We start from the raw sequence: 391,836 nt of genomic DNA, 5'->3' as shown, positions 1-391,836 counted from the left end.
GGCAACCTGCAGGCGACGAGCAACAACGGAGCGATCAGCCAGGGCGGTGCGTTGTCGGTGAGCGGCACGAGCCTCATCAATGCGGGAACCGGCGCGATCACGCTGGCGAACGGCGGCAACAACTTCAGCGGCGCGGTGAGCCTGACGGGCGGAACGACGCAGATCACGGATGCCGGTGCGCTGACACTGGGTACGGTGAACACGGGTGCGCTGACGGCGATCAGCACGGGTGCGCTGAACCTGGGTAGCGGCACGATTGCAGGCAACCTGCAGGCGACGAGCAACAACGGAGCGATCAGCCAGGGCGGTGCGCTGTCGGTGAGCGGCACGAGCCTCATCAATGCGGGAACCGGCGCGATCACGCTGGCGAACGGCGGCAACAACTTCAGCGGCGCGGTGAGCCTGACGGGCGGAACGACGCAGATCACGGATGCCGGTGCGCTGACACTGGGTACGGTGAACACGGGTGCGCTGACCGTGACATCGGGCAATCTGGCGATCAACGGTGCGGTTAACAGCACATCGGTGGCGTTGAACTCGAGTGGCTCGATCAGCGAAGGAAGTAGCGGTAGCCTGACGACAGGCACCCTGACCGGCAGTTCGACGGGTGCGACGACGCTCAACGGAGCGAACCTGATCGGTACGCTGGGCAGCTTCAGCGCAGCAGGCTTCAGCTTGACCAATGCGCAGGGGCTGACGGTGAACGGCCCGCTGAATGGTGGTACCAGCACCTCGCTGACGACGACCGCGGGTGACTTGGCGATCGACGGCGCAGTGAGTGGCGCGACGACGACGCTGACCTCGGCCGGTGCGATCACCGAAGGGGCGAGTGGCGTGATCACGGCCGGTACGCTGACCGGCAGTTCGGTCGGCTCAACCGATCTGGATGGTGCCAACCACATCAATATCCTGGGCGCTTTCAATGCCGATTTCAGCCTGACCAATGCACAGACCTTGACGGTAAACGGTCCGTTGAACGGCGGCCCGACCGTGACGCTGACGACGACCGCCGGTGACCTGATCATTGATGGTGCGATCAGTGGCACGACGACGACGCTGACCTCGGCCGGTGCGATCACGGAAGGCGCCGGTGGGGCGATCACGGCCAACACCCTGACAGGTAGTTCGGTAGGTGCCACGACGCTCAACGGCGCGAACCTGATCGGTACGCTGGGTAGCTTCAGTGCGGCGAACTTCGCGCTGACCAATGCGCAGACGTTGACGGTGAGTGGCCCGCTGAATGGTGGCGCCAGCACCTCGCTGACGACAACGTCGGGAGATTTGTCGATCGATGGGGCGGTGAGCGGCACGACGACGACGCTGACTTCGGCTGGAGCGATCACTGAAGGTGCAGGCGGTGTGCTTACCGCGAGCACCCTGACGGGAAGCTCGGTGGGCGCGACGACGCTCAATGGCGCGAATCTTGTCGGTACGCTGGGCAGCTTCAGTGCGGCAAACTTCGCGCTGACCGATGGGCAGGCGTTGACGGTGAGCGGTCCGGTGGCAGGTGGTGCCAACACGTCGCTGACGACAACGTCGGGCGACTTGGCGATCAACGCCGCGGTGAGCGGTACGGCGATGACGCTGACCTCGGCCGGTGCGATCACTGAAGGTGCAGGCGGTGTGCTTACCGCGGGTACCCTGACGGGCAGTTCGGTCGGCAGCACAACGCTCAACGGCGCCAACAGGATCGGTACCTTGGGCAGCTTCAGCGCAGCCGGGTTCGCATTGACCAATGCGCAAGCGCTCGCCGTGAGTGGCTCGCTCAACGGTGGCGCGAGCACGGCGCTGACGACGACCTCGGGTGATCTGGCCATCAACGGTGCGGTAAGTGGCACGGCGACGACCTTGAAATCGGCTGGTGCGATTACCGAAGGGGCGAGTGGTGTTCTCACAGCGAGCACGTTGAGCGGTCAGTCGACCGGCGCCACGACGCTCAATGGTGCGAACAAGATCGGCACGCTGGGCAGCTTCACTGCGGCGAACTTCGCGCTGACCGATGCGCAGGCATTGGCGGTGGCCGGTCCGCTCGATGGTGGCGCCAGTACGGCACTGACGACAACATCGGGCGGCCTGACGATCAATGGTTCCGTGAAAGGCACGACGACCACGCTGAAGTCAGCGGGCACGATCACCGAAGGAACCGGTGGGGTCATCACCGCAGGTACGCTGAGTGGTAACGCCGTTGGCGCGACCATGCTGGGCAGCAGCACGCAGACCAACAACAACATGGTCAGCACGCTGGGCAATTTCACCTCGACCGCCGGTTTCAGCATGACCAACAACACGACGCTGACGCTGGCTTCGGTTGGCGGCAGTGCGTTCAGTGTGAATGCGGGCACCTCGGCGTTCTATCTTTCGGTGACCAACGGCGACCTGTTCCAGACGGGCACCATTACCGAGACCGGTCTGGGCGAGGCCTCCAACGCCACCGTGTTCGATGGCTTGGGTGTCTGGGGATCCACCGGGCGCATGGGCATGGCATCGGCGCCGATCTTCGTGATAGGCACGGGCCTGCAGACCGTGGCGAACGTCGGCATGCCACCCGCGTATTTCTACGCGGTGGACAGCAGCGGCAACCTGTTGCCGATAAACGGCGGCTTTGCGGTCAACTTGCCGACGGCAACCGGTACGGGCAGTGCCCAGAACGGCAATCACGGCGACTCGTACATCGATCCGAGCGTGATCACCGCGAACTATCGTTCGTATGGCATCGTGCCATCCGGTTTGCGCCTGCCGGCTGACCAGCAAGCCGGTTGTGATCCGGATCAGCCGGATCAGCAGGATTGCCAGCAGGATGCTCAGTAATTCCGTGGATCGATTTGGCATGCATGGGAAGATTCATCCATGAAAGCAGCTAGGCTCGGCGCAGGCATCTTGTTCGGATTGCTTGCGCCATGCCTGGTGGCTCCGCTGCCAGCGCAGATTGCCCCCCGGCTGACCGGGGCAACTGTCCTCGCCCAGCTTGATACGGCCCAGCATGATCTGGCTGCACGTGCGGCCAGTCTGCCCAACTCCAGTCTTGCTGCCACCAGCCAGCGTCTCGCCCAACTTGAGGTGGCGCTGCGCAAGGCACTCGGCAACGACACAGAAAAACCGATCGATATCATCGGTGCGGATGCAAAAGCCAGCGCCTATCGCGCCTCCGCGGCAGTGCAGCGGACGCAGGCATATCTCGATGCAACCAAGGGCTGCCTCACCGCCGATGCGACAACGATGGCCGCTGCGCTGGCCACAACGGTGGACCTGCTTGCCGGTGAATCCGGTTCATCCAAGACGCAGCCAGTGATCAACGGAGTCGAGACCATGGATCACCGGCAATTATTCGTATTGGGCAACAGCAGCAAGGAAGTGGCCTTCGCCCTGGTGGGTACGAATCTGGTCGATACCCAATGCGAGGATCCGGTGGTCAGCGCGACTGACCGGCAAGGGAAGCGGCTGGTGATGCAGCCCGGTGTCACTGGCGTATCGCCCAGCCGTATCGAATTGAAGCTGGCGAACAGCGCCGATCTTCCGTCGGGCAGCTATGTGCTGCATGTGCAGTCCAAGCACAAGGCGTTCCTGGTGGGTTGTACCGCGCAGCCGGAAGCGGTTGCCGTAGTGCAGGCTGCGCCGCCGGTGAAGGCTGCGGTGAGCTATGGTCTCACCGCGACATGCCGCGTCAATGGCGCCGAACATGCGATGCCACCGGTGACGGGAACGCTGCCGGATCTCGCCGGTGGCAACGCGGTATCGCAGCAAATCACCACGGATGGTTGCAGCGATCCGGTGAGCTACGCGATCACGGCCACCGTGACCTTCAGTGACGGACACAGCGCCTCGATTGGCCCGATCAGCCAGATTGCATCAGCCGGGATCACCGCCGGTTTGCAGGGTGGCTATTCGCTGAGCTGGGATCCGTCGGTTCACCAGATTTTCGTGCGCGCCTCGCCCAGTACCTGCAAGGGCATCTACTGAACCACCGGGTTTGCCAGGTCGGTTGAGCTGGTGTGGTCGTGTGTGCGATGGCAATCAGCGTGGCTGATCGAGTGCGGCGCGTGAGCACATGCGGGAACTACGACGCAGATTGCGTACTGACCTGAGGATGTCCCTCTGGATTGGAACATCCTTGGGCCGTCTTGTGCGTTGCTGTCAGCTTTCCTCGGGCTCGCCGGAAACAATCCGCAGTTCCGAGATGCCGCCCGGCGCGAGATCCTTGAGCAGGTCCATGAAATCCCGGCCAACCAGCCGCTGTGCGCGGCGCAGCAGCAGAGGGACGGGGCTCGATGGCTCACACTTGTTGTAGTAATCGCACAACTCGTCAATTCTGCGGATGACATCCTGCGGGCCGCTGATGGCGCCTGACGACGCACGGACGGAACCACCGCTGCTGCCGCCTTCATTGCCGCTGCCATCCTCTTCGCCCGCGATATCCAATTGCGGCAGGCGTCGCGCAAGCTGCGGATCCAGGAATTTCTTCACTTCATAGATATCGCTGAGCAGGGTTTTCAAATCCGGCCCGGCACTCCCCACGTGATCGGTGAAAATGCGGTCGATGGCCTTGGCGTGCTCGAGCGATTCACCGATGGCGGCAGTAATGGCAACCAGATCTTCCTCCGGGCAATCCATGCAGCATGCTTCGATATCGGTCATCGATGCTTCCGGCCCGCTGTTCTCCGCCGTGGTCTTCAATGTGCCATTGGCAATACGCAAGTCGCGCAAGGCAAACCGGCCCATGCGGGGCGACTGCACGAAGGGTGTAGTACGGAAAAAGCGCAGTACGCCCTGTACGTCGCCAAGTGGAACGATGGAATTGACGCGCGATGTCGGATCGTTGTCGTCTTCAGCATCAAGCTGCGGATGCACGTTGTCCCAGAAATGCTCCAGCAGGCCACGCACCAGGCCCAGACCCGCATTCCAGCCGGGCATGCCGGAAGTCCGCATCCAGGCAGTGGTGAGGTGAACCGCGGCGCGCAGGTCCTTGGAGCGGCCAAGCACGGCTTCGGCCAGTTCGATGACCTTGTCCCATTCCGGGTCCTCGGCCGCCTTGACGGTGTCTCCCACGGCACGTTCGGCCTTGGGGGCTGCGGCACGCTCAAGTGCGAGAAAATCCGCGTCGTATTCCAGATCGTCGCCTGACGGTGTGTCATCGCTGATCGGTGCCAGCAAGGACTCCAGATTGAACTGCTTCATGGCTTTGCACCGTGGCTGGAAGGGTTCCGGCATTATCACAAATTATGGATGCAAAACCAGCCGTTTAATCCGTTCTGGGTAATATCCGAAAACCGCTGGCGACAGGCATTCATATACTGCAGGCAGCCAGCCTGCATACCTGGCTCGCATATATTGAAAATGGGACGGAACGCAGGTCATGACGACCTGCCGCGAATCATTCGGATATGCTGATCATCCCTGTGCCGCGCGGCAGCGAAAATCCTTGGCCTGGATTTTCGCTATTCATCCTCCGGCTCTGCCGAGTCGGGTGCGACATAGTCGGGATCTTCCGAGTCGCGCGCGTGCGCGATCGCGTTCTGCAGGCGAAGGTTCAACCTGTCCCAGGCCAGGATCACCTTGCCGGAGTGAACGGCATCGACAGCGGAAAGCGGCACCACGAAGTCGCCGGCATTCTCGATATAAATGACCAGCTCCGGCAGGCCATGACGGAGCTCGCGCACGGAGCCGATTCCCTCGTCACCGTCGGCGACGAAGACCATGAATCCCACGCTGATCTGTTCATTCATGACCTGACCACCTGCAGCAGTTTTTCAGCGGGCAAAGCGCCTGATCCATGCGGTGTAATTGTCGACAAAGCCTTGCAGGAATTTCCGGGTGCCATCGCTGTTGATCGAGCCGTCATCGGCGATCAGCTCGTCCTTGAAATGGATGAAAACTTCCGGCTGGGCCAGCACCGGCACGTCGAGATAGGTCAGCACGTTGCGCAGGTGCTGCTGTGCCAGGGCGGTGCCGGTGCTGCCGATCGACGTGCCGATCACGGCGCCGGGTTTGCCGGCAAACGAGTTGGTGCCCCAGGGGCGCGAGGCAATGTCGATGGCGTTCTTCAGCACACCTGGTATCGAGCGGTTGTATTCGGGTGTGACGAACAGCAATCCGTCCGCCGATTCAATATCTTTCTTCAGACGTGTGGCGACTGCCGGATAGGCGGCGTCGAAATCCTGCGAATAAAGCGGCAGATCGTTGATCTGGACATGCTTGAAGCCGAATTCGGCCGGCGCAAGTTTTTCAATGGCGCGGGCAAGCCGGCGGTTGAATGAATCCACACGCAGACTGCCAACCAGTACGGCGATCTTCAGCTGACTCATGGGTGAATCTCCTGGAAGCGGGGGCCAAGGTGGACAAGTGGCGTGCGGTCTCGAAACGGTGTCGGCGGAACCCTCATCTCATGCTGTTTCGGGGGAGGCCATGTCACATGTATTCATGCAGGCATGGCCATCCAATCTACGCCGGTGTCGTGTCAAATCCAATCACGAGATCACGTACAACAGGGTGGGTTCGCCTACTTCAACGGCCGCCGACGGGGCTGCCTGATTTTGTCTGTCGTTGCGGCAATGGCTGCCGCAACGTGTAATCTTGGCGGTCAGCCGAGGCATCTGCCTTCACCCGTTTGTCTTCAACTCGTGAACAACGCCCATGCAAGCCATTGAAGCCCTGATCGAGGACGCCTTCGAGCGTCGCACCGAACTGACCCACGCCGAGATCGAGACTCACCTGCGTCCCGCGGTGAACCAGGTGATCGAATTGCTCGAATCCGGTGAGCGCCGCGTGGCCGAACCGGATGGCCATGGCGGTTGGACGGTAAACCAGTGGATCAAGAAGGCCGTGTTGCTGTACTTCCGCATCAACGACAACCGCGTGGTCGACGGTGGCCCGGCGCAGGCGTTCGACAAGGTGCCGCTTCGCTTCGCCCACGGCAATGACGCCGAGCTGCAGAATCTGGGTGCACGTGTCGTGCCTGGCGCATTGGTACGCCGTGGCGCGCATATCGCGAAAGACGCGGTGCTGATGCCGAGCTACGTCAACATCGGTGCCTACGTGGGCGCGGGCACAATGGTCGACACCTGGGCCACGGTCGGCTCCTGCGCGCAGATCGGTGCTGGCGTGCACCTGTCCGGTGGCGTCGGCATCGGTGGTGTGCTGGAGCCGCTGCAGGCCAACCCGACCATCATCGAGGACAGCTGCTTCGTCGGTGCGCGTTCGGAAGTGGTCGAAGGCGTGGTGGTAGAGCGTGGCAGTGTGATCGGCATGGGAGTGTTTCTGGGTCAGAGCACACGCATCTACAACCGTGCCACCGGCGAAGTCAGCTACGGCCGTGTACCGGCCGGCAGTGTGGTGGTGTCCGGCAGCCTGCCGGCTAAAGACGGCAGCCACAGCCTTTACGCCGCCATCATCGTCAAGCAGGTGGATGAAAAGACGCGCAGCAAGACCGGTATCAACGAACTGCTGCGGAGCGCCGAATGAGCCTGGTCCTCTACGGTCTGCCCAACTGCGATACCTGCAAGAAGGCGCGCAACTGGCTGGCTCGATTCGGCATCGAACACGGCTTTGTCGACTACCGCACGCATCCGGTGCCGGCGGCCACGCTGAAAGCCTGGGCACAGCAGCTCGGTGGCTGGGAGAAGCTGGTCAACAAGTCCTCGACCACCTGGCGCAACCTGCTGCCGCAACGCAAGAACCCCGGCAGTGATCCGGAATGGACGCTGCTGCTGAAGGAATACCCGGCACTGATCCGTCGTCCGGTGGTCGTGCAGGCAGACGGTTCGGTGAGCGTGGGCTTCACCGACAACGGCTTCAAGAAGTTGTTCGGGCATTGATGTCGACATGACGAATCACCGTGCGCGGCGGTTTGAGAGCAATCTTCGGATCGAGCGCGACAACGCTGTGCTCTACGCACGGCTGGCAGAACTGGCTACCGATGCGCGCTTGAGTCGTGTCTATCGGCGCATCGCCGCTGGCGAACAGGCCAATGCGGGTTTCTGGGAGACACGCCTGCGCGAGCTCGGCATGGTCGTGCCGCCGATGCAGATCGGTTTGCGTGTGCGCGCGTTGAGCTGGTTCGCGCAGCGATTCGGCACGGAGTTCGTGATGCCGACGGTGGTGCGGCTGGAGCATGCCGACCACGATGACACGCCGGTGGATCGCAGTGGCCATCGCGATCATTTCGTGCCGCTGCGCGAGCAGGGCGTGCACGATGGCCGGCATCGCACGCAGAGCGGCAATACCTTGCGCGCCGCGGTACTGGGTGCCAACGACGGACTGGTTTCCAACGTCAGTCTGGTGATGGGCATGGCTGGCGCGGCATCGGGCGATCGCGCGGTGCTGCTGGCGGGCCTCGCCGGGCTGGTGGCCGGGGCTTGTTCGATGGCCCTGGGCGAATGGTTGTCGGTAAACAGCTCGCGCGAGTTCTATCAGGCGCAGATCACCGAGCGGGCCGAGCGCCTCGCGGTGGCGCCGGAAGATGGCCTGCAGCACATCGCTGGCATCTATCGCGAGAAAGGGCTGAAGCCGGATGCGGCCGAACACCTGGCCGAGCATATCGCCGAGACGCCGCGTGCGGCCCTGGACATGCTGGTGCGTGAGGATCTGGGTGTCGATCCAGGCGAGCTTGGCGGATCGGCCTATGGTGCGGCCATCTCCTCGTTCTGCCTGTTTGCGTGTGGCGCGTTGTTTCCTGTGGCGCCGTATTTCTTTCTCGGTGGCCATGTGGCGCTGTTGACCAGCATCGGTTCCACTGCTGCTGGACTGTCTCTGATCGGGATCGGTACTTCGTTGTTCACCGGACGCAGCATGCTGTTTTCGGTAGCGCGTCAACTCGGCATCACTGCTGCTGCTGCAACGATCACGTATACGGTAGGCCACCTGCTGGGTGTGGCATTGGCTGGCTGAGAGGGTGACCGGCAATCTGGCGCATGCGCTTGGTATGCTGCGCTTGCTCTGCTTTCACTGTCTCCTGTGAGTGTCCATGCCCGATGTCCTTGATCTTGCCTGTGACCTGATTCGCCGTCGTTCGGTGACGCCGGAGGATGCTGGCTGCCTGCCGATGCTTGGCGAACGGTTGATACGTGCTGGTTTTCGAGTCGAGCATCTGCGCTACGGCGAGGTGGACAACCTGTGGGCGACGCATGGCGAGGGTAGTCATACGCTGGCTTTTCTCGGCCATACCGATGTGGTGCCGAGCGGGCCGGAAGCGTCATGGCAGAGTCCGCCGTTCGAGCCGAGCATCCGTGATGGCCGTCTATATGGCCGCGGTGCTGCCGACATGAAGGGTTCGGTGGCGGCGATGGTGGTGGCACTGGAGCAGTTTGTCGCGGCCCATCCGCAGCACCATGGCCGGGTTGGCCTGTTGCTGACCAGCGATGAGGAAGGGCCGACCAATCTCGACGGTGTACGCAGGGTGGTGGAGCACTTTCGCAGCGTTGGCGAGCACATCGACTGGTGCGTGGTCGGCGAGCCGTCGGCGAAGGAACGGCTTGGTGACCTGATTCGTGTTGGCCGGCGTGGCTCGCTGTCGGGAACACTCAGTGTGCGTGGCGTGCAGGGGCATGTGGCGTATCCGGAGAAGGCGCTGAATCCGATCCACGCGTTTGCACCGGCTCTGGCCGAGCTGGCTGCCGAGCGCTGGGACGAAGGCAACAGCGATTTCCCGCCGACGTCGTTCCAGATTTCCAATCTCAATGCAGGCACCGGCGCCAACAACGTGATTCCCGGTGAGCTGACGGCACTGATAAATTTCCGCTACTGCACGGCGAGTCGTGCTGAGGATCTGCGTGCGCGCACCGAGGCGATCCTGCACCGGCACGGCCTGGACTTCGTGCTCGACTGGAACCTTTCCGGCGAACCTTTCCTCACTCCGCCGGGCGGTGTGCTGCGCGAGGCGGTGGTGGGCGTGTGCCGTGACCTGTGCGGTCTTGATCCCGAACAGAGCACCGGCGGCGGCACTTCCGATGGTCGCTTCATCGCGCCGATGGGTGCCGAAGTTGTCGAAATCGGTCCGGTCAACGCGACGATCCACAAGGTGGACGAGTGCGTTGCGGTGGACGAGCTGGAGCAGTTGCCGGCGATTTATCGGACGATTTGTGAACGGTTGCTGCAACGTGAGGACTTGCGATAGGCACATGCCGATTCCGTATGGCACTGTCCGCCTCTTAGCCACTGCCTGGGCTGGAGGCACGGATCAGGACATGCCGGAAACCATCGAAAACGGAGCAGCCGCGCCGGCGTGGGATGCTCCTTGGCCAACCGACGAACTCGAACAGGTGCAGGCGTGCCCGGTATGCGATGGCAGCGGACGCGAGCTGCTTCACGACAATCTGGTCGACAACGTATTCTTCGTGGCCCCGGGGCGCTGGAATCTTTATCGATGCACGCGCTGCCACAGCGCCTATCTTGACCCACGGCCGAACGAGGCGGGCATCGGCAAGGCCTATGGGATCTATTACACCCATGTCGCCGAGAATCCACGTGGTGATTCACGCAAGCCAGGCATCGTTCGGCGCCTGAAGCTGGCATTGACGAACGGTTATCTGAATTCCCGCTATGGCACGCGGCGACAGCCTGCAAGCGGGCTTGGCGTGTGGCTGGCGAAGGCTTTGCCGGTGCGCCGACAGAAGCGTGATGCGGAGTTTCGCTATCTGCCCAAGCCGCGACCGGGTCAGCGGCTGCTGGATATCGGCTGCGGCAACGGCGACTTTCTGGTCAATGCCCGTGACGCAGGCTGGAGCGTGACAGGGATCGATACCGATCCCAAAGCGATTGCGGTCGCGACACGGCGTGGCCTCGAGGCCAGGGTGGGTTCTGTCGATCTGTTCGCCAGCGAATCCGCCTGCTTCGACGCGATCACACTGAGTCATGTGCTGGAACATCTGCATGAACCCAAACGCTTCCTCCACGCCGTCCATCGCCTGTTGAAACCCGGCGGCGTGGTCTTTGTCGATACACCGAACATCCAAAGCCGTGGGGCGCGGCATTGGGGCAGGAACTGGCGTGGTCTGGAAACACCGCGGCATCTGCTGCTTTTCAGTCAGGCCGGGCTGCTCGACATGTTGAGGGCTTCCGGTTTCGAGAACATCGAGACGAAGCGGCGCACGGCCGTCAGGAGATCCATGTACCTGGGCAGCCTGCGCATGCAGATGGGGAAGTCACCCGATGGGCCGGAACCGACACGGTTACCATGGTCGATGCGCCTCCGTTTGATGTGGCCGGTTGCCGGTGCGCGTGACGATGAATTCCTGACGTTCGTGGCATGGAAGGGTCGTGCGTGAGCTGAGGATGATCCGGCGGCGGATCTTGCCAGCACCTGGCTCAGCCAGCGGCTGGTTCCAGCGTCAAGGTGTGCTGCGCCGATCCCGGCAATAACGGTGTAGGACGACCCTTGACCCAGTCTTCGTGTCCCGCTCCGAAATAGGGCGACAGCGGGTTGTCGCTCTGTCCGCCGGGCATTTCCAGGATGCCCTGGGCCTCATGGCCGGGTGACACGTCGAATCGTTCGGATGCACCGAAGCCGGGGGCGGCGACGCGTGGCATGTTGTTGTCACCGGGCAGTGGCTGGTCGGGCATGTCGATGAAACGGCCAAGCCAGCGGGGCAGCGCCGCTGACAGCGGATGATTGATCTCGCCAGGATTGTGCTCGCCCCATGTGCGTGCCGCGAGACCACCGGGCTGCTGGCCGAGTTCGCTGACCACCTGGTGCGCAGCATCGACAAGCAAGGCTTGCCAGTCATGATATTTCGGGTCGAGCAGCTGCGCCGGTCGGGTCTGGATCAGCGCCCACACGGCCGCTTCGGCACTGTTCTCGCCGGGCCAGCTGAAGTCGCTGTAGCGCTGCTTCACCTGTGTGACGAACGGTGCCAGCACGGCCTCGCTGACCTTGCTGCGGAATGCGCGTACCAGCCGGTAGTCGACGCTGTCGACGGCAGCGCGGCCTTGCCAGTTCGTGCTGAGCTGCCGCAGTTGCTGCAAGGCTGGATCCCGGGTATCGGCCAGGGTCTGCAGCAACAGTTGCTGCCAGCGGGCCAGCAGCACGGCGCGGTTATCCAGCTGGATATCGAGCAGGTCGGCGGGGGTGAAGCCAGCGCGCGCGTGCAGATCGTCGCGGATCTGCTGCGCGCGTGCGCCGAGGTCATGGCCACCATCACCAAGCAGGGCCAATGCATCACCATCCACTGTGCGGTTGTTGGCCGTCCACAGGCGACCGTCGGTGGGATTCTCGACGCGCGGATACTGCGCGGGACTGGCCCAGCCTTGCCAGCCACTGCCCGGCTGTGACCAGTCGGACGGCAGCTGCGGGTCGAAGCCGTTACGCAGCGGAATGCTGTTGCCGGCCAGCGTCCAGCCGATATGTCCGGCACTGTCGGCGACCAGCAGGTTTTGCGGCGGCATGCCCAGCTGCGGCGCGAGGTTAAGGGTGCTGGCCACGTCAGGCATGCGCTCCAGCTGCATCAATTCGAGGTTGTAGCCGCGCGGCTGCGCGGCGATCCAGGCCAATGCCAGCGGCGTACCGTCGGCGTCCGTACCCATGATCGGCCCCCAGCGGGTGTCCTCGACCTTGAGGACGGTGTCCGGCTTGCCCTTGACCTGGATGTGTTCCTCATGGCTCTCGATGCGTGCCCAGCCTTCCGGCACCTTGTAGCGGCCAGGATCGGCCGGATCGCGCAGCACCCGCACCCAGTCCAGCCAGTCGCCATAACTGTTGGTGAAACCCCAGGCGATCTGGCCGTTGGAGCCGACAACGACGGCTGGTGTGCCGGGCAGGCTGACGCCGTTGACGTCGCGCAAGCCGTTCGGCGCACTGGGGTCGGGGTAGCGCAAGCGCGTGCGGAACCAGATGTTCGGCACGCGCAGGCCCAGGTGCATGTCGTTGGCGAGTAGCCCCGCACCGGTACCGGTGAGTGTGCCGGCGACCGCGAAGTTGTTGCTGCCGGGGCGTGGCGCATCGAGCGCCGGTGCCAGTGCAGCGGCCAGGCTGGCGGATGATCCGACTGGTGCGGATTGGCGCAAGTCGAACACATCGGCGGCAGGAATCACCGGTGCCGGCGACAAGGCCCCACTCAGCGGTGCCTCCCAGTCGGGATCGGGTGCCAGCAGTAAATCCACCAGCGGCCCAGGCAGCACTGCGCGCATCTGGGCGATATGCAGTTCGCGCTCGTTGCGACCATCGCCGTTGAGATCCAGATACATCGCAGCGATCACCAGTGAGGTGTCTTCCGATCGCCACGGCTGCGGCTTGCTGCCGAGCAGCAGGTATTCCCATGGCCGCACGCGCAGGTCGGTGAGACCGGCGTTGACGCCGTCGCGATAGCGATCGAGCTCAAGCTTCTGCGCTGCAGGCAGTTGGGCATAGGCTGCTTCAACGACCGCGCGCAGCCGATGGCGACGATGGTTCAGGTCGAGCTTGAGCGCAGCCGGCCCGACCAGCGCGGACAACTCGCCGGCGGCCACACGGCGCATCAGATCCATCGCGAAGTAGCGCTCCTGCGCATGTATGTAACCGAGCGCGTAGCTGATGTCGCTGCGGTTCTTCCCCTCGATGGTGACCGTGCCCAGCGCATCGCGGCTGATGCTGACGCTGGCGCTGAGGCCTCGCAGTGTGTACTTGCCATCGAGCCGGGCACGGCTGCCGGCAAGCAGCCACCAGCCGGCTGCGAACGCGATCAGCAGCAAGGCAAGCAGCGCGAGAAGAATGCCGCGCAGCATGCGCCAGCGGCCAGCCGACCTGGAGCGCGTGGTCATGGCTTGGCGAACACGGCGAAGATGCCGGCGTAGGGTTTGACCATGAAGGCCGGTGCGCCGGCGTAACCCTCGCCGTCGACATACAGCTGCGAGATGCTGCCATCCAGGTACAAGGCATCACGGCAGCCCAGCTGGTCGCGGAACAGTCGTCCGAAGGTATGGAAATTCACCGGGGCCTCGCTCACGGCGAAGATCACTTCGCTGGTGGTTTTCACGCACACGCCGCTGCGCCATTTCAGGCTGGCAGAGTCATCGACGAACTGATCATTGAGCTTGCCGTCGATCAGCAGCATCGGTCCGGACTGGGTGGCCCACTGCACGGGTTTGCCATCGGCCTTGAACGCGGCGCTGGTGCGTATCGCGGCATGACCGTCCGGATACACCGCGAACACGCCGTTCGGCAGCAGCGAGAAATTGCCGGAGGCGGGATTGCCGTGCGACAAGTTCAGCGGCACCAGGGTCTTGCCGTTTTCCACGTACAGGCCGAGCGGCGCGAACTGCTTGTCGTAGATCCCGGCGTTGGTGGCAAACAACAGGTGCTGACCGCGTGCCTCGCCCCACAGGCGCAATGTCTCGATGCTGCCGAACGGCTCGGTGCTCTGCGGGTCGCGCCAATGCAGGCTCAGCTGCTCACGTTTCAGATCCAGGTGCACGATGTGGTAGTTCTGGCCCTCGAACGCCAACTCACCACTGTCCAGTGCCTTTGCCGCAGGTGTGCAGCCTGGCATGCTGGTCAACAACGCCAGTGCCAGCAGCCAGCGTAAGGGCCGGTAGTCTGGGAGACGACGATGGGGTGCAGGGGTATGGGCACGCATCTGTCGATGGTCGCCGCCCAGCCGTGCCTGCGCAAGTCCGGCAGCAGCCAGTATTCAGACTGCGAATCCGCTTGGATCGGCGACTGCCGTTAAACTTTGCTTTTTCTCGCGGACTGCCTCCATGCCGTACACCCCGATCACGGCCACGCTCGGCTACGTGCTGTCGCCCGATCGCAGCGAAGTACTGATGATCCACCGCAACGCACGCGCGGACGACCAGCATCTGGGCAAGTACAACGGTCTTGGCGGCAAGATGGAGCCGGGCGAGGACATTGCCGCGTGCATGCGACGCGAGATCCTGGAGGAGGCGGGCATCACCTGCGAGTCGATGCAGTTGCGCGGCACGCTGAACTGGCCCGGTTTCGGCAAGCAGGGCGAGGACTGGCTCGGCTTCATCTTCGTGATCGACCGCTACACGGGGACGCCGCTGACGGCCAATGCCGAAGGCACGCTGGAATGGGTGCCGCGCGACAAGCTGATGGAGTTGCCGATGTGGGAAGGCGACCGCCACTTCCTGCCGCTGGTGTTCGATGCCGATCCGCGTCCGTTCCATGGCGTGATGCCGTATCGCGACGGCCACATGCAGTCGTGGTCGTATACGCGGCTTTAGTGCTTTTGATTATGGGCTACGGCACATCGGCCAACCATGCCGCGCTGGCGAACTTGCCTTGCGCCAGGCTCTCGGCATCGGCCAGCTCGCTCGCGAGCAAGCTGTCATCGCCTAGACCGCGCAGACGACGGAACGTGGCGATCATCCGGGCGATCACTGCCTCGCGCGGCAGACCCGTCTGGCTGCGCAGCGGGTCGACCCGCTTGGCGGCGCTGGTGGTGCCCTTGTCGGACAGCTTTTCGCGACCGATGCGCAGCACCTCCAGCATCTTCGCGGCGTTGATGTCGTAGGCCATCGTCACGTGGTGCAGCACCGCGCCACCGCGATGCGCCTGCGCGGCACCGGCGATCTTGCCGCCCGCGGAAGTGATGTCGTTGAGCGGCTGATACCACGCCTTGATGCCCAGTTCGCCTAGCGCCTCGATCACCCACGCGTCCATGAATGCATAGGCTTGCTGAAACGACATGTCCTTGATCAGCGACAGCGGTGCATAGATCGAATAGGTGATCGTGTTGCCCGGCTCGATGAACATCGCGCCGCCACCGCTGACCCGCCGCACCACCTCGATGCCGTGGCGCTGTGCTGCTGCCGTGTCGACTTCGTTGCGCAACGACTGGAAGCGGCCGATCACCACCGCCGGCGCAGCCCATTCCCAGATGCGCAATGTCGGCGCGCGACGACCGGCGCCGACTTCGTGGGTAAGTACATCGTCCAGCGCCATGTGCAGTGTGGGCGATTGCGGAATGGTGTGGATCAGTTGCCAATCGTGGTCGCGCCAATCGGTGCGCATCATGCCTCGGGACTCCGGTGCAGGGCGCGGCGCACGGCGACGGCGATCGCCTCCGGCGATACGCCGTACATCATCACCTCGGATGAAAGGGCATCATGCAGTACGGAGGCCAGCGTGGCTTCATCGGCATCCGCGGGCTGGCCAATCAGCGCGGCATGGATCGTCTGCAGGGCACTGTCCGGCTCAAGGAAGAAGTCGCCGCTCAGCTGCACATTGGCGAGGCGGTCGTCGTGCAGATCGAGGTCGATCACCACCAGCTTGCCGCCGGGCATCTTGTACTCGCCGTGCATCGACCGTTTCCCCGCATTACCAGCAGCCGCCCAAGTTGACTCTGCGTCCAGATCGACATCCCAGCGTGACGTCGCGCGTGAGATCAGAAGCCGTGACCACCATGGAAGTTGCCTTGGCCGACGCTGACCGAGAAGCCGATGCCGCCGCTGGGATGCTCGCAATCGCCGAGCGCCTTGGTGACGCTGACCTCGCCGGTCTGGTAGCTGCCACTCACGTGATTGCCGCCAACCACGCCCATGCCTACGCTGCCATGCATCTGGGCATCGTTGTACTTGGAATCATCGCAGGCGGGTGCATCGGCGGTTCGGCTGTCGCTCATGCGGCCACTGGTGTCGCCGTAATACACACCCGGTGCCGGCTTGGCTGCTGCAGTCGAGCTGGAGCTTGCGGGCTGGGCGGCGGTCGAGCTGGAGGCAGGTATGTCGCTGGGCGGCAGCTTCAGGTTCAGCGGCTTGGTGGCCGTCTGCGCCCACACCGAACCGACCAGCAGGGCGCCTGCCAAGGCAGTGATCAGACGTTTCATGTTCATACGTGCTCCGGAGATATGACGTGTTCAACGCACGATGCTGGGCTGGCGTGCACATCCCTATTTGAAACATACGGCGGCAGGAAGTTCCTGCCGTCCACTGGTCAGGCCGTCGTTTCGATCCGCTCCACCCGGCGCAGGCCGCGTGGTAACAGACCGCCACGGGTGGCGCGGTTGCCGCCATACTCGACCAAGTCTGACCATTTCAGGGTGAGTTTACGCTGACCGGCGTACAGGGTGACTTCGCCCTTGCCCTCGCTGACCACGGCGATGCCGGCGACGCGTTCGTCGCCGTTGGCGAGTTTCGCCTTCGGCACCTCGATCAGCTTGTTGCCCTTGCCCTTGTCCAGTTCCGGCAATTCGGCGACCGAGAACATCAGCAGATGGCCTTCGGTGGTGACCACCACGATGCGGTCGCGCGCCGGGTCGGCGCTTACCTGCGGCGCAAGGATATGCGCGCCGTCGCTGAGGCTGATGATCTGCTTGCCGGCCTTGTTGCGGCCTGTGAGCGCCTCGAAGCGGGTGACGAAGCCGTAGCCGAAATCGGTGGCGAGGATTAGCCGGGTGTCGTTGTCGCCGGCGATCACCGCATCGAAACTGGCGCCCGCCGCCGGGCTGAAACGTCCGGTCAGCGGCTCGCCGTTGCCACGCGCCGAGGGCAGGGTGTGCGCCGGGGTGGAATAGCTGCGGCCGGTGGAATCGATGAACGCCACCTGCTGGGTAGTACGTGCCTTGACCACCGCGAGTAGCCCGTCGCCTTCACGGTAATTCAGGCCTTCGGCGTCGATATCGTGGCCCTTCGCGGCACGCGCCCAGCCCTTCTGGCTCAGCACCACGGTGACCGGTTCGCTGACCACCAGGGCGCTTTCGTCCAGTGCCTGTGCCGCTTCGCGTTGCACCAGCGGCGAGCGGCGGTCGTCGCCGAACTTGGCAGCATCGGCGCGCAGCTCGTCCTTGATCAGGCTCTTCAGTTTGGCCGGCGATTTCAGCAGCACGCTGATCTTCGCGCGCTCCTCTTCGAGCTGGTCGCGCTCGGCGTTGATCTTCATCTCTTCCAGCCGCGCCAGCTGGCGCAGGCGGGTTTCGAGGATGTAATCGGCCTGTTCCTCAGACAGCTTGAAGCGGGCGATCAGGACGGGCTTGGGCTCGTCTTCGCTGCGCACGATGCGGATCACCTCGTCGAGGTTGAGGTAGGCGATGCGCAATGCTTCGAGCAGGTGCAGGCGACGCTCGACCTTGGCCAGCCGGTGCTCCAGTCGCCGGGTGACCGTGCTGGTGCGGAACGCCAGCCATTCGGTCAGGATCCGCTTGAGATCCTTCACCGCCGGCCGGCCGTCGAGGCCGATCATGTTGAGGTTGACGCGGAAGCTCTTTTCCAGATCCGTCGTCGCAAACAGGTGCTGCATCGTCTCCTCGGCATCGACGCGGTTCGAGCGCGGCACGATGACCAGGCGGATCGGGTTCTCGTGATCGGACTCGTCGCGCAGGTCCTCGATCATCGGCAGTTTCTTCGCGCGCATCTGCGCGGCGATCTGCTCGAGGATCTTCGACGGGCTGACCTGATGCGGCAGCGCGGTGATCACGATGTTGCCTTCCTCACGCTGGTACACCGCGCGGGCGCGCACCGAACCACCGCCGCTCTGGTACATCGCCAGCAGGTCTGCGCGCGGGGTGATGATCTCCGCCTCGGTCGGATAATCCGGGCCGCGCACATGCTCGAACAGGTCGGCCACGGTGGCGTCCGGATCCTCCAGCAGGCGGATGCAGGCGCTGGCCAGCTCGCGCAGGTTGTGCGGCGGGATATCGGTCGCCATGCCCACCGCGATGCCCATCGAACCATTCAGCAGCACGTGCGGCACACGCGCCGGCAGCCAGCTCGGTTCGTCCATGGTGCCGTCGAAGTTCGGCACCCAGTCGACCGTGCCCTGGCCGAGTTCGCCGAGCAGCGCCTCTGCGATCGGGCTGAGCTTGCTCTCGGTGTAGCGCATCGCGGCGAAGCTCTTCGGGTCGTCCGGCGAGCCGAAGTTGCCCTGGCCATCGACCAGCGGGTAGCGGTACGAGAACGGCTGCGCCATCAGCACCATCGCTTCGTAACAGGAGCTGTCGCCGTGCGGATGGAACTTGCCGATCACGTCGCCGATGGTGCGCGCGGATTTCTTCGGCTTGGCGGTGGCGGCCAGGCCCAGCTCGCTCATCGCGTAGATGATGCGCCGCTGCACCGGCTTCAGGCCGTCGCCGACGAACGGCAGGGCGCGGTCCAGCACCACGTACATCGAGTAGTCGAGATAGGCCCGCTCGGCGTATTCCTTGAGCGGGATCTGTTCGTAATTGGCTTGCAGGTTCATGGAGTTGCATCAATCTGGTAGCGCGCAGAGCGCGGATAGCCGGACGATGGTGCCAGAAAGCATCGAATTCTTGTAGGAGCGCACACGGTGCGCCCCTACGAAAGGCGGCGGCGCGGATTATTGGCGCGCTGCTTCGACGCCCAGCTTGTGCAACTGCACCTGCACGCTGTCCGGCCCGGCCAGGTGTGCGGCGCCGACGGCGATGAACACCGTGCCAGGCTGTTGCAGCATCGCGGCGATCTTGCCGGCCCAGGCCTGGTTGCGCTGTACCAGCAGACGTTGATACAGCGCAGGCGCCTGCTGGCGCACCTCGTCATTTTCGATGCGCGCGATGCTGTCTGTATCGCCGTCCTTCCATGCGCTGATCAGTCTGGTGAGTTCGGCCGGACCCTTGTCGATGTCGCGCAAGGTTGAGCGCAGGAAATCCAGTTGCACGTCCGTCGGCAAATCGGCCAACATGCGGATCTGCTGCTCGGAAGTCTCCATGCCGTTCACCGGCTTGCCGGCCTGCAGCATCTGCGCCTTGAGGAGCTTGTCCACGCCATGTGCGGGATCCAGTCCGGCCTTGATCAGCGGTTCCACTGCCAGCGTCAGTCCAGCCAGCCATGGCCGCATGATCTGCAGGGTCTGCATGCCACCGGGAACGCCCGCGGTCTGGGCAGCCTGCAATAAGGCAGCGTTTTCGCTGGCGCTGAGCTGGTCCGACAACGGATGAGTCGGATCCAGGCCGTACTGCAACACCAGCGACTGCATGGTTGCACTATCGTCGTCGGTCAGCTCGATCGTCAGCGAGTCGCTGTCGGCGAGGGCCTTGTCCAGCGCCGGGTAATGCCAGTGGGTGTCATCGGGCAGCAGGTGCACCGTGCCGAACAGGTAGATGGTGGTGTGTGCATTGCGCACGACCCACAGTGCCGGGTTGGCGATGGTTGCAACAGGAAGCAGCAGGGCGACGCATACAAGCAGGCGGACAAGCGAGGTTGGCTTCATGCCGGACAGTGTTGCGGCAAGCGTCGGGTGGATTCAATCCCTCGATGCACGAGGAGGTTCCGTGCGGTCAGCGGCGGGAACAGCATGCCGATGAATTGGGATAACGGGCCCCACCATTGACGGCACCTCCAGACATGGCGTCGGGTACGTAGCGGTACGACGCCGAGGTCATTCCGCAGCATGCGCCTGGCCAAGATTGAACACGAGGCCATACGGGTCGCGCATGTAACAACGCGGTACCGAGGCATCCTCTTCGACAACCGCGCTGCCGGCTCCGGGCAATTGCTGCCTGGTGACTTGGATGTCCGCTGCGAGAAAGTCGAACACCGGCCCATGTGCGTGGCCTCGTTCGACATAAAGGCAAAAGGGGCCTGTCCCGAAACCCGTCAGCGTCTCGCTGTGGTGGGTGATCGGCAGGCCACGCACGCTGCCGTAAAACTTGATCGCTTCGTCCCGCGTATCGGTACGGAGGATGACATCGCGTGAAGATCGAAGGGTCTCTGCCATGGCGACATCCTGAAGGTGATGCGCGACGTCAGCGCGGCGCGCGATAACCGCCAGGTACGCCATGCGGGCTCAGCACAAGTTGCCACAACTGATCGCGGCGGCTGCGAAAGACTGCGGTGGAAACGGACAGGTAGTAGTGCCACATGCGCCTAAAGCGTTCGTCGTAACTGGTCGACAGGGTTGGCCATGCGGCATCGAAATTGGCGCGCCATGCCATCAGCGTGCGGTCGTAGTCGGCACCGAAGTTGTGCCAGTCCTCGACTACAAACAGGTCTTCGATGGCAGCAGCGAGCTGGCTGGCAGCGGGAATCATCGAGTTCGGAAAGATGTACTTGTCGATCCACGCATCGGTTTGCGCAGGCGCACCATTGCTGCCGATGCAATGCAGCACCGAGAGGCCGCCGTCCTTCAGGCAGCGATTTACCGTTTCGAAGTACGCACGATAGTTCTTGCCGCCGACATGTTCGAACATGCCGATCGAATACACCGCGTCGAAGCGCTCGTTGATGTCGTGGTAATCCTGCAGCCGGATCTCGATCGGCAGTCCAGTGCACAGTTCGCGCGCATAGTCGGCCTGCTCCTGTGACACGGTGATGCCGACACCCTCGACGCCGTAGTGCTCGGCGGCATACTTCAGCGCCTCGCCCCAGCCGCAGCCGATGTCCAGCACGCGCTGGCCGGTCTGCAACTGCAACTTGCGGCAGACCAGGTCGAGCTTGGCCGCCTGCGCCTCGTCGAGATTGCCGGCCTTCGCCCAGTAGCCGCAGGAATACACCAGCCGCTTGCCAAGCATGGCCTGGAACAGGTCGTTGCCGAGGTCGTAATGCACCTTGCCGATCTCGAACGCGCGCTCGCCGCGCTGCAGGTTGATGAAGCGCGCCTTGAGATGGGCGAGCATGGTATCGAGGGTCTTCAGTTCCTGGTCCAGCCCGGCGGTGAGCAGCCGGGTGCACAGGCCAGGCAGATCATCGGCATCCCACCAGCCATCGATGTAGGCTTCGCCCAGACCCAGCGAACCGTGCGCGAACACACGCGCATACAGGCGTTCGTCGCGGACATGAAGATCGGTCGGCGCATCGCCGTCGATACGGATGCCGGCCTGTTCGAGCAGTTCGCTGGCGCGGTCTTTCAAGTCATCCTGGCCCATGCCTTGCCTCGCAGTGGGTGAATCCGGTGGTGCTCAATGCTTGCTGAGCATGGCAAAGCTTGCCGGCCAGCATGCATACGTCGCGTCGACGTCGGCTGTACGCACCAGTTGCAGCAGCAGCTCGGCCTGATCCTCACGGAGCAGGAACTCGATCTTGATCGGCAGGTCGTCGGCCAGCTCGAAGAACTGTTCCTCATGCAGCACGCCGTGCCGACCGAACCCGGCGATCGCGCGGAATACCGAGCCGCCGCCGAGACCGTGTTCCCTGGCCTGTTCCAGCAGCCATTCGGACAGCAGCATGCCGTCGTGCTTCGCGCGCAGATGGCAATAAAAGGTCAGGTGCACGCCCTGTTGCACGGTTTCCTGAATCATGCGGGCTCTCCGGATCAATGACGCAGCAGGCTGCGGGTGAGGGTGATGCCGAGCACGGTCATCGCCAGCGAGCCGACCACATGCGCCAGCACGTGGCCACTGAACCACAGGTACTGCTGGCGCAGCAGCAGCGTGGTGGATTCGGCCGAGAAGGTGGAGAACGTGGTCAGGCCACCCAGAAAGCCGGTGAAGACGAACAGTCGCAGTTCCGGCGACAGTGTCTGGAAATGATCGAACAGGCCCATCACGCAACCCATCATCAGGCCGCCGGCCAGATTGGCCGCCAGCGTGCCCAGCGGGAGGGTGGGAAATAACGGGTTGAGCATCACGCCCAACCCCCAGCGCAACCAGCAGCCCAAAACGCCGCCGATGCCAACAGCTGCAAATCCGGTAAAGCCCACGAGCGCGTCTCCTGACCGTGATAGTGTCCGGTTGCCGCGGAGGCAGGCACGCCTGCGCCGCCGGAAGCCGGTGGAGCAGGCATCATCAACCTCAACGCATGGCGAGAGGTGGTTTGTTCCGGGATGCCGAAAGCCTCCGCGAAACGGGAGGCATGCCATCTCCCGAGTGGCCATCCTAGTCGATCCGACGGCCTTGTCGTCAAGCGCGGCAGCTGGCAGCGGCGCCCCTATAATGCCGGGTTCCATCGACGCGCATGTCCCGCCATGAACCCAACCCACCGTACCGTGCATCGCAGCCTGCCCTGGCTGCTTGCCGGGCTGTCGATGATCGGACCGTTCTCGATCGACGCGGTGTTCCCGTCGTTTCCGCTGATCGGCGCGCGTTTCGCGGTGGACGACACCGCACTGCAGCAGTTGCTCAGCGTGTATCTGGTCACCTATGCGGCGATGAGCCTGTTCCACGGCGCGATCTCCGATGCGATCGGGCGCAAGCCGGTCATGGTCACCGGCATGCTGGTGTATGCGCTCGCTTCAGTGGGCGCTGCGATGTCGACTTCGTTTGCGATGCTGCTCGCCTGCCGCGGCCTGCAGGGCGTGTGCGCCGGTGCGGGCCTGGTGGTGGGGCGTGCGGTGATCCGCGACACGCTTGAGGGCGCTGCTGCGCAGCGGCTGATGTCGCAGGTGATGATGATTTTCGGGGTGGCGCCGGTGATCGCACCGATGGTTGGTGCGCTGTTGCTGCCACTCGGTGGCTGGCACGGCATCTTCTGGCTGTTGGCCGGATTCACCACGCTGCTGGCGCTGGCGCTTGCCCTGCTTCTGGCGGAAAGCCATCCGCCGGCACGACGCACGTCGTTTGCGCCGAGGCCGCTGCTGGCCAGCTATCTGTCATTCGGCCGTGACCGTCCATTCTGGCCGTTGCTGATTTCCAGCTCGGTCAACTTTGCCGGACTGTTCCTGTACATCGCCTCGGCACCGCGGATCGTGCGCGGACTGCTGCATCTGTCGGCGGCAGGTTTTCCGTGGCTGTTCGTACCGGTGGTGATCGGCCTGATCGGTGGCGCGTGGTTGTCCGGGCGGATGGCTGAGCGGCGCAGTGCCGGGTTCACGGTGAATCTGGGTTATGCGGTGATGCTGCTGGCCTGTGCACTGCATCTGCTGCTGGCGCTGGCATTTCCGGCGCCGCGGCTGCCATGGTCGATGCTGCCGCTGATTCTGCACGGCATCGGTGTGCAGCTGGCGTTCCCCACCTTGACGCTGTTGTTGCTGGATCGGTTCCCGCAACAGCGCGGCGGCATTTCCTCGGCGCAGGCTTTTGCCAGTCTGCTGCTATGCAGCTTCGTCGCCGGGATGCTGTCGCCACTGCTGTCGGCCAGCATGCTGCAACTCGCGCTGGGCGCTTCGGCGCTGACCGTGATCGGTGCACTGGCATGGAGCTGGTACCATGCGATCGCACGACGTGCCCTGGATCAAGCGCGGGCGGCTATCGATCAGGTGGATGGACTGCAGGCGGAGATTGCCGAGCCGCGCTGAGATTGATATGCCGGAGCTGGTCGAAGCAGGCATGCGACTAGGCAGACGTTCCTGATGGGCCGCCGCTGGGAGGGGTATCCTGCACAACCACGGCCTCGACCGACATCAGCACGATCGCGCGGGTCAACGCCTGGGCCAGCGAAGGCGATCGATAGCCCGCATCGGCCAGCCAGCGTTCCCATACCGAGGGATCCACCTTTTCGTTGACGCCGGTACCAAGCACACGGTCGAATGGTGGCTTGAACTCCTTGTAGAGACCGCTCATGAATTCCGCGTAGGAATCACGTGGTACGCCGCTGCCTGCATCGGCTGAAGGAAGCAGGATTTCACGGCAAGCCAACCCCGCATCGATCGCCTTGCGTTGCAGCCAGGCAAGCGATAGATCGGGCAGCAGATCGGGCTTGTGCCCGGCGCCATCGCGGTCGTTGCCGCCGCCAACGTCGGCATGTGCACCGATGAACCAGCGTTGTTCGACATCGATCTGTTCGATCTTCTTCGAGGTCAGGGTTTCGCCGGATTTCACCGTGCCCGGATTGCGTGTCCATACCGCCGGCGCAAAGTCGGCACGGTGCTCATCCAGCGCCAGCGCCTGGTAGGCGTACTTGACGATCTTGCTGAGTTCGGTGTCGTGGAATTGGTAGCGCGAGCGGGCAAACGGGAACCATGAAGCGGTGTCCGGTATGCCGAGCGAGCCGACCGTATCCCATACGCCGATGAAGTGGATCCCGATCTCGATCGAGTGGCTGGCCCGGAAGGCCACCGCGACTGCATCGTCGGGCTTGCTGGCGGTGTCGCGGTAGAAGTCGTAGGCGGCGGAAATATCGGTGCTGCTCACCCTGCCGTCGGTGCCGCATTTGAGCAGGCCGCATTTGCGGATCAGGCCGCCGAGGCTGCGTGCGGTGTAGGCACCACGGCTGAAGCCGAACAGGTAGAGCTCGTCGCCCGTTTGCCAGGTGGCGCACAACCACCGATAACCGTCGATTACATTGTTGGACAGGCCGTAACCGAAGGCGCCGCCGAGCAGATGGGTCAGCCCTGGCTTCACGCCGACACCGGGAATGTATTCGACGAGCTGCTCGATGCCGTTGGCGTCGCATGGCGCGATGAGTCGACGCAGGCGCTCGACGTTGGTATGTGACTCGGGTTTGTTCCAGGTGCCGTCGAACAGCAGCACAAGCCTGCGGTTGACCATGGTGCCCTCCACTGCGATCCATCCGGGGGTGCCTGGGAGGAACTCTAGGCTGCGGCGATACGCGAGGCCAGTGCCACACCGGTTGCCGTTGTGAACCGCTTGGCATGCTGCACAGAGTGTGCGGGCGGCGTAACCTGCGGACTCCGTGAATGGCGATGGCTGGACCATGTCAATGGATAGACGAATGCAAAACGAGCGCGCGCAGGCTTTTCGGAAAATGCACGATCGCTCGTCGATCCTGCTGCCGCCGAACGCATGGGATGCGGGCAGTGCACGGCTGTTTGCACATGCGTGATCGGCGCGACACGCTTGGTCGGGCGTTCTATCAGCGCGATCCACGCGTCGTTGCGGTGGCGCTGCTGAACAAGGTCCTGGTCAACGCGGACGGTCGCAGCGGACGCATCGTGGAGACCGAAGCGTATAACGGGGCACAGGATCCGGCAGCGCATTCCTGGCGTGGCCAGACTGCGCGCAATGCGACGATGTTCGGCGCACCGGGCCTGCTCTATGTGTATTTCACCTACGGCATGCACTGGTGCAGCAATCCCGTATGTGGAGAAGCAGGCGAGGGTGTTGCCGTATTGCTGCGGGCGCTGGCGCCGCTCAGCGGACTCGAGATGATGCGCGCCGCGCGACCATCCTGCCGCAGCGACCGCGATCTGTGCCGCGGCCCGGCGCGGTTGTGTCAGGCGATAGGCATCAACGGCACGCAGGACGGCATTGATCTGGTCGACGGCAGCGGGGGTTTCAGCATTGTCGACGACGGCGTGCCGCCACCGGACGCTCCCATGGTCACTGCGCGCATCGGTATCACCCGCGCGGTGGACAAACCCTGGCGCTGGTATGTGCCGGACGATCCGCATGTCTCGCGCCGCTGAGCTGGCCGTGGCGGCCGGGCGACATGGCTTCAGATCAGGCCACGTGCCCTCAGGAACTCCCTTGCCTCGCCCGCATCCTGCTCGAACCAGGCGCGGGTCGAGCCGAGCCGGAACGAATAACCCCAGGCATCCATGTCGGCCATCAGGCGCACACGTCCCACGCCGGGCAGTTCGTCGGCCAGCACGATCTGCAGATAGCAGGTGGCATCCTCTTCCTCGATCGAATCGGTGGCGTCGGTATGGACGTCCAGGCGTCTTTCCGCCGGCAATACGATCAGGTGGCAGGCTTCGTGCAGAAGCGAATGCACCGGTGTGTCGGCGCGGGCATGCACGGTATTGCCGATGATGCCGGCTTCCTCGTCACCCCAGTAGCTGCCGGGAATCGGCTCGCCAGGCGCCACGCGCTGCAGTTGGAGGCCATGGCGGGCGAGCAGGGTTGTTGCCGCATCGAAGCCGATCTGGCCCATGCGCATGACGGTGCCGGCTGGATCGCTCGGTTCAGAATGGACGCTGGTTTCGGGGTGCATACGCGTGCGCGGACAGCGCAGGTCGATGAAGCGGAAGAGCAGTGCCGGGCGATGCCCGATCACCCGGCGGAATGGCTGCAATCAGCGCCGGAGACTCAAGCCGTCTTGGCAGCGGCCTTGCCATCAGGCAGCGTCACCGAGAGCTCCAGCACTTCGTGCCCGCTGTCGCGTTCGAAATTGATGTTGATTGCATCGAGATCGACGTGGACGTATTTCTTGATCACCTCGAGCAGCTCGTTGCGCATCATCGGCAGGTAGTCCGGTGCGCCGCGGTTGGACCGTTCCTGCGCCACGATGATGCGCAGGCGTTCCCTGGCCACGGTCGCGGTTGCTTCCGGCTTGCGCTTCAGGAAATCAAGAATGCCCATCGTGATCAACCTCCGAACACGCGCTGGAGAAAGCCCTTCTTGGGCACGTCGATGAAGCGCAGCGGGCGCTCTTCGCCGAGGATGCGGGCCACGGTGTCGCTATAGGCCTGACCGGCATGTGAATTTACATCGACGATGACCGGGATGCCGTTGTTGGAGGCGGTCAGCACGTTTTCCGATTCGGGGATCACACCGACCACTTCGATGCCGAGGATTTCCTCGACGTCCTTGACGCTGAGCATTTCACCGATGGCGACGCGGGCCGGGTTGTAACGGGTCAGCAGCAGGTGCTGTGTGACCGGGCCTTCGCCGCGCTCGGCACGCCGGGTCTTGCTGGCGAGCAGGCCGAGGATGCGATCCGAATCGCGCACCGAGGACACTTCCGGGTTGACCACCACGACGGCGTGGTCGGCGAAGTACATCGCCAGATGCGCACCTTTCTCGATGCCGGCCGGCGAGTCGCATACGACGTAGTCGAAGCCGTCTTCGGACAGGCCGTCGAGCACTTTCTCGACGCCTTCCTGGGTCAGCGCGTCCTTGTCGCGGGTCTGGCTGGCGGCCAGCACATAGAGGTTGTCGTGGCGCTTGTCCTTGATCAGCGACTGCTTCAGCGTCGCCTCGCCATGCACGACGTTGACGAAGTCGTATACGACGCGCCGTTCGCAGCCCATGATCAGATCGAGATTGCGCAGGCCGACGTCGAAATCGATCACGGCGACTTTCTTGCCGGCCATTGCCAGGCCGGTGGCAAGTGATGCGCTGGTCGTCGTCTTGCCGACGCCGCCTTTGCCGGAAGTGACAACGATAATCTCAGCAGTCAAGGGCCCATCTCCGTGTCGTTCTTGTTGTAGGTGATCACAGCTTGGCGATCAGCAATTTTTCGCCTTCCAGCCAGCATTGCACGGACTGGCCTTCGAGGTCGTCAGGAATTTGTTCAAATACGCGATAGTGACCGGCGATCGCCACCAGTTCGGCGCGGAAGTCGGAAACGAAGATGCGTGCCTTCTCGTCACCCTGTGCACCGGCCATCGCGCGACCACGCAGGCCGCCGTAGACATGGATGTTGCCGTCGGCGATCACTTCGGCGCCGTTGGCGATGGCACCGGTGACGATCAGGTCGCGATCGCGCGCGTAGATCTGCTGACCCGAACGTACCGAGCCTGCATGGTGCTGTGCACTTTGCAGGCTGCCGGGTGCCGGTGCGGACAGGATCGGCTCGCGCTGAACCGGTGCGGCTGGCTCGGCACGCGTGGCAGGTTCGACAGCGACCGGGCTGCCGCTGGTTGGTTCATAGGCGGCGCGGAACTTCGCGATCAGCGGCAACCCCATGCGCTTGGCCAACGCCTCGGTTTCACTGGTGCCATAGGCCAGGCCCACCGGCAACATGCCCGCGCTGCGCACGGCTTCAAGCATGGCATCGACGCTGCCGTCGTCCGGCAGGTTGAGCAGGTGGCTCAGATCCAGTACGACGGCGGCGCGGGAAAACATCTGTGGTGCGGCGCGCACTCGGCGTTCCAGTTCATCACACAGCGCGGCGGCGTCGACCCGGCGCACGCGTACGCAGGCAATGCCGACCTGGCCGAAGCGCAGATCGCAAACGTCGTTTGTATCCATCTTTGCATTCATGGGCGCCGCTCTCCAGCGAGGCGGCGCGGGGTGGTGTCATGCAGGAAAGGGCGGCTGCGCTCGGCCAGCCAAGGCACGTCGGGCAGGCCGCCGTGCTCCAGGTAGGTCTCGCGTACATAGGCGTAGCTGGGCAAGTCCCTGGCAAGCAGGCTCACCTGCGGACCATGTTCGCCCATGCGCTGCTGGCCGACTTCCTGGAAGCCGTAGGTGCCATGGAACAGCACCACCACGTCGTCACGCGGCTCCAGGAATACCTCGCAGGTGAGCAGTGGTACGCGTACCTCGGCGTAGCTGTGCACATCGCAGTAGAAGATCCGTCCCAGGCCATGGCGATGATAGGCGTTCGCGATCACGATGCGGTCGATGTAGACGAATTGCGGATAGTGTTTGGCGAACCAGCGGTAATTGGGACTTTCGTAGTCGCCGCCTTCGCGCAGCGCGATCAGGAATCCGGCCAGGTGACCGTCGATCTCGGCCACGCGGAAATACTCGGCGTGCTCGTAGAAATAGCGCAGCCGTGTGGCGTCGAGGGCGAGGATGGAGCGACCGGCGGCGTTGTTGAGCGCCAGCACGGCATCCAGGTCGTGCTCGCGCACGTCGCGGATGGCAAGGGCCATTCGTTGCTCCGCAATGAATTGGGTACAGGAACCGAGATCGACGGGTCGACCTCACACATGGGCTCATTATGACATGCGACTGGAGCCGGCACATCTCGCAAGGGCACATGTAAAGGCTTTGTAAAACGTCGGTAGCACGGATTCGCCGGCGCAGTACGCATGACTTCTCGCGCATTGCGCGAAAATCACGTACGCCCAATGATGCCAGCCATGCGCTGGCCATTTTTCAATCACATCCGTTTGCTCCGCTATGCGGGCTTCTTCACCTATCTGTCGGTGGGGACGCCGCTGATCACCAATTGGGCTACCGATCGCCTCAACCAGCTGCATCGTCCGAATTTCGCGCTACTGCTGTGGACGCTTTGCTATCTGGTCTTCGGCTTGATGTACTGGCTGCTGACCAGCAATCTCGGCTCACGGCGTTACCCGGGCCTGAAGTTGCTCGGATTGGCCTTGATGACGGTGGCGGCCATGGCGGTAGGCTGGTACAGCCACAGCGGGCTGTCGGCCATGCTGATGGTGGTCGCCTCGGTGGCGTTGCCCTGGCTGCTGCCGTTCTGGCTCGCGGTGTTCTGGCTGGTGCTGCAGCAGCTGATCCTGGTGCCGATCTTCGCTACCTTTCCAGAATATGACCATAGCTTCACGTTGAGTTTCCTGCAGGCCAGCCTTTACCTGGGCATAGCCGTGCTGGTGTTCGTGGCCTCGGCCGTGGCCAGCCAGCAGACCGAAGAGCGTGAGGCGCAGCGCCGGCTCAACTCCGAACTGCGCGCCACCCGCGCCTTGCTGGCCGAGTCCAGCCGCATCGCGGAACGCATGCGCATCGCGCGCGACCTGCATGACCTGATCGGCCATCATCTGACCGCGCTGAGCCTGAATCTGGAAGTGGCCAGCCATCTCACCAACGAGGCTGCCGGTGCTCATGTAGGCAAGGCGCAGAGTACCGCCCGGCAACTGCTGGCCGACGTGCGCGAGGTGGTCAGCGAGTTGCGCCAGGACGATGCTATCGACCTGACCCAGGCCTTGCGCAGCCTCACCGAGGGCGTGCCGGGACTGCATGTACATGTCACCATGCCGTCGCGTTTCAGCGTGGAGGATCCACGCCGTGCGCAGGTGTTGCTGCGCTGCGCGCAGGAAATCATCACCAATACCGCCAGACATGCCGGTGCGCGCAATCTGTGGCTCAATTTCGCCTATGCCGATGCGAGTCTGCTGGGTCTGCATGCACGTGACGATGGCCGCGGTGCCGACCAGGTCGAGCCAGGCAATGGCCTGTCCGGGATGCGCGAGCGGCTGGCCGAATTCGGTGGCAGCCTGACGCTTGACACCGCGATGGGCCAGGGGTTTGCGCTGACCGTGCGCCTGCCGCTGGGCGAACAAACCGCACTGGCACATGCACCGTCCCGGTTTGAGCCACCTGCACTGAATGTGTCGTAATTAATGTTGATGGCTCACCCGGGCATGGCAGAATGTGTTTTTGCTGGTTAGCCGGTTTCCGGGTCACCCCTTGAATCACGTTTCTCCGAGGATGCGCGATGATCTCCGTTTGTCTCGTCGACGACCAGAATCTGGTGCGCCAGGGAGTTCGCTCGCTGCTTGATCTGGCCGAAGATATCCGTGTGGTCGCCGAATGTGCCGATGGCGCCCAGGCGGTGCTGGACATTCCGCGGATCAAGCCCGATGTGGTGCTGCTGGATCTGCGCATGCCGAACATGAGCGGACTGGAAGTGCTGCAGGCACTCTCGGCGCGCAACGAGTTGCCGCCTACCATCATTCTCACCACCTTCGACGATGACCAGCTGGTGCTGCAGGGTCTCAAGGCAGGCGCACGCGGCTATCTGCTGAAGGATGTCTCGCTGGAACAATTGGTGGAGGCGGTGCGTACGGTTGCCGGCGGCGGCTCGCTGGTGGCCCCGATGGTCACCCAGCGGCTGATGGCGGGTGTGTCGCGGATGCAGAACCATTTCACCAGCCTGGAACAGCCCGATCCGCTGACCGAGCGCGAAACCGAGATCTTGCGGCTGCTGTCCGGCGGATACAGCAACAAGGAAATCGCCAACTCGCTGAAGGTGGCCGAGGGAACGGTGAAAAACCACGTTTCCAACATCCTTTCCAAGCTGGGCGTACGCGACCGCACCCGTGCCGTGCTGAAGGCGCTGGAGATGGGCATCGTCTAAGGCTGACCAGGTCGGAGGCTGCTCCGTGAGTGCGGTGTCATTGCGGTGTGACGATAGAGTCGGTGGCAGGCCTCGAGTGGCTTGCGGCATCATGTTTTGCCTTGCTTTTTTGGCCTTCCAGACTCGCTTGCAGCGGCAGATGGCGTTCCAGCCCGCGAGCAAGTAACATCCGTAGCTTCGGCGTTTGCCGACCCCCTGTCACGGCCCTCGGAACGACCTTTCGGGCAGGCGCGCGTGGCGCTGGGGCGACATCTTTAGGTATGGCGTAAGAGACGCTCGGAGAACTCTGGAATGATGCGTGTCCTTGAATTTCTTGTTGCACTGGTCATCGTTGCGGTGATCGGTGTGGTGGCGGCCGTGGTCATGCCCGGCAGTGGTCATGTGGAACGCCAGCTGGTGATCGGCAAGGACATGCGCCAGGTCTACGACATGCTCGACAATTTCCGCCGGTTGCCGGAATACGCGGTACTGCGCAACTACGATCGCAATGCGCAGTTCAACTTTTCCGGCAAGGCTTTTGGCCCGGGTGCCGAGATCAGCTGGACCAGCAGCGATCCCAAGGTGGGCAACGGCGGATTGACCGTGGCCAGTGCCACGCCGGATTTCGACAAGATCGACTCCAACACCAAGAATGCCAGCATCGTCTGGAACCTGGACAACGATTGGCGCGGTTTCGACAAGCATTTCACGCTGGACCTGGAGCGCCAGGGCAGTCGTGGACAGCTGACTCAAGTCACCTGGTCCTATGACGTGGCCTACGGCTGGAACCTGATCAACCGGTTCTCCAGCATGTATATCCACGGCGACCCCGATGCGTTCGTCCAGTTCAGCCTGAACAACCTGCAGAATGTGCTGGCCGGTGTGGCCAACGTCGACTACAGCCAGCTGATTCCGTACATCGCGCAGACCCAGCCGACGCCGATGCTGCTGGTGTCCACTTCAACCCAGCGCAAGGACGGTCAGGACGCGGTGGAGGACGAGGTCACCAAGGTCTCGACGCAACTGCAGGCTGCAGCCAAGAAACTGGGTGTGAACGTAACCGGCACGGCGATCCTGTTCATCACCAATTACGGTGATCAGACCTTCAACTTCGACGTGGGCTTGCCAATCGACTCCAGCACGCTGACCGTCAACGGCCAGAGCGTGCAGCTGACCGTGCCGACCACTCCGTCACTGGACGCATCCGCGGCTCCGGCTGAAGCCGGCAGCAGTGCCGGTGCTGCCAGCAGTGCCCCGCTCGCAGCGGGCAGCCGCGATCGCTTCGGTCGCCTGGTGGTGGACAACGATGTGCGCGCCACGCTGGCGTTTGGCGGTGCTGTGCTGAAGGGTGTGTGGAACGGCACGTTCGCGGGCGTCCCGCAGACTCGCGAGATGCTCAAGGCCTACGCGCAGACCCATGGCTATACCTTCGACGAGGTGGTCAGCCCGGTCTATGACATCGTGGTCACGCCGGCGCAAAAGGACGCCAGCGGCAGCATCACCCGTTATGCCAAGTACAACGTATTGCTGCCGATCACCAATGCACCGGCGCAGACGCCGGAGCAGGAGGCAGGAATTCAGCCGCCGTCGCCGGATACGGACGCACCGGCCGCTTCCAGTACCGCACCGGCTCCGGCCGGCACGGCTGCCGCACCGGCCGCGGCAGCCAGCGCAGCCCACTAAGCTGAAGTCGTCTGGTTGCAGCATCGAAGGGCCCTTCCGCCACGGAAGGGCCTTTTCTTTATCGGTTGCGGTCATGGCCGAACTTCAAGGATGTCTTGCGGTACATTGCCGGACGACCTGCGCGCCGCTGGCTGAACTTGTCAGCGCCCGGCGACGCGTTTAGCCACGGTTTCCTACCGAACATGATCGAAACTGACCAGCTCACCCGATGCTATGGCAACCTGACTGCGGTGGATGCGCTGAGCATGCGCGTCGAGCCGGGCCAGGTGCTTGGTCTGCTGGGCCCCAATGGTGCCGGCAAGTCCACCGCGATGCGCATGATTGCCGGGTTTCTGGTACCTACCTCGGGTACGGCACGGGTCTGCGGGTACGACGTGCTGCGCGAGCCGCTGCAGGCCAAGCGTGCGCTGGGTTACCTGCCCGAAGGTGCGCCGAGCTATGGTGAGCTGACCGTGCGGGAGTTCCTGCAGTTCATCGTCCGCATGCGCGGCTTCCGGCCAGATGTCGGCTTCCGGCGCTTCGACGAAGTGGTGCACCGGCTGCAGCTGGAGGAGGTACTGGGGCTGTGCATCGACACCTTGTCGAAGGGTTTGCGCCGGCGCGTGGGACTGGCCCAGGCGATCCTGCACGATCCACCGGTGCTGATGCTGGACGAGCCCACCGACGGTCTTGATCCGAACCAGAAGCATGCAGTGCGCCAGTTGATCGACGTGATGGCGCGCGAACGCACGATCCTGATTTCCACCCACCTGCTGGAAGAAGTGCATGCGCTGTGCAACCGCGTGGTGATCATTGCCCGCGGCAAGCTGATGGCGGATGCCACCCCGGCCGAACTGGAGCAGCGTTCGCGCTACCACGGTGCGGTGTCGTTCAGCGCGCCGGGCAGTGGCATGTCGCAGGAGATGCTGGGTCGGCTGCCGCAGGTGGCGGCGATCGAGGTCGATCCGCTGGACGGCCGCATCACGGTGTTCCCGAAGCCGGGCGAGCGCATCCTCGAACCAGTCGAGCAGCTGCTGCGGCAACAGGGGCTTGAGGTATCGGAGATCCAGCTCGAGCGTGGCCGACTGGACGAAGTATTCCGGCAGATCACCACCGACGGCAACGGCCAGCACCACGTGATGTCGGGAGAACGTGCATGAGTCCGCAGAGCGCAGTCATGCGGCGTGAACTGCGCAGCTATTTCGTGACGCCGGTGGCCTATGTATTCCTGGTGATCTTCCTGGTGCTCGCCGGCATCCTTACCTTCTATGCCGGCGATTTCTACGAACGCGGGCAGGCCGACCTGCAGCCGTTTTTCATGATGCATCCATGGCTGTATCTGATCCTGGTGCCGGCACTCACCATGCGCATGTGGGCCGAGGAAACCAGGGGCGGCACGCTCGAGCTGTTGCTGACGCTGCCGATCACGCTGTGGCAGGCGATGCTGGGCAAGTTCCTGGCGGCATGGCTGTTCATCGGGCTGGCGCTGGTGCTGACGTTTCCGATCTGGATCACGGTCAACTATCTGGGCTCGCCGGACAACGGCGTGATCCTGGCCGGCTATCTCGGCAGCTGGCTGATGGCCGGCACCTTCATCGCGATTGGCGCCTGCTTGTCGGCACTGACGCGCAGCCAGGTGGTCGCCTTCATTTTGACTGCGCTGGTCTGCGTGCTGCTGATCCTGGCCGGACACCCGCAGGTGCTGGATTTCTTCCAGGGCGCGCTGCCACGCAAGCTGGTCAATGGTGTGGCGCACTTGTCCATGCTGCGGCATTTCGAGGCAATCTCGCGCGGCGTGCTGGACGTGCGCGACTTGCTGTATTTCCTGCTCAGCACGCTTGGCTGGTTGCTTGCCGGCGTGTTGCTGCTCGATCTGAAACGGACGCGCTGACCGATGCCTCGTCTGCACTTGCCTGGCGTGTTTTCCATCCCGCTGCAACTGACCCGGCGCGGCGCGTTGTATGCCGGGCTGATGCTGCTGGTTCTCGTCTTCGTGCCGCTGATCGTGGCCAGCAGCCGCTGGCTGCATGCGTCGCGGGTCGACCTCACCACCGACAAGCTCTACACGCTGACGCCCGGCACGCTGCAGATCGTCGATACGCTGCAACGGCCGTTGCGGCTGACCCTGTATTTCTCCGAGCATGCCACCCGTGACCTGCCGCAGCTGCGCAGTTACGAGCAGCGGGTGAACGAGATGCTGCAGGAGATGGTTGCGCGCTCGCACGGCCGCATCCGGCTGCAGGTGATCGATCCGGTGCCGTATTCCGACGATGAGGCCAGCGCCGAAGGCGGTGGCCTGACCGCCGCCAATGGCGGCAGCAACGGCGAGCGGGTGTTCTTCGGGCTGGCCGGCAGCGCCATGGCCGTCAGTGCTGACGGCGAGACGGCCGAGAAGACGCTGGCGATCCCGTTCTTCGATCCGGCACGCGAGGCGTTTCTCGAATACGACATCGCCAAGTTGCTGTACGAACTGAACCAGGTCAGCAAGCCGCCGATCGGCGTGATCAGTTCGCTGCCGATCGCGGGCAATCCTGCGCTCGGCCAACCTGCGTGGGCGGCGATGCAGCAGCTCGATCAGCTGTTCGACATGAAGATGCTGGATGCGGCGACGTTGAAACATGTCGACGATGGCATCAAGGCGCTGCTGCTGATCCATCCCAAGCAGTTGCCTCCCGATGCGCAATATGCGATCGACCAGTACGTACTGCGTGGTGGCCATCTGGCGGTCTTCGTCGATCCGGATGCGGAACTTGACGTCACGCCGTACGCTGCCGAAAGCCCGACGGTTTCCGACCACAGCTCGGATGTCCCGCGCCTGTTCGCGGCCTGGGGCGTGCTTTACGACCCGCGCAAGGTGGTGCTCGATCGTTCCCGCGCGTTGCAGATCGAACTGGCCGGCAGCAGCCTCAACCATCCGGCGATGCTGGATCTCGGCGCGCAGGAGTTGAACCGCGACGATGCCATCACCGCCAGCCTGCAGCGCATCAATGTGTCCAGCGCCGGCTATTTCGATCTTGCCGCGGATGCGCATACCCGACTGATACCGTTGCTGCAGAGCACGGCCGAGGCGGAGATAGTGCCCACGCAACGGGTGCTGGACGCGAGCAGTGACCCTGGCTCGCTGTTGCAGGGTTATCAGCCGGACAACGCGCACTATGTGCTGGCAGCGCGACTGCGTGGCACCTTCAAGAGTGCATTTCCCGAGCGTGCCGGTGGGCCGGGATATCTGGCCCATTCCGCGCCAAATGCCCAGGTGATTCTGGTTGCCGATACGGACCTGCTGAGCGACCGGCTGTGGGTGGAGCCGCAGACGATGCTCGGCCAGACGACGATGCAGGCCTTCGCCAACAACGGCGACTTCCTCACCAATCTGGTCGACAACCTCAGCGGCTCTTCGGCACTGCTGTCGATCCGCGGCCGTTCCACCTCGCAGCGCCCGTTCACGCGGGTGGAGGCGTTGCGCAATGTGGCCGACCAGAAATTCCTGCAGAAAGAGCACGAGCTGGAACTGGAACTGGCCGAGACCCGGCGCCGGCTGGATGAGCTGCAACCGTCCAAGGGCAGCAATGGCAGCGCGGTTTCCGCCGAACAACGGCAGGAGATCGAGCAGTTCCGTCAGCGCCAGCTGGCGATCAACCAGGAACTGCGCGAAGTGCAGCATCAGCTCAATGCCGAGATCGACGCGCTCGGTCTGCGCGTGAAGTTCATCAATATCGTGCTGGTGCCGATCCTGGTGATACTGATCGGCCTGCTCTACGGCTGGCGCCGCAGCCGGTTCAGCCGCCGCCGCAGATGATGGCGGAATTCGGCTGGAACGTGCGAGCGGCAATCTGCCGCAAGGCAGTCGACGCGCGCGGCATTATGCTGGGCGGTCGCCGACGGCTCTCAAGTCGAGGTTCCGGGGCAGATGGGATCGCTGGTGCACTGACGTGATGGCTACGCTGCTGAAATGGCTGGTGCCGTGGGAATTTTCGTGGATATTCCTCGTGATTTTCCTGTCGACCTGCGTGTTGTACGTGCGCGGCAGCCGTCGCTTGCCGGTGAGTTTCGGTCGCAAGCTGGCGTTCTGGACCGGCATGGCGATCATCTACCTGTCGCTGCAGACCTATCTGGACTACTACGCCGAGCATGAGTTCTTCATGCACCGCATCCAGCAACTGCTGTTGCACCATCTGACCCCGTTGCTGATCGTGGCCACCTATCCGGCGACGGTATTGCGTGCCGGCCTGCCGCTGAGGTGGCGTTTGCGGGTGCTGCGGCCGTTGCAGCGATCGTGGCCGTGGCGGCTGATCAGCGGGCTGATCCTGAACCCGGTGCTGGCAACGCTGCTGTTCGTGGTATTCGTGCTGATCTGGCTGATCCCGTCATTGCAGACGCTGGCGATGCTGGACTGGCGGATCTATCGCTTCATGAACTGGACGATGCTGATCAGCGGATTCGCCTACTGGTCGCTGGTGCTCGATCATCGACCGCATCCGCCCGGACGGATGACCGCCGGTCTGCGTGTACTGTCGCCGGCAGTGACCATGACACCGCAGATCCTTGCCGGTGCGATCGTCACGTTTTCCAAGGCTGATCTTTACCCGATCTTCGAGATCTGCGGCCGCGCGTTTACCTTCAACGTGCTGACCGGACAACTGATCGGTGGCGTGATCACCTGGGTGCCGGCAGCCTTGATCGAGTCGATCGGTGGACTGTTGGCGCTGCGTCAGTGGCTGCGTTTGTCGCGCCATGGGCGATTGCCGCGCAGCCTGCCGCGGCGACGCCGGGCAGCGCACGCTGCAGCCGATGTGATCGCATCGGACTGATCAGTGACGTTGGCTCAGTGGCCCACCTGCGGCATCGCAGCGTGATCCATCGATTTCATGTCCGTGGCTGGCACGGCCTGATCCTCACCCGCATCCACAGCATTGGCCGGGCGTGCGAGGAAATCGGTGGGCAGGGTGCTGCCATCGGTGAATTTGAGGATCAACCTGACCAAGTCGCCGGGCTTCACCGGCCGCGTCGGCTTCATCAGCATCAAGTGATAACCGGCGGGCGCCAGCACAGCCGAGCCATGGGCAGGAACGCTCAGCGAATCGACCATCATCATGCGGCTCATGCCGCCTTCGCTGGAACTCTGATGCAGCATCACGTCACCGTACGTCGCGCTGTCCGCCCCGCTCAGCGCGACTGCTTTGCCGCCATCGTTGGAGAGAGTGACATAGGCGCCGGCCGGCAGGTTGCCCGGCAGTACACGGATCCAGGCGTGGCTGGCATGAACGTGTTCGGCCGCGCTGGCATGTACCCCGCCAGCAAGCAGCAGGCCGGCGAGCAGGAACGACAAGCTGCGTGGTTTCATGGCGCGGCTCCGTTGTCGAGCAGCAGATGCAGGTCGTGAACGATGTCATCCTGGGAGGCAGCCGGTGTGGCCAGCGCACGTGCGTGGCCGTCACGGTCAAACAGATAGATCGCCGAGCCGTGGCTGACTTCGTAGTTGCCGTCGATGCTGGCCGGTTCGCGAGTGAATGACGAACGGTAACGCTTGACCAGCGACTCGACCATGCGCGGGTCGCCGGTAAGTCCAACCGCGTGCGGGTCGAACGCATTGACGTAGGTATGCATCACATCCGGCGTATCGCGGGTCGGGTCGACACTGACGAACAGGATGAGCGCACCATCGGCCAGCGCCCCCAGCCGCTGCATCACCACATGCAGATGTGCGAGAGTCAGTGGGCAGACATCCGGGCAATGCGTGTAGCCGAAATACAGCACCACCACCTTGCCGCGATAGTCGGCACCGGTAACCGTCTTGCCGTGATCGTCGATGAGCTTGAAGTCGAGATCCGGCATGTGGCCACTGACATTGGTCAGCCGCAGCGGCAGCGGCTCGCTGCGCTGGCAGCCGCCCAACAGCAGGCTGACGACAAGCAGCAAGAGCAGGGCGGCACGCGGTAGATGGCGGGGCTTCATGCGAGAATCCGGAGTCTTCAACCGATCAAGCATACGACAGCGGCTGCAACACGGGGTCTGACTGCCGGAGAATTCACGCATGCTGCGACATCCTGTCAGTACCCGCGCCGGCCTGTTGATCGGTGCAGCCGGAGCCAGCGCGGTGCTGCTGGGTGCGTTCGGCGCGCATGCCTTGCGCGACGTACTCGATGCGCCGCACAGTGAGTTGTGGCATACCGCGGTTGACTATCACGTCTGGCATGCCCTGGCGTTGGCACTCGCGGTGGGACTGGGTCGTGGCCGCAGTGGACGTGTCGCGGCGGCTGCCTTCGCGCTCGGTATCGTATTGTTCAGCGGCAGCCTGTATGCGCTGGCGCTCGGGGCGCCGCGCTGGACCGGCATCATCACCCCGTTCGGCGGCATGGCCTTCATCAGCGGCTGGATCGCATTGGGTCTGTCACTGCGTACGAGCGGGGATTGAAGCCGGCACCTTCGTCATTCGCCTGTCATGCCGCCGCGCGAGCATGCAGGCATGAACCTCGCCACGATCCTGCGCATCCATCCATGGTTGCCCGCTGCCGGCATGCTGGCGGGGCTGCTGGCGATCGTGCTGAACGGCTTCGGTCTGGTGCGTCCGTCAGCGGGTTCCGGTTCATTGATGCGCTGGCATGACGCCAGTCACGACTGGCTGTTGGTCGCCGATGATCAAGCCAATCAGCTGACCTTCTACGACGCCACCGATGGGCGACCGCTGCAACGACTTGGCCCCAGTGCGGTGGGCGATGTCGCCGTACTGGCGCAGCGCGATGGCCGCCTGTTCGTGATCGACGATGACGGCACGCGGAATGAGCTCAAGTTGCCGCAGCTGCAGACCGTCGCCGCCAACGTTCCCTGAGACATCGCGATCATTGATGCGGCTTGATGTAGAAACCGCCAATCTTGCCATCGGCATCACACGCTACCTGCGCATCGATCACGCTCTGGCCGTAATGCAGGGGAGTGACCACCACGACATGGGCACTCGCTGCGCTGACACGCGCCGGTTCGCGCTTGCCGCGTGCGCCAAACTGTTGCGTCACCGCTTGCCAGACCTTGGCCAATTTGTCGGCGGTGAGGGCTGCTTTCACGGTGCCATCGAAATCAGCCGTGGCACCGGCATAGTCGCCCTGATCCAGATGGTCGAGCATCTTGCTGGAGGTAACTTGGCAGTCGGTGCCGGCAGCGTGCGTCACGCCGACACCAAGGCCAAGCGCGATGCAGATGGCGTATGCAAGTTTCATCATGGAAATTCCTCCTGTGGGTGGTCGCTCAGCGCGGTCGCTTGAAGTACAGCACGGTCGGCTGTGCCGGGCCGGCGCAGACGGCGTTGACCAGCTCCCATCCAAGCGCACCCTCACGGTTGAGCGCGCTGATGGCTTCGTCGTCCGTTGGCGTCAGGGTGAGCTTGAGACCACCACCACCGTGCTTCAGCGTCACAACCTTGTATTCCCATGTCGCAGTCATCGGGTGCTCCCTGGATACCATCAGTGGTTGTCGTCATCGGCCGGCGGCGCGGCCTTTTCGGGTTTCAATCGGCCATTCTTGCGCAGTGCCTCGCGCAGCACGTATTCGATCTGCGCGTTGACACTGCGCAGCTCGTCATCGGACCAGCGCTGCATCGCATCGAGCACGGCAGCACTGATGCGCAGTGGATAGGCTTTTTTCTCGGCGGCCATGCGTGCTCAGTGCTGCCTGTGGTGCCGGGCGGCGCTGGCGATGATGATGAGAGCGGCGCCCATGGTGTGCTCCTCAGCCGCTGTACAAGGTACCGGTGTTCACCACTGGCTGGGTACCGCGCTCGCCGCACAGTACCACCAGCAGGTTGCTGACCATGGCTGCCTTGCGCTCTTCGTCGAGCTGTACCACGCCACGCTTGCTGAGTTGGTCGAGCGCCATTTCGACCATGCTGACGGCACCTTCGACGATCTTCGTGCGCGCCGCGATGATGGCGCCGGCCTGTTGCCGCTGCAGCATCGCCTGGGCGATTTCCTGGGCATAGGCGAGGTGACTGATGCGCGCTTCGACGACCTGCACACCAGCCTTGCCGAGACGGGTCTGAATCTCGTCGCGCAAATGCGTGTTGATCACGTCGCCGTGGCTGCGCAGCGACGGTATGTTGTCGTCGTGCGAGTCGTACGGATAGCTCTGCGCCATCTGCCGCAGTGCCGATTCGCTCTGGATGTGCACATAGTTCTCGTAGTCGTCGACACAGAACACCGCCTCGGCGGTATCCACCACCTGCCATACCACCACCGCGGCGATCTCGATCGGGTTGCCGTCGCTGTCGTTGACCTTCAGCTTGCTGCTCTCGAAGTTGCGCACGCGCAGCGACAGGCGCTGCCTGGCGTAGAACGGATTGGTCCAGCGCAAGCCGGCATCACGCACAGTGCCTGCGTACTTGCCGAACAGCTGCAGTACCTGGCCTTCATTCGGCGCGACCTGGAAGAAGCCTTTCAGCAGGAACACTTCGAGCACGCCCAAGGCGGTACCGGCAAAGATATGCAGCGCCGGCTGTGCCGGATCGGCGGTAAAAATCAGTGCTGCGCAGACGCCGGCCAGCACGATGCAAAACCCGATGAAAGGGATGCCGGCGATGGAAAAGCCATTGCGTTCGTTCATGGTGTTGTCTCCCTGAGATGCACAAAGTAGATATCAAATAGATATCAAATACAAGTGCCGATCTGCTGCCGGCTTCCGAACTGGCCTTGAACCCGGACCGGGCGCTCAGATTGCTCTCTCGGCCGCATACAATGCCGCTTTGCCCGCTCCGGAGAACCCGATGAAGCCGTTTGGTACGCCGCATTCCGATCATGCCTTGCGTGTCCTGTTGCTCGGCGCAGGCGAGTTGGGCAAGGAAGTTGCGATCGAGTTGCAGCGCTACGCGGTCGAGGTGATCGCGGTGGATCGCTACGCCAATGCGCCGGCGATGCAGATTGCCCATCGCAGCCACGTGATCGACATGCTCGACGGCAAGGCGCTGCGTGCGTTGATCGAACTGGAAAAGCCCGATCTGGTGGTGCCGGAGATCGAGGCGATCCACACGCCGACCCTGATCGAACTGGAGAAGGAAGGTCAGCGGGTGATTCCGACGGCCCGCGCGGCGTGGCTGACCATGGATCGCGAAGGCATCCGCCGGCTGGCCGCGGAGGAACTGAAGCTGCCGACCTCGCGGTACCGTTTCTGCGATGACGAAGCACAGTATCGCGAGGCGGTTGCCGCGATCGGTTATCCGTTCGTGATCAAGCCGGTGATGAGTTCATCCGGCAAGGGTCAGAGCGTGGTGTGCGACGCAGAAGAATTGCAGCACGCGTGGGACTACGCACAGTCCGGTGGCCGTGCCGGCAAGGGACGCGTGATCGTCGAGGGCTTCGTCGATTTCGATTACGAGATCACCATGCTCACCGTGCGGCATACCAATGGCATCAGCTTCTGCGCGCCGATTGGTCATCGCCAGGAGGACGGCGATTATCGCGAGTCGTGGCAGCCGCAGCCGATGAGTGAAGTTGCGCTGGCCGAAGCGCAGCGACAGGCTGCGGCAGTGACCGGGGCGCTGGGCGGCTGGGGCGTGTTCGGCGTGGAGTTCTTCGTCAAGGGTGACGCGGTGATTTTCTCCGAGGTCAGTCCGCGCCCGCACGACACCGGCCTGGTCACGCTGATCTCGCAGGAGTTCTCCGAGTTCGCGCTACATGCGCGGGCGATCCTCGGTCTGCCGATTCCGGTGATCCGCCAATACGGGCCGTCAGCCTCGTGTGCGGTGCTGGTCAAGGGCGACGGCGCGGCGCCGCGTTACCACGGCGTGGCCGAGGCGCTGGCCGAGCCGGATACGCAGTTGCGCATCTTCGGCAAGCCGACCGTCAGTGGTCGTCGGCGCATGGCGGTGACACTGGCGCGTGCCGAATCACTGGAAGCGGCAGTAGGCAAGGCGGTACGCGCGGCGGGGCATTTGCGCATCGAGTTGTAAGCGTGGGTGATGCGCTAGGCTTGATCGATACGGCAGCTGATTGAGAGGAGAACAAGCATGGAATCGAGCGGATTCGCGCACTGGCTGGTCGTCGTGGTGGAGCTCTGCACGGCATTCGCGCTGCTGCTGTTGGCACTCGCGGTGGTCGTGGTGCTGGTGACCTGGGTGGTCGACCGCAACCAGACCGGCAACGCAGTGCTGCGAAATTTTCCGGTGATCGGACATTTCCGCTACTGGTTCCTGCATCTGGGCGAATTCTTCCGCCAGTACCTGTACTCCAGTGACCGCGAGGAGATGCCGTTCAATCGCGCGCAGCGCACCTGGGTCTACCGCGCGGCCAAGGACGTCGACAACACCAACGCGTTCGGCTCCAGCCGCGACCTGCGTGGCGAGGGCGTGCCGTTCTTCGTCAATGCGCCGTTTCCGGACCTCGGCGTGGATCACGTCAAGCCGGTACCGGTGACGATCGGCCCTTATGCGCGTGAGCCATACAGCCATGCGCCGTTCTTCAACATCTCGGCGATGAGCTTCGGCGCGCTGTCGGCGCCGGCGGTACGTGCGCTGTCGCGTGGCGCGGCCAAGGCCGGGATCTGGATGGATACCGGCGAAGGCGGCCTGGCGCCGTATCACCTCGAAGGCGGCTGCGACATCATCTTCGAGATCGGCACCGCCAAGTACGGCGTGCGCACGCCGGACGGCAAGCTTGACGATGGCAAGCTGCTGGCGATCTGCGCGCACAAGCAGGTCAAGATGGTCAGCATCAAACTGGGGCAGGGCGCCAAGCCGGGCATGGGCGGCTTGCTGCCCGGCGCCAAGGTCACCGCCGAGATCGCCGCGATCCGCGGCATCCCGGTGGGTGAGGATTCGCAAAGCCCGAATCGCCATCTGGACATCGGCAACGTCACGCAACTGATGGACAGCATCAGCCACATCCGAGAGCTCACCGGCAAGCCGGTGGGCTTCAAGGCGGTACTCGGTGGCGTGGAATGGATCGGCGAACTGTGTGACGAGATCCATCGGCGCGGCATCGAGAGCGCGCCGGATTTCATCATCGTCGACGGTTCCGAAGGCGGCACCGGCGCAGCGCCACAGACGCTGATGGAAGGCGTCGGCCTGCCGCTGCACGAGGCGTTGCCTGCCCTGCTCGACATGCTGATCGTCAAGGGCCTGCGCGAGCGCATCAAGGTGGTCTGCTCGGGCAAGTGCATCACCGCCTACGACGTGGCGTGGGCGCTGTCGATCGGCGCCGACTTCGTCAATTCCGCGCGCGGCTTCATGCTGGCGTTGGGCTGCATCCAGTCATTGCAGTGCAATCGCAACACCTGTCCCACCGGCATCACCACGCAGAATCCGAAGCTGCAGCGCGGCCTGGTGGTGCTGGACAAGAGCGAGCGCGTCTACCACTACGCCACGAACGTGATGAAGGAAGTCGGCATCATCGCGCACAGCTGTGGCGTCAGTGAGCCGCGCCAGCTCAATCGCAGGCATTGCCGGGTGGTGGGTGACGACGGCTTGTCGATACCGCTGGAGAAGCTGTTTCCGTATCCATCAGTGGCCAAGGTGACGGTTACAGCTGACTGACAAGGGTCTAAAGCCATGCGCCAGATGCAAGGCATGGCAAATCGGGCTACGACATCGCCACCCAGCCATCGGCTGTACGGATCTGCAGCGGTCTGAAGCGCCGCTTGTAATCCATCTTCGGATGGCCGTCGATCCAGAAGCCGAGATACAGCCATGGTGCGCCGCGGCGACGGGCCAGTTCGATCTGCTGCAGGATCGCGTAGGTGCCGAGGCTGCGCGCCGTTTCGCTGGGATCGTAGAACGTATAGACGGCTGAAATGCCGTTCAAGCAGACGTCGGTGACCGCCACGGCCAGCAAGCGTTCGCCCTGACGCAGTTCCATGAATAACGTGGGGCTCCATGGCGCAGTGAGGAAGCGGCGGAAGTCGCTGGCTTCCGCATCGTCCATGCCGCCGCCGGCATGACGGCTCTGCAGGTAGCGTTCGTAAAGGCCGTGCCGTTCGCGGTTGTAGCCGGGGATCGACTCGCTGACGATGAGGTCGATATTGCGTTTCAGGCAGCGGCGCTGGGCACGGTCTGGCTTGAAGTTCGCCACGTCGATGCGGCATGGCGTGCAGGCATGGCATTGCGGGCAATGCGGGAAGTACAGGTGGCCGCCGGCGCGACGGAAGCCGCGCTCAAGCGCCGGTCCGTACAGCCGGTCAAGATGAGGGGCGGCTGGATCGAGCACCAGGTTCTGTGCGGTGCGCTCGGCGTAGTAGCCGCATGCATGGGGCAGCGTCTGGAACAGGCGGACTTGGTCGGTGCGGCGCATGGCCTGATTCTATGCCTGCCTGTGGGCACGACACCATCGGCGCGTCGGGTACCTAGACGATGTGCAGGTAGCGCAGCACCACCATCGCGAATGCAGCGAGCACGAGCAGAAGCACGATGCGCCGCACGCGGGCCACGGTGTGCTCGCGCTGCATGGTTGGCGACGGGTTGCGCGCGGCGGCCAGTTCGTCACCATGGCGGATCACCGGCTCGATGCCGATCTCGCGCAGCAGCGCACGTGCCTTGGTGTAGTCGTCGGCGCGGGAGATCCACACCTGCGCCCAGCTGTCACGGCTGTCCTGCTGCTGCGAGTAACTGAACCGCTGGTAGCTCTGGCGCTTGTAGTTGGAACGGTTGGCCACGGTGGCTTCGATGCCGTGTTCGGCCATCAGGGCAACCACACGATCGATGTTTTCCGGGCGGGGCGAGGTATAGATCTGGCGCATGTGCGCAGTTTACGCGATCGGCTCAGTCGCCGCGGACGCGGATCAACCCTTCCTGCGCGGTGGAGGCCACCAGACGCCCGTCGCGACTGAAGATCTGCCCACGCGCCAGGCCTCGACCACCTTGCGCGGTGGGGCTGTCAAACGAATACAACAGCCATTCATCGACGCGGAACGGGCGGTGGAACCACAGTGCATGGTCGAGGCTGGCCATCTGCACGTTGTGGGTGAGGTAGGAAATGCCATGCGGCAGGGTGGCGGTGCCGATCAGGTGGAAGTCCGAGGCATAGGCGAGTAGCGCACGATGCAGAATAGCCGAATCACTGATCGGCGAGGTGAGCCTGAACCAGATGTGCTGGATCGGCGGTCGTTTGGCTGGGTGGCGTTCGTCGCGCGGCCATACCTGGCGGAACTCGAACGGGCCGTCGATGCCCAGCCAACGCTGCAGCTTTACCGGCAGCCGCGACAGCTCGTTCGGCGGCAGCGGATGCAGCGGCTCGATGTCTTCCGGCGCCGGCACCTCAGGCATCGAGGTCTGGTGCTCGACGCCGGCTTCCGGGACCTGGAACGAGATCGAGCCATTCAGGATCGGCTGGCCGTGCTGGATCGCCAGCACCCGCCGCGACGAAAACGTACCACCATCGCGGGCGCGCTCCACGCTGTACACGATCGGTGCATCGATATCGCCGGCGCGCAGGAAATACGCATGCAGCGAGTGCGCTTCGCGTTCCGGATCAACGGTTTGCTGCGCCGCCGCCAAGGCTTGTCCGAGCACCTGACCCCCGAACACGAAGCGGGTGCCGATGTCGCGGCTCTGGCCACGGAACAGGTTGTCCTCCAGTCGCTCGAGCTGCAGCAGATCGACCAGTTCGGTGACGTGGTTTGGCGACATGGGGGGCTCGTTGCGTTGGCGAAGGCGCGATTATAGCGGCGGCCGGTCGCAGCCTAGTGCGTGCCGATCCGCTTCAGTCCGCTACAGTCCAGCACCTCAGGCCAAGGGAACAGGGGACCGGGATCGAGCTTGCGGTGGATTTCCTTCGCGGGATCATCGCTGGCCGGCATCATGGCGCTATCCAGATCCTCATGCCCGGCGATCTGCCGCAGGTTCGGGAAATCGTGGCGCAATTGGGCCAGCAGGGCACGCAGTGCGCTGATCTGGGCCGCGGTGTACGGCTCGGTCATCTGCTGGTGGTGTGAGTCCCACCAGTGCGGGTAGCGGCCCAGGTTGACCAGCTCGATACCGATCGAGTTCGGATTGTGGCCGCGCACGTGGTTTGCCACACGGGTGCCTGGGACGTAACGGTAAACCGCACCGTCGCGGTCGATGTAGTAATGGCCGCTGTTGCCGGTGCCGTTGTCGTACAGGGTTTTTTCGCCGTATTCGCGGGCCGTGGCCAGGTCCGGCAGCTCGGTGCAGTGGATCACCACCAGCTCGACGGCGCTGACGGGGCGCTCGGGCAGGTGGGCGACGTAAGGCAGCGGCTGGTCGTGAATAGTCAGTGGCATCGGCCAAGTCTCGCACGGGCCAAGGCCGGGCGGAAACGCCGCCTGTTACCATGCCCGCCTTGGCTTTTCGAAGTTTTCATGGAGACCGCCATGCGCGGCCAGATCATTCTCTCGCACGGCTCGGACTCCAGTCCTGACGCTACCAAGGTCAGCGCGCTGGCCGCACTGGCCGAATCGCTGGGCTGGCGCACGCAACGGCCGGACTACAGCACCGACGACGCACGCGGCCATGCTGGTTCGGTGGCGCCGCGGATCGCCCGCCTGCGCGCCACCATCGAGGCGCTGGATGTGCCGCCGCTGCTGGTCGGTTCCAGCATGGGTGCGTTCGTGTCCGGGCTGGTGTCGCTGGATGTGCCGGTGGCGGGTCTGCTGTTGCTGGCCACGCCGAGCGAAATCCCTGGTTATGCGCGGGCGTTCGATCTGCGCCGCAGCGTGCCAACGCTTTTGATCCATGGCTGGCGCGATGACGTGTGCCCGCTGCCGGGGGTGCATACGTTTGCTGCTTCACGCCATCTGCCATTGCTGGTGCTGGACGACGACCATCGGCTGGGTGCCAGCATGGATGTGATCGCCGCGCAGTTCCGGCAGATGCTCGATCGACAGGCGTCCGGCGCATGAGCCGGCTTTCATCTGGCTTGTTCTTCGCAACCTGCCCAAAGGGGTTGGAATACCTGCTGCGCGACGAACTGATTGCGATCGGCGCCAGCGACGTGCGCGAGGCGCTCGCCGGTGCGCATTTCTCCGGCACCCTGGAAACCGCCTATCGCGCCTGCCTGTGGTCGCGGCTGGCCAGCCGCATCCTGTTGCCATTGGCCGAATTCGACGCGGCCGATGACGATGCGCTGTATCGCGGCGTGCAGGAGATCGACTGGAGCCAGCACCTGGCCGCGCACGCCACCTTCGCAGTGGATGCCGGCACCGCGCTGAGCAAGCTCACCCACAGCCAGTTCATCGGCCTGCGCACCAAGGATGCGGTGGTCGACCAGTTCCGCCAGCGCGACGGCAACCGGCCGGGCATCGATACCGACGAGCCTGACATCCGGATCAACCTGCGCCTGCGTCGCGATCGCGCGACGGTGTCGCTTGATCTTGCCGGTTCGCCGCTGCACCGCCGTGGCTGGCGCGAAGTGCAGGGCGAAGCGCCGCTGAAGGAAAACCTCGCCGCGGCGATGCTGCTGCGCGCGCGCTGGCCGGAGGTGTATGCCGCCGGCGGGGCGTTGCTCGATCCGATGTGTGGCTCGGGCACCTTGCTGATTGAGGGCGCGCTGATGGCTGCCGACGTGGCGCCTGGCCTGCGCCGTGAATATTTCGGTTTCCTCGGCTGGCAGCAGCATGACATCGCGGTGTGGCGCAGCCTGCTCGACGAAGCGAACCAGCGTGCCGAAACCGGCCTGCGCAGCTTGCACAGCGTGTTCTTCGGCAGCGATGCCGACCCGCGGATGGTGCAGACGGCGATACGCAATGCGCAGGAAGCCGGTGTGGCCGGCTTCTTCACGCTGGACCGGCAGGACATGACGCATGCCGCGCCGCCGTCTGGCGTCGACTACGGCCTGGTCATCACCAATCCGCCGTATGGCGAGCGGCTGGGTGAGCGCGCCGAGATGCCCAAACTGTATCGCGCCCTGGGCGACACGCTGCGCACGCGCTTCACCGGCTGGCGTGCCGCCGTGCTGGCTGGCGACGTGGAGCTGGGTCGGGCGATGCAGCTGCACGCAGACAAGCGCTACACGCTGTACAACGGTGCGCTGGAAACCGTATTGCTGACCTTCGACCTGAGCAGGCGCGACGAAGCGCCGCGCGAACCGAAACCGCTGTCGGCCGGTGCGCAGATGCTGAAGAACCGGCTGGAGAAAAACCTCAAGCACTTGCGCAAGCGGCTGACCCGCGAGGGCATCCATTGCTGGCGCGCCTACGATCAGGATCTGCCTGAGTACGCCGCCGCGATCGACGTCTACGGCGACACGAACGGCGACGATCACCTGCACATCCAGGAATACCGCGCGCCCGCCGATGTGCCGGCCGACATCGCGCGCCTGCGCCTGCGAGAGATCGCCCGCGTCGCCGGCGAAGTGCTCGGCGTGCCGCGCGAACGCATCGCGATCAAGACCCGCGAACGCGGCAAGGGCGGTTCCAAGTACGGCCAGCTTGATCAGCGCAACGAGTTCATCGAGGTGGACGAGGGTGGTCTGAAGTTCCTGGTCAACCTCACCGACTATCTCGATACCGGGCTGTTCCTCGATCACCGACTGGTGCGCGCGAAGGTGCGTGAGTTGGCGGACGGAAAGTGTTTCCTCAACCTGTTCGCCTATACCGCCACCGCCAGCGTGCACGCAGCGGCTGGGGGTGCGCTGGAAACCACCAGCGTGGATCTGTCGGCCACCTATCTGGAATGGGCGTCGCGCAATCTCGCACTGAATGGTTTCAGCGGTTCGAGTCACCGCTTGATGCAGTTCGATGCGCTGGAATTCCTGCAACGCGACCGTGGGCACTACGGGCTGATCTTTGTCGATCCGCCGACGTTCTCCAACTCCAAGCGCGCTGAGGATTTCGACGTGCAGCGCGATCACGTGAAACTGCTCGATGCCTGCAACGAACGGCTGACCCGCGACGGCGTGATCGTGTTTTCCAACAACTTCCGCCGCTTCAAGCTCGATCGCGCGGAACTTGAGCAGCGCTTCGAGATTGAGGACTGGACCGCGCCCAGCATCCCGTTCGACTTTGCCCGTCGAGCCGACATCCACGGTTGCTGGCTGCTCCGGCGGCGCAAACCTGACGCCGGGATTAACCCGTGGGATAGCGCCCGCATCAAAAAATGAACCCTTCAGTCCACATTAAGCGCAGCGAGCCGAGCATAGACACTGTCATTAACGGAGAGGTGTCATGACCAAGCGTTTCTTTAGTGCGGGCAAGCTGGCAGTCATCAGTCTGGCAGTCGCGGCAACGGTGGCGATGCCACTCAGCGCGTCGGCTCGTGGCTGGGGCGGTCATGGCTACGGCTACCGTGGTGGTTATCACGGTTATTACCATGGTGGTGGTTACTGGAGTGGTGGTCGCTGGATTGCCGGTGCGCTTGTTACCGGCGCCGTAGTCGGGCTGGTGGCCAATGCCTTGGCTCCGCCTCCGGTGTATTACGGCCAGCCGCAGGTGGTCTACGCCCAGCCGCAGGTAGTTTACGCGCAGCCGCAGGTGGTCTACGCCCAGCCGGGTGTGGTCTACAGCAATACCCCGCCGCCGTCGCGCTACGTCCGCGACGACGGTTACAGCAACTGATCGAACTGATCAGGCAATCAGCAACAAGAAGCCCGGCAACCAGCCGGGCTTCTTGTTTTTGCGCGTGATGATTTTGCGATCTGCCTGGCCGCCATGGAATTGCCATCGGGGTATCACGGGAATTGAACGGTAGGCGCGGCATGCTGACGGACATGTTTCCGCTCGACCCATTCATCATCAACCTTACGGCAGCATCCCCATGGATGGCTGTGCCGGGGTATCCGTAGTGGCAAGTCGGCCGTTGATCATCCTGGAGTCGATGACTTCCCGATTCCGTCAGGTGCGTCGGCAGACGCTGGAATTGTGCGCTGGACTCAGTGCCGAGGATCTGCTGGTGCAGTCGATGCCGGACGCCAGTCCCGGCAAATGGCATCTGGCACATACCAGCTGGTTCTTCGAGCAGTTCGTGCTGGGCCGTGATCCGGCTTGGCGGCCGCGCGATCCGGCGTGGAACTATCTGTTCAATTCCTATTATCAGTCGATCGGGCCCATGCATGCGCGGCCACAGCGCGGTCTGCTGTCACGTCCCTCGCTGGACGAGGTGCATGACTACCGGCGCCATGTCGATGACGCTGTGGGCGAATTGCTTGAGCGCAGCGATGACGCCGAGTTGGCGATGCTGGTCGAGCTGGGTTTGCAGCACGAACAGCAGCATCAGGAATTGCTGCTCACCGACATCAAGCATGCGTTCTGGAGCAACCCGCTGCAGCCGTCATACCAATCGGTGCCGATCACGCCCCGGCAGGCTGCGGCAGTGTCGCTGCGCTTTCTCGATGGCCGCGAGGGCGTCGTCGAAATCGGTCATCGCGGCGAAGGGTTTGCGTTCGACAACGAAACCCCGCGCCACCGCACCTTGCTGCAGCCACATGCACTGGCGAACCGACTGGTGACCAATGCCGAATACCTGGCGTTCGTGCGCGAGGGTGGCTATCGCGAACCTGGCTTGTGGCTGTCCGATGGCTGGGCCATGGTGCAGCGCGAAGGCTGGGAGCGCCCGCTCTACTGGCAGCCCGGTCTGGACAGCGAGTTCACTCTTGCCGGTGTGCGTGCGCTGGATATGCACGTGCCGGTATGCCACCTGAGCTATTTCGAGGCCGAGGCGTTTGCACGCTGGGCGGGTGCCCGATTGCCGACTGAGGCCGAGTGGGAGTCGGCCGCACAAGGCATCGATATCAACGGCAATCTGCAAGACGAACAGCGCTTCCATCCATGCGCGGCAACTGCTGGCAATGGTCCGCTGCAGCTGTATGGAGATGTGTGGGAGTGGACTGCCTCGCCGTATGTCAGCTATCCGGGCTTTCGTCCGCTGCCCGGTTCGCTGGGCGAATACAACGGCAAATTCATGTGCGGCCAGTGGGTGTTGCGCGGGGGTTCCTGCGTCACCCCGCGCGAGCACATTCGCGCCAGTTACCGCAATTTCTTTCCACCCCAAGCCCGCTGGCAGTTTGCCGGGCTGCGACTGGGACAGGACCGATGAGCAGTGTGCAACCTTGTGGCGTCAGCGACGACGATCGTCGTCCGCCGATAAACGATTTGCTGGAAATCGCCCAGCGTGGACTCGCTCTCAAGCCGAAACGGCTGCCTTCGTGGCTGTTTTACGACGAGCACGGCTCGACCCTGTTCGAGCGGATCTGCGAGCAGCCGGAGTATTACCTCACCCGCTGCGAAATTGCGTTGATGGCCGAGCATGCACAAAGCATCGCCGACACCCTCGGCAGCGAGGTGCGGCTGGTCGAATACGGCAGTGGCAACGCACGCAAGACCCGCATGCTGCTGCAGCATCTGCAGTCGCCGGTGGCCTATGTGCCGGTGGAGATTTCGCCGGAGCCATTGCGGCAAAGCGTGGAGCGGCTGGCGATGGAGCTTCCGTCGCTGCCGCTGCAGCCTTTGTGCGCCGATTTCAGCAAGCCGCTGCGCCTGCCGATCCCTCCGCGCGCGCCACGTCGCACGGTACTGTATTTTCCTGGCTCGACCATCGGCAATTTCGAGAACCGTGAGGCGGCCATACTGCTGCGCAAGATGCGCAACGAGATGGGCGATGCCGGCGGTATCCTGATCGGCGTGGATCTGAAGAAGGATCCTGCGTTGATTGAGGCTGCCTACAACGATCGCGCGCGCGTCACTGCAGCATTCACCCTCAACATGCTGACGCGATTGAACCGCGAGATCGGCAGCAATTTCGAGCTGTCGGGATTTGCCCATCGTGCGCATTACAACCCGATGGCCGGGCGTATCGAGACGTATATCGTCAGTCGTCGCGAGCAGCAGGTAAAAGTCGGGCGGGTGAATGTTTCGTTCCGCGAGGATGAGGCCATGCAGGTCGAATACAGCTGCAAATATTCGCTGGCCGATTTTGCCGCGCTGGCTGCCCGCGCCGGATTGGCGGTGCAGCAGGTGTGGACCGATCCGGAGAAGATGTTCAGTCTGCAATATCTGGTGCGCGGCAACCCCCGCACCCGTTGACTCCCTGCGGATGCTGATCGGCGACGCGAGCCGGGGCGTGCACGGCACGCCCCGGCAGGATGATGAACTTACTTCACGCCGTATAGCGCCCGCACATCGCTGGTCAATGCGGCTTGGCTGTCCTGGCGGCTATAGAACATGTGGCCGCCGGCGTATTCCTTCACCTGGACGCGGGTCGGGTCACCCATCGCCGGGATCTGGTCGACGATCAGCACCGAGGCCATGAACGGGCAGGACAGGTCGTCCCAGCCATGGGCGATCAGCACACGCAGCCCGGGATCGTTGGCGACTGCTTCGCGCAGTTGCGATACTGAACCCTTGTTCGCGTCGTCGTCTTCATGCCAGAGCTTGTTCACCTCGTAGCTGAGCGCGTTGTAACGACCGTCGACTTTCCAGCCGACCGTTTGAGTGACGAAGTTGACCATCGCGCTGGTGGTGGGCGCGATGATGCCGTTGAGGATGGGGTCGCCGGTTCGCTGGTGCGGTGCATATGGGAACGGGTCCCATGCGGTGACGTTGGAGTCGTAGCGGCTGCCCAGCTTGCCTTCGGCGCGATAGACCTCGCGCAGGTAGGCCTGGGTTTCCAGCCGGCCGCCGGAGCGTTTCACGAACAGCGGGTCGAGCCCGGTCAATTCGGCTACCTTCTGCACCACGCGATCGGTGGCTTGCGGATCGGAGCGACCGCGCATCAGGTCGCTGGCGTATTCGCCGCGGGTGTAGTCGATGATCGGCGTCATCGCCTCCGTAGTGAGCTTGTGCTCGCGCTCCAGATGGGCGGCGGCGATCGAGGGCAGCGTGAGCATCCACGGCAGCGGCGACACATCCTCGTCGTCCGACGCGGCCGGGTCGAGATACGGCGAGAGCAGCACCACGCCGTTCATCGCCACGCCTAGTTGGGTCTGCAGGTAATCGGTGATGCGCGGGCCACGGAAGCCGCCATAGCTCTCGCCAACCAGATACTTGCGTGAGGTCATGCGACCGTTCTTGACCAGCCAGTCGTAGACGATGCGCGAGAGGTACCTGATATCGCTGTCGGTGCTGTAGAACTGCTTGGTCGCTTCCTTGTCGTCCACCAGCGCGCGGCTGAAGCCGGTGCCGACCGGATCGATGAACACCAGGTCGGTGAAGCCCAGCCAGGTGCCGGGGTTGTCATGCAGTGTCGCCGGGTCGGACGGGTTGTCGCCCTCGACGCCGAAGTTCACCTTCTTCGGACCGATCGCACCGAGATTCAGGTAGACCGACGAGGCTCCGGGGCCGCCGTTGAGCGCGAACGTCACCGGTCGATCCTTGCCGGCCATGGTGTAGGCCGTGAACACCACTTCGCCGGTGATGTCGCCTTTCTCGTCGCGCACCGGCAGCGAGCCCACGGTGACGGTGTATTTCAGCATCTTGCCGTCCACGGTCGTGGACTGCGTCACGTGTGCATCGGCCGGAAACGGTGGCAGATGGAAACCGTTGCTGCTGGCTGCATCTTGCGTCGCCGCTGGTTTGTGGGTATCCGCGGCCAGCACCGATGTCGTGAATCCAGCGGTGATCAGGGCCGCCAGCAGGGCGGTTTGCAAGGGCTTGCGCACGGATCGTTCCTCATGGGGGAAAGATTCAAGCCTAACTGCCTGCGGCGCGGCCGGACTGTGCACAAAGGCATGGGTAGTGGCAGTTCAGGCCTGTGCAAGCGTCGCATGGACGAACTGCTGCAGCTGCGCCGAGTTCAGTGCGCCCGTTTGCCGTGAGATCTCGCGACCCTGACGGAACATGATCAGTGTGGGGATGCTGCGGATATGGAAGCGCTGGGCCAGCTGCGGCTGCGCCTCCGTGTCGAGCTTGGCCAGCCGCAGGCGTGGCTCGAACTGGCGTGCAGCCTGCACGAACACCGGCGCAAAGCCGACACACGGCCCGCACCATGGCGCCCAGAAATCCACCAGCACCGGCAGGTCGCCACGGCTGGTGATCGCGTCAAAGTTCGTGGCCGTCAGCTCGACTGGGTGCCCGTCGAATAGCGCCTGCCTGCAGCGACCGCAGGTCGGCTGTTCGCCGATGCGTTCAGCTGGTACGCGGTTGAGGGCGCCGCAATGCGGACAGGGAATGTTCAAGGGCATACTCATGGCAGACTCCGACAATGGGTGGCGCACGGCGCCATGCGCGACAAGATGGCGCCGCTGATCCGCAAACCCAAGCTGGCGACCGGTGGACGAAACCATCGAGCATGCAAAAGCATTTCCCTGATCCCGGACCATCCATGCCGTGTCCATTGCTGCGTGGTGTGATTGCGCTCGGCATGTGCTGGACTTTGCCGAATACCTTGCTCGGTGTGCTGGCAGGATGCGTCGGTTTCATGTTCGGCGCGCGCATGCGCTGGCAGCGACGCGAACTGGCCCTGGTGGTGCGCTGCTGGCCGTGGGGAGGTGGTGCGTTGACGCTGGGCAACGTGATCGTGCATACCGGCGAGCGGCTGGACACGCCATGCTTCACTTATGCGCATCGTGCCGGCCGTGGTGTCGAGCCGCCGGTGTCGCTGGCCGATCACGAGCGCGCGCATGTGTATCAATACCTGCTGCTTGGCCCGTTGTTCCTGCCGCTGTATTTGCTGTGCGGCGGCGTCAGCGTGCGCAATCCTTTCGAGCGTGCAGCGGATCGCTACGCGCAAAGCGGATACGGATGGTGGCCATGGGCTGGCCGCGATTGATCAGGTGGTGCGGATCCTGGCCCGACCATGCCGGGATCTCAGCTGCAAAAACGCCGCGGCTTGTCCGCGGCGTTTTTGCGAGTGCAGCGCTTCAGTTGCCGTTGTTGTTCTTGTCGACAGGTGCCGGACGGGTCTGTGGTTTGGGCGGCTTGCCCTGGCCCTGTGGTGGACGATTGCCGGAGCCGTTGCCCTGACCCGGCGGCGGACGGTTACCCTGGCCAGGTCGGCCACCTTGCGGCGGCGGTGGGCGATTTCCTTGTGCCGGAGGTGGACGGTTCCCTTGCCCCGGTGGCGGCCGGTTTCCCTGGCCTGGCGAAGGGCGATTACCCTGGTTCGGTGGTGGCCGATTGCCTTGGCCCGGCGATGGGTGGTTGCCATTGCCTGGATTGCCGATGCCGGGGCGCGGCGGCGGTCTGTTTCCATGGCCCGGCTGCGGGCGCGGCGGTGGGCGATGGATGGGACGCGGCGGCGGGCGGCTGATGATCGGCCGGCGGTACCAGTCATTGCGCTGGCGATAGAACGGACGATTGCTGTAGTAGTTGCTCCAGTAGGTACCGATCACGAAGCTGATGATCGGAATGCCGATGTTCGCGCCGTACTCCTGTACCACCACCGGCTGGTTTTGATACTGGTACTGGATGAACGTGCCGGCTACCCAGCCGCGTGCATCCATGGTGATCACATCGCACCATTCCCAACCGGCGGTGCAGCCCTGGATGTTGACCGGAGTGCCGGCAGGAATCGTGAGGATCAGTGGATATGCCGAGTCCGGCCCGGCGCGCAGGTTGACGTTGCCGGTGACGAAGCCGTCGGCAGCCTGGGCCAAGGCGGGTACAGCCAGTGCAATTGAAGACAGAACCAACCATGCAAGACGTTTCATCGATGGCATCTCCTGAGTCGTTGTCCGCTAAAAGACTTCCTCATGTACGCATGTGTCACGATCTATGCCTTCCCACTGTGGGCCTGTTGCGGCTGACGTGCAAGCGCGATCAACCTGACTGGGCTTGCTTGTGCGGATGAGCGTGGATGCGCTGCCAGAGATGGATCGGCAGCCCGGCCAGCAGCAGCACACCACCCCACAGCAGGGATTCCATGCCAGTACCGATCAGCGCCCACAGGCTGTAAATCAAGGCACCGGCGGCGATCAGTCGCTTTCCCCAGGCGGCTGAAGTATCGATGCGCCACCACGCCAATACGGTCAGCACATACGGCAGCAGCGTGGCGGCGGTGGACAGCAGGATCGAGAAAGTGAAGAGCGCGACCAGACTGCGGTTGTAGTTGGCAACGATCAGGGTGCTGGCCAGCACACTGCTCAGCAACAGGCCGAAACGTGGAGTGCCATGGCGATCCAGTCGCGCAAACGATGCCGGGAACACACGGTCCTGTGCCGCTGCCAGCGGTGTCTGCGCCTGCAGCAGCACCCAGCCATTGAGTGCGCCGAAACAGGAAATCGTGGCGACTACGCCGATGCCGATACCCGCGACCGGCCCCCACAGCCGGCTGGCCGCCTCGGCCATTGGCGCCGCCGAGTTGCGCAGTACGTCGAGCGGCAGCAGGCCGATCACCACGGTGCAAGCGAGCATGGTGGTGATGCCGGCGATCAGCATCCCGATCACAGTGGCGCGTGGCACGTTGCGTTCGGGATCGTGCACCACACCGGTCGGCACCGTGGCTGCTTCCAGTCCCAGCAAGGCCCACAGCGTCAATGCGGCGACGGCTGTGGTGGCCTGGAACAGTGGCTGTCCACTGGGGTTGAATGGCCGATAGGCGCCAGCATGGATCCAGCCGAGGCCGATCACACCGAACACCACCAGCGGCACCAGTTTGAGCAGGGTGGTGACCAGTTGCACGCGTGCTGCTTCACGTACGCCGGCGAGACTCACCGCAGTGCAAAACCACAATGCTCCGAGCGCACAGGTCGCACCGCGTAACGGCGTCGCCGTGGCGGCCGGCCACACCGCGCCGAGGCTGCCAGCAAACGCTACCGCGATCGCCGCATTGGCCGTCCACACGCTGATCCAGTAGCTCCATGCCGCCACGAAGCCGGCGCCGTCACCAAAGGCATGCCGCGCGTAACCGTAACCGCCGCCGTGGTTGCGGATCGCCTTGGCCAGCCAGGCATAGACCAGTGCCAGCAGCAGTGCACCACCAAGGGTCAGCCCCCAGCCAAGCACGCTTGCTGCCCCGTACGGCGCCAATGCCGCCGGCAGCAGGAACACGCCGGAGCCGATCATGTTGCCGACCACCAGCGCTATCAGCATCCACAGCCCAAGCGGCCGTGTGTTGGTACTCATGTCTGCTGGCGATACGCGCGGCGCAGCAGTTCGTGGAAGTGATGCACCGCGTTTTCGCGCAGCGGATTCAGTCGCCCGGCTTCATAGGAACCGGAAGCGAGGCCGCGCTGAACGTCTTCGCAGATCGTCACGTCCTCGACCTGCACCTCATCGCTGAATGCGATGTCTCTGGCGCGGCGTGCCAGCGCTTCGGGAGTGCTGGCCGGTGCGTAGTAGAAATCGAACTCGACGCGACAACGGTCCACGCCCAGCGGCAGCACGCGGTTGGTCTGCAGCCGGCCGGGCAGGATGTTGAGCATCGCGTTCGGATACAGGAAGTAGTACAGCGCCTCGCCGCTGCCGTACAGATTGTCACCGCTCTCCAGGGGACTGAACTGGAACGAATACCACTCGGCCGTCTCGGTGATGTAGCTGCGGTAATCCAGCACGCTGTTGAGGCCGGGATGGATGTGCGGTACGTGGTAACCCTCCAGGTAGTTGTCCACGTACACCTTCCAGTTGCATGCCACTTCCCAGCTGGCGCGGTGATGGAATTCAAAGCCGGCCAGCGAGCGATCCGGGCCGAGTCGTGCATCGATGCCGGCGGCGAAATCTTCGAACGGCGGCGCCTCATTCGTGGCAATGAACACCAGTCCTTGCCACACCTGCACGCGCACCTCGGGCAAGCGGATCTCGGCCGGGTTGAAGTCGGGCGTGCGGCCCATCTCCGGTGCACCGCGCAGCACGCCATCGAGCCCGTAGGTCCACCCGTGGTAACGGCAGCGCAGCGCGGTCGCGCCGCGACCGTCGCAGCTGGCAATCGGCCCGGCCCGATGCCGGCACACATTGTGGAACGCACGAATCGTGGACTCGTCGCTGCGCACGATCAGCAGTGGCAATCCGGCGATCGCGGTCACCACATGATCGCCCACGCCGTTCAGTTGAGACTGATGACACACCAGCTGCCAGCTCTGCGCGAACACCGCGGCGGCATCCAGTGCCGGCATGCGTGGGTCGGTGTAATAGCGCGCCGGCAGTGCCAGCGCGTGATCGAGCGACTGCGGAGCGAGCACGTCGGGCGAAAGCAGCTCGGTCATGGCAATACCTGACAATGGCGATATCAGAGTATTGACCGCTGAACGATCCACGGGAAGATACTGCGGCAAAATTTTGGACTGCTAGTGCACGCTGACCAGTTCGATATCGAACACCAGCGACGCGTCGGGCGGTACCACGTTGCCGACACGGCGACCGCCGTAGCCGAGTTTCGGCGGGATCAGCAGGGTGCGCTTGCCACCCACGCGCATGCCCTTGATGCCCTTGTCCCAGCCGGGAATGACCTTGCCTTCGCCGAGGGTGAAGCTGATCGTCTGGCCGTGGTCGTACGAGCTGTCGACTTTCGCGCCGTGATGATCCTTCGCGCTTTCGTCGTACAGCCAGCCGGTGTAGTTGAGTTCGACCTCGGTACCGTTGCGGGCGAGAGCGCCCGTGCCGACCTGGCGATCGATGATGTCGAGCCGGGAAAGGCCATCGGCGGCACTCGCCAGCGGCAGCATGACTGTACTGACAAGCAGCAGAATGGCGGTAAGCAGCAAGAGTCGGTGCATCTGAGGCAACTGACTAAGGCGGGCGATCAGTGTAACCGGCAGGCGGGGTGATTCCGTTCACCCAGCCTGCGGTCAGTGGATAGCTGGATGATCAGTGGTTGTCGTGATCGTCTTTGCGCGGCGGCGGAGTCTTTTCGTTGCCAGGCCGGGCTGGCGGGGCGTGATTGGGAGCAGGCGCCGGTGAATGGTTGCCGTATTGCTGCGGCCGGCCATTCTCCGCGGGCCGGCCATTCTCCATCGGTTGCATGGGACGGCCGGGGCTAACCGGTCCCAGATGGCCCGGCATCGTCGGGTGATAGGTTGGGTAGCCTGGCTCGCCCCCGTTGCGCACCGGTCCGCTGTAGCGGTACGGCTGACGAATCGGTGGCGGCGGCCGTACGTCGATGCGGCGGCGATACCAGTTGTCGCGATCGTTATAGAACGGGCGGCCGCGATAATAGTTATCCCAATACGCGCCGATCACGAAGCTGACGATCGGAATGCCGATCTGCGCCCCGTATTCGGGTAGCAGCACGGGCTGGTCCTGGTACTGGTAGCCGATGAAATTGCCGGCCACCCAACCACGGTTGTTGTCTTGTGCGATGACATCGCACCATTCCCAGCCATTCGTGCAGCCCTGCACGCTGATGCCGGTGCCGGCCGGAAGCTGGTCGATCAGTGGGTAGCTCGGGTCGGGGCCGGCACGCATGTTGACGTTGCCGGTGACATAGGCGGCGCCATCCTGTGCGAGCGCAGGGAGCGCTAGCGCGAGTGACGCCAAAGACAGTGATGCAAGGGCAAAACGGGTCAGGCGTTTCATGCGGACGATCTCCAGCGGGTGGAAGTCACCTGCAGTATATGCGCGTGATGGCATGGCGATATCAACAGCGATGTTTGAGTAGGTCATCTGCCATACATCGCCGGTATATCGCCGGTACAGCTCAGCCGTCCGCTCGTGCCACGAAGCGCAGTGCTACCGAATTCATGCAGTAGCGCAGGCCGGTTGGCTGCGGGCCATCGTCGAAGACATGGCCGAGGTGGCTGTCGCAGCCGGCGCAGCTGATCGCGGTGCGATCCATGCCGAAGCTGCTGTCGCGATTCTGGATCACATTGCGCGCTGCAATCGGTTGCCAGAAGCTGGGCCAGCCGGTGCCGGAGTCGAATTCGGTTGCCGCGTCGTACAGCGCGGTAGCGCAGCCGGAGCAGCGGAATAGGCCAATGCCGAGTTTTTCATGCGGGCCACTGAAGGCCATTTCGGTACCGTTGCGACGCATCACGTCGAAGGCTGCCGGCGACAGCCGCTGGCGCCATTGCGCGTCGGTCAGCACCAGCTTCGGCACCTGGCGCAGGCCGAGGTCGCGGCCATTGTCGGCGAAGATTTCCAGCAACACGTTGCCGGGTTTGCCGACCGGTTTGTTGTCGGCGGCAAACAGGCGCGGGATGACCAGGCTACCGCCGGCCACCAGCAATGCGCCTCCAGTAAGCGCGGTGCGCAGGAAACGGCGGCGATCCATCGCGAGGGTTTCATCGAGGCGTGACATGGCAACCTCCGTGGAGATAGCTGTGGATGAAAAGGATCAGCCGAACGTGAAGGCGTACGCCTGCACACCGGGATCCAGGAAGGTGACCTGGAACAACCGTTCGCCACTGCCGTTGGCCTGGCGCACCAGCTGATACTGGCGCTGTGCGGTGATCGTGCCGTTACCGTCGGCGTCGGTATCCATGCCGTGGTCGGCACCGGGTGCTTTGCCGTCGATGGTGACGCGGAAGCGGACCGGCTTGCCGTCGCTGGCCGGGCCGAGCACGAGGTGCAGGTCGCGGCCGCGGAAGCGGTAGACGATGCTGCCACCGGTTTTGTCCAGCTGCGCGCTTTCGCCGTGCACGTTCCAGTGGCCATCCAGCGACCATTGATCCGCGGCGAGGGAGTCGGGTGTGTGGTAATCCGCGGCATCGTCATGCGCCACCTTGCCGCCGACGAAGTTCTGCGCACGCGCATAGCCGACATAGGTTTCCGGCGAGCGGGTGGGGTCGCCCGATGCGGCGGCTTCGACGCCGTGGTGGTCATCGCTGATGTGGCCGCCCGGCAGGTCCTTCTGGCCGGCTGCGGTCAGCAGCTGGCGGATCACGTCCTCGCTTTCCTGGTAGCCGCCTTCGCCAAAGTGGTGATGACGGATCTGCCCCTGCGCGTCGATGAAGTAATGCGCCGGCCAGTATTCGTTGTTGAAGCCCTGCCAGATCGCGTAGTTGTCATCCAGAGCGACCGGGTAATCGACGCCCAGGTCCTTCACGGCCTTGGCCACGTTGGCCGGATCCTTCTCGAATGCGAACTCCGGTGCGTGTACGCCGATCACTACCAGACCGTGATCCTTGTACTTGTCGGCCCAGCCGCGCACATACGGCAGCGAGCGGATGCAGTTGATGCAGGAATAGGTCCAGAAGTCGACCAGCACCACCTTGCCGCGCAGCGATTCGGTGGTCAGTGGCGGACTGTTGAGCCATTGCGTGGCGCCAGCCAGCGACGGCATCTGGCCTTCCACCGGCAATGGGTCGCCGGCTTTCAGTACCGGCTCCGGTGCCGGTGTCGGGCGCACCGCATTGATCAGCTTCTGTTCGATGCCGCCGGTGCTGGCCAGCGAGACGCGGGTGAGCAGGCCGGTATCCAGCCCCAGTGCGATGCAGGCCACGCCAGCGAGCACCAGCACGCCGAGTACGCGGCGCACCCATTCGCCGGCGCCCAGCGAGCGCTTCATCAACGCGAACATCTTGCCGCCAATCAGCAGCGCAAGGCCGAGCGAGGTGGCTGCGCCGCCCGCATACGTGAGCAACAGCAAGGTGGTCTGTACGCTGGCACCGTTCAGCGCCGCGCCGGTCAGCAGCAGGCCGAGGATCGGCCCGGCGCACGGCGCCCACAGCAGGCCGGTGGCGACGCCGAGGCCGGCGGCGGACCAGATCGAGTCGCCATCGCCGGCCGAACGCTGCGACAGCCGGTTGCCGAGCGCCACGAACGGGCGGGTGATCCATTCGGCCAGATGGGTCGACAGCAGGGTCAGTCCAAGGAAGGCCAGCACTACCAAGGCGATGACGCGGCCGTACTGGTTCGCGTGTACGGCCCAGCCACCACCGAGCGCGGCCAGCGTGGCCACCGCGGCGAACGTGATCGCCATGCCCAGCAGCATCGGCAGGCCGTTGCGCATGAACGGCCGGTCCGAGCGGGCGAACACAAACGGCAGCACCGGCAGTATGCAGGGACTGAGGATGGTCAGTACGCCGCCGAGGTAGGCGAGGATCAACACGAGCATGAGAGCGTCATCCGTTGGGTGGTGTGTGGCTATTCGCAGGCGGGTTGGTTGCGGTTACCTCAGGCGATGTCAGCCACACTTGCCTTGCGATGGTTAGATACGAGGTAACTCCTGTGCAGGTTGCAGCGAATGCCTGATCAAGAGTTCCCGATCTGGAGCAGTCATGCCGCAAGCCTTGACCGCAAGCGGCTTCATGAGTCTAGATAGTGGCCTTACCCCGTGGGCGAGTGCCAATCAGTCCGTGCCAGCCGATGTTGCCGCAGCCAACGACAGCGAATCGCCCGACCAGCGTCGGGCGGCGTGGATGGCGGCTGCGCAGGCGGGTGACCGGCGTGCCTACGAGAAGGTGCTGGCCGATTCGGTGGCGTTGATCCGTGCAGCGGCACGCCGGCAGGGCGTGGCGCAGGATCATCTGGATGACGTGGTGCAGGAAACCCTGATCACCGTGCATCGCGTGCGTCATACCTATGATCCGACGCGCTCGTACGATGCGTGGCTCAGCGCAATCGCCAGCCGCCGTGCGATCGACGCGCTGCGCAGTCGCGGTCGGCGTGACAGCCGCGAGGTGCATGATGACTTCGCACTGGATCGCCATCCCGATGTCGACGATGCCAGCGCTGCCGTAGAAAGCGAGCAACGTGCGCAGCGCCTGCGTGCCGCGATCGCCGAGTTGCCGCCGGGTCAACGTGAGGCGGTGGAGCAATTGGGCTTGCGTGAGCGCTCGCTGGGCGAAACGGCCGAACTTACCGGGCGCAACACCGGCGCGTTGAAAGTGAATCTGCATCGCGCGCTGAAGGCGCTGCGCGAACGTTTCCATGGAGAATCTTGAACACCATGTCCGACCCGCGATCGCATGAGGCATTGATCGACCAGCTCGGCACCGAACTGGTGCCGGTGCGGCGTCTGTTGCCGCCATGGCTGCGCACCGCCGGCTGGTTGCTGGTCGTGGCGGCGATCGCGGCGGTACTGCTGATGCATTACGGCCTGGATCCGATGTTGCGTCGCTGGGCTGGTACACCGGATCTCGGCTGGGCTGGCATGGGTGCGGTGATCACCGCGATTACGGCGGCGTGGGCTGCTTTTGCCTTGGGAGTGCCGGGACGGCGTGCAGCCTGGGCATGGCTGCCACTGCCGGGTGCACTGTTGTGGGTCGGCGCCAGCGGCCTCGGCTGCCTGCGCGTGCATGTGCGCGATTTGATCGCTCCTGGCACACAACTCGCCACCATGCATCAGTCCGCTGATTGCCTGGTCTTCATCATCAGCTTCTCGGTACCACTGTCCGTGTTGCTGATCGTGTTGCTGCGACGCGCATGTCCACTGCGGCCGGTGCTTACCGCCGTCATGGTCGGGCTGGCCAGCGCGGCCGCCTCGGCCAGCCTGCTGGAGATTTGCCATTCATACGATGCGGCCGCGACCGACTTGCTGACGCACGCGCTGGCCGTCGCGATCGTGGTGGCTGTCAATGCGGCGATGGGTGGCCGGCTGCTGTCGAGAGCTTGATGTTCGAAGCCTGACGACTCAATCGCGGAAATTGTCGAACTGCAGCGGCAACTCGACATCCGCCTTGCGCAGCACCGCCATCGCATCCTGCAGGTCGTCGCGCTTCTTGCCGGTGACGCGCAGCTTGTCGCCGTTGATCTGCGCCTCGACCTTGAGCTTGGCGGCCTTCAACGAACCGACCAGCTTCTTCGCCACCGGCTGCTCGATACCCTGCTTGACGGTGATCTTCTGCCGCGAGCCACCCAGGTTGGTTTCCGGATCGCCCACGTCGAGTGCACGGATGTCGATCTTCCGCGCCACCAGTCGGGCGCGCAGGATGTCCAGCATCTGCTGCAGCTGGAATTCGCTGGGCGCGCTCTGGGTGATGACGAACTCGTCCAGTGCGTACGACGCATCCTGACCCTTGAAGTCGAAACGGGTGGACAGCTCGCGGTTGGCCTGGTCGACCGCATTGGTCAGCTCGTGCTTGTCGACTTCGGAGATCACGTCAAAGGAGGGCATGGCGGCGGCTCGCTGGAAACAGGGTCAAAGTGTAAGCGATGCGACTGGGCGATAATGCGCGACCTCCCTTTTCGTCATTCCGGCGCAAGCCGGAATCCAGCGCCTCATTGGCGGCGAGGGCACTGACTGGATCCCGGCTTGCGCCGGGATGACGGGCAAAAGCAAAGCGGCGTAACCATGGTGAGTTCTTGAAAACGGACGTATTGATCATCGGCGCCGGTGCTGCCGGGCTGATGTGCGCGATTGCCGCCGGCCAGCGTGGCCGCCGTGTGCTGGTGGTCGATCACGCCAACAAGGTCGGCAAGAAGATCCTGATGTCCGGTGGCGGCCGCTGCAATTTCACCAATACCGGCGCGACCCCGGCGAACTACCTCTCGGCCAATCCGCATTTCGCCAAGTCCGCGCTGGCGCGTTACACGCCATGGGATTTCACCGCGCTGGTCGAGAAACACCGCATCGCCTACCACGAGAAGGAGCTCGGCCAGCTGTTCTGCGACGACTCGTCCAAACAGATCGTGCGCATGCTGCTCGATGAATGCGCCGCCGTCGGCGTCACGGTGGAGGCGAACTGCGGCGTGCAGCGCGTACGCAAGACCCCGGAAGGTTTCAGCGTACTCACCGTTCGTGGCGAGGTGCATGCCGAATCGCTGGTGGTGGCCAGTGGCGGCTTGTCGATTCCCAGCATGGGCGCCAGCGGTTTCGGTTACGAGCTGGCACGCCAGTTCGGTCATGCCGTGCTGTCCACACGCGCCGGCTTGGTACCGCTGACTCTGAGCGGCAAACATCAGGAGCATTACCAGGATCTGGCCGGCGTGGCGCTGCCTGCAGTGGAAACGCGCGTCAGCAAGCAAAGTTTCCGCGCCGGTCTGCTGTTCACCCATCGCGGCATCAGTGGCCCGGCGATCCTGCAGATTTCCTCGTACTGGAAACCCGGTGACGATCTGCGCATCGATCTGTTGCCGGATCAGGATGTTGGCGGATGGTTGATTGAACAGCGTACGGCACGGCCACTGGCTGAGTTGAAAACCGTGCTCGGTGACGCGCTGCCAAAACGGCTGGCGCAGCGGCTGTGCGAGCAATGGTTCGAGAGCCGGCCGATGCGCCAGTACCGCGAAGCCGAGTTGGCGCATATCGGCACGCAGCTCAATGCGTGGCCGATCACCGCCAGCGGCACCGAAGGCTATCGCACCGCCGAAGTGACGCTGGGCGGCGTCGATACCGATGGCCTCTCCTCCAGCACGATGCAGTCGAAACTGGTGCCGGGGCTGTATTTCATCGGCGAAGTGGTCGACGTCACCGGCTGGCTCGGTGGCTACAACTTCCAGTGGGCGTGGGCTTCGGGACAGGCGGCGGGCGAGGTGGTTTAGCCTGCGCTTTCGCACGTCATGAACACGGCACATGCTTCACTGCGCCTCAGTCGATGATGAGGAAACCTGCATGAAAGTCGGATTTATCGGCCTCGGCGCGATGGGCAGCGCGATGGCCAGCAACCTGCTTGCGGCCGGGCACACGCTGACCGTGTGGAACCGCTCCGCCGCAGCCACCGAGCCGCTGGTATCGCTCGGCGCCAAGGCGGCACGCACGGCCGATCGGGCCGTGCAGGGCGACGTGCTGTGCAGCATGCTGGCGAACGATCATGCGGTACGCGAGGTGTTCCTCGACGGTGGCCTGCTCGATGCGATGGATCGCGGCATGGTGCATGTAAACCACGCCACCATCTCGGTGGCGCTGGCGCAGCAGCTTGTCGAGGAACATGCCAAGCGCGGGTTGGCGTATGTGGCTGCACCGGTGTTCGGACGTCCGGACATGGCGGCTGCGGCGAAACTGAATATCCTGGTCGCAGGCCCATCCGACGCGATCGAGCGCGTGCGATCGTTGCTGGAGGCGATGGGCAGCAAGTTGTGGCCGCTGGGCGACGCGCCGGAGCGCGCGAACGTGGCGAAGATCGCCGGCAATTTCATGCTGGCCACGGCGATCGAGAGCATGGCCGAGGCGACTGCACTGACCCGTGCGCACGGCATCAGTGCCGCGGATTTCCTCGAGGTAATGACGAACACCCTGTTTGCCGCGCCGGCCTATCAGGGCTACGGCAAGCTGATTGCCGAGCAGCGCTTCAAGCCGGCCGGATTCACGCTGCCGCTGGGTCTGAAGGATGTGGAACTCGCCTTGACGGCAGGTTCGGCGGCACGTGTACCGTTGCCGTTCGCGGGTGTGTTGCGCGACAGCTTGCTGGAGGCGCTGGCTGCCGGCGATGCAGAACTGGACTGGTCGGCGCTGGCGCTGGTCGCTGCGCGTCGAGCACATCTGGACGAACGTGGTTAGGCGTTCATCCGTGCGCGGGAGGCATCACGCTACGTGCGGGTTCCAGTCCAGTGTGCCGTCGATCACGGTGTGGCTGTGGCCGCCAACCCAGATCGAGGTGCTGTCGATCTGCACGATCAGCCGCGCATCGTGCCCGATCTCGCGCCCCTGGCTGACCTGATATCCCTGCGACAGGACACCCTGTGGTTCGGCGTGCCTGATATAGGCGGCGATCAGGCCGTTGGCGGCACCGGAGGCAGGATCTTCGACGATGCCGACGCCTGCCGGGAACGCACGCACGACCAGTCGATATTCACTGCCTGAGCAACGCGCGAACGCACACAAGCCCATGCTCTTGCTGGCCTGCGCCAGTGCACCAATCGCTGCGTGATCAGGTCGCCAGGCACGCAGGCTGGCTTCGTCTGCAACCTCGGCCAGCCACCAGCGCCGGCCGCCGTCGACCAGCGCCGGTGCCAATGTGCCGAGTTCGATGCCGCTCAGCGCATTCGGCAGCAACGGGTGTGCTGCGCGCCCGGTATCCAGCACGCGCTCACCGGGCGACTGCAACAGCAGTTCGCGGCTGGCGCCACTGCCTTCGACGCGGATCGGCAATACGCCGGCACCGCATTCCTGCCACAGCAGGCCATCGCGTGGTTCGGCCACGCCACAAACCATCACCGCATGTGCGCTGCCGATGCTGGGATGGCCGGCAAACGGGATTTCTTTGTGCGGCGTGAAGATGCGCACGCGGTAGCTGGCCCTCGGATCGGCAGGCGGCAGCAAGAAGGTAGTCTCGACCAGTGCGGTCCAGCGCGCGAAACGCTGCATCGCCGCTACGCTCCAGTCATCCGCACCGATCACCACGCCGAGATGGTTACCGCCGCCGAGGGTGGCGGCGAAGACGTCCAGATGCAGGTAACGAAGCAAGGTCATGATTCCGTGCCGCGGCAAGAGGCCGCGTAAAACCGCGAATGATAGCCGTGCATCGCCGATCCGTGCAGTGACTTTTCGGAATATCTGCATGGAAACAAGGCATAAGCGCTTACCTCGATCGGGCGCGACATCGATGGATAGTCGACAAGAACCTGCAGGGACGCCAAGATGGGCGTTTTGCGGCCGCTGCGGAATCGTTCATGCCAATCACCCTGCTCATCATCGCCATCACCTGCATCGTCTCGTTCATGGCGTTCAAGAACAGCCGGCTGATGAACGATCTGATCCTGTGGCCGCCAGCGATCGCCCGTCAGCGTGAATACCACCGGCTGGTGACCTACGGTCTGGTGCACGCGGATTTCAACCATCTGCTGTTCAACATGATCACGCTGTTCTTTTTCGGCCGGGCGATGGAGGGGTTGTTCACTGCGCGACTGGGCATGCTCGGCTTCGCATTGTTCTATATCGGTGGCCTGGTGGTGTCGATCCTGCCGACTTACCTGAAGAATCGGGGCAACCCGAATTACCGCAGTCTCGGTGCATCCGGAGCGGTGTCGGCAGTGCTGTTCGCCTACATTCTGCTGGCACCGTGGTCACGGATCATCGTGCTGGTAATACCGATGCCGGCGATCGTCTATGCAGTGCTGTACACCGGTTATTCGATCTACATGGATCGACGCGGGCAGGGCAACACCAATCACAGTGCGCATCTGTGGGGTGCGGTTTACGGTGTGATCGTGACCCTGTTGGTCGATCCGCGGGTACTGCCGCATTTCCTCGATGCGCTGCTGCGCCCGAGCTTCTGAGTTGAGGTATGTGCCGGCCTTGCCGTTTCAGCACGGCGTCCATCCAGCCTGATTGCATCCGTTTGGTGGCACATGGCTGGCGGATAAATGCCGATGGATACGGCGCGGAAACTTAGCACGCGTTCAAGCGATGCGGCGCATGATCCGGTTGTCGCTCCAGCAGGAGACAGATCATGAAACGCCTCTTTGCAAGTCTTGCGTTGGTCGTCGCGGCAGTGACCTTGTCGGGCTGCTATTACGATCCGGGTTATGTACGCAGTACCGGCTATGGCGGCGCCTACTACAGCCAGGTGGCACCGGTTTACGGTGACGGTTATTACGTGGCGCCCGGTTACTACGACTATTACGGTTACTATGGTTGCTGCTATGCACCGGGTGTGGGTCTCTGGTATGGCGGCGGCGCTTATTACCGCGGTGGGTACGGTTATCGCGGTTACCGGGGGCCTGGCGGTCACTGGCAGGGTGCACACGGCAGCGTCCAGCACGGACATGTCGGCAGCAGCGGATACAACCATCACCACTAGGCAAGCCTGACGCTTCAGGCACAATCGCGGTATGCCTCCATCCCGATGCGTGCCACGACTGATCAGCTTTTCAAGGCTCATCGCCATTGTGGCGATGGGCCTTGTGCTTTGTGCCTGCGGCAGCCTGCACTACTACGCACAGGCTGCACACGGGCAAGGGGAACTGGTTGTCCATCGACGCGCGATCAGTGACGTGGTGGACGATCCGGCGACCGATGCGAAACTCGCCGCGCGCCTGCGTCTGGCACGGCAAGCACGCCAGTTTGCCTCGCAGCATCTGGGTTTGCCGGACAATCGCAGCTACACCGGGTATGTCGAGCTGCATCGGCCATACGTGGTCTGGAACGTATTTGCCACGCTACGTTTCTCGGTGGAGGCATTGCCGCAGTGCTTTCCTGTCGCCGGTTGCGTCGCTTATCGCGGCTGGTTCAAGGAAGCCGCCGCCAAGGCTGATGCGGCACGACTGAAGGCGCGTGGCGATGATGTCTGGATCGGCGGCGTGCCGGCGTATTCCACGCTTGGCTGGTTTGCCGATCCGATCCTCAGCAGCATGCTGAGTTGGGACGACGACGAACTCGACAGCACGATCTTCCACGAATTGGCGCATCAGCTGATCTATGTGAAAGACGACACGGCGTTCAACGAGTCTTTTGCCACCTTCGTACAGAACCAGGGCCTGCGTGAATGGCGGGAGTCACGCGGCCTGCCGCCGCAGGATGATCATGCACAGGCGATGGATGACGGATTCACCCAGCTCGTGCTGGATCTGCGCGAGCGCTTGAAGACGTTGTACGCCAGCGGTGAGGATGAAACGGCGATGGCTGCCGGCAAGCAGCGCGAGATCGAGGCATTCCGCAAGCGCTACTTGCAATGGCGTGACCACGACTGGCCAAACGATCACAGCTACGACGCCTGGGTCGCCGCGCCGATCAACAATGCAAGGTTGTTGCCATTTGGTCTGTACGACCAGTGGACCCCGGCCTTCGCTATGCTGTTTCAGCGTGCAGGGCGTATGTGGCCCGCGTTCTACTCCGAGGTGCGAAAACTGGCGGGGATGCCGGAGCAGGAACGGCATGTCAGCATCGAACATTATTTGCGTATCAGTGGTGTTGCGCCATCAAGGTGACCAAGCTACCGGTGATATGTTGATCTGATGCGCTTCACTCGACCTGCCCTGCTTGGCTAACGGGTCGATACCTGTGCAATGCAGGAGAGCCTGCACTAACAGAGTGCTGAAAACACCTCTCTTGGTGCAGGCCACGGACGGCATGTGCCGCATTGGGTCGGTTGAGAAAGGGCAGCGCGGCCACTTTCAACAAGTTGCTAGTGCGCCGAACTGATCCCGTTTGCAGAGTTGTAGGCGCGCCATGCAATCAGCAGATTTTTTGCATTCACCGAGCCCAGGCCGGATGCAAAGCTCCAGCCAGTGCGTGCCGTATACGCCTTGGTCGAGACGTCATAACTGGTTGGCGATACGTCGCTGGTGGTCATGCCAACCAGCAAGGGAATTGATGTGGGCGTTCCAGCACCCGTGTATTCGACCGTCCAGGTATTGAAGATGTAACAGTTCGGGATGCTGGTTCCCCATGAAGCAGGTATGACGCAATTGGTGGACGTTGACCCACGGGTGATGTTGTGAAAGATGCAATTCGCAGCAGTGCTGGTACTGCTGTCCGCGCTGCAGTCTGCCAGTGTCGCCGGTGCAGCACCGGTTGCACCGCCATATTCTCCAGCCGCCAATGCATAGAGTGTCGGCGCGGCATTGCCCTGATCCTTGCCGAGGTTGCGATCGCTCAGTCCCTGATCCATGACAGCCTGGATGCCGGCAAACATTGCTGATGACATGGCCGTGCCGGCAGTGGGTCCGAACGAGTAACTGAAGTCGGGCGAACACGGGTAGGCCTGCGAGCACACCGTGAGCCAGGTGTAATCGGCGCTTGAGCCTGCGAACAGGGCGACGTCCGGGACATCGCGCCAGCCGTCGTTGGCCGCATCGTTCACGATACCCTGCCATGCAGGCTTGGCTTCCACCGAGGAGGGGCCGCCGGCGCTCGCGCGAAAGGTCAGGAAGACCCCGTTGTCGGCCCAGTCGTCGGCGTTGGGAGAGGAGACAATTGCGTTGGTGTCATGCCGGATCATGTCGTTGCAGAAGCCCACGACCCTGTTGTAGCCATGATACTTTCCAAGAACACCGTTGCCACAGGACTCGTTCCACGGAATCTCGGGCACGTACGAAATGGCCGAGCCACCGACGATGCTTGGCGTCGGCAAGAAGTATTGACTGGTCGTGCCATCGTAGACGTCAGAAAAGTCAGTGCCGCCCACCGCGGTGACATGAGTCGAGCTCGCGAAGGCATTGACGCCTATGCCTTGTCCGCTGATCGGACTGAAGCCTGAAAAGCTCTCTGGAGTGGTCCCTTTATCGCCAGTGGCCGCGAATACCGAAATGCCCTCGGCATCGGCCTGCTGCCACATCTGGTCAATCGTGACCTTATCGGCGGTATCCCACTGTTCGTCTTGGGTGGCGCCGACGCTGATGATGTCGGGACGGACGCTGCCGTTGATCAGGTTTGTGGCGGCGATAATCGTTCCAAGCCAGGGTTCTCCTGCGACATCGGCACAGCTGGCAACTACGACGTTTGCACCAGGGGCGAGGGCTGTGGCCCATTCGGCGGACTCAAGGGTTGTGGTGTCATCCGTATTGGGTGCTGGTATGCCGGGATTGCTGATGGCATCCGGATCGGTGCAGTTGTTCGTTCCCGAAACTGGTGCCGGATGGACCAGCGTGAACGTGCCGCCAAACCGGGCGAGATTGAAAACCTGGGTGAAGTTGTCCCAGTCTGCCGGCACCATGTCGGCGTTTCCGACGATGGCGATGGTGACGCCGGTGCCGGTAACGCCGTTGGCCCGCAGAGGGGCAACGCCATAGATCGTCGCCAAATCGTTGGGAACGAGAGCACGCTCACTGCCGTAATAGGTGATGGCTTGACCGTGAGGCGCCACTGATCCTGTCCGATGGGAGGATTTCTGGCGCGGCATCACATGCAGGTCATTCAGTCCGGCTATGCTTGCCACGACTTCTTGCAGTGCCGCCGGAATGCTGATGTCGCTGGCATTGGCGAAGTAGTCGTTATTGCCGATCCGATAACGGTTCTCTTGCGTATGGAATGCGTGGTTCACCAAGCCCGCGGTGCCACTGAAATCGATCTGCATCCTGTTTGGATAGATCGTGTTGATAGTGAAGCCTTGCGAGAGCAGCCATGATTTCACTGCAACCATATCGCTGTCGCTCACACCGAAGGTTTCGCCATACTCCTCGGGGGTCAGCCAACGGTGGAATTGGGATGACCTAGGATCGTGTATCTGCCCGATCAAGCTTTCGAGGGCCTGTTCTCGCTGGCTGTTGCGTCTCAGGACGAGTTGCATATGATCCAGCGGAGTGGAGCCTGGCAGCGCTTCGCCAGGCTGGATCTGATCGAGGAATTGCGGATGACTACTCCGCAGGGACGACATTGCATGGTCGTCAATGGTGCGGGTTACTCCGGGTGCTTGCGCGATCCTGATGCTTGGCGAAGCCAGGTCGGGCGTCGCCGACGATTGTGCCAGTGTCAGACCAGGTGCTCCAGCGAGCGCTGCAGCAATGGACGCACCTAGGGCAAGGAATCCCTTTTTCATGCTTGAATTTTCCCCTGTGTTATTTAGCGCGATTGGCCGATAGCTTGGAAGTTTTCCGTCTGCGTTACGGGCTACGCGGCTTGGATGATGGCTTGGATGATAATGCAGCTTTATGCTCGCGGTCGGTGTTCTATAGTTGTTGCGGCTTGGGCGTGTGATGTGTTTGTAGCTGCATTGAATCAATGCGGGAGCTTGCGCGCTGCCATATATCGGAGATACACGAGTACGGCATCCAGATCAGCATCGGATAATGCCTGCGTGTCGAAGCCCTGCATCTTCGCCTGCGGCCATTGCCGCAGTGACTGCGGATTGCGGATGTAGGCGCGTGGCAGGTCTGCGCGCAGGTATTCGGTGGGATTGTGCGGGATGTTCAGATCGGGCCCGAATTTCGCGTCGCCCTCGCCGTTGAGCGTATGGCAGGCGAAGCAGGTGTGCTGAAACACGATGAAGCCACGCTGCACATCACTGCTCGCAGGCAGTGAGGGATCCGGCAGGATGGCCGGGAAGCGCTCGGCCACGCTGTCCAGCTTGCGGATCGCGGCGAGTTGATACGGCCACTGCTCCAGACTCACATGGGCGGCCTGTGGCTGTGTCCAGACGACGTAGAACGGTCCGGCATGGCCATGATTCTTGTCCAGGGCGGGCCAGGGCTGGGTCGGATCCTCGATCGCCAGCCACGCTTCGCTGCCTTGCTTGTTCAGGAGCAGCGCTGCGGGAATCTCGGCGGTAAATCCGTCGCTGGCGACGAACTGCAGATGGTCATTCGCGTCGATACCCTTGAGTAGTGCGAGCAACGGTATGGCGCGGTAATGCATCGCGCGCCTGTACGCGACATCGGCCGGCACGCTGATGGTACGCACGTCTTGTCGCACGAGCAGGGCTTCGGTGCGATAGGCGACGATGCCGTGGCCGAGGTCGACCTTCAACTCAGCGGCTGTCGCAGGCAGGATCAAGCACAGCGCGAGCAGGCACAGGTTGAGCAGCTTCATCAGAGGCTCCGGCAAGAATGTGAAAAAATTGTAGGTTCGCGCATGGCGCTGAGTAAGCGATTTGTGTGCAACAGCGGCAGCATGCTCCAAGCCTGTCGGAAAGCTGAACAAATTTCGACATACACGTTGAACTCACGCCGCAGTGGCCACACTAACCACATGTATCGCCGTGATGGCGACAGGAAGTGGTACAAAACATCGTGTCACTGAGGGGCTGGCTTTCCTCCCCCGGATGCCGCCTGACAAACCCCATCAGTCCTCCCCTGGCTGATGGGGTTTCTTTTTGTGTGCCACAAGGAGGTGTGATGTGCTTCGGCATGGATAATGGCCGCGCACCTTTCCTCCCTGTGGGCAACTGATGATCATCGATTCGCTGCTCGACACCGACCTGTACAAGTTCTCGATGATGCAGGTGGTGCTGCATCAGTATCCGGCTGCGCAGGTCGAGTATCGCTTCAAGTGCCGCAATCCGGGTGTCGACCTGGTGCCCTGCATCGACGAGATCCGCGTCGAGCTGGCCGCGTTGTGCCAGCTGCGTTTCACGACGGAGGAGCTTGCCTATCTGCGGGCGTGGCGTTTCATCAAGAGCGATTTCGTCGATTTTCTGGCTCTGTTCCAGCTCAACGAGAAGTATGTCGAGATCGCGCCCTCCGCATCGGGCAACGGCGAAATCGAGATCCGCATCCGTGGGCCATGGCTGCACACGATCCTGTTCGAGGTGCCACTGCTGGCGATCGTCAACGAGGTGTATTTCCGCCGTACCAGTGCGGGTCTCGATCTGAGCGAAGGACGCCGCCGGTTGCACGCGAAGATTGCGCTGTTACGCGATACGCCGGATTACGCCGGCTGCCGCATTGCCGATTACGGCACGCGTCGGCGTTATTCGCGGATATGGCAGGAAGAGGTCGTGACCACGCTGCGCGACGGGCTAGGCAACCAACTGGCAGGTACCAGCAATGTGTGGCTGGCGCGCAAGCTTGGCTTGACGCCGCTCGGTACGCTGGCGCACGAATACCTGCAGGCACATCAGGCGCTCGGCCCGCGTCTGCGCGATTCGCAGGTGGCTGCGCTGGAGGCGTGGGCGAAGGAATATCGCGGCGATCTCGGCATCGCCCTGTCCGATGTCTATGGACTCAACGCGTTCCTGCGCGATTTCGACATGTATTTCTGCAAGCTGTTCGACGGCACCCGGCATGATTCCGGCGATCCGTTTGCGTGGGGCGAGAAAGTGCTGGCGCACTACTGCGCGAACCGGGTCGATCCGCGCAACAAGGTGCTGGTGTTCAGTGACGGGCTGAATATCCCGAAAGTGATGCAGCTGTACGCGCACTTTCGCGATCGCTGCCTGCTGGCATTCGGCGTCGGCACCAATCTCACCAACGACGTGGGGCCTGAGCCACTCAACATCGTGATCAAGATGATCCGCTGCAACGGCCAGCCGGTGGCCAAGCTGAGCGACTCACCGGGCAAGAACATGTGCGAAGACGAGGCCTATGTGACCTACCTGCGACAGGTGTTCGAGATACCTGCAACGCAGGGGTAATGGCTCTTGTGCTCCCTTCCCCGAAGCAGGAAAGGGAGCCGAGCGTCAGAACGCCGGCAGCACGGCGCCGTGGTATTTCTGCTCGATGAAGGCCTTGATCTCGGGGCTGGTCAGCGCCTTCGCCAGCTTCTGCACGCGCGGGTCGTTCTGGTTGTCGGGGCGGCCGACCAGGTAGTTCACGTAGGGTGAGTTCTTGTCCTCGATCAGCAGCGCATCCCTGGTCGGGTTGAGGCCGGCGGCCAGCGCGTAGTTGGTGTTGATCAGGGCGAGATCCACCTCGTCCAGCGTACGCGGCAGCATCGCTGCCTCCAGTTCGCGGAACTGCAGGTGCTTCGGATTCGCGGTGATGTCCTTCACCGTGGACAGCTCGTTGCTCGGATCCTTCAACGTGATCAGCCCGTGCCTTGCCAGCAGCAGCAGTGCGCGGCTGCCGTTGCTGGGGTCGTTCGGGATGCTCACGCTGGCGCCGTCGGGCAGCTGGTCGATGCTCTTGTACTTCTTCGAATACGCACCGAACGGCTCGATATGCACACCGGTGATGATGGTGAGGTTGGTGCCGTGCTCGCGGTTGAACGCATCCAGATAGGGTTTGGTCTGGAAATAATTCAGGTCGATGTTTTTCTCGACCACCTGCGTGTTCGGCTGCACGTAGTCGGCGAATACCTTGATTTGCAGGTTCACCCCTTCCTTCGCCAGGATAGGCTGGATCTGCTTGAGGATCTCCGCATGCGGTACCGCAGTCGCGGCCACAGTCAGTGTGTTTTTGTCTTCCTTGGGCGCAGAACAGCCCACGAGCAGCAGGGCCAGCGTGGCAGCGAGGGTGGCGAGTAGCAGTTTCATCGGGCATGTTCTCTTGTGCGTCGCACAATAATAAGCCGTCTATACTGCCAAATACAAACACGAGGCCGGCATTGCCTGTAACACGTCATGCCTTCGTCTTGGCATAACCCGCCAGCAAGAGCAGGGCCAGTATGGCGGCGACGGCGGCGAGCAGCAATCTCATGGAGGCGATTCTCATGGGTGGCCAACGAATGTAGGCCGCCCGTATCGCCGAACACAAATAACCAAATCAGCGTTGCTTATAACGCGTCACGATGCGGTCGCCGATCATCTGCAGCATTTGCACCAGCACGATCAGCAGCGCCACGGTGACCAGCATGTAGTCGGACTTGTAGCTGAGATAGCCGTAACGATAGGCCAGGTCGCCGAGACCACCGGAGCCGATCGCGCCACCCATCGCCGTGTAGCCGACCAGGGCGATCGCCGTGACGGTGACGCCGGCGAAGATGCCGCTGCGTGCTTCGGGCAGCAGTACATGGCGCACGATCTGCCACAGGCTGGCACCCATCGCCTGACTGGCCTCGATCACGCCCTGCTGCACTTCACGCAGCGCGGTTTCCACCAGGCGTGCAAAGAACGGTGCTGCACCGATCACCAGGGGCGGGATCGCGCCGCGGATTCCGAGTTTGGTACCGACCAGGAAGTACGTCACCGGCATCAGCACGATCATCAGGATGATGAAGGGCACCGAGCGCAGCACGTTCACCAGCAAGGAGGTGGCTGCGTAAAGCTTGGGCATCGGACGAAGCTGGCCGTTGCCGGTGAGGTAGAGCAGCACGCCCAGCGGCAGGCCGATCAGCACGGTGAGCAGCAGCGAGCCGCCGAGCATCAGCAAGGTATCGACGCAGGCGTGGCCTAGCTCGCCCCAGTCGTCGATGTTCGGAAACAGTTTCTGCAGCAGGTTCATCGGTGCAACTCCTCGATCTCGATGCCGGCTTCGCGCAGCGCGACCAGCGCGGCATCCACATGTTCACCCTGCATGGCCAGGGTCAGCTGGCCATAGGGCAGATCCTTGATGCGGTCGATGCGCCCCGCAAGGATGTTGAAGTCGATCCCGGTCTCGCGGGCGACGCGGCCAAGGGCAGGTGTCAGCGTGGTGTTGCCGCGGAAGCTCAGGCGCAGAATGCGCCCCGGCACCCGGGCGAACGGCGCCAGCTCACTGGCCGCTTCCTCCGGCAACGCCTCGGTGACGAAACGTCTGGTCGTTGGATGCTGGGGATGAAGAAATACATCGGCAACCGCGCCGCGCTCGACGATCACTCCTGCATCCAGCACGGCCACGCGATCACATACACGGCGCACTACATCCATTTCGTGGGTGATCAGCACGATGGTGAGTTTCAGTTCGCGATTGATCTCGGCAAGCAGGTCCAGCACCGAGGCGGTGGTCTGCGGATCGAGCGCACTGGTCGCCTCGTCGCACAGCAGGATCGTCGGCCGGTTGGCCAGCGCGCGCGCAATGCCGACGCGCTGCTTCTGTCCGCCGGACAGTTGTGATGGGTACTTGTCGGCATGCGCGGTCAGTCCAACCCGCGCCAGCAGCTCGTCGACCCGGCCGCGGATGACGCCGGCATCGTGTTCACCGGCCAGCCGCAGCGGAAACGCGACATTGTCGGCCACGGTCTGCGAAGCGAGCAGGTTGAAGTGCTGGAAGATCATGCCGATCTTGCGACGCTGTGCACGCAGCGCTGGCTCGGCCAGCGCGGTCATCTCGACGTCGCCGATGAAGATGTGGCCGCCGCTGGGGTGTTCGAGCAGGTTGATCAGCCGTATGAGCGTCGATTTGCCGGCACCTGACAGGCCGATGATGCCGTATACCTCGCCATCGGCAATGTCGAGGTTGAAAGGCTGCAGCGCGGGAATGTCCCGGCCGTCGACACGGTAGGACTTGTGGACATCGACAAAGCGGATCACGGCGGGGCTTGGTCTGCGGACGGGAAGGCCATTCTATGTCACGGACACGGCCAGCGATGGCGTAGACTGCTGAATCGGCTTACCCGAACGGAGTCCATCCATGACCAGCGTTTACGATTTCACCGTCCGCGATATCGATGGCAACCCGCACTCACTCGCGGACTGGCGCGGCAAGACGCTGCTGATCGTCAATGTCGCGTCCAAATGCGGCTTCACCCCGCAATACACAGGGCTGGAGACACTTTGGCAAGACCAGCGCGATCGCGGGCTGGTGGTACTCGGTTTCCCGTGTGACCAGTTTGGCCACCAGGAACCTGGCGACGAAGCTGAAATAAAGAATTTCTGCAGCACTCATTATGACGTGACGTTTCCGATGTTTGCCAAGATCGAGGTCAATGGCGAGCATGCCGACCCGCTTTATCAGTGGCTGAAAAGCGAGGGCAAGGGCATCCTCGGCAGCGAGTCGATCAAATGGAACTTCACCAAGTTCCTGATCGATGCCGATGGGCAGGTGGTGAAGCGCTATGCGCCGACCGACACGCCGGAGAAGATCGGCAAGGACACACTGGCACGGCTGACCGGCTGATGCCGTTCGGCGGTCGCATTCATTCGCGGCCGCGATAGTTCGCCAGCAGCTCGGCGATGGTGTCCAGGTCGCCGCTGGCGCTTGGTGCATCGCTCGACGGCTCGTAGTTGTTGAGCATGATGGCGAAGGCCAGCCGTTCGCCGGCTGCGCTGGTGACATAGCCGGCCAGGCAATGCACGCTGCTCATGCTGCCGGTCTTCGCATGCACGTTGCCGGCTGCTGCCGTCTGGCGCATGCGGTTGATCAGGGTTCCATCTGTGCCGGCGATCGGTAGTGCATCGCGCAATTGATCGGCATACGGCTGCGCCGCCAGGTAACCGAGCAGGCGCACGAGTGCATTCGGTGTCACCAGGTCGCGGCGTGACAATCCGGTGCCCTCGGTGATCATGCTTGCCGATGGCGGAATGCCGGCCTGTTCCAGCAAGGGTTGCAGCGCCCGGATCGCATAAGTCTCGGTGGTCACGAAGCCCGAGGCAGGTGCGGCGGTGCGGGCCTGTTCGCGTGCACCGACATTCAGCAGCAGGTTCTGCAGATACAGGTTCTGCGAACGCTTCAGGCCGCGCTGAAGAATTTCCAGCAATGGTGGCGACAACACTTCGCCGAATGTGCTCGCATGCTCCAGCAGGCCTGCATCGTCCTGTGGCCAGTGCAGCACCTGCAGCTGGCCGCTGATGTGGATGCCGTGGCGTGCCAGGGCCTGTCGCAACTCATGGCCGGCCAGCAGCGCCGGGTCTGTCATGGCCACCCTGAAATGCTGGGGTGTCGAGCCGGTGGGCACGCTGCCGAAAACGTATAGCTTGTCGGTGCCAGGGGCGCGATACAGATTGATGTCGTTGATGGCGTCCGGCAGGGTCGTGGTGAGCTGGCCGAGCAGGCTCGGGATGCCGTCAACCGGTGCGAGGGTGAGGCTGGCCGGCAGACCGGCGGCCGTGCCGGGAGTCACCGTGACGTCGACGACGTTCTCCTGCACGCTGAGCGCCGAGGACGGCACCGCGAACCAGCTCTGCAGATCGCCGGCCTCCCAGCCGCTACCAAACGACGGGCCAGTGAAATAACTGTCGTCGGCGATCAGGTCGCCACGTACGGAGCTCACGCCATGCTCGGCCAGCTGCTCAGCGAGCCGTTCGGCCCAGTCAGCGTTGCCGGCCGTGCCCAGGGTGGGGTCGCCCATGCCGTACAGGATCAATTGGCCATCCAGACGGCCATGGCGCAATCGGCCTCTGCTCAGCAATCGGGTGGGTATGCGGTAGTCCGTGCCCAGCGTGGACAGGCTCAGTGCGGCGGTGAACAGCTTGGCGGTGGAGGCTGGCTGAAGCAGATGATCGGCGTGGTATGCGTAGAGCATGTGGCCGCTGTCCAGCGACATCACGGCAATGCCCCAGCTGGCTGCACTGAAGCGGGTCTGGTCAATGTGTGCATCGATCTGCGCCGCCAGGGCCATCGGGGTAGTACTGCTGATGACCGCAGGTGCCGCTGCCAGCGAGGTGCCGAGCCAGCATATGCCGACCAACAACAGGAGCGAGGCGATGAGGTGGTGAAAACGGCTTGGCGACGGGCTCATGGCCACAGTATCGCCAATCCGGCCAGCCCGTGCAGCCGGGCCTGTTGTGCGGTTCTGGTAACCTTGTGCGCTCGTGTCGGCATCTGGCCGGCGGACTTGAACCTATTCGTGAGACTTACATGCAGATTGCCCAGAACTCCGTTGCCGCCTTCCACTACACGCTGACCGACGACCAGGGTCAGGTCATCGACAGCTCCGAAGGTCGCGAACCACTGACCTACCTGCATGGCAGCGGTCATATCGTGCCGGGCCTGGAAAAGCAGATGGAAGGCCGCGCTGTCGGTGACAAGTTCATCGCCGATGTGGCGCCGGAAGAGGGTTACGGCGTGCATCACGCCGAGCTGATGCAGGAAGTGCCGCGGGAGGCGTTCCAGGGTGTCGACGACATCCAGCCAGGCATGCAGTTCCAGGGGCGCGGTCCACAGGGCGAGATCAACGTCACCGTGACCAAGGTCGAGGACGGCAAGGTGTTCATCGACGGCAACCATCCGCTGGCCGGCAAGACCCTGCATTTTGCGATCGAAGTGACCGACGTGCGCGCGGCGAGTGAAGAGGAGCTGGCGCACGGTCACGTGCACGGCGCTGGTGGTCATCACCACTGATCGTTTCGTTTCCGCGGCGTGGCCGCGTGCAGGCGATGACAAAGGCCCGCTGACCGCAAGTCAACGGGCCTTTGTCTTTTGCGCTGAGCTCAATACCAGTCCAGCAGCGAAATGCCGACGCCGAGGTAAGTGGCGTTGTGGTTGTAGTCGATCATGCTTTCGCCGTAGCCCTTGAAGGCTTCCATGTAACCGCGCATGTTGCCGATCAACGGGAAGCTCCAGGTGAACTGGGCGGCGCCATGACTTTCGCTGCCACCACGCAGCGAATGGCGCAGCATCAGCCCGAACTCCTGGCCATTCCACTCATGGATGATCTGCATGTCGCCGCGACCCATGTAATTGCTGATATCGGGATTGTTGTCGTCGGCGCGTGACTCCGGGATGCGCCACCACGGACGCAGCATCACGGTCCAGCCATCACGTTCGAAGCCGATATCCGCCATCACCCGATTCCAGCTGCGCGAGAGCGGATCGGATTGGCCGTTGGACTGATGATCCACACCGATGCCCAGCAGCCGCCCATCCCATCCGAACACTTCGTAGTGGGTGTTGAACATCAGGATGGCTTCGGGCTCGTAGTTGGTTTCGCGGAATGGGCGCGAGGCCTGGGAGTTGTAGAGCTGCCAGTGCGAGTCCTGCGTATAAGCCACCCAGAGGTCGCCGGCATCGCCGAACACGCCCTGCCAGACCTTGGTCTTCAGACTGAGCTGGAACTTCGTCTCGACATTGTCCAGTGACTGCGGCGAAGTCACCGTGTTGACCGGGTTGGGACTGTGCGGCTCGTCGTTCTGATTGCTGGTGGCGAATGCCGGCATGACATAGACCGGTTTGTAGCCGCGCACGTTGAAGGTGCCGAGCTTGCTCTCCGGTGACAGTTCCCAGCGGCTGTCGAGCAGGGACAGTGGTTTTGCCACCTCATGGTTGCCCTGTGCCGCCGTAGTCGACGTGCCGGTATGTTCGCGACCGAAGATGCTCAGCGAGGTGGTTTCCCGGTCAACCCGCTTCTGTGCGGCGGGCAGGTTCACGCGACCCGTCGCGTGGTCGTAACAGGCCAGCCGCTGCGAGTCGCTCTCGATCGCCGTGCACGCGCGGATGTCGGTCGGATCCGGATTCTGTGCATGGCTTGGTGTGGCAAACAGGCTGGCTGCCCACACCAGCGGCACGACAAGATGACGAGGCTTCATCGAGCGAATGCTCCAGACCAGAACCATGCAAGATCGATCAATTCGGGATTCCCGACCGTGGGTGTGTCGAGGATATCCGGCGCGAGAGTGCCTGTCTGGCCAAAGAAAGCCGGCCACCTCTACGGTGACCGGCTTGGTACGGAAGTGACTGCTTACTGGAGCTGCTTGACCCACTCGTCGTACTGGGCCTTGCTGACGTGTTTGCCGTTGTGGCTTGCATTGAGGAAGTCATTGGCCAGCGGTGGATAGGCGGCTGCCTGATCTTCGCTGATCCATTTGCCGCCTCCGGACAATTGTTCAAATGAAGGCGCGGGATCGATTGTGGGTGCGGGTGCCGGTGCGCTATGCACGACGAGCTGGCCTTGTGGTGTCGGGTAGGCTGCTCTCTCTGCCGGTGCAGGACTGGACATCGGCGCAGGAGGCGGCGGAGGCGGTGGTGGTGGTGCGTCCTGTGCCATCAGCGTGCCGGCGAACAACAGCCCAGCGGCGGTAAGGGCGGATAGAAGTGGCTTGTGAGATTTCATCGTCGATACTCCATGCCAGAATACTTGCAAGAAAAGTGGGTGAAGACATCCGTCGCCGATTCAGTACGGAAATTTCCGCTGTCGGTTGCCGGACTCGGGATGACGCTAACAGGGATTTTGTAAATGCCGGCTCAATATCTTGGTCATGATCGCGTGAAGCTGCCGTGTCGTTGCACGCAGCTTCAGGTAAACGCCGCATGTTGAGCATGGTGCAGGCACGCCTGCTGCAATTGTCGGCGCAGGGCCTGTTGCAGCCGTTGCGTCGCCGACCGCGACGCAGTGACGTGGTGGCGACGATCGAGCGCATGCGCCTGCTGCAGATCGACACCATCCATGTGGTCGCGCGCAGCCCTTACCTGGTGCTGCACGCACGCCTCGGCGCTTATCCGCTGGGATGGCTGGACGAGGCACTGGCACAAGGGCAGCTGGCTGAGTGCTGGGCGCATGAGGCGTGCTTCGTGAGTGCGACCGACGTCAGCCTGCATCGTGGCTGGCTGGGGCAGCGCGGGAATCACTGGGCGCAGCGGCATGCCGAGCGCATGCATCGCGAACAACGTACGGAAATGGATGCGCTGCTGGACGGCATTCGCGTTTCCGGGCCGGTGCGCGCGGCGGATTTCGTGCGCCAGGAAGGCAGCGGTGCAGCCACGCCGGGCTGGTGGTCATGGAAACCCGAAAAGCGCTGGCTGGAAGCCTGGTTTGCACTGGGCGAATTGATGGTGGCGCGCCGCGAAAATTTTCAGCGCGTATACGATCTGGCCGCGAACGTGCTGGCCCGGCTCGATCCATCGTTCGACACCGCCGCCGCAACTCTCTCCGCGGCAGATCTGCGGCAACGCTTCATCCTCGACAGTGTGCGTGCACTGGGTGTGACTCAGGCTGGCTGGATCGCCGACTACTACCGGCTGAAACCCGCGGTGACCGAGCGGGAACTGGCGCCGCTGCTGGCTCGTGGTGACCTGTTGAGCGTGCCGGTACAGGACTGGAAGGTGCCGGGTTACGTGCACCGGGATCATGCCGAAGTCCTGGAGCGGGCACGGCGGGGTCGCCTGCGCGCTACCCACACCGTGCTGCTGTCGCCATTCGATCCGCTGGTGTGGGACCGGGCACGGGCCCTGGCGATGTTCGGTTTCGAGTACACCATCGAGTGCTACACGCCGGCCGCACGGCGGCGCTACGGTTACTTCGTGCTGCCGATCCTGCATCGCGGTCGACTGATTGGCCGGCTGGATGCCAAGGCACATCGCAGCGAAGGTGTGTTCGAGGTCAAGGCGCTTTTTCTGGAGCCGGACGTGGTGCCCGATACCGGATTGGTGCAGGCAGTGGCCACGGCGATCATGGTTACGGCGCGCTGGCACGGAACACCTGAAGTCAGGCTGGGCCGTACGCAACCTGTGACTTTGGCGAAGATGTTGCGGGCAGCCTGGCGCGCCGGAATATAAGCCAGGGTTATCTACGGCGTGCTGCTCGCGGGGGCTGGATTCGCTGCGCATGATTTGCCATGCAGGGCATCGCGCAACGTGCTGGCCAGCGAGTTGCAGCGGGCTGCCAGCTGCGGGCGAATATCCGGGTTTTCCGAGTCGATCAGCAGGTTGGTACGCATCTGCTGGTAGCGGTATGCCAATTGATCTGGCGGGAAAATGGCCGCTGCGCGGTGGCAGGCCATATAGCTGGACAGATAATCGTCGCAGGCCGGAATGCCGGTGTGGTCGGGCAGGTCGACATTCTGGACGGTGATGTGGCCGTTGGCGGTCGCTGGGCGATGCGCATGCAGGGTAGCGGGCCCGGTCGAGGCTGTTGCGGATGAAGTTTCAGCGTTCGGCGGGGTTTGGGTTTTGGGTTGGTGGGCGCAACCGGCCAGCAACAGACCAGCGATAACGCACGTCAGACTCAGGCGAGGCAGGATGGACATGCTCGGTGCTCCTCAATGGTTGATATTGCCGGGTACAAAACGATCCGGCGGTTATCGGTTAGCAGAGTCACACTAGACTCGGTTCGAGGTAAAGAAAATCTGAAATTTGTCATCTTTTGGACCAATTTGCTGAAAACGATTTCATTTTGTACTGCACCGCGCAATCTCGCATCGGCCCAATTCTGCCGTTATGATTTGACCACTGTGTTTGCCGGGGTCAGCAGAGTCTGTGGCCCGATGCAGCCGATCCGCGATCTGCCTCATCGTTCACCCTAGGGTTGTTTCCTTGCACACCAGTAAGCCGGCCTGCCGCAGTGTGCTGGTCGAGTCTTTAAACCCAATGGAGTGATTTACATGTCAGATCGTCAGGTCGGTACCGTCAAGTGGTTCAACGACGCCAAAGGCTTTGGTTTTATTGCCCGTGACAATGGTCCGGATGTTTTTGTGCATTTCCGCGCGATCGCGGGTGCGGGCTTCAAGAGCCTGCAGGAAGGCCAGCAGGTCTCTTTCAAGGTAGTGCAGGGTCAGAAGGGCCTGCAGGCCGATGAAGTGACCCCGGCCTGATTACCTTTCGGATGTAAGGGAAACCGGGCAGCGATGCCCGGTTTTCCCCTGCCCGGATAATGGCCGTGAGAATCCGCTTGACAAATCACTTGTAAGCCGGAAATCCGTTATGCTAAGGGCACTGCGTCTGCTCGGCCACGTGCGTGCCCGGTATGGGGTTTCCTGAATCCCTATCGTTACACCCGATGATTCCGGCAAGCTCAGTAAGCCGTCGGCTCGTTGGGGCCGGCTTGTGTCAGCGTCTGGAATGGATCGGAGTGAGTCATGTCGGATCGTGAAGTAGGTACCGTCAAGTGGTTCAACGACGCCAAGGGTTTCGGCTTCATCAGCCGGGAAAATGGCCCTGACGTGTTTGTACATTTCCGCGCCATCAGCGGCACGGGATTCAAGAGCCTGCAGGAAGGGCAGAAAGTGAGCTTCAAGGTCGTCGATGGCCAGAAGGGCTTGCAGGCTGAAGACGTCACGCCGGCCTGATAACGGCGTTTATGTCTCGAAGAGGCCGGCGCAAGCCGGCCTCTTTTTTGTCGTGGACGCGACAATTCGCTAGCCTGTCGGGATGTCCGATCCTTCCCACGGCCCCGCGCCCACCCCGATGCCGGCGGCAGTTACACCAACCGGGCAGACAGTCATTCCGGTTTCGGTTGATGATGGGTCACGCTTCGAATTGCTCTGTGTCCATCCTGCCGGCGCGTGGCACCAGCTGCTGTACTGGCTGCCGGCAATGGGCATGCCGGCCAGGCACTATCTGCCGCTGGCCGAGGCGCTGGCTGCGCGGGGAGTGGCGGTGGTCGTGCACGAATGGCGCGGTATCGGTTCCAGCAACCGGCGCGCCGGCCGGCGTGATGACTGGGGTTATCGCGAGCTGCTGGCAGACGATCTGCCGACAGCGCTGGCCGCGGTGCGCGCGCGCTGGCCGCAGGCGGCCTGCTGGCTGGGTGGCCACAGCCTGGGCGGCCAGCTGGGTTCCGTCTATGCCAGCCTGCATCCTGCCGAACATGCCGGCCTTGTGCTGGTCGCCACGGGCTCGCCGTACTGGCGCCGCTTCCGGTTTGGCAGCCTGATCCGTATCGCTTATGTCCTTGCCCCGTGGCTGGCTACCCTGGTGGGGTATCTGCCCGGGCGACAAATCGGTTTCGCCGGCAATGAGGCGCGCCGGCTGATTGCCGACTGGGCGCGCAGCGGACGCACCGGTCGTTATGCGGCCGCCGGGATGGCACAGGATTTCGAACAGGAACTGGCCGCTTCGCCGCTGCCGGTATTGGCACTGCGCCTGCAGGACGACTGGCTGGGGCCGCAGGCCTCGCTGGATTGGCTGCTCGGCAAGATGCCGCGAGCCAACCGAAGCGTGGAGGTCATCACGCCGCCGGATCTGGGTGGCAAGCCGGCTGATCATTTCGGCTGGATGAAGACTCCCGAACCGATCGCGGCGCGCATTGCGGCCTGGATCGCGACGCAGGACGCGGTGCCGATCGCGCGGACTCATCCGGCCGCTTGATCCAGTAGAAGGCCGCCTGCATATCGATACGTGACCCCACGCGGAAATACCCGATGAATCTGTTCGAGCCGTTCACCCAGCGCAGCCTCAGCCTGCGCAATCGTCTGGTGGTATCGCCGATGTGCCAGTACTCGGCCATCGATGGCCTGCCGAATGACTGGCACATGGTGCATCTGGGCAGTCGTGCCGTCGGTGGTGCGGCGGTGGTGATCGCCGAGGCTACCGCGGTCTCGGCGCAGGGACGCATCTCGCCGCAGGACACCGGGCTGTGGAATCAGGCCCAGCAGGCTGCGTGGCAGCCGATCGTCCGTTTCATCAAGGCGGAAGGTGCGATCGCCGGTATTCAACTGGCACACGCCGGACGCAAGGCCAGCACGTTGCGTCCATGGGAAGGGCATGGCCCGGTGCCGGCCGGGCAGGGCGACTGGCTGACCGTGGCGCCGTCGGCGCTGCCGTTCGATAAAGGTTGGAACGTGCCGCAGGCGCTGGATGAAGCAGGCATCCGCGCGGTGGTTGCAGATTTTCGCGCGGCCGCGCAACGGGCGCTGGCGGCTGGCTTCCAGTTGATCGAGCTGCATGCGGCGCACGGCTACCTGCTGCACCAGTTCCTGTCGCCGCTGAGCAACCAGCGCAGTGACAACTACGGCGGCAGTTTCGAGAATCGCAGCCGCCTCGTGCGCGAAGTGATCGCCGCCGTGCGCGAGGTATGGCCGGCCGGGTTGCCGCTGTGGCTGCGCATCTCGGCCACCGACTGGGCCGACGAGGGCGGCTGGGATATTGAACAAAGCGTGCAGCTGGCGCAGCAGGTGAAGCCGCTCGGCGTCGATCTGATCGACGTCTCCAGCGGCGGCCTGCTGCCGCACGTGACGATTCCGCTGGCGCCCGGTTACCAGGTGCCGTTTGCCGCGCGCATCCGCCGCGAAGCCGGCATCGCCACCGGCGCGGTGGGCCTGATCACCGAAGTCGAACAGGCCGCGGAGATCGTCGCCAACGGCGAAGCCGACGTGGTATTGATGGCGCGCGAAAGCCTGCGCGACCCCTATTTTCCGCGGTGGGCGGCACAACAGCTCGATGCAAAAATCGAAGCGCCGATCCAGTATCGGCGTGCCTGGTAAGCGACGGAGAACATGATGGAAGCGAACCCGACCCTGATCGAAGGGCGCCTGCATGATCTCGGCGATGGCTTCACCGTGCGACGGATGTTGCCGGTGTTGCAGGCGCGCCATGTCGGCCCCCTGGTGTTCTTCGACCACATGGGGCCAGCGACATTTGCGCCCGGCAGCGGCATGGACGTGCGGCCGCATCCGCATATCGGGCTGGCCACGGTGAGCTGGCTGTTCGACGGCGCGATCCGTCATCGCGACAGCATCGGCAGCGTGGCGGACATCCGCCCCGGCGAGGTGAACTGGATGACCGCCGGTCGCGGCATCGTGCATTCGGAACGCACGCCGCCGGACGAACGCAGCGACGGACAAGCCCTGCATGGCGTGCAGATCTGGGTGGCACTGCCGCAGGCCGATGCCGAGATCGCCCCGGAGTTTCACCACCATGAGCGCGCCACGTTGCCGACGATTCGCCAGCCGGGCATGGAGGCGGTGCTGATTGCCGGCAGCGCGTATGGACAGGAGTCGCCAGTCAAGGTGTTCGCCCCGATGTTCCTGCTCGAGGTGCAGCTGGCCGCCGGCACCGAACTGGCGTTGCCGCAGGAACATCTCGAGCGTGGTGTCTTCGTTGTCGACGGTGCGGTTCGCTGGGGCGAGCTGGATCTTGCCGCTGAGCAGATGGCCGTGCAGGCCGGCCCATCGGCGCCCTCATTGCGCGCAAGCACGGCCAGCAAGCTGCTGCTGTTCGGTGGCGCGCCGCTGGATGGTGAGCGCCATCTGTGGTGGAACTTCGTCGCCAGCACGAAAGAGCGCATCGAACAGGCCAAGCTCGACTGGCAGGCGCAGCGTTGGGGCAAGGTGGTGGGTGACGAGGACGAGTTCATTCCGCTGCCTTGACCCGCGCCGCCAGTTGCAACAGCAGCGCGGCCGGGTCACGCTGTCCGGGTCGAACCGTCAGGGCTTTCGCATGTCCGGCTTCACCAGTTTCAGCGAGTTCTATCCCTACTACCTGACCGAACACAGCAACCGCAGCTGTCGCCGCATGCATTTCATCGGCAGCAGCCTGGTGATCGTGGTGCTGGTGGTGGCGTTGCTGACCGGTCAGCTCGGCTGGCTATGGCTGATGCCTGTGGCCGGTTACGGTTGTGCCTGGATAGGCCACTACGTATTCGAGAAGAACCGCCCGGCCACGTTCAAGCATCCGCTGTACAGCCTGCTCGGCGACTGGGTGATGTACGGGCAGATGCTGCGCGGGAAAGTCAGCTTCTGACAGAAGTGCTCCCTCCCCTGCTTGCAGGGGAAGGCCGGGGAGAGGTTGCTCTTGATCTTCACTGCAAGCTCGGACAACCCCCTCCCAACCTCCCCCTGCGGGCAGGGGGAGGGGCAAGGGTTTCAACGGTATTTCTGGTGGCAACTCTTGCAGGTGTCGTCGATCGGCTTGATCACCGCGGCCAGCGCCGCGCAATCCGCGGGCGCCGCCTGCAGCGCCAGTTGCAGATGGTCCTGCAACTGGCTAGCGTCGTCGGTAAAGTCCTTTTCGGTCACGCCGAACACCGGCACGATGTCGGTGGCAGTGGACTGCAGCCGCTGCAGGTGATGCTGGATGCTGGCCGCCTCGCACTGCTTCGCCTTCAGCGCATGACCCAGTTCGCCCATGTGATAGCCCATGGTGTGCATCACCGCCTTCGGCATCGGATTGCGTGCACTCAGCGTACTCATGACGTTGACCGTACCGATCACGCCAATCGCCAGGCCCAGCAGGAGCAACAGAGCGACGCGCATCGATTCGGTTCCACAGCTGCCAGGGAAGGCGGCAAGAATAACCCGCGCCGATGCGTTGCATCCACGCAAGCGCGATAATGGCGGCTACACCGCAACAGGATCATCCCGTGACATCGCAGACAACCCCAAGTGCCCCGTAGCATGTCGACATGAGTAAGGTGGAATTTCCGGCCGAACGCTTCGCCGGCGTCGAACGCCTGTACGGCATCGGCAGCGTGGCCGCGCTGGCGCAGGCGCATGTCTGTGTTATCGGCATCGGTGGCGTCGGTTCGTGGGCGGCCGAGGCACTGGCGCGCAGCGGCGTGGGCCGGCTCACCCTGATCGACGCCGACGAAGTCTGCGTGTCCAACACCAACCGCCAGCTGCATGCGCTGGATGGCGAGTTCGGCAAGTCCAAGGTCGGCGTGATCGCGGCGCGGGCGAAGGCGATCAATCCGGCGATCCAGCTGGAGCCGATCGAACGATTCCTTACCCCGTCCACGTTGGACGAGTTGCTCGATCGCGGCTACGACATCGTGCTGGATGCCTGCGATGCGTTCCGGGTGAAACTGGAGACGATCGCCTGGTGCCGTCGCCGCAAGCTGCCGATCGTCAGCGTGGGCTCGGCCGGTGGGCGTACCGATTCCACGCAGATCCGTGTGCGAGACCTGTCACGCACCGAGCACGACGCGATGTTCAGCCTGATCCGCAAAAAGCTCCGTACTGACTTCAACTTTCCGCGCAACCCGGATCGCTATTTCGGCGTGTCGGCGGTGTACTCACTGCAGAACGTGCAGTACCCGCAGCCGGACGGCACCGTGTGCGGCAATCGACCGCCGGGTGGCGACGCATTGAATCTGGCTTGTGGTGGTGGCCTCGGTGCCGCTACGCATGTCACTGGTGCGTTCGCGTTTGCAGCGGTGGGCAAGGTGCTGGAGAAGTTGCTCGATCGGTAGGAGCGCACCCTGTGCGCGATGCTCCTGCCTCGCCTGTAAAGGCATTGCGCGCAGGGTGCGCTCCACAGGGGACCTCGAAAAACCGGGCTTTTGCTCGTCATCCCTGCGAAAGCAGGGATCCAGTGCCTTTGGATTCAGTGGCAGGATTCCTGCTTTCGCAGGAATGACGATGGTTTTCGAGGCTCCCTAGACAATCCAATAACACGCTCACCAACCCATGTAATGCCCACCATTGATCGCCAGGTTCGCGCCGGTGATCCAGCTGGCCTGATCCCCGGCAAAGAATGCCACGGCATGGGCGATTTCCTCCGGCCGACCGAGACGTCCCACCGGGATCTGCGCCACGATCTTCTCGCGCACTTCCTCGGGTACCGCCATCACCATGTCGGTGCCGACATAGCCGGGCGAGACGGTGTTCACGGTGATGCCGAACTTCGCGTTCTCCTGCGCCAGCGAGATGGTGAAGCCGTGCATGCCGGCCTTCGCCGCGGCGTAGTTGGCCTGGCCGTACTGGCCCTTCTGGCCGTTGATCGAGCTGATCTGCACGATGCGGCCCCACTTGCGTGCGCGCATGCCGTCGATCACCGGGCGGGTGACGTTGAAGCAGGCGTTCAAGTTGGTGCTGATCACGTCCGTCCACTGCTGGTAGTTCATCTTGTGGAAGGTGCTGTCGCGGGTGATGCCGGCGTTGTTGATCAGGATGTCGATCGGACCGCATTTTTCCTCGATCGCACGGATCATCGCGTCGCAGGCAGTCGGATCGGTGACGTCACCCTGCACCATGCATACCTCGATCCCGTCCTTCGCCATCGCGTCGTGCCACGCCTCGGCCTTGGCCTGGTCGCGATAATTGGTGGCGACCCGGTGCCCCTGGCTGGCGAGGTAGCGGATGATCGCGCTGCCGATGCCGCCGGTGCCGCCCGTGACCAATGCCGTGCGCTGTGTCATGTCCATGATCTCCTGTGAGGTAAAGCAGAGGGCTGTGGGTCCGGGATCATGGCAGCAGATTGCTGCAATCCGATGCCATGGAGGGCCGGCTTGTTCATGCTTTATAGCGTTTCAGGCGACAGAGTGACCGCTGCATTGCGGCAAAAGTGCCGGGTCGAAATTTGTCAGCGCATGGGCCAGCAAATCCGGCACGTTCATCCTGACCGCCGGCACCGGTACAGACAGGAAGGCCAGGGCCTGCCGCAATGCCGGCAGCGGTGCAGCCGGATCGACCGGATGGGCCTGGTCCGACTTGGACAGTTTGTAGCCCTCGGCATCCAGCACCAGCGGCAAATGCAGATACCCGGGCGTCGGCATGCCCAGGCAGCGCTGCAGCCAGATCTGCCGCGCGGTGGAGTCGAGCAGGTCGCTGCCGCGCACGACTTCGGTGATGCCCTGGAACGCATCATCCACCACGCAGGCCAGCTGATAGGAGTAGAAGCCTTCAATCCGGCGTATCACGAAATCACCCACGCTCTCGCGCAGGTTCTCACGCTGAGGCCCCAGCAACCCATCGTCGAAAGTCACCTCGATGTCCGGTACGCGCAGACGCCACGCGGGCGGTCGATCCTGCCTGGCGCGGGCGACGCAGTGGCCGTCGCGATGCATGCCGTCCGCACCGGCCAGATCGTTGCGGCTGCACCAGCAGGGAAATACCCGGTCCGCCGCGCGCAGCCGTTCGAAGGCTTCGTCATACGCCGCGATACGTTGCGACTGGAACAGCGGCGCCGCATCGGCATCGAGACCGAAGGCCGGCAACGCGGCGAGGATGCTGGCGGCCGCGCCGGCGACCTCGCGCGGCGGGTCGATATCCTCCATCCGCAGCAGCCACTGGCCACCGGCATGCCGTGCGCACAGCCAGCTGCCCACCGCAGCCACCAGCGAGCCGAAATGCAGGTGCCCGGTGGGCGAGGGGGCGAAGCGGCCGCGATAGGTCATGCGGTCATTTTAGGGTACGCAGTGCGCTCGGCAGGTGACGTCGACCCTTGAAACGGTGCCTCTGAGCCCCGAATTTTCATCTCACGCACCAAGCGTGCATCCCCTTCATGACTGCCATAAGAGAGACAGCCATGCGTCGCATCGCATTGTTCATCGGTACCAACCTCGCCGTCCTGCTCCTGCTGAGCATCGTCTGCCACCTGTTCGGCATCGACCAGATGGCAGCGGCCCGCGGCTACGGCGGCATGGGTGGCCTGCTGGCCTACGCCGCCGTGTTCGGCATGGGCGGCGCCTTCATCTCGCTGGCGATGTCCAAGACGATCGCCAAGTGGTCGACCGGTGCGCGGGTGATCACCCAGCCGCAGAACGAGACCGAGCGCTGGCTGGTCGACACCGTGCGTCGCCACGCGCAGAACGCCGGCATCGGCATGCCCGAGGTGGCGATCTACGACGCGCCGGAAATGAACGCGTTCGCCACCGGCATGACCAGGAACAGCTCGCTGGTCGCGGTCAGCTCCGGCCTGCTGCAGCAGATGGACCGCGAGCAGGTCACCGCCGTGCTCGGCCACGAGATCGGCCACGTCGCCAACGGCGACATGGTGACGCTGACCCTGATCCAGGGCGTGTTGAACACCTTGGTGATCCTCGCCGCACGCATCGTCGGCCGCGCGGTCGACAGCTGGATGTCCGGTGGGCGCGACAGTGACCGCGGCGGCGGTGGCATCGGCTACTTCGTGGTGGTGATGGTGCTGCAGGTGATATTCGGCCTGTTCGCCTCGATGATCGTGGCCGCGTTCTCGCGCTGGCGCGAATTCCGGGCCGATGTTGCGGGCGCCAAATTCGCCGGCCGTGGCGCGATGATCTCCGCGCTGCAACGGCTGCAGGCCAACCACGGCGAAAGCACCTTGCCCAACACCATCGCCGCGTTCGGCATTTCCGGCCCGCTGGCGGAGGGTTTCAAGAAACTGTTCATGAGCCATCCGCCGCTGGACGAGCGGATCGCCGCGCTGCAGAACGCCGCATAGGCACGGTTGCACCGTAAACTTCCCAATCCGTCATTCCGGCCCCACGTCGTCATTCCGGCGAAGGCCGGAATCGCTCTCAAAGTCGAAATGCGATTCCGGCCTTCGCCGGAATGACGAAGAAATGAAGCACGCCTCCGGCCTGCGCCGGAATGACGATCCAGAACATCCACGCATCAAACGGAACATCCACCCATGACCGCACCCGCCGAAACCCGCAAATTCGAAGCCGAAGTCGCCCAGGTGCTGCACCTGGTCACGCATTCGCTGTACTCGCACAAGGAAATCTTCCTGCGCGAGCTGATCTCCAACGCCTCCGACGCCTGCGACAAGCTGCGCTTCGAGTCGATCGCCAAGCCCGAGCTGATGGCCGGCGACAGCGAGCTGCATATCGACGTGAGCTGGGATCCGGATGCGCGCACCGTCACCATCCGCGACAACGGCGTCGGCATGAACCGCGACGAAGTGGTGGCGAACATCGGCACCATCGCCAGCTCCGGCACCAAGCGCTTCCTCGAGGCGATGTCGGGCGAGCAGAAGGCCGACGCACGGCTTATCGGTCAGTTCGGCGTGGGCTTCTATTCCGCCTTCGTGGTCGCCGACAAAGTCACCGTGATCACCCGTCGCGCCGATGCGCCGGCGAGCGAGGGCGTGAAGTGGGAGAGCGACGGCAAGGGCGAGTATTCGCTGGAGCAGGTCGAGCAGGCCGAGCGCGGCACGTCGGTCATCCTGCACCTGAAGGCCGACGAGGACGAGTTCCTCAAGCGCTGGCAGCTACGCTCGCTGATCACCAAGTACTCCGACCACGTCGCTTTCCCGATCCGCATGCCGGTCGAGAAGGACGGCATGCCGACCGACGAATTCGAGACCATCAACGCCGCCTCGGCGCTGTGGACCAAGCCGAAGTCGGAGATCAGCGACGAGGACTACCAGAGCTTCTACAAGTCGCTCGGCCACGATTTCAACGACGCGCTGGCGTGGACGCACAACCGCGTCGAAGGCAGCCAGAGCTTCACCACCTTGCTGTACATCCCGTCGCAGCCGCCGTTCGACCTGATGATGGGTGGCCGCGACGAGCGCAAGGGTCTCAAGCTCTACATCAAGCGCGTCTTCATCATGGACGCGGCCGAGGAACTGCTGCCGAACTACCTGCGCTTCGTGCGCGGCGTGGTCGATGCAGATGACCTTCCGCTCAACGTCAGCCGCGAGATCCTGCAGCAGAACCGCCAGCTCGAGCGCATCAAGTCCGCCTGCGTGAAGCGCGTGCTCGACCTGATCGAGAAGCTGGCCAAGGACGAGCCGGAGAAATTCGTCACCTTCTACAAGGCGTTCGGCAACACGCTCAAGGAAGGCATCAGCGAAGACGCCAACAATCGCGAGCGCATCGCCAAGCTGCTGCGCTTCGCCTCGACCAAGGGTGAAGGCAACGCGCAGACCGTCTCGTTCGACGACTACATCGGCCGCATGCCGGTGGGCCAGGACACCATCTGGTTCATCACCGCCGACAGCTACGCCGCCGCGCTGGGCAGCCCGCAGCTGGAAGCGTTCAAGGCCAAGGGCATCGAAGTGCTGCTGATGTCCGACCGCATCGACGAATGGATGCTCGGCAGCTTGAGCGAATACAGCGGCAAGAAACTGCAAAACGTCGCCAAGGGCGAACTGCCGCTGGACGAGGCGGACAAGAAGAAGCAGGAGAAATCCGCGAAGGAGGCCGAGCCGCTGGTCAAGAAGCTCAAGGACCTGCTCGGCGATCGCGTCGGCGATGTGCGCGTCTCCGCCCGCCTAACTGATTCACCGTCGTGCCTCGCGCTTGCCGATTACGAGATGGCTCCACATCTTGCGCGCCTGCTGCGCGAAGCCGGCCACGACATGCCGGACAACAAGCCGACGCTGGAGATCAATCCGCAGCACGCGTTGTTGAAGCGCGTCGAGGCGGAAGCCGACGAGGCGAAGGCGAAGGATCTGGCCATGCTGTTGCTGGAACAGGCAGAGATTGCGGCTGGCGCGCAGTTGCCGGACCCGTCGGCGTTTGTGCAGAGGATGAATCGGGTGTTGCTGGGGTAGGTGCGGGGCGCCTTGCCGATATGAAGAGGCCCGCCATTCGGTGGGCTTTTCTTTTCGCCCTCTCCCTCTTGACGGAGAGGGCTGGGGGTAGGTGCTCGCGAAAATCCCACCTATCCGTCACCCCAGCGCAGGCTGGGGCCCAGTGCCTTCAGCTCAATGCCCGCCGCTGAATCAGCATCCACAGTAAAGAGCTTTCGTGCCGCTGCGCGGCCCGAGTCACTTCTCTTTTGCTTGTCCAAAAGAGAAGTAACCAAGAGAAAACGACACCCCGCTTGGCGCTTGCCGGGCATCCATGCCCGGCAAGTCCGTGAGCTGTGGCCGGGCTTTTCGACAGCACATCCCTGTGCTGGCGAAAAGGAATCGGCCTCCTGCCGATTCCCGCTACGCGGCCTGTCGTCCCCAGCTCACCGCCGCACAGGGGCCCCGGGTAGAGCGGCGGGCCATCCTGGCCCGCACTCTGTACGCCTGCTGCGCAGGCGAGCGTATCCAACGCTAGTGACTATGCCATGCCCATATCGAATCAGCAGCAGTTTGGAGACAACGAGCAATCCCATGTGCCCTCCGTGCGAAGGAATCGACACGTCAGGTCTCGCAAACCACCCCACAACGGGAGCGAAGCAATTTCTTCTGCCGTAGCCGGTCGAAGCTCCTGAAATTCATGGAAGGCGTGATCGTCATCGGTAGGACCACCACCAAAGGCGAAGAGTTGATTGCACAGTGCGGGCACTCCGACTTGCTCGGCAACGAAGCATCCATCCGCGTCACAACACTCGCGGATTAGATCTTCTTCAACGTCTCGGCTTGCGCCGTAAAGAAGCAACATACCGCCGGCCTTGTAGTTCGAGGCGTCACGGTACTGATAAATGAAGACTTGGCGCTCGCCATCGTCCTCGTCCTCATGCCGAAAATAGATGGCATCAGGAGTGTCCGAAGTCCACTCGCGTTGGGTCATGATGTAGCCAAGCTTGTTTACGATGTGAAACCCCGGCATGGCGTACCAGTTTTCATCTTCGTAAGCACCGGTATCAACGATGGTCCACACTCGTTCGAGCGGCTGATCTTTGACGTCGTCGAAATCGAACATGCCACCATCGGATTTTTGGATAACGCCCCAGTCACCCCAGTACTTGTCTTCGGAAATGTATTCGTCGCTCATGCATGGCCTCGGTCGACACGCGAATTTCATCGCGGACGCCGGGGATTTTGGTGCCAATTTGTCTCAGCTAACGAGACCAGATAAAGAGCGTGATCTAGAAAAATCGATCAGCGGTCACCTGTTTCGTCGGCCCACACCGCTTTCTGTTTTCAGCCAGACTTCTCGAACAGGCACTGGGCAAATGTTCCGGTGTTGCCTCCACTCGCGTATCCCGGTAACCGGCCGTCGCTGGCTATTCTCACCGCAGTACAGGGGTTTCGGATAGACATCGGCGGAGCGTTCCGGTGCGCACTCTGTACGGAGGAAGCTGCGTGGACGATTCGAGTGAGTTTGGCGTAATCAATTCAACCGTTGAAACGGGCCAGATATGTCACCGGATCGAGCTTGCAGTGAGCTTCTATTGAACCGGACAATTGAAACACGCGAGGCTTTTCGCGAAAGTCGAAGAGCCTATAGAGTCGATATTTTTCCGCGTCCGCATTTGATCGTGCGATTTCGTTGCGGCTGACATAGAACGGTGTTAGCTCACCGAAAGCGGTGGTCTTCACTTCGATCAGGCGTTCACGACCGTTGCTTTCGAAAGATAGGATGTCGTAACCCAAGCCATCGCCTCGGCTTGCTGCAACATGCTCGACGCGCTCGCTCAAGGCCTTTTTGCCTTCGGCATGTAACCTGCGTGATTCGAGTTCGAGCACGAATAGTTCGCCTGCACGGCCAAGCGAGCGGTTGCGCGCTTCACGTGCGAGATAGTCGCGCCGAATAGGCAAGAAATTGGGTGAGTATTCAGCCGCCGTCTCGCGGACCTTTGAGGGTTTCGGGACGGGCACCCACACGACCTGCGACTCGCTCACTGAGATCTCGATGGCAGGGCGCTCAACGGCGGCTTGTGCGGCGGCGTCGATGACCAGGTTCCCTGCTAGTTGCGATTCCACCACGTCAACAAGCTCATGCTGATAATTGAAGCGAGGCTTGTAGCCATTGATATTCGGATACCCCAGATCGAGCAGGACGGCGCTGACGTTGCAGTGCTTGAACTCCACGGATACTCGGCTTCGGTCATCAAGGTTCCGCATCAACGCTTCGGCGTACTCGGTCTTGTTGTAGCGCTGACCGTTGAGTTCCAGCGCCAACATAGTGAGGTACGAGGCGACACAAGCCTCCACCTCAACACGCGACCAGTTATCACCTCTAGGCATTTGATGGCCTCCCCGAATTGATGTCTCAAGTATAGACGGCTGCACTGCAGTCGGAACGACCGAAGCGAAGTGTTCTGCTATGGATAGCTCGCCTTTAGGAACCTCGGTGGTCAGAGAAAATTTGTGCCGTTATGTCGCTATGAGCTCCTAACGAAGCGGCACTTCCTTCGTTGTCTTCTCCAGAATCTTCATCGACTCCGCATTCTGCTTCTTCCATTCACGTAGCTGTGCTGCGTCCTGCGAATCGCTCATGTAGATCGTTGCTTGCGGGTGCGCCGGTGGCGTTGCTGGGGCCGGACGGATCATCGGCGCCTGCAACGGAACAGTTGCAGGCTGGGTAGCAACTTGCGACGGGATAGCGCTTGGTGGTGCGGTTGCGGTGCCAGACGCAAGTGCGCCGATGACCAGCAAACTCGCGAGCATGCTTCCACCAAGCGCAAGCGGCGAGTCCAGCGGTCCTGTGGCCCGTACCTTGGAGATTTGCAGCGAGCGCACCGTAGAGATTAGTTCGCCGCCAAGGATGAGTTCGATCGGTTTGCCTTGAGCGAAGCGTCGTGCGTCGGTGGTGTAGTCGCCGAGGGCGACAATCTTCACGGCAGCAGCTTTGTGGTGCATCAAGAGGCCGTACATCTCACGCACAACTGTGACGCCGACTTGTCGGTTCTGCCATTGCTTGCATTGAACCAGCGTGGTCTGGCCGTCCTTGCGCAGGATCAAGTCGATGCCGCCATCGGCGCCGCCGAGGCCAGCTTCTTCAATTGCATAACCTTGGCGGCGGAAGGCTTCGCCGGTCAGTTGTTCGAACTGGCGCCAGCTCATCTGGCACAGGCTATCGATGCCGGTTTGCCTGTCAAACAACTGCCGTCGGCGACCGAGACCAAGGAAGGAGGCGAGGGCGGCCAGCCAGCAAACGGTCAGGAAAATCCAGGCGAAGGGTGCGTAGGCCCCGTTCGCCAACATGCGGCCCATTGAGGAAATGACGGAACTATTGCTCGACGCGAGGTACCAGCCGAGGCCGTGACGTATTACGACATATCCGATCAGACCGACGATACACCACGGCATGGCCGCCATAACCTCAAATCCACTTTCCCTGCGTTTGGCCACGTGCTCCCCTTGTGCATTACTTGATCTCCACACAATAGTTCGTGGCTCGTTGGAAGAACATATGCGATGTGATGATCGCCGGTTGGTTTCGAACAAAACTGGCGTGATGACACGCCGCGTTCAGCTCAGCTCAGCCCTCGCGAATGAAGTCCACGAACGCGCGCAGTGGCGAGGGCAGGTGACGACGCCCGGAGTAGTACAAGAACGGGCCGCTGAAACTTTGCCACCAGGGTTCGAGGACGGGCACCAAGGCGCCGCTTTCGAAATGCGGACGTAGCCAATCCTCAAACAAGAGAATGATGCCGAGCCCGTCGATAGCGGCCTGCACGGCCAGGTCGAACGCGGCACCCTGGCGAACCTGCAAAGGCCCCTGCGGGTCGATGCGCACAATCTCGCCGTCGCGTTCGAACTCCCAGACGGGTATCGCGCCACCGGAAAACTGGCCACGCATGCAGGCGTGTTGCAACAGGTCGCGTGGATGCTCGGGACGTCCATGTGCTGCCAGGTAGGCGGGTGCGGCTGCGGTCACCAGTCGTTGTATGCGCGGGCCGATCGGTACGGCAATCATGTCCTGCGCAAGGCGTTCGTCGTAGCGGATACCGGCGTCGCAACCGGCGGCCAGCAGGTCGACGAAACTGTCTTCGACGATCACTTCCAGCCGGATCTCGGGATAGCGCTTGAGGAACGGCGTGATGATCGGCGGCAGCACGGTGCGCGCGACGTTGGCCGGCACGTTGAGTCGCAACACGCCGGTGGGGCTGTCGCGGAAATGATTGACCACGTCGAGCGACGCCTGCACTTCGGCCAGCGCCGGCGTCAGTCGTTCGGCCAGACGTTCACCCGCTTCGGTGGCCGACACGCTGCGTGTCGTGCGATGAAGCAGGCGTACGCCCAGTCGTGTCTCCAGACGTTTCACCGCATCGCTCAATTGGGAGGCCGAGCCGTTGCCGGCGCGGGCCGCCTCGCGAAAACCGCCCGCCTGCATCACCGCCAGAAAGGCGAGAAGGTCCTGCATGTCGGTTGCCATTGTCCGGATCTCCGCACAGCCCGTGCGGAGTGTGGCGGATTATCGAGCAGGAAGGGCGAGCCTATAGTCGGTTCATCCCGATGATCGACCGTCCCCAGGAGAAAGACATGAGCCACCTCAAGCAAGCCGGCACGTTCCCGCTCGGCGACCGCACCGTCAACCGCATGGGCTACGGTGCCATGCAGCTCGCCGGCCCCGGCGTGTTCGGCCCACCCAAGGATCACGCCACCGCCTTGGCGGTGTTGCGCGCGGCGCTGGAAGCCGGCGTCAATCACATCGACACCAGCGACTTCTACGGCCCGCATGTCACCAACCGGATCATCCGCGAGGCGCTCCATCCATATGCGGACGACTTGGTGATCGTCACCAAGGTAGGTGCCCTGCGCGGTGACGATGCCTCGTGGAGCCCGGCACAGAGCCCGGCGCAACTGGAGCAGGCCGTGCACGACAACCTGCGCAACCTCGGGCTCGACGTGCTGGATGCGGTCAACCTGCGCATCATGGGTGACGTGCACGCGCCGTCCGAAGGATCGATCGAACCGCAGTTCAGCGCACTGGCCACGCTGCAGCAGAAGGGCTTGATTCGCCATCTTGGCCTGAGCAATGCCACCGCCACACAGGTGGCCGAGGCCCAACGCATCGCCCCCGTGGTCTGCGTGCAGAACCAGTTCAATCTGGCCCATCGCGAAGACGATGCCTTCGTCGATGCACTCGCCACGCAAGGCATCGCCTACGTGCCGTTCTTTCCTCTCGGCGGCTTCAGTCCACTGCAATCGCAAACCCTCTCCGATGTGGCTGCGCGTCTCGGGGTCACGCCGATGCAGGTTGCGCTGGCGTGGCTGCTCGCTCGTGCGCCCAACATCCTGCTGATTCCCGGTACGTCGTCGCTGGGTCATCTGCGCGAGAATCTGGCGGCGGCGGAGTTGCAACTCGGCGAGGACGTGATGACTGAGTTGGACAGCATCGGCAGGGGCTGATGCCTGGGCGGTGGTTCTCTGACTGGACCCACGGTGTGAGGTGGCCGGCAGCGGATCGAGAATGGAATGTGACTTCTGGCTGTTCGCCATCGTGGCCGAGGCGTTACCCTGCCGACTCCACCCGCGACGTATGCCTTGGAGATCGACATGTCCCAGCAAGCAGCCACGTTCCGCCGGATGCACGGCGGCCCCGAACCTTTGCGGCTCCCCAATGCCTGGGACGCCGGCAGCGCCAGGTTGTTCGAAAGCCTCGGCGCCTCGGCCATCGCCACCACCAGTGCAGGTGTGGCGTGGGCGCAGGGTTACGCCGACGGTGGAAAGATGCCTGCCGACGTGGCGATCGCTGCTGCCGCCAGCATGGCGCGGGTGTTGCGGGTGCCGCTTACGGTCGACATGGAAAACGGCTATTCGGACGATGCGAAGGCTGTGGGTGAGACCGTCCGGCGACTGCTCGATGTCGGCGTTGCCGGCATCAATATCGAGGACGGAACGGCTGCGCCCGGGAGTCTCGCGGCGAAGATCGAGGCGATCAAGGATGCCGCGTCGAAGTCGGGTTCGGATATTTTCGTCAATGCCCGCACCGACGTTTTCCTGGCGAATCTGGTCGATGCATCGAAGCGTGTCGACGAAACGCTGTCGCGTGGCGCGACCTACCGTGCTGCGGGCGCCGATGGCCTGTTCGTACCGGGGCTTCGTGATGCCGCCGAGATCGTCGCCATCGTGGGAGGCGTCGGTTTGCCGATCAATCTGATGGCGTGGCCGGGCCTGGCTGCGTCGGATGAGCTGGGCAGGCTCGGTGTGCGGCGGCTCAGCGCGGGCTCCGGTATTTCGCAGATGGTGTGGGGGCAGGCGGAAAGGCTGGCCAGGGATTTCCTCGACACCGGCCGCTCGGAGTCGATGGCCGAGGGCTCGATGCCGTATGCGCAGCTGCAGTCACTGTTCCCCGGAAAATGATCAGCGACAGGGCATCGATACTGGAGGCAGGTTGCGCTTTCGCAAATGCGTTTCTTGAAACTGTACTCTGAGCCTGGTTTCCAATCTGTCTTGGAGCGTGCCCATGCATCGCTGTCGATACCTTGTTGTGTGCCTGCTGTTGCTTGGCTCGATCCCCCATGTTTCCGCCCAAGCCGAACCGCCGCCACCCGCTGCGGTTGATGCATCGACACGCAGTGCTGTTGTCGAAGCACTCGGCAAGCAGCTGAAAGCCAACTATGTATTCCCTGCGGTTGCCGACAAGGTAGCCGTAGAGCTCTCGGCCAACGCCGCACATGGGGCTTACAACGGCAGCAAGACGACCGATGCTTTCGCCACGGCGTTGACGGCGGACCTCAGCAAGGCAGGTCAGGATCGCCATCTGCGCGTGCTCTACGATCCGAGCTTCAAGGCTTCCACCGGCGATCAAAAGGCGCCTACCCAGGAAGACGTGGACGAGACAAGAAAATTTGTACTTCACATGGGCTTCGGTATCGCCAAGGTGGAGAGGCTGCCGGGCAATGTGGGTTATCTCGACCTTCGCGCTTTCCCGCCGGCCGAATTCGTGACGGGTGCCTATGCCTCGGCGATGAATCTGCTCTCGGGCACCGATGCGCTGATCCTCGACCTGCGCCAGAACGGCGGCGGCGATCCTGCTTCGGTGGCGAACTTCCTCAGCTACTTCTTCACCGAGGGCGACAGCCGGCACCTCAACGACCTCTACTGGCGTCACGACAACAGCACCCAGCAGTACTGGACGATGCCTGTCGCCGGCGCACGTTATGCGAAACCCGTTTACGTGCTGACCTCGGCTTACACCTTCTCGGGAGGCGAGGAGTGCGCCTATGACTTCCAGACGCAGAAGCGGGCCACCCTGGTAGGGCAGACCACCGGCGGCGGCGCCAATCCGGGTGATGCGTTCTCGCTGGGACATGGCTTCGTCGCGTTCATTCCGACCGGGCGTGCGATCAATCCGATCACCAAGACGAACTGGGAGCACGTCGGTGTGAAACCCGACGTGACGGTTGCTGCGGCAGACGCGATGAAGACGGCTTACACCAGCATCCTTGAGTCGCTGATCCAGAAGACCAAGGACAGCGGGCAGCGGGATGCGCTGCAGCGCACGCTGGCGAGGGTCAGGAAAGGCGAAGACGAGAAGCCCAACTACGAACCGCCTGAACAGTAATGCCAAAAGGCTGCACAGGCCGTAGTCGAGCACCTTGGTAGAGGAGTGCCAGACATTTCTGGCACTCCATTGGACCCCGATATCCACTGGACGGTTGGGCCAGTTTCTACGCGACCCAACGTTCGATCGATATTTACGCTTTGCAGCGGCGGCCCAAAGCGCGACACTGCGGCGGGAGGTTCAAGATGAAGCGCAATCGCAGCACAGAGGCCGCGGCTCCGCCGCCGTCCCCGTTCGAACGCATCGTCAAACGCGTCGCCGGCATCGGCGTGATCGTGTCGCTGCTGCTCGGGCTGTTCCAGGCGGTCAAGCTCGTGCACGATGCCAAGGACCGCATGGCGCATGTCGATGAGTTGGCGCGTTTGGCGCAGATCCAATCCGAACGTGATGAACCCGCAGCTGCCTGGGCTGGCCTCGGACAAGCCATCGAGTTGACCAGCGCGGCCGGTCCGCTGGAATCCTCACTGTGGGCTGTCGACCGGCGGCGCAAGGGGCTGCAGGCGCAGCAGGAAGACGTCGCGATGCAGTGGCTGCGTGACGCCCGGCCGGGTCCGGGGCACGCCTTTTCGGACATCGTCGATCCCGTCGCGCCGGTGCTCGAGCGTGCTGCTGCCGATGCCACTGGTCAACGCCGCGCCGATCTTCTGGCCCATCTCGGTTGGGCCCGGTTCCTCAAGAGCCGCGACGGAAGCAGCAGCGTCGACCCGGCGCGCGACTACGCGAGTGCGCTGGCTGCGGATGCCCATAACGCCTACGCCCATGCTTTCTGGGGCCACTGGATTCTCTGGCAGCACGGTGACCTTACGACCGCGTCCCGGCACTTTGCCGATGCGCTGACGGATACCCGTGCAGCCAGCGGTCCGACACGGGCGTACGTGAGGACCCTGCAGATCGCCGCACTGCGCAACGCGCATGCGACGCCGACGGATGCCGCGTTGCTCGCGCTCGTCAACACGATGCGCATCGATGGAGAGCCGATCGACGCGGCAACGCGCGATAGCGTGAAGGACGTCTACTACGATTTCGGCCGTGACCAGCAGCGCACGGCTGCGCTGTTGCAGGCTGCTCCACCGGCGGAGCAGGCCGCGACGTTGGCGCAGCTCGCCTTCGACGAGCCCGCCATGCGGGCCGTGCTCGCGCAGCTGCTTGAAGCGTCAGGTCAGCGCGTCGATGCACTGCGGGCATGGCGCGCGCTGCGCGCGGATCCGGCGGTCGGCGGCGAAATCGTCGAGCAGGCCGATACCGCGATCAGGCGTTTGACGACACCCGCTTCCGCAGCTCCATTGCCGAAACAGAAAAAGCACTGAGCGCGCGCTTCTCGAAACGGGAGCAGTGTTTCTTTCGCGAACTGCGCGGTGCGAATCTTCGCGCCAGTCGCTTCGCTTGCCCCCGTGCGAAGCGGTCAGAGCCACATGCAATCGCACGAGGCCTTGAAATGGGCTGGCTCTGATCCGCTTGGATCACGCGAGAGGCTAAAATCACCTGGCACCAGCGGCGTCGTGTTCAGTCTGCTGTGGCGTCGGTGTATAGCCGTCATCGAGCGTATGGATGAAGGCGATGATGTCCTGCATGTCCAGGTTCGTCAGCGCAGGCGGGTCGCCGACCTTGAGATCGAACGGAGCATCCTTGACGTCCACGTTGCCCTGCAGTGTTTCAGGGATGTCGTTGTATAGCGTGAGCTTGCCGCTGGCATCGCGCGGGTAGATCTTCTCGGGTCGTACGCTGCGCAGGTTGTAGAAATCCAGCACCTGTTGCAGCGTGTGGTACACGCCGTTGTGGAAAAACACCGAACGGCGGTCGACGTTGCGCAGGGTCGGGGTCAGGAACATGCCGCAGTACCGCGTCTGCTGCGCCAGATCCTTGCGGACCGGTCCGCACAGGCCGAGGTCGAAGAATTTCGGATCTTTGTTGAACGGCAGGTGTGGGTTGCGCGGCACGCCCAGCGCTTCGTACTGGGTGTCGGTGAACAGCGGCGGCAGGCCGTCGCGGCTGGGTTGACTCAAATGGCAGACGGCGCAATTGCCTTTTTGCGGATCGTTGAACAGCTGCAAGCCGCGCGCTTCGGTCGCGGTGAGCCGTGCCTTGCCCTGCAGCCAGGCGTCGTACTTGCTGGTGAAGGCATGGAAGGAGGGGTCCTCGATCTGGTAGCGGACAAGGGCGAACATCGCCTCGGACACCAGCCGATCCGGATCGTTGAAGATGTTTTGACCGAACAGCTGGACGAACCTTTGGCGATAAGTGGCGCGGGCGAGCTCGCTGGCGATCATGGCCACACTCCCGTTGGCCATTTCCAACGGGTCAAGCGCGGGGAGAAAGGCCTGCCGCTGCAGCGAGTCGGCGCGACCGTCCCAGAACAATCCGCCCTGGGGAACCATGGCGGTCGGTTGCGTGGTCCCGGCAGATTTTTGCGCCATGGGGGCGCTGGCGGCCGAGGCCGCTGCGGTATTGAGATCGACGGGCGCATCGTCCGGGCCGGTATCCGGGCCGATGCTGAAAGGTTGTTGCCGGTAGAGATAAGCCAGCGAGGGAGGTGGCCGGTTGCCGAAGCTTTTGAGGTCCGCGCCGCCCGGCTGGACGGTCAGTCTGTTCGGAGGGTTGTAGGCGTATGCCGGGCTGTGACACGACGCGCAGGCTTGCCGTCCCGAGGCCGATAGCGAGCGATCGAAAAACAGCAGTTTGCCCAATTGCGCGACGGCACTCAGCGGCAGCACGGGTGGCAGGTTCAAGGTGACCGGATGAGGATTGATGCCGTTTGTCCCTGCGATCCCTGTACCGGGTTGCGCATCGGCATGAGTGACCAGTACACCAGCCAGCAGGGCGCCGAAAATGAGTATCGGGCAGAAAACCGCTTTCCGCCGATGAGCACGGCCACGGGATACCGGATGTCGGAAGGATCGGGTGTCGGACGACAAGAGCGTGAATCCGTTACTTCAATGGGTTTGTCGAAAAGGAATCTGCATGGATTCCTTCATCTGCAAGTACGGCGACAATCAGACAACCGTCCTGTGGCGCCTGAAGCATCCCTGCCCGACTGGCGGGCAGACGGAGCAGGGATGTTGCCAGTCGTGGTGACTTACAGGGCCTTGTTGGAATGCGCGACAACCAGAGCTGCTTGTTGCGGCTGGGGTTCGATCGGTGCGGGGGTCACGGTGCCCAGCTCGGGGTTCAGGAAGATCGGGCGGGCGATATCGAACTGGTTTCGGTTGAAGTCGAACATGTTCATGATGCTTCCAGCTGTCGCGTCATTCGAACCTTGACCAATACGCTCGCTGCCGAGCCAGTTGTCCTCGATGAAACGCACGACGGAGGACTGGCTGACGCGCGTGTCGTCGACGTAGTTGACGCGGGCATAGGGCGAGATCAGCAGGAACGGGACGCGTGTGCCGGGACCGCAGCGCCCGTTGACGACACCACCGTTGACGCCGATGCCGGGGCTGGCATCGGGGCCGGTGCACATGCCCGGACCATTGAGCTGGTCGGCACCGGTGACCGAACCTTCCCTGGTGGTCGAGTCGAACGACGCGGTGGTCGGTGACGCATAGCGATGGTCATACCAGCCATCGGAGTCATCGTAGGTGATGATGATGGCGGTGTTCTTCCAGTCGGGCTGCTGTTCCAGGAAATTGATGACCTTGACGACAAACTCCTGCTCGTCCAGCGGATCGGAATTGCCCGGATGCGCATCGCCCACCGCTGGCGCCTTCAGATAGCTCACCGACGGGAAGTTGCCCGCCGACACGGCGCTGAAGAAATCGTTGACGTCATACTCGTGGTGTACCGGCGTGCCACTGCTGTCCTTTGGATCGGCATAGCCGATCTTGGCGATCGAGCTGGGGCGCGCGTGAGTCGAGTTCGCCGTGGATGTGTAGTACTGGAACCAGTTGTGATGAGGGGTGTAGTCGGTCTTGGTCGCACCCAGCACGCTTGAATAGGTGCTGCGTGCGCAGCCCGTGCTGCCGTTCCTGTTGGTGGCGGTCAGGTCAAAGCCGCCCATGAAGCCACCCCAGGTCAGATTGTCGGCATTCAACAGATCGCCGATGTTCTTGGAGGTCATCCGGGCCGTGCTGGAGGTCGACGAGCAGGTGTCGTAGGCCGGATCGGTGTCGCCTATCAGGGTCAGGCCGCCCTGGGTGTCTGGAATGGTCGAAGCCGTGCCGATGATCGCCTGGGCACCGTTGGTGGTGCCGGAGACCACTTCCAGCGCGCCCGGTGTGGATGGACCGTAGGTGTCGGTATACGCGTTGTCGTTCAGCGCAAAATGCTGGGCGTAATTCCACATTGCGGTCACGGTGTTGCCGTCGAAATAGGCCATGACCAGACCGTGGGTACCAAAGGTGCCCGTGCTGCTGACGGTGTTGTTGCCGGTGTAGGTGGGGAACAGATCCGTCACGCCGTTATCGTAGGCCTGCTGTTCAGGTGTGTAGGAGTGGTTCTGGCCCTCGGTGTTGGCCTGCGTGCGATCCAGCCGGAACGGATTGACCGCATTGACGCCGTTGAGCGGATTGGTCGCGTTCGGGTTCTGCGTCAACAGGGCAGGTGTAAGGCCCTGCACGGCCGGTGTCGATGGCGCCGCGGTGAAGACCGGCTCGCCCGGCGGGTTCTGCGCTACCGGGTAGGTACCGAAATAATGATCGAACGAACGGTTCTCGCCAAAGATGACCACCAGATGCTTGATTGGCGTGGCAGTAGGTACGGCATCCTGGGGCGTCATCCGTGGCAACGGTCCGGGGATCACCTGAGCCAGGGAAGAAACCTTGCTGGCAGATGGCGCCATCTGGGCGGAAACCGCGAATGCCCATCCCGTCGCGGCGATCGAAGCGCACAGCAGCGTCTTGCGGAGCAGGTGAGGGCGGAACATAAGAGCACGGAACATTGTGAGAACTCCCGTTGTTGGATGCAGGGGACAGGGCTGACCGGACAGGGCCGGGCGCAGCAAGATTCAATGAATCGCCTCGTGGCTATGGCAAGCCATGGCAGGAGTGCGCGGCTCGAAGGGGATTTCACCACCCGGGTATGAACATTCCGAGACAGTTCGGCACTTGAAAGACGTCTATTTCAAATGCTGTAGTGAAACGAGGAGTACCGCTTCGTCCGGAGCAAGAAGCTGCGATGTACCCGGATGTAATGCTGACGGCGACTGCCGCTCGGCAACTGCCGGGTCGGACACCTTCGAATGGCCAATTGGATGGTGCTTTTGGGGTGGCAGTTCGCGGTGGTTCGCAAGAAACGATGGCTGCGTATCCGGAACAACAGGAGAGAAAGGCATGACGATCAACAGACGTTCGACCCAGGCCATGGTCGGCCTGGCAACGATCATGGCCACGCTGTGCATGTCGCCTGCGGTGGCGGCCCGGTCAGACGATGCTGCTCTGGCTGCGCGTGTCGATCATGTGCTCGCCACGACGCCGTTGATCGATGGCCACAACGATCTGGCGTGGGAAATCCGCGAGCGTTTCGGCAATGCTGCAGGCGTGGAGCTCAGTAGCAGTGCCGCGAATCTTCCACTGAAGCTGGAGGACGGTGAAATGCAATCGCCGCTGATGACGGATATCCCGCGCCTGCACAAAGGTCATCTCGGTGCGCAGTTCTGGTCGGTGTGGACTCCGCCGACGATCACCGGTCCGGCGGCGGTGAAGATGACGCTCGAGCAGATCGATATCGTGCACACCATGGTGGCGCGCTATCCGAAGGATCTGCAGATGGCGTATTCGGCGGACGACATCATGCAGGCGTTCAAGGCCGGCCGCGTGGCGTCGCTGATCGGCATCGAGGGTGGCCACCAGATCGACGACTCGCTGCCGGTGCTGCGCCAGATGTATGCAGTCGGTGCGCGCTACATGACGCTGACCCATACGCTGGACAACGACTGGGCCGATTCGGCGACGGATGCGCCGAAGCATCATGGGCTGACGCCGTTCGGGCGCGCGGTGGTGCATGAGATGAACCGCCTCGGCATGCTGGTCGATCTCAGCCATGTATCCCCGGATACGATGCGCGCTGCGCTGGATGCCTCGGTCGCGCCGGTGATGTTTTCGCACTCCGGTGCACGCGCACTGGACGATCATCCGCGCGACGTGCCGGACGACGTGCTGAAGATGGTGGCGCGCAACCACGGCATCGTCATGGTGACCTTTGCGCCGTCCTATGTGTCGGCCGCGCGCGCGCGCTGGGAAGCTGATCGTGCCGCCGAGCAGACGCGCTACAACGCGCCACCTTACGCCGGCCTCTACATCGGTCAGCCCGAGCGGGCGAAGGCGGCACTGGCCGAATGGGACCACAAGCATCCCAAGCCCGTCGTCACGCTGGCGATGGTTGCCGATCACATCGAGCATGTACGCCAAGTGGCAGGGATCGACTGCGTCGGTATCGGTTCGGATTTCGACGGCATTCCCGACACGCCGCAGGGCCTGGAAAGCGTCGACAAGTATCCCGCCCTGCTCAAGGAGCTGGCGCGACGCGGCTGGACCGATGAGGATCTCGGCAAGGTGGCCGGTGGGAACATGCTGCGGGTGCTGCGTGAAGCCGCCGCGGTGGCCACGCGGCTGCAGGCAAGCGAGCCGCCATCGTCGGCGACGATCGGGCAGCTGGATGCTGCTGTCACTAAGTAGCCTTAGTGAAGCGATCCTCATGAAGTGGCAGGCGGATCCATGTGATCGATGGGGTCCTGCTGGTTGGGTACACCTGCACTTGGAGCGCTCTCGTGTTCCAGGTCAATCGTTCGCCCTCGATCCTGATTGCTGTCCCCAGTTGCCTTGCGTGTAATCTCAATTGATACGAGCGCAGTTAGTGCCTGCGTGTCGTCGTACACCCACTGGCGAAGAAGATGACTTCGTACATTTATCGATGCTTTTCTTCTAGTGCAGACAGCGCTTCGTGCGAGTTAAGTTGATCGCCATCAAGGCGAAGTCAAAAAGGAGCTGGTCATCGACGCCGACATAGCTTGTCAACGTCGTATTCCTTAAAGCCGAAGATTCTGATGACGGCTGATTCAGTGTCAGCAGAAGGGCCGGCTTCGGTGCGGTGCAATGCAGCCGAAGCCTTAGCTGTCACTATCCAAGGAGGAACAGACATGGAACTTCGTAAAGCTCTAGGATTCGTTGCACTTGCCGGCGCGATGTTTGCCCTCACGGGTTGCGATTGGAGTGCAACAGTAAAGAAGCAGGTTGGCAAGCCAGTCGAAGGAGAACTTTCGGTAAAAGGGGCCTGGCCGCCTCCTGCACTGATGAGGAGCGTGGCTACGATGAAGGCGACCATCAGCGCGGCAGATCTTTATATCGAGACTGCCGGAACTGATTTTGCATTGGCGACCACGGGGAACGCAGCACTCACCATCAGTGACAGCAATGGTGCGATTCTTGCCTCGTCTTCCTTTCCATGGGTGAGATCGGGTACGAAGCTCACCTTCCAGAACCCTGCGGCGATTCAGAGCTGGCTGAACCAGTATCCATCAGCTGCGGGTATCGGCGCGAAACTCAGTTACGGAAGCATACCGGCTGATGGTAATGACCACTTCATGAGCACAGTTGTGGTGTATCAGGGAGTCCAACAGGCATCAACGAGTGCCACCTTCAGCGCGGAGTGTATGACTCCGTACCGCACAAGAGAGATATGCCAGCGTTGATGCGCAACGAACTGCCGCCGTTGTGGCGGCAGTTCTTACCAGCCTCGGACTTACGCATGCGTGCTCCACGATTAGTCTGGTTTCCGGCTCTCGCTTTTATTGTTTTCCATCTGGCCGCCTGCCATATGTCGGTGCGAGCTCCAAACTCAGCCTTTAACGTCGTTTCCAAGGCACGAGAGGGCGGCTTCGAGATAGAAACCGCTTTTAATACGACCGTAGTTCATCGGCTAGGAATAACTTGGTCTGTTTCTGGTACCTATCTGCCTGGCTCGGGCGCCTCTGCACCAGAGGACGATGGACGACGCTTCTTCTACCGATACAAATCGACGAATGCATTTGAATTGCGTGTGCAAGGCCCTTCATATTGCGAACCTTCGATCGGAGCACAACGCAAATTGTCTGATGCATTGGATGCAGTGCTTGCGGAAGCCTATGGTTGGCCAAGACAGGGGACGGCTTCAATCAAGCTTACTGGTGCTGGCAAAGCGGTAAAGCGCTACGCGTTCTCGGCTAACTTGGGCAAACTTTACTGGCTCGATTACATGAGTCTGTGCCTGGTTAGTCAGGGCGACGAAGCACTTTGGTTCGCAGCGATGGTGGGCATTCATGAATCGACGCATGCGGCACTTACGTTGGCTAGGCATCAACCTCGCGCCAAAGACGATCGAGAACGCATGGCTATCGGATCTGAGGCATGTCTGCTTCTTGCACTAAGCGGATCCTCTGCAGATTTTCTCAAGCAGTACCCGAGCTTGATTGGCCAAATAAGCAATAGTTACCAACTCTCCGATCAGGCTATTTCACCAACGGTTCTCTGCGAAGACTGGAGACGTTACGTAAAGCGCGAACTGATGTGAAGGCTGGATTAGGGCCACACAGATCCGCATGAAGCTTTGAAATCAAGGCTTTGAGCGCGATACCGGATATGCAGGAGTTGATGCATCACCTAGATCTTGGAGTTTCAGGCGAGTGGCGGGAAAGCTGTTCGACATAGCCAACGATGTCAATCGTGTTGAAACGTTGTCACAGCGCCGATCAGGCCAGCATTGCCAGGGATTTCACCTTCAGCAGCGCACTCGACCACCAGCAAGCGCTGCGCACGGATGGAAAACCGGCTTGGGCGGCGGACGATGTGGATCGTGGTCATGATCGTGGCCATGACTACGATTCCAGTACGGCGGTATGGCGCCCCAGTAGGGAAGTGCATCGCCGTAGACGGGCTGGGCTTGCTGGTCGAGGTACTGGGCATTCTGCTGACGCAAGGCGTCGTTCTCGCCCTCCAGGCGGCCGCGATAAGCTGCCTCGTCGCTGAGCGACTGCTGTCGCGCTTCCGTATCGCGCTGCTTCTCGTAATTGGCCTGCTGCTGGGCCTCGGCTTGCATTTTCTGCTCACGCGCGTCGAGCAGCTCCTTGTAGAGCGTTTCGAGGTGATGCGAATCCGCATAGTTTTTCGCCTGGGCGTCCTGGCCCAGATCCAGATACTGGCCGATGACTTCGCTGTCGCTGGCCTGATGGATTAACTCGCTTTTGCCGCTGCGGCAGGCATGATCGGTGTACTCGATTTGCCCGGCCTTGGTGCATTTGTAGATGCTCTGCGCACCAGCCACTGGTGCCGCGGCCAGCAGCAGGATGGCGATGCACAAAAGGCGCGGTCTGGTGAGCGGAGTTTTCATCGTGGCGTTTATTTTGCGCCAATGGCAGCAAACCTGCGTAATGAAAATGTATAGCCGGGTCAGGCGCCAATATTGGTATCGGTCCGAGCAGTTTCATGGCCAGCCTGGGCCTGCCGACTGGCTTGCCGCCAGCTGCGCAACCCGATCACCGCCAGCACGATGAAGCCGGCATACAGCACTGAGGTGATCAGCAGCGACTTGTAGACGTATTCGCCCACGTAGATCACGTCGACCACGATCCACAGCCACCACGCGGCGACGTGCCGGCGTGCCTGCCACCATTGCGCGACCAGGCTGAAGGCGGTCAGCGCCGCGTCCAGCCAGGGCAGGGCGGCGTCGGTCCAGCGGTGCATGGCGAAGCCGAGCGCGAGTGCGCCGATGGCACCAGCGAGCAGATGCGCGGTGGCCGACGCGGCCGGCAGCGGCGCGACCTGGACCAGACCGTCGTCGCCCAGGTTCTGCAGCCAGCGCACCCAGCCGTAGACGATCAGCACACCGAATGCGACCTGCAGCAGAGCATCGGAATAGAGCTTCGCGTCGGCGAAGATCCAGGTGTAGATCGCCACCGACAGCAGGCCGATCGGCCAGCACCACGGCTTGCGCCTGGCGGTAAGCCAGACGGCCCACGCGCTGATCAGGGCGCCGATGAGTTCGATCCAGGACATCAGAGATCGAAGGTCACGGAGAGACGTGCCAGCCGTGGCGCACCGGGGAACAGATAGCTGTCGCCGCCGGAGGTGCCAGTGTCGCGCCAGTAGAAATGGTTGAACACGTTGTCGATGTTGAATCGCCAGGTCATCGCGTGACCGTTCCATGCGGTGACGTAACGCAGGCCGGTATCAAACACATTGTAGGCCGGCACGCTGACCAGACCGTTCGGTGTGGCGGGGTTGGAGCTGCTGTAGCGCCAGCCGCCGAGCAGGCTGAGATCCGGTGCGAACGGCAGACGGTAATCCAGGTACACCGACGTGCGCAGGCGCGGCACGTTGACGATCTGGTGGCCCTCGTAACTGGGTGTGCCGGTGTCCTCGGCGCGGGCCTGGATCAGGTTGGCGCTGGCGGTGAGGCGCAGGTTGTCGCTCAGCTGGCCGGCGGCATTGAGTTCCAGGCCGGTGTGCACCTCGTTGCCCTGCTGCACGAAGGTGAAGCCTTCCGGGGTGTTGTCCGGTTGCGCGAACTGGTACGGCTGATGGATGCGGTACAACGCGGCCTGCAGGCTCAGTGCATCGCTCCATTCGTACTTGACGCCGGCTTCGGCCTGGCGCGCCAGCAGCGGCGCCAGCACGTCGTTGCCGTTGGATGCCCACCACGGCGCCTGGCCACCCAGTGACAGGCTTTCGCCGTAGCTGACATAGGCCGTCAGTGCGGCAGTCGGCTGCCACAGCACCGCTGCCTGCGGCAGCAGCTTGTTCTCCGCGGTGTGGCGTTGCAGTGCGCCGCTGTCGTCGAAGGCGCTCTCATTCAAGGCCACATAGCGACCGCCGGCAAGCAGCTGCCACTGCGAGCCGAGATGCATGCGATCGAGTGCGAACAGCGAGCGCTGCCAGCTGTCCAGCCGGCGTGCCGACGGACCGGGCTGGTTCGGCGACGGCGCGAAGTACGGCGGATTGACCTCGTCGATGTTGGCGGTGCCGACGTAGTCGTAGACGTAGGGGCGCTGGTTGAGCGTGCGACGGAACGTGCTGGCGCCGACACTGAGCTCATGCGTGAATGCGCCGGTGTCGAAGGTGCCCTTGAGTACCGCATGCAGCTCGTCGTTCTCGCGGTTGTCGTCGGGGCTGCGATAGTCGTAGACGTCGTAGTCGCCGTTCGGGGCGAAGAACCAGCCCGGTGTGGCACCGCTGGCGCAGTCCGGCGAGTACGCGCAGCCGTAGGCGAAGGCGACGTTGTCGTCGATCACCACATGACTGTGGCCGGCCGACACCTGCGCCTGCCAGTTGTCATCGAACTGGTAGTTGAAGCGCAGCGTGCTGTTGCTGGCGTGGATGCCGACCGGCTGCTGCCATGGCTCGAAGCCGAGCATGCGGGTACGGCTTGGGTCGGGTGGAATCACCGTGCCGCCGAGCAGCTGGTAGCCGGAGACCGAGCGCTGCCCGCTGGTCTGGTAATCGGTGTCCAGCTGCAGCGTGGCGTTCGAGCTGATCTTCCAGTCGGCCGCCAGCGACACGAAGTTGCGGCGGCCATCGGCATGCTGCACGTAGGAGTTCATGTCCTCGTGCGCAGCATTCACGCGCACGCCGAAGTCCGGCGTCAGCCATGCACCAACATCGAGCGCCACATAACGCGAGCCTTCCGAATCGGTGCCGACGGTGGCGGTGTGCACGTCGGCCGGACGCTTGCTGACGTAGTTCACCAGGCCGCCGGGCTCGACCACGCCTGCTTCCAGACCGGCCAAACCTTTGAGGATTTCCACCTGCTGCTTGTCTTCCAGCGTCATGTACTGCTCGCCGGCCATGCTGAGATCGTTGAAGCGGAACCCGCTGGCCAGATCCAGTGCGAAGCCGCGGATCGCGATGTCCTGGTAGTAGCCGACCGGCGCGTAGTTGTCGCCGAGGGCCGCATCGGCATGGGCCAGTTCGCTCAGCGTGCGCGGCTGGCGGTCGTCGAGCTGGTCACGGGTGATCACGGTGACCGCGGCCGGTGTGTCGTGCAATGGCGCGTTGCCGAGGCCGCCAAGTTCGGTGTTGCTGGCGTGATAGCCCTGCGTGCTGCGGGCTTGCACGTGGACGGGCGCCAGCGGCGTGGCTTGTGCCTGGGCGGTGTTCGCCGTGGTGGCATTGTCCTGCGCATGGGCGATCGCCATAAGTGACAGGCAGGCAAGAAACAGGGGAGTGCGGGCGTGGAAAATGCGGAGTGGAGCCATCGTCAATCGTCTTCTGCAATGCGGACGAAGCGACGGCGATCCGGACGTCCGGACGGACGTGCTGGATCAGCAAGCTCCCTACGCCGGTACTGACCGGATCAGGTTCCAAGGGACTCTCTCAGCCCGGCAAACACCGGGCACCCCCGCTTCAAGAACGCGTATTGAACCACGAATGGCCGTTGGCCGGGTCAGGCGCTGTCGCGGATGGCCTGCAGCAAGGCCTGTCCAGGTGGTGTTGCGAACCATGCCGTGTGGCCAAGCAGGAAGGTGTCGTAAGCCACGTCGGCATTGGCGCGTGAGCCGGTGATGCTGTGGAAATACTCGACCTCGGATAGCGCGAAATCCACATGCACCAGCGGCAACAGGTTGGACAAGAGCTGGACGTCTGCAGCCTGCAGCAGGCGGTGTTGCCGATAGCCTTCGATCAAGGCGCAGGCGATGTCGAGGTACACGGCTGCGTCGCCGGTGTCCAGCGCCAGCCACGCGATCGCGTTGCGCTCGATCGCGGTGGCGAGATCGAACAGCGCGAAGTTGGCGGCAGCGAGGCCAAAGTCGAGCACGGCGGTGATGCGTGCGTCTGCGCTGTCGCCACTCCAGCAGAGGTTGGAGACATGCCAGTCGCCGTGTGTCCACAGTCGAGGTTGTTGCGCCAGTTGTTGTCGAGCAGAGGCATGCCATGGCGCGAGCAGTTGGGTGAGATCCGTTCTCCAGTCGCGATCACCAAGGTAATCGGCGAGACCTGGTCGCTGCGGCAGTTGCGCTTGCAGCGTGGCGATCGGATCGGATGAGGTGATTACCTCACTGCGCGAGACAAGGATATGAGTGTCGCGCTGGGCAGCGTGGTAGCCGGCGGCCGCCTCATGCAATGTCGCCAGCATGCGACCTGCGCCAAGCGCGTGCTCACGGTTCGGCAGTGGCGACCACGAGATCGCATCACGGTACAGATCGATGCCGGCGGCATGTTCGTGCACCTCGTAGATCCAGTCGCCGATCAGCACCGCGGTCTGCTCTTGCGCATCGCACAGCACCGTCGGTATCGGCATGCCATTGGCACGCAGATGCGCGATGAAGTGGTGTTCCTCGCTGAGCGTGGCGACGGAACGCACGCGGTGGTGATGCCGTTTGATGAAGACGACACCGCTGGTCGTTTCAACCAGACAGGCAGCCGACAACGGACGCGGACTGTGCCACTCGATGCGCGTGGGTGCGCCGAGCTGCGGATAGCCACGCAAAAGCGTGTCGACCTCGGTCGCGGTCAGCGTGGGCCAGTCCGGTGGCGTGTTGTCACCGGCCAGTCCGTGCGCGAGGTGGATGGGATCGTTCATGGGCTGGCGGCGAGGGGCAGATGGCGATTATCCCCGAAAGGATGCAGGGCACGCTTCCGGACAGGAGTGGCATCGCGTCTAATGGGGTGCCTTTCCAACGGTGTGCCGCGTTCGATGAGTGCCATGCTGCTGCTGTTCGTCTGCCTGATCCTGGGCGTGCTGGTGGCGCGCTTTGCGAAGCCGCCGGCGGGCATCGTGGCGGCCATCAACTGGTGGGTGATCAACGTGGCGCTGCCGGCGCTGGTGCTGGATCTGATCCCCAAGGTGAAGTTCGACCCGCAGCTGTGGTTTCCGGTGGCGGCGATGGTGCTCACGTTCGGCGGCGCGTGGCTGTTGTTCGGCCTGCTCGGGCCGCGGCTGGGCTGGTCGCGGCAGCGCACCGGCGCGCTGATCCTGGTCTGCGGCCTCGGCAATACCTCGTTCATGGGTTATCCGCTGATGCAGGCGCTGCATGGCCAGCAAGGACTTGCGCTGGCGGTGGTGGCCGACCAGCTGGGCGCGTTCCCGCTGCTCGCCTCGGCCGGCATCGTGGTGGCTTCGATCTATGCAGGGCGCAAGCCGGAACCGGTGCTGATACTGCGGCGCATCGCGACCTTCCCGGCCTTCGTCGCGCTGATCGTCGGCATCGTGGCGGGTGCCTGCGGTGGCTGGCCGGAGCTGTTGCATGGGGTGTTCGCGCCAATAGGCACGACACTGACGCCGTTGGCGCTGTTTTCGGTCGGTTTGCAGTTCAAGTTCCATCCCGGCAACCGCCAGCTGGGCGCAGCCAGCTGGGGGCTTGCCTGGAAGCTGCTGCTGGCGCCGCTGCTGTGCTGGGCGATGGGCGTAGCCGCGGGTGTAGGCGGCCTGGTGCTTACCGTCGGCGTGCTGCAGGCGGCGATGGCGCCGATGGTCTCTGCAGCGATCCTGGCCGATGAGTACGAACTGGAGCCTGTGCTGGCCAATACGGTGCTGGGCGCCGGCATCGTGTTATCGCTGCTGACCATCCCGCTGGGCAACCTGTGGTTGGGATAGGAACAATGCCGGCTTGCGCCGGATCGCGACTGCGTTGAGACTAGCTGGCATCTCATGGGCGGGTAGGGGATCCTGTCATGGCAGGTTTTGATTTGTTCAAGCGGCTGTTCGGAAGCGACCCCTCCGAACGCCGTGCCGTGCCGCGCAATGGCGCGCCCAAGGGCGCCTGGGTGCTGGTGGTGGACGATTCGGCCACCATCCGTGCCGTGCTTGGCAAGATGCTCAACCAGGACGGCCATGTGGTGTTCAAGGCGCCGGATGGCGAAGCAGCGATCGAAATGGCGCGCAAGGAGCTGCCGGATCTGATCTTTCTCGACATCGTGCTGCCGGGCATGAACGGCTTCGCCGTGTTGCGCGCGCTACGCCGGGATCCGCTGACGCGGGACATTCCGATCGTGATGATCAGCGGCAACCTGCAGGCGACCGAACAGTTCTACGTGCAGCGCTTCGGTGCCGATGATTTCATGAAGAAGCCGTTCGGTCGCGGCGAGGTGTTTGCGCGTATCCAGCACCTGACGAAAGCCGGCCGGCTGGTGCTGCGCGAACGCACTGCAGAGGAATCGTTGCCAATGCAGCCTGAGCACACCGAAGCCGAGCATGCGGCGATTCCGGATATCGCCATGCCGGATCCGCATGATCTGATCCCACCGCCCAGCGGGCATTCCTGAGCTGCTGACTGGTCGGGCTGTGTCCTTGCAGACCATGTTGCTGACCGAAGTGCGTGTCGACGTGTGGCTGTGGGCTGCGCGCTTTTTCAAGACGCGCAGCCTTGCCAAGCAGGCGATTGATGGCGGCAAGATCGACCTCAATGACGTCGGCTGCAAGCCGGCAAAGCTGCTGCGCATTGGCGATCGACTGAAGATCGGTCGTGGCGAGGAGCGACTGGAAGTCGATGTGCTGGGCTTGTCCGACAAACGTGGCCCGGCCAGTGCGGCGCAGACGTTGTTCCGCGAAACCGAGGCCAGTCGTCTGGCCAGGGAGGCTGCCCGTGAGCAGCGCCAGCTGGTCGGAGTCAACGGCCCGGCCAAACGCCCCGACAAGCAGGACCGTCGTGAATTGCGACGCATGAAGCATACGCGCTGAGTAGTGCATCGCAGAAAGCCGGCCGGATCTGCAGCAACATCTGCACATATCCATGGGGCCGCGCAACGACACGGCCTCCCACGATCTGGAGGCTTGTATGGACGGACTCGCGTTGAGGAACGGCATCGGCTTCTTCAAGCGCCTGCTTGGCACGGGCAGTGACGAGCAGCGCGCCGATGTGTATCTGCAGACAGCAGCCGATGCACGCATGCTGGTGGTCGACGATTCGCCCACCATTTGTGCGGTGCTCGGCAAGATGCTGGACAAGGACGGCTACGCCGTGACCAAGGCACTCGATGGCGAGAGCGCGATCGAACTGGCGCGCAGCGAGCTGCCGGCGCTGATCTTCCTGGACATCGTGCTGCCCGGCATCAACGGTTTTGCCGTGCTGCGCGCATTGCGCCATGACGAGCTGACCCGGCATATCCCGATCGTGATGATCAGCGGCAATCCGCAGGCGACCGAGCAGTTCTACGTGCAGCGCTTCGGTGCCGACGACTTCATCAAGAAGCCGTTTGGCCGGAATGAAGTGGTTACCTGCATCGATCAGTTGGTTCGCTCGGGGCGCCTGGTGGGCCGCGATATTGCGCGGGAGCGGGTGATGCCATTGTCCATGCTGGCGGATGCACGACCGGATGTCCTGCCAACCATGGCAGCCTGATCAGGATTGAGACCGGCGACCTGGCAACACGGTCGCCGGCTACGGTCGGGAAACGTGCCAGACATCGGTGTCTGAGTCCCTGGCTGGAACAACTTCGCGCGGGTATGGCGAGTGATGTCGTGAGTGATCGTCAACGTGCCGAATGCGGCCGAGGCGTTGGCGTGCACCACGCGTTCGGAGATGCGCTCGCGATGGAAGTGCATGTGTTTTTCGAACAGCGCGACATCCTGCAATGGCAGCGGGCCGCGCAGGCCGGCGGTGAGGCTGTTCTGATTGTCGGCCACCGGTGTGCCGGTATCGGGGGTCAGGGTCTTGCGATCATGGCTCATGGCGGCCTTCCCGGTCGGCGGGGATTTGCGCCGGCCACGTCCTTGGCTGCATTGATGGAATTCGATGATGTGGATACTTCCGATAGTCAGTGACTATGGAGATCCGTCGCCTGCATGTGGCCGCACCTGGTCGACGGCAGCACTTTCATCAATCATGGCTGAACAGATGCCAGCACGGTCGAAGTAACGGTCAACGCGATTCACAGTCGCACCGTTCCCCGTGTTGTGCCAACCAGATGGCTCGATTGTCTGGATCAGCGCGGGGAAGGGGCTCTCACTATTCGATCGCGAATGATTCAGCGTGCGAGTGTCGGCCAAGGTACACGGATGCCGCATTTCTCCTGGGGCGCCGGCGCGGTTCTCTCCAATACATGTCCAATCCTGCCAATTAACATGAACGAGGGTGTTACTCATGAATGCAAAGACGACGTTCCGCTTCAGCCTGATGGGCGTACTGGTCTCCGCCGTGTTCGCGTCCGGCGCGGCCATGGCGCAGGCAACAACCGATACCACGGTGCCGGGGCATCCGCGGGTCAATGAGGTCAACCAGCGCCTCGACAACCAGCAGAACCGCATCCAGAACGGCGTGAAGGATGGCCAGATCAACGCCAAGCAGGAAGCCCGCGACGAAAAGCAGGACTCCAATATCGCGCAGCGCGAAAGTGCCGATGAAGCCAAGCACAACGGCCATCTGACCAAGCAGGAGCAGCACAACCTCAACAAGTCGGAGAACCATGACAGCCGCCGTATCCACCGGCAGCGCAAGACGGGTTGATCCGCTGACGTAGAAAGCACGCAGGGTTACCTGTTGGACTGAGCCTCCTCGCGTCCGCACGAGGAGGCTCTTGTTGACCGGCCGTCGAGCAGTGGTGGTCAGGGTTTCCGAAAACCTGGGATTTCGTTTGAGTACATATCGGACAAGCGGTTTGTTGTTGCTGGTACTCGGCAGCGTATTTCTTCTGAGCGGCTGCCAGACTTTCCTGTTTGCAGGACTCAATACGACCGACGAACACAAGGGTATCGACGTCGAACGCCATATCGTGTTCGATGAACAACGGCATCTGGCGCTGGACGTCTACCGTCCCGCCCATGCGGAACATGCGCCGATCGTGGTTTTCTTCTACGGCGGTGACTGGATGCGCGGCAAGCGCCAGTGGTATCGGTTCGCCGGTGCCGCGCTGGCTGCACGTGGCGTGATCGTGGTGATCCCGGATTACCGCAAATACCCCAGCGTGAAAATGGATGGCTTCATGCAGGATGCTGCGCGCGCCGTGGCATGGACACACGATCATGCGGTGCAGATCGGCGGTGATCCGCAGGACATCTTTGTGATGGGACATTCGGCAGGTGGGCAGATCGCCGCCCTGCTTGCCACCGATCCGGCGTGGCTGGAAGCGCATGACATGCAGCCACGCGATCTGGCCGGGTTCATTGGTCTGGCTGGTGTCTACGACTTCGTGCCGATAGCGGCGAAGGAAAAGGACATGATCGGCATGTTCGGCAAGACGCCGATGGAGCAACGTCGCGCACAGCCCATTTCGTTCCTGCACGGTAACGAACCGCCGATGTTGTTGTTACATGGAACTGCCGATCACGAAGTGGATCCATCGAACAGCAAGTCGCTTGCGCAGGCGATGCAGGCGCAGCACGAGGACGTCACCTTGAAGCTTTATCCGGGTGTGGGTCACGAAGCACTGCTGCTTTCGATATCGCGACCGCTGCGCCGCGATGCCCCAACACTGGATGATGTGCTGGCATTCATCCATGCACATGGGAAAGCTGCGCCGTTCGATGGATCGCCCGGCACGGCGCACTAGCCATGCTTCTGCTGGTGGGTGTACGGCAGGCCGACGCAGGAATCGACGATCGAGAAGTGCTGGCGGCACAGGGACAGGTGCTTGCCGATGATCCACCGGGATGCCATGCAAGACGACTCGCCAGTGGCTATTTCGCGGCAGCCGGGCCGGTTTGCCGGATGACCTTGTCGATCGCGTCGATCACGGCATCCGGTCGATCAACTTGCATGTCATGCGTGGAATGAGTGACGGTGATTCTTTCGCCGCGTGTCGAGGCGGCGGCGATCAACTCGTGGGTCCTCTCGCGGGCTGCTTCCAGCACCTTGCGATCGGCAGGCGTGGCACCGGCAAAGGTTTCGTCGGCAGTCAACACGATCAGCGGCATGGCGCCATGGTGTTCCTGCGGCGATACAGGCTGCTTGAACAACTCGCCGTTGGTCTGGGTCATGGAAATCATGGTCTGCCAGAACGCCGGGCGTGAGTGATATGCACGGATCGCGGCGTTCAAGGTGGTGCTATAGGCCGGGCTGGGTCCGCGCAGGCAGCCTTGCAATGCCGGTGGTGGTGAGGCGAGCTGCCCGTTCTCCGCGCCTTTTTCGCATTGGCGATAGACAGCCAACCCCTGCATGCGCATTTCATCGTCGGTCTTGACCCAGGCAGGTGAAAACTCCGCAATGTGCTGCGGCGGTGGATCCACCAACACCATGCCGGCGACATCATCCGGATGCTTGTCGGCATAGCGTCGAACGATGTTGCTGCCGAGCGAATGGCCGACCAGGACCAGCGGTGTCCGGATTGCGGCAGCCTGGATGAGTGCATGCAGATCGGCTACCTCGGCATCGATATTGCGAGGCATGGGGCCCGCATCGCTGAAGCCATCGCCGGCACGATCATAACTGCACACGCGATGGTGCTGTGCGACTTGCGGTTGCACCTTGAACCAGGCCAGCGAATCCGCTCCCATGCCGCTCTCGAGCATGACGGTCGGCGAGCCGTTGCCGGTGCATCGCAGGTTCAATCGACGTCCCTCACCGATAGGGATGAGTCTGGCTGGCTTTGCGTAGATATCCGGTGCGACATCCGGTTTTGGATATTCCGTGGCGAAACCCGGACAGGGGAACAGCAGGGCGGCGACGAGTGCCGAGGACGTGACGATCGATGGACGACGCATGGAAATCTTCCTTGTGGCAGGCGTGATGAACCGATTCGATTCAAGTTGACCCGACACGAAGTCATAGGTTCCATGCGTGGAGAAGATCGTCTTGTCGAAGCCTTGTCTAGCGGATGGATCTCAGTCGATAGAGTGCATCCAGCGCTTCACGCGGAGTCAGTGCATCCGGGTCGATCTCGTCCAGTGCACGCTCCACGGCCGATGGTTGCGCGGGAGCAAACAGGCCAAGTTGTGGCGAAGCTTCGGCAGCGACCTTGTTGGTCGACGCGTGGCTGTGCATGCCACGTTCCAGTTCGGCCAGGGTGCGCCGCGCGTCGGCGATCACCGACTTCGGCAGGCCGGCCAGCGCAGCTACCTGCAGGCCGAAGCTGCGGTTCGCCGGACCATCCTTCACCGCGTGCATGAACACCAGTTGCTCGCCGTATTCCACGGCGTCCAGATGCACGTTCGCGATGGTCGGATACTCGCCAGCCAGCTCGGTCAGTTCGAAGTAATGCGTGGCGAACAAGGTATAGGCGCGGCTGTTGCGTGCCAGATGCACCGCTGCGGCACGGGCCAGCGACAGGCCATCATAGGTACTGGTGCCGCGACCGACTTCGTCCATCAGCACCAGGCTTTGCTCGGTGGCGTTGTGCAGGATGTTCGCTGTTTCGCTCATTTCCACCATGAAGGTGGACTGCCCGCGCGACAAGTCGTCGCCGGCACCGATGCGGGTGAAGATGCGGTCGATCGGACCGATCACCGCGCCGCTGGCTGGCACGTAGCTGCCGATATGCGCGAGCAGCACGATCAACGCGTTCTGCCGCATGTACGTCGATTTGCCGCCCATGTTCGGGCCGGTGATCACCAGCATGCGGCGTGCGTCGTCGAGCCTGAGATCGTTCGGCTCGAACGGCTCGTCGCGGACTTTTTCGACCACCGGATGACGGCCGCGCTCGATCGCGATACCGGGTTCGTCGGTGAGCTCCGGTGCAGTCCAATCCAGCGCTTCGGCGCGTTCGGCCAGGGTGGCGAGCACGTCGAGTTCGGCCATTGCGGCAGCAGCGGCTTTCAGCGGTTCGAGCTTTTCGGTCAACGTGTCGAGCAGCGCCTCGTACAGCGCACGCTCGCGCATCAGCGAGCGTTCCTTCGCCGAGAGCACCTTGTCCTCGAAGGTCTTCAGTTCCTCGGTGATGTAGCGCTCGGCGTTCTTGGTGGTCTGCCGGCGCGTGTAATGCGTGGGCGCCTTGTCCGACTGCGCCTTGGTGATCTCGATGTAGTAGCCGTGCACACGGTTGTAGCCGACCTTCAGCGTGCTGATGCCGCTGGCTGCTTTCTCGCGTTCTTCCAGCTCGACCAGATACTGGTCGGCGTGGGTGGACAGCCGACGCAGTTCGTCGAGTTCGGCGTCGTAACCATCCGCGACCACGCCGCCATCGCGCTGCAGTACCGGTGGCTGCGCCACGATGGCGCGGGCGAGCAGGGTGGCGCTGTCGGCATGGTCGCCGATACGTTCGACCAGCGCGTGCAGCAGTGGACTGTCCAGTGAGGCGATCTGTTCACGCAATACCGGTGCGGCGGCGAGACCATCGCGCAGAGTGGACAGGTCCCGCGGCCGCGCCGAACGCAGCGCCACGCGGGCGAGGATGCGCTCCAGATCACCGATGCCGCGCAGTTGTTCGCGCAACGTGTCGTAACGACGGCTGTCGATCAGCGTGCCGATCGCCTGATGACGCTGGCGCAGCAGTTCGCGCGAGCGCAACGGACGATTCAGCCAGCGGCGCAGCAGGCGCGCACCCATCGGCGTCACCGTCTCGTCGAGCACGCCGAGCAGGGTGTGTTCGGTGCGGCCGCTGGGATGGGTGTCCAGTTCCAGGTTCCGCCGCGTCGCAGCGTCCAGCGCAATCGTCTCGCTGGCGCTTTCCACCGCCATGCCGGTGAGGTGCGGCAGCGCGCTCTTCTGGGTTTCCTCGACATAGCCGAGCAGGCAGCCGGCCGCGGCGGTGGCGAGCGGCAGGTTGTCAACGCCGAAGCCGCCGAGATCGCGGGTGCCGAAGAAGCGATTCAGCTCGCGCTTCGCTGCGTCGCTGTCGAAATGCCAAGGTGGCCGCTTGCGCAGGCCGGGCAAGTTGCTGACAAGTTTCGGCCACGCGACACTTTCGTCGACCAGGGTCTCGGCCGGTTGCAATCGGGCCAGTTCGGCGGCGAGTGCTTCGGCATGCGGTACTTCGCTGAGCAGGAAGCGGCCGCTGGACAGGTCAACCCAGGCCAGGCCGTACGCACCGTTCGCGCCGGCAGCAATCGCCAGCAGCAGGTTGTCGCGGCGCTCCTCCAGCAGGGCCGCATCGGTCACCGTGCCAGGCGTGACGATGCGCACCACCTTGCGTTCGACGATGCCTTTGGCCAGTGCCGGGTCGCCGATCTGCTCGCAGATCGCCACCGACTCGCCGAGGCGGACCAGCCGCGCCAGATAATTCTCAACCGCGTGATACGGCACGCCAGCCATCGGGATCGGCGCGCCGCCCGACTGGCCACGCTGGGTCAGCGTGATGTCAAGCAACCGTGCCGCCTTGCGTGCGTCGTCGTAGAACAACTCGTAGAAGTCGCCCATGCGGAAGAACAGCAGTACCTCGGGATGTTCGGCCTTGGCCGAGAGGTACTGGCGCATGAACGGGGTGTGTTTGGTGAGATCGTCGTGGCTCATGCAATGCAGGTCTTGGCGTGGTCGCGCGTAACAGGTAAAACGATGACTCTGCGCATCGCGCAAAGCTCATTCAAGTCCGGGAGTCTCGCATGGAGTTGTCTTCTGTTCCTACCGATGCCGAGTTGCTGGCACTGGCCGGAGAGGTCGCAACCGAGGTGCAGCAGCACAGGCTGACCCTGGTCACGGCCGAATCCTGCACGGGTGGCTGGATCGCCAAGACGCTGACCGATCTGCCGGGCAGTTCGGCTTGGTTCGATGCCGGCGTGGTGACCTACAGCTACGAGGCCAAGGAAGCATTGCTCGGGGTCAACCCGCGCACGTTGGAACACGCCGGCGCGGTCAGCGAGGAAACCGTGCTGGAGATGGTTTCCGGTGCGCTGGCGCGCTTCGGTGCCGGCGTGGCGGTGGCGGTGACCGGCATCGCCGGGCCGTCCGGCGGCACGCCGGGCAAGCCGGTTGGCACGGTATGGATCGGCTGGAAGCGTCGCGGCGGCTACGGCCATGGGCGGCTGTTCCACTTTCCGGGCGATCGCGAGGCGGTCAGGCGGCAGACGGTGGCGGCGGCGCTCATCGGTTTGCGCAAAACGCTGACGGAATGAGGTGGCACGGGCGGTCAGGCCGGCTTGACCGGTATGGGATACTGCCAGTCTGCAAGCGATCCGACTGATCGCAGCCCGTGAGACCCGATCCGGGCATCATGTTCACCATTCACAGCCCAACCGGAATTCAAGACGATGGATGACAACAAGCGCAAGGCACTTACTTCCGCCCTCGGCCAGATCGAAAAGCAGTTCGGCAAGGGCGCGATCATGCGCATGGGCGATCGCGTCAACGAGGCGATCGAAACGGTCTCCACCGGCTCGCTCGGGCTGGATATCGCGCTCGGCGTCGGTGGCCTGCCGCGTGGCCGCGTGGTAGAGATCTACGGGCCGGAGTCGTCCGGCAAGACCACCATGACCCTGCAGGCGATTGCCAGCTGCCAGCGCGCCGGCGGCACTGCCGCGTTCATCGATGCCGAACACGCGCTCGACCCGACCTATGCTGAAAAACTGGGTGTCAAGGTCGATGACTTGCTGGTCTCGCAGCCGGATACCGGCGAGCAGGCGCTGGAAATCGCCGACATGCTGGTGCGTTCGGGCGCGGTCGACATGGTGGTGGTCGACTCGGTTGCCGCGCTGACGCCGAAGGCGGAAATCGAGGGCGAGATGGGCGACTCCCACGTCGGCCTGCACGCGCGTCTGATGAGTCAGGCGCTGCGCAAGCTCACCGCCAACATCAAGAAGTCCGGCACCCTGGTGATCTTCATCAACCAGATCCGCATGAAGATCGGCGTGATGTTCGGCAGCCCGGAAACCACTACCGGCGGCAACGCGCTGAAGTTCTACGCTTCGGTGCGCCTGGACATCCGCCGCATCGGCGCGGTGAAGAAGGGCGAGGAGATCATCGGTTCGGAAACCCGCGTCAAAGTAGTCAAGAACAAGGTGGCACCGCCGTTCCGCCAATGCGAGTTCGAGATCCTGTATGGCGAGGGCACCTCGCGCGAAGGCGAGATCATCGAGCTGGGCGTGGCGCAGAACCTGATCGACAAGTCCGGTGCCTGGTACAGCTACAACGGTGACCGCATCGGCCAGGGCAAGGAAAACGTGCGCCAGTACCTGCGCGACAACCCCGCGATGGCGAACGAGATCGACAAGCTGTTGCGCGAGCGCCTGCTGGTGCCAGTCGGCAAGCCTGCCGCCGCGGCGCCGGAAGAGGCGCTTGAGGAAGCGTGAGTGGTGACTTGTAACAGTCTTTTGCGGAAAACATGGCCCGGCTTGCCCGGGCCATGTCCGTTCGCATGTTCATGAAACGGCCGCCCGGCAAGGATGACCCGGCCAAGCCGAAGCGCAGCGCCTACGACAAGGCGCTGGGGTTGCTGGCGCGCCGGGAACACTCGCGCAAGGAGTTGAAAACCAAGCTGCGCCAGGGCGGTTACGAGGGTGAGGAAACCAGTGCCGCGGTCGACCGTCTCGGCGAGCAGCAGTACCAGGACGACGACCGCTTTGCCGAAGTGCTGTTGCGCGGCCGGATCGCCCAGGGTTACGGTCCGATGCGGCTGCGTGTGGAGCTGAAAAGCCACGGGCTGGCTGATGCCCGGATCCGCGAGTTGCTGGACGCGGCCGAGGTCGACTGGGATGCTTCGGCGGCCGCCCAGTTGCGTCGCCGCTACGGCGGCGCGGGCACACCTGATCCGGTCGAACGCACCCGCCGGGCGCAATTCCTCTTGCGCCGCGGCTTTCCGGCCGCCACAGTACGGAGTGTTACCCACGCCGACGTGGACGACGCTACCGACGATATTCCCTGAAATCCATCGTCCGAGGATGATGGATGGACTGATCGCGGCGGTGCTGCCATGGCGTGGCCTTCTACCGTTTGCCGCCATGACTCGCATGAAAACTGCCGAAATCCGCTCTGCCTTCCTCGATTATTTTCGTTCCAAGGACCACACCATCGTGCCGTCCAGCTCGTTGGTGCCATCCAGCGACCCGACCCTGCTGTTCACCAACTCGGGCATGGTGCAGTTCAAGAACGTATTCCTCGGCAGTGAAAAGCCCGGTTACGTGCGCGCGGCTGACGTGCAGCGCTGCCTGCGTGCCGGCGGCAAGCACAACGACCTGGATGCGGTGGGCTATACCGCGCGCCATCACACCTTCTTCGAGATGCTGGGCAACTGGTCGTTTGGTGATTATTTCAAGCGCGATGCGATTCTTTACGCGTGGGAATTGCTGACCGGCGTGTTCAAGCTGCCGTCGGAGAAACTGTGGGTCACCGTCTATCACACCGACGACGAGGCCTACGATATCTGGCACAAGGAAGTCGGCGTGCCGGCCGAGCGCATCGTGCGGATCGGCGACAACAAGGGTGCGCCGTTCGCTTCCGACAACTTCTGGCAGATGGCAGACACCGGTCCGTGCGGTCCGTGTACCGAGATCTTCTTCGACCACGGTGCCGAGATTGCGGGTGGCCCGCCGGGATCGCCGGACGAGGATGGCGACCGCTACATCGAGATCTGGAACCTGGTGTTCATGCAGTTCGACCGCGCGCCGGATGGAACGCTTTCCCCATTGCCGGCCCCCTGCGTGGACACCGGCATGGGCCTGGAGCGTCTTGCCGCAGTCCTGCAGCACGTGCATTCCAACTATGAGATCGATCTGTTCGCGCACCTGATCCGCGTGGCAGGCGAACTCACCCGGACGAGCGATCTATCCAACAAGTCGCTGCGCGTGATCGCCGATCACATCCGCGCCTGCTCGTTCCTGATCGTCGACGGCGTGCTGCCGTCCAACGAAGGCCGCGGCTATGTGCTGCGCCGGATCATCCGTCGCGCCCTGCGGCATGGCTGGATGCTCGGCGTGCGCGGCGACTTTTTCTGGAAGATGGTGCAGCCGCTGGTTGAAGAGATGGGTGAAGCCTATCCCGAGCTGCCGGCGAAGCAGACGTTCGTGGAAGATGCGTTGCGCACCGAGGAACAACGCTTCGGCGAGACGCTCGAGCACGGCATGCGGCTGTTCGACGAAGTGGCGACAAAGTCGGGCAAGACCATTCCGGGTGCCGATGCGTTCCGTCTGTACGACACTTACGGTTTTCCGGTCGACCTAACGGCCGACATCGCGCGCGAGCGCGGCCTCGAGGTGGATATGGCCGGTTTCGAGCAGGCCATGAACGAACAACGCGAGCGTGCCCGCGCCGCCGGTCGCTTCGAGGCCAAGGGCCAGATGCCGGCCGAGCTGGCGAGCCAGCTCAAGCCTACGGTTTTTCTCGGTTACGAGGCGTTGCATAGCCAAGACAGCAAGGTGCTCGGCATCGTGCGCGGTGGCAGGCAGGTGGACCAACTTGGCGAGGGCGAGGAGGGGCTGCTGATCCTCGACCGTACGCCGTTCTACGCCGAGTCGGGTGGTCAGGTCGGCGATACGGGCGAGCTGCTCACGGCAGCAGGTCGTCTGGAAGTCATTGACACCTTGAAGATGGGCGGCGTGTTCTTCGGTCACGCCGTTCGCTGGCACGGTGCGCAGCCGCTGCGTACCGGTGATCTTGTCGAGGCTCGCGTGGATGCTTCCCGCCGCCAGGCGATCGTGCTCAACCATTCGGCGACGCATCTGTTGCACGCCGCGTTGCGCGAGGTGCTGGGCGACCACGTCACGCAGAAGGGTTCGCTGGTGGCGCCGGAGCGTCTGCGCTTCGACTTCGCTCACTTCAAGCCGATGAGCCATGACGAATTGGCTCGGGTGGAGGCGATGGTGAATGCCGAGGTGCGCCGCAATGCGGCCGCTGAAGTGCACAACATGGGCTACGACCAGGCGATCGAGTTCGGTGCGATGGCGCTGTTCGGCGAGAAGTATGGCGACGAAGTGCGCGTGTTGAAGATGGGCGACTTCTCCACGGAACTGTGCGGTGGCACCCATGTTGGCCGCACCGGCGACATCGGCTTGTTCAAGCTCGTCAGCGAAGCTGGTGTGGCCTCCGGTGTGCGCCGCATCGAGGCGGTTACCGGCGCCGGTGCGCTTGCTTACGTGGCCGATGAAGAGCGTCGTCTGGGCGAGCTGTCGCAGCTGCTCTCCAGCAACGGTGACGAGGCCATTGAAAAATTGCGCCAGCTGTTCGACAAGCAGAAGAAGCTTGAGCGTGAGCTCGATGCGCTGCGCAGCAAGGCGGCAGGTTCGGCCACCGCTGACCTGGCCGGTTCCGCGACGGATGTCGACGGCATCAAGGTGGTCGCCGCGCGACTGGAAGGGCTCGACGCCAAGTCGCTGCGCGACAGCATGGATCAACTCAAGCAGCAGCTCGGCGACTGCGTGATTCTGCTGGCGGGTGCGGCAGACGGTCGCGTCTCGCTGATCGCCGGCGTGCACGGCAAGGCGCTGGGCCGGATCAAGGCGGGCAACGTGGTGGCACATGTCGCCGCACAGATCGACGGCAAAGGAGGCGGCCGGCCTGACATGGCGCAAGGTGGCGGAGCGGATGCTCCGCAGTTGCCGGCCATTCTGGCTGCATTGCCGGACTGGGTTGCCGGTCAGTAGTTGCCCGGATGCAACCTGAACCTGTCATTTCGTATGTTTCAGGTACGTTGCGCGCGATAATCGCGCTCAGTTAGTATCGGAGACGTGTTGACGCGGCCGTATGGTGGCGTCGCCAGTCAGGACGCTATGGAGTGTTTTGGCTGTGAGCCGGGAAGGCGGTAGGGCCTTCGACGGATCAATCGTCGAACTGCGGATGGATGGGCTCAGGGGTGAGGTGCCGTCAATCTGCAGGCCTGTGACCAACAGCATTAATGGAGTAGGAAATCATGTTGATTCTGACCCGCAGGGTCGGTGAGACCCTGATGATCGGTGACGAGGTGACCGTTACCGTTCTGGGCGTGAAGGGCAATCAGGTGCGTATCGGCATCAATGCGCCCAAGAACGTGGCCGTCCACCGCGAGGAAATCTATCAGCGGATCAAGGGCGAAAATGAAGGTGGCAGTACACCGGAAGGCTCCGCCGAACACTGATTGCGCAGCAAGTACTTTACCTGGACCTCGCCGGTCAGTATCCTTGCCGGCTCCGCAGCAATGCGGGAAAACCCCGGAGAGATGCCCGAGTGGCCGAAGGGGCTCCCCTGCTAAGGGAGTATAGGGTCAAAAGCCTTATCGAGGGTTCGAATCCCTCTCTCTCCGCCAGATACGCAAAACGCCCCCAAGTGGGGCGTTTTGCGTATCTGGCGGAGAGACGGTGGTGGACGAACCCTAACGGGTTCGACGAATTTGCCAGGAGCAAATTCGGACAGCCGAAGGCTGGCCCTGGAGCGCGTAGCGCGGAAGGGTGAGTCCCATGGATGGGACGAACAATCCCGTGCACTACACGTCGCTGTATCGCGCCGCATTGAGCAAATCTTCGCTCCACGCTTACGCCTCGACCCTCACAGCGTTACCCTTCATCACCCCACCCACGATTGCTCCCATGTTCGCCACGCTCCCCGCTCTGCTCCGCATCCCGCTGGTGATGCTTTTGCTGGCCGTCAACATCGTGCTGCATGTGCTGCCGCTGTTTGCGCTGACCCTGGTCAAGGTGGTGCTGCCGATCCGTGCGATCCGGCTTGCGTGCTCGCGCGCGCTGATTGTCATTGCGGAGAGCTGGATCGCGGTCAACAGCCGGATGTTCGAGTGGTTCACCCGCACGCGCTGGCAGCTTGACGGACTGACCGACCTGCACCGCGACGGCAATTATCTGGTGCTGTGCAATCACCAGAGCTGGGTGGATATCCCGGTGCTGCAGAAGATCTTCAACCGGCGCATTCCGTTTCTGCGCTTCTTCCTCAAGAGCCAGCTGATCTGGGTGCCGCTGCTGGGGCCGGCATGGTGGGCGCTGGATTTCCCGTTCATGAAGCGCTATTCGAAGGAGACGCTTGCGGCGCATCCGGACTTGCAGGGCAAGGACATGGAAGCCACCCGGCGCGCCTGCGAAAAATTCCGCCATATGCCGGTCTCGGTGATGAATTTTGTCGAGGGCACGCGCTTCACCGCCACCAAGCATGATGCGCAGTCATCACCGTATCGCCACCTGCTGCGACCCAAGGCGGGTGGCGTGGCGTTTGTGCTGGATGCCATGGGCGATGCGCTGCACGCCATCCTCAACGTCACCATCGTCTATCCCAACGGCCCATGCACCATGATGGATCTGATCGCCGGCCGCATCCGCGATATCCGCGTGCGCGTGCGCGAGTTGCCGATCCATGACGAACTGCGTGGCGATTACGAAGGGGATGCGGTGTTCCGGGCGCGCTTCCAGACCTGGGTGAATGCGCTTTGGGGCGAGAAGGACACGCGGATCGGACACATGCTTGAGCAGTCGTCCGTACGGTCGCAGGAGCCGCAGTGATGCGCGTCCTGATTGTCGGCGCGGGCGCCACCGGCGGCTATTTTGGCGGCCGCCTGCTGCAGCACGGTCGCGACGTGACGTTCCTGGTGCGGGAAGCGCGCGCTAACATGCTGGCGCGTACCGGCCTGGTGATACGAAGCATGACCGGTGATGCGAGCCTGCCAGCACCGCCGATGGTGCTCGCGCGTGACCTGGATGTGCCGTATGACCTCGTGCTGCTCAGTTGCAAGGCTTACGCGCTGGAACAGGTCATGGCGGATATCGCGCCGGCAGTCGGCCCAGACACGGTGATCCTGCCGGTGTTGAACGGCATGCGACATCTGGATCTGCTGGATGCCCGGTTCGGCGCGGAACGTGTGCTTGGTGGCCAATGCGTGATCGCTGCCACGCTGGATGCGCAAGGCGTCGTGCAGCATCTCAACCAGTCGCACAGCCTCACGTTCGGTGAACGCGACGGGACAACCTCCGGGCGTATGCAAAAGATCACCCGGAGCCTGTCGGATACAGGTTTCGATGCGCGACCCAGCAACTCGATCCTGCAGGACATGTGGGACAAGTGGGTGTTCCTGGCGTCGTTGGCCGGCATCACCTGTCTGATGCGCGCGTCGGTGGGCGATATCGTCGCTGCACCCGGTGGCACGACGATAACGCTGGACCTGCTGGAAGAATGCCGGACGGTGGCGGAGCGTTCCGGCCATGCGCCTGGCGACGCGACGCTGCAACGTGCCCGCAGCGTGCTGACCGAGGCGGGATCGAGCCTGACCGCATCGATGTTGCGCGACCTGCAGCATGGTCATGCGATCGAAGCGGATCACGTGATCGGTGACATGCTGAGGCGCGCCGAGCATCTGCGCAGTGCCCATGCGTTGCTGACGGTGGTCTACGCGAATCTGAAAGCGTACGAGGCTGGCAGGGCGCGCACGGCATCGGCATGACTGTGATGGGGTTTCACGGCGGCAATCTTTCGGTCAACTGATCCATGCAAGAAAGTCGCGGCTGGATGGCCGCGGCTTTCCAGGTGACTCAGTGGTTGCGGCTTACCAGATCTTCACCTGCGTCTCGGGCGAACGCACCATCGCATCGCCGGGCTTGCACTGGAACGCCTGGGCGAATTCCGGCATGTTCGACGGCGCGCCGATCGCGCGGAACTGCGTTGGTGCGTGCGGATCGGTATTGAGCAGGGTGATCTGCGCTTCCGGGCGGATGCTGCCGCGCCACACGCGCGCCCAGTTGAGGAAGAAGCGTTGGTCCTCGGTATAGCCGTCGATCTTCTTGTTCGCCTCGGCCGGATTTTTCGACAACGCCATCTGCAATGCGGTGTACGCCGCATTCAGGCCGCCGAGGTCGCCGATGTTCTCGCCCATGGTCAGCTGGCCGTTGACGTGCTTGCCCGGCAGCGGCTCGTAGCTGTCGAACTGCGCGGCGAGTTTCGCCGTGCGCGCCTCGAACGCCTTGCGATCTGCGTCGCTCCACCAGTTGACGTTGTTGCCCTGGGCGTCGAACTTGCTGCCCTGGTCGTCGTAGCCGTGGCCCATCTCGTGGCCGATCACCGCACCGATGCCGCCGTAGTTGATCGCGTCATCCGCCTTGGCGTCGAAGAACGGCGGTTGCAGGATCGCCGCGGGGAACACGATCTCGTTCTGCTGCGCGTTGTAGTAGGCGTTCACCGTCTGTGGCGTCATGCTCCATTCGCTGCGGTCCACCGGCTTGCCGATCTTGGCGGTTCGGTAGTCGTAGTTGAATTTGTCGGCCGCCTTCACGTTGGCGTAGTAATTGTCAGGTGTCAGTGTGAGGCCGCTCCAGTCGCGCCACTTGTCGGGGTAACCGATCTTCGGCACGAAGGTGGCCCATTTCTCCAGCGCCTTCTGCTTGGTCGCATCGCTCATCCACGGCAGGTTCTCGATGCGCGTCTTGTAGGCGGCGCGCAGGTTGTCGACCAGCTCCTGGGCGCGCTGCTTGGAGGCTGCCGGGAAGTTGTGGACCACGTACAGCTGGCCGAGCGCCATGCCCATGCCGCCGTTGGTGGTTTCGAGCACACGCTTCCAGCGCGTCTGCATTTCCTTCTGGCCGTTGAGGGTCTGCTGTTCGAATGCGAAGTCTTCCTGCTGGAACGGCACGGACAGGTAAGGGGCCGCCTCGGCAATCGCGTGGTAACGGAAATAAGCCTGCCACTCGGCGAGTGGCACGTCGCCCAGCATCTTCTCGACCTCGGCGAAAAACTTCGGTTGCGACAACGAGAAACTGTCCTTCACGTCGGCGCCTTGCGCCTTGAAGAAGGCCGCCCAGTCAAAGCTCGGCGTCACCTTGTCGGCACCGGCGATGCTGACGAGGTTGTAGCGGTTTTCAGGCTTGCGCATCTCCACCCGTGGCAGCGAGACAGCCGCCAGGCGTGTCTCGAACGCCAGTACGGATTTGGCCTGCTGCTGCGCATCCGCGGTGCTGACGCCGGTGAGTTCAAGCAGTTTGGCCATATGTGCCACGTATGCGGTACGGATTTTTTCGAAATCCGGTTTGCTGTAGTAGTCGGTGGTCGGCAACCCGAGGCCACCCTGGCCGACGTAGGCGATCTCGTTGCTGGAATTCTTGAAATCGGCGCTGCCGCCGAAGCGGAATAGCACGGGCTCGCCCTGGGCGTAGCTGTCGCGGATGTAGCCAACGATGTCGGTGCTGTTCTTCAGACCGTCGATCTGAGCCAGCTGTGGCTTGAGCGGATCGAAGCCGGCCTTGTTGATGGCAGCTTCGTCCATGCCGGAGGCGTAGAGATAGCCGATCTTCTGCTCGATCGAGCCAGGAACGGCTTTGCCAGCGTGGTTGGCGGCGTCCTCGACGATCTTGTGCTGCACGTTCAGGCTGTCCTCGCGCAGGGCATCGAACGAGCCCCAGCGCGTGCGGTCGGCGGGGATCGGATTCGCTGCAACCCACTTCGCGTTGACGAAGCCGTTGAAGTCGCTGCAGGCGCCGATCTTGCTGTCCAGTTCGTGCACATTGAACACGCTGGGGGTGGCGGCGAGGGCGCCGGTGCACAAGGCGATGCCTACGGCAAACGCCAGCGGTTTCACGAGTCGATGTTTCATGGGTTCTCCCTGGTTCGCGCGATCGCGCAAGTGTTGCCCGGTGGCGGGCAGACAGACCCTGCACCGTAGGCAGCGAAGCACGGTGGCAGACAGTGTCGAAGGTCACGGGTGGCCGTCGCGTGGAGTTGCTGCAGATCATGGTGATGTGGGCCGGGTGGGCATTATCATCGACCGATGAGCGAGCTCACTCCTCCCGTATTCCGTGCAGCCGGGGCTGCCGATATCTCCACCATCGTGGCGCTGGTCGAATCCGCCTATCGCGGCGATTCGGGCCGACGCGGCTGGACCACCGAATCGGAGCTGCTGGATGGCCGGCGCACCGACGCGGAGGCGGTCGGCGAACTGGTCAGCCGTCCCGGCAGCTGCATCCTGCTTGCCGAACGCGATGGACAGCTGATCGCCAGTGCCCATGTGGAACGGCAGGGCGAGTCCGGCTATTTCGGCATGTTCGCAGTCGACCCCGATGAACAGGGCGGCGGCCTCGGCAAGGCCGTGCTGGCCGAAGCTGAGCGCATCGCTCGTGAGCAGTGGCAATGCCATGCGATGCGCATGACGGTGATCGAGCAGCGCGCCGAACTGATCGCCTGGTACGAGCGCCGCGGTTATCGTCGTACCGGCGAATACCAACCGTTTCCGTATGGCGACGAACGCTTCGGTATTCCGCGCCGGGACGACCTGCGCTTCGAAGTACTGGTCAAGGACTTCGCCGGTCAGGCGGCATGAATGGCTGGGTGAAAGTCGGCACGCGCGGCGAACTGCTGCCGGGCGAGTTCAAAGTGGTGTGGGACGGCGACACGCCGATCGCGGTGTACAACATCGATGGCGCGCTGTACGCGGTCGAGGACACCTGCACGCATGACGGCGGCGATCTGGCCGGTGGCGAGGTGCATGGTTTTGAAGTCGAGTGTCCGCGACATGGGGCGCGCTTCGATCTGCGCACGGGCGCCGTGACGAAGCCGCCGGCGTACGAGCCGATCGCGAGTTTTCCGGTGCGCGAAGAAGAAGGGGCGATCTGGACGCGGGATGACCGGTGAGGGAGTGTACTGAACGTACCGAACCCATCAAGTGATTTTCAAAACGGGGCAGGCACCCTTAACCCGCTTGTCCCGAAGCGTCCATCCTTGTGGAACGGCCATTTTGTAGAAAGCATCAGAGCTTCAGATCAAGGCTGAGACGTACCTCCCGCGGTTCGCCGGGATGCACGGTGACACCATCGGGCACCGGCGCGCTGGCAAGCGAAGCACGGTAGTCCTGCTCATATTCGATGTCGTAATACTTGCGGTCGAACAAGTTAAGCACGTCGAGTGATAGCGACAGCGATGGCGTGAACGCGTGTGCCAAGCGCAGGTTGGTGACGATCGCTGACGAACCGACCAGCGTGTTGTCCTGCGATAGCGGGTACTTGCCGATGTAGCGCAGCTTGATATCACCCGACCAGTTGTCGACGTCATGCACGGTCAGGCCCACCGATGCGACCTTCGGCACCGCGTTTGGTATGTGATTACCCAGCTCGCCGTTGTCGTTGTTGTTGGCAAAGCGCGCATGCGTCCATGCCAGGTCGGCGTCGAACAGCAACCAGTCATTGATCACCGCGTGATTGTTCCACTCCACGCCGTGACGCTTGCTGGCGCCGTTGGGCGCGGTGCTGCCAACCGCCGAGTCCGCGTCGTAGACCAGCTCGGACTCACTGTTCAAACGCCACAGCGACAGCGAGCTTTGCAGGCCGGGGATGATCTCGGTGCGCACGCCGATCTCCTGACCGAAGGCAGCCACGAGCGGCGGTACGGGTGATGCCGGACCACCAGTCGTCGGGTCGATCCGATAGATCACGCCGCGCGCGTCGTTGCTGTGGAAGCCGTCGCCGGCATCGAGGAAAAACTCGGTCTTGGCCCACGGACCGAAGACCAGCGCCAGCTTTGGCGATGTACGGTTCCCGGACGCGTCACCGGTGTTCTGCGGGATATTCAACTCGGTCAGGCCGAGTTGAATATCGTCCTGGCGTATACCGATCTGACTGCGAAACCATTCGCTCCACACGGTGGTGTTCTCGAGATAGACGGCCGTTTCAGTTTCGTTGACGCGATTGTCGTTGACGGTCCGGAAAGGGATGCGGTCCTCCGTGTTGAACAGGCCAACATCGATATGATCGTGACGCAGCTGAAAGCCGGCCTCGGTGGTGGAATCATGGCCGAACAGGCTGCCGGTCCAGCCCTGGGCGATCTTGGTGCCCACCAGGTTGCGCGACTCTGCCTGCTCGAACTGGTCGCCGGTGTTCGGGCGCAGCTCGAAATAGGTGAAGTCGGAAAACAGCTGCAGTCGGTACTGCTCGGCATACGCCGATACCTTGGTGTAACCGTTGGCATCCTGGGTGTGCCATTCGCCTGAGAGGATGTCGCGGCCGCTATAGCCACCATCGCTGGTGTCCAGCGCGCAGAACCGGCACAGCGCCCCGGACTGGATGAGCAAGAGTGGCACCTGGTCGGTGGAATCCCAATGGGCGTCATAGGCGCTGAGGTCGATGGACCAGCCACGCGCGGCGTCTCCATCGCTCAGGCGCGTCAATCCGTTGAATTTGTGCATGTCTTCGGGCAATCGCCACGGCCCATTTTCGCTCAGCACCTCCACTGCACCCAGCAGGGTGGGACCGGCGACGCTGGTGCTGCTGCTGTCGTTAGCGGCCCAGGCCGGCAGCGACACTGGCGTGGAGCCGGCCAGAAGCACGCGGCGGTAATCGAAGCTGCCGAGGGTGAGGTTGAGGATGGGACTGGGCAGGTTGCTGCGGTAAAGAATGTCGGCCGAACCGGCGGCGGAGAAATCGCCGTTCTCGGCAAAGTAGGTGCCTTTGCGATAGTCGATTTGCTGCACCAGCTCGGGTATCAGGAAATTGAGGTCGGAATAGCCCTGGCCGTGCGCATTGGTCGGCATGTTGACCGGCACGCCGTCGACGCTGGTGGCGAAATCGGTGCCGTGATCGAGGTTGTAGCCGCGCAGAAAATACTGGTTGGCCTTGCCATCGCCCGAGTGCTGGGTCACCACCATGCCTGGAATCGCCTCCAGCACCTCGCCCGGGCGCAGCAGCGGAATATCCTGCAGCAGCGAGCCGAGGATGATGCCCTGCGACGCGGCACGGGAAGTGCCAATACCGTTGCTGTAGTGGCCAATCACGTCGACCGGCGTCAGCGTGGTGGCTGAAGATGTGCTGGCCGGCGCCGTATCGCTGGTTGGCTGGCTCGCTGGCGTGACGGCAGGCTGCGCGTGAGCGATCGAAGCAGCACATAGCACCAAGCCGGCGAGCCACTTCGGCGAACTCTTCCCAAGAACGCGATAAGAGTGCAACGTATCCATAGACTGATCCACGGTGCGCACAACGGCAAACCAGGATCCACTGTGATACTGGTCATTTCCCGAAAGCCGCATGAACAACTTGCAGCGTTCAAGCCAAAGTAAGTACGGCCGCAATACGGGCAACGTGTCTGCTCTGATACCGCAGCGCTGGATCAACTTGGAATGATCGTGCTGAAACCTGGAATCAGGATATTGAAGGCCCGCTGCACCAACCAACCGGTTGCGAGAGCGATGATCAACAGTGAGCCCCAGCGCAAGAGCACCACTTGATAGAACCATGTCTTGCGCAGTGCGTACGCCAGCGGCAGGAAGGCAAGCACGATGGCTTCCTGGCCGATCTCCACGCCAACGCTGAAGCCACCGAGGGACGCTGCCATCGCGCCAGCCGGCAACTGCAGCCCGGCCAGGGCACTGGCAAAACCCAGGCCGTGGATGAAACCGAAGGCAAAGGCAATCAACCAGACGCGCTTGTGTACAACCGGATAGATGTTGTTCAGTGCCGCGACCATCACCGACAGGGCGATACCGGATTCCACCAGTCGATCGGGCAAGTGCACGATGCCAAGAACGGCCAGCGACAGCGTCACCGAATGCGAAAGACTGAACGCGGTTACGACCTTGATGACATCCAGGCATGCCGGCCAGAATCTCGGGGAAGCCTCCCAGCGATATTGCGGGGGTTGCGTCGTAAGCACCATGAATGCACCGCTGGTTTCGGCCAGCGCAGTACTCGCGCGCCATCCATCACCTCGCGGCTGCAAGCGGCGCCTGATCAGGACTGCAGGCAACAACAACGACAACAGAAACAGTATGTGATCGATGCCGGTCCAGATGTGCCAGATGCCGTCCGTGACAAAGCTCTTGAATTCCCCCCAGCGGTCCGGCTCGCGCAAATTCAGGCTTGCCACGGGGTCGCTCGGCGCGAGCACGGCGCCAGCGATCTTGTCGCCCGCGTGGATGGTGACAATACCGCGGTGATACGGATCGAGGTCGTACATGAGGCGATAGACGACGGTGAGCTTGCTCGGAATGTTCTTGTCGCAAACCGCATCGAACAGGATGACCGCGTAGGCGCCATCGGTGTGCTCGTCGATCTTCTGTCCGGTCGGCTGCATCGCGCAGGTCAGGCCATCACCCTTGACCTCCAGTCGTGACAGCGCATATTCCTCAATGACCTTGCGTTGGGCCTTGACCTCGCCCCAGGTGATCGTGCCGTCGTGCCTACTGTCGAGACCGATCGCATAATCGAGATCGCGCAGGGCGATATCCCACTGACCATGCATCACATGATCGTTGGCGGTGTCGGTGCGCAAGGTGAGGTAGGCATCGCTTTCCTTGTGCGCAAAGGCGCTCAGCGGGCTGAAGCCAATGACGATGGCAAACAGCGCATACAACAGTCTGTGCAGACTCATCGATCGCTCCCGCGCGAGAAAGAGCGGCTCGCTGATGCCGACACGCTCAAGGCTGATCGGTCAGGCTGCGCGGCCCTCAGCTGCGCCACGAGTGGATCGATGGTCACATCTTTGAGATGCGTACTATCGATGAAATCCAGTGCAGGCTTTGCTGCCGCAGGATCGTTCGTGGCCAGCGCCGCCTCGAGATAGACCCGCACGTCCTTGGGTGCGCGCTGTACCCGCCAATTTTGCGTGGCCAGATTCAGCGCAGCCTTTGGATCATGCTCGACATGCAACAGATAACTCGCCTCCTCGCGCATGAAGACGTGATCCCCGCGTTGGTCCATGGACCGAAACCGGGCATCCATTTCCGTGATGTCGGCTTTGGCTTTTGGCAAACCGAGTGCCTTCTCCGCTGTCACGAGAACCAGAAACGACGTGTCGGATTGGGTATCCCCGCCGACCAGATCAATCGCCTCTTTGTCGCGGCCGTGATCAATCAGAAATTCGCCGTAATCGGCTAGGAGAAAGTTGTCGCCCGGCGTCAGTTGCAGGGCTTTCTTGAAATGAGTGTCGGCCTGATCGACGAGGCCCATGCGTGCTGCGTTATCGGCCATCAAACCCTCAATCCACGCCGCGATGGCAGGTGGTGCCTTCGGGCCTGGGTCCTCCACATATGAGAACAGTGCATTGGCCTGCGCGCCTTGTCCGCTGAGGCTGCGCAATGAGGCGCTACAGATCATGCCCATGAAATTGCCGGCATTGTTGGTGAGGTCAACGCATAGGCGGTTTGCCAGAGCATGGTCGCCCTGAACCATCGCAACCGTGGCCAACGTCAGGAGTGCCTGAACATTGCCGGGGTCACGTTTGAGAATCTGGGTAAGCTCGTCGCGAGATGCCTGGAAAAAATGCCGGCTTTGCTGAATCGTCGCGTGTATGAGCATGACCGGAACAGGTGGTATCGGTGATTCCAGGAATGGCTGAATCACTGCCATTGCGCGGCCCAGGTAGCGGGCATCGCCCGTCGAACGTCCATAGTCCACATAGGCTGTGGCAAGCAGCACGGCCTTTGCCGCATCTTGAGGGTGGGCACCGAAGTCGCTGCGTAGTTGATCAAATTGACGCACGCGAGGATCAGTCTGCGGAGGCACGAGTTGCAGGACGACGCTGTCACTGGCAGGAATGTAAGGAGCGTCCCGAACCGTTTGTGCAGCGAGTGGAACTGGCAGCATGAGCAGCAATGGAAAAAAAAGACGAAGCACGACGCAGCATGAACTGCGCCGTACTTCGTCGAGAGTGCCTTCGTGTGTGTCATTCATGGAGTCATGCTCGAAGGCGGTTTACCGCAAAAAATCACTTGGAAACTTGCAAGGTATCAATGACGGACGCTGGCACTGACTGCACTGGGCGCCGTTGCGTTGACCGAACCAGGAACCGGTGTGTTGAGGTACGGGAACACAGCCAGATAGGTATCCGCTGCATTCTCGGCGCCCACCACGTTTTCAGTCGCAGCTGTTGGTCCTGGTGAATTCGCGCCGTCGGTATAAGCCGCACCGTTGTTCGGATCGGATGTTTCGTTGCCACAGGTGCCGAACGTCGTGCTGCAAATGGCACCTTCCACCACACGAAGCGCGATGGTGACAACATCGTCGTAGGGACGACGTCCGTTCGGGAAACCCGCCAGATCTCCCCCGAGCACACCGAGATAATTCTGCGATGCTGGTGCGGTGGGTGCGATGGTGGTGTTGAGTCGCAACTCTTCCGAAGGGACAACATGGGCCGGCTGATTGAGACCGGGCAGACCGGTAAGGAAAGCACTTACCAGATCATTGCGTGGCGTCTTTGGTACCACCGCCGCTGTGCCGAACAATGTATTCAATAGAACCGGCAGCGTCGGATTGGTCACATAGCTGGCAAACTGCGCATCGTTGCTCGGTATGCTGCCATTGAAATTGTCCTTGTCCTTGAGACCAATGACCAGTTCATTGACCAGCGGCGAACCCAGTCGGGATACCTGGGTGAAATTCTCACTGAAGTAGTTGTTCGGCGCGTAGTAATCCGATTGCGTGCCGGTCTGGCTCAAGACCCAGTTGTTCTGCACGAATGAAGTTGTCCAGCCACCGATCACGGCATCGCCGGCGGTATCGCGCAAGCAGGCGACAGGAACTTCGAGTGCGAGCGTGTCGACATTCTTGTCGGTAAGTGCATTCGGTGTCGAGCCTACGCCCCCGAGCGGATTGAGATTCACCAGATCGAAAATCGCGCCCAGATCGGCGACGAAGCCATCCTTGCGCTGACCCACAAACATGCGGCCAGGCGACGCACATCCGGGGATGATGACGCTGTAGACGTAATTGCCGGCATACGTGGCATAGTCGGCGATTGACTTGTTGCCGATGTTGTCTACCGGTTTGATAAACGTGTCCGACCCACCCGTGAAATTGGTAATCGGTGCGCCAGGCGCTTGGCCGTCCCTGAAGAGCTGCACCTTGTAAGTCTGGGTGACGTTGAGATTGCTCTGATTGCTGGCGGTAATCGGGCCGATGTTGATCAATGGCACCGTGGTTGGCGTGCTGGCGCCCGTCGGAACGGCGAGCTTGTTGTACGTGTTGGTGAACGTGAACCGGAAAGTGAGATTTGCTTTCGCACCGCCAGTGTTGTCGATGCGAATATCGTAGACAGCCCGGTCGCTCAACGTGTGGAAGTTCGGGCCGCTGTAACCATCCTGCAACGGATTGTAGTTAGCCAGCAGGGTCACATATCCGGCACGACCTGTTTCGTAACTCATGAACATGTAGAAGTCGCTGGCATCGAGTTGCGGCATCGTGCTGATGAACGGGGCCTCGCGATGGCTTGATGCCAGCGCAACTACGGGCAGCAAGCTCAAGAGCAGAACTATGGGTTTCAATTTCAATTTCATGGGGTTACCTCATCGCATTGAATCATTCAATTCCGCGGAGTTCTCTCGGGCTTGAGGCTAAAGCGACACCACGCGGCTCCCGATTGCATGCGGCTCCTGTGTGATCTGTTCGACGCAAGTCAGAAACGGTGGTTTTGCCAACGCGCGTATCTGACGCGATGGCATGTACATCGGATGGCTGATCTTCACGTTGACCCCTTGGCCATCTCGCTTCCTTGGAGACACGAAGGAGGTACGCATCGATACGGGGAACGGATGCAAAAGCCTGAGGGCAGGGTGAATACAATCAATTGCAATTCAGCAATGGTTCATTAAAAGTTCAGTCCACGCTGGACGTTTAATGACTGGTGGACGACTGGACGTGCCGGCGGATCAAGCTTGGACTGCTTAATCGCAGCTCAGCGCAAGAACATCGACCTTTGATCCACCTCGGCTGACCCACCTGCAATGCGGCGCGGCAGCTTGATCAATTGGTCAAGCTGCCCTGGTCAATTCATCAGCTTTGAATGCGGTCATTCCTGGCGAGGAGGTGAAAAAAAATAATATTTCGGCCGCGGAATGATGTTGTTGCCCTTCACTCAGGAGCGTGGTTCAGGGCACTCGACTGACTGACGGTTCAGCCCCTCGGCTTCTTTCTCGAAACTCACCGAAGCAGGTTTTCCGTTCTGCCACTTCACATGCAGGACGTACAACGAGTCGTAATCATCGTCGGCCCAGTCGGGTACCTGTTGCGCCTTGCCACCGGCAGCGGTCACCAGCTGCTGCACCGCCAGCTGGGCCAGGTTGTGTTCCCACGCCACATAGATCGTCGCCGAACTGTAGGAGGGCTTGAGCAGTTCCTGCTCAAGCTGCTTGATTTGCCGCAGCCCGAACGAGGTGTTGACCGGCAGGCCCAACCGAATCGCCGTCGGCTCGATGGTGGCCAGCGGACGGACATAGTTGTATTCGACGCCCTTGTCCTTCGCGGTGGTTCCCGGATCGGGCGCATAGATCGCCGTAGGTGTGCCGAATTTAGCCTGCAACACCTGCGGCAGTGCCAACGCGCGGTTCAAACCCTGACAGTCGAGCTGGCCCAATCCCAGCGGCGGCTTTTCGCCGTGACGCAGGAACACGATCGTCTCGTCTGCGTGGGCGACAGGCATCAGCAGGGCGAAGGCCAGGGCTGCGACCAGTGCACCGAGCGGTTTGGTCATGTCGACTCCTTGGAGCCTGATGTGGTTTGAACGATGCCCGAGTGTATCGCCCGGGGTGCAGGCCGTCATGGCCGTGCAGCCGCCGCGCGATTGTCGGTGGATCGACTGCACTTAAGCGCTTCGTAAGCGATCTGCAAGATAATCGCCAAAAGGTGTCTGCCGCACCGGCATCGTGTGCGGCATCATCAGGCGAAGGAGCTTTCGGTGCACATCATTCTGGTGGAAGACGACCCGCAGCTTGGCGCCGCCATCCAGCGTGCGCTGGAACGGCTGGCCTATACGGTGACCTGGCTGCGCAACGGTCGCGAGGCGCTGATGGCCCTGCGTGACCAGACCGCTGATCTGGTGCTGCTGGACCTGGGGCTGCCGGGCATGGATGGACTGGACGTGCTGGTCGCGGCGCGCGACACCCATGTCAGGACACCGGTGATCGTGATGACGGCGCGCGATGCCCTGGATGCCCGCGTACGCGGGCTGGATGCCGGTGCGGACGACTATCTGATCAAGCCTTTCCACCTCGACGAACTGTGCGCGCGGATCCGTTCGCTGACCCGGCGTACGCATGGTCTGGCGGCCAACCGGATCGAGGCCGGCGCGCTGCTCCTGGATCTGGGCACCTCCGAAGTGGTATTCCGTGGTCAGCGTATCGAGCTGACCCGGCGCGAGTTCTCGCTGCTGCAGATCCTGATGGAGCGCGCCGGCCGGCTGGTGCGGCGCGAGAGTCTGGAAAATTCCCTGTACGGTCTGGACAACGTCGTGGGGAACAGCGCGCTGGAGGTGCTGGTGCATACGCTTCGTCGCAAACTCAGCTTCGAGACGATCCATACCGTGCGTGGCTTCGGCTACATGATTCCGCGGGAGCCGAAGTGATCCTGCCCAGCCTGCGTGCCAGGTTGCGCTGGCTGATCGTGCTGGTGCTGGCCGCGGTGCTGCTGCCGCTGGGCCTGCTGAGTTTTCGGCGCACGTTGGCGGAGGTGGATGAGCTGTCGGACGGCCGACTGGCACAGTCCGCGCGCACGCTGGACGTGCTGATCGAGCATGCCGGCATCGATTCGCTGCGTGGTGGCAACGCTCAAGGCATGCTGGTACCGGTCGAGCCGGGTCGGACGCAGGTGCTGCCGCGGCATAGCCATACCTACGAGTCCGAAGTGGGCTTCCAGGTATTCAGGCACGACGGACGGGTGGTCCTGGCAACGGTCAACCTTGCAAGCCTGCCATCGCCACTGCCTGGCGACGCCAATTTTCGCGACGTGCAACAAAACGGTTATACGTGGCGCATCTTCACCCTGGCCGACCCGGTCGCTGGCGTGGTGATCCGCACCGGCGAGCGTTACGACAGTCGCCATGACATCGCCCGTGCGCTGTGGTTCGACCATGGTCTGCCCTTGCTGATCGGCCTGCCGCTGCTGGCCCTGTTGGTCGGCTGGGCGGTGAAGCGGGGACTGCGCCCGCTGGAGTCGCTGGCCAGCGCACTGGCGTCGCGCGAACTGGGCAGCCGCATGCCGATCGTGCTGGCACAGGCACCGGTGGAACTGCAGCCGGTGCTGGGTGCGCTCAACGACCAGCTGGAACGGCTGGCCGACGCGCTGGAGCGCGAGCGGCGCTTCAGTGCCGACGTGGCGCATGAGCTGCGTACGCCGCTGGCATCGACGATGATCAATCTCGAAAGCGCCATGGCGACGACCGATCCGGCGGAAGCCACGGCCAGCATGGTCAGCGCCCAGCATGTGGTGGCCGGGCTCGCCCGCCGGGTCGAACAGTTGCTGGCGCTGGCGCGACTGGAGTCGGGCGTGGCCTCCGGCCAGCATGCTGCGGTGGATCTTGCCGTGATCGCGGCCGAGGTGATCGAGGAGCTGGCGCCGGTCATCGCCGAAAGTGGTGTGGAGCTCGCTTATGTGCCATGCGGCGAGCCGGTGGTAGTGGACGGCTACGAAGCGGCGCTGACGGCCTTGCTGCGCAACCTGATCGAGAACGCCATGCGACACGTGCCGGCCGGCGGGCAGGTGCAGCTTTCGATCGGCAAGGATGCGCAGGACGCGGTGCTGGAAGTGATCGACGATGGCCCGGGCATTCCGGCCGAGCGCCGGGCACAGGTCTTTGCGCGCTTCCACCGCGAAGCCAGCAGTCGCGGCGAAGGCTATGGTCTTGGGCTTTCCATCGTGCAGCGCGCGGCGCAATTGCACGGCGCAACGATCCAGTTGCTCGATTCTCCGTTTGGCACGGGCCTGCGGGTGCGTGTCGCGATTCCGTTGCCCAAGGCATAAGCACGCCCCGGCAGATGCGCCGGGGCGGTGTGGTCATGCGACTTCAGGGTTGTCCCACGGTGAGGATGGCAAAGCTTCCGGGCACGATGTTTGGACGTCCATTCGCCTGTTTGGTCTTGTCCCATTGTGCGGCAGAGAGATACAGCCGATGCGAGCGCGGATCGAGCGCGAGCGTGCGTGCGCTGGGCTGGGTGGGGATGGTGGCCGTCACGCGGAAATGCGCCGGATCGTCTTCGTGCACAGCGGTGATCGTGCCGCTTTCGCCATTGGAGCTGTAGACCGTCGCGGTTGCCTCATCGAAGACCACCGCATCGGGTCCGTTGCCGATCGGCATGGTGGCGACGAGATGACCGTTGTCGGCATCGAGCATCGCCATCTTCTGGTTGTCGCATACGGAGAACAGCCGGTGATGGGTGCGGTCGATGGCCAGCCCGCTGGGTGATTCGCAAGGCGCCAGCGACCAGGTGTGCAGCACCTTGTTGCTGGTCGAGTCGATCTGGACCAGCTCGGACTTGTCCTCGATATTCGCGTAGACATGGCCGGCGCCGTCGGACACCGCAAACTCGGGCTTGCCGGGTAGCGCGATCGTGGCGATCACCGCGTTCTTGATCGGGTCGATCACGCTGGCGTTGCCGCTCTTGCCGTTGAAGGTCAGCACATGGTGCGAGGCATCGTCGTAGATGATCGCATCGGGTTTCTCGCCGGTACCGCTGATCGTGGCGACGGTCTGCAGCGAATCCAGGTCGAACACCGTCACCGAAGCACTTTTGCCGTCGCTGGTGAAGCCGCGCTTGAGATCCTGCGCGATCGCGATGCCATGCACGCCCTGGGTATCGGCGATGTTGCCGACCTGCTTGTGCTGGTCGACGTCGATCACCAGCACATGATCACCGCGGCTGACAAAGAGGTGGTGCCGCTGTGCGTCGAAATTCAGGTAGTCCCAGCCGCCTTGTCCGCCCAGCGCAAGCTTTGAGAGCACCTTGTAGTCGGGGTGTGGTTGTGACGCCGCCTGGACAGTCGGCGGCAAGAGCGCTGCGGCCAGTAGGGTGACGGGCAGGATGCTGCGCAGCATGGGTTGCATGGATGGTTCCTTGGGGTTGGGGATGGGCGGATGCCTTGGCTTGGCCAGCATGCAGACGGCGGCTTATGCGCGCCTTAGGTAGAGTTTGAATTGCCCGTCATTCCAGCGAAAGCTGGAATCCAGCGTCTTCCGTGACCTGCAATGGCACTGGATCCCAGCTTTCGCTGGGATGACGGGCTAAAGGCTTACTCAGACCATTCTTGGATCGGCGGGTTCTGTCCGGATGCTTCGCGTAAGCTTTCGGCAAAGTAGCTGCTAAGGCAGGCTTGTTAGTCTCCACTGCTGTAATGCGAGACATCTTGGAGCCCGGTTTGTCGCTATCTGCCCGTTCAATCACCCGTGGCCTGGAGTTGGGCGGCGTCGCATCGCGAAAGCTCGCGACGCGACTTGGCCTGTGGTCGGCCGGTGTATTGCTGAACGGCTGCGCAACCTACCATGCGCTGCCCTTGCCAGGACCTGGCAAGTTGCCGGATCAGCTGTCCGAATTGCATGGCGCACCGGCAGCCAGAACGACACTGGATATCACGACAATCGAACGGCTGGTGTTGCTCAACAATCCCGATCTGCGCCGTGCCCGCGCGGAGCACAAGGTGGCGCAGGCGCAGATGCTCCAAGCCGGGCTGCTACCCAACCCGGCGCTCAATGGCAGTCTGGGTTATCTGATCTCGGGCGTGGGTGATTCCACGGCGTGGACGGCGGGTATCAGTGAGGACATCAGGGCCTTGGTGACCCTGGCGCCACGCCGTGCAGCCGCGAAGGCGGCAGCGGCACAGGTCGATGCCAGCCTGTTGTGGCAGGAATGGCTGACCGTGGGTCAGGCCAGGTTGCTGGTGGTCGATCTGGTCGAAGGCGAACAGTTGGCCACAGTGCAGCGGCACAGCCTCGATTTGCTGCAGCAGCGTAGCGACCGCATGCGACAGAGCGTGACGGATGGCAACCACGATCTGGCCACCGCTGCACCCGATCTGGCGGCAGCAGCCGACGCACAGGCAGCGTCGGACGATCTGCAGCGTCGCCTGCTGGGTCAACGACATGCGCTGAACGCGCTGCTGGGCCTGGCGCCCGATGCCGTCGTGCTGCTGCCGACGCGACTTGATCTGCCTGCGCCCGATATGACGGAGATCCGCCAGCAGATGGAAACCCTCCCGCGCCGGCGTCCCGACCTGGTGGCGCTGCAGCTTGGCTACCAGGCGCAGGAGGCGACCTTGCGCGCTGCGGTACTGGCACAGTTCCCGACCTTGTCGTTCGGCTACAGCGCCTCGCAGGACAACAGCCGGGTGCGCAACGGCGGCCCGGCAATCAGCTTCGAGCTGCCGATCTTCGACCGCAACCAGGGCAATATTGCGATCGCCAGGGCCACGCGCCAGCAACTGCATGACGAATACCGCGACCGCCTGAATGCTGCGCATGGCGAGATCGACGCCCTGCTGGCCGAGCAGGTGCAGGCGCGTGCGCAACTGGCAGCCTTGCAGCCGCCACTGCGTGGGGCCACGAATGATGTCGCGCACGCCGAGCACGCCTGGCAAGCCGGCTTGATCGATCTGCGCGGCTACGTCGATCTCGTGGCGGCGGCACAGTCACGGCAATCGGCAGCGATCGCGCTGGAAAAGGCCGTGCTCGAGCAACAGGTGGCCATCGACACCCTGGTCGGTGCCGGCATGCCTGCCTCCCTTCCCCAGGATGTCATCGCACCATGAGCATGTATCTGCGCTTTTTCGCGCCCGTGACCCTGGCCTGCCTGCTTGCTGCATGCGCGGGCGGGCAGGGCGATGCTGCCGAGCAGGGTGACAAGGTCAGCGCCCTGGTCACCACGCAGCCAACCCGTCATGGCAGTCTGCCCGAGATCGTGAGCGCGTACGGCACGGCGGCGCCAGCGCTCGACGCAGCCACCACCCTCAGCGTGCAGGCAGAAGGATCGGTAGAGCACTTCGAGGTTGCCGCCGGTGCCGTCGTCAAGCGTGGCCAGCCGCTGTTGAGTTTTGCACTGGCACCTGCCGTCGTGGCGACCTACCGGCAGGCGCAGACGGCATGGGAGCTGGCGCGCACCCAACGTGTCCACACAGAACAGTTGCTGAGCCAGCAACTGGCTACGCGCGACCAGCTGGCGCAAGCCGACAAGGCGCTGAGCGATGCGCGTTCGACCCTCGATGCCTTGCGCAAGCAGCAGGGTGACGAAGCGGTATTCATGCTGCGAGCGCCTTATGACGGCATCGTCAGCACGGTCGTGGCGAATCAGGGTGACGTGCTGCAGGCCGGTGCTCCGCTGCTCGCGATGGCGCGCGGCGATGGTGTCGTGGTCAGTGTCGGGATCGAGCCGGATGCTGCCCATCCGGTCAGCGTTGGCGATCGCGCGAACCTGGTCCCGCTGGGATCGGGGGCTACGGTGAGTGGCGTGGTGAAGCGCGTCGCCGGCATGCTCGATGCGCATACCCACCTGCTCGACGCCGACATCGTGCCGACTGGCGCGGTCGTCGTGGGCGCGGGTTATCGCGCTGATATCGCCATCGGGCAATGGCAGGGCTGGCTGGTGCCGCGTGATGCGCTGGTCGGCGACGGTGATGCCTGGCAAGTATTCCAGGTCGCCGATGGCAAGGCAGTGAAGGTGGCAGTCAGGATCGTCGGCGAGTCCGATACCGTCACCGTGGTGTCCGGCGAACTCGATCCGCAGCGCCCGCTGGTGGTGGTGGGCAACACCCAGCTGGACGATGGCATGGCGGTGCACAGCGCCACGGCGGAGCCGGCGAAGTGAGTTATTCGACATGGCTGGCCCGGCACGTGCGCACCATGGCCGTGGTGGCGCTGGCGCTTACTCTTGCCGGCCTGATCAGTGCGATCTCGTTGCCGGTGGGCTTGTTTCCGCAGGTCTCGTTTCCACGCGTGGTAGTCGATCTTGACGCCGGCGACCGTCCGGCCGACCAGACTGCGCTGATGGTGACGCGGCCGGTGGAGGAGGCGATCCGCACGGTGCCCGGCGTGGTCGGTCTGCGTTCGGAGACCACGCGTGGCTCGGCGCAGATCTCGATTGATTTCGGGTGGGGGCGCGACATGACCGCTTCCACCCTGCTGGTCGATTCGGCGATCGCGCGCGCGCTGCCCAGCCTGCCGACCGGCAGTACCTACGACGTGCGGCGGATGGACCCGACCGTGTTTCCGATCATCTCGTATGCATTGCGGTCCGACACGCTGTCGCCGGTGGCCCTGCGCGATGTCGCGCAGTATCAGATCGTGCCGCTGCTGGCCTCGGTGCCAGGGCTGGCCCGGGTTGACGTGCAAGGTGGCGAAACCGCGGAGTTGCAGGTCGAGGCCGATCCGCAGCGGTTGGCCCAGCATGGTCTGGCGCTCAGCGATCTGGCTGCAGCAGTAGCCAGCGCCAACACGCTGCAGGCGGTTGGCCGCGTGCAGGATCACAACAAGCTCTACCTGGTGGTGGCCGATCATTCGCTGCACGGCATCGACGCGATCCGCAACGTGGTGGTGAAGAGCGATGCGAAGGGCTGGCTGAAGTTGTCGGATGTCGCGACTGTGCACACCGGCTACGTGCCGCAATGGATCAAGGTCTCCGAGGATGGCCGTCCGGCCGTACTGTTCAATGTCTACGAACAGCCCGACGGCAATGCGGTGCACATCGCGCAGCAGGTACGCGCCCGGCTGGCCGGTTTTCATTTGCCGGCCGGAGTGAAGATCCGAAACTGGTACGACCAGAGCGAGCTGGTCACGCAATCCGCCGCCAGCGTGCGCGATGCAGTGATCATCGGCCTGTTGCTGGCGGCGGCGGTGATGCTGCTGTTCCTGCGCAGCCTGCGCGTGACGCTGATCACCATGCTGGTGGTGCCGGCCACGCTCGCCGTGACGGTGCTGCTGCTGCGCGTGATGGGGATGAGCTTCAACATCATGACGCTGGGCGGCATCGCCGCGGCGGTGGGGCTGGTGATCGACGACGTCATCGTGATGGTCGAACACATCGCGCGTCGTGCCGGCGCCGTGCATGCGGACGCTCGTGGTGCGACAGGAGCGGACGCGGTGCTGCCGGCGGCGCGCGAATTCATGTTGCCGCTGTCCGGCTCCAGCCTGGCCACGCTGATCGTGTTCATCCCGCTGGGTTTCCTCGACGGTGTCACCGGCGCGTTCTCGAAGGCGCTGTCGGTCACCATGGCCTGCGCGTTGGTCGTGTCGTGGCTGATGACCGCGTTGATCGTGCCGCTGATGGCACGGCAGCTGGTCGACTTCACGCGCTGGCATGACCCCGAATCGGATCGCGGCAGCCTGCTGCGTCGTGTCCATGCGCCGCTTTACGATGGCTTGTCACGTCGGCCGCTGTGGCTGATCGTGGTGCTGCTGCCCTTGCTGGTGCTCGGCTACGTGGCCTATCAGCGCGTGGCGACCGGTTTCATGCCGGCGGTGGACGAAAGCGGCTTCGTGATGGACTACTACACCGCGCCGGGTACCTCGCTGCCGGAAACCTCACGCCAGGTGGGTGAGATCGAGCAGATCCTGCGTGCGACGCCGGAGGTGGATACCTTTTCGCGCCGGCTGGGCACTGGCCTGGGCGGCGATCTGGGACAGTCCTACCACGGCGATTTCTTCGTGCGCCTGAAACCGGACCACGCCCGCGCCACCGACGAGGTGATGAGTGACGTGCGCAGCCGGATCGAGAGCAGCGTGCCCGGCGTGGACATCGAGCTGGCGCAGCTGATGGAGGATCTGATCGGCGATCTCACCGCGGTGCCGGAACCAATCGAGATCAAGCTCTACGGTGCCGATCCGGATCGGCTCGACGCGCAGGCGCGGAAGGTGGCGAAGGCGATCGCGGACATTCCCGGCGTGGTCGACATCAAGGATGGCGTGCAGCTGGCGGGCGACGCGCTGGACGTGCGGGTCGACGTGGACAAGGCGGCGTTCGAGGGGGTGACGGCCGATGCGGTGACCCAGGCAGTCGACCAGGCCATGTCGGGCGTTGTCGCCACGCAATTGCCCCAGGTCAGCAAGAGCGTCGGTGTGCGTGTATGGATGCCTGGCGCGACGCAGTGGCGGATTCCGCAACTGGCACGCTTGCCGATCCGTGCCCCCGATGGGCACGTATTTCCGCTGCAACGGGTGGCGAGCATCGTGCCGGTGAGCGGCCAGCCGCAGATCTCGCGCGAGGACCTGCAACCGATGGTGGCAGTGACGGCACGTATCGACGGACGCGGCATCGGTGCCGGCATCGCCGACGTGAAGAAACGGCTGGCGCAGCCGGGCATGCTCGATCCGGGCGTGCGTTACGAGCTGGGCGGCCTGTATCAGCAGCAGCAGATCGCCTTCGTCGGCCTGGGCAAGGTGTTTGCCGCGGCGCTCGTAGCCGAATTCATCCTGCTGATGTTCCTGTATCGCCGCCTGTGGCTGGCGACCATCGTGATCGGCTGTTCGCTGTTTTCCTCGACGGCCGTATTCATCGCGCTATGGCTGAGCGGCGTCGACCTGAACATCACGGCGATGATGGGCATGACCATGGTCATCGGCATCGCCACCGAGATGGCGATCTTCTATGTGTCCGAGTACGTGGCCGTGGCCGAAAGCATGGAGCCGCACGCCGCGCTGCGCGTGGCCAGCCAGAATCGCCTGCGCCCGATCACCATGACCGCGCTCGCCGCGATCCTCACCCTGCTGCCACTGGCGCTGGCGATCGGCCAGGGTTCGGGCATCCAGCAGCCGCTGGCCATCGCCATCATCGCCGGGCTGGTGTTGCAGTACCCGGTGGTGCTGCTGGTGATGCCGATACTGATTGGCCTGACCCTGCGGCGTCCGGGCGCGGCCTGATGCCATCCGTTCACGCTGGCGTGAATCTGTGGCGGATCGCATGCGGAGGGTCGACGAATCCGGTTTGGCCGGAGTCGGGCAAGGGAAAGGGCGCCGAAAGGCAGCGTTTCTACCCTATGCAGTATCGTTATTAGTGCGAGCTCCCCCTGATGTCCGTGTCTGGCTGGACCATCCTCTGTGATTTCGACGGCACCATCTCCGTCGAAGACGTGATCGACTCCCTGCTTGACCGTTTCGGCCGTCCCGGTTGGGAAGTGCTGGAGCAGGACTGGCGCGCCGGCCGCATTGGTTCGCGCGAATGCATGTCCGGCCAGGTCGACCTGCTGCAGATGACCCGCACGGAGCTTGATACGCACCTGGCCGGGTTGTGGATCGACCACGCGTTTCCGGGCTTCGTGGCGAAGGCGCGCGAACTGAACGTGCCGATCCGCATCGTCAGCGACGGTCTCGACTACGCGATCCACCAGATTCTCGGGCGTTATGGCCTGGACAACCTGCCGCTGGCAGCGAACCACCTGTCGCCGGCGCAGCCGCCGAAGCAGTGGCAGCTGACCTCACCGTTCCAGGCAGACGGTTGCCGCAGCGGTACCTGCAAGTGCGCTTGCGTGGCGCAGGCACGCCAGACCGGTGCGAAGACCTTGCTGATCGGCGACGGCGCTTCGGATTTCTGCGCGGCCGACCGCGTCGACTTCGTGTTCGCCAAGCATCGCCTGATCGAGCATTGCCGCACTACCGGCATCGACTACGTGCCGATCACCGGCTTCGAGGATGCGCTGGAGTTCCTGCCGAAGCTGCTTGACGGCAGCCTGGTCAGCCATTGGCATCATGAGCATGCGCCCGCGCTTGCCTGATCACGCGGTGCATTGTTTCTCTTTCTGACACCCCGAATCATTCCGGATCTTTCCCCATGAAAATCGACAAGACCGCCGCCGGCTTCATCGACGACGCGCAGCTGCTCGCCGACGAGGCGAAGTACAGTTCGTTCGGCGACACCGTGCATTACGTGGACCCGCCGAAGATCTTCCGTCACGGCGAAGGCAGCTACATGTTCGACACCGCCGGCACGCCGTTCCTCGATCTGCAGATGTGGTACTCGGCCGTGAACTTCGGTTACGGCAACCAGCGCCTAAACAACGTGCTGAAGGATCAGATCGATCGCCTGCCGCAGGTCGCGAGCCAGTACCTGCACCAGACCCGCATCGAGCTGGCCAAGACGGTGGCGCTGGACGCGAAGAAGAAGTTCGGCCTCGACGGCCGCGTGCACTTCAACGTCGGTGGTGCGCAGGCGATCGAGGATTCGCTGAAGATCGTGCGCAACGCCAGCAACGGCAAGAGCCTGATGTTCGCGTTCGAGGGCGGTTATCACGGCCGCACGCTGGGCGCGTCGTCGATCACCTCGAGCTATCGTTATCGCCGTCGCTTCGGCCATTTCGGCGAACGCGCGATGTTCCTGCCGTTCCCGTATCCGTTCCGTCGCCCGAAGGGCATGACGCCGGAAGAGTATTCCGACAGCTGCGTGCGCCAGTTCGAGCGCCTGTTCGAGACCGAATACAACGGCGTGTGGGACCCGAAGACGAACCAGTGCGAATACGCCGCGTTCTACGTCGAGCCGATCCAGGGCACCGGTGGTTACGTGATCCCGCCACCGGGCTTCTTCAAGGGGTTGAAGAAGGTGCTCGACAAGTACGGCATCCTGATGGTGTCCGACGAAATCCAGATGGGTTTCTGGCGTACCGGCAAGCTGTGGTCGATCGAGAATTTCGGTGTGACGCCGGACATCGTGGTGTTTGGCAAGGCGCTGACCAATGGCCTGAATCCGCTGTCCGGCCTGTGGGCGCGCGAAGAGCTGATCAATCCGACGGTCTTCCCGCCGGGCTCGACCCATTCCACGTTCAACTCCAACCCGCTCGGTACCGCGCTGGGTCTGGAAGTGATCAAGATGGGTTACGAGCTGGACTACGAGACCACGGTGCCGAAGAAAGGCGCGCATTTCCTCGACGGCCTGCGCGACCTGCAGAAGAAGCACAAGGAAATCGGCGATGTCGACGGCCTCGGCCTCGCGCTGCGCGCCGAGATCTGCACCGACGACGGCTTCACGCCGAACAAGGAACTGCTCGACAAGATGGTCGATATCGGCCTGGCTGGCGACCTTGAGCACAACGGCAAGAAGATCGGCCTCGTGCTGGATGTGGGCGGCTGGTACAAGAACGTGATCACGTTCGCGCCGTCGCTGGACATCACGCACGAAGAAATCGATCTGGCGATTTCGCTGCTCGATCAGCTGCTGACCAAAGCCAAGAAGGGCTGATGTCGGCCGCGCGTGGACCACGCGCAAAAAGAACCCGGCGACTTGTCGCCGGGTTCTTTTGTTTGTTGCAGGGTGAAATGCCGTTACGGAGCGCGCTTGAGCGCCAGGACCGCGTTGAGTCCGCCGAACGCGAACGAGTTGCTCAGCGCGGCACGCACGGGTATCTCCCTCGCGACATTCGGCACGTAATCCAGGTCGCAGGCCGGATCGGCCTTGTCCAGGTTCGCCGTGGGCGGCACCACGCTGTCGCGCAAGGCACCGATGACGGCGACCAGTTCCAGCGCACCGGAGGCGCCCAGCGCATGGCCGTGCATCGACTTGGTCGAGGACACCGCAAGACGATCGGCATGTGCGCCGAACGCGAGGCGGATCGCCTTGGTCTCGGTGGCATCGTTGGCGAGCGTGCCGGTGCCGTGGGCGTTGATGTAGTCGACGTCCTGCGGGGCGAGGCCGGCGTCGGCCAGCGCGTGGCTCATCGCCGCGGAGGAACCTTCCGCGCTGGGCATCACGATATCGGTGGCATCCGCGGTCATGCCGCTACCGGCCAGTTCGGCCAGGATCATCGCACCGCGCGCTTGCGCATGTTCCAGCGATTCCAGCACAAAGATGCCGGCGCCCTCACCAAGCACCAGGCCGCGCCGGTTTGCACTGAACGGACGGCAGGTGTCATCGGACAGCACGCGCATGGCTTCCCACGCGCGCAAGGCACCGTACGTGATGCAGGCTTCGGTGCCTCCGGTGATGGCGACATCAGCCATGCCGTAGCGGATCATCTGTGCGGCCTGGATGATCGCGTGGTTCGCCGAGGCGCAGGCGCTGGCCACCGCATAGGTGGGACCGCGCAGGCCATAGGCGATGCTGATCTGGCTGGCCGACGCGTTCGTCATCAGGCGCACGATGGTGAGCGGATGCGCGCGCTGGGAATTCTCGGCGTACAGCCGTCGGCTCTGTTCGTCCTGGGTGGTCTCGCCGCCGACGCCGGTGCCGACCACGACGGCTGTGCGCACGCCGAGTCCGTCCTGGCGGAAGTCCAATCCGGATTGCGTAATCGCCTCGCGTGCCGCATGCAGCGCGAATTCCGAGGTGCGGTCGAGCATCGGCAAGATGCGCTCGTCGATATTCGCTGCCGGATCGAAACTCGCCGGTACTTGTGCGGCGATCTTCACGCGCAGACGTTCGGCGTCCGGATGGCGCAGCGGACCGATGCCGCTGCGGCCTTCGCGCAGACCTTGCCACAATGCCTCGGCACCGACGCCGAGCGGGCTGATCGCGCCCATGCCGGTGATCACCACGCGACGCATCGAAACGGTCGACATTACTTCGATCCTTCGCCCGCGGCAGCTTTTTCATCCAGTGCCTTCTGCACCGCGTCGACCAGGCTCTGCGCCGTGTCGCTGTCGAAGTTGGCGCCCTGCTGGTCGGGGAAGGTGATGTTGAAGTGTTCCTCGATGTCGAAGATCAGTTCGATCGCCTCCAGCGAGGCGATGCCCAGGTCCTTGAGGGTGGATTCCGGCTTGATGATCGCCACATCGATCTTGGCCTGCTTGGCGATGATGTCGAAAAGCTGTTGCTGGGTCGTATCGGTCATGAGCGGGTTCCTGGCTGTAGACGACAATCTTACATAATCACCAGTCTAGGCAAATTGGCTTACCTATGCCTTTCATCTCCCAATTGGAGCCGGATGCACTGCTGGCGCACTTCATGGCACAGCCACCGATCGGGTTCGGTGTCGAGCTGTCGCCGCAGGGCATGCCGGCTTTTGTGGCGCCGTTCGACCTGTTGACCACGGCAGACGATGCGCTGCGCCGCCGTGTGACGCGTCTGCCGCTGTATCGCCGGTGGGGGCGCCTGCTGCGCTGGCGCACGCGTTTCGCCGGTACCACGGTGTCGGAATACGCGCCGTTGCCGTCGAACGTGACGCCGGCCGCGCTGGCGCAAGGTCTCAAGACGGCGTATGGACGTGAATGCAAGCTGATGATCGTGAAGGACATCGCGCAGGATTCGCCGCTGCTCAGCGACGTCGACAACGCGTATGCGCGTGAATTCGCCGCTGCCTGTGAACGTGAAGGCTATGTGTTGCTGGAGGGCCAGGCGCTGGCGTGGGTGCCGATCGACTTCGCCTCCGGCGACGAATACCTCGCGCGGCTGTCGTCCGGACGGCGGAAGAATATCCGGCGCAAGTTGCGCTCGCGCGCCGATCTCGAGGTCGAAGCGGTGCGCACGGGCGATGCACGCTTCCATGATGAGGCAATGCTGGCGGAGTTCTATGCGCTGTTCGACAACGTGTATGCGCAGAGCGAAATCCACTTTGACCGACTGAGCGCGGCGTTCTTCCGCGAGGTACTGCAGGATGCCGGCAGCAACGGTGTGGTGTTCGTCTATCGCCATGCCGGGCAGATGATTGGCTGGAACCTCTGCTACGAGCATGGCGGCAAGCTGATCGACAAGTACGTCGGCTTTGCCTATCCGCAGGCACGCGAGCACAACCTGTATTTTGTCAGCTGGATGCATAACCTCGACTACGCGCGCGAGCGTGGCCTCAGCCATTACGTGGCCGGCTGGACCGATCCCGAGGTGAAATCCTTCCTCGGTGCCAGCATGACCTTCACGCGACATGCGGTATATGCCCGCAATCCACTGCTGCGTGCGCTGCTGCGCCGGCTCGGCAGTCATTTCGAAAGCGACCGCAACTGGCAGGCGGCCACGGAGGCCACCGATGAATAACCTCGCGAACCGACCTGTCGTACTCGACATCGACCGTTCGGTCGGGCCCTTGCCCGATCGACTGGTGCTGCCGCTGGAGCATTGGCAGGAGTCGATCCGCTTCGGCTGTTCACTGCCGACGATGCGGCGCTTCCGCGCGATGCTCGACGAACTGCTGCCGGCGGAATACGGCACCGTGTTCATGGGCAGCGGCGACTTCCATCATCTGAGCTGGCCGCTGATCGCACGCCTGCAGCCGGGTACGCCGATGCAGGTGGTCGTGCTCGACAACCATCCGGACAACATGCGCTTTCCGTTCGGCGTGCATTGCGGTTCATGGGTGCGCCGCGTCGCGATGCTGCCCACGGTCAGTCATGTGCATGTGCTCGGCATCACCTCGGCCGATATCGGCGGTGGCCATGCGTGGGAGAACTACCTGACGCCCCTGCTGCGCGGAAAGCTCACCTACTGGAATATGGGGGTGGACACGCGCTGGGCGCGCCGGCTCGGCCTGGCACACGCGTTCCGCGGCTTCGATACACCCGAGGCGATGGTCGATGCGTTCGTCGAATCGCAACGCACGCAGACCGCGCCGAGTTACCTGTCGATCGACAAGGATGCATTTGCGCCGGAAGTGGCGCATACCAACTGGGACCAAGGTCGGCTGCTCACGAATCATGCTCTGGCCATGATCGACAGCTTGCGCAACGGCATGGTCGGCAGCGATATCAACGGCGAGGTCTCGCATTACCGCTACCAGAGCTGGTGGAAGCGCAGGCTGTCGGCGATGGACGAGCAGCCCGAGATCGATCCGGCGCAGCTGGCGGGCTGGCAGGCGCAGCAGCATGCGCTCAACCTGCAATTGCTGTCGGCGATTGCGGCAGCGGCTGGCTGACACTCAGCTCAGCACGGCTTCCAGCGTGTGGCAGATCGTCTCGAAGTCGTCATCACTCACCCATGGGCTGTTGCTGATGCTCAGGCTGCGCGCCGCGAAATCGCGGGCGTGCGGCACGTCCTGCGACGGCACCACACTGGCGAGGTAGGCGTAGTCGGGCAGGGCATGGATGAACAGTCGGCTGACGCCCAGTCCGGATGACCACAACTCGGTCAGCGCAGCATCGCGGCGTTGCTGATCGGGTAGCAACAGCAGCAGAAATGGCCAGGTGCCCTGTGCGCCGGCAGGATCATCGAGTACCTCGATGCCGTCGATCCGGCGCAGCCGTGGCAGGCGGCGTTGTGCCTGCGCAGACAGCTCATCGAGAAACGCCGGCAAGCGCGCGGCGGCATGCGTGCCTACCGCCTGACGCCAGCGGCCGACGCGGTGCAGGGGAATCGCCAACGGGAAATCGTCGCCCACCGCGGCCACCGGATCGCCGCGGCGCAGGGCACGGCGCAGGGGATTGCCATAGGCCAGCCGCAGGCCACGCGGCTGGTACAGCGCAGCGTAGCCGAGCAGTTCGAGGCTGCGTTTCCACTCCCAACCGAAACGGCGGGGCACGATGCGTGCAGCGGTTCGCGCAAGATGCGCGTGCAGCTCCGGGTCGCGAGCCAGCAGCAGGCCGCCTTCGTAAATCGACAGCCCCTTGCCGGCCGCCAGACTGAAAAAAGCCATATCACCGGCCAAGCCCACGCTGCAGCCATCGCGGCGTGCACCCAAGGCCTGCGCGGCATCCTCGATCACATACGCGCCGACGTTGTTGGCGACCGCCAGCGCATCGTCGACATCGGCGACGCGGCCGGCCAGATGGGTGGGAATGATCGCCAGCGTGCGTTCATCGCAGACGGCCCGTAGCGCGACCGGATCCATGTCGTAGTGGCCGGCGCGCAGATCGCACAACTGCAATTCGAGGCCGGCTTGTTGTACAGCGATCGCCACCAGCGGACAGGTGAACGCGGGTACCACGATGCGACTGCGCTGCGGCTGCAGCTCATGCAGTGTCGTCAGCGCGATCAGCAGCGACGCGGTACCGGAGCATTCCAGTTGCAACGGCGAGGTGCCTAGTTGCGCGGCGATGTCGGCAGCCAAGGTTGCTGCGCCTGGACGCAGGTCACCCAGCCGCAGCGGCAGGCCGGCGGTAGGTGGCAGTTCGTGAGGGCGACGGGGCAGCATGCGCGCAGCTTGACCAGTGCTCAGATTTCGGCAGGAGCCGGCTCGTTCTCGGGCACGTGCTCGCGACTTTCGGCCATGCCCAGGCAGACGATGCCGGCGATGATCGCGATCGCACCCAGCACGCGGGCGGTGTTGAGGTGTTCGTCGAACAGCCAGATCGACAGCAGCATCACCGACACCACTTCGAGATGCGAAGCGGCGAACGCGGGGCCGATCGGTGCGTGTTTGAGCAGGGCCATCCAAGTGAAGAAGGCGCCGATGTAGCCGATCACGGCGCCGTAGACCCACGGCTGGCCAAACACACGCAACACCCATTCGAGGCTGGCAGCGACCGGCAGCGCCTGGGTACCTGCGTATTTGAAACTGATCTGCGCGAGGGTGTCGAAACCCATCAGCAGCAGGAACCCGATCAGGTAGAAGCGTTTCATCCGCCGACTCCCACGATCACCACGCCGAGTGTCACCAGCAGAATCCCGGTGACGCGCAGTCGGGTCAGCTTCTCGCCGAACAGGAAGCGTCCGGCGACCATGATCGCGACGATGTTGATCGAACCCAGCAGCACGCCCTCGGACAGCGGGATCAGCGACAGGAACGCGATCCACACCAGGAATTCGATCACATAGCAGCTGATGCCGAGCCACAGCCATGGCCTCGACGCCATATGCTTCCAGCGCGCGATGCCGTCACCGGCATCCTCGTCTCCGGCTGCTGCCTTGAACGCCAGCTGGCCACCGGTGTCGAGCACGATGTTGAGCAGCCACAGGCCGGCCACCAGGGAGGAAATGGAACCCGCCACCGGTGTCATCAGGCAGCGACACGCTGTATGCCGTTGCCCGCGGCAATATTGTCGAAGAATGCAGCGGAACGATCGATCAGGGTGCGACGTTCCTTGTCGATGGTAATCATGTGGTAGCTGTCCTTGAGCAGCAGCAGCTCGGCCGGAGCGCTGACTTCACGCATCACCAGTTCGGCATTCTTCAGGCTGGCCACATCGTCTTCGCTGGCGTGCGCGACCAGGCACGGCGCAGTCACCTGCGGCAGCTGGCTGCGCACTTCGGCAGCCAGGCCATACATCTCGGCCAGCGAATACCACGGGTTGCCGGGCAGGCCGGCGGCGGCGCTGTCGCCGCTGAGCATCGCGGTGCTGACCTGCGCACGCAGGCGCTCGTCGCGGATGCCGTACGGCGGCTGTTCCATGAAGCTGCGGTTGCGGCCGATGCCGAGTTTCTTCAGCAGCGGCAGCAGGAACGAGAGCCGCGCCAGCCACGGAATGCTCCAGCCGTCGTAACGGAAGGTTGCGCCATACACGCCGACACCGGCGACCTGCTGTGGCCGATCCGCGGCCAGTTTCAGCGCCAGCAGCGCGCCCATCGAGAGGCCACCGACAAAGAGATGATCGACCTTGCCGAGCATCTCGTCGGCGGCCTTTTCCACGCTGGCATACCAGTCGTGCCAGCCGGTAGCGAGCAGGTCTTCGGCGTTGCCGCAGTGGCCGGCCAGCTGCATGCCGTGCACGGTGAAGCCGGCACGGTTCAGGCCCTTGCCGAGCAGTCGCATTTCCATCGGCGTGCCGGTGAGGCCATGGATCAGCAGTACGCCGCTGCGCCCACCTTCGAAGAAGAAATCAGTTTGCTGGATCACGCGCCTGCCCTGTACTGGAGGCCGTCATCGCGTTGATCGATAACGGTCCTTGATACGCTAAAGCGTCGCAGATCGCGGTTTCTTCAGTCTTTCGAGGTGGCCTGAACCTTCGGCGCAGCGGCGCCGAAGCGCACGATCACGCGCTGGCCGATACGTAAATCTTGTGGCTGGTCAAACGCCAGCACGCACTCCACGGTGCGCGCGTTGGCGCGAATCTGCGGGTCGTTCTCCAGCGTGGCCGGCCCGTAGACATTGCCGATGCGCAGCACGTGCGCGCTCCAGCGGGCATTGTCGCGACCACCATCGGCGACCACCTCGGCCTGCATGCCGGGCTGGATCGCCCCGACGAAACTCTCATTGAGTTCGGCACGCACGATCCGCGGCTTCTGCGGCAGCAGGGTGAACAGCGGTCCGGAAGAGGGCGAGACGCTGGCGCCGGGCTGGGCCAGTACGCGCACCACTTCGGCGTCGAACGGCGAGAGGAGGCTGCGCTGCTTCAGTTCATAACGGGCTTCATCCAGTTTTTGGCTGGCCATGTCCTGCGCGGCGCGATCGGCCTGTTGTTCGGCATCGAGCTGCGCGACGGCTTCGCGTGCGTCGTCGGCGCTCTGGCCGTCGCCGGCGCCGGCGGCGACGGCGGCAGCCAGTCGCTGGGCGCGCTGCTGGGCCGCCGCCAGTTTGACGGCAAGCAGCTTCAGCTGTGCTTGGGCTTGTTCCAGCTGGGTCTGCGCGGCATCCACTGCGAGCGTTGCCGGCTCGATATCCAGCATGGCGAGCAGCTGCCCCTGCTTGATGTGGTCGCCTTCACGCACGGCGACCTTGGCGAGGGTGCCTTCGCGGGGCATCGACAGGTTCAACAGGCCACCTTCGATATCGATCCGGCCGCGTGCCACGGCGGTATATGTGGCAGCGGGCTGGGCGGTGGCGCTGCTGGGCGTATCGGCAGACTTCGAACAGGCGGCCAGCAGCCATGACATGGCTACGGCCACGCAGCCGAGGCGGATCAGTAGCGTGGCATGCGGGTGCAGTGGCGCGGGAAACAGGGGCGACTTCATGATGGGATTCCATTGTCTTGCGCGGCCGGCGTGGGTGGACGCTGGTCGCTGAGAATGCGGCCGTCCTCCATCGCCAGGACGCGGTCGGCGTGGACGACCAGACGTGGATCGTGGCTGACGCACAGCACGGTGGTGCCATGAGTGCGCGCGATCCGGTGCAGGATGTCGATGATCATCTGGCCGTTGGCGGCGTCCAGTGCGCTGGTCGGCTCGTCGGCGAACAGCAGCTCCGGCTCCTTGGCCAGCGCACGTGCGATCGCCACGCGCTGCTTCTCGCCGCCGGACAGTTCGGACGGCCGCAGGCGCATGCGATGCGCCAGGCCGACTTCCTCCAGCGATTGCTGTGCGCGGCGACGTGCTTCATTGCGTGACAGGCCCATGTGGTTCAACGGCAACTCGACCTGCTCGAACGCGCTCAGTGCGGGGAACAGGTTGAAACCCTGGAACACGAAACCGGTGTGTTGCAGGCGGAAGCGCTCCAGTGCACGCAGGTCGAGCTGGCCCAGTTCGCTGCCCAGCGCACGCACGCGACCGCTGTCGACCTTCTGCAGGCCGCTGAGAATCGCCAGCAGGGTGCTCTTGCCGCAACCGGAAGGACCGGAGATCAGGGTCAGTTCGCCGGCATCGAGGCTCAGCGTGAGGCCGTCCAGCACTTGTGTGCGCTGATGGCCGGACATGAAGGCCTTGCTGATGCCTTCGGCCAGCAGGGCCGGTGCGCGTGTCTGTGCTGCTGCAGTGGCAGTGGGCATCACGACTACCTCAGCAAGGTGGCGGGGTCGGCGCGGCGCAGGGCGCGCATGGCGGCCAATCCGGAAACGGCGGCGAGACCCATCACCAGCAGGATGCAGGCCACCGCCGCAGGTACGGTCAGTACCACCGGCACATCCTGGCTGCGTGCCAGCATCATCAGCACGATGCCGAGCAGCCCGGCGCCGAGCAGGCCCAGCGCGCCGACCCAGAACGCCTGCTCCAGCACCACCTTGCGCAAGGCGCCGACGCCGACGCCCAGCGCATTGAGCGTGGCGTATTCGCGCACCGAGCCGTTGACCGCAGCGATCAGGGTCTGGCTGGTGATCACCGCGCCGACCAGGAACACGATGCCAGCCAGGAACAGCACGCCGGCGCCGGCGCCGGTGTCGAACAGCCAGTAGCGCACCGAGATTTTCGCGAAATCCTTGGCGCTCCAGGTGGTATAGGGACCGAACGCGGTACCACCACGCAGCCGGATGGCGACCGCATCGGCCTGGGACGGATCGTGCAGTTTGGCGACCAGATAGGTCGGTCCGCTGTCAGCCGGATCCTCATCCAGCTGACGCGCGGTATCCAGCGAGCACAGCACGTTGACGCCACCCAGCGCGCGCAGGCCGCTGCTGATGCCGACCACGCGCACCTGGTGGCCGTTGATGGTGGCGGTCTGGCCGATGCCGACGCCGAGCTGGTCCAGCACCGAACGGTCGACGACGACCGCATCCGGCTCCGCCAGCCGTGCGCGCAGGTTGGCCGGCAGTGCCTTGGAGAACATCAGGCCGTCGGGGCTCGTGTCGATGCCGGAAACGAACACCGAGACGCCGCCGGTGTCGCGTGGGCCGCGCCAGTCACCGTCGACCCAGATATATGGCTCGACGCGCTGGATGGCCGGATCCATCAGGATGCGCGATTCCACGTCGGCATCGATGTTTCGGCCCGAACCCACGCTCTGGGTACCGGGATAGCCGATCCAGACATCGGCCGATGAGCCGGTGATATAGAGGCTGGTGCTGCCGAAGATGCCCAGTACCAGTGCGATCTGCAGCAGCTGCAGCAAGCCGGCGAAACCGACCGCCAGCATCGCCGGCAGAAAGCGTCGCCACTCGTAGATCAGCGTCTTGCGTGCAAGGGCCACCATCAGCGATGCACCTTGTCCGTGCTGCCCCCGGATGACGTTTCCGGTGGTGGTGTGCCCATTTCGTCAGCTGTCGGCAATGGCGCGCCGCCGAGTGCCTTGAACAACGCCACGTAAGCGAGGCTGTGCCCGGCACGGGCATCGGCCAGTTCGATCGCGGCCTGATCGGCGGCGACCTGGCTTTCGGCGCGATCGAGCGGACTGCCCAGGTGCAGGTCGACGCGTGTCTGCGTGGTCTGGTCGACGCGTTGCAGTGCTTGCCATGCGAGCAGACTCTGCTGTTCACGTTGCTGTTGTTGCTGCACGCTACCGAGCGCGGCTTCCGCTTCGGTTACACCTTGCAGAACCGCCTGCCGGTAAGCCAGCACGCTGGCTTTCAGCTCGTGATCCTTGGCGTGCTTGGCGGCCAGCCGGATACCCCAGTCGAACAGCGGGATATTGATCACCGGACCCAGTGAGTCGATGGCATTGGGGGTGCTGGGATGTTTCTTGTTGTTGTTGATATCGGTGGCCCAGTCGATCGATCCACCGAGACCGATGCTGGGAAACAGGTCGGCGTGGGCCAGTGCCTGTGCTCCGGCAGCCTGCAGCACATCCGCTTCGGCGCGGGCAATCTCGGGGCGCGTACGCACCAGGTCGGCCGGGGCGCTGTCGAGTTGCCATGCACCCAGTTCAGGTGGTGTGCCGGGTTGCAGCCATGCCGGGTCGGGGTGGTTTTGACCGAGCAGCAGGGCCAGCTGCTGCGCGGAGGCGTTGATGGCCTGCCGTGGCGCGGCCAGGGCAGCCGCGGATTGCGCAAACGACGCCTGGGCCTGGTCGACCACGTTGGGTGGCGCCAGCTGCAGATGCTGGCGTATTTGCAGCAACTGCCATTCATGCTGGCGCGTCTGGTTGATCCGGGATAACAGTTGTTCCTGTTGCTGCGCGGTGCGCAGCTCGATCCATTCGCGTACGACTTCGCCGACCAGCGACACCTGTGCGGTACGCAGGTCGGCGATACTGGCATTCAGCGCCCCATTTGCTTCGCGCCGGGTGCCGGTGGACCGTCCGAACAAACCGAATTCCCAGTTGGCGTCGAAGCCGATCAGGAAGTACGAGGCGCTCGCATCCGGATCGATCACATCGTTGGTGCTCGCGGTCAGTACCGGCAGGTAACGCGCCTGCGAGCGATCGTGCAACGCGCGTACGGCGCGCAGGCGCTCGACGGCTTGCGCCACGTCAAGATTGTTGCTCAGTGCCCGGTCGACCAGTGCATCGAGTTCGGGATCGGCGAAGGCATGCCACCACCCATGCAGGTCGGTCGCCTTGGCCGGATCCGAGGCCGCCGCATGCTGCCACTGCGCAGGCACCGGTGGAGTCAGCCTGGGCAGTGGTGCCGCACAGCCGGCAATTCCGCCAAGCAGTGCTGCGGTCAGGCAGCCACGCAGCAGACTGTCAGTGACTGCCCAGCTCATGAGTCGGGATGGCACGGTATGCATGGTTCCATGGCAATGATTGCTGTTGCAGCGCCGAGTCGGTATCCATGGCGTTCATCATGGGTTGCCACAGCGGTGTCTCCGACTATTGTGAAGGCGAAGCGGGGGATCGCAATAGGGGGCCGCGCAGATGTACAGGCAGGGTGCAGCGAGTGCTGCGGTCCGGCCGCATCTCATGCCATCGGCGGGAAGTGCACTTCGACACACAGGCCACGCTCCTCACCTGATCGGTAGACCACCTCGGCATTGTGCCGTTCGGCAATGCGCTGGACGATCGCCAGACCCAGGCCGGTGCCTTCTTCGCCGTTGGGAGTGGCGCGGAAAAATCGCTCGCTCAGGCGTGGCAGCAGTTCGGGTGGCACACCGGGACCATCATCCTCGACACTGAGGCTGACACCACCATCTGCCTGCACGTGTAAAGCAACGGTGACGGTACAGCCGCGACCGCCATAGCGCACGCTGTTGTCGATCAGATTGTCCAGCAGATCCTGCACGCTGGCAGCATCGCCGAGTATGCATAGCGTTTGCTTAGCAGCGTCCCCCTGATAGCCCAGATCCACGCCGGCGACCAGGGCATCGTGCACGCGCAGCGCCACGGCGTCGGGAATCAAACGACTCAGATCGAGTCGTGTGCATTCCTCGCTGTCAGGCCGCGAGGCTTGTGCACGGGCCAGCGACAGCAGCTGCGAGGAAGTCCGCGCGGCGCGCTGGGTCAGTCGTCGGATATGCATCAGCGCGTCGGTCACTGTTGCCGGCTGCGGATCGGCAAGGGCACGGTCGACGTGCAGACTCAGTCCGGCCAGCGGCGTGCGCAGCTGGTGCGCGGCATCGGCGATGAACCGATCATGCAGGGCCAGCATGCTGCGCAGACGGCCGAACAGTGCGTCGATGGTTCGCGTCAGTGGCTGGATTTCCTGCGGTACATCAGGGCCGTTGATCGGAGTCAGCTCATGCGTACGGGCGGCCAGCCGGGCGGTCAGCGGATCGAGCACGCGCAGACCACGGCTGACGCCAAACCAGACCAGCGACAGCACGCTTACCAGCAAGAGGGTCTGCATCACGGTCGCGAGGAACAGGATTTCCCGTGCTTGTTCGTGCCGGTCACGCAGGGTTTCGGCGACCGTTATGATGAGGCTGTCGCCCGGGTCATGGCTGGCGGCGGTGTGCACACTGGCAGCACGCAAGGCATGCTTGTCCAGCTGCGTGTTATAGAGCTTGGGCGCGACATTCAGCGCGGGTGTCTGTGACAGTTGTGGCAAGCGCCCGTTGCCGGCCAGCAGCCCATGCCTGGCGCTGATGACGCTGAAATAGCTGTGGCCAGCCGGATCGTATTCGAGCAGAAACCGCGCCTGTGGTGTCAGCGTGCTGCCGAGCTGATCGTTGCCCAGCATCTTCGCCAGCGTCAACGCATCGTCGCTGAGATCGTGGTCATGCACCTTGTTGGCATAGCCGAGGGCGACACTGTAAGTCAGCATGGCGTCCAGCAGCAGCAGTGCGGCCATGGGAATCAGCAGGAAAATCAGCAGGCGCCGACGCAGGCTGGGGCGGCGGCGATGCCTTGGAGGCGAGTTCATGCGCGATCGCTCCCGGGTTCTTCAGCTTCTTCCAGCAGATATCCCAGGCCACGGATCGTGCGCACGCCGGTGCCGCTGCCCTGCAGCTTGCGGCGCAGGCGATGGATGGCGATGTCCAGCCCGTTGTCGGTCAGTTCCTGATCCCAGTCGCACAGGGCTTCGATCAGTTGCGTGCGACTGGTGACGCGGTCGGCGCGCAAGGCTAATGCTTCCAGCAGGCCGAACTCGCGTGCGGTCAGTTCCAGCGGGGTCTGATCGATCCAGGCGCGATGTCCAGGCAGATCAAGACGCAACCGACCCAGTTGCAACTCAGGCTTGCCCTGGCTGCTGGCGCGGCGCAGCAGCGCACGCACGCGGGCCTCGAATTCGGACAGCGCAAAAGGTTTCACCAGGTAATCGTCGGCACCCAGATCGAGAACGCGGATACGTTCGGACAAGCCGTCGCGGGCGGTCACCACCAGCACCGGCAACCCGGTGCCACGGCTGCGCAGACGTCGCAACACCTCGCTGCCATCAAGCAAGGGCAAGCCAAGGTCAAGCACCAGCAGGTCGTATTCGTGATCGCGCAACGCTGCATCGGCGAGGTTGCCGCTGGCCACGTGATCCACCGCGTGACCACCGTGCCGAAGCGATCCACAAATGCCTTCAGCGATCGAGGGATCATCCTCGGCCAGTAGGATGCGCATTGAGGAACTCCTGGGGACATGGGCCGCGGAACACCAAGTATGGCGCGCGGCGTGGTCAGATGCAGGGCATTGCCCGGAGCGGGCAGAAGGTTCCTCTGGATTCTCCGGGGTTGTGCATTTCCAGACAAGCTGGTGTCTGTCGTAGTTCCGGCAGTGCGCGGGGGTCTTTATGTGTCCGCAGCTCAGGCGTAAGCGCGGCGATGCTCGCGGTGCGGCGGGTAGTAGGCGAACACGTGACTGTGGCTGCCGTAGAAATCCATGTCCTCGATGTGCTCACCGCCAAGGCGTTCGGCGACGCGATCGGAAGCTTCGTTGCCGATTCGTACCAGGCTGATCACGCGCTGGGCATGCAGCTGGTTCCAGGCAAAATCGAGAACGGCATCGCCGGCTTCGGTGGCATAGCCGTGGTGGCGGTGTTCCGGCTTCAGCATCCAGCCCAGCTCCAGGCCTGGCCAGCCGTCGGGATACATCAAGCCGGCCCGGCCGATGAACTCGCCGCTGGACTTCAGCTCCAGTGCCCACATGCCGCATCCGCGCAGCTGCCAGTGGCCCAGCAGCATCGCCAGCGAGCGCCAGGCATTGGTGCGATCCAGTGGCTGGCCATCGCCGATCCAGCGCGTGCTTTCCGGATCGGCCAGCATCGCAGCGTAATCGTTGAAGTGCCGTTCGGTCAGCGCGGTCAGGCGCAGCCGCGCCGTTTCAAGAGTTGGAATATCAAACATCACAATCAGCGGTGAGTGGCACCCAGCAGTTCGGCCAGTGCGTGAGTACTGCTGGCGAGACTCTCTTGCCAGGACAATCCGGTGATTATCTCACCTGTGACCGAATCGACAAAGTCCTCGGCGTGGCCGGGCGGCAGCAGGTGCCGGTAGTCCACCGTGATCTCGGTGCCGGGCGGTAGTTCGGTCAACGCAAACACGAAACCCAGATGCCACAGCCCGTTCGGCGTGAAGCTGTGGTTGATGTAGCACTCGTCCGGCCAGTCGGGCGACAGCGTGTAGCGGTCCTCGAACCACCGCGCGCTGGCGTGGAACTGTGCGCTGAGCTCCGGCGACGCCGTGATGTCGGCATGGCGGTAGGTGTGATTGATGCCGTCCGGTGCCGTGATAATGCGCCCTGCCGCCACGGTTTCGTCGAGAAACAGACCGTTGCCGGCGCCGTGGATGGCAGAGGCGGCGATGTGATAGCGCGGCAGGATCATGGCTGGCGTGGCGACAGGAGAGGCGCGCGAGTGTAACGCAAGCGGCGCGACCCGCCATGGATCGCGCCGCCCGGCCTTTCTGTGCAGGTTTTGCGGATTATTCTGCTGACGCCGCGGCGTCGGCAGTTGCTTTCTTGCTCTTGCGCCGACTCTTGACCGGCTTGTCTGTCTTGGTCACCGGAGCATCCGTTGCGGTGTCGGCGAGCAGGATGGCTGCGCGATTGCGCTCAAGTGTCGCCGCGCCGATACCCTTGATCTGGGACAGGTCATCCGCGCTCTTGAAGGGGCCGTGCGCATCGCGCCAGGCGACGATCGCCTGAGCCTTCGACTGGCCGATGCCATCCAGTGAAGTGGCAATGGTGGACGCGTCGGCCTTGTTGATGTTGACGGGTGTTGCGGCGAACGCCAGACCGGGCAGAGTGAGGATCAGTGCAAGGGCAAGTACGGCAAGTTTGTGGAACATGGCCTTTCTCCCTGGGTGTGATGGCGGCATCCGGGTGCCGCAGCCGCAGAGTGCCCGCCCGCGGGCGAAGACGCAGTCGGACATGCCAAGGCAAGACTGTGCGCAAGCGTTGCGGCCAACCGTGGGTATCGCCTGATGGCGTGTCGGCGTCGACGCCGGTGTGGTCGGGTGGCGCTGTTACAATGGCGATCTGATCGTCCCCGGAGTTTGCGCATGGATACCACCCGCCTTTCCCGTTTTGTCAGTGGCCTGTGGGACGATGAAATCGTGCCGCAGCTGGTCGAGTACATCCGCATTCCCAACAAGTCGCCGATGTTCGACGCGAAATGGGTCGAGCACGGCTACATGGACGCCGCGGTCAAGCTGATGGAGACGTGGGCGCGTTCCAAGCTGGGGGCCTTGCCGGGTGCCACACTGGAAGTGGTGCGGTTGGAAGGGCGCACCCCGCTCATCTATATCGAAGTGCCCGGCCAGGGCGACGATACCGTGATGCTGTATGGCCATCTGGACAAGCAGCCGGAAATGACCGGCTGGGCCGAGGGCCTCGGTCCGTGGACGCCAGTGATCAAGGGCGACAAGCTCTACGGTCGCGGCGGTGCCGACGACGGCTACGCGATCTTCGGTTCGCTGGCTGCGCTGCTGGCGCTGCATGAGCAGGGCATTCCGCACGCGCGTTGCGTGGTGATGATCGAGGCCTGCGAGGAATCCGGCAGCTACGACCTTCCTTATTATGTTGACCACCTGGCCGCACGCATCGGCAGTCCGTCGCTGGTGGTGTGTCTGGATTCCGGCTGCGGCAACTACGACCAGCTGTGGCTGACCACCTCGCTGCGCGGCATGACCGGCGGCAATCTCACCGTGCAGGTGCTGGAAGAGGGCGTGCATTCGGGCGACGCGTCCGGCGTGGTGCCGTCGAGTTTCCGCATCCTGCGCGAGCTGCTGTCGCGGCTGGAGGATCCGGAAACCGGCCGGATCAAGCCGAAGGAGCTGTACGTCGAGATTCCGCAGCAGCGGGTGGAGCAGGCCAAGCTTTCCGCCGAGGTGCTGGGCGAAGAGATCTACGACAAGTTTCCGTGGGTCGAAGGCATGCAGCCGGTCACCTACGATCTGACCGAACTGGTGCTCAACCGCACCTGGCGCCCGCAACTGGCAGTGACCGGCATCGGCGGCATGCCGCCGCTGGACAGTGCCGGCAACGTATTGCGGCCACAGACCTCGGTGAAGCTCAGCCTGCGCGTGCCGCCGACGCTCAATGGCGCGAAGGCAGGCGAGTTCCTCAAGCAGCTGCTGGAAAAGGACGCGCCGTACGGCGCCAAGGTCACCTTCACTCTGGAAAAGGACGGCAGCGGCTGGAACGCGCCACAGCTGTCGCCATGGCTGGAACAGGCGGTGGCCGATGCCTCGCAGCACTACTTCGGTGCACCGGCGACTTATATGGGCGAGGGTGGCAGCATCCCGTTCATGGGCATGCTGGGCGAGAAATTTCCCAAGGCGCAGTTCCTGATCACCGGCGTGCTTGGTCCGCATTCCAATGCGCATGGCCCGAACGAATTCCTGCACATCCCTACCGGCAAGAAGGTCAGCATGGTGGTGGCCGAAGTGGTGGCGCGACACCACCAGCAAGGCGCCAAGGCCTGAGATCGACGGTCAGCCATGAGCACCGAGACCGACTATCTGGCGGCGAACTGGGCGCAGATCCGTCGGCAGGTCGATGACGCCTGCCGGGCTGCCGCACGTGATCCGGCCACGGTAGACATCCTGCCGGTCAGCAAGACCTTCGGTCCGGACGTGGTCCGGGCCGCCATCGGCCTTGGCCTGCATCGCTTCGGCGAGAACAAGGTGCAGGAGATCCGCGACAAGTCGGCGGCACTGGCCAATGACAGCATTGCCTGGGTGATGATCGGTCACCTGCAGACCAACAAGGCCAAGGACGTGGCGCGGCTGGCCAGCGAAGTGCAGTCGCTGGATCGGCTGGAGCTGGCGGTGGCGCTGCATCGGCAACTGCAGCAGGCCGGTCGCACCATCGACGTGCTGGTGCAGGTCAAGACTTCGCCCGAACCCAGCAAGTACGGACTGCCACCCGAGCAGTTGCCGGCTTTCCTCGATGCCTTGCGCGGTTATGACAGCTTGCGTGTGCGTGGCCTGATGACGCTCGCGATCCATTCCAGCGAGGCTGCCCAGGTGCGCGACTGCTTCCGTCGGCTGCGCGAACTGCGCGACCACGCGATAACGCAAGGCCATGATCTGCCGAGACTTTCGATGGGCATGAGTGGGGATTTCCCACTTGCGATCGCCGAAGGCGCCACCGATGTACGCATCGGTACGGCGATCTTTGGTGGCCGGGCCACTTCGGGCACTAATTACCGGCATGAAACCGGAATGTAGTTCTGTATAGGGTGGAATTTCGCCAAATTAAGCACGTAAATTGTTGAAAATAAATAACTTGATCACACTGTGACGGTCATCACGTTTTTTTGAAACGATGAAGTTCAGTTAACCCAGATCGAACAAACAGACGGGATCTTCTTGCTAATTTCACTCCCTAGTCACGTCGTCAGCTTTGCAGGCGGCTAATCCTGATGTAATTCAAGGGATTTTTCCCGCATGCCAATCAAACGATTGACTGTCTGTTCCGTGCTTGCGGCTGCCATGTTCGTGGTTGCACCCACGCAGGCAACGACCAGCAAGACCCACGGCAAGCCAGTCCATGCAAAGCATGTGCAGCACAAGCCGGTCCATGGCAAGTCAGCTCAGCACAAGTCGACGCATCGTACGCACGGCAAGCTGGCTGATACGGCTCCGCAGGACACTCATTCCGATTCACTGGCATCCAGCACCGATTTCGCAGAGACAGCGGCCGTCGTTGCTGCCCCGGCGCAATCGGAGTTGCCGATCCCCGCTTCACTCCAGACCAGTTCGTTCACGCTGAGCGGTTCGCCGTCGGCCGCGAATGCCACGCCGGCGTGGCTGGCGCAGGCACCGTTGTTCAATCCGGCCGGAATGCTGGTGCAGTCGACCAAGCCGACCTATTTCGGTTCGCTGGCTACGGTCAGCGAGAATGTCGCCGCAGGCAGTGTCGCGGCAAGCAGCACATCCGATCAGATCGACGCCGGTACGCAGACAGCAGACGCGAACGGTACCGAGAATGTCACCGATCTGCGCAAGGCCCTGATCTCGCTGGCGATGAACCTGCGCGATATCCGCTACGTGCGTGGTGGTCGCGATCCGTCCACCGGTTTCGACTGCAGCGGTTTCGTCCGCTACGTGTTTGCTCATGCGGTTGGCCTGCAGTTGCCGACCAACTCCGCTTCGCAATTCCTGGCTGGCCTCAAGGTCAATCGTGCCGACATGAAGCCGGGCGATCTGGTGTTCTTCCACACGCACGGCAAGAGCCGCATCTCGCACGTGGGTATCTATATTTCCGACGGCCGTTTCATCCATTCGCCGGCCAGCGGCAAGTCGGTGGAGATTTCCAGTCTCAACGAGACCTATTGGGCCAAGCGCTTCGCCGGTGCCAAGCGTCCCGAGGGGATCGCGCAGGTGGCGAGCAAGGGGTGATCGATAGTCGCCGCCGCCGTTTCCAGAAGCCGCCGAAAGGCGGCTTTTCATTGGCTGTGGTTCACGGCTCAGGCAGGCGACGCATGAACGATTCAGCATCGTGTTGGTCAGCGTATCCGTACCGCGGTCGCATCGATACCTGCATCATGCGTACTCTGTCATCTGCGATTCCCCGGAAACAATCTGATGCCCTTTGATCTGCCCCCCGTCACGCGCAACCTGCTCATCGCCAACATCGCTGTGTTCCTGCTGCAACAGGTGATGGGCGACGTCATCGTGCAGTATTTCGCGCTGTGGCCGCTGGGCAGCGGCCTGTTCGAGGTATGGCAGATCGTCACCAGCGCGTTCCTGCACGGTGGCTATGCCCATATCCTGTTCAACATGTTTGCGCTGTACATGTTCGGCGGGGCGATCGAGCGCACGCTGGGGGCGCGCGAGTTCACCATCTACTACTTCGTCTGTGCGATTGTTGCCTCATTGCTGCAGCTGGCGGTGCTCTGGTTCTTTCCGCCGACGGAATACGGGCCAACGCTCGGTGCGTCCGGCGCGATCTTCGGCCTGCTGCTGGCGTTCGGCATGATGTATCCGCACGAGAAAGTGATGCTGATGTTCCTGCCGATCCCGATGCCGGCGTGGCTGTTCGTGACGGGGTATGCCGTCGTCGAGTTGACCATGGGCGTGACCGGCTTCGAGGCGGGTGTTGCGCATTTCGCCCACCTTGGTGGCATGCTGGGCGGCATTGTGCTGATCGAATACTGGCGCGGGCGGCTGCCGCTCAAGCCGAAGCGGATCCTGCGACGCTGAACCATCCTTCTCCTCGAGTGGAATCCATGTCCGAATCCCTGCAACGCCGACTGACCCCGCGCCACATCACCTTCATGGCGCTGGGCATGTGCATCGGCGCCGGCCTGTTCCTCGGCTCGGCCAGCACGATCAAGCTGGCTGGCCCGTCGGTGCTGTTCGCCTACCTGTTCGGTGGCGCGATGATCTTCATCATCATGCGCGCGCTTGGCGAAATGGCCGTGCAGGATCCGGTGGCCGGATCGTTCAGCACGTATGCGCACAAGTATCTGGGCCCGTTCGCCGGTTATCTCACCGGCTGGAACTACTGGATCCTGATGATGGGGGTGGGCATCGCCGAGAGCACCGCGGTGGGCATCTACATGAAGCAGTGGTATCCCGATCTGCCGCAGTGGATCTGGACCTTCGGCAGCGTGGCGATGATCGGCGGATTGAACCTGATGGCGGTGAAGGTCTATGGCGAGCTGGAGTTCTGGTTCGCACTGGTCAAGGTGCTGACCGTAGTGCTGATGATCCTCGGCGGCGCCGCCATCATCTGGCTCGGCTGGGGCAACGGCGGCCATCCGGCGGGTCTGTCCAACCTGTGGACACATGGCGGCTGGTTCCCGAATGGCGTGACCGGCATGGTGCTGGCGTTGCCGGTGCTGGTGTTCTCGTTCGGTGGCATCGAGACGATCGGCATGGCGGCGGCCGAGGCATCCAACCCGGAGCGCACGATTCCCCGCGCCGTCAACTCGGTGATCTGGCGCATCCTGATCTTCTATATCGGCGCGCTGTTCGTGATCATGGCGATCTACCCGTGGAACGAACTGGGCACGCAGGGCAGCCCCTTCGTCACCACGTTCGCAAAGCTCGGCATTCCGCAGGCGGCCGGGCTGATCAATTTCGTGGTGATCACGGCGGCGCTGTCGAGCTTCAACTCCACAACCTTCAGCGGCAGCCGCATGCTGTACAGCCTGTCGACCAAGCGGCAGGCGCCGGCCGGATTGCAGCAGCTGAGCAAGCACGGTGTACCGGTGCGCGGCGTACTGGTGACCATGGCCTGCCTGATGCTGGGCGTGCTGCTGAACTATCTGGTGCCCGAGCGCATCTTCGGCATGATGATGTCGATCCTTGCCTTCAATACCGTGTGGACCTGGGGCATGGTGCTGATCGCGCACTGGCGTTTTCGCCGACGGCAGACGACGGCCCTGGTATTCCAGCTGCGCTGGTGGCCATTGAGCAGCGTGGTGTGCCTGGCGTTTCTCGCGTTCGTGCTGGTGATGCTTGGCTACAGCGCAGACACCCGCGTGGCGCTGTATGTGGGCGCGGCATGGGTACTGCTGCTGGCGGTCGCATACAAGGTGTTTGGCGTCGACCGTCGCTTGCGGGAGACCGATTACGCGCCTGCCGGTTGATCGCAACGCGGATCAACCAGACAGGCTTGCGGTGGTCGTGGCGGCGTTGCCGGCTCAGCGCAGCGCGAGGAAATCCGGGCTGACCACGAAGCGCACCGCATCCAGCCGAAGACGGGATTGCGGCAAGACTGCCAGCAGGGCGGAGCGTTCGTCCGCGACGGCGGCGATTTCCGCCTCGCTGACGGAGGGGTTCACTGCACGCAATGCGAGCAGACGTGAAAGTTCGGCATCCAGCGTAGTAGTGGCGAGAGCCAGCGCTTCGTCGATGCTGCCCTGTCCGCGTGCCGTGGCGAGCGTCTCGGCACGCTCCAGCATCGGTGGCACCAGCTTGCCGAGGAATTTGCGGTAGCGCATCACCTCGATGTTGCGGTCGCTCGCCTTGCGCAGCGCGATCTCACTGGGCGAAAAGTCGACGCGTTCGGCCAGCCGGGTGTCGATGGTGACCACGATCGGCAAGCTCGGCAGGAAGCGTTCGGCATCCAGCCGCCGGTCGGCGACGCATTCGAGCACGAACACGGTCTGCAGCAGGGCCGTGCGCGGTGACAGCTCATCGTCGACCATGAAGGCAGCATTGCCTTGTTCGCTGGACAAGGCCAGATCCAGCGCACCGGCTACCAGCGGGTGGTCCAGCCGCAACAGCGGCAGATCCTCACGCGCCAGTGCCACGTCGCGGGCGAAGGTCACCGCTTGCGGGCCGTCGGCAAAGCCGGGCAGCGCATCGGTGGACAGGTATTGCGGGTCGAGCAGGAGTACCTGGCCGCCGAGTTCCTCGGCATGGATGCCGAACGCCTCCAGCAGACGCTGCACGAAGGCGTCGCGATCGGGCGCGCGATCCTCGCGGGCAAACGCCTGTTGCAGTTCGTCGGCGTGCAGGTCGCGACTGGATGCCAGCTCCAGCAGATGATCACGGCCGGCGCGGATAAGTTCGGCCATCTGCTCGTGGCTGGCCCGGGTCTCGGCCAGCAGCACGTCCAGTTCCTGGTCGCGGTTGTCATCGCCGCGCGCATGTTCTTCAGCCAGGCGCGCCAGCGGTTCGCCGTAGCGACGCAACAGTTCACGCCCGTCGGCCGGGCTCATGCGGAACGCGTCGATGCCTTCGTCATACCAGCGCGCCAGCACGTGCTGCGCGCTGTCGGCGACGACAAGGATATGGATGGCGATATCGTGTTTCTGGCCAATACGGTCGAGGCGGCCGATGCGCTGTTCGAGCAGGTCCGGATCGAGCGGCAGGTCCCACAGGATCAACCGGTGCGCAAACTGGAAGTTGCGTCCTTCGGAGCCGATCTCCGAGCACAGCAGCAGGCGTGCGCCGTCGGGCTGGGCGAAGTACGCCGCATTGCGGTCGCGCTGCACGATGCCAAGGCCTTCGTGGAAACGCGCGATGCCGGCACCGGTGCGCGTGCGCAGCGCTTCCTCCAGCGCCAATACCTTGGCCTGGCTGCGGCAGATCAGCAGGAACTTGTCCTGCGGGTGTTGATCGAGCAAAGCGGTAAGAGTGTCGATGCGCGGATCGGCGCTGTAATCGACTTCGATCAGGCTTGCGGGCTGCTGGATGTCGGCATGGAATTCGGCGAGCAACGAGTGCTTCGCACTTTCGTCGAGAGTATCGGCATCCAGCAGATGCCACTCGGGCAGGCGCTTTGGAAAACCGCCGACGCCGGCGCGGTTGTTGCGGAACATTACCCGGCCGGTGCCATGGCGATCGATAAGGGCGGCAAGCAGGGCGCGTGCGTTGTCCGGTTTGGTCGAGTCAGTCAGTTGGGCAGTAAGCGCTGCATCGCCGTGGAAGGCCTTGGCCAGGGCAGCGCGCTGATCATCGTCCAGCGCTGCGCCGTCGAGCAGACGGTCGGCGATTCGCGACAGTGCCTGAAAGCTGTCAGCCTCGGCCAGGTAACCGTCCAGATCCTGATAACGCTGTGGATCGAGCAGGCGCAGGCGCGCGAAGTGGCCACTGCGGCCAAGCTGTTCCGGCGTGGCGGTGAGCAGGATCACACCGGGGATTGCCGCGGCGAGCTGTTCCACCATCGTGTAGCGCGGGCTGGCCACTTCCGGCGACCAGGCCAGGTGGTGCGCTTCGTCGACCACCAGCAGGTCCCATGGTGCATCCAGCAACTGCTGCGCGTGCTTCGGCGAGTTCTCGAGAAAGCCGAAATCGGCGATCACCAGCTGCTCATCCTCGAACGGATTGCTGTCGTCGCCGGATTGCTCCAGCGCCTCGCAACGCTCTTCGTCGTAGATCGCGAAACTGAGGTTGAAGCGGCGCAGCAATTCGACGAACCACTGGTACACCAGCGTGTCGGGCAACAGCAGCAGCACGCGCGAAGCGCGGCCGGTGGCGAGTTGGCGGGCGATGATCATGCCGGCCTCGATGGTCTTGCCCAAGCCGACTTCGTCGGCCAGCAGCACGCGCGGCGGTCGGCGCGCGGAAGCGATGCCGGCCACGCGCAGCTGATGCGGCACCAGTCCGATCCGCGCGGCGCCGAGGCCCCAGGCGGGTGAGCGACGCGCCTCGGCACGCCGACGCAGGCCTTCAAGGCGCAGTTCGAATTGTGCGACCGGATCGGTGCGGCCGCCGATCAGGCGGTCGTCGGCCTGGCTGACGCTCTGCTCGTCATCGAGCTGGCCTTCGTGCAGTTCTCGGCCCTCGCCGCGATAGATCAGCAGCTCTTCGCGAATCTCGACGCGCTCCACCAGGAACGCGATGCCCTTGCCGGCGACGCGCTGCCCGGCGCGAAACTCCGCGCGCAGCAGCGGCGCCGAGTCGACGGCATAGGGGCGCAGCACGCCGGCCTTGGCAAACAGCACCTGCACGCCGCGTCCTTCGACACGCAATACAGTGCCGAGACCGAGCTCGGGTTCGGCGGAGGAGATCCAGCGTTGACCAGGTACGAACATTGCTCAGCCGTGTTGCATCAAGGGCCGACAATTATCCGCTCCGCGGCACGCGCTGGGAACAGCTGGCTGCAAATGGGCAACGTGGGGTCATTCCAGCTTGCGTCGTTCGTTGCCTCTGTGCTCAGGTTTCGACCCACTGCCGCAGCAGGTTGTGATAGATCCCGGTCAATTGCAGCAGCGCATCGGCATCGGCGCCGGATTCGGTCAGGGTCTGGATCGAAGTGTCCAGTTCGAACAGCAGGCGGCGTTGACTGTCATCGCGGATCAGGCTCTGCACCCAGAAGAACGCAGCTAGGCGGGTTCCGCGCGTCACCGCTGCGACTCGGTGCAGACTGCTGGACGGATAGACGATCAGGTCGCCGGCCGGCAGTTTCACCTCGTGTTCGCCGTAGGTATCGCTGACGATCAGCTCGCCGCCGTCGTAATCGTCCGGTTCGCTGAGAAACAGCGTGCAGGAGATGTCGCTGCGCAGCTGGCCGGCATCCCCGGGCAAGCCCATCACGGCGCCGTCGACATGGAAGCCGTAGTGACCGCCACCTTCATAGCGGTTGAAGCGTGGCGGCAAGGTACGCAACGGCAAGGTTGCCGCGTGATAGAGCGGCTGTTTCGCCAGCGCCGACAGGACGGTGTTACCCAGTTGCTGTCGCAGTGGCGAGGTGTCCGGCAACTGCTGGTTGCGCTTTACCTTCGCGCCCTGTGGCCCGACGGTTTCACGGCCGTCCGTCCAGTCAGAGGCATCCAGTGCGCTGCGCAACTGCCTGACCTGGTCGCGGCTGAGAACTTCGGGAATATGCAGCAGCATGATGGCTTCCAGCGTTGGTTCTATCCTTCCCCCAGCGGGAGAAGATGGCCCTCATCCAAATCCTTCTCCCAAGGGGAGAAGGATTTGCCAGGCAAATGTCAGAAGCGGAAGTTGGCGGTGAGCATGGCCGAGCGGGTGACCCCTGGAATATAACGGTAACCGCTCTTGTTGATCGCCGCGACGTAATCCTTGTTGAACAGGTTGTACACGTTCAATTGCAGATCGAAGTGCTTGTTGACCGGATAGCTGGCCACCGCGTCGAACACCCAGTAGTCCTGCGTATAGGCTGGCGTGCCGATCGCACTGTCGGTACCGCGCTGCAGCTCGCCAGAGTAACGCGCACCACCGCCGATGGTCAGGTTGAACGGCAGACGGTAGTTGGTCCATGCGGTGAAGGCGCTCTTCGGGGTATAGGCCAGCACGCTGGAGCCGTCGGAGGTCACCGAGCTGCCATTGACCACCTTGGTGTTCATGATCGTATAGCCGGTGCTGAGCGACCAGTTGTCGGTAAGCTTGCCGACGGCGTTGATCTCGATGCCTTGCACGCGTTGCTTGCCGATCTGATCGTACTGGGTGGGGTCGGTCGGGTCCTGCACCAGCTGGTTGGTGACCGTGGTGCGGTATAGCGCGCCGGTCAACAGCAAATGGTCGTCGAGCAGGTTCCACTTCGTGCCGATCTCGGCCGTGTGCGCCTTCTGGGGTTCGAGGTCGGGATTGTCCAGGCTGTTGGCCGAGCTGCTGAAGGTGAGCGTATTGCCGCCCGGCGGCTCCTGCGACATGGCGAAATTGACGTAGATGCTTCCGTTGGCGGTCGGTTTGTACAACACCCCGAGTTTGTAGTTGGGCAGGTTGCCGGAAACGCGGGCGTCGATGCCCGGCACGACACTGCCGGCCGGCAACGCACCGCACGCGGGCGTGTTCTTGCTGCCACAGACCACCGTGCTGGTGAAATCGGTGCTGTAGTGATCCAGTCGTGCGCCGGCATTGATCTGCCACTGCTCGCCGAACTTCATGGTGTCGAACAGGTAGGCCGCTTCGGTCGTGGTCTGGCCGCTGGTGAAGGCGCCGTTCGGGCCGTAGAGCAGTCCGCCGACATCGGCGTCCGGATTGTAGAGATTGGCGGCCGGCCAGGTGCTGCCATTCAGCGCGACGATACCCAGCGCGGTGGCCTTTTCCTGGGTCAGCTCGATGCCGGCGCTGAGATTGTTGGTGACGGCGCCCGTCTCGAAGTTGGCGGTAAGGTTGGTCTGGTTGGTGGCGATGCGGTTGTTCTGGTGCTTGAAGTTCGGATTGCTGCGCGCCAAGGTCCAGGTCGAGGGATCGGCCGGATCGGGGGTCTGCAGGTTGGCGGCCGTCGCCGTGAATGAGGTAAGCAGATAATCCTGCCGCGTGCGGCCCCAGCGCAGCGTGTCGTGCAGCTCGACGTCGTCAGAAAAGTCGTGCTGGACGATTGCGGTGAACATGTCCTGCTGGTCGCGATCATGATCCTGGCTGGTGCCGTAGAAATTGTCCGGATTCACCTTCGGTGCGTCGGCAAGAAAGGGGCGTGACGGATCGGGACTGCTGTAGCCGGGCAGGCCGATGGTCGAGACGCCCCCGTCGGGGATGTTGTTCTGCTTGACGTGCAGGAAATCCAGGTACACGCGGGTCGGTGTACCCAGCCCGAAAGCGAAGGACGGCGCCACGCCCCAGCGGTTGTTCTCCACGTCGTTGCGCCCGGGCACGCCGCTGTTCTGGCCCATGACGTTAAGACGGAACGCGGCGTTTGCGCCGATCGCCTGATTCCAGTCGGCGGTGCTGCGCTTCTGATCGGCACTGCCATAGCTGACCGAGCCGGAAACGCTGTTGTCCAGCAGCGGCTGCTTGCTGACCATGTTGATCGCCCCGGTAGGTGCGGTGCGACCGTACTCGGTGCCGTCCGGGCCCTTGGTCACTTCGACCTGCTCGATGTTGAACACGTCGCGCGAGATCGTGCCGAGGTCGCGCACGCCATCGACGAAGATGCTGCCGGAGGTATCGAAACCGCGCATGTAGATCGCATCGCCGGTGCTGGTCGAACCGTTCTCGCCGGCGTAGAAGGTGCCGACGCCCGGACTGTTGCGCAACGCCTCGGTCAGCGTGGTAGCACCTTGTTGCAGGAACAGCTCCTTGCTGATCACGCTGATCGTCTGCGGGGTGTCGAGGATCGGCTGGGTGAATTTGGGCGAGGAGACTTTGTCGATCTTGTAGTCGTTAGGTGTGGCTTCCACCTTGACGCTCGGCAAGGTCTTTGCGTTGGTGACGTTGTCGGCGCTGGTGGCTGGCATGTCGGCAGCCGCCGCGGGCAGAGCCAGTGCCAGGCCAGTGAGCAAGGTAGCGGCCACCATGCCGGAGGCCTGGGGCGGCTTGCGCCGTGCTGCGGGATGTTTGCGGCTGTTGATGAAAGGCATGGGGATTCCGTTGATGAATGGAGCGTCGCGTGTCGACAGGGCCTGGCGGGTCTGGCGAATGCGAGTGTTTCGCAATGGCTGGATGCAGGGGTTCGGGTCAGCAGGCGGCACGCGCAATGGGTGACTGCGTGGCCATGCAAACCCGGTGATTGGTGATCTGGCTTGTGCGACGCAGCGATTCATGCGACCCGCACATCCGGCCAGAGCAGATGCATAAGATATTTTTAATGAGAATGATTTGCAATACCTTTGTTAGGAAAATGTGCGCCTGGACGGGCGGTGTATGCCACGATCCTTGCCCCGCAATGAAAAGGGCCCCGCATTCGCATGCGGGGCCCCGGTTTCATGCCGCGATGATCCGCGGCATTCGATGCTGGCGACTTACCAGATCTTCACCTGCTTGTCGTCCGAACGCACCATGGTGTCGCCGGGCTTGCACTGGAACGCGGTGGCGAACGCCGGCATGTTGGACGGCGCACCGATGGCGCGCAGCGAGGCCGGTGCGTGCGGGTCGGTGTTGAGCGAGAGCAGTGCCTGCTTCTCGCGCACACTGCCACGCCAGACGCGTGCCCAGTTCAGGAAGAAACGCTGGTCTTCGGTGTAGCCGTCGATCTTCTGCGTGGCTTCGGCCGGGTTCGCCTTCAGTGCGACCTGGAGTGCATCGTAGGCCACGTTGAGGCCGCCCAGATCGGCGATGTTCTCGCCCAGCGTCAGCTTGCCGTTGACGTGTGCGTCCGGCTTGTCCTTGACCGGTGCATAGTCGTTGAACTGCTGCACCAGCTTGTCGGTGCGTGCCTCGAACTTGGCCTTGTCGTCCTTGCTCCACCAGTTCACGTTGTTGCCGGCACCATCGAACTGGCTGCCCTCGTCGTCGAAGCCGTGGCTGGCCTCGTGACCGATCACTGCGCCGATGCCGCCGTAGTTGATCGCGTCGTCGGCCTTGGCGTTGAAGAACGGTGGCTGCAGGATCGCTGCCGGGAAGTTGATCGTGTTGTCGGTCGGGTTGTAGTACGCGTTGACCGTCTGCGGAGTCATGCCCCACTCCTTGCGGTCGGTCGGCTTGCCGATCTTGGCGATGTCGTAGTCGTAGTTGAACTTGCCGGCCGCCTCGATGTTCGCGTAGAAATTGTCGGCGGTGATGTTCAGGCCGGACCAGTCACGCCACTTGTCCGGGTAGCCGATCTTCGGCAGGAAGGTGTTCCACTTGTCGATCGCCTTGGCCTTGGTCTCGGCGCTCATCCAGTCGAGATTCTCGATGCGGGCCTTCAGCGCATTGCGCACGTTGTCGACCAGTTCCTGCGCGCGCTGCTTGGCTTCCGGAGTGAACTCCTGCTTGACGTAGAGCTGGCCCAGCGCTTCGCCCATCGAACCGTTCACTGCACCGAGCACACGCTTCCAGCGTGGCTTCTGCTGTGGCTGACCGGCCAGGGTCTTGCCGTAGAAATCGAACTTGTTGTCCTGGAAATTCTTGCTCAGGTACGGCGAAGCGTCGTCGATGGTGTGGAAGCGCAGGTAGGCCTGCCACTGAGCCGCCGGTGCGGTGGCCAGCAGCTTGTCGAACTCGGTGAAGAATTTCGGCTGCGACAGCGAGAAGCCCTTGGCGATGGTCACGCCCTGGGCGGCGAAGAACTTGTCCCAGCTGAAGTGCGGGGTGGCCTTGTCGGCGTCCTTGACAGTGACAAAATGGTACTGGTTGGCCGGATCGCGTTCCTCGACCCGCGACAGCGAGGCGGCAGCCAGCTGGGTCTCGAATTTCAGCACGTCGGCAGCCTGGGTCTTGGCGTCGGCCTCGGACACGCCTGCCAGCGTCAAGGTCTTGGCGACATAGGCCACGTAAGCGTCGCGGATATCCTTGTACTTGTCGTCGGAGTAGTAGTCCTTGGTGGGCAGGCCCAGACCGGCTTCGTTGGCATAGGCAATCTGCATGTCGGCGTGCTGGAAGTCGGCACCGGAGCCGAACTGGAACACCTGGCCGTCACCCTCGGCATAGCTCTTGGTGATGTAGTCGGCCACATCGGCACCGCTCTTCAACGCGGCGATCGCATCGAGCTTGGGCTTGATCGGATCGAAGCCGGCCTTCTCGATGGCGTCGTCGTTCATGCCCGACTGGAACAGGTAGCCGATTTTCTGTTCGATCGAGCCGGCCTGCGCCTGTGCGGCATTCTTGGCAGCAGCAGTGACGATGTCATGCTGGGTGTTCAGGCTGTTTTCGGCCAGCTGGTCGAAAGCGCCCCAGCGAGTGCGATCCTCGGGGATCGGGTTGGCGGCGACCCACTTCGCATTGACGAAGCCGTTGAAGTCCTGACAGGCGTTGGTATTCGCATCGATCTCGCTGACGTCGAAGATGCTCTTGCCTGCATCGACTGCAGCGGTAGTGCTGGCGGCAGCCGGGGCGGCACTGGCGGTGCTGGCTGGAGTGCTGGTCGGTGCCGACTCCTGCTTGCCGCAGGCGGTCAAGGTCAGGGCCAGGCTTACTGCCAGGGCCAGGGGCTTCAGATACTGCTTGGTCATGGATGTCCCTCTGTGAGTAAGGTCGCCCATCGGGCGGGTCATGGTGGTCGTCACTGGCCGCATCCTGTCGGTTGCTCCCCCGAAATGCGGCCATGCCTCTCCCACGCTAGGTCAAACGTCATGGACCAGACAGTGTCAAAGGTCAGGGGGTGTCAGTCGGTGCGTACGCTGCCGGCAGGCTCTGCCACTGGGCGGCATCCAGCCGCAGAACCGGGTAGGCGCCGACGTGCTGGGCGGCATACCACGGCGAATGTTCGAAGAAGAATTCGAGCCGTGCCCCGGAGTCGGCGGCGAAGACCGGGTCATCGTGCAGTTTGCGCTCGAATTCGGCCTTGAGTGACGGGTCCTTCGTCAGCATCTCGCGTGCCAGTTTTTCCAGCACCCGCGGCTCGCTGTATTCCTTGGCCTCGAATATCGCGTTGAGGAAGCCCCAGTGCAGCAGCGAGTCGGGCGCCTGCGGTTCAAGCAGGTTGATCACCACGTTGGCAGCACGCTGGTCCATCGGCACGATCACCGAGCCGGCAGGCAGTTCGACCACGCGCGGCACGGCACGCAGGTCGAACCCGCGCAGCATCAGATGACCTTCGAACGGTTTGTCGGCCCACTGCGGATGATCAAGCTGGTAGCCCTCGGCGTGGATCGTCAGAGGATGCTTGAGGCGCTGGTAGCGAATGCCATGCGCATCGAGCTTGTCGATGATCGCCGTCCATTGCGCCGGCACCACATAGGCTGCCGGTGGGGTGACCGACAGATCCGGCAGCAGACCGTTCCAGTTGTCGATCGTGTACGTCTTCGGCTGGTGTGGGTCGTACTGGATCCAGTTGCTGTTGGAAATGTCGCTGTGGGTCAGGGTGAATGCATAGCCTTTCAGCTCGAACTTCGTCGATTGCGGGTCCGCCCTGAAGGTCAGCGATACGCGTGCCTGAGCATCGTGGGCACGGGCGATGGTGTCGGCATCGGCCTTCGCGGTGGCCGCGAGCAGCACGGCCGGATGCCGGTCGATCTGCTCCAGCATCAGCTCGACCAGGTCGTACACGGCATGTACGCGGTTCGCGTACGGTTTCAGCATGTGCGTTTCGATCAGCAGTGCCGGGCGGTTCTGCAGCGCCGCGTAACCGGTGGAGAAGCGCTGGCCGGAACCGAAATTCTCGATGCCCTTGCGCGGGTCACGGCCGTCCTTGAACTCCAGATAGATCGAGCCGAGGTGGCCGCGATTCTCATACGCAGGCACGGCGTGGTTGACGATCGCATCATGTTGCCATGCGCTCACTGCCGGATCGAGCTTGTGCGGATCCTCGGTGTACCAGGTGAGGTCGTACTGGTAGTCGGCGCCGTCGGTGGTGTGCACGTCGATCAGGAAATCCGGCAGCCAGTGTTGCCACAGCTTCAGCCAGGCCAGCATTTCCGGCGCGTCGGCCTTGACGTAGTCGCGGTTGAGGTTGAGGTACTGCGACTGGCCACGGAAACCCATGCTCTCCGGACCGTTCTGGTTGATACGGTGGTATGGCGACGAGTTCTCGTGGCCATCGACACTGAATACCGGGATATAGACCAGCACCAGATGGTCGAGCAGGTGCGGGTACTTGTGGGTGATCGCGATATCGCGCAGCAGCATCAGTCCGGCGTCCTTGCCCTCGATCTCGCCGGGATGGATGCCAGCCTGCAGCAGCACGACCGGTTTGCCAGCCTTGCGTGCGGCGACGGGATCAAATGTACCGTCGCCGCTTGCGATCACCACGGTCATCGGCCGCCCTTCCGGTGTGGTACCGAACGTGGCCAGATGGATCACCCCCGGCGCCGTCCGCTGCAGGCGTTCCAGATAGACCAGCGTGTCGGCATAGCTTGGCGTGATGCGGAACTGCGCCGCCTCTGCCGGCGTCATCCAGTCCGCGTTGGCTGAGTCCGTGGCGTGAGTGGCCATGGCTACAACCCCAAGCAGGGCGGACAGGAGGATGCGGTGCAGATTCATGCATGATCCTCGGGGTTTTCGTGGCGCAACGTTACGGGCGAAGCGGGCAGGGAGTCGGGCGCCACCGCACCGCCGGAAATGATGAAGGCCATCGCCTGATCCATGGTCCAGTCGGTAGGGGTCAGCTCGTCCAGCGGCACCACGACGAGATAGCCGCCGGTGGGGTTCGGTGTGGTCGGAATGAACACGGCTGCCATCTCGCGACCGCTGCCGTCTTCGCTCATCACCCGGGTGACGAAACCGGCCACCTTCATGCCGCGGCGCGGAAACTCCACCAGCACCACGCGCTGCACGCCGGACGGCTTGTTCTGCAGCACGGTCATCAGCTTCTTGGTGCCGCCGTAGATCGTCTGCACCACCGGGATGCGTGCCAGCAGGCTGTCGAACGCACTGATGAAGCGCTGCCCGATGACACGGTTGGCCAGCCAGCCCAGCAGGTACAGTGCCACCAGCGTGATCAGCAGCGCGATGATGAAGGTCAGCCATTGCGTATTGAGTGCATCGGCGACATGCGGTGCAACCAGCGCCAGCGCACCCAGCAGGGCATTGACCAGCGGTGCACCGATACCGGCGAGCATGCCCAGCACGAACTTGAATACCAGCCAGGTCACCCATAGCGGGATGAAGGTGAGCAAGCCGGTCAGCAGATAGCGTTTGAGGCGCAGGGGACGCATGGTCGTGTTCAATCGGAAGATGGAGCTGTTGATTGTAGAGGACGACGTTGACCTGTCACCGTGATGCCGCGGTAGCTGTGGATCAGCGTGTGCGGCGCAGCCGAGGACACGGATTCGATCACGGTCAGGCGAGTCGCTGTGATTTTTTTCCGTACCCTGCGAATCATGGGTGGAACGGAGGGGGAAACGACATCCATGACTGCCAGGCAACATCAGCGACGCTTTGAGTCGCTGCTGCACGAACATCGCCGGATCGTGTTCAAGGTGGCCGGCCTGTACAGCCGCAGCGCCGCCGATCGCGATGATCTGGTGCAAGAGATCAGTACGCAGCTATGGCGTTCGTTCGACGGCTATGACGAAGCGCGGGCGAAGTTCTCTACCTGGATGTACCGCATCGCGCTGAACGTGGCGATTTCGCAGGCACGACGCGAGCGCTGGTCGGAGGCTGACCGGTTCGAGCCGCTGGAGGCGCATCACCTGGAAACCGTTGGAGGCGGCGAGGCGATCCCCGAGCAGGACGAGCGGCTGACCGCGCTGTACGTTTTCATCGGCCAGCTCGATCCGCTCAACCGCGCACTGATCTTGCTGTACCTGGAAGACCGCAACTACACCGAGATGGCCGAGATCCTAGGCATCAGCGAAACCAACGTGGCGACCAAGATCAGCCGCATCAAGCAGAAACTGCGCGGCCAGATGACCGCCGTCGAAATCACCGCAGCGAGGGCATGAAGATGGAACTGGATGAGATGAAACTGGCTTGGCAGGCGCTCGATCGGCGACTGGAGCAGCAGCACGCGTTGAACGTGCAAATATTCAAGGACAGCCGGCTGGATCGGCTGCGCCGTGGCTTGCGGCCACTTGCTTGGGGGCAGGGGGCGCAGATCGCCCTGGGCATCGGCGTGATGCTGTGGGGGGTGGCGTTCTGGAGCACGCATACGCGCATATGGCAAGCGATGGCCTGCGGCATTGCTGTGCAGGCGTTCGGCACCCTCACGATTGTGTTCTCGGCGCGGGTGCTGTCCTTGGTACAGAGCATCGACTATGCGGCGCCGGTGTTGGATATCCAGCGTCGGCTGGCGACCTTGCGCGCATGGCGGATCAGGGTAGAGGCGCCGGTATTCGCCGTGCTGGGCAGCCTGATCTGGATTCCAGTCATGCTCATGCTGATCCAGTACGACTGGGATCGGATGGGGGACGCCGACTGGTGGACCAGACTGCCAGGACTGGTGCCGTGGATGCTGCTCTGCGGCGCCATTTCGCTAGCGGTGGTCGCATTGGCCTATATCCTTATCCGCTGGGCAGGCCACCGGCACTGGCTGGAGAACAACTTTGCCGGCCGCAGCGTGCAGAAGGCGGAGTCTGTACTGGTGGAGCTCACACGCTTCGAGAGCGAATGAACACGCTTAGCGCGCTTTCGGTTTCAACCGCACGTAGATCTGCTTGCGCACACGGGCGATCACTTCGCCACTCACAGTGACCACTTCGGTCTCGAACCAGCGCAGTACTTTCTCACCGCCAGCCGCCGCAGCACGCAGCTCATCGACGACGCTGTCTTCCAGCCTGAAATGTGCATAGACATCCTCACGCCCCGGTGCCACGAAGTCGATGGTGCCGGCCTTGTCCCACACGTAGTAGTCGTTGCCTAGCTTGTGCATTGCCAGCAGCATCCAGAACGGGTCGACCATCGCGAACAGGTTGCCGCCGAACTGGGTGCGCACATAGTTGCGGTTCCAGGGACGCAGGCGCAGCACCACTTGCGCTTCGCTGTAGTCGTCACTCAGCGACTGCACGCGGATGGAGTTGCACAGGTATGGCGGCCACAGATTGAGCAGACGGCGGAAGGTTGATGCGCGCATTCGATGGATTCGTACGTGGGCGGATACCCAAGCATACCCGAACATACTTGTGCGTATGGATCGGGTGGCGAAGCCGGTCGGAGTCAGAACAGCAGCGAAGCCATCCTGCGACGGTAACGGCCAACCAGCTCGGCATCGTCGAGGGTGGAGAACGCGGCGAGCAGGCGTTTCTTTGCCTGGCCATCATTCCAGTCGCGGGCTCTCTGCAGGATCGTGAGGAACTGCTCGAGTCCGGCTGCAGCATCGCCTTCCAGCAACAGCCGTATGCCAAGCAGATCGCGTGCGGCCCAGTCGTTGTCGTCGACCTGCACGCGCTGCTGCAGTTGTGCGGTAGCGGGAGCGTCCTGCAGGGCATGGGTCAGCTCAAGCTGGTTGCGCAGGCGGACGGCACGGGCGTCGATGGCAAGATTGGCCGGCAACGCGACGAGCTGCGCTTCGGCGGCATCGGCCTGGCCTGCGTGCATCAAGGCCAGTGCCAGGTCCAGCTGCAGTTCGGGCTTGCCTGACTCGGCAGCGATCGCATGTTGCAGGCGGTCGATCGCCTGTTCGGGCGTTTCCGGCACAATCTCTTCTTCGGCTGGGTTGGCGGGAGCCTCCAGCGGCTGTACATGGCGCGCCAGGAATTCGCGCAACTGGCCTTCCGGCAGCGCACCGGCGAAACCGTCAAGCACCTGGCCGTCCTTCACCAGCACTACGGTCGGGATGCTGCGGATGCCGAACATGCCGGCCAGCTCCTGCTGCTTGTCGACATCGACCTTGCCCAGCCGGAACGCGCCGTTGAATTCGGCGGCGAGCTTTTCCAGCATCGGCCCCAGTGTCTTGCATGGCTCGCACCAGGTGGCCCAGAAATCCACCAGGACCGGGGTGGTCAGGGATGCCTGCAACACGTCGGCTTCGAAGCTTTGCTGTTCCACGTCGAAGACATGGGCGGTAGCAGCAGCGGCATCAGTCACGGAAAACTCCAGTTCGGCAGATGTCGGTTCAGATCAGGGCAATGCCCAGCATATCAAGCGGCAGGGATGCTCTGGCCGCGCGTTCACGATAGATTTGCGAGAATCCGCAGATCGTCACGCTGGAACCAGGTACGGAGTCGATGGGCACGAGCTCACCCGAAGCGCTGCTGATCTGCGAGCACTGCGACACGGTCTATCGCCGGCGACCGCTGGCGCGTGGCGACGTGGCGCAGTGCGCGTGCTGTCACGCGGTGCTGGAGCGGCATCACGGACTGAGCGTGAACGCCATGCTGGCACTGGTGCTGACGGCGATGGTCGTATTCGTGCAGGCGAACATGTGGCCGATCGTCACACTTGGACTGAACGGTCAGCTCAGTGGCGCCACGTTGTGGGGCACGATCGTCGTAATGTGGCAGCAACAGGCTCAGGTGGTTGCGGTGCTGGCGGCCGGTACATTGTTCTTTTTCCCGCTGCTCAAGATGTGTCTGCTCGGATGGCTGCTGTGGTTTGCCCGTCTTGGCAGACGCGCACCGGGTTTTGTGCCGATGATGGTGACGCTGCATTACCTGCAGCCGTGGACGATGAGCGAGGTGTTCGTGCTGGGTGCGCTGGTGGCGATCGTCAAGGCGCACCTCTACTTCGACGTTGTGGCGGATCCGGGCATTTATGCCTATGCCGTGCTGACCTTGTTGATCACCATCTTTGCCGGCATCGATCTGCGCAAATTGTGGGAACTCACGCCGGAGGACCCGGCATGAGTGCATTTCCGCGCGCTGCCGAACTCGGCCTGATCGGTTGCCATGTCTGCAGGCTGGTCTGCGCCGACGCACCCGGTGACCATGATCCGGCGGATGAGCTGGCGTGTCCGCGCTGCGGTTCGGCGCTGCATCGGCGCAAGCCGTACAGCTACATGCGCACATGGGCCTTGATGATCGCCGCGTTCATCCTGTACATCCCGGCCAACGTGCTGCCGATCATGCGCACGGCCAGCTTGAATGACATCGATGACAACACCATCATCAGCGGCGTGGTGGAACTGTGGGTCAAGGGTTCGCCGGATCTGGCCATCATCGTGTTTACCGCCAGCATCGTGGTGCCGATGCTGAAATTCCTGTCGCTGAGTACATTGCTGGTGAGCAGCCAGCGTGGCAGCGGCTGGGCACAACCGCAGCGCGCAAGGCTCTATCGACTGGTGGAGTTCATCGGTTACTGGTCGATGCTGGATGTGTTCGTGGTGGCGCTGCTGACGGCACTGGTGCGCTTCGGGCTGCTTAGCCTGGTCGAGCCGCTGCCTGGCGTGATCTTTTTTGGCCTGACCGTGGTACTGACCATGCTGGCCTCGATGAGTTTTGACCCCCGGTTGATCTGGGATGGCAGGGATAGTGATGACTGATGACGGCCGCACTGAACAGGACGATCCGAGCGCCGGCGAACTGCCACGACCGGTAGTGAGACATCGTCGTTTCAATGCCTCGCTGATCTGGCTGGTGCCGGCACTGGCGGCGCTGGTCGGTCTTTCGCTGGTGATCAGCAACCGGCTGCAGGCCGGCCCGCAGATCACCATCAGCTTCCAGAGCGCCGAAGGCCTGGAGGCGGGCAAGACACCGGTGAAATACAAGAATGTGGTGATCGGCCGTGTCGGCAAGATCCATCTCAGTGGTGATCACAGCCATGTGTTGGTCAAGGTGTCACTGGAAAAGAGCGCCGAGAGCTTCGCCACCGAAGGCACACGCTATTGGGTGGTGCGCCCACGGATCGGGCTGGGCGGTGTGTCGGGCATCGATACCTTGCTGTCCGGTGCGTTCATTGGCGTCGACGCGGGCGATTCAAACACGCCGGCGGACGAGTTCAAGGGCCTGGAGACGCCGCCGGCCGTGAATCACGGCGCGCCCGGCCGCAGTTTCATGTTGCACAGCGATGACCTGGGTTCGCTGGATATCGGCTCGCCGGTGTATTACCGCCGCATCCAGGTGGGCCGTGTGGTGTCCTATCAGCTCGATCCGGACGGCAAGGGCGTTTCGCTGCAGATCTTCGTGGATGGCCCCAACGATCGTTTTGTCACCACCGCCACGCGCTTCTGGAACGCCAGTGGCATCGATGTGTCGGTCGGTGCAGCCGGGCTGAAGGTCAACACGCAGTCGCTGGCAGCCGTGCTGGCCGGCGGCCTGGCGTTCCAGGATCCACGCGGGCCGCATGACAGCACACCAGCGCCGGAGGAGACCGGCTATCAGCTGTTCAGCGACCAGGCTTCGGCGCTGGCACCGCCGGATGGCGAGCCGCGCTATATCCAGATGCGCTTCGAGCAATCGGTGCGCGGGCTGGTGGTGGATGCGCCGGTGGAATTCCTCGGCGTCAACATCGGCAAGGTGGTGTCGGTCAATCTTGATTACGATGAAAAGGCACAGCGTTTCCCGGTCGTCGTGGGCGCAGTGGTCTATCCGCAGCGCCTGGGCAATGCCTATGACAAGCTGGAAGCACTGGCCAAGGCGCGTGGCGAGAATCCCGACTTGTCGCAGCTGGTCGGACGCCTGGTCGATCACGGACTGCGCGCGCAGGCTCGCAGCGGCAACCTGTTGACCGGCCAGCTGTATGTGGCGCTGGATTTCGTGCCGCATACCCCACCCGTGTCGTTCGATCCGAACGCCAAGCCGCTGATGATTCCCACCGTGGCCGGCAGCTTCGACAAGCTGCAGAAGCAAGTGGCCGAGATCGTCGACAAGCTCGACAAGATCCCGTTCGAAAGCATCGGCAAGAATCTCGACCAGACCCTGGCTGGACTCAACGCCACGCTGAAGCAGGTCAATGGCCAGACCCTGCCGGAGTTCAAGACGACGCTGCAGGGTGTGCAGAAGACCATGGGCTCGGCCAACGCTGCGCTGTCCGGGGACTCGCCGTTGCAGCAGAACCTGGGAGCCACGCTGGAGCAGGTGCAGCGGATGGCGCGCTCGCTGCGTGTATTGACCGATTATCTGGGTGGTCACCCGGAGGCCTTGTTGCGTGGCCGTCGCCCCGATGACAAGCCGGCTGCGGTCGTGGCACCACCAGCTACCTCACCATCGCAAGGAAGTCAGCCATGATCCGTACCGCAATGCGCCTGCCTGGCATCGGGATCGCGCTGGTCCTGGCGGCCTGCGCGTCGGCGCCACTGCATTATTACACCCTGGTCCCACCGGCCAATGAGCCGGCGAACGAGACGGCAGTCCCGGCGACAGCAGCACTGCCGTTCGAGCTGTTGCCGGTCGGCGTACCTGCGCAGGTTGACCAGCCGCAGCTGGTGGTGCGCGAGGATGGACAGACGGTGGCGTTGCTCAACGGCGAGCGCTGGATCGCACCATTGGGTGACGAAGTGCGCGGCGCATTGTCGGCCGACCTCGCGCGCGAGTTGCGCAGCCCGGATGTCAGTGGTCTGACCGGCAACGGCAAGCCTTTGCTGCGGATCAAGCTGGACCTGCGCCGCTTCGACTCGCAACCCGGCAGTTATGCCCTGATCGAAGGCGGCTGGAGCGTGCGCGTGCTGCACGGCCCTCATGCCGGTGTTCTGTCTTGCAGCAGTCGCATCAGCGAGACGGTGGGGCCGGGCTATGCGGCGCTGGTGCAGGGACACCAGCGCGCGATCGGCCAGTTGGCTATGCAGATTGCCGATGCGGCGCGTGCGCTCGGGGATGGACAGGTGGTGGCGTGCCCGGCTGGATAAACCGCTTCAGGCTTGGCGCTGGGTCCGTGCTGGGCTAATCTGACCAGTTCACCGCGGCCGGCTGCAGCCGGGCTGCGCAAATCGCATCATGGCGCCAGGAATCATGCAGGACATCCAAGACCCTAACATCCTTGATCAGGGCCGCCTCGATCAGGGCCGCCCGGAACAGGGCGTCGCTGCTGACGGCTACCGGCCGCAGGCCGTGGAAGCCTCCGCGCAGCAGTACTGGAATGCGCGCCATGCGTACGAGGTGAAGGAGGATGCCTCGCGGCCGAAGTTCTTCTGCCTGTCGATGCTGCCGTATCCGTCCGGTGCACTGCACATGGGCCATGTGCGCAACTACACCATCGGCGACGTGATCAGCCGTTACCAGCGCATGCAGGGCAAGAATGTATTGCAGCCGATGGGCTGGGATGCGTTCGGCCTGCCGGCCGAGAACGCGGCGATCAAGAACAACACGGCGCCGGCGAAGTGGACCTACGCGAACATCGATCACATGCGCAGCCAGCTGAAGTCGCTGGGTTATGCGATCGACTGGTCGCGCGAATTCGCCACCTGCAAGCCGGACTATTACCGCTGGGAACAGCTGATGTTCACCCGCCTGCTGAAGAAGGGCATGGCTTACCGCAAGAACGCGGTGGTGAACTGGGATCCGGTCGACCAGACCGTGCTGGCCAACGAGCAGGTCGTCGATGGCCGCGGCTGGCGCTCCGGCGCCATCGTGGAAAAACGCGAGATCCCGCAGTGGTTCCTGAAGATCACCGATTATGCGCAGGAGCTTCTGGATGGCCTGGACACGCTGCCCGGCTGGCCCGATGCGGTCAAGACCATGCAGCGCAACTGGCTGGGTCGCAGCGAGGGGCTGGAGATCCATTTCGCGGTGGAAGGCGAAGCCGAGCCGCTGACGGTATTTACCACGCGTCCCGACACGCTGATGGGCGTCACCTTCGTCTCGATCGCCGGCGAGCATCCGCTGGCGATCAAGGCAGCGCGGGACAATGCGAAACTCTCCACTTTCCTCGATGAATTGAAGCACGGCGGTGTTTCCGAAGCTGAGCTGGAGACACAGGAAAAGCGCGGCATGGACACCGGCCTGCGCGCGATTCATCCGCTCAGTGGCGAGACCATTTCGGTCTATGTCGCCAATTTCGTGCTGATGGGCTACGGCACCGGTGCGGTGATGGCGGTACCGGGCCACGATCAGCGTGATTTTGAATTCGCGCACAAATACGGCCTGCCGATCAAGCAGGTCATCGCCGTTGCCGGCGAGGGTTCCGACTACGATCCGAACCAGTGGAAGGAGTGGTATTCGGACAAGACGCGCACGGATATGCGGGTGGTCCATTCCGGCGAACTGGATGGCAAGAGCTACCGCGAAGCGTTCGATTTCCTGGCGGCCAAGCTGGAAGGCGAGAACAAGGGTCTGCGCAGGGTCAACTGGCGCCTGCGCGATTGGGGCGTCAGCCGCCAGCGCTACTGGGGCTGCCCGATCCCGGTGATCTACTGCCCGAAGTGCGAAGCGGTGCCGGTACCGGAAGACCAGCTGCCGGTGGTGCTGCCCGAAGACGTGGCATTCAGCGGTGTGCAGTCGCCGATCAAGGCCGATCCGGAATGGCGCAAATGCGTGTGCCCGCAATGCGGTGGCCCGGCCGAGCGCGAGACCGACACCTTCGACACCTTCATGGAGTCGAGCTGGTACTACGCGCGCTACACCAGCCCCGGTGCGGATGCGCAGATCGACGAGCGCGCCAACTACTGGCTGCCGGTCGACCAGTACATCGGCGGCATCGAACACGCGATCATGCACCTGCTGTACTTCCGTTTCTATCACAAGCTGCTGCGCGACGCGGGCATGGTGCATTCGGACGAACCGGCGCAGAACCTGCTGTGCCAGGGCATGGTGATCGCCGAGACGTTCTACCGCGACAACGCCGATGGTTCGAAGGACTGGATCAACCCGGCTGCGGTCGAAATCCAGCGTGACGACAAGGCACGCGTGATCGGCGCGAAGCTCAAGGCTGACGGCCAACCGGTGCATATCGGTGGCACCGAGAAAATGTCGAAGTCGAAGAACAACGGCATCGATCCGCAGACCATGGTGGACAAGTACGGCGCCGACACCGTGCGCCTGTTCTCGATGTTCGCGGCGCCGCCGGAGCAGTCGCTGGAATGGAGTGAGGCCGGCGTCGAAGGCATGGCGCGTTTCCTGAAGCGGCTGTGGCGCGAGGTGACCGCGCATGTGGCGAATCCCGATCATCCGGAAACCGATCCGGCGGTGCTCGACGCAAGCCAGAAGACGCTGCGTCGCCAGCTGCACGAGACGATCCAGAAGGTCAGCGACGACTTCGGTCGCCGCCATTCCTTCAATACCGCGATCGCTGCACTGATGGAGTTGCTCAATGCGCTGAACAAGTTCGGCGACCAGAGCGAGCAGGGGCGCGCGGTGCGCCATGAGGCGCTGGAAGCGATGGTGCTGCTGCTCAATCCGGTGGTGCCGCACATCAGTCACGCGCTGTGGCAGGTGCTCGGCCACGCCGAGACCGTGCTGGAGGATCAGCCCTGGCCCAAGGCTGATCCGGCTGCGCTGGTGCGCGATACAGTTACTCTCGCGGTGCAGATCAATGGCAAGTTGCGCGCTACCATCGAGCTGGCTGCGAATGCCTCGAAGGATGAGGCCGAGGCTGTGGCACGCGCGCAGCCGCAGGTGCTGCACTTCCTGGAAGGCATGAGCGTGCGCAAGGTCATCGTGGTTCCCGGCAAGATCGTCAACATCGTCGCAGGATGAAATCCATGAGCTTCATGAAAGCGCGCCGCCTGTTCCAAGCTTCGCTGCTGCTGATCCCGGCACTTGCCCTGGCCGCCTGCGGTTTCCATCTGCGCGAGAACGCAACGTTGCCGCCGTCGCTGCAGCGTATCCATCTCAATGTCAGCGGTGGTGGCGAGTTCCCGCGCATGCTTTCGCGCGCGCTGGAGCTCTCCGGTGTCACCGTCGAGGACAATGGCGGCACAGGTATCGCCGAGCTGCGCGTGCCGACGGCCACGTTCGGCACCGACTCGTTGACGAACGGCGGTTACGTGCGCATCACCGAATATTCGGTGCACTATCAGGTGGACTTCGACCTGACCGACCCGGATGGCCATCTGCTGATCCCGTTGCAGCACATCACCATGTCGCGCGAGTACAGCTACGACGCCACCAACACGGTCGGCAACGCTTCACAGGTGGAGCAGATCCAGCACAGCCTCAACCAGGACATGGTGCAGGCGATCCTGTTCCGCCTGCAGGCTGCCAACAAACACGGGCTGGCTGTGCCGGCGAGCGCAGCCAGCACGCACTGATGCCGCTCAATTCCGGTCAGTGGCAGAAGGCGCTGGCGGCTGACCGCCTGGCGCCGGTGTACCTGCTCGCTGGCGAGGAGCTGCTCGTGCTGGAAGCCGCCGATGCGTTGCGCGCGCAGGCGAAGAAACTGGGCTACAGCGAACGCGACGTGATTGACGTCACCCAGCATTTCGACTGGGACGACCTGGCGCGTTCCGCCGCCGGCATGTCGCTGTTCGCCACCCGTCGCCTGATCGACCTGCGCCTGCCCACCGGCCGCCCGGGTATCGAAGGGGCGAAGGCGATCAACGCGTTCTGCGCTGACCCGCCACCGGATGTCACTCTGCTGATCACCGCAATGGAGTGGAGCAGCAAGCACGACGGCGCGTGGAGCAAGAAGCTCGATGCCAGCGGCACGATGGTGGTATTCAACGCGCCGCGACCGAACGAGTGGGGTGCGTGGATTGGTGCGCGACTTGCCTCGCGCGGCCTGTCCGCCACGGCCGATGCCACGGCGCTGCTGGCCGAGCGGGTCGAGGGCAACCTGCTTGCCGCCGCGCAGGAGATCGACAAGCTCGCCGTTCTGCATGGTGAGGGCCGCATCGACGCCACCGAGATGGAAAAACTGGTTGCCGACAGCGCCCGCTACGACGTGTTCAAACTCACCGATGCCGCCTTCGTCGGCGACGGTGCACGCGCATTGCGCATCCTTGCCGGGTTGCGCTCCGAAGGCGACGAACTGCTGGCCCTGATGGGCTGGCTGGTCAATCAGCTGCAACTGGCCTTGCGTCTTGCCAACGCGCACGACCTTGCCGCCCAGTTCCGCGCCGAGCACCTGTGGCAGGCACGCGAAACCCTGTTTCGCCAGGCGTTGCGCCGCGCGCCGCGCGAGCACTGGCTGCAATGCCTCGCGCGTGCCTCGCGCATCGACCGCATGGTCAAGGGCCGTGAAGCCGGCAATCCGTGGCAGGAAGCCGAACGACTGATCGCCGCGATCGCTGAATCGCGTGCGGCGCGGGCACTGGTGTGAAACCGCTGGCGATCTTCGGTGGCACGTTCGATCCGGTGCATCTGGGCCATCTCAGCGTGGCCTGGGAGGCTGCCGAACTGCTTGACGCCGAAGTGCGTCTGTTACCGGCCAGCGTGCCGCCGCACCGGCCGCCGCCGGCCGCTTCCGCCACACAGCGCGTTGCGATGCTGCGCGCGGCATTGCATGGGCAATCGCGACTGACCCTGGATACCCGCGAACTGGAGCGCAATGGCCCGTCGTACACCATCGACACCTTGCATGAGTTGCGTGCCGAACAAGGCGACCGGCCGCTGGTATTGCTCATCGGCGCCGATGCGTTTGCCGGCTTGCCCAGCTGGCATCGCTGGCGTGAGCTTTTCACCGTGGCACATATCGGTGTGCTGAGCCGGCCGGATGTCGGTGCCGTACTGTCCGAAGATCTGCAACATGAAACCGCCGGCCGCTGGGTGGGCGAGGTTTCCACCTTGCGCAAGCTGCCTGCCGGCAGGCTGATCGAACTGGCAGTTACACCGCTGGTGATTTCCGCCACGCGCATCCGCGAACTGCTCGCGGCCGGGCGTGATCCGCGTTACCTGTTGCCGGCAGGGCTGTTCGACGACACGGAATTGCTCGCACCCTACAGGCGCTGAACACGAGTCATGTTTGACGGTGTCTGTTCAACTGGCCCTGCACTTCGTTGATCGAATCGCGGATGCGCTTGCTGAAGACCGAATCGTCATGGTGGATCAGCAGCAGGTGTTCGGTAGCGCGGGTCATCGCGACGTAGAGCAGGCGCGCTTCATCGGCCTCGCTCTGGCCTTCCTTGGGCAACGAGCCGAGGCCGGGGATGATCACGAACGGAAACTCCAGGCCCTTGCTGGAATGCATGGTGACCAGCTTGATGCTGTCCTCGACCACGAACAGGGTCTGCTTGCCGGTGCTGTCGGCGAGCCGGCTGGGAAGGCCGATGCGCTGCAGTGCCTCGTGCAGCTTCTCGCCCTCCCACTGGTTGCGGAACAGCACCGCCATGTCGGAATACGGCCGCCCGCTGGCGTGCTCGTCGCGCAGGCGCGCGATCAACACGTCGAGCTGTGCACCGGCAGTGTCGGTGCGCACCAGCTCGGGCACGGCACCCCGCCGGCCGGCGCTTTCCGGTGCGATCAGGGGCACGCCGTCATCATCGTCGCTGCGCGATTCGAGCAGGTCGTGGGCGAAGGCACGTGCGACCGAGAGAATCTCCAGCGTGTTGCGGTAGTTGAGCTTGAGGATGGTGGTACGGCCCTGTGCCTGCACGCCCAGGCTCTTCCAGCTGATCTTGCGCCGATCGGCGTTGCCGTAGATATTCTGTGCGTCGTCGTACAGTACCAGCAGGGAGTTGGTGACCGGGTCGATCATCTGCACGATCAACCTGTACCAGTCCGGTTCGAAGTCGTGGCCTTCGTCGATCAGCACGGCACCATACTGAAAGCGCGGAATCTGGCCGCGATCGACCCCGGCGATCACCGCCGGCGGCAACGCATCGGCAAACGCCTTGCCGTTGCCCGTTGGCAACGGTGCGTGATACGCCACCAGCATCTTGCGGCACCACTTGTGGAAGTTGTAGACCTGCACCTTCTCGCTGAGGCCGCGCTCGCCGATCAGCTGTTCGAGCCGTGCGGCAAGCGTCTTGTTGTAGCAGAGCACCAGAATCGGCCTGGACATCTCACGTGCGAGCTGCATCGCGCGGAAGCCCAGGATCATCGTCTTGCCGGAGCCGGCGACGCCGTGGATAACCCGATGCTCGCCGCCGAGCGAACGCGCCAGCTGTTCCTGCTGCGAGTCCATCACCTTGACCAGGTCGGGAATCTCCAGCGGACGCACCGCCGCGTCGGTCGGGCCGAACAGGCCGAACTGGCCGCTGCCGGGTTCGACCCGCAGCTCGGGGAACAGATGCCAGCGCACGCGATCGATCTGCGGCAGGGTCAGCGCCACCGGAAACACCTGCGGGAACATCGCCCACAGCCGCTCCTGGAATGCCTCGGCGTCGACCGTCTCGTACAGTTCGTCGCGGCAGATCACCAGATGTTCGGGCAACACTTCGCCCAGCGCACCCTCGTCGAATTGTTTGCGGGTGATGTTGGCCAGCACCACGCCCCAGGCCCACGGCATGATCAGCTTGCCGGCGTGGCGTGAATCCGCCGGGTGGCGCAGCGCCTGATCGCGCTCCAGCACCACGCCGATCTCAAGCGCATAGGCACGTGCCTGCAGCAGCGGGTTGGCTTCCTTCACCAGGCCGCGATCGGTCACCAGGGTGAACTGGGTGCTGTCGGCGTGGCGGATGGTGTCGGCCTTCCAGTCCTTCACCTCCAGCACCAGCAGGCCGCGGCGCGGATGGAACACCACGAAATCCGGATGGCGCTGTTTCAGCCCGACGGGCACGTCGTACCACAGCAGGTAGTCGTCCTCGAGCTTCTGTTCCAGCCGTTCGGAAACGCGTTTCTCGCCACCGGTCATCCGTGGCAGGCAGCTGTTGCGGGTCGGAATGAGTGTTGCCACAGGCGCCCCTGACTGACGTGTCCGGTCGACGTTAGCCGATAGGGCGGAGCTGTCAATGCCAACGGGAATGCGGCGGTTCCCCGGCGTGCCGGGGTATGCCATGCAACGGATCTATACCCATTGCTGCAATTGCTCTGCCGGCATATCCATGCGCCGGCAGGCGCGACCGGCGATGCCGTCCTTGAGGGCGGCGCGAAAGACCGGCGCGACGGTCCACAGCGCGTGGGCCGCCAGTCGTGCCTGGCGCTGCTGCCATGGTGTGCGGCCGAGCAGTTCAGTCGCCCACTCCGGCAGCAGGGCGCCGCCGGCGTGCAGGAAGAGATCGCGCGACAGTCCCGCCGCCGGCACCGGCAGACGCACCTGCGCCAGCAGTTCGAGTACCACGCGCGAGCGTTCGGTATAGGCCAGTTCCGGCTGGATGCGTTGGAAGTAGTCGTTGACGGCCTGTTCCGAGGCGGGCACCGCGCGGGCGCCCAGCGCTTCGGCAATCCGCCGCACCTCGCCGTAATAGCGATCGGCCGCATCCACCGGAAGGGTGGTATGGCTGTAGCGGCGATAGCCCTGCAGGAAGCTGTACGCCTCGGTGACATGTACCCAGGTCAGCAGCGCGGGATCGTCCGCGGCATACGGACGTCCATCTTCAGCATGGCCGGTGATGTGCGTGTGGATCTGTCGCACATGTTCGATCAGCGCCTCGGTCTGCGCACGCGGTGCGTAGGTGGTGCCACCGACAAACGCCGTGGTGCGACGCAAACGTCCGAGCAGGTCGCCGCGGAAATTGGAGTGATCCCACACGCCGGCCAGCGCCAGCGGATGCAGCGTCTGCAAGGTCAGTGCTGCCAGGCCACCGGCCAGCATGCCGGGGAAATCCGAGTGCACGCGCCAGGTCGCGCTGTCCGGCCCGAACAGGCCCGGGTCGCCGTGCGGATGGTCGTAATCGATGCTGCCGGTCTGGACGCGCGGGAAGGCGCTGAGTACCCAATGCCGGATCGCGGCACGCAGCGGGCGGATCGGTTCGCGGGCGATGCGGGTGAGGAAATTCGGCGGCGAGGGCATGCGGCAAGTCTAACGTGGCGCCATGCCGATGCCGCCGACAGGGGGTTTCAGGTATCCAGCGTCGCATCCAGCGTGATGGTGGCCTTGAGCACCTTGGAGACGGGGCAGCCTTCCTTGGTCGCCTGCGCGATCTTCGCGAACGTGGCTGCATCCGTGCCCGGCACCTTGGCCTTGCAGGTGAGGTGCACGGCCGTGATCGAAAAGCCGTCGCCATCCTTGTCCAGCGTCACCACCGCCTTGGTATCGATGCTGTCGGCGGTGAGTCCGGCGTTGCCGAGCCCGAGCGAGAGCGCCATCGAATAGCAGCCGGCATGGGCGGCGGCGATCAATTCCTCCGGATTGGTGCCGGGGCCATCCTCGAAGCGGGACTTGAAGCCGTACGGCGCCTCACGCAGCACGCCGGTTTCGGTCGAGATGCTGCCTTGGCCATCCTTGATGCCGCCGGACCAGTGGGCGGATGCGGATTTCTTCATGGGATTCTCCTGTGGGGCGGTGGTGGGCAAGCAGTCAGTGTGGCTGCTGGTTCATGCAGATCGCGCGAAGGGATCGGTGGTTCGGCTTCATCCCCGATTAGCGCCATCAGGCCGTATGCTTGGCGCTTGTCACATCCGGGTTGGAGGTCGCATGTCGTTTGCCATTCATCACGATCGCGCTGCGCATCGCTTCGAAACGCAGGTGGACGGCGTGCATTGCGAACTCGACTACACCCTGGTGGCCGGCGTGTTGACGATCACCCACACCGGAGTACCCGACGAAGTGGGCGGGCGTGGCATTGCCTCGGCGCTGGTGCAGGCAACCATGGATGCGGCGCGTGCCGAGGGCTGGAAGGTGGTGCCGGCCTGTTCGTATGCCTCGGCATGGATCACGCGGCATCCGGAGTATCGGGATTTGTGCCGGTGAATCTCCCGCTATCATCACCGCGTTGCCGGCCGTTGTGCCGGACTTTCTGGAGGTTGCGTGCTTCATTGTGATGATCCATCCATGGCCACCATGACGGTGTTGCCGATCGCTGCATCGACGTGGTGGTCGACATGAACAACGCGTCGCCACCCGATGATGCAAACGTAGCCGCGCAGCCCCAGTCCAGGAAACGCCGCTGGCGGCCATTTCATTTCATCAAAGTCCGGCCGCGAATGATCGTGTCATTGACGATCTTCATCATCACCAGCGCGTTGCTGGTGGCAGGCGGATTGCGGCCAACCATCGCGGTATTGCTGGGGTTTGACCTGGGTGCCCTGGTGTTTTTGTCCATTCTGGCGCGGATGTTCAACCAGGCTTCGCCGGCGAGTATGCGCACCCAGGCGCAGGCGCAGGACACCGGGCGCTGGGGCATCCTGTGGAGTGGCGTGGTGCTGTCGACCGTGGTGCTGGTGGCGCTGAGCAATGAGCTGCATGCAGCCAAGGCGGGTGGTGCGCTGGCGATAGCGGTCGGTGCGCTCAGCGTGGTGCTGAGCTGGCTGTTCCTCAACACCATGTTCGCGATCCACTATGCGCATGGCTTCTACGGCGATTTCGGCGACAAGCATTCCGGGCTGGATTTCCCCGACACGGAGGAGCCGGATTACTGGGATTTCGCTTATTTCGCGATCGTGATCGGCATGACGTTCCAGGTCTCCGACGTGCAGATCACCAGCCGCTACCTGCGTCGCGTGGCCTTGCTGCACAGCGTGATCGCGTTCTTCTTCAACGTGTTCATCATTGCGATCACGGTGAATATCGTGGCCGGGCTGGGTGGTGGCTAGGCCGGCACGATGTAACTGTCGGCAGACGGGCAGCGAATGAATCGGCGGGGACGGCATCAGCGTCCTCTTCCCTTTCTTTCAAGGACCACTCCGATGAACGCACGCGTTGCCCTTATTCTCGCTACTGCCATGACCTGCGGCCTGGCTACCACGACCGTGTTTGCCCAGGACGCGATGCCTGCCAGTGCCGGTACGGCGATGTCGCACGACGCCATGCAGAAGGCACCCATGAAATCCGATGCGATGAAATCCGGCTCGATGAAGATGGATACATCGAAGTCGAACATGATGCACAAGGACGCCATGAAGCCCGATGCGATGAAGCAGGACGCGATGAAGAAAGACTCGATGAAGAAGGACGACGGTGCGATGAGCTCCGGCGGCTGAGAAGTCCCGTGGCCGCTGGCGGAGGCGTCGCTACGGCGGCGCCCCGCCAGACGGCAGTGCTTCACTTCTTCCGTACGTGGCGACAGCGGATACTTGGCATCCATCCGTTGCAGGCCATCACGCATGAACTCGCCCTTCGCCAGTCGCCTTGGCATCGAGCATCCGCTGATTCAGGCGCCGATGTCCGGCTCGACGCCACCAGCCCTGGTGGCGGCCGTATCGAATGCAGGCTGCCTGGGTTCGCTGGGTGCCGGTTATCTGGAACCGCAGGCGATCCTTGAGCAGGCGGCACAGATACGCGCACTGGGCGCCCGGCCTTACGCGATTGGCCTGTTCGTGCTGCCGGATGAATTCGATGCCGACATGGCCGCAGTCGCGAAGGCACGCGAACAGCTCGATGCACTGATGGCGCAGGAAGGCCTCGATGCCCGCACCAGCCTGCCGGCACGCTGGGCACCGCGTTTCTCCGATCAGTTCGCCGCCCTGTGCGAGGCGCGCCCGGCGGTGGCGAGTTTTGCGTTCGGCGTGATCAGTCCGGCGCAGTTGCGCGAGCTGCGCCAGCGCGACATCTATGTGATCGGCACCGCCACCACGGTGGCCGAAGCTCGCGCCTGGGCCGAAGGCGGCGCGGATGCCGTCTGCGTGCAGGGTGCCGAGGCCGGCGGTCATCGCGGCACTTTCCTGCACGAGGCCGAGGACGCGATGATCGGCCTGTTTGCGCTGCTGCCGCTGACCGTGCGCGCGCTGGCGGCTTATGCACGGGATGTTCCGGTGATCGCCGCTGGCGGCATCATGGACGGCCGCGGCATGCTGGCGGCGGAAATCCTCGGTGCGGCGGCCAGCCAGCTGGGTACCGCTTTCCTTGCCTGCCCCGAATCTTCGGCGGCCGAGGCGTGGAAGCAGGATCTGTCTCGGGTCGAGGAACACCAGGTCACCACCATTCGGGGTTTCTCCGGGCGCGCCGCCCGGGGCCTGCGCAATCGCTTCGTCGAAGCCATGCCGGAAGCGGCGCAAGGGCTGCCGTATCCAGTGCTGAACGCGCTCACCGCGCCGTTGCGCCGGGCCGCCGCGGCCGCCGGGCGCGGTGATCTGCTGTCCGAATGGTGCGGGCAGGCCGCTGGCTTGGTGCGCCCGCAGCCGGCCGCCGAACTGGTGGCGCGCCTGATGCACGAATACCGGCTGGCCAAGCGGATGCCGGCGCCCTGAGCACAGCCAAAGCACCCTTGACGGCAGGCGGTTATACTGCGCCCGCGCCATTTTGCGCTGCGATCACGCATCGAGGCCCATCCTCTTGAGTACTGCCCGTACGAACAAGTCCGTCTCCACGGCCACCCTGCGCAAGTCGGTCATCGATGCGCTGGAAGAATTGAAAGCCAAGGACGTTCGCGAGATCGACGTCCGCGGCAAGACCTCCATCGCCGACCTGCTGGTCATCGCCTCCGGCACCTCCGCACGCCACGTCAAATCCATCGCCGACGAAGTCGCCAGGTTCGCCAAGAAGGCGGGCGTGATGCCGCTGGGCGTGGAAGGCGAGGTGGAAGGTGAATGGGTGCTGGTCGACCTGGGCGACGTGATCGTCCATGTGATGCTGCCGCGCATTCGCGAGTTCTATGGCCTCGAACGGTTGTGGACGGTGGGTGACCACGGGCACGAAGCCGACGCTGCGCAAGCGGGCTGAGCCAAGTCTGCGGCATGCGCGCACGCCTGATCGCCGTCGGCGAACGCATGCCTGGCTGGGTGGCCGAGGGCTTTGCCGAATACCGCAAGCGGCTCTCGCATGAGCTGCCGCTGGAACTGATCGAACTGAAACCCGGCATTCGCGGCAAAGGTCGCGATGATGCGCGAGCAATCCAGGACGAAGGTGCGGCGATACTTGCTGCACTCCCGCACGACATTCATGTGGTTGCGCTTGATGGGCGCGGCAAGACCTGGTCCAGCGAGGAGCTGGCAGGGCAACTGGCGCGCTGGCGCATGTCCGGACGTGATCTGGCGTTCCTGATTGGCGGGCCGGATGGCCACGCACCCGACGTGCTGGCGCGTGCCGACCAGCGCTGGTCACTCGGCCCGCTGACTCTGCCGCACATGCTGGTGCGGCTGGTATTGGCCGAGCAGCTGTATCGTGCTACCACGATCATGGCCGGACATCCTTATCATCGGGCCTGATCATTGTGCCGTCCCAGGGAACTCATCCGTCATGTCCTTTCAGATCCGGCAAGCCACGATACTCGACCTCGATATGCTGGCGCCGCTGTTCGATGGCTATCGCCAGTTCTATGGCCAGCCGGCTGATCTGGCACGGGCGCACGACTTTCTGGCGGAACGCTTCCGGCATCATGAGTCGCTGATCCTGCTGGCGCGCGACGAGCAGGGCGAAGGACTCGGCTTCACCCAGCTCTATCCACTGTTTTCCTCGGTGCGCACTGTGCGTACCTGGCTGCTCAACGATCTGTTTGTAGTGTCCTCGGCGCGGCGGCAGGGCGTGGCGGCAGCGCTGCTCACGGCTGCGGCTGACCACGCACGTGCGCTGGGTGCAGCCAGCCTGGCGCTGTCGACCGCGCTGGACAATGCGCCGGCACAGGCCTTGTACGAATCGCTCGGCTGGCAGCGCGACCGGCAGTTCTGCGAGTACGGTCTCACGCTTTGATCGCCGCTATGCTTGCCGTTGATTGCTGATCCGGTATCCCGAATGCTCTATCTCGCCTCGCAATCGCCGCGTCGTCGCCAGTTGCTGGAACAGATCGGTGTGGATTTCAGCACGCTCGATGTCGATGTGCCCGAGCAACGCATGCCCGGTGAGTCACCGCAGGACTATGTGAGCCGGGTGGCGCGCGACAAGGCGCGTGCCGGGCTTGTGCGCCTGGATCATGCCAGTGATGCAATCGTGCTCGGTGCCGATACCGAAGTGGTGCTGGACGATGAAGTGTTCGGCAAACCGCAGGATGCGGATGACGCTGCCGCGATGCTGCGAAGTCTGTCCGGACGCACGCATGCGGTGCTCTCGGTCGTGTGGCTGGTCAGTGCCATGCGTGAGCAATGCGCGGTGTGCGTGTCACAGGTGCGTTTTGCACGGCTGGATGAATCGGCGATCGCTGCCTACGTCGCCACCGGGGAACCGTTCGGCAAGGCTGGTGCCTATGCGATCCAGGGGCGCGGTGCGGCGCTGGTCGAGCATCTGCAGGGCAGCTATTCCGGCGTGATGGGATTGCCGGTGTTCGAGACCGCGCAGCTGCTGCGTGATTTCAACGCACCGGCGACGTAAGCCTCAACCGGACAGATGCGCCACCACAAACCACGCCACCACCGCCAGCAGGTTGTTGATGCCGTGAGCCAGCACGCCAGGCCAGATCGATCCCGAACGCAGGCGCAGCCATGCCAGCAGCAAGGCCAGCAACAGCAGATCGGGTAGCCCGAACCATTGCCATTGCAGGCCCGGCAGGTGCGCGAGCGCGAACATCAGCGAGCTGGCCACCACTGCCCAACCGGCCCCCCAGCGTTGCAGCAGGGTCGACAGCAGCACGCCGCGGAACAGCAACTCCTCCACCATAGGCCCCAGGCTCACCACGACCAGCACCAGCGGAATGCGCCATGCCAGCGGGGTGTTGGCGCCAAGTTGCTGGATGTCCTGGCTTACCGTCTGTCCGTGCGCGAGCAACTCGGTCAGTTGCGCCCCAAGCAGCGGTGCGGCCACGCCGATCGCGACGGCCAGCGCCATATACAGCAGCCGTGACGGCCTCACGAAACCGAATCCCGGTGGCTGTGCCAGCGACCAGAGATGTGGCCAGCGACGCTGGGCCAGCAGCAGGATCGATAACGCAGCCACGCTAAGCGTGAGCATTACCAGCAACGCCTGCATGCCGGGTTGTTCCAGCATGGCGTCGATGCCATTGCCGATCTGGGTCACACCCGGGGGCAGGTGAACAAAGCCCAGGGTCACTGCCAGGATCAACGCGAGCAAGGTGCTGCCGACGGCCTGCAGGATGAAATACAGCACGATCAATCCCAGCGCAGTCCACAGGCTTGGCGCACGCGTGGTGACAGACGACACGAGGGGTGCAGGCGGTATCGCAGGAGGCAACAGGGAAGTGTCGGTGTACATGGCATCCATGGTGAGGCTGATCCTGTGCGGGCGCAGAAAACCATTTGACCGGATGGCGCGCCCGATGTTCAGCGTCTCCAAGCTAGCTGCCTGCCAACGCTGCGCGCAATCGGCCGATCGGCATAGTGGTCGGGTGGTCCTTGCTTCCGGGTGGCAACTGGCGGCCCTGGCTGAAGGACACCGCTCAGTGGCGGTGCCGTATCACGTGCAGATGTTCAGCGTGATGGTGCCTGGCCTGGTTGGTTGAGCCTGAATGGCAGGGCGTCAGCCGAGCATCAGCACACGAAAGACGCCGATACCGGCCATCACCAGCGTCGCTGCCCAGCCGATCATGCCGAGCGCGAAGCCAGGGCCGCGCTTGCCCGCGTCCTGCAGGTAGGCCAGCGCATACCAGACGCGCCCGACGATCCAGACCAGTCCAGCCACGCCGGCCCAGCCACTGAAACCATAACTGGCCGCCAGCCAGAGAGTGGGCAGGAACATGACCGTGCTTTCGAGCGTATTCATCTGCACCCGATAGGCGCGCTCGAACGCCGGGTCGCCGCTGATCGCCGGTGCCTTGATGTTGTACTTGTCGCGGGCACGGCCCACGGCCCACATGGTGCCTAACAGCAGCAGGACGGTGAGCAGGGCGACCAGGGCGGGCAGATGGGTCATGGCGGGTCCTCGGAAAAGATTGCCTACTGTAGCCGCAGTGGATGCTTGGCGTGATGCTGTGGGAAGGGCTATCGTCGCCGGGCGGCACCGGCACGGTGCGTCAATCGGTGAGGGGCGTATGGATTGGCAGAAGGGCGGCAGCAGCGACAACGTCGAAGTCGACAGTGGCAACGGTGGTGGCGGAGGTGGCGGCTTCGGTGGCGGTCGCATGGGGCTGGGCGGACTGATCGTGCTGGCCATCCTGGGCTGGATCTTCTTCAAGAACCCGCTCGCCCTGCTCAGCCAGGGCGGTGCACCGTCGAACGCGCCGACACAGAGCAGCGTCCCCGTGCAGATCGATCCGCAGCAGAAGGCGTTCGTCAGTGCGATCCTGCATTCGACCGAGCAGACCTGGGGCGAGATCTTCCAGGCCAAGGGCATGACCTATGTCGATCCCAAACTGCATTTGTTCAGTGGTGGCGTGAGAACGGCCTGCGGTGGCGCAACCACGGCGGTGGGACCGTTCTACTGTCCGGGCGACCAGAAGGTGTATCTCGATGTGGCGTTCTTCCAGCAATTGCAGGATCAGCTGCATTCATCCGGCGACTTCGCCCGCGCCTATGTGATCGGGCATGAAGTGGGTCACCATGTGCAGAAGCTGACCGGCGTGTTCGACAAGGTGCAGCAGATGCAGCAGCAGGGGCAGCCGATGGATGGTGCGGACGGCCTGTCCGTGCGGCAGGAGCTGCAGGCTGACTGCTATGCCGGTGTATGGGCGAACCACAGCCAGAAGGATCTGAACTGGCTGCAGCCGGGCGACATCGAGTCGGCACTCAATGCGGCCAGCCATATCGGCGACGACACCTTGCAGCAACAGGCACAGGGGCGTGTGCGGCCGGACACATTCACCCACGGCACTTCGGCGCAGCGGGTGAAGTGGTTCAAGACCGGCTTCAGCAGCGGCGACATGGACCAGTGCGACACGTTTTCCGGCGAACCGTAGGAAGGTCGGGTGTTCGTGTAAAAGGCCTGCCGCACGGCAGGCCTTTTACGTTCTAGAATCGAAGGCTGCGCGCCTCGGGGCGCGCCATGGGCAGCTTGATGAAACATCCCTGTCTGCGTTGCGGTGCGTGCTGTGCCTTCTTCCGTGTGTCATTCCACTGGTCGGAGGCGGATGCATCGCTCGGTGGATGCGTACCACCGGAGCTTACCGAGAAGCTTGATCCGCACCGATTGGCGATGCTCGGCACCGATGCCGCGCAGCCACGTTGCGTAGCCCTGCAAGGCACCATAGGTGTGGCTGCGCATTGCGGCATCTACGCGCGCCGGCCGTCGGTATGCCGCGAAGTGTCACCGTCGTGGGAGTTCGGCGCGATCAGCCCCCAATGCGACAAGGGACGTCTCGCGCATGGATTGCCGGTGCTGACGCCGCAGGACTGGCTCGAACCGTTCGATATCGATACGCCGCCGCTGCCGCAGATCGCCTGAGCGCTATCGCGACGGGTTCGCGGCCGGTATACCGGCATCGTTCTGGAAGGCGAGCACGAATTGCTTCAGATCGCCCGCACTGACGTCGGAGATGGCGACGTAGCGCATGCCTTCGGCGGTCCAGCGAATGACGGTGTAACCGTGGCGCTGCACTTCCGGTTGCGCCGTCACCGCCGAATCCGCCGGCCACTGGTAAAGGTTGATCACATGCAGGTGCCGTTTGTAGATCAGGGCGGCAACACTGCGCCCGTCGATCGCATCGAGACGGCCACCGATCAGCGGGAACCCTTCACTGGCCAGATCTTTCACCCGCGGCGAAAAATCGAGCTTGCCCTCGAACCATGGTTTCACCGTGTGCTGGTCGGTCGACACCACATCCATCAGGTGCTGCGCCTGCAGCGAGCGGATGTGGCTGGAGATGGCCTCGGCCACGACCGGATTGTTGTCCGCGCCGCCTCGCTGCAAGGCGGTGATCCAGGCCGGGCTGGTGAGCAGCAGCGCACCGGCAAAACCGGCGGCCATCGCGTAGGCGAGCGGCGCGCGCCGGAGTCGGGGGGGCACGGGCAGAGCGGCCTGCGCCGCGGGTTGCGCGGGACTCCAGCGTTCGCGCAACGCGTCGGGCGCACGATGGTACAGCCCGGGCTGCGCCAGCACCTTATGCAGTCGAGCGTAGGCGCCATAGCGAGCTGCACACGCGGCGCAGTCCTGCAGGTGCGTGGCCATGCGCACGCTCTGCGCGGCATCCAGTTCGTCATCGAGATAGGCGTGCATCAGCAGCCGGGCATCTTCACACGTCATGGTGGCGTACCTCCTTGGGACGGTGACCCAGCTCGACTTTCAATCGTTCGCGCGCACGGGCGAGCCGGGACATGACGGTACCGATCTTCTGCTCGGTGATCGCAGCGATTTCCTTGTAGGAACACTCTTCCAGCTCGCGCAGCACGAGCACTTCGCGCAGCGGTGACGGCAGGCGTTCCAGTGCGAGTTGCAGCGTGCCGATGTCCACCGCCAGCAAGGTCAGGGTTTCCGGTGAGGGGCCCTCATCGACCAGCGGGTGGATGTCATCGTCCAGCGACTCACGCAGGTTGTCGGGTGGGGTTTTCGTGCACAGCGTGTAGTAGGTGTTGCGCACGATGGCGAGCAGCCAGACGCGCGCGTCGTTGCCGCGGAAGCTGTCGAAATAGCGCAGCGCCCGCAGCATCGCTTCCTGCACCACATCCTGCGCATCCGCATGGTCGCGTGCGAGCCAGTGCGCGAGGTTGTAGGCCGCGTCAAGGCACGGCAGCACGAGCGTCTCGAAGCGTGCGCTGCGGACGCTGTCCGGGCTTGGCGGGATGACGTGCAAATCGACGGGCATAAGAGGGATTACCTCGGCTGGCTCGACTTTATTCCCGATGCGCAAAAGCGGGAATAGGCGATCCGGACAAGCGGTAATGCGTGGTGAAGGGAGGCTCGGCATGGACGGTCTCCCGATTCCCGGAGCGGTCGTTCGACTGCTCGCCCCCTGCGGAGTGACTCATCATGCACGACAACCACGACAACCGAGCCGGCGACCGCCGCCAGTTCCTCAAATGCATGGCCTGGGCCGGTGCCGGCACGCTCTGGCTGATGAAGGGCGGCGTGCTGCGCGCCCAGCCGCTGGGTGATGGCGCGGCGACGACATCCATGGCGGATGCCAGCTTCAGCTTTGCGCAGATCAGCGATTCCCACATCGGTTTCCACAAGGCGCCGAACATGGACGTGGTGGGCACGCTGCGTGCCTCGGTGGCGCTGGTCAATGCGCAGGCCACGCGTCCGGATTTTCTGCTGCACACCGGCGATCTCACGCATCTTTCGAAGCCCGAGGAGTTCGACACGCTGGCCGGCGTGATGCAGGAGTCGCACGCGCGCAAGGTGTTCTACGTGCCGGGCGAGCACGACGTGATCGGCGACAACGGCGCCGAATTCTTCCGTCGTTTCGGCGAACGCCAGCACGCCGGTGGCTGGTACAGCTTCGACCACCGCGGCGTGCACTTCGTCGGTTTGATCAACGTGCTCAGCCTCAAGGCCGGTGGGCTCGGTTCGCTGGGTGCAGAGCAGCTGGTGTGGCTGAAAAAGGATCTCGCCGGGCTGTCCGCCGAAACGCCCTTGGTGGTGTTTGCCCACATGCCGCTGTGGCCGCTGTACCCGCCGTGGGGCTGGGGCACGGACGACAGCGTCGAGGCGATGTCCTGCCTGCGACGGTTCGGCTCGGTCAGCGTGCTCAATGGCCATATCCACCAGATCCAGCAGAAGGTGGAGGGCAACATCACGTTCTATACGGCGCGCTCGACGGCTTACCCGCAGCCGGCGCCGGGCGTTGGGCCAGGACCTGGGCCCTTGAAGGATGTGGCGCCTGGTGCGCTGCATCGCTATCTAGGCATCCGCGATGTACGCCACGTGCAGGGCAGGCAAGTCCTGGCCGTGACCGAGGAGGTGCTGTCATGAAGGCGATTGCCCATGGATCTGCACGACCGCATGCGTCGCGTCGGCACCCCGGTGCACTGTTGGTGATGGGCGTGCTTTGCTGTGTCATCACCGCATCATCAGCCGCCATGGCAGCGAACGCATCGGCCTCGAAGGCGATGCATACGCAGCAGATCGAGATACGCAATTTCGCCTTCGCACCAGCGACGCTGACAGTACCGGCGGGTACCCGCGTGGTATGGACCAATCAGGACGAGGAGCCGCATGTGATCACCAGCGCCGGCTCGCTGTTCGCTTCCTCGAAGGGACTGGATACCAGCGACTCCTACGCCGTGACCTTCTCCAAACCGGGCACCTATGCCTATTACTGTTCGATCCACCCGATGATGGTCGGCACGATCATTGTGCAGTGAGTGGCGCGGTCGAACCATCGAACCGATAGATGTCCATCGCCAGCAGGCCCATGTCGATACCTGCATCGATCCGTTGCGCGCGGGCTTTCGCACCGGCTGCGCCCAACGCCACGAACAACGGCAGCAGGTGCTCGTCGGTGGGATGCGCGCGTTCGGCAAACGGAGCCTGGCGGCGATAGTCGAGCAAGGCATCGATGTCGCCGGCGGCGAGCTTCTGCTCGATCCAGTCGATGAACGGCTTCACATACGGCGCTTGCCGCTCGTCGCTGTAGCCGGCGCGCAGATCGTGCAGATTGTGGGTGATGCTGCCCGAGCCGATCACCAGCACGCCTTCGTCGCGCAGCGGTGCCAGCGCCTGACCCAGCGCGTACTGATGTATGGGGCCGAGTTCCGGCTGGATCGAAATCGGCACCACCGGAATGTCGGCGTTCGGATACAGCAAGCGCAATGGCACCCAGGCGCCATGATCCAGTCCGCGTTCGGGATTGATCGCAGGCGCCAGGCCGGCGTGATCCAGCAACTGCATGACGCGATCGGCCAGTACAGGGTCGCCCGGCGCCGGATAGTGCAGCTGGTACAGCGCGGCGGGAAAGCCGCCGAAATCGTGGATGGCTTCGGGTAGCGCCGCACTGCCGACCTGCGGCCGTCGCGACAGCCAGTGCGCGCTGGCCATCACGATCGCCTTTGGCCGCGGCAGCACGGCGGCCAGTTCGACCAGCCGTTCACCGGTCAGGCCCGGTTGCAGCGCGGTCATCGGTGAGCCGTGCGAGATGTACAGGCTGGGCAGGGTGGTCATTCGGGGGTTGCTCCGCGGGAATCCATGCCGTCATGGTGGGGGCGTACTGGAGATTTGCCGAGCCCGCTGGCGGAAACGATGTGTCGTCGGCATCGCACGATCGCGGTGCATCACTTGAGCGTGGGGAGGCCCAGCCCGAAACGCAGCGGATCGAGCAGCGCGCCGTAATGGGCCGCGCGCGCGGTATCGCGTTGCAGCGGTTGTCGCACCTGCGCCGCGCTGGCCGTACGCACGCTGCGCGTTGCCTGGTGGTAGTCGAGGCAGGCCGGATCGAACGGCAGTCCGCAGAATGCCAGCAGCGCGCGGATCTCGCGCTCCGGCTCGGTCAGCAGCACCTCGTAGCGCTGGATGCGGATGCGCTGCGGATCGGCGCCCTGCCACAACGCCATCACCCGCTCGTAGTCGCGGATATAGGCGGCGATGTCGGTCAGCGTGCAGGCGAAATGCGGCAGCCGGTAGAACTGCTGCTTGTAGCAGGACCAGCCCGCCTCCAGCGCATCGCGGCGGGCGTCCACGATGCGTGCGCCGGGCAGCATCGCAGCGAGCACACCGCTGAGCAGCCAGTTCGACGGCAGCTTGTCGGTGTGTCGCAGTCTGGTCTGGCGCCAGCGTGCGGTGCGCTCCAGGTAGCGCCGGCCCAGTCGCTGCCAGTCGTCGGCGCTGGCGGCACCGATCCACTGCAGCAATGGCTGGCGTCGGCGTACGGACTCCTCGCTGAGTACCTGTTCCAGATCGGGCAGTTCGCTAGCGCCTTCGACGTCGGGATGGGTGGCGAGGATCTGCTCGAACAAGGTGGAGCCGGAGCGCGGCAGCCCGACGATGAAGATCACTTCGTGGCCGAGCGTGGCATCCGTGGGTGTCGGCAGTTTGGCCGACGCGTCGAGCATCGCGTCGACGTGCGTATGGAACGCTCCCGCATGCCACGTCGCCAGTTCACGCAGCTGCGTGTTGGCTGTATTCAGTGCGGCAAATGCCTGCCCGTAGTGACCCTGGTCCTCGCACACCTTGCCCAGTGCGAATCCCATCGCGATACGGTCAGGCGGAGTGATGTCGGCACGGCGTAGTGCCGTCGCCAGCTGCTCGCGATCTGTCTCCGACAACGGGCGCGTCTTCATGTTCGCCAGCCCGCGCCAGGCGTCGCCGCGGGCTGGGTGCAACGCCAGTGCCGCGCGATAGCGCGCATCGGCATCGTCGAAGCGACCGGTGTGCACCAGTGCATCGCCGAGCAGGATCAACGCAGGCAGGAAATCCGGCGCCAGTGCATGCGCTTGCTGCAGGGCGTCGATCGCCGCATCGGTATCGCCATGTTGCTGCAGGTTGCGGCCGAGGTTGAACCACGGCATCGCTGCCTCCGGTGCCAGCGCACAAGCCTGTCGCCAGCTGACGAATGCGTCGTCCAGCTCGCCGGCGGCCTGTTGAGCATTGCCCAGATCGGAATGGGCCAACGCGTAGTCCGGCCATTGCGCGATGGCCCGTTGCAACATGACCAATGCCTCGCCATGGCGCTGCACGCGGGTATGCAGGATGCCGTACAACCGCAGCGCTTCCGGATGCTCCGGCGTCATGGCAAGAACAGTATCCAGAGCCTGTCGTGCGGCAGTCTCGGCGCCATCCCGGATGGCATGTGCCGCGGCCTGCAACTGTCGCACCGCCGCTGGGGCGAGCCCGGCAAGACACGGTTCGGCACGGTTGAGCGGGCGCTGTTCGGCGGAAGGGCTGGACATGCGGCGGTTTCGCAACGGCGATGATCCGACCGATGGTACGTCGTCGCGAGGGTGCTTATCGAGCAGCCCGTCGCCATCCTGTTTCAGCATGCATCAGTCGCAACGACAAGATGATCGTGTTGATGCGCTTCATCGCGCCGCCGGCCAAGGGGTGAGCGGCGCGATTCGAAATGACTGCTTGACCGGTTACTTGCGGCGCGGCGGCTTGCCGCCGCTGGGTCGCGGCTTGAACCCACCGGGTTTCTTGAAGCCGCCCGGCTTGTGCGATGGCGGTGCACTGGTACCGGTGTCGGTGCCGTCCCATTCGTGGATGCGCAGCTGCTGCTGCACCACCCACACTTTCTTGAGGTGCTCGAACACTTCCGCCGGCATGCCGTCGGGCAGGTCGATCAGGCTGTAATGATCGCGGATGCTGAGGCGGCCGATGAACTGGCTTTCCAGGCCGGCCTCGTTGGCGATCGCGCCGACGATATTGCCCGGCTTCACGCCGTGCTCGTGGCCGACCTCGATGCGGTAGGTGCGCTTGCCTTCTTCGGTGGCATGCGCACGCACCGGACGATGACCGAAGTCGCGTGGCGGGGCATTCTCGTGCGCGCCATGCTGGTGCGGTGCATGCTCGCGCGGTCGTGATTCATGCGGCCTGGACTCGCGTGGCGGATGGCTGGCTGCAGATGTTTCACGCCCACTCGGCGGACGGCGCTCGCTGCTGGTGCGTTCGCGTGGTGCCGCGCGTTCGACGCGTTCACGCGAAGCGGGTTCGTACTTTTCACGCTTCGGCTGTGGTGCCAGCAGCAGCGGCTGGTCGCCCTGGGCGATGCGTGCCAGCGCGGCGGCGATCTCGATCGCCGGCACGTTGTGTTCCTGCTCGTACTGCTCGATCAGTTTCTGGAACTGGCCAAGGTCGCCCTGCGCCAGCATGTCGCTGATGCGCTGCTTGAACTTGCCGATGCGCACGTCGTTGACGACGTCGACCGACGGTAGCTGCATCTGCTCGATCGGCTGCCGGGTGGCGCGCTCGATCGCGCTCAGCATGCCGCGCTCGCGCGGACTGACGAAAAGGATTGCCTCACCGCTGCGGCCGGCGCGACCGGTCCGACCGATCCGGTGCACGTAGCTCTCGGTGTCGTACGGGATGTCGTAATTGAATACGTGGCTGATGCGCTCCACGTCGAGGCCACGTGCGGCCACGTCGGTGGCGACCAGGATGTCGAGCTTGCCGTCCTTCAGCTGCTGGATCACCCGCTCGCGCTGTGGCTGCGCGATGTCGCCGTTGATTGCAGCAGCGGCCAGGCCGCGTGCCTGCAGCTTGCCGGCCAGTTCCTCGGTCGCCTGTTTGGTACGCGCGAAGATGATCATCGCGTCGAACGGCTCGGCCTCGAGAATGCGGGTCAGCGCATCGAGCTTGTGCATGCCGCTGACAAACCAGTAGCGCTGGCGGATGTTCGGCGCGGTGCTGGTGGAGGACTTGATCGTGACCTCGACCGGATCCTTCAGGTGGCGCTGCGCGATCTTGCGGATGACGCTGGGCATGGTCGCCGAGAACAGTGCGACCTGACGTTCCGGCGGAGTCGCCTGCAGCACTTTCTCGACGTCGTCGATGAAGCCCATGCGCAGCATTTCGTCGGCTTCGTCGAGCACCAGATACTTCAGCTCGGAGAGGTCCAGCGTGCCCTTGTCCATGTGATCGATCACGCGGCCGGGCGTGCCGACCACCACATGCACGCCGCGCTTGAGCGAGTGCAGCTGCGGGCCGTAGCTCTGGCCACCGTAGATCGGCAGCACCTGGAAACCGGGGATGTGTGCAGCGTAGCGCTGGAACGCCTCGGCGACCTGGATCGCCAGTTCGCGCGTGGGCGCCAGCACGAGTGCCTGCGGCTTGCCGGCGCGTGGGCTGATGCGCGACAGGATCGGCAGCGCGAACGCGGCGGTCTTGCCGGTGCCGGTCTGCGCCTGGCCGAGTACGTCGCGGCCCTCGAGCAACGGCGGGATGGTGGCGGCCTGGATCGGCGAAGGCGATTCGTAGCCGACGTCGGACAGTACGCGCAAAACGTCGGGGTGCAGCGCGAGTGCGCCGAAGCCGGACGGAACCGGGGCGTTGTCGGAAGCGGGGGATGACATGGGAACCTCGAAACTGGAAGCGGCATCGGGAATGCGACGCGCAAGTCGTGCATTCTATCATTCTGCGGCCTTTCGCGTTGCGGTATTGGCTGAACGTGAAGGGCAGATGTGTGGTTATGCCGGGATGGTGGATGTAAGGATGATGGGTATGCTTGAGACGATTTCCGAACAGCGGCTGCATGGCGGCATCCAGGGCTTTTACCGGCACCCTTCAAGCGCCTGCGGCGGCCCGATGCGTGTTGCCGTGTATCAGCCGCCGCAGGCCGTGCAGCAGCGGTGCCCGGTGTTGTATTTCCTGGCCGGGCTGACCTGCAGCGAGGAAACCGCCACGATCAAGGCCGGCGCACAGCGGCTGGCCGCCGAACTTGGCCTGGTACTGGTGATGCCCGATACCAGCCCACGTGACACCAGCATCGACGGCGCCACCGGCGACTGGGAGTTCGGTGAGGGCGCCGGCTTTTACGTTGATGCCACCGAGGCACCGTGGTCGTCACGCTTTCGCATGCACAGCTACGTGGTGGATGAATTGCCGGCCTTGATCGCTGCCAACTTTCCGGTGGATGTCTCGCGTAGTGGCATTTGCGGCCATTCGATGGGTGGCCATGGCGCATTGACGATCGCCTTGAAACACCCCTCGCGTTACCGTTCGGTATCCGCGTTCGCGCCGATCGTGGCACCCAGCGAGGTGCCATGGGGGCGCAAGGCGCTGCCTCGCTACCTCGGCATCGATCCGGGTGCCTGGACCGGTTACGACGCCTGTGCGCTGGTGCGGCGACAAACCTTTCCCGGCACGATCCTGATCGACCAAGGTGAGGCGGATCAGTTCCTGGAGGTCCAGCTGAAGCCCGAACTGTTCGACCAGGCCTGCGCCGAAGCGGGACAGGCGTTGCTGCTACGCCGACATGCCGGCTACGACCATAGCTACTGGTTCATCACCAGCTTCATTGACGATCACCTGCACCATCACGCCGCGGCACTCGGATTGCTGTAGCGGCAATCCGGTCAGCCATGCAGGAGCGACTGAAGTCGTTCCTGCATGGCTGTCTCGCGGACTCAGGCCTTGGCGGCCGGACGAGAATTCGAACGACGGCGCTGGTTGCCGGCGGCGTGATCGCCACGCCCCTGCGGCGCATAACCGCTCGGCCGAGCCGAACCAGCGGGCTTGCCCTGGCGCGGCGGGCGCGATTGACGTTGACCGCCACCACCGCCACCCTGCTTCGGACGCGGCGCGCCGGCATCCAGTCGCAGCGGTGCGGAAGGCTCGTAACCGGCGATCGGCGTGATCGCAATGTCCTGCTTCAGCAGTTTGCGGATGTCGAACAGCAGGCCGGACTCGTCGTGGCTGACCAGTGATACGGCCAGGCCTTCCATGCCGGCACGGCCGGTGCGGCCGATGCGATGCACGTAGTCTTCGGCGACCGACGGCAGGTCGAAGTTGATCACGATCGGCAACTGCTCGATGTCGATGCCGCGGGCCGCGATATCGGTGGCCACCAGCACGGTGACGCGGCCGCTCTTGAAGTCGCTCAGTGCACGGGTGCGTGCATTCTGGCTCTTGTTGCCGTGGATCGCGGCGCTGCGCAGGCCGGAGGCATTCAGGAACGTCACCAGCTTGTCGGCGCCGTGCTTGGTGCGGCTGAACACCAGCGACTGGCGGCGGCTGTCTGCCGACAGCAGGTGCAGCAGCAGGTCGCGCTTGCGCGAAGCATCGACCGGATGCACCTGGTGGCTGACCAGGGTGGCGACTGCGTTAGGCGCCGAGACCGAGATCTCGCGCGGGTTATGCATGAACTCCATCGCCAGCGTCTTGATCGCCGGTGCGAAGGTGGCCGAAAACAACAGGGTCTGCCGCTTCTTCGGCAGCGCGACCAGGATGCGCTTCAGCGCGGGCAGGAAGCCCATGTCGAGCATGCGGTCGGCTTCGTCCAGCACCAGTGTTTCCACGGCGGACAGATCCAGCGTGCGTTGCTGCATGTGGTCCATGAGTCGACCGGGGGTGGCGATGACGATGTCCACGCCGCGACGCAGTGCGTTGATCTGCGGGCCCATGCTGACGCCACCGAAGATGGTGGTGGCGCTCACCTGCATCTGCTTGCCGTAGTCGCGCAGGTTTTCGTGTACCTGGGCAGCCAACTCGCGGGTCGGGGTCAATACCAAGGCGCGCGGACGGCGCGTCATGGTCTGGCCACTGGTGGACAGTTTCTGCAGCAGCGGCAGCGCGAACGCGGCGGTTTTGCCGGTGCCGGTCTGTGCCGCGGCGAGCAGGTCGTGACCTGCCAGCGCCGGCGGAATGGCGGCAGCCTGGATCGGGGTGGGCTGGGTGTAGCCGTAATCGGCAAGCGCACGCAACAACGCGGGCGCAAGGCCCAGCGAATCGAAGGACATGTAACACTCCTGAGCAACCCGGAGTGTTCATACCGTGTTGCAGACTTGGGGAAGGGGGCGGCGTGTGCCGCAGCAGTCAGAGCGACTGCGCCGGCAAGTATAGCTGATTGAAGGGCCAACGTCTGCCCTGTGCTGCTGCAAGCCTGAACGGATGCACGGTGAGCAGGCTTGAATCGGCTCAGCGATGAGGCTGTGCCACGATCAGATAGCTGTTGAACGGCGTACGTCCACGCAATGATTCGATGTGCACATCAAGTCCGGCGCTTTCCAGCGTGCCACGCAATTCGTCGGCGCTCGGATAGTGTTGTACGCCACCACGAATCCAGCCGGACGTACGCAGGAAGAACTCCTCCAGCCGGGTGGCCTGGAAACGCCAGTTTGGCTCGCGCAGCACATTGCGGATGATCAGGATGCCTTGAGGCGCCAGCTGCCGGGTAGCCATCAGCAACAGCGCCTGCTGTTGTTCTCTGGGCAGGTAATGCAGCACATCGAGCAAGGTGACATGACCGTGCAAGGTGGGAAACGCGGTGGCATCGCCATGCCGAAGACTCATCACCGCGTCGAGTCCTGCACGGTGTACTGCACGCTGTGCGGCGTTGATCTTGCGCACATCGTGGTCCAGCCCGACGTACGGTTGCCGGTGACCTTGTGCGTGCAGAAAGTGCCCGAGCAGGCCGAGTCCGCAGCCGATGTCGAGCAAGGGCAACTGCGTACCGGCAAGCAGTGCGGCAGTGGCGGCATAAACAGGATCGCTGGCCAGCTTGCCCTTGACGTAACCGCGCTGCAGGCGTGTGTCATACAGGCTGGTGATGCGGGCGCGCGTGTTTCGGTCCATCCGTGCTCCGCATCTTGATGACACTTGCTCCAGCCTAGGCTATCGGGTGGCTGCGTGTCATGCGCCGGTGTTGCACGATTCGCAGGCATCCGGCATACGATGGCGATCATCCGCCGATCCGAGGAGAGCCTGATGTCGCTGCTTGCGCCACTGCGTGAACTTGATACCACCCAGCGGCACACTGTGCTGGCAAGCTTTCTCGGCTGGACCCTGGATGCATTCGACTACTTCCTGCTGACCTTCGTCATCATCGCGGTATCGAAGGAATTCGGGGTGGACCACGCCAAGGTCACTTACGGCCTGTTCCTGACTCTTGCGGCGCGCCCGCTTGGTGCATTGCTGTTCGGGCGACTGGCCGACCGCTTCGGCCGGCGGCCGATCCTGATGCTGGACGTGATCCTGTTTTCGCTGTTCGAACTGGCCACCGCGTTCTCGACCTCGCTCACCATGCTGCTGGTGCTGCGCTTCCTGTTCGGCATCGCGATGGGAGGCGAGTGGGGCATTGGCGCATCGCTGGCGATGGAGTCGATCCCGGCCAGGTCGCGTGGACTGATTTCCGGGCTTCTGCAGAGCGGCTATCCGTGCGGGTTCTTTCTCGCGGCACTGGCGAACTGGCTGCTGTTCGATCACATCGGCTGGCGCGGGCTTTTCGTCGTGGGCGCGGCGCCGGCCTTGCTGGTGCTGTACATCCGCCGCAGCGTGCCGGAGTCGCCGGTATGGCAGAGCGGACAGTCGCAGCAAGGGAAGATCGGCGTACTTGAAGCCATGCGGGGTCACTGGAAACTGGCGATCTATCTGATGCTGCTGATGGCTGCGTTCAACATGTTCAGCCACGGCTCGCAGGACATGTATCACACCTTCGAAGAGGTGAACCTGCATCTGGACACCAGCTCGGGCGCAGCCTTCATGCTGGTGGCGCTGCTCAACCTCGGTGCACTGGTCGGTGGATTGTTCTTCGGAGGCCTGTCGGAACGCATCGGCCGGCGCAAGGCGATGATCATCGCTGCGCTGCTGGCGATTCCGGTGATCCCGTTATGGGCCTATGGCGGCTCGCTGCTGCTGCTTGGCCTTGGTGCGTTCCTGATCCAGGTGATGGTGCAGGGCGCATGGGGTGTGGTGCCGACGCATCTCAACGAACTTTCGCCCGGAGCCATGCGTGCCACCCTGCCTGGTTTTGCCTATCAGATGGGCAACCTGCTGGCAGCCGGCACGGCAACGGCGCAGACCTGGATCGCCGATTGGCACGGCGGCGACTATGCATTCGCGATGTCGCTGTGGATTGCCGTGGTCGCAGTGATCCTGGCCTTGCTGGTGTGGCTGGGGCCTGAAGCCCGCGGGCTGGATTTCGAGAAGGCGCCCTCCTGATAGAATCGGTTCTTTTATTTCTCCAGAGAGACAGGCAATGAAGGCTGGCAAGGACAAGGTCATCGCGATCCATTACACCCTGACGGTGGACGGCGAGAAGGTGGAAAGCTCGCACGATCGCGACGAGCAGCTGTGGGTCCTGCTCGGCCACGGCCAGCTGATTCCGGGTCTGGAAACGGCGCTGGAAGGCCATGAGGCGGGCGAGACGCTGCAGGTCGAGGTAGCGGCGACTGATGGCTATGGCGAGCGCCAGGAAGACCAGATCCAGCGCATGTCGAAGAAGTATTTCCCGCAGGCGAACCGCCTCAAGCCGGGCATGGTTACCGTGCTGAAGCTGAAGGATGGTGGCCAGCGCGCGGTGACGGTGCACAAGGTCGGCATGAGCGCGATCGACGTGGACATGAACCACCCGATGGCCGGCAAGGCGCTGCACTTCGACGTAGCTATTGGCGACGTGCGCGATGCCACCGAGGAAGAGATCGCGCATGGCCATGCGCATCCGCCAGGTGCCGCCGCACACTGAGCTTCAATGCAAATGTTCTGCATCACAACGGCGCCGACAGGCGCCGTTGTTCATTGGCTGGTCTCAATCCAGCAATCGTTTGCCATAGGCAAAGTGGTCGCCCCAGTAAGGCCCATCGATATCGTCCAGCCGCACGGTACCGCCGCTGTTGGGCGCATGCACGAAGCGTCCCTTGCCGACATAGACCCCGACATGATCGATGCCGCTGCGGTTGCCGAAGAACACCAGGTCGCCGCTGGCCAGCTCGGTCATCCGTGTCACTTTCCGTCCGTCCATCGCCGCCATTTCGCGCGAACTGTGCGGTAGCAGGATGTCGGCAGCGTGGCGGTAGATGTAGTCGACCAGTCCGCTGCAATCGAAGCCGCCTGCTGGCGTGTTGCCACCCCAGTGATATGGCGTGCCGACCAGGGCCATGGCGCGGAACAGCACATCATTTGCCGTGCCAGCATTGGCGTCGGAAGGAGCGCGGGCCGGCAGATCCGCCAACGAGGAATGCGAGCTGGTGAAGGTCGGTTCGTGTCGACGCGAGTTGCTTGCGCAGGCCGCCAGCAACAGGACCAGGACGACTGGCATCGCCTTGCGCACTACACGCCATACAGCTTGCTGCGACGTGATTCGGCAGCTGCAATCCAGGTGCATGTGACAACCTCGGCGTTCGTTGGGCCGAGGTTATCAATTCAATAATCTACAAGCAAATCAATGGCCTTAAATTTCTTTCGAAGAAACGACCTCACTTTGTGGGTTTGAGGGCTGCTTCCTCGAGGCTGAACGTGATGGGTACACGTGCGTACCCATCTACAGGCTTGCCATTCTTCACCTCGGGTTTGAGGCGCCAGTGCTGTGCGGCTTCGGTGGCCGCCGCGATCAGGTCGGCTGAATCAGTCGTGCTGTGTACGCTGTCATAGCGAACATCGCCGACACTCCCATCCGCGCGCACCAGAATAAGCAAGACAACGATGCCTTGCTCGTGTTGACGTATTGCACTTTCCGGATAGCTGGGGCGAATCCTCACTTCGTCGCTCAAGCCCAGATTCTGGCTGGGCGCGTGGGGCGCGAGCGTGGGAGGAGGAGGGGGAGGAGCTTGTTGTGCGATGGCCTGTATCCCGAATGCGCTGCCTGCAATCAGCGCTGCCAATGTGATAAAGCCCAAACGACGGTGCAGCGCACCGGGACGATGGTACTGGATCATCTGCAATCGCTCCTTCATCTGTAATGGGTCGAGCCAGGGAATGAGTGCCGGCGTAGTACTTATGCCGGTGCTATGCAGCAAGGTGCGTGCGTACTTCACCTCGTCCTGCGGTGACTGGCGCAGCACGCATTCGTCGCAGGCCAGCTCCTGGTCCAGTCGGAAGCGCGGTCGCGCCAGCCACGCCAGCGGATGGAACCAAAGCAGCGCGAAAGTCAGTTCGGCCAACAGGCTCCACAAGGCATCGCCACGGCGCAGATGCGTGAGTTCGTGCTGCAACACCAGTCGCTGTTCGTCGGCATCAAAGCGTTCGAGAAAGTCTGCCGGTATCAGCAGCAGGCTGCGTGGAGCCCACAATACGGCGGGCCCGGCTGGGTGCAGCCGTACCCGGCGCGGATCCGGTGCGCCTGGAGAGGTCTGAAGAATGCGATGCATCGTGTATGGAAGGTGCCGGCTTCGCCGTCGCAGCTGGCAGTAGTGAATCGCCAGACGCACCAGACATAGCATTGTGCCGGTGATCCACAGCAGCAGTGGCCAGTGCATCGTCGAAACAGTTGCCCCGGCTTGAACAATGGATGCCGATGTGGCGGGCAGCACAAGCAGTCTTGGCGCGATGGCCCATTCCGGCGGCAGAGCAGGCAACCGCGGCAGCAGCACCAGCAATGGAAACAGTAGCCATAGTGCGAATGCGAGTTCGGCTCCGAACAGTCGTTGGGCAAGCCGACGCAGTGTCAGTACCAGTGCCAACCCCAGGGTGGCGTATAGCAGCGTCTGGAACATCGTCAGTGTCCTTTCTTCTCGATGGAGTCGATCAGCTTGCGCAGTTCGGCGACGTCCCTGGTCGAGAGCTTTTCGTGCTGGCTGAAATGCGCCAGCAGGGGTGCCACCTTGCCGCCGAATACCCGGTCCAGCAGGCTGCGGCTTTCCTGTTGTTGCCAGTCCTCGCGCCGTAATTGCGGCGAGTACAGATAGCGTCGGCCATCCCTCTCGGCACTTACCGCGCCCTTGCCGAGCAGGCGGTTGAGCAGGGTCTTGATGGTTTTCTCGTGCCAGCCAGTGGGCTCCAGCAAAGTGGCGACGATGTCTTCGGAGGTTTGTGGCGCCTGCTGCCACAGCACTTCCATCACCCGGCTTTCGGCATCACTGATGGTGATCGGTGGGTTCGGCATGGTTGTCTCCGCAATGGATTACATATGTAGTCGCAATTAAGATTACGCGCGTAATTCATTTGATGCAAGCGGTTTGGAAAGGCGGCAAATCAGCCCGCTACAATGAGCAGATGAATGCTTCGCGCAGTGATGTGCTGATTCTCGGCGGCGGTGTCATCGGCCTGGCATGTGCGCTGTACCTGCTGAAGGCGGGTGCAAGTGTGCGGGTGCTTGAGCAGGGCACGCCCGGCTGCGGCAGCTCGCATGGCAACTGCGGCACGATCACCCCAAGCCATGCACCGCCGCTGGCGATGCCGGGTGTGATCGGCGTCGCGCTGCGCTCGATGCTGTCCGCGGATGCGCCGCTTTATCTCAATCCACGTCTCGATGGGCCACGCCTGCGCTGGCTGCTGGGGTTTGCGCGGCATTGCAACTGGCATGACTTTGCCCGCGCCACCACGGCGCGCGCGGCGATCCTGCAGCGCTCGCGCCAGCTGCTGGCCGGCCTGGTGCATGACGAGCCGCTGGATTGCGAGTTCGTCGAGGAAGGCGATCTGTACGTCTATCGCACGGCGCAGCGACAGGCAGCGGACGCGCGTGATCACGTCGCGGTGCTGGAGGGATTGGGCATCGAGGTACAGCGTCTTCGCGGCGAGCAGGTCGAAGCGATGGAGCCCGCATTGAAACCGGGGGTGGTCGGTGGCTTGCTGCACCCCGGTGATGCCCGGCTGCGGCCGGATCGCTATGCGGCTGAACTGGCGCGGAGGGTGGTCGAGCTGGGCGGTGTCATCGAGGCCGGCGCGCGGGTCGAACGTTTCGGCACCGACAATCACCGCATCACCCAGGTGCACAGTAGTGGTGGTGTGTTCGAGGCTGACCGGATCGTCATGGCGCTCGGCGCATGGTCGCCGCTGCTGGCCAAGACACTTGGGCTGCGTCTTCCGATGCAGCCAGGCAAGGGTTATTCGTTGACCTATACGCGTCCCGCACAGGCGCCACGGCATGCGCTGGTGTTGCGCGAGGCATCGGTCTGCGTCACCACCTGGGCCAGTGGTTACCGGCTGGGTAGCACGATGGAGTTTTCCGGGTACGCCGAAGGCCTCAACCGCACCCGACTCGATGCGTTGCGGCGCGGTGCAGCCAGTGGTTTGCGCGAACCGGAGGGTCCCGAATTGCTGGAGGAATGGTGGGGCTGGCGACCGATGAGCGTGGACGAGATACCGATCATCGGCCCCAGCATGCACTGGTCGAACCTGTTGCTGGCGACCGCGCACGGCATGCTTGGCGTGAGCATGTCGGCGGCGACCGGCGAGCTGGTCGCGTCGATGCTGGGCGGCTCGGCTTCGCCCATCGACGCAACACCTTATGCGCCGGCACGCTTCGGTCTTTGAGCAGCACTTTGCTGATGATGGCGTGATCGCTTGACGCTGACTTCAGCGAATAACTGCTAGCTTTGTCCGAACTTGTCGAGGGCACAGCAGATGACTGCAAGTCATGACCTTATCGTGCTGGGCGCAGGTTCGGCTGGCCTGGCTACCGCTTTTCGCGCCGCGCAGCATGGTGCCCGTGTAGCCTTGCTCGACCCCGGCGCATTGGGCGGCACCTGTGTGCATCGTGGCTGCGTGCCGAAGAAAGCGTTGTGGTTCGCCGCGCAGCTGGCGCAGGCACAGCAGCTGGCAGTCGAATTCGGCTTTGCCTCGCAACCGGGACTGCTCGACTGGGAGCGTTTCCGCGGTTTGCGTCAGCGCTACATCGACGCGATCGATCAACGCTATGCACAGCGCTTGCAGGAAGCCGGCGTGCAAGTGCTGCGTCAGGCTGGACGCTTTGTCGCGACGGACGTGATCGAGCTGGCCGATGGCGCCCGAGTGCAGGCGGCGCAGATCGTGATCGCCACCGGCGCACGACCACGTCGGCTGACACTGCCGGGTTTCGAGCTGGGCCTCGTCTCGGACGACATGTTTGCGCTGCATGCGTTGCCTCGTCGCATCGCCATCGTGGGCGGAGGTTACGTGGCGGTGGAATTTGCCGGCTTGCTGCGTGCACTTGGCAGCGAAGTGGACGTACTGGCGCACGAACGATTGCTGGAAGGCTTTGACGAGGAACTGGTGCAGGCATTGATGGAGCAGATGAAAGCGCAGGGCATTCGCCTCAGCCATCACAGCGTGGTCAAGGCAGTGCATCGCCCGTCCAACGGCATCATGCTGGACGATGCGTCGGCTGGATTACGCGGTCCCTACGACGCGTTGCTGTGGGCCGTGGGTCGCGTGCCCAACACCGAGGCATTGGGGCTCGATGCCGCAGGTGTGGATGTCGACGATCACAGTCATGTGCGGACCAATCCATGGCAGGACACCAATGTGGCAGGCATCCATGCGGTAGGCGATGTCACTGCGCGCAAGGCGTTGACGCCGGTAGCGGTCGCCGCTGGCCGGCGGTTGGCGGACCGCTTGTTCGGCGGTCAGGCGGATGCGCGGCTGGACTATGAAAATATCCCCAGTGTGGTCTTTGCCGAGCCACCGCTGGGCATGGTGGGAATGACCGAGCAGCAGGCCCGCGGTCGACACGGTGATCAGGTCACCATCCATCGCAGCCGGTTTGCGCCGATGCAGTGGGCACTGGTCGGCCGACGTGAGCAGAGCCTGATGAAGCTGGTCTGCGTGGGCGTCGAGGAACGTGTGGTCGGCATTCATGTGCTGGGTCCCAGCAGCGATGAAATGTTGCAGGGCTTTGCGGTGGCGCTGAAGCTCGGCTTGCGCAAGTGCGACCTGGAGGCCACCGTGGCGATCCATCCGACTTCGGCGGAAGAACTGGTATTGATAGGTTGAACCCAGGCCATCGCCGCTAGAATGGCGCATGGCCAACTTCACCTTGCAGCGCGGCCGCGTGCCGCTGTTGATCAGCCTGCCGCACGATGGCAGCTTCATTCCCGACGACATTGCCCGGCGCATGCACCCGGCGGCACGCCGCTCGCCGGATACGGACTGGCATGTCGCGCGCCTGTACGAGCCGTTGGCGCAGGCGTTGGGTGCCAGTGTGCTCAAGCCGCTGGCCTCACGCTATGTGATCGATTTGAACCGGCCGGCCGACGGTCATGCGCTGTATCCGGGGCAGCGGGAAACCGGCCTGGTATCGACCATCGGATTCGACGGCGAGCCGTTGTATCTGGACGGCCAATTGCCCGATGCCATCGAAGTTCAACAGCGGATAAACGAGTACTGGCAGCCTTATCACCAGGCCATTTCGCATGAAATTGCGAGGCTGCGTGCCGAGCATGGCCGGGTGGTGCTGTGGGAAGGTCACTCCATTCGCAGCCGGGTGCCGATGCTGTTCGATGGCCAACTGCCGGATTTCAACCTCGGCACGGCGTCGGGAGCCAGTTGCGGTACCCCGTTGCAGGTACGGCTGCAGTCCTGCCTCGAGTCGCAGTCCCGATACAGCTTTGCCGTCAATGGTCGCTTCAAGGGCGGTTACATCACACGTCATTACGGCGATCCCGCTGCGGGCGTGGAGGCGGTACAGCTGGAACTCGCACAACTCAATTACATGGACGAAGAGAGCTTTGATTACGACGAACGCCGGGCGCTGGCCGTGCAGGAGTTGATCGGTCAGTTGCTGCACGCCAGTTTGCAATAATCGCAAATTATTGCGCCAGGAATCAGCGTTCGCGGTTGTCAAGAACCAGCGATCTGTTCGTCGTGAAAATCCCGTGTTCTGTTCAGTCGTCGTACGTCCTTCCTGCTGCTATTGTTGGTTCGTCGCGCCACCCGAGTTGCCGGGTTCCGGCCGGGCTCGCGATACCCAATGATCCGAGGCTTAACATCATGATGCGTAAACTTGCGATCGCTTCCCTGCTCGTGGCGGGCGTGGCTCTTTCCGGTTCTGTGCTGGCTCAGGCTGCTGCTCCGCAGGCTGCGAGCGCTCCGGCGGCTGCTTCGACCGCTGCTGCCCCGAAGGCGGCTACGACCAAGTCTCACAAGCACCACACCAAGCATCAAAAGGCTGCTGCTCCGGCTACTGCCAGCAGTGCTGCTTCCGGCGGCTGATCACCGACCCGGTTGTTACAAATCGAAACCCCGTCGGTACAACCGACGGGGTTTTTTTACAGATGATGCAACGAACAGATTCGGGTGACCGGCTCGTCACTTCGGCAGTGCGGCTATGCACTTGAGCTCGATCGCGATGGGAGTCGGCAGCGCGCTGATGCCAAGCGTGGTGCGGCAGGCATCGACGCCGGCGAAATATTCCGTGTAGAGCCTGTTGTAGACGGCAAAGTCGCGTGCCATGTCGGTGAGGAATACGGTGACATCAACCAGGTCCTCCCAATGCGCACCGCTGGCTTCCAGTACCGCGCGCACGTTCGCGAACACCTGTCGGCACTGCGCCTCGATGTCGTAGCCGGCCAGCCGGCCTTCGCTGTCGTAGATGTTGCCGGGAATCGCATTGCTGCCAGGCTGGCGCGGGCCGACACCGGACAGGAACAGCAGGTCGCCGACGCGTCGCGCGTGCGGGTAGGCGCCGACCGGCGCCGGAGCGGTATCGGTGCGGATGATTCCGCTCATGGTTGATGCGCTGCCGGCAGCCGGGTCAATCGCTGTAGCGCACTTTCGTAAGCCGGTTCCAGCGTCGTACGCGAGTCAACATGCATGTTCAGATCGTGCATATGACCATTGTCGAGGCTGTAGCACCACGCATGCACCGAGAGTTTCTGGCCACGTTCCCAGGCGTCCATCACCACCGTGGTGCGGCAGGTGTTGGTCACCTGCTCGATCGCATTGAGTTCACACAGGCGGGTATTGCGCAGTGACATCAGGTCCAGTGAAGCGAGCAGCGAGGAATGCTTCTCCGCCACGTCGCCGACATGTCGCAGCCAGTTGTCGACCAGGCCGAGCCGGCGCTCGTCAAGCACGGCCTGGATGCCGCCGCAGCCGTAATGGCCGACGATGATGATGTGCTCGACCTTGAGGATGTCCACCGCGAACTGGATCGCGCTGAGGCAGTTGAGGTCGCTGTGCGAGACCACATTCGCCACATTGCGCTGCACGAAGATCTCGCCCGGCGGAAGGTCGACGATCTGGGTTGCCGGTACCCGCGAATCGGAACAGCCGATCCACAGATACTTCGGCGACTGCTGCTTCGCCAGATGCTCGAAGAATTGCGGGTCTTCAGCATGCCTGGCAGCGGACCAGCGGCGGTTGCCATCGAGCAGTTCTTGCAGGGGACTGGTCACGGTTGGTTACTCATCGGTGCGGCTTGCGCCGCGGCATGGATCAAAGGGGTGGGTCGAGAGCGACTGATCAATAGCGGATGCAGATGTTCTTTGGTTCGGTGAAGAAGTGCAGCGCATCACTGCCACCCTCGCGGCCAAGTCCGGATTGCTTGGCGCCACCGAATGGCGTGCGCAGGTCGCGCAGCAGCCAGCAGTTGATCCAGACGATGCCGAACTCGAGCTGGGCGCCGAACCGGTGCGCACGCGAGAGATCCTGCGTCCATAGCGAAGCAGCGAGTCCGTAGCGGCTGTCGTTGGCGATCGCCAGTGCTTCAGCCTCATCCTCGAACGGAATCAGGCTGACCACCGGGCCGAAGATTTCCTGCTGATTGGTCTGCGCGGAGGACGGCAAATTCTCGATCACCGTGGGCGCGATGAACCAGCCACCCGCACAGCGACCGGGCACGCTGAGCGCGTGGCCGCCACAAAGCACTTGGCCGTCTTCGGCACGGGCTTGTTCGATGCAGCCGAGCACCTTGTCAAAGTGTGCCTGCGAGACCATCGCACCCAGATCGTTGCCGGCATCCTGCGGATCGCCGATCCGCAGCGCCCGTACTCGCGCGAGATAACGTTCGCGGAAGGTGTCGTAGATCGAGCGCTGCACCAGCAGGCGTGAACCGCACAGGCAGATCTCACCCTGGTTGGCGAAACCGGAGCGTACGATGGTGTCCAGGTTCGCGTCGGAGAGATCGGCATCGGCGAACACGATGGCTGGGTTCTTGCCGCCCATTTCCAGCGAGACTTTCTTGAACTGCGGCGCAGCAACGGCAGCGATCTGTGCGCCGGTAGCCGTGCTGCCGGTGAAGGAAACGGCCTTCACCTGCGGGTGCGCCACGATGGACTGTCCCACCGTCGGGCCGCGGCCCTGCACGATATTGAGCACGCCGGGTGGAAAGCCGGCAGCAATGCTCAGTTCGCCTAGCAGTGCCGCCGTACATGGCGTTACTTCCGACGGCTTCGCCACCACGGTGTCGCCGACGGCGAGTGCCGGCGCAATCTTCCATGTGAACAGGTAGAGGGGCAGGTTCCACGGACTGATGCAGCCGACCACGCCGAGTGGCTGGCGCAAGGTGTAATTGATCGCGCCGGTGCCGGGCGTGCGGGTGGCCATCGCGTGCGACTCGCTGTCCCATGTGACGATCGCGGCGGCGAAGTGGCGCAGGTTGCTGATTGCACGTGGAATGTCGAGGCTGCGAGCGAGGGCCAGCGGCTTGCCGCTGTCGCGCGATTCCAGCGCCGCGAATTCCTCCAGCCGCGCCTCGATCAGGTCGGCCAGTCGTAGGAGACATTGTGCACGTTGCTCGGCGGGCGTGTTTGCCCAGCCGACGGCGGCTCGGTTCGCCGCAGCGACGGCGGCATCGACATCAACAGCGGTGGAATCGGGACAGTGCGCGAACACCTTGCCGCTGGCCGGCTCATGCACGTCCAGCCAGGCATCGTGCTGCGGGGGCTGCAGGCGACCGTCGATCAGATTGGCTAGGCGGTGGATGGACATCTGCTCAAGCTTAAAACCAGTGTGCCGCAAATGCACCGGACGCTGGCGTATGCGTGACGCCTGGACGTGATGTTCGGATCAACTCAGTGCTCGCGTGCGTCCGCCATCCACGGCAATGCTGACGCCGTTGACGTAGGCGGCTGCAGGCGTGCACAGGAAGGCGATGACTGCCGCGATCTCGCCGGCCTCGCCGAAGCGGCGAGCAGGAACTGTGGCCAGCATGTTCTGGGCGACTTCGTCCTCGCTGCGGCCGCTGGCAGCAGCCTGCGATGCCAGCAGGCCATCGAGGCGCGCCGTGCGGGTATAGCCGGGCAGCACATTGTTGACCGTGATGCCGTCGGCGGCGAGTTCCGCCGATAGCGTCTTGGCCCAGCCGGCGACGGCGGCGCGCACCGTGTTGGAGACGCCCAACCCGGCAATCGGTTCCTTCACCGAGGTGGAGATCACGTTGACGATGCGGCCGTAGCCGCTGGCGCGCATGCCCGGCAGCAATGCCTGCAGCAGGGTCTGGCCGGCAAGCACATGTTGGCGGAATGCGATTTCGAATGCACCCGGCGTTGCTGTGTTCGCGGGGCCGCCCGGCGGTCCACCGGTGTTGTTGATCAGGATATGCACGGGCTGCCGGGTGACGATTTCTGTCGCCACTGCCTGCAGGCCTGTCGTATCCAGCATGTCGACACTGCGCCAGTCATGTTGCTGACCGGCCCGGGGTCGTGGCAGATTTTCCGCGATGGCCTTCAGCGTGTCGGCCGAGCGTGCCAGCAGGGTGACATTGGCGCCCAGCTCGGCCAGTTCGATCGCGCTGGCGCGGCCGATGCCTTGCGAGGCGCCGCAGACCAGCGCGTGGCGCCCACTCAGATCCAGTTGCATGGGATTCTCCGGTCGGGTTTCAACGCAGCAGCAGACGCATGGCCAGTGCGGCGAGCCAGCATAGCCAGCCCAGCCACGGGCTGTAGCGCCATATCCGTTGCCAGCGGTCGATGGCGGTATCACCCAGCGCAGGCAGGGCAGGCGAGCGCAACGCATGCTGCATGCGGATCCAGATGCGAAATGCCGTGGCCTGGCCATGTTCCGGTTCGGCAATGATTTTCCATTGCTGCGGGTGACGCTGCCGCAGCATCGTCGCGAGGCGGAATTGGGCGACGTAGGACAGCACGAACAGGCCGATACCGGCGGTCAACAGGGTTAGATACAGGGCGATCATCAGGGACTGCCGCTGGTGCTGTTGTTGCTGCCGGTATCACTCGTTTTGTCGGTGCTGCCTGTCGTGCCGTTGCTGCTGCTATTGCTGGCATTCCAAGGCAGCGGCAATGCGGTTCGCAAGGTATTGAGTACGCCGTCGCCGGGCTTTGCTTTCTTGCAGATCGCGTTGTCGACAGCCTTGGCATAGGTCTTGTTCATCATGCCGACCCACAGTGTGCCGTCTGGTCCGTGCGGGATGCTGAAGCTGCCCTTGGAATTCATCTGCAGCGTTGCCGTGGTCGTATTGGAGACCGAAGCTGGCGACTGTTCCCAATAGGTTTTGCCCGATTGTTGCGCAGCCGAGCTGTAGACGAGCAGATAGCGCGCCTTGTCGTCATCGATCTTGAGGTTGCCGAACGCGCCGGTGGTTTCGTCGCTCCAGCCCATGTGCTCGCACAACTCGATGTCTGCGCTGTGGATCGGCTGAAAGCCTTCATCCAGCAGAACGACGGTAGGGGCGAACAGATAGCTGCTGTGCAGCCAGCGACCGACCAGCTCCGATTTCACTGCCACGCGGTATGGCAGCTTGACGCCGGTCGGCAGGCGGAAAGCGAGGAAGTAGCTGTGCGCGCCGTTGAGGTTGGCGACCATGCTGCCGCTGCCCAGCGTGAACTTCTGCGGCTGCCACGGCAGCATGCTGCCGTAGGAGAAGTCCGCGAAGCTGCTGCAGCACGGCGTGGCCTGCTGCAGCTGCTGCTTGGCGGTCTTCAGCACGTCGGCCGAATCCTCGGCCGGCGGCCGCAGGTTCGGCGGGATCAGCACCTTGGCGCTATGGCAGCCGCCCAGCAGCACAGTGGCGACCAGGGCGGCGGCGATGGTGGAGAAACGATGCGACATGGCAGGGGCGGTACTCAGAATTCGGCCGTTCCAGCGGCACGCGGGTAGGGGATGGCGTCGCGGATGTTGGACAGGCCGCAGACATAGACCAGCAGCCGCTCGAAGCCGAGGCCGAAACCGGCATGCGGTACCGTGCCGTAGCGGCGCAGGTCGCGGTACCAGCCATAGGAGGCGGGATCGAGACCGAACTGGACCATGCGGCGATCGAGGTAGTCCAACCGTTCCTCGCGCTGGCTGCCGCCGATGATCTCGCCGATGCCTGGAGCAAGCACGTCCATCGCGGCAACGGTCTTTTCATCATCGTTCAAGCGCATGTAGAACGCCTTGATCGCCTCGGGGTAGTTCATTACGACCACGGGACGGCCGATATGTTTCTCGGCAAGGTAACGTTCGTGCTCGGTCTGCAGATCGATACCCCACGCGACCGGGTAGTCGAACTTCTGGCCCGACTTCTTCAGGATCTCGATCGCGTCGGTATAGTCGATGCGCTCGAACGGCTGGGCGATGAACGCCTCCATCCGGCTGATCGCATCCGGTTGCACGCGCTCGGCGAAGAACGCCATGTCGTCCGCGCGTTCGTCCAGCACGGCCTTGAAGATCGCCTTGAGGAAACCTTCGGCGCAATCGGCGTCCGCAGTGAGGTCGGCGAACGCGATCTCCGGCTCGACCATCCAGAACTCGGCCAAGTGGCGCGGCGTGTTGGAGTTCTCCGCGCGGAAGGTCGGGCCGAACGTGTAGACCTTGCTCATCGCCAGGCAATACGCCTCGACATTGAGCTGGCCGGACACGGTGAGGAACGCCTCGCGGCCGAAGAAATCCTTGCGGAAATCGATCTTGCCCTTGTCGTCGCGCGGCAGGTTGGCCAGGTCCAGGGTGGACAGGCGGAACATGTCACCGGCGCCCTCAGCATCGGAGGTGGTGATGATTGGCGTATTGATCCAGAAGAAACCCTGCTCGGTGAGGTGGCGGTGGATCGCCGTCATCATCGTGTGGCGCACGCGGGTCACCGCGCCGAACAGGTTGGTGCGCGGGCGCAGGTGGGCAACCTCGCGCAGGAACTCCATCGAGTGCTGCTTGGGCTGGATCGGGTAGGTTTCCGGATCGTCGACGAAGCCGGTGACGATCACCTCGTCGGCCTGCAATTCGAAGCTCTGGCCCTTGCCCTGTGACGACACCAGGGTGCCCGAGACGATCACGCCGGCACCGGCGGTGAGATGCAGGACTTCACTGTGGTAGTTGCCCAGCGTGGCCGGCACCACCGCCTGGATCGGGTCGAAGCAGGAGCCGTCGGTGACATTGACGAAGGACAGGCCAGCCTTGGAATCGCGGCGCGTGCGCACCCAGCCGCGCACGGTCACCGTGCTGCCGGCTTCGAGCTTGCCGGATAAAGCCTGCTTCACGCTTGCCACTGCCATGAATTGAAACTCCTGCTGGAGCGCCGCATATCGACGCATGAGTCGTTGATGAAGGACGCGCGCAGTACAAAACACGCGCGCAAGACCTCCATGATAATGTAGCTGTTGCCCGCGCTGCGACTTTCCGGGCCATTGAACGAGGTTGGATCCACCCGCCATGAGCATCAGCATCACCCCCGCCGCCAACGAACGCATGCGCCACTTCCTGGCCGCCACCCCGGCGGCGGCCGGCGTGCGCTTCGGCGTCAAGCGCACCGGCTGCTCCGGGTTCGCCTATGTGGTGGATCTGGCGGATGCAGTCGGCGAGGGCGACCGGCTGGTCGACGTGGACGGCGTGCCGCTGATCGTCAACGACAAGAACCTGTCCCTGGTCGAGGGTACGGTGATCGACTTCCAGCGCCAAGGCCTCAACGCCAGCTTCGTCTTCCACAATCCCAATGCCACCGGCGAGTGTGGCTGCGGCGAGAGTTTCACGGTCGGCTGAGCCCTTTGAATAGGCTCTTATCTTTCAGTCACTTGCGTTAAGCCCCTGCGGCATTCTACAATTCCGCTTCTGTCCATGCCCGAAAGGTGATGGATGGGCACTTGCCTCACCGCATCGGCGGGAGGCTGCTAGGCCGCAAGGCCGCATCCACAAGGAGTCAAACCACAATGACCCTGCGTCATTACGAAGTTGTGTTCATGGTCCACCCTGACCAGAGCGAGCAGGTTCCGGCGATGCTCGAGCGCTACAAGGCGCTGATCGAGACCGACGGCGGCAAGATTCACCGTCTGGAAGATTGGGGTCGTCGTCAGCTGGCCTATCCGATCGTGAACCTGGCCAAGGCACATTACGTGCTGCTCAACATCGAAGTGAGCCAGAACGCGCTGAACGAGCTGGAGTCGGGTTTCCGCTTCAACGACGCCGTGCTGCGCCATCTGGTCGTGCGCCGTGACGAGGCCGACACCGAGCCGTCCTTCATCCTGAAGTCGAAGGAAAAGGATGACGCCAAGTCCTCGCGTCGCCGCGACGATGATGGTGACAGCGACGGTGAAGGCGAGGGCCGCCCGCGTGGGCGTGACCGCGATGACCGCGACAACGATCGCGACAGCGACGACCGATAAGGAATCCAGACCATGTCCAAGTTTTTCCGCCGCCGCAAGTTCTGCCGCTTCACTGCCGAAGACGTGAAGGAGATCGACTACAAGGATCTCAACACCCTGCGTCAGTACGTCACCGAGAACGGCAAGATCGTGCCGAGCCGCATCACCGGTACCAAGGCGCGCTACCAGCGTCAGCTGGCCACCGCGATCAAGCGCGCACGCTTCCTCTCGCTGCTGCCGTACACCGACAACCACGACGTCTGATCGTGACTGACCGCAGCCTCGCGCTGCGGTCAGTGGTTTCGCCCGGCCTCGGCCGGGCGTGACTGCAGACATCCTTCGGACAACCGTCCTCTGGCTGCGCCGGGCCACACCGGTGCTAACGAAAAGGAACCATCATGGAACTCATTCTTCTGCAGAAAGTCCGCAACCTCGGCACGCTTGGCGACAAGGTCAACGTGAAGCCGGGTTATGGCCGCAATTTCCTCCTGCCGCAGGGCAAGGCCGTACGCGTCAATGCCGCCAATCTGGCTGCGTTCGAACAGCGTCGCGCCGAATACGAAGCCAAGGCCAACACCGCGCTGGCTGATGCCGAGGCACGCAAGACCAAGCTCGACGGTGCTGCCGTGACGATCTCTGCGCATTCCAGTGCGGAAGGCAAGCTGTTCGGCTCGGTGGGTCCGCGTGATATCGCCGAGGCGCTGGCTGCCACCGGTCACACCGTCCACAAGGGCGAAGTGATCCTGGGAGAAGGCCCGCTGCGTCACACCGGTGAATTCGACGTGGCGATCCACCTGCATGCCGACGTGCACACCAGCGTCAAGGTGATTGTGGTCAGCGACAAGAGCGACAAGTAAGCCATACGCCATCCATGCGATGGAAGCTGACGGGCGCCGCGAGGCGCCCGTTTGTTTTGGCGCGGAAGTGAGCGCGCGGCGCTTGCGGTTGAATGGCCGTTCACCGGTTTATCCCCAGCAACGCACAGCTTATCCACAGAGTTATTGTCTCGGCGGGTGAGATGGTGCCGCGTATGATGGCTGTCAGTGCGGCTGCCCGGCAGGCGTCGGTGCGCTGCCCGCCTTCATGGAGTCATTTTCTGTGAGGCAACCCTCCGTGAGGTAAGTCGATGTCCTTCGTGCCCGAACGCAAATCCTCGTCCTCCGCCATCGAGGCGCTACGGGTACCGCCGCATTCCATTGATGCCGAGCAGGCCGTCCTCGGCGGCCTGATGCTGGCGCCGGATGCACTGGACAAGGTGGCCGACCGGCTGGCCGAGGACGACTTCTACCGCAAGGATCACCGCCTGATCTGGCGGGCGATCAACGAGCTGGCGAACAAGGGCATGCCGTGCGACGCGGTGACCTTGGGCGACTGGTTCGAGAGCAACGGCCTGGCCGAAATGGTCGGCGGCGCCGGCTATCTGATCGAACTGGCCAACAGCACGCCGAGCGCTGCCAACATCGCCGCGTATGCCGAGATCGTGCGCGAGAAGTCGGTGATGCGCCAGCTGATCGATGCCGGCACCTCGATCACCGAGGATGGCTACCGGCCCGAAGGCAAGAGCGTGCAGGAAGTGCTGGAAAGCGCCGAACAGCGCGTGTTCCACATCGCCGAATCCGGTGCGCGCGGCAAGAAGGATTCGGTCTCGATGCGCGAGGCGGTGAAGGATGCCTTCCGCCTGCTGCACGAGCGCTACCAGAACCGCGGCCAGCTCACCGGCATCACCACCGGCTTCACCGACCTGGACAACCTCACCTCCGGCCTGCAGCCGTCGGACCTGATCATCGTCGCGGCGCGCCCGTCGATGGGCAAGACCGCGTTCGCGCTGAACATCGCCGAGACCGCCGCGATCCGCAGCAAGAAGGCGGTGGTGGTGTTCTCGATGGAAATGTCCGCCTCGCAGCTGGCGTTCCGCCTGATCTCCTCGGTCGGGCGTATCCACCAGCAGCACCTGCGCAACGGCGACCTGCAGGAAGAGGACTGGCCGCGTGTCTCCAACGCCATTTCGATCCTGTCCGAGGCGAAGATCTTCATCGACGACACGCCCAGCCTGTCGCCGGTGGAGCTGCGTTCGCGCTCGCGCCGGCTGCACCGCGAGCACGGTGGCCTGGGCCTGATCGTGATCGATTACCTGCAGCTGATGCAGGTGCCCGGCAACAAGGAGAATCGCGCCACCGAAATTTCAGAAATTTCGCGTTCACTCAAGGGCCTCGCCAAGGAGCTGAACGTGCCGGTGATCGCCCTCTCGCAGTTGAACCGCTCGCTGGAACAGCGCGCCGACAAGCGCCCGATGATGTCCGATCTGCGCGAATCGGGCGCGATCGAGCAGGATGCCGACGTGATCATGTTCATCTACCGCGACGACTACTACAACAAGGAATCGCCGGACAAGGGCATGGCCGAGATCATCATCGGCAAGCAGCGTAACGGTCCCACCGACACCTGCAAACTGACCTTCCTCGGCCACTACACCAAGTTCGAGAATTACGCGGCGGATTCCTTCGTCGGGTCGTTCGATTGATGCCTGGCGAACCCCGGGAAGTTCCTGAACAGGATCCTCGTTCACGATGAGCCGCACCACCGTCGCCACCATCCATCTTGGTGCGCTGCGCCACAACCTGGCGCGGCTGAAGATGATGGCCGCACCAGCGAAGGTGATGGCCGTGGTCAAGGCCGATGCCTATGGGCACGGACTGGAGCGGGTTGCCCGTGCACTGGATGGCGAGGCCGAGGCGTTTGCAGTGGCCGCGCTCGGCGATGGCCTGCGTTTGCGGGCGGCGGGACATCGGCAACGTATCGTGGTGCTGTCCGGCCCGGACAATCCCGGCGATCTGGCCGAAATGCAGCGGCTGCAGCTGGATGCGGCGATTCATCACGAAGCGCAGTTGCAGTGGCTGGCGCAGGCGCCGTCGCCGCGTGGCCGACTGCGTGTATGGCTGAAGGTCGATAGTGGCATGCATCGACTCGGCTTCGCGCCGGAGCATGTGGCCGAAGTGCATGCCCGGCTCGCCGCGATGCCTGGTATCGATCCCGAGATCGGTCTGCTGACGCATTTCTCCGAATCCGAAGTGTTTGATGGTGCGCAGACGACGGCGCAGATCACCCGCTTCACCGAGGCGACCAAAGCGTTGAGCGGTCCGCGCTCGCTGTCCAACTCGGCTGCCGTGCTCGGCTGGCCGGATGCGCGCGGCGACTGGGTGCGTACCGGCGGCCTGCTGTATGGCCTGTCCGTGGTCGATGGCAAGACCGGTGCGGACTTCGGCTTCCGACCGGCGATGACGCTGGGCACGCGCCTGATCGCGGTCAATCGCATCGGCAAGGGTGAGCGGATCGGCTACAACGGTACCTGGACCTGTCCTGAAGACATGCCTGTCGGAGTAGCTGCCGTCGGTTATGGCGATGGCTATCCACGCAGCGCCGTGGCAGGTACGCCAGTACTGGTTGGCGACCAGCGTGTGCCACTGATCGGTCGCGTCTCGATGGACCTGATCACGCTGGATCTGCGCGAGGCGCCCCAGGCGAGGGTGGGCGACCGCGTCACCCTGTGGGGACCGCAACTGCCGGTGGAAATCATCGCGGCGCAGGCTGGCACGATCTCCTACGACCTTACCTGCGGCATGACTCGTCGGGTGCTGTTCGTCGAAGACGAACACTGAGACGGACGCGCTGTGGAAGACGAAAGCTGACAGCGTCCCGGGTCGCTGCGTCTCGCCGTGTGCGATGGTCGCAGGCTAAGCTCGGCGTCATCATCGTATCCAGCTGGAAACCCGCATGGCCAAAGCCAAGACCGCCTACGTCTGCACCGAGTGCGGCGCCGAGCACAGCAAGTGGCAGGGTCAGTGCGTCGAGTGTGGGGTGTGGAACACGCTCAGCGCGATCGTGCTGACGCCGGCATCGACAGCCGTGTCGTCGGTTGGCGCGCAGCGTTCCAGCTATGCCGGCAATGCGGCCGGCATAGCGCGCATCACGCCGTTGACCGAAGTGGCGTTGACCACCGAAGCGCGCACGCTGACCGGCATCGGCGAGCTGGATCGGGTGCTTGGTGGTGGGCTGGTGCAAGGCTCGGTGGTGCTGATCGGTGGTGACCCCGGCATCGGCAAGTCGACCTTGCTGCTGCAGATGCTCGGTACGCTGGGGGCGCATCTGCCCAGCGTGTATGTTACGGGCGAAGAATCGCTGTCGCAGGTGGCGTCGCGCGCGCAGCGCCTGGGGCTGCCGCTGGAGCCGCTGCAGGCACTCGCCGAAACCTGCATCGAACGCATTCTCGAACAGGCGATGGCATCGCGGCCGCGTGTGCTGGTGATCGATTCGATCCAGACGATCTGGACCGAGCTGCTCGCCGCGGCGCCCGGTTCGGTGAGTCAGGTGCGCGAGTCTGCCGCCAAGCTCACCCGTTTTGCGAAGGAAACCGGCACCTCGGTCTTCCTCGTCGGTCATGTCACCAAGGAAGGGGGCATCGCCGGCCCGCGTGTGCTCGAGCACATGGTCGATGCCGTGCTGTATTTCGAGGGCGAATCGGGCAGTCGCTTTCGCATCCTGCGTGCGTTCAAGAACCGCTTCGGCGCGGTGAACGAGCTGGGCGTATTCGCGATGTCGGACAAGGGTCTGCGCGAAGTGCCGAATCCGTCGGCGATCTTTTTGTCCTCGCACAGCGGCCCGACCTCGGGCAGTGCGGTGATGGTGACGCGCGAAGGCACGCGCCCGCTGCTGGTCGAAGTGCAGGCGCTGGTGGATCAGTCGTCGCTGGGCAATCCGCGTCGTGTCACTCTGGGGTTGGAACAGAACCGATTGGCCATGCTGCTGGCTGTGCTGCATCGGCATGGCGGCGTGGCGGCGTATGACCAGGACGTGTTCGTCAACGTGGTCGGCGGCATCCGCGTGCAGGAGACGGCGGTCGATTTGCCGGTGCTGCTGGCGGTGCTGTCGTCGCTGCGCGACCGGCCGTTGCCGGAACATACCGTGGCGTTCGGCGAGGTCGGCCTGTCCGGCGAGATCCGCCCGGTGCCGAATGGCGAGGAGCGCCTGAAGGAAGCCGCGCATCACGGCTTCCGTCGCGCGATCGTGCCGAAGGCGAATGCGCCGAAGAAGGGCAAGGTCGGCGAGATGGAAGTGATCGGCGTGGAACGACTGGCTGAGGCGATCGACGCCTGTCGCTGATTGTCTGAGTGGCGATCAGCCCGGAATGATCAGCCCACCGGGCGGTGCAGGATCAGTTCCAGCACGAATTTCGAGCCGAAGAAGGCGAGTACCAAGGTGGCCATGCCGATCAGCGTGAGGTTTACCGCCTGCTGGCCGCGCCAGCCGTGCCGCCAGCGGCCGTAAAGTAGAACGCCGAACACCAGCCATGCCACGATCGACAGGATCGTCTTGTGTGCCAGGTGCTGGCCGAACAGGTTGTCGACGAACAGTGCGCCGGTAAGCAGGGTCAGCGTCAGCAGCACGAAGCCCGCGCCGATCAGGCGGAACAGCAGGGTTTCGGTCAGCGTCAGCGGTGGCAGCGCGCGCAGCCACGGACCGAACTGGCGATGGCGCAAGGCGCGTTCCTGTACGGCGAGCAGGATCGCCAGCACGGTCGCGATCGACAGCACGCTGAACGCGATCAGGGCCACCGTGACATGCAGCTTGATCTGCCAGTCCATGGTCAGCGGCAGCGTGGGCGGTGCCAGAAAGCTGTCCACACCAACCAGCAGCGCGGTGAGCGGGAACACGATCACGCCGAGTGCGGCGACCGGGCGCGAGAGATTCACCAGCAAGGTCAGCGTCGACACCACGAACGCGACCAACGACAGCGCGGCGAAGAAATGCAGGTCCAGCGCACCGCGATGCATGCCGAGCAGGATCCCGGCGTGGATCAGTGCCGCACCGCCGGCCAGCCCCAGCGCCAGCCGATTCAGCGGCTGGCCGCCGCTCAGCAGTGGCCGCGCCAGCCCTGCGGCAGCGGCGAGATAGAGCACGATGGCGAGCAACGCGAAGACGTGGATGACCATAGCCATGAAGTGTCGCACAGGCTCCGGCGGGCGTGCATGCGAAGCAGGCCGATCGGCCCGCTATGCGATCCGTCCGCTATAATCAGTGACTTTCCTGTTTGCCGGTTCCGCCATGTTCGAGTCGCTCAGCCAACGCCTATCCACCACCGTCAATCGCCTGCGTGGCCGCGGCCGGCTGACCGAGGAAAACATCCGCGAGTCGTTGCGCGAGGTGCGCATCGCGCTGCTTGAGGCCGACGTGGCGCTGCCGGTGGTTCAGGCGCTGATCCAGCGGATCAAGGTGCGTGCTGTCGGCCAGGATGTGATGAAGAGCCTGTCGCCGGGTCAGGCGCTGGTCAAGGTCGTCAGCGACGAACTGACCGTGGTGATGGGCACCGCCAACACCGAACTGAACCTGGCCCAGACACCGCCGGCGGTGGTGCTGATGGCGGGCCTGCAGGGCGCCGGCAAGACCACCACGGTGGCCAAGCTGGCGCGCCTGCTGACCGAGCGCAAGAAGAAAAAGGTGATGGTGGTCAGCTGCGACGTCTATCGTCCGGCTGCGATCGAGCAATTGCGCACGCTGGCCGAACAGGTCGGGGTGAAGTTCTTCCCGTCCGAGGCGGGTCAGGATCCGGTCGCCATCGCCAAGGCGGCTGTTGCCGCAGCCCGTCGCGAAGTGGTCGATGTACTGATCGTCGATACTGCCGGCCGCCTGCACGTGGACGAGGCGATGATGGCCGAGATCAAGGCGCTGCATGCCGCGATCACGCCGATCGAAACCCTGTTCGTCGTCGATTCGATGACCGGTCAGGATGCCGCCAACACCGCCAAGGCGTTCAGCGAAGCGTTGCCGCTGACCGGCGTGATCCTGACCAAGACCGACGGTGATGCCCGTGGCGGTGCCGCATTGTCGGTGCGTTATGTCACGGGAAAGCCGATCAAGTTCCTCGGTGCCGGCGAGAAGACCGATGCGCTGGAGCCGTTCCATCCGGATCGCCTGGCCCAGCGCATCCTTGGCATGGGCGACGTGCTGTCGCTGGTCGAGGAAGTCGAGCGCAAGGTCGACCAGGAGAAGGCGCAAAAGCTGGCCCAGAAGGTGATGAAGGGCAAGCGTTTCGACCTGAACGACATGAAGGATCAGCTGGAACAGATGGGCAATATGGGCGGTCTGGCCGGCCTGATGGACAAGCTGCCGGGTGTTGCCAGCCTGCCGGACAGCGTCAAATCCAAGGTCAACGACGGCGAGATGAACCGGATGGTCGCGATCATCAACTCGATGACCAAGAAGGAGCGTCGCCACCCGGATCTGCTGAATGGTTCACGCCGTGCGCGCGTGGCGCGGGGTTCAGGTACACAGCCAGCCGACGTCAATCGCCTGCTGAAGCAGTACATGCAGATGGAAAAGATGATGTCCAAGCTGTCCAAGGGCGGCAGCAAGGGCCTGATGCGGCAGATGCGCGGTGCCATGAAGGGTATGGGTGGAATGGGCGGCATGGGTGGTTTGCCGCCGCCGCGCTGACCGATCCGGGAATGCAGGACGGATCATGCCTCGCGATGAGGCGGCGATGGCCTTCGAACCCCATTCCCTATTCCCTTTTCCCGAAAAACCGCTAAAATGCCCCGTTTACCGCGCACGTCTCTCGTGTGCCTGCCGCTCATTCGGCAATTCTGGAGTTTTACCATGGTCAAGATTCGTCTTTCGCGCGGTGGCGCCAAGGGCCGTCCGTTCTACCACGTCGTCGTGACCGATCAGCGCAGCAAGCGCGACGGCCGCAACATCGAGAACATCGGCTATTACAACCCGGTTGCTTCGGGCAAGGACAAGCGCCTTGAGCTGAACGTCGAACGCGTCAAGGAATGGGTAAGCAAGGGCGCCCAGCTGACCGACAAGGTTGCCGCGCTGGTCAAGGAAGCCGGCAAGCAGCAGGCTGCCTGAGTACGGTACTTATGAGTGCCGCGACAGCCAGTCGACGTGTCCTGATCGGGCGCATCGTCGGGCTGTACGGTGTGCAGGGCTGGCTCAAGATCGAATCCTGGGCTGAGCCGCGCATGCGGATCTTCGACTACCAGCCGTGGCTGCTCACTGCAGCGCCGGGTGTGGAGACGCAGATCTCGGGAGTGAAAGGTCGTGCACAGGGCAAGGGCATGGTGGCCCAATTGCCCGGAGTGGACGATCGGGAACAGGCGGCAGCACTGATCGGCCAGGACATCTATGTCACCCGTGACCAGTTGCCCCCTCCCGCGAAGGATGAGTATTACTGGGTCGATCTCGAAGGAGTCGAGGTCGTCACCACGGAAGACGTGAAGCTGGGGCGGGTCAGTCACCTGTTCGCCACCGGTGCCAACGATGTCGTGGTAGTGAGGGATGGCGAGCGCGAGCGGCTGATTCCTTTCATCCAGGGTTCGTATGTGCGTTCGGTGGACTTGTCCGCAGGGCGCATGGTGGTGGACTGGGATCCTGAATTCTGACGTTGCATCGCATCGCGACAAAGGGTTGAGGATTCATGCGCATCGACGTCGTCACCTTGTTTCCGGACTTCGTGCGCCAGTGTGCTGCCGTCGGTGTGGTGGGACGCGCACAGCAACGCGAGTTGCTGCAGGTGGAAACCTGGAATCCGCGCGACTACGCCACCGACAAGCACCGCACCGTGGATGCCAGCTCGTATGGCGGCGGCCCCGGCATGGTGATGATGATTGAACCGTTGCGCACGACCCTGGTGGCCATGCGTGATGCCGCACCGGAGCCGGTGCATGTGATTTATCTCAGTCCGCAGGGAGCGCGGCTGACGCAGGGACGGGTGGAAGCGCTGGCGAAACGGCCACGCATCGCCTTGCTCTGTGGACGTTACGAAGGTGTGGACGAGCGTCTGCTGGCGCACGAGGTCGACGAGGAGCTTTCCATCGGCGATTATGTGCTGTCCGGCGGTGAGTTGGCTGCCGCGGTGATCATCGATGCGGTGGGTCGCTTGCAGGACGGCGCGTTGAACGACGCGCAGTCGGCCGAGCAGGATTCATTCTCGGATGGCCTGCTGGATTGTCCACACTATGCGAAACCGGTGCACGATGCGCTGGGTGATGTGCCGGAGGTGTTGCTTTCCGGTGACCATGCGGCAATTGCTCGCTGGCGCCTGAAGCAATCGCTGGGACGAACCTGGTTGCGCCGCCCGGAGCTGTTGTCACAGCGTGCACTGGATGCCACATCCCGCGCACTGCTGGATGAATTCCGCCGTGAACATGCTTCAAAAGAGCTGATGCGGCAAAACGATGCGGTCGAGTGACGGCCGCAGCTCTTGATTGACATCGATTTACGTGAACCGAACAGGTGCGCCATGAACAAGATCATTGAACAGTTCGAATCCGAGCAGATCACCCGCCAGTTGCCGGAATTCAGCCCCGGCGACACCGTGGTGGTCAACGTGAAGGTGAAGGAAGGCAACCGCGAGCGCGTGCAGGCGTTCGAGGGTATCGTCATCGCCAAGCGCAGCCGCGGCCTGCATTCGGCCTTCACGGTGCGCAAGATTTCGCACGGCACCGGCGTGGAGCGCGTGTTCCAGGCGCATAGCCAGGCGATCGATTCGCTGACGGTGAAGCGCAAGGGCAAGGTGCGTGGCGCCAAGCTGTATTACCTGCGTGGTCTGGAAGGCAAGGCTGCCCGCATCAAGGAAGACGTTGCCGCCGCCGCTGCCGCCAAGGCCAGCGCGAAGGCCGCTGCTGCCGCTGCCGAGTAATCCTCGCTGCGGTTTGTGGCGGCAAAAAAGCCCGCGGAGTGATCCGCGGGCTTTTTTGCGCTGTGTGATTGCTTGCCGTCTGTCAGCGTGACTCGAAAGGATGGTGCTTATTCCAGTCGCTGTGGCTGTTGCAGGAAGTTACCCTGCACGAAATCCACGCCGCAGGCGAACAGCAGCGACGTGCTGGTGGCGTCCTCGACCCATTCGGCAATGGTCAGTCGCTTCAATTCACGCGCCTGCTGGCAGATCTCGGCGACCTTCTTCTGGTTTTCCGGGTGCTGCGGCAGGTCGGCCATATAGCTGCGGTCGATCTTCAGATAGTCAGCATCGATGTGGTTGAGCATCTGGAACGAGTTCAGACCAGAGCCGAACTGTTCCAGGGCAAAACGGCCACCCAGCTTCTTCCAACCCTTGACGAACTCCTGGGCTGGACGCAGCAGGGTCATTACCTTGCTCTCGGTCATCTCCAGCACGAGCTGGCCGCGCTTCAGCGCCACCTGCTTGAGCCGTCCCTCCAGCCAGGGGAGCAGGGTGTCGTTCTGCAGCGAGGCAGCGGTGAGCTTGATGAAAAAGGTGGTCTGTTGCCCCTGATTGTCGCGCGCCTGCAAGGTGCTGATGGCGCGATCGAGTACCCAGCGGTCGATGGCGCTGGTGAGGTTGTGCTTTTCGGCGATCGGCATGAAGAAGCCGGGTAATACTTCGCCTTGCGGCCCATTCATGCGCAGCAGGATTTCCGAGTAGTCGCCTTCGGCGTCCTGCAGGCTGATGGTCTGCTGGTGATAGAGCACCAGATCATTCTGGGTCAGTGCCTTCTGCAGCAGATCCAGCCAGTAGCGGTCGCGTTCCTCGTCGGCCTTTTCGCGTGCGGCGGGGTCATGCAGTTCGACCTTGCTGCCACCGAGACTTTGCGCAGTGCGCAGGGCCTGGCTGGCCTGGTTGAGCAGCAGTTCGGCATTGGCATTCTTCTCGCCGAGCAGACTGCCACCAATGCTGGCAGTGACCGTGATCGAGCGGGTGCCGGCGTCGAAGATCTCGTTGCTGACGCTATGCTGCAATTTGCTGATCCATTCCCTGATTGCTTCGTCAGGACGCGAATCCAGCACCACGCCCAAGGTGTGCTCGGCGAGCATGCCGGCGACATCCTCGCTGCCCAGCAGCATGCGAATGCGGTCTGCAAAGCCAGACAGCAGCTCATCTGCCTTGCCCAGACCAATGCCGGCCACGATCGAGGCCCAGTTGTCCGGCTCGATCAGGAGCAGTGCCTGTCCTTTCTTGCCCTTGGCTGCGGCTGCGACCGCATCATCGACACAGGTCAGCATGCGCGCGCGGTTGAACAACCCGGTGACCGGATCGCGGTGCAGCTGTTCCAGCACGGACTGGTCAACCGTTTGTCGACGGAACACGATCTGCAGGCAGGGCTCGCCCTCGAACGTGGCAGGTGCGAATTCCACCGTGGCATCGAAGATGCTGCCATCGGCGCGACGTGCGCGCAGGGCAAGTTGAGACGGCATTTTCTCCTGCTTCGCATGACCTCTCAGCAAGGTCTTGAATTCATCGGAACTGGAGGAGTCGATCATGTCCAGCACGGGCAGCCCGAGCAGGTCATCGAATTCGTCGTAGCCGAAAGTTTCCAGATAGGCATGATTCGCGCGGACGTGCATGCCTTCATGCACATAGGCAATCGCATCGGTGGACGAGTCGAGCAACGCGTCGCAGCGGCGTTCCGATTCGCGCAGGGCGGTTTCCAGCCGGCGTACCTGGCGGCGTGTCTGCAACGACTCGTACTCGCGCTGCACTACGGCGATCAACTGTTTCGGCTGGCTGCGCGCCGCGACACCGCGGGCGCCATGAATGAACAGATCCGCCACGATCTGGTTGTCGATGCTGTGAACCAGGCCCAGCAGCGAATAGTCGCGGCCGTACGCATCGAGTACCTTGACCGTTTCCTCCAGGGTGATCGTGGTGACTGCCGGATCGAACATCACCACGTCCGGTTCCAGCTCGTTTACCGCGGCCTGCAACTGCTCGACCTGGGTGGCACGGGCCGGCCGTACCGCGATGCCCGTATTGCGCAGCAGGCTGATGATCTGTTCCGCCTCTTCGAGCGAGCTTTCGACGAAGAGAATCTTGATGACGTAATCTTTTTTCATGAGGCGCTGAGCTGTCCTTTGGTCACCACAGGCTGGGCAGGCCGGCATGCAGAGTTGTTCGCCATCGGTGTTTGTAACGGATTCCGCCAGCGGCCGCCAGCGGGAAAGCGTGCATTAGTGACCATTGGCCTAGTTCATAGCGGCCGCTTGGAAGCGTCACCGCCCACTTCGCGCACCAGTCTTGGTACGAGATAGCCCGGCAGCCGTGTACGAAGCGTATCCATCAAGGCTTGCGCGCGAACGTCGCCCACCTCGAAATGGGCTGTGCCGTGTACCCGGTCGAGCTGATGCAGGTAGTAGGGCAATACGCCGGCGGCGAACAGTCGCTCGGACAGCTGGGTGAGGACGTCGGCATCGTCATTGACCCCTCGCAGCAGCACCGACTGGTTGAGCAGGCTGACGCCGGCATCGCGCAGGCGGGCGCAGGCGGCATCGACGCTGGCGTCCAGTTCATTGGCGTGGTTGGCATGCAGTACCACCACCTTTTGCAATGGCAACGCGGCCAGCCACGCGACGAAGGCATCGTCGATCCGCTCGGGCAGCACCACCGGCAGGCGGGTATGGATGCGCAGGCGGATCACCTGGGGCAGATCGGCCACGCCTTGGGTCAGCTCCTCGAGCTTGTGCGTAGCCAGTGCCAATGGATCGCCGCCGGAAAGGATCAGCTCGCGGATCGACGGATCGACCTTCACATGGGCCAAGGCATCGCGCCACTGCGACGCAGCGGCGATCTCCTCGCCATAGGGGAAGTGCCGGCGGAAGCAGTAACGGCAATTCACCGCACAGCTGCCGCTGGCGATCAGCAGCGCGCGACCGTCGTACTTGTGCAGGATACCGTGCCCGGCTCTGGAGGCCATGTCACCGACGGCGTCCATCGTGAAACCCTCGACCCGATCATGTTCTGCCCGTTGCGGAAGCACTTGCAACAGCAGCGGGTCAGTCGGGTCGTTGGGCCGCATCCGTGCGACGAATCCACGTGGAACGCGCAAGGCGAAGCCGGCGTCATCGGCCGGCAGCAGATCGGTGCGGTCACCCAGACCCACGGCCTGCAGCAGCTCCCGGGCGTCGGTGATGGCGTCCCGCCACAGCTCGCGCCAGCCGGGCGCTGGCGACGATAGGCGGGAATGGGGGCTTGCGGTTATCATGATGGGCCTTGGAGCGGGCGCTGAAGCCCGTGACATATTCATTCTACCTACCGCCCATGAGGCGTAGTGACTCCGGAGCAGATAGCGCATGGCGACCCTTGGCCTCAACGATGTCAAAACGGGCAAGAAGATCCTTCACAACGGCGACCCCTGGGTCATCACCGAAGCGGACTTCGTCAAGCCGGGCAAGGGCCAGGCGTTTACCCGCATCCGCATCCGCAACCTCAAGGATGGCCGCACCACCGAGCAGACGCTGAAGTCCAGCGACTCGTTCGAAGAGGCGGATGTCACCGATACCGACATGCAGCTTTCCTTCATCGATGGCCTCGGCAAGGATCGCTTGTGGCACTTCATGAACATGGAAACCTTCGAGATGGTGCCGGCGACGCTGGCCGCGATGGGTGACGCATGGAAGTGGCTCAAGGGCGAGGAAGAATGCGTGATCACCCTGTTCAATGGCGCCATCGTCGCGGTGCAGCCGCCGAAGTTCGTCGAGCTGAAGATTACCGAGACTGATCCGGGTGTGCGTGGCGATACCTCGGGCGGCGGTGGCAAGCCGGCCACGCTGGAGACAGGTGCGGTGGTGCGCGTGCCGCTGTTCGTCAATCAGGACGAAATCATCAAAGTCGATACCCGCACCGGCGATTACGACAGCCGCGTCAAGTGACGAACTGGTGCGCGAGCTTTGCTCGCGCCTTTGCCAGTTCGTCATCCCTGCGCAGGCAGGACAAGTGCGCAGCACGCAGAACGTCCGGAGGACGGCCCCGAAGGGGCGAGCGGAGCGAGTCATCCAGTGAAGTACTCGTGCAATGCACACAAAATAGACTTTGCGCTTGTAATGCACGGTTCTCAGGCCGGATTCCGGCCTTCGCCGGAATGACGATCAAAGGCTAGTGACGATCAAAGCATGGGGCGGCCACCGCAAGGTACCGCCCCATGTTGTATACAAGCTGGTCATATCCAAACTGACAAAGCGAGTTGATGATGAGCCCAACGACACCGCAGCCAGTCGACCTGATGATCGAGGCCCGCTGGGTGGTGCCGGTCGAGCCGCACGCGGTGGTGCTGGAAGACCATGCCGTGGTGGTGCAAGGCGACCACATCATCGCTCTGTTGCCGATCACCGAAGCCCGTGCTGCCTACGCACCGCGCGAGCGCGTCGAGCTCGCTGAGCACGCGCTGATCCCGGGGCTGGTCAATGCGCATACGCACAACCCGATGACCCTGCTGCGTGGCTTGGCCGACGACTTGCCGTTGATGGTGTGGCTGCAGCAGCACATCTGGCCGGCCGAGGCGAAGGTGATCGGACCGGAGTTCGTGCGTGATGGCGTCGAGCTGGCGGTGGCCGAGATGCTGCGCGGCGGCACCACCTGCGCCAACGAGAACTACTTCTTCCCCGACGTGATCGGCGCCACCTACCGCAAGTTCGGCTTCCGCGCGGTGGTGGGGTTGCCGGTGATCGAGTTCCCGACCGCATGGGCGAAGAGTCAGGACGAATACTTCGAGCGCGCTGGTGAGGTGCATGACAGCTTTCGCAGCGATGCGCTGATCAGCACGGCATTCGCTCCGCATGCGCCCTACACCGTGTCGGACGAGAGTTTCGAGCGTATCCGCATGCTGGCCGACCAGCTCGATATTCCGGTGCACCTGCATACGCATGAGACCGCGCATGAGGTTGAGGAAGAAAAGAAGAAGAGTGGCCTGCGTCCGTTCCAGCGCCTGCAGAAGCTCGGCCTGGTCAACGATCGCCTGATCGCGGTGCACATGACCCAGCTGACCGACGGCGAGATCGCCGCCTGCGCCGAGGCCGGTGTTTCGGTGGTGCATTGCCCCGAATCCAACCTCAAGCTGGCCTCCGGCTTCTGCCCGGCGGAAAAGCTGCGCCTGGCCGGTGTCAACGTGGCGCTGGGTACCGATGGCTGCGCGTCGAACAACGACCTGGACATGTTCGGCGAGATGCGCACGGCCGCACTGCTGGCCAAGGCTGTTGCCGGAGATGCCTCTGCGTTCGATGCCGCCTACGCGTTGCGTGCCGCCACCCTCAATAGCGCCAAGGCGATCGGTCTGGAAGCGAAGATCGGTTCGATCGAAGTCGGCAAACAGGCCGATCTCACCGCCGTGCGCCTGTCGGATCTGGAAACCCAGCCGTTGTTCCACGTTGCCTCGCAGCTGATCTATGCCACGGGCCGTCATCAAGTCAGTGATGTGTGGATTGCCGGCAAGCACAAATTGGCCGATCGCGTGCTGACCGGCATGGACACCGACGCCATCCTCGCTCGTACCCGCGCCTGGCGCGAGCGCATCATCGCGGGTTGATCCGGAGGAAGCCCGTGAATCGCTATCTTGTCATCCTGCTGCGCAAGCCGCATGTCGATCCAGCCATGGTATCGGCGCACCGTGACTTTCTTGCCGAACTGCGCGTGCAGGGCCGCAATGAAATGAACGGCCCGTTCGGTGACGGATCCGGCGGTGCGTATCTGTTGCGCGCGAACGATCCGGAGGAGGCCATGGCCATCGTGCAGCGCGATCCGGCATCCATCAGCGGCGGTTGGGAGATCACCGTCCATGAATGGCAGGCCAGCTAGGCTTGCCGGTACCTTTTGAGCACACGACCATGCCACACACCGCCAATGTCAGTCCCGAGGAAATCGCCCGTTTTGACCAGCTGGCTGCACGCTGGTGGGACCCGGATGGCGAGTCGCGTCCGCTGCACGACCTCAATCCGGTGCGTGCGGCCTATATCGCCGCCCGCGTCGATCTGCGTGGCGCCCGCGTGGCCGATGTCGGTTGCGGTGGTGGTCTGCTGAGCGAGGCGCTGGCGCGCGCTGGCGCGAAGGTCACCGGCATCGACCTGGGGCAGAAGGTGATCGACGTGGCTCGGTTGCATCTGCACGAGTCGAATCTCGACGTGGACTACAGCGTGCAATCTTCGGCCGATCTGGCTGCAGCCAAACCGGCGAGCTTCGATGCGGTGTGCTGCATGGAATTGATCGAGCACGTGCCTGATCCAGCGGCGCTCGTACACGACCTGGCGACGATGCTGAAGCCTGGCGGCCGGTTGTTCATGTCCACCCTGAATCGCACGCCAGCCGCGTTCGGTGCAGCCATCCTCGGTGCCGAGTACGTGCTGCGCATGCTGCCGCGTGGCACCCATCACTACGCGCAATTCCTGAAACCGTCCGAACTCGCCCGGCTGTTGCGGCAGGCCGGCCTGGAGCTGGAAGACGTGTCCGGGCTGGGTTACAACCCGTTGCAGCGCAAGGTGTGGCTCAGCCGCTTCACCGCGGTGAACTACCTGCTCAGCGCGTGCCCCACAGGGACTCCCTACGATCGCAAACCGGCATGAAATCACTACCAGAAAACATCCAGGGCGTATTGTTCGATCTGGATGGCACCTTGCTCGACAGCGCGCCCGATCTTTATGCAGCGCTGGTTGCACAGTGCGCGGAAGAGGGCGTGCCGCCACCGCCATATGCGCCGGTGCGCGAAGTGGTTTCGCGCGGTGCGCGGGCGGTTCTGCGCTGCGCCTTCGCTGAACATGGCGAGTCTGCGCTTGATGGGCTGATACCGCGTTATCTCGAGTTGTACCAGCAGGTGATGGCACAACAGACCAGCGCATTCGATGGCATCGACGATTTGCTCGCGCGGATCGAAGCGCAGGGTCTGCACTGGGGCATCGTCACCAACAAGGCAGCGTTCCTCACCGACGAACTGGTCAGCCGCATTGGTTGGGCCAGCCGCGCCAGCGCGGTGGTGTCCGGCGATACGCTGCCGGTGAAGAAGCCCGATCCGGCGCCGGTGCTGCTGGCCTGCGAACGCGCCGGCGTGGAGCCGGCGCATTGCCTGTTCGTCGGCGACGACCGCCGCGACATCCAGGCCGGCGTGGCCGCCGGCTTGTACACGGTCGCGGTGAGCTGGGGCTACCTCGATGGTGGCGATCCGCACACCTGGGGTGCCGACGCGGTGCTGGATCACCCAGCCGAGCTGGCCGCACTGCTGCAGTTGCAACCGGTCGCGGCATGATCGAGCTGGTCGAACAAAATGCCGTGCTGCAGGGCTTCATCGACAAGTGGCTGGCGGTGCAGCCGCAACAACGTGTGGCGCTGGCGTTTGTCGATGGCCGGCGCTATCCCGGTCACGTCGCGCTGGCCGCGCTGGAGCAGGAGCTGCTTGGCGCCGCGTACGGCATCCGCGAACCCCAGGTGGCGGTGGCCAAGCTCAACTGGTGGGCCGAGGAGCTGAGCGGTGCAGCCGCCAGCGGCGGGCGACATCCGCTGACCCAGGTGCTGTTCGACGACGAACGTGCCCACGCCATCGCCAGCGATCTCTGGCTGGCACCGGTGCTGGCCGCGATGGCCCAACTGGAGCAGGGCACCGCCGCGGATTTCACCGTCCAGTTCGATGCCGCGACGCCGTTGCACGGTGCGCTGGCTGCGCTGGAAACCGCCTGGTGGTACGGCAGCGAGGCATCGCCGGCGCGCGCGGCACGGGTCGCCACGCTCAATCACCTGCTGTATGCACTGCTGCGACTGGAGCAGGATGCCGAGCGTGACCGTCTGCCGCTGCCGATGGCACGGCTGGCGCGGCATGGCCTCAGCCGCACGCAACTGCGCGTGCCCAGTGAGGCGCGGCGGCAGGCGGTCAAGGCGCAACTGGACGATCTGCTGGCCAGCTGGCGCGAGTCGGCTACGCTGGCAGGGCCGCTCAGCGTGTTTCGCGCGCTGGAATCGCGCCATGGCAACCAATTGGCACAGCGTGCGGCACTCACTGACGATGCACTGGCCGTGTTGCAGACGGGACAGCCACGCACCGGGTTGGCTACTACGCTGCATGCGTGGCAGGCCGCGCGCGCGTGGCACCGGCAACTGGCCAAGTCGACCTGAGACGCAGTGTTTCCGTCACGCCACTATTGCGCACCGCTTCGCCTGCCCCAAGATTGATGTGCTTCGCGGCGATCCATTCGCCGATGTCAGGATCCAACGATGCCGAACCAGGAAAATACCGCCCGTCTGCTCCCCGACGTTGCCGTGCACGCGCAGCCGCATCTTGCCGGCGCGCTGGACTGGGTCGGCATGGCCGATATCCAGGTGCCGGTGCTGTTCGATGCGGGTGACGGCGAGGTGCAGCGGGCCAGCGCGCGCGTCGGTGCCTTCGTCAATCTGAACCGACCGGACAAACGCGGCATCCACATGTCGCGACTGTATCTTCAGGTCGAGCAGGCGTTGAGTACGCAGGTGCTCACGGCCGATTCGCTGCACGCGCTGCTGCGCGGCTTCCTCGATTCGCACAAGGATCTGTCCGACCGTGCCTGCCTCAGCATCCATTTCGAGCAGCTGGTGCGGCGCCCGGCCTTGCGCAGTGCCAACAGCGGCTGGCGCGCCTATCCGGTGTGCATTGAGGCGAGTCTGACTGACGACGAGTTCCTGCTCGAATTCGGTACCGAAGTGGTTTATTCCTCCACTTGTCCAGCCTCGGCTGCGCTATCGCGCCAGCTGATCCAGGATCAGTTCGCCAGCGACTTCGATGCCGCCAAGCCGATCGATCACGCGGCCGTACTGGCTTGGCTGGGCAGCGAACACGGTATCGTCGCCACCCCGCACGCGCAGCGCAGTGTGGCACGGCTGCGCATTCGTCCCGTGGCGGGAGCGGGGTTCCACCTGATTGACCTTGTCGATCGCGTCGAGCATGTGCTCGGCACACCGGTGCAGACGGCAGTGAAGCGCGAGGACGAACAAGCCTTCGCGCTGGCCAACGGCGGCAACCTGATGTTCTGCGAGGACGCCGCCCGGCGTATCCAGAAGGCGCTTGATGCCGATGCAAAGCTCGGCGATTTCCACATCCGCGTCGAGCATCAGGAAAGCCTGCACCCGCATGATGCGGTGGCGTACGCGAGCAAGGGTGTCGATGGAGGCTACGGCTCGACGCCGTGATCCAGTTTTCTCCCATCAGGGAGATACTGCGGCGGATATCCCGTCTTGCGCAAACACGCATTCAGCATTGCTTGTCGGGCGAACGTCAGCCGCTCGTCGCGCACGTTGTCGTCGATCTTCGAGCCGTCCCCCACACGCTGGCCGTTGACGAAGGTGCTGATGAGCGAACTTGAGAAAGTCTCGTCTTCGAATGGTGACCCACCACAGTTGGGCAACACTTCGCTATGTGTCGTGGTCTGTGGCTTGTCTGGATCGATCAGCGCCAGGTCGGCAGCGTAGCTGTCGCGCGAACGGCTGGTTCCGGGCTGGGGCGTCGTCGATGAGTTAGGTGTTCCTGATCAGACAGTCAGTGGACATCGGGAGCACCTCCTTGGGAACGACAGCGCGGATAATGAAAGTGTTCGGGGACAGGGTCTTCGCCACCGGTGCACAATGGCTGGCAGCGCAGCAGCCGCCAGCCGCTCAGCAGGCTGCCGCGCCACGGACCGAAGCGCGTAACCGCAATGCGTGCATAATCAGAGCAATTGGGGTGGAATCGGCAGCGTTGTCCAAGCAATGGGCTGAGCCAGCGCTTGTACAAATGCAGCAACCACAGTATCAATCGGGTCAGGGCAGTCACGTTGCCGGAACGGCTTGCAGCATGTAGTGGTACAAGTATTCCAGAAGCAGGCTTGCTGGTGTAGAACACTTGGGCTATAACACCCGGCCGCCACGGCCAAAAATGGTGAAGGGATATGGCGAAAACGACGCGTAGTTCAGCCGCTGCGACGGCGCACAAGAAAGCTCCAGCCAAGGCAAAGGCAGCCAAGGCCGGCAAGTCGAAGGCAGCTGCCGCAAAGGGATCGGTCGTGAAGAGCACTAGCAAGACGCCTGCAAAGGCAATCCGCCCCGTCGCCAAGCCAGCCGGCAAGGCCAAGAAACCTGCGGCCAAGCCGGTGGTCAAGAAAGCTGCAGCCAAACCGCAGCCGAAAAAGGCCGGCCCGGCCAAGAAACCTGCAGCCAAGAAGGTGGTCAAGGCGGTGAAGAAAGTTGCCGTCAAGAAGCCGGCAGCCAAGAAAGTTGTTGTGAAGAACACCAAGACCAAAGGCAGTGCGGTCAGCAAGACGACCGCAAAACCCGCAGTCAAGCCGGTGGTCAAGAAGCTGGTTGCTCCGGTCAAGCCCGCAGCGAAACCTGCCCCGAAAGCGGCGGCCAAGCCGGTCAGCAGTCCAATCAAGGCGACTCCACCGATTGCCAAGCCGGCCCCGACGCCGACTCATGTTGTCAAAAGCGTATCCCCGACACCCGCCAGCACCCTGTTCAAGGGCAAGGTGGCGAGTGCCACCGCCATGGTGACGCCACGCGCAGCTCCGGCTGCCACGCGTCACGCCTCTCCCCAGAAAAATCAGAAAAACTCGTCGTCCTCAATGAATAAACTGGCTGCAAAAAATCTCGATAACGGCATCACCCGGGAAGACGGGCGCTACGCGCTGCCGTCCACCAGTACCATCACGTTGCCGAAGGGTTATCACCCCTCCAACAACGAGGAGTACATGAACCCGATGCACCTGGCCTACTTCCGCAACAAGCTGCGCGACTGGCGCGATCAGCTGGTGGAAGAATCACGTCAGACCATGGAAAACCTGCGCGACGAAGTGCGTGATGTCGGTGACGAAGCCGAGCGTGCCACTCGCGAGACCGAGAACTCACTGGAACTGCGCACCCGCGACCGTTACCGCAAGCTGATCTCCAAGATCGACAAGGCTCTGCGACGGATCGAGGACGGTAGCTATGGCTTCTGCGAGGAGACCGACGAGGAGATCGGCGTGGATCGCCTCGATGCACGTCCGATCGCCACGCTGTCACTGGACGCGCAGGAACGCCGCGAGCACTTGCAGAAACAGATGGGCGACTGAGTCGTATCAGCAGCGCTCAGGAAAACGAAACCCCGCTTCGTGCGGGGTTTTGCTTTTCGTGTCCTGGCGTTGCTGACGAGGTCATCTTGCCGGGTCAGGCCAATGCCTGCGCTGCGTACCCTTTCAGTTTCGCCAACATGGCGGCGAGGCCATTGGAGCGGGTCGGCGAGAGATGCTTGGCCAGCCCGATCGTGGCAATGAATTGCGGCTCGGTGGTGACGATTTCCTTTGCGCTACGGTCCGAATAGACACGCAGTACCAGCGCAATCAGGCCGGAGACGATCGCCGAGTCGCTGATCGCGTCGAAATGCATCTTCGACGCATCACCGCTGGGCACGAGCCACACCATCGACTGGCAGCCGTGCACACGATGTTCCTCGGTCTTCCATGCCTCGGGGAACGGCGGCAATTGCTTGCCGAGGTCGATCAGATACTGGTAGCGCTCGGTCCAGTCGCCGAAGAAGGCGAACTCTTCGGCGATGTCGGACTGGGCCTGGTCGGCGCTCGATGTGATGGTGTCATTCATGCCGGCATTATCGCGCAGCGGGCGTGAAGCCGTGAAATGGCGGCAGCAGGTCTTGCCTAGCTTTTGACCACACTCCAGCGTGTCCCTTGCGCACCGTCTTCAATCACGATGTTCATCGCAGCCAGTTCGTCGCGGATAGCATCGGCGCGCTTGAAGTCGCGGGCAACGCGGGCATGCTGGCGCTCTTCCAGCAGTGTATCGACGCGTGCTGCGTCAATGGTCTGTTCACTGCCACGCTTGAACCACGCTTCCGCATCCTGCTGCAGCAGGCCAAGCAGGGCGCCGCCACCAAGCAACGCAGCCTTTGTCTCGGCCGTTCCAGTCTGGCGTGCGGTATCGGCGAGCACAGCCAGTTCGGCTAATGCCTGCGGCGTGTTGAGGTCATCGCATAGCGCTGCTTCCACCCGCGGTGGCACGGACAGTGTTCCAGCCGGCAATGCGACATCGCCCAGATCGCGCAACACGCGATACCAGCCGTCGAGCGTACTGATCGCCTGTGCGATGGCGGTGTCGGACCAGTCCAGTGGCTGACGGTAATGGCCGCGCAGCAGCAGCAGGCGCAGTGCCTCCGGCGGGTGCAGCTTCAGCAATTCATGCACCAGCAACACATTGCCCAGCGACTTGGACATCTTGCGACCGTCGAAGGTGAGCATGCCGTTGTGCATCCACCAGCGCGCGAACACCTTGCCGCCGTGAGCGCAGGTGGACTGGGCGACCTCGTTCTCGTGATGCGGAAACAGCAGGTCGACGCCGCCGGCATGGATGTCGATGGTTTCGCCCAGATGTGCCGCGCTCATGGCCGAGCATTCGATATGCCAGCCGGGACGGCCGATGCCCCATGGACTGTCCCAGCCAGGCAATTCCGGGGTGGAGGGCTTCCACAGCACGAAGTCAACGGGATTCTTCTTGTACGGGGCCACCTCGACGCGGGCGCCAGCGATCAGCTCCTCGGTATCACGGCCGGAGAGCGCGCCGTAGGCTGGATAGGAGCCGACGTCAAAGAGCACATGGCCTTCTGCCGCATAGGCATGGCCGCTGGCGATCAGGTCCTCGATCATCGTGATGATCTGGGCGATATGCGCCGTGGCGTGGGGTTCGATATCCGGCGGCGCAATGCCGAGGCCAGCCATGTCCTCACGGTAAGCCTGGGCAAACTTGCCGGTGATCGTGCCGATCTCGACCCCTTGTGCCTGGGCAGCCGTGTTGATCTTGTCGTCCACGTCGGTGATGTTGCGTGCATAGACCACGTGCGGGTAATGCCGGCGCAGCAGCCGGGCCAGCACGTCGAACACCACCGGGCCGCGTGCGTTGCCGATATGCACGTAGTTGTAGACGGTGGGACCACACAGATACATCGTCACGCGTTGCGGATCGAGCGGCTCGAAGGTCTCGGTGCGACGGGTCAGGCTGTTGTAGAGCGAAATCGGCATGTAGGGAGAAATCCGCAGCGTGGGCCGCGCCGAGCATGGCACGATCGACCCAAGATCTTAACAAGGTGTAAGCGGGATGGTTGCGAAAGGTTAATTCTAAGCCTGTATTCAGCGTGAATTTGCTGGAATGCAACCAGTTACGTGCACATGCACGCTTGTTGCTTTTGATTGGGAGGTCGCAATGACCAAGTTATGGCTCTCCGCACTGGTACTCGCCCTGGTGGCTTCCAGTGCCTATGCGCAGGATGCGCGCACTCCACCGAATGGTGGTGACGACAATGCCCATTATGGCTGGGCAGATGTGCTGCGTGCGGATCCGGTGCAGGGCGTGACACGCACGAATGTGCCGCAGCAGCAGTGCTACGACCAGCAGGTAGTGCAGCGAGATCCCGGCAACAGTGCCGCCGGTACCGTACTGGGCGCCGTGATCGGTGGTGTACTGGGACATACCATCGGCAAGGGCGATGGCCGTACGGCTGCGACCGTGGGTGGCGCCGTGGTCGGTGGCGCCGTGGGCAACAGCGTGTCGAACAAGGGCGGTGACTACCAGACCACCCAGACTACTTGTAACCAGGTCAATACAGTCGCGGAGCAGCGCCGGATCATCGGCTACGACGTGGAGTACCGTTATCGCGGCGAGGTGTACATGTCACGACTGAACTACGATCCAGGTGAACGCCTGCGCGTGCGCGTAAGTGTCGAGCCAGCGGACTGAGTCCAACTTCAACAGCCGACCATATCGCCGCCTTCGGGCGGCGATATCGTTTGGGTCGTTGATTTTTTTGTTGCATGGCAGCGAAATTGTCGCCATCATGTACGCCAACCATCTGGAACCCTGCATGTCCGCAGCCGTCTATACCGCCACCGTACTTACCAGCGCCCGCGCGGCTGCCGGCATGACATCGCGTGCGCGCCGACCGTTGTATCGACATTCGGCCGGGTAGGCTGTCGCGCGCGTTTCATGTGTATCGACGACAAAACCCGGCCCTGTGCCGGGTTTTTTGTTTTTGGATTTTGACTTCATGCGGCGGGAGCTGCAGGGAAAAGATCGATGACCATTCGCCACTTCATCACCACCCAGGATTACAGCCGCGCCGAGATCGATGCGCTGCTGGAGCAGGCGGCTGCATTCAAGCGCTCGCCGCGTGGCCAGCAGCTGGCCGGCAAGTCCGTTGCGCTGCTGTTCTTCAATCCGTCGATGCGCACCCGCACCAGTTTCGAGCTGGGCGCGTTCCATCTGGGGGCGCATGCCATCGTGCTGTCACCGGGCAAGGACGCATGGCCGATCGAGTTCGAGGTGGGCAGCGTGATGGATGGCGACACCGAGGAGCACATCGCCGAAGTGGCGCGCGTGCTGTCGCGTTATGTCGACCTGATCGCCGTGCGTGCGTTTCCGAAATTCCAGGACTGGGCGGTGGACCGCGAGGACAAGGTGATCAAGGCCTTTGCGCAGTACGCCACCGTGCCGGTGATCAACATGGAGACGATTACCCATCCCTGCCAGGAGCTGGCGCATGCGCTGGCGATGAAGGAACACCTGGGCAACCTGCAGAACAAGAAGTACGTGCTCACCTGGACCTATCACCCGAAACCGCTGAACACTGCGGTGGCGAATTCGGCGCTGTTGATCGCGACCAAGATGGGCATGGACGTGACCCTGCTATGCCCGACGCCTGACTATGTTCTGGACGAGCGCTACATGGCGTTCGGCGAGCAGAACGCAAAGGAGAACGGGGGCTCCTTCAAGGTCAGCCACAACATCGAAGAGGCCTATGCCGGCGCCGATGTTGTTTACGCCAAGAGCTGGGGCGCGCTGCCGTTCTTCGGTCGCTGGGAGCAGGAAAAGCCGATCCGCGAAGCGCACAAGCACTTCATCGTCGACGAGGCGAAGATGGCCTTGACCAACCACGGCCTGTTCAGCCACTGCCTGCCGTTGCGCCGGAACATCAAGGCCACCGATGCAGTGATGGACTCGCCTGCCTGCATCGCGATCGACGAAGCCGAGAACCGCCTGCACGTGCAGAAGGCGGTGATGGTGTCGTTGATGGCTGGTCGCTGAGATCTTTAGGGAAGCTCCATGTACACACCCAGTTACTTCAACGAAACGCGGATCCAAGCCCTGCACGGGCTGATCCATGATTTTCCGTTCGCCACGGTGGTTCTCCATACCGATATCGGGCTGGTGGCCAATCATCTGCCATTCGAGCTGGTTGGCAACAACCTGCTGCACGGGCATGTCGCGCGCGGCAACGAGTTGCGGCAGGCGGACGGCGCCGAGGTGCTGCTGATCTTTCGCGGACCGGACGGCTATATCAGTCCGAACTGGTATCCGAGCAAGCACGAGACCGGCCGTGAAGTGCCGACATGGAACTACGCGGTGGTGCATGTGCATGGCAGGTTGCGTGTGGTCGAGGATGCGGTCTGGCTGCGCAAGCTGCTGGAGACGTTGACCGACCGGCATGAGTCGGGATTGCCGGCGCCATGGAAGGTCTCGGATGCACCAGAGGACCACATCGAGAAATCGTTGCATGGCATCGTCGGCCTGGAGATCGCGATTGATCGCATCGAAGGCAAGTTCAAGCTGAGCCAGAACCACCCCGAAGCCAATCGCCTCGGTGTGATTCACGGTTTGCGGCAGCGCGATGGCGATGGCGATGCCGAACTGGCCGACCTGATGGCTCAACAAGAGGAATCTAAATAGTGAGCAGCGGACATCAGCACCACTATCGCGTGGACGTGGAGTGGACCGGCAACCTCGGCAGCGGCACGGATGGCTATCGCAATTACAGCCGTGACCACGCGATCCGCATCGCGGGCAAGCAGACTCTGGCCGGTTCGTCCGATCCCACGTTCCGCGGTGACGCCGCCAGGCACAACCCGGAAGACATGCTGGTAACCGCGTTGTCCACCTGCCATATGCTGTCGTACCTGCATATGGCCACGATGGCGGGCGTGGTCGTGACTGCTTATACCGACGCCGCCGAAGGCACGATGGCGACCGAAGGCGATGGTGGTCGCTTCGTCGAGGTCGTGTTGCATCCCACGGTGACCATCAGTGCCGGCAGCGATCCGGTCAAGGCTGCGGCTGCACATGAGGCGGCCCACCACGCCTGCTTCATCGCCAATTCCGTGAATTTTCCGGTGCGCTGCGTACCGCGCATCGTCGTTGAATCCGTCTGACCGCTACATTTTCAGGATCTGCAAGCCATGAGCAAAGACATCGTTCTCGCGTTTTCCGGTGGCCTCGACACCAGCTTCTGCGTGCCTTACCTGCAGGAGCGCGGTTGGGCCGTGCATACCGTGTTTGCCGACACCGGCGGTGTCGATGCGGAGGAGCGCGCGTTTATCGAACAGCGCGCGGCCGAGCTGGGTGTCACATCGCACGTCACCGTCGATGGCGGCCCGGCGATCTGGGAAGGCTTCGTGAAACCCTTTGTGCAGGCGGGCGAGGGCTATCAGGGTCAGTACCCGCTGCTGGTCTCCGATCGTTACCTGATCGTCAAGGCCGCGTTGAAGCGTGCCGCCGAATTGGGGACCAAGGCGATCGCGCACGGTTGCACCGGCATGGGCAACGACCAGGTGCGCTTCGATCTCACGGTGAAGGCGCTGGGCGATTACGAGATCGTGGCGCCGATCCGCGAGATCCAGAAGGAACACACGCAGACGCGCGCCTATGAGCAGGCCTATCTGGAGCAGCGTGGCTTCGGCGTGCGCGCCAAGCAACAGGCCTACACGATCAACGAGAACCTGCTTGGCCTGACCATGTCCGGCGGCGAGATCGATCGCTGGCAGGCGCCAGGCGAGGGCGCGGCAGGCTGGTGCAAGCCGCGCGCCGAATGGCCGTCCAAACCGCTGCGCGTGAAGATCGGCTTCGTGAAAGGCGAGGCGGTGACACTGGATGGCGAGAAGATCGCCGGCCACACGATGTTGGCCAAATTGAATGGCCTGTTCGCCCAGTACGGCGTCGGTCGCGGCATCTACACCGGCGACACCACGATCGGCCTGAAGGGTCGCATCATCTTCGAGGCACCGGGTCTGACCGTGCTGCTTGCCGCGCATCGCGCGCTGGAAGAAGCCGTGCTGTCCAAGCAGCAAAACCGCTTCAAGCCCGAGGTGGCACGCAAGTGGGTGGAGCTGGTCTACGAGGGCTTCTTCCACGACCCGCTGAAGACCGACCTGGAAGCCTTCCTTGCCTCCAGCCAGTCCACCGTCAACGGCGAAGTCACGCTGGAAACCAGCGGCGGCATCGTCAACCCCGTTGCGGTCGAGTCGAAGCACATCCTCAATGCCAAGGGTGCCACTTACGCGCAGTCGGCCGACTGGGGCGTGGAGGAAGCCGAGGGCTTCATCAAGCTGTTCGGCATGAGCAGCACGCTGTGGGCTGAGGTCAATCGGCCGGCGAACAAGGGCTGAGGCCGCATGGGCGCTTTGCAGATAAGCACGGACAAGGATCAGCTCGACATCGAGCTGATCCATCGTTTCCTTTCCACCGAGGCCTACTGGAGCCGCGGCATCCCGCGCGCGACCGTGGAACGGGCAATCGCCGGATCGCTGTGCTTCGGTGGCTACATCGACGGGCGCCAGGTGGCGTTCGCGCGGGTGGTCACCGATGGCGCCACCTTCGGTTATCTGGCGGATGTGTTCGTTCTGCCGGAACACCGCGGACAAGGCCATGCCAGGACACTGACGGCGGCTGTCATGGCGCATCCGCAGCTGCAGGGGCTGCGCCGCTTCAGTCTGGCCACCAGCGACGCGCACGGACTATATGCCGGCTTCGGTTTCGCTGCGCCCGCGCGGCCGCAGACCTTGATGGAAAAACTCGATCCGGACGTCTACACAAGAGCACCAGGCAGGCCATGAACCCGCTACTCCAAGCCACACTGGAACACCTGAAGGCACTCGTCGGTTTCGACACGCGCAACCCGCCGCGTGCGATCGGCACCGACGGCATCTTCGATTATCTGCGCGCGCAGTTATCCGATTTCGACGTCAAGGTGACCGATTACGGCGCCGGCGCAGTGACCCTGCATGCTGTACGTGGCCAGCCGAAATACCTGTTCAACGTGCATATGGATACGGTGCCGGATTCGCCGCACTGGAGTGCGAACCCGCACGAACTGCGGGTCACCGCGGATCGTGCGATCGGCCTCGGTGCCTGCGACATCAAGGGTGCCGCGGCAGCGTTGCTGGCAGTGGCGAATGCCACCGACGGTCCGCTGGCGTTGCTGCTGTCCACCGATGAGGAGGCGAACGATCCACGTTGCATCGCCGGCTTCCTCAGCGAGTCGCACCGTTACGAAGCGGTGGTCGTGGCCGAGCCGACCGGGGCCGAGGCAGTGCTGGCACATCGTGGCATCCAGTCGGTGCTGATGCGTTTCGCCGGTCACGCCGGCCACGCTTCGGGCGAACAGAAGCCCAGCGATAGCGCCTTGCACCAGACGGTGCGCTGGGGTGACGCGGCGCTGGATTTCGTCGCCGCGCAATCGCATGAGCGCTTCGGTGGACTCACCGGGTTGCGCTTCAATATCGGTCGCATCGAAGGCGGCATCAAGGCGAACATGATCGCGCCCACGGCGGAGGTGCGTTTCGGTTTCCGCCCGCTGCCGACGATGGATCCGGACCAGTTGCTGCAACGTTTCTCCACGTTGCTGGAGCCTGCGCCGGTGGAGTTCATCGAGACCTTCCGCGGTGCCTCGCTGCCAGCTGGCGATACCGCACGGGCCGAGGAGCGCCGCCTTGCTGCCCGCGACATCGCCGATGAACTGGAGCTGCCGATCGGCAACGCGGTGGATTTCTGGACCGAGGCCGCGCTGTTCTCGGCCGCGGGCTATACCGCCTTCGTCTACGGCCCGGGCGACATCGCCCAGGCGCACAGCGCCGACGAGTGGGTCGCGCTCAGTCAATTGCAGCAGTACGCAGAAGACATTTACCGGATCGTTGACAGTGGAAACGCATAAGCACACCCGCAAGACCATCGTGCGCCTGCTCTCAAGCATGGGCAGCGCGAAGGAAATCCAGCAGTACCTCAAGCGCTTCTCCGAAGTCGGCGCCAAGCGCTTCGCCGTGGTGAAGGTGGGCGGCGCCGTGCTGCGCGACGAGCTGGCCGATCTCGCCTCGTCGCTGACCTTCCTGCAGCAGGTCGGACTCACCCCGATCGTGCTGCACGGCGCCGGTCCGCAGCTGGATGAGGAACTGTCAGCCGCCGGCATCGAGAAACACACGGTGGGTGGCCTGCGCGTCACTTCGCCGAAGGCGCTCGGCATTGTGCGGCGCGTGTTCCAGCAGCAGAACCTGAAGCTGGTCGAGGCACTGCAGTCGATGGATACGCGCGCCACCTCGGTGGCGACCGGCGTGTTCATGGCCAGCTATCTCGACCCCGACACCTACGGCATGGTCGGCAAGGTCGACAGTATCAACCTGGCGCCGATCGAGGCCAGCCTGCGGGCCGGCTCGATCCCGGTGATCGCCAGCCTCGGCGAGACCGATGAAGGGCAGATCCTCAACATCAACGCCGACTTCGCCGCCAACGAACTGGTGCGCGTGCTGCAGCCGTACAAGATCGTGTTCCTCACCGGCACCGGTGGTCTGCTCGACGAGCAGGGCAAGCTGATCGACTCGATCAACCTGTCCACCGAGTACGAGCACCTGATGGCGCAGCTGTGGATCAATGGCGGCATGCGCCTGAAGCTGGAGCAGATCGCCGACCTGCTGGCCGACTTGCCGTTGACCTCGTCGGTGTCAATCACCCGGCCGGCGGAACTGGCCAAGGAGCTGTTCACCCACAAGGGTTCGGGAACGCTGGTGCGGCGCGGCGAGAAGGTGCTGACGTTCGACTCGTGGGAAGGTATCGACCTTGAGCGGATGCGTACGCTGATCGAGTCGAGTTTCGGCCGCACGCTGGTGCCGGACTATTTCGAACGCACCCAGCCACTGCGCATCTACGTGAGTGAGAACTATCGCACCGCGATGATCCTCACCGAGGAGGGGGGTCTACCGTATCTGGACAAGTTCGCCGTGCTCGACGATGCGCAGGGCGAGGGCCTGGGGCGCGCGGTGTGGCAGGTGATGCGCGAGGAGAACCCGCAGCTGTTCTGGCGCTCGCGCCACGGCAACCCGGTGAATCCTTTTTATTATGCCGAGTCCGATGGTTGCCTCAAGCAGCCGTACTGGAAGGTGTTCTGGTATGGCATCCATGACTTCGACACCATCGCCCGCTGCGTGACGCATTGCGCACAGCGGCAACCGACCTTGACGGACTGAAGCATGAGCACGAACAGGAAGCGCATCGGTATCGTCGGCGCACGAGGGCATACCGGTGCGGAGCTGATCCGCTTGATCGCAGCGCATCCGGCGCTGGAACTGGCCTTCGTCTCCTCGCGCGAGCTGGACGGCCAACGCGTCGACGCGCACGTATCCGAGTACCGCGGCGAGCTGTGGTACAGCGCGCCGGCGCACGAGGATCTGCCGAAGCTGGGCGCCGACGTGGTGATTCTGGCGCTGCCCAACGGCAAAGCCGAAGTTTGCGTGTCGGCGTTCGATGCAGCAGGTGCTGATCCGCTGATCATCGACTTGTCGGCTGACTATCGCTTTGATCCGCGCTGGTACTACGGCTTGCCCGAGCTGACTCGCGACAAGTGGCGTGGCGAGCGACGCATCAGCAATCCCGGCTGCTATGCCACCGCGATGCAGCTGTCGATAGCGCCGCTGAAGGATCTGCTCGCCGCACCACCGGTATGCTTCGGCGTGTCCGGCTATTCCGGTGCCGGCACCACACCGTCGGACAAGAACGATCCGGACAAGCTGCGCGACAACCTGATGCCGTACGCACTCACTGGGCACATGCACGAAAAGGAGGCGTCGTTCCGGCTCGGCGTGCCAGTGGAGTTCATGCCGCACGTGGCACCGCATTTCCGCGGACTCACGGTCACCACCAATCTCTATCTGACCCGGCCGTTGAAGCGCGAGGACGTATTTGCACGTTTCCATGCAGCCTATGACCACGAAAAATTGGTGGCCGTGACCGACGAAGCGCCGTGGGTCAGCCGCATCGCCCATCGCCATCATGCCGAAATCGGCGGTTTTTCCCTGTCGGCCGATGGCAAGCGCGTGGTGATCGTGGCGACGCTGGACAACCTGCTGAAGGGTGCAGCCACCCAGGCCATGCAGAACATCAACCGTGCGATCGGTGTCGATGAATACACGGCCATTCCGCTTTAGCACATCCATGCGGCATGGCCTGTGCGGGCCTTTGCTCGTCATTTCGGCGACGCGTTTTTCAACAGCCGAAGGGCTGCTCAAGCCGGAATCCACTTCAGGACAAGAACATGACTCAGCCCCTATGGCAAAAATCCGGCGTGCAGATCGACGCCAGGATCATGAAGTTTCTTGCCGGCGACGACGTGCTGCTGGATCGTGAGTTCTTCCTGCATGACATCACCGCCAGCAAGGCGCATGTGGAAGGGTTGGCGAATATCGGCGTGGTCAGTACCGATGAAGCTGCGGCGTTGAAGCGTGAGCTGGACGTGCTGGCGGCGGATTTCAGCGCCGGCACATTCGTATTGGACGAACGCTACGAGGACGGCCATTCGGCGATCGAGGCGCGGTTGACCGAACGACTCGGTGATGCGGGCCGCCGCGTGCATACCGGACGCAGCCGCAACGACCAGATCCTGGTGGCCACCCGGCTGTGGCTGAAGGATCAGCTCGCCACGCTGCAGGTGCATTGCCGCGCGATCGCGCAGGTCTGCCTCGACCGTGCGGCGCAGCCCGCATTGCCGTTGCCGGGTTACACGCATCTGCAGCGCGCGGTGGTGTCGTCCACCGCGATGTGGTTTGCCGGTTTTGCGGAAGGCTTCATCGACAACGCGCAGCGCGCGCAACAGACGTCGGCATGGATCGATGCGAATCCGCTCGGCACCGCTGCTGGCTATGGCGTGAATCTCAAGCTGGACCGCGAACACACCACGCACGCGCTCGGCTTCGCGCGCATGCAGGTTTCGCCGATCTACGCGCAGCTCTCACGCGGCAAGTTCGAGATGGCGGTGCTGGAGGCGATCGCCAGCGCACTGCTCGACCTGCGCCGGCTGGCGTGGGATCTGTCGCTGTTCACCACCGCCGAATTCAACTTCGTGAAGCTGCCGCCCGAATACACCACCGGCAGCTCGATCATGCCCAACAAGCGCAATCCCGACGTGGTGGAACTTCTGCGCGCCAGCTATGCCAGTGTCGCCGCCGCGCGCACCGAGATCGAACAGCTGCTGTCGCTGCCGTCCGGTTACCAGCGCGATCTGCAATTCTCCAAGGGCTCGCTGTTCCATGGTTGCCGCCATGGCCTGGGTGCGCTGGAGCTGGTGCCTGATTTGCTGGCACGCATGCAGTGGAACGAGGATGCCATGCGCGCAGCGATCGAGCCGGCGATGTACGCCACCGACGTGGCGATCGAGCAGGCTGCCGCTGGTGTGCCGTTCCGTGATGCCTATCGCGCGGCGGCAGAGGCTTCGGGCTCGGCAGGACAGGGCCGCACGCCGGAGAGCAGTCTCGCCGCGCGTGTATCGCCTGGTGCCGGCCACGATTTGCGACTGGATGAACTCGTGGCACGGTTACGAGAGATAGGTGCACGTTCAAGCTGAGAGGTGCGGCGACATTTCGGTTGCGGCGTCGAGATACGACATCAGTGTGGTCATGAAAGCAAGCTAGGGGCTATGTGGGCGAGGCTATGTTAGAACTGGGTGGCGTGGCGCATCGGTTGACAACGGGAAGCTGGATGCATGCCTATCCGGAGGCTTGCATTGATTTTGCGAAGATCTGCTGATGGGGATGCACTGCATCGCGGTGTCATCATCAGTCGCCGAGAGTGATCGTGATCTTGGATAACAAATACGTCAGGCTATCGGCAGTTCGTGTACATCAAATGGCAAGTGATACTGCCAGCACAGTACCCAACACAGGCAGATGGACATAGTGAAGTGACGCTGCAATCCCGATCGAACAATTTCGACTTTGTGCGTCTGCTGGCAGCTGGCGTAGTGCTGTGCGGACATCAGTTTGCAGTGTTCCTGCGTCCGGAGCCATCGCCTTTCGGGTTGATCACACTGGGCACGCTGGGCGTGCTGATATTCTTTTCAATAAGCGGTTACCTGGTGGCGCAAAGCTGGGATCGTGATCCCCATGTATTGCGGTTTGCCGCCAAGCGTTTTTTGCGCATCTGGCCAGGATTGGCGATAGTGACGTGCGTGGCGGTATTTATCGCTGGTCCGGCTGTTACAGCCTGGTCCCTGCGTGCCTATTTCAGTTCATCCATGACGTGGGATTATCTCTCGCAATTCTACTTGAATATAAAATACGTCTTGCCGGGCGTGTTCGAGCATAATCCCGTTTCTGTCGTGAATGGTTCGTTGTGGACCATCCCCATCGAGGTCCGTTGGTACGGCATTTTGCTGGTGGCGGGAATTCTCGGTCTGCTCCGGAAGAAGCTGCGAGTCGCATTGCTGCTTGGAGTCGCGCTCTACGCGATCTATATCTACGGCATCTTTGATGTGCAGCACAATCCGCGTGCGGCATTTTTGCGGCCCGATTTCGGCTGCGAATACGGTAGCTATTTCTGTTACGGAGTGTTGATGAATGGCTTTCGTGAAGAATGGCATCGGCACCGGTTACTGTTGTTCGGCTTGTTAAGCGTATTGGCGGTGGCACTTGTCGCCTTGCGCCACGGATATGCTGCCATCTACGTGTTATTGCCGTTCCTGGTGATCTGGTTTGGTACATCTTCGACACCGGTTTTGCGGGGTTTTGGCCGCTATGGTGATTTTTCGTACGGAATCTATATTTATGCCTTCTTGATCCAGCAATTTCTCATTTCACTCATGGGAATTAATCATCCGTACTGGATGGCTCTGTTGGCTTCGACGGTCTGTACGGTAGGGTGCGCCGTGTTGTCATGGCATTTCGTCGAGGCGCCGGCCATGGCGCTCAAACGTCATTTTGGTCGTGGTGATGCGGAGCAAGTCGGTGTGGCAAATACTCATGTCTTGCGAGCGAGTCTGCCTCCAGGAGCCGATTGAATGCCTTGTCCGTCTTCCGATATCCGTGATGGTGCAATCAATTATTCTCAGCTATCGGGTTGCCGATACATGAAAAAGAACATATGGATATGCGTACTCCTGCTGTTTGCCAACATGGCTGCGGCACAGGTTGCGGCACCCGCTCGACCTGCCTCGAACCCTTTCGTGTTGAGTGCGGCGCAGAAAGACAAGTTGTTGGCTGACTGGCCACAACTGGAAAGGTACCGTGAGGAAAATGCAGCGCTTCCACCACCCGGGAAAGGCGATAAGCGTGTCGTCTTCATGGGTGATTCAATCACCGACATCTGGCGTGGCCGGGATTTCTTTCCGGGAAAGCACTACATCAATCGCGGTATCAGCGGACAAACCACCGGGCAAATGCTGATCCGGTTCCGCGCCGACGTGATTGCGCTGAAGCCTCGTGTGGTCGTGATTCTTGCCGGTACGAACGATATTGCCGACAACAAAGGGCCGTATTCCCTGCCGATGATCGAGGACAACCTCATATCCATGGCGGAACTCGCGCGCGTCAATGGCATCAAGGTCGTGCTGGCTTCCATCACGCCGGTCAACGATGTCTATCTCCCGCTGACGGCTGGTCGGCCACCCGAGAAAATTCAGGCACTGAATGCCTGGATCAAGGCCTATGCCCGTCGCGAGCACTTCATTTATCTGGATTACTACGATGCTTTGGTTGGTCCGCATGACATGCTGAAAAAGGATTTTTCGGCAGACGGCATTCATCCCAATCCAACGGGCTATGCCGTGATGTCGCCATTGGCACAACGTGCGATCGACAAGGCCCTGATGGGCCCATAACCGGTCATGGCACGCGCAGATCGGAGCGTTGAAGTCGGTGGATGCACGCTGAGCGTCTTTCAAGGGCGCAAGCATTGAGGATGACGCAGCATGAGCTTGCATGTGAGATTGCCCATACAGGTGTTGCCGCCCTGGCGTCGTGCCGTGCTGAAAGTCGGCAGCAACCTGCTCGCCGCCGATGGAGGTGGCCTCACGCCACGTTACGCCGAAGCGCTGGCCGCGTTCATCAGCGCCAGTCATGCCGATGGCCGTCAGGTCATTTTGGTGTCTTCCGGCGCGGTGGCCGCGGGTCGCGCCTTGCTGCGCCAGCATGCGGCGGATGGTGGCGGTCTTGTCGCCAGACAGGCCTTGGCCGCCTTGGGGCAGGCGCCGATGATGGGGCTGTGGCAATCGCTGTCTGCACGATCGGTGGCGCAGGTGCTGCTTACCCATGATGACCTGCGCAACCGTCGCCGCTACCTCAACGCGCGCGCCACGTTGCGTGAACTGTTGGCGCTTGGCGTGCTGCCGGTGGTGAACGAGAACGACACCGTGGCGGTGGACGAGCTGAAGCTCGGCGACAACGATAATCTCGCGGCGATCGTCGCGGCTCTGGTCGATGCCGATCTGCTGCTGATCGCTTCCGACGTCGACGCGCTGTACAGCGCTGATCCGCGTCGCGATCCGGTGGCCACCCCGATTACCTACGTGCCTGTGCTGACGCCATCGATCCTGGCGATGGCTGGCGGCAGCGGCAGTACGGTCGGGACCGGCGGCATGCGTACCAAGCTGGAGGCGGCGGCCAAGGCTGCTGCGGCAGGGATTCCCACAGCGCTGTTCAATGGTCGTGACGCCACAACCGTGCAGGCGCTGCAGCATGATCGTTTGCACGGCACGCTGATCGCCGCCGCAAGTAGCCGCATGCAGGCGCGCAAGTATTGGTTGCGCCACGCACCGGCCGCACCGGGGCATATCCGCATCGATGCCGGTGCTGTGCAGGCGCTGGCTGGCGGTCGTGTCTCGCTGCTGCCGGGCGGCGTGCTTGGTGCTGATGGCGAGTTCCATCGCGGTGATCTGGTGGAGATCGTCGATGCGATCGGGCGATCGGTCGCCCGTGGCCTCTGCCAGTACGGTGCTGTCGAGCTCCGACGGCTGGCCGGGCGGCACAGTCGCGAGATCGAGGGCGTGCTGGGTTACAGCTACGGCGCCGAGGTAGTGCATCGCGATGATCTCGCCACCGTGAGCGACATGGAGGCAACCGCATGAGCAGCATCCGTCAGCAGGCACTCGATTGCCGCGATGCTGCGCAAGTCATCGCTGCGCTCGCCAGCGAGGCCAAGCGCGCGTTGCTGCGCGACATGGCTGCGGCGCTGGAAGCGCAGTGCGCTGCGGTACTGGTCGCGAACGTGCGCGACATGCAGCAAGCTGCGGTGAATGGCGTGCAGGGCGCCATGCTCGATCGCCTGCGGCTGGACGAGACGCGGGTGACCAGCATCGCCAACGCGTTGCGCGAAGTGGCCGACCTGCCTGATCCGGTCGGAGTAGTGACACGCCGCGAGGCACGGCCGAACGGATTATCGATCGAACGCGTGCGCATTCCCCTCGGCGTCATCGTGATGATTTACGAGGCACGCCCCAACGTCACCGCCGACGCCGCGGCGTTGTGCCTGATGGCGGGCAACGGCGTGATCCTGCGCGGTGGCTCGGAGGCGATCCATTCCAACACGGCGATTGCAGCGGCGTTGAAATCGGCACTGGAAGCACACGGCGTACCGGCGGCTGCGCTGACGCTGGTCGAGGATCTGCGCCGCGAGACAATGATCGAGCTGCTGCAGCTAAGCGACATTGTCGATCTGGCCATTCCGCGTGGCGGCGAAGGCCTGATCCGTTTCGTCGCCGAACACGCACGGGTGCCGGTGATCAAGCATTACAAGGGCGTCTGTCACCTCTATGTGGACCGCGCCGCCGACCCCGCACTGGCGCTGAATCTGCTGATCGACGGCAAGACCACACGCCCCGGCGTATGCAACGCGTTGGAGACGCTGCTGGTGCATCAGGACATCGCGGCTGCGTTTCTACCCGCGGCTGCGGCGTCATTGCAGCAACATGGCGTGCAACTGCGCGGTTGCGAGCGCAGTCGCGCCTTGGTGCCATCGATGAGCGCCGCGAGCGAGGATGACTACGCCGCGGAGTTCCTCGACCTGATCCTTGCCGTGCGCGTGATCGACGACCTGGACGCAGCGATCGAGCATATCCGCCGCCATGGCTCTGACCATACCGAAGTCATCGCCACTGCGGACGAAGCTGCGGCGCAACGCTTCGTGCTGGCAATCCGCTCGGCTGTGATAATGGTCAATGCCTCTTCGCGCTTCAGTGACGGTGGCGAACTCGGCCTCGGCGCCGAGATCGGCATCTCCACCACGCGTTTACACGCTTACGGGCCGATGGGGGCCGAGGCGCTCACGGTGGAGCGTTTCGTTGTGCGTGGGGAAGGGCAGGTAAGGCATCCGCAGAGTCGGATGTAATGTTGATGACCGACTGAATCCGCAGTCGAAAGCGGGCATATGCGATCAGGATGCCAAGCCAGTCAACCGCGACTCCACTCCCGCACCGTCTCAGCAAATACCAAACAATCCGCAAACCGGTTGTACAGCGGTGCTGGCGAAATACGGATCACGTCCGGCTCGCGCCAGTCGCCGATGATGCCGTGCTCCATCAGGTATTCGAACAGGGCACGGCCGCGTGCGCGGCCGCCGGTCACACGGATCGACAGTTGGGCACCCCGTCGTTGCGGATCGGTCGGGGTCACCACTTCCAGCACATCGGCCAGCTGGGTTTGCACCAGCCATTCGAGATAGCCGGTGAGCTTGAGTGATTTCTCACGCAGCGCATGCATGCCGGCGCGACGGAAGATCTGCAGCGACATGCGCAGCGGTGCCAGCGCGAGGATCGGCGGGTTGGACAGCTGCCAGCCATCGGCGCCAGCTGTCGGCACGAATTCGGGACCCATCTGGAAACGGGTGGTCTTGTCGTGGCCCCACCAGCCGGCGAAACGCGGCAGGTGTGCACGTGCGTGGCGTTCGTGCACGAAGGCGCCGCCGACCGCACCAGGGCCGCTGTTGAGGTATTTGTAGCTGCACCAGATCGCGAAATCCGCACCAGTGTCGTGCAGTTGCAGTGGCAGGTTGCCGACGGCGTGGGCGAGGTCGAAGCCTACCGTACAGCCATATTTGTGTGCGAGTTCGGTGATGGCCTTGAGGTCGAGTGCCTGACCGGTGCGGTACTGCACGCCGGGCAGCATCACCAGTGCGATGCGCGAACCATGTTCGGCCAGCGCGCGTTCGATCGCCGCCATCGAGATCGTGCCATTCGGCTCGTCGGCGTGCAGTTCGATCAGCGAAAGTGCGGGACTGAAACCGTGGAAGCGGATCTGCGATTCCACGGCGTAACGGTCGGTGGGGAAGGCGCCGGCCTCGATCAGGATCGCGTGGCGCTCAGGGGTGGGGCGATAGAAGCTCACCATCATCAGGTGCAGGTTCACGCCCAGTGTATTCATCGCCACCACTTCGGCGGGCTGCGCGCCAACTACCGCAGCGAGGTCGTCACGCACGAATTCGTGGTAGTCCATCCAGGGCAGACGGCCCTTGAAGTGGCCCTCGACGGCCAGTTCGCCCCAGTAGTCCAGCTCGGCATTGATCGCCTCGCGCACCGCGCGCGGTTGCAAGCCCAGCGAATTGCCGCAGAAGTACACACTGTCGCGCCCTTCATGTGGCGGGATCAGAAACTCGTCGCGGAACGCGCGTAGCGGGTCGGCGGCGTCCTGGGCGCGGGCCCAGTCGAGGCTGGCTTCAAAGGTCGGGGACATCGGACGATCTCTTCGGGGGTGTTGGCTCCTCTCCCTGCGTGTCCCGAAAAGGGACTCCCTTTGGTCGCAGGGGAGGGAGCGACGCCTGTGGCTTACTTAAGTCGCGCCGCGATGGTGTTGCAGCCCTTGTCGAATTCGTCCTTCCAGCTGGCGCCGGCCTGGCTCTGCGAAGGGCGCACGCAACGCAGCTGGATGGCATGGCCGTTCTTGAACCAGTAATGCTCGACATAGCTGAACTCGGCACCGTTTTCCTGCGCGGTGTAGAAGTTGCTGTTCGGCTGCGGCGGGACTGCGGAGGCCTTGTAGCCGGGGAGTGCCATGGCCTTCGCGGTGGCGTCGCTCTTGTACTGGTTGAAGCCATTCACGTCGGCGGCCTGGGCGACGGTCACGGTAATTCGCGCAAGGCTGGTCTTGCCGGTAGGTGACGGATCAGGCACCTGGAACACGCGTGTTTCCGGGTCGCCCTGGGTTTCCATGATGTCCAGCCAGCTGTCCGGCGTGCTGAAGGTGACACTGCCGTCAGCCATGCTGACATCGGTGGCGTGGACGCGACCTGCCAGCAGCAGGGTGGTGGCCAGGGCCGTGGCGATGATGGCGGTGCTGCGCAGGAAACTCATGCTGACTCCAGGGAGGTGTGGTCGGGGGCAAAGCGGTGCCTGGGCAGGCCCAGCCATTCCAGTGCGGTGCCGTGAAACAGTCGGGCGCGGTCGGTGTCGTTCAGGCCCAGCGCCTCGATGCCGCTGCCGGGTTCCTGTTCGCCCAGCGGGAAAGGATAGTCGGTGCCGAGCATCACCTGCTCGACGCCCGTCACATCCAGCAGATAGCGCAGCGCCAGATCGTCGTGCACGCAGGAGTCGAAATAGAAGCGTTTGAGGTATTCGCGCGGATTGCGCGGGTTGTCGGTGGCCACCAGATCCGGGCGCATCTTGAAGCCGTGTTCGATGCGACCGATGGTCGAGGGGAAGCTGCCGCCCCCGTGTGCCAGCATAACGCGCAGCTTTGGCAGCCGCTCCAGCACGCCGCCGAAGGCGAGGCAACAAGCGGCGCGCGCCTGCTCGGCCGGCATGCCGACCAGCCAAGGCATCCAGTATTTGGGCATGGTTGAGGCGCCCATCATGTCCCATGGGTGCACCAGCACCGCGGCGCCGAGATCGGCGGCTGCCTCGAAGAACGGGAACAGCTCCGGTGCATCCAGGTTCCAGTCGCCGCAATGCGAGCCAACCTGCACACCCTGCAGGCCGAGCTCGTCGATGCAGCGTTCCAGCTCGCGGATCGCCAGGTCCGGTGCCTGCAGCGGCACCGTGCCGATGCCGGCGTAGTGGCGCGGATAATCGCGGCAGATGCCGGCCATGTGGTTGTTCAGATGGCGGTGCAGCTCCAGCGCCTGGTGGCCCGGCGCCCAGTACGAGAACAGCACCGGCACGGTTGAGATCACCTGCACGTCGACGCCGAAGCGGGCGTAGTCGTCGATACGCGTCTGCGGATCGAACGCCGAATCCCACACTTCGCGGAAGAAGCGGCTGTCCTTGTAGATGCGGTGACGCCCGTCGGTATGCGTCATCACCGGAAAGCGGTCGTCGCCGTACTTGGCCGCCAGATTTGGCCAGTCGCGGGGCAGGATGTGCGCGTGGGTATCGATCTTGAGCATCCGCGCAGTGTAAAACCTCCGCGGGCCGGCGTCGCGTCGCCGGGTGCCAGTAGCAACCCTACAAAGCCTGAACTTCAGCTTCGGCAGCGGATTCCTGGCCGGCACGGTTCACCACATGGGCAAGCGTGTTGACGTTGTCGACCAGACGGTCGCTGAGTCGTCCCAACAGCTCGGCGCTGGAGCGGTCTGCGCTGTCCTGCAGCAGGGTCATCAGGGTGCGTTGCCGGGTACGCAGGTCGGGCAAGGCATCCATGCTGCGTTGTTCGCGTAACGCGGTGGCGATCGTCTGCACGGCGTCGGCGCATTGCTGCACGAAGTGGCCGACTTCGGCCCGCAGGGGCAGCGTGGCGAGATCGTCGATCATCGCTTCCAGCGTCATTGCGGTACGCGCCAGTCGGTTGCCGTTGGCGAACAGCGCCCGCGCCAGCGCCAGCAGTGCCGGCGGAGTGGCCGGTTCGGTGCGCATCCGGTCGATCGAGGCCTGCGCATTGGTGCGCGCGGTGCGGGCCGCGCTGCGTGTCTCGTGGTGGGCATGGCGCTGGTCGGGCAGCGCCAGTGCGTGCAGATAGCTGGCATAGGCATCCAGCATCACCGCCAGCGCGGCGCGTGCCCGACCGCGCTCCCAGGTTGGCCACGCCACATAGGCGAGCAGCGCCATGCCGCAGCCAAGCGCGGTGTTGATCACACGATCCATCACCGCTGCACTGGAGCCGACACCCTCGAACGAAAGCAGGATCACCACGGTGCCGGTCAGTGCGGCCACCGCGATGCCGTAATGCGCCGTGGCCAGGTAGCGGAACGCCATGCACAGCACGGCCATCAGCATGAGATGCGCCCAAGGCTCGCTCGGCGTGAAGTGCAGCAATGCCGTAGTAAGCACCAGCCCCAGCACGGTGCCGAGCACGCGCAGCAGGCCGAAATTGAAGGTGGCGGCAAAGTCCGGTCGCAGCACGATCGCCGCCGTCATCGGCAACCAGTAGCCGTGCGGCAGCTGCAACAGTCGCGAAATCCACAGCGCAGCGCTGAGGCAGACAGCCATGCGCAGGGCGTGCCGGAATGCCACCGATCGCGGGGTTAGGCTGGCGCGCAGCGTGGCCCAGACGGAACTGCTGCGCAGCGCCTTGGGCAGATGGGTTTCCGCCGCGCTGGCGCGCAGCTCGCCGCGGCTGCCGGCCCAGTCTGCGTTGCGCACCGCTGCTGCCAGCTGGCCGGAGAGGGCGTGGATATGCGCGGCAAGACCACCCGTGCTGGTGCTGCCATCGAGCAGGGCACGTTCGCTGGCCTGCAGTGTTTGCAGAGCACGTGCAGCCTGTTCGGGCGATTCGCCTTGTTCCAGTGCGCCGGCGATCGCCGTGAGCACGCGGGCAGCATCGTCGCGGAACATCATGTGGATGGCCGGGTTGGCATGCAGCTCGGTCATTGCGGTGAGCTCCAGCCGGATGCGCTCAGCCAGTTCCAGCAGTACACCGAATGCTTCCATCGCGCGGCCGTGGGAACGATGCTCGCCCAACAAGGTTTGCTGCAACGTAGTCATCGCTTCGGTCAACGCCGGGACCTCGGCATCGTCATGCGCCTGCTGCCTCGCCAGTGTGGCGAGACCGGCATAGACATGGGCCAGCGCATGGCGTTCGGGCAGATAGCGCTGCCATGGCCATGCTGCCAGCGAGAACAGGGTGAGCAGCAGGCCGCCGGAGAAAATCAGCGCGGCACCGCTCAGTGCGCCGATCAGCGAGGTTGGCGTGGATGCGGTGATCACCAGCAGGATCATGCTGGTCATGCCGACCCGTGCGGTATCGGTGCCGAACACCACCAGCAGGCCGCCGAAGAAACCACAGGCGGCGGTGGCCAGCAGCATCGGCAGCAACTGACCGCCGATCAGGAAGCCGCACAGCGAGGCAAGGCCAGCGGCCAGCGAGGCCAGCAGCAACTGGCGCATGCGCTGGCGATATGGCCCGGGCTGATCGGAAAACATCGTATCCAGTGCGCCGGCACCGATAGCCAGGCCAACCTCGGTATGTCCCGTAGCCAGCCCGATGCCCAGCGGCAGTATCACGGCGGCGGTATTGCGCAACACGACCTGCCACGGCACGTCCGGCCGCTTGATCTGGGTCAGGCTTTCGAGCGCATGGGCGCTTAGCGAATAACCGCTGGAGGGCATGGGGCGAGAAGTGAGTAGAGAGGAGTAAGAAATGAGTATGGCAAAAACCGCGTGTCTCTCACGCTTTCACTCTCGCTTCTCACTCCTCATCCACTCGTTCCTGCTCTCAGGCCCTGCCCGCGAATTCACCGGTGAGCGTGTTCACCCAGACCTTCTCGTCGTTGCTGATGTATTCGGGCACCTGCACTTCGATGCCGCTATTGAGCCTGGCTGGCTTGTTGCGCTTGGTGGCGCTGGAGCCCTTCATTTCCGGTGCGGTGTCGACCACGGTCAGGATCACGCTGCTCGGCACCTGCAGGCCGACCGGTGCCTCGTCGATCACCTGCACGTAATAGCCCTCGATGCCTTCGACGATGTAGCCGGCGTTGTCGCCGACCAGTTCGGGCGAGAGCAGGTACTGGGTGTAATCCTCGGCGTCCATGAACACGAACGCGCCGTCATCCATGTACGAGAAGTTCGCCGCGCGGCGCACCAGGTCCATTTCCCGCAATTCGTCGTCGGCGCGCAGGCTGAGGTCGAACTTGCGACCGCCGGGGATCGAATACAGGGTGAAGCGGAAGGTGACGTTGCCGCCACGCGCGCTCGGCGAGCTGCGCTCGATGTCGCGCACCTGGTAGACGGTGCCGTCGTGTTCGACCACGTTGCCTTTCTTGACGTCGGAAGCTTTCATGCGATGGATTCGTATGGAGTGAGGTTGGAATCGGGAAGATTACTTCGGCTGCAGCCGCACGGCGCCATCGAGACGGATAGTCTCGCCGTTGACATAGCGGTTGCCGAGGATGAAGGCGACGGTCGAGGCGAACTCATCCGGTTTGCCCAGGCGTGACGGGAACGGGATCGACGCGGACAACGACTCCTGCACCTGCGGGGACATGCTGTCGACCATCGGGGTCCAGAAGATGCCGGGGGCGATCGTGGCCACGCGAATGCCGAAACGCGCAAGCTCGCGCGCCATCGGCAGGGTCATGCCGACCACGCCGCCCTTGGAAGCGGAGTAGGCGGCCTGGCCGATCTGGCCTTCGTAGGCGGCGACGCTGGCGGTGTTGATGATCACGCCGCGCTCGCCGTCCTCACCGGCCTCGTTGCCCTGCATCAGCGCGGCACCGGCCTTGGCCACGTTGAAGCTGCCGACCAGGTTCACCATCACGGTGGCGGCGAAGGTGTTCAGCGGCATCGCGCCGTCCTTGCCCAGCACGCGACCGGCGCCGAGGATGCCGGCGCAGTTCATCACCACGTTGAGGCCGCCCATCGCTGCATGTGCGGCGGCCACATTCGTGACCACGCCGTCCTCGGAAGTGACATCGGTGCGAAAGAAACAGGCGGTATCGCCCAGTTCCTTCGCGGCAGCCTGACCCTTCTCCTCGTTGACGTCGAACAGCGCGACCTTGCCGCCGTTCGCGACCAGATGCTGTGCTACCGCATGGCCGAGACCGGAGGCGCCGCCGGTGATGATTGCCTTGACCTGATTGAGCTGCATGGGGGTCTCTATGGATACCTGAAACATGAATGGTAACCGAGAGGCATGGCGACCACGAAGGGGCTGATGGCCAAACGTGAAGGCCATTCACCGGAATCTTCACGCGATCTTGGGGGTTGAGCGGTGATGTTGCAGGCAGGGCGGCGATGCCCCGGGCTCCTCAGCCCAGGCGGCAACGCCAGGCAGTTTATGGAAATCCCGGAGCAACACGGCTTCTCAAGGCTTTATGCCATCACCGAACGGAGTGTCTTTATGAAGAAGCAATTGGGTACGTGGTTGATCTGCGGTGCATTGATGATGTCAGCCTCGGCCGTGGTAGCCGCTCAACCGGTGGGTCAGGATCATCAGGACCAGAGCCATCGCAGCATGTCCGAGCGCGGCCATAGTGAAGGCTGGTACAAGAAGGGCGGTCATATGCCGACCGAGTATCGTGGTGGCTCCTATGCCGTGACCGACTGGCAGAGCGAGCACCTGCGTGCGCCGCCGCGCGGTTATCACTACGTGCGCAGTGACAACGGCGATTTCATCCTGGTTGCCATCACGACCGGTGTGATCGCGAGCATCATCGCCGGGCAGCATTGATCCACAGCCGCGCTCGCCATCACGGCGAACGCGGGTGACAGGTCCACCGCAAGGTGGGCCTGTCTTTGTATACGGAACACACGCACCGCGACGACCATCGGCTGAACGCAACCGGCTCATGGTGGAACATTTATCTGTCATTGAACGTTACGCGGCAATCATCCACGATGAGCCATGTGGTTGTGGATGTGGCTTGAAGCGTAAAACAGGTGTGTGGCTCTACTGCCATAGCGGCAGGCAGTTCGGCAGAACCTTGCCATCAATCAGGAGAGCGATATGAAGAAAGCATTAGGGACGCTCGTTATCTGTGGTGCCCTTGCAGTGTTGAGCGCACCGTTGCTGGCGCAGGACTACGGCAACGACCACCGTGATCATGGTCACGATCAGTATCACGGCATGCATGACCGTGGTCAGCATGAGGGCTGGTACAAGAGGGGTGGGCGCATGCCATCCGACTACCGTGGCCGCGAATACGTCGTGAGCGACTGGCGCCATGAGCGTCTGCGTCCGCCACCGCGCGGCTATCACTGGGTGCGCAGCGACAACGGTGATTTCCTGCTGGTCGCGATCAGCACCGGCATCATCGCTGACCTGCTCCTGCATCATTGAGCGAGTAGTCCGCGGTTGTCCGTTAGCCAAAGCCCCGCCATCACTGGCGGGGTTTTTTTGTACCGCCGTGTGGCTTGTCAGGACAGCAGGGCACGCAGCTCCGGCGAATTCCTTAATTGCGGAAATGAAATGACCGGTACCGGCATCGCAGGTGGTGCCTGCAACTCCTTTTGCCAAACGCCCACGTCCCACCATTGCCCCAGCTTGTAGCCGCACTGGCGCCATACGCCAGCCGCAGAGAAACCCATCGTTTCGTGCATCGCTACGCTGACGGTACCGGGCAGCGTTATCACGCCAACGGCCTGGGTCATGCCCTGCAGACGCATCACGTCCAGCAGCGTGCCATAGAGCCGGCGCGCGATACCGCGGCGATGTGCATCGCCGCGAACGTAAATCGAGGTTTCGGCAATCCAGTCGTAGGCCGCGCGCTCGCGAAAGCGACCGGCATAGGCATAGGCCAGCACCTCACCGCCTTCTTCCCATACCAGCCAGGGGTAATGCTGCAGCCGGGTGCGGATGCGCTCGCCCATCGCAGCGATACTTGGCAGTTCGGTCTCGAACGTGGCCACGCCATCGGTGATCGAGGGCGCATAGATCGCATGGATAGAGGTGGCGTCTTCGTCGCGGGCAATGCGGATCATCGGAAGCCAGCCTTCAGCATGTCAGGTATTTCCAGTTCCGCGGTTTGCCTTCGGCCAGCCATTCCAGCGTGGTGGCTATGCGCTTCTGGCGGGTGGTGTCGGTCTTCGCCTCGCCGATCCAGTCGACGTATTCGCGCTGCGCGCTGGGGCTGAAGCCTGCATAGGTCTTGCGCGCGGCCGCGTGTTTCTTCTGTGCGAGCAGGGCGGCAAGATCATCCGGCAAGGTCGGCGCTGGCTTCGCGGTGGCTTTCGGGCGCGCCAGTCTCACGCCGGCTTCGTTCAACGCCATCGCTTTCTTGATGTAAGCAGTGAGTTCCTTTTTGGACGGCAGATCCTTCAGCGTGGCGAGCTTGCCGAACTGGCCCATGCCGTCTTCGGCCGTGCTGCCGACGACTTGCCTGGACAGCCAGAAGCCAAAGCCGCAATGCTGCTTGAACGCAGCCATCATGCACATCGGCGCACCGTTGCAGCTGAAGAACGGCATGCTCCATTTCATGCTTTCCTCAACTTCGGGGCAGGCGGCATGCACCACTGCGCGGAGGTGTTCGAGGATCGGTCGGGCGAACTCGGCCGATTTGGCAATATAGGCATCGATGTGTGGATCGTGGCTGCTCATGGCTTGCTCACAGGTCGCGGATAAAGAAACGGTCGCAGCTGAAATGGCCGGTGCCACCCATCGGCGTGCACAATGGCGTGAAGCCGCTGCGCGCGTACAACGCTTGTGCAGCATCCATGCCGGTCAGCGTTTCCAGATAGCAGCGCCGGAAGCCATGCGTGCGCGCCGCGTCCAGGCAACGTTGCATCATCGCGCTGCCGGCACCGATGCCGCGCGCCTGCGGCAGGAAATACATCTTGCGCAGTTCGCACACGTCCGGCTCGGCGTTTTCCAGTGGCGCGATGCCGCCACCGCCGATCACCACGCCGTCGCGCTCGACCACGAAGTAGCTGGATCGTGGCCGCGTATAAGCTTCATACATGGTGTCCACCTCGGCATCGTGGATCGCGAAGCCGGGGCCGTCGGCACCGAACTCGGGCATCACGCTGCGGATGATCGCGGCCATCGCCGAGTTGTCGCGCGGCTCGATCGGGCGGATATGGAACGTCTCGTTCATGGCGTGGCTGCTGGGCTGCGGTAGGAGATGCCATCCTTCATCACGAAGACGGGATGCGCGAGGTCGTCGATCTGCGTGCTGGGATCGCCGGTGAACGCTGCGAGGTCGGCAGCCAGGCCCGGTGCAATGCGGCCGAAATGCTGCGACTGGCGCAGGATCTTCGCCGCCACGTCGGTGGCTGCATGCAGTGCTTGCGCCGGCGTCATGCCATCGGCCACCATTGCGGCGGGCTCGCGCCAGTTCTCGCCATGCGCGAATACGCCAACGTCGCTGCCGTTGCCGATCGTCACACCGAGCTTCAAAGCGGTGCGGAACGCACGTTCAGCCTCGCGCATGCGCGCCGTCGGCTTGCTCTTGCCCGGCACATAATGCTCGAAATATTCAGCGGTGGACTCGACCGCCGTAAGCGTCGGCTCGTAGGCGGTGCCGTGCTGCTTGATCAATTTGAAGGTCGCCTCGCTGGCGCCGTAGCCGTGCTCCACACTGTCCACACCTGCCTCGACCGCCATGCGCACGCCGGCATCACTGGCCGCATGTACGGCGACTGGACGGCCGATCTGGTGCGCGGTATCGACCAGCGCTTTCAGTTCCGCCGGCGTGAAGGTGGGCGCGGTGCTGCCGTCGGGGCCGACGCGATAGTCGCCGTAGATCTTGATCCAGTCGGCACCGCGTGCTGCCTGTTCGCGCACCGCCGCCATCGCGGCGTCGACGCCGCTGACTTCCTGCGCACCACTGGGCAGGTCGATGTCCGGGCGGAAGCCGCGCGGGCCGGGACCATAACTGGCGGTAGCGACGATCGCACGGGTCGCCACGAACAGGCGTGGGCCAGGAATCAGTCCTTCCGTGATCGCGCGCTTCACCGACACGTCGGCATAGCCGGCGCCTTCGGTACCCAGGTCGCGCAAGGTGGTGAAGCCGGCCAGCAGGGTGGACTTCGCGTGCGCGGCGGCTTCCAGCGTGCGGTAGTCCTGCGGCTCGGTCAGCACCTGATCGTTCCACAGCGTTTCGTTATACGGATGCAGGAACAGGTGTGAGTGCAGGTCGATCAGGCCGGGTGTAAGCGTGGTGCCGGGCAGCTCGATACGCTGCGTGCCGGTGGGTGCATGCACCGATCCGACGGGACCTGCCGCTGCGATCACGCCGTCGTGCACCAGCACTGCCCAACCGCGATGCGCGGCATCGCCATCGCCGGTCCACACGCGCTCGGGCAGCAGCAGCCAGTCGCCTTTTGGCGTGGCGGCCAGCGTGGGTAGCGCACACAACACCAGGAACAGCGCCGCTGCATGCCGCCACCATGTCGTCAGGTTTGCATGCATCGCTTCACCCCGTCAGTCGAAACCCGATGATAGCGACCGCGTACGGGTTTCCGCGAGACGTTCAGGCCGCCGCGGTGCGCGCGCGGGTGACCCGGCTGGCGGTGTCCTTGTGCAGCTGCCCGGCCAGCCATGCGCCGGTGGCGACCAGCAGGTCGAGGTCGATGCCGGTGCTCATGCCCATGCCATGCAGCATGTAGACCACGTCCTCGCTGGCGACGTTGCCGGTGGCGCCCTTTGCATACGGGCAGCCGCCGGTGCCGGAGACCGAGCTGTCGACCACGCGCGCACCTTCTTCCAGGCAGGCGAGGATGTTTGCCAGCGCCTGGCCGTAGGTGTCGTGAAAATGCACGGCGAGCGCACCGATCGGCACCTCCTGTGCGACCGCATGCAGCATCGCGCGCGCCTTCGCCGGCGTGCCGACGCCGATGGTGTCGCCCAGCGAGATCTCGTAGCAGCCCAGTTCGTACAGGCGCCTGGCGACGCGCACCACATCGCCGACCGGCACGTCGCCCTGATACGGGCAGCCGAGCACGGTGGAGACGTAGCCGCGCACCTTGACCTCGTCGGCCTGCGCCTGTTCGATCACCGGGATGAAACGCTCGATCGATTCGCCGATCGAGGCATTCGTGTTCTTGCGGCTGAAGGCTTCCGAGGCGGCGGTGAACACCGCGATCTCGGTGGCGCCGACTTCGCGCGCACGCTGATAGCCCTGCAGGTTCGGCACCAGTACCGGGTAACTCACGCCGGGCACCTTGCGGATGCCCGCGAAGACTTCGGCGGCATCGGCCAGTTGCGGCACCCACTTGGGGCTGACGAAACTGGTCGCTTCGATGGTGGTGAGGCCGGTGGAGGAGAGCCGATCGATCAACGCGATCTTCACATCAGCCGGCAGCAGTGTCTTCTCGTTCTGCAGGCCGTCGCGGGCGCCGACTTCGACGATGCGGACGTGGTTGGAAGCGTTCATGCGTGACTCCGGGAGAAGTGTCGTCATCCCGGCGAAAGCCGGGATCCAGCGTCTTTGTGGCCTTGCGGAGTCACTGGATTCCGGCTTTCGCCGGAATGACGGCGGTTAAAATCAGGTGTCGGCGAAACGCACCAGCACGGCATCGGCCTCGACGAATTCGCCCTGCGTGGCGTTGATGCTCTCGATGGTGCCTGCACGAGGCGCCTTCAAGGCCAGTTCCATCTTCATCGCTTCCATCACCAGCAGTTCCTGGCCTTGCTCGACGATGTCGCCTGCCTTGGTCTTGACCAGCACGATACGGCCGGGCATCGGCGCGATGATCTGGTTACCGCCGGCGGCGTCCTTCGATTCCCAGGCGAATGCCGCGGCACGAGCGAAGCTGTAGCGCTGACCATGCGCATCATGCAGCAGTACGTGGGCGGCATCGGTGCGCAGCGGCACGCGTAGCGATTCACCATCGAAGCGGGCGCTCAGATTGTCGTCGAGCAGACGCGCACCGCGCACCTCGCAAACCGCCTCGCCATGGCGTAGCTGATAGCTGTCGTCATGGCCATGTGCCTCGATGTCGTAACGCTGTTCGCGCAAGGTCAACGCGATGATTCGCTTGCCGGCGTGGCCGATGCGCCAGGCGTCGGCGCGCGCCCAGGGTGAGTGCGGGTCGGCCGCGGTGGTGTTGATGCTCAGCTCGTCATGGAGCAGGGCGGCAGTGGCCGCGGCGAACAGCACCTGATTCGTCGGCACCACCTCGCCGACCAGGAATTCTTCCAGGTGGCGATCGAGATAGCCGGTGTCGATGCGGCCTTCGACTACGGCCGGATGGCGGACGAGACGTTCGAGAAACCCGATGTTCGACTTCGGTCCGACGATCTCGCTGGCGGCCAACGCCTCGCGCAGCCGCTGCAAGGCTTGCTCGCGGGTGACGTCGAACACGATCAGCTTGGCGATCATCGGGTCGTAGAAGATCGTCACCGTGTCGCCTTCGATCACGCCGCCGTCGAGGCGGACATGTGACGACGGTGCAGGCAATCGAAGTGTTTGCAGTTTGCCGGAGCCGGGCAGGAAGTTCTGGTCCGGGTCTTCCGCATACAGGCGCACCTCGATCGCGTGACCATGTGCGTGGACTTGCTCCTGGCGCAGTGGCAGCGGCTGGCCGGCGGCGACGCGCAGCTGCCATTCGACCAAGTCCAGCCCCAGCGTCAGCTCGGTAACCGGGTGCTCGACCTGCAGGCGCGTGTTCATCTCCATGAAGAAGAACTCGCCGCTCTGCGCCACGATGAATTCCACCGTGCCGGCACCGACGTAGTCGACCGCTTTCGCCGCCGCGACGGCCGCTTCACCCATCGCCTTGCGGCGAGTGTCGTCGAGGAACGGCGAAGGGGTTTCCTCCAATACTTTCTGGTAGCGGCGTTGCGCCGAGCATTCGCGCTCGTTGAGGTGGATCACATGGCCGTGGGTGTCGCCGAACACCTGGAACTCGATATGTCGCGGATGCTCGACGTAGCGTTCCAGGATCACCCGCGTATCGCCGAACGAACTGGCGGCCTCGCGCTGGGCGGAGGCGAGCGCGTCGGCAAATTCCGCTGCGCTGCGCACGATGCGCATGCCCTTGCCGCCACCACCGGCTGCGGCCTTGATCATCAGCGGATAACCGGTCCTGTCGGCCTGCTCGGCAAGATGCGTCGTGTCCTGGTTCTCACCGTGATAACCGGGTACCAGCGGTACCGTGTGCTGTTCCATCAGCCCCTTGGCAGCGGCCTTGGAACCCATCGCGTCGATGCTCTCCGGGCGCGGGCCAATAAAGACGATGCCGGCATTCGCGCAGGCGCGGGCAAAGCCGGTGTTCTCGGAGAGGAAGCCGTAACCGGGATGGATCGCCTGTGCAGCGGACTTCTTTGCCACCTCGAGAATGACATCGCCGCGCAGGTACGAATCAGCTGGACGCGGCCCGCCGATCGGCCACGCCTCGTCAGCCAAGCGCACGTGCTGAGCGTCGCGATCGGCTTCGGAATACACCGCGATGGTGTGGATGCCGAGCCGACGGCAGGTGCGGATCACGCGGCAGGCGATCTCGCCACGGTTGGCAATCAGTACGCGCTCGAACATGCAGTGTTCCTGAAGACGATTTGTATGGGTGCAAAGTCAGTGAAACTAGCAGATCGCCATGTTGCAGCCGATGCGCAACGCAGCATGGTGCTGCGCATCTTGATCGGTTATCAGCCTGCAAAAATCCGCAGAGACGCCGGCGACCTATGATGTCGCGCTGTCTATCCAGGCAGGCACGCGCTTGTCGAGGAATGCGCCGAGCCCTTGCTGACCCTCTGCCGAGACGCGCAGACGGGCGATCAGTTCGGCATTGGTCTGGTCGATGCGCTCAGCCTGTACAAGGTCGACGCCGCCCATGCGCAGCACCAGTCGCTTGGCTTCGCGCCGGGCCTGCGGGCCGGCCTTGGCCAACAGCTCCAGTTGACCCTCGATGGCTTCATCCAGTCCGGTAGCTGGCACGACCGCATGCAGCAGGCCGATGCGTGCCGCCGTGGCAGCATCGAATACGTCACCGGTGACGAACAGCCGGCGCGCTTCGCGCAGGCCGATGGCAGCGATCACGTAGGGCGAGATCACGGCTGGCACCAACCCCAGCTTCACTTCCGACAGTGCGAACCTGGCGGTATCGACGCCAATCGCGATGTCGCAGCAGGCGACCAGGCCGATGCCACCGCCATAGGCGGCGCCATTGACGCGGGCGAGGGTCGGCTTGGACAGGAACTGCAGGGTGCGCATCAGCTTCGCCAGGCGCAGCGAGTCGTCACGGTTCTCGTGTTCGCTGGCTGCCGCCATGCCGCGCATCCAGTTCAGGTCGGCACCGGCCGAGAAACTGGCCCCGGCGCCACTCAGCACTACGGCATGCACGGCAGGATCGGCGTCGACCTGCATGAGTGCCTGCGTGAGCTCGGCGATCAGTACATCGTCAAACGCGTTGTGGATCTGCGGACGATTCAGGGTGAGCCAGGCAATGGCGCCGCGGCGTTCGCTCAGAATGGAGTGGGTCATCGGTCGTCCCTGCAAAGAGCGCCATGATAAACCGCCGCCACACCAGAGGACTTCAACACGGGGAGATCACGGCCGGCTGTGTCGACCAGGGTCAGGGCAGGGCGGATGCAGCAGGTGGATATTAGGTCTATAATGCGAACAATTCTTATTTGTGAAGCCGCCCGTGCGTCTGTCCGAATTGCCCAAAGGTGCTCCCGCCGTGGTTGACCGCGTGCACGATGCGCATGCGGCCGATCCGATCGCGCAGCGCCTGCGCGATCTGGGTTTTGTCGACGGCGAGCCGGTGCGCGTGGTCGCGGTCGGCCCGCTGGGCGCCGATCCGCTGCTGATCCAGATCGGTTCGACCCGGTTTGCGCTGCGCCGCAGCGAAGCGCAGCGCGTCACCGTGCGACAGGAGGCGGCATGAGCGCGTCGACCCTGCGCATTGCCCTGGTCGGCAACCCGAACTGCGGCAAGACCGCGTTGTTCAACCAGCTCACCGGCGGCCGGCAGAAGGTGGCGAACTATGCCGGCGTCACCGTCGAGCGCAAGGAAGGTCGTTTCACCGCGCCGTCCGGCAGGGTCCTGCAGATCCTTGACCTGCCGGGTACCTACAGCTTCGATGCGGCCAGTCCCGACGAGCAGATCACCCGCGACGTGCTGGAAGGCAATTACCCGGGCGAGGCGGCGCCGGACCTGATCATCTGCGTGGCCGACGCCACCAACCTGCGCCTGCACCTGCGCTTCGTGCTCGAGGTCAAGCGCCTGGGGCGGCCGGTGGTGCTGGCGCTGAACATGATGGATACCGCACGTCGCCGCGGCATCGTGATTGACGTGCCGGAGTTGCAGCGGCGCCTCGGCGTGCCGGTGGTGGAAACCGTCGCGGTGAAGCGTGGCGGTGCGCAGGCGCTGATCGAGCGGGTTGATGGCGAGATGCCGACGGCTGCGCCGGTGCAGCCGGATGATGCTGACAGTCGCACTGATCTGCACGCGCAGGTGCGTGAATTGCTGACCGCAACCGTGACGATGCCGCGTGCCACCGCCGAGATCGACGATGCACTCGATCGCTGGGCGCTGCACCCGGTGTTTGGTCTGGCGATCCTTGCGGCAGTGATGTTCCTGGTGTTCCAGGCGGTGTATGCCGCGGGCAAGCCGATGAGCGACCTGATCGGCGGCGGCTTCGGCTGGCTCGGGGAGCATGTCGCCGCGCTGATGCCGGCCGGGCCGCTGCAGAGCCTGGTCGCCAACGGCCTGTTCGGCGGCCTCGGCACCGTGCTTGGCTTCCTGCCGGAAATCCTGGTGCTGTTCCTGTTCATCCTCACGCTGGAGGAGTCCGGCTATCTGCCGCGTGCGGCCTTCCTGCTCGATCGCCTGATGCTGTCGGTGGGGCTGACCGGGCGCTCGTTCATCCCGCTGTTGTCGAGCTTTGCCTGCGCGATCCCCGGCATCATGGGCACACGCAGTATCCAGGACCCGCGCGACCGTCTGGCCACCATCCTGATTGCGCCGCTGATGACCTGCTCGGCGCGTCTGCCGGTGTATGCGCTGTTGATCGGCGCCTTCATTCCGATCCGTTACGTGTTCGGCGTGTTCAATCTGCAGGGCATCGTGCTGTTTTCGCTGTACCTGGTGGGCATCCTCGGCGCGATGGCGGTGGGCTGGGTGATGAAGCGCGTCCGCCGCGACAAGAGTGAACATGCCTTGCTGATGGAATTGCCGTCGTACCGGATGCCCAAGCTGCGCGACGTGGCGATCGGTCTGTACGAGCGCGGTGCGATTTTCCTGAAGCGCCTGACCGGCGTGATCCTGGGGCTGACCGTGCTGATGTGGTTCATCTCCACGTTCCCGTCGCCGCCGGCAGGGGCGACCGGGCCTGCCATCAACTACAGCTTCGCCGGTTACATCGGGCGTGGTCTGCAATACATCTTTGCGCCGATCGGCTTCAACTGGCAGATCAGCCTGGCGCTGATTCCGGCCTTCGCCGCGCGCGAGACCGCGGTGGCGGCGCTGGCCACGGTCTATCTGGTGGGCGGTGAGGCGGCCGGCGGGTTGGGTCATGCGCTGGCGGGGCAGATCTCACTGGCCAGCGCGCTGTCGCTGCTGGTGTGGTTTGCGTATGCACCACAATGCATGTCCACGCTGGCGGTGATCCGCCGCGAGACCAATTCCTGGCGCAATGTGGCGATCTCGTTCGGCTACATGTTCGGCATGGCTTACGCCGCGTCGTTCATCGTCTACCAGGTGACGAGGATGCTGACATGAGCACGAGCCTGCTGGTGCAATACGCAGTGATCGGCCTGATCGTGCTGGCCAGTGCGCTGATCGTGTTCCGCAAGCTGGCGCCTCAGCTCACCAACCGCTGGCTGGCGGCGGCTTCGATCCATTTCAGCCGTTCCGGCCGTGTCGCATGGGTGCGTGCTTTCGGGCAGCGCCTGCAGCCGAAGCAAGCTACCGGCAATTGCAGCGACGGTTGCAGCACCTGTGGTGCCTGCGGCCCGAAGCCACCGGCGGCGGCACGGGTACAGCCGATGCCACTGGAATTCCGCTCGCGACAGTGACGACACCGGCCGGTGTCCGGCCTCTGCTCCCCCTCTGTACCCCGTAAAGGGACTTCCTTCGGTCGCAGGGGGAGGTTGGGAGGGGGCTTTTGACTTTGTGGCGAAGAGCGCCCCCTCCCACCCAAGAAGGGATTTCCTTCGGTCACAGCCCTCCCCTGCTTGCAGGGGAGGGAGTACCCCTCGTGTTCGTAGCGGATGAGGGGCATACCTCTCCCAAGCTGCAGGTAGACACGAAAAAGCCGGCTTGCGCCGGCTTTTTCGTGCAACTCGAATCGCGCAGCCGGCTTACGCCAGTTCGCGGATCTTCGCGTTGAGGCGGCTCTTGTGACGGGCGGCCTTGTTCTTGTGGATCAGGCCGCGGGCGGCGTAGCGATCCATCACCGGCTGGGCGACGGTGAATGCGGCGATGGCGCCTGCCTTGTCCTTGGCCTCGATGGCCTTGACGACCTTCTTCAGGGCGGTGCGGACCATGGAGCGGGCGCTGATGTTGCGCAGGCGGCGCTGCTCGGACTGGCGCGCGCGCTTCTTCGCGGACTTGATGTTGGCCAAGGTAGAACTCCGGAATGCAGTGTTGAGGTTGGAAAAAGACGCCAATTATGCGGCCGATTTGCCGCTGCGTCAATCATTTAGGCGCCAGCTTGCCGCATGTATCTGGAACACAGGTGATCGTGGCGGCCATGACACGCATATTCTCGCACATTCGGACGGCCATCCTGCCGACAGGCGGCTGAAGGTTTGCGCGTCCAGTCCGTGAAACGGGAACAGCCGACCAGTCTTCCTGGATATCGGACGTGGCGGGTTTGCAATGAACTCTTCCGGCATGTTCCGTTGGCAGCTTCTGCTCAACAGTAATGAGTATGTCCAAGGGTTCTCAGTCGGTTCGCGGCATGTCGATCAGCACGGCGTTCATCATCAATGCGGCCTTAACGTCGCCGTTGTGCCCGTTATACTCACGCAATGATGAGACTTTCCAGGGATGTCGCGGGCGCTTGCCTGACGCCGCGCGGCAGCGTGATTGCGGTCGGTGCATTCGATGGCCTGCATCGCGGGCATCAGGCGCTGCTGACGCAGGTGTGCGAACGTGCTCACGTGCTGGATTGCAGCCCGGTGGTGGTGAGTTTCGAACCCTTGCCGCGGGCCTTCTTTTCAGCCGAACCGTTGCCGCGGCTGTCCAGCGTGCGCGAAAAGCTGCGCGGCTTCGCGGCGGCGGGCATCGAGCACACCCTGCTGCTGCGCTTCAATCAGGCGTTGACGATGATGTCGGCCGAGGACTTCGTGAGCCGTGTGCTGGTCGAGCGGCTGGCCGTGCGCGAAGTGTGGGTGGGCGGCGATTTCCATTTCGGCCACAAGCGCTCCGGTGATGTCGCGTTGCTGGAGAGCATGGGGACGAAGCTCGGCTTCACCGCCTGCACGATGCCGCCGGTACAACTGGACGGTGCCCGCGTTTCGGCCAGCCGGGTGCGCGCACTGCTGGCTGCCGGCGAGTTTTCCGGTGCGGAGCCGCTGCTCGGCCGCCCGTTCGTGATCGACGGCAAGGTGGAGTACGGCAATCAGCTGGGCCGAACGCTGGGCTATCCCACCGCCAACATCCACCTGCAGCAGCGGGTAAGCCCGGTGCATGGCATCTTCGCGGTGCGCGTCGGGCTGGGCGAGGGCGAGTGCAGCTGGCCGGGCGTGGCCAGTCTGGGCGTACGGCCCACCGTGAACCAGGTCAGTGAGCCGCTGCTTGAGGTGCACCTGTTCGATTTCGACGGCGACTTGTATGGACAGCGTATGGCCGTCGAGTTCGTCGCCAAGCTGCGCGACGAGCAGAAGTTCGACGGGCTGGAACCGCTCAAGGCGCAGATGGCGCTGGACTCCCGCCTGGCGCGCGAACTGCTGGGCATGAACCCGCGGCTGGTTGGAGCGTAATCGATGCCGGGCGGTATTCCGGTAAGTGCGCCAATCCATTAACTTTGAACTCTTTGTCCGTCGACTGGCGGACGGCAACACTTCAGTAACGGCATCCAGGCAATGACCCACGATTACAAGAGCACGATCAATCTGCCGCAGACGGATTTCCCGATGCGCGGCGACCTGCCCAAGCGCGAGCCGGCGTGGCTGGCCGAGTGGGAGCGGATCGACCGTTACGCGCAGATCCAGCAGAAGACCGCCGATCGCGACAGCGTCTTCGTGCTGCATGACGGCCCACCGTATGCGAACGGCTCGATCCACATCGGCCACGCGGTCAACAAGATCCTCAAGGACATCACGGTCAAGTCCAAGCTGCTGGCTGGCCATCGCACGCCGTACGTGCCGGGCTGGGATTGCCATGGCTTGCCGATCGAGATTGCAGTGGAGAAGAAGTTTGGCAAGCCGGGCGACAAGCTCGATGCCGCCGCGTTCCGGCAGAAGTGCCGTGAATACGCCACCGAGCAGGTCGACGCCCAGCGCACCGACTTCAAGCGACTGGGTGTACTCGGTGACTGGCAGCGCCCGTATCGCACGATGGACTTCACTTACGAGGCCGACATGCTGCGCGCATTGGCATGCATCGTGTCGAACGGTCACGTGGTGCGCGGTGCAAAGCCGGTGTACTGGTGCTTTGACTGCGGCTCGGCATTGGCCGAGGCGGAAATCGAATACGGCGACAAGGTTTCACCCGCCGTCGACGTGGCCTATGACGCCGTCGATCCGAAAGCGCTGGCAGCGAAGTTCGGCGTGGATGCGGGCGATGCCATTGTCGCCATCCCGATCTGGACCACCACACCATGGACGCTGCCGGAAAGCCAGGCGGTGTCGCTCGGTGCCGGGCTGGAGTACGCGCTGATCGAAGGGCCGTCCCGCGACGGCAAGCGCGTGTTGCTGGTGATCGCCAGCGCGCTGGTCGACAAGGTGGTGCAGCGTTACGGCCTTGAACATGCGGTGGTGCTTGGCCACGCGACCGGCCAGGTGCTGGAAGGTACTCAGCTCCATCATCCGTTCTATCCGCGCGTCGTGCCGGTGATCCTTGGTGAGCACGTCTCGGCCGAGGACGGTACCGGTGCCGTGCATACCTCGCCCGATCACGGCGTCGAGGATTTCGTGGTGGCGCGCGAATACGGCATCGACCTGCTCAACTACATCGAGTCGCGTGGTACCTATCGCGCCGATACGCCTGCGGCCGACGGTCTCGAGCTGGCCGGCATGCACATCTGGAAGGCGAACGACGCGATCGTCGATCTGCTGCGTCGCCGTGGCGTGCTGCTCGCCTTCGCGAAGATCGAGCACAGCTATCCGAACTGCTGGCGCCACAAGACGCCGGTGATCTACCGCACCACGCCGCAGTGGTTCATCTCGATGGAGCAGGCGGATCTGCGCAAGACGGCGCTCGCCTCGATCAAGGACGTGCGCTGGGTGCCGGGCTGGGGCGAGGAGCGCATCGCCGGCATGGTGGCCGGGCGCCCGGACTGGTGCATCTCGCGCCAGCGCACCTGGGGCGTGCCGATCGCGCTGTTCGTGCACAAGGCCACGCAGGAGCCGCATCCCGATTCCGTGGCACTGCTGGAGCAGGTTGCGAAGAAAGTGGAGCAGGGCGGTGTCGATGCGTGGTTCACGCTGGATGCGGCCGAGCTGCTCGGCGATCAGGCGAACGACTACGAGAAAGTCACCGATGTGCTGGACGTCTGGTTCGATTCGGGCGTTACGCACTTCGCGGTGATCGGCCAGCGCCCGGAGCTGCAGCAAGGCACGGCCAAGCATTACAAGGTGATGTACCTGGAAGGCTCCGACCAGCATCGCGGCTGGTTCCAGTCGTCCTTGCTGACTTCGGCGGCGATTCACGGACGCGCGCCTTACAACGATGTGCTCACGCATGGCTTTGCGGTGGATGCGAACGGCCGCAAGATGTCCAAGTCGCTGGGCAACGTGGTCGCGCCGCAGAAGGTGATGGATACGCTCGGCGCTGACATCCTGCGGCTGTGGGTGGCCTCGGCCGATTACCGCAACGAGATGACCGTCTCTGACGAGATCCTCAAGCGTGTTTCCGACACGTATCGGCGCATTCGCAATACGGCGAAGTTCCTGCTCGGCAATCTGGATGGTTTCGACCCGAACAAACATCTGGTGTCGGTCGAAGACAGCCTGCTGCTGGACCAGTGGGCGATTCAGCAGGCGTATGACGTGCAGCAGGCTGTGCTGGCCGCGTACGAGCGTTACGACTTCCCGGAGATCGTGGCGCGCGTGCAGAACTTCTGCACCAACGAGTTGGGTGCGCTGTATCTGGACATCACCAAGGACCGGCTCTACACCATGCCGACCGACAGCCATGGCCGGCGCAGCGCGCAGAGCGCGATGTACCGCATCGCCGAGGCGCTGGTGCGCTGGCTGGCGCCGGTGCTGAGCTTCACGGCTGAGGAGATCTGGCAGCAGTTGCCGGGCGAGCGTGGCGACAGCGTGCTGTTCGAGACCTGGTACGAAGGGCTCGCCGCCATGCAGAACTCACCGGAGCAGCGTCGCTACTGGGCCGACCTGCTGGCGATCCGCGACACTGCTTCTCGCGTACTCGAAGGCATGCGCAAGGCCGAGCAGATCGGTGCCGCGCTGGAGGCGAAACTGGCGATCCATGCCGATGCCGCCACGGTGGCGCGCTATGCGCCGATGGCAGACGAGCTGCGTTTCTTCTTCATCACGTCGGAGCTGCGCCTCGATCTGGCTGGCGGCCAGCCGGAGGATGCAGTGCTGACCGAGCTGGAAGGCGCCGATGTGTGGGTGTCGGCCACGGTCAGCGATGCGGCGAAGTGCGTGCGCTGCTGGCATCGTCGCGATGATGTTGGCAGCCATGCCGAACACCCCGAGCTGTGCGGCCGCTGCGTGAGCAATGTCGAAGGCCCGGGCGAAACGCGTCGCTGGTTCTGATCTCGATGTGCTCCCTCCCCTGCGAGGCAGGGGAGGGCTGGGGAGGGGTGGCTCTTGAGTTTGTCTCTCTAAAGTCAAAGGCGAACCCCCTCCCAGCCTCCCCCTGCCATGCGTGGGGAGGAGCAAATCCAGGTTCTCCAGTACGCAATGCTTCAATCCATTTGCCCATTACCGAGCCCCAACGCCTCATGACCACCAAACCCAACGCACTCGTCTGGCTGTGGCTGTCCGCTGCCGTCATCGCGCTCGACCAGCTCAGCAAGTGGTGGGCGGTGCAGGCATTGCAGCCGATGGGCATGCCGCACGCGGTGATCCCCGGATTCCTGAACTGGACACTGGCGTTCAACCGCGGCGCCGCATTCAGCTTCCTGGACGATGGCAGCGGCTGGCAGCGCTGGTTCTTTGTGCTGCTGGCGCTGGTGATCAGCTCGGTGCTCGTGGTGTGGCTGACACGTACGCCACGCCGTGACTGGCGTACCGGCGTGCCGCTGGCGTTGATCGTCGGTGGCGCCATCGGCAACGTGATCGACCGTCTGCATGCCGCGCAGGTCACCGACTTCATCCAGGTGTATTTCCGCCAGTGGAGCTACCCGGTGTTCAATCTGGCTGACTGCGGCATCACGGTTGGTGCCGTGCTGCTGATCGTATTCGGGCTGTTCGCCGGCAAGTCTGCGGGCAGCATGCGATAATTCCAACTTCTCGTCATTCCGGCGCAGGCCGGAATCGCTTGTCGAGATTCCATCGAGGGCTGTTGTGGACATTCTGCTCGCCAATCCCCGTGGCTTCTGCGCCGGCGTCGATCGTGCCATCGCCATCGTCGAGCGTGCGCTGGAATCGTGGGGCGCACCGATCTACGTGCGGCACGAGGTGGTGCACAACCGCTACGTGGTCGACAAGTTGCGCGCCGATGGCGCGGTGTTCGTCGAGGAGCTGTGTGAAGTGCCTGATGGCGCCACGGTGATCTTCAGTGCGCACGGTGTGTCACAGGCGGTGCGCGAGGAAGCCGAGCAGCGCCACCTCAAGGTGTTCGATGCCACCTGTCCGCTGGTCACCAAGGTGCATATGGAAGTGGCGCGGCTGGGCCGCATCGGCCGCAGCGTGGTGCTGATCGGCCATGCCGGCCATCCGGAAGTCGAAGGCACCATGGGTCAGTGGAATACAGCCAGCACCGGCGAGATCCTGCTGGTCGAATCACTGGAATGCGTGGATACGCTTGCACCGAAATTCCCGCATCAACTGTCGTATGTCACCCAGACCACGCTGTCGGTGGATGACACCAAGGCGATCATCGAAGCCTTGCGCGTGAAGTTCTCCGACATCGAGGGGCCGCGCAAGGACGACATCTGCTACGCCACGCAGAACCGTCAGGATGCGGTGCGCCGGCTCGCCGACGCCGTCGATCTGATGCTGGTGGTCGGCTCGGTCAACAGCTCCAACTCCAACCGTTTGCGCGAACTGGCGGAGAAACAGGGCGTGCGCTCATTCCTGATCGATGGCGCCGAACACATCGAGCGCAGCTGGCTCGACGGCGTCAGGCGCATCGGTCTCACGGCCGGTGCCTCGGCTCCGGAAAAGCTGGTGCGCGATGTGATTGCCCGCTTGCAGTCCTGGGGTGCCGGTGAAGTGCAGGAGCTGGATGGCGAGCCGGAGAACATTACGTTCGCGTTGCCCAAGGAATTGCGCATGGTCGGCGGCAATACCGCAGCCAGCCTCTGATTCAGCCGCCGACTTCGCCTGGATTGTCGACCGAGACCGAGTCGTGGCGAATGCCATGGACACGACAACAGTTGGCGCAGCATCGGCAAAACCGGGCCTCATGCTTGCGCCAGGCATGTGCCACACCGTAAAATCCGCGGCTCTTTGCCGGAATAGCTCAGTTGGTAGAGCGGCGCATTCGTAATGCGTAGGTCGTAGGTTCGATTCCTATTTCCGGCACCAAGATTTCCCTTTAAAAACAGAGGTATGCGATACCATCGCATACCTCTGAATACTTTCAGATACCACGAAATACCGGCGTGGTTGTGCCAAATTTGTGCCAGCATGCCCACCGTCGTAGGTGTATTGCGGTGCGTCGAGGTAGTCGGTAGGATCGATCCCGAATCGCGGCTCGTCGAGCGCGTAATCGCTACCCCCAAACTTTCTGGGCCGTAGCGCTTGCGCCGGCGGCCTTGCTCGTTCGCGCGCCAGCGCACGGCCTCACCACGTGAGGCACATATGGACGAGTACATTGGGTTGGCCTGCTTGGCCGCCCTGCTGCACTGCTCCCCGCAAACCATCATCAATAACCGCTCACGCGCGCCTTGGCGCGTGCCGCCGACCTGCACGCCCGCGGACACGCGGCGACTGCTTTGGCGCCGCATCGACGTCGACGCCTGGCTGTCCCGCCAGGTGCAACCGGCGGCCCAGCCACCGCGCCGGCCGGGCCGCCCGCGTAAGGTGGCGGGCAAGGCGGTGCGCCATGGCTAACGCCACGACCCCGTCGCATGGCATTCGGCCGATGCTCACCGTGGAAGATCTGGCCGCCGTGCTGCGGCGCGCGCGCTCAACCATCCTGTCTGATTTGCGGCGCGCGCAGCATCGAGTCCCGCCAACGTGTACCCCGCGCGGCACGAGGAAGCCGCTCTGGCGGCCGGAGGATGTGGAGGCGTGGCTGCAAGCTGCTGTGGGGCAGGTGCCGGCACGCAAGGAACGCCGCCGCTCCGCGAACGCGGCGACCACAGCCAAGCTCGCCGCCGAGATCTCCGCCGAGCTCGAAGCTTCGGCGCGGGTGCAGGGGGCGGGCGCGCCCCCGCCCGGGGAGCCGGCGCAGCCGGGGCTGGAGGCCTCCGCGTGACTACGCGGACAGGGGGAGCCGCCGCAGGCGGGGGAGCCGGCAGGCTCCACACTTGCTGCCCCGCAGCAAGCGCTGGGGGAGCCGCGAGTCGAGGGCGTCGGGCAAGCGGAGCGCGACCCGACCCCAGGCCGACCCCCGTCGGCCGGTCGGCTCGTGGGGGGCCAGCCGGCCCCCCGTCCCCGACTCGGAGAGGCGGGCACCTCCCTTTCAGTCAAAGGCGCAGCCGGAGACGCGCATGAAAGGGGGGTGCCCGCCCCTTGGGGGCGGGGACGGCGCAAGGAGGCGGAGCCGACGCGCAGGCCCGGAGGGCCGAAGGCAGTCGAGGCCGTGCGGCCTGGCGGCAGCCAGGCGCGGGCTAGGGCGCCAGCCCGGCCGGGGGGCTTCCCACCCCGGCAGCCTGCGGCACCGCTCGGTTTCGGCTGCTGGTGCGCCCGCGCACCCGCCTGGCTCTTGGCTGCGCTTCGGGCGCGGCGACCTCGACACGTTGGGGCCTCTGCATCGCAATGCAGCGCCCATGCATCGCGATGCAGAGGCCCCAACTCGTGAAACCGACCGCCGACGCCGTTACTCCCACTCCACTCTCACACCAGTCCCGCACCACTCTCACCAATTCGGAGGCTCACATGGCCAGCAACGACGCGAAATTTTTGGCCGCCGTAGTTTCATCCGGCGGCGTCATCACGTGGCCGGTCGCGCTCGTCCTCGGCGGTCACTTCGGTCTGTCACAGGCCACTGTGCAGCGCGTCTTGCAGCGGTTGGTCGAAGCCGGCGCGATGCACCGCACAACCATTGTCGGGGAGAGATCGAACGCCTGGCTGACCACGCCGGCCACCGCCTCGGCCTACGAGCGGCCGGCCGCAACGCGGTTCCTCGGCAGGGGAAATCCGGGCGCCACCTGGTCTCCCGGCCCGACCCTTCGGCACGACCAGCTCGCGCTGATAGCTACGTTTGGATTCACGCGCGCGGCCGACGACGAGGAGGAAGCCACCGCGTCGCCCGAGGCCGAAATCGAAACCCAGTACACCAGCACCGCCGGGCTGCACGTTCCGGATGGCGCCTTCGTTTTGCACCCAGGCGGCCAGATGGAAATATGCGTCGGCGTTGAGGTCGAGCTAAGCAAAAAGTCCGGCGGTGCGACCGGCAAGAACAGCACCGCCTGGGCGCGATCGCTGGCCCCCTCGATTCTCGATCGGCAGGCCGGTGCCGGCACGCGCATCCTTGCACTCGATCGCGCCATCGGTGCCACGTTGCTCGTGGCACCGCGGCGCTTGGCCGTCCTCATTCGCAACGCGGTTTGGCGCGAGGCCGAGGAACGCGGTTGCGACCCGGGTTGGATCTTCTGGGCCGAGCCCGAGCCGGGCCGGCTTGAGCTCGGCCAGATGAAAATCTGGCACCTGGAGTTCGCCGAGCCACCCGAGGATTGACCGCAGACAGGGCACCCCGCTGCGCGTGGCGCTCCTGCGCCGATACGTCGCCGCGCGCCGCTACGCGACACGCATCGCCAACGGCGCCCGTGTGCGGGCCTGCGGGGATTCGGCCGCGAGCGCGGCCTGCTCCCCCACGTGGCTACGCCGCGTGGGTCCCCCTTGGCTTTCGCAGTTCACGCAGTCAAGGGCCACTTCGGCCCGTGTCAGTCGGGATTTTTTTCGCGGTGAAGCCCTGCGAAATAAATCCCTCCATCCCGCGCCAGCCTTCGCTGCGCGCTTCGCGCGCCCTCCTTGACAGCATGCCCAGCTCCAGCCGCCTCGGTCTCCATACCGAAGCAGCAGACGGCCCAAGGGCCACTGCTGCTTCGGCACTCACGACCACCAAGAGAGAGGCACACACCGTGAACCACATCACCGACACCTGCGCGAACCTGGCTGCCATCGTTATGGGCGTTGTGGCCTCGGCGCCCGCACGCCTCCTGGGCGGTCTTTTGCTGGCCGCTGCGGTGCTGGTTGGGCTCCATGCCGGCCTGCGCCATATGGTCGCGGGCCAGGAGGCCACCTCTGCCCAGGTCGCCCAGCTCATCCGATAGGGGCGACGCGGGGGTGTGGGGGCAAAGCCCCCGCGGATACGCCCTTTTGCTGTCGGTAACGCCGCGGCCCTTCACCCAGCCCGCTCCTGCGGGCTGCGCCGACCACCCCATCGCACCCACCGCATGCCTCCCCCGCAAAACCCGCTTTTGTGCTTTGCAGTGCTGCGCTATGCAGGGCACTGCCCCAGCGAGTGTCGTGTTGTACCTCGCGCGCGGTATCTCGCTTCGTAGCTACAGTGCATTGTTTCAAAAGCTGCTCGCCCTGAAGGGCGAGCGGCTCGACGCCGAGTGACAGCGGAGCTGTCACCCGACCCCGAGCGTGACTCACCACGGCGGCGGGGAAAAGTTTCGGGAGCGTGGATCAAGGGCGGGCAGGAGGCCCGCCCCAGGCCGGCGCCGAAGGCGACGGGGCGGAGCCAGGGAAGGCGAAGGGCAGGAGCTTTATCTGTATAGATATTTCTATTCCGCGCGCTCGCGCGCGAGGCACTACACGGTGCAAGTCAGCATAAGGCCGCAAATGCCGACTTAGACAAAGGCACAACACGACACTCACTGGGGCAGTGCCCTGCATAGCGCGGCACAGCGCGTCACTTCAACACTATGTTTTTACTGTTGTTTTATCCGAAACGTGCTGCTAAAGTCGTTCTCGAATTGCTCCCGTCGAGCATCGTTTTGGCATCCCCTAGGAGGATGCCTCATGCGGACGGGGCGACCAGCTCGCCCCAACCCCGGGGCCTCGGAAGAGGCCCCGGGGTTTTTCTTCAACGGGGGCGCCTAATGGAAAGTCAGAATCAGAAGCTGTTTGAGTTGCTGTTGGCCCGTGTGGCCGCCGGGGACATGGCCCCGGTCTACCTCGGCGAGTTCGCCGCCGCCGCATCGCTTCCATCGCGCCTCCCTCCGATCTTCGCCTGGCTGGATCATGCCGGCGACCTGCACATTTGCGCCGACCGCGCCACGATCGCGCGGATCTGCATGCGTGAATCCATCCGCACCGGGCTGCTTGTGGCCTTTGGTGACGCCGAGGTTGAACTGGCCGTGTCTCGGTTCTGCGACCTGGTCGTGTCAACTTGGGCGGCGACCAGGATCGAGCACCCCGCAGCCGCTCGCGAACTCAAATCAGCCAAGCAGCGCGCAGCGCTGCGATGGAGTGCCGCCCGATGAAAACAACTTTCCTCGCACTGGCCTGCCTGGTCACCGCCTCGGCCGCTGCCCAGACGGTCACCACGCCCCCGCGCGCCATGTCCAGCCAGCAAGAAACACCGGGGGTCGATTCGACCTTCCAGGGCGACGTGGTGCCCAACACGCAAAGCAGCTCCATCACAATCAACACCGGCGGCGGGGCGCCCGCACCAGCACCGGCACCGGCACCGGCCCCCACACCCGCGCCAGCATCGCTGCCGATCAATGGGGGGCGCTACATGGCAGCTTGCGCTCCCATGGGCAGCGGTGGCACTTGGTCGTGCGCCGCCCAGCTCTACATCGAATTTGACCCGAGTGGCACCTACGAGGTAGTACGGGAGGTCAACACCAAGACGACAACGGTGGCATCGGGCGTCTGGCTACCGTCAGGTGATTCGGCATCAAGCTATGTAATAACTACGACGCCGGCCGTTACCGTAGATTCGAATGGAACGAATGGATCTGTGTCGTTCTACAACACGATCGGCGCAGGGAAGTCCATGAGCAGTACGCAGACGATCGGTCTCGGCACGTTGTTCTATTACCGGGGACCGTCCTTGCCGAATAACGTCAACGGAGGGTTGGGAGCGGAAACCATCGCCATCACAATCAAGAACACCTCGACCGGCGTCACGCTGATCGCCACCGTGAAGATCGTTGCTTCGGCCGACGCAAGTGGATCGTAGTCATTCATCACTGGCCGCTTTTGGAGGGGCGTGGGGGCGCGGATACGCCCTACTTCCATGTGGCACGGCTCCCCGTGGCGAGGTGATCGTTTCTCAGCAGGGCTGTGTAAAACCTAGATGCGGATTTGTACTTGAGACCGGCTCTTCCAGCTTGCGAACTGGAAACCCGGGCGTGAAGTAATCTACGTAGCAGTCGCTTCCCGCGCTGATACGGAGGACGATGCGCGCGAATATGTTCATCAGCAGCTTGATGTCCTTGATCAAGCCGCGATAGTCCTCAGTGCCGGTTCCATGAGCAGCGTCATTGCGTCGGTTCCAGGCTTGAATTTCTTCTTGCCCCATTGGCAATTTCAGCGCCTCGAAGAAGCGCTCGTTGATCACTCGCTGAGACGGACTGTTCAGATTCGCAACCTTTTTACCCAACTCGGCCTTCACGCTATCGTCAACGCTCATCTGAGCTACCAATGCTTCAACACCCGTCCTCAAAAAGAGAAAATTCTCTCGCGACATCAACTTGGTGTTGTATGCGTTTGGATAGGCATCTGCGTGAGCCGCCTGTAGTGCTTCGATGGCTGCGCCCACCTGGACGGCTTGGCTGTGCAGGGCGGAACAAAGGCCGTACCAGTACAACCAGCTGACATGGAGGAAATTGAGGGCATCGTAGTGGGTGAACAAGCCCTTTAGCAGGCGCGTCGTCACCCGCTCGTTGACCATGATATAGCGCCCTTCGAATAGCGGCGCGGGCGGCAAGCCTACGTATGCATATCGCGTATGATCGGCATTAAACCCCGCAACAACCTCAAATCCACATCGGACAGAGTCCGTTGTCAGAAGGCTATACCCAAGGTAGATCAGCGGCCGGCCAAATGCGTACGAGAGACACTCGCGAAACTTGCGCCTGAACTCAGCGGGGGCCTGTCCTTGATACAGAATGTAAGCTTGGCCCCGCTTGCTTCGATCTGATGCGCCTGGGATCTCTCCGAAGATAATCTCGCGATCCTCGATGGTGATGCGATAGCAATGCCCGTAGTTGCCGCCACTGGATGACGACCGAATCTCAATTGATTTCTGGCTCCCTGGAAACGATAGTACAGAGGCCTCCTCGTCCTTCACGTTAAATGAGTGGGGCAATGGACCGTGTAGTTCCGCATTGTTTATCCACTCGAACTGGAAACCGACAACGTCAGTGGCGTTTGGGGACTGCACGATGGTGTGCACCAAGGAGCGCTCTTCGTATCGTGTGATAGCTTTGGCGAAATTAGATGTGCCGCTGAGGCCGAATGGCACCACTCCCCCCAATATCACGGTCCCTGTGGGCCCACTCAATTCAACTACATCCATTGCTGGGCCGACCGTTCCGGCCCGTGGCCCGGCTATCATGGGCCCTACCTGCTGTGGCGTGGTCGGGAATGGTGTCTCGGAGATCGTAAGCAATTCGATCTGGTGGTCATCGGTACGCCTGATCGTGAACGCGAGGACGGGTCCGCGAAGCGGGCCTGGATCGGAGACTACCCACGTTGGAGTGTTCAGGATCTCCTCGAACCGCTCACCCTCCCAAACGGCCTTCATGCGGACACGGTCCTGTTGCTTTGTCTCGTCGGCTTCTGCATTCGTCATCGCCATTCATCCACCAATTTCTAGTCGCATGATATCGGGGGTAAACCCCAGGTCCGGCGTATCAACAGCGGAGCCGTTGATAGGGAGCAGCCCAGTGATCATGATCGGCCGGATTGATCATCGCTGGTAGACCTGATCATCTTCGGCAAGGTGATAACCACCGGGTGAGTGATCAGCGCGGAGCGCTCCTCTGATCAGGCGTCATCGGTCCCGTGATGCATTCTCATCGGTGCACGCACCAGAGACACCGCCCACCGTCATCGAGCCCGCTCCAGCCGGCTGCGCGCTCCCAGCCCCCACCTCATCGCTCTCTTGGCGAACCTGCTATTTTCTGGCAAATCCTTGCTACTTAGCGAGTGCCACGGACTGCTATGAAGACCATTGATGATCTGATCGACACCCTTAGCCAACCAGGCTGCGCGATGGAAGATGCGTTGATTCGGGCTCAGGTGCTCGCTCATCAGCTGGGTGATACTGAAATGGCAGCGTGGGTCAAAGCCGAACTAGAAGGCTACCCCGATGACACTCCGGTCCCGCCCTATCGCTCTCAGTCGCTCACCCTCACCGGGACGATCGGAAACGGTTATTACTTTTATAAGGACCAGACACTTCCAGTTATCGGTTTGAGCGACAGACTTCGCGAAAACCTGACCATGCGGAATGTCCGACAGGGAGTGGGTGGAATCGAGCACCTTGCCAAGAAGGAAGACGAGGGCGAGCGGTTCGCCGTTCCAATCCCTCCGGAATTTTATGGGCCGCTCTCCAAAATGTGTTCGACTGGATATGCCGTGCAAGCCGCGTGGGCGCACCCGCCGGCTGGTGGTGCGCGGCAGATCCTTACACAGGTTCGAACTCGTCTGCTGCAGTTCGCTCTGAATCTGCGTGATCGAGTGCCAACTGAAACTCCACCCGGTCAGTTGAAGGATGCGATCCCCGATGGAGAGGTGCGCAGTCTGTTCAACAACGCAATGAATTCGAACATTACGGTTGTCGTGAACTCTGGAAGCATCGGCCAGCTGTCGTCTGACGTTAATGTGGTCAATAACGAAGCCGCCTTGATGGAGAGCCTGGCAAAGCTAGGCATTGCGGACGATGAGCTGAAGGGGCTCGACACTGCAATCAAAGCAGATGCTGGCGTCATCGAGCACAAGCGCAACAGCGTGGGGCCAGCTGTTGCGAAATGGATTGGAGAAACATTCAAGGCGGCAACCAAGGCCGGAACAGAGGCGCTTGTCAAAGGCGCCATCCATGGATATTACGGGTTCTAAGTCTAAGCGGATCAGCTCAGTCGCTTGGCTAGGTCGGCTGCGTCAGGGTGGTAGTAGCGCAGCAGCATGCGAGTGTCGCGGTGACCGGTGATCTTGGCCAGCTCGTGGAGCTGGAAGCGCGAGGCTAGTCGGCTGGTCGCTTCATGGCGCAGGTCATGGAATCGCAGGTCGACCAGGAACGCCGGATCGGGCGCCCGACCTTGGTCGGCGCATTCGCGTTCAAAGGTGGTGCGGGCGCGCTGCATCGCCCGCTCGAATGCCTGCGTGATGCCATCAGGGTGCGTGGCAAAGACCGAGCCGCGCAGATCTACTGGCACCGCCGGCGCTTTGCGCCGCTGGCCTTCCTTCTTGGGCAACAGGCTCGCCAGCACGTCCACCGCCGCAGACGACAGCGGCACGTCGCGACTGTTGCCGTTCTTCGTCTCGGGGAGATGCGCCACGCGGCGCCCGAGGTCGATATTCTCCCAGCACAACGCGGCGATCTCGCCACGCCGCATAGCCGTCTCGACGGCCAGCGTGAGGATCGCCGGCAGCACACGCGATTCGCTCGCTGCGCTGATGCGTGCCAGTTCGTCCGTCGTGCGACCGTTGCCGCGCCCCTTGGTCGCGGCCGGTAGCGTTGCAACGCGGCGCGTGCGTGCATTGTTGGGCGTCGGCTTGCGCACCAGCTCGACCGGGTTCGAGAGGCTTTCCATGCCCCATTCCTTGCGCGCCGTGTTGAACAGGTGAGAGAGCCGCGCCAGGCGACGCAACACGGTCGCGGGTGCCAGCCCAGCGGACAGCCACGCGTCGCGCTGCTGTGCGATGTCGCCGCTGCGGATGGTAGCCATGGCGCGCTTGGCCAGCGGCGTCAGACGCCACAGGCCGAGCACCGACTTTTCCCGCACGGCGCCTTTCAGTGCCGGCATGACCTCGGCCTCGTAGCGATCGAGGAGGGTATGCAGCGTGGTGGTTTCCGCCTCGCTGCGATCCAGCCAGACGCCGCGGTTCATCTCCGACTCGATCAGGGCGGCCCACGCTTCGGCCTCGCCGCGCGTGTCGAAGGTCTTGGTCTGCGCTGGCCAACCCAGCCGCCGCACTTGGGCATGCCATTGGTGCGGCCCCCTCCGTCGAATCGTTGCCATCGCGACCTCCCAGCCCACTGTGCCATCAGTGTGCCAGAAACCCTAAATAAATAGATAACTCATTGGTTTTATTGAATTGCAAACCGCATTCGTAATGCGTAGGTCGTAGGTTCGATTCCTATTTCCGCACCAGAACTCCAAAGGCCCGCGCAAGCGGGCCTTTGTTTTTCCGGATGTGCTTTAGGGATGGTCTGGATAACTCGTCATTCCAGTGAAAGCTGGAATCCAGTGTCTTCAATGTCTTGCAACGGCACTGGATCCCAGCTTTCGCTGGGATGACGGGCAAAGACTTATTCAGGTCATCCTTAGTCGACCACACTACCGGGACGACATTGATCGCCACCTTGGCTGGCGCGTGCCCCTTCCGCGCATGATCGCAATCACCTTTCGTTTGCCGCCCGTCGCCGTTTGTCGGGCAATTCCTACCGCCTGTCGGCTGGGGTCTGGCGATGGCAAGGCGGATGGTTACAGTGCACGCAGGGGTATCAGGGAGAATTCCATGCAAGTCTTGTCGCGTCAGCGGGGTGTCTCGCTGATCGAAGTGATGATGGCCGTGCTGATCTTCAGCATCGGGCTGCTTGGCCTGGCCGGACTGATGATCATGGCCACGCGTTCCAATGTGGCCGGCTACCAGTTCACCCAGGTGTCGTATCTGGCGCACAACATGGCCGATCGCATGAGCGCCAATCCAATTGGTGTGTGGAACGGCTCATACAACAGTGCCGCTTATCCGGTCAGTACCACCCAGGACTGCTCGGCGGGGTGTACGCCGGCGCTGCTCGCCGCGTATGACCAGCAGATGTGGAGCAGCCAGCTGAAGACCTTCCTGCCGCCCGGTGCCGCAGCCGTGATTGCTTGCACCAGTACCGGAGTGAGCTTTGACCCGGTCGGCGGTGGACAGGTCGACAAGCGGCCGCCTTATGGCGGTACCTGTGCGATGCGGATCACTTGGAACGAGCGCAATACAGGCGATCAGACCGCGCAATCCGCAACAACGCAAACGCAAACCTTTGCCTGGGAGTTCCAGCCGTGATGGCTTCCGTCTCTTCGTCGCGCCAGTCCGGCCTCACCCTGATCGAACTCATGGTGGCGATGGTGCTGGGCCTGCTGGTGGCTGCCGGCATCGTCACCGTATTTGCCTCCACCTCCAGCAGCAACAAGGCACAGACCCAACTGGCCACCCTGCAGGAAGAGGGGCGTTTCGCCATCGCGCGGATCAAGAACGACGTTGGCCAGGTCAACAGCCAGTACGGCGGCAATACCGGCGGCAATGCCAGCCAGAGCACCACCGCCACCGGGCTGCCCTATCTCGATGGTCTGCGTTCACCGATGGTCTATGCCCACAGCACGACCAGCGCGCTGCTGACCAATGCACTCTATGACCTCAGCACCAGCTGGGGTGGTACTTCCGGTGGCACCGTCGCCTATCCAAGCGAACCGACCACGGGGCCGTATTCGATGCCCTCGTTCCTGTGGCTGCGTGGCTACGACTGCAGCACCACGGCTTGCACGCCGGTGGATCCCAGCAATGTCACCAATACCACCAGCGGCTTCGGCATTCCCGCCATGGGTACTGCCGTGGGCAATCGTGTGGTCGGCTCCGCCGTGCTCACCATGCGCTACATGAACCCGAATGCCGGTTGGGCGATCGAACCGAGTGGCAGCAGTGTCACCGGTAGCACGATCACGGCCAATCCCACGGTCAGCAACGAACTCAAGACGATCAATCTGGCACCGATCACCGGCGAGCAACCGGTGAGTTACATCAAGGCCAATGACCTGATCATGCTGGCCAACTACTCGTCGAGCGAAATCTTCGCGGTGACTGGGCAAACCAGCGCCACGCTGACGCCGTCTACCGCCAACTACTCGGTGCCGGCGGCGATGACAGGCATGAATGCGGTCAAGGTGTTCGACGTCAACCGCGATTTCCAGACCGTCACCTATTACCTCAAGGTGGTTCAGCTCAGCAACGGTACAAACACCGGTGCGCTGATGCGCCGGGTCAACGGTGGCAGCTCGAATACGGTCACAGGCGAAAGTAGCGAATACGAGCTGGCGCGTGGCGTCGAACGGCTGGATTTCAAGTACGGCGTGCTGGACAACAACGGCGAGATCCACTTCCTCACGGCCAACCAGGTGGACACCGCCACCGACGCCAGTGGCAACGCCATCAGCTGCCCGCCCGGCGAATCCAACCCGGCGGCCACCGGTGCCATCAAGGGTTGTCTGTGGCGTGCGGTGCAGAGCATCGAGGTAGACCTGCTGATGGATGGCCAGATACCGCTGTTTACCCTGAGCGCGAACGAGGAGGAGTACACCTACTCGTTCGACTCGACCACGACCGCGCTCGCGGCGCCGTCTTCGCATGCGGTGAAGCCCAGCGACCAGGGTTTCCCCGACCAGCTGCTGCGACGCGAGTTCACGGCGATGATCGCCACGCGCAATTTCAACCCGTGATGCACTGAGGAATACGGCATGTCTGCTTCTCATCGGATTCCCAACCCGGCTTTCGCGTTGGCCGGCAGTCGCGCCCAGCGTGGCGTGGTGCTGGTGGTGGCGCTGATCTTCCTGTTGCTGCTGACCATTCTCGCGCTCAGTGCCAGCGGCCGCTCGCTGCTGCAGGAACGCATGGTCGGCGGTCTGCGCAATGACCAGCAGGCCACCATGAGTGCCAATGCCGGGTTGCGCGGTGCCGAATGGCAGCTGTGGGCACGCACCATGACGGTCGGCGCGCACATGGATTGCCTCAACGGTTCGATCTCCAGCGACGACGGTTGCACCATCTACAACGCCAGCAATCCGCCGTATGGCTCCAGTGGGGACGTCACCAAGTTTCTCACCAGCCAGGGCTGGATCACCGGCATCGGCAAGGCCTACACCGGCCCCAACGGCAGCGGCTATACAGGCAATACCGGCAACATGGTCACCGCCAACCTGGCCGACAACCCGATTTATCTCATCGAGGATCTGGGTATCGAGATGCCACCGGGAGTCAGTGGCGCACAGCATGAGGCCGGCGATACCGGCCCCAACAACACCGGTGCCGGCACCGTGAGCACCCACATCTTCCGCATCACCGCGCGTTCCACCGGCGCCAGCGCCAACACCGTGCGCGTGCTGCAGAGCACGTTCGACGCGCAAGCAAACAATTGAGTCGGAGCATCCAGGCCATGTCCATCCGTCGCTTCATCTTCAAGCGCATGCCGAATGCCAGTGCAGGCATGCTGCTGACTCTGGTTGCCGGGTTGTCCGTGCCGTTACCGGCACCCACGACATTGTCGGTGGCGACCGCTGTGGTGGTTGCCAGCAGCCTGATTTCCGAACCCGCCTCTGCTGCAACCACCGCAGTTTCCGGGGCGGTGGAACTCAGTCCTACGCCGCCCAACCAAACCCAGTCGGTACCGCCGAACATCGTGGTGACCTTCGACGATTCGGGCTCGATGGTGTGGACCCACATGGGCGACAACCCGCCCTATACCCTCACCAATTCGGGCGCCACGATCAGCGGTCTGAGCAATGTGGACTGGAGCAACGGTCCGTGGCGCTGCGCCGCGATGATGGATGCGGACAGCCTGGACGGAGCGACTTCGACGCTGGATGCGCTGGCCATGAATGGCGTGTACTACAACCCCAACGTCATCTATAGCCCGCCTGTCTACGCGAACGGCACGAATTTTCCCAACGCCGGCGACAGTGCCAACACTGCGACCAACCTGAACTACCTGGACAAGGTATGGGCGGATGGTGTCTCGGTGAACCGGCCGCTATCGGCGGTGACGGCAGCTACAACCGCTGGCTACAACAACAACCCGGACATGGTTTCGGGAGGTACGGGAACGCAGAGCAATCTGGCTGGCACGGCGACCATCACGTTTCCCACGACAAAGACCTACTACGTGAGTTTCGGGGCGTGTGCAAGCAACGCGGACGCCAGTTCGTGCACGTCGAATAGCGCTACAAAAATTACGAGCGGAACCAACAAGAACGATTATTACTATTCGGTCAAGGCCAGCACTGCCACGCTTGTTTCCGGAACTGCCGCGACTGCGACCGCGGTGTATGACTCAACAACTGCAACAAGTTCGTGGGTGGGTACTTCCACAAGTACTGGCTGGACCCAAGTCATTGGCTCGACCACCAGCACGAAGTACAACACGTGGACAGTCAGTGTCACCAACACATCCGGTACGCCCACGATTACCAATGACAATCGCTGGCAGTGCGGAACGGCTTCGACCAGCGACGATGGCTGGTCCAGCACCAGCCCCATGGATGGCCAGTCGCACGTGCTGAGTGACGGCAAGACCTATACCTACACAAACGGCGGTCCGTTCTACTACCGCATGAAGAAAGGTACGGTGATCAACCTCAACTCTGCCGGTACACCGTCGACCACCACCGACGTGCAGAACATCTACACCAGCAGCAACTGGGAGGCCGTGCCGGTACCCAGCAGTCAGTACCAGAACTTTGCCAACTGGTATGCGTATTACCGCGCACGCAACTTGATGGCCCGTTCGTCACTATCGCGCGTGTTTGGCAGTTCCAGCCTGGCGGCCACGACGTCGACTGGCGGTTACGGCTCGACGATCCGTGTCGCATGGCAGAACCTCAACACGACGGCCTACAAGCTGCCGGCCAGCACCATCATCAGCAGCGTGATTGATACGACGCCAACCACTTGTGCGTCGACGGAACCTACCCTGGGCTCAGCTGCGCAGCAAACCGGCACGGTTACTGCGGCACCGGCCTGCTACCGCAGCGACTTTTTCAACTGGATCTTCCAGGTGCCGGCGGCCAACAGCACAGCGAGCCGCAGCGCGCTGGCCCGTGCTGGCACGTTCTTCCAGCGTGGTTACAACAGCACCACGAAGGTGGGCAACACGGGAGCCACCGGCGACCTGCACGATCCGTACTGGCAGCCACCTTCCACGGGCACTTTCAACGCAAGCACCAACCCCGGCAACGAACTGGCGTGCCGGCAGAATTTCCACATGCTGGTCACCGATGGCCTGTGGAATGCGGATACCGGTTTGCCGACCGTAGCCAGTATCACCGCGCCCACATCCAGCCTGACTTTGCCGGATGGCAACAAATTCCTCAGCAGCGGTGCGTCCATCTACGCGGCAGTCCATGACGTCGAAGGCAGCACCACGGCAGTCTCGCTGTCCGATCTGGCCTTCAACTACTGGGCTACGGACTTGCGCCCGGATCTGTACGCGCCGTCGAGCAACAAGTATGTGACACCGTACCTGCCTGACACGACGACCGGCGTAGTCACCGCCACGCCGGGCACGTCATCGACCAACCTCAGTCAGACCAATGGCATCAGCAACGAGATCTATTTCAACCCGACCAACGATCCGGCCTCCTGGCCGCACATGTCCGAGTACCTGATCGGCCTGGGCGTCAATGGTCAGCTCAACCAGTCCACTGACACCGACTGCAAGATCTCCAGCTCGTCGGACGCCTGTGCCTTGCGCAAAGGCAACAAGACGTCGCTGGGTGCCGTCGGCTGGCCCACGCCGGACGGTGCCGGTAACGGTCTGGCTTCGAACATCGACGATACCTGGCATGCGGCACTCGATGGCCGCGGCCAGTTCTTCAGTGCGCGCAGTCCTTCAGAGCTGGTCAGCCAGCTGACCAGCGTGCTGACCAGCATCTCTGCACGTGCCGCCAACCCCACGATCGGCGCGATCAACGCCAGCGTGCTGACCACCGGTGCACTGGCCTTCGACATCGGCTACAGCTCCGTCAACTGGACGGGCACGCTGCAGGCCTATGTGCTGAATTCGGATGGCACGACCGGCAGCGAGATGTGGGATGCAGGCTCGAACCTCACCAATTCCACCACCACTCCGCCGGCCAACCGGGCGATCCTCACCGGCAGCCTGAGCAGCAGTGGCAGCGTCACGGGCATGGCGTTTGAATCGAGCTCCACGTTCGATACCGCGGAAAGCACGGGCCTCATGACACCGGCTTCCACCGACAGCACCAATGACACGCAGACCACCCGCATCAATTACCTGCGTGGTGTCCGTACTGAGGAGGCCAACAGCGTCATGCGCACGCGTAACAGCCTGCTTGGCGCCATCATCAACTCGCAGGCGGTCTATGTGAGTTACCCCAGCAGCGGGTACACGGACAACTGGCCGTCCGGTTCGCCCGAGGCCACGGCACAGACGGCAAGCAACGGTACGGATGACAAGTCCTACGACTCCTTCGTCAGCGATCACTCCGCGCGCGAGCCTACGCTCTACGTAGGTGCCAACGACGGCATGTTGCACGCGTTCTATGCGCCAATACCGACCTGCACGGCCACCAGTTCCACCACCGGCCTCTGCACGAACTACAGCGCGGGCACGAATGCGGGCAACGAAACCTTTGCCTACGTGCCGCGCGCGGCATACAGCGGCCTGGGCAACCTCACCAGTGCGAGCAGCTTTTCCTTCGCGCCAACGGTAGACGGTACACCGGTGGTGCGTGATGTGTTCTTCAGCGAAAGCAGCCATGCCGAGTGGCATTCACTGCTGGCAGGCGGGCTGCAGCTGGGTGGGCGCGGCGTGTATGGGCTCGACATTACGGATCCGACCAAGGTGACCGAGGCGAATGCCTCCAGCAAGGTGCTGTGGGAGCTCGACTCGGATTCGACCCCATCGTCAAGTTGTGTGGTGGTCGGCAACACCACGGAGGGCACCACCTGCAAGGCGACCGACCTCGGTTTCACCTACGGTCAGCCGAATGTCGGCCGCCTGGCCAATGGCAAGTGGGTAGTGATCGTGCCCAGTGGCTATTTCCCGGATTGCAGCCAGACCGACAAGCCGGTCATCTGCAATACCACCGGTTATCCCACCCAGCCCAAGGACTCCGCTGGCGTGGTCTACAGCTCGCTGTTCGTGCTCGACGCGCAGACCGGCGCCATGATCGCGGAGCTGAAGACACCTTCCAATCTCACCGGCGTGAGCAGCTACGGCCTGGGTTCGCCGGTGCTGGGTGATTACAACAACGACCAGATCGACGACGTGGCTTTCGCGGGCGACCTTGCCGGCAACCTGTGGCGCTTCGATCTGAGCGACCCGAGCCCTGCCAACTGGAAGGTGACGCTGGCCTACCAGCCGGCCACACAGGGTGCGCAGCCGATCACGGTGATGCCGCGCCTGTTCCCGGATCCAGCCACCAACCGCTTCATCGTGGTGTTCGGCACCGGCAAGTACCTGGGTACAAGTGATTCGTCCAACACCGCCACGCAGGCGATCTACGGCATCCGTGACGAACTGGACAGTTCGGGTAACCCGGTGACGATCACTTTGGCAGGCACCTCCGGCGTTTCCGGCAACGAGGGGCTGGTGCAGCAGACGTTGACCGAAGTAGCCGCCGGCAGCACGACTTCCAATGCGGGCGCCACATTGCGCGAAGTCACCAGCTATGCGGTGCCAGCGACGGATGGCGGCTGGTATATGAAACTGAACGTCGAATCGGGTGAGCGCGTGGTGGTGACGCCGTCGGCGATCTTCGCCAGTAATACGGTCATCATCCAGACGCTCATACCGGGCAGCTCTGATCCTTGCAACCCCAGTGTTGACGGTGCCGTGATGGCTTTCGACGCCACCACGGGTGGTGCTGGCGTAGGTGTGGAGTCACTCGGCGGCTCACCTTATGTCGGTGCACTCGTCAATAACGTGCGTACCAGCGGTACCCTGCCGGTGGCTACACAGGCGGGCGGCGGTGCGCTGATCTTGCCTGGCATGACGTTGACGGGTAAAAAGAGCAATGCGGGTACGCCGCTTTCGCTCGATGCGCCGATCTGGCGTCGGCGTTCCTGGCTGGAGTTGAACAATGACCAATGACAGGGGATGGTGCATGGAGCGATCGCGTGGTTTCACCATGCTGGAGCTGATGATCGTGGTGGCAATCATCGCCTTACTGTCTGCGATCGCCTTGCCGATCTACACCAAGTATGGCTACCGAGCGCGCCGCCCGGACGGTCAGAACCTGCTGCTGAGTATCGCCAACGCAGAAGAGCGTTACTACGCGACCAACAACAAGTACGGCCTGGTAACCGATATCGGCTATTCGACCGACCCTACGCCTTCTGAAAAGGGCTATTACGCTGCGGACGTCGTGGTCGCCGGCACCGCTTCAGCGACGTTCGTTGCCGCCGCGGTGCCGGTGGCTGGCGGTGATCAGGCCAAGGATGATTGCGGTACCTTGAACATCAGTAATGCCGGGGTCAAAACGTCATCTGGCACCACCACCAATGGCACCTGCTGGTGAATGCCATGGCCTGCATGTCCAATCGCCAACGCGGTTTCAGCCTGATCGAGTTGATGGTGACGATCTTGGTGGCAGCGATCCTGCTTGCGATCGCCGTACCCAGCTTCCGCGACGTGATTCATCGCAATCAAGTCAGTTCGGCGAGTAACGAACTCCTGGCCAGCATGGCGTATGCCCGTACCGAGGCGGTAACCCGTGGGCAGCTGGTGTCGATGTGTCCAAGCTCGGACGGAGCCAACTGCACCCCATCTGGGCAGACGTATGATCCGGGCTGGATTGTCTATACCTACCCGGCTGGAGCGGCATCCGCCAACAAGGTGTATGACACTACCGACATACTGTTGCGCGCGACCGGCACGCAGAGCGGCGTGTCTATCCAGTCGCTGGGCACTACGGTCATCACCTTCGGGCAGCAAGGCCAGCTTGACCCTGCTGCGACTACACTGGAATTCACAACCTGCTATCGCGACAGCAGCAGCGGCACAGGCACCAGTACCTCGACGGTGCCGGGTGTGGAGCTGCAAGTAAGCCCCCTCGGTAGTGGACAAACCTCGTCGATCGCTGCCGGTGCCTCCTGCACGCCGAGCTAATGCCGGAAATGTGCTGGATTGCACGTATGGAAACCTGCGGTCCCTGCCGGAGTTTTGCTGCATGGCTTGATGAGAATGCTTTCGCTTGCTCCCTGTTTCGAATTTGATCAAGGCACAGATGGCCTGTCTCTAGTGTAGAAAGGCCATCAGCCTGTCCGTGTATTGCGCAATCAGAGCCGATACACCTCAAGATATTGCGATCTGGCGGATACTGCGAACCGCTCGTACGACGCACCCTCACTATCAGAGCTTCCATCTGACCAGGCGATCTACCGTTCGTCGGCGTTTTGCTACCGTCCATCCGCAAGTTATTGACGTAATAATTTACGATGTTACGTTGCAGAGAATCTCAGCGAGGGACTCTGCATGCGACGGTGGTCAAGCCAGCGCGGCGTTTCATTGATCGAAGTGATGATGGCGGTGCTGATCTTCAGCATCGGCCTGCTCGGGCTGGCTGGCCTGCTGGTGATGGCCACCCGTTCAAATCATGCAGCCTACCTGCGCACGCAGGTGACCTTTCTGGCCGGCAGCATGGCCGACCGCATGAGCGCCAACCCCGTCGGCGTCTGGAGCGGCAGTTACAACTCGTCGGGTTATCCCGTCAGTGCAGGTACCGCAGCCAACGCCGACTGCAGCGCAGGTTGCACGCCTGCCGCTCTCGCGCAGTCCGATCAGGGCAGCTGGAGCCGTCAGCTCACTACCTTCCTGCCCAACGCCAAAGCCAGAATCAATTGCGATGCCAGGAATGCCGGCTATGCGCCTGCGACATGGATTCCACCCTCGACCAGCACCTCGGCTCCGGCGGCCACGCCAGGCCAGATCGGCATGCGTCCACCTTACGGGGGCACATGCAAGATGCGCGTCCAGTGGAGTGAGCAAGGGACAGGTGACAAGGATCATCGCGTTGCCCAGATGCAGACGTTCGACTGGGAGTTCCAGCCATGATGACCCTGACGATGGCTGGTCTTCGTTGTCGGCAGGCCGGCGTTACCTTGATCGAGCTGATGGTAGCCATGGTGCTGGGTCTGATCGTGGCGGCCGGCATCGTCACCGTGTTCACGTCGACCGCCAAAAGCAATCGCGCGCAGAACCAGCTGGCACGCCTGCAGGAGGAAGGGCGTTTCGCGGTCACTCGACTCAAGGGTGACCTGCGTATGGCCAACGGCCAGTACTGCACCAATTCCGGCGGTGTTGCGAAGGCTGCCGCGGCATCGCAGGTGTACCTGGATGGTCTGCGGGCGCCGAAGGTATATGCCCAGAGCCTCGTCACGGCGATGGCTGATGTGAGCACAGGCTGGGGCACCAGCAGCGGTGGCAACAGCTATCCGTCGGCCCCTTCGGCGCCCTATTCGCTTCCGTCCTACCTGTCGATGCGTGGCTACGATTGCGGCAAGACGGGCAGCACCTGCAAGCCGGTCGATCCGCATGCGACAGTCGCCGGCATTCCCGACATGGGCACGGTCGTGGGCAATCGCGTTGTCGGCACCGATGTAATCACGGTGCGCTACGTGAATGCCTCGCGCGGCTGGGCAGTCGTCGATGACAGCGTCACCGGCACTCATCTGGCGGTGGACACCGCCAGTCCCAATGTCATGCAGAGCATCACGCTGGGGCAGGCTACTTCCAGCGAGCCATCGACCGCCGATTTCGCGGCGGGCGATCTTGCCATGCTGGCCGATTGCTCCAACGCCCAGGTCTTCGCCGTGACGAAGGCCGGCAACACGTTGACGCCCGATCCAGCCGGCAACCTTGCCATCCCTGCGCCACAGCAGCCGCTGTCGGCACCGAAGGTGTTCGATTTCAACCGCGACTACCAGACGGTCACCTATTACGCGAAGGTGGTTGACGACGGCAACGGCCAGAAGACCGGTGCCCTGATCCGTCGCGTCAACGGTGGTGCCGGCAAGCCGGGCGGCTCCGAGGATGAACTGGTGCGCGGCGTCGAGCGGCTGGACTTCCGTTATGGCGTGCAGGATGCCGACGGCAAGATCCGCTACCTGCCCGCAGGCGATGTCGACAAGGCCGCCAGCATCACCTGTCCACCCGCCGAGCCCAATGCCATCACGACTGCGGGATGCCTGTGGCGTGCGGTCAGCAGTATCGAGGTGAACATGGTCATCGACGGCCAGGTCCCGCTGTACACGCTTGCCGCATCCGAGCTGGCCTACAGCTACGGCATCGATGGCCAGCCCAGGCCGGTCGCACCTTCGGCGCACGCCATCAAGCCGAGCGACCAGGGTTTTGTGGATCCGATGATCCGCCGCGAATTCACCGCCGTGGTCTCGGTGCGCAACTTCAATCCGTGATGTCGCGGTCAGCCACGTGTATCTCTCCCACGAACCGGAGCACTTCATGATGCAGGCACGTTTTCATCAAAGTCGGCGATACGCGCAGCGCGGCGCAGTGCTGGTCGTTGCGCTGATCTTCCTGTTGCTGCTGACCATCCTGGCGATGAGCGCATCGGGACGGTCGCTGCTGCAGGAACGCATGGCGGGTGGCCTGCGCAATGCGCAGCTGGCGGAGATCAGTGCGGATACCGCCTTGCGCGGTGCGGAATGGACCCTGTGGACCAGCACGTTGAAACTCACCTCGACACCGCTGCTATGCGGTAGCGGTGTCCTTTCAGGTGGCTGTTACCGCTATGACCCGGCGAATGCCGCCGTCTACGGCAAGACCGGCACGGTAACCAAATTCCGTACCAGTCCCACGTGGATAGCCACCGGGGCGCAGACCCATCGCGGGCCGGGGAACAGCGTCAACTACACCGCGCCAAGCAGCGGTTATGAGACGTCCAGACTCGCCAACAACCCGGTCTACCTCATCGAGGACATGGGTGTGGAGTTGCCGCCTGGTGTCAGCGGCGGCCTGCACGAATCGGGTTCCACCGGCAGCGGTGGAACCGGCGTCGGCAGCACCAGCCGCCATGTCTACCGCGTCACTGCACGCGCCACGGGTGGCGACAAGAACACCATGCGCGTGCTGGAAAGCACGTTCGCCGCCAAGAGCAATTGAGCCGGAGCATCTGCACCATGCGTATCCGTGATTTCGTATCTGGTTCCAGGCATGTCGCTGCGCTTGGTTTCGCGCTGACCCTGCTTGGTGGGCTGTCGGCTCCTTTCGCGCCTGAAGCCGAGGCGCAAGTTGCACCGATCTGGGTGTTCTCGGCCTTTGCGGGTGCGGCCCCTGCCGCAGCAAGTACGGCACCGATCGCAGCAGTGGAACTCAGCCCTACACCACCGAACGACACCCAGGCTGTGGCACCGAACATCGTGGTCACCTTCGATGACTCGGGGTCGATGGCCAACAACTACATGGGCGACAAACGGCCATTTGACGATGGCAGCTGGACGGGGCAGTGGCGTTGTGCCGGTGTGATTGATCCGCGGGTCACCCATGCCAGCAACATTCTCGCGAGTGCGATGAATGGCGTGTACTACAACCCCAATGTGCTCTATACGCCACCTGCAAGGGCAGACGGCTCGGTGTTCCCACAAGCCGACCGTGCGCTGAAAATCGTGCCCCAGGACGGTATTGGGGTAAATCGACCGTACAACCAGAAGGCACTGGATGCTCTGGGCGGTTACAACGACAACCCAGGTGGGTCGTTCGATACGACCGCAGCCACTGATTTGACTGGAACTAAAAGTACTATCGCGCCGCAGTCTGGTTGGTATTGGATTGGCACGGGATCCAACACGGACTATGCAAATACCTGGGTCTATGGCGTCTTTCCGACAGGAAAAGGGTGGTATTCCACGCAGACGAACAGGCCGACCAAGTCTTCACAGACAACAAACGGCAATTTTCCTGCGCCGCAGAGTCTTGGCGACAAACGATGGAAATGTGGCTACGACTCCACGTCCCCGATGGACAGCAGCAAGAAGGGGTCCGATGGCAATGCTTATCCGGACGGCGGCCCCTACTATTACCGCTTGAAGTCGGGCACCACGATCGCGGTGGACAGCTATGGGCGCCCCACCACGGGAACGAGTGGCGGCCAGAAGACGCTTTACACCGCGGCGAATTGGGAGGCCGTGCCGGTCCCCAATACCAATGCCAACATAAATGGCGTCACGGTGAACCAGTGGCAGAACTTCGCCAACTGGTATGCCTATTACCGTACCCGCAACTTGATGACACGCACGGCACTCTCGCGCGTCTTCGGCGGCCTGGGCAGTTCAACACCGACCGGTGGCTTTGGCAACGCGTTCCGGGTGGCATGGCAGAACTTGTATACGAACGGTACGTTCTATCTGCAGGACAGCACGATCATCACCAGCCTGCTCGATCTGAACTCGCCGGTGTGCAATGCAAGTTCCGTCAATCCATCAACCATTTCCCTGCAAGCAACAGCACCATTCAGGACATCGCCCAACTGCTATCGAAGTGCATTCTTCAACTGGATATTCGGCGTAAACGCGACGGATACCACGCCCGCCCGTGCATCGGCAATTCGTGCCGGCAAATTTTTCCAGCGCGGTTACAACAGCGCTACCAAAGTTGGCAATACCGGTGGCAGCGGCGATTTGCATGACCCGTATTGGGATCCACCGCAGAAGACTGGCGCCGATGGCAGCGAACTGGTTTGCCGGCAGAATTTCCACATGCTGGTAACGGATGGTTACTGGAACGAAGACAACCCGACACTCCCATCTGGATTTTCTGACTCGCAGACTGCACTCACGTTGCCGGATGGCACGAAGTACGGCGTGACCGCTGCCGAATCGCGGGTGTTCTGGAATGTGCAGGGTACGAAACTGACTTCGTCGCAGGCCAATATTGCCTTCAATTACTGGGCAACGAACCTTCGCCCAGATCTCTACGATCCAACCAATGGCAAGGTCGTGCCTCCTTATATGCCCGACACCACGACAGGAGTGCTGGGCGGAGCAACTTCGACTGCGTTGGAGAAATATTTCAATCCGAACAACGACCCCGCCAACTGGCCGCATATGGTCGAGTACATGGTCACCTTGGGTGTGCCGGGCAAACTCACCTATTCGGGGGATGTGGATTGCGTCAAGAACGCGAGCAATGACATCTGTGCGTTGCGGCAGGGACAGAAAAACTCCACTGGCAATACTGGCTGGACGACGCCTGCCAACAATGCGGCAGAGGGCATCGACGATACCTGGCACGCTGCCATCAACAGCCGAGGCGCCTACTTCAATGCCGGTAATCCGCAAAATCTGGTGGATCAACTCAGTTCGATCCTGACCAATATCAGTGCGCGCAGCGCGCCGGCCACCACCGGTGCCGTCAACACTTCGGTACTGGTGCCTGGTGCGCTTGGCTTCAGTACGGGTTACAGCTCGGCCGATTGGACCGGTACCTTGCAGGCTGTCGCCGTGGATACGGACGGCACGACCGGCACGGCGGCAGCGTGGGATGCAGGGGCAATTCTCGACGATGCCACCAGGACGCCTCCATCCGGGCGAGCCATCTTCACGGCGAAGGCAGCTGCTGACGGTGGCTTCGACGGCGGTGTCGAATTCAAGACCTTCACCGACCTGGATACGGCCGGGCAGACCTTGCTGAGCGGCTCACCGGCCAGTATCGACAGTGGCACCAATGATACTGGTCAGACACGCGTGGACTATCTGCGCGGTGATCGCTCCAGGGAGGGCACCACCTTCCGCCAGCGTTCGCATCTGCTGGGAGCCATCATCGGCTCGCAGGCGCTCTATGTGACCTATCCGTCCAGCGGCTACCGCAATACCTGGCCGACAGATTCGCCCGAGTGGACCGCAGTGGACGGGGACAGTGCGGATTGCGGTACGACTTCGCCGTCGACGTGCCACAGCTACGAGTATTTCGTGAAGGATCACCTGACGCGCAAGCCGGTGGTCTACGTGGGTGCGAACGACGGCATGCTGCACGCCTTCGATGCATCCCAGTACGAGGACACGTCCGTGTCGCTCAGCGTGATCAAGCCCACGGCCGGTGCCGGCAAGGAGCTGTTTGCCTACGTGCCACGCTCGGTCTACGCGAATCTCGGCAACCTCACGACGAGAAGCAACTTCAAGTTCATGCCGACGGTGGATGGCGTGCCGGTGAGCCGTGATGTGTTCTTCCGCACGGATACCACCTCGCCCGTGGCAACCTTGAAGGGCTGGCACACCATCCTCGTCGGTGGACTGCGCCTTGGCGGACGTGGTGTCTATGCCCTGGACATTACCGATCCGACGACGATGGGCGTCGGCAAGGTACTGTGGGAGTTCAATGCCGACATGCCGAATGTGGCCGGCGGCAAGCCATCCAACCTGGGCTATACGTATGGCCAGCCAAACATCGGTCGTCTGAACAACGGCAAGTGGGCGGTTTTGATACCGGCTGGTTATTTCCCGGATTGCAGCAAGGCGCCGTTCACTGCCGCCAACTGCACATCACCGGCCGCTGCCGCGAATACCTTCAGCTCGCTGTTTGTGGTCGACGCGCAGACCGGCAAGCTGATTCGCGAGATCAAGACCTCCGATTCGGCCGCGAGCGGTACGGTGGTCAGCCATGGCCTGGCGACACCCGTGCTGGGTGACTACAACGATGACCAGATCGATGACGTGGCGTTTGCAGGCGATCTGGACGGCAACCTGTGGCGCTTCGATCTCGGCGATGCCAATCCGTCCAGTTGGGTGATCACGCTGGCCTATCAGCCAGGCACGGCACTGGTCGGCAAGCAGCCGATCACCTCGATGCCGCGCCTGTTCGGGGATCCGGCCACCAACAGGTTCATCGCGGTGTTCGGTACCGGCAAATACCTGGGAGCCAGCGACAACACCAGCGGCAGTTCGGCGATGCAGGCGGTCTACGGTATCCGTGACATGGGCTCGATCGTCACGCCATCGGATCTGGTGCAGCAGACGTTGAGTGAGAAGACGGCGGCTGATGGCAAGACAGTTGCCCGCGGCCTCACCAACTACCCGGTGGGCATGGACAAGAAGGGCTGGTATTTCAACCTGGGCCCGAGCACATCCTCGGCGGGTGAACGCGTGGTGGTCACGCCAGGTGCGCTGTTCGATACCGGGCGTGTGGTCATCCAGACCCTGATTCCTGGTACCAACGATCCGTGTGACGCGAGCATCCAGGGTGCGGTCATGGCGGTGAACGCGGCCACAGGCGGATCGGGTGGTGGCCTGAGCGGTCCGGCCGTGACGGGTTGGGGAGGCACAGGAGCCGGAGATACCTCGGTGGTTGGTGGTCGCGTCAACAATCCGCGCACCACGGGTTCCGTCCCGTTGGTGACGACGATTGGCGGTGGCACCGTGCTGATCCCGGGATTGAAGTTGTCCGGCAGTGGCTCGGCGCTCAACATCAACGATGCTGTCTGGCGTCGTCGCTCATGGCGGGAGCTGAACAATGATTGACGACCATGGGAACCCGGTGAGCGGGCAGCGCGGTTTCACCATGATCGAACTGATGATCGTGGTGGTGATCATTGCGGTATTGGCAGCCATCGCGATTCCGGCCTATGGACGCTATGCGTATCGCGCCCGTCGGCCGGATGGCCAGCAGCTGCTGTTGCAGATTGCCAATGCACAGGAGCGCTACTACGCGACGAACAATCAATACGGATCGCTCAGTGGCACACCGGGACTCGGCTATGCCAATCCGGCGATATCGGAAAAGGGCTATTACTCGGCACAGATCCAGGTAGAGGCGGATCCGGCAGGCAACAGTTCCGCTGTGTTTGTCGCGACAGCGACACCGATAGGTGCACAGGCCAGGGATGCGTGCAGCGCGCTGTCGATCAGCAATGCCGGAGTCAAATTGCCAGCGGCAAGCGATGCCAACTTCAACACCAACGGCCATTGCTGGTGAGGGCCATGAATCGGTTGACCCGCCAACATGGTTTCAGCCTGCTCGAACTGATGATCACGATCACCGTCGCAGCGATCCTGCTGGCGATTGCCGTGCCCAGCTTTCGCGACGTGATCCACCGCAATCAGGTCAGCTCAACCAGCAACGCGCTACTGGCGAGTTTGGCGTATGCCCGTACCGAGGCGATTACGCGCGGACAGCTGGTGTCGATGTGCCCTAGCAGCACGGGTGATTCGTGCACGCCGGGCGGGCAGGCTTTCGATCCGGGCTGGATCGTCTATACCTATCCAGCGGGGACAGCCTCGGCCAACAAGGCGTATGACGAGTCGTCGATCTTGTTGCGCGCCATCCCCGCACAGCCGGGCATATCGGTTCAGTATTTGGGCAACACGGTCATCACGTTCGGTCAGCAAGGCCAGCTCAATCCCAATGGGTCCACGCTGAAATTCGTGGCCTGCCATCGTGATGGCACGAACGGCACCGGCATCAGTACTACGGCGGTGCCTGGTAATGCGTTGGGCGTGAATGCATCGGGTAGCGTGCAGACATCGACGGTCGGGGCGGGCGAGTCCTGCTCACCGACTTGATTGTGTCGGGTAGTCTGCTGTCGCTGCGGACACAGATCTGACGGTGCTGTAGGTCACCATGTGGACCTCTCCAGGATCACAGGAGGCCGGTGGCGCGCGCTTTCATGGAACATCTCAATCGGTGGATAGCCGTTCGGCCAACCCCGAGTAACGGCGGGTGCGCTGGCGGGTGGCGAGATCGACGATGGCTTCGCTGCCGATCAGGCTGAACCAGCGCCGGGCGCGGGTGATGCCGGTGTAGAGCAGTTCGCGGGTCAGCACGTTGCTGGTTTCGGTAGGCAGTACCAGCGCGGTGTGCTCGAACTCCGAACCCTGCGATTTGTGTACGGTCATCGCGTAGACGGTGGCGACTTCGCCGAGGCGTGCGGGCACGACATGGCGAATGCGCGTGCTGCTGGTCGAGTCAGCCGTGGCGCTGGCGAGAAACGCCACCGACAGACGCAAGTGGCCACGCTCGTCCGGCTTGCGCAGGCAAATGCCGACATCGCCATTGGCCAGACCGAGGCTGTAGTCGTTGCGGGTGAGCATGATGGGGCGCCCCTCGTACCAACCGTGGCTGCTCTCGATCAGTCCCTGCGCATGCAGCGCATCGGCGATCAGCTCGTTGAGCCCTTCCACGCCGTGTGGCCCCTGGCGCAATGCGCACAACAACTGGAAGCGGTTGAACGCCTGCAGCACGTCGCGTGCCCAGTGGTCATGCGCGGCGGCATCGATGGCGGAAGCAGGGCGTTCGCGTCGCAGCAGTTCCAGATAGTGGCGATAGCCGACGGCTCGCTCGTGATGGATCGTGCTGCCGTCATTGACCGAAAGATGCGCGTCGCCACCATCGATGGCCAGCTCGGCCAGTTGCTTGTGTTGGCTGATGGGCAGCCAGGCGAGGTCGGTTGACGGCGCGGCCAGCAGCGCATGCACGCGGTCAGTGTCGCCGGCGTTCACGGCGCGCGCGAGTTGGCCAATGCCGCTGCTGTCGCCGAAGCGATGGCTGTGCCGCAGCATCGCCAATTGCTGATCCAGCGGCTGCGCGTCATCGCAGACGAAGGCACGAATGTCGGAGCCGGTGGTTTCGTGCAGCCAGTCGGCCGTGGCCGCGCTGTAATGGCCTGCCTCGGCGCGGCGGCACAGGTCGCCGAGTACGGCACCGGCTTCCACCGAGGAGAGTTGATCCTTGTCGCCGAGCAGGATCAGCCGCGCCGTTGGGGGCAGCGCGGCGAGTACGGCGGACATCATTTCCAGGTCGATCATCGAGGCCTCGTCGACCACCAGCAGATCCAGATGCAGCGGATTGCCGCGGTCGTGGCGGAAACGACGGGTATCCGGCCGCGCGCCGAGCAGGCGATGCAGGGTGACGACCTCGGCGGGAATCGCGGCGCGGGTCGCGTCGTCCACGTCGAGCTGGGCGATCTGCGCGGCAATCGATGCGTTCAGGCGCGCCGCGGCCTTGCCGGTGGGGGCGGCCAGCCGGATCCGCAAGGGACGTGCATGCTGGCGCAGTTGCAGTGTCTGCAGCAGGCCAAGCAGGCGCACCACGGTGGTGGTCTTGCCGGTGCCGGGGCCGCCGGTGATCACCGTGAATGTGCCACGTGCCGCCAGCGCGCAGGCGATCTTCGGCCAGTCAGGTGTTTTGTCGGCGTGCGCGGGAAACAGTCGTGTGAGTTCGTCGGCGAGTTGTTCGGGCATGGCTTGCGGTTGGGCCAGGCGTGCGCGGATCGCGGCGGCCACCTGACGTTCGTGATTCCAGTAGCGGCGCAGATACAGTCGCGTGCCGTCGAGTACCAGCGGTGCGCTAGCCGGATAGCCGCTGTGGCCATCGGCGACCAGCGGCGAGCGAGACAGTGCTGCCGGGTTTTCGGTGGTCGCGCGCAACAACGGTCGCCAGCCGGGCGGCCAGTCCTGTTCGTCGGCGAGTGCCGACAATGCCTCAAGGTCGAGGCAGAGGTGGCCATCGGCGAGTTGACGACTGAGCAGGGCGCCCAGCCACAGCAAGCCCGGTGCGGCATCGCGATCGCGTTCGGCGAGGAAGCGCGCCAGCGCGATATCCAGCGGTCGCAGTCGCAGCGTCGCGACGGCCTGATCGAGCAGTTCGAACAAGGCATCATGCGACATCAGGCGACCCTCCCTGGGCGAACAACCGGTCCATCGCGTCGATCAGCGCGTACGGCAAGCGCTCGCTGTGCACGCCGTGACCGTCGCCATCGACTCCGCGCAGGTAGAGATAGAGCACGCCGCCGATGTGCTGTTCATAGCGGTAATCCGGAAGGCGCGCGCGCAGTTGCCGGTGCAGCGCCAGCGTGTAGATCGCGTATTGCAGTTCGTAGCGGCTGTGCAGTACCGAGTCGCGCATCGCCTCAGTGCTGTAGTCGGAGGCTTCGGCACCGAGCCAGTTGGATTTGTAGTCGACGATGAAGTAGCGGCCGTCGTGCTCGGCGATCAGGTCGATGAAACCCTTGAGCATGCCGTTGAGACGATCGGGCAACAGCGCCGGCCGCGGGCGTGCTTCCAGCGTGTGCGCCGTTATCAGCCGATCCAGCGCGAGCGTGTCCACGCGATGCGCCTCGAACCAGAACTCCAGCTCGGCACGATAGGCGTTCGCATCGGTCAGTGCGGCCAACGCCATGTGACCGCCGTCAGGCAAGCGCAGTGGCGTGCCCAGGAAGGCTGGCAGCCATGCCGCCAGCGGATTGATCCATGCTTGCCAGCCGCGGCGCTGGCAGCGTCGGGCGATCAGGCTTTCCAGTTCGGGCGTTGCGTGAGTGCAGTTGGCGAAGCCTTCATCGGCTACCCATTCCAGCAGACCATGCAGGAAGGTGCCGGGCTCGGCGCCACGCGGGAAGTTGTGGATGCTCAGGCTGAGGTCGAGGCCGGTCGGCGTGGAATGGTCCGGTCGTTCGACGCTGGCTTCAGCCAGCACGTCTTGCTGCGCGGTTTCCGGCGCATGCGGGCGTGTGCTGGATTCAGCCTCGGCGACTTTCAGTGCGCTGTAGCTGGCGATCCACCACGGCTCGATCGGTTCGCCGTGGTAATCGCGCGCCGGTCGGGCGGGAAGGATCGTGATAGTGGGCCGGTAACGTCGGGTGTCGGCATCGGTTGGCAGCGATTCGATATGGATGTCTGGATGGCCGTACTGCAACAGATCGAGTCGTTCGGAAAATGCCGATTCTTCGATCGGCTCGCCACCGGACAGCACATAACCGAATGCGGACTTGTGCAATCCCGAGGCCTTCTTCTGGCCGTCCTTGAGATTGGCGACGCCCAGCCAGCAGGCATGCTGGGCGCGGGTCAGCGCGACGTATAGCAGGCGCAGATCCTCCTGCAGGCGTTCGCGATCGGCCTGCTCCAAGGCCGCGTGGGAAGGCCGCAGATCCAGCGCCGGTTGGGTGTCATCGTCATGCCAGACAAAGCTGTCGTCCTGCTTCAGCTCGCGCAGGCCGCACACGAAGGGCAGCAGCACCAGCGGATATTCCAATCCCTTCGACTTGTGGATGGTCACCACCTTGATCAGGGCAGACTCGCTTTCCAATCGCACGATCTTCTCGTCGGCGGTGTCGGCCTGGTGGTCATCGGTCAGGTCGATCTGTGCGGCGAGGTGACGGATCAGGGCGTGTTCGCCGTCCAGCGTCGTGGCTGCCTGCTGCAACAGTTCGGCCAGATGCAGCAGGTTGGTCAGCGCCCGCTCGCCATCGGCACGGGTCAGCAACTGCGCCGGCAGGTCGAACAGGTGCAGCAGGTCGTGCAGCATGGCCAGCACGCCATGACGCAGCCAGCCATCGTGCAGTTGACGGAAGCGGTCGCCGCAATGCTCCCAGTACGATTCGTCCAGGTTGAGCCGGTCGAGCTCGGCATAGTCCCGGCTCAGCGTCGGCGTGGCCAGCGCGGCGCGCATCGCGCGATCGGAGCCGGGTTCGGCGCAGGCGTGCAGCCACAGCAGCAGGTCGCGTGCCTCGGGCGAGGCATAGACCGAGTCGCGATCGGACAGGTAGACGCTGGCCAGCCCGCGTGACTGCAGCGCATTGCGCATCTCGCTGGCCTCGCTGCCGGTACGCACCAGGATCGCAATGTCACCGGGCACCAGCGCGGTGAACAGGCCATCCGCGGTCACGAAACCGCAGTCGCCGTGGCCGGCTGCGTCGAGCCATTGCACCAGGGTCGCCGCGGCATGTTCGGCCATCATCTTGCGATAGGCACTCTTGCTGATCGGGGTGGCGTCCGGTGTCACCGCCAGCCGCAGCGCAGGCATGGATTGGCCATGCAGCTGCAGGTGTTCCTTGCGGCCTTTCGCGTGCACCGGCAGGAATGGCAGTCCCTGATTACCCTTGCCGAACAGGAAGGCGCCTTGCGGATGCTGCTCGGCAAACCCGAACACACGATTGACTGCATCCACCATCGACTGGGTGGAACGGTAATTGGTGTCGAGTGTCCAGGTCGGCTGGACGGCGCTGCCACGCGCACGCAGATAGGTGTGGATGTCGGCACCACGGAAGCCGTAGATCGCCTGCTTGGGATCGCCGATCAGCAGCAGGCCGGTCTCGCTCCGCTCGCCGTAGATGCGCTGGAAGATGCGCCACTGCAGCGGGTCGGTGTCCTGGAATTCGTCGATCAGCGCGACCGGATACTGGCTGGCGATAGTCTGCGCCAGCTGGGCACCACGGCGGCCGTGCAGGGCCTGGTCGAGGCGTTTGAGCATGTCGTCGAAACCGAGCTGGGCCAGGCGCTGCTTGGTGGCCTCCAGCTGGCCGGCGATCCACGGCACGGCATGGGCGAGAATCAGCGGCTTGAGTGTCTCGCTGGCATGCTGCGCATCGAGCAGCCGATCAATTGCCGTGAATGCAGGATGCTCCGGCGTGATCCCGTTCTTGTTGGTCGCGGTGGTGAGCTTGCGCTGTGCATAGCGTTGCAGGATCTTTTCGTCGCACGCGGTGCCGCTGGCTGCCCACTGACGCAGCGCCATCATGTCATCGGGAAAGTGTGCCGGCTTGTAGGTGGCACCGCTGAGCGCCTTCGCCTGTATCGCAGTGTCGAGCAACGCTGCGATCGCATCGGCATCGGCGAGCCACAGCGCGCGGGCATGTTGCCGAGCCTCGCGCAAGGGTGTCAGCGTGGCTGCGATTGTCGCCTGAAGATCCGTGATGACCGGCAGCGTATGGCCATCCAATCGCAGGTTTTCCAGTGGCTGGCGCAGCAGGGAGCGCACATCCTGCTGCAACTTGCGCGGGTTCGCCCACAGCCGCGTGATCAGTTCGGCATCATTGCGATCGAGCGTGAAGAATTGCCGGCGCCAGTAGTCGCGTACGGCCTCAGCCAGCAACTCGCTTTCGTCGCTGGTGGCGTTCTGCACGAACGCATGCCCGCTGTCGAACGCATGCTGGCTGAGCATGCGCTGGCACCAGCCATGGATGGTGTGCACGGCGGCCTCATCCATCCATTGCGCGGCCAGCTCCAGTTGGCGCGCGGCGCGGGCGCGAGCATTCAAGTCGGGATAGGCTGCGACCAGGGCAGCAAGAAAATCGTCGGCGGGGCCATGACCGCGGAACGCCGCTGCCGCCTTGTCCAGGCGGGTACGGATGCGCTCGCGTAATTCGGCGGTGGCGGCCTTGGTGAAGGTCATCACCAATACCTGCGGCGGCAGCAGCGGGGTGGCGTTCTCGCCGTGGCCGAGCACCAGGCGAAGGTACAGCGCGGCGATCGTCCAGGTCTTGCCGGTACCGGCGCTGGCTTCGATCAATCGGGTGCCGTGCAAGGGCAATTGCAACGGGTCGAGCGGGGCGGGGCGATTCATGCCGCGCCCTCCCTCGGCAATACAGCGTCGATCAGCGCCTGATACAGCGGCAGCCAGTGCTCGAAACCGCCTGCATGCATCGCCGAAAAATCCGGCCACGCGCGGGTGAGACAGGGATCTTCCATGCGCTCGCCCGGCACCGGAGAGAAGGCGCTGCCTTCGTAGCAGAGGGCTCCCGCAGCAGCGGCGTTCTTGTCGGAGCTGGCGGCCTGCAGCCACGCATACGCAGTCTTGCGGGCAATCGGCAATGGCGACTGCATGCCGGCACGCAGGGCGGCCAGCAACTGGTCGAGCAGCTGGACAGCGACCTCACGTGTCAGTGCGCGCAGCGTGGGTTGTACATCGGCGCTGATCACCTGGGTCTGCATCGCCAGCCCGCAGGCGTTCGCCAGCAGATGGATGATCCATGCCGGTAGCAATTTTTCGTGGCGCAGGGTTCCATCCCTGGCCAGCAGCGTGCCGCTGAGCAGTTCGAGTCGCCGCAGATGGCCGGCACCGTCGTGGCGCAGGTCGATCAACCAGTCTTCGACCAGCAAGCCATCGCTGGTGTAGCGCAGCTCGTGCGTGTCGTCCGTCAACGGCCAGTGCAGGCAGGCATCGCGCCAGGTGAGCGCGAGCGCATGCGCCTGTTCGGCGATCTCCGCCTGCAGTGCGGCACCGAAACCGCCGGGCGGCAGCAGGCCTTCGTCATGCAGGCGCTGGGTGGCGTGGGTGATGGCGTTGTCCGGGTCAGTGATGACGGCCGGGTCGATTGCCGCGTGCAGCACCGCGCGGGTCGCGCCGTAACGCTCCAGGCCATCGAGCGCGAACGGTTCGTCATCGAGTACGTCGTCGGTCGCCTCGGTGAAATACACCTTCAGCCGCTGGTTGAAGAAGTACGCCACCGGCTTGCGCAGGAAGCGCTGCAACTGCTCGAGGCTCAGTGCGCTGTCGGGTTGCCACGGAGTGAGCGCCGACGAATTTGCTGATTCAGGTGCGACGCGATGCGCTTGCTGCCACTCGTGGGCGTAGGTGAACAGGCGTGCATCATCGTCGGCACCGAAATAGCGGCGGCTAAACGGTTGCAGCGGGTGCTCGGTGGTGAGTGCAGCCAGCAGTTGCACGCCGGCCTCATGGTCATCGGATGGCGTGCCATCGCGACACCAGCCGGTGGCCAGATAGTCACGCAACTGGCCGACCAGTACCGACGGTGGCAGCGTGCTGTTGTCGCGCGCGCTGCGGCCGACCCAGCTGATGTACAACGCATCGCGGGCGGATAGCAGGGCTTCGAGGAACAGGTAACGGTCGTCCTCGCGGCGCGAGCGGTCGCCGGGGCGGCTGTGACCGGTCTGTGTCATCAGGTCGAAATCGAGCGGCGTCTGCCGGCGTGGGTAATCGCCATCGTTCATGCCGAGCAGGCAAACCACACGGAACGGAATGGCGCGCATCGGCATCAGCGTACCGAAGCTCACGGCGCCGCCCATGAAGCGTTGCGACAGTCGGCTTTCGTCGATTGCCTGCAGCCAGTGCTCACGCACGATGGTGAGCGGAACCGAGCTGGCGAAGCCGGCTTCGGCACAGGCCTCGTGCCATGCGTCAAGCGCATCGTGCAGTCGGCTCAGTTGCACGCTGTCGTCGTCATCGCCGCTGTCGAAGAAGTCGTCCAGCAGTGCGCGCAGGTGTTCGCACCACGCCGCTGGCGTGGCCGTCGTGCGCAGCAGCTGCCAGTAGTGCTCCAGCCGATCCAGCAGCAGGCTCAGCGGGCCCAGCAGGGCCGCATCGAGACCGCCGACTTCGGCGTAGGGCGCAATCCCGTCCAGCGATTCGCCGTCGCCCACCGCATAGCCGAGCAGCATCCGGCGCAGGCCGAAGCGCCAGCTGTTCTGTTCCAGCGCCGGCAGCTCGAGACTCTCCTTCTGTGCCGCGTCCAGACCCCAGCGGATGCCGACATCCTCGATCCAGCGGCGCAGCGTGGGTAGCCCGCCTTCGTCGAGGTTGAAACGTGCGCGCAGTGCGGGGACATCGAGCAGGTCGAGCATGTCGCTGACCGTGAAGCGCGATTCGGGCAGCGCCAGCAGATGCTCAAGCGCCACCAGGAGCGGCACGTTGGCACGTGACGACTGGTCGGCCACGCTGTACGGCAGGCGACGCGGGTCGTCGGCGGGCAGCCGGCCGAACACCGCCTGCACATGCGGCGCATAGGTCTGGATATCCGGCACCATCACGATCACGTCGCGTGGCGCCAGCGGTATGCCATCACGCGCGGCCTGCTCGAACATCGCCAGCAACTGGTCGTGCAGCACTTCCACCTCGCGCTGCGGATTGTGCGTGACGTGGAAGCGCAGCGAAGCGTCGGTATCGCGCCATGGCCGGCGCTGGACCGGCAGCGGCTGCAGGTCGAGGATGGCCTGTTGTACCTGATGCAGCAGGCTGTCCTCGCCGACATCGTGGAACAGGTCGATGCTGCGGCCGATCGCGGCGAATTGATGGCGATAGTCGTCGGCCTGATCGAAGGTATCGAGCAGGCGGATGTAGTCGCGCCCCTGCTTGCCCCAGGCGGCAAGCAGCGGGTTGGCGTGCAGGTGCAGATCCTCGTAGCGCGGCGTGGGCGGCAGGCCGGGCTTGCCCACTTGCCGCTGCCGGCTGGCCTTGAGCAGCTCGCGGTCCTCGATGATGTCGGCCCAGTAATGCCGGCACGGATTGGCGACCACCAGCAGCACCTGCGAGTAGCGCGCCAGCGCGGTGAGCGCTTCCAGCGTTTGCTGTGGCAGCGACGATATGCCGAACACCACGATGCGTCGCGGCAGGGTGGATGGTCGTTCGCTCAACGCCGCTGCGCGTGCGAGAAACGCGCGATGCACGCCGGCGCGGTGCTGGTCGCGCCGGGCAGCACCGACATCATCCAGCAACAGGCGCCACAGCCGTGGCTGCCAGCGCTGCTCATCGCTGACCGGCGCGCGGCTGCCGCGCAATTCATCGTGCAGCACATCGTGGCCATGCTCCCAATCGTCCAGCCAGTCGGCGCGATAGACCTGGTATTGATCGAACAGGTCGGCCACGCGCAGGGCCAGCTGATGGCGCTTGCGCCAGTCAGGATCGTCGCCGAGGAAATCACGCAGCGGCGCAAAATCCTCCTCGTGCAGATGTTGCGGAATCAGCCGAAGAAGTCGCCAGGCCAGTCGCGACTTGTCGAACGGCGAGGTCGCTGCCACTGCGTCCCGGCCCAATACGGCGCGATACGCCGCCCACAAGAAACGTCCCGGTAGCTGCACCTCGATCGCGGCACTGATGCCCAGCCCGCCGGCTTCGGCCGGGCGTGCAAACGCCAGTTTCAGCCACTGTGCGATGCCGTTGCTCTGCACCAGCATCAGCTCGTTTTCCAGTGGCTTGAGTGGCGCGCGGGCCAGCCAGGCGGTGAGCAGGTCGCGCAGATCCTCCAGCCGGTTGCCGTGGAGCACCATCAGGCCGGGTTCGATCGGGGCCGCCACGGGCGATGGCTGGGGCGCGCTCACGGCTGGCGGTACTCGTATTCACTCATCCGGCGATTGTCTCCGAGTGCGGGGGGATTGTCGCGTTGAGTGTGCAGGGTCATCGTCTCGGCGTTTGCGATGGATAGATGCGCCGATCATGTCGATTTGGCCATGTCCCGTTCGTCGGATGGATAGAGCAGGGATTTCGGGTAATCCGGTCCAGACTCCCATCCAGAACTTCAAGGAGACACGACGATGCGATTCATGGTGATAGTGAAAGCGGACAAGGACTCGGAAGCCGGGGTGATGCCGAGCGAGCAACTGCTGACCGAGATGGGCAGGTACAACGAGGAACTGGTGAAGGCCGGCATCATGCTGGCGGGAGAAGGCCTGCAACCCAGCTCGAAGGGCGTGCGGGTGAAGTTCTCCGGTCATCAGCGCACGGTGATCGACGGGCCGTTTGCCGAGGCCAAGGAGCTGGTTGCCGGTTTCTGGCTGTGGCAGGTGAAGTCGAAGGACGAGGCGATCGAATGGCTGAAGCGTGCGCCATTCGACGGCGGCACCGAGATCGAGCTGCGCCAGGTGTTCGAGGCGGAGGATTTCGGCGCCGAGTTGACGCCCGAACTGCGTGAGCAGGAAGAGCGGCTGCGGGCGCAGGTCGCTGCCAAATCTTGAGCCGGATCCCGATTCGGCCTCGACGGAAAACCGACGGAGCATTCCCATGCAACTGACCAACTACCTCATCTTCGATGGCAAGGCCGAAGCGGCATTCAAGTTCTACGAGCAATGCCTGCGCGGCAAGATCACCAGGATGATGCGCTTTGGCGAAGCGCCTGACTGCGAGAACATGCCGGCGGCAACCCGCGACTGGCTCATCCACGTGCGGCTGGAAATCGGCGGCCAGGTGTTGCTGGCTTCCGACTGCCCACCCGATCGTCCCTACGACGGCATCAAGGGTTGCTCGGTGTCGATCCAGATTCACGACCAGGCGGAAGGGGAGCGCATCTTCAACGCGCTGAAGGAAAACGGCACAGTGCAGATGCCGTACGAGAAGACCTTCTGGGCCGAGCGCTTCGGCATGTTGGTCGATCAGTTCGGCGTGCCGTGGATGATCAATTGCGAGAAGGAGCCGTAGCAGCTGCTTCAGGCTTCCACCCCCGGCGGTCGTTGGCACCGCCGCACTTCAACGCCCCAATCGGAGCGATTCATGTTCAAGATCATCCTCATCGTAGTTGTCGTCCTGATCGTCGCAGTGCTTGCCTTCGCAGCGACGCGGCCTGGCTCATTCAGGCTGGAGCGCGCGGCGACGATCAAGGCCCCGCCCGAGAAGATCCTCGCATTCATCAATGACTTCAGGCGGTGGATCGTCTGGTCGCCGTGGGAGGAGCTCGATCCGGCGCTCAAGCGCAGCTACAGCGGTTCGGCAAGCGGTCCGGGTGCCGTCTACGCGTGGCAGGGCAACAGCAAGGTCGGCCAGGGCCGCATGGAGATCCTGGCGGCGTCGCCATCTGCGACAACGATCAAGCTGGATTTCATCAAGCCGTTCGAAGCCCACAACATTGCCGATTTCACGCTGGTACCGCAGGGTGATTCGACTACGGTCACCTGGGCGATGCATGGCCCGAATGCTTATCTGGCGAAGCTCATGCACCTGTTCTTCGACATGGACAAGCTGGTCGGTGGCGACTTCGAACGCGGGCTTGCCAACCTGAAGGCGGCGGCCGAGGAAAACTGATCCGCTCTTGCGTCAACGGGAGGTAGATGGTGTGATCGGTCGCCATGACCGCGACCGACACCCACCGCGCCATCGACGCCGTCTGGCGGATCGAATCGGCCCGACTCATTGCCGGCCTGACCCGCATGCTGCGTGACGTGGGTCTGGCCGAGGAGCTGGCACAGGATGCGCTGGTCATCGCGCTGGAGCAGTGGCCGACGTCGGGTGTACCGGACAATCCCGGCGCATGGCTGATGACCACGGCGAAACACCGCGCCATCGACCGCTTGCGCCGCAGCAAGCTGCTTGAGCGCAAGCATGTGGAATTGATGCACGAGCTTGAGGCCGTGCAGGAGCATGCCGTGTCGGAGGTTGAAGCGGCTCTCGATGATCCCATCGGCGATGATCTGCTGCGGCTGATGTTCATCGCATGTCACCCGGTGCTGTCCGTCGAGGCACGGGTCGCGTTGACCCTGCGCCTGCTCGGCGGCCTGACCACCGAGGAGATCGCGCGGGCGTTCCTTGTGCCTGAACCGACGATTGCGCAGCGCATCGTGCGTGCCAAGCGCAGCCTGGCCAAGGCTGAGGTGCCGTTCGAGGTACCGCGGGCCGAGGATCTCGCGGCGCGACTGTCGTCGGTGCTCGGGGTGATCTATCTGGTCTTCAACGAAGGCTATGCGGCCACTGCCGGCGATGACTGGATGCGGCCGGCGCTGTGCGAGGAAGCCTTGCGGCTGGGGCGCGTGCTGGTCGGTTTGATGCCGCGCGAGCCCGAGGTGCATGGTCTGCTCGCGCTGATGGAAATCCAGGCTTCGCGCGCGCGCGCGCGCGTCGGTGCGGCCGGCGAACCGATCCTGCTGCTCGAGCAGAACCGTGCACGCTGGGACCAGTTGCTGATCCGCCGCGGCCTGATCGCGCTCGATCACGTGGAAAAGCTGGGTGGGACCGATGGCCCGTATGCACTGCAGGCCGCGATCGCCGCCTGCCATGCGCGAGCACTCACTGCCGAAGAGACCGACTGGCCGCGCATCGCGGCTCTGTACGCCATGCTCGCGCGGGTCATGCCGTCACCGGTCGTCGAGTTGAATCGCGCGGTAGCCGTGAGCATGGCATCCGGACCGCTCGCCGGCCTCGAACTTGTCGATGCGCTGACCGACGAACCGGCACTGGCGAACTACCATCTGTTGCCGACCGTGCGCGGCGATTTGCTGGTCAAGCTGGATCGTGTCGCCGAAGCCCGTCCGGAATTCGAGCGGGCGGCTTCACTCACGCAGAATGCGCGGGAGCGTGAACTTCTGCTCAAGCGCGCCAAGGCATGCACAGGTGGCTGAGGCTCCACTGCGTGGCGAGGATGGCAGTGCGGGTTTCGCCCGGTTTGTTCAAACTGAGATGTGCAGGATGGTGGCAGTCACCTGGCTATCCGGTCTCAATCGAAAGCGGAAGCCGGATACACTGACGATGGTCTGGCACAACACGAAAACCCACGGACACAATTGATCATGAAACGATACCTGGCCTGCATTGCTGTCGTTGGGCTCCTTTCCGCATGCACGGACGCACAAAGCCTGCGTGATTCAGCCCCGTCCGGTTACTACGTCGCGGACAGAAGCGTGGATGAGGTTGTCGCCTGTGTTTCTGGAAGCTGGTCGAAAAGGTCGGCTCACATGGCCGTCGTACCCATGTTCGGGGGAACCAGCATCCAGCTCAGGGATGGTGCGGACGGCCCGATGGTCGCGCTGGTGGATATCGTCGCGACTGGCCCAACCACGACCGCAAAGTATCATTCGAATGCAGGACAGGACGTCTGGTTTTCCGAGCAGGTCATGGACTGCATGCACGCGACTTCCTCCATCCAATAGACGTCGGTAAACGGAGCTTGCTGCATCCTGCATCAGTCCTCTGTCTGTCCGGCTCACCGTTCCCGTTCCGGGAAAGTGGCATATCGAACCCGATGCCGTGCGGGCAGCCGACGGCATGTACCCACCCGCGATCGGCATCACCCAGCCTGCGTCATCGCCTTGCGCCGGCCGATGCCTGAGCCGCCTCGTTAAACATGCGGCCAAAGTTCTTGCGCCAGGATTGACCAGAACAGCTCCCTCGAGGCACTGGACAAGCGAGTTCCTGTGACATGCAGTGCCTAGGCGGTGGGATGCCATACCCTGGACCGGATAGCTAGAGGTTTGACTGTGCGGTGTGTCACTGTATGCGGCAAGTTGCCGGTGACCTTGGGGGAGGGCTCTGAACTTGTTCCGTTGCGGGGTATTGCTGCTGTTACTCGGGGCCTCCCTGACGCTGGCCAGTGTCACTGCTTTTGCCGAGTTGGCACCCTCGGCGGCAGCCTTTGACCGGCTCGCTGATCAGCTGGACAGCAACGAGCTGGTTCCTGCCGACATGGCGGAGACGAACCGGCTGCTGGCCCAACTCCATGCCTTGCTGCCTGCTGGCGACGCGCGACGTGATCGTGTCTATCGTGCGCTTTATTGTGAGATGGCCTTCTCCAGCAACGATCGTGCGGGGCTTGCCTACGCCTCGTCTGCGCTTGCCGATGCCACGCATGCCGGCGATATCCATGCGCAGATCGATTTCCACTTTTGCCGTGGCCAATATCAGGCGCTGACCACGACCAGCGATGATGCCCTGGTCGATTACAACGCGGGCCTGGCGTTGGCACGACAGGTCAACGATGTGGAACGCATCGGTGATGGACTCACCCTGCGCGGTACGGTGGAGTCACTGCAAGGCGATCAGGCACGGGCGCTGGTGGACTTCCTGGAGGCCAATCGCAGCTATGCCAATGCTGGAAAGAACATTCTCGCGGAAGGCAACCTGCTTGACATCGCCAGTGCGTATCGGCGCCTGGGTGAATACGACAAGGCACGCACTTATCTCGAACAGTCCAGGGCTTGGGCGGAACAACGGCACGACAACGGCAGCCTGATCCAGGTTCACCTGGAACTGGGTTATCTGGATGACGAAGGGGGCAAGTCCGGCACGGCAATTCTGGAGCTGAAACAGGCACTGACCCTGGCCAGGCAGATGTCGGAACGGCAAAGCGCGGCGACGGCCCTGCTCGGGCTGGCCGAGGTCTACAACGGCCAACGCCAGTACCAGCCGGCCATCGATGCGCTGACGCAAGCGGGGGTGGCTTTTGCCTCGGTGTCGGATCAGTCGTCGACAGCCATGTTGCATCTGCAGTACGGTATTGCGCATGCAGGGATGGGGCAGCACAAGCTGGCGCTGACCGACTACGCCGCAGCCGAAGCCGGCATGGCCGCGGACAAGAACATCCGTTATCTGGCGCAGCTCTATGCTGCCCGTGCCAGGAGCGACTATGCGCTGGGTCTGTTGCAGGCCACCGTCGAGGATCTTCAGCGCACGATCAACGCCAATGCCGAACTCGATCTGATGGCCCGTCGGCAGGAAACGATCCTGCTGAGCTATCAGTTCGATACCGCGCGGCGTGATCTGGAGAATCGCCGCCTGGCTGCCGATGCGGCGCTGGGCAAGGAGCAGATCGACTCGCTGGAACAAGTACGTCGCTGGCAACGCCTGGCACTGTTGCTGGGCGGTGTGCTGACGCTGCTGCTGGCGTGGCTCGCGTTGCGGCAGATCCAGCACCTGCGTCACTACAAGCGCATGGCGATGACCGATGTCCTCACTGGCGTGGCCAATCGTCGTGGCATCGAAAGGGTGCTGGCACAGGAAGTACAGCGCGCCCATGAGGACGGCCATGAACTGAGCCTGTTGCATCTCGATGTCGACGATTTCAAGCAGATCAACGACAGCCATGGTCATCAACTGGGCGACTGGGCATTGCTGCGTATCGTTGCCGCCTGCAAGGAGGCGCTGCGGCAGTTCGACCAGCTGGGGCGCTGGGGTGGCGACGAATTCTATGTCGTGCTGCCGAATACCGGTGCGGAGGCCAGTGTGCTGGTGGCGGAACGGTTGCGCAGCAATGTCGAGGCACTCGACCTGGAGGACATCTGCCCACAATTGCGCGTATCCGTGAGCGTGGGCATCTCGCGCATCCGGCCCGGTGAAACGAGTGCCGACGCGATGATCCGACGCGCAGATGTGGCGCTCTACCGTGCCAAACACGGTGGCAACAACCGCGTGGAGTCGGAGCCGTAGTAAGACAGTGAGCCGGGCGCACGTTCCTGCGAGCGAGTGCTTCGGGTCTTTGGTAGACAGGCAGTCACTGCTTGGTAACATGAGATCGGAGCAGGGGAGCTCCGTGTCAAGCTGGATCCAGGGATCGGGTGTGCCGTCATGGAGCAGCACCAATGAGCCACCTCCAACAGCAAGTTCCACCACGCCAGGTACCGATCGATGCGGTGTGGCTGGAAGGCCTGATCGACGCAGTGACGGTGCAGGCGGTGAGCGAGCAGGTGCTGGCGCTGGCCGGCAGACAGTCCGGTTGCCAATCGGCCAGATTGATCTGGATGGATGAGCTGCCCGATGCGGCAACGGCCATCAGTGCCGATCAGAGAGTGTTTGCAAGAAGCTTCTTGAACAGCGATGAGAAGATGCAGGCCAGGACCGACGGTCTGCGCTGGGCGTTTCGCCTCTCGCATGATCTTCCCGTCGTCTTGCTGGTCGACTTTCGCATCCTCCCGCTGACGCACGAACTGCAGTCGACCCTGCTCCCCGGATTGCTGGTCGCCGGTCGTCATCTGGCGCATGTACTCGAGCTGGAGAAACTGCGTGGCGCGCAGCAGCAGCTGGAGCGCTCGGAACACCTGCAGCAGGCCCTGTTCGCCATATCGGAACTGGCTGGATCGGATCGGGACATGCCGGATCTGCTGTGCGGCATCCACGGGATCATCCGCCAGCTGATGTATGCGGAGAATTTCTACATCGTGCGGTATGACGCCGTTCGCCAGACGGTGCATTTCCTGTACTTCGTCGACACGGTCGATCTGCACGGGCCGGATACCACGTGCGAGGTGACGCTGGAAAGTCGTCGCGGCAGTCTGACCTGGCACCTGCTGACCACCGGCAAGTCGTTGATGGGAAGTCCGCAGGAGCTGGATGCGCAGGTCAATGGCACGTCGGCATCGTTTGGGCCGGAGAGTGTCGACTGGCTGGGCGTGCCCATGGTGCGTAACGGCGAGGTGCAAGGCGCACTGGTCGTGCAGAGTTACCGGCCGGGCATGGAGTACTCCGAGAATGACCGCACGTTGCTGACCTTCGTGGCCAATCACATCCTCGCCGTGCTCGAACGCAAGCGCACCATGGACGACCAGGAGCGGCGAGTGCGTCAGCGCACCCAGCAGCTGGACACGCTCAATCGCGAACTCAGGCAGAAAGTGATCGAACGCCAGCATGCCGTGCAGCTGCAGGTGACGCTGTTCCAGCTGGCGCAACTGGCTACATCGGATCTTGCCGAAGAGGACTTCTACGCACACGTCCACACGGCAGTCGGACAGCTCCTTGAATCCGAGAATTTCTTCATTGCCCTGGTCAGCGATGACCAGCAGCGACTGGAATTCCCCTACTACGTCGATGGTGGCGTGCGGCGCGAGACATCGCGACCACTCGGTCGCGGGATCAGCGAGTACGTGCTGCGGCGTGGCAGTTCATGGCTGGGCAGCGCCAGTGATATCGAGGCGTTGTCGCGTGCCGGCGAGATGACGCCGGTGACCGCCGGCAAGCCACCGGCGTGCTGGCTCGGGGTGCCGCTGCGGGTCGACGAGATCGTGATTGGGCTGGTGGCGGTCCAGAGCTACAAGAGCGACAGCAGTTACGGGGAGGCCGACAGGGATCTGCTGGAATTCGTGGCCATGCAGATCGCCAACAGCATCTATCGCCGGCGCGCTGCAACGGCGTTGCAGCATGCCAATGCCAGGCTGGAGCAGCGCGTTGCGGAGCGCACGCGGGAGCTGCACGCCGAAGTGGCGCGCCGCGAGAAGACCCAGCAACAACTTCGCCATCAAGTGTTGCACGACACGCTGACCGGATTGCCGAACCGGACTGCGATGCGCGAGCAGCTGGAACGTCGCCTGGCCGTGATGCAAAACGAAATCGGGCGCCACTGCGTGCTGATGTATCTGGACGTCGATCGCTTCAAGCTGGTCAACGACACGCTGGGTCATCTCGCCGGGGATGCATTCCTGCAGGTGATCGCGCAGCGCCTGCGCTATTGCATCAATGAGCCGGATATCTCGGCCCGGCTCTCCGGCGACGAATTCGCCATCCTGATCGAGGACGTCGCGAATACCGCCCGGGTGGAGGAGATTGCCCAGCGCGTGATGAGCGTGCTGTGCGAGCCCACGCGCATTGCCGGCAAGGAACTGGAGCCTTCGGTCAGCATGGGCATTGCCGTGGGCGACAGCAGCTACACCGACGCGGATGCGCTGCTGCACGACGCCGATATCGCGCTCTATCGCGCCAAGGAACTCGGGCGCAAGCGCTACGCGATATTCGACAAGTCACTGACACAAGTGACGGTGGACATCTTCACGCTGGGACGCGAGATCCGTCACGCCCTGCAGCATGGCGAGTTCGAGCCTTATTTCCAGCCGATCCTGAGCCTGGCGGATGGCCAGGTGGTGGGCTACGAAGCACTGTTGCGCTGGAACCATCCCAGTCGCGGGCTGCTGGCGCCGAACGATTTCCTGCGCGTCGCCCAGGATTTCGGTTATCTCGAGGAGATCGACTGGTTTCTGTTCGGCCGTGCCTTCGAGTGTTTCCTTGCACTCAACACCCAAGGCAGGTTCCTGACCATCAATGTCTCGCCCTTGCACCTGCGGCATCCCGATTTCGACCAGCGGCTGCTGTCGCTGCTCGATCGCTCCGGAATCGAACGGGAGCAACTGGTCATCGAAGTGACCGAAGGTGCATTGCTGGACGACACCGAACGCGTGCGTACCATGCTCGAGCGGCTGGACGTGGCCGGCGTACGCGCAGCGCTGGACGATTTCGGTACCGGCTATTCCTCGCTCAGCTACCTGCACACACTGCCGCTGCACAAGCTGAAGATCGACCAGTCCTTCGTGCACTCCCTGAATCGAAGCGCCTACAACGGCAGCAATGCGGTCGTCGGTGCCATTCTGGCCCTGGGGCGCGCGCTGGACCTGTTCGTGGTCGCCGAGGGCATCGAGACGGTTGCACAGCGTGACCAGTTGCTGGCCATGGGTTGCCAGTACGGGCAGGGCTTCCTGCTGGGCGCGCCGGCACCGCTGGCGCATTGGCTGACGGGTGCGGGCTTCATTGCCTGACGCAGCGCGATACAGAAATCTTGGTCGTGCGATCTCTTTGCGAAAGCGGTAATCCAGTGTCTCGTATGACCTGAAACGGCCGAAGTCACTGGATTACCGCTTTCGCGGCAATGACGAAAAGTGAGCTTTCGCGCTTGAGTAAGTGCCATTCGTGCCTGATGCCATTTTTTCGCCCGCGCGATCACCATGCACGCCACGCGAACTGGATCAGGATGGCCGGTGCCGATGAGCGGAAAAGCGTGCCGGGCGAAACCGATCACAAAGTCCCGGTGTTTCTCAACAGCACTGCTAAAGTGCTCGTTGGGAGATCTGCCGATGGCTCTCGCGTAGACGCTGACGTATTCAGTCTCATATCGTTTCCATGGCATAGGCAGCTCTTCAATTTACATACACTTCTGAAGCCAACTGGTTGCACAGGAAACGCGATGGACTCCATGATCAAGATGCCTTCCGCATCGGTGGCCACACTCCAGAACCTTCAGGCCCGGTGGGTATTCGGCAATGTCTCGGACATGCTGCGGCAGCAAATCGTGGAATTCTGGTTGCAGGAAGGAGCATTGACGAATCCAGACGAAGCTTGGCGCCGTTCATTCGAGGTGGCATGTGTTCTCCAGGAGATGGAGAGCGGCCGTATCGCAGGCGCTTGCACGGTGGCGATTCTTCTGGATGATCATGGCGCATCTTTTGGATTCGTTCGTCTGTTCATCCGGCCAGCCAGTCGGCTGCTGGGTTTGAATGTTCGTTTGATGGAGACGATGATCCAGGGCTTCAAAGCCATGGTGCATGAACGTGGCGCACCTCGCCGTCTGATTGTCACTCTCGACAATCACAAGATAGAACGTCGGGCTGCTCAGAGAATCATGGGAAGACTGGGTTTCGTCCATGCCGGCAAAGCGCCCAGTGGAAAATTCATCATGCAATGTAATCTGACGTCATAACGCAATCAGTCATAGGCGAGTCACACGCCACAAATGCCACGATCGGGTCATGTACCGATGCGCCGCTCGAGCATGCTTGCCATGGAGCATGGCTGCGATCCAGCATCAATTCGAAGTTCGCAACTTTCGATCCAGCAGCTTTGAATACCTGACGATCAAAGCAGCTTTCGTATCGCCCCGTCCGTATTCGCAAAACGAAAAGGCCACCGATGAGGTAGCCTTTTGTGGAATCTGATGATGGGCGATGCAAGGATCGAACTTGCGACACCTGCCGTGTGAAGTGCCCGTTGCTACACGCACGCTACGTTTGTCATGGTGCCCAAACGACGAAACCGACCACGTGGGTCGGTTTCCAGATCAATGGTGGGCGATGCAAGGATCGAACTTGCGGCACCTGCCGTGTGAAGTGCCCGTTGCTACACGCACGCTACGTTTGTCATGGTGCCCAAACGACGAAACCGACCACGTGGGTCGGTTTCCAGATCAATGGTGGGCGATGCAAGGATCGAACTTGCGACACCTGCCGTGTGAAGGCAGTGCTCTACCGCTGAGCTAATCGCCCGCCGAGAACGCGGAATTTTAGGGGGAGTCGTGGTGCGGGTCAATAGTTGGCGCTGGTTTGCGTCCACGGACAAGGCGCTTTGCCTAGCTGCGGTCCGGCTAGGCGGCAGCGCGGTTTGGGGGTTGTAAACTCGCCGTTCTTCCAACCCCCAAAGCACCCGACCATGGACTTTCTCAGCACTCAACTTGCCCACATCCTGCACGCGCTGCAGAATTTCCAGCTGACGCCGTGGAAGGTCGTTGGTCTGCTCGGCTCGGTGATGTTCACCAGCCGCTGGTTCGTGCAGCTGTACTACACGCGCAAGCACAAGCGGGTGGTGATGCCGCTGTCGTTCTGGTGGCTGTCGGTGGTGGGCAGTGCGTTGTTGCTGGCTTATTTCACGGTCGGCAAGAACGATTCGGTGGGCATCATCTCGAATTTCTTCCCGGCCTTCGTCTCGGTCTACAACCTGGTCGTGCACCTGCGCCATCACAAGAACAGCATTACTGGCGACACGATTGAGTGACCGCCAGTCAGTGAGTGGGTGCCCAAAACTGCCCGGAATCGCGGCAAAAGCTGCCCGGAACAATCATTCAGGATCGTAATCGAGGTTGGAGGCTAGCCAGCGTTCGGCTTCGGCCAGTGTCCAGCCTTTGCGTCGCGCGTAGTCCTCGACCTGATCCTTGCCGAGGCGGCCCACCACGAAGTACTGGCTTTCCGGATGCGAGTAGTACCAGCCGGAGACTGCAGCTGTGGGGTACATCGCGAAGCCTTCGGTCAGTTCGATGCCGGTGTTGCGGGTGACGTCGAGCAGTGTGAACAGCGCGGTCTTCTCGGTGTGATCGGGACAGGCCGGGTAGCCGGGGGCGGGGCGGATGCCGCGGTATTTCTCGGCGATGAGTTCGTCGTTGCCGAGTGATTCGTCCGGCACAAAACCCCAGAATTCGCGACGCACGCGTTCGTGCATATGCTCGGCGAATGCTTCGGCGAGACGATCGGCGAGTGCCTTCAACAGAATCGACGAATAATCGTCGTAATCGGCTTCGAAGCGCGCCAGATGCTCTTCGATGCCGATGCCCGCGGTGACCGCGAAGGCGCCGATCCAGTCGGTTTTGCCGCACTCTATCGGCGCAATGAAATCCGCCAGGCAAAAATCGGGACGCTCGACCGGCTTGTCGACCTGCTGACGCAAGCTGTGCAGGGTGGCCAAGAGCGGCCCCCTTTCGCCTTCGGCGCGCGGGGGAAGGGAAGGTGCATAGATCTCCACGTCATCGCCGATATTCGCGGCAGGCCACAGACCTATCACTGCGCGAGCGGTCAGCCACTTCGCGGCGACGATCTTGTCCAGCATTGCCTGCGCATCGCCGAACAGTTCGCTGGCCTGGGTGCCTACCACGGCATCGGTGAGGATGGCCGGGTAGTGACCGGCCAGTTCCCACGCCTGGAAGAACGGCGTCCAGTCGATGTACGGGCGCAGCGTGGCCAGATCATATTCGTCGAATACGGTGATTCCGGGTTTATTCGGCTGGGGTGGTTCGTACGCAGCCCAGTCGCAGCTGAAACGCTGCGTACGTGCTTTCGAAAGCGGCACGAGCTGCTTGCCCGGGCCACGGTTGCGGTGCCGCTCGCGCACGTCGGCGTAGTCGGCGCGCACTTTGGCCAGGAACTCGTCAACCAGCTCCTTGCTGACCAGCGACTGCGCCACACCGACGGCGCGTGAGGCATCCTTCACCCACACGGTGCCCGCCTTGTAGTGCGGTTCGATCTTCAATGCGGTGTGCGCGCGCGAGGTGGTGGCGCCACCGATCAGCAGCGGGATGTGGAAGTCCTGCCGCTGCATCTCGCGTGCGACCTGGCTCATTTCCTCCAGCGACGGCGTGATCAGACCGGACAGGCCGATCATGTCGGCCTTCTCGGCGATCGCGGCCTCGAGGATTTTCTGTGCCGGCACCATCACACCGAGATCGATCACCTCGAAGTTGTTGCAGCGGAGCACCACGCCGACGATGTTCTTGCCGATGTCGTGCACGTCGCCCTTGACTGTGGCCATGATGATCTTGCCGTTGTTCTTGCCGGTGTCGCCGGTGCGCAGCTTCTCCGCCTCGATGTACGGCAGCAGATAGGCCACCGCCTTCTTCATCACGCGGGCGGACTTCACCACCTGCGGCAGGAACATCTTGCCGGCGCCGAACAGGTCGCCGACCACGTTCATGCCGTCCATCAACGGTCCTTCGATCACGTCGAGAGGGCGTGTCGACAGCTGCCGCGCTTCTTCGGTGTCTTCGACCACATACTGGTCGATGCCGTGTACCAGCGCGTGGCTGAGACGCTCGCGCACGGGTTTCTCGCGCCAGGCCAGTGTCTCGACCACGGCTTCGCCGCGCTTGCCCTTGTAGTTGTCGGCGATCTCCAGCAGGCGCTCGGTGGCGTCCTCGCGGCGGTTCAGCACCACGTCCTCGACACGCTCGCGCAGCGGCGGATCGATGTCGTCCATGATCGTCAGCGCGCCGGCGTTGACGATACCCATGTCCATGCCGGCACGGATCGCGTGGTACAGGAAGACCGAGTGGATCGCCTCGCGCACGACGTTGTTGCCGCGGAACGAGAACGACACGTTGGAGACGCCGCCGGAGATGTGGCAGTCCGGGAAGCGCTTCTTCAACTCGTGAGTGGCTTCGATGAAATCCACCGCGTAGTTGTTGTGCTCCTCGATGCCGGTGGCGATCGCGAAGATGTTCGGGTCGAAGATGATGTCTTCGGGCAGGAAGTCGAGTTCCTTCGTCAGCAATTCGTAGGCGCGCGAACAGATCTCCACCTTGCGTGCGCAGGTATCGGCCTGACCCTGTTCGTCGAACGCCATCACCACCGCGGCGGCGCCGTACTGCTGCACCTTGCGCGCGTGTTCGAGGAACTGCGCTTCGCCTTCCTTCATCGAGATCGAATTGACGATGCCCTTGCCCTGCAGGCAGCGCAGGCCGGCCTCGATCACCGTCCACTTGGACGAGTCGATCATGAACGGTACGCGGGCGATATCCGGCTCGGAGGAGATCAGGTTCACGAAGCGGGTCATCGCCGCTTCGGAATCGATCAGGCCTTCGTCCATGTTGATGTCGATGATTTGCGCGCCGTTTTCGACCTGCTGGCGGGCCACCTCGACGGCTTCGTCGTAGCGGTCTTCCTTGATCAGTTTCTTGAACTGCGCCGAGCCGGTGACGTTGGTGCGCTCGCCGACGTTGATGAACAGCAGGTCAGGCGTGATGACCAGCGGTTCGAGGCCGGACAGGCGGGTGTGACGTGCCGTATTCATTCGTTTTCGTGTGCCTTGTTGTTCTCGTGCTCGTCATTCCCGCGAAAGCGGGAATCCATCTTCGTCGCTGCCACGGCAACGTGGATTCCCGCCTTCGCGGGAATGGCGTCTGGATACAAGTCGGGTATCGGTTGGTGCACGCTCATGCAGCCTTCGATACTGTGCCGGGCAGTGCGCGCGGTGGATGGTTGCGCACTGCCTCGGCGATGGCCTTGATATGCGCGGGCGTGGTGCCGCAGCAGCCGCCGACGAGGTTCAGCAGGCCATCGCGGGCGAAGCCACCGATGATGTCCGCCATGTGCTCGGGCGATTCATCGTATTCGCCGAACGCGTTCGGCAGACCGGCGTTCGGGTGGGTGCTGACATAGCTTTCGGCAATGCTGGATAGCGTCTGCACATGGGGTCGCAGGTCCTCGGCGCCCAGCGCGCAGTTGAAGCCCACCGACAACGGTCGTGCGTGGCGCACCGAGTAGTAGAAGGCCTCGGCGGTCTGGCCCGACAAGGTGCGACCGGAGCGGTCGGTGATGGTACCGGAGATCATCACCGGCATCCGCGCGCCGCGCTGGTGGAACAGTTCGCTCAGCGCGAACAGCGCGGCCTTCGCGTTCAAGGTGTCGAAGATCGTCTCGACCATGATCACGTCGGCGCCGCCGTCGATCAGGCCGTTGGCGGATTCGGTGTAGTTCTCGGCCAGTTCCTCGAACGTGACGTTGCGGAAACCCGGGTCGTTGACATCCGGCGACAGCGAGGCAGTGCGGCTGGTCGGGCCGAGCACGCCGATCACGAAGCGCGGCTGATGCGGGGTTTTTGCGGTCATCGCATCGCAGGCGGCGCGCGCCAGCCGGGCGCCTTCGAGGTTCAATTCGTGGGCCAGATGCTGCAACTGGTAATCGGCCTGGCTGATCCGGGTCGAGTTGAAGGTATTGGTCTCGACCAGGTCGGCGCCGGCTTCGAGATAGGCCTCGTGCACGCTGCGGATGATTTCCGGCCTGGTCAGGGTGAGCAGGTCGTTGTTGCCCTTGAGGTCGCAGCTACCCGGATGTTCGTGGGCCGGATGTTCATGGGCATGCACATGATCGTCGTGACCATGCTCGAAACGTTCGCCGCGGAAGCCATGCTCATCCAGCTCGTGCGCCTGCAACATGGTGCCCATGCCGCCATCGAGTATCAGGATGCGTCGGCGCAACGCCTGCTCCAGCAGGGCGACGCGTTCGGGATGGAGCCAGGGCAGGGTACTCATCAAACTTCCTTTGGTTAAGCAGTGCAGCGGTGTTCAAGCCGGCTTGCGTGCGAGCAGACTGATCACTTCGAAATGCGGTGCCTTGCGTTCGCGGCTGAGCCGGGTGCAACTCATGACGTCGAGGCCGGCTGCACGGGCGAAGCCGTCGAGCTGCTCGCTGTGGAAACCGAGGTTGCGATGGTTGAACGGTTCGACGGCGGCGCGGTGGTCGTGCTGGCCCAGTGTCACCGCGAGCAGGCGGCCGCCGGGGCGAAGCAGTCGCGCGGCCTCGGCCACGGCCTGGGCGGGATGTTCGGCATAAGTCAGCGCGTGCAGCATCAGCACCAGATCGAAGCGCTGATCGCCCAGCTCCAGTGCATGCATGTCGCCCTGGCGCACCTGCACGTTGGCAAAGGGCTTCAGCCGTTTTGCTGCGGCCTCGACCACACGTTCGCTTGAATCCACGCAAACGATCGAATGCGCATGCGGTGCCAGCAATTCGGCGGTGATGCCGTCGCCGGAAGCGATGTCGAGTACGTCACCGGTGCCCAGCAATTGCAGCAGCGAGCGCGCTAGCGTCTCCCAGGTGCGACCGGGCGAATAGTGGCGCTCCATGTCGCCGGCAACGGTGTCGGCCCAGCCTTCCTCACGCGCGCGGTTTGCCAGCACGCCAGGCAGGCGTGCGCTGTCTTCGCGCAGCAGCGCGTCGTCGATGCTTTCGCGCAGCGAGCCGAGCAGGCTGTGCTGGGCTTCGTCGCCTTCGTTGTTGGCGCGGTAATAGGCTGAGACGCCGGCGCGGCGGTCGCGTACCAGGCCAGCCTCCTTCAACTTGGCCAGGTGCGTGGATACGCGCGGCTGCGCCAGATGCAGCACGGCGGCCAGCTCGGCCACGGTGAGTTCTTCATGTTCGAGCAACGCCAGCAGGCGCACGCGGGTGGGGTCGGCCAGCAGCCGGAGGACACTGGAGGCGGTCGCCAGATCCATCGGGTATCCTTATATCGCGATACAGAGATAACAAGTCTGGCCTTGGTTTGCAGGGGCGTCAAGCGGCAGATGGGCCGGGGCTATCGTGATGGGCGCTGCGCCGCGACACGACGCAGATGACACGGGTCGTTACAATAGGCGGCTGGCCTCTGGCCAAAGATTTCGTCTTGATCAGCCGCTGCATGCGGCGTCCGGGAGTAGTACATGGATTTCCGTTTTACTGAAGACCAGTTGTCGATCCAGTCGATCGCCCGCGATTTCGCGCAGAAGCGCATCGTGCCGGTGGCCGCCGAGCTGGACGCCAGGGGCGAGTTTCCGCTGGAGAACATCCGCGAGATGGGCCAGCTCGGCCTGATGGGCATAGAAGTGCCGCATGAGTACGGTGGCGCCGGCATGGACCCGATCGCCTATGTGCTGGCGATGATCGAGATCGCCGCGGCCGATGCGGCCACCGCGACGATCATGTCGGTGAACAATTCGCTGTTTTGCAACGGCATCCTCAAGCATGGCAACGAGGAGCAGAAGCAGAAGTACGTGCGTGCGATCGCCCAGGGCGAGGCGATCGGCGCTTATGCGTTGACCGAGCCGCAGTCCGGCTCCGACGCTTCGGCGATGCATACCCGCGCCGCGAAGAATGCGAACGGTGACTGGGTGATCAACGGCAAGAAGAGCTGGATCACCTCCGGCCCCGTTGCGCGCTACATCGTGCTGTTCGCGATCTCCACCCCGGGTATCGGCGCCAAGGGCGTCTCGGCCTTCATCATCGACACCCAGCTGCCGGGCTTCCATGCCGGCAAGAGCGAGCCGAAACTTGGCATCCGCGCCTCGGCCACCTGCGAGATCGAGTTCACCGATTACGTCCTGCCGAAGGAAAACCTGCTGGGCGAGGAGGGCAAGGGCTTCTCGATCGCGATGGGCGTGCTCGACGCCGGCCGCATCGGCATCGCTTCGCAGGCCGTGGGCATTGCTCGCGCCGCGTACGAGGCCACGCTGCAGTGGTCGCGTGACCGCAAGGCGTTCGGTGTACCGATCGGCACGTTCCAGATGACCCAGTCGAAGATCGCCGACATGAAATGCAAGCTGGATGCAGCGACCCTGCTGACGTTGCGCGCGGCATGGACCAAGGGCGAAACCGAAAAGCACGGCGGCCGCTTCGGTACCGAGGCCGCAGTGGCCAAGCTCACCGCGTCGGAAGCAGCCATGTGGATCAGTCACCAGGCTGTGCAGATCCATGGTGGCATGGGCTACTCGAAGGAGATGCCGCTGGAGCGCTACTTCCGCGACGCCAAGATCACCGAGATCTACGAAGGGACCAGCGAGATCCAGCGTATGGTGATCGCGCGTGCGGAAACCGGTTTGCGTTGAGAGCGAGGAGTGAGTGAGGAGTGAGGAGTGAGAGAAAGCTCGCGCCTCCGGTATTCACGGTGGCTTCGAAGCAAGAAAGCAGCGAAGAAGAACTCACGACCCATTGTCTCGCACCAAAGTAAAAGGCCCCGGTTTGCGCCGGGGCCTTTTACTTTGGTCTAGCGGTGAGCTGGAGGAGCGCGGGCCTTTCTCTCGCTCCTCTCCACTCACTCCTCCGTTCTTACGCCCCGCGATGCGGGTCGGAGTCGAACGACTGCATTCCACCGTGACCGGCGGCCGGCGCCGGCGGTGTATCACCGTCCAGCTTGTCACCCAGCATGCGCCGCACCACCACGTAAAACACCGGAATCAGCAGCAGGCCGAAGAAGGTGGCGAAGATCATGCCGCCAATCACGCCGGTGCCGATTTCATGACGGGAGACCGCGCCTGCACCGCTGGAGATGACCAGCGGAAACACGCCCAGGATGAAGGCCATCGAGGTCATCAGGATCGGGCGCAAGCGCAGCCGGGCTGCCGTGAGCACGGCCTCGAACAGCGGCTTGCCGGCAGCCTGTTGCTCCACCGCGAACTCGACGATCAGGATCGCGTTCTTGGCTGCGAGACCCATGACGGTAACCAAGCCGATCTTGAAGTAGATATCGTTGGGCGTGCCGGTCAGCAAGCAGAACGTCACCATGCCCAGCAGGCCAAGCGGCACCACCAGCAACACGGCGAGCGGGATCGACCAGCTTTCATACAGCGCCGACAGGCACAGGAACACGACCAGGATCGACATCAGCAACAGTACCGTGGCCGAGTTGCCGGCCAGCACTTCCTGATACGACTGGCCGGTCCAATCCGAGGCGAAGCCGCCTGGCAGGTCCTTGTCGATGATGTTCTGCAGCGCCTGCATGGCCTGGCCGGTGGAGTAGCCCGGCGCGGAATTGCCCACGATTTCCACGGCGGAATAGCCGTTGTAGCGTGGCAGCGAGACCGGTCCCATGCCCCAGTCGGCCTTCACCACGCTGGACAGCGGCACCATGTTGTACGGGCTGATCGAGTTGTTGCTGGCCGAGGGATTGACCTGAGCGACGGTGCCGTTGCTGCTGGTTGCATTGCTGATGCCGCTTGGCGTGTAGATGTGTTGCAGGGCATCCATGCCCATGCGGTAGGGCGCATCAGCTTGCATATACACGCGCTTGATGCGGCCCCCGTAATTGAACTGGTTGATGTAGTTCGGCGCCAGCAGCAAGCGCAGGGCATCGTATACATCGGTGAGCGACAGGCCCATGGTCTGGGCCTGCACGCGGTCGACGCTCATTTGCAACTGCGGCGCTTCCGGCAGCGAGTTGGGGCGGATGCCATATAGCGTGGGATCCTTGCCAGCCTTGGCTAGCAGGGTTCCCATTGCTTGCGCCAATTCGCCACGCGTTTGACCGGCACGCGCCTGAAGGTACATGTCGACGCCACCGAACTGGCTGAGGCCGCGGATGGTCGGCAGGTTCACCACGAAAATCTGTGCGCCGGTGATGCTGTGCAGGATCCCGTTGGCCTGCGGGATCAATTGCATCGCGGTTTGCGAGCGCTTGTCCCAGGGTGTCAGCTTGATGAAGGCCATGCCGACGTTTTCGGCGTTGCCGACGAAGCTGAAACCTTCCGGCTGGAAGATCGCCACGATGTCCTTGCCGATGGGACTGTGCACAAGCTTGTCCCGGATCTCGGTCATCACCTGGTTGGTGCGTTGCAGGGTGGCGCCAGGCGGCAGGGAAATCACCGCCAGCATGAAGCCTTGATCTTCGTCAGGCACGAAACTGGTCGGCACACGGGTGTACAGAAACCCGGCCAGTACGGTGACCAGGGCGAACGCCAGCATCCAGCGTGGGGCATGGCGTACCGCACTGCCGACGTGGCCGTGATAGGTACGTGTCACCCAGTCGAAGGTCTTGTTGAACCAGCTGAAGGCGAAATTCTTCTTCTCGTTATGAGTCGGCTTGAGCAGGCTCGCGCACAGCGCCGGAGTGAACGACAGCGCCAGGAACGCCGAAAACGCCATCGAGATCGCGATGGTCAGTGCGAACTGGGCATACACGATGCCGGTAGCGCCCGGCTGCAGGGCCGAGGGCACGAACACGGCTGTCAGCACCACGGTGATCGCCACGATTGCGCCGGTAATCTGGCCCATCGCCTTGCGCGCGGCAGCCTTGGGCTCCAGATGCTCCTCGCTCATGATGCGTTCGACGTTCTCGATCACCACGATCGCGTCGTCCACCACGATGCCGATCGCCAGCACCATGCCGAACAAGGTGAGCTGGTTGAGCGAGTAATGCAGCAGATACAGACCGATGAAGGTGCCCAGCAAGGCCACCGGAATCACCAGCGTGGGGATGATGGTGGCCCGGATGTTCTGCAGGAAGATCAGCATCACCAGGAACACCAGCACGATCGCCTCGAGCAGGGTGTGCACCACATCGGTGATCGAGGCGACGATGAACGGGGTGGTGTCGTAGGGCACGTCCCATTGCACGCCGGGCGGGAGATCCTTGGCCAGTACCGCCATCTGCGATTTCACCGCCTCTGCCACGGAAAGTGCGTTGGCACCGGGCAGCAGGAACAGGCCCAGGCCGCCCGCCGGTTTGCCCTTGTAGATGGCCGCCGAACCATAATTCTGCGGTCCGAACGTGATGCGGGCGACGTCGCTCAGGTGGACGGTGGTGCCATCGTTGTTGGTGAGCAGGATGATGTTGCGGAACTGCTCCAGCGACGAAAACAGCGTGTCGGCCGCGACGGTGGCGGTGAACTCCTGCCCCTTGGTGGATGGGTCGGCACCCAGGGAGCCTGCAGCGAACTGCGCGTTCTGCGAGCTGACGGCGCTCAGGACCTGGCTGGCCGAAAGCCCATAGCCTTGCAGCTTGTCCGGATCCAGCCAGATACGCACGGCGTACTCCGAACCGAGCTCGAAGGTGTTGCCGATGCCGTTGATGCGGGAGACCACGGGCTGGATCTGCGAGGCGACGATATCGGCGAGGCGCGCCGCGTCGATCGACGGATTGTCGGAGGTCAGGCCGATAAACATCAGAATGTCGGGGCTGGCCTTGGCCACCACCACGCCCTGCTGGGTCACCGAGGCCGGCAGCAGCGGCTGCGACAGGGTGACCTTGTTCTGCACCTGCACCTGGGCGATATCGGGGTTGGTACCCGTGGCGAAGGTGAGGGTGATCGTGCTGCTGCCACTGGAGTTGGACGACGAGCTGAAATACATCAGGTTGTCGATGCCGGTGAGCTGCTGCTCGATCACCTGGGTAACCGTCGACTCCATCGTCGCGGCGCTGGCGCCGGGATAGCTCGCACTGATCGTCACTTGAGGCGGTGCGATATCAGGATAGGAATCGATGCCCAGGTTGAGCATCGCGATGATGCCGCCCAGCGAGATCAGGATGGCGACCACCCAGGCAAAAATCGGGCGGTCGATAAAGAAACTTGGCATGAGACGGCTTCCTTACTGCTTGTTGCCGGCGGATTGACCGCCTTGTGCCGAGGCGGAATTGGCCTGAGCCGATGTGTCTTGCGATGGCTGCCACGGCGACGCTTTGGCAGGGCCGCCTTCTTTCACGCCCTGCAGCCCCGTCACGATCACCTGGTCGCCTGCGCCGAGGCCGCTGGTCACTATCCAGTTGTCGCGGTAGCTGTTGCGAGCACTCACGTCCTTGCGCACGACCTTGTTGTCCTGGCCGACTACCAGTGCATAGGCACCGACGGAGTCGCGCAGCAGGGCTTGCTGAGGAATCAGGAACACATGGTTCAGCTGGCCGAGGTTGACGCTGAGGTTGACGTACATGCCTGGCAACAGCTGGTGCTGCGGGTTGGGCACCAGGGCGCGCAGGTTGACGGCGCCGGTGGTCGCGTTCACCGACACATCGGAAAAGTCCAGCGTGCCGAGCTGATCGAACTTGCTGCCGTCGGGCAGGGTGATCTGCACGGTGGTCTTGTCCTGTGTGGAGAGCGCAACGCTGCCCTTGCTCTTCGCCTGTTGCAGCATCGACAGCTCGGCCGCGCTGATGGTGAAGTTCACGTACAGCTGGTCGATCTGCTGGACGGTGGTCAGCAGGGTGCCGCCGGAGCCGACATCGCTGGTGCCATTGCCCACGGTCGCGCCGACGGTGACCTGCTGCTGGCCGGCGATACCGTCGATCGGCGAGGTCACCTTGGTATAGCCCAGATTGACCCGGGCGCTGGCCACGCCCGCCTGATCAGCCTGGACCTTGGCCGCTGCCGTGCGCACGGCGGCGTTGTCGTTGTCCACCTGCTGTTGCGACACATAGCCCTGGGGTATGAGCTTGTGATCACGCTCGGCGGTGACGCGGGCGTTCGTATACGTGGCCTGGTCCTGGGCCAGGATGCTCCGGGCGTTGTTGAGCTGGGTCTGGTAGTAGGCCGGGTCGATTTCAAACAGCAGTTGGCCCTGCTTCACTGCACTGCCTTCCGTGTAATTGCGCTTGAGCAGCACCCCGGAGACGCGCGCGGTCACGTTGGCGCTGTAATAGGGTGAAAGCCGGCCGGACGTATCCCTGGCCAGGGGTACGTTTTCCGGGTGCGCCGTGATTACGCCTACCTCTGGCGTCATCTGCGGCGGACCTTGGGTCTTGCCATTGCCGCAGGCGGCAAGCGTCAGCAGGCTCAGGCACAGCAACGGTGCGCGCAGTAGAGAGGACTTCATGAGAGCTCCGGGACTTGCGTGATCGGGGGAATGGGTGGGCGTCGTGGCGCGCGCAGCAGATCCGACAACCAGATACTGCATCGCGATCCATCTGTCTTGTGTCATTGGTTGGCCTGGCCATCGCTGGCCGTGGTCATTTCTGCCTGGTCGTGTCGCGAATGTTGCCGTCATGCGCCTTCGATTCAGACTATACCGGTCAGTTTACATTTTATTTGTGCCGCGAATCCAGTCATTGACATGACGACGGCGATCTGGACAAAACGAGCGACGCGATCGCCCGCATGTCACATCGTTGCCGCGACTTGATGGTCATGATGAGGACGGGCCTGGTTCATGCGCTGCAACGTTTCGGATTGCATGGCATGCATGGTTTGAAGTCATCCGCCTAATAAGAGTTGGCGGGTGATGGTCACAAGGCTGGTCGATACGACGATTCCATGCGCGCGGGCATGGTGCGAATTGGCGCGGCGCGGGTGGATTCACCCTGACGCGGAGCGTATCCTTCCAAGGCTTTATCACCCACATTCCCTATCCTCGTCTCCACTGACAAGTAGATGCCATGAATGCGACCCTCGCGGCGAACGATCTTTCCCTCCCGTCTGTTGTGCTTGATGAGCTGAAGAAAGGCGGCATGTCGCCGCAGCGATTGAGCGAGGCAGAGGTGTTTTGCCAGGCGTTCTTCGCGCGCATCGCCAGCAGCGACACGGATCTGCACACGCCGACGCAGTGGGCGGCGGTGGTCGGTGGCCTGCTGGAATTCATGCAGCAACGCCCGCCGGGCCGCGCCTCGGTGCGCGTGCTCAATCCCGTAGGCACGCATGCCGGTCGCAGCCTGTTGCAGATCGTGACCGACGACATGCCGTTCCTGATCGATACGGTGAGCATGATCGCGTCGAACGGGCTGCAGATCCATGCGGTGATCCATCCGGTGCTGAAGGTGGTGCGCGACGCATCCGGTCAGCTGCAGAGTCTCGGTGACGAGGCCGGTGTGCCCGAGTCGGTCATGCATTTCGAGGTCGACCGGGTTGCCGACGATGCCGAACAGGCGCAGCTCAAGGCACAGGTCGAAACCGCGCTGGACGATGTACGCGCTTCCGTGAACGACTGGGCGGCGATGCGCGACAAGGCACTGGCGATCGCCGCCGACCTGCCGCAGCGGCAGCTGCCACTGGATGCTGCGTCGGTGCAGGAAGCCAGCGAATTCATGCGCTGGATCGCCGATGACAATTTCACCTTCCTCGGTTACCGCGAGTACGAAGTCTCCGAGGCCGACGGCGATCGCGTGCTGCGCTCGGTCGAGTCCTCCGGGCTGGGCATCCTGCGCAAGACCGACCGCTCGATGGCGCCGCGCTCGCTGCGCACCCTGGCAGCCAGCGAGCTGCCGCAGTCCGGTTCGACCGATGCGATCATCCTGACCAAGACCAATGCGCGTTCGCACGTGCATCGTGCCGGCTACATGGATTACATCGGCGTGCTGAAGTTCGGCCCGAACGGCAGGGCGGCGGCCGAGCAGCGCTTCCTCGGCCTGTTCACCTCCAATGCCTACATGGTGCGTCCGCAGGATGTGCCGCTGGTGCGCCACAAGGTCGAGGCCGTGCTGGCCCGCTCGGGACTCAAGCGCGATTCGTATTCCGGCAAGTCGCTGCGCCACATCCTGGAAACGCTGCCGCGCGAAGAGCTGCTGCAGAGCAGTGAAGACGAGCTGTTCGCCACCGCGATGGGCATCCTGGAACTGCGCCAGCGCGTCCGTACGCGGCTGTTCGTGCGGCGTGACCGCTACGGCCGCTTCTTCAGCTGCATGGTGTTCGTGCCGCGCGACCGCTTCAACACGGCGGTGCGCGAGCGCATCGAGGCGTTGCTGGGCAAGGCGCTGCATGCCGAGCAGAGCGACTCCTCGGTGCAGATGGGCGAGGCCGCACTGGCACGCCTGACCATCGTGGCGCGCCCGAAGATCGGCGATCAGCCATCGTACGACCTGGCCGCGCTGGAACAGGGCGTCGCCGCCATCGTGCGCAACTGGCACGACGACGTGCGCGATGCGCTGGTGAGTGCACGCGGCGATCACGAAGGTGTGGTGCTGGCCAACCGCTATGCCCGTGCGCTGCCGGCCGGTTATGTCGAGGATGTCAGCCCGGCCGCCGCCGCCGAGGACGTGCACCAGCTGTCGCTGCTGAACGGCGACAACGCACTGCGGATGTCGTTCTACCATCCGCCGAAGGCGCCCGAGACCCTGCGCTTCAAGGTGTACCGCTCAGGCGGCGACATCGCGCTGTCCGAAGTGCTGCCGCAGCTGGAGAATCTCGGCCTGCGCGTGCTTACCGAGCATGTCTACGCGATCCCCGGCGAGGCCACGTCGCTGTCGATCCAGGATTTCGAAGTGCAGCCGGCGGGCAAGCTGACCTTCAGTGTCGAGCAGGTCGGTGCATTGTTCGAGGATGCGTTCGAGCAGATCTGGCGCGGCAACGCCGAGAACGACGGCTTCAACCGGCTGGTACTGGGTGCCAAGCTCAACTGGCGCCAGGTCGCGATGCTGCGCGGCTATTGCAAATACCTGCAGCAGGCTGGTGCGACGTTCTCGCAGTCCTACATGGAGGAAACCCTCAACCGTTATCCCGCGATCGCCGGGTTGCTGGTGGAACTGTTCCTGGCGAAGTTCGACCCGCGTCGCGAATCGCTTTCCGCGGATGAGCTGAAGGTGGCCAGCGCGAGCCTGGTGGCCGAGATGCAGGCGTTGATCCCGGCCAACGTGCAGAGCGCGCAACCGGGGCTGATTGATGGCCTCGGTGCGGCGTTGTCCAAGCCGCGCGACGAGCAGATCCAGATCGTCGAGAGCGCCATCGGCGTGCTGCTGGAAAACGTTGCCAGCCTCGACGAGGACCGCATCCTGCGCAGCTTCGTCGCCCTGATCCGCGCTACCTTGCGCACCAGCTTCTTCCAGCAATGGAACGGCGCCTATCGCGACTACATCAGCTACAAGCTCGACTCGCACCTGGTGCCCGAGCTGCCCAAGCCGGTGCCGTACCGCGAGATCTGGGTCTGCGCGCCACGGGTCGAGGGCATCCACCTGCGCTTCGGCGCGGTGGCGCGCGGCGGCCTGCGCTGGTCCGACCGCCGCGAGGATTTCCGTACCGAGGTGCTGGGCCTCGTGAAGGCGCAGATGGTCAAGAACACGGTGATCGTGCCGGTCGGTTCCAAGGGCGGTTTCTTCGTCAAGAAGGCGCCGGTGGGCGGTGATCGTGATGCACAGCTGGCCGAGGGCATCGCCTGCTATCGCCTGTTCATCAACGGCCTGCTCGACATCACCGACAACCTGATCGAGGGCAAGGTGGTGAACCCGCTCGACGTGGTGCGCCACGATGCCGACGATCCCTATCTGGTCGTTGCCGCCGACAAGGGCACGGCCACGTTCTCCGACATCGCCAATGCGATCTCGATCGAACACAACTTCTGGCTCGGCGACGCGTTCGCCTCCGGCGGTTCCAACGGTTACGACCACAAGGGCATGGGCATCACCGCCAAGGGTGCGTGGGAATCGGTCAAGCGCCACTTCCGCTCGCTCAACCGCGACTGCCAGACGCAGGACTTCACCTGCGTCGGCATCGGCGACATGTCCGGTGACGTGTTCGGCAACGGCATGCTGCTGTCCGAGCACACCCGCCTGCTGGCGGCGTTCGATCATCGCCATGTGTTCCTCGATCCGAACCCGGATACCGCGCGTTCGTTCGTCGAGCGCGAGCGCATGTTCAAGATTCCGCGTTCGAGCTGGGACGATTACGACAAGTCGCTGATCTCCGCCGGTGGCGGCATCTACCCGCGCAGTGCGAAGTCGATCCCGGTATCTCCTGAAGTGCGTGCCGTGCTGGGCCTCAAGCCCGACGTGACGCAGCTGTCGCCGAGCGACCTGCTCAGCGCGATCCTCAAGGCACCGGTCGATCTGCTGTGGAACGGCGGTATCGGTACCTATGTGAAGTCGGCTGCCGAAACGCATGCCGATGTGGGCGATCGTGCCAACAACGCGCTGCGCGTCAATGGTGCCGAGCTGCGCTGCAAGATCGTGGGCGAGGGCGGCAACTTGGGCATGACCCAGAAGGGCCGCATCGAGGCCGCCCAGCATGGCGTGCTGCTCAACACCGACTTCATCGACAACTCCGCCGGCGTGGACACCTCCGACCACGAGGTGAACATCAAGATCCTGCTGAACGATGCGGTGCAGCGCGGTGAGCTGACCGAGTCGGCGCGCAACACCCAGCTGGCGGCGATGACCGACGAGGTCGGCCAGCTGGTGTTGTGGGACAACTACCGGCAGAACCAGGCGATCACCTTGATGGAGCACCAGTCGGTGAGCCGTCTCGGCTCGATGGCGCACTTCATCCGCACGCTGGAAGCCGAGGGCACGCTGGATCGCCAGGTCGAGAACCTGCCGTCCGAGGCCGAGCTGACCGAACGCAAGAGCCGCGGCTTGGGCCTGACCCGGCCGGAGCTGTCGGTGCTGTTGTCGTACGACAAGATCCGTCTGTTCCAGCAGCTGCTGGATTCGGACGTGCCGGAAGACCCGTACCTGTCCAAGGAACTGGTGCGCTACTTCCCGGCGCCGCTGCATGAAAAGTACGCCGAGCACATGCAGCGTCATCGCCTGAAGCGCGAAATCATCGCCACCGCGGTGACCAACTCGACGATCAACCGCATGGGCGCCACCTTCATGATGCGCATGCAGGAGGACACCGGCCAGCGTCCGGCGGCGATCGCCAAGGCGTACACGGCGGCACGCGAGATCATCGAGGCGCGCGAGCTGTGGGCGGAGATCGAGGCACTCGACAGCAAGGTGGCTGAAGACACCCAGATCGACGCGATCAAGCAGATCTGGTCGCTGCTGCGCCACATGACCCGCTGGCTGCTGAACCGTCCGGGCGGTACGCTGGACATCGCCGCCAACGTCGAGCGTTACCAGGCCAGCGTGTCGGCCTTGCGCAAGGCGCTGCCGGACGTGCTGACCCCGACCGGCAAGGGCGATTTCTCCTGCACCCAGGAAAAATGGGAAGGCCTCGACCTGCCCGCCGAGCTGGCACTGCGGCTGGCGCGCTTGCCCGAGTTGCGCGCGGCGCTGGACATGGCCGAGGTGGCCCAGCAGAGCGGCCAGCCGATGGAGAAGGTAGCCGGCGTGTTCTTCGAGCTGGGCGAGGCGCTCGACCTGGAGTGGCTGCGTAGCCAGATCGAAGTGCTGCCGGTCGAAGGTCACTGGCACGCACAGGCACGCGGCTCGCTGCTGGATGAGCTCAATCATCAGCATCGTGCGCTGGCCTTGCAGGTACTGGCCCTGACCGGCGACCGCAAGGACATCTCGCCGGTGCAGGCATGGCTGCAGCGCGACGATGCCACGCTGCAGTACACCCGCAGCATGCTGGCGGAAATCCTCACCCAGAACGCCGACTACCCGATCGCTTCGGTGGCGGTGCGCCGTCTGGCCCAGCTGGCGCAGGTGCCGGTGAGCTGAGCCGACGCGGGTTGATGATGTGAAGGATGAAGGCGCAGGATCAGTCATGGTCTTGCGCCTTCATGCTGTGTAATCTCAACTGACCTCATCGCAAGGCTGCCGCGCATGCGTTTTGCTTTCGTCGCCAGTGACATCAGCGTCGCCCAGCAGGCACGACGCAAACTGGTCGATCGTTACGGCGATGTGCCACCCGAGCAGGCCGAGCTGATCGTGGCGCTGGGTGGCGACGGCTTCATGCTGCGAACCCTGCATGCGCATCGCGCGCTGGAAGTGCCGGTCTACGGCATGAAGCTGGGCCGCGTCGGCTTCCTGATGAACAAGCACAAGCTCGATGGGTTGCCCGAGCGGATCGAGCGCGCCCATACCGCGTCGCTGTTTCCATTGCAGATGCAGGTCACCGATGCGGGTGGCAACGAACACACGGCACTCGCCTTCAACGAAGTCTCGCTGCTGCGCCAGAGCAACCAGGCGGCACACCTCGAAGTACAGCTCAATGACACCGTGAAGCTGGCGAACCTGGTCTGCGACGGCATCATGGTCGCCACGCCGGCCGGCTCCACCGCGTACAACCTGTCCGCGCACGGTCCGATCCTGCCGCTGGATGCGAACGTGCTGGCGCTCACTCCGATCAGCCCGTTCCGTCCCCGCCGCTGGCGCGGCGCGATCCTGCCACATCGCACCGAAGTGATCCTGCGTGTGCTCGATCCGGGCAAGCGTCCGGTCAGTGCCACCGCTGATTTCCACGAAGTGCGTGATGTGCGTACGGTGGCGATCAGGCAATCCGGCGGCCAGGGTGTGCGGCTGTTGTTCGACCCGGAGCACAACCTCGAGCAGCGCATTCTCGACGAGCAGTTTGCCGCGGAATGAGCAACGCGCTCCTGGGCCGCTGTTCTCCTCTCCCAGCAGCAGAGTTGCGACGGACGAAAGCTTTGTGACACCGGCAAGCACAACTTCACCGCGTTTGTTAGATTCAATTTCCTGGATCATCCGTTACCGTCGCCATGACCTACACGCTCGCCGATGCCAATGATCCGACTGCCGTTGGCGACAACCGTCTGGTCGTGGCGATATCCTCGCGCGCGCTGTTCGATCTTGGCGACAGCCATGCCTTGTTCGAGCGTGATGGGCTCGATGCATATCGTTCGTTCCAGATCGACCACGAGAACGAGATCCTCAAGCCCGGCGTCGCCTTCCCGCTGGTGCAGAAGCTGCTGGGTCTGAACAGGCTGGCCGGCGACGTGCCGCCGGTCGAGGTGATCCTGCTCTCGCGCAATTCCGGTGACACCGGCCTGCGCATTTTCAACGCGATCCAGCACTACGGGTTGGAAATCAGCCGCGCCGCGTTCACCAGCGGCGCGCCGACCTCCGACTATATCGCGCCGTTCAAGGCTGACCTGTTCCTCTCTGCCAACGCTGAAGATGTCGGCCGCGCGCTCGCGGCCGGCGTGGCAGCAGCGACGATCCTGCCCAGCACCGCACCTCCGCGCGCCACCGAACAACTGCGCATTGCGTTCGATGGCGACGCGGTGATTTTCGGCGACGAGGGTGAGCGCGTATCACGCGAGGAAGGTCTCGAAGCCTTCCATCGCAGTGAAACCGAGCACGCCGCCGAACCTTTGTCGGTAGGCCCGTTTCGCGGTTTTCTCACGGCCTTGCATCGCCTGCAGGTGGCATTCCCGGCCGAGAATTCGCCAATCCGCACGGCCCTGGTCACCGCGCGTTCCGCGCCGGCACACAAACGCGTGATTCTCACCTTGCGCCGCTGGGGCGTGCGCATCGACGAGGCGTTGTTCCTTGGCGGCCGCGACAAGGGTCCGTTCCTCGATGCCTTCGGCGCGGATATTTTCTTCGACGATTCGCCTGCGAACGTGGAGTCCGCACGCAAGCATGTGGCGACCGGGCATGTGCCACATGGGGTGAGTAACCGTTGACACTCGACGACAGGGATGGGGTCTGAATGTCTGCCAGTTGCGTCAGCGCACCTCGACCCGTACGTCTGCACGTACACTCTGGCCCGCACCGCAGGCGAAGGCGGGTGCGATACCAAGTACTGAGCGCGTAGGGATGTGGGTGCCGGTGACTACGGTAGCCGGGCTCAGCACATCGACCTGATAGCGTTGCCCACTGGCATCCATGGGCAGATCGGCGAATGCAAATGTGGCATTCGCATCGGCTGCACGATAGGCGGCCTGATGTGTCTGCCGATCGATCAAACGGATTACTGCCGTAGGCAGTGGATGTCCGGTGTAATCGTAAGCGGTACCGCTGATGCGGCAGGTGTCGGACGCCGCCTGCGCGTCGAGTGCCAGGGTTGCGAGCAGGGCAATCAGAATTGGGCGGATCATGGTGATACCTCCGGCTGAGAGGAAGGCATCCCTGCGCGGTGGACTCCGTGCACGATTTTAGCGCTTGAACTGCTGTTCGGCACGGATTGCCATTGCCCATGACGTGCTTGCACGTATTGCTCAAGATGGACGGCAAACATAAGGTGTGGCAGCCTGGTTCGCTGGCTTGAAATATGCACGGGCAACCATGGGCAACGGGATGGCCGGAGTATGAGCAGGCGCACGGCAGAAGCTGCCTACACTGCGGGCAGCAGGACGATCGCTGAAGGAATCTGCCGGTGTGGTGGCGGAAAACTTTCTAGTGCCGCGATCCGCTAGCGGCAGATTTTTCGCAAGCCGGCGCTACGGGCTCCATTCCTGCAGACAGTACAGGACGAGCGCGATGGCAGGCCGCGACACGCCCCAGCATTTCCGCGACCTGGCTGGCAACCGGTGAGTCGACAAGATTGGATGCGCAGCCGACCTGCAGCAATGTGTGCAGGCCGGCAAAGTCGCGTTGCCTGACCGCCCTGTGCATGGCGATATCAAGCAGCAGGCCGGCGATGGCGTCCTGTTGCAGGTGGTCCATCTTGTCGAGTTCGTTGCGCCAATGCATATCAGGGCAAGAGGCATCCAGTCGGTTCAGGATACGGGATGCGGTGCCACGTACTGCATCCTCGGTTGAAATGTCGACTGGCGGCGCGCGCCCCGGTAGCAGTGCGGCAGCACACAGAAGTCCCATCACATAAACAGTGTGGTACGAGGTTGCCAGCAGATAGTTAAGGCGCTCGAGCCCCTGCAGACGATGAACACGGTCAAGCCGGGTGATCGGGGCGGGGAGGAATCCTGCGGCGTCCTCGACCTGCGCGAGAACCCGGAAACCGAATGCCGCGGCAGGACTCCAGGACTTTCCGGTCAGCGGCCACGCGAGCAGCAGCTCGCCAGCGAGATCGTAGTCCTGGTCATCGAGGCAGCGTGCAAGCGCACCTTCGGCTTCCGCCAATATCAGCCGTCGTGGACGTGGCAGCTGCAGCGGGTGGAGATTGAATCGGCTGCAATAGAGCAGGGCATGCGTGAATGCATAAATGTCCTCGCGATGACCATTGAGAAGATCCATCGGCAGGTTCAGCTGCGACAATCTTGCCACCGCACTCGTGGATCTGCGGCGACTGACGTCAAGGCCGGACCACAGATCCGTGCTCCAAAGTTGTTCGAGCATTCGGTGCGGTGGTCGCTCGCGACCCGTGAAGGCTTGCGACTGCACACTCTGCCGAAGCAAGGCATCGAAATCCTGGTCGGGATAGCCCAGCCGGGCCAGGCAGATATGCGCATGGGCATAGTCCAGCGCGAGCGCTGGTTCCATGCACAGGGCAAGCTTGATGCGTTCGCTGCGTGCGTACGGAATCAATCGCTGTGCCACCCGTTCCACATGGGCACGGACTTCCGGATGCTGACCTGCAGCCGATTCCGCCGCCAGCAGGAGCAGGGCGGTTTCGGAGATGGCTTTTTCGGGGCGCAGGTTGTTGGATGGCTGCTCGGAATCCGCGTAGCCATCCGGTGCAAGCTGATCCACGACTTGTCTGGCGACAACAAGAGCGTGGCAGAGACGACGTACAAGATCCCTGGTGTCCCAGCGGGCTCGTGAGGTGTTCATCCGGATCCTTCCTGAGCTTCTTCTGGATTCTCTGCCACGCTCCTGGCTTTGATCGGTTCAGCGTTCCAGTTCTTCTGCCACGTTGCGCAGACCCCCGAGGTTTTCCACCCCGCCGCCGGGAGTTCCGGGATTGAGGATGTACAGGCGCAGGAAGGTGCGCATGGTTCCGCAAAACATGTCCCAAGGCTCGTCGGCCAGTGAAACGGACGGCCCGATTTCGGCGACGGTCTTGCCAATGGCGTTGAAATCTATCGATTTGGTTTCAAGCAGTTTCCTGACGATCTCCTGATGACTCACTCGATTTGACATGGTGCTGGCCTCCTGGCTTCACGATGAATGTAGGTGTGGCAGGTGGATCTGCCCTGGAACAACTCTCCTGGCAGTGCCCCTGCATGGCCAAACTAGCAACGCCCGTCGTCGTGACGCATCACCCGAATGACGTAGGCGGATGCCGCTGTGATGAGCAGGCCCCGGGGAGTGACAGTGCGACGGAAAGTACCCGGAACAGGGCGCTTTGACGGTGGCAGCCGGTTTTCTCCATCAACATGCGCAGCTGGACACGGCCGGTTGCCAGCGATTTGCCAAGGCGTTCGCAGGCCTCGGCAAGATCGCCGGTATCAAACAACGCAAGTGCGAGTCGGGCTTCGGCAGTGGTGAAGTCGAACAGCTCCCTGAGGACGGCATCTGCCTTGCCCGGATGCGGGATCACCGGCTGCACGAATACGGCAGCACGAGCACGGTCGCCATCCTCTCCGGCTGCCACGTCATGGTCGTGCAGGGTGCCGATGGTCAGGATCAAGGCTGGTCGCCCGTCAAGATCGCGCAGAAGCATCTGTGCATCGAATGCGGCCGAGCCGCTGACTGCAAGATCGATCAGCGCGCGCAGGCGAAGCTGGTCGGTTGCAACGCATGCACGCAATCGGCCGTGCACGAGCTGCATGCCGTCATGCCCGGTGAGCAGGAGTTGCGCGGCCGGATTGGCAAACAGGCAATGACCTTGCGCATCCAGCATGACAACACCTGCGGCCAGCCGGTCCAGCAAGCCGTGAAGGGTGTGCAGCTGGGCTTCAAGCCGGTTCAGGTGACGCTGGATTGCATACGCCGTATGCAGGTGCGGCTGCAGAAGCCGGGCAACTCCGGTTCCGCTGGATACGGCATGGCGCCGCTCCCTGCTCAAGGCCACCGCTGCCGAGCAGCTGGAGGGATCGTGCCGGATGGGCAGTGAGTGTCTCCGTCGCTCGAACTGAGGTCTGCCGCTGGCGAAGTCCGTGTCGTCATCCAGGTTGCCTACGAACGTATGCAACCCGGCAGGGTCAAGCACCGAGCTGTAGAGCTGCTCGAGCATGGGTTCGATCGAATGGATTCCTGTCATTGCTCAATCCCCCATCAGGATCGCGCAGCTGCATCTGTGCATCGTGTCTGGATCAAGGCGTAGCGGCCGGACGCCAGACCCTGAGGAGGGTTTCCGCCTCGCGACGGCGAATGTGACGTGACGCGTTCGGCAGCCTGCGAAACGGCAGCAGGAGCTGCATGGCACCCGATAGAGAACAGCAGCTTGCTCGGCGTGCCATTCAATACCTTGCCGCTGTCACGGCTTTAAGCAGCCTGGTCCATCATGTTGTGTCAGGGATTGCCGTTGCAGCTGACTGCATGGCTTTCGCACAAGCGTGCGGCCACGGTCTGATTGACTGCATGAGGGAGGGTCAGACCATCCTGATCTTTTGCCACCAGCGGGTGACCTTCTCCTCGCGCACGAAGGTGAACAGGCCAGCGCCGAGGATGATGGCGATACCGACGGCCATCGGCCAGTCCAGTTGATCGTGGAACAGCACGTAACCCAGGAGTACCGCCCACAGCATCTGGCTGTATTGGGTCGGCGCGACATGATTGGCTGGAGCTTTCTGCGTGGCCAGCATCAGCAGCACGCCGGCCAGCGCAGCAAGGAGGCCGTAGCCGAGCAGCAGGCCGACCTGCGGCAGGTTGGGCCAGCGGAAATCCGCCAGCATCAGTACGCCGGTGAGCAGCATCGGTCCGATCACGCCGGCGCTGTACAGGGTGATGCGTTTTTCATGCGGGCCTGCCACGCGCAGCGCGATCATCGAGATGGCGCCGGCGATGCCGCAGATGATGGCGGCAAGATGGCCGATGCCGAGCGCACGGAAGCCCGGGCGCAGCACCACGAGTACGCCGATGAAGCCGGCCACCACGGCCGACCAGCGGCGCCAGCCGACGTGCTCCTTCAGCAGCAGCACCGACAGGATGGTCACGAAAATCGGCAGCAGGAAGATCAGTGCAAATGCCTCGGCCATCGGCAGTGCGGTGAAAGCGATTACAGCGGCGGTGCCACCGACAGCGCCGGCTACGGCGCGCACCAGATACAGGCCGGGGCGTCTGGCGGCTATTACTTCGCGCCAGTGATCACCCCTGGCCTTGATGAAGGGTAGTGCGCACAGTCCCAGCACGGCACCGAAGAACACGGTTTCGTAGGCGGGTAGCGAGCCCCTCAGCGACTTCACGAAGGCGTCGCTGAGTGCATACGCCGCGAATGCCATGAAACCGAGCAGTACACCTTTGAACATGGATTTCCGGTATTCGAGAGGAGGCTTGATGGTCCGGTTTGCCGGATATCACCGCGCCCGGGGCGGCCGGCTGGCGACTGTGCGCGCCTGAGTCCCGCGCTACAATAGCGGTTTTACGCATCCGCTTCCGGAGCTTCCATGGCTGTCAGTCTGAATCCGCTCGATCTGTACGATGTCCGCTCGCTGCTCACCGACGAGGAGCGCATGGTGCAGGATACCGTAGGCCGTTTCGTCGACGAGCGTGTGCTGCCGATCATCGGCGACTGTTTCGATCAGGCGCGCTTTCCGAAGGAGCTGATCCCGGAGATCGCCAGCCTCGGCCTGCTCGGCGCCACGATTCCCGAAGAATACGGCGGCGCCGGCATGAATGGCGTCAGCTACGGCCTGATCTGCCAGGAGCTGGAGCGCGGTGATTCCGGTCTGCGCAGCTTCGCCTCGGTGCAGAGTTCGCTGTGCATGTATCCGATCTATGCCTACGGCAGCGAAGAGCAGAAAAAGCACTATCTGCCGCAGATGGCGGCGGGCGAGATCATCGGCTGCTTCGGCCTGACCGAACCGCACGGCGGTTCCGATCCGGCCAACATGAAGACAAATGCCAAGAAGGATGGCGGCGACTGGGTCATCAACGGCGCCAAGATGTGGATCACCAACGGCAACCTCGCGCACATCGCGATCGTGTGGGCGCAGACCGAGGACGGCATCCAGGGCTTCATCGTGCCGACCGACACCGCCGGCTTCAAGGCGCAGGAAATCCACAAGAAGATGAGCCTGCGCGCGTCGGTCACTTCGGCGCTGTTCTTCGACAACGTGCGCGTGCCGGACAGCGCACGGCTGCCGAATGTGAAGGGCTTGAAGGGGCCGTTGGGTTGCCTCACGCAGGCGCGTTACGGCATTACCTGGGGTCCGATCGGTGCCGCGCAGGCGTGCCTGAAGGAAGTGCTCGACTACACGAAGGAGCGCATCCTGTTCGATCGTCCGCTGGCAGCCAACCAGGCGGTGCAGTTGAAGATGGCCGACATGGGCCGCCGCATCACCATGGCGCAGTTGTTGTCGCTGCAGCTCGGTCGCCTGAAGGATGCCGGCAAGATGCAGCCGACCCAGGTGTCGCTGGCGAAGTGGAACAATTGCCGCATGGCGATCGACATCGCACGCGAGTGCCGCGACATCCTCGGCGGCGCCGGCATCACCACCGAGCATGGCGCGATCCGTCATGCGCTGAACCTGGAATCGGTGATCACCTATGAGGGCACGGAGACGGTGCACCAGCTGGTGGTCGGTCGTGAGCTGACGGGCATCAACGCGTTCTGATTTCCCTGTACCCACTACCGGGGCGCTTATGGATTTTGCTTCGTTGCGCATTGAAACCGAGCGCCTGATCCTTCGCCCGCCCCGGGCGGAGGACTTCGATGCGTATGCCGCCAAGATGGCCGACGCCGAGGCAACCCGTTTCACTGGCGGCCAGCAAGTGCGTGCAGTGGCATGGCGCAGCTTTCTGACTTCGGCTGGGGCATGGATGATCCAGGGTTTTTCGATGTTTTCCGTGATCGAGAAAGCCAGTGGGTGCTGGCTCGGTCGGCTGGGCCCCTGGTATCCGGAAGGTTGGCCCGGAACGGAGGTCGGCTGGGGTCTGGTGCGCGATGCATGGGGTAAGGGTTATGCCTATGAAGGCAGCGCGGCGGCGATCGACTGGGCATTCGCGAATCTGGGATGGAACGAAGTGATTCATTCCATCCATCCGGACAACCATGCCTCGCAGGCGTTGGCGAAGCGGCTGGGATCGATCTGCCGTGGCCCCGGCAAGCTGCCGGCACCGTATGAGGCATCGCCCATCGAAATCTGGGGCCAGACCCGTGAGCAGTGGTTGCGGCGAGTGCAGGCATGAACGCAGCGTTTGATGTCGATCACGCTGCGATCTTGCACAAGGCACTCGTTGCCGTCGTGCCTGAATTGCATCGCCACTGCCGTGACTCGTGGGTGCTGATCGGCAGCGCTGCCGCGCGGCTTGCCGGTGCCGAGGTCGTGGTGGCCGATCTGGATGTGCTGACCACACGGCGCGATGCGGAGGCATTGATAGGCCAGTGGCAGGGGCAGTTGGACAAAGCTCATGTGCCGGCTGGTGCCGAGCGTTTTCGTTCACATTTCGCCCGGTTCATGTTCACTGATCTGCCCCTTGAAATCATGGGTGGCCTCGAATTGTTCGGTGCCCATGGTTGGGAGCCTGTGCAGGTTGGCAAAACCATGACGGTGGAGGTCGCCGGCTTGCATGTGCCCATTCCTGTTGTGGCGGAACAAATTCGAGTGCTGGAAAGCTTTGGACGCCCGAAGGATCTGCAGCGCGCCGCGCTGCAGAAATCGTTGAGTGGGGAGCGGCTGTGATCACCGTCTACGGCATGCGTGCCTCCGGCAATTGCTACAAGCTGCAGTTACTGCTTGATCAGCTCGGTCGTGAATATCGCTGGGTCGAGGTCGACAGCGCGCACGGTGCTACACGCACGCCCGAGTACCTCGCCAAGAATCCGAATGGCAAGGTGCCGCTGCTGGAGCTGGAGGACGGTCGTCGGCTGGCCGAGTCCGACGCGATTCTCTGCTATCTCGCCGAGGGCACACTGTTTCTGCCGGACGACCGCTGGCTGCACGCGCAGACATTGCAGTGGTTGTTCTTCGAGCAATACAGCCACGAGCCGTATATCGCAGTGGCACGTTTCATCCGCAACTGGCTGCCGACCGATCATCCGCGCCAGGCCGAGGTGCCGGAACTGCTGCGGCGAGGTGCGCAGACGCTTGCGGTGATGGAGCAGCACCTGCAGCAACATGAGTGGCTTGTCGGCGAACACTACGGCATCGCTGATATCGCGCTGTATGCCTATACCCATTGCGCCGATGACGGTGGTTTCGATCTGGCCGTCTATCCGGCGATTGTTGCGTGGCTTGAGCGCGTGCGTCAGCAGCCTGGTCACACGTCCATGCAGCGCTGAGTCTCCCGCTATTTCATCTAGATTTGGCGCGGCTCCGATCGCGCCTTCACCTGATCAGGAAGTGTTTCGATGACCGCCATTCCGTTTGCTATTTCGGCTCGTCACAAGGGCTTCAACCGCGCCGAGATCGTCGATCAGAACTTCATCGAGTTCGTGCAGTTGTGGCAGGGCGAGGTGCATGCCGCGCCACGCGACGACCAGCCGGTGTTGCCAGGCAGCGTGCTGGACGCGCGTGGTTTTCGCGAGCTGCTTGAGTCGCAGTTGATCTCGCGCCACCTCGATCTGATGGCACGCGTGCTGCGTGTGCAGAACAAGGTGTTCTACACGATCGGTTCCAGCGGTCACGAAGGCAACGCGATGGTGGCGCGGCTGACGCGGCACACCGATCCGGCCTTTCTGCACTACCGCAGTGGCGGCTTCATGGCCGAGCGTTTCCGCAAGCTGCCGGGCATGGATCCGGTGATGGATTCGACGCTGAGTTTTGCCGCCAGCAAGGATGATCCCGCCTCCGGTGGTCGTCACAAGGTATGGGGTTCCAAACCATTGTGGGTGTTGCCGCAGACTTCGACGATCGCCTCGCACCTGCCCAAGGCGTTTGGTACGGCGGTGGCGATCGAGCAGGCGCGGCGCATTGGCCACAGCTTGCCGATCCCGGACGATTCCATCGCGATCTGCTCGTTCGGCGATGCCTCCAGCAACCATGCCACGGCGCAGACTGCGTTCAATGCGGCCGCGTGGACGGCATACCAGAAGTTGCCGGCTCCAGTGCTGTTCGTGTGCGAGGACAATGGCATCGGCATTTCGGTGAAGACACCGACCGGCTGGGTTGCCAGCAATTTCCAGCAGCGTTCCAATCTCGATTATTTCTACGCCGATGGTCTGGATCTGGCCGAAGGCTATGCCCAGGTGCAGCGTGCGGTGGAGCATTGCCGCACGACGCGCCGACCGACCTTCCTGCATCTGCGGACCACCCGCGTGATGGGCCATGCCGGCACCGATTTCGAGATCGAGTGGCGCAGCATCGAGGAACTGTTCGCGGTGGAGACGAGCGATCCACTCTTGCGCTCGGCGGAGATCGCGCTGGAATCCGGTTTGTACTCGAAGGAAGAACTCCTTGAGCTGTACGAGGCCACCCGCAAGCGCTGTTTCGCTGGGGCAGAAGAGGCCGATCGCAGGCCCAAGCTTGAGCGCCTCGACGACGTGATGACCCCGCTGGCGCCATACACACCAGCTAAGGTGAAGGCCGAGGCCGAGCGTGCCGACTACGCCGAGCGCCGGCTTGCCGCGTTCGGAGGCGAAGCGAAATTGCCGGAGAGTCAGCCGCCGCGCCATCTGGCGATCCAGATCGGCCAGGCGTTGCACGACGTGATGGCCAAGTATCCCGAGTCGCTGCTGTTCGGTGAGGACGTGGCGCAGAAGGGCGGCGTCTATACGGTGACCAAGGGGCTGCACAAGGCGTTCAAGAACACACGCGTGTTCAACACCCTGCTGGACGAGACAATCATTCTTGGCCTCGCCCAGGGCTACGCCAACATGGGCATGCTGCCGATTCCGGAGATCCAGTACCTGGCGTATTTCCACAACGCCGGCGACCAGATTCGCGGTGAAGCCTCGTCGCTGCAATTCTTCTCCAACGACCAGTACCGCAATCCGCTGGTGATGCGCATTGCGTCGCTTGGCTACCAGCGTGGCTTCGGTGGCCATTTCCACAACGACAATTCGATCACGGCGCTGCGCGATATCCCGGGCCTGGTGGTTGGTTGCGCCAGCCGCGGCGACGACGCGGCGACCATGCTGCGCACGATGATGGCGCTGGCCAAGGTGGATGGTCGTGTGTGCGCCTTCCTCGAACCGATTGCGCTGTACATGACCAAGGATCTGTACGAAGCCGGCGATGGACAGTGGCAGTTCGCCTATCCGGCGCCCGGTGAGGCGATGACCTTGGGCGAGGGCCGCGTCTACAACGACGATGCCAACGATCTGGTGATCTTCACGTTCGGCAACGGTGTGCCGATGGCGCTGCGTGCCGCGCGCACGATCGAGTCCGGGCAGGGCTGGAAGGTGCGTGTGGTCGACTTGCGCTGGCTGGCGCCGCTCAATGACGTGTTCATCGCGGCACAGGCGAAGAGCGCCAGGCGCATCATCGTGCTGGACGAGGGCCGCAAGAGCGCCGGTGTGGGCGAGGGCGTGATCACCGCCATCGTCGAAGGCGGCTGCGGCAGCACGCCACTGGAGCGCGTGGTGGGCGCGGATACCTTCACGCCGCTGGCCGGCGCCGCCTTCCTGGTATTGCCGGGCGAGGCTGACGTGGTGACGGCAGCGAGGAAACTGGCTGGCTAGCGCTCGCGCTCGCGCGTTTCGACCACGCGCAGGAGACGGCCGGGTGGCATCTTCAGCGGCACGCTTTCGGCATACAGACAGACCCGGTTGCGGCCATTGAGCTTGGCGTCGTACATGGCATGGTCGGCGTGTTCGACCAGCGACGCCACGTCGTCGCCGTCCTGCCGCATGGCGATACCGATGCTGATGCTGAGCAGCTGCGCGTCGCCGTTCACTGGGATCTCCAGCCGGTGTACGCGGCGGCATAGTCGGGTAGCCACTTGCATGGCATGTTGTGCAGAGGCGCCGTCGAGCAGGGCGATGAATTCCTCGCCGCCGTAGCGTCCGAGCAGATCGCTCGGGCGCAATTCAGCCATCAGCGACTTGGCCACGGCGATCAGGGCGCGATCGCCGGTGTGGTGTCCCTGGTAATCGTTCAGCAGCTTGAAGTGGTCAAGATCGAGAAACAGCACGGCGATCGGCCGCGGCGCGCCGCTTGCCAGCAATACGCTGGCGCGCTCGCTCCAGGCGCGGCGATTGAGCACGTTGGTGAGCGCGTCGTGGTCGGCCAGCACACGCACGATGTCGCGGTCGTGACGCAACCGCAAGGCACGGTCGGCGAGGCCCAGTGACAGGATCACCGCCTCGAACGCGCCGCCGGCGAGGCTGGCGTCATTGAGCCAGTCGAGCTCGGGCAGGGCACCGTTGACCTGCGCGCTGGTCATTGCGGTGAGCAGCAGCAGCGGCGTCCAGCCAGCGAGGAAGAACCACGCCTGACGCGAGCCGCGTGCAGCCGCGGCGACAGCAGCCGTCAGCAGCAGCACAGCCCCGATCATCAGCAAGGGATTCAGCAGGACCTGCGCTACTTCGACCAGCAGCGGAATCTGGCTGCAGCGCATCAGCACCAGCTGGAACATGCCGATCGAGAGCGCCACGATCGGCACCCGCAGCAAGGGGGCATAACGCTGCAGTTCGCAGAACCGCATCATGAACAAGGCGGCGAACGATACCGACAGGGCGACCGCCGCCGAACCGGCCGTCACTATCATGCCGGACAGCCATTGCCATTCCAGCGGGTGGAATACGAAGCCGGTCTGGATACCCTGGATCACCGCATAGCAGACGACATAGCCGGCGTACCAGGCATAGGTGATGTCGCGCAGCATCATGGCAAAGCATGCGGCCATCAGTACCATGGCCAGCATCACGGCAAAGCAGGCGCTGGCGAATACCAGCCATTGCGCATCCTGCTGCAGGTACTCGCTCCACGGCAACAGGTGGAAACGCACGGGTGCGCTCAGTGTTTCCGTTGGTTGGAACTTCAGCAGGATCGGCTGCGATGCCGCCTGGTCGGTGGGTACGCGCCAGGCCAGCCGGCCATGTCCATGCATGGGTGCACTGAAATCATCGAGCGCCAGCAGCTGCACCTGTGTCTGGTCCCGGTTGTATACCGCGACCGCGCCCAGTGTGGGCGGATAGATCGTCAGTACACGTTCGCTGTTATCCCACGGTGGTTGCGGTGCGATGACCACCCAGCTGCCTTGCGCGCCGTGCGGGAACCGTTCCAGCAGGGATGGATTGAAGCTTTGCAGCAGTCCGCTGCGGTATTCCTGCAGCACCACCTGTGGCGTATCGCCGGTGCGCACTTCGCGCCAGGCACCATTCAAGGGGGCAGAGGCATGGGCGAGCCCAACCCACAGCAGGCCAAGCACAATACCGAACCACGGCCGCCAACGGCAGCCTGATCGCAGTATTGTGAACAGCCTCTCCATTTGCCTTCCTCTGCTCTGACAAAATCCTGCGGAAGTGCGGGTGCACAATTCATGTTGTCATGTTGCAGGCATCCATGCAGTCATGACGGGCAAGCCTGTTCCAGGCCAGATCGCTCGCTTTGTGGATCATCCGTCGGCCCATAACCATTATGGATCGAACCGGTTCCGCTGCGACATCGCCACTCCATCGTAATCTCAAGCATTGGTCATGCCAGTGCCAGTCGGCCTCCCGGCAGCCAAGGTTGCTCCTGCATAGGTGACATCGGGGGTATGCCGACGACAGGACAGCGGTTTGGCCTATCAGGCTCAGGTTGGACGCCCGGCGTCATCGGCGACCGTCCTGGTCGCTCGCCACACATGATCATTTATGCGTGAGACTCACGCCGGCGAGGTTGGGAAGTTCTCCGCAATGGCCAGCCCGCAGCCCATCCAGCCAGGTCGTGGTCAGCGCAATGGTGGCTGTCCGGGTTTTGCCGGCGACGCCGGCCCCGGCGAAGTTCATGTGCGTGCTGCCGTCGATCACCGCAAGCCAGCTGCACCGGGCGCTGAGCGCATCGAACGCCTGCATGCGCCAGTGGTAATCGCCATCCATCCCGCTGTCGCGGGTGCCGGTGATCATCAGCATCGGTAGCTGGATGTTGCGTTCCGCAGCGACCGGGAAGACTTCGTCCGGGCCGGCCGGCGACAGCGCCACGTAGGCGTCGAAGCCGCCTTCGCCGTGTACACCGAGCTTGTTCAGCGCGCCGGCCTCGATCTGCACCGTGCGCGCACCCATCGAGTGGCCGAGCAGCGCCTTGAATGGCGCACGGCAACGCTGCTGCGACCACTGCAGGGCGGCGTCGATATCCATCAGGCGGGCACGATAATCGGTTGGGGTCGATACCATCGTGGCCACGCCCCGGCGGATGCCACCGCTCTGGCGGACATCGGCGCGCAGCGATGCCATGCCGCTCTCGCGATGGCCCATCACGATCGTGCGCCAGCCATCCCGGCTCATCGCTTCGCCGAGATAGCGCATGCCTTTCTCGTCACCACCGGCACCGGGCGAAATCAGCAGCAGCGGCGGGCATGTCGCACTGGTTGCGTCGTAGACCATCAGCGGTGTCAGTGCGCCATCGGCGCGCGGTACGGATACGGTCTGCTGGGCATACAGGCTACCGGTCAGGATGAACAAGGCGAGGCAGGCAGACAGGCGCGGCAGGATCGACATGCAAGGTGATCTCAGGTCAGATGATTGTGGGTGCAACCGGAATCCGGATCGTGGCAACCAGGCCGCCATAGCTGCCGTTGCCGAGTTCGAGCGTGCCGCCGTGCAACTCGGCGGCACGCATCACGATGCTCAGGCCGAGTCCGCTGCCGGAGCTGCTGCGGGCCTGATCGCCACGCAGGAATGGCTGGCCGAGTCGATCGAGCAAGGTCGGCGGTACACCGGAACCGTGATCGGTCACGCGCACGAACAATGCATCGCCATCGCAGCCGAGCGACACCTTGAACGGCGCGGCGCCATGACGTTCGGCGTTGTCCATGAGATTGCCGATGGCACGGCGCAGCAGGGTGGGCCGCACCCTGGCCGGCAGCAGTGCAGGACCATCCAGTTGCCATGCGTCGGGTTGTTCGCGCAAGGCCAGCAACTGGCCGACCAGGGTGATGATGTCGACTTCGCGCAATGCCTCGTCGCGGCCATCGCGCACGAAGGCGAGACATTGCTCGAGTGCGCTGTCGAGTTCCTGCAAGTCGCCCACCATCGCCTCGCGTCGCTGTGGATCATCGGCATCGCCCAGTTCCAGCGCGAGGCGAAGACGTGCCAGCGGGGTGCGCAGGTCGTGCGAGATGCCGGCCAGCATCAGCTCGCGCTCGCGTGCCACGTCGCGCAGACGTGCGCCAGCCGCGCCGATTGCCTGAGCCAATTGGCGCACTTCGCGCGGACTGCCGTGCAATTGCTGGATCATCGGGTCACCGGCCAGCAAGGCCGTGGCATGCGCCGAGAGCCGCTCCAGCGGGCGCGTCAGCAGGCGCGCGGCGACACCGGCAATCGCCAGTGCAATAAGGCCGGCCAGCAGCGTCACCACCAGGGTCGAGTCGATGAGCTGCTGCCGGTAGCTGACGGCATGCAGCACGATCCAGCGCCGCGGATCGTGTTCGCTGCGCACCCAGATCTGCGACGACTGCAGCGACTGGGTGACCACGACCCGCGAGGGATCGCCGAGCAGGTCGCCGGCGGTACGGCCGATTTCACGGATCACTGATGCGACCCGTACCGTGGGCGGTGGTGGTGCGGCGGTCGAGAAAGCCACGCCGGTCTGTTTCAGTGCACCGAGCGTGCGCATCGAGGCGGTGTCAGATCGGGTGGCCAACTCGTCGGCGGCCAGCGCAGTCGATACAACGAGCCGGCCATAGGTTTCGCCGGCGGCCTTCAGACCGCCACGAGTCGACAGCAAGCCGGCGAGCGTGAGCGCCAGCAGCAAGGCCAGTGCAACCAGCGCCAGCACCAGCGAGAAGGTGGTCGGCGCACGTTTCATGGGCGATCACCATCCGGCACGAACACGTAGCCTTCGCCCCATACCGTCTGCAGCCAGCGCGGCTGCCGCGGCTCGTCCTCCAGGCAGCGACGCAGGCGCGAGACCATCACGTCGATGCTGCGATCGAAGGCCTCGTGATCGCGACCGCGCGCCAGCGCGATCAGCCGCTCGCGGCTGAGTGTTTCGAACGGGTGCGTCACGAGGGCCGCGAGCACCGCGAATTCGCCGCTGGTCAACTTGATCGGCGTGCCTTCATCGAGCAATTGGCGGGTGGCTGGTTCGAAGCTGAAACGGCCGAACTGCACCGGCCCCTGTTCGGCCTGTGGCGCACCGGCCCGTGCGCGTGGCCGGCGTCGCATCACTGCACGGATGCGCGCGACCAGCTCGCGCGGATTGCATGGCTTGGCCAGATAGTCGTCGGCACCGATTTCCAGGCCAACGATGCGATCCACTTCATCGCCCTTGGCGGTGAGCATGATGATCGGCGTCTCGATGCCCTCGGCGCGCAGACTGCGGCACAACTCCAGGCCATCGGCGTCCGGCAGCATCAGGTCGAGCACGATCAGGTCGACGTGATGTGCGGACAGCTCGCGTCGCATCGCGGCGGCGTGTGCGGCACCTCGCACATGGAAGCCCTGCTGGGCGAGGTAGCGTTCCAGCAGGTCGCGCAGGCGCAGGTCGTCGTCGACGACAAGGATGTGGGTCGATTCCATGGCGGCGACTATGTCGTGTGTCCGGGGTGCCAGCAAGCCCGTCAGTTCGCCATTTGCAAGCAAATGTTTCTGGCGGCGGATCCGGCAACACCTGCTCACATCCGGGCGTTTCCGGAAACACCTTGCCGACGGCCTTCGGGGAAAGTGGCCCCACGCCACCGAATCATTCCGGTGGGCGGTTCCTTCCACTTCACTCGTGCAGGAGATTTGCCATGACCATGTCTTCCCATGCCCGTCTTGCTTCACTGGCCATCGTCGGCGCCATCGCGTTCGGCGTGGCCCATCCGGCCCAGGCACGCGTCCACGGTTCCCGCATCCAGGCCAACGGCCAGCAGATCGGCCACATTGGCGGCACGGTCGCCAATGGCCAGGGTGGCCTGACCCACTTCCGTGGCACCCGTGCATCCGGTCCGAACGGTACGGCGGCCCACGGTGCCTATACCTCGGTGAATCCGGATGGCAGCGCAAGCCATCAGGGTGGTAGCCAGGTCACTGGTGCGAACGGCGGCAGTTTCAACGGTCACAACAGCTATACGCGCAACACCGACGGCTCGGCCCAGGGCAGCTACCAGCAGTCGGGTACCGGCGCCTCCGGCGGCAGCTACAACAGCAGCGGCAACTACGCGCGCAATGCCAGCGGCAGCTGGAATGCCAGCAGCCAGACCACGGCCAGCGGTGCGCGCGGCAGCTATGGCGGCAGCACCACGGCCTCGAACGGCACCGCCACTCACGACAGCACCATCACCCATGCCAGCGGCGACACCTATACCGGGTCGACCAGCTACACCAAGGGCCACGGTGTGACGCATACGGGAAGCTGCACCGATCCCAGCGGCAATGTGATTGCCTGTGGTCATTGATGACGTGCTCAACGGAGTCCGCTGATGGAACGTCTTGGTCGCTCGCCCATTTTCCTGCTGGTGATGCTGATCTGCGTGCTGCTCGAATGGATGTGGCGCCGGCGCATCGCCAGGGTCGACTATGACGGTCGCGGCGCGTTGGCGTCGTTGGCTGTGGGCATCGGCAATGTTCTTGCTGGCGTATTGAGTGGTTTGGCATTGGCCAGCCTGTTTGCCCTGATCAGTCGACTGGCGCCGGTGCATTGGTCGGCAGGCGACTGGCGTGTGTGGCTGGTCTGCTTCGTCGCGGTGGAGTTTGCCTACTACGGGTACCACCGCTGCAGCCACACGATCCGCTGGATGTGGGCGAATCACGCGGTGCATCACACGCCGGAACAGATGACGCTGTTGTCGGCGGTGCGGCTGGGTTGGACTCACTTGTTGTCGTTCGGCTGGGTGTTTTACGTGCCGTTGGTGCTGGCCGGCTTCGATCCGCGGATGGTGTTCGCCCTGCTGGCGTTCGACCTGCATTACCAGTTCTTCCTGCATACCGAGGCGGTGGGGAAACTGGGCGTGCTGGAGTGGGTGCTGAACACCCCGGCGCACCATCGTGTGCATCATGCGTCCAATGCCGAATACCTGGATTGCAACTACGGCGGCGTGCTGATCGTGTTCGACCGCTTGTTCGGCACGTTGCGCGAGGAGCGTGCCGAACAGCCGATCCGCTACGGTCTGGCGCATCCGCTGGATTCGCAACGGCCGCTGGTGATTGCCTTTGGCGAGTGGCGACGTCTGATCGCCGATCTGTTCACTGCACCGGATCTGCGTGCAGCATGTCGTATCGCACTGGGGAGGCCGTGATGTTCCGATGGCAGATGATGGCGTGCGGCGTACTCGCCGTGATCGCTCTGACACCTGTTCTGGGTGTGCAGCCTGCTTGCGCAGGCGCATTCCGGGATGCCTTGATGCAACGGCGTGCCGCCGCCATGGCACAGAGTTCGGCGGTGCTGCCGCCAGGTATCCGCGTAGTGCGCGATGTGACCTACGGCAGCGATCCGAAGCAGCGCTTCGATGTCTATGCACCGATGCAGGCGGATCATGCGCCGGTGATCTTCATGGTGCACGGCGGCGCCTGGGCGATAGGCGACAAGGCGGCAAAGAATGTCATCGAGAACAAGGTGGCGCGCTGGGTACCGCGCGGCTTCATTCTCGTCTCGGTCAATTACCGGCTGTTGCCCGATGCCGTACCGCGGCAGCAGGCACAGGACGTGGCGCAGGCGCTGGTGCAGGCGCAGCGGCAGGCGATGGAGTGGGGCGGTGATCGCGAGAAGTTCATCCTGATGGGGCATTCCGCCGGTGCGCATCTGGTCGACCTGCTGGCGGCGCAGCCTTCGATCGCACTGCAGCGAGGTGCCACACTCTGGCTTGGCACAGTGTCTCTGGACAGCGCTTCGCTGAATGTGGTGCAGACCATGCAGTCGCGTCATCCGCGTCTGTACGATCGCGCCTTCGGCAGCGATCCGGCGGTGTGGCAAGCCGTCTCGCCCTTGCAGCAGTTGCATGCGCCCGGCGCGCCGTTTCTGGCCGTGTGCTCCAGCCGGCGTGCCGACTCCTGTCCACAGGCGCACCATTTCGTCGACAAGGCGACCCGGCTTGGCACACGCGCACAGGTGCTCGAACAGGATCTGAGCCACGAAGAGATCAACCAGCAGCTTGGCACTCCCTCAAGCTACACGGCACAGGTCGAGGCATTCATGCGCAATCTCGATCCGGCCGTGGCGCACCTGCTCGATGATCAGGCACGGCAGCTGTCGGCATTGCCGGTGGTGATCAGTCGCTGAGTTTCTGCCTGCGGGCAGCTCCGGGGCGATGGCTCCCCGGAACTGTGAGCCAGGGATGGCCCGCGACTATTTCAGATGCCGCGTCATCCAGCCCACCCAGCGGCGGTACACGTCGGTGGTGCGCACGATGTCCTTGGGAAAATGCGTGTCGACCGGGTAGGCGTAGAACTCCACCTGCACCCCGTTGTCGCGCAGCGCGTGGTACCACTCGTAGCTGTTCAGCAGTGGCACGTTGGGGTCGCCCACGTCGCCCATGATCAGGGTCGGCGCGGTGACGTTGTGTGCATAGGAGATCGGCGACTGCTCGCGCCAGATGTCCTTGTACTTCGCCATCCAAGGTGAGCCGCCGAAGAAATAGGTATCGCCGGTCTGGTAGTACGACACGGTGTAATCCATCACCCAGTCGGTCAGCGCAGCGCCGGACACGGCAGCTTTCCAGATCGGGTAATGGCCGGTCAGCCAGGTTGTCATGTAGCCGCCGTAAGACCAGCCGGTGACGCCGATGCGCTGCGCGTCGACGATGCCGAGCTTCTGCACCGCAGCCACGCCGGCCATCACGTCATTGCCGGGGCCCACACCGGTGTCGCGGAAGATCGCGTGCTGGTAGGCATCGCCGAGGTTGGTGCTGCCGCGGTAGTTCGGCTGGAACACCACGAAGCCCTGTGCGGCCAGCAGTTGCGGCAATGGCGAGAATCTCACCGTGGATGCCGCCTCCGGACCACCGTGGATGACTAGCACCAGTGGATACGACTGCCCCCGCTGGTAGCCCACTGGATAAGTCAGTGCACCATCCTCGTGGAAACCGTCCGGCCCTTGCCACTCGACCGATTCGGTGCGGCCCAGCGAGAGGCTGTCGACATAGGTATTGAGGTTGGTAAGCCGCCGCGGTTTGGCACTCACCGAATCCATCACGTACAGCTCGCCCGGATGTGTCGTGGTGCTGCCGATGAAGGCCAGTACGCCGGTCTTCGAGACACTCACGTCCGCACCGGCTTCCACGTCGCCGAGGTCGAGCTTCTTCGCTGCTCCCGACAGCGGTTGTTCCCACAGCACGGAGTGGGTGCCGTCCTCGGCGGCCAGCAGCAGCGACTTGCCGTGCGGCAGCCAGGCGTAGCCGTTGAGGTTGCGAGCCAGTGCCTGGGTGACGTCACGGGTATTGCTGCCCGCCGTCACGTAGACCGCGTTGCCATTGTTCTGGTCGCCGTTGCGCGGGCGCACGAAAGCGATGGTGTCGCTGTCCGGCGCATAGATGACATCGGCTGATCCTTCGTCCGGCACCAAGGTGCGCGGTTCGCCGCCGCTGGCATCCACGCTGGCGATCACCGAGTGGAACGACGGCCCCCAGTACGGGCCAGGAAAGCGGACGAACGCAATGCTGCGACCATCGCGGCTCCATGCCGGCACCGGCGTATCGTCCTGCTGATCGGTCTGCAGGCTGTAACTGCCCTGGGTGAGCCGCTTTGCCGTGCCGCCTGCGCTGGGCACCACCCACAGATGCCACGGGGTGAGTGCCTCACGGGTGAGAAAGTGGTTGTCGGTAACCTGGAACGCATCGTCGTGTTCCTTGATGGCTTTCGCATTGGCCGGTTCGTCTTCGCTGACGAACGCGATCTGCTTGCCGTCCGGGCTCCAGCTGAACGAGTCCACGCCGCGCTTGATCTCGGTGATGCGCTGCGCGTCGCCGCCGTCCATCGGCATCACAAAGAGCTGTCCCTGCTTGGTCTCTGCATCGTCGGCGACGAAGGCCAGTCGGGTGCCGTCGGGCGACCAGTGTGGCGACGAGATGCCTTCGCGTTTCCAGGTCAGCGTGCGCCGCGCGCCGCTGGCGGTGTCCACCAGATCGATTTCCTGCTTGCTCTTGTCCGCTTTCCAGTCCGGTGTCGAAATGACGACCACGATGCGCTTGCCGTCCGGCGAAATCTGCGGCTCGCCCAGGTTCACGATCTTCTGCAGGTCGCTCAGCTGGAATGCCGACGCAGTTGTGGCGGCATGGCTCGACAGTGGCACGGCAAGAGCGAAACAGAGCGCAAACGCGAAATACCCGGTGGACTTCATGAAAACTCTCCTGACCCAAACATACGACCCGCCTGTCGACGTGTCGTCCACGTCATCAGGCAGCACAAAGGTTGATATCCAAAGACAGATTCCCGGCGCAGAGATTGGCACGTTCCCAGGCCCTTGGAAAAGTGCGTGCAGGCGCATGTGCTTGAATCAGCCGGTTCGGCGTTGGAGTAGGATCCCGCCATCCGGGCCAGCGCCGCCGAGGTTGCCTTGAGCGTATCGACACTACTTTGGGGTGTGCTGTTCGGCGCGATCGGACTCGGCTTCTTCGTGTACGGCAAGAAACAGCGGGCGATCGTTCCGCTGGTATGCGGACTGGCGCTCATGGTGTTTCCCTATTTCGTGTCCGGCCCCTTCCTGCTGATTGCCATTGGCGTTGCGCTGATGGCGATACCCTATTTCGTCAGGGTGTGAGGCACGCAGACAACAAAAAGCCCTGGTCATGCCGAGGGCTCATTGTTCCGTGGGCGGATGTCTATCCAACAATCACCCGGAAGCCCTGCGGTGCAACGGTTTCGGAAAACGTGGAATCGGAGTTCTCCCCAAAGTTATCCCTTCCGGGGCACGACGCTTCGGACGCGTTTACGTTTTGCCAAAGTCGTTCGCGCACGCGCGCGCGTTTGGGGCTGAAATAACTCGCTGGCGGTCTGCCCGCAACGCGTTGCGTCCGCAGGTTCGCAGTTACCCGACGGGTCTAGGCCGCATAAACTGTCTCGATGTGCTTCAGCCGCAACAGACGCCACACCTGATCCAGCAACCACGGCGTTTTCGCCTCCGTTACACCTTCACTTTCGCATGCGTAACTCATACACCCTTAAAAGTGTCGGATAACACCGGCATCCTGCAGCCACAGCGACGATGGCACTCCCGCGCAAGTGCATGAATTGATGCAGGAGTTCGCCGCTTGAACGGTCAGGAACGGCACTGCATACTCGGCGCAACACCTCACTTTTGGGGTCTACTAAGCGTTAGGCCAAAATTTGGGGGTACTGTGAAAAGTTATATCTTTGGCGTTCTTTTGATGTTGACGGCAGCCTCATGTAAAGCGAATGGGATCGATTTCAGTTCGGTAAGTTGCGGCACATTTGAAGCCAAAGTTTCAAAAACGGCTTACTCCGACACCCCGCAAGTTCAAGGAATGATGATCTGGCTCATGGGCTATTCTGCGGGGAAAAATGGGATCAGCACTCTTGAGTCTAGTGATGCGAAGCCCTTCTTCGATGAACTTCGAACACAATGCACAACTAACCAATCGCAGCTTCTACTCCCACTTGTTGAGCGCTTGGGTAAAACCATGTTGCATACCACTCCGCAGCCAGTGCCTAGCGGCGGCGCCTAACCACTCGTTCAAGGCGGACGGCTTCGCCGCCGCTTAACTCCAGCGTTAGGCATCAGATGAGCACTCGGGCAAAGTCGTCACCCTACCGCTGGAGGACTGCTTTACGGCGGTATCTTCCTTGGTTCCTGATTGACCTTGGCGTCGCCGGCAAAGGACTCGACTGCGAGGCGGTCGGCGGCATGCATTGTTGGTATAACTTAGATGGCGTCAGCAGCGGTTGCTATCACTGCAAGGTTGTTCGTGCAGGGCATCTTTGGGAGGCCGCTGATGCCTAACATTTCGTTCAAGGCGGACGGCTTCGCCGCCGCTTAACTCCAGCGTTAGGCCGCAGGGAGCCTGATGAGCACAGCAACTTTTGCGCGGATCTGCTACAGCGCCGGCATCCTTTCCCGGTTGTTGTACTTCATCGGGGTTCCGGCTACTTACATTTATTTCACCGTACACGACTGGCCCGTCGTAAGCGGCTGGGTTTGGCTGTGGATGGATGTCTACAATGGGTTTAGGGCTGTCTTTTGGCCGCTCTATTTCATCCTTAGTCTGTTCTTCTTTCATGGGCTGCTACCGGCCGATCGCGCGTAGCGGTCTAACATTTCGTTCAAGGCGGACGGCTACGCCGCCGCTTAACTCCAGCGTTAGGCGTTAAACATGCTCGAATCAATCGTCTCGGGTTTGATCGTTGCGGCCATAAGTGGTTTGGCGTTTCTTGGCTACAAGCATCCTGAGGGTTACAAGCAGATATCCAAGCCGCTCAAGTACGTTTGTTGGGCCGTCCTCATAGCCGCCAACGTTTACGCCATGGGTTTCACTGCTGGCAAGTACAGTGACGGTAAAGACATGTCCTTTTCGCTCGGCTGGGTCACTCTCGGGTTCATGGCCTTTTGGATTTTCCTAGGGTTCTTGGAGCTGCTCCCAATTATCCTCAAGAGCAACGGTTCCAAAACAGGTGAGTAGCTCGCCTAACATCTCGTTCAAGGCGGACGGCTTCGCCGCCGCTTAACTCCAGCGTTAGGCCTTTGCTTGTGCGGCAACCCGGCTAGGTTGGTTTCGTTCATCGGCGCGTTGTCGTGTAGTGTTTGGCTTCGGCAAGTTTGTGTGGTGTTTGCGGCAAGCCGTCAAGTTTCAAAGCGTGGGGTTTGTGGCTCGTTGGTGTTGCACGGCGTCGTGTGGTTCGCCTTGGCACGCTCGGGCCGCAAATCCCTAACCAGTCATTCAAGCGGACGGCTCCGCCGCCGCTTAACTCCAGCGTTAGTCGGCAGAGCAGCATCCTTTTGTCGTTGTGTCGCGTGCGCAACTTCTGGCTCTGCATCGGCTGCGCGGGTCATGTTGTTTTCGGGCTGGCCTGCGTTGTCGTCTTTCGTGCGCTCGGTCGTCTGTCGCGTCTTGCGCGCGTTGGCGTATCTCACCTCTTCGTGCTTCACGCTGCGCGCGGTTCGTCGCAACGTGGCGCTCATCGTCAGCGGTTCGTTCTTCGCACGCAGGCCACAAGCTTCGCGCCATTGCCGGGCTTTCAAAGCAGCGCTATCGTGTAGGTCACCGACGGCGTAGCGTGCTGCCGTCTAACAGGTCATTCAAGGCGGACGGCTTCGCCGCCGCTTAATTCCAGCGTTAGCCAACATGTCCAGCCACCCCCACAAGTTTGAGAAAAAAGCTTGGCCGTTTAACGATCCGGAGAATGTTGCAGCTATTAGCTGCCGGCATGTTCTAGACGGTCATCCGATTCTTCGTGTGAGCCACGACGACGATGACGGTTGCTGGCAATTGCTGTGCGGTGATACATACTCATCCGCAGATGCAAGGGTCGTTTGTTTAGGTTGTATGTTGGAGCAGGATCCGTCACTCGCTGAACTCGCCGACCTCCCGTTGGGTTCGGGCGCCGACCGAGAATCGTTATTGCAACCGTGGGCCAGAGAGGTCAACTAGTGCGGCATGGCAATGCGCACGTTGGCTAACAACTCGTTCAAGGCGGACGGCTACGCCGCCGCTTAACTCCAGCGTTAGGTCTTTGCTTGTGCGGCAGTGCGGCTAGGTGGGTTTCGTTCGTCAGCGCGTTGTCGTGTAGTGTTTCGCTTCGGCGAGTCTGTTTGGTGTTTGCGGCAAGCCGTCAAGTTTCAAAGCGTGGGGTTTGTGGCTCGTTGCTGTTGCACGGCGCCGTGTGGTTCGCCTTGTCGCGCTCTGGCCGCAAATCCCTAACCAGTCATTCAAGCGGACGGCTTCGCCGCCGCTTAATTCCAGCGTTAGCCCTTACATGAACATGATGAGACTCGAAAACGTCGGATCCTTCTTTGAGATGGACGTCGCCATCAAGCAAGGTCAATCCGCACAAAATCACGGCGACGCTTTCGTCACCGTAAACCTCTCCTCGGGCGGTTTTGGAGGCCAGTGCGGTGCATGGGTTTCCGGGCCAGAATTCTCAGCTTTCCGAGCAGCGCTCGTTTCACTAGAGCGATCACTCAAGGGCGAAGCTATGTTGGAGTCAATTTCACCAGGCTCTCTCAAGTTTAAAATTTATCCGGCTAACAACCGCGGACATTTAGCAATCGAGGGCAGCACCGGGCATCACGTTTTCGAGGAACGCAAGAATTTTTGGCATTCTGTATCGTTTGGCTTCACCTTCGAACCACAGCAACTTACAAGAGCGATGTCCCTTCCCTGGATGAGTGAGTGAGGGGCTAACAACTCGTTCAAGGCGGACGCCTCCGGCGCCGCTTAACTCCAGCGTTAGCCGGCAAAGGAAGCCCATGGCCATGAGTCGACAGATCGTTTTAGCTCTGCTGGCAATTGGTTGTGCCGCTTGCGGCCACCGTGACCTTCGAGGTTCTGTTACGCCCTCACCAGATGGCCGCACCTATCTAGTTGTGGCCGACGGCAATGGTGGTCAATGTGGCCCGCTGACAGTCGATGGCAAGATTTGGCCTCACCCCATAGGTGCGCGTGGTCAAATAGAGCCCGGAGATCATGTCATCAAATGCGGCGGGGAAATTTCATTTTCCATTCCCGCGCAAAGCATCTTCAAGTTCGACTATTGGGGGCCGTAGCACGTCGGCTAACATTTCGTTCAAGGCGGACGGCTTCGCCGCCGCTTAACTCCAGCGTTAGGAGTCAGAAACAGGATGTTGGCTCTGGAAAGTCCATTTTGGTCCGAGCTTCGGCACGCCTACGGGGTCGCGTCAGATATCCCTGTGTTGTTGAGTCAACTCACTAGCTTCCCGAGCGAGACGTCCTACCAAGACGAGCCTTGGTTCACGTTGTGGAGTTCGCTCTGCCATCAAGGTGATATCTACTCTGCATCTTTCGCAGCAGTTCCTCACATTGTCGGAGCTCTAGGCGCTAACCCTTCGCGGGCATCTATGAGCTACTTCCTGTTGCCAGCAAGCATCGAGGTTGCGCGTGCATCAGGCAGCATTGTTGTTCCCTCATCGTTGGCAACTGCCTACTTTGCGGCACTTGCTCAACTGCCAATGCTTGCAGGAGCAGCCGCACACCCGGAGTGGAACGAGTCACTGTGTACTGCGGCTCTAGCTGCAACAGCGGCAGCCACTGGCAACCATCAAACTGCGCAGTTACTGTTGGAGACGGAGCAAAGCGATATCCCAGCAGTCATCAATTGGCTTCAGTCGCGCTGACTCCTAACATCTCGTTCAAGGCGGACGGCTTCGCCGCCGCTTAACTCCAGCGTTAGGCGGGCAGCATGAGCCACAGCATCGACCCAGTTGCTCAGTTCCGTACTCGCAGGCGCATCGGGCTTTGGTTTGGTGCTGCATTGCCGGGCCTTTTGTTTCTAGCCTCGCTCCTCAGCTTTCGGGTCGCACACTTTCCATGGTGGGTTGGAGTCGGTTGCTTGGTGGTTGCCATTGGCGTGTCCGTCCCTGCGACACGGCAATATCGTTGCACGGTCTGTGGCAAGTCTCCCGAGCCTGACTTACCCACGTTCTTTCCGGAGTCTTGTTGTCACTGCAATGTGCGGCTGCGCTAGCATGCCTAACATCTCGTTCAAGGCGGACGGCTACGCCGCCGCTTAACTCAAGCGTTAGGCACCTTGGGAAAATGTCGTGATACAACGAAAGAGTCGCCTAGGCTTCGCACATATACTCGTGGCTTTTTTTATAGCTGCGCTACTGGCATCACCTTTCTTTGTCGTTGCCTTCAACCACAAGCATGAGCTCATCCCCGTCCCACTTTGGAGCGAGGCTGGGGCTGTCAGCGTTTCCTTCCTCGTCGCGTTAGCATATGCGTGGCACCGTTGTTCAACAGCGCAATTTTCCTATTGGCGCGGCCTTCTTGTAGTTGCCGGGTCAATGTCGGGTGGCACTTTTGGCTTTTCCATGGTTTTCGCCTTTCCGGCACTTCTTTTTACGGTCATCGCGTCCATTTTCTTTTCGCTTATTGGCGACATCTGGAGACTCGCAGGAGTGCCGCCAGCGAAGTTTCAGGTTCTGGTTAGCCGCTTCTATAAGCATAGGTTTCACCAGTGAGTCGGTCGGTGCCTAACCATTCGTTCAAGGCGGACGCCTCCGGCGCCGCTTAACTCAAGCGTTAGGCATCGAGTAGCCATGCAGGAAGAAATTACCAATTGCGTTGTTGCCGTCGTCAAGTTCATTGCTTACTACATCATCTGGTCGTTCGTTCTGTTCAACCTTGGTCGCGTGTCGCTGCTACTTGTAACGCTTGGGCAGTATCCACGAGGCCTCGATGCTCAACGTCACGTCAACCAAATTTCGCTCGTCGGTACCCTTGTACTCGTCTTGGCTTGGTCGCTTGTTGCCGTTTACAACAACACACTCGGCGTTCATGCCTAACATCTCGTTCAAGGCGGACGGCTTCGCCGCCGCTTAACTCCAGCGTTAGGTGTCCAATGCAAGATGACTTTGGTCTTGAGAGTTGGCTCGTTGAGGTCGGTGGCGACATCATCGAAAAGAAGTCCTCTCAAGGCGTTGAGAGCCTTACGCCAATTCAGTTGGCCATCTACAACCTGTGGCTCATAGACTATGCAGTGCGAAATTCTGGTAGTTTCGGGCCTCTTGAGGACATGGAGTCCAACGCGATAGCAGCTCTACACGCCTTCAGCTCGGCCAATAACATGCCTGCTCTTTCTTCTTGGCTTTCACAAGCCAACGATGAGGAGGCTTTTTGCAAAAGTTACTACCATCACTTTCCGGGCGCGTGCCTTGAGCTCAAGCTGCACTGGGCGGGCACCTAACATCTCGTTCAAGGCGGACGGCTTCGCCGCCGCTTAACTCCAGCGTTAGACCGCATGAGCACAGACCTCAGTAAAGTGGACATCCTCCTTGCTCAGCTCATCGACAGCTGGTGCGAGCGGCGCGCACTCCGGCCGCTGGGGGCGATCTTGCGGTGTTACCCGAGGGTCAGCGGCCTCACCGACGAGTGGGCGCTTCTAGCCCAAAGCCTCAAGACTATCCGCTACCAGTTTGCAGGGGACCTCTCAGCCGATGAGTTGGACAGCGTTGTCGAGCTTCAACAACTTGCGGAGTCAGTGGGGTATCGGTGAGCATGCTGTCTAACTCATCATTCAAGCGGACGGCTTCGCCGCCGCTTAATTCAGGCGTTAGGCGGTTGCTCGTGTTGGTTCTTCGTGTCGTGTGTTTCGCCCAGCTTCGCGGTAACTTGCAATGCTCCGCTTCGGCAATATTTTCCCGTCGCGTTGCGGCAAGTCTTCAGCCTTCAGAGCTGGTAGTTTTGGGGTAGTCGGTTGCTCATGTTCTGCGCTCACTCTGGCTACAAGCCATCGCTCAAGCGCATCGCGTCGCACCCGTCTAACCTTTCGTTCAAGGCGGACGGCTTCGCCGCCGCTTAACTCTAGCGTTAGGTGCTTCTGTGTCCCATGCGTCGCGCACACTTGCATTAGCTGTGACTGCATCGACTCTTCTTAGCTGTCGTTCCGTGCCAGTCAATCAAGCGGCCCCCGATCTTCCTTGGAGCAAGGTTCAGTTGTCAGGTAAGCACTTATCTTTGCTATCACCGAACACGCCTGATCATTCCGTAGATCTGCGGTTTTCTGAAAAATACCTTGCACTCGATATTTGTGATCACGGCTACTGCACGGGGCCTTTGACCGTTTGGAAAATTGAAGGGAATCGACTCAAGATTGGGTACACTCCAGACGAGGGAGAGGCACTAGTCAGTGCGTCTGACTCAAGGCTTGTGCTACGCGACAAAGACGGCAAGATCTACATCTATGCAATTGTTCACCCGTAGCGCACCTAACATTTCGTTCAAGGCGGACGGCTTCGCCGCCGCTTAACTCCAGCGTTAGAGCCCAAGGAGTGATCGATGCTCAGGAAAACAATCGTTATCTTCCTGGCCCTAGCGGCTTCAATTGGCATTTCATGGCTTAGGATGCCCTCGAATCCCGTACCTGGCTTTTACCATTTCGGCCCCGAAACTGGGGCATTCATGCTCAAGGATATGTTGCTTCGGGTATCTGGGGACTTGCTCCCGGGTTTCATAATTGGTGCGTTTCTAACTTCACGCCAAATCTTGACTGGCACTCTTGTATCGGCCCTAGCAGTGGTTTTAGCGGTTTTTATAAATGACCCCAACGTTTGGAGCGAGCAACCGATCTCAGCGTTTTTGCTGTCCGTTATCATCCGGGCGGGTATCTATGGTTCGGCTGGATCAGCGCTGGGGCTTTTCGTGTTGGGCTCTAACAATTCGTTCAAGGCGGACGCCTCCGGCGCCGCTTAACTCCAGCGTTAGAGCCCAATGAACATTTTCGCTATATTCCTCGGAGCCGCCATTGGGTTGCTGGGTTGGTCGTTCCTCACCCACTTGTCCTACGCTATTCACGACGCCGCAAATAAGACCAATCTAGCTACCAAACTTAGCGATCCAAATGGCGCGATACTCACCAAACTCCTATGGTGGGTTGCGGTGGCGGCCCTTATCTGGCTAATGCTTTTCGGCGCAGTTTGCTGGTACTTCGCGCATTCAAATTCATCCAGCCCGCTTGTCGCATGGTTCTTTGGGGGCTTCGTGACCACACCAATTATTATTGCATTCACCACTACTAGAGGTTTGCGTCGGTTAAAGCAGCATCGTGCTAAGCGCGCGCAGCTCTAACCATTCGTTCAAGGCGGACGGCTTCGCCGCCGCTTAACTCCAGCGTTAGGCGTTGTTCGTGACTACTCTTCAATTCCCAACTAAGGAAGCAATGCGCGAACTCATTCGGCGCGAGCTTGAGGCTTGTGCATCCGGCGTTCGCGAGGCGTTCACTCCGCTCTTAACCGAACCTACGTCCAAGACCCTAGAGTGGGAGTATGGTCAACTGGAGCAATTCCCATCATGGGTTTTCGCAAACTTAGGTGAGCGCGACGTCTATGCGGCTTATTGCGTCGGCGGGCATGGGGCACTTGGTTCACCTTGGGGGTTAGTATTCGGTCACAACGAAAATTTCGGTATGGACTGTGGCTGGTATCCATCGTTGCAAGAGCTGCTCCTCGATTGGGGCTTCGGCAGCAACGTCTAACTACTCGTTCAAGGCGGACGGCTTCGCCGCCGCTTAACTCCAGCGTTAGGGGCTAGACCATGTGGGCAAACTTTGGTGGCATGCCAAAGCTTCTAAAGTTCCTCACTGCGCATGCAGCGTGTTGCCTCATCTTCTTCGTCATATCAGTCATCCCAATCGACTCTTACGCCATACAAGGTCGACACGTCACTTACGCTGAGTGGTGGAGCAGCGGCGCAGGCGTATTCGCATCCTTGATCGGCCTCGTTGGTCCTTTCGTGGCGTGGGCACTCGCGTCAAAGCGGCCATATGCACGCGCTGTGTATTTAGGGTTTCTAGCGCTTGCGTTTGTCGCGCCATGTCCGTTCTTCGGCATGCTTGTGTATGTTTTGCCGGGCTTACTTGTTGTGGGTGTCGGTGCGTTGTACATGTATAGGTGGCAGGGCGTGCAGGCTTACTTCGCCCCTAACAATTCCGTAAGAGACTTCCGATCAATACCGGGCGCTTGATGCTCTTGCCCTGAGCTTTCGGACCGATGCTGGTCATCATGTTGTCCTCTTCGCTGCGTCGTGCGTGTCAGTACTGTGCGGAGTTGCAACGTTGCCAGACTGCATTTCCGTAAACGGTCTTGTTGCACCGATGTTGCTGATGCGGACCAG

368 protein-coding genes, 3 tRNA genes, 1 pseudogene and 2 riboswitches are annotated in these 391,836 nt (G+C 63.1%); of the genes and pseudogenes, 209 read left to right on the top strand and 163 right to left on the bottom strand.

Annotation, left to right across the window (positions count from 1 at the left end):
* Both B0E51_RS19490 and B0E51_RS09895 read left to right on the top strand, forming a co-directional pair.
* A pseudogene (locus B0E51_RS19490) lies at positions 1-2,808 on the top strand (S-layer family protein); the annotation flags it as partial.
* Between the two features lie 39 nt (positions 2,809-2,847).
* On the top strand, positions 2,848-3,957 hold the full coding sequence (locus B0E51_RS09895; protein ID WP_143525868.1) for a hypothetical protein: 1,110 nt from the start codon (positions 2,848-2,850) through the stop codon (positions 3,955-3,957).
* A gap of 174 nt (positions 3,958-4,131) precedes the next feature.
* Here B0E51_RS09895 and tssA read toward each other — a convergent pair whose 3' ends face one another.
* The 3 genes from tssA to B0E51_RS09880 all read right to left on the bottom strand — a co-directional run bounded on the left by tssA (position 4,132) and on the right by B0E51_RS09880 (position 6,299).
* Entirely contained in the window at positions 4,132-5,172 is a 1,041-nt protein-coding gene (gene tssA / locus B0E51_RS09890) for a type VI secretion system protein TssA (RefSeq protein ID WP_077444705.1), read from the bottom strand.
* 260 nt (positions 5,173-5,432) lie between these two features.
* Positions 5,433-5,720 carry a hypothetical protein gene (locus tag B0E51_RS09885; RefSeq protein ID WP_077444704.1) on the bottom strand — a complete coding sequence of 96 codons (288 nt, stop codon included), beginning with the start codon at positions 5,718-5,720 and terminating at the stop codon, positions 5,433-5,435.
* A 24-nt stretch (positions 5,721-5,744) separates the two neighbouring features.
* Entirely contained in the window at positions 5,745-6,299 is a 555-nt protein-coding gene (locus B0E51_RS09880; RefSeq protein WP_077444703.1) for an NAD(P)H-dependent oxidoreductase, read from the bottom strand.
* Positions 6,300-6,627: 328 nt separating this feature from the next.
* Between B0E51_RS09880 and dapD the strand changes: the two genes are divergently transcribed.
* The 5 genes from dapD (at position 6,628) to B0E51_RS09855 (ending at position 11,255) form a co-directional block, all read left to right on the top strand.
* Positions 6,628-7,455 carry a 2,3,4,5-tetrahydropyridine-2,6-dicarboxylate N-succinyltransferase gene (gene dapD, locus B0E51_RS09875; protein WP_077444702.1) on the top strand — a complete coding sequence of 276 codons (828 nt, stop codon included), beginning with the start codon at positions 6,628-6,630 and terminating at the stop codon, positions 7,453-7,455.
* Positions 7,452-7,808: an arsenate reductase gene (locus B0E51_RS09870; RefSeq protein ID WP_077444701.1), complete on the top strand. Its 357-nt coding sequence runs from the start codon at positions 7,452-7,454 to the stop codon at positions 7,806-7,808. The genes dapD and B0E51_RS09870 overlap by 4 nt, the downstream gene beginning before the upstream one ends.
* Positions 7,809-7,815: 7 nt before the next feature.
* The gene (locus B0E51_RS09865) at positions 7,816-8,880 is read left to right on the top strand and encodes a VIT1/CCC1 transporter family protein (protein ID WP_077444700.1); all 1,065 of its coding nucleotides are present in this window, start codon (positions 7,816-7,818) and stop codon (positions 8,878-8,880) included.
* A 76-nt stretch (positions 8,881-8,956) separates the two neighbouring features.
* The gene (dapE, locus tag B0E51_RS09860) at positions 8,957-10,105 is read left to right on the top strand and encodes a succinyl-diaminopimelate desuccinylase (RefSeq protein WP_077444699.1); all 1,149 of its coding nucleotides are present in this window, start codon (positions 8,957-8,959) and stop codon (positions 10,103-10,105) included.
* A gap of 70 nt (positions 10,106-10,175) precedes the next feature.
* Positions 10,176-11,255, top strand: coding sequence for a class I SAM-dependent methyltransferase (locus tag B0E51_RS09855; protein ID WP_168172615.1), 1,080 nt, complete (start codon positions 10,176-10,178; stop codon positions 11,253-11,255).
* Between the two features lie 40 nt (positions 11,256-11,295).
* Here the strand turns inward: B0E51_RS09855 and B0E51_RS09850 are convergent, their stop codons facing one another.
* Complete coding sequence (locus B0E51_RS09850) at positions 11,296-13,722, bottom strand: penicillin acylase family protein (RefSeq protein WP_077444697.1); 2,427 nt, start codon at positions 13,720-13,722, stop codon at positions 11,296-11,298.
* Entirely contained in the window at positions 13,719-14,450 is a 732-nt protein-coding gene (locus tag B0E51_RS09845) for a phosphodiester glycosidase family protein (RefSeq protein WP_254424489.1), read from the bottom strand. The genes B0E51_RS09850 and B0E51_RS09845 overlap by 4 nt, the downstream gene beginning before the upstream one ends.
* A gap of 208 nt (positions 14,451-14,658) precedes the next feature.
* Here B0E51_RS09845 and B0E51_RS09840 point away from each other — a divergent pair, with 208 nt between their 5' ends.
* A complete protein-coding gene (locus B0E51_RS09840) occupies positions 14,659-15,147 on the top strand; it encodes an 8-oxo-dGTP diphosphatase (RefSeq protein ID WP_077444695.1) in 489 nt (162 codons plus the stop codon).
* A 16-nt stretch (positions 15,148-15,163) separates the two neighbouring features.
* Here B0E51_RS09840 and B0E51_RS09835 read toward each other — a convergent pair whose 3' ends face one another.
* From B0E51_RS09835 to crcB, 9 genes are all read right to left on the bottom strand, one after another.
* A complete protein-coding gene (locus B0E51_RS09835) occupies positions 15,164-15,940 on the bottom strand; it encodes a biotin/lipoate A/B protein ligase family protein (protein ID WP_077444694.1) in 777 nt (258 codons plus the stop codon).
* Positions 15,937-16,227, bottom strand: a complete 291-nt coding sequence (locus B0E51_RS09830) for a biotin--protein ligase (protein WP_077444693.1) — start codon at positions 16,225-16,227, stop codon at positions 15,937-15,939. The genes B0E51_RS09835 and B0E51_RS09830 overlap by 4 nt, the downstream gene beginning before the upstream one ends.
* 83 nt (positions 16,228-16,310) lie before the next feature.
* Complete coding sequence (locus tag B0E51_RS09825) at positions 16,311-16,751, bottom strand: hypothetical protein (protein WP_343124665.1); 441 nt, start codon at positions 16,749-16,751, stop codon at positions 16,311-16,313.
* Positions 16,752-16,858: 107 nt separating this feature from the next.
* Entirely contained in the window at positions 16,859-19,099 is a 2,241-nt protein-coding gene (gene parC / locus B0E51_RS09820; protein ID WP_077444691.1) for a DNA topoisomerase IV subunit A, read from the bottom strand.
* 117 nt (positions 19,100-19,216) lie between these two features.
* Positions 19,217-20,086: a TraB/GumN family protein gene (locus B0E51_RS09815; protein WP_143525867.1), complete on the bottom strand. Its 870-nt coding sequence runs from the start codon at positions 20,084-20,086 to the stop codon at positions 19,217-19,219.
* Positions 20,087-20,254: 168 nt separating this feature from the next.
* Entirely contained in the window at positions 20,255-20,593 is a 339-nt protein-coding gene (locus B0E51_RS09810; RefSeq protein WP_143525866.1) for a VOC family protein, read from the bottom strand.
* Between the two features lie 28 nt (positions 20,594-20,621).
* Positions 20,622-21,740, bottom strand: a complete 1,119-nt coding sequence (cfa, locus tag B0E51_RS09805; RefSeq protein WP_077444689.1) for a cyclopropane fatty acyl phospholipid synthase — start codon at positions 21,738-21,740, stop codon at positions 20,622-20,624.
* Between the two features lie 33 nt (positions 21,741-21,773).
* On the bottom strand, positions 21,774-22,112 hold the full coding sequence (locus tag B0E51_RS09800) for a DUF190 domain-containing protein (protein ID WP_077444688.1): 339 nt from the start codon (positions 22,110-22,112) through the stop codon (positions 21,774-21,776).
* A 14-nt stretch (positions 22,113-22,126) separates the two neighbouring features.
* Positions 22,127-22,513: a fluoride efflux transporter CrcB gene (gene crcB / locus B0E51_RS09795; RefSeq protein WP_077444687.1), complete on the bottom strand. Its 387-nt coding sequence runs from the start codon at positions 22,511-22,513 to the stop codon at positions 22,127-22,129.
* 69 nt (positions 22,514-22,582) lie between these two features.
* A riboswitch (Fluoride riboswitch) is annotated at positions 22,583-22,685 on the bottom strand.
* A 92-nt stretch (positions 22,686-22,777) separates the two neighbouring features.
* On the opposite strand from crcB, the gene B0E51_RS09790 reads away from it, so the two are divergent.
* Positions 22,778-24,046, top strand: coding sequence for a multidrug effflux MFS transporter (locus B0E51_RS09790; RefSeq protein ID WP_077444686.1), 1,269 nt, complete (start codon positions 22,778-22,780; stop codon positions 24,044-24,046).
* 37 nt (positions 24,047-24,083) lie between these two features.
* Here B0E51_RS09790 and B0E51_RS09785 read toward each other — a convergent pair whose 3' ends face one another.
* Positions 24,084-25,238 carry a DUF2235 domain-containing protein gene (locus B0E51_RS09785; RefSeq protein ID WP_077444685.1) on the bottom strand — a complete coding sequence of 385 codons (1,155 nt, stop codon included), beginning with the start codon at positions 25,236-25,238 and terminating at the stop codon, positions 24,084-24,086.
* A 184-nt stretch (positions 25,239-25,422) separates the two neighbouring features.
* On the opposite strand from B0E51_RS09785, the gene B0E51_RS19205 reads away from it, so the two are divergent.
* Together B0E51_RS19205 and B0E51_RS09780 are read left to right on the top strand one after the other, a co-directional pair.
* Positions 25,423-25,533 carry an isocitrate lyase/phosphoenolpyruvate mutase family protein gene (locus B0E51_RS19205; RefSeq protein ID WP_254424482.1) on the top strand — a complete coding sequence of 37 codons (111 nt, stop codon included), beginning with the start codon at positions 25,423-25,425 and terminating at the stop codon, positions 25,531-25,533.
* A complete protein-coding gene (locus B0E51_RS09780; protein WP_077444684.1) occupies positions 25,526-26,116 on the top strand; it encodes a DNA-3-methyladenine glycosylase in 591 nt (196 codons plus the stop codon). Before B0E51_RS19205 ends, B0E51_RS09780 begins: the two co-directional genes overlap by 8 nt.
* Before the next feature lie 29 nt (positions 26,117-26,145).
* Here the strand turns inward: B0E51_RS09780 and B0E51_RS09775 are convergent, their stop codons facing one another.
* From B0E51_RS09775 to B0E51_RS09755, 5 genes are all read right to left on the bottom strand, one after another.
* On the bottom strand, positions 26,146-26,643 hold the full coding sequence (locus tag B0E51_RS09775; RefSeq protein WP_077444748.1) for a hypothetical protein: 498 nt from the start codon (positions 26,641-26,643) through the stop codon (positions 26,146-26,148).
* Between the two features lie 95 nt (positions 26,644-26,738).
* Entirely contained in the window at positions 26,739-27,011 is a 273-nt protein-coding gene (minE, locus tag B0E51_RS09770) for a cell division topological specificity factor MinE (protein WP_077444683.1), read from the bottom strand.
* A 5-nt stretch (positions 27,012-27,016) separates the two neighbouring features.
* Complete coding sequence (gene minD, locus B0E51_RS09765) at positions 27,017-27,832, bottom strand: septum site-determining protein MinD (protein WP_077444682.1); 816 nt, start codon at positions 27,830-27,832, stop codon at positions 27,017-27,019.
* Positions 27,833-27,866: 34 nt separating this feature from the next.
* Positions 27,867-28,637, bottom strand: a complete 771-nt coding sequence (minC, locus tag B0E51_RS09760; RefSeq protein WP_077444681.1) for a septum site-determining protein MinC — start codon at positions 28,635-28,637, stop codon at positions 27,867-27,869.
* Positions 28,634-29,254 (bottom strand): GNAT family N-acetyltransferase, encoded by a 621-nt coding sequence (locus B0E51_RS09755; protein WP_077444680.1) that lies wholly within the window; start codon positions 29,252-29,254, stop codon positions 28,634-28,636. Before B0E51_RS09755 ends, minC begins: the two co-directional genes overlap by 4 nt.
* Before the next feature lie 210 nt (positions 29,255-29,464).
* Here B0E51_RS09755 and B0E51_RS09750 point away from each other — a divergent pair, with 210 nt between their 5' ends.
* The 7 genes from B0E51_RS09750 (at position 29,465) to B0E51_RS09720 (ending at position 37,877) form a co-directional block, all read left to right on the top strand.
* Positions 29,465-30,688 (top strand): sensor histidine kinase, encoded by a 1,224-nt coding sequence (locus B0E51_RS09750; RefSeq protein WP_077444747.1) that lies wholly within the window; start codon positions 29,465-29,467, stop codon positions 30,686-30,688.
* Between the two features lie 98 nt (positions 30,689-30,786).
* Entirely contained in the window at positions 30,787-31,428 is a 642-nt protein-coding gene (locus tag B0E51_RS09745) for a response regulator transcription factor (protein ID WP_077444679.1), read from the top strand.
* Positions 31,429-31,719: 291 nt separating this feature from the next.
* Entirely contained in the window at positions 31,720-33,090 is a 1,371-nt protein-coding gene (locus tag B0E51_RS09740; protein ID WP_077444678.1) for a polyketide cyclase, read from the top strand.
* Positions 33,091-33,272: 182 nt separating this feature from the next.
* Entirely contained in the window at positions 33,273-34,229 is a 957-nt protein-coding gene (locus B0E51_RS09735; protein ID WP_077444677.1) for an ABC transporter ATP-binding protein, read from the top strand.
* Positions 34,226-34,960, top strand: a complete 735-nt coding sequence (locus B0E51_RS09730) for an ABC transporter permease subunit (protein ID WP_077444676.1) — start codon at positions 34,226-34,228, stop codon at positions 34,958-34,960. Before B0E51_RS09735 ends, B0E51_RS09730 begins: the two co-directional genes overlap by 4 nt.
* A gap of 3 nt (positions 34,961-34,963) precedes the next feature.
* Positions 34,964-36,865, top strand: coding sequence for a Gldg family protein (locus B0E51_RS09725; RefSeq protein ID WP_077444675.1), 1,902 nt, complete (start codon positions 34,964-34,966; stop codon positions 36,863-36,865).
* A 133-nt stretch (positions 36,866-36,998) separates the two neighbouring features.
* Entirely contained in the window at positions 36,999-37,877 is an 879-nt protein-coding gene (locus B0E51_RS09720; RefSeq protein ID WP_077444674.1) for a cytochrome c oxidase assembly protein, read from the top strand.
* Between the two features lie 14 nt (positions 37,878-37,891).
* Here the strand turns inward: B0E51_RS09720 and B0E51_RS09715 are convergent, their stop codons facing one another.
* Together B0E51_RS09715 and B0E51_RS09710 are read right to left on the bottom strand one after the other, a co-directional pair.
* Positions 37,892-38,410 carry a copper chaperone PCu(A)C gene (locus B0E51_RS09715; RefSeq protein ID WP_077444673.1) on the bottom strand — a complete coding sequence of 173 codons (519 nt, stop codon included), beginning with the start codon at positions 38,408-38,410 and terminating at the stop codon, positions 37,892-37,894.
* Entirely contained in the window at positions 38,407-39,021 is a 615-nt protein-coding gene (locus tag B0E51_RS09710; RefSeq protein WP_077444672.1) for an SCO family protein, read from the bottom strand. The genes B0E51_RS09715 and B0E51_RS09710 overlap by 4 nt, the downstream gene beginning before the upstream one ends.
* 79 nt (positions 39,022-39,100) lie before the next feature.
* Between B0E51_RS09710 and B0E51_RS09705 the strand changes: the two genes are divergently transcribed.
* Together B0E51_RS09705 and B0E51_RS09700 are read left to right on the top strand one after the other, a co-directional pair.
* Positions 39,101-39,481 (top strand): DUF423 domain-containing protein, encoded by a 381-nt coding sequence (locus B0E51_RS09705; RefSeq protein WP_174570625.1) that lies wholly within the window; start codon positions 39,101-39,103, stop codon positions 39,479-39,481.
* Between the two features lie 51 nt (positions 39,482-39,532).
* A complete protein-coding gene (locus tag B0E51_RS09700; protein ID WP_143525865.1) occupies positions 39,533-39,895 on the top strand; it encodes a hypothetical protein in 363 nt (120 codons plus the stop codon).
* 10 nt (positions 39,896-39,905) lie between these two features.
* On the opposite strand, the gene B0E51_RS09695 is transcribed toward B0E51_RS09700, so the two are convergent.
* The 4 genes from B0E51_RS09695 to B0E51_RS09680 form a co-directional block, all read right to left on the bottom strand.
* Positions 39,906-40,283 carry a DUF3887 domain-containing protein gene (locus B0E51_RS09695; protein WP_077444670.1) on the bottom strand — a complete coding sequence of 126 codons (378 nt, stop codon included), beginning with the start codon at positions 40,281-40,283 and terminating at the stop codon, positions 39,906-39,908.
* Positions 40,284-40,308: 25 nt separating this feature from the next.
* A complete protein-coding gene (locus tag B0E51_RS09690; RefSeq protein ID WP_143525864.1) occupies positions 40,309-40,503 on the bottom strand; it encodes a DUF4177 domain-containing protein in 195 nt (64 codons plus the stop codon).
* A gap of 20 nt (positions 40,504-40,523) precedes the next feature.
* The gene (locus B0E51_RS09685) at positions 40,524-40,715 is read right to left on the bottom strand and encodes an Arc family DNA binding domain-containing protein (RefSeq protein WP_077444668.1); all 192 of its coding nucleotides are present in this window, start codon (positions 40,713-40,715) and stop codon (positions 40,524-40,526) included.
* Between the two features lie 73 nt (positions 40,716-40,788).
* On the bottom strand, positions 40,789-41,658 hold the full coding sequence (locus tag B0E51_RS09680; RefSeq protein WP_077444667.1) for an SPFH domain-containing protein: 870 nt from the start codon (positions 41,656-41,658) through the stop codon (positions 40,789-40,791).
* A gap of 160 nt (positions 41,659-41,818) precedes the next feature.
* Between B0E51_RS09680 and purT the strand changes: the two genes are divergently transcribed.
* Entirely contained in the window at positions 41,819-43,000 is a 1,182-nt protein-coding gene (gene purT, locus B0E51_RS09675; protein WP_077444666.1) for a formate-dependent phosphoribosylglycinamide formyltransferase, read from the top strand.
* Between the two features lie 57 nt (positions 43,001-43,057).
* Positions 43,058-44,581, top strand: coding sequence for an FMN-binding glutamate synthase family protein (locus tag B0E51_RS09670; RefSeq protein ID WP_077444665.1), 1,524 nt, complete (start codon positions 43,058-43,060; stop codon positions 44,579-44,581).
* A 46-nt stretch (positions 44,582-44,627) separates the two neighbouring features.
* On the opposite strand, the gene B0E51_RS09665 is transcribed toward B0E51_RS09670, so the two are convergent.
* The 4 genes from B0E51_RS09665 to B0E51_RS09650 are packed head-to-tail and all read right to left on the bottom strand — an operon-like array spanning position 44,628 to position 47,283.
* Positions 44,628-45,335 carry an arginyltransferase gene (locus B0E51_RS09665; protein ID WP_077444664.1) on the bottom strand — a complete coding sequence of 236 codons (708 nt, stop codon included), beginning with the start codon at positions 45,333-45,335 and terminating at the stop codon, positions 44,628-44,630.
* 52 nt (positions 45,336-45,387) lie between these two features.
* Positions 45,388-45,780, bottom strand: a complete 393-nt coding sequence (locus B0E51_RS09660) for a DUF2007 domain-containing protein (RefSeq protein WP_077444663.1) — start codon at positions 45,778-45,780, stop codon at positions 45,388-45,390.
* Between the two features lie 22 nt (positions 45,781-45,802).
* Complete coding sequence (locus B0E51_RS09655; RefSeq protein WP_077444662.1) at positions 45,803-46,669, bottom strand: acyl-CoA thioesterase II; 867 nt, start codon at positions 46,667-46,669, stop codon at positions 45,803-45,805.
* 53 nt (positions 46,670-46,722) lie between these two features.
* Positions 46,723-47,283 carry an N-acetylmuramoyl-L-alanine amidase gene (locus tag B0E51_RS09650; protein WP_077444661.1) on the bottom strand — a complete coding sequence of 187 codons (561 nt, stop codon included), beginning with the start codon at positions 47,281-47,283 and terminating at the stop codon, positions 46,723-46,725.
* A gap of 90 nt (positions 47,284-47,373) precedes the next feature.
* On the opposite strand from B0E51_RS09650, the gene B0E51_RS09645 reads away from it, so the two are divergent.
* From B0E51_RS09645 to egtD, 5 genes are all read left to right on the top strand, one after another.
* Complete coding sequence (locus tag B0E51_RS09645; RefSeq protein WP_077444745.1) at positions 47,374-47,901, top strand: alpha/beta hydrolase; 528 nt, start codon at positions 47,374-47,376, stop codon at positions 47,899-47,901.
* On the top strand, positions 47,898-50,099 hold the full coding sequence (rlmKL, locus tag B0E51_RS09640) for a bifunctional 23S rRNA (guanine(2069)-N(7))-methyltransferase RlmK/23S rRNA (guanine(2445)-N(2))-methyltransferase RlmL (protein WP_077444660.1): 2,202 nt from the start codon (positions 47,898-47,900) through the stop codon (positions 50,097-50,099). The genes B0E51_RS09645 and rlmKL overlap by 4 nt, the downstream gene beginning before the upstream one ends.
* Before the next feature lie 64 nt (positions 50,100-50,163).
* Positions 50,164-50,553, top strand: coding sequence for a hypothetical protein (locus B0E51_RS09635; protein ID WP_077444659.1), 390 nt, complete (start codon positions 50,164-50,166; stop codon positions 50,551-50,553).
* 259 nt (positions 50,554-50,812) lie between these two features.
* On the top strand, positions 50,813-52,030 hold the full coding sequence (gene egtB / locus B0E51_RS09630) for an ergothioneine biosynthesis protein EgtB (protein WP_077444744.1): 1,218 nt from the start codon (positions 50,813-50,815) through the stop codon (positions 52,028-52,030).
* The gene (gene egtD / locus B0E51_RS09625) at positions 52,027-53,016 is read left to right on the top strand and encodes an L-histidine N(alpha)-methyltransferase (RefSeq protein WP_077444658.1); all 990 of its coding nucleotides are present in this window, start codon (positions 52,027-52,029) and stop codon (positions 53,014-53,016) included. Before egtB ends, egtD begins: the two co-directional genes overlap by 4 nt.
* Positions 53,017-53,084: 68 nt before the next feature.
* Here egtD and B0E51_RS09620 read toward each other — a convergent pair whose 3' ends face one another.
* Both B0E51_RS09620 and trxC read right to left on the bottom strand, forming a co-directional pair.
* On the bottom strand, positions 53,085-54,590 hold the full coding sequence (locus B0E51_RS09620) for a peptidase S10 (RefSeq protein ID WP_077444657.1): 1,506 nt from the start codon (positions 54,588-54,590) through the stop codon (positions 53,085-53,087).
* An 84-nt stretch (positions 54,591-54,674) separates the two neighbouring features.
* A complete protein-coding gene (trxC, locus tag B0E51_RS09615) occupies positions 54,675-55,118 on the bottom strand; it encodes a thioredoxin TrxC (RefSeq protein WP_077444743.1) in 444 nt (147 codons plus the stop codon).
* A gap of 134 nt (positions 55,119-55,252) precedes the next feature.
* Between trxC and B0E51_RS09610 the strand changes: the two genes are divergently transcribed.
* Positions 55,253-55,699 (top strand): hypothetical protein, encoded by a 447-nt coding sequence (locus tag B0E51_RS09610; RefSeq protein ID WP_077444656.1) that lies wholly within the window; start codon positions 55,253-55,255, stop codon positions 55,697-55,699.
* A gap of 91 nt (positions 55,700-55,790) precedes the next feature.
* Here the strand turns inward: B0E51_RS09610 and B0E51_RS19840 are convergent, their stop codons facing one another.
* The 7 genes from B0E51_RS19840 to B0E51_RS09575 all read right to left on the bottom strand — a co-directional run bounded on the left by B0E51_RS19840 (position 55,791) and on the right by B0E51_RS09575 (position 62,857).
* Complete coding sequence (locus B0E51_RS19840) at positions 55,791-56,579, bottom strand: SH3 domain-containing protein (RefSeq protein WP_077444742.1); 789 nt, start codon at positions 56,577-56,579, stop codon at positions 55,791-55,793.
* A 109-nt stretch (positions 56,580-56,688) separates the two neighbouring features.
* The gene (locus tag B0E51_RS09600; protein WP_077444655.1) at positions 56,689-57,993 is read right to left on the bottom strand and encodes an amino acid permease; all 1,305 of its coding nucleotides are present in this window, start codon (positions 57,991-57,993) and stop codon (positions 56,689-56,691) included.
* Entirely contained in the window at positions 57,990-59,069 is a 1,080-nt protein-coding gene (locus tag B0E51_RS09595) for an SRPBCC family protein (protein ID WP_077444654.1), read from the bottom strand. Before B0E51_RS09595 ends, B0E51_RS09600 begins: the two co-directional genes overlap by 4 nt.
* Before the next feature lie 81 nt (positions 59,070-59,150).
* Positions 59,151-59,579, bottom strand: a complete 429-nt coding sequence (locus tag B0E51_RS09590; RefSeq protein ID WP_077444653.1) for an FKBP-type peptidyl-prolyl cis-trans isomerase — start codon at positions 59,577-59,579, stop codon at positions 59,151-59,153.
* A 91-nt stretch (positions 59,580-59,670) separates the two neighbouring features.
* Positions 59,671-60,378: an SH3 domain-containing protein gene (locus B0E51_RS09585; RefSeq protein ID WP_168172614.1), complete on the bottom strand. Its 708-nt coding sequence runs from the start codon at positions 60,376-60,378 to the stop codon at positions 59,671-59,673.
* Between the two features lie 121 nt (positions 60,379-60,499).
* Entirely contained in the window at positions 60,500-61,099 is a 600-nt protein-coding gene (msrB, locus tag B0E51_RS09580; RefSeq protein ID WP_077444651.1) for a peptide-methionine (R)-S-oxide reductase MsrB, read from the bottom strand.
* A 36-nt stretch (positions 61,100-61,135) separates the two neighbouring features.
* Entirely contained in the window at positions 61,136-62,857 is a 1,722-nt protein-coding gene (locus B0E51_RS09575; RefSeq protein ID WP_077444650.1) for a cytochrome c biogenesis protein DipZ, read from the bottom strand.
* A gap of 193 nt (positions 62,858-63,050) precedes the next feature.
* Here B0E51_RS09575 and B0E51_RS09570 point away from each other — a divergent pair, with 193 nt between their 5' ends.
* Positions 63,051-63,686: a sigma-70 family RNA polymerase sigma factor gene (locus tag B0E51_RS09570; RefSeq protein ID WP_343124664.1), complete on the top strand. Its 636-nt coding sequence runs from the start codon at positions 63,051-63,053 to the stop codon at positions 63,684-63,686.
* Between the two features lie 5 nt (positions 63,687-63,691).
* Entirely contained in the window at positions 63,692-64,357 is a 666-nt protein-coding gene (locus B0E51_RS09565; protein WP_077444741.1) for an NrsF family protein, read from the top strand.
* 18 nt (positions 64,358-64,375) lie between these two features.
* Here B0E51_RS09565 and B0E51_RS09560 read toward each other — a convergent pair whose 3' ends face one another.
* Complete coding sequence (locus B0E51_RS09560) at positions 64,376-64,858, bottom strand: YajQ family cyclic di-GMP-binding protein (RefSeq protein ID WP_077444648.1); 483 nt, start codon at positions 64,856-64,858, stop codon at positions 64,376-64,378.
* 188 nt (positions 64,859-65,046) lie between these two features.
* Here B0E51_RS09560 and B0E51_RS09555 point away from each other — a divergent pair, with 188 nt between their 5' ends.
* Together B0E51_RS09555 and B0E51_RS09550 are read left to right on the top strand one after the other, a co-directional pair.
* Positions 65,047-66,225 carry an NAD(P)/FAD-dependent oxidoreductase gene (locus B0E51_RS09555; RefSeq protein WP_077444647.1) on the top strand — a complete coding sequence of 393 codons (1,179 nt, stop codon included), beginning with the start codon at positions 65,047-65,049 and terminating at the stop codon, positions 66,223-66,225.
* A gap of 70 nt (positions 66,226-66,295) precedes the next feature.
* Positions 66,296-67,180 (top strand): NAD(P)-dependent oxidoreductase, encoded by an 885-nt coding sequence (locus B0E51_RS09550; RefSeq protein WP_077444646.1) that lies wholly within the window; start codon positions 66,296-66,298, stop codon positions 67,178-67,180.
* A 24-nt stretch (positions 67,181-67,204) separates the two neighbouring features.
* On the opposite strand, the gene B0E51_RS09545 is transcribed toward B0E51_RS09550, so the two are convergent.
* On the bottom strand, positions 67,205-68,092 hold the full coding sequence (locus B0E51_RS09545; protein WP_077444645.1) for a PhzF family phenazine biosynthesis protein: 888 nt from the start codon (positions 68,090-68,092) through the stop codon (positions 67,205-67,207).
* 200 nt (positions 68,093-68,292) lie between these two features.
* On the opposite strand from B0E51_RS09545, the gene B0E51_RS09540 reads away from it, so the two are divergent.
* From B0E51_RS09540 to B0E51_RS09530, 3 genes are all read left to right on the top strand, one after another.
* Positions 68,293-68,898 carry a rhomboid family intramembrane serine protease gene (locus tag B0E51_RS09540; protein WP_077444644.1) on the top strand — a complete coding sequence of 202 codons (606 nt, stop codon included), beginning with the start codon at positions 68,293-68,295 and terminating at the stop codon, positions 68,896-68,898.
* A gap of 173 nt (positions 68,899-69,071) precedes the next feature.
* Positions 69,072-69,422: a hypothetical protein gene (locus B0E51_RS09535; RefSeq protein WP_077444643.1), complete on the top strand. Its 351-nt coding sequence runs from the start codon at positions 69,072-69,074 to the stop codon at positions 69,420-69,422.
* Between the two features lie 94 nt (positions 69,423-69,516).
* The gene (locus B0E51_RS09530; protein ID WP_077444642.1) at positions 69,517-70,548 is read left to right on the top strand and encodes an aminopeptidase; all 1,032 of its coding nucleotides are present in this window, start codon (positions 69,517-69,519) and stop codon (positions 70,546-70,548) included.
* Between the two features lie 197 nt (positions 70,549-70,745).
* On the opposite strand, the gene B0E51_RS09525 is transcribed toward B0E51_RS09530, so the two are convergent.
* Both B0E51_RS09525 and B0E51_RS09520 read right to left on the bottom strand, forming a co-directional pair.
* On the bottom strand, positions 70,746-73,097 hold the full coding sequence (locus tag B0E51_RS09525; RefSeq protein ID WP_077444641.1) for a protease pro-enzyme activation domain-containing protein: 2,352 nt from the start codon (positions 73,095-73,097) through the stop codon (positions 70,746-70,748).
* A gap of 179 nt (positions 73,098-73,276) precedes the next feature.
* Positions 73,277-74,086, bottom strand: a complete 810-nt coding sequence (locus B0E51_RS09520; protein ID WP_077444740.1) for a cytochrome c — start codon at positions 74,084-74,086, stop codon at positions 73,277-73,279.
* Between the two features lie 358 nt (positions 74,087-74,444).
* Between B0E51_RS09520 and pncB the strand changes: the two genes are divergently transcribed.
* A complete protein-coding gene (pncB, locus tag B0E51_RS09515; RefSeq protein WP_077444640.1) occupies positions 74,445-75,629 on the top strand; it encodes a nicotinate phosphoribosyltransferase in 1,185 nt (394 codons plus the stop codon).
* Positions 75,630-75,674: 45 nt separating this feature from the next.
* Here pncB and B0E51_RS09510 read toward each other — a convergent pair whose 3' ends face one another.
* The 3 genes from B0E51_RS09510 to B0E51_RS09500 form a co-directional block, all read right to left on the bottom strand.
* The gene (locus tag B0E51_RS09510) at positions 75,675-76,469 is read right to left on the bottom strand and encodes a MetQ/NlpA family ABC transporter substrate-binding protein (RefSeq protein ID WP_077444639.1); all 795 of its coding nucleotides are present in this window, start codon (positions 76,467-76,469) and stop codon (positions 75,675-75,677) included.
* A 229-nt stretch (positions 76,470-76,698) separates the two neighbouring features.
* On the bottom strand, positions 76,699-77,376 hold the full coding sequence (locus tag B0E51_RS09505; RefSeq protein ID WP_077444638.1) for a methionine ABC transporter permease: 678 nt from the start codon (positions 77,374-77,376) through the stop codon (positions 76,699-76,701).
* Positions 77,373-78,383: a methionine ABC transporter ATP-binding protein gene (locus B0E51_RS09500; RefSeq protein ID WP_077444637.1), complete on the bottom strand. Its 1,011-nt coding sequence runs from the start codon at positions 78,381-78,383 to the stop codon at positions 77,373-77,375. Before B0E51_RS09500 ends, B0E51_RS09505 begins: the two co-directional genes overlap by 4 nt.
* 100 nt (positions 78,384-78,483) lie before the next feature.
* On the opposite strand from B0E51_RS09500, the gene B0E51_RS09495 reads away from it, so the two are divergent.
* Positions 78,484-78,969, top strand: a complete 486-nt coding sequence (locus B0E51_RS09495) for a glutathione peroxidase (protein ID WP_077444636.1) — start codon at positions 78,484-78,486, stop codon at positions 78,967-78,969.
* A gap of 19 nt (positions 78,970-78,988) precedes the next feature.
* Here B0E51_RS09495 and dacB read toward each other — a convergent pair whose 3' ends face one another.
* A complete protein-coding gene (gene dacB / locus B0E51_RS09490; RefSeq protein WP_077444635.1) occupies positions 78,989-80,530 on the bottom strand; it encodes a D-alanyl-D-alanine carboxypeptidase/D-alanyl-D-alanine-endopeptidase in 1,542 nt (513 codons plus the stop codon).
* Positions 80,531-80,649: 119 nt separating this feature from the next.
* Here dacB and B0E51_RS09485 point away from each other — a divergent pair, with 119 nt between their 5' ends.
* The gene (locus B0E51_RS09485; protein WP_077444634.1) at positions 80,650-81,132 is read left to right on the top strand and encodes a peptidylprolyl isomerase; all 483 of its coding nucleotides are present in this window, start codon (positions 80,650-80,652) and stop codon (positions 81,130-81,132) included.
* Between the two features lie 89 nt (positions 81,133-81,221).
* Here the strand turns inward: B0E51_RS09485 and B0E51_RS09480 are convergent, their stop codons facing one another.
* Positions 81,222-82,316, bottom strand: coding sequence for a phospholipase A (locus B0E51_RS09480; protein ID WP_077444739.1), 1,095 nt, complete (start codon positions 82,314-82,316; stop codon positions 81,222-81,224).
* A 152-nt stretch (positions 82,317-82,468) separates the two neighbouring features.
* Positions 82,469-82,840, bottom strand: a complete 372-nt coding sequence (locus tag B0E51_RS09475) for a hypothetical protein (protein WP_077444633.1) — start codon at positions 82,838-82,840, stop codon at positions 82,469-82,471.
* A gap of 197 nt (positions 82,841-83,037) precedes the next feature.
* Between B0E51_RS09475 and B0E51_RS09470 the strand changes: the two genes are divergently transcribed.
* The gene (locus B0E51_RS09470; protein WP_077444632.1) at positions 83,038-84,282 is read left to right on the top strand and encodes a crosslink repair DNA glycosylase YcaQ family protein; all 1,245 of its coding nucleotides are present in this window, start codon (positions 83,038-83,040) and stop codon (positions 84,280-84,282) included.
* Between the two features lie 11 nt (positions 84,283-84,293).
* Here B0E51_RS09470 and B0E51_RS09465 read toward each other — a convergent pair whose 3' ends face one another.
* Positions 84,294-84,752 carry a hypothetical protein gene (locus tag B0E51_RS09465; RefSeq protein ID WP_077444631.1) on the bottom strand — a complete coding sequence of 153 codons (459 nt, stop codon included), beginning with the start codon at positions 84,750-84,752 and terminating at the stop codon, positions 84,294-84,296.
* Positions 84,753-85,106: 354 nt separating this feature from the next.
* On the opposite strand from B0E51_RS09465, the gene B0E51_RS09460 reads away from it, so the two are divergent.
* The 6 genes from B0E51_RS09460 to B0E51_RS09435 all read left to right on the top strand — a co-directional run bounded on the left by B0E51_RS09460 (position 85,107) and on the right by B0E51_RS09435 (position 89,184).
* The gene (locus tag B0E51_RS09460) at positions 85,107-85,316 is read left to right on the top strand and encodes a cold-shock protein (RefSeq protein WP_077444630.1); all 210 of its coding nucleotides are present in this window, start codon (positions 85,107-85,109) and stop codon (positions 85,314-85,316) included.
* 264 nt (positions 85,317-85,580) lie between these two features.
* Positions 85,581-85,790, top strand: coding sequence for a cold-shock protein (locus B0E51_RS09455; RefSeq protein ID WP_077438969.1), 210 nt, complete (start codon positions 85,581-85,583; stop codon positions 85,788-85,790).
* 118 nt (positions 85,791-85,908) lie between these two features.
* Positions 85,909-86,811, top strand: coding sequence for an alpha/beta fold hydrolase (locus B0E51_RS09450; RefSeq protein ID WP_143525872.1), 903 nt, complete (start codon positions 85,909-85,911; stop codon positions 86,809-86,811).
* 53 nt (positions 86,812-86,864) lie between these two features.
* The gene (locus tag B0E51_RS09445; protein WP_077444628.1) at positions 86,865-87,926 is read left to right on the top strand and encodes an NADH:flavin oxidoreductase/NADH oxidase; all 1,062 of its coding nucleotides are present in this window, start codon (positions 86,865-86,867) and stop codon (positions 87,924-87,926) included.
* Between the two features lie 15 nt (positions 87,927-87,941).
* Positions 87,942-88,811, top strand: coding sequence for a pirin family protein (locus tag B0E51_RS09440; protein ID WP_077444738.1), 870 nt, complete (start codon positions 87,942-87,944; stop codon positions 88,809-88,811).
* A 70-nt stretch (positions 88,812-88,881) separates the two neighbouring features.
* Positions 88,882-89,184 carry a DUF962 domain-containing protein gene (locus tag B0E51_RS09435; protein ID WP_077444737.1) on the top strand — a complete coding sequence of 101 codons (303 nt, stop codon included), beginning with the start codon at positions 88,882-88,884 and terminating at the stop codon, positions 89,182-89,184.
* 122 nt (positions 89,185-89,306) lie between these two features.
* Here the strand turns inward: B0E51_RS09435 and B0E51_RS09430 are convergent, their stop codons facing one another.
* Entirely contained in the window at positions 89,307-89,696 is a 390-nt protein-coding gene (locus B0E51_RS09430) for a cytochrome c (RefSeq protein ID WP_077444627.1), read from the bottom strand.
* 149 nt (positions 89,697-89,845) lie between these two features.
* Here B0E51_RS09430 and B0E51_RS09425 point away from each other — a divergent pair, with 149 nt between their 5' ends.
* A complete protein-coding gene (locus B0E51_RS09425) occupies positions 89,846-90,631 on the top strand; it encodes a tRNA threonylcarbamoyladenosine dehydratase (protein WP_077444626.1) in 786 nt (261 codons plus the stop codon).
* Between the two features lie 207 nt (positions 90,632-90,838).
* Here B0E51_RS09425 and phbB read toward each other — a convergent pair whose 3' ends face one another.
* Positions 90,839-91,579: an acetoacetyl-CoA reductase gene (gene phbB / locus B0E51_RS09420; RefSeq protein WP_077444625.1), complete on the bottom strand. Its 741-nt coding sequence runs from the start codon at positions 91,577-91,579 to the stop codon at positions 90,839-90,841.
* A gap of 111 nt (positions 91,580-91,690) precedes the next feature.
* Entirely contained in the window at positions 91,691-92,557 is an 867-nt protein-coding gene (gene gluQRS / locus B0E51_RS09415) for a tRNA glutamyl-Q(34) synthetase GluQRS (protein WP_077444624.1), read from the bottom strand.
* A gap of 131 nt (positions 92,558-92,688) precedes the next feature.
* Between gluQRS and htpX the strand changes: the two genes are divergently transcribed.
* Positions 92,689-93,582: a protease HtpX gene (gene htpX, locus B0E51_RS09410; protein ID WP_077444623.1), complete on the top strand. Its 894-nt coding sequence runs from the start codon at positions 92,689-92,691 to the stop codon at positions 93,580-93,582.
* Positions 93,583-93,774: 192 nt separating this feature from the next.
* Positions 93,775-95,643, top strand: a complete 1,869-nt coding sequence (gene htpG, locus B0E51_RS09405; protein ID WP_077444622.1) for a molecular chaperone HtpG — start codon at positions 93,775-93,777, stop codon at positions 95,641-95,643.
* A 520-nt stretch (positions 95,644-96,163) separates the two neighbouring features.
* Here the strand turns inward: htpG and B0E51_RS09400 are convergent.
* From B0E51_RS09400 to B0E51_RS09385, 4 genes are all read right to left on the bottom strand, one after another.
* Positions 96,164-96,799 (bottom strand): hypothetical protein, encoded by a 636-nt coding sequence (locus tag B0E51_RS09400; protein WP_077444621.1) that lies wholly within the window; start codon positions 96,797-96,799, stop codon positions 96,164-96,166.
* A gap of 344 nt (positions 96,800-97,143) precedes the next feature.
* Positions 97,144-97,932, bottom strand: a complete 789-nt coding sequence (locus B0E51_RS09395) for a DUF3883 domain-containing protein (protein WP_168172613.1) — start codon at positions 97,930-97,932, stop codon at positions 97,144-97,146.
* A gap of 210 nt (positions 97,933-98,142) precedes the next feature.
* A complete protein-coding gene (locus tag B0E51_RS09390; RefSeq protein ID WP_254424481.1) occupies positions 98,143-99,069 on the bottom strand; it encodes a restriction endonuclease in 927 nt (308 codons plus the stop codon).
* 163 nt (positions 99,070-99,232) lie between these two features.
* Complete coding sequence (locus tag B0E51_RS09385; RefSeq protein WP_077444618.1) at positions 99,233-100,129, bottom strand: LysR family transcriptional regulator; 897 nt, start codon at positions 100,127-100,129, stop codon at positions 99,233-99,235.
* 107 nt (positions 100,130-100,236) lie between these two features.
* Between B0E51_RS09385 and B0E51_RS09380 the strand changes: the two genes are divergently transcribed.
* The 4 genes from B0E51_RS09380 (at position 100,237) to B0E51_RS09365 (ending at position 104,571) form a co-directional block, all read left to right on the top strand.
* Entirely contained in the window at positions 100,237-101,106 is an 870-nt protein-coding gene (locus B0E51_RS09380; RefSeq protein ID WP_077444736.1) for an aldo/keto reductase family oxidoreductase, read from the top strand.
* 147 nt (positions 101,107-101,253) lie between these two features.
* Positions 101,254-102,060 (top strand): isocitrate lyase/phosphoenolpyruvate mutase family protein, encoded by an 807-nt coding sequence (locus B0E51_RS09375; protein ID WP_077444617.1) that lies wholly within the window; start codon positions 101,254-101,256, stop codon positions 102,058-102,060.
* A gap of 103 nt (positions 102,061-102,163) precedes the next feature.
* Positions 102,164-103,264 carry a S41 family peptidase gene (locus B0E51_RS09370; protein ID WP_077444616.1) on the top strand — a complete coding sequence of 367 codons (1,101 nt, stop codon included), beginning with the start codon at positions 102,164-102,166 and terminating at the stop codon, positions 103,262-103,264.
* A 185-nt stretch (positions 103,265-103,449) separates the two neighbouring features.
* On the top strand, positions 103,450-104,571 hold the full coding sequence (locus B0E51_RS09365; RefSeq protein WP_077444615.1) for a hypothetical protein: 1,122 nt from the start codon (positions 103,450-103,452) through the stop codon (positions 104,569-104,571).
* 171 nt (positions 104,572-104,742) lie between these two features.
* Here the strand turns inward: B0E51_RS09365 and B0E51_RS09360 are convergent, their stop codons facing one another.
* Positions 104,743-105,975 carry a cytochrome c peroxidase gene (locus B0E51_RS09360; protein ID WP_254424480.1) on the bottom strand — a complete coding sequence of 411 codons (1,233 nt, stop codon included), beginning with the start codon at positions 105,973-105,975 and terminating at the stop codon, positions 104,743-104,745.
* A gap of 362 nt (positions 105,976-106,337) precedes the next feature.
* On the bottom strand, positions 106,338-108,137 hold the full coding sequence (locus B0E51_RS09355) for an alkaline phosphatase family protein (RefSeq protein WP_254424479.1): 1,800 nt from the start codon (positions 108,135-108,137) through the stop codon (positions 106,338-106,340).
* Positions 108,138-108,528: 391 nt separating this feature from the next.
* Between B0E51_RS09355 and B0E51_RS09350 the strand changes: the two genes are divergently transcribed.
* From B0E51_RS09350 to B0E51_RS19200, 3 genes are all read left to right on the top strand, one after another.
* Positions 108,529-109,872, top strand: a complete 1,344-nt coding sequence (locus tag B0E51_RS09350; protein WP_143525863.1) for a dipeptidase — start codon at positions 108,529-108,531, stop codon at positions 109,870-109,872.
* 461 nt (positions 109,873-110,333) lie between these two features.
* Positions 110,334-110,885, top strand: a complete 552-nt coding sequence (locus B0E51_RS09345; protein ID WP_077444612.1) for a hypothetical protein — start codon at positions 110,334-110,336, stop codon at positions 110,883-110,885.
* On the top strand, positions 110,885-111,742 hold the full coding sequence (locus B0E51_RS19200; RefSeq protein ID WP_143525862.1) for a hypothetical protein: 858 nt from the start codon (positions 110,885-110,887) through the stop codon (positions 111,740-111,742). Before B0E51_RS09345 ends, B0E51_RS19200 begins: the two co-directional genes overlap by 1 nt.
* Positions 111,743-111,949: 207 nt before the next feature.
* On the opposite strand, the gene B0E51_RS09335 is transcribed toward B0E51_RS19200, so the two are convergent.
* The 4 genes from B0E51_RS09335 to B0E51_RS09320 all read right to left on the bottom strand — a co-directional run bounded on the left by B0E51_RS09335 (position 111,950) and on the right by B0E51_RS09320 (position 116,746).
* On the bottom strand, positions 111,950-112,558 hold the full coding sequence (locus B0E51_RS09335; RefSeq protein ID WP_174570623.1) for a DUF4124 domain-containing protein: 609 nt from the start codon (positions 112,556-112,558) through the stop codon (positions 111,950-111,952).
* A 59-nt stretch (positions 112,559-112,617) separates the two neighbouring features.
* Positions 112,618-113,223 carry a nicotinamide riboside transporter PnuC gene (gene pnuC / locus B0E51_RS09330; RefSeq protein WP_077444610.1) on the bottom strand — a complete coding sequence of 202 codons (606 nt, stop codon included), beginning with the start codon at positions 113,221-113,223 and terminating at the stop codon, positions 112,618-112,620.
* Positions 113,223-115,421 (bottom strand): TonB-dependent siderophore receptor, encoded by a 2,199-nt coding sequence (locus B0E51_RS09325; RefSeq protein ID WP_254424477.1) that lies wholly within the window; start codon positions 115,419-115,421, stop codon positions 113,223-113,225. The genes pnuC and B0E51_RS09325 overlap by 1 nt, the downstream gene beginning before the upstream one ends.
* Positions 115,422-115,479: 58 nt before the next feature.
* Positions 115,480-115,576: riboswitch (TPP riboswitch) on the bottom strand.
* Between the two features lie 33 nt (positions 115,577-115,609).
* Entirely contained in the window at positions 115,610-116,746 is a 1,137-nt protein-coding gene (locus B0E51_RS09320; RefSeq protein ID WP_077444608.1) for a phosphotransferase, read from the bottom strand.
* Positions 116,747-116,869: 123 nt separating this feature from the next.
* Between B0E51_RS09320 and B0E51_RS09315 the strand changes: the two genes are divergently transcribed.
* The 4 genes from B0E51_RS09315 to B0E51_RS09300 all read left to right on the top strand — a co-directional run bounded on the left by B0E51_RS09315 (position 116,870) and on the right by B0E51_RS09300 (position 119,504).
* Positions 116,870-117,760, top strand: coding sequence for an AEC family transporter (locus B0E51_RS09315; RefSeq protein WP_077444733.1), 891 nt, complete (start codon positions 116,870-116,872; stop codon positions 117,758-117,760).
* A 77-nt stretch (positions 117,761-117,837) separates the two neighbouring features.
* On the top strand, positions 117,838-118,428 hold the full coding sequence (locus tag B0E51_RS09310; protein WP_077444607.1) for a response regulator: 591 nt from the start codon (positions 117,838-117,840) through the stop codon (positions 118,426-118,428).
* Positions 118,429-118,462: 34 nt separating this feature from the next.
* Positions 118,463-118,843, top strand: a complete 381-nt coding sequence (locus B0E51_RS09305) for a S4 domain-containing protein (RefSeq protein WP_077444606.1) — start codon at positions 118,463-118,465, stop codon at positions 118,841-118,843.
* A 97-nt stretch (positions 118,844-118,940) separates the two neighbouring features.
* The gene (locus tag B0E51_RS09300) at positions 118,941-119,504 is read left to right on the top strand and encodes a response regulator (RefSeq protein WP_077444732.1); all 564 of its coding nucleotides are present in this window, start codon (positions 118,941-118,943) and stop codon (positions 119,502-119,504) included.
* Here the strand turns inward: B0E51_RS09300 and B0E51_RS19835 are convergent.
* Positions 119,390-119,755, bottom strand: coding sequence for a catalase (locus B0E51_RS19835; protein WP_305793704.1), 366 nt, complete (start codon positions 119,753-119,755; stop codon positions 119,390-119,392). The genes B0E51_RS09300 and B0E51_RS19835 overlap by 115 nt on opposite strands.
* Between B0E51_RS19835 and B0E51_RS19655 the strand changes: the two genes are divergently transcribed.
* From B0E51_RS19655 to B0E51_RS09285, 3 genes are all read left to right on the top strand, one after another.
* Entirely contained in the window at positions 119,666-119,926 is a 261-nt protein-coding gene (locus tag B0E51_RS19655) for a hypothetical protein (protein WP_168172604.1), read from the top strand. The genes B0E51_RS19835 and B0E51_RS19655 overlap by 90 nt on opposite strands.
* Before the next feature lie 319 nt (positions 119,927-120,245).
* Positions 120,246-120,608 carry a hypothetical protein gene (locus tag B0E51_RS09290; protein ID WP_077444605.1) on the top strand — a complete coding sequence of 121 codons (363 nt, stop codon included), beginning with the start codon at positions 120,246-120,248 and terminating at the stop codon, positions 120,606-120,608.
* A gap of 127 nt (positions 120,609-120,735) precedes the next feature.
* Positions 120,736-121,650, top strand: coding sequence for an alpha/beta hydrolase (locus B0E51_RS09285; protein WP_254424476.1), 915 nt, complete (start codon positions 120,736-120,738; stop codon positions 121,648-121,650).
* Positions 121,651-121,777: 127 nt separating this feature from the next.
* On the opposite strand, the gene B0E51_RS09280 is transcribed toward B0E51_RS09285, so the two are convergent.
* Together B0E51_RS09280 and mutS are read right to left on the bottom strand one after the other, a co-directional pair.
* Positions 121,778-122,800 (bottom strand): alpha/beta hydrolase, encoded by a 1,023-nt coding sequence (locus tag B0E51_RS09280; protein ID WP_077444604.1) that lies wholly within the window; start codon positions 122,798-122,800, stop codon positions 121,778-121,780.
* 106 nt (positions 122,801-122,906) lie between these two features.
* On the bottom strand, positions 122,907-125,483 hold the full coding sequence (gene mutS / locus B0E51_RS09275; protein ID WP_077444730.1) for a DNA mismatch repair protein MutS: 2,577 nt from the start codon (positions 125,481-125,483) through the stop codon (positions 122,907-122,909).
* 89 nt (positions 125,484-125,572) lie between these two features.
* On the opposite strand from mutS, the gene B0E51_RS09270 reads away from it, so the two are divergent.
* The 8 genes from B0E51_RS09270 to panE all read left to right on the top strand — a co-directional run bounded on the left by B0E51_RS09270 (position 125,573) and on the right by panE (position 133,311).
* Positions 125,573-126,082, top strand: a complete 510-nt coding sequence (locus B0E51_RS09270) for a CinA family protein (RefSeq protein WP_077444603.1) — start codon at positions 125,573-125,575, stop codon at positions 126,080-126,082.
* A gap of 135 nt (positions 126,083-126,217) precedes the next feature.
* Complete coding sequence (gene recA, locus B0E51_RS09265; protein ID WP_077444602.1) at positions 126,218-127,255, top strand: recombinase RecA; 1,038 nt, start codon at positions 126,218-126,220, stop codon at positions 127,253-127,255.
* A 32-nt stretch (positions 127,256-127,287) separates the two neighbouring features.
* Entirely contained in the window at positions 127,288-127,827 is a 540-nt protein-coding gene (locus B0E51_RS09260; RefSeq protein ID WP_077444601.1) for a regulatory protein RecX, read from the top strand.
* An 85-nt stretch (positions 127,828-127,912) separates the two neighbouring features.
* Positions 127,913-130,540: an alanine--tRNA ligase gene (gene alaS, locus B0E51_RS09255; protein ID WP_077444729.1), complete on the top strand. Its 2,628-nt coding sequence runs from the start codon at positions 127,913-127,915 to the stop codon at positions 130,538-130,540.
* Positions 130,541-130,806: 266 nt separating this feature from the next.
* Complete coding sequence (csrA, locus tag B0E51_RS09250) at positions 130,807-131,010, top strand: carbon storage regulator CsrA (RefSeq protein ID WP_077444600.1); 204 nt, start codon at positions 130,807-130,809, stop codon at positions 131,008-131,010.
* A gap of 75 nt (positions 131,011-131,085) precedes the next feature.
* Positions 131,086-131,178 (top strand) — tRNA-Ser (locus B0E51_RS09245).
* A 280-nt stretch (positions 131,179-131,458) separates the two neighbouring features.
* Positions 131,459-132,376: an acyltransferase gene (locus tag B0E51_RS09240; RefSeq protein WP_077444599.1), complete on the top strand. Its 918-nt coding sequence runs from the start codon at positions 131,459-131,461 to the stop codon at positions 132,374-132,376.
* A complete protein-coding gene (gene panE / locus B0E51_RS09235) occupies positions 132,376-133,311 on the top strand; it encodes a 2-dehydropantoate 2-reductase (protein WP_077444598.1) in 936 nt (311 codons plus the stop codon). The genes B0E51_RS09240 and panE overlap by 1 nt, the downstream gene beginning before the upstream one ends.
* Positions 133,312-133,413: 102 nt before the next feature.
* On the opposite strand, the gene B0E51_RS09230 is transcribed toward panE, so the two are convergent.
* Positions 133,414-135,450, bottom strand: a complete 2,037-nt coding sequence (locus B0E51_RS09230) for a M13-type metalloendopeptidase (protein WP_077444597.1) — start codon at positions 135,448-135,450, stop codon at positions 133,414-133,416.
* 174 nt (positions 135,451-135,624) lie between these two features.
* Between B0E51_RS09230 and B0E51_RS09225 the strand changes: the two genes are divergently transcribed.
* A complete protein-coding gene (locus B0E51_RS09225) occupies positions 135,625-136,173 on the top strand; it encodes a GNAT family N-acetyltransferase (protein WP_077444596.1) in 549 nt (182 codons plus the stop codon).
* Entirely contained in the window at positions 136,170-136,484 is a 315-nt protein-coding gene (locus tag B0E51_RS09220; protein WP_077444595.1) for a non-heme iron oxygenase ferredoxin subunit, read from the top strand. The genes B0E51_RS09225 and B0E51_RS09220 overlap by 4 nt, the downstream gene beginning before the upstream one ends.
* A gap of 115 nt (positions 136,485-136,599) precedes the next feature.
* Here the strand turns inward: B0E51_RS09220 and B0E51_RS09215 are convergent, their stop codons facing one another.
* From B0E51_RS09215 to B0E51_RS09195, 5 genes are all read right to left on the bottom strand, one after another.
* Positions 136,600-138,795, bottom strand: coding sequence for a TonB-dependent receptor (locus B0E51_RS09215; protein ID WP_077444594.1), 2,196 nt, complete (start codon positions 138,793-138,795; stop codon positions 136,600-136,602).
* Positions 138,796-138,947: 152 nt separating this feature from the next.
* Positions 138,948-140,207, bottom strand: coding sequence for a HupE/UreJ family protein (locus tag B0E51_RS09210; protein ID WP_077444593.1), 1,260 nt, complete (start codon positions 140,205-140,207; stop codon positions 138,948-138,950).
* Positions 140,204-141,508 carry a hypothetical protein gene (locus B0E51_RS09205; RefSeq protein WP_143525860.1) on the bottom strand — a complete coding sequence of 435 codons (1,305 nt, stop codon included), beginning with the start codon at positions 141,506-141,508 and terminating at the stop codon, positions 140,204-140,206. The genes B0E51_RS09210 and B0E51_RS09205 overlap by 4 nt, the downstream gene beginning before the upstream one ends.
* Positions 141,509-141,564: 56 nt before the next feature.
* Complete coding sequence (locus B0E51_RS09200) at positions 141,565-143,109, bottom strand: DUF4331 domain-containing protein (RefSeq protein WP_077444591.1); 1,545 nt, start codon at positions 143,107-143,109, stop codon at positions 141,565-141,567.
* A 578-nt stretch (positions 143,110-143,687) separates the two neighbouring features.
* Positions 143,688-144,302 carry a hypothetical protein gene (locus tag B0E51_RS09195; protein WP_077444590.1) on the bottom strand — a complete coding sequence of 205 codons (615 nt, stop codon included), beginning with the start codon at positions 144,300-144,302 and terminating at the stop codon, positions 143,688-143,690.
* Between the two features lie 204 nt (positions 144,303-144,506).
* Between B0E51_RS09195 and B0E51_RS09190 the strand changes: the two genes are divergently transcribed.
* On the top strand, positions 144,507-145,172 hold the full coding sequence (locus tag B0E51_RS09190; protein WP_077444728.1) for a response regulator: 666 nt from the start codon (positions 144,507-144,509) through the stop codon (positions 145,170-145,172).
* The gene (locus B0E51_RS09185; protein WP_077444589.1) at positions 145,169-146,566 is read left to right on the top strand and encodes an ATP-binding protein; all 1,398 of its coding nucleotides are present in this window, start codon (positions 145,169-145,171) and stop codon (positions 146,564-146,566) included. The genes B0E51_RS09190 and B0E51_RS09185 overlap by 4 nt, the downstream gene beginning before the upstream one ends.
* A gap of 43 nt (positions 146,567-146,609) precedes the next feature.
* Here B0E51_RS09185 and B0E51_RS09180 read toward each other — a convergent pair whose 3' ends face one another.
* Positions 146,610-147,647, bottom strand: a complete 1,038-nt coding sequence (locus B0E51_RS09180; RefSeq protein WP_077444727.1) for a YncE family protein — start codon at positions 147,645-147,647, stop codon at positions 146,610-146,612.
* 311 nt (positions 147,648-147,958) lie between these two features.
* On the opposite strand from B0E51_RS09180, the gene B0E51_RS09175 reads away from it, so the two are divergent.
* From B0E51_RS09175 to B0E51_RS09155, 5 genes are all read left to right on the top strand, one after another.
* Positions 147,959-149,344: a TolC family protein gene (locus B0E51_RS09175; RefSeq protein ID WP_168172612.1), complete on the top strand. Its 1,386-nt coding sequence runs from the start codon at positions 147,959-147,961 to the stop codon at positions 149,342-149,344.
* Positions 149,341-150,396: an efflux RND transporter periplasmic adaptor subunit gene (locus tag B0E51_RS09170; RefSeq protein WP_077444587.1), complete on the top strand. Its 1,056-nt coding sequence runs from the start codon at positions 149,341-149,343 to the stop codon at positions 150,394-150,396. Before B0E51_RS09175 ends, B0E51_RS09170 begins: the two co-directional genes overlap by 4 nt.
* A complete protein-coding gene (locus tag B0E51_RS09165; RefSeq protein WP_077444586.1) occupies positions 150,393-153,443 on the top strand; it encodes an efflux RND transporter permease subunit in 3,051 nt (1,016 codons plus the stop codon). Before B0E51_RS09170 ends, B0E51_RS09165 begins: the two co-directional genes overlap by 4 nt.
* A 149-nt stretch (positions 153,444-153,592) precedes the next feature.
* Positions 153,593-154,294 carry an MtnX-like HAD-IB family phosphatase gene (locus B0E51_RS09160; RefSeq protein WP_077444585.1) on the top strand — a complete coding sequence of 234 codons (702 nt, stop codon included), beginning with the start codon at positions 153,593-153,595 and terminating at the stop codon, positions 154,292-154,294.
* A 56-nt stretch (positions 154,295-154,350) separates the two neighbouring features.
* On the top strand, positions 154,351-155,751 hold the full coding sequence (locus B0E51_RS09155; RefSeq protein ID WP_077444584.1) for an aminotransferase class III-fold pyridoxal phosphate-dependent enzyme: 1,401 nt from the start codon (positions 154,351-154,353) through the stop codon (positions 155,749-155,751).
* 83 nt (positions 155,752-155,834) lie between these two features.
* Here B0E51_RS09155 and B0E51_RS09150 read toward each other — a convergent pair whose 3' ends face one another.
* Positions 155,835-157,067, bottom strand: coding sequence for a beta-ketoacyl-[acyl-carrier-protein] synthase family protein (locus B0E51_RS09150; protein WP_077444583.1), 1,233 nt, complete (start codon positions 157,065-157,067; stop codon positions 155,835-155,837).
* Entirely contained in the window at positions 157,067-157,339 is a 273-nt protein-coding gene (locus B0E51_RS09145; RefSeq protein ID WP_077444582.1) for a phosphopantetheine-binding protein, read from the bottom strand. Before B0E51_RS09145 ends, B0E51_RS09150 begins: the two co-directional genes overlap by 1 nt.
* Before the next feature lie 65 nt (positions 157,340-157,404).
* Here B0E51_RS09145 and B0E51_RS09140 point away from each other — a divergent pair, with 65 nt between their 5' ends.
* Both B0E51_RS09140 and B0E51_RS09135 read left to right on the top strand, forming a co-directional pair.
* The gene (locus B0E51_RS09140) at positions 157,405-158,475 is read left to right on the top strand and encodes a GNAT family N-acetyltransferase (protein ID WP_077444581.1); all 1,071 of its coding nucleotides are present in this window, start codon (positions 157,405-157,407) and stop codon (positions 158,473-158,475) included.
* On the top strand, positions 158,468-159,349 hold the full coding sequence (locus B0E51_RS09135; RefSeq protein ID WP_077444580.1) for an arginase family protein: 882 nt from the start codon (positions 158,468-158,470) through the stop codon (positions 159,347-159,349). The genes B0E51_RS09140 and B0E51_RS09135 overlap by 8 nt, the downstream gene beginning before the upstream one ends.
* Positions 159,350-159,352: 3 nt before the next feature.
* On the opposite strand, the gene B0E51_RS09130 is transcribed toward B0E51_RS09135, so the two are convergent.
* The 13 genes from B0E51_RS09130 to B0E51_RS09070 form a co-directional block, all read right to left on the bottom strand.
* Positions 159,353-160,564: a DegT/DnrJ/EryC1/StrS family aminotransferase gene (locus B0E51_RS09130; protein ID WP_077444579.1), complete on the bottom strand. Its 1,212-nt coding sequence runs from the start codon at positions 160,562-160,564 to the stop codon at positions 159,353-159,355.
* Positions 160,565-160,584: 20 nt separating this feature from the next.
* Positions 160,585-160,992, bottom strand: coding sequence for an EamA family transporter (locus tag B0E51_RS09125; RefSeq protein ID WP_077444578.1), 408 nt, complete (start codon positions 160,990-160,992; stop codon positions 160,585-160,587).
* On the bottom strand, positions 160,989-161,369 hold the full coding sequence (locus B0E51_RS09120; RefSeq protein WP_077444577.1) for an EamA family transporter: 381 nt from the start codon (positions 161,367-161,369) through the stop codon (positions 160,989-160,991). Before B0E51_RS09120 ends, B0E51_RS09125 begins: the two co-directional genes overlap by 4 nt.
* Entirely contained in the window at positions 161,369-162,205 is an 837-nt protein-coding gene (locus B0E51_RS09115; protein WP_077444576.1) for an alpha/beta fold hydrolase, read from the bottom strand. The genes B0E51_RS09120 and B0E51_RS09115 overlap by 1 nt, the downstream gene beginning before the upstream one ends.
* 83 nt (positions 162,206-162,288) lie before the next feature.
* Positions 162,289-163,260: an HlyD family efflux transporter periplasmic adaptor subunit gene (locus tag B0E51_RS09110; RefSeq protein WP_077444575.1), complete on the bottom strand. Its 972-nt coding sequence runs from the start codon at positions 163,258-163,260 to the stop codon at positions 162,289-162,291.
* The gene (locus tag B0E51_RS09105) at positions 163,257-164,009 is read right to left on the bottom strand and encodes an ABC transporter ATP-binding protein (RefSeq protein ID WP_077444574.1); all 753 of its coding nucleotides are present in this window, start codon (positions 164,007-164,009) and stop codon (positions 163,257-163,259) included. Before B0E51_RS09105 ends, B0E51_RS09110 begins: the two co-directional genes overlap by 4 nt.
* A gap of 5 nt (positions 164,010-164,014) precedes the next feature.
* Positions 164,015-165,145, bottom strand: a complete 1,131-nt coding sequence (locus B0E51_RS09100) for an ABC transporter permease (RefSeq protein ID WP_077444573.1) — start codon at positions 165,143-165,145, stop codon at positions 164,015-164,017.
* Entirely contained in the window at positions 165,145-166,611 is a 1,467-nt protein-coding gene (locus tag B0E51_RS09095; RefSeq protein WP_254424475.1) for a TolC family protein, read from the bottom strand. Before B0E51_RS09095 ends, B0E51_RS09100 begins: the two co-directional genes overlap by 1 nt.
* 179 nt (positions 166,612-166,790) lie before the next feature.
* A complete protein-coding gene (locus B0E51_RS09090; RefSeq protein WP_077444571.1) occupies positions 166,791-168,191 on the bottom strand; it encodes a sensor histidine kinase in 1,401 nt (466 codons plus the stop codon).
* The gene (locus B0E51_RS09085) at positions 168,188-168,877 is read right to left on the bottom strand and encodes a response regulator (RefSeq protein ID WP_077444570.1); all 690 of its coding nucleotides are present in this window, start codon (positions 168,875-168,877) and stop codon (positions 168,188-168,190) included. Before B0E51_RS09085 ends, B0E51_RS09090 begins: the two co-directional genes overlap by 4 nt.
* Positions 168,878-169,059: 182 nt before the next feature.
* Complete coding sequence (locus B0E51_RS09080; RefSeq protein WP_077444569.1) at positions 169,060-169,599, bottom strand: GNAT family N-acetyltransferase; 540 nt, start codon at positions 169,597-169,599, stop codon at positions 169,060-169,062.
* Between the two features lie 5 nt (positions 169,600-169,604).
* Positions 169,605-170,078, bottom strand: coding sequence for an SET domain-containing protein (locus B0E51_RS09075; RefSeq protein WP_077444568.1), 474 nt, complete (start codon positions 170,076-170,078; stop codon positions 169,605-169,607).
* Positions 170,079-170,175: 97 nt separating this feature from the next.
* Entirely contained in the window at positions 170,176-170,541 is a 366-nt protein-coding gene (locus tag B0E51_RS09070) for a helix-hairpin-helix domain-containing protein (protein ID WP_077444567.1), read from the bottom strand.
* A 213-nt stretch (positions 170,542-170,754) separates the two neighbouring features.
* Here B0E51_RS09070 and B0E51_RS09065 point away from each other — a divergent pair, with 213 nt between their 5' ends.
* From B0E51_RS09065 to B0E51_RS09045, 5 genes are all read left to right on the top strand, one after another.
* The gene (locus B0E51_RS09065) at positions 170,755-172,179 is read left to right on the top strand and encodes a M20 family metallopeptidase (RefSeq protein WP_077444566.1); all 1,425 of its coding nucleotides are present in this window, start codon (positions 170,755-170,757) and stop codon (positions 172,177-172,179) included.
* Positions 172,180-172,194: 15 nt separating this feature from the next.
* Positions 172,195-172,926, top strand: a complete 732-nt coding sequence (locus tag B0E51_RS09060; RefSeq protein WP_077444565.1) for a YggS family pyridoxal phosphate-dependent enzyme — start codon at positions 172,195-172,197, stop codon at positions 172,924-172,926.
* Positions 172,927-173,541: 615 nt separating this feature from the next.
* On the top strand, positions 173,542-174,099 hold the full coding sequence (locus tag B0E51_RS09055; RefSeq protein WP_254424487.1) for a C40 family peptidase: 558 nt from the start codon (positions 173,542-173,544) through the stop codon (positions 174,097-174,099).
* Positions 174,100-174,285: 186 nt separating this feature from the next.
* Positions 174,286-174,903 (top strand): rhomboid family intramembrane serine protease, encoded by a 618-nt coding sequence (locus tag B0E51_RS09050; protein ID WP_077444563.1) that lies wholly within the window; start codon positions 174,286-174,288, stop codon positions 174,901-174,903.
* Positions 174,904-174,929: 26 nt separating this feature from the next.
* A complete protein-coding gene (locus B0E51_RS09045) occupies positions 174,930-176,297 on the top strand; it encodes an amino acid permease (protein ID WP_077444562.1) in 1,368 nt (455 codons plus the stop codon).
* Positions 176,298-176,351: 54 nt separating this feature from the next.
* On the opposite strand, the gene rapA is transcribed toward B0E51_RS09045, so the two are convergent.
* The 6 genes from rapA to B0E51_RS09015 form a co-directional block, all read right to left on the bottom strand.
* The gene (gene rapA, locus B0E51_RS09040; protein ID WP_077444561.1) at positions 176,352-179,192 is read right to left on the bottom strand and encodes an RNA polymerase-associated protein RapA; all 2,841 of its coding nucleotides are present in this window, start codon (positions 179,190-179,192) and stop codon (positions 176,352-176,354) included.
* A 121-nt stretch (positions 179,193-179,313) separates the two neighbouring features.
* Positions 179,314-179,994, bottom strand: coding sequence for a Fe2+-dependent dioxygenase (locus tag B0E51_RS09035; RefSeq protein WP_077444560.1), 681 nt, complete (start codon positions 179,992-179,994; stop codon positions 179,314-179,316).
* A 98-nt stretch (positions 179,995-180,092) separates the two neighbouring features.
* On the bottom strand, positions 180,093-182,423 hold the full coding sequence (locus tag B0E51_RS09030; RefSeq protein WP_077444559.1) for a catecholate siderophore receptor Fiu: 2,331 nt from the start codon (positions 182,421-182,423) through the stop codon (positions 180,093-180,095).
* A gap of 381 nt (positions 182,424-182,804) precedes the next feature.
* Positions 182,805-184,934, bottom strand: coding sequence for a M13 family metallopeptidase (locus B0E51_RS09025; RefSeq protein WP_077444558.1), 2,130 nt, complete (start codon positions 184,932-184,934; stop codon positions 182,805-182,807).
* Positions 184,935-185,076: 142 nt separating this feature from the next.
* The gene (locus B0E51_RS09020) at positions 185,077-186,903 is read right to left on the bottom strand and encodes a M14 family metallopeptidase (RefSeq protein WP_168172611.1); all 1,827 of its coding nucleotides are present in this window, start codon (positions 186,901-186,903) and stop codon (positions 185,077-185,079) included.
* A complete protein-coding gene (locus B0E51_RS09015; protein WP_077444725.1) occupies positions 186,900-187,577 on the bottom strand; it encodes a DUF502 domain-containing protein in 678 nt (225 codons plus the stop codon). Before B0E51_RS09015 ends, B0E51_RS09020 begins: the two co-directional genes overlap by 4 nt.
* A 195-nt stretch (positions 187,578-187,772) precedes the next feature.
* Between B0E51_RS09015 and B0E51_RS09010 the strand changes: the two genes are divergently transcribed.
* Together B0E51_RS09010 and B0E51_RS09005 are read left to right on the top strand one after the other, a co-directional pair.
* Positions 187,773-188,306 carry a sigma-70 family RNA polymerase sigma factor gene (locus tag B0E51_RS09010; protein WP_077444557.1) on the top strand — a complete coding sequence of 178 codons (534 nt, stop codon included), beginning with the start codon at positions 187,773-187,775 and terminating at the stop codon, positions 188,304-188,306.
* Positions 188,303-188,974 carry a hypothetical protein gene (locus B0E51_RS09005; RefSeq protein WP_077444556.1) on the top strand — a complete coding sequence of 224 codons (672 nt, stop codon included), beginning with the start codon at positions 188,303-188,305 and terminating at the stop codon, positions 188,972-188,974. The genes B0E51_RS09010 and B0E51_RS09005 overlap by 4 nt, the downstream gene beginning before the upstream one ends.
* A 6-nt stretch (positions 188,975-188,980) precedes the next feature.
* Here the strand turns inward: B0E51_RS09005 and B0E51_RS09000 are convergent, their stop codons facing one another.
* Together B0E51_RS09000 and trxA are read right to left on the bottom strand one after the other, a co-directional pair.
* Positions 188,981-189,433: a DUF4442 domain-containing protein gene (locus B0E51_RS09000; protein ID WP_077444555.1), complete on the bottom strand. Its 453-nt coding sequence runs from the start codon at positions 189,431-189,433 to the stop codon at positions 188,981-188,983.
* A gap of 83 nt (positions 189,434-189,516) precedes the next feature.
* On the bottom strand, positions 189,517-190,386 hold the full coding sequence (trxA, locus tag B0E51_RS08995) for a thioredoxin (protein ID WP_077444554.1): 870 nt from the start codon (positions 190,384-190,386) through the stop codon (positions 189,517-189,519).
* 140 nt (positions 190,387-190,526) lie between these two features.
* Here trxA and B0E51_RS08990 point away from each other — a divergent pair, with 140 nt between their 5' ends.
* The 8 genes from B0E51_RS08990 to nadD all read left to right on the top strand — a co-directional run bounded on the left by B0E51_RS08990 (position 190,527) and on the right by nadD (position 199,058).
* On the top strand, positions 190,527-191,144 hold the full coding sequence (locus tag B0E51_RS08990) for a paraquat-inducible protein A (protein WP_077444553.1): 618 nt from the start codon (positions 190,527-190,529) through the stop codon (positions 191,142-191,144).
* Positions 191,141-191,779: a paraquat-inducible protein A gene (locus B0E51_RS08985; protein WP_077444552.1), complete on the top strand. Its 639-nt coding sequence runs from the start codon at positions 191,141-191,143 to the stop codon at positions 191,777-191,779. The genes B0E51_RS08990 and B0E51_RS08985 overlap by 4 nt, the downstream gene beginning before the upstream one ends.
* Entirely contained in the window at positions 191,772-193,463 is a 1,692-nt protein-coding gene (locus tag B0E51_RS08980) for an MlaD family protein (protein ID WP_077444551.1), read from the top strand. The genes B0E51_RS08985 and B0E51_RS08980 overlap by 8 nt, the downstream gene beginning before the upstream one ends.
* Positions 193,460-194,080, top strand: coding sequence for a PqiC family protein (locus B0E51_RS08975; RefSeq protein WP_077444550.1), 621 nt, complete (start codon positions 193,460-193,462; stop codon positions 194,078-194,080). Before B0E51_RS08980 ends, B0E51_RS08975 begins: the two co-directional genes overlap by 4 nt.
* A gap of 103 nt (positions 194,081-194,183) precedes the next feature.
* A complete protein-coding gene (gene leuS / locus B0E51_RS08970; RefSeq protein ID WP_077444549.1) occupies positions 194,184-196,865 on the top strand; it encodes a leucine--tRNA ligase in 2,682 nt (893 codons plus the stop codon).
* 5 nt (positions 196,866-196,870) lie between these two features.
* Positions 196,871-197,419, top strand: coding sequence for an LPS assembly lipoprotein LptE (gene lptE / locus B0E51_RS08965; RefSeq protein WP_077444548.1), 549 nt, complete (start codon positions 196,871-196,873; stop codon positions 197,417-197,419).
* Complete coding sequence (gene holA, locus B0E51_RS08960; RefSeq protein ID WP_077444547.1) at positions 197,419-198,429, top strand: DNA polymerase III subunit delta; 1,011 nt, start codon at positions 197,419-197,421, stop codon at positions 198,427-198,429. Before lptE ends, holA begins: the two co-directional genes overlap by 1 nt.
* On the top strand, positions 198,426-199,058 hold the full coding sequence (gene nadD, locus B0E51_RS08955; RefSeq protein WP_077444546.1) for a nicotinate-nucleotide adenylyltransferase: 633 nt from the start codon (positions 198,426-198,428) through the stop codon (positions 199,056-199,058). Before holA ends, nadD begins: the two co-directional genes overlap by 4 nt.
* A 7-nt stretch (positions 199,059-199,065) precedes the next feature.
* Here the strand turns inward: nadD and B0E51_RS08950 are convergent, their stop codons facing one another.
* From B0E51_RS08950 to B0E51_RS08940, 3 genes are all read right to left on the bottom strand, one after another.
* Entirely contained in the window at positions 199,066-200,943 is a 1,878-nt protein-coding gene (locus B0E51_RS08950) for a 3'-5' exonuclease (protein WP_217333095.1), read from the bottom strand.
* 111 nt (positions 200,944-201,054) lie between these two features.
* Positions 201,055-201,999 (bottom strand): oxygenase MpaB family protein, encoded by a 945-nt coding sequence (locus B0E51_RS08945; RefSeq protein ID WP_077444544.1) that lies wholly within the window; start codon positions 201,997-201,999, stop codon positions 201,055-201,057.
* A gap of 47 nt (positions 202,000-202,046) precedes the next feature.
* Complete coding sequence (locus B0E51_RS08940) at positions 202,047-202,472, bottom strand: OsmC family protein (RefSeq protein ID WP_077444543.1); 426 nt, start codon at positions 202,470-202,472, stop codon at positions 202,047-202,049.
* A gap of 151 nt (positions 202,473-202,623) precedes the next feature.
* Here B0E51_RS08940 and B0E51_RS08935 point away from each other — a divergent pair, with 151 nt between their 5' ends.
* Positions 202,624-202,899, top strand: coding sequence for a GNAT family N-acetyltransferase (locus B0E51_RS08935; RefSeq protein ID WP_077444542.1), 276 nt, complete (start codon positions 202,624-202,626; stop codon positions 202,897-202,899).
* Between the two features lie 62 nt (positions 202,900-202,961).
* Here B0E51_RS08935 and B0E51_RS19740 read toward each other — a convergent pair whose 3' ends face one another.
* The gene (locus tag B0E51_RS19740) at positions 202,962-203,111 is read right to left on the bottom strand and encodes a hypothetical protein (protein WP_254424474.1); all 150 of its coding nucleotides are present in this window, start codon (positions 203,109-203,111) and stop codon (positions 202,962-202,964) included.
* Between the two features lie 21 nt (positions 203,112-203,132).
* On the opposite strand from B0E51_RS19740, the gene B0E51_RS08930 reads away from it, so the two are divergent.
* The 7 genes from B0E51_RS08930 (at position 203,133) to B0E51_RS08900 (ending at position 207,387) form a co-directional block, all read left to right on the top strand.
* Positions 203,133-203,741 (top strand): DUF1345 domain-containing protein, encoded by a 609-nt coding sequence (locus B0E51_RS08930; RefSeq protein ID WP_254424473.1) that lies wholly within the window; start codon positions 203,133-203,135, stop codon positions 203,739-203,741.
* A 93-nt stretch (positions 203,742-203,834) separates the two neighbouring features.
* Complete coding sequence (locus tag B0E51_RS08925) at positions 203,835-204,128, top strand: pentapeptide MXKDX repeat protein (RefSeq protein ID WP_077444541.1); 294 nt, start codon at positions 203,835-203,837, stop codon at positions 204,126-204,128.
* A gap of 123 nt (positions 204,129-204,251) precedes the next feature.
* Positions 204,252-205,334 carry a nitronate monooxygenase gene (locus B0E51_RS08920; protein WP_077444540.1) on the top strand — a complete coding sequence of 361 codons (1,083 nt, stop codon included), beginning with the start codon at positions 204,252-204,254 and terminating at the stop codon, positions 205,332-205,334.
* An 85-nt stretch (positions 205,335-205,419) separates the two neighbouring features.
* A complete protein-coding gene (rsfS, locus tag B0E51_RS08915) occupies positions 205,420-205,806 on the top strand; it encodes a ribosome silencing factor (RefSeq protein ID WP_077444539.1) in 387 nt (128 codons plus the stop codon).
* A gap of 14 nt (positions 205,807-205,820) precedes the next feature.
* Positions 205,821-206,291 carry a 23S rRNA (pseudouridine(1915)-N(3))-methyltransferase RlmH gene (rlmH, locus tag B0E51_RS08910; protein ID WP_077444538.1) on the top strand — a complete coding sequence of 157 codons (471 nt, stop codon included), beginning with the start codon at positions 205,821-205,823 and terminating at the stop codon, positions 206,289-206,291.
* 31 nt (positions 206,292-206,322) lie between these two features.
* Positions 206,323-206,772, top strand: coding sequence for a GNAT family N-acetyltransferase (locus B0E51_RS08905; protein ID WP_077444537.1), 450 nt, complete (start codon positions 206,323-206,325; stop codon positions 206,770-206,772).
* Positions 206,773-206,814: 42 nt separating this feature from the next.
* A complete protein-coding gene (locus B0E51_RS08900) occupies positions 206,815-207,387 on the top strand; it encodes a Maf family protein (protein ID WP_077444536.1) in 573 nt (190 codons plus the stop codon).
* Positions 207,388-207,390: 3 nt separating this feature from the next.
* On the opposite strand, the gene B0E51_RS08895 is transcribed toward B0E51_RS08900, so the two are convergent.
* Positions 207,391-208,233 (bottom strand): CPBP family intramembrane glutamic endopeptidase, encoded by an 843-nt coding sequence (locus B0E51_RS08895; protein WP_077444535.1) that lies wholly within the window; start codon positions 208,231-208,233, stop codon positions 207,391-207,393.
* Between B0E51_RS08895 and B0E51_RS08890 the strand changes: the two genes are divergently transcribed.
* Complete coding sequence (locus B0E51_RS08890; RefSeq protein WP_143525859.1) at positions 208,223-208,471, top strand: hypothetical protein; 249 nt, start codon at positions 208,223-208,225, stop codon at positions 208,469-208,471. The genes B0E51_RS08895 and B0E51_RS08890 overlap by 11 nt on opposite strands.
* A 17-nt stretch (positions 208,472-208,488) precedes the next feature.
* Here B0E51_RS08890 and B0E51_RS08885 read toward each other — a convergent pair whose 3' ends face one another.
* Entirely contained in the window at positions 208,489-208,881 is a 393-nt protein-coding gene (locus B0E51_RS08885; protein WP_077444533.1) for an MAPEG family protein, read from the bottom strand.
* A 118-nt stretch (positions 208,882-208,999) separates the two neighbouring features.
* Here B0E51_RS08885 and B0E51_RS08880 point away from each other — a divergent pair, with 118 nt between their 5' ends.
* Positions 209,000-209,863: a neutral zinc metallopeptidase gene (locus B0E51_RS08880; protein WP_077444532.1), complete on the top strand. Its 864-nt coding sequence runs from the start codon at positions 209,000-209,002 to the stop codon at positions 209,861-209,863.
* Positions 209,864-209,961: 98 nt separating this feature from the next.
* A complete protein-coding gene (locus B0E51_RS08875) occupies positions 209,962-210,348 on the top strand; it encodes a YkgJ family cysteine cluster protein (protein ID WP_077444723.1) in 387 nt (128 codons plus the stop codon).
* 3 nt (positions 210,349-210,351) lie between these two features.
* Here B0E51_RS08875 and B0E51_RS08870 read toward each other — a convergent pair whose 3' ends face one another.
* A complete protein-coding gene (locus tag B0E51_RS08870) occupies positions 210,352-211,146 on the bottom strand; it encodes an anti-sigma factor (protein WP_077444531.1) in 795 nt (264 codons plus the stop codon).
* Positions 211,136-211,705 carry a sigma-70 family RNA polymerase sigma factor gene (locus B0E51_RS08865; protein ID WP_077444530.1) on the bottom strand — a complete coding sequence of 190 codons (570 nt, stop codon included), beginning with the start codon at positions 211,703-211,705 and terminating at the stop codon, positions 211,136-211,138. Before B0E51_RS08865 ends, B0E51_RS08870 begins: the two co-directional genes overlap by 11 nt.
* A 164-nt stretch (positions 211,706-211,869) precedes the next feature.
* Here B0E51_RS08865 and B0E51_RS08860 point away from each other — a divergent pair, with 164 nt between their 5' ends.
* Both B0E51_RS08860 and B0E51_RS08855 read left to right on the top strand, forming a co-directional pair.
* Positions 211,870-212,814 carry a metallophosphoesterase gene (locus B0E51_RS08860; protein WP_077444529.1) on the top strand — a complete coding sequence of 315 codons (945 nt, stop codon included), beginning with the start codon at positions 211,870-211,872 and terminating at the stop codon, positions 212,812-212,814.
* Positions 212,811-213,206 (top strand): cupredoxin family copper-binding protein, encoded by a 396-nt coding sequence (locus B0E51_RS08855; protein ID WP_254424472.1) that lies wholly within the window; start codon positions 212,811-212,813, stop codon positions 213,204-213,206. The genes B0E51_RS08860 and B0E51_RS08855 overlap by 4 nt, the downstream gene beginning before the upstream one ends.
* On the opposite strand, the gene B0E51_RS08850 is transcribed toward B0E51_RS08855, so the two are convergent.
* The 3 genes from B0E51_RS08850 to B0E51_RS08840 all read right to left on the bottom strand — a co-directional run bounded on the left by B0E51_RS08850 (position 213,193) and on the right by B0E51_RS08840 (position 217,844).
* Positions 213,193-214,002 (bottom strand): class III extradiol ring-cleavage dioxygenase, encoded by an 810-nt coding sequence (locus B0E51_RS08850; protein ID WP_077444528.1) that lies wholly within the window; start codon positions 214,000-214,002, stop codon positions 213,193-213,195. The two genes, B0E51_RS08855 and B0E51_RS08850, sit on opposite strands and share 14 nt — an antisense overlap.
* Before the next feature lie 110 nt (positions 214,003-214,112).
* Positions 214,113-215,726, bottom strand: coding sequence for a sulfotransferase (locus tag B0E51_RS08845; protein ID WP_077444721.1), 1,614 nt, complete (start codon positions 215,724-215,726; stop codon positions 214,113-214,115).
* A 186-nt stretch (positions 215,727-215,912) separates the two neighbouring features.
* Positions 215,913-217,844: a DEAD/DEAH box helicase gene (locus tag B0E51_RS08840; RefSeq protein WP_077444527.1), complete on the bottom strand. Its 1,932-nt coding sequence runs from the start codon at positions 217,842-217,844 to the stop codon at positions 215,913-215,915.
* A 142-nt stretch (positions 217,845-217,986) separates the two neighbouring features.
* Between B0E51_RS08840 and fghA the strand changes: the two genes are divergently transcribed.
* Positions 217,987-218,835: an S-formylglutathione hydrolase gene (fghA, locus tag B0E51_RS08835; RefSeq protein WP_077444526.1), complete on the top strand. Its 849-nt coding sequence runs from the start codon at positions 217,987-217,989 to the stop codon at positions 218,833-218,835.
* A 62-nt stretch (positions 218,836-218,897) separates the two neighbouring features.
* Here fghA and B0E51_RS08830 read toward each other — a convergent pair whose 3' ends face one another.
* Complete coding sequence (locus tag B0E51_RS08830; protein WP_077444525.1) at positions 218,898-220,229, bottom strand: DEAD/DEAH box helicase; 1,332 nt, start codon at positions 220,227-220,229, stop codon at positions 218,898-218,900.
* A 178-nt stretch (positions 220,230-220,407) separates the two neighbouring features.
* Positions 220,408-221,064, bottom strand: a complete 657-nt coding sequence (locus tag B0E51_RS08825; RefSeq protein ID WP_077444524.1) for a class I SAM-dependent methyltransferase — start codon at positions 221,062-221,064, stop codon at positions 220,408-220,410.
* Between the two features lie 132 nt (positions 221,065-221,196).
* Between B0E51_RS08825 and B0E51_RS08820 the strand changes: the two genes are divergently transcribed.
* Together B0E51_RS08820 and B0E51_RS08815 are read left to right on the top strand one after the other, a co-directional pair.
* Positions 221,197-222,429, top strand: coding sequence for an MFS transporter (locus B0E51_RS08820; protein ID WP_077444720.1), 1,233 nt, complete (start codon positions 221,197-221,199; stop codon positions 222,427-222,429).
* Between the two features lie 37 nt (positions 222,430-222,466).
* A complete protein-coding gene (locus B0E51_RS08815; protein WP_077444523.1) occupies positions 222,467-222,952 on the top strand; it encodes a peptidylprolyl isomerase in 486 nt (161 codons plus the stop codon).
* 63 nt (positions 222,953-223,015) lie between these two features.
* Here B0E51_RS08815 and B0E51_RS08810 read toward each other — a convergent pair whose 3' ends face one another.
* The 3 genes from B0E51_RS08810 to B0E51_RS08800 all read right to left on the bottom strand — a co-directional run bounded on the left by B0E51_RS08810 (position 223,016) and on the right by B0E51_RS08800 (position 225,307).
* A complete protein-coding gene (locus B0E51_RS08810; RefSeq protein WP_254424471.1) occupies positions 223,016-223,525 on the bottom strand; it encodes a C40 family peptidase in 510 nt (169 codons plus the stop codon).
* Between the two features lie 157 nt (positions 223,526-223,682).
* Positions 223,683-224,918 carry a M56 family metallopeptidase gene (locus B0E51_RS08805; RefSeq protein WP_077444521.1) on the bottom strand — a complete coding sequence of 412 codons (1,236 nt, stop codon included), beginning with the start codon at positions 224,916-224,918 and terminating at the stop codon, positions 223,683-223,685.
* A 2-nt stretch (positions 224,919-224,920) separates the two neighbouring features.
* Positions 224,921-225,307, bottom strand: a complete 387-nt coding sequence (locus B0E51_RS08800) for a BlaI/MecI/CopY family transcriptional regulator (protein ID WP_077444520.1) — start codon at positions 225,305-225,307, stop codon at positions 224,921-224,923.
* 110 nt (positions 225,308-225,417) lie between these two features.
* Here B0E51_RS08800 and B0E51_RS08795 point away from each other — a divergent pair, with 110 nt between their 5' ends.
* The 4 genes from B0E51_RS08795 to B0E51_RS08780 all read left to right on the top strand — a co-directional run bounded on the left by B0E51_RS08795 (position 225,418) and on the right by B0E51_RS08780 (position 229,332).
* Entirely contained in the window at positions 225,418-226,677 is a 1,260-nt protein-coding gene (locus tag B0E51_RS08795; RefSeq protein ID WP_077444719.1) for an FAD-dependent oxidoreductase, read from the top strand.
* A 90-nt stretch (positions 226,678-226,767) separates the two neighbouring features.
* Complete coding sequence (gorA, locus tag B0E51_RS08790; protein ID WP_077444519.1) at positions 226,768-228,114, top strand: glutathione-disulfide reductase; 1,347 nt, start codon at positions 226,768-226,770, stop codon at positions 228,112-228,114.
* Positions 228,115-228,142: 28 nt separating this feature from the next.
* Positions 228,143-228,922, top strand: coding sequence for an N-formylglutamate deformylase (hutG, locus tag B0E51_RS08785; protein WP_077444518.1), 780 nt, complete (start codon positions 228,143-228,145; stop codon positions 228,920-228,922).
* Positions 228,923-229,110: 188 nt separating this feature from the next.
* On the top strand, positions 229,111-229,332 hold the full coding sequence (locus B0E51_RS08780; RefSeq protein WP_217333094.1) for a hypothetical protein: 222 nt from the start codon (positions 229,111-229,113) through the stop codon (positions 229,330-229,332).
* A gap of 96 nt (positions 229,333-229,428) precedes the next feature.
* Here B0E51_RS08780 and B0E51_RS08775 read toward each other — a convergent pair whose 3' ends face one another.
* The 7 genes from B0E51_RS08775 to asnS all read right to left on the bottom strand — a co-directional run bounded on the left by B0E51_RS08775 (position 229,429) and on the right by asnS (position 235,544).
* Positions 229,429-229,848 carry a Rid family hydrolase gene (locus B0E51_RS08775; RefSeq protein ID WP_077444517.1) on the bottom strand — a complete coding sequence of 140 codons (420 nt, stop codon included), beginning with the start codon at positions 229,846-229,848 and terminating at the stop codon, positions 229,429-229,431.
* Positions 229,845-230,516 (bottom strand): carbonate dehydratase, encoded by a 672-nt coding sequence (gene can, locus B0E51_RS08770; RefSeq protein ID WP_077444516.1) that lies wholly within the window; start codon positions 230,514-230,516, stop codon positions 229,845-229,847. The genes B0E51_RS08775 and can overlap by 4 nt, the downstream gene beginning before the upstream one ends.
* Before the next feature lie 67 nt (positions 230,517-230,583).
* Positions 230,584-232,050, bottom strand: a complete 1,467-nt coding sequence (locus tag B0E51_RS08765) for an aldehyde dehydrogenase (protein WP_077444515.1) — start codon at positions 232,048-232,050, stop codon at positions 230,584-230,586.
* A gap of 78 nt (positions 232,051-232,128) precedes the next feature.
* A complete protein-coding gene (locus B0E51_RS08760; protein ID WP_077444514.1) occupies positions 232,129-232,920 on the bottom strand; it encodes an SDR family oxidoreductase in 792 nt (263 codons plus the stop codon).
* A 19-nt stretch (positions 232,921-232,939) separates the two neighbouring features.
* A complete protein-coding gene (locus B0E51_RS08755; RefSeq protein WP_077444513.1) occupies positions 232,940-233,254 on the bottom strand; it encodes a hypothetical protein in 315 nt (104 codons plus the stop codon).
* On the bottom strand, positions 233,254-234,129 hold the full coding sequence (locus B0E51_RS08750; protein WP_077444512.1) for a MalM family protein: 876 nt from the start codon (positions 234,127-234,129) through the stop codon (positions 233,254-233,256). Before B0E51_RS08750 ends, B0E51_RS08755 begins: the two co-directional genes overlap by 1 nt.
* A gap of 14 nt (positions 234,130-234,143) precedes the next feature.
* Positions 234,144-235,544, bottom strand: a complete 1,401-nt coding sequence (gene asnS, locus B0E51_RS08745; protein ID WP_077444717.1) for an asparagine--tRNA ligase — start codon at positions 235,542-235,544, stop codon at positions 234,144-234,146.
* 157 nt (positions 235,545-235,701) lie between these two features.
* Between asnS and B0E51_RS08740 the strand changes: the two genes are divergently transcribed.
* The 7 genes from B0E51_RS08740 (at position 235,702) to radA (ending at position 241,784) form a co-directional block, all read left to right on the top strand.
* Entirely contained in the window at positions 235,702-236,028 is a 327-nt protein-coding gene (locus B0E51_RS08740; RefSeq protein ID WP_077444511.1) for an iron-sulfur cluster assembly accessory protein, read from the top strand.
* Between the two features lie 167 nt (positions 236,029-236,195).
* A complete protein-coding gene (gene rpsF / locus B0E51_RS08735) occupies positions 236,196-236,648 on the top strand; it encodes a 30S ribosomal protein S6 (protein WP_077444510.1) in 453 nt (150 codons plus the stop codon).
* 12 nt (positions 236,649-236,660) lie between these two features.
* The gene (gene rpsR / locus B0E51_RS08730) at positions 236,661-236,891 is read left to right on the top strand and encodes a 30S ribosomal protein S18 (protein WP_007081973.1); all 231 of its coding nucleotides are present in this window, start codon (positions 236,661-236,663) and stop codon (positions 236,889-236,891) included.
* A gap of 134 nt (positions 236,892-237,025) precedes the next feature.
* Positions 237,026-237,484 carry a 50S ribosomal protein L9 gene (gene rplI, locus B0E51_RS08725; protein ID WP_077444509.1) on the top strand — a complete coding sequence of 153 codons (459 nt, stop codon included), beginning with the start codon at positions 237,026-237,028 and terminating at the stop codon, positions 237,482-237,484.
* A 269-nt stretch (positions 237,485-237,753) separates the two neighbouring features.
* Complete coding sequence (locus B0E51_RS08720) at positions 237,754-239,148, top strand: replicative DNA helicase (protein WP_077444508.1); 1,395 nt, start codon at positions 237,754-237,756, stop codon at positions 239,146-239,148.
* A 46-nt stretch (positions 239,149-239,194) separates the two neighbouring features.
* On the top strand, positions 239,195-240,283 hold the full coding sequence (gene alr, locus B0E51_RS08715; protein ID WP_077444507.1) for an alanine racemase: 1,089 nt from the start codon (positions 239,195-239,197) through the stop codon (positions 240,281-240,283).
* Between the two features lie 115 nt (positions 240,284-240,398).
* Positions 240,399-241,784 (top strand): DNA repair protein RadA, encoded by a 1,386-nt coding sequence (gene radA / locus B0E51_RS08710; protein ID WP_077444506.1) that lies wholly within the window; start codon positions 240,399-240,401, stop codon positions 241,782-241,784.
* A 29-nt stretch (positions 241,785-241,813) separates the two neighbouring features.
* On the opposite strand, the gene ccsA is transcribed toward radA, so the two are convergent.
* Positions 241,814-242,614: a cytochrome c biogenesis protein CcsA gene (ccsA, locus tag B0E51_RS08705; RefSeq protein ID WP_077444505.1), complete on the bottom strand. Its 801-nt coding sequence runs from the start codon at positions 242,612-242,614 to the stop codon at positions 241,814-241,816.
* A 112-nt stretch (positions 242,615-242,726) separates the two neighbouring features.
* Between ccsA and ffh the strand changes: the two genes are divergently transcribed.
* The 5 genes from ffh (at position 242,727) to rplS (ending at position 246,324) form a co-directional block, all read left to right on the top strand.
* Positions 242,727-244,115, top strand: a complete 1,389-nt coding sequence (ffh, locus tag B0E51_RS08700) for a signal recognition particle protein (protein WP_077444716.1) — start codon at positions 242,727-242,729, stop codon at positions 244,113-244,115.
* A gap of 162 nt (positions 244,116-244,277) precedes the next feature.
* Entirely contained in the window at positions 244,278-244,532 is a 255-nt protein-coding gene (gene rpsP / locus B0E51_RS08695) for a 30S ribosomal protein S16 (RefSeq protein WP_077444504.1), read from the top strand.
* Between the two features lie 11 nt (positions 244,533-244,543).
* On the top strand, positions 244,544-245,065 hold the full coding sequence (gene rimM / locus B0E51_RS08690; protein ID WP_077444503.1) for a ribosome maturation factor RimM: 522 nt from the start codon (positions 244,544-244,546) through the stop codon (positions 245,063-245,065).
* Between the two features lie 35 nt (positions 245,066-245,100).
* A complete protein-coding gene (gene trmD, locus B0E51_RS08685; protein ID WP_077444502.1) occupies positions 245,101-245,874 on the top strand; it encodes a tRNA (guanosine(37)-N1)-methyltransferase TrmD in 774 nt (257 codons plus the stop codon).
* Positions 245,875-245,925: 51 nt separating this feature from the next.
* A complete protein-coding gene (gene rplS / locus B0E51_RS08680) occupies positions 245,926-246,324 on the top strand; it encodes a 50S ribosomal protein L19 (protein ID WP_077444501.1) in 399 nt (132 codons plus the stop codon).
* 107 nt (positions 246,325-246,431) lie between these two features.
* On the opposite strand, the gene B0E51_RS08675 is transcribed toward rplS, so the two are convergent.
* The gene (locus B0E51_RS08675) at positions 246,432-248,474 is read right to left on the bottom strand and encodes a GGDEF domain-containing phosphodiesterase (protein ID WP_077444500.1); all 2,043 of its coding nucleotides are present in this window, start codon (positions 248,472-248,474) and stop codon (positions 246,432-246,434) included.
* 134 nt (positions 248,475-248,608) lie between these two features.
* On the bottom strand, positions 248,609-249,619 hold the full coding sequence (gene epmB / locus B0E51_RS08670; RefSeq protein ID WP_077444499.1) for an EF-P beta-lysylation protein EpmB: 1,011 nt from the start codon (positions 249,617-249,619) through the stop codon (positions 248,609-248,611).
* 88 nt (positions 249,620-249,707) lie between these two features.
* On the opposite strand from epmB, the gene efp reads away from it, so the two are divergent.
* The 7 genes from efp (at position 249,708) to folE2 (ending at position 255,549) form a co-directional block, all read left to right on the top strand.
* Positions 249,708-250,286 (top strand): elongation factor P, encoded by a 579-nt coding sequence (efp, locus tag B0E51_RS08665; protein WP_077444498.1) that lies wholly within the window; start codon positions 249,708-249,710, stop codon positions 250,284-250,286.
* Between the two features lie 317 nt (positions 250,287-250,603).
* Positions 250,604-251,935: a TRZ/ATZ family hydrolase gene (locus tag B0E51_RS08660; RefSeq protein WP_077444497.1), complete on the top strand. Its 1,332-nt coding sequence runs from the start codon at positions 250,604-250,606 to the stop codon at positions 251,933-251,935.
* Positions 251,936-251,949: 14 nt separating this feature from the next.
* Positions 251,950-252,204, top strand: a complete 255-nt coding sequence (locus tag B0E51_RS08655) for a YciI family protein (RefSeq protein WP_077444496.1) — start codon at positions 251,950-251,952, stop codon at positions 252,202-252,204.
* Positions 252,205-252,233: 29 nt separating this feature from the next.
* The gene (gene ubiG / locus B0E51_RS08650; protein ID WP_077444715.1) at positions 252,234-252,965 is read left to right on the top strand and encodes a bifunctional 2-polyprenyl-6-hydroxyphenol methylase/3-demethylubiquinol 3-O-methyltransferase UbiG; all 732 of its coding nucleotides are present in this window, start codon (positions 252,234-252,236) and stop codon (positions 252,963-252,965) included.
* The gene (gph, locus tag B0E51_RS08645; protein WP_077444495.1) at positions 252,962-253,642 is read left to right on the top strand and encodes a phosphoglycolate phosphatase; all 681 of its coding nucleotides are present in this window, start codon (positions 252,962-252,964) and stop codon (positions 253,640-253,642) included. The genes ubiG and gph overlap by 4 nt, the downstream gene beginning before the upstream one ends.
* Positions 253,639-254,502: a phytoene synthase gene (locus B0E51_RS08640; protein ID WP_077444494.1), complete on the top strand. Its 864-nt coding sequence runs from the start codon at positions 253,639-253,641 to the stop codon at positions 254,500-254,502. Before gph ends, B0E51_RS08640 begins: the two co-directional genes overlap by 4 nt.
* Before the next feature lie 99 nt (positions 254,503-254,601).
* Positions 254,602-255,549, top strand: coding sequence for a GTP cyclohydrolase FolE2 (gene folE2 / locus B0E51_RS08635; RefSeq protein ID WP_077444493.1), 948 nt, complete (start codon positions 254,602-254,604; stop codon positions 255,547-255,549).
* 346 nt (positions 255,550-255,895) lie between these two features.
* On the opposite strand, the gene yidD is transcribed toward folE2, so the two are convergent.
* A complete protein-coding gene (gene yidD, locus B0E51_RS08625; RefSeq protein WP_077444713.1) occupies positions 255,896-256,159 on the bottom strand; it encodes a membrane protein insertion efficiency factor YidD in 264 nt (87 codons plus the stop codon).
* 238 nt (positions 256,160-256,397) lie between these two features.
* On the opposite strand from yidD, the gene dksA reads away from it, so the two are divergent.
* Complete coding sequence (gene dksA, locus B0E51_RS19735; RefSeq protein ID WP_343124663.1) at positions 256,398-257,444, top strand: RNA polymerase-binding protein DksA; 1,047 nt, start codon at positions 256,398-256,400, stop codon at positions 257,442-257,444.
* Positions 257,445-257,538: 94 nt separating this feature from the next.
* Here dksA and B0E51_RS08615 read toward each other — a convergent pair whose 3' ends face one another.
* Both B0E51_RS08615 and cysS read right to left on the bottom strand, forming a co-directional pair.
* On the bottom strand, positions 257,539-257,970 hold the full coding sequence (locus B0E51_RS08615; protein ID WP_077444491.1) for a SufE family protein: 432 nt from the start codon (positions 257,968-257,970) through the stop codon (positions 257,539-257,541).
* Positions 257,971-258,026: 56 nt separating this feature from the next.
* Positions 258,027-259,400: a cysteine--tRNA ligase gene (cysS, locus tag B0E51_RS08610; protein WP_077444490.1), complete on the bottom strand. Its 1,374-nt coding sequence runs from the start codon at positions 259,398-259,400 to the stop codon at positions 258,027-258,029.
* 181 nt (positions 259,401-259,581) lie between these two features.
* Here cysS and B0E51_RS08605 point away from each other — a divergent pair, with 181 nt between their 5' ends.
* From B0E51_RS08605 to B0E51_RS08540, 14 genes are all read left to right on the top strand, one after another.
* Entirely contained in the window at positions 259,582-260,115 is a 534-nt protein-coding gene (locus B0E51_RS08605) for a glycine zipper 2TM domain-containing protein (protein ID WP_077444489.1), read from the top strand.
* A 336-nt stretch (positions 260,116-260,451) separates the two neighbouring features.
* Positions 260,452-261,459 carry an N-acetylornithine carbamoyltransferase gene (locus B0E51_RS08600; protein WP_077444488.1) on the top strand — a complete coding sequence of 336 codons (1,008 nt, stop codon included), beginning with the start codon at positions 260,452-260,454 and terminating at the stop codon, positions 261,457-261,459.
* 18 nt (positions 261,460-261,477) lie between these two features.
* Positions 261,478-262,101 (top strand): FMN-binding negative transcriptional regulator, encoded by a 624-nt coding sequence (locus B0E51_RS08595; RefSeq protein WP_077444487.1) that lies wholly within the window; start codon positions 261,478-261,480, stop codon positions 262,099-262,101.
* Complete coding sequence (locus B0E51_RS08590) at positions 262,101-262,580, top strand: OsmC family protein (RefSeq protein ID WP_077444486.1); 480 nt, start codon at positions 262,101-262,103, stop codon at positions 262,578-262,580. Before B0E51_RS08595 ends, B0E51_RS08590 begins: the two co-directional genes overlap by 1 nt.
* A gap of 27 nt (positions 262,581-262,607) precedes the next feature.
* On the top strand, positions 262,608-263,813 hold the full coding sequence (locus B0E51_RS08585; protein ID WP_077444485.1) for an argininosuccinate synthase: 1,206 nt from the start codon (positions 262,608-262,610) through the stop codon (positions 263,811-263,813).
* 6 nt (positions 263,814-263,819) lie between these two features.
* Positions 263,820-264,260, top strand: coding sequence for a GNAT family N-acetyltransferase (locus B0E51_RS08580; protein ID WP_077444484.1), 441 nt, complete (start codon positions 263,820-263,822; stop codon positions 264,258-264,260).
* Entirely contained in the window at positions 264,257-265,357 is a 1,101-nt protein-coding gene (locus B0E51_RS08575) for an acetylornithine deacetylase (protein ID WP_077444483.1), read from the top strand. Before B0E51_RS08580 ends, B0E51_RS08575 begins: the two co-directional genes overlap by 4 nt.
* A 37-nt stretch (positions 265,358-265,394) precedes the next feature.
* On the top strand, positions 265,395-266,660 hold the full coding sequence (locus B0E51_RS08570) for an acetylglutamate kinase (RefSeq protein WP_254424486.1): 1,266 nt from the start codon (positions 265,395-265,397) through the stop codon (positions 266,658-266,660).
* 3 nt (positions 266,661-266,663) lie between these two features.
* Entirely contained in the window at positions 266,664-267,617 is a 954-nt protein-coding gene (argC, locus tag B0E51_RS08565) for an N-acetyl-gamma-glutamyl-phosphate reductase (protein WP_077444481.1), read from the top strand.
* 107 nt (positions 267,618-267,724) lie between these two features.
* Complete coding sequence (gene argH / locus B0E51_RS08560) at positions 267,725-269,029, top strand: argininosuccinate lyase (protein WP_077444480.1); 1,305 nt, start codon at positions 267,725-267,727, stop codon at positions 269,027-269,029.
* A gap of 336 nt (positions 269,030-269,365) precedes the next feature.
* Positions 269,366-270,460 (top strand): acyltransferase, encoded by a 1,095-nt coding sequence (locus B0E51_RS08555; protein WP_168172609.1) that lies wholly within the window; start codon positions 269,366-269,368, stop codon positions 270,458-270,460.
* Entirely contained in the window at positions 270,461-271,279 is an 819-nt protein-coding gene (locus B0E51_RS08550; protein WP_254424469.1) for an SGNH/GDSL hydrolase family protein, read from the top strand.
* 90 nt (positions 271,280-271,369) lie between these two features.
* Complete coding sequence (gene proB / locus B0E51_RS08545) at positions 271,370-272,524, top strand: glutamate 5-kinase (RefSeq protein ID WP_077444477.1); 1,155 nt, start codon at positions 271,370-271,372, stop codon at positions 272,522-272,524.
* A complete protein-coding gene (locus B0E51_RS08540; RefSeq protein WP_077444476.1) occupies positions 272,521-273,783 on the top strand; it encodes a glutamate-5-semialdehyde dehydrogenase in 1,263 nt (420 codons plus the stop codon). The genes proB and B0E51_RS08540 overlap by 4 nt, the downstream gene beginning before the upstream one ends.
* Before the next feature lie 62 nt (positions 273,784-273,845).
* On the opposite strand, the gene kynU is transcribed toward B0E51_RS08540, so the two are convergent.
* The 6 genes from kynU to B0E51_RS08510 form a co-directional block, all read right to left on the bottom strand.
* A complete protein-coding gene (gene kynU, locus B0E51_RS08535; RefSeq protein ID WP_077444475.1) occupies positions 273,846-275,123 on the bottom strand; it encodes a kynureninase in 1,278 nt (425 codons plus the stop codon).
* Positions 275,124-275,215: 92 nt separating this feature from the next.
* On the bottom strand, positions 275,216-275,740 hold the full coding sequence (locus B0E51_RS08530; protein ID WP_077444474.1) for a hypothetical protein: 525 nt from the start codon (positions 275,738-275,740) through the stop codon (positions 275,216-275,218).
* Positions 275,737-276,771 carry an amidohydrolase family protein gene (locus B0E51_RS08525; protein WP_077444473.1) on the bottom strand — a complete coding sequence of 345 codons (1,035 nt, stop codon included), beginning with the start codon at positions 276,769-276,771 and terminating at the stop codon, positions 275,737-275,739. Before B0E51_RS08525 ends, B0E51_RS08530 begins: the two co-directional genes overlap by 4 nt.
* 58 nt (positions 276,772-276,829) lie before the next feature.
* Positions 276,830-278,929, bottom strand: a complete 2,100-nt coding sequence (locus B0E51_RS08520; RefSeq protein WP_077444472.1) for an FUSC family protein — start codon at positions 278,927-278,929, stop codon at positions 276,830-276,832.
* Between the two features lie 106 nt (positions 278,930-279,035).
* Positions 279,036-279,599 (bottom strand): elongation factor P-like protein YeiP, encoded by a 564-nt coding sequence (yeiP, locus tag B0E51_RS08515; RefSeq protein WP_077444471.1) that lies wholly within the window; start codon positions 279,597-279,599, stop codon positions 279,036-279,038.
* Between the two features lie 39 nt (positions 279,600-279,638).
* Positions 279,639-280,406 carry an SDR family NAD(P)-dependent oxidoreductase gene (locus B0E51_RS08510; protein WP_077444470.1) on the bottom strand — a complete coding sequence of 256 codons (768 nt, stop codon included), beginning with the start codon at positions 280,404-280,406 and terminating at the stop codon, positions 279,639-279,641.
* Positions 280,407-280,658: 252 nt separating this feature from the next.
* On the opposite strand from B0E51_RS08510, the gene B0E51_RS08505 reads away from it, so the two are divergent.
* Positions 280,659-280,988 (top strand): RcnB family protein, encoded by a 330-nt coding sequence (locus B0E51_RS08505; RefSeq protein ID WP_077444469.1) that lies wholly within the window; start codon positions 280,659-280,661, stop codon positions 280,986-280,988.
* Positions 280,989-281,432: 444 nt separating this feature from the next.
* Positions 281,433-281,597, top strand: a complete 165-nt coding sequence (locus B0E51_RS19820; RefSeq protein ID WP_256364108.1) for an RcnB family protein — start codon at positions 281,433-281,435, stop codon at positions 281,595-281,597.
* Between the two features lie 77 nt (positions 281,598-281,674).
* Here the strand turns inward: B0E51_RS19820 and B0E51_RS08495 are convergent, their stop codons facing one another.
* From B0E51_RS08495 to B0E51_RS08465, 7 genes are all read right to left on the bottom strand, one after another.
* Entirely contained in the window at positions 281,675-282,238 is a 564-nt protein-coding gene (locus tag B0E51_RS08495; protein WP_077444467.1) for a GNAT family N-acetyltransferase, read from the bottom strand.
* Positions 282,239-282,251: 13 nt separating this feature from the next.
* Positions 282,252-282,854 (bottom strand): YdeI/OmpD-associated family protein, encoded by a 603-nt coding sequence (locus B0E51_RS08490; RefSeq protein ID WP_077444466.1) that lies wholly within the window; start codon positions 282,852-282,854, stop codon positions 282,252-282,254.
* A 7-nt stretch (positions 282,855-282,861) separates the two neighbouring features.
* Entirely contained in the window at positions 282,862-283,350 is a 489-nt protein-coding gene (locus B0E51_RS08485) for a GNAT family N-acetyltransferase (protein ID WP_077444465.1), read from the bottom strand.
* Entirely contained in the window at positions 283,347-284,666 is a 1,320-nt protein-coding gene (locus B0E51_RS08480) for an amidohydrolase family protein (protein WP_077444464.1), read from the bottom strand. The genes B0E51_RS08485 and B0E51_RS08480 overlap by 4 nt, the downstream gene beginning before the upstream one ends.
* A gap of 61 nt (positions 284,667-284,727) precedes the next feature.
* On the bottom strand, positions 284,728-285,630 hold the full coding sequence (locus tag B0E51_RS08475) for a hydroxymethylglutaryl-CoA lyase (protein WP_077444463.1): 903 nt from the start codon (positions 285,628-285,630) through the stop codon (positions 284,728-284,730).
* A gap of 111 nt (positions 285,631-285,741) precedes the next feature.
* The gene (locus B0E51_RS08470) at positions 285,742-287,733 is read right to left on the bottom strand and encodes a biotin carboxylase N-terminal domain-containing protein (RefSeq protein ID WP_077444462.1); all 1,992 of its coding nucleotides are present in this window, start codon (positions 287,731-287,733) and stop codon (positions 285,742-285,744) included.
* Between the two features lie 144 nt (positions 287,734-287,877).
* On the bottom strand, positions 287,878-288,678 hold the full coding sequence (locus B0E51_RS08465) for an enoyl-CoA hydratase/isomerase family protein (protein ID WP_077444461.1): 801 nt from the start codon (positions 288,676-288,678) through the stop codon (positions 287,878-287,880).
* 163 nt (positions 288,679-288,841) lie between these two features.
* Here B0E51_RS08465 and B0E51_RS08460 point away from each other — a divergent pair, with 163 nt between their 5' ends.
* The 3 genes from B0E51_RS08460 to B0E51_RS08450 are packed head-to-tail and all read left to right on the top strand — an operon-like array spanning position 288,842 to position 291,215.
* On the top strand, positions 288,842-289,084 hold the full coding sequence (locus tag B0E51_RS08460) for a FeoA family protein (RefSeq protein WP_077444712.1): 243 nt from the start codon (positions 288,842-288,844) through the stop codon (positions 289,082-289,084).
* The gene (locus B0E51_RS08455) at positions 289,081-290,919 is read left to right on the top strand and encodes a ferrous iron transporter B (protein WP_077444460.1); all 1,839 of its coding nucleotides are present in this window, start codon (positions 289,081-289,083) and stop codon (positions 290,917-290,919) included. Before B0E51_RS08460 ends, B0E51_RS08455 begins: the two co-directional genes overlap by 4 nt.
* Positions 290,916-291,215 carry a DUF6587 family protein gene (locus B0E51_RS08450; protein ID WP_077444459.1) on the top strand — a complete coding sequence of 100 codons (300 nt, stop codon included), beginning with the start codon at positions 290,916-290,918 and terminating at the stop codon, positions 291,213-291,215. The genes B0E51_RS08455 and B0E51_RS08450 overlap by 4 nt, the downstream gene beginning before the upstream one ends.
* Positions 291,216-291,500: 285 nt before the next feature.
* Here B0E51_RS08450 and rpsT read toward each other — a convergent pair whose 3' ends face one another.
* Positions 291,501-291,764 carry a 30S ribosomal protein S20 gene (rpsT, locus tag B0E51_RS08445; RefSeq protein ID WP_072760571.1) on the bottom strand — a complete coding sequence of 88 codons (264 nt, stop codon included), beginning with the start codon at positions 291,762-291,764 and terminating at the stop codon, positions 291,501-291,503.
* A gap of 408 nt (positions 291,765-292,172) precedes the next feature.
* Between rpsT and B0E51_RS08440 the strand changes: the two genes are divergently transcribed.
* The 11 genes from B0E51_RS08440 to B0E51_RS08390 all read left to right on the top strand — a co-directional run bounded on the left by B0E51_RS08440 (position 292,173) and on the right by B0E51_RS08390 (position 302,808).
* Positions 292,173-293,126 carry a bifunctional riboflavin kinase/FAD synthetase gene (locus B0E51_RS08440; RefSeq protein ID WP_077444458.1) on the top strand — a complete coding sequence of 318 codons (954 nt, stop codon included), beginning with the start codon at positions 292,173-292,175 and terminating at the stop codon, positions 293,124-293,126.
* A 102-nt stretch (positions 293,127-293,228) separates the two neighbouring features.
* Complete coding sequence (gene ileS / locus B0E51_RS08435) at positions 293,229-296,090, top strand: isoleucine--tRNA ligase (RefSeq protein ID WP_077444457.1); 2,862 nt, start codon at positions 293,229-293,231, stop codon at positions 296,088-296,090.
* Between the two features lie 188 nt (positions 296,091-296,278).
* Positions 296,279-296,779 carry a signal peptidase II gene (lspA, locus tag B0E51_RS08430; protein WP_077444456.1) on the top strand — a complete coding sequence of 167 codons (501 nt, stop codon included), beginning with the start codon at positions 296,279-296,281 and terminating at the stop codon, positions 296,777-296,779.
* Between the two features lie 64 nt (positions 296,780-296,843).
* Positions 296,844-297,806 (top strand): 4-hydroxy-3-methylbut-2-enyl diphosphate reductase, encoded by a 963-nt coding sequence (ispH, locus tag B0E51_RS08425; protein WP_077444455.1) that lies wholly within the window; start codon positions 296,844-296,846, stop codon positions 297,804-297,806.
* A gap of 146 nt (positions 297,807-297,952) precedes the next feature.
* Positions 297,953-298,028: transfer RNA gene (locus tag B0E51_RS08420), tRNA-Thr, on the top strand.
* Between the two features lie 276 nt (positions 298,029-298,304).
* On the top strand, positions 298,305-298,556 hold the full coding sequence (locus tag B0E51_RS08415) for a hypothetical protein (protein WP_077444454.1): 252 nt from the start codon (positions 298,305-298,307) through the stop codon (positions 298,554-298,556).
* Positions 298,549-298,923 (top strand): hypothetical protein, encoded by a 375-nt coding sequence (locus tag B0E51_RS19590; protein ID WP_174570619.1) that lies wholly within the window; start codon positions 298,549-298,551, stop codon positions 298,921-298,923. Before B0E51_RS08415 ends, B0E51_RS19590 begins: the two co-directional genes overlap by 8 nt.
* Positions 298,924-299,546: 623 nt before the next feature.
* The gene (locus B0E51_RS08405) at positions 299,547-300,347 is read left to right on the top strand and encodes a hypothetical protein (protein ID WP_077444452.1); all 801 of its coding nucleotides are present in this window, start codon (positions 299,547-299,549) and stop codon (positions 300,345-300,347) included.
* A 404-nt stretch (positions 300,348-300,751) separates the two neighbouring features.
* Positions 300,752-300,943, top strand: coding sequence for a hypothetical protein (locus B0E51_RS19190; RefSeq protein WP_143525858.1), 192 nt, complete (start codon positions 300,752-300,754; stop codon positions 300,941-300,943).
* 777 nt (positions 300,944-301,720) lie between these two features.
* Positions 301,721-302,104 (top strand): hypothetical protein, encoded by a 384-nt coding sequence (locus tag B0E51_RS08395; protein WP_077444450.1) that lies wholly within the window; start codon positions 301,721-301,723, stop codon positions 302,102-302,104.
* Complete coding sequence (locus B0E51_RS08390; protein ID WP_143525857.1) at positions 302,101-302,808, top strand: hypothetical protein; 708 nt, start codon at positions 302,101-302,103, stop codon at positions 302,806-302,808. The genes B0E51_RS08395 and B0E51_RS08390 overlap by 4 nt, the downstream gene beginning before the upstream one ends.
* Positions 302,809-302,901: 93 nt before the next feature.
* Here B0E51_RS08390 and B0E51_RS08385 read toward each other — a convergent pair whose 3' ends face one another.
* The gene (locus tag B0E51_RS08385; RefSeq protein ID WP_143525856.1) at positions 302,902-304,425 is read right to left on the bottom strand and encodes a hypothetical protein; all 1,524 of its coding nucleotides are present in this window, start codon (positions 304,423-304,425) and stop codon (positions 302,902-302,904) included.
* A 371-nt stretch (positions 304,426-304,796) separates the two neighbouring features.
* Here B0E51_RS08385 and B0E51_RS08380 point away from each other — a divergent pair, with 371 nt between their 5' ends.
* Positions 304,797-305,693: a hypothetical protein gene (locus tag B0E51_RS08380; protein ID WP_077444447.1), complete on the top strand. Its 897-nt coding sequence runs from the start codon at positions 304,797-304,799 to the stop codon at positions 305,691-305,693.
* A gap of 11 nt (positions 305,694-305,704) precedes the next feature.
* On the opposite strand, the gene B0E51_RS08375 is transcribed toward B0E51_RS08380, so the two are convergent.
* On the bottom strand, positions 305,705-306,817 hold the full coding sequence (locus tag B0E51_RS08375; protein ID WP_077444446.1) for a site-specific integrase: 1,113 nt from the start codon (positions 306,815-306,817) through the stop codon (positions 305,705-305,707).
* A gap of 499 nt (positions 306,818-307,316) precedes the next feature.
* Here B0E51_RS08375 and pilV (B0E51_RS08370) point away from each other — a divergent pair, with 499 nt between their 5' ends.
* From pilV (B0E51_RS08370) to B0E51_RS08315, 12 genes are all read left to right on the top strand, one after another.
* Entirely contained in the window at positions 307,317-307,850 is a 534-nt protein-coding gene (pilV, locus tag B0E51_RS08370) for a type IV pilus modification protein PilV (RefSeq protein ID WP_168172608.1), read from the top strand.
* On the top strand, positions 307,850-309,277 hold the full coding sequence (locus tag B0E51_RS08365; RefSeq protein WP_077444444.1) for a PilW family protein: 1,428 nt from the start codon (positions 307,850-307,852) through the stop codon (positions 309,275-309,277). The genes pilV (B0E51_RS08370) and B0E51_RS08365 overlap by 1 nt, the downstream gene beginning before the upstream one ends.
* 18 nt (positions 309,278-309,295) lie before the next feature.
* On the top strand, positions 309,296-309,973 hold the full coding sequence (locus B0E51_RS08360) for a PilX N-terminal domain-containing pilus assembly protein (protein ID WP_077444443.1): 678 nt from the start codon (positions 309,296-309,298) through the stop codon (positions 309,971-309,973).
* A gap of 17 nt (positions 309,974-309,990) precedes the next feature.
* Positions 309,991-314,667: a PilC/PilY family type IV pilus protein gene (locus tag B0E51_RS08355; protein ID WP_077444442.1), complete on the top strand. Its 4,677-nt coding sequence runs from the start codon at positions 309,991-309,993 to the stop codon at positions 314,665-314,667.
* Between the two features lie 37 nt (positions 314,668-314,704).
* Positions 314,705-315,094 carry a type IV pilin protein gene (locus B0E51_RS08350; RefSeq protein ID WP_168172607.1) on the top strand — a complete coding sequence of 130 codons (390 nt, stop codon included), beginning with the start codon at positions 314,705-314,707 and terminating at the stop codon, positions 315,092-315,094.
* 5 nt (positions 315,095-315,099) lie between these two features.
* Complete coding sequence (locus B0E51_RS08345; RefSeq protein WP_143525854.1) at positions 315,100-315,684, top strand: GspH/FimT family pseudopilin; 585 nt, start codon at positions 315,100-315,102, stop codon at positions 315,682-315,684.
* A 366-nt stretch (positions 315,685-316,050) separates the two neighbouring features.
* Complete coding sequence (gene pilV, locus B0E51_RS08340; RefSeq protein WP_077444440.1) at positions 316,051-316,629, top strand: type IV pilus modification protein PilV; 579 nt, start codon at positions 316,051-316,053, stop codon at positions 316,627-316,629.
* The gene (locus tag B0E51_RS08335; RefSeq protein WP_077444439.1) at positions 316,626-317,990 is read left to right on the top strand and encodes a PilW family protein; all 1,365 of its coding nucleotides are present in this window, start codon (positions 316,626-316,628) and stop codon (positions 317,988-317,990) included. Before pilV (B0E51_RS08340) ends, B0E51_RS08335 begins: the two co-directional genes overlap by 4 nt.
* Positions 317,991-318,036: 46 nt before the next feature.
* Positions 318,037-318,696 (top strand): PilX N-terminal domain-containing pilus assembly protein, encoded by a 660-nt coding sequence (locus B0E51_RS08330; RefSeq protein WP_143525853.1) that lies wholly within the window; start codon positions 318,037-318,039, stop codon positions 318,694-318,696.
* 17 nt (positions 318,697-318,713) lie between these two features.
* On the top strand, positions 318,714-323,045 hold the full coding sequence (locus B0E51_RS08325; protein ID WP_077444437.1) for a PilC/PilY family type IV pilus protein: 4,332 nt from the start codon (positions 318,714-318,716) through the stop codon (positions 323,043-323,045).
* Positions 323,038-323,499, top strand: coding sequence for a type IV pilin protein (locus B0E51_RS08320; protein WP_077444436.1), 462 nt, complete (start codon positions 323,038-323,040; stop codon positions 323,497-323,499). The genes B0E51_RS08325 and B0E51_RS08320 overlap by 8 nt, the downstream gene beginning before the upstream one ends.
* A gap of 5 nt (positions 323,500-323,504) precedes the next feature.
* Complete coding sequence (locus B0E51_RS08315) at positions 323,505-324,086, top strand: GspH/FimT family pseudopilin (RefSeq protein WP_077444435.1); 582 nt, start codon at positions 323,505-323,507, stop codon at positions 324,084-324,086.
* Between the two features lie 114 nt (positions 324,087-324,200).
* Here the strand turns inward: B0E51_RS08315 and recD are convergent, their stop codons facing one another.
* The 3 genes from recD to recC are packed head-to-tail and all read right to left on the bottom strand — an operon-like array spanning position 324,201 to position 333,350.
* Positions 324,201-326,189 carry an exodeoxyribonuclease V subunit alpha gene (recD, locus tag B0E51_RS08310; protein WP_077444434.1) on the bottom strand — a complete coding sequence of 663 codons (1,989 nt, stop codon included), beginning with the start codon at positions 326,187-326,189 and terminating at the stop codon, positions 324,201-324,203.
* Positions 326,179-329,859 carry an exodeoxyribonuclease V subunit beta gene (recB, locus tag B0E51_RS08305; protein ID WP_077444433.1) on the bottom strand — a complete coding sequence of 1,227 codons (3,681 nt, stop codon included), beginning with the start codon at positions 329,857-329,859 and terminating at the stop codon, positions 326,179-326,181. The genes recD and recB overlap by 11 nt, the downstream gene beginning before the upstream one ends.
* On the bottom strand, positions 329,856-333,350 hold the full coding sequence (gene recC / locus B0E51_RS08300; RefSeq protein WP_254424468.1) for an exodeoxyribonuclease V subunit gamma: 3,495 nt from the start codon (positions 333,348-333,350) through the stop codon (positions 329,856-329,858). Before recC ends, recB begins: the two co-directional genes overlap by 4 nt.
* A gap of 213 nt (positions 333,351-333,563) precedes the next feature.
* Between recC and B0E51_RS08295 the strand changes: the two genes are divergently transcribed.
* The 8 genes from B0E51_RS08295 to B0E51_RS08260 all read left to right on the top strand — a co-directional run bounded on the left by B0E51_RS08295 (position 333,564) and on the right by B0E51_RS08260 (position 343,180).
* Positions 333,564-333,983 carry a YciI family protein gene (locus B0E51_RS08295; protein ID WP_077444432.1) on the top strand — a complete coding sequence of 140 codons (420 nt, stop codon included), beginning with the start codon at positions 333,564-333,566 and terminating at the stop codon, positions 333,981-333,983.
* 46 nt (positions 333,984-334,029) lie between these two features.
* Positions 334,030-334,443, top strand: coding sequence for a VOC family protein (locus tag B0E51_RS08290; RefSeq protein WP_077444431.1), 414 nt, complete (start codon positions 334,030-334,032; stop codon positions 334,441-334,443).
* Positions 334,444-334,515: 72 nt separating this feature from the next.
* Complete coding sequence (locus B0E51_RS08285; RefSeq protein ID WP_077444430.1) at positions 334,516-335,043, top strand: SRPBCC family protein; 528 nt, start codon at positions 334,516-334,518, stop codon at positions 335,041-335,043.
* Between the two features lie 44 nt (positions 335,044-335,087).
* Positions 335,088-336,353: an RNA polymerase sigma factor gene (locus tag B0E51_RS08280; RefSeq protein ID WP_077444429.1), complete on the top strand. Its 1,266-nt coding sequence runs from the start codon at positions 335,088-335,090 to the stop codon at positions 336,351-336,353.
* Between the two features lie 168 nt (positions 336,354-336,521).
* On the top strand, positions 336,522-336,881 hold the full coding sequence (locus tag B0E51_RS19480; protein WP_077444428.1) for a hypothetical protein: 360 nt from the start codon (positions 336,522-336,524) through the stop codon (positions 336,879-336,881).
* A 385-nt stretch (positions 336,882-337,266) separates the two neighbouring features.
* On the top strand, positions 337,267-339,153 hold the full coding sequence (locus B0E51_RS08270) for a tetratricopeptide repeat-containing diguanylate cyclase (protein WP_143525851.1): 1,887 nt from the start codon (positions 337,267-337,269) through the stop codon (positions 339,151-339,153).
* A gap of 152 nt (positions 339,154-339,305) precedes the next feature.
* A complete protein-coding gene (locus B0E51_RS08265; protein WP_077444426.1) occupies positions 339,306-342,242 on the top strand; it encodes a GGDEF domain-containing protein in 2,937 nt (978 codons plus the stop codon).
* 425 nt (positions 342,243-342,667) lie between these two features.
* Entirely contained in the window at positions 342,668-343,180 is a 513-nt protein-coding gene (locus B0E51_RS08260) for a hypothetical protein (RefSeq protein WP_143525850.1), read from the top strand.
* A 487-nt stretch (positions 343,181-343,667) separates the two neighbouring features.
* On the opposite strand, the gene B0E51_RS08255 is transcribed toward B0E51_RS08260, so the two are convergent.
* Positions 343,668-343,742: transfer RNA gene (locus B0E51_RS08255), tRNA-Val, on the bottom strand.
* 163 nt (positions 343,743-343,905) lie between these two features.
* Between B0E51_RS08255 and B0E51_RS08250 the strand changes: the two genes are divergently transcribed.
* The gene (locus B0E51_RS08250; protein WP_077444424.1) at positions 343,906-344,247 is read left to right on the top strand and encodes a lipid-A-disaccharide synthase N-terminal domain-containing protein; all 342 of its coding nucleotides are present in this window, start codon (positions 343,906-343,908) and stop codon (positions 344,245-344,247) included.
* A gap of 63 nt (positions 344,248-344,310) precedes the next feature.
* Here B0E51_RS08250 and metH read toward each other — a convergent pair whose 3' ends face one another.
* Genes metH through B0E51_RS08235 form a run of 4 tightly spaced genes read right to left on the bottom strand, consistent with a single transcriptional unit; the run spans position 344,311 to position 349,231 of the window.
* Positions 344,311-347,028, bottom strand: coding sequence for a methionine synthase (gene metH / locus B0E51_RS08245; protein WP_077444423.1), 2,718 nt, complete (start codon positions 347,026-347,028; stop codon positions 344,311-344,313).
* On the bottom strand, positions 347,025-347,174 hold the full coding sequence (locus B0E51_RS19650) for a hypothetical protein (protein WP_217333092.1): 150 nt from the start codon (positions 347,172-347,174) through the stop codon (positions 347,025-347,027). Before B0E51_RS19650 ends, metH begins: the two co-directional genes overlap by 4 nt.
* On the bottom strand, positions 347,171-348,268 hold the full coding sequence (locus B0E51_RS08240) for a homocysteine S-methyltransferase family protein (protein WP_077444422.1): 1,098 nt from the start codon (positions 348,266-348,268) through the stop codon (positions 347,171-347,173). Before B0E51_RS08240 ends, B0E51_RS19650 begins: the two co-directional genes overlap by 4 nt.
* 33 nt (positions 348,269-348,301) lie before the next feature.
* Positions 348,302-349,231: a metalloregulator ArsR/SmtB family transcription factor gene (locus tag B0E51_RS08235; RefSeq protein ID WP_077444421.1), complete on the bottom strand. Its 930-nt coding sequence runs from the start codon at positions 349,229-349,231 to the stop codon at positions 348,302-348,304.
* 204 nt (positions 349,232-349,435) lie between these two features.
* Here B0E51_RS08235 and B0E51_RS08230 point away from each other — a divergent pair, with 204 nt between their 5' ends.
* Entirely contained in the window at positions 349,436-350,596 is a 1,161-nt protein-coding gene (locus tag B0E51_RS08230; protein WP_077444420.1) for an acyl-CoA dehydrogenase family protein, read from the top strand.
* A 220-nt stretch (positions 350,597-350,816) separates the two neighbouring features.
* On the opposite strand, the gene B0E51_RS08225 is transcribed toward B0E51_RS08230, so the two are convergent.
* Together B0E51_RS08225 and B0E51_RS08220 are read right to left on the bottom strand one after the other, a co-directional pair.
* The gene (locus B0E51_RS08225) at positions 350,817-354,059 is read right to left on the bottom strand and encodes a multidrug efflux RND transporter permease subunit (protein ID WP_077444419.1); all 3,243 of its coding nucleotides are present in this window, start codon (positions 354,057-354,059) and stop codon (positions 350,817-350,819) included.
* Positions 354,060-354,071: 12 nt separating this feature from the next.
* Entirely contained in the window at positions 354,072-355,289 is a 1,218-nt protein-coding gene (locus tag B0E51_RS08220) for an efflux RND transporter periplasmic adaptor subunit (protein ID WP_077444418.1), read from the bottom strand.
* 559 nt (positions 355,290-355,848) lie between these two features.
* Here B0E51_RS08220 and B0E51_RS08215 point away from each other — a divergent pair.
* From B0E51_RS08215 to B0E51_RS08205, 3 genes are all read left to right on the top strand, one after another.
* Complete coding sequence (locus B0E51_RS08215) at positions 355,849-360,780, top strand: NAD-glutamate dehydrogenase domain-containing protein (RefSeq protein ID WP_077444417.1); 4,932 nt, start codon at positions 355,849-355,851, stop codon at positions 360,778-360,780.
* A 105-nt stretch (positions 360,781-360,885) separates the two neighbouring features.
* The gene (locus B0E51_RS08210) at positions 360,886-361,647 is read left to right on the top strand and encodes an NAD kinase (protein ID WP_077444416.1); all 762 of its coding nucleotides are present in this window, start codon (positions 360,886-360,888) and stop codon (positions 361,645-361,647) included.
* Between the two features lie 134 nt (positions 361,648-361,781).
* On the top strand, positions 361,782-362,711 hold the full coding sequence (locus B0E51_RS08205) for a 5'-nucleotidase (RefSeq protein ID WP_077444415.1): 930 nt from the start codon (positions 361,782-361,784) through the stop codon (positions 362,709-362,711).
* 42 nt (positions 362,712-362,753) lie between these two features.
* Here B0E51_RS08205 and B0E51_RS08200 read toward each other — a convergent pair whose 3' ends face one another.
* The 5 genes from B0E51_RS08200 to B0E51_RS08180 form a co-directional block, all read right to left on the bottom strand.
* Positions 362,754-363,125 (bottom strand): hypothetical protein, encoded by a 372-nt coding sequence (locus B0E51_RS08200; RefSeq protein WP_077444414.1) that lies wholly within the window; start codon positions 363,123-363,125, stop codon positions 362,754-362,756.
* Between the two features lie 298 nt (positions 363,126-363,423).
* Entirely contained in the window at positions 363,424-364,758 is a 1,335-nt protein-coding gene (locus B0E51_RS08195) for a hypothetical protein (RefSeq protein WP_143525849.1), read from the bottom strand.
* Positions 364,759-364,815: 57 nt separating this feature from the next.
* Positions 364,816-365,067 (bottom strand): hypothetical protein, encoded by a 252-nt coding sequence (locus B0E51_RS08190; RefSeq protein WP_143525848.1) that lies wholly within the window; start codon positions 365,065-365,067, stop codon positions 364,816-364,818.
* Between the two features lie 118 nt (positions 365,068-365,185).
* Positions 365,186-366,130 carry a PAS domain-containing protein gene (locus B0E51_RS08185; RefSeq protein WP_077444411.1) on the bottom strand — a complete coding sequence of 315 codons (945 nt, stop codon included), beginning with the start codon at positions 366,128-366,130 and terminating at the stop codon, positions 365,186-365,188.
* A 331-nt stretch (positions 366,131-366,461) separates the two neighbouring features.
* Positions 366,462-367,337, bottom strand: coding sequence for a DMT family transporter (locus B0E51_RS08180; protein ID WP_077444410.1), 876 nt, complete (start codon positions 367,335-367,337; stop codon positions 366,462-366,464).
* 138 nt (positions 367,338-367,475) lie between these two features.
* Between B0E51_RS08180 and B0E51_RS08175 the strand changes: the two genes are divergently transcribed.
* The 5 genes from B0E51_RS08175 to B0E51_RS08155 all read left to right on the top strand — a co-directional run bounded on the left by B0E51_RS08175 (position 367,476) and on the right by B0E51_RS08155 (position 372,652).
* On the top strand, positions 367,476-368,645 hold the full coding sequence (locus B0E51_RS08175; protein ID WP_077444409.1) for an acyl-CoA dehydrogenase family protein: 1,170 nt from the start codon (positions 367,476-367,478) through the stop codon (positions 368,643-368,645).
* A gap of 28 nt (positions 368,646-368,673) precedes the next feature.
* Complete coding sequence (locus B0E51_RS08170) at positions 368,674-369,219, top strand: GNAT family N-acetyltransferase (RefSeq protein WP_077444408.1); 546 nt, start codon at positions 368,674-368,676, stop codon at positions 369,217-369,219.
* Between the two features lie 32 nt (positions 369,220-369,251).
* Complete coding sequence (locus B0E51_RS08165; protein ID WP_254424467.1) at positions 369,252-369,713, top strand: hypothetical protein; 462 nt, start codon at positions 369,252-369,254, stop codon at positions 369,711-369,713.
* A 14-nt stretch (positions 369,714-369,727) separates the two neighbouring features.
* Positions 369,728-370,312: a glutathione S-transferase family protein gene (locus tag B0E51_RS08160; RefSeq protein WP_254424483.1), complete on the top strand. Its 585-nt coding sequence runs from the start codon at positions 369,728-369,730 to the stop codon at positions 370,310-370,312.
* Positions 370,313-370,381: 69 nt separating this feature from the next.
* The gene (locus tag B0E51_RS08155; protein ID WP_077444405.1) at positions 370,382-372,652 is read left to right on the top strand and encodes a thiamine pyrophosphate-dependent enzyme; all 2,271 of its coding nucleotides are present in this window, start codon (positions 370,382-370,384) and stop codon (positions 372,650-372,652) included.
* On the opposite strand, the gene B0E51_RS08150 is transcribed toward B0E51_RS08155, so the two are convergent.
* From B0E51_RS08150 to ompR, 4 genes are all read right to left on the bottom strand, one after another.
* Positions 372,649-374,403 (bottom strand): diguanylate cyclase, encoded by a 1,755-nt coding sequence (locus B0E51_RS08150; RefSeq protein WP_077444404.1) that lies wholly within the window; start codon positions 374,401-374,403, stop codon positions 372,649-372,651. The genes B0E51_RS08155 and B0E51_RS08150 overlap by 4 nt on opposite strands.
* 361 nt (positions 374,404-374,764) lie before the next feature.
* Positions 374,765-375,613, bottom strand: a complete 849-nt coding sequence (locus B0E51_RS08145) for an alpha/beta hydrolase (protein WP_143525847.1) — start codon at positions 375,611-375,613, stop codon at positions 374,765-374,767.
* A 16-nt stretch (positions 375,614-375,629) separates the two neighbouring features.
* Complete coding sequence (locus tag B0E51_RS08140; protein WP_077444402.1) at positions 375,630-376,922, bottom strand: HAMP domain-containing histidine kinase; 1,293 nt, start codon at positions 376,920-376,922, stop codon at positions 375,630-375,632.
* Positions 376,919-377,635 (bottom strand): two-component system response regulator OmpR, encoded by a 717-nt coding sequence (gene ompR / locus B0E51_RS08135; RefSeq protein ID WP_077444401.1) that lies wholly within the window; start codon positions 377,633-377,635, stop codon positions 376,919-376,921. Before ompR ends, B0E51_RS08140 begins: the two co-directional genes overlap by 4 nt.
* A gap of 212 nt (positions 377,636-377,847) precedes the next feature.
* On the opposite strand from ompR, the gene B0E51_RS08130 reads away from it, so the two are divergent.
* The 3 genes from B0E51_RS08130 (at position 377,848) to B0E51_RS08120 (ending at position 380,315) form a co-directional block, all read left to right on the top strand.
* The gene (locus B0E51_RS08130) at positions 377,848-378,495 is read left to right on the top strand and encodes a hypothetical protein (RefSeq protein ID WP_077444400.1); all 648 of its coding nucleotides are present in this window, start codon (positions 377,848-377,850) and stop codon (positions 378,493-378,495) included.
* A 24-nt stretch (positions 378,496-378,519) separates the two neighbouring features.
* Complete coding sequence (locus B0E51_RS08125) at positions 378,520-379,335, top strand: sterol desaturase family protein (RefSeq protein WP_077444399.1); 816 nt, start codon at positions 378,520-378,522, stop codon at positions 379,333-379,335.
* A 104-nt stretch (positions 379,336-379,439) separates the two neighbouring features.
* The gene (locus B0E51_RS08120; RefSeq protein WP_254424466.1) at positions 379,440-380,315 is read left to right on the top strand and encodes an alpha/beta hydrolase; all 876 of its coding nucleotides are present in this window, start codon (positions 379,440-379,442) and stop codon (positions 380,313-380,315) included.
* Between the two features lie 66 nt (positions 380,316-380,381).
* Here the strand turns inward: B0E51_RS08120 and B0E51_RS08115 are convergent, their stop codons facing one another.
* On the bottom strand, positions 380,382-382,370 hold the full coding sequence (locus B0E51_RS08115; protein WP_168172606.1) for a S9 family peptidase: 1,989 nt from the start codon (positions 382,368-382,370) through the stop codon (positions 380,382-380,384).
* A gap of 216 nt (positions 382,371-382,586) precedes the next feature.
* Here B0E51_RS08115 and B0E51_RS19180 point away from each other — a divergent pair, with 216 nt between their 5' ends.
* Positions 382,587-382,790, top strand: coding sequence for a hypothetical protein (locus B0E51_RS19180; RefSeq protein WP_143525846.1), 204 nt, complete (start codon positions 382,587-382,589; stop codon positions 382,788-382,790).
* 490 nt (positions 382,791-383,280) lie between these two features.
* Entirely contained in the window at positions 383,281-383,715 is a 435-nt protein-coding gene (locus B0E51_RS19175) for a hypothetical protein (protein ID WP_143525845.1), read from the top strand.
* Between the two features lie 207 nt (positions 383,716-383,922).
* Here the strand turns inward: B0E51_RS19175 and B0E51_RS19645 are convergent, their stop codons facing one another.
* Positions 383,923-384,267: a hypothetical protein gene (locus B0E51_RS19645; RefSeq protein WP_217333091.1), complete on the bottom strand. Its 345-nt coding sequence runs from the start codon at positions 384,265-384,267 to the stop codon at positions 383,923-383,925.
* A gap of 93 nt (positions 384,268-384,360) precedes the next feature.
* Here B0E51_RS19645 and B0E51_RS08105 point away from each other — a divergent pair, with 93 nt between their 5' ends.
* Positions 384,361-384,666 (top strand): hypothetical protein, encoded by a 306-nt coding sequence (locus B0E51_RS08105; RefSeq protein WP_077444396.1) that lies wholly within the window; start codon positions 384,361-384,363, stop codon positions 384,664-384,666.
* 254 nt (positions 384,667-384,920) lie between these two features.
* On the opposite strand, the gene B0E51_RS19170 is transcribed toward B0E51_RS08105, so the two are convergent.
* On the bottom strand, positions 384,921-385,166 hold the full coding sequence (locus tag B0E51_RS19170; protein WP_143525844.1) for a hypothetical protein: 246 nt from the start codon (positions 385,164-385,166) through the stop codon (positions 384,921-384,923).
* Positions 385,167-386,002: 836 nt separating this feature from the next.
* On the opposite strand from B0E51_RS19170, the gene B0E51_RS08095 reads away from it, so the two are divergent.
* From B0E51_RS08095 to B0E51_RS08055, 6 genes are all read left to right on the top strand, one after another.
* On the top strand, positions 386,003-386,380 hold the full coding sequence (locus tag B0E51_RS08095; protein WP_143525843.1) for a hypothetical protein: 378 nt from the start codon (positions 386,003-386,005) through the stop codon (positions 386,378-386,380).
* A 79-nt stretch (positions 386,381-386,459) separates the two neighbouring features.
* Positions 386,460-386,750, top strand: coding sequence for a hypothetical protein (locus tag B0E51_RS08090; RefSeq protein WP_077444708.1), 291 nt, complete (start codon positions 386,460-386,462; stop codon positions 386,748-386,750).
* A gap of 1,515 nt (positions 386,751-388,265) precedes the next feature.
* Positions 388,266-388,511: a hypothetical protein gene (locus tag B0E51_RS08080; protein WP_077444393.1), complete on the top strand. Its 246-nt coding sequence runs from the start codon at positions 388,266-388,268 to the stop codon at positions 388,509-388,511.
* Between the two features lie 56 nt (positions 388,512-388,567).
* Entirely contained in the window at positions 388,568-388,912 is a 345-nt protein-coding gene (locus B0E51_RS08075; RefSeq protein WP_077444392.1) for a hypothetical protein, read from the top strand.
* Positions 388,913-388,966: 54 nt separating this feature from the next.
* Positions 388,967-389,221, top strand: coding sequence for a hypothetical protein (locus B0E51_RS08070; RefSeq protein WP_077444391.1), 255 nt, complete (start codon positions 388,967-388,969; stop codon positions 389,219-389,221).
* 1,662 nt (positions 389,222-390,883) lie between these two features.
* Positions 390,884-391,198 (top strand): hypothetical protein, encoded by a 315-nt coding sequence (locus tag B0E51_RS08055; RefSeq protein WP_077444388.1) that lies wholly within the window; start codon positions 390,884-390,886, stop codon positions 391,196-391,198.
* Positions 391,199-391,836: the final 638 nt, after the last annotated feature.

Source organism: Rhodanobacter sp. C05 (assembly GCF_002001165.1).
GTDB lineage: Bacteria > Pseudomonadota > Gammaproteobacteria > Xanthomonadales > Rhodanobacteraceae > Rhodanobacter.
Note: the sequence above shows the minus strand (reverse complement) of the source record. Positions and strands in the feature narration are given on the sequence as shown.

What these genes read in the sequence shown, in the direction of transcription:
- B0E51_RS09895 (WP_143525868.1), top strand. Translation starts at nt 2,848, where the DNA reads ATGAAAGCAGCTAGGCTCGGCGCAGGCATCTTGTTCGGATTGCTTGCG.
- tssA (WP_077444705.1), bottom strand. Translation starts at nt 5,172, where the DNA reads ATGAAGCAGTTCAATCTGGAGTCCTTGCTGGCACCGATCAGCGATGAC.
- B0E51_RS09885 (WP_077444704.1), bottom strand. Translation starts at nt 5,720, where the DNA reads ATGAATGAACAGATCAGCGTGGGATTCATGGTCTTCGTCGCCGACGGT.
- B0E51_RS09880 (WP_077444703.1), bottom strand. Translation starts at nt 6,299, where the DNA reads ATGAGTCAGCTGAAGATCGCCGTACTGGTTGGCAGTCTGCGTGTGGAT.
- dapD (WP_077444702.1), top strand. Translation starts at nt 6,628, where the DNA reads ATGCAAGCCATTGAAGCCCTGATCGAGGACGCCTTCGAGCGTCGCACC.
- B0E51_RS09870 (WP_077444701.1), top strand. Translation starts at nt 7,452, where the DNA reads ATGAGCCTGGTCCTCTACGGTCTGCCCAACTGCGATACCTGCAAGAAG.
- B0E51_RS09865 (WP_077444700.1), top strand. Translation starts at nt 7,816, where the DNA reads ATGACGAATCACCGTGCGCGGCGGTTTGAGAGCAATCTTCGGATCGAG.
- dapE (WP_077444699.1), top strand. Translation starts at nt 8,957, where the DNA reads ATGCCCGATGTCCTTGATCTTGCCTGTGACCTGATTCGCCGTCGTTCG.
- B0E51_RS09855 (WP_168172615.1), top strand. Translation starts at nt 10,176, where the DNA reads ATGCCGGAAACCATCGAAAACGGAGCAGCCGCGCCGGCGTGGGATGCT.
- B0E51_RS09850 (WP_077444697.1), bottom strand. Translation starts at nt 13,722, where the DNA reads ATGACCACGCGCTCCAGGTCGGCTGGCCGCTGGCGCATGCTGCGCGGC.
- B0E51_RS09845 (WP_254424489.1), bottom strand. Translation starts at nt 14,450, where the DNA reads ATGCCAGGCTGCACACCTGCGGCAAAGGCACTGGACAGTGGTGAGTTG.
- B0E51_RS09840 (WP_077444695.1), top strand. Translation starts at nt 14,659, where the DNA reads ATGCCGTACACCCCGATCACGGCCACGCTCGGCTACGTGCTGTCGCCC.
- B0E51_RS09835 (WP_077444694.1), bottom strand. Translation starts at nt 15,940, where the DNA reads ATGATGCGCACCGATTGGCGCGACCACGATTGGCAACTGATCCACACC.
- B0E51_RS09830 (WP_077444693.1), bottom strand. Translation starts at nt 16,227, where the DNA reads ATGCACGGCGAGTACAAGATGCCCGGCGGCAAGCTGGTGGTGATCGAC.
- B0E51_RS09825 (WP_343124665.1), bottom strand. Translation starts at nt 16,751, where the DNA reads ATGAAACGTCTGATCACTGCCTTGGCAGGCGCCCTGCTGGTCGGTTCG.
- parC (WP_077444691.1), bottom strand. Translation starts at nt 19,099, where the DNA reads ATGAACCTGCAAGCCAATTACGAACAGATCCCGCTCAAGGAATACGCC.
- B0E51_RS09815 (WP_143525867.1), bottom strand. Translation starts at nt 20,086, where the DNA reads ATGAAGCCAACCTCGCTTGTCCGCCTGCTTGTATGCGTCGCCCTGCTG.
- B0E51_RS09810 (WP_143525866.1), bottom strand. Translation starts at nt 20,593, where the DNA reads ATGGCAGAGACCCTTCGATCTTCACGCGATGTCATCCTCCGTACCGAT.
- cfa (WP_077444689.1), bottom strand. Translation starts at nt 21,740, where the DNA reads ATGGGCCAGGATGACTTGAAAGACCGCGCCAGCGAACTGCTCGAACAG.
- B0E51_RS09800 (WP_077444688.1), bottom strand. Translation starts at nt 22,112, where the DNA reads ATGATTCAGGAAACCGTGCAACAGGGCGTGCACCTGACCTTTTATTGC.
- B0E51_RS09790 (WP_077444686.1), top strand. Translation starts at nt 22,778, where the DNA reads ATGAACCCAACCCACCGTACCGTGCATCGCAGCCTGCCCTGGCTGCTT.
- B0E51_RS09785 (WP_077444685.1), bottom strand. Translation starts at nt 25,238, where the DNA reads ATGGTCAACCGCAGGCTTGTGCTGCTGTTCGACGGCACCTGGAACAAA.
- B0E51_RS19205 (WP_254424482.1), top strand. Translation starts at nt 25,423, where the DNA reads ATGCAAAACGAGCGCGCGCAGGCTTTTCGGAAAATGCACGATCGCTCG.
- B0E51_RS09780 (WP_077444684.1), top strand. Translation starts at nt 25,526, where the DNA reads ATGCGTGATCGGCGCGACACGCTTGGTCGGGCGTTCTATCAGCGCGAT.
- B0E51_RS09775 (WP_077444748.1), bottom strand. Translation starts at nt 26,643, where the DNA reads ATGCACCCCGAAACCAGCGTCCATTCTGAACCGAGCGATCCAGCCGGC.
- minE (WP_077444683.1), bottom strand. Translation starts at nt 27,011, where the DNA reads ATGGGCATTCTTGATTTCCTGAAGCGCAAGCCGGAAGCAACCGCGACC.
- minC (WP_077444681.1), bottom strand. Translation starts at nt 28,637, where the DNA reads ATGAATGCAAAGATGGATACAAACGACGTTTGCGATCTGCGCTTCGGC.
- B0E51_RS09755 (WP_077444680.1), bottom strand. Translation starts at nt 29,254, where the DNA reads ATGGCCCTTGCCATCCGCGACGTGCGCGAGCACGACCTGGATGCCGTG.
- B0E51_RS09750 (WP_077444747.1), top strand. Translation starts at nt 29,465, where the DNA reads ATGCGCTGGCCATTTTTCAATCACATCCGTTTGCTCCGCTATGCGGGC.
- B0E51_RS09745 (WP_077444679.1), top strand. Translation starts at nt 30,787, where the DNA reads ATGATCTCCGTTTGTCTCGTCGACGACCAGAATCTGGTGCGCCAGGGA.
- B0E51_RS09740 (WP_077444678.1), top strand. Translation starts at nt 31,720, where the DNA reads ATGATGCGTGTCCTTGAATTTCTTGTTGCACTGGTCATCGTTGCGGTG.
- B0E51_RS09735 (WP_077444677.1), top strand. Translation starts at nt 33,273, where the DNA reads ATGATCGAAACTGACCAGCTCACCCGATGCTATGGCAACCTGACTGCG.
- B0E51_RS09730 (WP_077444676.1), top strand. Translation starts at nt 34,226, where the DNA reads ATGAGTCCGCAGAGCGCAGTCATGCGGCGTGAACTGCGCAGCTATTTC.
- B0E51_RS09725 (WP_077444675.1), top strand. Translation starts at nt 34,964, where the DNA reads ATGCCTCGTCTGCACTTGCCTGGCGTGTTTTCCATCCCGCTGCAACTG.
- B0E51_RS09715 (WP_077444673.1), bottom strand. Translation starts at nt 38,410, where the DNA reads ATGAAACCACGCAGCTTGTCGTTCCTGCTCGCCGGCCTGCTGCTTGCT.
- B0E51_RS09710 (WP_077444672.1), bottom strand. Translation starts at nt 39,021, where the DNA reads ATGAAGCCCCGCCATCTACCGCGTGCCGCCCTGCTCTTGCTGCTTGTC.
- B0E51_RS09705 (WP_174570625.1), top strand. Translation starts at nt 39,101, where the DNA reads ATGCTGCGACATCCTGTCAGTACCCGCGCCGGCCTGTTGATCGGTGCA.
- B0E51_RS09700 (WP_143525865.1), top strand. Translation starts at nt 39,533, where the DNA reads ATGAACCTCGCCACGATCCTGCGCATCCATCCATGGTTGCCCGCTGCC.
- B0E51_RS09695 (WP_077444670.1), bottom strand. Translation starts at nt 40,283, where the DNA reads ATGATGAAACTTGCATACGCCATCTGCATCGCGCTTGGCCTTGGTGTC.
- B0E51_RS09690 (WP_143525864.1), bottom strand. Translation starts at nt 40,503, where the DNA reads ATGACTGCGACATGGGAATACAAGGTTGTGACGCTGAAGCACGGTGGT.
- B0E51_RS09685 (WP_077444668.1), bottom strand. Translation starts at nt 40,715, where the DNA reads ATGGCCGCCGAGAAAAAAGCCTATCCACTGCGCATCAGTGCTGCCGTG.
- B0E51_RS09680 (WP_077444667.1), bottom strand. Translation starts at nt 41,658, where the DNA reads ATGAACGAACGCAATGGCTTTTCCATCGCCGGCATCCCTTTCATCGGG.
- purT (WP_077444666.1), top strand. Translation starts at nt 41,819, where the DNA reads ATGAAGCCGTTTGGTACGCCGCATTCCGATCATGCCTTGCGTGTCCTG.
- B0E51_RS09670 (WP_077444665.1), top strand. Translation starts at nt 43,058, where the DNA reads ATGGAATCGAGCGGATTCGCGCACTGGCTGGTCGTCGTGGTGGAGCTC.
- B0E51_RS09665 (WP_077444664.1), bottom strand. Translation starts at nt 45,335, where the DNA reads ATGCGCCGCACCGACCAAGTCCGCCTGTTCCAGACGCTGCCCCATGCA.
- B0E51_RS09660 (WP_077444663.1), bottom strand. Translation starts at nt 45,780, where the DNA reads ATGCGCCAGATCTATACCTCGCCCCGCCCGGAAAACATCGATCGTGTG.
- B0E51_RS09655 (WP_077444662.1), bottom strand. Translation starts at nt 46,669, where the DNA reads ATGTCGCCAAACCACGTCACCGAACTGGTCGATCTGCTGCAGCTCGAG.
- B0E51_RS09650 (WP_077444661.1), bottom strand. Translation starts at nt 47,283, where the DNA reads ATGCCACTGACTATTCACGACCAGCCGCTGCCTTACGTCGCCCACCTG.
- B0E51_RS09645 (WP_077444745.1), top strand. Translation starts at nt 47,374, where the DNA reads ATGCGCGGCCAGATCATTCTCTCGCACGGCTCGGACTCCAGTCCTGAC.
- rlmKL (WP_077444660.1), top strand. Translation starts at nt 47,898, where the DNA reads ATGAGCCGGCTTTCATCTGGCTTGTTCTTCGCAACCTGCCCAAAGGGG.
- B0E51_RS09635 (WP_077444659.1), top strand. Translation starts at nt 50,164, where the DNA reads ATGACCAAGCGTTTCTTTAGTGCGGGCAAGCTGGCAGTCATCAGTCTG.
- egtB (WP_077444744.1), top strand. Translation starts at nt 50,813, where the DNA reads ATGACTTCCCGATTCCGTCAGGTGCGTCGGCAGACGCTGGAATTGTGC.
- egtD (WP_077444658.1), top strand. Translation starts at nt 52,027, where the DNA reads ATGAGCAGTGTGCAACCTTGTGGCGTCAGCGACGACGATCGTCGTCCG.
- trxC (WP_077444743.1), bottom strand. Translation starts at nt 55,118, where the DNA reads ATGAGTATGCCCTTGAACATTCCCTGTCCGCATTGCGGCGCCCTCAAC.
- B0E51_RS09610 (WP_077444656.1), top strand. Translation starts at nt 55,253, where the DNA reads ATGCCGTGTCCATTGCTGCGTGGTGTGATTGCGCTCGGCATGTGCTGG.
- B0E51_RS19840 (WP_077444742.1), bottom strand. Translation starts at nt 56,579, where the DNA reads ATGAAACGTCTTGCATGGTTGGTTCTGTCTTCAATTGCACTGGCTGTA.
- B0E51_RS09600 (WP_077444655.1), bottom strand. Translation starts at nt 57,993, where the DNA reads ATGAGTACCAACACACGGCCGCTTGGGCTGTGGATGCTGATAGCGCTG.
- B0E51_RS09595 (WP_077444654.1), bottom strand. Translation starts at nt 59,069, where the DNA reads ATGACCGAGCTGCTTTCGCCCGACGTGCTCGCTCCGCAGTCGCTCGAT.
- B0E51_RS09590 (WP_077444653.1), bottom strand. Translation starts at nt 59,579, where the DNA reads ATGCACCGACTCTTGCTGCTTACCGCCATTCTGCTGCTTGTCAGTACA.
- B0E51_RS09585 (WP_168172614.1), bottom strand. Translation starts at nt 60,378, where the DNA reads ATGAAACGCCTGACCCGTTTTGCCCTTGCATCACTGTCTTTGGCGTCA.
- msrB (WP_077444651.1), bottom strand. Translation starts at nt 61,099, where the DNA reads ATGTCACGCCTCGATGAAACCCTCGCGATGGATCGCCGCCGTTTCCTG.
- B0E51_RS09575 (WP_077444650.1), bottom strand. Translation starts at nt 62,857, where the DNA reads ATGCTCGTGTTGATCCTCGCCTACCTCGGCGGCGTACTGACCATCCTC.
- B0E51_RS09570 (WP_343124664.1), top strand. Translation starts at nt 63,051, where the DNA reads ATGAGTCTAGATAGTGGCCTTACCCCGTGGGCGAGTGCCAATCAGTCC.
- B0E51_RS09565 (WP_077444741.1), top strand. Translation starts at nt 63,692, where the DNA reads ATGTCCGACCCGCGATCGCATGAGGCATTGATCGACCAGCTCGGCACC.
- B0E51_RS09560 (WP_077444648.1), bottom strand. Translation starts at nt 64,858, where the DNA reads ATGCCCTCCTTTGACGTGATCTCCGAAGTCGACAAGCACGAGCTGACC.
- B0E51_RS09550 (WP_077444646.1), top strand. Translation starts at nt 66,296, where the DNA reads ATGAAAGTCGGATTTATCGGCCTCGGCGCGATGGGCAGCGCGATGGCC.
- B0E51_RS09545 (WP_077444645.1), bottom strand. Translation starts at nt 68,092, where the DNA reads ATGACCTTGCTTCGTTACCTGCATCTGGACGTCTTCGCCGCCACCCTC.
- B0E51_RS09540 (WP_077444644.1), top strand. Translation starts at nt 68,293, where the DNA reads ATGCCAATCACCCTGCTCATCATCGCCATCACCTGCATCGTCTCGTTC.
- B0E51_RS09535 (WP_077444643.1), top strand. Translation starts at nt 69,072, where the DNA reads ATGAAACGCCTCTTTGCAAGTCTTGCGTTGGTCGTCGCGGCAGTGACC.
- B0E51_RS09530 (WP_077444642.1), top strand. Translation starts at nt 69,517, where the DNA reads ATGGGCCTTGTGCTTTGTGCCTGCGGCAGCCTGCACTACTACGCACAG.
- B0E51_RS09525 (WP_077444641.1), bottom strand. Translation starts at nt 73,097, where the DNA reads ATGAAAAAGGGATTCCTTGCCCTAGGTGCGTCCATTGCTGCAGCGCTC.
- B0E51_RS09520 (WP_077444740.1), bottom strand. Translation starts at nt 74,086, where the DNA reads ATGAAGCTGCTCAACCTGTGCCTGCTCGCGCTGTGCTTGATCCTGCCT.
- pncB (WP_077444640.1), top strand. Translation starts at nt 74,445, where the DNA reads ATGATCATCGATTCGCTGCTCGACACCGACCTGTACAAGTTCTCGATG.
- B0E51_RS09510 (WP_077444639.1), bottom strand. Translation starts at nt 76,469, where the DNA reads ATGAAACTGCTACTCGCCACCCTCGCTGCCACGCTGGCCCTGCTGCTC.
- B0E51_RS09505 (WP_077444638.1), bottom strand. Translation starts at nt 77,376, where the DNA reads ATGAACCTGCTGCAGAAACTGTTTCCGAACATCGACGACTGGGGCGAG.
- B0E51_RS09495 (WP_077444636.1), top strand. Translation starts at nt 78,484, where the DNA reads ATGACCAGCGTTTACGATTTCACCGTCCGCGATATCGATGGCAACCCG.
- dacB (WP_077444635.1), bottom strand. Translation starts at nt 80,530, where the DNA reads ATGAGCCCGTCGCCAAGCCGTTTTCACCACCTCATCGCCTCGCTCCTG.
- B0E51_RS09485 (WP_077444634.1), top strand. Translation starts at nt 80,650, where the DNA reads ATGCAGATTGCCCAGAACTCCGTTGCCGCCTTCCACTACACGCTGACC.
- B0E51_RS09480 (WP_077444739.1), bottom strand. Translation starts at nt 82,316, where the DNA reads ATGAAGCCTCGTCATCTTGTCGTGCCGCTGGTGTGGGCAGCCAGCCTG.
- B0E51_RS09475 (WP_077444633.1), bottom strand. Translation starts at nt 82,840, where the DNA reads ATGAAATCTCACAAGCCACTTCTATCCGCCCTTACCGCCGCTGGGCTG.
- B0E51_RS09470 (WP_077444632.1), top strand. Translation starts at nt 83,038, where the DNA reads ATGTTGAGCATGGTGCAGGCACGCCTGCTGCAATTGTCGGCGCAGGGC.
- B0E51_RS09465 (WP_077444631.1), bottom strand. Translation starts at nt 84,752, where the DNA reads ATGTCCATCCTGCCTCGCCTGAGTCTGACGTGCGTTATCGCTGGTCTG.
- B0E51_RS09460 (WP_077444630.1), top strand. Translation starts at nt 85,107, where the DNA reads ATGTCAGATCGTCAGGTCGGTACCGTCAAGTGGTTCAACGACGCCAAA.
- B0E51_RS09455 (WP_077438969.1), top strand. Translation starts at nt 85,581, where the DNA reads ATGTCGGATCGTGAAGTAGGTACCGTCAAGTGGTTCAACGACGCCAAG.
- B0E51_RS09450 (WP_143525872.1), top strand. Translation starts at nt 85,909, where the DNA reads ATGCCGGCGGCAGTTACACCAACCGGGCAGACAGTCATTCCGGTTTCG.
- B0E51_RS09445 (WP_077444628.1), top strand. Translation starts at nt 86,865, where the DNA reads ATGAATCTGTTCGAGCCGTTCACCCAGCGCAGCCTCAGCCTGCGCAAT.
- B0E51_RS09440 (WP_077444738.1), top strand. Translation starts at nt 87,942, where the DNA reads ATGGAAGCGAACCCGACCCTGATCGAAGGGCGCCTGCATGATCTCGGC.
- B0E51_RS09435 (WP_077444737.1), top strand. Translation starts at nt 88,882, where the DNA reads ATGTCCGGCTTCACCAGTTTCAGCGAGTTCTATCCCTACTACCTGACC.
- B0E51_RS09430 (WP_077444627.1), bottom strand. Translation starts at nt 89,696, where the DNA reads ATGCGCGTCGCTCTGTTGCTCCTGCTGGGCCTGGCGATTGGCGTGATC.
- B0E51_RS09425 (WP_077444626.1), top strand. Translation starts at nt 89,846, where the DNA reads ATGAGTAAGGTGGAATTTCCGGCCGAACGCTTCGCCGGCGTCGAACGC.
- phbB (WP_077444625.1), bottom strand. Translation starts at nt 91,579, where the DNA reads ATGACACAGCGCACGGCATTGGTCACGGGCGGCACCGGCGGCATCGGC.
- gluQRS (WP_077444624.1), bottom strand. Translation starts at nt 92,557, where the DNA reads ATGACCTATCGCGGCCGCTTCGCCCCCTCGCCCACCGGGCACCTGCAT.
- htpX (WP_077444623.1), top strand. Translation starts at nt 92,689, where the DNA reads ATGCGTCGCATCGCATTGTTCATCGGTACCAACCTCGCCGTCCTGCTC.
- htpG (WP_077444622.1), top strand. Translation starts at nt 93,775, where the DNA reads ATGACCGCACCCGCCGAAACCCGCAAATTCGAAGCCGAAGTCGCCCAG.
- B0E51_RS09400 (WP_077444621.1), bottom strand. Translation starts at nt 96,799, where the DNA reads ATGAGCGACGAATACATTTCCGAAGACAAGTACTGGGGTGACTGGGGC.
- B0E51_RS09395 (WP_168172613.1), bottom strand. Translation starts at nt 97,932, where the DNA reads ATGTTGGCGCTGGAACTCAACGGTCAGCGCTACAACAAGACCGAGTAC.
- B0E51_RS09390 (WP_254424481.1), bottom strand. Translation starts at nt 99,069, where the DNA reads ATGGCGGCCATGCCGTGGTGTATCGTCGGTCTGATCGGATATGTCGTA.
- B0E51_RS09385 (WP_077444618.1), bottom strand. Translation starts at nt 100,129, where the DNA reads ATGGCAACCGACATGCAGGACCTTCTCGCCTTTCTGGCGGTGATGCAG.
- B0E51_RS09380 (WP_077444736.1), top strand. Translation starts at nt 100,237, where the DNA reads ATGAGCCACCTCAAGCAAGCCGGCACGTTCCCGCTCGGCGACCGCACC.
- B0E51_RS09375 (WP_077444617.1), top strand. Translation starts at nt 101,254, where the DNA reads ATGTCCCAGCAAGCAGCCACGTTCCGCCGGATGCACGGCGGCCCCGAA.
- B0E51_RS09370 (WP_077444616.1), top strand. Translation starts at nt 102,164, where the DNA reads ATGCATCGCTGTCGATACCTTGTTGTGTGCCTGCTGTTGCTTGGCTCG.
- B0E51_RS09365 (WP_077444615.1), top strand. Translation starts at nt 103,450, where the DNA reads ATGAAGCGCAATCGCAGCACAGAGGCCGCGGCTCCGCCGCCGTCCCCG.
- B0E51_RS09355 (WP_254424479.1), bottom strand. Translation starts at nt 108,137, where the DNA reads ATGTTCCGTGCTCTTATGTTCCGCCCTCACCTGCTCCGCAAGACGCTG.
- B0E51_RS09350 (WP_143525863.1), top strand. Translation starts at nt 108,529, where the DNA reads ATGACGATCAACAGACGTTCGACCCAGGCCATGGTCGGCCTGGCAACG.
- B0E51_RS09345 (WP_077444612.1), top strand. Translation starts at nt 110,334, where the DNA reads ATGGAACTTCGTAAAGCTCTAGGATTCGTTGCACTTGCCGGCGCGATG.
- B0E51_RS19200 (WP_143525862.1), top strand. Translation starts at nt 110,885, where the DNA reads ATGCGCAACGAACTGCCGCCGTTGTGGCGGCAGTTCTTACCAGCCTCG.
- B0E51_RS09335 (WP_174570623.1), bottom strand. Translation starts at nt 112,558, where the DNA reads ATGAAAACTCCGCTCACCAGACCGCGCCTTTTGTGCATCGCCATCCTG.
- pnuC (WP_077444610.1), bottom strand. Translation starts at nt 113,223, where the DNA reads ATGTCCTGGATCGAACTCATCGGCGCCCTGATCAGCGCGTGGGCCGTC.
- B0E51_RS09325 (WP_254424477.1), bottom strand. Translation starts at nt 115,421, where the DNA reads ATGGCTCCACTCCGCATTTTCCACGCCCGCACTCCCCTGTTTCTTGCC.
- B0E51_RS09320 (WP_077444608.1), bottom strand. Translation starts at nt 116,746, where the DNA reads ATGAACGATCCCATCCACCTCGCGCACGGACTGGCCGGTGACAACACG.
- B0E51_RS09315 (WP_077444733.1), top strand. Translation starts at nt 116,870, where the DNA reads ATGCTGCTGCTGTTCGTCTGCCTGATCCTGGGCGTGCTGGTGGCGCGC.
- B0E51_RS09310 (WP_077444607.1), top strand. Translation starts at nt 117,838, where the DNA reads ATGGCAGGTTTTGATTTGTTCAAGCGGCTGTTCGGAAGCGACCCCTCC.
- B0E51_RS09305 (WP_077444606.1), top strand. Translation starts at nt 118,463, where the DNA reads ATGTTGCTGACCGAAGTGCGTGTCGACGTGTGGCTGTGGGCTGCGCGC.
- B0E51_RS09300 (WP_077444732.1), top strand. Translation starts at nt 118,941, where the DNA reads ATGGACGGACTCGCGTTGAGGAACGGCATCGGCTTCTTCAAGCGCCTG.
- B0E51_RS09290 (WP_077444605.1), top strand. Translation starts at nt 120,246, where the DNA reads ATGAATGCAAAGACGACGTTCCGCTTCAGCCTGATGGGCGTACTGGTC.
- B0E51_RS09280 (WP_077444604.1), bottom strand. Translation starts at nt 122,800, where the DNA reads ATGCGTCGTCCATCGATCGTCACGTCCTCGGCACTCGTCGCCGCCCTG.
- mutS (WP_077444730.1), bottom strand. Translation starts at nt 125,483, where the DNA reads ATGAGCCACGACGATCTCACCAAACACACCCCGTTCATGCGCCAGTAC.
- B0E51_RS09270 (WP_077444603.1), top strand. Translation starts at nt 125,573, where the DNA reads ATGGAGTTGTCTTCTGTTCCTACCGATGCCGAGTTGCTGGCACTGGCC.
- recA (WP_077444602.1), top strand. Translation starts at nt 126,218, where the DNA reads ATGGATGACAACAAGCGCAAGGCACTTACTTCCGCCCTCGGCCAGATC.
- B0E51_RS09260 (WP_077444601.1), top strand. Translation starts at nt 127,288, where the DNA reads ATGGCCCGGCTTGCCCGGGCCATGTCCGTTCGCATGTTCATGAAACGG.
- alaS (WP_077444729.1), top strand. Translation starts at nt 127,913, where the DNA reads ATGAAAACTGCCGAAATCCGCTCTGCCTTCCTCGATTATTTTCGTTCC.
- csrA (WP_077444600.1), top strand. Translation starts at nt 130,807, where the DNA reads ATGTTGATTCTGACCCGCAGGGTCGGTGAGACCCTGATGATCGGTGAC.
- B0E51_RS09240 (WP_077444599.1), top strand. Translation starts at nt 131,459, where the DNA reads ATGTTCGCCACGCTCCCCGCTCTGCTCCGCATCCCGCTGGTGATGCTT.
- panE (WP_077444598.1), top strand. Translation starts at nt 132,376, where the DNA reads ATGCGCGTCCTGATTGTCGGCGCGGGCGCCACCGGCGGCTATTTTGGC.
- B0E51_RS09230 (WP_077444597.1), bottom strand. Translation starts at nt 135,450, where the DNA reads ATGAAACATCGACTCGTGAAACCGCTGGCGTTTGCCGTAGGCATCGCC.
- B0E51_RS09225 (WP_077444596.1), top strand. Translation starts at nt 135,625, where the DNA reads ATGAGCGAGCTCACTCCTCCCGTATTCCGTGCAGCCGGGGCTGCCGAT.
- B0E51_RS09220 (WP_077444595.1), top strand. Translation starts at nt 136,170, where the DNA reads ATGAATGGCTGGGTGAAAGTCGGCACGCGCGGCGAACTGCTGCCGGGC.
- B0E51_RS09215 (WP_077444594.1), bottom strand. Translation starts at nt 138,795, where the DNA reads ATGGATACGTTGCACTCTTATCGCGTTCTTGGGAAGAGTTCGCCGAAG.
- B0E51_RS09210 (WP_077444593.1), bottom strand. Translation starts at nt 140,207, where the DNA reads ATGAGTCTGCACAGACTGTTGTATGCGCTGTTTGCCATCGTCATTGGC.
- B0E51_RS09205 (WP_143525860.1), bottom strand. Translation starts at nt 141,508, where the DNA reads ATGAATGACACACACGAAGGCACTCTCGACGAAGTACGGCGCAGTTCA.
- B0E51_RS09200 (WP_077444591.1), bottom strand. Translation starts at nt 143,109, where the DNA reads ATGAAATTGAAATTGAAACCCATAGTTCTGCTCTTGAGCTTGCTGCCC.
- B0E51_RS09195 (WP_077444590.1), bottom strand. Translation starts at nt 144,302, where the DNA reads ATGACCAAACCGCTCGGTGCACTGGTCGCAGCCCTGGCCTTCGCCCTG.
- B0E51_RS09180 (WP_077444727.1), bottom strand. Translation starts at nt 147,647, where the DNA reads ATGCAACCCATGCTGCGCAGCATCCTGCCCGTCACCCTACTGGCCGCA.
- B0E51_RS09170 (WP_077444587.1), top strand. Translation starts at nt 149,341, where the DNA reads ATGAGCATGTATCTGCGCTTTTTCGCGCCCGTGACCCTGGCCTGCCTG.
- B0E51_RS09160 (WP_077444585.1), top strand. Translation starts at nt 153,593, where the DNA reads ATGTCCGTGTCTGGCTGGACCATCCTCTGTGATTTCGACGGCACCATC.
- B0E51_RS09155 (WP_077444584.1), top strand. Translation starts at nt 154,351, where the DNA reads ATGAAAATCGACAAGACCGCCGCCGGCTTCATCGACGACGCGCAGCTG.
- B0E51_RS09150 (WP_077444583.1), bottom strand. Translation starts at nt 157,067, where the DNA reads ATGTCGACCGTTTCGATGCGTCGCGTGGTGATCACCGGCATGGGCGCG.
- B0E51_RS09145 (WP_077444582.1), bottom strand. Translation starts at nt 157,339, where the DNA reads ATGACCGATACGACCCAGCAACAGCTTTTCGACATCATCGCCAAGCAG.
- B0E51_RS09140 (WP_077444581.1), top strand. Translation starts at nt 157,405, where the DNA reads ATGCCTTTCATCTCCCAATTGGAGCCGGATGCACTGCTGGCGCACTTC.
- B0E51_RS09135 (WP_077444580.1), top strand. Translation starts at nt 158,468, where the DNA reads ATGAATAACCTCGCGAACCGACCTGTCGTACTCGACATCGACCGTTCG.
- B0E51_RS09130 (WP_077444579.1), bottom strand. Translation starts at nt 160,564, where the DNA reads ATGCTGCCCCGTCGCCCTCACGAACTGCCACCTACCGCCGGCCTGCCG.
- B0E51_RS09125 (WP_077444578.1), bottom strand. Translation starts at nt 160,992, where the DNA reads ATGAAACGCTTCTACCTGATCGGGTTCCTGCTGCTGATGGGTTTCGAC.
- B0E51_RS09120 (WP_077444577.1), bottom strand. Translation starts at nt 161,369, where the DNA reads ATGACACCGGTGGCGGGTTCCATTTCCTCCCTGGTGGCCGGCCTGTGG.
- B0E51_RS09110 (WP_077444575.1), bottom strand. Translation starts at nt 163,260, where the DNA reads ATGAAGTCGCCCCTGTTTCCCGCGCCACTGCACCCGCATGCCACGCTA.
- B0E51_RS09105 (WP_077444574.1), bottom strand. Translation starts at nt 164,009, where the DNA reads ATGCCCACTGCCACTGCAGCAGCACAGACACGCGCACCGGCCCTGCTG.
- B0E51_RS09100 (WP_077444573.1), bottom strand. Translation starts at nt 165,145, where the DNA reads ATGGTGGCCCTTGCACGCAAGACGCTGATCTACGAGTGGCGACGCTTT.
- B0E51_RS09090 (WP_077444571.1), bottom strand. Translation starts at nt 168,191, where the DNA reads ATGAACTCGCCTCCAAGGCATCGCCGCCGCCCCAGCCTGCGTCGGCGC.
- B0E51_RS09085 (WP_077444570.1), bottom strand. Translation starts at nt 168,877, where the DNA reads ATGCGCATCCTACTGGCCGAGGATGATCCCTCGATCGCTGAAGGCATT.
- B0E51_RS09080 (WP_077444569.1), bottom strand. Translation starts at nt 169,599, where the DNA reads ATGTTTGATATTCCAACTCTTGAAACGGCGCGGCTGCGCCTGACCGCG.
- B0E51_RS09075 (WP_077444568.1), bottom strand. Translation starts at nt 170,078, where the DNA reads ATGATCCTGCCGCGCTATCACATCGCCGCCTCTGCCATCCACGGCGCC.
- B0E51_RS09070 (WP_077444567.1), bottom strand. Translation starts at nt 170,541, where the DNA reads ATGTTCCACAAACTTGCCGTACTTGCCCTTGCACTGATCCTCACTCTG.
- B0E51_RS09065 (WP_077444566.1), top strand. Translation starts at nt 170,755, where the DNA reads ATGGATACCACCCGCCTTTCCCGTTTTGTCAGTGGCCTGTGGGACGAT.
- B0E51_RS09060 (WP_077444565.1), top strand. Translation starts at nt 172,195, where the DNA reads ATGAGCACCGAGACCGACTATCTGGCGGCGAACTGGGCGCAGATCCGT.
- B0E51_RS09055 (WP_254424487.1), top strand. Translation starts at nt 173,542, where the DNA reads ATGCTGGTGCAGTCGACCAAGCCGACCTATTTCGGTTCGCTGGCTACG.
- B0E51_RS09050 (WP_077444563.1), top strand. Translation starts at nt 174,286, where the DNA reads ATGCCCTTTGATCTGCCCCCCGTCACGCGCAACCTGCTCATCGCCAAC.
- B0E51_RS09045 (WP_077444562.1), top strand. Translation starts at nt 174,930, where the DNA reads ATGTCCGAATCCCTGCAACGCCGACTGACCCCGCGCCACATCACCTTC.
- rapA (WP_077444561.1), bottom strand. Translation starts at nt 179,192, where the DNA reads ATGTTCGTACCTGGTCAACGCTGGATCTCCTCCGCCGAACCCGAGCTC.
- B0E51_RS09035 (WP_077444560.1), bottom strand. Translation starts at nt 179,994, where the DNA reads ATGCTGCTGCATATTCCCGAAGTTCTCAGCCGCGACCAGGTCAGGCAG.
- B0E51_RS09030 (WP_077444559.1), bottom strand. Translation starts at nt 182,423, where the DNA reads ATGCCTTTCATCAACAGCCGCAAACATCCCGCAGCACGGCGCAAGCCG.
- B0E51_RS09025 (WP_077444558.1), bottom strand. Translation starts at nt 184,934, where the DNA reads ATGACCAAGCAGTATCTGAAGCCCCTGGCCCTGGCAGTAAGCCTGGCC.
- B0E51_RS09020 (WP_168172611.1), bottom strand. Translation starts at nt 186,903, where the DNA reads ATGAATCTGCACCGCATCCTCCTGTCCGCCCTGCTTGGGGTTGTAGCC.
- B0E51_RS09015 (WP_077444725.1), bottom strand. Translation starts at nt 187,577, where the DNA reads ATGCGTCCCCTGCGCCTCAAACGCTATCTGCTGACCGGCTTGCTCACC.
- B0E51_RS09010 (WP_077444557.1), top strand. Translation starts at nt 187,773, where the DNA reads ATGACTGCCAGGCAACATCAGCGACGCTTTGAGTCGCTGCTGCACGAA.
- B0E51_RS09005 (WP_077444556.1), top strand. Translation starts at nt 188,303, where the DNA reads ATGAAGATGGAACTGGATGAGATGAAACTGGCTTGGCAGGCGCTCGAT.
- B0E51_RS09000 (WP_077444555.1), bottom strand. Translation starts at nt 189,433, where the DNA reads ATGCGCGCATCAACCTTCCGCCGTCTGCTCAATCTGTGGCCGCCATAC.
- B0E51_RS08990 (WP_077444553.1), top strand. Translation starts at nt 190,527, where the DNA reads ATGGGCACGAGCTCACCCGAAGCGCTGCTGATCTGCGAGCACTGCGAC.
- B0E51_RS08985 (WP_077444552.1), top strand. Translation starts at nt 191,141, where the DNA reads ATGAGTGCATTTCCGCGCGCTGCCGAACTCGGCCTGATCGGTTGCCAT.
- B0E51_RS08980 (WP_077444551.1), top strand. Translation starts at nt 191,772, where the DNA reads ATGACTGATGACGGCCGCACTGAACAGGACGATCCGAGCGCCGGCGAA.
- B0E51_RS08975 (WP_077444550.1), top strand. Translation starts at nt 193,460, where the DNA reads ATGATCCGTACCGCAATGCGCCTGCCTGGCATCGGGATCGCGCTGGTC.
- leuS (WP_077444549.1), top strand. Translation starts at nt 194,184, where the DNA reads ATGCAGGACATCCAAGACCCTAACATCCTTGATCAGGGCCGCCTCGAT.
- lptE (WP_077444548.1), top strand. Translation starts at nt 196,871, where the DNA reads ATGAGCTTCATGAAAGCGCGCCGCCTGTTCCAAGCTTCGCTGCTGCTG.
- holA (WP_077444547.1), top strand. Translation starts at nt 197,419, where the DNA reads ATGCCGCTCAATTCCGGTCAGTGGCAGAAGGCGCTGGCGGCTGACCGC.
- B0E51_RS08945 (WP_077444544.1), bottom strand. Translation starts at nt 201,999, where the DNA reads ATGCCCTCGCCGCCGAATTTCCTCACCCGCATCGCCCGCGAACCGATC.
- B0E51_RS08940 (WP_077444543.1), bottom strand. Translation starts at nt 202,472, where the DNA reads ATGAAGAAATCCGCATCCGCCCACTGGTCCGGCGGCATCAAGGATGGC.
- B0E51_RS08935 (WP_077444542.1), top strand. Translation starts at nt 202,624, where the DNA reads ATGTCGTTTGCCATTCATCACGATCGCGCTGCGCATCGCTTCGAAACG.
- B0E51_RS19740 (WP_254424474.1), bottom strand. Translation starts at nt 203,111, where the DNA reads ATGAAATGGCCGCCAGCGGCGTTTCCTGGACTGGGGCTGCGCGGCTAC.
- B0E51_RS08930 (WP_254424473.1), top strand. Translation starts at nt 203,133, where the DNA reads ATGATCGTGTCATTGACGATCTTCATCATCACCAGCGCGTTGCTGGTG.
- B0E51_RS08925 (WP_077444541.1), top strand. Translation starts at nt 203,835, where the DNA reads ATGAACGCACGCGTTGCCCTTATTCTCGCTACTGCCATGACCTGCGGC.
- B0E51_RS08920 (WP_077444540.1), top strand. Translation starts at nt 204,252, where the DNA reads ATGAACTCGCCCTTCGCCAGTCGCCTTGGCATCGAGCATCCGCTGATT.
- rlmH (WP_077444538.1), top strand. Translation starts at nt 205,821, where the DNA reads ATGCGCGCACGCCTGATCGCCGTCGGCGAACGCATGCCTGGCTGGGTG.
- B0E51_RS08905 (WP_077444537.1), top strand. Translation starts at nt 206,323, where the DNA reads ATGTCCTTTCAGATCCGGCAAGCCACGATACTCGACCTCGATATGCTG.
- B0E51_RS08900 (WP_077444536.1), top strand. Translation starts at nt 206,815, where the DNA reads ATGCTCTATCTCGCCTCGCAATCGCCGCGTCGTCGCCAGTTGCTGGAA.
- B0E51_RS08890 (WP_143525859.1), top strand. Translation starts at nt 208,223, where the DNA reads ATGGCATCCATGGTGAGGCTGATCCTGTGCGGGCGCAGAAAACCATTT.
- B0E51_RS08895 (WP_077444535.1), bottom strand. Translation starts at nt 208,233, where the DNA reads ATGGATGCCATGTACACCGACACTTCCCTGTTGCCTCCTGCGATACCG.
- B0E51_RS08885 (WP_077444533.1), bottom strand. Translation starts at nt 208,881, where the DNA reads ATGACCCATCTGCCCGCCCTGGTCGCCCTGCTCACCGTCCTGCTGCTG.
- B0E51_RS08880 (WP_077444532.1), top strand. Translation starts at nt 209,000, where the DNA reads ATGGATTGGCAGAAGGGCGGCAGCAGCGACAACGTCGAAGTCGACAGT.
- B0E51_RS08875 (WP_077444723.1), top strand. Translation starts at nt 209,962, where the DNA reads ATGAAACATCCCTGTCTGCGTTGCGGTGCGTGCTGTGCCTTCTTCCGT.
- B0E51_RS08870 (WP_077444531.1), bottom strand. Translation starts at nt 211,146, where the DNA reads ATGACGTGTGAAGATGCCCGGCTGCTGATGCACGCCTATCTCGATGAC.
- B0E51_RS08865 (WP_077444530.1), bottom strand. Translation starts at nt 211,705, where the DNA reads ATGCCCGTCGATTTGCACGTCATCCCGCCAAGCCCGGACAGCGTCCGC.
- B0E51_RS08860 (WP_077444529.1), top strand. Translation starts at nt 211,870, where the DNA reads ATGCACGACAACCACGACAACCGAGCCGGCGACCGCCGCCAGTTCCTC.
- B0E51_RS08855 (WP_254424472.1), top strand. Translation starts at nt 212,811, where the DNA reads ATGAAGGCGATTGCCCATGGATCTGCACGACCGCATGCGTCGCGTCGG.
- B0E51_RS08850 (WP_077444528.1), bottom strand. Translation starts at nt 214,002, where the DNA reads ATGACCACCCTGCCCAGCCTGTACATCTCGCACGGCTCACCGATGACC.
- B0E51_RS08845 (WP_077444721.1), bottom strand. Translation starts at nt 215,726, where the DNA reads ATGTCCAGCCCTTCCGCCGAACAGCGCCCGCTCAACCGTGCCGAACCG.
- B0E51_RS08840 (WP_077444527.1), bottom strand. Translation starts at nt 217,844, where the DNA reads ATGTCATCCCCCGCTTCCGACAACGCCCCGGTTCCGTCCGGCTTCGGC.
- fghA (WP_077444526.1), top strand. Translation starts at nt 217,987, where the DNA reads ATGGGTATGCTTGAGACGATTTCCGAACAGCGGCTGCATGGCGGCATC.
- B0E51_RS08830 (WP_077444525.1), bottom strand. Translation starts at nt 220,229, where the DNA reads ATGTCCTTCGATTCGCTGGGCCTTGCGCCCGCGTTGTTGCGTGCGCTT.
- B0E51_RS08825 (WP_077444524.1), bottom strand. Translation starts at nt 221,064, where the DNA reads ATGGACCGAAACACGCGCGCCCGCATCACCAGCCTGTATGACACACGC.
- B0E51_RS08820 (WP_077444720.1), top strand. Translation starts at nt 221,197, where the DNA reads ATGTCGCTGCTTGCGCCACTGCGTGAACTTGATACCACCCAGCGGCAC.
- B0E51_RS08815 (WP_077444523.1), top strand. Translation starts at nt 222,467, where the DNA reads ATGAAGGCTGGCAAGGACAAGGTCATCGCGATCCATTACACCCTGACG.
- B0E51_RS08810 (WP_254424471.1), bottom strand. Translation starts at nt 223,525, where the DNA reads ATGCCAGTCGTCCTGGTCCTGTTGCTGGCGGCCTGCGCAAGCAACTCG.
- B0E51_RS08805 (WP_077444521.1), bottom strand. Translation starts at nt 224,918, where the DNA reads ATGTTCCAGACGCTGCTATACGCCACCCTGGGGTTGGCACTGGTACTG.
- B0E51_RS08800 (WP_077444520.1), bottom strand. Translation starts at nt 225,307, where the DNA reads ATGCCGAACCCACCGATCACCATCAGTGATGCCGAAAGCCGGGTGATG.
- B0E51_RS08795 (WP_077444719.1), top strand. Translation starts at nt 225,418, where the DNA reads ATGAATGCTTCGCGCAGTGATGTGCTGATTCTCGGCGGCGGTGTCATC.
- gorA (WP_077444519.1), top strand. Translation starts at nt 226,768, where the DNA reads ATGACTGCAAGTCATGACCTTATCGTGCTGGGCGCAGGTTCGGCTGGC.
- hutG (WP_077444518.1), top strand. Translation starts at nt 228,143, where the DNA reads ATGGCCAACTTCACCTTGCAGCGCGGCCGCGTGCCGCTGTTGATCAGC.
- B0E51_RS08780 (WP_217333094.1), top strand. Translation starts at nt 229,111, where the DNA reads ATGATGCGTAAACTTGCGATCGCTTCCCTGCTCGTGGCGGGCGTGGCT.
- B0E51_RS08775 (WP_077444517.1), bottom strand. Translation starts at nt 229,848, where the DNA reads ATGAGCGGAATCATCCGCACCGATACCGCTCCGGCGCCGGTCGGCGCC.
- B0E51_RS08765 (WP_077444515.1), bottom strand. Translation starts at nt 232,050, where the DNA reads ATGTCCATCCACCGCCTAGCCAATCTGATCGACGGTCGCCTGCAGCCC.
- B0E51_RS08760 (WP_077444514.1), bottom strand. Translation starts at nt 232,920, where the DNA reads ATGCAACTGGATCTGAGTGGGCGCCACGCGCTGGTCTGCGGCGCCTCG.
- B0E51_RS08755 (WP_077444513.1), bottom strand. Translation starts at nt 233,254, where the DNA reads ATGATCGCCCTGTATCTAACCCTGTTGACCGCCGGTATCGGCCTGTTC.
- B0E51_RS08750 (WP_077444512.1), bottom strand. Translation starts at nt 234,129, where the DNA reads ATGTCGCATCGTTTCTCCACCATCGCCGCCGCCCTGGTCGCCACTGTG.
- asnS (WP_077444717.1), bottom strand. Translation starts at nt 235,544, where the DNA reads ATGGCAGTGGCAAGCGTGAAGCAGGCTTTATCCGGCAAGCTCGAAGCC.
- B0E51_RS08740 (WP_077444511.1), top strand. Translation starts at nt 235,702, where the DNA reads ATGAGCATCAGCATCACCCCCGCCGCCAACGAACGCATGCGCCACTTC.
- rpsF (WP_077444510.1), top strand. Translation starts at nt 236,196, where the DNA reads ATGACCCTGCGTCATTACGAAGTTGTGTTCATGGTCCACCCTGACCAG.
- rpsR (WP_007081973.1), top strand. Translation starts at nt 236,661, where the DNA reads ATGTCCAAGTTTTTCCGCCGCCGCAAGTTCTGCCGCTTCACTGCCGAA.
- rplI (WP_077444509.1), top strand. Translation starts at nt 237,026, where the DNA reads ATGGAACTCATTCTTCTGCAGAAAGTCCGCAACCTCGGCACGCTTGGC.
- B0E51_RS08720 (WP_077444508.1), top strand. Translation starts at nt 237,754, where the DNA reads ATGTCCTTCGTGCCCGAACGCAAATCCTCGTCCTCCGCCATCGAGGCG.
- alr (WP_077444507.1), top strand. Translation starts at nt 239,195, where the DNA reads ATGAGCCGCACCACCGTCGCCACCATCCATCTTGGTGCGCTGCGCCAC.
- radA (WP_077444506.1), top strand. Translation starts at nt 240,399, where the DNA reads ATGGCCAAAGCCAAGACCGCCTACGTCTGCACCGAGTGCGGCGCCGAG.
- ccsA (WP_077444505.1), bottom strand. Translation starts at nt 242,614, where the DNA reads ATGGTCATCCACGTCTTCGCGTTGCTCGCCATCGTGCTCTATCTCGCC.
- ffh (WP_077444716.1), top strand. Translation starts at nt 242,727, where the DNA reads ATGTTCGAGTCGCTCAGCCAACGCCTATCCACCACCGTCAATCGCCTG.
- rpsP (WP_077444504.1), top strand. Translation starts at nt 244,278, where the DNA reads ATGGTCAAGATTCGTCTTTCGCGCGGTGGCGCCAAGGGCCGTCCGTTC.
- rimM (WP_077444503.1), top strand. Translation starts at nt 244,544, where the DNA reads ATGAGTGCCGCGACAGCCAGTCGACGTGTCCTGATCGGGCGCATCGTC.
- trmD (WP_077444502.1), top strand. Translation starts at nt 245,101, where the DNA reads ATGCGCATCGACGTCGTCACCTTGTTTCCGGACTTCGTGCGCCAGTGT.
- rplS (WP_077444501.1), top strand. Translation starts at nt 245,926, where the DNA reads ATGAACAAGATCATTGAACAGTTCGAATCCGAGCAGATCACCCGCCAG.
- B0E51_RS08675 (WP_077444500.1), bottom strand. Translation starts at nt 248,474, where the DNA reads ATGAAAAAAGATTACGTCATCAAGATTCTCTTCGTCGAAAGCTCGCTC.
- epmB (WP_077444499.1), bottom strand. Translation starts at nt 249,619, where the DNA reads ATGATAACCGCAAGCCCCCATTCCCGCCTATCGTCGCCAGCGCCCGGC.
- efp (WP_077444498.1), top strand. Translation starts at nt 249,708, where the DNA reads ATGGCGACCCTTGGCCTCAACGATGTCAAAACGGGCAAGAAGATCCTT.
- B0E51_RS08660 (WP_077444497.1), top strand. Translation starts at nt 250,604, where the DNA reads ATGAGCCCAACGACACCGCAGCCAGTCGACCTGATGATCGAGGCCCGC.
- ubiG (WP_077444715.1), top strand. Translation starts at nt 252,234, where the DNA reads ATGCCACACACCGCCAATGTCAGTCCCGAGGAAATCGCCCGTTTTGAC.
- gph (WP_077444495.1), top strand. Translation starts at nt 252,962, where the DNA reads ATGAAATCACTACCAGAAAACATCCAGGGCGTATTGTTCGATCTGGAT.
- B0E51_RS08640 (WP_077444494.1), top strand. Translation starts at nt 253,639, where the DNA reads ATGATCGAGCTGGTCGAACAAAATGCCGTGCTGCAGGGCTTCATCGAC.
- folE2 (WP_077444493.1), top strand. Translation starts at nt 254,602, where the DNA reads ATGCCGAACCAGGAAAATACCGCCCGTCTGCTCCCCGACGTTGCCGTG.
- B0E51_RS08615 (WP_077444491.1), bottom strand. Translation starts at nt 257,970, where the DNA reads ATGAATGACACCATCACATCGAGCGCCGACCAGGCCCAGTCCGACATC.
- cysS (WP_077444490.1), bottom strand. Translation starts at nt 259,400, where the DNA reads ATGCCGATTTCGCTCTACAACAGCCTGACCCGTCGCACCGAGACCTTC.
- B0E51_RS08605 (WP_077444489.1), top strand. Translation starts at nt 259,582, where the DNA reads ATGACCAAGTTATGGCTCTCCGCACTGGTACTCGCCCTGGTGGCTTCC.
- B0E51_RS08600 (WP_077444488.1), top strand. Translation starts at nt 260,452, where the DNA reads ATGACCATTCGCCACTTCATCACCACCCAGGATTACAGCCGCGCCGAG.
- B0E51_RS08595 (WP_077444487.1), top strand. Translation starts at nt 261,478, where the DNA reads ATGTACACACCCAGTTACTTCAACGAAACGCGGATCCAAGCCCTGCAC.
- B0E51_RS08585 (WP_077444485.1), top strand. Translation starts at nt 262,608, where the DNA reads ATGAGCAAAGACATCGTTCTCGCGTTTTCCGGTGGCCTCGACACCAGC.
- B0E51_RS08580 (WP_077444484.1), top strand. Translation starts at nt 263,820, where the DNA reads ATGGGCGCTTTGCAGATAAGCACGGACAAGGATCAGCTCGACATCGAG.
- B0E51_RS08575 (WP_077444483.1), top strand. Translation starts at nt 264,257, where the DNA reads ATGAACCCGCTACTCCAAGCCACACTGGAACACCTGAAGGCACTCGTC.
- B0E51_RS08570 (WP_254424486.1), top strand. Translation starts at nt 265,395, where the DNA reads ATGGGCAGCGCGAAGGAAATCCAGCAGTACCTCAAGCGCTTCTCCGAA.
- argC (WP_077444481.1), top strand. Translation starts at nt 266,664, where the DNA reads ATGAGCACGAACAGGAAGCGCATCGGTATCGTCGGCGCACGAGGGCAT.
- argH (WP_077444480.1), top strand. Translation starts at nt 267,725, where the DNA reads ATGACTCAGCCCCTATGGCAAAAATCCGGCGTGCAGATCGACGCCAGG.
- B0E51_RS08550 (WP_254424469.1), top strand. Translation starts at nt 270,461, where the DNA reads ATGCCTTGTCCGTCTTCCGATATCCGTGATGGTGCAATCAATTATTCT.
- proB (WP_077444477.1), top strand. Translation starts at nt 271,370, where the DNA reads ATGAGCTTGCATGTGAGATTGCCCATACAGGTGTTGCCGCCCTGGCGT.
- B0E51_RS08540 (WP_077444476.1), top strand. Translation starts at nt 272,521, where the DNA reads ATGAGCAGCATCCGTCAGCAGGCACTCGATTGCCGCGATGCTGCGCAA.
- kynU (WP_077444475.1), bottom strand. Translation starts at nt 275,123, where the DNA reads ATGTCCCCGACCTTTGAAGCCAGCCTCGACTGGGCCCGCGCCCAGGAC.
- B0E51_RS08530 (WP_077444474.1), bottom strand. Translation starts at nt 275,740, where the DNA reads ATGAGTTTCCTGCGCAGCACCGCCATCATCGCCACGGCCCTGGCCACC.
- B0E51_RS08525 (WP_077444473.1), bottom strand. Translation starts at nt 276,771, where the DNA reads ATGCTCAAGATCGATACCCACGCGCACATCCTGCCCCGCGACTGGCCA.
- B0E51_RS08520 (WP_077444472.1), bottom strand. Translation starts at nt 278,929, where the DNA reads ATGCCCTCCAGCGGTTATTCGCTAAGCGCCCATGCGCTCGAAAGCCTG.
- yeiP (WP_077444471.1), bottom strand. Translation starts at nt 279,599, where the DNA reads ATGAAAGCTTCCGACGTCAAGAAAGGCAACGTGGTCGAACACGACGGC.
- B0E51_RS08510 (WP_077444470.1), bottom strand. Translation starts at nt 280,406, where the DNA reads ATGCAGCTCAATCAGGTCAAGGCAATCATCACCGGCGGCGCCTCCGGT.
- B0E51_RS08505 (WP_077444469.1), top strand. Translation starts at nt 280,659, where the DNA reads ATGAAGAAGCAATTGGGTACGTGGTTGATCTGCGGTGCATTGATGATG.
- B0E51_RS19820 (WP_256364108.1), top strand. Translation starts at nt 281,433, where the DNA reads ATGCCATCCGACTACCGTGGCCGCGAATACGTCGTGAGCGACTGGCGC.
- B0E51_RS08495 (WP_077444467.1), bottom strand. Translation starts at nt 282,238, where the DNA reads ATGATCCGCATTGCCCGCGACGAAGACGCCACCTCTATCCATGCGATC.
- B0E51_RS08490 (WP_077444466.1), bottom strand. Translation starts at nt 282,854, where the DNA reads ATGAGCAGCCACGATCCACACATCGATGCCTATATTGCCAAATCGGCC.
- B0E51_RS08485 (WP_077444465.1), bottom strand. Translation starts at nt 283,350, where the DNA reads ATGAACGAGACGTTCCATATCCGCCCGATCGAGCCGCGCGACAACTCG.
- B0E51_RS08480 (WP_077444464.1), bottom strand. Translation starts at nt 284,666, where the DNA reads ATGCATGCAAACCTGACGACATGGTGGCGGCATGCAGCGGCGCTGTTC.
- B0E51_RS08475 (WP_077444463.1), bottom strand. Translation starts at nt 285,630, where the DNA reads ATGAACGCTTCCAACCACGTCCGCATCGTCGAAGTCGGCGCCCGCGAC.
- B0E51_RS08470 (WP_077444462.1), bottom strand. Translation starts at nt 287,733, where the DNA reads ATGTTCGAGCGCGTACTGATTGCCAACCGTGGCGAGATCGCCTGCCGC.
- B0E51_RS08465 (WP_077444461.1), bottom strand. Translation starts at nt 288,678, where the DNA reads ATGACCCACTCCATTCTGAGCGAACGCCGCGGCGCCATTGCCTGGCTC.
- B0E51_RS08455 (WP_077444460.1), top strand. Translation starts at nt 289,081, where the DNA reads ATGAGCGCGTCGACCCTGCGCATTGCCCTGGTCGGCAACCCGAACTGC.
- B0E51_RS08450 (WP_077444459.1), top strand. Translation starts at nt 290,916, where the DNA reads ATGAGCACGAGCCTGCTGGTGCAATACGCAGTGATCGGCCTGATCGTG.
- B0E51_RS08440 (WP_077444458.1), top strand. Translation starts at nt 292,173, where the DNA reads ATGATGAGACTTTCCAGGGATGTCGCGGGCGCTTGCCTGACGCCGCGC.
- ileS (WP_077444457.1), top strand. Translation starts at nt 293,229, where the DNA reads ATGACCCACGATTACAAGAGCACGATCAATCTGCCGCAGACGGATTTC.
- lspA (WP_077444456.1), top strand. Translation starts at nt 296,279, where the DNA reads ATGACCACCAAACCCAACGCACTCGTCTGGCTGTGGCTGTCCGCTGCC.
- B0E51_RS08415 (WP_077444454.1), top strand. Translation starts at nt 298,305, where the DNA reads ATGGACGAGTACATTGGGTTGGCCTGCTTGGCCGCCCTGCTGCACTGC.
- B0E51_RS19590 (WP_174570619.1), top strand. Translation starts at nt 298,549, where the DNA reads ATGGCTAACGCCACGACCCCGTCGCATGGCATTCGGCCGATGCTCACC.
- B0E51_RS08405 (WP_077444452.1), top strand. Translation starts at nt 299,547, where the DNA reads ATGGCCAGCAACGACGCGAAATTTTTGGCCGCCGTAGTTTCATCCGGC.
- B0E51_RS08395 (WP_077444450.1), top strand. Translation starts at nt 301,721, where the DNA reads ATGGAAAGTCAGAATCAGAAGCTGTTTGAGTTGCTGTTGGCCCGTGTG.
- B0E51_RS08390 (WP_143525857.1), top strand. Translation starts at nt 302,101, where the DNA reads ATGAAAACAACTTTCCTCGCACTGGCCTGCCTGGTCACCGCCTCGGCC.
- B0E51_RS08385 (WP_143525856.1), bottom strand. Translation starts at nt 304,425, where the DNA reads ATGACGAATGCAGAAGCCGACGAGACAAAGCAACAGGACCGTGTCCGC.
- B0E51_RS08380 (WP_077444447.1), top strand. Translation starts at nt 304,797, where the DNA reads ATGAAGACCATTGATGATCTGATCGACACCCTTAGCCAACCAGGCTGC.
- B0E51_RS08375 (WP_077444446.1), bottom strand. Translation starts at nt 306,817, where the DNA reads ATGGCAACGATTCGACGGAGGGGGCCGCACCAATGGCATGCCCAAGTG.
- pilV (WP_168172608.1), top strand. Translation starts at nt 307,317, where the DNA reads ATGCAAGTCTTGTCGCGTCAGCGGGGTGTCTCGCTGATCGAAGTGATG.
- B0E51_RS08365 (WP_077444444.1), top strand. Translation starts at nt 307,850, where the DNA reads ATGGCTTCCGTCTCTTCGTCGCGCCAGTCCGGCCTCACCCTGATCGAA.
- B0E51_RS08360 (WP_077444443.1), top strand. Translation starts at nt 309,296, where the DNA reads ATGTCTGCTTCTCATCGGATTCCCAACCCGGCTTTCGCGTTGGCCGGC.
- B0E51_RS08355 (WP_077444442.1), top strand. Translation starts at nt 309,991, where the DNA reads ATGTCCATCCGTCGCTTCATCTTCAAGCGCATGCCGAATGCCAGTGCA.
- B0E51_RS08350 (WP_168172607.1), top strand. Translation starts at nt 314,705, where the DNA reads ATGCTGGAGCTGATGATCGTGGTGGCAATCATCGCCTTACTGTCTGCG.
- B0E51_RS08345 (WP_143525854.1), top strand. Translation starts at nt 315,100, where the DNA reads ATGGCCTGCATGTCCAATCGCCAACGCGGTTTCAGCCTGATCGAGTTG.
- pilV (WP_077444440.1), top strand. Translation starts at nt 316,051, where the DNA reads ATGCGACGGTGGTCAAGCCAGCGCGGCGTTTCATTGATCGAAGTGATG.
- B0E51_RS08335 (WP_077444439.1), top strand. Translation starts at nt 316,626, where the DNA reads ATGATGACCCTGACGATGGCTGGTCTTCGTTGTCGGCAGGCCGGCGTT.
- B0E51_RS08330 (WP_143525853.1), top strand. Translation starts at nt 318,037, where the DNA reads ATGATGCAGGCACGTTTTCATCAAAGTCGGCGATACGCGCAGCGCGGC.
- B0E51_RS08325 (WP_077444437.1), top strand. Translation starts at nt 318,714, where the DNA reads ATGCGTATCCGTGATTTCGTATCTGGTTCCAGGCATGTCGCTGCGCTT.
- B0E51_RS08320 (WP_077444436.1), top strand. Translation starts at nt 323,038, where the DNA reads ATGATTGACGACCATGGGAACCCGGTGAGCGGGCAGCGCGGTTTCACC.
- B0E51_RS08315 (WP_077444435.1), top strand. Translation starts at nt 323,505, where the DNA reads ATGAATCGGTTGACCCGCCAACATGGTTTCAGCCTGCTCGAACTGATG.
- recD (WP_077444434.1), bottom strand. Translation starts at nt 326,189, where the DNA reads ATGTCGCATGATGCCTTGTTCGAACTGCTCGATCAGGCCGTCGCGACG.
- recB (WP_077444433.1), bottom strand. Translation starts at nt 329,859, where the DNA reads ATGAATCGCCCCGCCCCGCTCGACCCGTTGCAATTGCCCTTGCACGGC.
- B0E51_RS08295 (WP_077444432.1), top strand. Translation starts at nt 333,564, where the DNA reads ATGCGATTCATGGTGATAGTGAAAGCGGACAAGGACTCGGAAGCCGGG.
- B0E51_RS08290 (WP_077444431.1), top strand. Translation starts at nt 334,030, where the DNA reads ATGCAACTGACCAACTACCTCATCTTCGATGGCAAGGCCGAAGCGGCA.
- B0E51_RS08285 (WP_077444430.1), top strand. Translation starts at nt 334,516, where the DNA reads ATGTTCAAGATCATCCTCATCGTAGTTGTCGTCCTGATCGTCGCAGTG.
- B0E51_RS08280 (WP_077444429.1), top strand. Translation starts at nt 335,088, where the DNA reads ATGACCGCGACCGACACCCACCGCGCCATCGACGCCGTCTGGCGGATC.
- B0E51_RS19480 (WP_077444428.1), top strand. Translation starts at nt 336,522, where the DNA reads ATGAAACGATACCTGGCCTGCATTGCTGTCGTTGGGCTCCTTTCCGCA.
- B0E51_RS08265 (WP_077444426.1), top strand. Translation starts at nt 339,306, where the DNA reads ATGAGCCACCTCCAACAGCAAGTTCCACCACGCCAGGTACCGATCGAT.
- B0E51_RS08260 (WP_143525850.1), top strand. Translation starts at nt 342,668, where the DNA reads ATGGACTCCATGATCAAGATGCCTTCCGCATCGGTGGCCACACTCCAG.
- B0E51_RS08250 (WP_077444424.1), top strand. Translation starts at nt 343,906, where the DNA reads ATGGACTTTCTCAGCACTCAACTTGCCCACATCCTGCACGCGCTGCAG.
- metH (WP_077444423.1), bottom strand. Translation starts at nt 347,028, where the DNA reads ATGAATACGGCACGTCACACCCGCCTGTCCGGCCTCGAACCGCTGGTC.
- B0E51_RS19650 (WP_217333092.1), bottom strand. Translation starts at nt 347,174, where the DNA reads ATGAGCGTGCACCAACCGATACCCGACTTGTATCCAGACGCCATTCCC.
- B0E51_RS08240 (WP_077444422.1), bottom strand. Translation starts at nt 348,268, where the DNA reads ATGAGTACCCTGCCCTGGCTCCATCCCGAACGCGTCGCCCTGCTGGAG.
- B0E51_RS08235 (WP_077444421.1), bottom strand. Translation starts at nt 349,231, where the DNA reads ATGGATCTGGCGACCGCCTCCAGTGTCCTCCGGCTGCTGGCCGACCCC.
- B0E51_RS08230 (WP_077444420.1), top strand. Translation starts at nt 349,436, where the DNA reads ATGGATTTCCGTTTTACTGAAGACCAGTTGTCGATCCAGTCGATCGCC.
- B0E51_RS08225 (WP_077444419.1), bottom strand. Translation starts at nt 354,059, where the DNA reads ATGCCAAGTTTCTTTATCGACCGCCCGATTTTTGCCTGGGTGGTCGCC.
- B0E51_RS08220 (WP_077444418.1), bottom strand. Translation starts at nt 355,289, where the DNA reads ATGAAGTCCTCTCTACTGCGCGCACCGTTGCTGTGCCTGAGCCTGCTG.
- B0E51_RS08215 (WP_077444417.1), top strand. Translation starts at nt 355,849, where the DNA reads ATGAATGCGACCCTCGCGGCGAACGATCTTTCCCTCCCGTCTGTTGTG.
- B0E51_RS08210 (WP_077444416.1), top strand. Translation starts at nt 360,886, where the DNA reads ATGCGTTTTGCTTTCGTCGCCAGTGACATCAGCGTCGCCCAGCAGGCA.
- B0E51_RS08205 (WP_077444415.1), top strand. Translation starts at nt 361,782, where the DNA reads ATGACCTACACGCTCGCCGATGCCAATGATCCGACTGCCGTTGGCGAC.
- B0E51_RS08200 (WP_077444414.1), bottom strand. Translation starts at nt 363,125, where the DNA reads ATGATCCGCCCAATTCTGATTGCCCTGCTCGCAACCCTGGCACTCGAC.
- B0E51_RS08195 (WP_143525849.1), bottom strand. Translation starts at nt 364,758, where the DNA reads ATGAACACCTCACGAGCCCGCTGGGACACCAGGGATCTTGTACGTCGT.
- B0E51_RS08190 (WP_143525848.1), bottom strand. Translation starts at nt 365,067, where the DNA reads ATGTCAAATCGAGTGAGTCATCAGGAGATCGTCAGGAAACTGCTTGAA.
- B0E51_RS08185 (WP_077444411.1), bottom strand. Translation starts at nt 366,130, where the DNA reads ATGACAGGAATCCATTCGATCGAACCCATGCTCGAGCAGCTCTACAGC.
- B0E51_RS08180 (WP_077444410.1), bottom strand. Translation starts at nt 367,337, where the DNA reads ATGTTCAAAGGTGTACTGCTCGGTTTCATGGCATTCGCGGCGTATGCA.
- B0E51_RS08175 (WP_077444409.1), top strand. Translation starts at nt 367,476, where the DNA reads ATGGCTGTCAGTCTGAATCCGCTCGATCTGTACGATGTCCGCTCGCTG.
- B0E51_RS08170 (WP_077444408.1), top strand. Translation starts at nt 368,674, where the DNA reads ATGGATTTTGCTTCGTTGCGCATTGAAACCGAGCGCCTGATCCTTCGC.
- B0E51_RS08160 (WP_254424483.1), top strand. Translation starts at nt 369,728, where the DNA reads ATGCGTGCCTCCGGCAATTGCTACAAGCTGCAGTTACTGCTTGATCAG.
- B0E51_RS08155 (WP_077444405.1), top strand. Translation starts at nt 370,382, where the DNA reads ATGACCGCCATTCCGTTTGCTATTTCGGCTCGTCACAAGGGCTTCAAC.
- B0E51_RS08150 (WP_077444404.1), bottom strand. Translation starts at nt 374,403, where the DNA reads ATGGAGAGGCTGTTCACAATACTGCGATCAGGCTGCCGTTGGCGGCCG.
- B0E51_RS08145 (WP_143525847.1), bottom strand. Translation starts at nt 375,613, where the DNA reads ATGTCGATCCTGCCGCGCCTGTCTGCCTGCCTCGCCTTGTTCATCCTG.
- B0E51_RS08140 (WP_077444402.1), bottom strand. Translation starts at nt 376,922, where the DNA reads ATGAAACGTGCGCCGACCACCTTCTCGCTGGTGCTGGCGCTGGTTGCA.
- ompR (WP_077444401.1), bottom strand. Translation starts at nt 377,635, where the DNA reads ATGGAATCGACCCACATCCTTGTCGTCGACGACGACCTGCGCCTGCGC.
- B0E51_RS08130 (WP_077444400.1), top strand. Translation starts at nt 377,848, where the DNA reads ATGACCATGTCTTCCCATGCCCGTCTTGCTTCACTGGCCATCGTCGGC.
- B0E51_RS08125 (WP_077444399.1), top strand. Translation starts at nt 378,520, where the DNA reads ATGGAACGTCTTGGTCGCTCGCCCATTTTCCTGCTGGTGATGCTGATC.
- B0E51_RS08120 (WP_254424466.1), top strand. Translation starts at nt 379,440, where the DNA reads ATGCAACGGCGTGCCGCCGCCATGGCACAGAGTTCGGCGGTGCTGCCG.
- B0E51_RS08115 (WP_168172606.1), bottom strand. Translation starts at nt 382,370, where the DNA reads ATGAAGTCCACCGGGTATTTCGCGTTTGCGCTCTGTTTCGCTCTTGCC.
- B0E51_RS19645 (WP_217333091.1), bottom strand. Translation starts at nt 384,267, where the DNA reads ATGAAAGAAGAACAGACTAAGGATGAAATAGAGCGGCCAAAAGACAGC.
- B0E51_RS08105 (WP_077444396.1), top strand. Translation starts at nt 384,361, where the DNA reads ATGCTCGAATCAATCGTCTCGGGTTTGATCGTTGCGGCCATAAGTGGT.
- B0E51_RS19170 (WP_143525844.1), bottom strand. Translation starts at nt 385,166, where the DNA reads ATGAGCGCCACGTTGCGACGAACCGCGCGCAGCGTGAAGCACGAAGAG.
- B0E51_RS08095 (WP_143525843.1), top strand. Translation starts at nt 386,003, where the DNA reads ATGGACGTCGCCATCAAGCAAGGTCAATCCGCACAAAATCACGGCGAC.
- B0E51_RS08090 (WP_077444708.1), top strand. Translation starts at nt 386,460, where the DNA reads ATGAGTCGACAGATCGTTTTAGCTCTGCTGGCAATTGGTTGTGCCGCT.
- B0E51_RS08080 (WP_077444393.1), top strand. Translation starts at nt 388,266, where the DNA reads ATGCAGGAAGAAATTACCAATTGCGTTGTTGCCGTCGTCAAGTTCATT.
- B0E51_RS08075 (WP_077444392.1), top strand. Translation starts at nt 388,568, where the DNA reads ATGCAAGATGACTTTGGTCTTGAGAGTTGGCTCGTTGAGGTCGGTGGC.
- B0E51_RS08070 (WP_077444391.1), top strand. Translation starts at nt 388,967, where the DNA reads ATGAGCACAGACCTCAGTAAAGTGGACATCCTCCTTGCTCAGCTCATC.
- B0E51_RS08055 (WP_077444388.1), top strand. Translation starts at nt 390,884, where the DNA reads ATGCGCGAACTCATTCGGCGCGAGCTTGAGGCTTGTGCATCCGGCGTT.